At 65.2% G+C, this 450,243-nt stretch carries 415 protein-coding genes, 4 tRNA genes, 2 other RNA genes and 3 pseudogenes (2 of these 424 cut by a window edge); 221 read left to right on the top strand and 203 right to left on the bottom strand.

What is annotated here, in order from left to right; all coding sequences use genetic code 11:
• Positions 1-672 carry the 3' portion of an MFS transporter gene (locus tag IB229_RS07405; protein WP_192326449.1) on the top strand. Its footprint begins 591 nt before the window's first position, so 672 of the gene's 1,263 nt are visible here — the last part of the coding sequence; its start codon lies off the left edge, out of view; its stop codon occupies positions 670-672.
• A gap of 257 nt (positions 673-929) precedes the next feature.
• Positions 930-2,024 (top strand): helix-turn-helix transcriptional regulator, encoded by a 1,095-nt coding sequence (locus IB229_RS07400; RefSeq protein ID WP_192326447.1) that lies wholly within the window; start codon positions 930-932, stop codon positions 2,022-2,024.
• A 497-nt stretch (positions 2,025-2,521) separates the two neighbouring features.
• Here IB229_RS07400 and IB229_RS07395 read toward each other — a convergent pair whose 3' ends face one another.
• Entirely contained in the window at positions 2,522-2,776 is a 255-nt protein-coding gene (locus IB229_RS07395) for a hypothetical protein (RefSeq protein WP_192326446.1), read from the bottom strand.
• Positions 2,777-3,020: 244 nt separating this feature from the next.
• Between IB229_RS07395 and IB229_RS07390 the strand changes: the two genes are divergently transcribed.
• Entirely contained in the window at positions 3,021-4,505 is a 1,485-nt protein-coding gene (locus IB229_RS07390; protein WP_192326443.1) for a hypothetical protein, read from the top strand.
• A gap of 77 nt (positions 4,506-4,582) precedes the next feature.
• On the opposite strand, the gene selO is transcribed toward IB229_RS07390, so the two are convergent.
• Entirely contained in the window at positions 4,583-6,046 is a 1,464-nt protein-coding gene (gene selO, locus IB229_RS07385) for a protein adenylyltransferase SelO (protein WP_192326441.1), read from the bottom strand.
• A gap of 178 nt (positions 6,047-6,224) precedes the next feature.
• On the opposite strand from selO, the gene IB229_RS07380 reads away from it, so the two are divergent.
• The gene (locus IB229_RS07380) at positions 6,225-6,647 is read left to right on the top strand and encodes an Sbal_3080 family lipoprotein (RefSeq protein WP_192326439.1); all 423 of its coding nucleotides are present in this window, start codon (positions 6,225-6,227) and stop codon (positions 6,645-6,647) included.
• A 95-nt stretch (positions 6,648-6,742) separates the two neighbouring features.
• Here IB229_RS07380 and mscK read toward each other — a convergent pair whose 3' ends face one another.
• The 3 genes from mscK to IB229_RS07365 all read right to left on the bottom strand — a co-directional run bounded on the left by mscK (position 6,743) and on the right by IB229_RS07365 (position 14,228).
• Entirely contained in the window at positions 6,743-10,063 is a 3,321-nt protein-coding gene (mscK, locus tag IB229_RS07375) for a mechanosensitive channel MscK (protein WP_192326437.1), read from the bottom strand.
• Positions 10,064-10,246: 183 nt separating this feature from the next.
• Positions 10,247-11,989, bottom strand: a complete 1,743-nt coding sequence (locus tag IB229_RS07370) for a potassium/proton antiporter (protein WP_192326435.1) — start codon at positions 11,987-11,989, stop codon at positions 10,247-10,249.
• 421 nt (positions 11,990-12,410) lie between these two features.
• Positions 12,411-14,228: an acyl-CoA dehydrogenase gene (locus IB229_RS07365; RefSeq protein ID WP_192326433.1), complete on the bottom strand. Its 1,818-nt coding sequence runs from the start codon at positions 14,226-14,228 to the stop codon at positions 12,411-12,413.
• 155 nt (positions 14,229-14,383) lie between these two features.
• Between IB229_RS07365 and IB229_RS07360 the strand changes: the two genes are divergently transcribed.
• A complete protein-coding gene (locus IB229_RS07360) occupies positions 14,384-15,220 on the top strand; it encodes a 23S rRNA (adenine(2030)-N(6))-methyltransferase RlmJ (protein ID WP_192326431.1) in 837 nt (278 codons plus the stop codon).
• 151 nt (positions 15,221-15,371) lie between these two features.
• On the opposite strand, the gene IB229_RS07355 is transcribed toward IB229_RS07360, so the two are convergent.
• The 5 genes from IB229_RS07355 to IB229_RS07335 form a co-directional block, all read right to left on the bottom strand.
• Entirely contained in the window at positions 15,372-16,736 is a 1,365-nt protein-coding gene (locus tag IB229_RS07355; protein ID WP_192326429.1) for a CSLREA domain-containing protein, read from the bottom strand.
• Between the two features lie 141 nt (positions 16,737-16,877).
• Positions 16,878-17,870, bottom strand: coding sequence for a DctP family TRAP transporter solute-binding subunit (locus tag IB229_RS07350; protein WP_192326427.1), 993 nt, complete (start codon positions 17,868-17,870; stop codon positions 16,878-16,880).
• Positions 17,871-18,003: 133 nt separating this feature from the next.
• On the bottom strand, positions 18,004-19,266 hold the full coding sequence (locus IB229_RS07345; RefSeq protein WP_192326425.1) for an HD-GYP domain-containing protein: 1,263 nt from the start codon (positions 19,264-19,266) through the stop codon (positions 18,004-18,006).
• An 86-nt stretch (positions 19,267-19,352) separates the two neighbouring features.
• The gene (gene msrA, locus IB229_RS07340) at positions 19,353-20,000 is read right to left on the bottom strand and encodes a peptide-methionine (S)-S-oxide reductase MsrA (protein ID WP_192326423.1); all 648 of its coding nucleotides are present in this window, start codon (positions 19,998-20,000) and stop codon (positions 19,353-19,355) included.
• Between the two features lie 129 nt (positions 20,001-20,129).
• Positions 20,130-22,826 carry a putative bifunctional diguanylate cyclase/phosphodiesterase gene (locus IB229_RS07335; RefSeq protein ID WP_192326421.1) on the bottom strand — a complete coding sequence of 899 codons (2,697 nt, stop codon included), beginning with the start codon at positions 22,824-22,826 and terminating at the stop codon, positions 20,130-20,132.
• A gap of 81 nt (positions 22,827-22,907) precedes the next feature.
• Between IB229_RS07335 and IB229_RS07330 the strand changes: the two genes are divergently transcribed.
• Complete coding sequence (locus IB229_RS07330) at positions 22,908-23,438, top strand: hypothetical protein (protein ID WP_192326419.1); 531 nt, start codon at positions 22,908-22,910, stop codon at positions 23,436-23,438.
• Positions 23,439-23,512: 74 nt separating this feature from the next.
• On the opposite strand, the gene IB229_RS07325 is transcribed toward IB229_RS07330, so the two are convergent.
• From IB229_RS07325 to aceE, 3 genes are all read right to left on the bottom strand, one after another.
• Entirely contained in the window at positions 23,513-23,713 is a 201-nt protein-coding gene (locus IB229_RS07325) for a hypothetical protein (protein ID WP_192326418.1), read from the bottom strand.
• Positions 23,714-23,903: 190 nt separating this feature from the next.
• Positions 23,904-25,574 (bottom strand): dihydrolipoyllysine-residue acetyltransferase, encoded by a 1,671-nt coding sequence (gene aceF / locus IB229_RS07320; RefSeq protein ID WP_192326416.1) that lies wholly within the window; start codon positions 25,572-25,574, stop codon positions 23,904-23,906.
• Positions 25,575-25,585: 11 nt separating this feature from the next.
• A complete protein-coding gene (aceE, locus tag IB229_RS07315) occupies positions 25,586-28,231 on the bottom strand; it encodes a pyruvate dehydrogenase (acetyl-transferring), homodimeric type (protein ID WP_192326414.1) in 2,646 nt (881 codons plus the stop codon).
• A gap of 245 nt (positions 28,232-28,476) precedes the next feature.
• Between aceE and glnE the strand changes: the two genes are divergently transcribed.
• From glnE to IB229_RS07240, 15 genes are all read left to right on the top strand, one after another.
• Positions 28,477-31,383, top strand: a complete 2,907-nt coding sequence (gene glnE / locus IB229_RS07310; protein WP_192326412.1) for a bifunctional [glutamate--ammonia ligase]-adenylyl-L-tyrosine phosphorylase/[glutamate--ammonia-ligase] adenylyltransferase — start codon at positions 28,477-28,479, stop codon at positions 31,381-31,383.
• 96 nt (positions 31,384-31,479) lie between these two features.
• Positions 31,480-32,403: a branched-chain amino acid transaminase gene (locus IB229_RS07305; RefSeq protein WP_192326410.1), complete on the top strand. Its 924-nt coding sequence runs from the start codon at positions 31,480-31,482 to the stop codon at positions 32,401-32,403.
• 115 nt (positions 32,404-32,518) lie between these two features.
• Positions 32,519-33,556, top strand: a complete 1,038-nt coding sequence (gene waaF / locus IB229_RS07300) for a lipopolysaccharide heptosyltransferase II (protein ID WP_192326408.1) — start codon at positions 32,519-32,521, stop codon at positions 33,554-33,556.
• The gene (gene waaC / locus IB229_RS07295; RefSeq protein ID WP_192326406.1) at positions 33,553-34,554 is read left to right on the top strand and encodes a lipopolysaccharide heptosyltransferase I; all 1,002 of its coding nucleotides are present in this window, start codon (positions 33,553-33,555) and stop codon (positions 34,552-34,554) included. The genes waaF and waaC overlap by 4 nt, the downstream gene beginning before the upstream one ends.
• Positions 34,554-35,675 carry a glycosyltransferase family 4 protein gene (locus IB229_RS07290; RefSeq protein ID WP_192326404.1) on the top strand — a complete coding sequence of 374 codons (1,122 nt, stop codon included), beginning with the start codon at positions 34,554-34,556 and terminating at the stop codon, positions 35,673-35,675. Before waaC ends, IB229_RS07290 begins: the two co-directional genes overlap by 1 nt.
• Positions 35,672-36,478: a lipopolysaccharide core heptose(I) kinase RfaP gene (gene rfaP / locus IB229_RS07285; protein ID WP_192326402.1), complete on the top strand. Its 807-nt coding sequence runs from the start codon at positions 35,672-35,674 to the stop codon at positions 36,476-36,478. The genes IB229_RS07290 and rfaP overlap by 4 nt, the downstream gene beginning before the upstream one ends.
• Positions 36,444-37,475, top strand: a complete 1,032-nt coding sequence (locus IB229_RS07280; RefSeq protein ID WP_225578930.1) for a glycosyltransferase family 9 protein — start codon at positions 36,444-36,446, stop codon at positions 37,473-37,475. The genes rfaP and IB229_RS07280 overlap by 35 nt, the downstream gene beginning before the upstream one ends.
• Entirely contained in the window at positions 37,475-38,206 is a 732-nt protein-coding gene (locus IB229_RS07275; RefSeq protein WP_192326400.1) for a lipopolysaccharide kinase InaA family protein, read from the top strand. The genes IB229_RS07280 and IB229_RS07275 overlap by 1 nt, the downstream gene beginning before the upstream one ends.
• The gene (locus IB229_RS07270) at positions 38,203-38,949 is read left to right on the top strand and encodes a lipopolysaccharide kinase InaA family protein (RefSeq protein WP_192326398.1); all 747 of its coding nucleotides are present in this window, start codon (positions 38,203-38,205) and stop codon (positions 38,947-38,949) included. Before IB229_RS07275 ends, IB229_RS07270 begins: the two co-directional genes overlap by 4 nt.
• Positions 38,946-40,406, top strand: a complete 1,461-nt coding sequence (locus tag IB229_RS07265; protein ID WP_192326396.1) for a lipopolysaccharide kinase InaA family protein — start codon at positions 38,946-38,948, stop codon at positions 40,404-40,406. The genes IB229_RS07270 and IB229_RS07265 overlap by 4 nt, the downstream gene beginning before the upstream one ends.
• Before the next feature lie 14 nt (positions 40,407-40,420).
• Complete coding sequence (locus tag IB229_RS07260) at positions 40,421-42,175, top strand: carbamoyltransferase (RefSeq protein ID WP_192326394.1); 1,755 nt, start codon at positions 40,421-40,423, stop codon at positions 42,173-42,175.
• Complete coding sequence (locus IB229_RS07255; RefSeq protein ID WP_192326392.1) at positions 42,162-43,301, top strand: glycosyltransferase; 1,140 nt, start codon at positions 42,162-42,164, stop codon at positions 43,299-43,301. Before IB229_RS07260 ends, IB229_RS07255 begins: the two co-directional genes overlap by 14 nt.
• Positions 43,298-44,563 (top strand): alpha-2,8-polysialyltransferase family protein, encoded by a 1,266-nt coding sequence (locus IB229_RS07250; RefSeq protein ID WP_225578929.1) that lies wholly within the window; start codon positions 43,298-43,300, stop codon positions 44,561-44,563. The genes IB229_RS07255 and IB229_RS07250 overlap by 4 nt, the downstream gene beginning before the upstream one ends.
• Before the next feature lie 63 nt (positions 44,564-44,626).
• A complete protein-coding gene (locus IB229_RS07245; protein ID WP_192326390.1) occupies positions 44,627-45,733 on the top strand; it encodes a capsular biosynthesis protein in 1,107 nt (368 codons plus the stop codon).
• A 1-nt stretch (position 45,734) separates the two neighbouring features.
• Complete coding sequence (locus IB229_RS07240) at positions 45,735-46,907, top strand: O-antigen ligase family protein (RefSeq protein ID WP_192326388.1); 1,173 nt, start codon at positions 45,735-45,737, stop codon at positions 46,905-46,907.
• A gap of 49 nt (positions 46,908-46,956) precedes the next feature.
• Here the strand turns inward: IB229_RS07240 and IB229_RS07235 are convergent, their stop codons facing one another.
• Positions 46,957-47,571, bottom strand: coding sequence for a lipopolysaccharide kinase InaA family protein (locus tag IB229_RS07235; protein ID WP_192326386.1), 615 nt, complete (start codon positions 47,569-47,571; stop codon positions 46,957-46,959).
• Between the two features lie 35 nt (positions 47,572-47,606).
• On the opposite strand from IB229_RS07235, the gene msbA reads away from it, so the two are divergent.
• The 4 genes from msbA to hldE all read left to right on the top strand — a co-directional run bounded on the left by msbA (position 47,607) and on the right by hldE (position 53,249).
• Complete coding sequence (gene msbA, locus IB229_RS07230; protein ID WP_192326384.1) at positions 47,607-49,433, top strand: lipid A export permease/ATP-binding protein MsbA; 1,827 nt, start codon at positions 47,607-47,609, stop codon at positions 49,431-49,433.
• Positions 49,433-50,329, top strand: coding sequence for a GNAT family N-acetyltransferase (locus IB229_RS07225; RefSeq protein WP_192326382.1), 897 nt, complete (start codon positions 49,433-49,435; stop codon positions 50,327-50,329). Before msbA ends, IB229_RS07225 begins: the two co-directional genes overlap by 1 nt.
• Before the next feature lie 4 nt (positions 50,330-50,333).
• Positions 50,334-51,734 carry a PIG-L deacetylase family protein gene (locus tag IB229_RS07220; protein ID WP_192326380.1) on the top strand — a complete coding sequence of 467 codons (1,401 nt, stop codon included), beginning with the start codon at positions 50,334-50,336 and terminating at the stop codon, positions 51,732-51,734.
• A gap of 93 nt (positions 51,735-51,827) precedes the next feature.
• Positions 51,828-53,249 (top strand): bifunctional D-glycero-beta-D-manno-heptose-7-phosphate kinase/D-glycero-beta-D-manno-heptose 1-phosphate adenylyltransferase HldE, encoded by a 1,422-nt coding sequence (gene hldE / locus IB229_RS07215; protein WP_192326378.1) that lies wholly within the window; start codon positions 51,828-51,830, stop codon positions 53,247-53,249.
• Between the two features lie 39 nt (positions 53,250-53,288).
• Here the strand turns inward: hldE and IB229_RS07210 are convergent, their stop codons facing one another.
• From IB229_RS07210 to IB229_RS07195, 4 genes are all read right to left on the bottom strand, one after another.
• Complete coding sequence (locus IB229_RS07210) at positions 53,289-54,194, bottom strand: metal ABC transporter ATPase (RefSeq protein ID WP_192326376.1); 906 nt, start codon at positions 54,192-54,194, stop codon at positions 53,289-53,291.
• Between the two features lie 57 nt (positions 54,195-54,251).
• The gene (locus IB229_RS07205; protein ID WP_192326374.1) at positions 54,252-55,070 is read right to left on the bottom strand and encodes an aldo/keto reductase; all 819 of its coding nucleotides are present in this window, start codon (positions 55,068-55,070) and stop codon (positions 54,252-54,254) included.
• The gene (locus IB229_RS07200; RefSeq protein WP_192326372.1) at positions 55,067-56,242 is read right to left on the bottom strand and encodes an NAD(P)/FAD-dependent oxidoreductase; all 1,176 of its coding nucleotides are present in this window, start codon (positions 56,240-56,242) and stop codon (positions 55,067-55,069) included. The genes IB229_RS07205 and IB229_RS07200 overlap by 4 nt, the downstream gene beginning before the upstream one ends.
• Positions 56,243-56,303: 61 nt before the next feature.
• The gene (locus tag IB229_RS07195) at positions 56,304-56,636 is read right to left on the bottom strand and encodes a DMT family transporter (protein WP_192326370.1); all 333 of its coding nucleotides are present in this window, start codon (positions 56,634-56,636) and stop codon (positions 56,304-56,306) included.
• Between the two features lie 60 nt (positions 56,637-56,696).
• Between IB229_RS07195 and waaA the strand changes: the two genes are divergently transcribed.
• Complete coding sequence (gene waaA / locus IB229_RS07190) at positions 56,697-57,980, top strand: lipid IV(A) 3-deoxy-D-manno-octulosonic acid transferase (RefSeq protein WP_192326368.1); 1,284 nt, start codon at positions 56,697-56,699, stop codon at positions 57,978-57,980.
• On the opposite strand, the gene IB229_RS07185 is transcribed toward waaA, so the two are convergent.
• Both IB229_RS07185 and IB229_RS07180 read right to left on the bottom strand, forming a co-directional pair.
• Complete coding sequence (locus tag IB229_RS07185; protein WP_192326366.1) at positions 57,933-58,499, bottom strand: metal-dependent hydrolase; 567 nt, start codon at positions 58,497-58,499, stop codon at positions 57,933-57,935. The two genes, waaA and IB229_RS07185, sit on opposite strands and share 48 nt — an antisense overlap.
• Positions 58,496-60,022 carry a histidine kinase gene (locus IB229_RS07180; RefSeq protein WP_192326364.1) on the bottom strand — a complete coding sequence of 509 codons (1,527 nt, stop codon included), beginning with the start codon at positions 60,020-60,022 and terminating at the stop codon, positions 58,496-58,498. The genes IB229_RS07185 and IB229_RS07180 overlap by 4 nt, the downstream gene beginning before the upstream one ends.
• A gap of 167 nt (positions 60,023-60,189) precedes the next feature.
• On the opposite strand from IB229_RS07180, the gene serB reads away from it, so the two are divergent.
• Complete coding sequence (gene serB / locus IB229_RS07175; protein ID WP_192326362.1) at positions 60,190-61,404, top strand: phosphoserine phosphatase SerB; 1,215 nt, start codon at positions 60,190-60,192, stop codon at positions 61,402-61,404.
• Between the two features lie 60 nt (positions 61,405-61,464).
• On the opposite strand, the gene IB229_RS07170 is transcribed toward serB, so the two are convergent.
• From IB229_RS07170 to IB229_RS07145, 6 genes are all read right to left on the bottom strand, one after another.
• Positions 61,465-63,531, bottom strand: coding sequence for an EAL domain-containing protein (locus tag IB229_RS07170; protein ID WP_192326360.1), 2,067 nt, complete (start codon positions 63,529-63,531; stop codon positions 61,465-61,467).
• 64 nt (positions 63,532-63,595) lie between these two features.
• Positions 63,596-65,401: a molecular chaperone gene (locus IB229_RS07165; protein WP_192326358.1), complete on the bottom strand. Its 1,806-nt coding sequence runs from the start codon at positions 65,399-65,401 to the stop codon at positions 63,596-63,598.
• 157 nt (positions 65,402-65,558) lie between these two features.
• Positions 65,559-66,545 carry an HPP family protein gene (locus IB229_RS07160; RefSeq protein WP_192326356.1) on the bottom strand — a complete coding sequence of 329 codons (987 nt, stop codon included), beginning with the start codon at positions 66,543-66,545 and terminating at the stop codon, positions 65,559-65,561.
• Positions 66,546-66,548: 3 nt separating this feature from the next.
• On the bottom strand, positions 66,549-67,418 hold the full coding sequence (asd, locus tag IB229_RS07155; RefSeq protein WP_192329306.1) for an archaetidylserine decarboxylase: 870 nt from the start codon (positions 67,416-67,418) through the stop codon (positions 66,549-66,551).
• A gap of 139 nt (positions 67,419-67,557) precedes the next feature.
• Complete coding sequence (locus IB229_RS07150) at positions 67,558-68,373, bottom strand: rhodanese-like domain-containing protein (RefSeq protein WP_192326354.1); 816 nt, start codon at positions 68,371-68,373, stop codon at positions 67,558-67,560.
• A gap of 48 nt (positions 68,374-68,421) precedes the next feature.
• Complete coding sequence (locus tag IB229_RS07145) at positions 68,422-69,939, bottom strand: HDOD domain-containing protein (RefSeq protein ID WP_192326352.1); 1,518 nt, start codon at positions 69,937-69,939, stop codon at positions 68,422-68,424.
• A 121-nt stretch (positions 69,940-70,060) separates the two neighbouring features.
• Here IB229_RS07145 and motA point away from each other — a divergent pair, with 121 nt between their 5' ends.
• The gene (gene motA, locus IB229_RS07140) at positions 70,061-70,912 is read left to right on the top strand and encodes a flagellar motor stator protein MotA (protein ID WP_192326350.1); all 852 of its coding nucleotides are present in this window, start codon (positions 70,061-70,063) and stop codon (positions 70,910-70,912) included.
• Between the two features lie 5 nt (positions 70,913-70,917).
• The gene (gene motB, locus IB229_RS07135; protein ID WP_192326349.1) at positions 70,918-71,952 is read left to right on the top strand and encodes a flagellar motor protein MotB; all 1,035 of its coding nucleotides are present in this window, start codon (positions 70,918-70,920) and stop codon (positions 71,950-71,952) included.
• Between the two features lie 66 nt (positions 71,953-72,018).
• On the opposite strand, the gene rsgA is transcribed toward motB, so the two are convergent.
• Positions 72,019-73,050, bottom strand: a complete 1,032-nt coding sequence (gene rsgA, locus IB229_RS07130) for a small ribosomal subunit biogenesis GTPase RsgA (RefSeq protein WP_192326346.1) — start codon at positions 73,048-73,050, stop codon at positions 72,019-72,021.
• A gap of 105 nt (positions 73,051-73,155) precedes the next feature.
• Between rsgA and IB229_RS07125 the strand changes: the two genes are divergently transcribed.
• A complete protein-coding gene (locus IB229_RS07125) occupies positions 73,156-73,926 on the top strand; it encodes a class I SAM-dependent methyltransferase (RefSeq protein WP_192326344.1) in 771 nt (256 codons plus the stop codon).
• Positions 73,927-73,966: 40 nt separating this feature from the next.
• Positions 73,967-74,512, top strand: a complete 546-nt coding sequence (orn, locus tag IB229_RS07120; RefSeq protein WP_192326342.1) for an oligoribonuclease — start codon at positions 73,967-73,969, stop codon at positions 74,510-74,512.
• Positions 74,513-74,546: 34 nt separating this feature from the next.
• Here the strand turns inward: orn and queG are convergent, their stop codons facing one another.
• Positions 74,547-75,611 carry a tRNA epoxyqueuosine(34) reductase QueG gene (queG, locus tag IB229_RS07115; protein WP_192326340.1) on the bottom strand — a complete coding sequence of 355 codons (1,065 nt, stop codon included), beginning with the start codon at positions 75,609-75,611 and terminating at the stop codon, positions 74,547-74,549.
• Positions 75,612-75,676: 65 nt separating this feature from the next.
• Here queG and IB229_RS07110 point away from each other — a divergent pair, with 65 nt between their 5' ends.
• The 13 genes and pseudogenes from IB229_RS07110 to IB229_RS22210 all read left to right on the top strand — a co-directional run bounded on the left by IB229_RS07110 (position 75,677) and on the right by IB229_RS22210 (position 90,702).
• The gene (locus IB229_RS07110; RefSeq protein WP_192326338.1) at positions 75,677-77,176 is read left to right on the top strand and encodes an NAD(P)H-hydrate dehydratase; all 1,500 of its coding nucleotides are present in this window, start codon (positions 75,677-75,679) and stop codon (positions 77,174-77,176) included.
• A complete protein-coding gene (gene tsaE / locus IB229_RS07105) occupies positions 77,164-77,619 on the top strand; it encodes a tRNA (adenosine(37)-N6)-threonylcarbamoyltransferase complex ATPase subunit type 1 TsaE (protein ID WP_192326336.1) in 456 nt (151 codons plus the stop codon). Before IB229_RS07110 ends, tsaE begins: the two co-directional genes overlap by 13 nt.
• A 16-nt stretch (positions 77,620-77,635) precedes the next feature.
• Positions 77,636-79,093 (top strand): N-acetylmuramoyl-L-alanine amidase, encoded by a 1,458-nt coding sequence (locus IB229_RS07100; protein WP_318652087.1) that lies wholly within the window; start codon positions 77,636-77,638, stop codon positions 79,091-79,093.
• Entirely contained in the window at positions 79,090-80,964 is a 1,875-nt protein-coding gene (mutL, locus tag IB229_RS07095) for a DNA mismatch repair endonuclease MutL (protein ID WP_192326332.1), read from the top strand. Before IB229_RS07100 ends, mutL begins: the two co-directional genes overlap by 4 nt.
• A gap of 30 nt (positions 80,965-80,994) precedes the next feature.
• Positions 80,995-81,966 carry a tRNA (adenosine(37)-N6)-dimethylallyltransferase MiaA gene (gene miaA / locus IB229_RS07090; protein ID WP_192326330.1) on the top strand — a complete coding sequence of 324 codons (972 nt, stop codon included), beginning with the start codon at positions 80,995-80,997 and terminating at the stop codon, positions 81,964-81,966.
• A gap of 95 nt (positions 81,967-82,061) precedes the next feature.
• Complete coding sequence (hfq, locus tag IB229_RS07085) at positions 82,062-82,316, top strand: RNA chaperone Hfq (protein ID WP_173209726.1); 255 nt, start codon at positions 82,062-82,064, stop codon at positions 82,314-82,316.
• Positions 82,317-82,328: 12 nt separating this feature from the next.
• On the top strand, positions 82,329-83,630 hold the full coding sequence (hflX, locus tag IB229_RS07080) for a ribosome rescue GTPase HflX (protein ID WP_192326328.1): 1,302 nt from the start codon (positions 82,329-82,331) through the stop codon (positions 83,628-83,630).
• A 96-nt stretch (positions 83,631-83,726) separates the two neighbouring features.
• Positions 83,727-84,875, top strand: coding sequence for an FtsH protease activity modulator HflK (hflK, locus tag IB229_RS07075; protein ID WP_192326326.1), 1,149 nt, complete (start codon positions 83,727-83,729; stop codon positions 84,873-84,875).
• Entirely contained in the window at positions 84,875-85,744 is an 870-nt protein-coding gene (gene hflC / locus IB229_RS07070) for a protease modulator HflC (protein ID WP_192326324.1), read from the top strand. The genes hflK and hflC overlap by 1 nt, the downstream gene beginning before the upstream one ends.
• Before the next feature lie 331 nt (positions 85,745-86,075).
• A complete protein-coding gene (locus IB229_RS07065) occupies positions 86,076-87,263 on the top strand; it encodes an ATP phosphoribosyltransferase regulatory subunit (RefSeq protein ID WP_192326322.1) in 1,188 nt (395 codons plus the stop codon).
• 55 nt (positions 87,264-87,318) lie between these two features.
• A complete protein-coding gene (locus tag IB229_RS07060) occupies positions 87,319-88,614 on the top strand; it encodes an adenylosuccinate synthase (RefSeq protein ID WP_192326320.1) in 1,296 nt (431 codons plus the stop codon).
• A gap of 444 nt (positions 88,615-89,058) precedes the next feature.
• Positions 89,059-89,844 (top strand): annotated as a pseudogene (locus IB229_RS22215) (HAMP domain-containing protein); the annotation flags it as partial.
• A complete protein-coding gene (locus IB229_RS22210) occupies positions 89,818-90,702 on the top strand; it encodes a methyl-accepting chemotaxis protein (protein WP_412547790.1) in 885 nt (294 codons plus the stop codon). The pseudogene IB229_RS22215 and the gene IB229_RS22210, both read left to right, overlap by 27 nt.
• A 97-nt stretch (positions 90,703-90,799) precedes the next feature.
• Here IB229_RS22210 and IB229_RS07050 read toward each other — a convergent pair.
• Both IB229_RS07050 and IB229_RS07045 read right to left on the bottom strand, forming a co-directional pair.
• Positions 90,800-90,886, bottom strand: a tRNA-Leu gene (locus IB229_RS07050).
• 109 nt (positions 90,887-90,995) lie between these two features.
• Positions 90,996-91,082, bottom strand: a tRNA-Leu gene (locus IB229_RS07045).
• Positions 91,083-91,287: 205 nt separating this feature from the next.
• On the opposite strand from IB229_RS07045, the gene rnr reads away from it, so the two are divergent.
• The 8 genes from rnr to alr all read left to right on the top strand — a co-directional run bounded on the left by rnr (position 91,288) and on the right by alr (position 99,758).
• Positions 91,288-93,831: a ribonuclease R gene (gene rnr / locus IB229_RS07040; protein WP_192326316.1), complete on the top strand. Its 2,544-nt coding sequence runs from the start codon at positions 91,288-91,290 to the stop codon at positions 93,829-93,831.
• Entirely contained in the window at positions 93,828-94,580 is a 753-nt protein-coding gene (rlmB, locus tag IB229_RS07035; protein ID WP_192326314.1) for a 23S rRNA (guanosine(2251)-2'-O)-methyltransferase RlmB, read from the top strand. The genes rnr and rlmB overlap by 4 nt, the downstream gene beginning before the upstream one ends.
• A 229-nt stretch (positions 94,581-94,809) precedes the next feature.
• Positions 94,810-95,232: a 30S ribosomal protein S6 gene (gene rpsF, locus IB229_RS07030; protein ID WP_192326312.1), complete on the top strand. Its 423-nt coding sequence runs from the start codon at positions 94,810-94,812 to the stop codon at positions 95,230-95,232.
• A gap of 28 nt (positions 95,233-95,260) precedes the next feature.
• Positions 95,261-95,491, top strand: a complete 231-nt coding sequence (gene rpsR, locus IB229_RS07025; RefSeq protein WP_003452992.1) for a 30S ribosomal protein S18 — start codon at positions 95,261-95,263, stop codon at positions 95,489-95,491.
• A gap of 36 nt (positions 95,492-95,527) precedes the next feature.
• The gene (locus IB229_RS07020) at positions 95,528-96,421 is read left to right on the top strand and encodes a hypothetical protein (RefSeq protein ID WP_192326310.1); all 894 of its coding nucleotides are present in this window, start codon (positions 95,528-95,530) and stop codon (positions 96,419-96,421) included.
• Between the two features lie 21 nt (positions 96,422-96,442).
• Complete coding sequence (rplI, locus tag IB229_RS07015; RefSeq protein ID WP_192326308.1) at positions 96,443-96,889, top strand: 50S ribosomal protein L9; 447 nt, start codon at positions 96,443-96,445, stop codon at positions 96,887-96,889.
• 165 nt (positions 96,890-97,054) lie between these two features.
• Complete coding sequence (gene dnaB / locus IB229_RS07010) at positions 97,055-98,449, top strand: replicative DNA helicase (RefSeq protein ID WP_192326306.1); 1,395 nt, start codon at positions 97,055-97,057, stop codon at positions 98,447-98,449.
• A 232-nt stretch (positions 98,450-98,681) separates the two neighbouring features.
• On the top strand, positions 98,682-99,758 hold the full coding sequence (alr, locus tag IB229_RS07005; protein WP_192326302.1) for an alanine racemase: 1,077 nt from the start codon (positions 98,682-98,684) through the stop codon (positions 99,756-99,758).
• Here alr and IB229_RS22205 read toward each other — a convergent pair.
• The 3 genes and pseudogenes from IB229_RS22205 to IB229_RS06995 all read right to left on the bottom strand — a co-directional run bounded on the left by IB229_RS22205 (position 99,724) and on the right by IB229_RS06995 (position 102,535).
• Positions 99,724-100,002, bottom strand: a complete 279-nt coding sequence (locus tag IB229_RS22205; protein ID WP_412547789.1) for an alpha/beta fold hydrolase — start codon at positions 100,000-100,002, stop codon at positions 99,724-99,726. The two genes, alr and IB229_RS22205, sit on opposite strands and share 35 nt — an antisense overlap.
• 127 nt (positions 100,003-100,129) lie before the next feature.
• Positions 100,130-100,474 (bottom strand): annotated as a pseudogene (locus IB229_RS22200) (alpha/beta fold hydrolase); the annotation flags it as partial.
• Positions 100,475-100,696: 222 nt separating this feature from the next.
• Positions 100,697-102,535: a diguanylate cyclase domain-containing protein gene (locus IB229_RS06995; RefSeq protein ID WP_192326300.1), complete on the bottom strand. Its 1,839-nt coding sequence runs from the start codon at positions 102,533-102,535 to the stop codon at positions 100,697-100,699.
• Between the two features lie 172 nt (positions 102,536-102,707).
• Between IB229_RS06995 and IB229_RS06990 the strand changes: the two genes are divergently transcribed.
• Positions 102,708-105,020 carry a YgiQ family radical SAM protein gene (locus IB229_RS06990; RefSeq protein WP_192326298.1) on the top strand — a complete coding sequence of 771 codons (2,313 nt, stop codon included), beginning with the start codon at positions 102,708-102,710 and terminating at the stop codon, positions 105,018-105,020.
• A gap of 98 nt (positions 105,021-105,118) precedes the next feature.
• On the opposite strand, the gene IB229_RS06985 is transcribed toward IB229_RS06990, so the two are convergent.
• The gene (locus IB229_RS06985; protein ID WP_192326296.1) at positions 105,119-105,523 is read right to left on the bottom strand and encodes a bacteriohemerythrin; all 405 of its coding nucleotides are present in this window, start codon (positions 105,521-105,523) and stop codon (positions 105,119-105,121) included.
• 254 nt (positions 105,524-105,777) lie between these two features.
• Here IB229_RS06985 and IB229_RS06980 point away from each other — a divergent pair, with 254 nt between their 5' ends.
• The 3 genes from IB229_RS06980 (at position 105,778) to IB229_RS06970 (ending at position 112,638) form a co-directional block, all read left to right on the top strand.
• Complete coding sequence (locus IB229_RS06980; protein ID WP_192326294.1) at positions 105,778-109,077, top strand: DUF2126 domain-containing protein; 3,300 nt, start codon at positions 105,778-105,780, stop codon at positions 109,075-109,077.
• A 154-nt stretch (positions 109,078-109,231) separates the two neighbouring features.
• Positions 109,232-111,727: a circularly permuted type 2 ATP-grasp protein gene (locus IB229_RS06975; protein ID WP_192326292.1), complete on the top strand. Its 2,496-nt coding sequence runs from the start codon at positions 109,232-109,234 to the stop codon at positions 111,725-111,727.
• Positions 111,724-112,638 (top strand): transglutaminase family protein, encoded by a 915-nt coding sequence (locus tag IB229_RS06970; protein ID WP_192326290.1) that lies wholly within the window; start codon positions 111,724-111,726, stop codon positions 112,636-112,638. Before IB229_RS06975 ends, IB229_RS06970 begins: the two co-directional genes overlap by 4 nt.
• Before the next feature lie 230 nt (positions 112,639-112,868).
• Here IB229_RS06970 and ppa read toward each other — a convergent pair whose 3' ends face one another.
• From ppa to IB229_RS06950, 4 genes are all read right to left on the bottom strand, one after another.
• Positions 112,869-113,396, bottom strand: coding sequence for an inorganic diphosphatase (gene ppa, locus IB229_RS06965; RefSeq protein WP_192326288.1), 528 nt, complete (start codon positions 113,394-113,396; stop codon positions 112,869-112,871).
• A gap of 78 nt (positions 113,397-113,474) precedes the next feature.
• Positions 113,475-114,314: a zinc-dependent peptidase gene (locus IB229_RS06960; protein WP_192326286.1), complete on the bottom strand. Its 840-nt coding sequence runs from the start codon at positions 114,312-114,314 to the stop codon at positions 113,475-113,477.
• Between the two features lie 4 nt (positions 114,315-114,318).
• Positions 114,319-114,975, bottom strand: a complete 657-nt coding sequence (locus IB229_RS06955) for a DedA family protein (protein ID WP_192326284.1) — start codon at positions 114,973-114,975, stop codon at positions 114,319-114,321.
• Between the two features lie 93 nt (positions 114,976-115,068).
• Positions 115,069-115,518 carry a GNAT family N-acetyltransferase gene (locus tag IB229_RS06950; protein WP_192326282.1) on the bottom strand — a complete coding sequence of 150 codons (450 nt, stop codon included), beginning with the start codon at positions 115,516-115,518 and terminating at the stop codon, positions 115,069-115,071.
• A gap of 221 nt (positions 115,519-115,739) precedes the next feature.
• On the opposite strand from IB229_RS06950, the gene mpl reads away from it, so the two are divergent.
• Genes mpl through IB229_RS06935 form a run of 3 tightly spaced genes read left to right on the top strand, consistent with a single transcriptional unit; the run spans position 115,740 to position 118,088 of the window.
• Positions 115,740-117,092, top strand: coding sequence for a UDP-N-acetylmuramate:L-alanyl-gamma-D-glutamyl-meso-diaminopimelate ligase (gene mpl / locus IB229_RS06945; protein WP_192326280.1), 1,353 nt, complete (start codon positions 115,740-115,742; stop codon positions 117,090-117,092).
• Between the two features lie 59 nt (positions 117,093-117,151).
• Positions 117,152-117,781, top strand: a complete 630-nt coding sequence (ubiX, locus tag IB229_RS06940; protein ID WP_192326278.1) for a flavin prenyltransferase UbiX — start codon at positions 117,152-117,154, stop codon at positions 117,779-117,781.
• Entirely contained in the window at positions 117,774-118,088 is a 315-nt protein-coding gene (locus IB229_RS06935) for a YceK/YidQ family lipoprotein (RefSeq protein WP_192326276.1), read from the top strand. Before ubiX ends, IB229_RS06935 begins: the two co-directional genes overlap by 8 nt.
• Positions 118,089-118,220: 132 nt before the next feature.
• Here IB229_RS06935 and IB229_RS06930 read toward each other — a convergent pair whose 3' ends face one another.
• The 4 genes from IB229_RS06930 to IB229_RS06915 all read right to left on the bottom strand — a co-directional run bounded on the left by IB229_RS06930 (position 118,221) and on the right by IB229_RS06915 (position 122,493).
• Complete coding sequence (locus IB229_RS06930) at positions 118,221-119,402, bottom strand: acetyl-CoA C-acetyltransferase (protein WP_192326274.1); 1,182 nt, start codon at positions 119,400-119,402, stop codon at positions 118,221-118,223.
• Between the two features lie 126 nt (positions 119,403-119,528).
• Positions 119,529-120,170 (bottom strand): oxidoreductase, encoded by a 642-nt coding sequence (locus tag IB229_RS06925; RefSeq protein ID WP_192326272.1) that lies wholly within the window; start codon positions 120,168-120,170, stop codon positions 119,529-119,531.
• 68 nt (positions 120,171-120,238) lie between these two features.
• A complete protein-coding gene (locus tag IB229_RS06920) occupies positions 120,239-121,948 on the bottom strand; it encodes a C13 family peptidase (protein ID WP_192326270.1) in 1,710 nt (569 codons plus the stop codon).
• A gap of 89 nt (positions 121,949-122,037) precedes the next feature.
• Positions 122,038-122,493, bottom strand: coding sequence for a MaoC family dehydratase (locus tag IB229_RS06915; RefSeq protein WP_192326268.1), 456 nt, complete (start codon positions 122,491-122,493; stop codon positions 122,038-122,040).
• Positions 122,494-122,655: 162 nt separating this feature from the next.
• Here IB229_RS06915 and IB229_RS06910 point away from each other — a divergent pair, with 162 nt between their 5' ends.
• From IB229_RS06910 to IB229_RS06900, 3 genes are read left to right on the top strand one after another with little or no spacing between them, the layout of a single operon-like run.
• Positions 122,656-123,018, top strand: coding sequence for a CidA/LrgA family protein (locus tag IB229_RS06910; protein WP_192326266.1), 363 nt, complete (start codon positions 122,656-122,658; stop codon positions 123,016-123,018).
• Positions 123,015-123,731: an LrgB family protein gene (locus tag IB229_RS06905; protein ID WP_192326264.1), complete on the top strand. Its 717-nt coding sequence runs from the start codon at positions 123,015-123,017 to the stop codon at positions 123,729-123,731. Before IB229_RS06910 ends, IB229_RS06905 begins: the two co-directional genes overlap by 4 nt.
• Before the next feature lie 9 nt (positions 123,732-123,740).
• Complete coding sequence (locus IB229_RS06900; RefSeq protein WP_192326262.1) at positions 123,741-124,331, top strand: LON peptidase substrate-binding domain-containing protein; 591 nt, start codon at positions 123,741-123,743, stop codon at positions 124,329-124,331.
• Between the two features lie 102 nt (positions 124,332-124,433).
• On the opposite strand, the gene IB229_RS06895 is transcribed toward IB229_RS06900, so the two are convergent.
• Together IB229_RS06895 and IB229_RS06890 are read right to left on the bottom strand one after the other, a co-directional pair.
• Complete coding sequence (locus IB229_RS06895) at positions 124,434-125,750, bottom strand: bifunctional DedA family/phosphatase PAP2 family protein (protein WP_192326260.1); 1,317 nt, start codon at positions 125,748-125,750, stop codon at positions 124,434-124,436.
• Entirely contained in the window at positions 125,747-126,475 is a 729-nt protein-coding gene (locus IB229_RS06890) for a DNA-3-methyladenine glycosylase (RefSeq protein WP_192326258.1), read from the bottom strand. Before IB229_RS06890 ends, IB229_RS06895 begins: the two co-directional genes overlap by 4 nt.
• A 172-nt stretch (positions 126,476-126,647) precedes the next feature.
• On the opposite strand from IB229_RS06890, the gene IB229_RS06885 reads away from it, so the two are divergent.
• The 13 genes from IB229_RS06885 (at position 126,648) to IB229_RS06825 (ending at position 138,465) form a co-directional block, all read left to right on the top strand.
• Positions 126,648-127,913 (top strand): glutamate-5-semialdehyde dehydrogenase, encoded by a 1,266-nt coding sequence (locus tag IB229_RS06885; RefSeq protein ID WP_192326256.1) that lies wholly within the window; start codon positions 126,648-126,650, stop codon positions 127,911-127,913.
• Entirely contained in the window at positions 127,913-128,575 is a 663-nt protein-coding gene (gene nadD / locus IB229_RS06880; protein ID WP_192326254.1) for a nicotinate-nucleotide adenylyltransferase, read from the top strand. The genes IB229_RS06885 and nadD overlap by 1 nt, the downstream gene beginning before the upstream one ends.
• Positions 128,576-128,582: 7 nt before the next feature.
• Positions 128,583-128,942 carry a ribosome silencing factor gene (rsfS, locus tag IB229_RS06875; RefSeq protein WP_192326252.1) on the top strand — a complete coding sequence of 120 codons (360 nt, stop codon included), beginning with the start codon at positions 128,583-128,585 and terminating at the stop codon, positions 128,940-128,942.
• Positions 128,943-128,951: 9 nt separating this feature from the next.
• Positions 128,952-129,419 (top strand): 23S rRNA (pseudouridine(1915)-N(3))-methyltransferase RlmH, encoded by a 468-nt coding sequence (gene rlmH, locus IB229_RS06870; RefSeq protein WP_192326250.1) that lies wholly within the window; start codon positions 128,952-128,954, stop codon positions 129,417-129,419.
• A 25-nt stretch (positions 129,420-129,444) separates the two neighbouring features.
• Entirely contained in the window at positions 129,445-131,367 is a 1,923-nt protein-coding gene (mrdA, locus tag IB229_RS06865; RefSeq protein ID WP_192326248.1) for a penicillin-binding protein 2, read from the top strand.
• Positions 131,364-132,509 (top strand): rod shape-determining protein RodA, encoded by a 1,146-nt coding sequence (gene rodA / locus IB229_RS06860; protein WP_192326246.1) that lies wholly within the window; start codon positions 131,364-131,366, stop codon positions 132,507-132,509. Before mrdA ends, rodA begins: the two co-directional genes overlap by 4 nt.
• A 65-nt stretch (positions 132,510-132,574) precedes the next feature.
• Positions 132,575-133,537: a lytic murein transglycosylase B gene (gene mltB / locus IB229_RS06855; protein WP_192329304.1), complete on the top strand. Its 963-nt coding sequence runs from the start codon at positions 132,575-132,577 to the stop codon at positions 133,535-133,537.
• A complete protein-coding gene (locus IB229_RS06850; RefSeq protein ID WP_192326244.1) occupies positions 133,534-134,544 on the top strand; it encodes a septal ring lytic transglycosylase RlpA family protein in 1,011 nt (336 codons plus the stop codon). The genes mltB and IB229_RS06850 overlap by 4 nt, the downstream gene beginning before the upstream one ends.
• Before the next feature lie 101 nt (positions 134,545-134,645).
• The gene (locus IB229_RS06845; RefSeq protein ID WP_192326242.1) at positions 134,646-135,824 is read left to right on the top strand and encodes a D-alanyl-D-alanine carboxypeptidase family protein; all 1,179 of its coding nucleotides are present in this window, start codon (positions 134,646-134,648) and stop codon (positions 135,822-135,824) included.
• A gap of 108 nt (positions 135,825-135,932) precedes the next feature.
• A complete protein-coding gene (locus IB229_RS06840) occupies positions 135,933-136,211 on the top strand; it encodes a DUF493 domain-containing protein (protein ID WP_192326240.1) in 279 nt (92 codons plus the stop codon).
• Complete coding sequence (gene lipB / locus IB229_RS06835) at positions 136,211-136,867, top strand: lipoyl(octanoyl) transferase LipB (RefSeq protein ID WP_192326238.1); 657 nt, start codon at positions 136,211-136,213, stop codon at positions 136,865-136,867. Before IB229_RS06840 ends, lipB begins: the two co-directional genes overlap by 1 nt.
• On the top strand, positions 136,864-137,838 hold the full coding sequence (gene lipA / locus IB229_RS06830) for a lipoyl synthase (RefSeq protein ID WP_192326236.1): 975 nt from the start codon (positions 136,864-136,866) through the stop codon (positions 137,836-137,838). Before lipB ends, lipA begins: the two co-directional genes overlap by 4 nt.
• Before the next feature lie 75 nt (positions 137,839-137,913).
• Positions 137,914-138,465, top strand: a complete 552-nt coding sequence (locus IB229_RS06825) for a methylated-DNA--[protein]-cysteine S-methyltransferase (RefSeq protein ID WP_192326234.1) — start codon at positions 137,914-137,916, stop codon at positions 138,463-138,465.
• Here IB229_RS06825 and ada read toward each other — a convergent pair.
• From ada to leuS, 6 genes are all read right to left on the bottom strand, one after another.
• Positions 138,441-139,544 carry a bifunctional DNA-binding transcriptional regulator/O6-methylguanine-DNA methyltransferase Ada gene (ada, locus tag IB229_RS06820; RefSeq protein ID WP_192326232.1) on the bottom strand — a complete coding sequence of 368 codons (1,104 nt, stop codon included), beginning with the start codon at positions 139,542-139,544 and terminating at the stop codon, positions 138,441-138,443. The genes IB229_RS06825 and ada overlap by 25 nt on opposite strands.
• Before the next feature lie 90 nt (positions 139,545-139,634).
• Entirely contained in the window at positions 139,635-140,939 is a 1,305-nt protein-coding gene (locus IB229_RS06815) for a lytic murein transglycosylase (RefSeq protein WP_225578926.1), read from the bottom strand.
• A gap of 55 nt (positions 140,940-140,994) precedes the next feature.
• Positions 140,995-141,150 (bottom strand): alternative ribosome rescue factor ArfA, encoded by a 156-nt coding sequence (gene arfA / locus IB229_RS06810; RefSeq protein WP_192326230.1) that lies wholly within the window; start codon positions 141,148-141,150, stop codon positions 140,995-140,997.
• A gap of 88 nt (positions 141,151-141,238) precedes the next feature.
• Complete coding sequence (gene holA / locus IB229_RS06805) at positions 141,239-142,273, bottom strand: DNA polymerase III subunit delta (RefSeq protein ID WP_192326227.1); 1,035 nt, start codon at positions 142,271-142,273, stop codon at positions 141,239-141,241.
• Between the two features lie 42 nt (positions 142,274-142,315).
• A complete protein-coding gene (lptE, locus tag IB229_RS06800) occupies positions 142,316-142,927 on the bottom strand; it encodes an LPS assembly lipoprotein LptE (protein WP_192326225.1) in 612 nt (203 codons plus the stop codon).
• Between the two features lie 85 nt (positions 142,928-143,012).
• The gene (gene leuS / locus IB229_RS06795) at positions 143,013-145,619 is read right to left on the bottom strand and encodes a leucine--tRNA ligase (RefSeq protein WP_192326223.1); all 2,607 of its coding nucleotides are present in this window, start codon (positions 145,617-145,619) and stop codon (positions 143,013-143,015) included.
• Between the two features lie 241 nt (positions 145,620-145,860).
• Here leuS and IB229_RS06790 point away from each other — a divergent pair, with 241 nt between their 5' ends.
• Together IB229_RS06790 and IB229_RS06785 are read left to right on the top strand one after the other, a co-directional pair.
• Positions 145,861-146,304, top strand: coding sequence for a hypothetical protein (locus IB229_RS06790; protein ID WP_192326221.1), 444 nt, complete (start codon positions 145,861-145,863; stop codon positions 146,302-146,304).
• 24 nt (positions 146,305-146,328) lie between these two features.
• Positions 146,329-147,093, top strand: coding sequence for a YdcF family protein (locus tag IB229_RS06785; RefSeq protein WP_192326219.1), 765 nt, complete (start codon positions 146,329-146,331; stop codon positions 147,091-147,093).
• 108 nt (positions 147,094-147,201) lie between these two features.
• Here the strand turns inward: IB229_RS06785 and lnt are convergent, their stop codons facing one another.
• The 5 genes from lnt to miaB all read right to left on the bottom strand — a co-directional run bounded on the left by lnt (position 147,202) and on the right by miaB (position 152,701).
• The gene (gene lnt, locus IB229_RS06780) at positions 147,202-148,734 is read right to left on the bottom strand and encodes an apolipoprotein N-acyltransferase (RefSeq protein WP_192326217.1); all 1,533 of its coding nucleotides are present in this window, start codon (positions 148,732-148,734) and stop codon (positions 147,202-147,204) included.
• 170 nt (positions 148,735-148,904) lie between these two features.
• Positions 148,905-149,744 carry an HlyC/CorC family transporter gene (locus tag IB229_RS06775; RefSeq protein ID WP_192326215.1) on the bottom strand — a complete coding sequence of 280 codons (840 nt, stop codon included), beginning with the start codon at positions 149,742-149,744 and terminating at the stop codon, positions 148,905-148,907.
• A gap of 42 nt (positions 149,745-149,786) precedes the next feature.
• Positions 149,787-150,260, bottom strand: a complete 474-nt coding sequence (gene ybeY, locus IB229_RS06770; RefSeq protein ID WP_192326213.1) for an rRNA maturation RNase YbeY — start codon at positions 150,258-150,260, stop codon at positions 149,787-149,789.
• Positions 150,253-151,260, bottom strand: a complete 1,008-nt coding sequence (locus tag IB229_RS06765; RefSeq protein WP_192326211.1) for a PhoH family protein — start codon at positions 151,258-151,260, stop codon at positions 150,253-150,255. The genes ybeY and IB229_RS06765 overlap by 8 nt, the downstream gene beginning before the upstream one ends.
• Before the next feature lie 112 nt (positions 151,261-151,372).
• Positions 151,373-152,701, bottom strand: a complete 1,329-nt coding sequence (gene miaB, locus IB229_RS06760; RefSeq protein ID WP_192329300.1) for a tRNA (N6-isopentenyl adenosine(37)-C2)-methylthiotransferase MiaB — start codon at positions 152,699-152,701, stop codon at positions 151,373-151,375.
• A 133-nt stretch (positions 152,702-152,834) separates the two neighbouring features.
• On the opposite strand from miaB, the gene IB229_RS06755 reads away from it, so the two are divergent.
• Positions 152,835-153,158 (top strand): DUF1820 family protein, encoded by a 324-nt coding sequence (locus tag IB229_RS06755; protein WP_183087225.1) that lies wholly within the window; start codon positions 152,835-152,837, stop codon positions 153,156-153,158.
• Positions 153,159-153,176: 18 nt separating this feature from the next.
• On the opposite strand, the gene IB229_RS06750 is transcribed toward IB229_RS06755, so the two are convergent.
• The 4 genes from IB229_RS06750 to IB229_RS06735 all read right to left on the bottom strand — a co-directional run bounded on the left by IB229_RS06750 (position 153,177) and on the right by IB229_RS06735 (position 156,638).
• Positions 153,177-153,728, bottom strand: a complete 552-nt coding sequence (locus IB229_RS06750; RefSeq protein ID WP_192326209.1) for a tetratricopeptide repeat protein — start codon at positions 153,726-153,728, stop codon at positions 153,177-153,179.
• A gap of 170 nt (positions 153,729-153,898) precedes the next feature.
• The gene (hemL, locus tag IB229_RS06745; RefSeq protein ID WP_192326207.1) at positions 153,899-155,182 is read right to left on the bottom strand and encodes a glutamate-1-semialdehyde 2,1-aminomutase; all 1,284 of its coding nucleotides are present in this window, start codon (positions 155,180-155,182) and stop codon (positions 153,899-153,901) included.
• A 32-nt stretch (positions 155,183-155,214) separates the two neighbouring features.
• Positions 155,215-155,832 (bottom strand): thiamine phosphate synthase, encoded by a 618-nt coding sequence (thiE, locus tag IB229_RS06740; RefSeq protein ID WP_192329298.1) that lies wholly within the window; start codon positions 155,830-155,832, stop codon positions 155,215-155,217.
• Between the two features lie 8 nt (positions 155,833-155,840).
• Positions 155,841-156,638 (bottom strand): hydroxymethylpyrimidine/phosphomethylpyrimidine kinase, encoded by a 798-nt coding sequence (locus IB229_RS06735; RefSeq protein WP_192326205.1) that lies wholly within the window; start codon positions 156,636-156,638, stop codon positions 155,841-155,843.
• A 185-nt stretch (positions 156,639-156,823) separates the two neighbouring features.
• On the opposite strand from IB229_RS06735, the gene IB229_RS06730 reads away from it, so the two are divergent.
• The 3 genes from IB229_RS06730 (at position 156,824) to IB229_RS06720 (ending at position 161,652) form a co-directional block, all read left to right on the top strand.
• Positions 156,824-159,223, top strand: coding sequence for a hybrid sensor histidine kinase/response regulator (locus IB229_RS06730; RefSeq protein ID WP_192326203.1), 2,400 nt, complete (start codon positions 156,824-156,826; stop codon positions 159,221-159,223).
• A gap of 142 nt (positions 159,224-159,365) precedes the next feature.
• Positions 159,366-160,001: a TetR/AcrR family transcriptional regulator gene (locus IB229_RS06725; RefSeq protein WP_192326201.1), complete on the top strand. Its 636-nt coding sequence runs from the start codon at positions 159,366-159,368 to the stop codon at positions 159,999-160,001.
• Between the two features lies 1 nt (position 160,002).
• The gene (locus tag IB229_RS06720; protein WP_192326199.1) at positions 160,003-161,652 is read left to right on the top strand and encodes an acyl-CoA dehydrogenase family protein; all 1,650 of its coding nucleotides are present in this window, start codon (positions 160,003-160,005) and stop codon (positions 161,650-161,652) included.
• A 13-nt stretch (positions 161,653-161,665) separates the two neighbouring features.
• Here IB229_RS06720 and IB229_RS06715 read toward each other — a convergent pair whose 3' ends face one another.
• Positions 161,666-162,394, bottom strand: coding sequence for a hypothetical protein (locus IB229_RS06715; protein WP_192326197.1), 729 nt, complete (start codon positions 162,392-162,394; stop codon positions 161,666-161,668).
• Between the two features lie 111 nt (positions 162,395-162,505).
• On the opposite strand from IB229_RS06715, the gene IB229_RS06710 reads away from it, so the two are divergent.
• The 3 genes from IB229_RS06710 to amn all read left to right on the top strand — a co-directional run bounded on the left by IB229_RS06710 (position 162,506) and on the right by amn (position 165,500).
• A complete protein-coding gene (locus IB229_RS06710) occupies positions 162,506-162,952 on the top strand; it encodes a PaaI family thioesterase (protein WP_192326195.1) in 447 nt (148 codons plus the stop codon).
• A 64-nt stretch (positions 162,953-163,016) separates the two neighbouring features.
• Positions 163,017-163,952 carry a hypothetical protein gene (locus IB229_RS06705; protein ID WP_192326193.1) on the top strand — a complete coding sequence of 312 codons (936 nt, stop codon included), beginning with the start codon at positions 163,017-163,019 and terminating at the stop codon, positions 163,950-163,952.
• 66 nt (positions 163,953-164,018) lie between these two features.
• Positions 164,019-165,500 carry an AMP nucleosidase gene (gene amn / locus IB229_RS06700; protein ID WP_192326191.1) on the top strand — a complete coding sequence of 494 codons (1,482 nt, stop codon included), beginning with the start codon at positions 164,019-164,021 and terminating at the stop codon, positions 165,498-165,500.
• Positions 165,501-165,504: 4 nt separating this feature from the next.
• Here amn and IB229_RS06695 read toward each other — a convergent pair whose 3' ends face one another.
• Together IB229_RS06695 and ahr are read right to left on the bottom strand one after the other, a co-directional pair.
• Entirely contained in the window at positions 165,505-165,945 is a 441-nt protein-coding gene (locus IB229_RS06695; RefSeq protein WP_192326189.1) for a GNAT family N-acetyltransferase, read from the bottom strand.
• Positions 165,946-166,004: 59 nt separating this feature from the next.
• Positions 166,005-167,039: an NADPH-dependent aldehyde reductase Ahr gene (gene ahr, locus IB229_RS06690; protein ID WP_192326187.1), complete on the bottom strand. Its 1,035-nt coding sequence runs from the start codon at positions 167,037-167,039 to the stop codon at positions 166,005-166,007.
• Positions 167,040-167,232: 193 nt separating this feature from the next.
• On the opposite strand from ahr, the gene IB229_RS06685 reads away from it, so the two are divergent.
• Entirely contained in the window at positions 167,233-167,799 is a 567-nt protein-coding gene (locus IB229_RS06685; RefSeq protein WP_192329296.1) for a pseudouridine synthase, read from the top strand.
• Between the two features lie 16 nt (positions 167,800-167,815).
• On the opposite strand, the gene IB229_RS06680 is transcribed toward IB229_RS06685, so the two are convergent.
• Positions 167,816-168,034, bottom strand: coding sequence for a DUF2788 domain-containing protein (locus IB229_RS06680; protein WP_192326186.1), 219 nt, complete (start codon positions 168,032-168,034; stop codon positions 167,816-167,818).
• A 90-nt stretch (positions 168,035-168,124) separates the two neighbouring features.
• A complete protein-coding gene (locus tag IB229_RS06675; protein WP_192326184.1) occupies positions 168,125-168,604 on the bottom strand; it encodes an Lrp/AsnC family transcriptional regulator in 480 nt (159 codons plus the stop codon).
• A 338-nt stretch (positions 168,605-168,942) separates the two neighbouring features.
• Between IB229_RS06675 and IB229_RS06670 the strand changes: the two genes are divergently transcribed.
• Together IB229_RS06670 and azu are read left to right on the top strand one after the other, a co-directional pair.
• Complete coding sequence (locus IB229_RS06670; RefSeq protein WP_192326180.1) at positions 168,943-169,689, top strand: GDSL-type esterase/lipase family protein; 747 nt, start codon at positions 168,943-168,945, stop codon at positions 169,687-169,689.
• A gap of 210 nt (positions 169,690-169,899) precedes the next feature.
• On the top strand, positions 169,900-170,349 hold the full coding sequence (gene azu / locus IB229_RS06665; protein ID WP_192326178.1) for an azurin: 450 nt from the start codon (positions 169,900-169,902) through the stop codon (positions 170,347-170,349).
• A 41-nt stretch (positions 170,350-170,390) separates the two neighbouring features.
• On the opposite strand, the gene IB229_RS06660 is transcribed toward azu, so the two are convergent.
• Positions 170,391-171,278, bottom strand: a complete 888-nt coding sequence (locus IB229_RS06660) for a cation diffusion facilitator family transporter (protein ID WP_192326176.1) — start codon at positions 171,276-171,278, stop codon at positions 170,391-170,393.
• Between the two features lie 64 nt (positions 171,279-171,342).
• Entirely contained in the window at positions 171,343-171,759 is a 417-nt protein-coding gene (locus tag IB229_RS06655) for a polyribonucleotide nucleotidyltransferase (RefSeq protein WP_192326174.1), read from the bottom strand.
• Positions 171,760-171,917: 158 nt separating this feature from the next.
• Here IB229_RS06655 and hrpB point away from each other — a divergent pair, with 158 nt between their 5' ends.
• Positions 171,918-174,440: an ATP-dependent helicase HrpB gene (gene hrpB, locus IB229_RS06650; protein WP_192326172.1), complete on the top strand. Its 2,523-nt coding sequence runs from the start codon at positions 171,918-171,920 to the stop codon at positions 174,438-174,440.
• On the opposite strand, the gene IB229_RS06645 is transcribed toward hrpB, so the two are convergent.
• From IB229_RS06645 to IB229_RS06630, 4 genes are all read right to left on the bottom strand, one after another.
• Positions 174,441-175,181, bottom strand: coding sequence for a transporter substrate-binding domain-containing protein (locus IB229_RS06645; protein WP_192326170.1), 741 nt, complete (start codon positions 175,179-175,181; stop codon positions 174,441-174,443).
• An 89-nt stretch (positions 175,182-175,270) separates the two neighbouring features.
• Positions 175,271-176,350 carry an endonuclease/exonuclease/phosphatase family protein gene (locus IB229_RS06640; protein ID WP_192326168.1) on the bottom strand — a complete coding sequence of 360 codons (1,080 nt, stop codon included), beginning with the start codon at positions 176,348-176,350 and terminating at the stop codon, positions 175,271-175,273.
• 80 nt (positions 176,351-176,430) lie between these two features.
• Positions 176,431-176,853: a VOC family protein gene (locus tag IB229_RS06635; RefSeq protein WP_192326167.1), complete on the bottom strand. Its 423-nt coding sequence runs from the start codon at positions 176,851-176,853 to the stop codon at positions 176,431-176,433.
• A gap of 28 nt (positions 176,854-176,881) precedes the next feature.
• Positions 176,882-177,556 (bottom strand): hypothetical protein, encoded by a 675-nt coding sequence (locus IB229_RS06630; RefSeq protein WP_192326165.1) that lies wholly within the window; start codon positions 177,554-177,556, stop codon positions 176,882-176,884.
• A gap of 113 nt (positions 177,557-177,669) precedes the next feature.
• Between IB229_RS06630 and IB229_RS06625 the strand changes: the two genes are divergently transcribed.
• The 3 genes from IB229_RS06625 to IB229_RS06615 all read left to right on the top strand — a co-directional run bounded on the left by IB229_RS06625 (position 177,670) and on the right by IB229_RS06615 (position 180,143).
• Complete coding sequence (locus IB229_RS06625) at positions 177,670-178,146, top strand: NYN domain-containing protein (protein WP_192326162.1); 477 nt, start codon at positions 177,670-177,672, stop codon at positions 178,144-178,146.
• Positions 178,147-178,155: 9 nt separating this feature from the next.
• Entirely contained in the window at positions 178,156-178,758 is a 603-nt protein-coding gene (locus tag IB229_RS06620; protein WP_192326161.1) for a PolC-type DNA polymerase III, read from the top strand.
• A gap of 62 nt (positions 178,759-178,820) precedes the next feature.
• Complete coding sequence (locus tag IB229_RS06615; RefSeq protein ID WP_192326159.1) at positions 178,821-180,143, top strand: DEAD/DEAH box helicase; 1,323 nt, start codon at positions 178,821-178,823, stop codon at positions 180,141-180,143.
• Positions 180,144-180,251: 108 nt separating this feature from the next.
• On the opposite strand, the gene IB229_RS06610 is transcribed toward IB229_RS06615, so the two are convergent.
• The 10 genes from IB229_RS06610 to IB229_RS06565 form a co-directional block, all read right to left on the bottom strand.
• The gene (locus IB229_RS06610; RefSeq protein WP_192326157.1) at positions 180,252-180,701 is read right to left on the bottom strand and encodes a PAS domain-containing protein; all 450 of its coding nucleotides are present in this window, start codon (positions 180,699-180,701) and stop codon (positions 180,252-180,254) included.
• A 4-nt stretch (positions 180,702-180,705) separates the two neighbouring features.
• Positions 180,706-181,710 (bottom strand): response regulator, encoded by a 1,005-nt coding sequence (locus IB229_RS06605; RefSeq protein WP_192326155.1) that lies wholly within the window; start codon positions 181,708-181,710, stop codon positions 180,706-180,708.
• Between the two features lie 65 nt (positions 181,711-181,775).
• Positions 181,776-183,509: a diguanylate cyclase domain-containing protein gene (locus tag IB229_RS06600; protein ID WP_192326153.1), complete on the bottom strand. Its 1,734-nt coding sequence runs from the start codon at positions 183,507-183,509 to the stop codon at positions 181,776-181,778.
• Positions 183,506-184,549 (bottom strand): ABC transporter substrate-binding protein, encoded by a 1,044-nt coding sequence (locus IB229_RS06595; RefSeq protein WP_192326151.1) that lies wholly within the window; start codon positions 184,547-184,549, stop codon positions 183,506-183,508. Before IB229_RS06595 ends, IB229_RS06600 begins: the two co-directional genes overlap by 4 nt.
• A gap of 272 nt (positions 184,550-184,821) precedes the next feature.
• Entirely contained in the window at positions 184,822-185,739 is a 918-nt protein-coding gene (locus IB229_RS06590) for a glycerophosphodiester phosphodiesterase (protein ID WP_192326149.1), read from the bottom strand.
• 114 nt (positions 185,740-185,853) lie between these two features.
• Positions 185,854-186,426 carry a HupE/UreJ family protein gene (locus tag IB229_RS06585; RefSeq protein ID WP_192326147.1) on the bottom strand — a complete coding sequence of 191 codons (573 nt, stop codon included), beginning with the start codon at positions 186,424-186,426 and terminating at the stop codon, positions 185,854-185,856.
• 63 nt (positions 186,427-186,489) lie between these two features.
• A complete protein-coding gene (gene ureG / locus IB229_RS06580) occupies positions 186,490-187,104 on the bottom strand; it encodes an urease accessory protein UreG (RefSeq protein WP_192326145.1) in 615 nt (204 codons plus the stop codon).
• Between the two features lie 13 nt (positions 187,105-187,117).
• Positions 187,118-187,792 carry an urease accessory protein UreF gene (locus IB229_RS06575; RefSeq protein WP_192326142.1) on the bottom strand — a complete coding sequence of 225 codons (675 nt, stop codon included), beginning with the start codon at positions 187,790-187,792 and terminating at the stop codon, positions 187,118-187,120.
• A gap of 4 nt (positions 187,793-187,796) precedes the next feature.
• On the bottom strand, positions 187,797-188,297 hold the full coding sequence (gene ureE / locus IB229_RS06570; protein ID WP_192326140.1) for an urease accessory protein UreE: 501 nt from the start codon (positions 188,295-188,297) through the stop codon (positions 187,797-187,799).
• 164 nt (positions 188,298-188,461) lie between these two features.
• Entirely contained in the window at positions 188,462-189,100 is a 639-nt protein-coding gene (locus tag IB229_RS06565; protein WP_192326138.1) for a TetR family transcriptional regulator, read from the bottom strand.
• Between the two features lie 150 nt (positions 189,101-189,250).
• Here IB229_RS06565 and IB229_RS06560 point away from each other — a divergent pair, with 150 nt between their 5' ends.
• Together IB229_RS06560 and IB229_RS06555 are read left to right on the top strand one after the other, a co-directional pair.
• Positions 189,251-190,342 (top strand): ferredoxin reductase, encoded by a 1,092-nt coding sequence (locus IB229_RS06560; protein WP_192326136.1) that lies wholly within the window; start codon positions 189,251-189,253, stop codon positions 190,340-190,342.
• 27 nt (positions 190,343-190,369) lie between these two features.
• Positions 190,370-191,467 (top strand): fatty acid desaturase family protein, encoded by a 1,098-nt coding sequence (locus tag IB229_RS06555; protein ID WP_192326134.1) that lies wholly within the window; start codon positions 190,370-190,372, stop codon positions 191,465-191,467.
• On the opposite strand, the gene IB229_RS06550 is transcribed toward IB229_RS06555, so the two are convergent.
• From IB229_RS06550 to IB229_RS06525, 6 genes are all read right to left on the bottom strand, one after another.
• Complete coding sequence (locus IB229_RS06550) at positions 191,445-192,164, bottom strand: class I SAM-dependent methyltransferase (RefSeq protein ID WP_192326132.1); 720 nt, start codon at positions 192,162-192,164, stop codon at positions 191,445-191,447. The genes IB229_RS06555 and IB229_RS06550 overlap by 23 nt on opposite strands.
• A gap of 148 nt (positions 192,165-192,312) precedes the next feature.
• Positions 192,313-193,089, bottom strand: coding sequence for a hypothetical protein (locus IB229_RS06545; protein WP_192326130.1), 777 nt, complete (start codon positions 193,087-193,089; stop codon positions 192,313-192,315).
• Positions 193,090-193,232: 143 nt separating this feature from the next.
• The gene (locus tag IB229_RS06540) at positions 193,233-194,171 is read right to left on the bottom strand and encodes a lysylphosphatidylglycerol synthase transmembrane domain-containing protein (RefSeq protein WP_192326128.1); all 939 of its coding nucleotides are present in this window, start codon (positions 194,169-194,171) and stop codon (positions 193,233-193,235) included.
• Between the two features lie 222 nt (positions 194,172-194,393).
• Positions 194,394-196,694, bottom strand: coding sequence for an FdhF/YdeP family oxidoreductase (locus IB229_RS06535; RefSeq protein WP_192326126.1), 2,301 nt, complete (start codon positions 196,692-196,694; stop codon positions 194,394-194,396).
• The gene (gene fdhD, locus IB229_RS06530; protein ID WP_192326124.1) at positions 196,691-197,521 is read right to left on the bottom strand and encodes a formate dehydrogenase accessory sulfurtransferase FdhD; all 831 of its coding nucleotides are present in this window, start codon (positions 197,519-197,521) and stop codon (positions 196,691-196,693) included. Before fdhD ends, IB229_RS06535 begins: the two co-directional genes overlap by 4 nt.
• 160 nt (positions 197,522-197,681) lie before the next feature.
• Positions 197,682-198,569, bottom strand: coding sequence for a LysR family transcriptional regulator (locus IB229_RS06525; protein ID WP_192326122.1), 888 nt, complete (start codon positions 198,567-198,569; stop codon positions 197,682-197,684).
• A gap of 230 nt (positions 198,570-198,799) precedes the next feature.
• On the opposite strand from IB229_RS06525, the gene IB229_RS06520 reads away from it, so the two are divergent.
• The 7 genes from IB229_RS06520 (at position 198,800) to IB229_RS06490 (ending at position 204,206) form a co-directional block, all read left to right on the top strand.
• Entirely contained in the window at positions 198,800-200,008 is a 1,209-nt protein-coding gene (locus IB229_RS06520) for an RNA polymerase sigma factor (protein WP_412547788.1), read from the top strand.
• A gap of 133 nt (positions 200,009-200,141) precedes the next feature.
• The gene (locus IB229_RS06515) at positions 200,142-200,486 is read left to right on the top strand and encodes a YciI family protein (protein WP_192326118.1); all 345 of its coding nucleotides are present in this window, start codon (positions 200,142-200,144) and stop codon (positions 200,484-200,486) included.
• Positions 200,487-200,638: 152 nt separating this feature from the next.
• Positions 200,639-201,421 (top strand): DUF899 domain-containing protein, encoded by a 783-nt coding sequence (locus IB229_RS06510; RefSeq protein ID WP_192326116.1) that lies wholly within the window; start codon positions 200,639-200,641, stop codon positions 201,419-201,421.
• Positions 201,422-201,440: 19 nt separating this feature from the next.
• The gene (locus tag IB229_RS06505; RefSeq protein ID WP_192326114.1) at positions 201,441-201,881 is read left to right on the top strand and encodes a YybH family protein; all 441 of its coding nucleotides are present in this window, start codon (positions 201,441-201,443) and stop codon (positions 201,879-201,881) included.
• A gap of 18 nt (positions 201,882-201,899) precedes the next feature.
• Complete coding sequence (locus IB229_RS06500) at positions 201,900-202,439, top strand: SRPBCC family protein (RefSeq protein ID WP_192326112.1); 540 nt, start codon at positions 201,900-201,902, stop codon at positions 202,437-202,439.
• An 82-nt stretch (positions 202,440-202,521) separates the two neighbouring features.
• The gene (locus tag IB229_RS06495; protein ID WP_192326110.1) at positions 202,522-203,448 is read left to right on the top strand and encodes an ABC transporter ATP-binding protein; all 927 of its coding nucleotides are present in this window, start codon (positions 202,522-202,524) and stop codon (positions 203,446-203,448) included.
• On the top strand, positions 203,445-204,206 hold the full coding sequence (locus IB229_RS06490; protein ID WP_192326108.1) for an ABC transporter permease: 762 nt from the start codon (positions 203,445-203,447) through the stop codon (positions 204,204-204,206). The genes IB229_RS06495 and IB229_RS06490 overlap by 4 nt, the downstream gene beginning before the upstream one ends.
• Positions 204,207-204,355: 149 nt before the next feature.
• Here IB229_RS06490 and IB229_RS06485 read toward each other — a convergent pair whose 3' ends face one another.
• Positions 204,356-205,732 carry an L-serine ammonia-lyase gene (locus IB229_RS06485; protein WP_192326106.1) on the bottom strand — a complete coding sequence of 459 codons (1,377 nt, stop codon included), beginning with the start codon at positions 205,730-205,732 and terminating at the stop codon, positions 204,356-204,358.
• Between the two features lie 197 nt (positions 205,733-205,929).
• On the opposite strand from IB229_RS06485, the gene IB229_RS06480 reads away from it, so the two are divergent.
• On the top strand, positions 205,930-206,454 hold the full coding sequence (locus IB229_RS06480) for a DUF4142 domain-containing protein (protein ID WP_192326104.1): 525 nt from the start codon (positions 205,930-205,932) through the stop codon (positions 206,452-206,454).
• Between the two features lie 332 nt (positions 206,455-206,786).
• Here IB229_RS06480 and IB229_RS06475 read toward each other — a convergent pair whose 3' ends face one another.
• Complete coding sequence (locus IB229_RS06475; RefSeq protein ID WP_225578924.1) at positions 206,787-207,719, bottom strand: NADP-dependent oxidoreductase; 933 nt, start codon at positions 207,717-207,719, stop codon at positions 206,787-206,789.
• A 161-nt stretch (positions 207,720-207,880) separates the two neighbouring features.
• Here IB229_RS06475 and IB229_RS06470 point away from each other — a divergent pair, with 161 nt between their 5' ends.
• The 3 genes from IB229_RS06470 to IB229_RS06460 all read left to right on the top strand — a co-directional run bounded on the left by IB229_RS06470 (position 207,881) and on the right by IB229_RS06460 (position 211,979).
• Positions 207,881-208,126 carry a hypothetical protein gene (locus tag IB229_RS06470; RefSeq protein WP_192326102.1) on the top strand — a complete coding sequence of 82 codons (246 nt, stop codon included), beginning with the start codon at positions 207,881-207,883 and terminating at the stop codon, positions 208,124-208,126.
• 68 nt (positions 208,127-208,194) lie between these two features.
• Positions 208,195-209,526 (top strand): erythromycin esterase family protein, encoded by a 1,332-nt coding sequence (locus IB229_RS06465; RefSeq protein WP_225579056.1) that lies wholly within the window; start codon positions 208,195-208,197, stop codon positions 209,524-209,526.
• A gap of 95 nt (positions 209,527-209,621) precedes the next feature.
• Complete coding sequence (locus tag IB229_RS06460) at positions 209,622-211,979, top strand: DNA polymerase II (RefSeq protein WP_192326098.1); 2,358 nt, start codon at positions 209,622-209,624, stop codon at positions 211,977-211,979.
• Between the two features lie 39 nt (positions 211,980-212,018).
• Here the strand turns inward: IB229_RS06460 and IB229_RS06455 are convergent, their stop codons facing one another.
• From IB229_RS06455 to IB229_RS06445, 3 genes are all read right to left on the bottom strand, one after another.
• Positions 212,019-214,478, bottom strand: coding sequence for a TonB-dependent siderophore receptor (locus IB229_RS06455; RefSeq protein ID WP_192326096.1), 2,460 nt, complete (start codon positions 214,476-214,478; stop codon positions 212,019-212,021).
• 103 nt (positions 214,479-214,581) lie between these two features.
• The gene (locus IB229_RS06450; RefSeq protein ID WP_192326094.1) at positions 214,582-215,562 is read right to left on the bottom strand and encodes a FecR domain-containing protein; all 981 of its coding nucleotides are present in this window, start codon (positions 215,560-215,562) and stop codon (positions 214,582-214,584) included.
• Between the two features lie 5 nt (positions 215,563-215,567).
• The gene (locus tag IB229_RS06445) at positions 215,568-216,101 is read right to left on the bottom strand and encodes a sigma-70 family RNA polymerase sigma factor (RefSeq protein WP_192326092.1); all 534 of its coding nucleotides are present in this window, start codon (positions 216,099-216,101) and stop codon (positions 215,568-215,570) included.
• A 343-nt stretch (positions 216,102-216,444) separates the two neighbouring features.
• Here IB229_RS06445 and IB229_RS06440 point away from each other — a divergent pair, with 343 nt between their 5' ends.
• Positions 216,445-217,794: an O-antigen ligase family protein gene (locus tag IB229_RS06440; protein WP_192326090.1), complete on the top strand. Its 1,350-nt coding sequence runs from the start codon at positions 216,445-216,447 to the stop codon at positions 217,792-217,794.
• A 10-nt stretch (positions 217,795-217,804) separates the two neighbouring features.
• Here IB229_RS06440 and IB229_RS06435 read toward each other — a convergent pair whose 3' ends face one another.
• The 22 genes from IB229_RS06435 to rfaH form a co-directional block, all read right to left on the bottom strand.
• Positions 217,805-218,173 carry a VanZ family protein gene (locus IB229_RS06435; protein WP_225578923.1) on the bottom strand — a complete coding sequence of 123 codons (369 nt, stop codon included), beginning with the start codon at positions 218,171-218,173 and terminating at the stop codon, positions 217,805-217,807.
• 145 nt (positions 218,174-218,318) lie between these two features.
• Positions 218,319-219,467, bottom strand: a complete 1,149-nt coding sequence (locus IB229_RS06430) for an acyltransferase family protein (RefSeq protein WP_192326088.1) — start codon at positions 219,465-219,467, stop codon at positions 218,319-218,321.
• A gap of 80 nt (positions 219,468-219,547) precedes the next feature.
• Positions 219,548-221,569: an acyltransferase family protein gene (locus IB229_RS06425; protein ID WP_192326086.1), complete on the bottom strand. Its 2,022-nt coding sequence runs from the start codon at positions 221,567-221,569 to the stop codon at positions 219,548-219,550.
• Positions 221,570-221,651: 82 nt separating this feature from the next.
• Positions 221,652-222,485, bottom strand: coding sequence for a UTP--glucose-1-phosphate uridylyltransferase GalU (gene galU, locus IB229_RS06420; RefSeq protein ID WP_192326084.1), 834 nt, complete (start codon positions 222,483-222,485; stop codon positions 221,652-221,654).
• Positions 222,486-222,524: 39 nt separating this feature from the next.
• On the bottom strand, positions 222,525-223,547 hold the full coding sequence (gene galE, locus IB229_RS06415; protein ID WP_192326082.1) for a UDP-glucose 4-epimerase GalE: 1,023 nt from the start codon (positions 223,545-223,547) through the stop codon (positions 222,525-222,527).
• A 21-nt stretch (positions 223,548-223,568) separates the two neighbouring features.
• Positions 223,569-224,588, bottom strand: a complete 1,020-nt coding sequence (locus IB229_RS06410) for an NAD-dependent epimerase/dehydratase family protein (protein WP_192326080.1) — start codon at positions 224,586-224,588, stop codon at positions 223,569-223,571.
• 11 nt (positions 224,589-224,599) lie between these two features.
• Positions 224,600-226,078, bottom strand: a complete 1,479-nt coding sequence (locus tag IB229_RS06405) for a mannose-1-phosphate guanylyltransferase/mannose-6-phosphate isomerase (RefSeq protein ID WP_192326078.1) — start codon at positions 226,076-226,078, stop codon at positions 224,600-224,602.
• 12 nt (positions 226,079-226,090) lie between these two features.
• The gene (locus IB229_RS06400) at positions 226,091-227,254 is read right to left on the bottom strand and encodes a glycosyltransferase (RefSeq protein ID WP_192326076.1); all 1,164 of its coding nucleotides are present in this window, start codon (positions 227,252-227,254) and stop codon (positions 226,091-226,093) included.
• The gene (locus IB229_RS06395) at positions 227,251-228,297 is read right to left on the bottom strand and encodes a glycosyltransferase family 4 protein (RefSeq protein ID WP_192326074.1); all 1,047 of its coding nucleotides are present in this window, start codon (positions 228,295-228,297) and stop codon (positions 227,251-227,253) included. Before IB229_RS06395 ends, IB229_RS06400 begins: the two co-directional genes overlap by 4 nt.
• A gap of 50 nt (positions 228,298-228,347) precedes the next feature.
• A complete protein-coding gene (locus IB229_RS06390) occupies positions 228,348-229,661 on the bottom strand; it encodes a polysaccharide pyruvyl transferase family protein (protein ID WP_192326072.1) in 1,314 nt (437 codons plus the stop codon).
• A 133-nt stretch (positions 229,662-229,794) separates the two neighbouring features.
• Positions 229,795-230,961 (bottom strand): glycosyltransferase family 4 protein, encoded by a 1,167-nt coding sequence (locus tag IB229_RS06385; protein WP_192326070.1) that lies wholly within the window; start codon positions 230,959-230,961, stop codon positions 229,795-229,797.
• Positions 230,962-231,037: 76 nt separating this feature from the next.
• The gene (locus tag IB229_RS06380; protein WP_192326068.1) at positions 231,038-231,955 is read right to left on the bottom strand and encodes a glycosyltransferase family 2 protein; all 918 of its coding nucleotides are present in this window, start codon (positions 231,953-231,955) and stop codon (positions 231,038-231,040) included.
• 12 nt (positions 231,956-231,967) lie between these two features.
• The gene (locus IB229_RS06375; protein ID WP_192326066.1) at positions 231,968-233,227 is read right to left on the bottom strand and encodes a lipopolysaccharide biosynthesis protein; all 1,260 of its coding nucleotides are present in this window, start codon (positions 233,225-233,227) and stop codon (positions 231,968-231,970) included.
• Complete coding sequence (locus IB229_RS06370; RefSeq protein ID WP_192326063.1) at positions 233,224-234,696, bottom strand: hypothetical protein; 1,473 nt, start codon at positions 234,694-234,696, stop codon at positions 233,224-233,226. Before IB229_RS06370 ends, IB229_RS06375 begins: the two co-directional genes overlap by 4 nt.
• A 62-nt stretch (positions 234,697-234,758) precedes the next feature.
• Positions 234,759-236,150 carry an undecaprenyl-phosphate glucose phosphotransferase gene (locus tag IB229_RS06365; protein ID WP_192326061.1) on the bottom strand — a complete coding sequence of 464 codons (1,392 nt, stop codon included), beginning with the start codon at positions 236,148-236,150 and terminating at the stop codon, positions 234,759-234,761.
• Complete coding sequence (locus IB229_RS06360; protein ID WP_192326059.1) at positions 236,151-236,921, bottom strand: hypothetical protein; 771 nt, start codon at positions 236,919-236,921, stop codon at positions 236,151-236,153.
• Positions 236,918-237,661, bottom strand: coding sequence for a tyrosine-protein phosphatase (locus IB229_RS06355; RefSeq protein WP_192326057.1), 744 nt, complete (start codon positions 237,659-237,661; stop codon positions 236,918-236,920). The genes IB229_RS06360 and IB229_RS06355 overlap by 4 nt, the downstream gene beginning before the upstream one ends.
• Before the next feature lie 164 nt (positions 237,662-237,825).
• Positions 237,826-240,057 (bottom strand): GumC family protein, encoded by a 2,232-nt coding sequence (locus tag IB229_RS06350; protein WP_192326055.1) that lies wholly within the window; start codon positions 240,055-240,057, stop codon positions 237,826-237,828.
• A complete protein-coding gene (locus IB229_RS06345) occupies positions 240,057-240,584 on the bottom strand; it encodes a polysaccharide biosynthesis/export family protein (RefSeq protein ID WP_192326053.1) in 528 nt (175 codons plus the stop codon). The genes IB229_RS06350 and IB229_RS06345 overlap by 1 nt, the downstream gene beginning before the upstream one ends.
• Before the next feature lie 18 nt (positions 240,585-240,602).
• Positions 240,603-241,763 carry an outer membrane beta-barrel protein gene (locus IB229_RS06340; protein ID WP_192326051.1) on the bottom strand — a complete coding sequence of 387 codons (1,161 nt, stop codon included), beginning with the start codon at positions 241,761-241,763 and terminating at the stop codon, positions 240,603-240,605.
• A 101-nt stretch (positions 241,764-241,864) separates the two neighbouring features.
• Complete coding sequence (locus tag IB229_RS06335; RefSeq protein WP_192326049.1) at positions 241,865-242,335, bottom strand: hypothetical protein; 471 nt, start codon at positions 242,333-242,335, stop codon at positions 241,865-241,867.
• 168 nt (positions 242,336-242,503) lie between these two features.
• Entirely contained in the window at positions 242,504-243,007 is a 504-nt protein-coding gene (rfaH, locus tag IB229_RS06330) for a transcription/translation regulatory transformer protein RfaH (RefSeq protein ID WP_192326047.1), read from the bottom strand.
• Positions 243,008-243,810: 803 nt separating this feature from the next.
• Here rfaH and ppnN point away from each other — a divergent pair.
• Positions 243,811-245,193, top strand: a complete 1,383-nt coding sequence (gene ppnN / locus IB229_RS06325) for a nucleotide 5'-monophosphate nucleosidase PpnN (RefSeq protein ID WP_192326045.1) — start codon at positions 243,811-243,813, stop codon at positions 245,191-245,193.
• A gap of 88 nt (positions 245,194-245,281) precedes the next feature.
• Entirely contained in the window at positions 245,282-245,641 is a 360-nt protein-coding gene (locus IB229_RS06320) for a histone-like nucleoid-structuring protein, MvaT/MvaU family (RefSeq protein ID WP_192326043.1), read from the top strand.
• Between the two features lie 120 nt (positions 245,642-245,761).
• Here the strand turns inward: IB229_RS06320 and IB229_RS06315 are convergent, their stop codons facing one another.
• A complete protein-coding gene (locus IB229_RS06315) occupies positions 245,762-246,709 on the bottom strand; it encodes a triacylglycerol lipase (protein WP_192326041.1) in 948 nt (315 codons plus the stop codon).
• Positions 246,710-247,376: 667 nt separating this feature from the next.
• Here IB229_RS06315 and IB229_RS06310 point away from each other — a divergent pair.
• Positions 247,377-247,583 carry a hypothetical protein gene (locus IB229_RS06310; protein ID WP_192326039.1) on the top strand — a complete coding sequence of 69 codons (207 nt, stop codon included), beginning with the start codon at positions 247,377-247,379 and terminating at the stop codon, positions 247,581-247,583.
• Between the two features lie 32 nt (positions 247,584-247,615).
• On the opposite strand, the gene IB229_RS06305 is transcribed toward IB229_RS06310, so the two are convergent.
• The 3 genes from IB229_RS06305 to IB229_RS06295 form a co-directional block, all read right to left on the bottom strand.
• Positions 247,616-247,801, bottom strand: coding sequence for a hypothetical protein (locus IB229_RS06305; protein ID WP_225578922.1), 186 nt, complete (start codon positions 247,799-247,801; stop codon positions 247,616-247,618).
• A 112-nt stretch (positions 247,802-247,913) separates the two neighbouring features.
• Positions 247,914-248,207, bottom strand: a complete 294-nt coding sequence (locus IB229_RS06300; RefSeq protein WP_192326035.1) for a hypothetical protein — start codon at positions 248,205-248,207, stop codon at positions 247,914-247,916.
• 94 nt (positions 248,208-248,301) lie between these two features.
• Positions 248,302-248,937 (bottom strand): TetR/AcrR family transcriptional regulator, encoded by a 636-nt coding sequence (locus tag IB229_RS06295; RefSeq protein ID WP_225578921.1) that lies wholly within the window; start codon positions 248,935-248,937, stop codon positions 248,302-248,304.
• Between the two features lie 84 nt (positions 248,938-249,021).
• Here IB229_RS06295 and IB229_RS06290 point away from each other — a divergent pair, with 84 nt between their 5' ends.
• From IB229_RS06290 to IB229_RS06280, 3 genes are read left to right on the top strand one after another with little or no spacing between them, the layout of a single operon-like run.
• The gene (locus IB229_RS06290; RefSeq protein WP_192326033.1) at positions 249,022-250,506 is read left to right on the top strand and encodes a flavin-containing monooxygenase; all 1,485 of its coding nucleotides are present in this window, start codon (positions 249,022-249,024) and stop codon (positions 250,504-250,506) included.
• On the top strand, positions 250,503-251,312 hold the full coding sequence (locus IB229_RS06285) for an SDR family NAD(P)-dependent oxidoreductase (RefSeq protein WP_192326030.1): 810 nt from the start codon (positions 250,503-250,505) through the stop codon (positions 251,310-251,312). The genes IB229_RS06290 and IB229_RS06285 overlap by 4 nt, the downstream gene beginning before the upstream one ends.
• Before the next feature lie 38 nt (positions 251,313-251,350).
• Complete coding sequence (locus IB229_RS06280; RefSeq protein WP_192326028.1) at positions 251,351-252,310, top strand: alpha/beta fold hydrolase; 960 nt, start codon at positions 251,351-251,353, stop codon at positions 252,308-252,310.
• An 18-nt stretch (positions 252,311-252,328) separates the two neighbouring features.
• On the opposite strand, the gene IB229_RS06275 is transcribed toward IB229_RS06280, so the two are convergent.
• The 6 genes from IB229_RS06275 to IB229_RS06250 all read right to left on the bottom strand — a co-directional run bounded on the left by IB229_RS06275 (position 252,329) and on the right by IB229_RS06250 (position 257,393).
• Positions 252,329-253,039, bottom strand: coding sequence for an anti-sigma factor domain-containing protein (locus tag IB229_RS06275; protein ID WP_192326026.1), 711 nt, complete (start codon positions 253,037-253,039; stop codon positions 252,329-252,331).
• On the bottom strand, positions 253,036-253,689 hold the full coding sequence (locus IB229_RS06270) for a sigma-70 family RNA polymerase sigma factor (RefSeq protein ID WP_192326024.1): 654 nt from the start codon (positions 253,687-253,689) through the stop codon (positions 253,036-253,038). Before IB229_RS06270 ends, IB229_RS06275 begins: the two co-directional genes overlap by 4 nt.
• 10 nt (positions 253,690-253,699) lie before the next feature.
• Complete coding sequence (locus IB229_RS06265; protein WP_192326022.1) at positions 253,700-254,227, bottom strand: DUF3455 domain-containing protein; 528 nt, start codon at positions 254,225-254,227, stop codon at positions 253,700-253,702.
• 194 nt (positions 254,228-254,421) lie between these two features.
• A complete protein-coding gene (gdhA, locus tag IB229_RS06260; RefSeq protein WP_192326020.1) occupies positions 254,422-255,759 on the bottom strand; it encodes an NADP-specific glutamate dehydrogenase in 1,338 nt (445 codons plus the stop codon).
• A 226-nt stretch (positions 255,760-255,985) separates the two neighbouring features.
• Positions 255,986-256,438 carry a GNAT family N-acetyltransferase gene (locus IB229_RS06255; protein WP_192326018.1) on the bottom strand — a complete coding sequence of 151 codons (453 nt, stop codon included), beginning with the start codon at positions 256,436-256,438 and terminating at the stop codon, positions 255,986-255,988.
• A 43-nt stretch (positions 256,439-256,481) separates the two neighbouring features.
• Complete coding sequence (locus tag IB229_RS06250) at positions 256,482-257,393, bottom strand: LysR substrate-binding domain-containing protein (RefSeq protein WP_192326016.1); 912 nt, start codon at positions 257,391-257,393, stop codon at positions 256,482-256,484.
• A gap of 154 nt (positions 257,394-257,547) precedes the next feature.
• Here IB229_RS06250 and ycaC point away from each other — a divergent pair, with 154 nt between their 5' ends.
• On the top strand, positions 257,548-258,180 hold the full coding sequence (gene ycaC, locus IB229_RS06245; RefSeq protein ID WP_192326014.1) for an isochorismate family cysteine hydrolase YcaC: 633 nt from the start codon (positions 257,548-257,550) through the stop codon (positions 258,178-258,180).
• An 88-nt stretch (positions 258,181-258,268) separates the two neighbouring features.
• Here ycaC and norR read toward each other — a convergent pair whose 3' ends face one another.
• The gene (norR, locus tag IB229_RS06240) at positions 258,269-259,801 is read right to left on the bottom strand and encodes a nitric oxide reductase transcriptional regulator NorR (protein ID WP_192326012.1); all 1,533 of its coding nucleotides are present in this window, start codon (positions 259,799-259,801) and stop codon (positions 258,269-258,271) included.
• Between the two features lie 136 nt (positions 259,802-259,937).
• On the opposite strand from norR, the gene ytfE reads away from it, so the two are divergent.
• Together ytfE and IB229_RS06230 are read left to right on the top strand one after the other, a co-directional pair.
• Positions 259,938-260,621 carry an iron-sulfur cluster repair protein YtfE gene (ytfE, locus tag IB229_RS06235; RefSeq protein ID WP_192326010.1) on the top strand — a complete coding sequence of 228 codons (684 nt, stop codon included), beginning with the start codon at positions 259,938-259,940 and terminating at the stop codon, positions 260,619-260,621.
• The gene (locus tag IB229_RS06230; RefSeq protein WP_192326008.1) at positions 260,614-262,893 is read left to right on the top strand and encodes a nitric-oxide reductase large subunit; all 2,280 of its coding nucleotides are present in this window, start codon (positions 260,614-260,616) and stop codon (positions 262,891-262,893) included. Before ytfE ends, IB229_RS06230 begins: the two co-directional genes overlap by 8 nt.
• A 66-nt stretch (positions 262,894-262,959) precedes the next feature.
• Here the strand turns inward: IB229_RS06230 and IB229_RS06225 are convergent, their stop codons facing one another.
• Both IB229_RS06225 and IB229_RS06220 read right to left on the bottom strand, forming a co-directional pair.
• Positions 262,960-263,400, bottom strand: a complete 441-nt coding sequence (locus tag IB229_RS06225; RefSeq protein WP_192326006.1) for a hypothetical protein — start codon at positions 263,398-263,400, stop codon at positions 262,960-262,962.
• A gap of 124 nt (positions 263,401-263,524) precedes the next feature.
• Positions 263,525-264,331, bottom strand: coding sequence for an MBL fold metallo-hydrolase (locus IB229_RS06220; protein WP_192326005.1), 807 nt, complete (start codon positions 264,329-264,331; stop codon positions 263,525-263,527).
• 91 nt (positions 264,332-264,422) lie between these two features.
• Here IB229_RS06220 and IB229_RS06215 point away from each other — a divergent pair, with 91 nt between their 5' ends.
• Together IB229_RS06215 and IB229_RS06210 are read left to right on the top strand one after the other, a co-directional pair.
• Positions 264,423-265,391 carry a GlxA family transcriptional regulator gene (locus IB229_RS06215; protein WP_192326004.1) on the top strand — a complete coding sequence of 323 codons (969 nt, stop codon included), beginning with the start codon at positions 264,423-264,425 and terminating at the stop codon, positions 265,389-265,391.
• 107 nt (positions 265,392-265,498) lie between these two features.
• Positions 265,499-266,398 carry a LysR family transcriptional regulator gene (locus tag IB229_RS06210; protein ID WP_192326003.1) on the top strand — a complete coding sequence of 300 codons (900 nt, stop codon included), beginning with the start codon at positions 265,499-265,501 and terminating at the stop codon, positions 266,396-266,398.
• On the opposite strand, the gene IB229_RS06205 is transcribed toward IB229_RS06210, so the two are convergent.
• Both IB229_RS06205 and IB229_RS06200 read right to left on the bottom strand, forming a co-directional pair.
• Entirely contained in the window at positions 266,376-266,999 is a 624-nt protein-coding gene (locus IB229_RS06205) for a LysE family translocator (protein WP_192326002.1), read from the bottom strand. The two genes, IB229_RS06210 and IB229_RS06205, sit on opposite strands and share 23 nt — an antisense overlap.
• Before the next feature lie 45 nt (positions 267,000-267,044).
• The gene (locus IB229_RS06200; protein ID WP_192326000.1) at positions 267,045-267,458 is read right to left on the bottom strand and encodes a DUF2000 domain-containing protein; all 414 of its coding nucleotides are present in this window, start codon (positions 267,456-267,458) and stop codon (positions 267,045-267,047) included.
• Between the two features lie 251 nt (positions 267,459-267,709).
• Between IB229_RS06200 and IB229_RS06195 the strand changes: the two genes are divergently transcribed.
• From IB229_RS06195 to IB229_RS06170, 6 genes are all read left to right on the top strand, one after another.
• Complete coding sequence (locus IB229_RS06195) at positions 267,710-269,215, top strand: MFS transporter (RefSeq protein WP_192325998.1); 1,506 nt, start codon at positions 267,710-267,712, stop codon at positions 269,213-269,215.
• An 18-nt stretch (positions 269,216-269,233) separates the two neighbouring features.
• Positions 269,234-269,836: a TetR/AcrR family transcriptional regulator gene (locus tag IB229_RS06190; RefSeq protein WP_192325996.1), complete on the top strand. Its 603-nt coding sequence runs from the start codon at positions 269,234-269,236 to the stop codon at positions 269,834-269,836.
• Between the two features lie 173 nt (positions 269,837-270,009).
• Positions 270,010-270,981, top strand: coding sequence for a 2-hydroxyacid dehydrogenase (locus tag IB229_RS06185; RefSeq protein WP_192325994.1), 972 nt, complete (start codon positions 270,010-270,012; stop codon positions 270,979-270,981).
• Positions 270,982-271,138: 157 nt separating this feature from the next.
• Complete coding sequence (locus tag IB229_RS06180) at positions 271,139-271,492, top strand: response regulator (protein ID WP_192325992.1); 354 nt, start codon at positions 271,139-271,141, stop codon at positions 271,490-271,492.
• Positions 271,493-271,501: 9 nt separating this feature from the next.
• Positions 271,502-271,759 (top strand): hypothetical protein, encoded by a 258-nt coding sequence (locus tag IB229_RS06175; protein WP_192325989.1) that lies wholly within the window; start codon positions 271,502-271,504, stop codon positions 271,757-271,759.
• A 102-nt stretch (positions 271,760-271,861) separates the two neighbouring features.
• The gene (locus tag IB229_RS06170) at positions 271,862-272,788 is read left to right on the top strand and encodes a LysR substrate-binding domain-containing protein (protein ID WP_318652086.1); all 927 of its coding nucleotides are present in this window, start codon (positions 271,862-271,864) and stop codon (positions 272,786-272,788) included.
• Between the two features lie 70 nt (positions 272,789-272,858).
• Here IB229_RS06170 and leuD read toward each other — a convergent pair whose 3' ends face one another.
• The 4 genes from leuD to IB229_RS06150 form a co-directional block, all read right to left on the bottom strand.
• Positions 272,859-273,467, bottom strand: coding sequence for a 3-isopropylmalate dehydratase small subunit (gene leuD / locus IB229_RS06165; protein ID WP_192325985.1), 609 nt, complete (start codon positions 273,465-273,467; stop codon positions 272,859-272,861).
• Position 273,468: 1 nt separating this feature from the next.
• Complete coding sequence (gene leuC / locus IB229_RS06160) at positions 273,469-274,884, bottom strand: 3-isopropylmalate dehydratase large subunit (protein WP_192325983.1); 1,416 nt, start codon at positions 274,882-274,884, stop codon at positions 273,469-273,471.
• A 182-nt stretch (positions 274,885-275,066) separates the two neighbouring features.
• Positions 275,067-275,459 carry a GFA family protein gene (locus tag IB229_RS06155; protein ID WP_192325981.1) on the bottom strand — a complete coding sequence of 131 codons (393 nt, stop codon included), beginning with the start codon at positions 275,457-275,459 and terminating at the stop codon, positions 275,067-275,069.
• A 221-nt stretch (positions 275,460-275,680) separates the two neighbouring features.
• Positions 275,681-275,896 carry a DUF6434 domain-containing protein gene (locus IB229_RS06150; RefSeq protein ID WP_192325979.1) on the bottom strand — a complete coding sequence of 72 codons (216 nt, stop codon included), beginning with the start codon at positions 275,894-275,896 and terminating at the stop codon, positions 275,681-275,683.
• A 194-nt stretch (positions 275,897-276,090) separates the two neighbouring features.
• On the opposite strand from IB229_RS06150, the gene IB229_RS06145 reads away from it, so the two are divergent.
• On the top strand, positions 276,091-277,800 hold the full coding sequence (locus tag IB229_RS06145; protein ID WP_192325977.1) for an amidase: 1,710 nt from the start codon (positions 276,091-276,093) through the stop codon (positions 277,798-277,800).
• A 171-nt stretch (positions 277,801-277,971) separates the two neighbouring features.
• Positions 277,972-278,157, top strand: coding sequence for a hypothetical protein (locus IB229_RS06140; RefSeq protein WP_192325975.1), 186 nt, complete (start codon positions 277,972-277,974; stop codon positions 278,155-278,157).
• A gap of 49 nt (positions 278,158-278,206) precedes the next feature.
• Here the strand turns inward: IB229_RS06140 and IB229_RS06135 are convergent, their stop codons facing one another.
• From IB229_RS06135 to IB229_RS06120, 4 genes are all read right to left on the bottom strand, one after another.
• Positions 278,207-278,989: a substrate-binding periplasmic protein gene (locus IB229_RS06135; RefSeq protein WP_192325973.1), complete on the bottom strand. Its 783-nt coding sequence runs from the start codon at positions 278,987-278,989 to the stop codon at positions 278,207-278,209.
• Positions 278,990-279,124: 135 nt separating this feature from the next.
• Positions 279,125-281,278, bottom strand: a complete 2,154-nt coding sequence (locus tag IB229_RS06130; protein ID WP_192325971.1) for a TonB-dependent copper receptor — start codon at positions 281,276-281,278, stop codon at positions 279,125-279,127.
• A 100-nt stretch (positions 281,279-281,378) separates the two neighbouring features.
• On the bottom strand, positions 281,379-281,855 hold the full coding sequence (locus tag IB229_RS06125; protein WP_192325969.1) for a copper chaperone PCu(A)C: 477 nt from the start codon (positions 281,853-281,855) through the stop codon (positions 281,379-281,381).
• Positions 281,856-282,013: 158 nt separating this feature from the next.
• Positions 282,014-282,403: a DUF2946 family protein gene (locus IB229_RS06120; RefSeq protein WP_192325967.1), complete on the bottom strand. Its 390-nt coding sequence runs from the start codon at positions 282,401-282,403 to the stop codon at positions 282,014-282,016.
• 294 nt (positions 282,404-282,697) lie between these two features.
• Here IB229_RS06120 and IB229_RS06115 point away from each other — a divergent pair, with 294 nt between their 5' ends.
• The 4 genes from IB229_RS06115 (at position 282,698) to argE (ending at position 286,651) form a co-directional block, all read left to right on the top strand.
• A complete protein-coding gene (locus IB229_RS06115; protein WP_192325965.1) occupies positions 282,698-284,068 on the top strand; it encodes a flavin-containing monooxygenase in 1,371 nt (456 codons plus the stop codon).
• Entirely contained in the window at positions 284,068-284,487 is a 420-nt protein-coding gene (locus IB229_RS06110) for a RidA family protein (RefSeq protein WP_192325963.1), read from the top strand. The genes IB229_RS06115 and IB229_RS06110 overlap by 1 nt, the downstream gene beginning before the upstream one ends.
• A 192-nt stretch (positions 284,488-284,679) precedes the next feature.
• Positions 284,680-285,354, top strand: a complete 675-nt coding sequence (locus IB229_RS06105; protein ID WP_192325961.1) for a DUF1028 domain-containing protein — start codon at positions 284,680-284,682, stop codon at positions 285,352-285,354.
• Positions 285,355-285,487: 133 nt separating this feature from the next.
• Positions 285,488-286,651, top strand: a complete 1,164-nt coding sequence (gene argE / locus IB229_RS06100) for an acetylornithine deacetylase (protein ID WP_192325959.1) — start codon at positions 285,488-285,490, stop codon at positions 286,649-286,651.
• Between the two features lie 180 nt (positions 286,652-286,831).
• On the opposite strand, the gene IB229_RS06095 is transcribed toward argE, so the two are convergent.
• Together IB229_RS06095 and IB229_RS06090 are read right to left on the bottom strand one after the other, a co-directional pair.
• Positions 286,832-288,439 carry a hypothetical protein gene (locus IB229_RS06095; RefSeq protein ID WP_192325957.1) on the bottom strand — a complete coding sequence of 536 codons (1,608 nt, stop codon included), beginning with the start codon at positions 288,437-288,439 and terminating at the stop codon, positions 286,832-286,834.
• Between the two features lie 79 nt (positions 288,440-288,518).
• Positions 288,519-289,430, bottom strand: a complete 912-nt coding sequence (locus IB229_RS06090) for a LysR family transcriptional regulator (RefSeq protein ID WP_192325955.1) — start codon at positions 289,428-289,430, stop codon at positions 288,519-288,521.
• Between the two features lie 167 nt (positions 289,431-289,597).
• Here IB229_RS06090 and IB229_RS22030 point away from each other — a divergent pair, with 167 nt between their 5' ends.
• From IB229_RS22030 to IB229_RS22190, 10 genes and pseudogenes are all read left to right on the top strand, one after another.
• On the top strand, positions 289,598-290,098 hold the full coding sequence (locus IB229_RS22030; RefSeq protein WP_263864151.1) for a nitrilase-related carbon-nitrogen hydrolase: 501 nt from the start codon (positions 289,598-289,600) through the stop codon (positions 290,096-290,098).
• On the top strand, positions 290,092-290,397 hold the full coding sequence (locus IB229_RS22025) for a nitrilase-related carbon-nitrogen hydrolase (RefSeq protein WP_318652085.1): 306 nt from the start codon (positions 290,092-290,094) through the stop codon (positions 290,395-290,397). Before IB229_RS22030 ends, IB229_RS22025 begins: the two co-directional genes overlap by 7 nt.
• Positions 290,398-290,725: 328 nt before the next feature.
• Positions 290,726-292,216 carry an aldehyde dehydrogenase gene (locus IB229_RS06080; RefSeq protein ID WP_192325953.1) on the top strand — a complete coding sequence of 497 codons (1,491 nt, stop codon included), beginning with the start codon at positions 290,726-290,728 and terminating at the stop codon, positions 292,214-292,216.
• A gap of 174 nt (positions 292,217-292,390) precedes the next feature.
• Entirely contained in the window at positions 292,391-293,764 is a 1,374-nt protein-coding gene (locus IB229_RS06075; RefSeq protein ID WP_192325951.1) for an aspartate aminotransferase family protein, read from the top strand.
• Positions 293,765-293,921: 157 nt separating this feature from the next.
• On the top strand, positions 293,922-294,908 hold the full coding sequence (locus IB229_RS06070) for an ABC transporter substrate-binding protein (protein ID WP_192325949.1): 987 nt from the start codon (positions 293,922-293,924) through the stop codon (positions 294,906-294,908).
• 63 nt (positions 294,909-294,971) lie between these two features.
• Positions 294,972-295,775: an ABC transporter permease gene (locus tag IB229_RS06065; RefSeq protein WP_192325947.1), complete on the top strand. Its 804-nt coding sequence runs from the start codon at positions 294,972-294,974 to the stop codon at positions 295,773-295,775.
• Positions 295,763-296,596, top strand: a complete 834-nt coding sequence (locus tag IB229_RS06060) for an ABC transporter ATP-binding protein (RefSeq protein ID WP_192325945.1) — start codon at positions 295,763-295,765, stop codon at positions 296,594-296,596. Before IB229_RS06065 ends, IB229_RS06060 begins: the two co-directional genes overlap by 13 nt.
• Positions 296,597-296,674: 78 nt before the next feature.
• Positions 296,675-298,261: a GMC family oxidoreductase gene (locus tag IB229_RS06055; RefSeq protein ID WP_192325943.1), complete on the top strand. Its 1,587-nt coding sequence runs from the start codon at positions 296,675-296,677 to the stop codon at positions 298,259-298,261.
• 161 nt (positions 298,262-298,422) lie between these two features.
• A pseudogene (locus IB229_RS22195) lies at positions 298,423-299,199 on the top strand (PAS domain-containing protein); the annotation flags it as partial.
• Complete coding sequence (locus tag IB229_RS22190) at positions 299,179-299,739, top strand: methyl-accepting chemotaxis protein (protein WP_412547787.1); 561 nt, start codon at positions 299,179-299,181, stop codon at positions 299,737-299,739. The pseudogene IB229_RS22195 and the gene IB229_RS22190, both read left to right, overlap by 21 nt.
• Before the next feature lie 66 nt (positions 299,740-299,805).
• On the opposite strand, the gene map is transcribed toward IB229_RS22190, so the two are convergent.
• From map to IB229_RS06030, 4 genes are all read right to left on the bottom strand, one after another.
• Positions 299,806-300,570, bottom strand: a complete 765-nt coding sequence (gene map, locus IB229_RS06045; RefSeq protein WP_192325938.1) for a type I methionyl aminopeptidase — start codon at positions 300,568-300,570, stop codon at positions 299,806-299,808.
• Positions 300,567-300,776: a ParD-like family protein gene (locus tag IB229_RS06040; protein ID WP_192325936.1), complete on the bottom strand. Its 210-nt coding sequence runs from the start codon at positions 300,774-300,776 to the stop codon at positions 300,567-300,569. The genes map and IB229_RS06040 overlap by 4 nt, the downstream gene beginning before the upstream one ends.
• A gap of 216 nt (positions 300,777-300,992) precedes the next feature.
• Positions 300,993-301,715 (bottom strand): TrmH family RNA methyltransferase, encoded by a 723-nt coding sequence (locus IB229_RS06035; RefSeq protein WP_192325934.1) that lies wholly within the window; start codon positions 301,713-301,715, stop codon positions 300,993-300,995.
• 11 nt (positions 301,716-301,726) lie between these two features.
• Positions 301,727-303,346 carry an NAD(P)/FAD-dependent oxidoreductase gene (locus IB229_RS06030; RefSeq protein WP_192325932.1) on the bottom strand — a complete coding sequence of 540 codons (1,620 nt, stop codon included), beginning with the start codon at positions 303,344-303,346 and terminating at the stop codon, positions 301,727-301,729.
• A 262-nt stretch (positions 303,347-303,608) separates the two neighbouring features.
• Between IB229_RS06030 and rlmE the strand changes: the two genes are divergently transcribed.
• Positions 303,609-304,229 (top strand): 23S rRNA (uridine(2552)-2'-O)-methyltransferase RlmE, encoded by a 621-nt coding sequence (gene rlmE, locus IB229_RS06025; protein WP_192325930.1) that lies wholly within the window; start codon positions 303,609-303,611, stop codon positions 304,227-304,229.
• A 101-nt stretch (positions 304,230-304,330) separates the two neighbouring features.
• Here the strand turns inward: rlmE and IB229_RS06020 are convergent, their stop codons facing one another.
• From IB229_RS06020 to IB229_RS05995, 6 genes are all read right to left on the bottom strand, one after another.
• The gene (locus IB229_RS06020) at positions 304,331-304,657 is read right to left on the bottom strand and encodes a hypothetical protein (RefSeq protein WP_192325928.1); all 327 of its coding nucleotides are present in this window, start codon (positions 304,655-304,657) and stop codon (positions 304,331-304,333) included.
• 319 nt (positions 304,658-304,976) lie between these two features.
• A complete protein-coding gene (locus tag IB229_RS06015) occupies positions 304,977-305,285 on the bottom strand; it encodes a DUF4387 domain-containing protein (RefSeq protein WP_192325926.1) in 309 nt (102 codons plus the stop codon).
• Positions 305,285-306,670 (bottom strand): acyclic terpene utilization AtuA family protein, encoded by a 1,386-nt coding sequence (locus tag IB229_RS06010; protein WP_192325924.1) that lies wholly within the window; start codon positions 306,668-306,670, stop codon positions 305,285-305,287. Before IB229_RS06010 ends, IB229_RS06015 begins: the two co-directional genes overlap by 1 nt.
• 339 nt (positions 306,671-307,009) lie before the next feature.
• Positions 307,010-308,368, bottom strand: coding sequence for a DUF1329 domain-containing protein (locus IB229_RS06005; protein ID WP_192325922.1), 1,359 nt, complete (start codon positions 308,366-308,368; stop codon positions 307,010-307,012).
• A gap of 10 nt (positions 308,369-308,378) precedes the next feature.
• Positions 308,379-310,157: a DUF1302 domain-containing protein gene (locus IB229_RS06000; RefSeq protein ID WP_412547774.1), complete on the bottom strand. Its 1,779-nt coding sequence runs from the start codon at positions 310,155-310,157 to the stop codon at positions 308,379-308,381.
• Between the two features lie 283 nt (positions 310,158-310,440).
• Complete coding sequence (locus IB229_RS05995) at positions 310,441-311,643, bottom strand: citrate synthase (RefSeq protein WP_192325919.1); 1,203 nt, start codon at positions 311,641-311,643, stop codon at positions 310,441-310,443.
• 135 nt (positions 311,644-311,778) lie between these two features.
• Here IB229_RS05995 and IB229_RS05990 point away from each other — a divergent pair, with 135 nt between their 5' ends.
• The 9 genes from IB229_RS05990 (at position 311,779) to IB229_RS05950 (ending at position 318,395) form a co-directional block, all read left to right on the top strand.
• Positions 311,779-312,558, top strand: a complete 780-nt coding sequence (locus tag IB229_RS05990) for a MipA/OmpV family protein (protein WP_225578920.1) — start codon at positions 311,779-311,781, stop codon at positions 312,556-312,558.
• A 135-nt stretch (positions 312,559-312,693) separates the two neighbouring features.
• The gene (locus IB229_RS05985; protein WP_192325917.1) at positions 312,694-313,977 is read left to right on the top strand and encodes a CitMHS family transporter; all 1,284 of its coding nucleotides are present in this window, start codon (positions 312,694-312,696) and stop codon (positions 313,975-313,977) included.
• A gap of 156 nt (positions 313,978-314,133) precedes the next feature.
• The gene (locus IB229_RS05980) at positions 314,134-315,180 is read left to right on the top strand and encodes a phosphoglycerate dehydrogenase (RefSeq protein ID WP_192325915.1); all 1,047 of its coding nucleotides are present in this window, start codon (positions 314,134-314,136) and stop codon (positions 315,178-315,180) included.
• On the top strand, positions 315,177-315,407 hold the full coding sequence (locus IB229_RS22020; protein ID WP_192325913.1) for an MmgE/PrpD family protein: 231 nt from the start codon (positions 315,177-315,179) through the stop codon (positions 315,405-315,407). The genes IB229_RS05980 and IB229_RS22020 overlap by 4 nt, the downstream gene beginning before the upstream one ends.
• Entirely contained in the window at positions 315,379-316,569 is a 1,191-nt protein-coding gene (locus tag IB229_RS22015; protein ID WP_192325911.1) for an MmgE/PrpD family protein, read from the top strand. Before IB229_RS22020 ends, IB229_RS22015 begins: the two co-directional genes overlap by 29 nt.
• 75 nt (positions 316,570-316,644) lie before the next feature.
• Positions 316,645-317,145: a DUF3592 domain-containing protein gene (locus tag IB229_RS05965; protein ID WP_192325909.1), complete on the top strand. Its 501-nt coding sequence runs from the start codon at positions 316,645-316,647 to the stop codon at positions 317,143-317,145.
• 103 nt (positions 317,146-317,248) lie between these two features.
• A complete protein-coding gene (locus tag IB229_RS05960) occupies positions 317,249-317,467 on the top strand; it encodes a hypothetical protein (protein ID WP_192325907.1) in 219 nt (72 codons plus the stop codon).
• A 181-nt stretch (positions 317,468-317,648) separates the two neighbouring features.
• On the top strand, positions 317,649-318,098 hold the full coding sequence (locus IB229_RS05955) for a YqaA family protein (protein ID WP_412547773.1): 450 nt from the start codon (positions 317,649-317,651) through the stop codon (positions 318,096-318,098).
• A gap of 93 nt (positions 318,099-318,191) precedes the next feature.
• Positions 318,192-318,395, top strand: a complete 204-nt coding sequence (locus IB229_RS05950; RefSeq protein WP_192325905.1) for a hypothetical protein — start codon at positions 318,192-318,194, stop codon at positions 318,393-318,395.
• A gap of 97 nt (positions 318,396-318,492) precedes the next feature.
• Here IB229_RS05950 and IB229_RS05945 read toward each other — a convergent pair whose 3' ends face one another.
• Positions 318,493-319,530 carry a hypothetical protein gene (locus IB229_RS05945; RefSeq protein WP_192325903.1) on the bottom strand — a complete coding sequence of 346 codons (1,038 nt, stop codon included), beginning with the start codon at positions 319,528-319,530 and terminating at the stop codon, positions 318,493-318,495.
• 96 nt (positions 319,531-319,626) lie between these two features.
• Positions 319,627-320,832, bottom strand: coding sequence for an NAD(P)/FAD-dependent oxidoreductase (locus tag IB229_RS05940; protein ID WP_192325901.1), 1,206 nt, complete (start codon positions 320,830-320,832; stop codon positions 319,627-319,629).
• A 124-nt stretch (positions 320,833-320,956) separates the two neighbouring features.
• On the opposite strand from IB229_RS05940, the gene IB229_RS05935 reads away from it, so the two are divergent.
• Together IB229_RS05935 and IB229_RS05930 are read left to right on the top strand one after the other, a co-directional pair.
• A complete protein-coding gene (locus IB229_RS05935; RefSeq protein ID WP_192325899.1) occupies positions 320,957-322,462 on the top strand; it encodes a PLP-dependent aminotransferase family protein in 1,506 nt (501 codons plus the stop codon).
• A 147-nt stretch (positions 322,463-322,609) separates the two neighbouring features.
• Entirely contained in the window at positions 322,610-323,089 is a 480-nt protein-coding gene (locus IB229_RS05930; protein WP_192325897.1) for a carboxymuconolactone decarboxylase family protein, read from the top strand.
• A 4-nt stretch (positions 323,090-323,093) separates the two neighbouring features.
• Here the strand turns inward: IB229_RS05930 and IB229_RS05925 are convergent, their stop codons facing one another.
• Positions 323,094-324,533 (bottom strand): PLP-dependent aminotransferase family protein, encoded by a 1,440-nt coding sequence (locus IB229_RS05925; protein WP_192325895.1) that lies wholly within the window; start codon positions 324,531-324,533, stop codon positions 323,094-323,096.
• 90 nt (positions 324,534-324,623) lie between these two features.
• On the opposite strand from IB229_RS05925, the gene IB229_RS05920 reads away from it, so the two are divergent.
• The gene (locus IB229_RS05920; protein WP_192325893.1) at positions 324,624-325,106 is read left to right on the top strand and encodes a GNAT family N-acetyltransferase; all 483 of its coding nucleotides are present in this window, start codon (positions 324,624-324,626) and stop codon (positions 325,104-325,106) included.
• Positions 325,107-325,130: 24 nt separating this feature from the next.
• Positions 325,131-325,775 (top strand): FMN-dependent NADH-azoreductase, encoded by a 645-nt coding sequence (locus IB229_RS05915; protein ID WP_192325891.1) that lies wholly within the window; start codon positions 325,131-325,133, stop codon positions 325,773-325,775.
• Between the two features lie 268 nt (positions 325,776-326,043).
• Here IB229_RS05915 and IB229_RS05910 read toward each other — a convergent pair whose 3' ends face one another.
• The 4 genes from IB229_RS05910 to IB229_RS05895 all read right to left on the bottom strand — a co-directional run bounded on the left by IB229_RS05910 (position 326,044) and on the right by IB229_RS05895 (position 329,640).
• Positions 326,044-326,835, bottom strand: a complete 792-nt coding sequence (locus IB229_RS05910; RefSeq protein WP_192325889.1) for an SDR family NAD(P)-dependent oxidoreductase — start codon at positions 326,833-326,835, stop codon at positions 326,044-326,046.
• A gap of 86 nt (positions 326,836-326,921) precedes the next feature.
• A complete protein-coding gene (locus IB229_RS05905) occupies positions 326,922-327,941 on the bottom strand; it encodes an NADP-dependent oxidoreductase (RefSeq protein WP_192325887.1) in 1,020 nt (339 codons plus the stop codon).
• A gap of 78 nt (positions 327,942-328,019) precedes the next feature.
• Positions 328,020-329,327 carry a DUF1329 domain-containing protein gene (locus tag IB229_RS05900; RefSeq protein ID WP_192329282.1) on the bottom strand — a complete coding sequence of 436 codons (1,308 nt, stop codon included), beginning with the start codon at positions 329,325-329,327 and terminating at the stop codon, positions 328,020-328,022.
• 16 nt (positions 329,328-329,343) lie between these two features.
• Entirely contained in the window at positions 329,344-329,640 is a 297-nt protein-coding gene (locus IB229_RS05895) for a hypothetical protein (RefSeq protein ID WP_192325885.1), read from the bottom strand.
• Between the two features lie 68 nt (positions 329,641-329,708).
• Here IB229_RS05895 and IB229_RS05890 point away from each other — a divergent pair, with 68 nt between their 5' ends.
• Complete coding sequence (locus IB229_RS05890; protein ID WP_225578919.1) at positions 329,709-330,272, top strand: winged helix-turn-helix transcriptional regulator; 564 nt, start codon at positions 329,709-329,711, stop codon at positions 330,270-330,272.
• Here IB229_RS05890 and IB229_RS05885 read toward each other — a convergent pair whose 3' ends face one another.
• From IB229_RS05885 to IB229_RS05875, 3 genes are read right to left on the bottom strand one after another with little or no spacing between them, the layout of a single operon-like run.
• A complete protein-coding gene (locus IB229_RS05885) occupies positions 330,273-331,463 on the bottom strand; it encodes an MFS transporter (protein ID WP_192325883.1) in 1,191 nt (396 codons plus the stop codon). It abuts the gene before it with no gap.
• 59 nt (positions 331,464-331,522) lie between these two features.
• Positions 331,523-332,287: an SDR family oxidoreductase gene (locus IB229_RS05880; protein WP_192325881.1), complete on the bottom strand. Its 765-nt coding sequence runs from the start codon at positions 332,285-332,287 to the stop codon at positions 331,523-331,525.
• Positions 332,288-332,312: 25 nt separating this feature from the next.
• Positions 332,313-333,113: an SDR family NAD(P)-dependent oxidoreductase gene (locus IB229_RS05875; RefSeq protein WP_192325879.1), complete on the bottom strand. Its 801-nt coding sequence runs from the start codon at positions 333,111-333,113 to the stop codon at positions 332,313-332,315.
• 111 nt (positions 333,114-333,224) lie between these two features.
• On the opposite strand from IB229_RS05875, the gene IB229_RS05870 reads away from it, so the two are divergent.
• Positions 333,225-334,175, top strand: a complete 951-nt coding sequence (locus tag IB229_RS05870) for a GlxA family transcriptional regulator (RefSeq protein ID WP_192325877.1) — start codon at positions 333,225-333,227, stop codon at positions 334,173-334,175.
• A gap of 7 nt (positions 334,176-334,182) precedes the next feature.
• On the opposite strand, the gene IB229_RS05865 is transcribed toward IB229_RS05870, so the two are convergent.
• Positions 334,183-335,007 (bottom strand): AraC family transcriptional regulator, encoded by an 825-nt coding sequence (locus tag IB229_RS05865; protein ID WP_192325875.1) that lies wholly within the window; start codon positions 335,005-335,007, stop codon positions 334,183-334,185.
• A 128-nt stretch (positions 335,008-335,135) separates the two neighbouring features.
• Here IB229_RS05865 and IB229_RS05860 point away from each other — a divergent pair, with 128 nt between their 5' ends.
• Together IB229_RS05860 and grxC are read left to right on the top strand one after the other, a co-directional pair.
• Complete coding sequence (locus IB229_RS05860; RefSeq protein WP_192325873.1) at positions 335,136-335,654, top strand: carboxymuconolactone decarboxylase family protein; 519 nt, start codon at positions 335,136-335,138, stop codon at positions 335,652-335,654.
• Positions 335,655-335,667: 13 nt separating this feature from the next.
• Positions 335,668-335,922, top strand: coding sequence for a glutaredoxin 3 (grxC, locus tag IB229_RS05855; RefSeq protein WP_192325871.1), 255 nt, complete (start codon positions 335,668-335,670; stop codon positions 335,920-335,922).
• 351 nt (positions 335,923-336,273) lie between these two features.
• Here grxC and ssrA read toward each other — a convergent pair.
• Positions 336,274-336,661, bottom strand: a transfer-messenger RNA (tmRNA) gene (gene ssrA / locus IB229_RS05850).
• A 157-nt stretch (positions 336,662-336,818) separates the two neighbouring features.
• Between ssrA and IB229_RS05845 the strand changes: the two genes are divergently transcribed.
• Positions 336,819-339,737 carry an ATP-binding protein gene (locus tag IB229_RS05845; protein ID WP_192325870.1) on the top strand — a complete coding sequence of 973 codons (2,919 nt, stop codon included), beginning with the start codon at positions 336,819-336,821 and terminating at the stop codon, positions 339,735-339,737.
• A 2-nt stretch (positions 339,738-339,739) separates the two neighbouring features.
• Here the strand turns inward: IB229_RS05845 and IB229_RS05840 are convergent, their stop codons facing one another.
• The 5 genes from IB229_RS05840 to IB229_RS05820 form a co-directional block, all read right to left on the bottom strand.
• Positions 339,740-340,000 (bottom strand): hypothetical protein, encoded by a 261-nt coding sequence (locus IB229_RS05840; protein WP_192325868.1) that lies wholly within the window; start codon positions 339,998-340,000, stop codon positions 339,740-339,742.
• Positions 340,001-340,107: 107 nt separating this feature from the next.
• Complete coding sequence (locus IB229_RS05835; protein WP_192325866.1) at positions 340,108-340,383, bottom strand: hypothetical protein; 276 nt, start codon at positions 340,381-340,383, stop codon at positions 340,108-340,110.
• A gap of 256 nt (positions 340,384-340,639) precedes the next feature.
• Positions 340,640-342,352 carry a D-lactate dehydrogenase gene (gene dld, locus IB229_RS05830; protein ID WP_192325864.1) on the bottom strand — a complete coding sequence of 571 codons (1,713 nt, stop codon included), beginning with the start codon at positions 342,350-342,352 and terminating at the stop codon, positions 340,640-340,642.
• Positions 342,353-342,355: 3 nt separating this feature from the next.
• On the bottom strand, positions 342,356-343,495 hold the full coding sequence (gene lldD, locus IB229_RS05825; protein WP_192325862.1) for an FMN-dependent L-lactate dehydrogenase LldD: 1,140 nt from the start codon (positions 343,493-343,495) through the stop codon (positions 342,356-342,358).
• 127 nt (positions 343,496-343,622) lie between these two features.
• A complete protein-coding gene (locus tag IB229_RS05820) occupies positions 343,623-345,311 on the bottom strand; it encodes a lactate permease LctP family transporter (RefSeq protein ID WP_192325860.1) in 1,689 nt (562 codons plus the stop codon).
• Positions 345,312-345,632: 321 nt separating this feature from the next.
• Between IB229_RS05820 and IB229_RS05815 the strand changes: the two genes are divergently transcribed.
• Positions 345,633-346,400, top strand: coding sequence for an FCD domain-containing protein (locus tag IB229_RS05815; RefSeq protein ID WP_192325858.1), 768 nt, complete (start codon positions 345,633-345,635; stop codon positions 346,398-346,400).
• Between the two features lie 9 nt (positions 346,401-346,409).
• On the opposite strand, the gene smpB is transcribed toward IB229_RS05815, so the two are convergent.
• Positions 346,410-346,892 carry an SsrA-binding protein SmpB gene (gene smpB, locus IB229_RS05810; protein ID WP_192325856.1) on the bottom strand — a complete coding sequence of 161 codons (483 nt, stop codon included), beginning with the start codon at positions 346,890-346,892 and terminating at the stop codon, positions 346,410-346,412.
• 144 nt (positions 346,893-347,036) lie between these two features.
• On the opposite strand from smpB, the gene IB229_RS05805 reads away from it, so the two are divergent.
• Positions 347,037-347,471 (top strand): type II toxin-antitoxin system RatA family toxin, encoded by a 435-nt coding sequence (locus IB229_RS05805; RefSeq protein ID WP_192325854.1) that lies wholly within the window; start codon positions 347,037-347,039, stop codon positions 347,469-347,471.
• Positions 347,464-347,781, top strand: coding sequence for an RnfH family protein (locus IB229_RS05800; RefSeq protein WP_192325852.1), 318 nt, complete (start codon positions 347,464-347,466; stop codon positions 347,779-347,781). Before IB229_RS05805 ends, IB229_RS05800 begins: the two co-directional genes overlap by 8 nt.
• 67 nt (positions 347,782-347,848) lie before the next feature.
• Here IB229_RS05800 and IB229_RS05795 read toward each other — a convergent pair whose 3' ends face one another.
• Positions 347,849-348,367, bottom strand: coding sequence for an outer membrane protein assembly factor BamE (locus tag IB229_RS05795; protein WP_192325850.1), 519 nt, complete (start codon positions 348,365-348,367; stop codon positions 347,849-347,851).
• A gap of 97 nt (positions 348,368-348,464) precedes the next feature.
• Here IB229_RS05795 and fur point away from each other — a divergent pair, with 97 nt between their 5' ends.
• Positions 348,465-348,878, top strand: a complete 414-nt coding sequence (gene fur, locus IB229_RS05790; RefSeq protein WP_192325848.1) for a ferric iron uptake transcriptional regulator — start codon at positions 348,465-348,467, stop codon at positions 348,876-348,878.
• A 56-nt stretch (positions 348,879-348,934) separates the two neighbouring features.
• On the opposite strand, the gene recN is transcribed toward fur, so the two are convergent.
• Positions 348,935-350,608 carry a DNA repair protein RecN gene (gene recN / locus IB229_RS05785; protein WP_192325846.1) on the bottom strand — a complete coding sequence of 558 codons (1,674 nt, stop codon included), beginning with the start codon at positions 350,606-350,608 and terminating at the stop codon, positions 348,935-348,937.
• Between the two features lie 189 nt (positions 350,609-350,797).
• Between recN and grpE the strand changes: the two genes are divergently transcribed.
• From grpE to IB229_RS05745, 8 genes are all read left to right on the top strand, one after another.
• Entirely contained in the window at positions 350,798-351,367 is a 570-nt protein-coding gene (gene grpE / locus IB229_RS05780; protein ID WP_192325844.1) for a nucleotide exchange factor GrpE, read from the top strand.
• 97 nt (positions 351,368-351,464) lie between these two features.
• Positions 351,465-353,384: a molecular chaperone DnaK gene (gene dnaK / locus IB229_RS05775; protein ID WP_192325842.1), complete on the top strand. Its 1,920-nt coding sequence runs from the start codon at positions 351,465-351,467 to the stop codon at positions 353,382-353,384.
• Between the two features lie 121 nt (positions 353,385-353,505).
• Complete coding sequence (gene dnaJ / locus IB229_RS05770) at positions 353,506-354,636, top strand: molecular chaperone DnaJ (RefSeq protein WP_192325840.1); 1,131 nt, start codon at positions 353,506-353,508, stop codon at positions 354,634-354,636.
• Positions 354,637-354,646: 10 nt separating this feature from the next.
• Positions 354,647-355,450, top strand: a complete 804-nt coding sequence (gene dapB / locus IB229_RS05765; protein WP_192325838.1) for a 4-hydroxy-tetrahydrodipicolinate reductase — start codon at positions 354,647-354,649, stop codon at positions 355,448-355,450.
• 185 nt (positions 355,451-355,635) lie between these two features.
• Positions 355,636-356,772, top strand: a complete 1,137-nt coding sequence (carA, locus tag IB229_RS05760) for a glutamine-hydrolyzing carbamoyl-phosphate synthase small subunit (protein WP_192325835.1) — start codon at positions 355,636-355,638, stop codon at positions 356,770-356,772.
• A gap of 36 nt (positions 356,773-356,808) precedes the next feature.
• The gene (gene carB / locus IB229_RS05755; protein ID WP_192325833.1) at positions 356,809-360,030 is read left to right on the top strand and encodes a carbamoyl-phosphate synthase large subunit; all 3,222 of its coding nucleotides are present in this window, start codon (positions 356,809-356,811) and stop codon (positions 360,028-360,030) included.
• Positions 360,027-360,503, top strand: coding sequence for a transcription elongation factor GreA (greA, locus tag IB229_RS05750; RefSeq protein WP_192325831.1), 477 nt, complete (start codon positions 360,027-360,029; stop codon positions 360,501-360,503). The genes carB and greA overlap by 4 nt, the downstream gene beginning before the upstream one ends.
• Complete coding sequence (locus IB229_RS05745) at positions 360,481-360,921, top strand: DUF4149 domain-containing protein (RefSeq protein WP_192325829.1); 441 nt, start codon at positions 360,481-360,483, stop codon at positions 360,919-360,921. Before greA ends, IB229_RS05745 begins: the two co-directional genes overlap by 23 nt.
• 2 nt (positions 360,922-360,923) lie before the next feature.
• On the opposite strand, the gene yhbY is transcribed toward IB229_RS05745, so the two are convergent.
• Complete coding sequence (gene yhbY / locus IB229_RS05740) at positions 360,924-361,235, bottom strand: ribosome assembly RNA-binding protein YhbY (RefSeq protein WP_192325827.1); 312 nt, start codon at positions 361,233-361,235, stop codon at positions 360,924-360,926.
• Positions 361,236-361,901: 666 nt separating this feature from the next.
• Here yhbY and ftsH point away from each other — a divergent pair.
• The 16 genes from ftsH to IB229_RS05660 all read left to right on the top strand — a co-directional run bounded on the left by ftsH (position 361,902) and on the right by IB229_RS05660 (position 377,243).
• Positions 361,902-363,809 (top strand): ATP-dependent zinc metalloprotease FtsH, encoded by a 1,908-nt coding sequence (gene ftsH / locus IB229_RS05735; protein WP_192325825.1) that lies wholly within the window; start codon positions 361,902-361,904, stop codon positions 363,807-363,809.
• Positions 363,810-363,818: 9 nt separating this feature from the next.
• Entirely contained in the window at positions 363,819-364,670 is an 852-nt protein-coding gene (gene folP / locus IB229_RS05730) for a dihydropteroate synthase (protein WP_192325823.1), read from the top strand.
• 16 nt (positions 364,671-364,686) lie between these two features.
• Positions 364,687-366,024 (top strand): phosphoglucosamine mutase, encoded by a 1,338-nt coding sequence (gene glmM, locus IB229_RS05725; RefSeq protein ID WP_192325821.1) that lies wholly within the window; start codon positions 364,687-364,689, stop codon positions 366,022-366,024.
• Positions 366,025-366,088: 64 nt separating this feature from the next.
• Positions 366,089-366,844: a triose-phosphate isomerase gene (gene tpiA / locus IB229_RS05720; protein WP_192325819.1), complete on the top strand. Its 756-nt coding sequence runs from the start codon at positions 366,089-366,091 to the stop codon at positions 366,842-366,844.
• Positions 366,845-366,847: 3 nt separating this feature from the next.
• Positions 366,848-367,231, top strand: a complete 384-nt coding sequence (secG, locus tag IB229_RS05715) for a preprotein translocase subunit SecG (protein ID WP_192325817.1) — start codon at positions 366,848-366,850, stop codon at positions 367,229-367,231.
• 11 nt (positions 367,232-367,242) lie between these two features.
• Positions 367,243-367,328, top strand: a tRNA-Leu gene (locus IB229_RS05710).
• A 97-nt stretch (positions 367,329-367,425) separates the two neighbouring features.
• Positions 367,426-367,502, top strand: a tRNA-Met gene (locus IB229_RS05705).
• Positions 367,503-367,632: 130 nt separating this feature from the next.
• Entirely contained in the window at positions 367,633-368,091 is a 459-nt protein-coding gene (gene rimP / locus IB229_RS05700) for a ribosome maturation factor RimP (protein ID WP_192329278.1), read from the top strand.
• Positions 368,092-368,139: 48 nt separating this feature from the next.
• Positions 368,140-369,621 carry a transcription termination factor NusA gene (gene nusA / locus IB229_RS05695; protein ID WP_192325815.1) on the top strand — a complete coding sequence of 494 codons (1,482 nt, stop codon included), beginning with the start codon at positions 368,140-368,142 and terminating at the stop codon, positions 369,619-369,621.
• Between the two features lie 26 nt (positions 369,622-369,647).
• The gene (infB, locus tag IB229_RS05690) at positions 369,648-372,152 is read left to right on the top strand and encodes a translation initiation factor IF-2 (protein WP_192325813.1); all 2,505 of its coding nucleotides are present in this window, start codon (positions 369,648-369,650) and stop codon (positions 372,150-372,152) included.
• Between the two features lie 99 nt (positions 372,153-372,251).
• A complete protein-coding gene (gene rbfA, locus IB229_RS05685) occupies positions 372,252-372,629 on the top strand; it encodes a 30S ribosome-binding factor RbfA (protein ID WP_192325811.1) in 378 nt (125 codons plus the stop codon).
• A 2-nt stretch (positions 372,630-372,631) separates the two neighbouring features.
• Entirely contained in the window at positions 372,632-373,549 is a 918-nt protein-coding gene (truB, locus tag IB229_RS05680) for a tRNA pseudouridine(55) synthase TruB (RefSeq protein ID WP_192325809.1), read from the top strand.
• A gap of 153 nt (positions 373,550-373,702) precedes the next feature.
• The gene (gene rpsO / locus IB229_RS05675) at positions 373,703-373,972 is read left to right on the top strand and encodes a 30S ribosomal protein S15 (RefSeq protein WP_192325806.1); all 270 of its coding nucleotides are present in this window, start codon (positions 373,703-373,705) and stop codon (positions 373,970-373,972) included.
• Between the two features lie 212 nt (positions 373,973-374,184).
• A complete protein-coding gene (pnp, locus tag IB229_RS05670) occupies positions 374,185-376,290 on the top strand; it encodes a polyribonucleotide nucleotidyltransferase (RefSeq protein WP_192325804.1) in 2,106 nt (701 codons plus the stop codon).
• A gap of 312 nt (positions 376,291-376,602) precedes the next feature.
• The gene (locus IB229_RS05665) at positions 376,603-376,986 is read left to right on the top strand and encodes a BON domain-containing protein (protein ID WP_192325802.1); all 384 of its coding nucleotides are present in this window, start codon (positions 376,603-376,605) and stop codon (positions 376,984-376,986) included.
• Between the two features lie 59 nt (positions 376,987-377,045).
• A complete protein-coding gene (locus IB229_RS05660) occupies positions 377,046-377,243 on the top strand; it encodes a CsbD family protein (protein WP_192325800.1) in 198 nt (65 codons plus the stop codon).
• Between the two features lie 99 nt (positions 377,244-377,342).
• Here IB229_RS05660 and IB229_RS05655 read toward each other — a convergent pair whose 3' ends face one another.
• From IB229_RS05655 to dksA, 17 genes are all read right to left on the bottom strand, one after another.
• The gene (locus IB229_RS05655) at positions 377,343-377,645 is read right to left on the bottom strand and encodes a DUF2845 domain-containing protein (RefSeq protein ID WP_192325798.1); all 303 of its coding nucleotides are present in this window, start codon (positions 377,643-377,645) and stop codon (positions 377,343-377,345) included.
• A 46-nt stretch (positions 377,646-377,691) separates the two neighbouring features.
• Complete coding sequence (locus IB229_RS05650; protein ID WP_192325796.1) at positions 377,692-377,985, bottom strand: DUF2845 domain-containing protein; 294 nt, start codon at positions 377,983-377,985, stop codon at positions 377,692-377,694.
• Positions 377,986-377,988: 3 nt separating this feature from the next.
• Entirely contained in the window at positions 377,989-381,066 is a 3,078-nt protein-coding gene (locus IB229_RS05645; protein WP_192325794.1) for a DUF748 domain-containing protein, read from the bottom strand.
• Between the two features lie 88 nt (positions 381,067-381,154).
• Positions 381,155-382,171: a class I SAM-dependent rRNA methyltransferase gene (locus IB229_RS05640; protein WP_192325792.1), complete on the bottom strand. Its 1,017-nt coding sequence runs from the start codon at positions 382,169-382,171 to the stop codon at positions 381,155-381,157.
• 52 nt (positions 382,172-382,223) lie between these two features.
• Entirely contained in the window at positions 382,224-383,102 is an 879-nt protein-coding gene (locus IB229_RS05635; RefSeq protein WP_192325790.1) for an oxygenase MpaB family protein, read from the bottom strand.
• A 208-nt stretch (positions 383,103-383,310) separates the two neighbouring features.
• On the bottom strand, positions 383,311-385,248 hold the full coding sequence (acs, locus tag IB229_RS05630) for an acetate--CoA ligase (protein WP_192325788.1): 1,938 nt from the start codon (positions 385,246-385,248) through the stop codon (positions 383,311-383,313).
• Positions 385,249-385,546: 298 nt separating this feature from the next.
• On the bottom strand, positions 385,547-387,211 hold the full coding sequence (gene pgi / locus IB229_RS05625) for a glucose-6-phosphate isomerase (protein ID WP_192325786.1): 1,665 nt from the start codon (positions 387,209-387,211) through the stop codon (positions 385,547-385,549).
• Between the two features lie 109 nt (positions 387,212-387,320).
• Complete coding sequence (gene panD, locus IB229_RS05620; RefSeq protein ID WP_192325784.1) at positions 387,321-387,701, bottom strand: aspartate 1-decarboxylase; 381 nt, start codon at positions 387,699-387,701, stop codon at positions 387,321-387,323.
• A gap of 96 nt (positions 387,702-387,797) precedes the next feature.
• On the bottom strand, positions 387,798-388,646 hold the full coding sequence (gene panC / locus IB229_RS05615; protein WP_192325782.1) for a pantoate--beta-alanine ligase: 849 nt from the start codon (positions 388,644-388,646) through the stop codon (positions 387,798-387,800).
• A complete protein-coding gene (gene panB, locus IB229_RS05610; protein ID WP_192325780.1) occupies positions 388,643-389,443 on the bottom strand; it encodes a 3-methyl-2-oxobutanoate hydroxymethyltransferase in 801 nt (266 codons plus the stop codon). The genes panC and panB overlap by 4 nt, the downstream gene beginning before the upstream one ends.
• A gap of 147 nt (positions 389,444-389,590) precedes the next feature.
• Positions 389,591-390,091, bottom strand: a complete 501-nt coding sequence (gene folK / locus IB229_RS05605; RefSeq protein ID WP_192325778.1) for a 2-amino-4-hydroxy-6-hydroxymethyldihydropteridine diphosphokinase — start codon at positions 390,089-390,091, stop codon at positions 389,591-389,593.
• Between the two features lies 1 nt (position 390,092).
• Positions 390,093-391,496 carry a polynucleotide adenylyltransferase PcnB gene (locus IB229_RS05600; protein WP_192325776.1) on the bottom strand — a complete coding sequence of 468 codons (1,404 nt, stop codon included), beginning with the start codon at positions 391,494-391,496 and terminating at the stop codon, positions 390,093-390,095.
• A gap of 733 nt (positions 391,497-392,229) precedes the next feature.
• The gene (locus tag IB229_RS05595; protein WP_192325774.1) at positions 392,230-393,648 is read right to left on the bottom strand and encodes a sigma-54-dependent transcriptional regulator; all 1,419 of its coding nucleotides are present in this window, start codon (positions 393,646-393,648) and stop codon (positions 392,230-392,232) included.
• Positions 393,649-393,811: 163 nt separating this feature from the next.
• The gene (locus IB229_RS05590; RefSeq protein WP_192325772.1) at positions 393,812-396,766 is read right to left on the bottom strand and encodes a sensor histidine kinase; all 2,955 of its coding nucleotides are present in this window, start codon (positions 396,764-396,766) and stop codon (positions 393,812-393,814) included.
• A gap of 57 nt (positions 396,767-396,823) precedes the next feature.
• Entirely contained in the window at positions 396,824-397,000 is a 177-nt protein-coding gene (locus IB229_RS05585; protein WP_003095129.1) for a hypothetical protein, read from the bottom strand.
• A 219-nt stretch (positions 397,001-397,219) separates the two neighbouring features.
• Positions 397,220-398,107 carry a tRNA glutamyl-Q(34) synthetase GluQRS gene (gluQRS, locus tag IB229_RS05580; protein ID WP_192325770.1) on the bottom strand — a complete coding sequence of 296 codons (888 nt, stop codon included), beginning with the start codon at positions 398,105-398,107 and terminating at the stop codon, positions 397,220-397,222.
• A 91-nt stretch (positions 398,108-398,198) separates the two neighbouring features.
• A complete protein-coding gene (dksA, locus tag IB229_RS05575) occupies positions 398,199-398,642 on the bottom strand; it encodes an RNA polymerase-binding protein DksA (protein WP_192325768.1) in 444 nt (147 codons plus the stop codon).
• 191 nt (positions 398,643-398,833) lie between these two features.
• Between dksA and IB229_RS05570 the strand changes: the two genes are divergently transcribed.
• Positions 398,834-400,015, top strand: a complete 1,182-nt coding sequence (locus IB229_RS05570; RefSeq protein WP_192325766.1) for a pyridoxal phosphate-dependent aminotransferase — start codon at positions 398,834-398,836, stop codon at positions 400,013-400,015.
• Positions 400,005-400,712: a DNA/RNA nuclease SfsA gene (gene sfsA / locus IB229_RS05565; RefSeq protein WP_192325764.1), complete on the top strand. Its 708-nt coding sequence runs from the start codon at positions 400,005-400,007 to the stop codon at positions 400,710-400,712. The genes IB229_RS05570 and sfsA overlap by 11 nt, the downstream gene beginning before the upstream one ends.
• A 53-nt stretch (positions 400,713-400,765) precedes the next feature.
• On the opposite strand, the gene IB229_RS05560 is transcribed toward sfsA, so the two are convergent.
• The 8 genes from IB229_RS05560 to IB229_RS21835 all read right to left on the bottom strand — a co-directional run bounded on the left by IB229_RS05560 (position 400,766) and on the right by IB229_RS21835 (position 409,048).
• Positions 400,766-401,083: a Rieske (2Fe-2S) protein gene (locus IB229_RS05560; RefSeq protein WP_192325762.1), complete on the bottom strand. Its 318-nt coding sequence runs from the start codon at positions 401,081-401,083 to the stop codon at positions 400,766-400,768.
• Between the two features lie 51 nt (positions 401,084-401,134).
• Positions 401,135-401,590 (bottom strand): YbaN family protein, encoded by a 456-nt coding sequence (locus tag IB229_RS05555; protein ID WP_225578917.1) that lies wholly within the window; start codon positions 401,588-401,590, stop codon positions 401,135-401,137.
• Complete coding sequence (locus tag IB229_RS05550) at positions 401,587-402,168, bottom strand: biliverdin-producing heme oxygenase (protein WP_192325760.1); 582 nt, start codon at positions 402,166-402,168, stop codon at positions 401,587-401,589. Before IB229_RS05550 ends, IB229_RS05555 begins: the two co-directional genes overlap by 4 nt.
• Positions 402,169-402,296: 128 nt before the next feature.
• Positions 402,297-404,879, bottom strand: a complete 2,583-nt coding sequence (locus tag IB229_RS05545; protein ID WP_412547786.1) for a TonB-dependent receptor — start codon at positions 404,877-404,879, stop codon at positions 402,297-402,299.
• Between the two features lie 190 nt (positions 404,880-405,069).
• Complete coding sequence (locus IB229_RS05540) at positions 405,070-406,065, bottom strand: FecR family protein (protein ID WP_412547772.1); 996 nt, start codon at positions 406,063-406,065, stop codon at positions 405,070-405,072.
• A gap of 22 nt (positions 406,066-406,087) precedes the next feature.
• Complete coding sequence (locus IB229_RS05535) at positions 406,088-406,609, bottom strand: RNA polymerase sigma factor (RefSeq protein ID WP_192325753.1); 522 nt, start codon at positions 406,607-406,609, stop codon at positions 406,088-406,090.
• A gap of 151 nt (positions 406,610-406,760) precedes the next feature.
• Positions 406,761-407,705, bottom strand: coding sequence for a TonB-dependent receptor domain-containing protein (locus tag IB229_RS21840; protein ID WP_318652104.1), 945 nt, complete (start codon positions 407,703-407,705; stop codon positions 406,761-406,763).
• Positions 407,706-408,139: 434 nt separating this feature from the next.
• On the bottom strand, positions 408,140-409,048 hold the full coding sequence (locus IB229_RS21835; RefSeq protein WP_225578916.1) for a TonB-dependent receptor plug domain-containing protein: 909 nt from the start codon (positions 409,046-409,048) through the stop codon (positions 408,140-408,142).
• Between the two features lie 222 nt (positions 409,049-409,270).
• Between IB229_RS21835 and IB229_RS05525 the strand changes: the two genes are divergently transcribed.
• The 5 genes from IB229_RS05525 (at position 409,271) to IB229_RS05505 (ending at position 414,062) form a co-directional block, all read left to right on the top strand.
• A complete protein-coding gene (locus IB229_RS05525; protein WP_192325751.1) occupies positions 409,271-410,338 on the top strand; it encodes a hemin-degrading factor in 1,068 nt (355 codons plus the stop codon).
• A gap of 74 nt (positions 410,339-410,412) precedes the next feature.
• A complete protein-coding gene (locus IB229_RS05520; RefSeq protein WP_192325749.1) occupies positions 410,413-411,312 on the top strand; it encodes a heme/hemin ABC transporter substrate-binding protein in 900 nt (299 codons plus the stop codon).
• Positions 411,309-412,349, top strand: coding sequence for a FecCD family ABC transporter permease (locus IB229_RS05515; RefSeq protein WP_192325747.1), 1,041 nt, complete (start codon positions 411,309-411,311; stop codon positions 412,347-412,349). The genes IB229_RS05520 and IB229_RS05515 overlap by 4 nt, the downstream gene beginning before the upstream one ends.
• Positions 412,350-412,366: 17 nt before the next feature.
• Complete coding sequence (locus tag IB229_RS05510) at positions 412,367-413,134, top strand: heme ABC transporter ATP-binding protein (protein WP_192329274.1); 768 nt, start codon at positions 412,367-412,369, stop codon at positions 413,132-413,134.
• Between the two features lie 43 nt (positions 413,135-413,177).
• Positions 413,178-414,062: a ChaN family lipoprotein gene (locus IB229_RS05505; protein ID WP_192325745.1), complete on the top strand. Its 885-nt coding sequence runs from the start codon at positions 413,178-413,180 to the stop codon at positions 414,060-414,062.
• 3 nt (positions 414,063-414,065) lie between these two features.
• On the opposite strand, the gene soxR is transcribed toward IB229_RS05505, so the two are convergent.
• Positions 414,066-414,551, bottom strand: a complete 486-nt coding sequence (soxR, locus tag IB229_RS05500) for a redox-sensitive transcriptional activator SoxR (protein ID WP_192325743.1) — start codon at positions 414,549-414,551, stop codon at positions 414,066-414,068.
• Positions 414,552-414,640: 89 nt separating this feature from the next.
• Between soxR and IB229_RS05495 the strand changes: the two genes are divergently transcribed.
• Positions 414,641-415,003 (top strand): antibiotic biosynthesis monooxygenase, encoded by a 363-nt coding sequence (locus IB229_RS05495; protein WP_192325741.1) that lies wholly within the window; start codon positions 414,641-414,643, stop codon positions 415,001-415,003.
• A 49-nt stretch (positions 415,004-415,052) separates the two neighbouring features.
• Here the strand turns inward: IB229_RS05495 and algW are convergent, their stop codons facing one another.
• The gene (gene algW / locus IB229_RS05490; RefSeq protein WP_192325740.1) at positions 415,053-416,213 is read right to left on the bottom strand and encodes a Do family serine endopeptidase AlgW; all 1,161 of its coding nucleotides are present in this window, start codon (positions 416,211-416,213) and stop codon (positions 415,053-415,055) included.
• A gap of 178 nt (positions 416,214-416,391) precedes the next feature.
• On the opposite strand from algW, the gene IB229_RS05485 reads away from it, so the two are divergent.
• From IB229_RS05485 to cysN, 3 genes are all read left to right on the top strand, one after another.
• The gene (locus IB229_RS05485; protein WP_192325738.1) at positions 416,392-417,150 is read left to right on the top strand and encodes a Nif3-like dinuclear metal center hexameric protein; all 759 of its coding nucleotides are present in this window, start codon (positions 416,392-416,394) and stop codon (positions 417,148-417,150) included.
• Positions 417,151-417,282: 132 nt separating this feature from the next.
• Positions 417,283-418,200 (top strand): sulfate adenylyltransferase subunit CysD, encoded by a 918-nt coding sequence (gene cysD / locus IB229_RS05480; RefSeq protein WP_192325736.1) that lies wholly within the window; start codon positions 417,283-417,285, stop codon positions 418,198-418,200.
• 1 nt (position 418,201) lies between these two features.
• Positions 418,202-420,100, top strand: coding sequence for a sulfate adenylyltransferase subunit CysN (gene cysN / locus IB229_RS05475; RefSeq protein WP_192325734.1), 1,899 nt, complete (start codon positions 418,202-418,204; stop codon positions 420,098-420,100).
• Positions 420,101-420,364: 264 nt separating this feature from the next.
• Here cysN and IB229_RS05470 read toward each other — a convergent pair whose 3' ends face one another.
• Positions 420,365-420,799, bottom strand: coding sequence for a YhcB family protein (locus tag IB229_RS05470; protein WP_192325732.1), 435 nt, complete (start codon positions 420,797-420,799; stop codon positions 420,365-420,367).
• Positions 420,800-420,937: 138 nt separating this feature from the next.
• Here IB229_RS05470 and IB229_RS05465 point away from each other — a divergent pair, with 138 nt between their 5' ends.
• The 3 genes from IB229_RS05465 to zapE all read left to right on the top strand — a co-directional run bounded on the left by IB229_RS05465 (position 420,938) and on the right by zapE (position 424,263).
• Positions 420,938-421,561, top strand: a complete 624-nt coding sequence (locus tag IB229_RS05465) for an alpha/beta hydrolase (RefSeq protein ID WP_192329272.1) — start codon at positions 420,938-420,940, stop codon at positions 421,559-421,561.
• A gap of 154 nt (positions 421,562-421,715) precedes the next feature.
• The gene (locus IB229_RS05460) at positions 421,716-423,062 is read left to right on the top strand and encodes a tryptophan--tRNA ligase (protein ID WP_192325730.1); all 1,347 of its coding nucleotides are present in this window, start codon (positions 421,716-421,718) and stop codon (positions 423,060-423,062) included.
• A 109-nt stretch (positions 423,063-423,171) separates the two neighbouring features.
• Positions 423,172-424,263 carry a cell division protein ZapE gene (gene zapE, locus IB229_RS05455; protein ID WP_192325728.1) on the top strand — a complete coding sequence of 364 codons (1,092 nt, stop codon included), beginning with the start codon at positions 423,172-423,174 and terminating at the stop codon, positions 424,261-424,263.
• 83 nt (positions 424,264-424,346) lie between these two features.
• On the opposite strand, the gene IB229_RS05450 is transcribed toward zapE, so the two are convergent.
• Positions 424,347-425,345, bottom strand: coding sequence for a GlxA family transcriptional regulator (locus IB229_RS05450; RefSeq protein ID WP_192325726.1), 999 nt, complete (start codon positions 425,343-425,345; stop codon positions 424,347-424,349).
• Between the two features lie 147 nt (positions 425,346-425,492).
• On the opposite strand from IB229_RS05450, the gene IB229_RS05445 reads away from it, so the two are divergent.
• The gene (locus IB229_RS05445) at positions 425,493-426,629 is read left to right on the top strand and encodes an acyl-CoA dehydrogenase family protein (RefSeq protein WP_192325724.1); all 1,137 of its coding nucleotides are present in this window, start codon (positions 425,493-425,495) and stop codon (positions 426,627-426,629) included.
• Positions 426,630-426,717: 88 nt separating this feature from the next.
• Positions 426,718-427,425: a deoxyribonuclease V gene (gene nfi, locus IB229_RS05440; protein WP_192325722.1), complete on the top strand. Its 708-nt coding sequence runs from the start codon at positions 426,718-426,720 to the stop codon at positions 427,423-427,425.
• Between the two features lie 3 nt (positions 427,426-427,428).
• On the opposite strand, the gene IB229_RS05435 is transcribed toward nfi, so the two are convergent.
• Entirely contained in the window at positions 427,429-428,466 is a 1,038-nt protein-coding gene (locus IB229_RS05435) for an NADP(H)-dependent aldo-keto reductase (protein WP_192325719.1), read from the bottom strand.
• A gap of 277 nt (positions 428,467-428,743) precedes the next feature.
• Between IB229_RS05435 and rplM the strand changes: the two genes are divergently transcribed.
• The 7 genes from rplM to IB229_RS05400 all read left to right on the top strand — a co-directional run bounded on the left by rplM (position 428,744) and on the right by IB229_RS05400 (position 433,554).
• Entirely contained in the window at positions 428,744-429,172 is a 429-nt protein-coding gene (gene rplM / locus IB229_RS05430; RefSeq protein WP_192325717.1) for a 50S ribosomal protein L13, read from the top strand.
• A 14-nt stretch (positions 429,173-429,186) separates the two neighbouring features.
• Complete coding sequence (gene rpsI, locus IB229_RS05425; RefSeq protein ID WP_192325715.1) at positions 429,187-429,579, top strand: 30S ribosomal protein S9; 393 nt, start codon at positions 429,187-429,189, stop codon at positions 429,577-429,579.
• Positions 429,580-429,830: 251 nt separating this feature from the next.
• Entirely contained in the window at positions 429,831-430,424 is a 594-nt protein-coding gene (petA, locus tag IB229_RS05420; protein WP_192325713.1) for a ubiquinol-cytochrome c reductase iron-sulfur subunit, read from the top strand.
• Positions 430,424-431,635, top strand: a complete 1,212-nt coding sequence (locus IB229_RS05415) for a cytochrome b (protein WP_192329270.1) — start codon at positions 430,424-430,426, stop codon at positions 431,633-431,635. Before petA ends, IB229_RS05415 begins: the two co-directional genes overlap by 1 nt.
• Positions 431,635-432,417, top strand: a complete 783-nt coding sequence (locus IB229_RS05410; RefSeq protein WP_192325711.1) for a cytochrome c1 — start codon at positions 431,635-431,637, stop codon at positions 432,415-432,417. Before IB229_RS05415 ends, IB229_RS05410 begins: the two co-directional genes overlap by 1 nt.
• Before the next feature lie 90 nt (positions 432,418-432,507).
• Positions 432,508-433,125, top strand: a complete 618-nt coding sequence (locus IB229_RS05405; protein ID WP_192325708.1) for a glutathione S-transferase N-terminal domain-containing protein — start codon at positions 432,508-432,510, stop codon at positions 433,123-433,125.
• Between the two features lie 18 nt (positions 433,126-433,143).
• Positions 433,144-433,554: a ClpXP protease specificity-enhancing factor gene (locus IB229_RS05400; RefSeq protein ID WP_192325706.1), complete on the top strand. Its 411-nt coding sequence runs from the start codon at positions 433,144-433,146 to the stop codon at positions 433,552-433,554.
• 53 nt (positions 433,555-433,607) lie between these two features.
• Here the strand turns inward: IB229_RS05400 and IB229_RS05395 are convergent, their stop codons facing one another.
• From IB229_RS05395 to IB229_RS05380, 4 genes are all read right to left on the bottom strand, one after another.
• On the bottom strand, positions 433,608-434,141 hold the full coding sequence (locus IB229_RS05395) for a BON domain-containing protein (RefSeq protein WP_192325704.1): 534 nt from the start codon (positions 434,139-434,141) through the stop codon (positions 433,608-433,610).
• The gene (locus tag IB229_RS05390) at positions 434,138-434,731 is read right to left on the bottom strand and encodes a phosphoheptose isomerase (RefSeq protein ID WP_192325702.1); all 594 of its coding nucleotides are present in this window, start codon (positions 434,729-434,731) and stop codon (positions 434,138-434,140) included. The genes IB229_RS05395 and IB229_RS05390 overlap by 4 nt, the downstream gene beginning before the upstream one ends.
• Before the next feature lie 151 nt (positions 434,732-434,882).
• Positions 434,883-435,260 carry a YraN family protein gene (locus IB229_RS05385; RefSeq protein WP_225578914.1) on the bottom strand — a complete coding sequence of 126 codons (378 nt, stop codon included), beginning with the start codon at positions 435,258-435,260 and terminating at the stop codon, positions 434,883-434,885.
• Positions 435,244-437,061 carry a penicillin-binding protein activator gene (locus IB229_RS05380; RefSeq protein WP_192325700.1) on the bottom strand — a complete coding sequence of 606 codons (1,818 nt, stop codon included), beginning with the start codon at positions 437,059-437,061 and terminating at the stop codon, positions 435,244-435,246. The genes IB229_RS05385 and IB229_RS05380 overlap by 17 nt, the downstream gene beginning before the upstream one ends.
• A gap of 130 nt (positions 437,062-437,191) precedes the next feature.
• Between IB229_RS05380 and rsmI the strand changes: the two genes are divergently transcribed.
• The 13 genes from rsmI to murC form a co-directional block, all read left to right on the top strand.
• Positions 437,192-438,058, top strand: a complete 867-nt coding sequence (rsmI, locus tag IB229_RS05375; protein ID WP_412547785.1) for a 16S rRNA (cytidine(1402)-2'-O)-methyltransferase — start codon at positions 437,192-437,194, stop codon at positions 438,056-438,058.
• Positions 438,059-438,098: 40 nt separating this feature from the next.
• Positions 438,099-438,448: RNase P RNA component class A (rnpB, locus tag IB229_RS05370), an RNA gene on the top strand.
• A 310-nt stretch (positions 438,449-438,758) separates the two neighbouring features.
• Complete coding sequence (gene mraZ / locus IB229_RS05365) at positions 438,759-439,214, top strand: division/cell wall cluster transcriptional repressor MraZ (RefSeq protein WP_192325698.1); 456 nt, start codon at positions 438,759-438,761, stop codon at positions 439,212-439,214.
• Between the two features lie 2 nt (positions 439,215-439,216).
• Positions 439,217-440,158 (top strand): 16S rRNA (cytosine(1402)-N(4))-methyltransferase RsmH, encoded by a 942-nt coding sequence (gene rsmH / locus IB229_RS05360; RefSeq protein WP_192325696.1) that lies wholly within the window; start codon positions 439,217-439,219, stop codon positions 440,156-440,158.
• Positions 440,155-440,448 carry a cell division protein FtsL gene (ftsL, locus tag IB229_RS05355; RefSeq protein ID WP_192325694.1) on the top strand — a complete coding sequence of 98 codons (294 nt, stop codon included), beginning with the start codon at positions 440,155-440,157 and terminating at the stop codon, positions 440,446-440,448. Before rsmH ends, ftsL begins: the two co-directional genes overlap by 4 nt.
• Entirely contained in the window at positions 440,445-442,190 is a 1,746-nt protein-coding gene (locus IB229_RS05350; RefSeq protein WP_192325692.1) for a peptidoglycan D,D-transpeptidase FtsI family protein, read from the top strand. The genes ftsL and IB229_RS05350 overlap by 4 nt, the downstream gene beginning before the upstream one ends.
• Positions 442,190-443,653 (top strand): UDP-N-acetylmuramoyl-L-alanyl-D-glutamate--2,6-diaminopimelate ligase, encoded by a 1,464-nt coding sequence (gene murE, locus IB229_RS05345; RefSeq protein WP_192325690.1) that lies wholly within the window; start codon positions 442,190-442,192, stop codon positions 443,651-443,653. The genes IB229_RS05350 and murE overlap by 1 nt, the downstream gene beginning before the upstream one ends.
• Positions 443,646-445,013, top strand: coding sequence for a UDP-N-acetylmuramoyl-tripeptide--D-alanyl-D-alanine ligase (locus IB229_RS05340; protein WP_192325688.1), 1,368 nt, complete (start codon positions 443,646-443,648; stop codon positions 445,011-445,013). Before murE ends, IB229_RS05340 begins: the two co-directional genes overlap by 8 nt.
• Positions 445,014-446,096 (top strand): phospho-N-acetylmuramoyl-pentapeptide-transferase, encoded by a 1,083-nt coding sequence (gene mraY, locus IB229_RS05335; RefSeq protein ID WP_192325686.1) that lies wholly within the window; start codon positions 445,014-445,016, stop codon positions 446,094-446,096.
• A 6-nt stretch (positions 446,097-446,102) separates the two neighbouring features.
• Positions 446,103-447,446, top strand: coding sequence for a UDP-N-acetylmuramoyl-L-alanine--D-glutamate ligase (gene murD, locus IB229_RS05330; protein ID WP_192325684.1), 1,344 nt, complete (start codon positions 446,103-446,105; stop codon positions 447,444-447,446).
• A complete protein-coding gene (ftsW, locus tag IB229_RS05325) occupies positions 447,446-448,678 on the top strand; it encodes a putative lipid II flippase FtsW (RefSeq protein WP_192325682.1) in 1,233 nt (410 codons plus the stop codon). The genes murD and ftsW overlap by 1 nt, the downstream gene beginning before the upstream one ends.
• A complete protein-coding gene (murG, locus tag IB229_RS05320; protein ID WP_192325680.1) occupies positions 448,668-449,738 on the top strand; it encodes an undecaprenyldiphospho-muramoylpentapeptide beta-N-acetylglucosaminyltransferase in 1,071 nt (356 codons plus the stop codon). The genes ftsW and murG overlap by 11 nt, the downstream gene beginning before the upstream one ends.
• Positions 449,731-450,243 carry the start of a UDP-N-acetylmuramate--L-alanine ligase gene (gene murC / locus IB229_RS05315; RefSeq protein ID WP_192325678.1) on the top strand. Its footprint extends 960 nt past the window's final position, so the window shows 513 of its 1,473 coding nt (coding positions 1-513); it begins with the start codon at positions 449,731-449,733; its stop codon lies beyond the right edge, outside the window. Before murG ends, murC begins: the two co-directional genes overlap by 8 nt.

Raw genomic sequence — 450,243 nt, 5'->3', positions numbered from 1 at the left:
CGTGAACTGCTGCCGCAGCACACGGAGCAGGCCGAGCGTGCCGGTGCCGGGTTGCTCTGGCGGCATTACCGCGGCCTGCTGGCGCAGCCGGGTATGCTCGCCTGGCTGCTGGTGGTGCTGACCTTCAAGCTTGGCGACGCGCTCGGCTCGCCGATGATCAAACCGATGCTGGTCGACCAGGGCTGGGATACCGCCGCGCTTGGCCAGCTGACCCTGATCAGCAGCCTGGCCGGCATCGGCGGCGCGCTGCTCGGCGGCCTGCTGTACGCACGAATCGGCGCGCTGCGCGCACTGTTGATCTTCGGTGCGCTGCAGGCCTTCGGCATCGCCGGCATGGCGCTGCTGGTGGGGCAGGGCGGCAACGCGGCGCTGGTGTATGGCGTGGCGCTGTTCGAACAGATCGCCGACGGCATGTCCACCGTCGCCCTGTTCGCCGTGATGATGAGCCGCTGCCGCCTGGAGCACGAAGGCGCCGACTTCACCCTGCAGGCCAGTGCAGTGGTCCTCCTCTCCGGCCTGGTCGGTGCCAGCAGCGGCGTGCTGGCCAAGGCCCTCGGCTACCCGACGCTGTTCACCGGCGCCGGCCTGCTCGGCGCGGCGATGCTGCTACCGGTGCTGTGGTACTTCACGCGCAGGACCGGTACGGCGAACGGGATCACAGCGAGCAACTGACGGTCATGTGTTTGCCCGGTCCGCCAGGGGGTCGGCTCTTATTGCTCATACAGACTCCACTGCAGATGGGTGCATGGCTTGATCGGAATTTGGTCTCCAAGGGATGATGGCAAGACGCTTCTACAGGCATTCGGAGTAGCCAATCACTGATTGAGGGGGGAGGGAGGCGTGATGAGAGTCTGCGGTGAGTTCGTTTCATTCATCTGCATGCACGCGCCTGAAGAGACCTCAGGCGCTCATCATGGGCAGGTGTGAGCATGCAGAACCGACATGAAGCGTTGTATGACGAACTGCTCGCGCTCAGCTACGAATGCGTACTCGACAGTTCGGCCTGGCATCGATTGCTGGCACGGCTGAGCGAGGCCAGCGGGCGGCAGAGGGGCATTCTGATGCTCTGGGACGAACAGCGCCCACATGCCCAGGTTTCGTCCTTCTATGCCTGCGAGGCTGATTCGGTTGAGGCCTACAACCGCTACTTCTGCACGCTGGACCCGACGGGGCCACTGCTGGAGCACAGGGACAAGGGGCTGTGGTACCACGACTTCGCCGAGCTGACCGTACAGCAGATCAACCGCAGCCCCTACTACCAGGAGTTCAAGCGGCCTTACGGCATGCGCGGTGTCTCCTGCGTGAAGTTGCAGAAGTCGCAGCAGCAGAGCGCCTTCCTGTCCCTGTTGACCAACCTCGATGCGCGGCAACCGAGCGCCCAACAGCAGGCGCTGTTGACCCGCATCAGCCCGCATCTGGTGCGTACAGCGCAGTTGGCCAATGTGGTGAACGGCCTTGAGCTGGAGCTTGAGGCCCGACAGTTGCTGCAGGCGCAGCACGTCACTCCGCTCTGGCTGGTGAATGCAGAGGGGCGTGTGGTGTTCTGCAACGATGCAGCAGAACGGCGGCTGAAGGAGCCGGGCTTGCCGCTGGTGCAGCGCAATGATCGGCTAACGCTCGTCAGGACGAGTGGAGTTTTTACCGCCATGCTGCGCGCAGCCTGCGGCAGCAAGGGGGCGCCGCGTGCCGGGTGGTGTCGCCTGCCGGAGGCTTCCGGGGGCGAATTGTTGATTACCCCGGTCAATGCCGAGGCATGGTTCAATCTGTATTTCCAGGAACCGCTGGCATTGGTGGCGTTGCTGGACAACCAGCCGCGCACGCAACTGCTTGCCGAGCTGTTCCAGTTGACGCCCGCCGAATGCCGCCTTGCCGAGTTGATCGTGCAGGGCCTGAGTCCCGAAGAATGCGCAGGCCGTATCGGCGTCTCGATCAATACCGTGCGTACCCAGTTGCGGGCGCTGTTTCGCAAGACCGGGACGGATCGACAGGCTGAGCTGGTCAGCCTGTTTATGCGCCTGGGATAGCAGATGAGCGGTGCGCTGTATGGCCGCTATGGACTGGAAGGTCTGAGCGCATCCCGTTCTGGGGGTTGGCTGGCGGAGCCGTTCTCAACGGCTCAGCGCAGTTTGCAGTAGGCCGGGCCTTGTTCATCAGCGGTTATTTCTGCCTCCTTGGTGCGGCAGTAGATGGTTCCCGACTTCGGTATGCCATTGCTGTCCAGAAGAATGTTGTTGGTATTTCTATTGGGGTAGAAATCTACCCATACAAGATCGGATGTTCCAAGGCATTGGGCGACTGCTGTGCCACTGCGGCAACGTACACCCGAAACTATGTAGTTGCAGCTGTTTCTGACAATGTTCGGTGCCAGTGGTGTTGTTTTAAGGCAGCTGTCTTGCTGGTTGTCAGCCTCGCTGTATGCCAGAGTGGAACCGCATAGCAATATGGCTGCTATTGATAATTTGCAGGCGTTCTTCATTTGTATGATTGCCTCTTTAGTGTTGGGTAGTGCTAGGTTTTTTGTTTATTCGTATGTGCCTTTGGCCGTGCAGGTCCAGTCGCCTTTTATATATTCGCTGCGGTCTTCTGACTTGGAACATTCGCAACTTCCAATATCCACCAGTCTTCTCGTTCCCAGCTGCACGCTGATATCGTTCTGCAGCATTTTTCCTGCGCTGGCGCAGGCGGCGGCACGATTCTGGTTGGATGCCTCAACCACCTTTATCTCGCGATCTGCTGCATTGGCCGCGTTCAGCAGAACAAATGATAGGGTGATCATGGTTAGGTGCCGTAGCATGTAAGGTCACTCCTGCGTAAAAGAGCCTTATCATGCGTTTAGCAAATAGGCGGCGCATCATTCATATGGATGATGCGAATTTCTGTGCCGAGTTTTAACTTTTGTATAAGAAGGCAAGTGCTGCTGCGTTGCAGTGGGCGTCATGTCGATGCCGTGGCGTGGGGCTGTTTAAGCTACTTACTGACGAGTATTACATTCGTACTGAGTTTGCCGCGGAGATGAATATATGGGGAAAAGGCGCATATTGGTCGTTGCGCTATATGCATTGCTGGTGGGGTGCGGTGCGCCGCCGAGCAATACGGCAGCGACGCAGAGCTACGCTGCCGAGCAACGGCAGAAGGTGGCGATAGGGTCGGCGCTGGTTGCCATCCACCAGAAGTACATCACCACCCATCCCAAACTGATCCTGAGGGGCTTTGGGTCGGTGATTCTCGTCGCAGGAGAGGTCGCAACGGCTGAGGATCAGCGCCGCATATTCGATGAGGTTTCTGCGATCCCTTCTGCGCAGGTGTACACCTTCACGCTGGTTCGGCAGGTCAATACGCCGGAGCGATTGGCCAGGGACGAGGAGCTGCGAGCCAAGGTTGCCGAGCTCATACCCAGTAGCTACGGGATGGAGGTCTATGTCGTCGACGGACGTGCTGGCGTTGTGGGGCGGCTGCTCACGGAAAACTATGAACCGCTCAGGAATATTCTGACTGGCATCGAACGCAAGGTGCCTGGCGTCGAGGCAGATCCCTATCTGGTTCTGGTCATGCAGGGCAGCTTGAGTCTGATGACCGCGGAGCAGGCCTTGGACATGGGTGACTGGGCTCCCGCGGGAGCCAGGTCCTTACCCCCGATCCGCCCGAGCAATCTGTCGGGCACTGTCACGACCACGGCGATCAGGCCTACAGTGTCGACACCAACTCCGGTCATGCCAGCTGTAACGGTGGCTTCGACGCCTGTGGCATCGCTGCCTGCGACGGACTCTGGCCACGAGCGGGCTGACCCGCGCGGCGGTATGGGGGCAGTGGGTAGCCTGTTGCAAGCCACCGGGCAGATTGCCCAGGCCACGGGTGGACAGGGCTACGAGAGCGGCCTGCTGATGCAGGGTGTGGGCGCTGCTCTGGCGGGCGACGAGGTGGCGATGCAGCAGGCCAATGCTTCTGCGCTGCAGTACCAGGCGCAGCGCCAGGCCGATCAGGTGCAGCAACAACAGCTGGCGCAGCAGCAGGCGCAGGTGGCGATGCTTGCCGCTCAGCAGGCTCAGCAGGCTCAGCAGGCTCAGCAGGCTCAGCAGGCTCAGCAGGAGCGCATGCATGCGCTGCAGCAGCAGAGCTATGACGAGCCGTCCGTCAATCTGCAGACTCCCGGCAAATCAGCAGGCGGTTTCAGTTATACCCCTGCGGTCAATGCCTGCGTGGCCATTCAGCCCAACCCGAATATTCGCCAAGCCAATCAAATGGTGAATACCTGTTCTTTTCCAATACGAGTCACCTTCTGTACGGAAGGCGTGGTGAGCAGTGGGGACTTCAAGGGGCGTCGTGTAGACGAGTGCGCCAAGCGTCAGTGGCGGGGTAACTCGCTGGCGGCGGGAGGCCGGGACCTGCACAACTACAACCATGTGGGGGTGAGCACGGTGTTCATCGCCTGCCCGGAGCCGTTCTACGCTCCTGGCAGCAAGCTGACCTATGCCAATGGCGTGGCGCAGGGGCGCTGCCAAAAATAGCGGGCTGATACAGGTCGATCTCGCCGCCTGCATCCAGCTCAAAAAAAGCCCGCGACGTCCCCCCCTGACAGCCCCAGTCAGGACGAGCAGCTGATTTCCAGGTGCTTGCCCCATTCCGGTGGGCGTTCGGCGTAGCGTTCCATTCCGGGTTGCTCGTCGAACGGCCGCGACAGCACGGCGTGCAGCTCGCGCACCGGGGCGTAGTCGCCGCGTTCGGCGGCTTCGATGGCGTGCTGTGCCAGGTAGTTGCGCAGCACGTACAGCGGGTTGACCGCATGCATGCGTGCACGTCGCGCCTGCTGGCTGCCGCCTTCGCTGGCGACACGCGCGCAATAGCTCTCGGCCCAGGCATCGAAGGCGATGAGGTCGACGAAGTCGTCACGCACGACCTGCACTGCTTCGGCAGCAGGCAGGTCGCCAAGGCGGCGGAAGAACAATGAATAATCCACCGCGCCGCCCTGTTGCATCAGCTGCAGCAGGCGCTCGATCAGTTCGCCGTCCTGCTCTTCGGCACGGGTGAAGCCCAGGCGTTTGCGCATCAGGTCGAGGTAGTGCGCCTGGTACAGCGGCAGGAACAGGTTGATGCTCTCGCGCAGCGATTCGATGCTGACCAGCGGCACCAGGGCCTGGCCGAGGGCGGCGAGGTTCCACTGGCCGATCGGCACCTGGTTGCTGAAGCTGTAGCGGCCGCTGTCGTCGGAGTGGTTGCAGATGTGGTTGGCGTCGAAGTCGTCGAGGAAGGCGTAGGGGCCGTAGTCGAAGGTGATGCCGAGGATCGACATGTTGTCGCTGTTCATCACGCCGTGGCAGAAGCCATAGGCCTGCCATTTGGCGATTAGCTCGGCATTGCGTTCGACGATCTCGCGGAACATCGCCGCATAAGGCTCGGCCTGTTCCTGGCACGCAGGGAAATGGCTGCTCAGCACATGCTCGGCGAGCACCTGCAGCTGCTCGTGCTGCTGGGTGTAGTAGAAGTATTCGAAGTGGCCGAAGCGCACGTGGCTGGGCGCCAGGCGCAGGACCATCGCCGCGCTCTCCTGCTTCTCGCGCCATACCGGCGTGCTCGAGCCGGTGACGCACAGCGCACGGGTGCTGGGGATGCCGAGGGCATGCAGGTATTCGCTGGCGAGGAACTCGCGGATCGAGCTGCGCAGCACCGCGCGGCCATCGCCCATGCGCGAGTAGGGGGTCTGTCCGGCGCCCTTGAGGTGCAGGTCCCAGTGCTCGTCGGCGTCGTTGAGCACCTCGCCGAGCAGCAGGCCGCGGCCGTCGCCCAGGCGCGGGTTGTAGCTGCCGAACTGGTGCCCGGAATAGACCATCGCCCGCGGCTCGGCCTCGCTCCACAGCTTGTGCCCGGAAAACAGCTGGGCGAATACCTCGCTGTCCGCTTCGGCCGGATCGAGGTCGAGCAGCGCCATGGCCGCCGGGCTCGCCACTACCAGGCGCGGCGCGTCGATGGGCTCGGGCAGCACATGGGTGGAGAAGGCATCGCCGAGGCGGGCGAAGCGGTTGTCGAACTGCAGGTCGGTGAGGCGTTTCAACGGCGAGCTCCCGGTTGGCTGAGCGGGCATTGTCGGCGCCCCCGCAGCGTGCGTCCATTCGACGCGATACTGGCATTTTGCGATTGCACTGCCGGCTTGCTACAGTCGCGCCCGCCCACGGACGGGCCAACGCAGGTCGTGCCGTGGCAATCCCTCATTCCTGGTATGGACCACCCCCATGATCAAACGCCTCCTTGTAGTAGGCCTGCTGGCTCCGCTGTTCACCGGCTGCTCCAGCATTCAGAAAGTCGACCCCGTCAGCAGCCAGCGCGGCGAGACGCTGTGTATCGTCGAGAACGCCAAGGTTCGCGAGGGTTTCCTCAACGCCTACAGCCGTGCGGTGAAGGCGCGCGGCATGGTCGTGCAGGTGGTGCCGGCCAGTTCCGGGCCGGACGTCTGTGCGTTGACCTCGACCTACACGGCGAGCTGGAACTGGGACCTGGCGCTGTACATGCGCTATGCGCAGATCGCCGTGTACCGTGACGGCCACAGTGCCGGCGAAGCGGTGTACGACGCGCACACGGCGGGCATGAGCAAGTTCATCGATGCCGACGCCAAGGTGCAGGAACTGGTTGGCCAGCTGTTCCCGGTGGTTCAGTAAGGGTTGCCGAGCGCTTCGATCGCGGCGCTCATCGCGGTTTACCGCCAGCGTTCTGCCTGGCGGTGAGCCTCACGAGCGGCGTTCTGCCGCGCGGATCAACTCGGCTTCGGCTCGGCGTCCGGCACGCTGATGTCGTCTTCGTGGGCGAGCAGCTTGTTGTCGCTGCTGCGGTGGAAGGTGATGTCCATCTTCGGTGTGCCGGCGAGGTTGATGCCGTTTTCCTTGAACAGCTGGTCGACGCGGCGGTTCAGCTCGTCGGTGGCCAGGCCGCGGTCGCCCAGCTCGCGTACGTAGACCTTGAGCTCGTGCTCCAGCGCGGTGGCGCCATAGGTCTTCAGCTGCACGTTGGGCGCCGGCTCGCGCAGCACCCGGCTGTTTTCCTGGGTGGCCTGCAGCAGCAGCTTGCGCACCAGCTCCAGATCGGCCCCCTGGTTGACGTTGAACACCAGCACGATGCGCGTGATGGTGTCGGTCAGCGTCCAGTTGATCAGCTGGCTGGTGAGCAGGATCTGGTTGGGCACCACCACTTCCTTGCGGTCGCTGTCGGTGATGTGGGTGGCGCGGATGCGGATGCGGTTGACCGTGCCGGTGACGGTGCCGATGGTCACCAGGTCGCCGATGCGCACCGGGCGCTCGAACAGCAGGATCAGCCCGGAGATGAAGTTGGCGAAGATCGCCTGCATGCCGAAACCGATACCCACCGACAGCGCGGCGACCAGCCACTGCAGCTTGTCCCAGCTGACGCCGAGGGTGGACAGCGCGCTGACGAAGCCGATGCCGCTGATGGCGTAGGACAGCAGCGTGGTGGTGGCGTAGGCGCTGCCCTGGGCCAGCGACAGGCGTGACAGCACGAGGACCTCGAGCAGGCCCGGCAGGTTGCTGGCCAGGGCCACGGTGATGCCGACGATGATCAGCGCGCCGAGTACGTCGAGCAGGCTGATCGGCACCATGGTCGCGGCATCGGCGGTGCCGCTGCTGTATTGATAGAGGTTGATGTTGTCGAGGTAGGTGAACACGCTGAGCAGGTCCGACCACACCCAGTACAGGCAGGCGATGAAGGTGCCGAGCAGGGCCAGGCGGATCAGGCGCAGTGACTGCTGGTTGATCTGATCGATGTCCAGCTTCGGTTCTTCGGTGGCCACCTCGTTGCCTTCCAGGCCTTCCTTGGGCTGCGCCTGGCGCTTGGCCAGGGCGCGCTGGTAGGCCAGGCGCCGCGCGGCGACGGTCAGGCCACGGGTGAAGGCGGCCTCGACGATCAGCCACAGGGTCAGCAGGTACAGGGTGTCGATCAGGCGCTCGGTGAGTTTCAGCGCGGTGTAGTAGTAGCCGAAACCGACCGCGATCATCAGCGCCACCGGCAGGGCGGTGAATGCCAGGCCGATCAGCAGGCGGAACGGCGAGGCGTGTTCACGCATCGGCCCGGCCAGCAGCAGCTTGCTCATCAGCCAGGTCATCAGGCCGAAGCAGGTGAGGACGACGACGATGCCGATCACGTCCTTGGCCAGTGCGGCCGGCTGGTGCTCGGCGACGGTGACCACGGCGACCAGGGCCAGCACCACCAGGCCGAGGGCGCGCACCTGGCGGGCGAGGTAGGCGACCTGTGGCCGTGCCCAGCGAAAGTGCAGCTCGGCCACGCCGCCGGGCGAGAGGATGCGGTACAGGGTGTAGAACACCAGCCAGGCCTGGGCCATTTCCAGCAGCGCGCCGCCGAACGCGGCGTTCTGCCCGCGGGCGTCGATGCGCAGGGCCAGACCGCCAAGGGCGAGGAACAGGCTGACCGGCAGGGCCAGCAGAATGTTGATGAAGATCGCCAGAGGCGTGTGCAGCTGGCTGTCACGCTTGTAGTGGCCGATGTCCTCGTGCAGGCGCACGAGCTTGTCGTACAGCCAGCTGCGGCGCCACAGCAGGGCGCCGATCAGCAGCAGCAAGGGAAGAAAAAACCAGGGGCGGTCGATCAGGCCTGCACTGATTTCCTGTAGCGCCGAGCCCCACGGCAGGGCGCTGAGCTGCTGTTGCAGGTAGTCGGGGGCCAGGCGCAGCCAGGCGAGGTCCAGCGGCTTGTTGCTGGGAATCCAGAACATCTGTTCTTCGAGGGTCTTGCGTAGCGCGCTGGCGGTGTCCTGCAGCTGTTTCTGGTTGAGCTGCAGGGTGATCGACTCGTTGAGCAGGGCGTTGAATTCGCGGCCCAGGCGGTCAAGCAGCTCGGTGCGCGTGGTGGCCAGCTGCATCAGCGTGGCGCGCAGTTCCGGCGTGGCCTGCTCGGCGGTCTGGGTCGCCAGCAGGCCGTCGACGTAGGCCGGCAGGTTGGCCAGGGTGTCGCGCATCTGCCCCAGCTCGAACTGGTAGAGGCGGATATCGGCGATCTCGTCGGTCAGGTTGCTGTCCATCTCCAGGTGCGGCAGCGCCTGCTTCTGCTGGTAGAGGATCTTCGACAGCAGCAGGCTGCCCTTGAGCACACTGATCTGTTCCTCCAGCGCCTGGTCGGCCTGGCTGACGTTGTCCAGCTGCTGCTTGGTCTGCAGGTTCAGGCGGGTCAGTTCGTTGAGGCGGTCGGTGGCGCGCAACAGGTAGTCGGAGATCTTCAGATTGGTCGCGCTTTCCTGTGCGATCAGGCTATCCGGGGTGGCCTTTTGCGCTTCGCGGGACTGCTCGGCGACGGTCTGCTCGGAGCTTTCCCGGCGTTTGTCGTTGATCAGCGACTGCAGGTCGAGGATTTCCTGTTCGAGGCGGCGGATGCGCTCGGCGAGCAGGTCGTGGCGGGCATTGCCGAGGTCTTGCAGCAGGCTGTTGCCGACCAGTTCCTGGCGGCGTAGCTCGGTCTGCGCGGCGAGCGCGGCGGCTTCGGCGTTGAGCCGGTCGCGCTGTTCGGCGCTGAGCGGCTTGCCGCCTTCCTTGCCGGACTTGAGTGCGTTGCCGATCTGCAGGGTGCGGGTCTGGTTGCTGCTGATTTCCGCCTGGGCGCGCTCCGGGCGCGTCTGTGAGGTGATGATCAGGCTGTTGGCGTCGGCCAGGTCCTGCTGCCACTCGCTGAGCTGGTTGGCGCGCTGGTTGAGCAGGGCGTCGAGCTGCAGTGCGCTGGACTTGCCGTAGCGTTGCAGGGCATTGGCGGGCTCGCTGGCCTTGAGGCGGCCGTACTCGCGCTGGGCGTCGGCGATCTGCCGCGGCGCGTCGGCGAGCTGACGCTTGAGCTCGGCCAGGCGCTTCTCGCTGTCCGCCTGGTTGGCCAGAAAGGTCAGGGTCTGCTCCAGGTTCTGCTGGACAACCTTCAGCTCCGGCTCGGCCAGCTTGCGCTCGGCGAGGGTGTCGAGGCTGCGCTGCACCGCCTCGGCGGACGGTGCTTCGGCGGCGCTCAGGGGGCTGGCGAACAGAAAGAGTCCGAGGAGGGTGGCGGTGCAAAGCGTGCGCAGGGAAGACATGGTCGCGACGGGCGGCTCGGGCAGAAAGGTGCGGCTAATGATATGTCAGGCAGACGGCAGCGTGGATCGAACTGCTGCCGAATTGTCGTACGCCAGTTGAGCCGGTGCGCCATCTCGTCGCTGCGTGTCATGCGGGTGGATTGCCCCCACACGTCCGGCGCGCCGCAGAGGCGACTCAGGCTCTCAGAGAAACAGGCCGGGCTTGGCCTGGCCTTCGGGGAATCTGACGCCGACCTTGCGCACCTTGTTCCCTTCCATCAGGGCCACGGTCCAGGTCAGGCCGTTCCATTCCACCTGGTCGCCGAGAATCGGCTGGCCACCGATCTCGTGGGCGATGAAGCGACCTAGCGGCATCTGCCCGTCGACGTCGTCCAGCTTGAGGCCGTACAGCGTGGCGATGGCAGCCAACTGGGCGTCGGCCTCCAGAACGAAGTCACCGAAGAAACGCAGGTCCTGGCTGCGCTGCGGCGCCTGGCTGAACAGCTTGCCGAGGGCCGGCAGGTCGTGTTCGTGGCCGACCACGCAGAGGATGTCGGCGGCCTCCAGGGTGGTACTGCCGGACGGGTGCAGCAGTTCGGTGCCGCGGAACAGCGCGGCGATGCGCGTGCCGTCGGGCATTTTCAGCTCGCGCAGCGGTGCACCGATGCACCACTTTTCGGCGCCCAGGCGGTAGATGAACAGCTCCCACTCGCTGGTCGGGTGGATCTCCAGGCCGGCACGGGAAATCGGTGCCGGCTGCGGCGGTACGGTGACGCGCAGCAGCCTGGCCGCCAGCGGCAGGCTGGCACCCTGCAGCAGCAGCGACACCAGGACGATGAAGAAGGCCAGGTTGAAGTACAGCTGCGAGTGCTCCAGGCCGGCCATCATCGGGAACACCGCGAGAATGATCGGCACCGCGCCGCGCAGGCCGACCCAGGCGATGAAGATCTTCTCGCGGTCGTGGAAGGCGGGGAACGGGAACAGGCCGATCAGCACCGAAAGCGGGCGGGCGAAGAGGATCATCCACAGCGCCAGGCCCAGGGCCGGAATGGCGATGGGCAGCAAGTCATGCGGGGTGACCAACAGGCCGAGCACGAGGAACATGCCGATCTGCGCCAGCCAGGCCATGCCGTCGAGCATGTGCAGGATGCTGTGGCGCGAGCGGATCGGCCGGTTGCCCAGCACCAGGCCGCACAGGTAGGCGGCGAGAATGCCGCTGCCGTGCATGAAGTTGGTCAGGGCGAACACCAGCAGGCCGCCACTGACCACCAGCAGCGGGTAGAGACCGTTGGGCAGGCTGACGCGGTTGATCAGTTGCAGCAGCACCCAGCCGCCGCCGAGGCCGAGCAGGGCGCCGATGCCGAATTCGCTGAGCAGGTGGCCGACGAAGGCGATGCTGAAATCGCTCTGGCCCTTGGCGAGCATGTCGATCAGGGTCACGGTGAGGAACACCGCCATCGGGTCGTTGCTGCCCGATTCGATTTCCAGGGTCGCCGTGACCCGCTCGTTGAGGCCCTTGCCGCCGAGCAGGGAGAACACCGCCGCGGCGTCGGTGGAGCCGACGATGGCGCCGATCAGCAGGCCCTGCATCATGTTCAGGTCGAACAGCCAGGCCGCGGCCATGCCGGTCAGGCCGGTGGTGATCAGCACGCCGACCGTGGCCATCGACAGCGCCGGCCAGAGCGCCACACGGAAGCTGGAGACCCGCGTGCGCAAACCGCCGTCGAGGAGAATGATTGCAAGCGCCAGGTTGCCGACCAGGTAGGCCATCGGGTAGTTGCTGAAGCCGATGCCGCCGGGGCCGTCGACACCGGCGATCATGCCGACGGCGAGGATGATCACCAGAATCGGGATGCCCAGGCGCGACGACACCGAACTCACCAGAATGCTTGCGCCCACCAGCAACGCGCCGATCAGGAACAGGCTATTGATGGTGGCAGCGTCCACGGGCGAGGCTCCAGGCAAGAAGGGGTAAGGCGATCGCGGGGCGCATGCAGCGTGCATGCCAGCCCGATTCTAACCCGCGACCTGGCGCCGCCCGCAAGCGCCTTTGCCGAATAAATCCGCCACGCGCGGGCGAGCCCGTTCAAGCAGTTAATCGTGGGGGGGCTGGAATGGGGAAGGCGCTTGCGGGCCGTGCGCTCAGGGGCTGAATCGTAGGGTGTGGAGGGGCGCGAAGCCCGCGCTCCATCCGCCCCCCTCGGGGCGCAGGGTGGAGGAGAACGGCGTCGCCCACCCTGGGTTGCCTTGACGTCACGGGTGGTTGATGACGCTGTTGCGTAGGGCGGGCCGTGGGGCTGTGTCAGGTTTGCGCAGGCGAAAAAAAGCCCCGCATGTGCACGGGGCATGAAAGGGGTGAATCGTCGCGTCAGAACCAGGCGTTCTGCATGCTCAGGCAGGTGTCGTCGCGGGCTTCGAGCAGCGCCAGGTCGTGGTGGCAGCTTGGCACTTCCCAGGTCAGGAAGTAGCGTGCGGCCTGCAGCTTGCCCTGGTAGAAGTCACCATCGGCGCTGTCGCCCTGGCCGGCATGCACGCGAGCCAGGCCCTCTTCGGCGCGGATCGCCTGTTCCAGCCAGCGCCAGCCGATCACCGTGTGGCCGAACACCTTGAGGTACAGCGCCGAGTTGGCCAGGCCCTGATTGACCTTGCCCTGCATCAGGTCGCCGAGCAGCGCCAGGGTCACCGCCGACAGGCGTGCCAGCAGTTGCTCCAGCGGCTGGCGCAGGGCGTTCAGGCTTTCATGCTGACTGGCGCGCTGGCAGCAGTCCTGGATCAGCTTGACCAGTTGCTTGAGCGCGGCGCCGCCGTTCATCGACACCTTGCGCCCGAGCAGGTCGAGCGACTGGATGCCGTGGGTGCCTTCGTGGATCGGGTTGAGGCGGTTGTCGCGGTAGTACTGCTCCACCGGGTATTCACGGGTATAGCCGTGGCCGCCGAGAATCTGGATCGCCAGTTCGTTGGCCTTGAGGCAGAACTCCGATGGCCAGGATTTGACGATCGGCGTGAGCAGGTCGAGCAGCTCCAGCGCGGTCTTGCGCTCTTCCTCGGTGGGCAAGGTCTCGGTGTCATCGAACAGCCGGGCGGCGTACAGGCCGAGGTCGAATGCGCCTTCGACGTAGGCCTTCTGGGTCAGCAGCATGCGCCGCACGTCGGCGTGCTCGACGATGGCGATCTGCTTGGAGGCCGGGTCCTTGCCATCCGGCTGACGGCCCTGCGGGCGTTCACGGGCGTAGTCCAGCGAGTACAGGTAGCCGGCGTAGCCAAGCATCACCGCGCCCATGCCGACGCCGATGCGCGCCTCGTTCATCATCTGGAACATGTACGACAGGCCGGCGTGCGGTTTGCCGATCAGGTAGCCGACGCAGTCGTCGTTATCGCCGAAGTTCAGCGCGGTGGAGGTGGTGCCGCGCCAGCCCATCTTGTGGAACAGGCCCGCTAGCAGGGCGTCGTTGCGCTTGCCCAGGCTGCCGTCCTGGTTGACCAGGAACTTCGGCACCAGGAACAGCGAGATGCCTTTGACCCCGGGGGGGGCGTCCGGCAGCTTGGCCAGAACCATGTGCACGATGTTCTCCGAGATCGGCTGGTCGCCGCCGGAGATGAAGATCTTGTTGCCCTTGATCCGGTAGCTGCCGTCGGCGTGCGGCTCGGCCTTGGTGCGGATGTCCGACAGCGACGAGCCGGCATGCGGCTCCGTCAGGGCCATGGTGCCGAAGAAGCGACCGTCGATGATCGGCTGCAGGTAGGTGCGCTTCTGCTCGTCGCTGCCAAAGGCATCGATCAGGTTGGCCACGCCCATGGTCAGCATCGAGTAGGAGCTGGTGGCGGCGTTGGCCGACTGGAAGTGGGCGAAGCAGGCCTGGGACAGCAGGTTGGGCAGCTGCATGCCGCCGGCCTCGAAGTCGCGCGTGGCATTGAGAAAGCCGGCGTCGTGGAAGGCGCGCAGGGCCGGCTCGACTTCCGGGATCAGCACGGCGGCGCCGTCCACGTACTGCGGCTCGTGCTCGTCGTTCTTGCGGTTGTGCGGGGCGAACAGTTCTTCGGCGATGCCACGGGCGGTGCCGATCGCGGCGTCGAAGGTCTCGCGGTTGTGGTCGGCGAAGCGCTCGCGCTGGGTCAGGGCTTCGGCATCCAGCACTTCATAGAGCTCGAAGGCCAGGTTGCGGGAACTGAGCAGGGACTCGGACATGGATATACCTCCGGTGGAATGCGCGGAGTCTAGCTTCGTGAATTAACCGCGCACAGCAACATCCATGAGCGTGATAAAGCGGTAGAACCTGTGGTCGTCCATCCTTCGGGCTACAATTCGCGTCTTCGCGCCCCCCGTCCCCTGGAAATCGCTGCATGAACTACCGTCACGCCTTCCACGCCGGCAACCACGCCGACGTGCTCAAGCACCTCGTCCTCAGCCGCATCATCGCCCTGCTGTCCCGCAAGGAGGCGCCGTTCGTCTGCCTCGACAGCCATGCTGGCGTCGGCCTGTATGACCTCAAGGGTGACGAGGCCAGCCGTACCGGCGAATGGCTGGACGGCATCGCCCGTCTGTGGGATGCCCCCGATCTGCCGGAGCTGAGCGTCGACTATTTTGGCGTGCTGCACGCGCTCAACCCGGATGGCCAGTTGCGCTACTACCCCGGCTCGCCGGAGCTGGCGCGCCAGCTGACGCGCCTGCAGGACCGCGTGCTGCTCAACGAAAAGCACCCGCAGGACGGCCAGCTGCTCAAGGACAACATGAAGCGCGACCGTCGCGTGGCCGTGCACCTGGGCGAAGGCTGGCACGTGCCGCGGGCGCTGCTGCCCGTGCCGGAGAAACGCGCTCTGCTGCTGATCGACCCGCCTTTCGAGAAGGCCGACGAGCTGGAACGCTGCGTCAGCGCGCTCGAGGAAACCATCGGCCGCATGCGCCAGACCGTGGTCGCCATCTGGTACCCGATCAAGGATGCACGCCAGCTGCGGCGCTTCTACCAGGGCCTGGAGAAATCCAGCGCGCCCAAGCTGCTGCGCGTCGAACTGTTCGTCCACGCCCCCGACGACGCCACGCGCCTGAGCGGCTCGGGCCTGGCCATCGCCAATCCGCCGTGGGGCCTGGAAGAGGAGCTGCGTGAGCTGCTGCCGTGGCTGGCTGGCAAGCTGGCGCAGAGCCACGGTGACTGGCGCCTGGATTGGCTCATTGCCGAATGACGCGACTCTGCTGACGCGGCCGCCGCGCCGTGCTCTGCGTAGGGTGCGCCATGCGCACCGGGATCATCTGCGGGCCTGTGGTGCGCGTGGCGCACCTTACGCAAGCCCGATACTTCGCGTTCCCTTCGCCAAGCCTTCTGCCGGCTAGGCCCTAGGGTCCGGCGCGCTCGAACGCGCCCAGGTCGCAGCGGGCGATGCCGTCACCATCACCATCGCGCGGCCGGGTCAGGCCGCGCTGATCGTATTGCGGGCAGGCACCCTCGGCGCTGTCCAGGGCGGCGCTGGTGCGGCGCAAGGCGTGGGCCACCGTGCCGTTGTTTTCAGCCAGCGCAAACAGCTGCCGGGTGAGCACCTGGTGGTTGTCCACGCTGAGGCTGCCGACGCAGTTGCCGGCGTCGCTGCCGAGCAGCAGGCCGCGCACGTTGAGGGCGATGGCGCTGTCCTGCTGGTGGCAGTTGCGCGGCTCGTCGGTTTCGCGCTGGCGGTTGCCCGCGATGATGGCATTGCGCACGCTGACCGTACCGTCGTGGTTGAGCAGGCCGTAACCGTCGTTGTCGGCGATGGTCACGTGGCTCAGCGTGGCGCTGGGCGTACCGCTCGGCTGCGGGTTGTAGCGGTTGCCGTTGTCCAGCGCGGCGCCTTTGTCGCCGCTGTAGTTATCGCTCAGGGTGGCGTTGGTCAGGGTCAGGGTGCCCAGGTTGAGGATGGCGCCGCCCATGCCGTCCGGCATGCTGCGGTTGCCGATCAGTGCCACCCGTGCCAGGTCCGCCGTGCCCTGGTTGAACAGGCCGCAGCCCATGCCCACTTCGTGGTAATCGACGCAGCGGTTGAACTCGATGCGGCTGTCGCGCATCAGCAGCGTGCCGGCGTTGAACAGGGCGCCGCCCTGGCCCATGGTCATGTCGCCACCATCCACCAGGTTGTTCTGTGCCCGCACGCGGTGCAGTTGTGCCGTGGTGAAGTTGGCCAGCGCGCCGCCACGGCTCGGCACGCCGTTGATGTGGGCGTAGGCGCGGTTGTCGCTCAGGGTCACATCCAGCAGGTGCAGGGTGCCGCGGTTGCGCACGCCGCCGCCGTCGTACAGCGTGCTTCCACCGGTCAGGGTCAGGCTGCGCAGGCTGAGGTTGGCGCCGGGCTGGACGTCGATCAGGCGGTCGAGGCGCGCGCCGTTGATCAGCGTTTGCGCCGGGCCGGCACCGATCAGGCTGACCTGACCCAGCAGGTCGAGATCGCCGACGCGGTTGGCGTCTTCTTCGCGGGGCAGGCCTTGCGCGTTGCTGGCATTGGCCAGGCTCAGCACATAGGTGCCGACACCCAGGCGAACCACCGCGGGGCTCTCGGGGGTGGCATTGGCCGCGGCGATGGCCTCGCGCAGGGAGCAGTGCTGCGCGGTACAGGCACCGTCGAACTCATCGAGGAAGGTGGTGACGCGCCATTCGGCGGCCTGGCTCGGCAGGCTCAGGCAGGCCAGCAGGCCGAGGGAACGGGACAGCGGAAAGGCTGAGGGAGCAGGCATGGCAGACCTCGCGGGGTAGGGGAACGGGGACTGCTCGTTCCGCAGATGGACCCTGCGGCGCGAGTCCGGGTTCCCGCCCGGTGGCGTTGGCCTGCCGACTGGTACGTCATCCGGCGTTGCCCCGGATGAGCGACCAGCTGCTCAGTTGCTGCGGCGGTTGACCTGCTCGGCGGCGTGCACGATGTCGGCGCCGATTTCCCCCTCGAACTGCTTCCATACCGGCTGCATGGCCTTGCGCCAGGCGTCGCGCTCCTGGGCGGAGAGGGTGATCAGGTTGACCTTGCCGCTGGCGGCGAGCTGCTCGCGGGCCTCGCGGTTCTGTGCTTCGGCGGCGTTGTTCACCGCGTAGGTGACCTCGTCGATGATCGCGTCCAGTTCGATGCGCACGCTGTATGGCAGCGACGACCAGAACTTGCTATTGCTCACCAGCATGTAGTCGAGCACGCCGTGGTTGCTCTCCACCATGTACGGCTGCACCGGGGCGTACTGCTGGCTATAGAGGTTCGACCAGCTGTTCTCGGTGCCTTGCACGGTGCCGCTGCGCAGCGCTGGCAGGGTGTCGGCGAACGGCAGCTTGACCGCCTTGGCGCCGAGGATCTGGAACTGGCTCTCCAGGACCGGCGAGGACTGGATGCGGAAGGCCAGACCCTTGGCCGCCGCCGGGCTCTGCAGCGGTTGGGTGGCGGAGAGCTGTTTCATGCCGTTGTGCCAATAGGCCAGGCCGGTGATGTTGCGCTTTTCCATGGCGCTGAGCAGCTGGCGACCCTTGGCGCGCTTCTGGAAGCGGTTGACCGCGTCGAGGTCGTCGAACAGGAAGGGCAGGTCGAACACCTGCAGCTTGGGTGTGTACTGGCTGAATTTTGACAGTGACGGTGCCAGCAGCTGGACGTCGTTGTTCAGCAGCGCCTGCAGTTCGTTGGCATCGCCGTACAGGCTGGAGTTGGCGTGCACCTCGACGCGGACCTGTTCGCCGAGGCGCTCCTCGACCAGCTTCTTGAACAGCAGGGCGCCCTGGCCCTTGGGTGTGTCGTCGGCGACCACGTGGGAGAACTTGATCAGCACGGGGCCGTCGGTGGCGGCAATGGCGTTGCCGGTCAGCAGGGCCAGTGCCAGGCCGCTGAGAAACATCTTCATCGGAAAACCTCGGTCAGATGACTGCGAATGTCCATCTCGCAGCTACAGGGGCCGCGGTGAGGCGCGACCATAACGCAGCTTTGTTACGTGCGCACTGCGACCATCGGCGAGGTGTGGCACAGGCCACCGAATTTCAGCGGCGCGGCTGGCGGGGGGCGACGTAGTAGCTCAGTTGCTGGCGCGGATTGAGGTACTCCAGCTCGGCCGCCGGCAGTTGCGCCGGGCGTACGCTGCGGGCGATGGCCAGCTGCGGTTCGTGCTCGAGGTTGACGATCAGCGCCTCTTCCTTGGGCACGCCAGCGTCGTAGAGGATCAGCGTCGGTTTCAGCGGCAGGGTCGGGTGCATGCCGAGCACCAGGCCGTAGCGCTCGTCTTCCAGCTGCACCAGGCTGCCCGGCGGGTAGACGCCCATGCAGCGGATGAAGGCCTTGAGCGCGACTTCGTCGAACAGCTGGCGCTGGGCGAACATCCGCGACAACGCCTCGTGCGGGCTCAGGCCGTCCCGCGGGTTGAGCGGCGTGCACAGGTTGTCGAAGTGGTTGGCGATGGCGACGATCCGGCTCAGCCGGCCGATCTCCGGCTCGTGCAGCTGGCGCGGGTAGCCGCTGCCATCGCAGTTCTCGTGGTGCTCGTGGATGATCCGCTGCACCTCGTCGTCGAGCATCAGTTGCTGGGCGCGACGCAGGCCGTACTCGGTGTGCAGCTGGAAAAACTGTTGTTCCGCACGGGTGCGCGGCTCGGGTTTGAGCAGCACCTTGCTGGGGATCTCCAGCTTGCCCATGTCGTGCAGCAGCGCGCCGAGGCCGAGGGTGTGGCAGGCCTCGGCGTTGAGGCCGAGCTGGCGACCGAGCAGCACCGACAGCACGGTGACGTTGAGCGGGTGGAAGTAGGCGTCGTCGCTGCCCTTGCCATTGATGCTGTGCAGCGCCGCGCCGTCTTCGCCGAGCACCGTCTCGACCAGTTCGCTGACCACCACGCCGGCCTGCTTGAGGGCTTCCTCGGGTTGCGCGCGCAGGGTCTGGTTGAGCGATTTGACCCGCTGGCTGGCCTGGACGAAACGCCGGTCCACTTCGGCCAGGCGCTTGCGCAGCATGCTCAGTTTGGCCGCGCGGGCCTGGCGGGCGATTTCTTCCGGGCTGGGCGGCACTTCGACGGGAGGCGGTTCTTCGATTGGCGGTGGCGCTTCGACCTGCAGTGGCAGCGGCTCGCAGTCGCTGCGCGCAGGGTCGTAGCGCATGCGCTTGAGGCCGAGCGCGCGCAGGGCCTTGAGCTGGCCCTCGTCCTTGATCTTGAATTTGTTGAAGGTGAAGTCGTGCTCCCACCAGCCCAGGTCGAGCTGGATGTAGAGGCCGATGCACAGTTGCTCGGGGTCGATGTAGACGGGCGTTTCTGGCATGCCTGGCTCGACGAAGCGGGGAGACACGGGTTCTTGTTAGGCCGCCACGCAGGCGGCCGGTTCGGGTTATTTAAGCCGGGTGTGGATCAGGGCAGCAGGCACACGCCGGTGCCGCCCAGGCCGCAGTAGCCGGCCGGGTTCTTCGCCAGGTACTGCTGGTGATAGGTCTCGGCGTAGTAGAACGTCGGGGCCTTGGCGATCTCCGTGGTGATCGCGCCGAAGCCGGCGTCTGCAAGTTGCGCCTGGAAGCGCGCCTGGCTGGCCAGTGCCGCGTGCAGCTGAGCGTCGTCCTGGCAGTAGATCGCAGAGCGGTACTGGGTGCCGACATCGTTGCCCTGGCGCATGCCCTGGGTCGGGTTGTGCGCCTCCCAGAACACCTTGAGCAGGGCATCGAAGCTGGTTTGCTGCGGGTCGAACACCACCAGCACCACCTCGGTGTGGCCGGTCAGACCGGAGCAGACTTCCTCGTAGGTCGGGTTCGGCGTATGGCCGCCGGCGTAGCCGACTGCCGTGCTCCACACGCCCGGCTGCTGCCAGAAGCGCCGCTCGGCGCCCCAGAAACAGCCGAGGGCGAACACCGCCTGCTGCAGGCCGGCGGGGAAGGGCGCCGTCAGCGCGTTGCCATTGACGAAGTGTGCGGCCGGCACCGCCTGAGGCGTGTCGCGGCCGGGCAGGGCTTGTTCGGCGGTTGGCAGTTCGAGTTTGTGAGCGAGAATTTGCGAGCGCAGGACCATGATGATTCCTCGGTTCGGCTATGAGGGCGGGTTATAGCGCATCGTGCGCAGCGGGGGCTAGTGGCGTTGCGCTATCAGCGCAGTGCTGGCGAGCGCTGCCGACTACAGGAACAGACTAGATGGCGGCGATCAGGCGCCGCGGCAAGGGTAGCGGCGCAGGCGTTCGGTCAGCTCGCGGCTGGGGATCGGCCGGTCGAACAGGTAGCCCTGGCCGACGTCGCATTTCTGCCGGCGCAGGAAGGCCAGCTGCGCAGGCGTCTCGATGCCTTCGGCGACGACCTTGAGCTTGAGGTTGTGGGCCATGGCGATCACCGCGGAGGTGATTTCCATGTCGTCCTGGTTTTCCGGGATGTCCTTGATGAAGCTGCGATCGATCTTGATCACGTCGATGGGGAATTTCTTCAGGTAGCTCAGCGACGAGTAGCCGGTGCCGAAATCGTCCATCGCCAGGGTCAGGCCCAGAGCCTTGAGGCGCGCCACCTGCTGGCGGGTGTCGTCGCTGCCTTCGAGCAGCAGGCTCTCGGTGAGTTCGAGTTCCAGCAGGTGCGGCGGCAGTTGCTCCTCGTCGAGGATCGCGGCGATCGAGCCGACCAGATCGGGGTCGGTGAACTGCTTGGGCGACAGGTTGATCGCCACCTGCACCTCGCCCAGCCCGAGTGCCGCCAGCTCCATGCTGACCCGACAGGCCTGGCGCGCGACCCACTTGCCGATGGGGATGATCAGCCCGGTTTCCTCGGCGACGCTGATGAACTGGTCCGGGTTGATCATGCCTTTTTCCGGGTGCAGCCAACGCAGCAGGGCTTCCAGGCCGGTGAGCTGGCCGGTGCGCAGGCACAGCTTGGGCTGGTAGTAGACCTCCAGCTCGTTCTGCGTCAGCGCGCGGCGCAGGTTGTTCTCGACGAACAGCTTGTAGTGCGCCTCGGCGTTGAGCGCCTCGGTGAACACCTGCACCTGGTGCTTGCCGTTGGCCTTGGCCTTGTGCAGGGCAAGACCGGCATGCTTCATCAGCGTGTGCGGGTCATCGCCGTGGCGCGGCGCGCAGGCCAGGCCGACCGAACCGGTGACGTTGATCAGCTGGTTGTCGACGAACAGCGGCTTGTCCAGGGTGTGCAGCAGCTCGGCGGCCAGCACCAGGCCGGCGCCCTCGTCGGCACCGTCGAGCAGCACGGCGAATTCGTTGCTGGCGAAGCGCGCCAGGCTGGTGCCCTGGCTCAGGCTGTTGCGCAGGCGCCGCGCCAGGTTCATCAGCAGCTTGTCGCCGGTCTGGTGACCGAGGCTGTCGTTGATCCGCTTGAAGTTGTCGATGTCCACCAGCAGCAGGCTGAACGGCCGGCCGTTGTTGCGCGCAAAACGCTCTTCCAGGCCGCGGATGAAGTACGGGCGGTTGCCCAGGCCAGTGAGGTTGTCGTTGTAGGCCAGGCGCTCGATGCGCTGCTGGGCCAGCTTGTTCTGGGTGATGTCTTCGTAGATGCCGATGTAGTGCGTCAGCTCGCCGTCGTCGTTGTACACCTTGGAGATCGACAGCTGGCCCCAGTAGGGCTCGAGGTTCTTGCGCCGGCTGCGGAACTCGCCCTGCCAGCTGTTGCGCTCGGCGAGGCCGGAGTTGGCGTCGAACAGCAGGTCGCCGAGGTTTTCCAGGGCCGGCAGTTCGGAGATGCGCCGGCCGTGAACTTCGTCGCCGCTGTACTGGGTGATCGAGGTGAAGCTCGGGTTGGCGTACTCGACGCGGCCGTCACGGTCGATCAGCAGGAAGGCGCTGGCGCTCTGCTCGACGGCGCGCTGGAACAGGTGCAGGGCGCTGGTTGCATCGCGCCGCTGCTGGTTGCTCATGACCTGGGCGAACTGGTCGGCCAGCTCGCCGGCGAAGGCGATCTCGTCGGTCTGCCACACCCGCGGCGCGCCGACATGCTCCAGGCACAGCACGCCGACCATCTCGCCGCCGATGCGGATGCTGGCGTCGAGCAGGGCGGTGATGCCCTGGGGCTTGAGGTAGCTCTTGGTCAGCTCCTTGGTCCGCGGGTCGCGCTGCGCCTCGTGGGCGTCGATGGCGCGGCCGCTGTGCAGGGCTTCCAAGTAACGCGGGTAGGGCGAAACGTCGAGCGCGGCGGGTTGTTCGTGGCGGTCGATGTCGCGGCGGTACAGGGCCACCGGTTCCATGCGCTGCTCCTGCAGCAGCCAGATGCCCGCGCGGGCCACGTCGTAGGCCTCGCAGGCGGCCTGGGTGATCAGTTCGGCAGCTTCCTTGAGCGGGTCCAGCGAGGCATAGCGATGACGGGCCAGGCGCACGATCAGGCTCTGCTGCGCGCGCGAGCGGATCAGGTGCTGCAGGTGGTCTTCCTGGGAGCGCTGGTACAGGTCGAGCGAGGTCTGCAGGCGCACGTTCTGTGCTTCCAGCTCGCTCTGGCGTTGCTGTTCCGGGGTGTCCGTGGCATCGGCGGCGCCGACGATCAGGTAGCCGCGCAACAGTTCGCGGCCGCGTTGCTGGAACAGTTCACCGATCTCCAGCAGGTTCAGCGTGCCCTGCGGGCCGTGCAGTTTGTAGCGCACCGTGTAGTGCGGCGCGCTGGCGAGCTGCTGTTGGATCTCGTCGTGCAGGCGGTAGCGTGCTTCGGGTTCCATCAGGCTGGCGTAGGGCGAATCGATCAGCGCGCAGAGGTCGCTGGCGGCGACGCCGAGCTGGCGTTCGCAGGCGGGGTCGAGGAACAGCAGGGCCCAGCTTGGCTCGTTCAAGCGCTCGAAACGCAACATGCCCAGGCGCGAAGGCACTGGCAACTGCGTCACAACCTCGGCCGCCTTACGGCTAGCGGCATCGGGATGGCTTTTCATCAAGCGGTGGGCTTCCAGTATGCTGGCACGGTTCAGGCCCTCGGCCTGGTTCTATCAACCAAAGTTCGGCAAGGGTGCATTATGCAGCTGGGACTGACAAGAAGACTGAGCGGGTTATTGCTGTTGCTGGCCCTGGGCGGCGGCGGGCCCTCCGTGGCAGCAGCGGTCGAGGCCCAGCTCAGCGGCGAAGAGCAGGCGCGTTATCTGGCAGAACTCAAGCGCCTGTACCTGACCAAGAATGAACGCACCGCGCTGCTCGCGCACAGCAATGCGCTGCTCGATTCCTACGCCCTGCGCGCCGCCTACCAGGTGGGCAAGCCACAGCGCAGCGACCTGCGTTACCAGCTGAGCGTCACCGCGCCGGGGGAGCTGGCGGTACGCGAAGAGTCGCGCGCCGAGCAGGGGACTTCGCTGGCGGTGAGCAATCAACGCCTGTCGGTGTTCGGCCTCGATCCGTACATCCACTACGACTGCCCGGCCACCGGTATCGTCTGCGAACTGAAGAACCCGGCCGACGGCAGCCCGTGGATCCGGGTGCTGCGTGATCACCAGGGCGCCGCCGAGCTGGCCAAGGCGATCACCTTCCTGATTCGCAACCTGCAGAAGAGCTGAGTGCCCGGAGGGTGCCGACGAACATGACAAGGCCCGGTTTTCCGGGCCTTGTGCTATCTGAGTCAGTCGTTTGCCTAGAGCAGGCAGAACGGTTCGCTTTCCTTGCGCTGGCGATGGCTGTTCATCGCTTTGCGAAACAGCTCGGCGTTGCTGGCGCTGGCCCGCTGCGCCAGTTCCTGTGCGGCTTCGGCGCTGTCGCAGATGATGAAGAAGGTATTGAGGTAGACGCGCCATTGTGGCGATTCGCCGTCTACCTGTTCGATCCGCACGTCCATCGCCCCGGCTCCTGTGCGCCTGCTGCGGCGCGGTCGGAGTCACCCTAGCACGTCAGGCGTGAGGCGCCTGTGCGCTGGGCGGTTTTCTGCATCACTGCCCGGCAGCGGAAAACGACGGACAAAAAAAGCCCCGCACTGGGCGGGGCTGAGGGGAAGAGGCGTCGAGCCTCAAAGCACAACCTGGATCGGCTTACAGCAGCATGGTGCGGATATCGCCCAGTACTTCGCCGAGGCGTTTGGTGAAGCGCGCCGCGGCGGCGCCGTTGATTACGCGGTGATCGTAGGACAGCGACAGCGGCAGCATCAGCTTGGGCTGGAAGGCCTTGCCGTCCCACACCGGCTGGATGGTCGCCTTGCTCACGCCGAGGATCGCCACTTCCGGCGCGTTGACGATCGGCGTGAAGCCGGTGCCGCCAATGTGGCCAAGGCTGGAGATGGTGAAGCAGGCACCCTGCATGGCATCGGCCGAGAGCTTCTTGGTGCGCGCCTTCTCGGCCAGTTCGGCCGCTTCGGCCGCCAGCTGCAGCAGGCTCTTCTTGTCGACGTCGCGGATTACCGGGACCAGCAGGCCGTCCGGGGTGTCCACGGCGAAACCGATGTGCACGTACTTCTTGCGGATCACGGCCTTGCCGGACGGCGCCAGCGAGCTGTTGAAGTCCGGCAGCTCGCGCAGCAGGTAAGCACAGGCCTTGAGCAGCAGTGGCAGCACGGTGAGCTTGACCCCGGCCTTCTCGGCCACGGCCTTCTGCGCCACGCGGAAGGTTTCCAGCTCGGTGATGTCGGCCGAGTCGAACTGGGTCACATGCGGCACGTTGAGCCAGCTGCGATGCAGGTTGGCAGCGCCGACCTGCATCAGGCGGGTCATCGCCACTTCTTCGATTTCACCGAACTTGCTGAAGTCGACTTCCGGGATCGGCGGAATGCCGGCGCCGCCGGTCGCACCCGCTGCCGGAGCGCTCTTGGCCTTCTGCAGCATGGTCTTGACGTAGGCCTGCACGTCCTCCTTGAGGATGCGGCCTTTCGGGCCGGTGCCGGTGACGGCGGCCAGCTCGACGCCGAACTCGCGCGCGGTCATACGCACGGCCGGGCCTGCATGCACCTTGCTGCCATCGCGCTTGGGCGCGGAGGTTTCCGCAGCGGCAGCGGACAGCGCGGCAATCGCCCGCACTTCGGCGGCCACGTGTGGCGCGGCGCCTTCCGGAACCCGATGCACTTCCGGGCTGGCCGGCGCAGCAGGTGCCGCGGCGGGGGCGGGTGCCGGCGCTGCGGCAGCGCCTGCAACCTTGAGCCTGAGGATCAGGTCGCCGGTGCCGACTTCGGCGTCCAGCTTGACCAAGACCTCTTCCACGATGCCGGCTGCGGGCGAGGGGATCTCCATGGAGGCCTTGTCGGACTCCAGGGTGATCAGCGACTGGTCGGCCTCGACGCTGTCGCCAGCCTTGATCAGCACTTCGATGACCTTGGCTTTGCCTGCCGAACCGATATCCGGAACGTGGATGTCCTGCACGCTGCTGCTGGCGGGCGCTGCCGCAGCGGCGGGTGCGGCAGCGGCAGCCGGGGCCTCTGCTGGCGCCTTGGGTGCTTCCGCGGGTGCTTCGGTCGGGGCTGCAGGGGCTTCAGCCGCCGCGCCTTCGATTTCCAGTTCCAGCAGCTCGTCGCCCTCTTTCAGGCGGTCGCCGAGCTTCACCTTCAGGCTCTTCACCACGCCGGATTTCGGCGCGGGGATTTCCATGGAGGCCTTGTCGGACTCCAGGGTCAGCAGGCTCTGGTCGGCTTCGATACGGTCGCCGACCTTGACGAACAACTCGATAACTTCACCCTCACCGCTGCCGATGTCGGGTACGCGAATCAATTCACTCATCGTTTCGCTCCTTAGCAGTCCAGTGGGTTGAGTTTTTCCGGGTTGATGCCGAACTTGACGATGGCCTCGGCCACGATCTTGGGTTCGATATCACCGCGGTCGGCGAGGGCTTCCAGGGCGGCCAGGACCACCCAGTTGCGATCCACTTCGAAGAAGTGGCGCAGCTTCTTGCGGCTGTCGCTGCGGCCGAAGCCGTCGGTGCCGAGAACCTTGAATTCGTTGCTCGGCACCCACTGACGAATCTGTTCGGCGAACAGCTTCATGTAGTCGGTGGAGGCGATCACCGGGCCCTGACGGCCGCCCAGGCATTCTTCCACGTAGGTTTTCTTCGGCTTCTGGCCCGGATGCAGGCGGTTGCTGCGCTCCACGGCCAGGCCGTCGCGGCGCAGTTCGTTGAAGCTGGTGACGCTCCATACGTCGGCGGCGACATTGAACTCGTCACGCAGGATCTTCGCCGCTTCGCGCACTTCCCGCAGGATGGTGCCGGAACCGAGGAGCTGCACATGGTGCGCGGCTTCCTTCTTGTCCTCTTCGAGCAGGTACATGCCCTTGATGATGCCGGCCTCGGCACCTTCGGGCAGCGCCGGCTGCTGGTAGGACTCGTTCATCACGGTGATGTAGTAGAAGACGTCCTGCTGTTCCTCGGTCATCTTCTTCATGCCGTCCTGGATGATCACCGCCAGCTCGTAGCCGTAGGTCGGGTCATAGGTGCGGCAGTTGGGGATGGTCGCGGCCAGCATGTGGCTGTGGCCGTCCTCGTGCTGCAGGCCTTCGCCGTTGAGCGTGGTGCGCCCGGCGGTGCCGCCGATGAGGAAGCCTCGGGTGCGGCTGTCGCCAGCGGCCCAGGCCAGGTCGCCAATGCGCTGGAAGCCGAACATCGAATAGAAGATGTAGAACGGCAGCATCGGCTGGTTGTGGCTGGAGTACGAGGTGCCGGCGGCGATGAAGGAGCTCATGGCGCCCGCTTCGTTGATGCCTTCCTCGAGGATCTGGCCCTTCTTGTCCTCGCGGTAGAACATCACCTGGTCCTTATCCACCGGCTCGTAGAGCTGGCCGACCGAGGAGTAGATGCCCAGTTGGCGGAACATGCCTTCCATGCCGAAGGTGCGCGCTTCGTCCGGGATGATCGGCACGATGCGCGAGCCGATGTCCTTATCCTTGACCAGCTGCGCGAGGATGCGCACGAAGGCCATGGTGGTGGAGATTTCGCGGTCGCCGGAGCCGTCGAGGATGGCCTTGAGGGTGTCCAGTGGCGGTGTCGGAATGCTGAAGCTCTTGGCCCGGCGCTGCGGCACGAAACCACCGAGGGCGGCGCGGCGCTCGCTCAGGTAGCGCGCTTCGGCGCTGCCGGCTTCCGGCTTGAGGAACGGCAGGTTTTCCAGCTGGTCATCTTGTACCGGGATGTCGAAGCGGTCGCGGAACTGCTTGAGGCTGTCGACATCGACCTTCTTGGTGTTGTGCGCAGTGTTCTTCGCTTCGCCCGCGCCAGTGCCATAACCCTTGACGGTCTTGGCCAGGATCACGGTCGGCTGCTCTTTGTGGTTGACCGCCTGGTGGTAGGCCGCATAGACCTTGTACGGGTCGTGGCCGCCACGGTTGAGCTTCCAGATCTCGTCGTCGGACAGGTCGGCGACCATCGCCTTGAGTTCCGGCGAGTTGAAGAAGTGCTCACGGACGAACGCACCGTCCTTGGCCTTGTAGTTCTGGTATTCGCCGTCGATGACTTCGTCCATGCGGCGTTGCAGGATGCCGTCGACATCCTTGGCCAGCAGCGGGTCCCAGAAGCGGCCCCAGACCACCTTGTTGACGTTCCAGCCGCCACCGCGGAACACGCCTTCGAGTTCCTGGATGATCTTGCCGTTGCCGCGCACCGGGCCGTCGAGGCGCTGCAGGTTGCAGTTGATGACGAAGATCAGGTTGTCCAGCTTCTCGCGGCCCGCCAGGGAAATCGCGCCGAGGGATTCCGGCTCGTCGCACTCGCCGTCGCCCATGAAGCACCAGACCTTCTGCTTGCCGGCCGGGATGAAGCCGCGTGCTTCCAGGTATTTCATGAAGCGCGCCTGGTAGATCGCCTGGATCGGGCCCAGGCCCATGGACACGGTGGGGAACTGCCAGAAGTCGGGCATCAGCCAGGGGTGCGGGTACGACGACAGGCCCTGGCCGTCGACTTCCTGGCGGAAGTTGTTCATCTGCTCTTCGCTGATGCGACCTTCCATGAAGGCGCGGGCATAGACGCCGGGGGAAGCGTGGCCCTGGAAGAAGATCAGGTCGCCACCGTGCTCTTCGGTGGGCGCCTGAAAGAAGTAGTTGAAGCCGATGTCGTACAGCGTCGCCGAGGAAGCGAAGCTGGAAATGTGGCCGCCCAGGTCGGAGTCTTTCAGGTTGGTGCGCATGACCATGGCCAGCGCGTTCCAGCGCACCAGCGAGCGAATGCGGCGTTCCATGAACAGGTCGCCAGGCATGCGTGCTTCGTGGGTCAGCGGAATGGTGTTGCGGTACGGCGTGGTGATCGCATACGGCAGTTGTGAGCCGCTGCGGGTAGCCAGCTCACCCATGCGGGTCAGCAGGTAGTGGGCGCGATCTTCGCCCTCTTTGTCGAGAACCGATTCGAGGGCTTCCAGCCATTCCTGGGTTTCGACGGGATCGAGGTCTTGCATGGCTTGCTCCAGGGCGGAAAGGCTTCCAGAATCGAAAGCCTGGGGTCGTGCCCACTTTTTGGGCGGGCGACGCAAAGTCATTGTTGGCCGGGTTCGACCGGCTGTTCTTCTGTAGTTTTACTACAAAAAGACGGCTGATGCAGCGCCTGGGACACAATCTTTAGTAGTAAAACTACAATAAATTGCTGGTGGAAAGCGGCAGCTGCCAGAGGCAGGTCCGCGCTTTCCGCCCTCAAGGATAGACCATGAGCTTGCCGTCACTCGCCGCTTTGCCGGCTGCCCTCAAACCCCTCGCTGATCGCGCCCACGCCCTGCAATTGCCCGCCTCCTGGCCGGTACAGCGGCAGGACGCGTTGCTGCGCGTCTGCGCCGCCAGCGACTTCGTTCACGAGCAGGCGGTGCGTGATCCGCAGCTGTTGCCCGCGCTGGCCGAGAGTGGCGAGCTGGAGCGTGCGTTCACCGCGGGCGAAATGCGTCGGCAGCTGCAGGCGGCGCTCGACGGCTGCGGCGACGAGGACGAGCTGGGCCGCCGCCTGCGGCGTTTCCGCAATCGCCAGCAGGTGCGCATCGTCTGGCGCGATGTCACTCGTCAGGCCGACCTGGCCGAGACCTGCCGCGATCTGTCCGATCTCGCCGATGCCTGCATCGACCTGGCCTATCACTGGCTCTATCCGCGTCACTGCGAACAGTTCGGCACGCCCATCGGGCGGCGTACGGGCGAGGCGCAGCACATGGTCATCCTCGGCATGGGCAAGCTCGGTGCCCACGAGCTCAACCTGTCCTCGGACATCGACCTGATCTTCGGCTATGCCGAGGGTGGCGAAACCGAAGGGGTCAAGCGCTCGCTGGATAACCAGGAATTCTTCATCCGCCTCGGCCAGCGCCTGATCAAGGCGCTGGATGCGATCACCGTCGAAGGCTTCGTCTTCCGCGTCGACATGCGCCTGCGCCCTTACGGCTCGGCCGGCGCGCTGGTGCTCAGCTTCAACGCGCTGGAGCAGTACTACCAGGACCAGGGCCGCGATTGGGAACGCTACGCGATGATCAAGGCGCGGGTGGTCGGCGGCGATCAGGCGGCCGGCAAGCAGTTGCTGGAGATGCTGCGGCCGTTCGTCTACCGCCGTTACCTGGATTTCTCCGCCATCGAGGCGCTGCGCGCGATGAAGCTGCTGATCCAGCAGGAAGTGCGGCGCAAGGGCATGAGCGAGAACATCAAGCTCGGCTCCGGCGGTATCCGCGAGATCGAATTCATCGCCCAGGCCTTCCAGCTGATCCACGGTGGCCGCGACCTCAGCCTGCAACAGCGGCCGCTGCTCAAGGTGCTGGCGACGCTGGAAGGGCAGGGCTACCTGCCGGCGCCGATCATCGACGAGATGCGCCAGGGCTACGAGTTCCTGCGCTACACCGAGCACGCCCTGCAGGCCATCGGCGACCGCCAGACGCAGATGCTGCCAGCTGACGACATCGAGCGGGCGCGAGTGGCGTTCATCATGGGCTTCGACAGCTGGAGCGCCTTCCATGAGCGGCTGATGTATTGGCGCGGGCGCATCGAGTGGCACTTCCGCCAGGTCATCGCCGACCCGGACGAGGAGGAGGGTGTCGAGGCCGAGGTTTGCGTGGGTAGCGAATGGCTGCCCTTGTGGGAGGAAGCGCTGGACGAGGACAGTGCGACGCGTCAGCTCGACGACGCCGGCTTCGGCGAGCCGGCCGCGGCGCTCAAGCGCCTGGTCGACCTGCGCGGCGGCTCGCAGGTGCGCACTATGCAGCGCCTCGGTCGCGAGCGCCTGGATGCCTTCATCCCGCGCCTGCTGGCGCAGACCGTCGAGCACGACAACCCCGATCTGGTGCTCGAGCGCGTGCTGCCGCTGATCGAGGCAGTGGCGCGGCGCTCCGCCTACCTGGTGCTGCTCACCGAGAACCCGCTGGCGCTCAAGCGCCTGCTGACCCTGTGCGCGGCCAGCCCGTGGATCGCCGAGCAAATCACCCGCTTCCCGCTGTTGCTCGACGAGCTGCTCAATGAGGGTCGTCTGTTCAACCCGCCGCTGGCACCGGAACTGGCCGCCGAGCTGCGCGAGCGCCTGACGCGAATTCCCGAGGACGACCTGGAACAGCAGATGGAGGCCCTGCGCCACTTCAAGCTGGCCCACGGCCTGCGCGTGGCGGCCTCGGAAATCGCCGGCACCCTGCCGCTGATGAAGGTCAGTGACTACCTGACCTGGCTGGCCGAGGCGATTCTTGCCCAGACCCTGGCTTTGGCCTGGCGCTACACCGTAGCCCGCCACGGCGTGCCGCGCCGCGCCGATGGCAGCGCCTGCGATCCGGACTTCATCATCGTTGGCTACGGCAAGGTCGGCGGTATCGAGTTGGGCCACGGCTCGGACCTCGACCTGGTGTTCATCCATGACGGCGACTCGCAGGCCGAGACCGATGGCGCCAAGCCGATCGACGGCGCGCAGTTCTTCGCCCGGCTCGGCCAGCGCATCATCCACCTGCTGACCACCCAGACCACCTCGGGCCAGCTCTACGAGGTCGACATGCGCCTGCGTCCGTCGGGGGCGGCGGGGCTGCTGGTCAGTTCGCTGGCCGCCTTCGAGCGCTACCAGCAGGGCGAGGCCTGGACCTGGGAACACCAGGCGCTGGTGCGCGCGCGGGTGCTGGTCGGCTGCGCGCGAGTCGGTGCGGCGTTCGAGCAGGTGCGCGCCAGCGTGCTCGGTCGCGAGCGCGATCTGCCGACCCTGCAGGGCGAAGTCAGCGAGATGCGCGCGAAGATGCGCGACAACCTCGGCAGCCCAGCGACCGCGGCCGGCACGGCGGCGAATGCCTTCGAGCCGACGGTTTCCTTCGATCTGAAGCAGGACGCCGGAGGTATCGTCGATATTGAATTTATGGTGCAATACGCGGCCCTGGCGTGGTCCCGGGAGCACCCGCAGCTGCTGCGTTTCACCGACAACATGCGCATTCTTGACGGCCTGCGCGATGCCGGTCTGATGCCGGCGACGAATGTCGCGCTGCTGCAGGATGCCTACAAGGCCTACCGCGCCGCCGCCCACCGTCAGGCCCTGCAGAAGCAGCCCGGCAAGGTGTCCGGTGAGCAGTTCCACAGTGAACGGCAGGGCGTGATGCGGGTCTGGCGCGAGCTGGGCCTGAGCTGACGAGATACCCCGAATTGCAGTGCCGGCCGGCCACAGACGAGCCGCCCGGCGCCGTTGAACCGATGAACGAAGCGGATACTTGAGGAGCTGGCAACGATGTCGATGGCCGATCGTGATGGCGTGATCTGGTATGACGGCGAACTGGTGCAGTGGCGCGATGCGACCACCCATGTTCTGACCCACACCCTGCACTACGGCATGGGCGTGTTCGAGGGCGTGCGCGCCTACAACACGCCGGAAGGCACGGCGATCTTCCGCCTGCAGGCACACACCGACCGCCTGTTCGATTCGGCGCACATCATGAACATGAAGCTGCCGTTCACCAAGGAAGAGATCAACGAAGCGACCCGCGCCGCTGTTCGCGAGAACAACCTGGAAACCGCCTATATCCGCCCGATGGCGTTCTACGGCTCCGAAGGCATGGGCATCCGCGCCGACAGCCTGAAGGTCCACGTGATCGTCGGTGCCTGGCACTGGGGCGCATACATGGGCGAAGAGGCTCTGCAGAAGGGCATCAAGGTGCGCACCAGCTCCTTCACTCGCCACCACGTCAACATCTCGATGACCCGCGCCAAGGCCAACGGCAACTACATCAACTCGATGCTGGCCCTGCAGGAAGCCGTTTCCGGCGGTGCCGACGAAGCCATGCTGCTGGACCCGGAAGGCTACGTGGCCGAGGGCTCGGGCGAGAACATCTTCCTGGTCAAGAACGGTGTGGTGTACACCCCGGAAGTGACCTCGTGCCTGAACGGCATCACCCGCAGCACCATCCTTACCCTGGCCGAAGAGCTGGGCATCCCGGTGATCGAGAAGCGCATCACCCGTGACGAGGTGTACATCGCCGACGAGGCCTTCTTCACCGGTACCGCCGCCGAAGTCACGCCGATTCGCGAAGTCGACGGCCGTGCCATCGGTATCGGCAGCCGTGGCCCGGTTACCGAGAAGCTGCAGAAGGCTTATTTCGACCTGGTCACCGGCAAGACCTCGGCGCACCCCGAGTGGCGCACCCTGGTCAAGTGAGGAGGCGACGCGGTGCCGGTTCTGCCGGCCCGCCCGGCTGCCGCATGGCGTGAAACGAATAGAACAAGGCAGTGACGGGGAGGCGTGAGCCTCCCTGGTCATTTCCGGAGCCCTGATGAGAATACTGATCGTAGGCCCCAGCTGGGTCGGTGACATGGTGATGGCGCAGACGCTGTTCGTCTGCCTCAAGCAGCGTCATCCAGGCTGCGAGATCGACGTGCTGGCGCCCGAGTGGAGCCGGCCGATCCTCGAGCGCATGCCCGAAGTGCGTGCGGCGCTGAGCTTTCCGCTCGGCCACGGCGTGCTCGACATCGCCAGCCGCCGGCGCATCGGCAAGTCGCTGGCCGGCCAGTACGATCAGGCGATTCTTCTGCCCAACTCGCTCAAGTCCGCCCTGGTGCCGTTCTTCGCCGGCATCCCCGTGCGCACCGGCTGGAAGGGTGAGATGCGCTACGGCCTGCTCAACGACATCCGCACGCTGGACAAGCAGCGCTACCCGCTGATGATCGAGCGCTTCATGGCCCTGGCCTACGCGCCGGGTGTCGAACTGCCGCAACCTTATCCGCAGCCGCGCCTGCAGATCGACGAGGCCAGCCGCGCCGCGGCCCTGGCCAAGTTCGGCCTGAGCCTGGATCGCCCGGTGCTGGCGCTGTGCCCCGGTGCCGAGTTCGGCGAGGCCAAGCGCTGGCCGGCCGAGCACTACGCCAAGGTCGCCGAGCTGAAGATCCGCGCGGGCTGGCAAGTGTGGCTGTTCGGCTCGAAGAATGACCATCCGGGTGGCGAGACCATTCGTGGTCGGTTGATTCCCGGCCTGCGCGAGGAAGTCAGCAACCTCGCCGGGCAGACCAGCCTGGCCGAGGCCATCGACCTGATGTCCGCCGCCGGCGCCGTGGTGTCCAATGACTCCGGGCTGATGCACGTCGCCGCCGCGCTGAACCTGCCGCTGGTGGCCGTGTACGGCTCGACCTCGCCGCAGTTCACCCCGCCGCTGGCCGAGCAGGTGGAAATCGTGCGCTTGGGGCTGGAGTGCAGCCCGTGCTTCGACCGCACCTGCCGCTTCGGCCACTACAACTGCCTGCGCGAGCTCAAGCCGCGCCCGGTGATCGAGGCCCTCGGCCGTTTGGCGGCAGACCCGATCGAGGTCGCTGGATGAGGGTGCTGCTGGTCAAGACCTCGTCGCTCGGCGATGTGATCCATACCCTGCCGGCGCTTACCGACGCGGCGCGGGCGATCCCCGGCATCCAGTTCGACTGGGTGGTGGAGGAGGGGTTCGCCGAGATCCCGGCCTGGCACCCGGCCGTGGCCCAGGTCATTCCGGTGGCCATTCGCCGCTGGCGCAAGAACCTCTGGCAGACCCTGAAGAACGGCGACTGGTCGCGCTTCAAGGCGCGCCTGCGCGAGACCCGCTACGACCTGGTGATCGACGCCCAGGGCCTGCTCAAGAGCGCGTTGCTGACCCGCTACGTCAAGGCGCCGGTGGCCGGCCTGGACCGCGACTCGGCGCGTGAGCCGATTGCCTGCCGCTTCTACGATCGCCTGTATGCCGTACCCAAGGACCAGCACGCGCTGGAACGTACCCGCCAGCTGTTCGCCCAGGCGCTCGGCTACAGCGTGCCGGCTGGGCTCGGAGACTATGGCCTGGATCGCGCGGCGCTGGCCGATGTGGTCGCCCAGCCGTACCTGCTCTTCCTGCATGGCACCACCTGGGCCAGCAAGCACTGGCCGGAAGCCGACTGGCGCGCGCTGACGCAGCGCATGGCCGATGCCGGCTGGGCAGTGCGCCTGCCGTGGGGTAACGACACCGAGCGCGCGCGGGCCGGGCGCATCGTCGCCGGTATCGCCAGCGCTGCGGTACTGCCGAAGTTGAACCTTGCCGGTGTGGCCAAGGTGATCGCCGGGGCGCAGGCCTGCGTGGCGGTCGACACCGGCCTCGGCCATCTCGCCGCGGCGCTGGATGTGCCGACGATTTCGCTCTACGGTCCGACCCTGCCCGGGCGTGTCGGCGCCTACGGCCGCGGCCAGGTGCACCTGTGCGCGACTGGCCCGGATGCTGGCAGCGGCGACCGGCACAAGGCCTGTTTCGACGGGCTGGATGCCGAACGCGTCGGCACCGAACTGGAGGCGCTGCTGCTGGCGCCGGAGGCGGTCTGATGCAACTCGCGTTCGTGCTCTACAAGTACTTTCCCTTCGGCGGCCTGCAGCGCGACTTCCTGCGCATCGCTCTGGAGTGCCAGGCGCGTGGCCACGCCATTCGCGTCTACACGCCAATCTGGGAGGGCGAAGTGCCGGCTGGTTTCGATGTGCGCGTGGCGCCGATCAAGGCGCTGTTCAACCATCACCGCAACGAGAAGTTCAGCGCCTGGCTGGCGGCCGACCTGGCCCGCGATCCGGTGGACCGGGTGATCGGCTTCAACAAGATGCCGGGCCTCGACGTGTACTACGCCGCCGACGGCTGTTACGAGGACAAGGCGCAGACCCTGCGCGCGCCGATCTACAAGCGCTGGGGCCGCTACAAGCACTTCGCCGACTACGAGCGCGCGGTGTTCGCGCCCGAGTCGAAGACCGAGATCCTGATGATCTCCGAGGTGCAGCAGCCGCTGTTCGTCAAGCATTACGCGACCCCGGCCGCGCGCTTTCATTTGCTGCCACCGGGTATCGCCGCGGACCGCCGTGCGCCGGCCAATGCCGCCGAGATCCGCGCCGAGTTCCGTCGCGAGTTCACGCTGGCGGACGACGATCTGCTGCTGGTGCAGATCGGCTCGGGCTTCAAGACCAAAGGCCTGGACCGCAGCCTCAAGGCGCTGGCCGCGTTGCCGCGCGAGCTGAAGCAGCGCACCCGCCTGATCGCCATCGGCGAGGACGACCCGCGCGCGTTCCAGCTGCAGGCCAAGGCCTTGGGCATTTCCGATCGCGTCGAGATCATGAAGGGGCGCAGCGACATCCCGCGCTTCCTGCTCGGTGCCGACCTGCTGATCCACCCGGCGTACAACGAGAACACCGGCACGGTGCTGCTTGAGGCACTGGTTTCCGGGTTGCCGGTGCTGGTCAGCGACGTGTGTGGCTACGCCCACTACATTGCCGAGGCCGACGCTGGACGCGTGATCGCCAGCCCATTCGAGCAGGAGGCCTGCAACCGCATGCTCGCCGAGATGCTTGCCGATGACGCCGCCCGCCAGCGCTGGGGCGCCAACGGCTTGAACTTCGCCGACACGGCGGACCTGTATTCCATGCCGCAGCGCGCGGCCGACGTGATCCTGGCGGAGCGCGTATGAAGCTGATCCTCGCCGAACCGTTCAAGCGCCTGTGGGCCGGGCAGGATGCCTTCGCTGCGGTGGAGGCCCTGCAGGGCCAGGTCTACCGCGAGCTGGAAGGTCGTCGCACCCTGCGCACCGAAGTCGAGGGGCGTGGCTACTTCGTCAAGATCCACCGCGGCATCGGCTGGGGCGAAATCGTCAAGAACCTGCTCACGGCCAAGCTGCCGGTGCTCGGCGCGGGCCAGGAGTGGCAGGCGATCCAGCGTCTCACCGCGCTTGGCGTGCCGACCATGACCGCCGTGGCCTACGGCGAGCGCGGCAGCGATCCGGCGAATCAGCATTCCTTCATCGTCACCGAGGAGCTGGCGCCGACCACCGACCTGGAGCAGCTGACCCTCGACTGGGTGCGCCAGCCGCCGCAGCCGCGTCTCAAACGCGGGCTGATCGACGAAGTCGCGCGGATGACCGGCGACATGCACCGCGGCGGGGTCAATCACCGCGACTGCTACATCTGCCACTTCCTGCTGCATACGGACACCCCGGTGACCGCGGACGACTTCCGCCTCTCGGTGATCGACCTGCACCGCGCTCAGGTCCGTCGCGCCACGCCGCTGCGCTGGCGCAACAAGGACCTGGCGGCCCTGTATTTTTCCGCCCTGGATATCGGCCTTACCCGCCGCGACAAGCTGCGTTTCCTCAAGGCCTATTTCCGCCGCCCGCTGCGCGAGATTCTGCGTGACGAAGCCCGGCTGCTCGGCTGGCTGGAGCGCAAGGCGGACACGTTGTATGCACGCAAGCAGCGCTATGGAGACGCGTTGTGAACAGGAAGTTGATCGGGAGAGTCTGCGTTTGAGTTTTACTGGTTTGAAAGTGGCGGTCATCCCGCCCGCGGCATTGGGCGATACGCTGGTGTACCTGCGTCTGGCGTGGCTGTTTCACCTGGCCGGTGCTAGCGTGCGGTTCCCGGCCAACACCCTGTACTCGGCCCGCGAAAATTTCGAGTGGCTGAGTGTCGAGCCCTACGTCCAGAAGGACTTGCCCGCTCTAAGTGATGAGTGTGACCTGGTCGTCGCCTACTTCAATCAGCTGCCCACCGAAGGCTCACTGCGCGAGCAGTGCCTGGCGCGCAGCAACATTGCCTTGGTCAGTGCAAAGAAGATACCGAGCGAGTTGTGTCTGGATTCGCGCGATGTGCACGTCGGGGCGCGTGTTTACCAGCACGCCGGGATGCCTTTCTGTCTGCATTCCAAGGATGGTCGAACGATGGTGGCGTGGGTCGAACATTACGCCCAGCGTGTCTTTGGCCTTCAGTCCAGTGATCTGCCCATACCAGTACGCTGCAAGTCCGTGCGGCCTGCATCCAATCGGGTGGTGATCTTTCCGACGTCGCCAAAGCCGCGAAAGAACTATTCCCCTGCCGGATTCCTCTCCTTGGCAAATCGCCTGCGTCGCAAGGGGTGGCGGGTCGAGTTTGCCTGCCAGGGGCCTGAACAGGCGCGCTTGAGCAGCGAGTTATCTGGCTTCGAGGTTGTTAGCTTTCCTGATATCCAGGCGCTTATGGCGTATCTGGCGGGGGCGCATGCGGTGATCAGCAACGATTCCGGTGGTGGTCACCTGGGCTCGTTGCTGGGGCTGCGCACGTTCACCATCACCCGCAAGCATGCGCTGTTCGCCTGGCGACCTGGCTTCAACCCGCATAATTTTGTTGTGGCGCCGCTGACGCGCATCAAATGGGGGGACGATTACATCTGGCGCCCGTTTGTGCCTGTCGGGCGCATCGTTTCCAGACTCGGTCAGGCTCCGGTGGAGGGCCGCTGATGAGTGGTTGGTTCGTCGAACCGGCTTATGCCGGGCTGGATGATTTCACCAGCCTGGACAGCGTGTTTGCCATCGAAGGCAAGCGTCTGACCCGTGATCCGCTGTCCGAGGTGGTCCTAATCGAGCGTGACGGCGTGCGCTACTACGTCAAACGCTACTGGGACGCGGGCAAGGGCCTGCGCCATTACATCGGCCGGCCGCGGGTCAAGGCCGAGTGGCAGAACCTCAAGTACTTCGCCAAGTGGGGCATCCCCACGGCGCCGATCGTCGCCTATGGTCTGGAGCGTCGCGCTGGTTCCTTCGTACGCGGGGCGCTGATCACCCGCGAGCTGGAAAATACCGCGGATCTCGCGGCGCTGGCCAGGCACGACGACCCGCGCCTGCGCGATCCGCGCTGGGTAGACGTGGTCAGCCGCCAGCTGGCCCGCGCCACCCGTACGCTGCACGACCATCACTTCACTCACAACGACCTGAAATGGCGCAACCTGCTGGTCGATGACCGCGAGCAGCTGTTCCTCATCGACTGTCCGACCGGTGCGTTCTGGTGGGGGCCGTTGCTGCGCCGGCGGATCACCAAGGACCTGGCCTGCCTGGACAAGGTCGCCAAGTACACGCTGACACGCAGCCAGCGCTTGCGCTTCTATCTGCAGTACCGCGGGCGCGAGCACCTGAGCGCTTCAGACAAACGGCGCATCCGGCAGATCGTTGGCTATTTCGAGGGCAGGGAATGAATGACTTCATCGCCAGCGAGGATCGCGCGCTCCTCGAACGTCACGGCCTCGCCGACTTCGATGCGCTATGGGCGCTGACCCTGGAGGCGGTCGACGAGCCGAACACCGAGCGTGGCGGCTGGAGCAGCGTCTATCGCCTGGATCTGGGCGAGGCGGCCTATTACCTCAAGCGGCAGAGCAACCACCTGACCCGCAGCCTGTTGCAGCCCTTCGGTGAGCCGACCTTCGCCCGTGAGTTCCGCAACATCCAGCGCTACCGGAAACTGGGTATCCCGGCGTTGCAGGCCGCGTTCTTCGCCGAGCGTCGGGTGCCGGGCGAGCGCCGCGCGGTGCTGCTGACCCGGGCGCTGGATGGCTGGCTTGACCTCGACCACTGGCTGGCTGGCTGGGGCGCGCTGCCGCAAACCGAGCGCCAGGCCATTCTCGAGGCCTGTGGTGAGTTGGCCCAGCGCCTGCACCAGGCCGGGCAGATGCACGGCTGTTTCTACCCCAAGCACATTTTCCTGCGCCACGCCGGCGAGGCATTCCAGGCACAGCTGATCGACCTGGAGAAGACCCGTCCGTTGCTGTTCGGCATGCGTGACCGGGTCAAGGATCTGGAGCCGCTGTTGCGCCGTGCGGCGATCTGGAGCGAGGCGGATATACGCCGCCTGCTGGGAGCGTATCTGCCGGATCAGGCCGGGCTGGAGTCTTGGTGGCAGCGCCTGGGCGCCCGCCGTCGGCACAAGGAGGCGCGGCGATGACGCTTGCCGAGCTGGCCGCAGGCGGGCGTGAGCCGGCGCTGCCGTTCACCCTCGAATTGGCCGATGCGGCCGGCCCGGCACCGCTGCGGGTCGAGCGACTGCTGCGCGTGCTGCCGGGGCAGCGCTATGTCGGTGTGGCGGAGTGGCGCGGGCGTCGGGTGCTGGCCAAGTTGCTGGTCGGCTCACGCGCGGCGCGACACTTCCAGCGTGAACTGAGTGGCGCACGCCTGCTCGTCGAGCGGGGGCTGAAAACGCCGCAGCTGCTTGCCGATGGCCTGCGCGAAGACCAGGGTGGCTGGCTGCTGTTCGACTACCTCGACGGCGCGCAAAGCCTGGGTGATGCCTGGCATGCGGTCGAGTCCGAGCCGCCACTCTCCGATGCGCAGCAGGCGGTACTGGGCGAGGCGCTGGCGGCCATTGCGCGGATGCATGCGGTCGGCCTGTGGCAAAGCGACCTGCATCTGGACAACCTGTTGCGTCATGAGGGGCAGTTGTTTGTCATCGATGGCGGTGGTGTGCAGGTGGAAACGCCTGGCCAGCCACTGTCGCGTGGCAAGGTGCTGGAAAACCTCGGGGTGTTCTTCGCCCAGCTGCCGGCTGAACTGGAGCCGTTCACCGAAGAGCTGCTGGTGCATTACCTGCTGGCCAATGGCGAACATGCCCTGCCGCTGGAGGCGCTGCTGAAGGAAGTGGCCAGGGTGCGCCGCTGGCGCCTGCGTGACTACCTGAAGAAGGTCGCCCGCGATTGCAGCCTGTTCTCGGCCCGGATCGGCGCCTTTGGCCTGCGTGTGGTACGGCGCAGTGAAGAGGCGACGCTGCAGCCGCTGCTGAATAACCTCGACCTGCTCACCGAGGCCGGGCACGTCTACAAGACCGGCGGCGCGGCGACGGTTGCCCGTGTCGAGCTGAGCGGCCGACCGTTGGTCGTCAAGCGCTACAACGTCAAGAACCTGCTGCATTGGCTCAAGCGCTTCTGGCGCCCGAGCCGGGCCTGGCACAGCTGGCGTGAAGGTCATCGTCTGGAGCTGCTGGGTATCGCCACGCCCCGTCCGCTGGCGGTCGTCGAGCGGCGCTGGTGCGGCCTGCGCGGGCGTGCCTACCTGATTACCGAATACTGCGGCGGGCAGGATATAATCGCGCGTTTTCAGGCATTCCATGACGGATCGCCCCCGGAAACCGACCTGTTGGCCCTGGATCGCCTGTTCGCTGGCCTGCTGCGCGAACGCATCAGCCACGGTGATTTCAAGGGGCACAACCTGTTCTGGGATGACGGATTGGCTCGCTGGTCGCTGATCGACCTCGATGCCATGCAGCAGCATCGCAGCGCGCGCGGTTTCGCCAGGGCCTATGCCCGCGACCGCGCCCGCTTCCTGCGCAACTGGCCCGCCGAGTCGGCGTTGCACCGGTTGCTCGATCAACGGATACCGCTGACGCCCGCCGTCAGTTCAGAAGATTAAGAGAGGCTAGACCCTTGGCACTGACGATTCTCGGCCTTTCCGGCGCGCTCAGCCATGATCCCTCCGCGGCCCTGTACATCGACGGCAAGCTGATCGCGGCCGCCGAAGAAGAGCGCTTCGTGCGCGACAAGCACGCGAAGAATCGCATGCCCTACGAGTCCGCCAAGTTCTGCCTGGAACAGGCCGGGATCAAGCCGTCCGATGTCGATGTGGTGACCATTCCGTTCGCTCCGATCAGCATTTTCGGCAAGGCTCGCTGGCAGTACGCCAAGCGCTACTGGTACGCTCCGGACCGTGCGCTGGACGCAATCCTGATGGGCAACCGCCGCTACAAGCGTTACCGCAAGAAGATTCAATGGTGCCTGGAACAGCTCGGTTTCGATCTGAAGAAGATCAAGATCGAGCCGGTCGAGCACCACCTGGCCCACGCCGCCAGCGCCTACCACTGCTCGGGCTTCACCGAGAAGACCGCGATCCTTGGCATCGACGGTAAGGGTGAGTACGCCACCACCTTCTTCGGCTACGGCGAGAACGGCAAGATCCACAAGATCAAGGAATTCTACGATCCGGATTCCCTGGGCGGCCTGTACGGCGCGATCACCGAGTTCCTCGGCTTCGAGATGCTCGACGGCGAGTTCAAGGTCATGGGCATGGCACCTTACGGTGACGCGGCCAAGTACGACTTCTCGCGCCTGGCCAAGTTCGAGAACGGCGAGCTGATCATCAACACCGACTACGCCAATGTCATCGGCTTCCGTCGCTACAAGGAAAACGGCAAGGGCTACTACTTCTCGCCCAAGCTGATCGAGTGGCTGGGCCCGAAACGCAACGGCGACATCGCCGACGACCCGTACATCCACTACGCCGCCAGCATGCAAGCGCTGTTCGAGAAGCTGGCGCTGGAAATGATGGAGTACTACCTCGGTGACATCATCCGCGAGACCGGCAAGATCGCCTTCGCCGGCGGCTGCGCGCTGAACGTCAAGCTGAACCAGAAGATCATCGCCCGTGACGACGTGAAGGAGCTGTTCGTGCAGCCGGCCTCCGGCGATGCCGGTACTTCGGTCGGCGCTGCTGCCTACGTCTCGCACCAGCGCGGCGTGCCGGTGGAGAAGATGGAGCACGTCTACCTCGGCCCTTCGTACTCCAACGAAGACGTGATCGCCGCCTGCGCCCGTCACCCGAGCAAGCCGGTATTCAAGCGCATCGACAACATGCCGCAGCGCATCGCCAAGATCATGGTCGATGCCAACCCGGTAGCCTGGTTCCAGGGCCGCATGGAGTTCGGCCCGCGCGCCCTCGGTGGTCGTTCGATCATCGGTTGCCCGAGCGTGGCTGGCGTGGCCGACCGCATCAACGAGCAGATCAAGTTCCGCGAGCGCTGGAGGCCCTTCTGCCCGTCGATGCTCGACACCGTCGGCCCGCAGATGCTCAAGGTCGACCACCCGAGCCCGTTCATGACCTTCACCTTCGAAGTCAACGAAGAGTGGAAAACCCGCGTCGGCGAAGTGGTGCACGAGGATGGCACCTCGCGCGCCCAGGTGCTCAAGCGCGAATACAACCCGCGCTACTACGACATGATGCTGGAGCTGGAAAAACTGACCGGCAACGGCGTGTCGCTGAACACCTCGCTCAACCGCCGCGGTGAGCCGATGATCTGCTCGCCGACCGACGCGCTGAACATGTTCTACGGCTCCGACCTGCAGTACCTGATCATGGAAGACATCCTCGTGGTCAAGGATGGCAAGGACTGGTATGACAACATCTGAGGTTGCGGGGACTGCTCAGGCCTGGGTACTGCAGTTTTGCCATGGCTATGACGGCCCCTTCCTCGATTGCGCGCGGCAGTACGCCGCGCTGTTTGCCGGTACCCGTTACAAGGTCTGCACCGTCTACCTGACCGGCGCGCCGAGTGCCGAAGTCGAGGCCGGGTCGGCTTCCGACGAGGTGATTTTCTTCGACTATTCCAGTCGTGAGGTGCGTGGGCTCAAGCTCAAGGCGATCGCCGACTTCAAGCGCATCGCCGCTTCGCGTAACTTCAGCCTGTGCATCGCCCATCGTTTCAAACCGGTGTACGTCGCCCTGCTGGGCAGCGACCTGCCGGTGATCGGTGTGCACCATGCCTTCGGTGATTACCGTCGGCTGTCGCGCCGGCTGTTCGCCCGGGTGTTCAAGGCACGTCTGGCGCTGCTCGGGGTGTCCGATGCCGTGCGTGACGATATGCGTGCCAGCCTGCCGAGCTGGCCGGACGAGCGTATCGCCACCCTGTACAACCGTCTGGATATCGCCACCGTGCAGGCCGAGCTGCTGGATCGCGGCGCTGCCCGGGCTGCCTTGCAGTTGCCGAACGATGCCTGGGTGATCGGCAATGTCGGCCGCCTGCACCCGGACAAGGACCAGGCGACGCTGATCCGCGGTTTCGCCCAGGCATTGTCGCAACTGCCAACCGGCAGCCTGCTGGCGATCATGGGCAGTGGCAAGCTGGAGCCTGTGCTCAAGGCGCTGACCGTCAAGCTGGGCGTGGCCGATCGCGTGCGGTTCCTCGGCCAGGTAGCCGGTGCTCGCCGTTACTTCCAGGCCTTCGATGTCTTTGCCCTGAGCTCCGACCACGAACCGTTCGGCATGGTGCTGTTGGAGGCCATGGCTGCAGGCGTGCCGTTGATCGGCACCGACTGCGGCGGTGGTCGCGAAGTGGTGCAGGGGGTTGGCCGCCTGTTTGCGCTTGGCGATGCCGACGGCCTTGCTCGCCAGTTGATCGCCGAGGCTGCGGCTGGCACGGAGCTGGCTGCCACGCGCCAGCGCTTGCAGGAGCAGCTCGTGCTGCGTTTCTCGGATCAGGCGATTGCTGAGCAGTTCTGGGCACTGCCCATGCTGGCGAGTCTGCGTGCGTCATGATGGCTGAAACCGCAGTCGACTCCTGGGCCAACAAGGCTCGCGCGCTGGACCGCTACCGCTGGCTGCTGCTGCGCGAGCGTCATGGTGTGCTCGGTAGTGCCCTGCGCTTTGCCCGTGAAGCGCTGGGCGACTGGTGGTTCGGCATGCGTGCCAAACGGCGTCTGGCGACTGAGGTTGCAGGCGAGTCCTGCGATTTTCTGCTGCTGCAATCAGCGCCCAAGGTGATCAAGTTCCAGCGCAAGAAACTGCTGATCGAGGGGCTGCGCGCGCGCGGTCATGGCCTGATCGAAACTGCGCTGGAGGAACCGAAGACGATCTTGCGCCAGCGTCTGCTCAGGCTTCCGCCCTGCAGCGTGCCTACCCGCTACTTCGGGCATGCCGCCTATGCCGAATGGCTGGTGCAGCGGTACCAGCCACGGGTTCTGCTCAACGACCGCAATGGCAGCCTGTATGCCCCCTTCCTGCGCCTGGCGCTGAACCGTCGTGGCACGCTGCTCGTGCACCTGGCGCATGCCACCACGGTGGAAGGCTCGCGTCGCCTGGGTATGAACGACTACGACTACTACTTCCTGTTTGGCCAGAGTTCGCTGGAGGCCTTGCAGGCGCGCAAGCTGCGTTTCGGTACTTCGACGGCGGTACTGGCCGGCTCGCACATGATCGACGGCACCTTCGATCTCCCTCCCGCGGAGGCCGAGCGGCGCGTGCTCTTGGTCCTCGGCGTGGGGCCTGACAAGGAAAAGGAAGCGGGCTACCAGCGTACCTACGACCTGTTGCGTGACTGGGCAGCGGCGAATCCGGGTTATCAGGTGTTGATCAAACCCCATCCACGCAGTCAGGTGCCGTTCTGGCATGAGGCGGCTCGCACGCTCGACAATCTGCAGGTCCTGCCTGCCGATTTCTCACTGGCGGGTGCCTTGAGCCGAGCTTCGCTGGTGGTCAACATCATGTCCAACGCGGTAATCGAGGCGGCATTGGCGCGGCGGCCGGTGATCTATTGCAACCTGAGCGAGGATAAGGACATTTTTGCTCAGGAGCGTTTCTTCGGACCGGTGCTGACAAGTCTTCCAGCATTGCAGGCGCGCATTGTACGCATAGCCGATGAGTACGCTGCAGAAGTTGTCGGAGCATACGACTTCGGTCAGTACCACCTTGCTCATGGCGTGCAGGGGCTACAGGTCAACCAGCAACTGCTTGTTGAGTTGCTGGTGCATGCGGAGCCTCAGTCGCCAATCGAGCGCTGCCTGCTTTGTGAGGCGCTGTAGCATGCGGTGCCTTTCTCACATGCTGTCTTTTGCCAATGCAAATTCAGCTTTTCAGGGTTGATCATGGTTCAGTTTTTGTTCTTTTCTCTGGCCAAGCACCAGAGCATCTATTTTCAACGGCTACTCGACGAAACCGAACTCCAAGGCGAAGTTGTGGTGCCGGCTGATATGCCGTGGCCGCGCCCGTGGAAACTTTCGAGTATCGCCGGGCGCATCGATTGGGATGGACTGATCGAAGAGAAATGTCAGGAGCGTCGGGTCAAGCGCAAATACGAAGGATTTCTGTATCGCCTTCTGCTGCGCCTAGAGCTGGCTTGGGTTGCATTAAGAGTGCACGCGCTGCTAATACGGAAGCAGCCTCAGGCGATAGCCATGTGGAATGGATCGCATCGCTATTGTCAGTTATTGCTGGCACTGCGGCCTTCCGGTTGTCGCACCTTCTTTTTCGAGAACGGCTTACTGCCGGATACAACCACACTGGATACCAGAGGGGTCAACTACCGTAACTCGGTGCCGCGTGACGCGGCGTTCTACCGATCCTATCAGGCCCCTGTCGACGCTACCGAGGCGCAACTTACCTTGGTGCCACGCAAACCGCGCAATACCCGTCTGGAGCCCATCACGTTGCCTGAGCACTTCGTGTTCATCCCGTTTCAGGATGACCGTGATACTCAGGTTCGCCTGTTCTCCCCCTGGATTGCGGATATGCGCGAGTTGTTTGTCTTGGGGGAGCGCCTTGCCGAGGAGACGGGTGTAACGGTGGTATTCAAAGAGCACCCGTCCAGCCGCGAGTCTTACCCCGAGCTGCATCAGCGCTGTCACGAGCGGCTTCTCTTCGCCAACGGTAACGCTACGCAGGAGTTGATCGAGTCCAGCCAGTACGTTGTAACACTGAACTCGACCGTAGGTTTGGAAAGTCTGCTTCTGGGCAAACCGCTACTGACGCTGGGGCAGGCGTTCTTCAATATTCCAGGGCTGGTTATGCACGCGGATTCGCTTGAGGAATTTCTGGCTATCGCCACGACATTCCCTAATTGGTCGCTTGAGCCTGCCATCAGAGAGAATTTCTTGCGCTACATGGCGGCAGAGTACTGTGTGCAGGGGAGCTGGCAGAGCGCCGAGCGGGCTCAGCTTGAAAGGGTTGCTGCAAGAATGCTTCAGGAGTGTTGATGTGTTGAAAGGGCTTTCATTAAGGCAGGATATTCTTGCACGTTGGGCTGTAGTCGGATTTCTGGTTTTCCTTTGTGCTCCTTGGGTGATGTCGAGCAACAAGCACTACCACCAGTTACTGAATGTGCTGTTCTGGTTGCCGGCTTTGCTAGCGCTGTGCCTGGCTGATTTTCGTCGCACCCTCAAACAACCGGAAATGCTGCTGTTCTTTTTGCTGTCTATATGGACATTGGTGGTTCTGGTTGTGCAGGCCGACGAAGACACCGCAAGCAAGGCCAAGTTGCCATTCTATGTATTGCTAAATTTACTTGGAGTTGTCCTTGCTGCTCAGGACTCTCGTTGGCCGTTAGAGCGTGTGCTGCAGGTTTGTATATTGATTGGTGGCGTATTCGCCTTCGCTTCAGCGTTTTACTTCTATTGGAATCATGGTGGCGACAGGTTGATTGCCATCGGTCTGTGGGATAGGGCGATATTGGCCGCCCACGCAGTGGGGGCGCTTGCCGTCTTGGGGGCGCTGCTTTTGTATGGTGTTCCCAAAAAGCCTTGGATTGCTGCTCTGCTTACGCCCGTGATCATCGGCTACGCTGTTTTTCTAGGAATGAGCCAGACCCGCGGTGTATGGCTCGCGTTGCTGGCGGTGCCGATTGTCATACTGCTGGCTCGCCCAACGCGCCTTGGGGTCTTGTTCTTGCTTGCGGCGCTGGCCGGGGTTGCAGCAATTGCCCTGATAGAGCCAGAGCTGTTCTTGCAGCGGGGGGTTTCTCTGCGCCCGGCCCTGTGGCAAGCCGGAGTCGAACTGATCCGGCAGAACTGGCTATGGGGCGTGGGCTTTGAGGCTTACACCATTGCTGTGCCGAACGGCCCCATTCTCTACAGGCACCCTCATAATCTGTTTCTCGATACCGGGGTTCGCCTTGGGGTTCCCGGCCTTTTGCTTTTCCTCGGACTGTGGTGCGCTACTGCCATGCGTGGTTGGCGTAATCGCGATAGTGCTCTTGGGCGTGGGCTTCTTGCGCTTTGGAGCTTTTCCAGCGTGGCGTTGCTGACTGATGGTATCGGTCTGTGGTTGAAGCCTAATGCCGATTGGCTCGTAACCTGGTTGCCCATTTCGCTTGCAGTGGTGCTAGCAATGCGTCAGGGGCGTAGTGAGGCGGCGTCTGGCAGCATTAAGTAGGCTATCTGTCGGCAGGGCGTGTCATTCGCTGACCTGCCCAATTTCCCTCTCAGCGGCAGGTCTTGCTCGCTGCTTCGTAGGCCTTGAGCAGGTCGTCCCAGGGGAAGTTTTCGACTTTTCGACGCTGCAGGTAGTTGTGCAGGTGCTGGAAGTTGCGTCGGATCAGGCCGCGTCCCAGTGGGCGGCCTTTGAAGCGGATGTCGAGAAAGTCGATGAGGCCGAAGCTGCCGTCCGGTGTGTGCAGAATGTTGCCCAGGTGCAGCGAGCGGAAATAGATACCCAGTTCGTGCAGATGACGGATATAGGCGGCGAACGTCGGCAGCAGGCTGTCGAACTCGTCGCGTGCGTCACGGAAAATCTTGTCCAGTGGCCTGCCCTGCAGCGGTTGATAGAGACAGGCGCTGACAGCCTTGTCCCGGTCGATCCAGCACAGCTCGACAATCTTTGGGGTGTGGATGCCGAGCTGTTGCAGGTGCGTGGCACGCTCGGCGAAGCGTCGGGCGTCCGGGCGCAGGCGGGCAAACAGGGGCGTGCGGCGGCTGCGGAAAATCTTCAGCAACTGCCCGTTGGACAGACGAACCACCTTGGGGCCGTGGCTGTCTTTTTCCAGAAGCTCGCCCTGGCTTAGCCAATCTTGTAATTCGTTCGCTGTTACAATCCGCATCTTTTCTCTCTAGCCAGTCGCACGAGGCTCGCCGAATGGCCAATTCTACCCAGCAATCCAGCATGAAGGTCTATCTGCGGTTGCTGAAGTACGTCGTCCCTTACTGGGGCATGTTCGCGATCAGCATCATCGGCTTCCTGATTTTCGCATCCACCCAGCCCATGTTCGGCTACATGCTGAAGTATTTCGTCGATGGCTTGGAGAATCCGGATGCCAGCTTCTTTGCTGGTGTGCCCTATCTGGGGGACGTGCAGTTCCTGGTCGACCTGAACCTGGTGCAGATGGTGCCACTGCTGATTGTGCTGATCGCCATCTGGCAGGGGGTTGGCTCGTTTCTCGGTAACTATTTCCTGGCACGTGTCTCTCTGGGGCTGGTGCATGACTTACGCGTCGAGCTGTTCAACAACCTGCTGGTGCTGCCCAACCGCTACTTCGATAACAACAACTCGGGCCACTTGATTTCGCGTATCACCTACAACGTGACCATGGTCACCGGCGCCGCCACCGACGCGATCAAGGTGGTGGTACGCGAAGGCATGACGGTGATCTTCCTGTTCGGTTCGCTGCTGTGGATGAACTGGAAGCTGACCCTGGTGATGCTGGCGATCCTGCCGATGATCGCTCTGATGGTCAGCAGTGCGAGTAAGAAATTCCGCACACAGAGCAAGAAGATCCAGGCCGCCATGGGAGACGTCACCCATGTGGCCTCGGAGACCATCCAGGGCTACCGCGTGGTGCGCAGCTTCGGTGGCGAGGAATACGAGCGTGCGCGCTTCCTGGCCGTGACCGACGATAACCGGCGCAAGCAGCTGCGCATGGTCAAGACCAACGCCGTCTACACCCCGTCGCTGCAGCTGGTGATCTACAGCGGCATGGCCGTGTTGATGTTCCTCGTGCTGTTCATGCGTGGTGATGCATCGGCGGGGGATCTGGTCGCCTACATCACCATGGCGGGCCTGCTTCCCAAGCCGATCCGCCAGCTGTCCGAAGTCAGTTCGAATATCCAGAAAGGTCTGGCCGGTGCGGACAGTATCTTCGAGCAGCTCGACGACGAGCCCGAGCGCGATACCGGCACCGAAGAGCGCGCGCGGATCAGCGGGCGCCTCGAGGTACGCAACCTGGTCTTCCAGTATCCGGGTGCGGAAAAGCCGGTGCTGGACAACATTTCCTTCGTTGCCGAGCCGGGGCAGATGATCGCCCTGGTCGGTCGCTCCGGCAGCGGCAAGTCGACCCTGGCCAGCCTGATCCCGCGCTTCTACCAGCACGAGCAGGGCGAGATCCTGCTCGATGACCTGCCTGTAGAGCGCTACACCCTGCGCAACCTGCGTCAGCACATCGCGCTGGTCACCCAGCACGTCACCCTGTTCAACGACACTGTGACCAACAACATTGCTTATGGCGCCCTCGGCGGTTCGCCGATCGAGGCCGTGCGCAAGGCTGCCGAGGCGGCCTACGCTGCCGAATTCATCGAGAAGATGCCGCAGGGCTACGACACGCTCGTCGGCGAGAACGGTGTGCTGCTTTCTGGTGGCCAGCGCCAACGCCTGGCGATTGCCCGCGCGTTGCTGAAGAACGCACCGTTGCTGATTTTCGATGAGGCCACGTCGGCCCTCGACACCGAGTCAGAGCGGCATATTCAGAGTGCTCTCGACGAGGTGATGAAGGGGCGCACCACGCTGGTCATCGCCCACCGCCTGACCACCATCGAGAAGGCCGACCTGATCCTGGTGATGGATCAGGGGCGGATAGTCGAGCGTGGTACGCACAGCGAGCTGCTGGCCCTCAATGGCTATTACGCCCGCCTGCATGCCCGCCAGTTCGACGAGGGTGGCGACAGCATCCAGGCGGAGTCGGACGTCTGATGCTGAGTCACCTGCGCGCCTGGCGCGAGAAGGGCTGGGTAGAGATCGATGCGGCCGCCTATGCCCAGGTCTGGCAGCGTTACGGTGGCAGTGTCGCCACCCATCCGCAGGTGATCGAACGGCTGGCCGCGCTGGCCGGTATTCCGGTGCGTTACCTCGGCTGGCGGGTCGATGGCGAGGTGCGTGCCGCTCTGGCGACCTGGGGGCGGCATCTGGCCCTGGCCAAGGATGTGCTGAAGCAACAGGGCAAGCGCGGTCTGTTTGATCTCGGCAACGCCGAGATCATCCTGCCGGTCGCCGAGTCGGTGCAGGTCGCGTTGCGCCATCGCGCCCGTTACGTTTCGGCGCTGAATGCGCCGCACGTCACCACGCTGAGCGAGCAGCCTGAAGGCCTGGCGCTGGCGCGAGAGCCTGAGGAATACAGCAAGAAATTTCGCTACAACCAGCGCCGCGAACAGCGCCTGCTTGAGGAAGCTGGTGGTGTGCTGCGGTCCATGCACGAGCTGGATGCGGCCGAGCAGGCGCGTATCTACGCCGACCTGTTCCAGCGCCGCTGGGGGTTCGAGGCGACCGGTAAGGCGCATCTGGCTGAGGTATTCGGCCTGATGCGCGAATTCATGACCGGCTCGCTGATCTACCTGGGCGACGAGCCGGTGGCGATCCAGATTCTCTACCGCGTGGAGGCGCCGGGCTGGGTCAGCCTGGAGTACATCAACGGTGGGGTCGATCCGCAGAGCCGCGAATTCAGCCCCGGCAGCGTGCTCAGTTTCGTCAACACGCAGACCGCCTGGGCCGAGGCGCGTGCGCTGGGCAAGCCGCTACGCTATTCCTTCGGGCGCGCCGATCGCGAGTACAAGGAGCGCTGGTGCAACCGGGTTCCGGTCTATCAGGTGTAAGGCCATGAGCGCACGCAAACAGCAGTTGCTGAAACGTCATCGCCGCAACAAACGCATCGTACTGCTGATGGCCCTGCTCGGGCTGGTCGGCCTGGGCGTTTTCGTCGCCTGGTGGCTGGTGCCGTTGCTGCTGCTGACGGGGTGGGTCGCGCACGAGGCCTGGTTCGCCGATCACCTGTTCTATGCCGCCGACGAAGACTACCGCTACGACTTCCCTGAGCACACGCCGAGCCATGCGGTGCAGCTGCACGACGGCCTGTTGCGGGTGGCCGGGGATTTCACGCCGGGTGACACGCTGATTCTGGCGCTGGATATCCGTGCCAGCTGGCTCGGGCGCTGGCTCGATCCCTACGTACGGGTTGGTGCGGATCGCCAGGATTTCGAACGGGGTGTCGACGGGCGCCGCTTCCTCAATCTGTCCGGTCAGGGAGCCGACCTGGCGGCAGGGCGCTTGTCGCTGCGCGGACGTTTCTGCACGTTGTCGGCGTCTGCCACGCTATTCGTGTTGCGCAATCCCGACTACGCCGAGCAGCGCCTGATGGTCGTCGCCCCGCATGCGGACGATGCCGAGCTGGCTGCCTTCGGCCTGTACAGCCGTGCGCGTGACGTGAGCATCGTCACCCTGACCCAGGGCGAGATCGAAGCGCAACACTACCAGCGCCTGGGTCTCGACCTGGCGGCTGCCGCGCGCCTCAAGGGTCGCCTGCGCAGTTGGGACAGCCTGGCCGTGCCGCTCTGGGGCGGCGTGCCACAGCAGCGCTGCGTGCAACTGGGCTACTACTGTCTGCAGCTGCCGGCGATGGCCGCGCAGCCGGAGCTGGCCTTTGGCTCGCGCGAGTCCGGCGAACACGATATCCGCCTCGTGCGTCAGCACAACCCGCTGGCGCTGCCGGGCGATGCTGATGGCGAGCCCAGTTGGCGCAACCTGGTTGCCGACCTCGCCGCACTGCTCGAACATTTTCGCCCGGATGTGGTGGTGACTCCGCACCCGGAGCTGGACCCGCACAGCGATCATGTCGCGGCTACGCGCGCGCTGATCGAGGCCATCCAGCTCAGCGCCTGGCCGCCGCGGACGCTGCTGCTGTACGCCAATCATCTGCACGACAACGACCGCTGGCCGATGGGCCCGGCAGGCTCCGGTATCGCCCTGCCGCCAGCCATGGTGGCCTTACCGGCAGATGGCCTGTGGAGCCCGCAACTGGGCGCCGGTACACAAGTGAACAAGGCCATGGCGCTGGCCATGCAGCACGATCTGCAAGGCCCGCTGCCCCTGAAGAAGCGCCTGCGTCGGCTGATCCAGCGTGTGCTGGCCGGACGTCGCTGGCCGGCCAGTGGCGAGGACGAATTCTTCCGCAAGGCTGTGCGCCGCCACGAGCTGTTCTGGGTGCGCCCGCTTGGCGAATGAATGCCGCTGGGCACCGAGGCGGGGCCCGGGCAGGTCGAGCCACCCTCCCTACAATGTTATGATCCGCGTCGATTTTGCCGCTCCGGAGTTGCCATGAAGTTGTCCATGCCGCGTTACGATCAAGCCCCCGTTCTGGTGGTGGGCGATGTCATGCTCGACCGTTACTGGCATGGCGGCACGTCGCGTATTTCGCCGGAAGCGCCAGTGCCGGTGGTGCGCGTCGAGCAGATCGAGGATCGCCCGGGCGGCGCCGCCAACGTCGCGCTGAACATCGCAGCGCTGGGCGCGCCAGCCACGCTGATCGGTGTGACCGGTGACGACGAGGCCGCCGAGAGCCTGCGCGACAGCCTGGCGGGTGTGGGCGTGCAAACCTGCTTCCAACGCATCGACGATCAACCCACCATCGTCAAGCTGCGCGTCATGAGCCGTCACCAGCAACTGCTGCGGATGGACTTCGAAGAGCCCTTCAACACCGATACCGAGGCGCTGGCCCGCGAAGTCGAGCGTCTGCTCGACGGGGTCAAGGTGCTGGTGCTGTCCGACTACGGCAAGGGTGCGCTGAAGAACCATCAGGCCCTGGTCCAGCTGGCGCGCAAGCGTGGCATTCCGGTGCTGGCCGATCCCAAGGGCAAGGACTTCTCGATCTACCGCGGCGCCAGCCTGATCACCCCCAATCTCAGCGAGTTCGAAGCCATCGTCGGGGGGTGCGCCGACGAGGCCGAGCTGGTCAGCAAAGGCGCCAACCTGATGCGCGAGCTGGAGCTGGGCGCACTGCTGGTGACCCGCGGCGAGCACGGCATGACCCTGCTGCGCCCGGATCACGCGCCGCTACACCTGCCGGCGCGTGCCCGCGAAGTGTTCGATGTGACCGGTGCCGGTGACACGGTGATTTCCACCCTGGCCGCCAGCCTGGCCGCCGGCGAGGAGCTGCCGCAGGCCGTGGCCCTGGCCAACCTGGCCGCCGGTATCGTGGTCGGCAAGCTCGGCACCGCGGCAATCAGCGCCCCCGAGCTACGCCGTGCAGTGCAGCGCGAGGAGGGTTCCGAGCGCGGCGTGCTGAGCCTGGACCAACTGCTTGTCGCCATCGAAGACGCGCGTGCCCATGGCGAGAAGATCGTCTTCACCAATGGCTGCTTCGATATCCTGCATGCCGGTCACGTGACCTACCTGGAGCAGGCGCGTGCGCAAGGCGATCGCCTGGTGCTGGCGGTCAATGACGATGCCTCGGTCAGCCGCCTGAAAGGTCCGGGCCGACCGATCAATGCTGTGGACCGGCGCATGGCCGTGCTCGCCGGCCTTGGCGCGGTGGATTGGGTGGTGAGCTTCAGCGAGGACACCCCCGAGCGCCTGCTCAAGCAGGTGCAGCCGGATGTGCTGGTGAAGGGCGGCGACTATGGCATCGAGCAGGTCGTGGGCGCCGATATCGTTACTGCTTACGGTGGCGAAGTGCGCGTGCTGGGGCTGGTGGAGAACAGCTCGACCACTGCCATCGTCGAGAAGATCCGCAGCAAGTGATGCGTCATGGCGCCGACCGCCTGGTCAGCGCCATCCCCCTCAGCCGGCCATGCGCCCCGGCTCGCTTTCCGTTTGCGCCAGGCGCGCCTGCCAGTCCTTCCAGCGGATGCGCTCGTCGCGCACCAGCCAACCGTCTTGTTCGGCAAAGCTTTCCGATAGCCACACGCCGCGCGTGCTGGCTGGGTGCAGGCTGCCTTTTCTCAGCGTGAGCAACTCGTCGGTCGGGCGGCCGTGTTGCAGCGGCAGCAGGTACAGGTCCGGGGTGCGTCGCTCCAGGCGGGCGATCAGCTGGCCATCCTCCAGGCGCTCGTCGACATGGAACAGGCTCGGCGCGCGGCACTCCTTCGGTAGCTCCAGGCGCAGGTCATAGACCAGCTGCAGCGACGCGGTGGGCAGGTGCACATAGGCACGCGGGCGCTCCATCAGGGTCAGGTTTCCGCATTGCACCGGCCGCGCGGCACCGGAGAGCGGACTGAGGCGAAAGTGGCAGATTTCCCGGTAGCGCAATGCCGGCTGGTACGGCGTCGGCAGCCAGGTGTCGCCGAAGCGCCCGCCGAGCCAGCCGTCGGCCGTTTCGATCAGGCACTCTTCGGCGACTTCCTGGATGGCGGTGAGCAGAGGCAGGTTGAGTTCGTGAGCGGGCACGTAGCCGGAGATCAGCTTGAGTACCACGTCGCCGCGGTCCGGGCGGCGCTGGCGCACCAGAATCCAGTAGTCGCGGCCCTGCCAGTTGAGGGTCAGGCGCACGGAGACGCCGAGGTTGGCCAGTTCCGTGGCGAAGTGCTGGTTGTCGTCGATCTGCAGTGGTCGACGGCGCTCGAGCATCTGGGTGAAGTTCAGCGGGCGCCCGAGGCTGCGGTAGTGCAGGCCATCCGGGCCGGCTTCGACGTGCAAGGGTAGCGTCTTGAAAGCGCCGGGGTCTTTGCGGGCGAGTTGTCTCGGCATGTCTGCTCCTGCGGCGATGCTGCCCGTGCTTCCGGCTCCTGTCCGGCCAGGCGGCAGTTATTCGAGTTGTGCAGTGTAGCCGCGGATTACCGCCGCGGCGGTGGCGGCATTCGCCGCAAGATGTTGCGGGTTGATGGTGCCGACGATGGCGCTGCCGACACCCGGATGAGCGAACAGTAATTCGAAACTGGCACGCACCGGGTCCCGTCCGTCGGTCAGGCAGGCGTGGCCGCTGGCCAGCGCCTTCTTGATCAGGATGCCCTTGCCGTGAGCGGCGGCATGGTCGAGTACCGGCTTCTCGCCCTGTTCGCCGAGGTTGTAGGTGACCATCGCGCAGTCGCCCTGTTCCAGGGCCAGCAGGCCGCCGGCCACGGTCTTGCCGGACAGGCCGAAGGCGCGGATCTTGCCTTCGTGCTTGAGCGCGGCAAGGGCTTCGTAGACACCGCTCTCGCGCAGGATGGCGACATCGTTGCCGTCCGAATGGACCAGCACCAGGTCGATGCAGTCCGTTTCCAGGCGCGTGAGGCTGCGCTCCACTGACAGGCGCGTGTGCGCCGGGCTGAAGTCGTGATGCGACTGGCCGTTTTCGAATTCTTCACCCACCTTGCTGACGATCACCCAGTCATGACGCTGGCCGCGCAGCAGCGGGCCGAGGCGTTGTTCGCTGACGCCATAGGCCGGGGCGGTGTCGATCAGGTTGATGCCGAGGTCGCGCGCCTGGGCCAGCAGATTGCGTGCGCTGGCGTCGTCGGGAATGGTGAAGCCATTGGGGTACTTCACGCCCTGGTCGCGGCCGAGCTTGACCGTGCCCAGGCCGAGCGGCGAGACCCGCAGGCCGGTGCCGCCCAGCGGGCGGTGCAGGTCGTGCAGGCTCATGGCAGCAGCTCCTCCCAGACCGGCCTGGCCAGCGGCGGGCGTGGCAGCTCGGGCAGCGCCGGGGCGTTGCCGGGCTGGATGCCGTCGCGGCCGAGGGCGGCCAGCACGCGGTCGCTGAAGTCCGGCGACAGGGCCAGCTTGGTCGGCCAGCCCACCAGCAGGCGGCCCTGTTCTGCGAGGAAGGCGTTGTCCGGGCGCACCAGGCCGGATTGCGCCGGCTCGGCGCGGTCGACGCGTAGGGTGGCCCAGCGTGCGTCGTTGAGGTCGACCCAGGGCAGCAGGTCGCCCAATTCCTTCTGCGCGGCCTTGATCTGCGCAGCCTCGTCGCGGGCCACGCCGTCGGCTTCGGCGATATCGCCACCGAGGTACCAGACCCACTGGCCGTCGGCGGCCGGGTGGCTGGTGACGGTGATGCGCGGCTTCGGCCCACCACCCAGGCAGTGCGCGTACAGCGGCTTCAGGCTCTCGCCCTTGACCAGCACCATGTGCAGCGGGCGCAGCTGCTGCTTGGGCTGCTCGACGGACAATGCGCTGAGCAGCTCGGCGTTGCCCTGGCCGGCGCTGAGGACGATGCGCTGAGCGCGGATCTCACGGCCGTCGACGCGCAGGCCGACCAGCTCGTCGCCCTCGCGCAACGGCTCGATGCGTTGTCCGGCGAGCAGGCTGTCGCCGGCCAATTCGGCCAGGCGCGCGATCAGGCTGGGCACATCGACCACCAGTTCGGCCAGGCGATAGACCTTGCCCTTGAACTTCGGGTGCTGCAGCGCGGGCGGCAGCTGCTCGCCCTTGACCTGGTCGACACGGCCGCGCACTGCCTTGCTGGCGAAGAAGCTGGTCAGATTGCCGGCGAGGGTGCCGGGCGACCACAGGTAGTGCGCGGCGGAGAGCAGGCGCACGCCGGAGAGGTCCAGCTCGCCCTGGGCATCGAGGGCTTCGCTCCAGCGCCGCGGCATGTCGGCGATGGCTTCCGAGGCGCCAGTCAGTGCACCGTGCAGGGCGTACTTGGCGCCGCCATGGATGATGCCCTGGGACTTCAGGCTCTGCCCGCCGCCGAGGGTGGCGTTCTCCACCAGGATGGTGGCGTAGCCCTGCTGGCGCAGGCGGGCGTTGAGCCAGAGGCCGGCGATACCGCCGCCAACGATCAGGACATCGGTGCTGAGAGCTTGGGACATGCACGGGGCTCGCTGGAAAACAGGCGCGCAGTATAACCCCGCGCCTGGCGCTGCAGACCGATCAATGGCCAGTGGTGCTGGAGAACAGCTGAATCACCAGCACGCCGGCGATGATCAGGCCCATGCCAAGCAGGGCCGGCAGATCGAGTTTCTGGTCATACAGAAACAGCGCGGCGATGCTGATCATGACGATGCCCAGGCCGGACCAGATCGCATAGGTCACGCCAACTGGAATGCTCTTCATCACCAGGCTGAGCATCCAGAACGCGGTGCCGTAGCCGACGATCACCAGCGCCAGGGGCAGCGGCTTGCTGAAACCGTCCACGGCCTTCAGCGCGGTGGTGCCGATGACCTCGGCGGTGATGGCGATGGCGAGGTAGATGTAGGCGTTCATGGCGCGCTCCAATCAGGTTCTCGCGCATTCTCGCACGGCCCTTTGCTAAGCTGCGCGCCCATGAACCGAGCTCTCTATACCCTGCTGCTGCACCTGGCCCTGCCCCTGATTGCCGTTCGCCTGCTGTGGCGCGCCTGGCGCGCGCCCGACTACGCCAAGCGCGTCGGTGAGCGCTTCGCCATCGGCCTGCCGCCCATGCAGCAGGAGGGCATCTGGATTCACGCCGTGTCGCTCGGTGAAAGCATCGCCGCCGCGCCACTGATTCGTGAACTGCTGGCGCGCTATCCGCAGCTGCCGATCACCGTCACCAACATGACCCCGACCGGTTCGGCGCGTATCCAGGCGCTGTTCGGCGCACGCGTCCAGCATTGCTACCTTCCCTACGACCTGCCCTGGGCCTGCGCGCGCTTCTTCCGTCATGTGCGACCGCGTCTGGCGATCATCATGGAAACCGAGCTGTGGCCCAACCACATCCACCAGTGCGCGCGGCATGGCGTGCCGGTGGCGCTGGCCAATGCACGGCTGTCCGAGCGTTCGGCGCGCGGCTACGGCAAGCTGGCCAGGCTGACGGCGCCGATGCTCGCCGAGCTGAGCCTGATCGCCGCGCAGACCGAGGCCGAGGCCGAGCGCTTCCGCCAGCTCGGCGCGCACCCGGCGTGCGTCGAGGTGACCGGGTCGATCAAGTTCGACCTGCGCGTGGATCCGGAACTGCTGGTAAGCGCCGCCGAACTGCGCGCCAGTTGGGGCGCAACGCAGCGCCCGGTGTGGATTGCCGCCAGCACCCATGCCGGCGAAGACGAGATCGTCCTGGCTGCGCACCGCCAGCTGCTGGCGCGACAGCCGCAGGCGCTGCTGATTCTGGTGCCGCGGCATCCCGAGCGCTTCGCGGCGATGGCCGAGCTGAGCGAGCGTGAAGGCTTCACTACGGTGCGCCGCTCGCACGGGCAGGCGGTAACTGCCGGGACCCAGGTGCTGCTGGGCGACACCCTGGGCGAGCTGCTGTTTCTCTATGCGTTGGCGGATCTGGCGTTCGTTGGCGGCAGCCTGGTCGAGAACGGCGGGCACAACCTGCTCGAGCCTGCCGCGTTGGGCAAGCCGCTGCTGAGCGGGCCGCACCTGTTCAACTTCCTCGAGATTGCCGCCCAGCTGCGCGCGGCAGGCGACCTGGTCGAGGTGAATGATGCGCGGACCTTGTATGACGCCGTGCAGCGGCTGTTCGCCGAACCGTCGCAAGCTGCAGCGATGGCCGAGGGCGGGCTGAGCGTGTTGCGCGCCAACCAGGGCGCGCTGGAGCGCTTACTGGCTGGCTTGGCGCGTCTGTTGCCGACGTCGCCACAGGCCTAGCGCCAGCAGGCGTAGGGCGCTGCCGCCCAGCGCCACGACCAGGCAGGGCAGCCAGACCCAGCGCGCTTCCGAGGCGAGCACGTCGAGCCCGCGCTGACTGAAGAAACCGTGCAGGAACGGCGAGACTTCGATCGGTCGCCACGGCAGGAAGAAGCGCTGCTCGTTCCAGGGCCACAGCCAGGCCACGCCCAGGCCGCCGTCGGTGGCGGCATCCAACAGGCTGTGTGACGCGGTCGCCAGGCTGATCCAGCAGAAGGCTTTGAGCGGGCCGCAGCCGAGCAGGCGGCAAGCCAACGCACCGAGCGTGCCGCACACTCCGGCGAACAACAGTGAATGACTGAAGCCGCGATGCCCGAAGGCGTCGGCGTAGGCGATGCCGAGTTTGAATGCCAGCACGTCGGCATCGGGCAACAGGGTGAAGAGCAGGCCGGCGAGCAGTAGGCGCGGCGGGATGGTCCGCGGGCCGAGGGCCAGGCCCACTGCCAGCAGCGGCAGCGGGTGGCTGATCAGGGTGGTCACGGCTGGGCGGCGTTTTCGTGCATGCGCGCCAGCTGGCGTTCCAGCAGCGACGGGTAGGGCTCGAGCAGGCGCTCGACGCAGCTGGCGCCTTCCGGGCTGGCGATCGGGCGGATGCGCGCGCGCTGGCGCACCAGCGGGTCGTCGGCAATGGCGCGCTGTACTAGCAACAGGTTGCGACTGTGCTGCGACAGCGCCAGGGCGTCCTGGGCGGCATCGCTGAGCAACAGATCGGCCTGGCTCGGTGCGTTGAGTTCGTCGCTGCAGGTCAGACCCAGTTGCAGCTGAAGGGTGATGCCGCTGTCGGCGACTTCGATCTGCAGGGCATGGCCGAGGGCACGCATCAGCTCGCCGCAGCACAGGGCGTGGGTCAGGTAGTCCTCACCACTCTGCGCGCTGCCGAACAGCATCAGGCTGCTGCCGTCGTTGAGGGTGTAGAGCTTGCCCTGGTACAGCGCGGCGGCCTGCTCCAGGTGATCGCGGTAGCGCTGCAGCAGGTCGAGCAGGCGGCTGCGTGGCAGACGGCGCAGCTGTTCCTGGGCGCCGAGCTGGATCGCCAGTACGGCGCTGTAGCCGGGCTCGCGGGGCGGCGCCTCGGTGACCGCTGTGGCGGGTTCGTAGATCGGCGCTTCACTGTCGTCGCGCAGGTCGACGAACGGGTCGTCATCCACCTCGCGGACGCTGGATTTACTGTCCCAAGGCGCGTCCTGATCGTCGTCGAACGGCGTCTCGTGCAGGTTCGGTACGTCGAACTCCTGCTCGTCGTCGGCGTAGTCCGGGTCGAGGTCCATTTCGGCGTACGGGTCTTCCGGCAGCGCTTCGGGTTGCGGCTTTTCCGGCACCAGGCGTGCCTGCAACTGACGGGCGAGGTCACCGATTTCGTCCTGGCGGCCGGCGCCAGGTGCGGGATCATCGGGGTCGCGCAGCCACACGCGCAGCTGCAGCAGGGGTGTGGAGATGTGCCGGCCCAGGCGCAGGCTGAGGGACAGGGTCAGCGCCAGCAGAATCAGGCTGAGCAGGCCCATGCTCTGCAGGCTGATGGTCATCGGCTGCTGGAACTGTTCCATGTCCAGGCTGATGCGCAATTGCCCGGCCATCACTTCCTGGAAGGTGATCGGCGTGGAATACAGGCCTTCGGTCTCGCCGAGCAGGCTCTGGCTGGGGCGCGAGCCGGCTTCGGCGAGGATGCGGTTGTCCACGCTGTAGATCGCCGCGTGGGCCACCAGCGGGTTCTTCACCAGGTTGCTGAGCAGGACGTTGAGGCTGAGGATGTCGTTGGACACCAGCAGCTCGGTGGCCGAGGTGGCGGTCTGCACGATCAGGCTGCGGCCCACGGCGTCGGCCTGTTGCTGCATGGCCTGCTTGAACTGCATGCCCATCACCCAGGCGTAGATCACCAGCGCCAGGGCGACCAGCAGCAGGCTGTGGCTGGCGATACGCAAGGCCAGCGGTACGCGCCGTTGACGCAGGGCGTGAAACAGCAGGAGGAAGAAATTGTCGGGTTTGACCTGAGCGGGCCGGTTCACAGAGCGCGGCTCTTCTTGAAATGGAATTGTCGCGCAGTATAACCACCACCCCCCGGAGGGCAAAGCGGCGCACGTGCCCTGTCATCGGTGAAACTGGTTAGAATGTGCGCCTTTTCATGGGGCCGCCGCGCCTCGTCGATCCAATTGCGAGCCTGGGAGTTGCCGCCTTGCGCGAAATCGTCCTGATCAACATCACCGGGGAAGATCGCCCGGGGCTGACCGCAGCCGTCACCGGGGTCCTCGCCCAGGGCGGCGTGAACATCCTCGACATCGGCCAGGCGGTGATCCACGACACCCTGTCGTTCGGCATCCTGGTGGAAATCCCGGATACCGAGCAGGCCTCTTCGGTGCTCAAGGACGTGCTGTTCACCGCCTACAAACTCGATCAGCAGGTGCGCTTCACCCCGGTCTCCGAGTCGGACTACCAGCAGTGGGTCGGCGGTCAGGGCAAGCCGCGCTACATCGTCACCCTGCTGACGCGCAAGGTCACCGCCGAGCAGCTGCAGCGGGTCAGCTCGATTACCGCCAAATACGGCCTCAACATCGACCACATCGATCGCTTGTCCGGGCGCATGCCGTTGGACACCCCTGCCGACCAAGGCAAGGGCTGCATCGAGTTCTCCGTGCGTGGCGAGCCGGCCGATGCGGTGGCGCTGCGTGCCGAATTCCTCAGCGTGGCCCAGGAGCTGAACGTCGACATCGCCTTCCAGCGTGACTCGCTGTTCCGCCGCAACCGCCGTCTGGCGGTGTTCGACATGGACTCGACGCTGATCGAGGCCGAGGTCATCGACGAGCTGGCCAAGGCTTACGGCGTGGGTGACAAGGTTTCCGAGATCACCGAACGAGCGATGCGTGGCGAGCTGGATTTCCGTGCCAGCTTCAAGGAGCGCATGGCGCTGCTGCAGGGGCTGCCGGAAACCGTGCTGGCCGATATCGGCGCCTCGCTGCGCCTGACCGAAGGCGCCGAAGTGCTGTTCGCCGAGCTCAAGCGCCTGGGCTACAAAACGGCGATTCTCTCCGGTGGCTTCAGCTATTTCGCCAAGCAGCTGCAGGCCAAGCTCGGTATCGACTATGTGTTCGCCAACGAGCTGCAGATCGTCGATGGCAAGGTCACTGGCGTGGCCGTCGAGCCTATTGTCGACGCCCAGCGCAAGGCCGATCTGCTGCGCGAGCTGGCGGACAAGGAAGGCCTGCGCCTGGAGCAGACCATCGCCGTCGGTGATGGCGCCAACGACCTGCCGATGCTCGGTCTGGCTGGTCTGGGCGTGGCGTTCCGCGCCAAGCCGCTGGTCAAGCAGTCGGCCAAGCAGGCGATCTCCACCCTGGGGCTGGACGGTATCCTCTACCTGCTGGGTTTCCGTGACCGCGACGGTAGTGAGTGACAGTTTCGCCGTCATAAAAAAACCGCCGAAGGGCGGTTTTTTTATGGGCGGGTGGCGCGATCACTCGTCGCCGGAGGAAAAGTCGTAGTTCATCGACTGGCTCGGGCCCTGCAGGTAATGGCCCTGGATGTAGTTGACCCCGGCCTGCCACAGCGTTGCCAGCACGCTGGCGCTCTCCACGAACGGCACGATGGTCAGCTTGGCCTGGGCATGCAGGCTGGCCAGGAGGGTCTTCAGCGCCTCCTGATTTTCCGCCGAGGTCAGGTCCTGGGAGAACGAGCCATCGACCTTGACGAAGTCCACGCTCAGGTACTTCAGCGTGTTGAACGGGTTCAGCGCGCAGCCGAACTGGCTCAGGGCGACCTTGCAGTGCAGCTCGGCCAGGCCCTGGGTCAGTGCCTTGGCCTGTTTGAGGTAGGCGATGGCGTCCGGCTCGCTGATCTGGAATACCAGCGCATCGGATGGCAGGCGCGCAGCCTTGAGGGCGACACTGAGCCACGGTAGCAGGGTTTGGTCCTGCAGACTGCTGGCGGACATGTGCACAAACAGGCGGGTGGCGTGGCCCTTGCTGCGGTGATCGGCGAGCAGCTTGATCGAGTTGAGGATCACCCAGCGGTCGATCTTCTCGGCCAACCCGGCATCGCGCGCGGCATTGAGGAAATCGGTCGGCGGGACCTCATCGCCCTGCGGGCTGAGCAGGCGCAGGAGCACTTCGTAGTGCTCCTCGCTGTCGCCGCGCAGGCTGATGATCGGCTGGAAAAGCAGGCGGAAGCTGTTGTTCTCCAGTGCCTGCTGGACCATCGCCACCAGGCTGCCGCGGCTGGCGGCGGCGGCCAGTTCGTCGGCCGGGTTGTACAGCTTGATCGCGTTGCCATCGCCGAGTTCGTCGGCACAGCGGTGCGCGCGGTCGACCACTTCCTGGGCCTTGGCGGTCTTCTCGCTGAGGCCGGCGACGCCGATCGACAGGGTGGTCTGTACGGTGCGGCCGCTGACGTCGAACAGATGGCCTTCGACCTTGGCCAGCAGGCTGGTCAGTTGCTCGGTGGACTGCTCGGGAGCGATGCCCGGCTGCAACACGGCGAACACGTCGTCACCGAAGCGGGCGAGTTGGGCATTGCCCGGGAAATGCGCGCGCAACAGATGGGCGATATCGGTGAGCAGCATATCGATGCCGGCCAGGCCGACTTCGGCCAGCAGCGTGGCGTAACGATCGACGCGGATATAGGCCAGGCTGGCGACTTCGCCGGCGGTCACCGCGCGCTGTGCGGCGCCATCCATCAGCTCAAGGAAGTGGGTGCGGTTGAACAGGCCGGTGACCAGGTCCTGGCTGCTGATTTCGCGCAGCTTTTCTTCCAGTTCGGCGTTGTCGTTTTCGGCGCGGATCACCACCTGGATGCAGGGTTCGCTGTCGTAGGTGGCGGGCGAGAAGCCCATGCGCGCCTGGAAGCGCTGGCCGTCGGCCTTGACCCCGGTGCAGGCCAGTTCGGCGGTGCCGTCGGCCGAGTAGTTCTTCAGGAAGTCCTTGAACGCCGCCTGGTTCTCGCTGGCGATCAGGTCGATCATCGGCATGCCTTCGAGTTCGTCGGCATCCTCGTAATCGAACAGCTGCAGGTACGCGCGGTTGGCGTAGATGTGCATGCCGTCGTGAACGTAGGTGATGGCATCCACCGAGCTGTCGAGCAGCAACTGGCAGCGCTTCTCGGCTTCGCGCAGGGCGACTTCGGCGGAGCGGCGCGCACGGCGTTCTTCGAGGTTGGCCAGCTCACGGTTGGCGACCAGAATCAGGCGTTCGTCTTCGCCTTGCGGCAGGGCGTCCTGGGCGCCGAGGCTGAGGGCCTCGGTCACGGCGTCGGAGTCGTTGCCGTCGATCAGCTGGATCACCGGAATGTCCTTGGCCTGGCGGCGGATGGCGGTGATCGCTTCGTTGGGGTCGAGGTTCTCGCTGCTCGGTGCGGTGATCAGCAGGTCCCAGCTCTGCTGCAGGGCTTCGGCCAGGTTGTCGCTCGAGGTGATGCGATGTACGCGCGTGGCGCGGCCGGCATTGCGGAACAGGCTAACCAGGCGCTCGGCCTCGTTCTGCGAATCCTCAAGAATCAGCAGACGTATAGTTTTTTTCTCGATGGCCATGGCTTATCTGTGCGGCGCCGAAGAACGGGCGCAAAAAGGCGACAAAAGGTAGGGTCTTGGCAATCTACAGCGACTTCCAGAGTGAGTCAAAGTCTTCCTCGCCGCCCTTGGCAGGGCTGCTCGGGGCTGTGACGGAGGTCCCGGACGTCGGGGTTTCATCGTCCAGTTTGCGGTACTCAAACTGGCTGAAACTGCCGGTGCTGGTCTGCCGGCGGCTGAGGATCGCACGCAGTTCCTGGCCATTGAGGTTGATGCTGACCTTGTTGCTTTCCTGGAACGGCAGGCGCGGAGTGAGCAGGGTGGCCGGGCGGGAGATCGCGCTGATTGCCGGCAGCAGCAAAGCGCGCAGGTAGTGGCTGTTCTGCTCGCTCTTGCGCACCAGTTGCAGGCCACAGGGCTGCGCCTGCGGGGCGATCAGCTCGATGCCCATCTGCGTGCCGCCGCCGCGGACCTGGCGAATCCAGCGCACCACCGCCACACTCCAGGCCTGGTTCGGGGCGTCCTGGATACCCAGCAGTTCGCCGGCCTGCATTTGCGTCGGCACGTCTTTCTGCCAGCTCAAGCAATAACCGCCGGGGCTGTGGTTGATGATCGGCAGCTCGTACAGCGGGTAGGTCTCGGCCTTGTTGGCGAGGTCTTCCTCGGCGTTGGCATTGGGCCGGCGGAACTGGATTTCCTCGAACGGCAGGCCGTTTTCCCAGTTGTTCACGGCCTGGGCATCGAAGGCGCCGGACCAGATGTCCGGCTCATCCTTGTTGATCGGTTTGAACACGGCGGCCTTGGTTTCTTCCGGGCGTTTGAGCACGTCGTTGAAGTTCTTCTGCCCGGCGAGGAAGAAGTGCACGGCGCTCATGCCGATGCACAGGGTCAGGCTGCCGCGGCCGACGCTGCGCTGGAAGGTGCGCTCGGAGATGTCGCCCCAGGCCGAGCTCAGGTGCTGCAGCAGATCCAGGCTCATGCCGTCGGGGACCGTGAGGCGCTGAGGATCGCGCGACTCCGCTGGCAGCAGCAGGTGCTCCTTGATCGCGTCGACCAGCACATGCGGATCGAGGCCTATCAGGTTGTGCAGGTCGCTGTCCTTGTACAGCGACTTGTAGCGAGGCGGACCGTCCTGCTGGGGGGCGACCACGAACAGGCTCTGCGGCTGGTCGGCAGGTTGCAGGCTGGCCATCGCGCTCCAGCCTTCCAGGGCCTCGGCGAGCCGGGCGATGCCGCTCTGGCGCATCTGGTTGCAGCGGGCGCAACCGAGTAGCAGCGCGGCGAGGTAGGTCTGCTCCTGGCTCAGGCTCTTGCAGCTGGACTGGCTGTCGACCACTTGAGTGCGTTGCAGGCTGAACTGGCGAGCAATGCGGTTGAGCTGGTGCAGCTCCAGCCACAGGCCTTCCGGCACCGGGCAATAGAGCTGGCTGGCGCGTATCAGCGGGCCGTAAAGCGCATGGCTGGCGCGCTGCAGGGCGATGGTCAGCACCTGGGCGCGGTCCTTGCCGAAGCGAGGCACTTCGCGGGCGACGATCAACTTGTAGCCGATGGCCAGGTGGTTCTGCAGGGCCTGGCAGAGGTTGGCGACCTTGCGCGGGCGTTCATCGAGAACGATCGACTGATTGAGGAAGTGCCGCTCCAGGTGGCGACAGACGAAGTACACCTCGGGGCGCAGCAGTTCGAGCAGTTGCAGACGGTTTTCCGTCGGGGTTTTCAGCTGGTTGAGTTCGACCAGGCTCTGGTAGAGCTGGCGTGCAGTTTCACCGATATTGGCCTTGGGCAAACCGGCAATCCAGCGTTTCAGGTCGCGCGGACTCGCATCGCAAAAAGACAGCCCCTGCTTGTCGGGAACGGGAACGCGCAAATGCAGGTGAGGGCTTTGTTTATCCATACCAAATCGTTGTCCGTTGGCTCTGGCGCTTATTCCAGAAAGGCTCGTCGGCTGACGGTTTTCCGAACTCTAGCAGTATCGCGCCAGAGCTGCAGCCAGGGTTCTGGCACAGGGCCAGACTATTGATTGAGACCGTGACACGGATGTCGCCGTTCCCTCAGGTATTCGTGGGCAAGCCGGCCACCGACTCGCCGGGGCTGACGCGCACCCAGCCGTCGTCAACCCGCAGCACCGCGCTGGATGCCCAGGCGGCCATGTCCTGACGGCGGCACACGCCGGTATTGCCCTGGCCTGCGCCGGCCAGCACCTTGTAGATCACCTGGTCGCGCATGCCGCGCCCCGGTTTGCCGGCGTCGATCACCTGGCGTACGGCCCAGGCATTGCCCGGCTGGCCATTGCTGTAGCAGGCGCCAAGAACGATGTCGGCCGCCTCCAGGCGCTGGGCCTGGGCGTGCTGCTGCGCCAGCTGGACGATTTCCAGCAGGTCATCGAAACGGATGTCGATGTAGGAGTCCACCTGGCGCAGCGCATGGTAGAAATCTTCCGGGCTCAACCCGCCCGGATTACTGATCGGTGCGGGTTGCCGGGCCAGCGCTGCGGGATAACGGCGCCAGGGGAACAGGCAGTTGAACAGCACGGCAACCAGCAGCATCACTGCCGCGTTGAGCAGCACCGGGCTGAGCACGAAGGCGAAGCCGAGGTCGTGAACGGCCTGGCCGCCAATCACGGCGCTGAGGGCAGTGGCACCGCCCGGCGGATGGATGCAGCGGGCGTACTGCATCACCAAGATCGCCAACGCCACGGCCAGTGCCGGGGTGAACGGCGAGTCGGGCAGGAGCATCTGGCACGCCACGCCGACTGCCGCGGAGAGACCGTGGCCGCCGATCACTGCCCAGGGTTGCGATAGGGCGCCGTGCGGTACGACGAACAGCAGCACAGCGCTGGCGCCCATCGAGGCGACGACCCACAGCGCGGCCTCGCTCGGCAGCAGCCAGTGGGTGACGGCGTAGATCAGACCGATGCCGATCAGTGCGCCCAGGGTGGCCAGGTATTTTTCCAGGTGGCTGGTGGCATCCTTGCCCCAGCCGAGCAGGCTGCGCAGGCGCGCCCAGGGCGACGCCGGTGGTGTGTGCGGTGCGGGCATGCCTCAGGCGTTGCGCGGCTGGGCCAGGGCCTGGCCCATGCGTACCGGGCTGCCGGCAACCAGGCCTTCGGCCCATTGCACCTGCTGAGGGCCGAACAGCACGATGGCGGTCGAGCCCAGTTTGAAGCGACCCAGTTCGCCACCTTTGTCCAGCTCGATGGCGGCGCGTGCAGCTTCATCGTAGCGGGTGGTCTTCAGCTCGCGCTTCGGCGGGGTGATCAGGCCGGCCCAGACGGTTTCGATGCTGGCGACGATCATTGCGCCGACCAATACCACGGCCATCGGCCCGCGTTCGGTATCGAACAGGCAGACCACGCGCTCGTTACGGGCGAACAGTTCGGGGACGTTTTCCGCGGTGGTCTGGTTGACCGAGAACAGGCGGCCGGGAACGTAGACCATTTCCTTCAGGGTGCCACCGAGCGGCATGTGCACGCGGTGGTAGTCCTTAGGCGAGAGGTAAATGGTGGCGAAGTCGCCGCCCATGAATGGCGCAGCGCGCTCGGCATCGCCGCCGAGCAGTTCGAGCACGCTGTAGCTGTGACCCTTGGCCTGGAACACACGACCCTGTTCGATCGGGCCGAGCTGGCTGACGGCGCCGTCGGCCGGGCAGAGGATCGCGCCCGGGGCGTCGTCGAGCGGGCGTGCACCGTCTTTGAGGGCGCGGGTGAAGAAGGCGTTGAAGTGCTCGTAGGCGGTCAGGTCTTCGACCTGGGCTTCGCTCATGTCGACCTGGTACTGCTTGGCGAACCAGCCGATCAGGCGGTCCTTGAGCCAGCTGGCGCGGCATTCGGCGGCAAAGCCGATCAGGCGCGACAGCAGGTGGTGTGGCAGCAGGTACTGGCTGAGGATGAAGAGACGCTGTTTCATGAAAATTCCTTGCAGGTTCGGACCTGTTTCTCGGCTCCGCCGGCAGCGGCGGAGTCAGGCGAAAAGAGCAGAGTGGCGCGCAGTTTACGGGCTGAGGCGGCGCCTGCCGAGGCGATTTTTGCAGGCGTCGCCGATACAGAGTCGCTCAGTGCTCGACCGGCGTATCCGCAAGGTTGCCCCATTCCGACCATGAGCCGGCGTAGGCCTTGACCCGCGGATAACCCAGCGCCTTGGCGGCGAGGTAGGTGAAGCCGGAGCGGCGGTGCGTCTGACAATGGGTGATGACCTCCTTGTCCGGCGTGATGCCCAGCTGGGCGAGCACGTCGGCCATGTCGGCGCGAATGCGCAGGCTGCGTTGAGGGTCCATGCCGGCGGTCCATTCGAAGTTCACTGCGCCGGGGATGTGCCCGCCCTTGGCCGACAGCACTTTCTCACCGCTGTATTCGGCCGGTGCGCGAGCATCCCAGATGGCCAGGTCCGCGGCGCCGAGGCGGCTCTGCAGGTATTCGCGAGTGGCGGTGGGTGCGTCGCTCAGCGTCAGGCTGACGGGGGCACTGGCCGCTGGCGGTACGTCGTGCGACAGCGCCAGGCCGTCGCCGAGCCAGGCCCGCAGGCCGCCATTGAGAAAGTGATAGCGGTGATGGCCGATCACGTCCAGCAGCCAGATGAAGCGCCCGGCCCAGCCGCCGCCTTCGTCGTCATAGACCACGTACACCGCGTCGGGACCATGGCCGAGTTCGCCGAACAGGTTTTCCAGTTGCGCCTGTTCCGGCGCCAGGCCCGGAGCCGGTGGCTGGCCGAACTGGGTGCGCTTGCTGTCGATCCAGCGTGCACCGGGAATATGGCCCTCGGCATAACGCGCGGCAGGACTCAGGTCGACCAGGATCAGCTCGGGCGTCGTCAGGCGGGCGGCCAGGTCGTGCGGCTCGATCACCAGCGGCAGGGCGGAGAAGGCGGACATGCGGGGTCTCCGAAGACGGGAATGGGGGAGCGGATTGTAGCGGAAAGCCTATCCACCACGACGGGCGAAGGTGGCCAGGCCGCGCTCGATGCATTGCACGGTTTTACCGAATACCTGCAGCTGCTGATCGCTGATCGGCGCACCGTTCTGGTCGGCGACCAGCAGCATGACCACGCGCTCGTTGCTGGCCAGCGAGCGCAGCAGCAGGTGCTCGCTGGGGAACAGGGTCTTCAACTGGCCGGGCAGCAGGGGAGAGAATTGCGCGATGTTGGCAGGGGTCATGCGCAGCTGGCCAGGCTGGGCGAGGAGCTTGCGCAGTACCTGGCTGTGGGTCGGGTCGAGGCGCAGCTGGGCGGCACCATCCGGGAGGCCGGCGGCCTGCTGCGCGATGAGGCGGGTGTGATTGCGGTCGGCGAGTAGCAGCAGGACGCGCGGCATGCCGCTGGCGACCAGGGCCGTGCGGGCGCAGTCGGTGAGCTGGATGACGTTGGCGAACGGCGTGGTCGGTGCCAGCAGGCGCGAGCACTGTTCCTTCCATTCATTCGGCTCGGCCTTGGCTTCCACGGTGGCGGGCGGCAGGCGCAGGCGGCAAGCATCCCATGGCCACAACAGGGCAATGGCCGGGTGCCAGAGGCTGGGGGCGGCGTGCTGGCGGGCGCTCTGTGCGGCCTGCTGGTGGATCAGTTGCTGCACTTCGCCCAGCGGCACCTGCAGGTACAGACCGGTCAGGCGCTGCCAGCGCAGGGTGTGCGGGCAGCTCCAGTTGTGGTGCGCGGACACGGCCAGGCCGTTGGCCAGCAGGATGCTGTTGCCCGGGTGGGTCAGCCAGCGGCGCAGGTGCGGGTCGTCGTCGAGCATCTGCTGCTGGTGCAGCGGGTGCTCATTGTCATGGGCGATGTGCAGGGCCTTGACCAGCAGGCGGCGGTCCTCGGCGAGCAGGCAATAGCCCTGCGCGATCCACTCCGGCAGGCGCCAGTGCTGGGCCAGGGCCAGGCCCAGCTGGATCAGCGATACGCCGAGCAGTTCGCGCTCGACCCGTGCGGCCGGCTCGCCCTTGGCCAGCACGCGTTGCTCCCAGATGCCGAGCAGTTCCGGGCGGGCGTAGACCAGCGGCCAGAGCGGGGCGAGAAACAGCAGGCTGCTCCAGTGAATCTCCTGCCACAGGCGCGCCAGGCGCGCGGCGAACAGACCGCTGGCCTGCTGGGCGGCGTGCAGGCTGATCAGCTGCAGCTGGGCCAGGGCTGGCGGCATGTCGTCGTCGGCGAGGGCAGGCATCTGCATGACGATCGCTTCGGCGCGCTTCAGGCCGAGGCGGTTGAGCGCCATCTCCAGGCTTTCGGCGGGTTCGCTGAAGCCGCTGCTGCTGCGATTGGCTGCGCGCATCAGAGTGAGGGCGATAGCCGGGCTGTTCTGCACCACGTCCGAGATGTCGCGCAGCGAGCGGCGGCTGTCGACCAGGTTGCGACGTACCAGTTCCTGCTGGCTGGCGGCAACGGGCAAACGGACCCCATCCAGCTGCTTGAGCCAGGCCTCGAGTGTCTGCGGTGCGGTCTTCGGAGAGTTCATGCTGCTTGAGCCAAACTGGCTTTTCGCCTTTACTGGCTATAGTCTGGCGCAATAGTTCCGATAAATAGAAGGGTTGTTTTCAACGAGCCCCTCCGACTCACCTTCTTAAGTTCATTTCTTCATGGCAAAAATTCTCGGCATTTTGGTCGTATTCGGCAGTGTGCTCGGCGGTTTCATTCTGTCGGGCGGCAAGTTCATGGCGTTGATCCACCCCTTCGAGGTGATGATCATCGGCGGTGCCGCACTGGGTGCGTTCCTCCAGGCGAACCCGGGCAGCACCTTCATGACTGTCTTCAAGAAGTCGCTGAAGATGTTCAGCTCGCGTTTCACCCACGGCTTCTACCTGGAAGTGCTGAAGCTGCTCTATGAGATCCTCAACAAGAGCCGGCGCGAGGGCATGATGGCCATCGAGGCCGATGTCGAGGACCCCGCTGCCAGTCCGATCTTCAGCAAGTACCCGTCGGTGCTCAAGGATCCGGCCATGACGGCGTTCATCTGCGACTACCTGCGCATCATGTCGTCCGGCAACATGGCTCCGCACGAGCTGGAGGGCCTGTTCGACATGGAACTCAATGGCATCAAAGAAGAACTGGAGCACCCCTCCCACGCTGTGGCCAAGGTCGCGGACGGCATGCCGGCCATGGGTATCGTGGCGGCGGTGCTGGGTATCGTGATCACCATGTCGATCCTGGCGTCCGCGGACAACGCGCAGATCGGCGAGAAAGTGGGTACCGCTCTTGTCGGTACGTTCCTCGGCATTCTGGCGTCCTACGGCTTCTTCGGTCCGCTGGCCGATGCGCTGGGGCACGATGCCAAGGAAGAATTGAACCTCTACGAAGCGATCAAGGCGACCCTGGTGGCCTCCGCCTCGGGCATGCCGCCAACTCTGGCCGTGGAGTTCGGGCGCAAAGTGCTGTTCCCCGCGCACCGACCGAGCTTCAGCGAACTCGAACAGGCCATGCGCGGTAGCTAAGGCCCATGGAAAACAACCAGCCGATTATCGTAAAGCGCGTCAAGAAGATCGCTGGCGGCCACCACGGTGGCGCCTGGAAGATCGCCTTCGCCGACTTTGCCACGGCGATGATGGCGTTCTTCCTGGTGATGTGGCTGATGTCCTCGGCCACCCCGGAGCAGAAGAAAGCCATTGCCGGTTACTTCCAGGATCCCATCGGTTTCACCGAAAGTGCCAGCCCCTATGTCATCGACTTGGGCGGTACGCCGACCCCGGCGCCGGACCGTACGCTCAACCCGGATATCAAGGATTCACCGGACGCCCCCGAGTCATCGGTCGACTCGGTGAACGACATGCAGGCCGCCGACGCCGAGCAGGCGGAAAAGCTTGCCGAGCAGGTCGAGAAGGAGCGTCTGGAACTGTTGCTGCAGGAGCTGCAGACCAAGGTCGACGAGAACCCGCAGCTGCAGAAATTCAAGGACCAGATCCTCTTCGAGATCACCCAGGACGGCCTGCGAATCCAGATCATGGATGCCGAGAACCGGCCGATGTTCGACCTCGGCAGCGCGCGCCTACAGCCGTATTTCGAAGACATCCTGCTGATCCTCGCGGAAACCATCATGACCGTGCCGAACAAGATCAGCGTCAGCGGCCACACCGACGCCAAGCCGTTCGCCGGTACCGGTGACTTTGGCAACTGGGAACTCTCGGCCAATCGGGCCAACGCCGCGCGGCGTGCGCTGGTCGCCGGCGGTTACCCGGATGACAGCGTGGCGCGCGTGGTTGGCTATGCCTCCTCGGCACTGTTCGATCGCGAGGATCCGCTCAATCCGGTCAACCGCCGCATCGACATCATCGTCCTGACCAAGAAGGCCCAGCGCGATATCGAGGGTGGGCAGAGTGGCGATGGCGCCGGAAGTGAGGCGCCGCCCGCCGAGGACGGTGCGACCGCGCCGGGCGAGGCACCTGCAGCGGATGCGCCGCTGCAACCGCGCGACCTGCGCCAGAAGCTGAACATCTTCGAGCAGGGGGCGCTGCAGTTCGACGAGCCGAAGGAGTAGGGCGCTCGAGCCCATAATGAACAAGGCCGCGATGATCGCGGCCTTGTCGTTTTCAGCGCTCTGCTTTCAGTATTCCGCTTCCGGCAGGCTGGCAATGATGTGTCGGTAGCTGGCCATCCGTTGCGGCTGAATGCGACCGTCCTCCAGCGCCTTGAGTAGCGCGCAGCCCGGTTCGCGGTCGTGCTTGCAGTCGCGGAAGCGGCAGGTGCCAAGCAGGTCGCGGAACTCGATGAAGCCGGCTTCGACGTCATCGCGGCTGACGTGGCCGAGGCCGAACTCGCGGATGCCGGGGGAGTCGATCAATTCGCCACCGCCGGGGAAGTGGAACAGCCGCGCGGTGGTGGTGGTGTGCGTGCCCTTGCCGGTCAGCTCCGACAGTGGGCCGACGCGGGTGTCCACGCCCGGCAGCAGGCTGTTGACCAGCGATGACTTGCCGACACCCGACTGGCCGACGAACACGCTGACGTGACCGTCCAGGCGCGCCTGCAGCTTGTCCATGCCGTCGCCTTCGTGGGCGGACACTTCCAGCAGCGGGTAACCCAGCTGGCGGTAGGTGGTGAGCAGGCCGTTGAGGTGTTCGGCGTTGTCCTCGTCGACCAGGTCGGCCTTGTTCAGCAGCAACTGCGGCTGGATGCCGGCGTGCTCGGCAGCGATCAGGTAGCGGTCGATCAGGTTGGCGTGCGCGTGCGGCAGCGGGGCGAAGACGATGACGATCAGGTCGACGTTGCCCGCGACCGGCTTGAGCTGGCCACGCATGTCCGGACGGCATAGCTCGGAAGTGCGCGGCAGCTGGGCGACGATTACGCCATTGCCCTGGTTGCCGGCACGCCAGACCACGCGATCACCGGTAACCAGTGTCGGCAGGTTGGCGCGCAGGTGGCAGCGCTGCACCTGGCCGGCGAGTTCACCTTCCAGCGCCTCGACCTCGACCTGTACGCCGAAGTGGGCGATGACCAGGCCAGTCTGCTCCGGCCCCAGGTCGCCACCCTCGAGTTCTTCGAGCATGCGCGATTCGCGCTTGGCGGCGCGGGCGGCACGCTCTTCCTGAACCTTGTCGATGCGCCAGTTCTGGCGACGGGTGAGTTGGCGTTTGGCCATGACCTTTCCGGGGTGAGAAAACGGCCGCGAGTTTAGCACGCGCTGGCTGCCGCCCGTCCCGGCTGGTACAACTGGGCGCGCTCGATGGCTGGTGGATTCCTTTTCATGTCCGATTTTCTGCGTGTGCGCTACCCGGCTGTGCGCGCCTTGCTGGCCCAGGTGCTGGCGCTGGTTGCCGTGGCATTGCTGCTGATCGCCTTGCTGCAGCTCGGCAACTGGCGTGTGCCGCTGTGGCAGGCCGCACTGTTGCAGGGGGTGTGCGCCGCCGGCCTTGGCCAATGGCTGGGGCTGCGCCGCTGGTGGCTGCCGCTCAACTTCGCCTTCGTGCCAGCGCTGCTGGCATTGCAGGCGCGCGAGTTGCCGTCCGCCTGGTTTCTCGGCGCCTTCCTGCTGCTGCTGTTGATCAACTGGAACAGCTTTCGCGAGCAGGTGCCGCTGTACCTCAGCGGCGCGCGCACCCGTCGGCGTCTCAGTGAGCGCCTGGTCGACTGGCCAGCCGACTTCCGCTTCATCGACCTTGGTTGCGGCCTCGGCGGCACGCTGGTGCAGCTGGCGCGTGACTACCCGCAGGCGCGCCTGGTCGGCGTGGAAACCGCGCCGCTGGTGTTCCTCTGCGCCTGGTTGCGCTGCCTGCCGCGGCGCAATTGCCAGGTGCGCTACCGCAGTCTGTGGCACGAAGACCTGGCGCCGTACGACGTGGCCTACTGCTTTCTCTCGCCCGCCCCGATGGGACGGTTGTGGCAGAAGGTACAGACGCAGATGCGCCCAGGCAGCCTGCTGATCAGCAACACCTTCGCCATTCCCGACGTGCCCGCCGATGAAGTGATCGAGCTGGACGACTGGCGCGATTCGCGTTTGCTGATCTGGCGCCGCTGACCGCTGCTAAACTGTCGCGCATTATCGAGGAGAGCTTTTCATGCCGCAGAACCCCAATAACCTGATCTGGATCGACCTGGAAATGACCGGTCTGGAACCGGAGCGGGACGTCATCATTGAGATGGCGACCATCGTCACCGACAGCGACCTCAACATCCTCGCCGAAGGCCCGGTAATCGCCGTGCACCAGAGTGATGCGTTGCTGGCCGGCATGGACGAGTGGAATACCCGTACCCACGGCGAGAGCGGCCTGACCCAGCGCGTGCGCGAGAGCACCATCGGCCCCGCCGAAGCGGAGGCGCAGACCATTGCCTTCCTCGAGCAGTGGGTGCCCAAGGGCAAGTCGCCGATCTGCGGCAACAGCATCGGCCAGGACCGCCGCTTTCTCTACAAGTACATGCAGAACCTGGAAGCCTACTTCCACTACCGCTACCTGGACGTATCGACCCTGAAGATCCTCGCGGGTCTGTGGGCGCCGCAGGTCAAGGAGGGTTTCCAGAAGCAGGGCACGCACCAGGCGCTGGATGACATCCGTGAGTCGATCGCCGAGCTGCGTTACTACCGCGCGCATTTCCTCAAGGTCTGACGCATTCAAGAAAGCCCGCCCAGTGCGGGCTTTTTCATGCCTGGCCGTGGCGCTGCAGGGCCCAGCTGACGTGCTCGCGGACCAGCTCCGAGGGGTAGTCGCGGCGCGCCTGCAGGGCCTCCAGCACCGGAATGCTCGACGGCGCGTTGCCCAGGCCCACGGCCAGGTTGCGCAGCCAGCGTTCGTAGCCGGCGCGGCGCAGGGGCGAGCCTTCGGTACGACTGAGGAATTCGTCCTCGTCCCACAGGAACAGCGAACTCAGTGCCACGTTGTCCAGGCCGTGACGCGGCTGGAAGTCGTTCTGGTCGGTCGGACGGGCGAAGCGGTTCCACGGGCAGACCAGCTGGCAGTCGTCGCAGCCGAACACGCGGTTGCCGATCAGCGGGCGCAGTTCCAGCGGAATACTGCCCTTGTACTCGATGGTCAGGTAGGAAATGCAGCGCCGCGCATCCAGCACATAGGGGCCGACGAAGGCGTTGGTCGGACAGATGTCCAGGCAGGCGGTGCAGCGCCCGCAATGCTCCGTGCCGTGGGCGGCGTCGACCGGCAGCGGCAGGTCGACGAACAGCTCGCCGAGGAAGAACCAGCTGCCGGCCTTGCGGTTGAGCACCAGGGTGTTCTTGCCGATCCAGCCGAGGCCGGCCTGTTCGGCAATGGCTTTCTCCAGCACCGGCGCGCTGTCGACGAAGGCGCGGTAGCCGAACGGGCCGATGGCCTGCTGGATGCGCTCCGCCAGTTGCTGCAGGCGCTTGCGGATCAGCTTGTGGTAGTCGCGGCCCAAGGCATAGCGCGACACGTAGGCTTTTTCCGGCTGGGCCAGGCATTCGCTCATGCGCGTGTCGCCGGGCAGGTAGTCCATGCGCAGCGACACCACGCGCAGGGTGCCGGGCACCAGCTCATCCGGGTGGGCGCGCTTGCTGCCGTGGGCGGCCATGTAGTCCATCTCGCCTTGGTAGCCGGCATCCAGCCAGCGCTGCAGGTGCTGCTCGTGCTCGCCCAGCTGCACGTCGGCAATGCCGACCTGCTGGAAGCCCAGCTCGCGGCCCCAGTCCTTGATGGACTGCGCCAGGTGCGCGAGATCGGGGAGGGTGGCGGACATGTCAGAGGGGAAACCGGAGGCGAGGTGGGTATAATTCTGCCAGACCTCGCTGGAATCGCCGAACCATGTCGCTCGCTGCAGACCAATTACCGCTGCCTTTGTACTCCGCCGCCCAGGTGCGTGAGCTGGACGCGCGCCTGATCGCTGCCGGCACGCCGGGCTACGAACTCATGCAGCGTGCCGCCCGGGTAATCTGGCGTGCGCTGCAGCGGCGCTGGCCGCAGGCCGGGGAAATCACCGTGCTGGCCGGGGCCGGCAACAATGCCGGTGATGGCTATCTGGTCGCGAGCCTGGCGCAGCGGGCCGGCTGGGCGGTACGCGTGCTGAGCCTGGGCGATACCGACCAGCTCAGCGGCGATGCAGCCCAGGCCTGCGCCGATGCGCGCGGGGCAGGCGTACCGGTCGAGCTATTCGGCGTCGACAGCGTGCTGCGTGGCGTGCTGGTCGATGCATTGCTGGGGACCGGTTTTCGCGGTGAGCTGCGTGCGCCCTATGCCGTCGCCATCGAACGGATCAACGCCAGTGAGCGGCCGGTGCTGGCCGTGGATATTCCATCCGGGCTGAGCGCCGACAGCGGGCATGTTGCCGAGCAGGCGGTGCGCGCGGACCTCACCGTGAGCCTGGTCGGACTGAAAATCGGCCTGTTCACCGGCGATGCCCCGGATTGGGTGGGCGAGTTGGTATTCGATGACCTGCAGGCCGACCCACAGCTGGTGGCACAGCAGGCGCAGGCTGCCGTACGCCTGGCCCGCGAGACGCTGCCGCGCCTGGCGCCGCGCGCGCTGACCTCGCACAAGGGGCGTTTCGGTCATGTGCTGGTGGTGGGCGGCGACCGTGGTTTCGGCGGCGCGGCCCTGCTCTCGGCGGAAAGCGCGCTGCGCAGCGGCGCCGGCATGGTCTCGCTGGCGACCCGTGCCGAGCATCTCGCCGCGGCGCTGGCGCGTCGCCCCGAGATCATGTGCGCGGCCGTCGAGTCGACCTATCAATTGCCCGACCTGTGCGACAGGGCCGATGTGCTGGTGGTTGGTCCCGGCCTGGCTCAGGCCGCCTGGGGACGCAGCATGCTCAGTGCGGTGGCGGCGAGCCGGCGGCCGCAGGTGTGGGACGCCGATGCGTTGAATCTGTTGGCGGCGGGCGTGGTCGAACTGCCCGCCGACAGCGTGATCACCCCGCACCCCGGCGAAGCCGCGCGGCTGCTGGGCTGCAACACCGCCGAGGTACAGGCGGATCGCCCGGCGGCGGCGCTGGCCCTGGCGCGGCGCTTCCAAGCGGTGGTGGTGCTCAAGGGCGCGGGCAGCCTGGTCGCCTCCCCTGATGGGCGCCTGTTGCTGTGTGATCGCGGTCATCCGGCCATGGCCACTGCCGGCCTCGGCGATGTGCTCGCCGGGTTGGTTGGTGCGCTGCGTGGTCAGGGGCTGGATGCGTTCGACGCGGCCGCCCTGGGCGTCTGGCTGCACGCCAGCGCCGGCCAGCAGGTGGGTGAGCAGGGGCGCGGGCTGGCGGCCAGCGATCTGATACCGGTCATTCGTCAGTTGTTAGAGGAGCATTCGCCATGTCAGGCGTGACGTTGTATGCAGAGGGCGAGGACGCCATGCTGGCGCTCGGTGCACGCCTGGCGGCGCTCACCGAGGGGCGCGGGGTCATCTTTCTGCATGGCGACCTGGGGGCCGGCAAAACCACGCTGTCGCGCGGCATCGTGCGTGGCTTCGGGCATGTCGGGGCGGTTAAGAGTCCGACCTTCACCCTGGTCGAGCCTTATGAGCTGGGCGACACCCGTGTCTATCACTTCGACCTGTATCGCCTGGCCGACCCGGAGGAGCTGGAGTTTCTCGGCATCCGCGATTACTTCGACGGCGATGCGCTGTGCCTGATCGAGTGGCCGCAGCGCGGCGAGGGCGTTTTGCCAAAGGCCGACCTGGACATTACCATTAGCCCCCAAGAGGCTGGCCGTGCGCTGCATTTGCAGCCACATAGCGCGCGCGCCGAGGCTTGGTGTGCGGCCTTATAAGAATCTGTATATAAAAGTGGGGAAGGCTATGCGCATGCGCGCGCTGTTCAGCGGAGTAGGGTTGTTGTTGGCGGCGCTGGCCGTCGACGTGCTGGCCGCGACGGAAGTGCGTAGCGTGCGCCTGTGGCGTGCCCCGGATAACACCCGCCTGGTATTCGACCTGTCCGGCCCGGTGCAGCACAGCGTGTTCACCCTGGCTGCGCCCAATCGCATCGTCATCGACGTCAACGGCGCCCAGCTAGCCGCGCCGCTGGACAAGCTGTCCCTGAGCAATACCCCGATCACCTCCGTGCGTTCGGCGCAGCGGTCGCCGACCGACCTGCGCCTGGTTCTCGATCTGTCCGCCATGGTCACTGCGAAGAGCTTCACCCTGGCGCCGAACCAGCAGTACGGCCACCGCCTGGTCGTCGACCTGTTCGATCAGGATGCCGCTGGTGCCTCCATCGTCGCGCCGGTGACGCCGCCGACGCCGAGTGGCGCTGGTGGTGCGGCGGCGCAGATCCCCGAGCCGGTGGTGCCGAGTGTGCCGGCGGTCAAGCTGCCGGATGCCCCGGCCGGCAAGCGTGAAATCGTCATTGCCATCGATGCCGGCCACGGCGGCGAAGACCCCGGCGCGCTGGGTCCGAACAAGAGTGTGTTCGAGAAGAACGTGACCCTGGCGATTGCCAAGGAACTGCAGCGGCAGATCAACGCCGAGAAGGGGTTCCGTGGCGAGCTGGTGCGTACCGGCGATTACTTCATCCCGCTGCGCAAGCGCACCGAGATCGCCCGCAAGAAGGGCGCCGACCTGTTCGTCTCGATTCACGCCGACGCCGCGCCGCGCTCCTCTGCCTTCGGCGCCTCGGTGTTCGCCCTGTCTGAGCGTGGCGCTACTTCGGAAACCGCGCGCTGGCTGGCCGACAGCGAGAACCAGTCCGACCTCATCGGCGGAGCCGGCAACGTCAGCCTGGATGACAAGGACCGCATGCTCGCCGGCGTGCTGCTCGACCTGTCGATGACCGCGTCGCTGTCCTCCAGCCTCAATGTCGGGCAGAAGGTGCTCGGCCACATGGGCAGCATCACCCCGCTGCACAAGCGGCGCGTGGAGCAGGCCGGGTTCATGGTGCTGAAGTCGCCGGACATCCCATCGATCCTGGTTGAGACCGGGTTCATCTCCAACCCGAACGAGGCCAAGAAGCTGGCCAGCCGTGGCCACCAGCAGGCGCTGGCGCGCTCGATCACCGCCGGTGTGCGGCAGTTCTTTCAGCAGAATCCACCGCCTGGCACCTATGTGGCCTGGCTGCGTGACTCGGGCAAGATCGCGCCGGGGCCGCGCGAGCATGTGGTCACCTCCGGCGAGAGCCTGGCGCTGATTGCTCAGCGCTATCAGGTCAGCCTGGCTGCGGTGCGCAGCGCCAATTCGTTGAAGACCGATACCATCAAGGTTGGCCAGGTCCTGCGGATACCGGCGACCTCCCTGGCTGCGCAGCCGTGAGCGGCGGGGCACGCATCCAGCTGCTGACGCCGCGGCTGGCCAACCAGATTGCCGCGGGCGAGGTGGTCGAGCGCCCGGCGTCGGTGATCAAGGAGCTGCTGGAAAACAGCCTCGACGCTGGCGCGACGCGCATCGACGTCGAGGTCGAGCAGGGCGGCATCAAGCTGCTGCGCGTGCGCGATGACGGCGGTGGTATTCCCGCCGAGGATCTGCCGCTGGCCCTGGCGCGCCACGCGACCAGCAAGATTCGCGAACTCGAAGACCTGGAAAGCGTGATCAGCCTGGGCTTTCGTGGTGAGGCGCTGGCCTCGATCAGCTCCGTCGCCCGCCTGACCATGACCTCGCGCACCGCCGACGCCGACCAGGCCTGGCAAGTTGAGACAGAGGGGCGCGACATGGAGGCGCGGGTGCAGCCGGCCGCGCATCCGGTGGGCACCTCCGTGGAAGTGCGCGACCTGTTCTTCAATACCCCGGCGCGGCGCAAGTTCCTGCGTGCCGAGAAAACCGAATTCGACCACCTGCAGGAAGTGATCAAGCGCCTGGCGCTGGCGCGGTTCGACGTGGCTTTTCACCTGCGCCACAACGGTAAGACGGTGTTCGCCCTGCACGAGGCGCCGGACGAAGTCAGTCGCGCGCGCCGCGTGGCGTCGGTTTGCGGCCCTGCATTTCTCGAGCAGGCGCTGCCGATCGAGATCGAGCGCGGCGGCTTGCGCCTGTGGGGCTGGGTTGGCCTGCCGACCTTCTCGCGCAGCTCGGCCGATCTGCAGTACTTCTACGTCAACGGCCGCATGGTGCGCGACAAGCTGGTCGCCCACGCGGTGCGCCAGGCCTATCGCGACGTGCTGTTCAATGGTCGCCATCCGACGTTCGTGCTGTTCCTCGAGATCGATCCGGGCGTGGTCGATGTCAACGTGCACCCGACCAAGCATGAAGTGCGCTTTCGTGACGGGCGCATGGTTCACGACTTCCTTTACGGCACCCTGCATCGCGCCCTGGGTGAAGTGCGCCCCGAAGATCAGTTGGCAGCGCCGGCGGCTGTTGCTCAGATGGTGCGACCTACCGGCCAGGCGGCCGGCGAGTTCGGCCCGCAAGGCGAAATGGGGCTGGCGGCCAATGTGCTGGAGGTGACGCCGCCAACATCGGTGTGGCGTTCGGCCGGCGCGGGCTACCAGGCGCCGCGCCCCGAACCAGTGTTCGCCACCGGCGAGGCGCAGGCCGCCTACCGCGAGTACGTCACGGCGATGCCGGAGTCGATGCCTGCCGGGCTGCCACAGAGCCAGGGCGATATCCCGCCGCTCGGCTACGCGCTGGCGCAGCTCAAGGGCGTCTACATCCTGGCCGAAAACGCGCAGGGCATGGTGCTGGTGGACATGCACGCGGCGCACGAGCGCATCACCTACGAGCGCCTGAAGACGGCAATGGCCAGTGAGGGGCTGCGCGGCCAGCCGCTGCTGGTGCCTGAATCGATTGCCCTGAGCCAACGCGAGGCCGATTGTGCCGAAGAGCACGGTGAATGGTTCCAGCGCCTGGGCTTCGAGCTGCAGCGCCTGGGCCCGGAAACCCTGGCGATCCGTCAGACCCCGGTGCTGCTCAAGCAGGCCGAGGCCACGCAGCTGGTGCGCGATGTGCTCTCCGATCTGCTCGAATACGGCACCAGTGACCGTATTCAGGCGCACCTCAACGAGCTGCTGGCAACCATGGCCTGCCACGGCGCCGTGCGTGCCAACCGACGCCTGACCCTGCCTGAAATGAACGGTCTGTTGCGCGATATGGAGCAGACTGAGCGCAGCGGCCAGTGCAACCACGGTCGTCCGACCTGGACGCAGCTGGGCATGGACGACCTGGACAAGCTTTTCCTGCGCGGCCGCTAGATCCCGCGCCGCGCCTGGAGCGCTTCCCAAATGCCTTCGCTACCACCCGCCATTTTCCTCATGGGCCCCACCGCTGCCGGCAAGACCGATCTGGCGATGGCCCTGGCCGATGTTCTGCCTTGCGAGTTGATCAGTGTCGATTCGGCGCTGATCTACCGTGGCATGGACATTGGCACGGCCAAGCCGGATCGCGAGACACTGGCGCGGTATCCCCATCGCCTGATCGATATTCGCGACCCTGCCGAGAGCTACTCGGCTGCGGAGTTTCGCGCCGATGCACTGGCCGCGATGGCCGATATCACCGCGCGCGGGCGCATTCCCCTGCTGGTCGGCGGCACCATGCTCTATTACAAGGCACTGGTGGACGGCCTGGCCGACATGCCCAGCGCCGATCCGCAGGTGCGTGCAGAGCTGGAGGCGCGCGCGGCTGCCGAGGGCTGGGCTGCACTGCACCGCGAGCTGGCGGAGGTCGATCCCGAGTCGGCGGCGCGCATTCATCCCAACGATCCGCAGCGCCTGATTCGTGCGCTGGAGGTGTACCGCGTCAGCGGTTTGAGCATGACCGCACACCGGCAGCGGCAAACCGCTGAAAATAGCGGGTTAGACGCGCCAGCCTTGGCACGTTTGCCTTATACTGTGGCGCACCTCGCCGTTGCGCCCCTGCAGCGTTCCGTGTTGCATGCCCGAATCGCTTTGCGTTTCGAGCGCATGCTGGAACAGGGCTTCATCGAAGAGGTCGAAGCGTTACGCCTGCGCGGTGACTTGCACGCAGGCCTGCCGTCGATTCGTGCGGTTGGTTATCGCCAGGCCTGGGACCACCTGGATGGCAAAACTAGCTACGCCGAGATGACGGAGCGGGGAATCATCGCGACACGCCAACTGGCGAAGCGGCAGTTCACCTGGTTACGCAGCTGGCCACAGCTGCATTGGCTGGACAGCCTGTCTGATGACAATCTGCCTCTCGCCTTGAAATACCTGAACTCGGTCTCCATATTGAAGTGAGACCTATTCGGCGGTCGTCTATCCTCGTTTTGAGCGTGATACGGCATAAGCCATTTTTGCTTTACTACTTTTGATCCCCTACAGGAGTGCGGCACATGTCAAAAGGGCATTCGCTACAAGACCCTTACCTGAATACCTTGCGTAAGGAACGCGTACCGGTTTCCATCTATCTGGTCAACGGCATCAAGCTGCAGGGCCAGATCGAGTCGTTCGACCAGTTCGTTATTTTGCTGAAGAACACCGTCAGCCAAATGGTCTACAAACACGCTATTTCCACCGTTGTCCCAAGTCGTCCAGTACGGCTGCCAAGTGCTACCGAAGGCGAGCAGACCGAGCCGGGCAACATTTGACGGGAGCCTGCCTTGTTCTTTGAGCGCCACGGAGGTGGTGAACGAGCCATTCTCGTCCACCTGGAAGGTCAGAATCCCGAGGCGCGCGAAGATCCGCAGGAATTTCGCGAGCTTGCACTTTCTGCTGGTGCGGACATGGCGGCTTTCGTCAATGTCTCGCGCCATCAGCCTACCGCCAAGTACCTGGTCGGTAGTGGCAAGGTCGAAGAGCTGCGTGACCTGGTCAAATCCGAAGCGGCCGATCTGGTCATCTTCAACCACACCCTCACACCCAGCCAGGAGCGCAACCTTGAGCGCGCTTTTGAATGCCGGGTGCTTGATCGTACCGGTCTGATTCTCGATATCTTCGCCCAGCGGGCGCGTACCCATGAAGGCAAGCTGCAGGTCGAACTGGCTCAGCTCGATCACATGAGCACGCGCCTGGTGCGCGGCTGGACTCACCTTGAGCGGCAGAAAGGCGGTATTGGCCTGCGCGGTCCGGGTGAAACCCAGCTGGAGACTGACCGCCGCCTGTTGCGTGTGCGCATCCGGCAGATCAAGCAGCGCCTGGAAAAGGTTCGCAGCCAGCGTGAGCAGGCACGGCGTGGGCGCAAGCGTGCGGATATTCCATCGGTGTCGCTGGTGGGTTACACCAACGCCGGCAAGTCCACGCTGTTCAATGCGCTGACCACTTCCGAGGTGTATGCCGCAGATCAGTTGTTCGCCACGCTCGACCCGACGCTGCGCCGGCTCGAACTGGATGATTTTGGTCCCGTGGTGCTGGCCGATACGGTGGGATTCATTCGTCACCTGCCGCACAAGCTGGTCGAGGCCTTTCGTGCCACCCTCGAAGAATCGAGCAACTCCGACCTGCTGTTGCACGTGATCGACTCGCACGAGCCGGAGCGTGATCAGCAGATCGAACAGGTGATGGCGGTGCTCGGCGAAATCGGCGCCAACGAGTTGCCGATGCTCGAGGTGTACAACAAGATCGATCTGGTCGACGGCGTCGAGCCGCAGATCCAGCGCGATGCCGATGGCAAGCCGCAGCGCGTCTGGTTATCGGCGCGCGAAGGCAAGGGGCTGGACCTGTTGCGTCAGGCGGTCGCCGAGTTGCTCGGTGACGACCTGTTCGTCGGCACGCTGCGCCTCTCGCAGAAACTGGGGCGCTTGCGTGCACAGTTCTTCGAATTGAATGCGGTGCAAAGCGAGGCGCACGACGAAGCAGGCGATATCCTGCTGGCGATTCGTCTGCCGCGCGTGGAGTTGAATCGGCTGGTCAGTCGTGCTGGCTGGCAGCCGCAGGAATTTATCGAGCAACACACTTTGCAATAAAGCCTGCACCATCGTTTTTGCGGCGCAAGGCAGGCATTCTGTAGCATTGGGCGGCGCGCCGCGGGCGCGTCTTTGCTTTATCAGATGGAGAGCGCTATGGCTTGGAATGAGCCGGGTGGCAATTCGAACAATCAGGATCCCTGGGGTGGCCGCAAAGGCGGTGGCCGGCAAGGACCGCCTGATCTCGACGAAGCCTTCCGCAAGCTGCAGGAGAGCCTCAACGGCATCTTCGGCGGCGGCAAAAAACGCAGCGGCAACGGTGAGGGTGGCGGCGGCTTCGGCCTGCTCGGCATCGGTCTCGGCTTGCTGTTCCTGGTCTGGCTGTGGAATGCCGTCTATATCGTCGATGCCCAGGAGCAGGCTGTGATCCTGCGTCTCGGCAAGTATCACGAAACGGTGGGGCAGGGTCTGAACATCTACTTCCCGCCGATCGACAAGAAATTCCAGGAAAACGTTACTCGTGAGCGCTCCTTCACCAAGCAGGGGCAAATGCTGACCGAGGACGAGAACATCGTCGAAGTACCGCTCACCGTGCAGTACAAGATCAGCAACCTGAAAGACTTCGTGCTCAACGTCGATCAGCCGGAAGTGAGCCTGCAACACGCCACCGAGAGCGCGCTGCGCCACGTGGCGGGTTCGACCACCATGGATGAAGTGATCACTCTAGGTCGGGAGAAGATGTCGGTCGACGTGAGCAAGCGTCTGCAGGACTTCCTCGACAACTACGGCACCGGTATCACCGTTACCCAGGTCAACATTCAGCGCGCCACGGCTCCGGCTGAGGTCAAGGATGCGTTCGACGACGTGATCCGTGCCCGTGAAGACGAGCAGCGCGAGAAGAACCAGGCGGAAAGCTATGCCAACGGCGTGGTGCCCGAGGCGCGCGGTCAGGCTCAGCGCCTGATCGAAGACGCCAACGGTTACCGTGATGAAGTGGTTTCGCGCGCAGAAGGTGAGGCGGATCGCTTCAGCAAGCTGGTTGCCGAATACCGTAAGGCGCCGGAGGTCACGCGTCAGCGCCTGTACATCGACACCATGCAGCAGGTGCTGAGCAACACCAGCAAGGTGCTGGTGACCGGCAAGGACGGGCAGAACAACCTGCTGTACCTGCCGCTGGACAAAATGATCGAGGGGCGCAGTGGCAACAACAGTTCCAGCAGCGCATCGACCACAAGCAGCGATACGGCTACCCGCATCATCAACGATCTGGAGCAGCGTGATCTGCGTTCGAGGGAGAGCCGCTGATGAGCAATAAATCGCTGTTTGCCCTGATCGGGGCCGTAATTCTTGCTGTCGTGGCGTGGAACAGCCTGTACATCGTTACCCAGACCGAAAAAGCGGTGCAGCTGCGCTTCGGTAAGATCCAGGTGGCCGATGTACAGCCGGGTCTGCACCTGAAGATTCCGGTGGTCAACCAGGTGCGCAAGTTCGATGCGCGCCTGCTGACGCTGGAGTCGCCGATCCAGCGCATCCTGACCCAAGAAAAGAAAGCGGTCATGGTCGATGCCTACGCCAAGTGGCGTGTGGCGGACGCCGAGCGCTTCTACACCGCGACCTCGGGCATGAAGCAGATTGCCGACGATCGCCTGTCGCAGCGTCTGGTTTCCGCACTGGCCAACCAGTTCGGTACCCGTACCTTGCATCAGGTGGTGTCCGGCGAGCGTGACAGCCTGATGGCGGCCATCACCAGCTCGCTGAACACCATGGCGCAGAAGGAACTGGGCATTGAGGTGGTCGACGTGCGCGTGAAGGCAATCGACCTGCCGAAAGAGGTGTATCGCAGCGTCTTCGACCGCATGGCGTCCGAGCGTGAGCGCGAAGCTCGCGAGCACCGCGCCAAGGGTAAGGAGCTGGCCGAGGGTATTCGCGCAGACGCCGATCGGCAGAAGCGTGTATTGCTGGCTGAGGCCTACCGCGAATCGGAAGAAGTGCGCGGTGATGGCGACGCGAAAGCGGCCGGCATCTACGCTGCGGCCTATGGCCAGGACTCGGAGTTCTACGCCTTCTATCGCAGCCTGGGTGCTTACCGCGAAAGCTTCTCCAGCAAGGGTGATGTGTTGGTGCTTGATCCAGAGAGCGAATTCTTCCGCTATCTGCAGCAGTCCAAGCCCTGAATCGACGCACTCCGGCGTGGCCATTCGGCCCGTCGGGGTGACCGTCGGGGAAAACGTGTTATCATGAGCCAGCCGGGTAAAAAGCCCGGCTTTTTTGCGTCTGCAGGAACCATGTTGCAGGAATTCGGCATCGCTTTACGGTTGATGTCGCTCGGAAAGGCTTCTGTCTTTTCTCTATCCGCGGCATTGGCGCAGGACGTTTGCACGGCTGATGCGACTTCTGCATGTTGCCAGCTGAGTGCCACGGGCCATCCAGCATGCTGCTGGGATTCGCTCTCCTGCATCTGCTTCACTGAAGGCTTGCCGCCCGGACCAAGAGGGGAATGGCGAAATGGCAACGGTAGACCGCTGGCTGCTGCCAGATGGCATCGAAGAAGTACTCCCGCCCGAAGCTGCACGTATCGAGGCGGCACGCCGTCAGGTGTTGGATCTGTTCCAGCGCTGGGGCTACGAGTTCGTTGTTACCCCGCATATTGAATACCTCGAATCCCTGCTCACTGGAGCTGGCCAGGATCTGGATCTGCGCACCTTCAAGGTGACCGATCCGCAGTCTGGTCGCCTGATGGGCTTTCGTGCCGACATCACGCCGCAGGTGGCGCGTATTGATGCGCATACTCTGCGTCGCGAAGGCCCGAGCCGCCTGTGCTACGCCGGCAGCGTGCTGCATGCGCAGCCGCGTGCGCTGTCCACCTCGCGCAGCCCGATTCAGCTGGGTGCCGAGCTGTACGGCGATGCTAGTCCGGCGAGCGATGTCGAAGTCATCAGCCTGATGCTCGACATGCTCGAGCTGGGCAAGGTGCCCGACGTGCACATGGATCTCGGGCATGTCGGCATCTACCGTGGCCTGGCGCGTGCGGCCAATCTTTCCGGCGAAGTCGAGCAGCAGCTGTTCGATGCATTGCAGCGCAAGGCGGTCGATGAGGTCGCGGCGCTGACCGCCGATCTTCCTGATTCGCTGGCCAGCATGTTGCGTTCACTGGCGGAGCTGTGCGGCAGTCGCGATGTGCTGGAGCTGGCGCAGGCCTGCCTGGTCGAGGCGCCGGGCGAGGTGCATGCGGCGCTGGATGAGCTGGTCGCCATTGCCGATGAGCTGGAGCTGCGTTACCCGGAGCTGCCGCTGTATTTCGATCTCGGTGAGCTGCGTGGCTATCGCTACCACACCGGCGTGGTGTTCGCTGCGTTCGCTCCGGGTGTCGGCCAGTCGATCGCCCAGGGCGGTCGTTACGACGACATCGGTGCCGATTTCGGCCGCGCGCGTCCGGCAACGGGGTTCTCGACCGATCTGAAAACCCTGGTCAGCCTCGGTGACATGCTGCTCGACGAGCCGGCACCGGGCGTCTGGGCGCCGGATGTACATGATGTTTATCTGTGGCGGGCTGTGCAGCGTCTGCGCCGTGAAGGCGTGCGCGTGGTGCAGGCGTTGCCTGGACAGGAGATTGATGCAGCAGCGGAGGCGGCCTGTGATCGCCACTTGCAGTTGCATGAAGGACGTTGGCAGGTGGCGCCTCTGGCGTCCTGATTGATTTTCCGCCGGCCCTGGTCGGCATCGAGCTTGCGCAAAGAGGAATCGTGTTATGGGTAAGAATGTCGTGGTCCTGGGCACCCAGTGGGGTGATGAGGGCAAGGGCAAGATCGTCGATCTGCTGACCGAGCAGACCGCTGCCGTCGTTCGCTATCAGGGCGGTCACAACGCCGGCCACACGCTGGTCATCGATGGCGAAAAGACCGTACTGCATCTGATCCCGTCCGGCATCCTGCGTGAAGGTGTGCGCTGCCTGATCGGCAATGGTGTGGTGGTTGCCCCAGACGCCCTGATGCGCGAGATCACCAAGCTGGAAGAGAAGGGTGTGCCGGTGCGCGAGCGCCTGCGTATCAGTCCATCCTGCCCGCTGATCCTCTCCTATCACGTGGCCCTCGACCAGGCGCGCGAGAAGGCGCGCGGCGATGCCAAGATCGGCACCACCGGCCGTGGCATCGGCCCGGCCTACGAAGACAAGGTGGCACGTCGCGGTCTGCGCATTGGCGACCTGTTCCATCGCGAGCGCTTTGCCGCCAAGCTCGGCGAGCTGCTGGACTACCACAACTTCGTGCTGGTCAATTACTACAAGGAGCCGGCGGTCGACTTCCAGTCCACTCTGGATGAGTGCATGGAGTTCGCCGAGCTGCTGCGCCCAATGATGACCGACGTCACCGCCGATCTGCACGAGCTGCGTCGCGCCGGCAAGGACATCATGTTCGAAGGCGCCCAGGGTTCGCTGCTGGACATCGACCACGGCACCTATCCCTATGTCACCAGCTCCAACACCACCGCTGGCGGTACCGCCACCGGTTCCGGTTTCGGCCCGCTGTACCTGGATTACATCCTCGGGATTACCAAGGCCTACACCACCCGTGTCGGTTCCGGTCCGTTCCCGACCGAGCTGTTCGATGAAACCGGGGCTTTCCTGGCCAAGCGTGGTCACGAGTTCGGTTCGACCACCGGTCGCGCCCGCCGCTGTGGCTGGTTCGACGCCGTGATCCTGCGTCGCGCCATCGAGATCAACAGCATCTCCGGCCTGTGCCTGACCAAGCTGGACGTGCTCGACGGTCTGGAAAGCATCCTCATCTGCACCGGCTACAAGGATGCCGAAGGCAACCTGCTGGTCGATGCGCCGACCGACGCCGACAGCTACATTGGCCTGCAGCCGGTGTACGAGGAGCTGTCGGGCTGGAGCGAGTCGACGCTGGGCGCCAAGAGCCTGGAAGAGCTACCGGCTGCGGCTCGTACCTACATCAAGCGCGTGGAGGAGCTGGTCGGTGCGCCGATCGACATCATTTCCACTGGGCCGGATCGCAACGAAACCATCGTTCTGCGTCATCCCTTCGCCTGATTCCCGTCTGGGTGCGAAAGAGGCCGCCATTGTGCGGCCTCTTTTCGTTGTGCTGCCCGCAGGCGGGCGTCTGGTCGGCACGTCCCTTGCTGTGGGCTATACATTCCTGAGGTTGCCGCCATTTCCGTGGCGGATGTTGGAGAGGTAGTCGCCGTGTCTTCGGTTCTCGCATTGCTGCGCAGTCGTCTGTTGCTGCCGGTATTCATTGCTCTGGGTGTTGCCTTGCTGGTGCAGGTTCTGGTGGCGGTTGCCCTGACTCGGGGCACGATCGCCGGTCTGGTCGAAGACCTCGATCGTCGCCTCGGTAGTGACACCGAGCGCCTGGCGACCGAACTGCAGGCGGCCAGCGCCGAAGTTCAGGGTGGCCTGTCCAGTCTTGCCGGGCAGACGCGTGAGCGCCTGAACGCTGGCCTCGCGGCGCGCCTGCAGGAAGAGCAGGGGCAGATGCGCGGCGTGCTGGAGCGCAGCCTCAAGCAGTCCGCTGACGATTCCGCGCAGTTGCTGGCGGCCGTGGCGCCGAAAGCCATCTGGGATAACGATGTGCCCGCGCTGACCGAATTGGTGCGCATGGCGCACCGCAATCCGGCAGTGCTGTTCGTGGTCTATTCCGATGCCCAGGGGCAGCGCTTGACCCGTCATGTGAATCGGCAGGATCCGCGTGTGCAGGCCCTGCTCGTCAAAGGCGAAGGCAAGGGAGCGCTGGACAAGGTGATCAGCGCGGCGCGTGGTGATGCGTCGGTGTATGTCACTGAAGTCGGTATCAGTCCAATGGGTTCGGAAATCGGCAAGGTACTGCTGGGTATCTCCACTGCGGCTGTCGATGATGAGCTGGCGGCGCTGGACAAGCGTTTCCTGACCCTGACCAGCGATGCCGGTGAGCTGGTTTCCGACAGCCTCAGCGGTGCAGTGGCCGAGAGTGGCACCGCGCTGGCGGCGCGCCTTTCCGCGGCGCGCGAGGCTGCAACCGGCATGAGCGTCGGCAGTCGCGCCGCAGTAGAAGATGCGGCTGCTGGTCTGCGCTGGAATATCGGGCTGGGCCTGGTGTTGGTCGGTCTTGGTGTTCTCCTGGTGCTGGCATTGGTGCTCGGCCAGCGTGTGCTCAGCAAGCTGCGCCTGCTGGAGGCGGCGCTGGACGATTTGGCGGCGGGTGAGGGCGATCTGACCAGGCGCGTAGAGCTCAACAGCCACGACGAGATCGGTGACATGGCGGCGGCAGTCAATCGGTTCATCGCCAAGTTGCAACCCATCGTGCGCGAGGCGGGCGATGTGGCGCTGCGCACCGGCGAGGAGATTCGCAATCTTGGTGTGCGCAGTGCTGCGGCTGAGTCGGCGGCGGCACGTCAGCGTGACGAGGTTGCCGGCAGTTTGCATGCGCTGGAAGAAATGGCTGGCGCGGCGCGGGCGGAAAACCAGGCGATGCAGGATGCCCAGCAGCGAGTGGGGGCGATTCGCCAGGCGGCCCACGACAATGCGGCCATTGCGGCGCGGGTGGGTGGGTTGATCGAGGCGTTGGTGGCGCGCGTGGACAGTGGCTCCGCGGTGATCGAGCGTCTGGCGCGGCAGAGCGAACAGATCGAAGTGGTCCTCACCGTCATCCGTTCGATTGCCGAGCAGACCAACCTGCTGGCCCTCAATGCCGCGATCGAAGCGGCGCGTGCTGGCGAGAGCGGGCGCGGCTTTGCCGTGGTGGCGGATGAGGTGCGTGCGCTGGCGAGCAAGACGCAGCAGTCGACGGGCGACATCCAGGCGCATATCACGGCGCTGCAGCAAGGTGCGCGTGAGGCGGTTTCAGTCATTGGTCAGGCGGGCGATCAGGCGGCCGAAGGCCTGCAGGCGTTGCGCGACAGTGCGCGGTTGCAGCAGTCGGTTCAGGCGTCCGTCGATGAAGTGCATGAGGCCATCGATGCGGCCAGTCGGGCGGCGGCGCATCAGGCTGATGGGGCGAATGCCGTGCGCGGGCGGGTCGAGGTGATTCACAGCGAGGCGCAGCGCGCGGCCCGTGAGGTCAGCGAGACGGCTGCCAGTGGTCGGGTGCTCGACGGCCTGGTTGCGCAGCTCAAGGCGAGCTTCGCTCAGTTCAAGGTCTAGCACGAGGAGGGCGCCGGCACGCTGTCGGCGCGGCTTCTGCAAATCGGGAAGGCAGAAAAGACAAAACCGAGCCAGTGGCTCGGTTCTGTTTGAAGAGTGGTGCCCAGGAGAAGACTCGAACTTCCACGGTGTTGCCACCGCTAGGACCTGAACCTAGTGCGTCTACCAATTCCGCCACCTGGGCACATTGCGATGATTGCTCACCGACTTTTTGCAGCTTTCTATCGTTTTACCGATACGGCATGCTGCGCCGTTAAAAACGAAACCGAGCCAGCGGCTCGGTTTCTGAAGAGTGGTGCCCAGGAGAAGACTCGAACTTCCACGGTGTTGCCACCGCTAGGACCTGAACCTAGTGCGTCTACCAATTCCGCCACCTGGGCACGGGAAACAATGATTGCTCAGCGTTTCCGTGGTACAACGTCTCAGCAACGTTGTGGGCGCGAATAATACGGTCGGTGTTTTTTCTTGTAAACCCCTGACGGCAAAAAAATTATTGTCGCGGGAAAAGCTGACCCCGGTGCCGTTTCGCGCTTCAATAGGCACATGGCACACACATCTATATATGCGTAAAGGTGATTTCACTTAATGGCCGATTGGCAATCCCTCGACCCTGAGGCCGCCCGCGAGGCGGAAAAATACGAAAACCCCATCCCCAGCCGTGAGCTGATTCTGCAGCACCTCGCCGAGCGTGGTTCGCCCGCAGCTCGCGAGGAGCTGGTCGCTGAGCTCGGTCTGACCACCGAGGAACAGCAGGAGGCTCTGCGCCGCCGTCTTCGCGCCATGGAGCGCGACGGTCAACTGATTTACACGCGCCGCGGCACCTACGCCCCGGTGGACAAGCTCGACCTGATCCGTGGCCGCATCAGCGGGCACCGCGACGGCTTCGGCTTTCTCGCCCCGGACGACGGCAGCGACGACCTGTTCATGAGTCCGGCGCAGATGCGCCTGGTGTTCGACGGTGACCGTGTCCTCGCGCGGGTTGCCGGCCTGGACCGCCGCGGCCGTCGTGAAGGCGCGATCGTCGAAGTGATCGAGCGCGCGCACGAAACCATCGTCGGGCGCTACTTCGAAGAAGGCGGCATCGGCTATGTAGAAGCCGACAACCCGAAGATCCAGCAGGAAGTGCTGGTCACTCCCGGCCGCACCGGCAATGCCAAGATCGGCCAGTTCGTCGAGATCAAGATCACCCATTGGCCGACGGCGCGTTTCCAGCCGCAAGGCGACATCATCGAAGTGGTCGGCAACTACATGGCGCCGGGCATGGAAATCGACGTTGCACTGCGCAGCTACGACATCCCGCATGTCTGGCCGGAGGCGGTGGTCAAGGAAGCGCGCAAGCTCAAGCCTGAAGTCGAAGAAGCCGACAAGGAAAAGCGCGTCGACCTACGGCACCTGCCATTTGTCACCATTGACGGCGAAGACGCCCGCGACTTCGACGATGCGGTCTATTGCGAGAAGAACAGCAGCGCCTGGAAGCTGTTTTCCGGCGGCTGGAAGCTCTATGTCGCCATCGCCGACGTGTCGCACTACGTCAAGGTCGGCTCGGCGCTGGACGAGGAAGCCACCAAGCGCGGCAACTCGGTGTACTTCCCCGAGCGCGTCATCCCGATGCTGCCGGAAGAGCTGTCCAACGGCCTGTGCTCGCTGAACCCGCATGTCGATCGCCTGGCCATGGTCTGCGAGATGACCATGTCCAAGGCTGGCAAGCTGGTCGACTACCAGTTCTACGAGGCGGTGATCCACTCCCATGCACGCCTGACCTACAACAAGGTCAGCTACATGCTGGAGCAACCGAAGAGCGCCGAGGGCAAGGCCCTGCGTACCGAGTACAAAGAGATCCTGCCGGACCTCAAGCAGCTTTACTCGCTGTATCAGGTGCTGCTGAGCGCGCGTCACGAGCGTGGCGCCATCGACTTCGAGACTCAAGAGACCCGCATCATCTTCGGTGCCGAGCGCAAGATCGCGGAGATTCGCCCGACCCAGCGCAACGACGCGCACAAGCTGATCGAGGAGTGCATGCTGGCGGCCAACGTCGCCACCGCGCAGTTCATGCAGAAGCACGAAGTGCCATCGCTGTATCGCGTGCATGCCGGCCCGCCACCGGAGCGCCTGGAAAAGCTCAAGGCGTTTCTCTCCGAGATCGGCCTGTCCCTGCACAAGAGCAAGGACGGCCCGACGCCGAAGGACTATCAGAAGCTGCTGCAGAGCATTCGTGAGCGGCCGGACTACCACCTGATCCAGACCGTGATGCTGCGTTCGCTGAGTCAGGCGGTGTACAGCGCCGACAACGGTGGGCACTTCGGCCTCAACTATGAGGCGTACACCCACTTCACCTCGCCGATCCGTCGTTATCCGGACCTGCTGGTGCACCGTGCCATTCGCAGCGTGATCCGTTCCAAGCTGGATACGCCGCACGTGCGCCGCGCTGGCGCCACCAACATGCCGCGTGCGCGCATCTACCCGTACGACGAGCCGGCGCTCGAGCAGCTCGGTGAGCAGTGCTCGATGACCGAGCGACGTGCCGACGAAGCCACCCGTGACGTGGTCAACTGGCTCAAGTGCGAGTTCATGAAGGACCGCGTCGGCGAGACCTTCGAAGGTGTGATCACCGCAGTGACCGGCTTCGGTCTGTTCGTCGAGCTCAAGGACATCTACGTCGAAGGCCTGGTGCATGTGACTGCACTGCCGGGCGACTACTACCACTTCGACCCGGTCCATCACCGCCTGGCCGGTGAGCGCAGCGGCCGCAGCTTCCGTCTCGGCGACAGCGTCGAGGTCAAGGTCATGCGCGTCGATCTCGACGAGCGCAAGATCGACTTCGAGATGTCCCAGGCGGCTATCGATGCGCCAGTCGGGCGCAAGCGCAGTGGCGTTCGCGGCGAGGCCGCGGCCAAGGCGCCGGCCGAGCGTGCTGGGCGACGCAGCAAGAGCGAGTCGCCTGTCGCCGGTAATACCGATGTGCAGAAGAGTCGCGACCTGAAGAAAGCGCTGCTGTCCGGTGCCAAGACTGGCAGCAAGCCGGCAGCCGGGCGTGGCGGCGAAAAGCCGTCCAGCCACCGCAAGGGGCCGCCGAAGGCTGGTGCTGCGCCGTCGTCCGCCAAGCCACGTAAGCGCAAGGCCAAGCCATGAGTGCGCTGGAAAAAGTCTATGGCGTGCACGCCGTAGAGGCGTTGCTGCGTCACCACCCGAAGCGCGTCAAGCAGCTGTGGCTGGCGGAAAGCCGACAGGATCCGCGGATCAGGGTCCTGCTCGATCTCGCCGGGCAGAACCGCGTGCCCGTCGGGCAGAAGGATCGCCGCGAACTGGATGAGTGGGCCGAAGGCGTGCACCAGGGCGTGGTGGCTGAAGTCAGCCCGAGCCAGGTGTGGGGCGAGGCGATGCTCGAAGAGCTGCTCGACCGTCGCGAAGGCCCGCCGCTGCTGCTGGTACTGGACGGTGTGACCGATCCGCACAACCTCGGTGCTTGCCTGCGTACCGCCGATGCTGCCGGCGCGCTGGCGGTGATCGTGCCCAAGGACAAGTCGGCCACGCTCAACGCCACAGTGCGCAAGGTCGCCTGTGGTGCTGCTGAAGTGATTCCACTGGTCGCTGTGACCAACCTCGCGCGCACGCTCGAGAAACTCCAGCAGCGCGGCCTGTGGCTGGTCGGCACCGCTGGCGAGGCCGAGCAGGAGCTGTATCAGCAGGACCTCACCGGGCCGACCGTGCTGATCATGGGCGCCGAAGGCAAAGGCATGCGTCGCCTGACCCGCGATCACTGCGACTACCTGGTGAAGCTACCGATGTCCGGTAGCGTCAGCAGCCTCAACGTTTCCGTCGCAACGGGCGTCTGCCTGTTCGAGGCGGTGCGTCAGCGCAAGGCGGCCGGCAAAGCCTGAGCCGCTTGCGCGTTATCGCCTGCGTGTCCGGCCGGGCATGCAGGCGCTGTTCTCGCTGCTCAAATAATCACCAGTTCGCCTTGCGCCTGGCAGGGGGCTTCACTAGAATGTCGCCCCTTGCCGTGATGGCAGGCGTTTTCGCGCCTACCTTCCGGCAAGCTCAGAACGAGTCATTCACTCCTTGCCTGACCATCTTTTGTTGGCAGGCTACAACCCGTAAGGAGCATTCATGCGTCATTACGAAATCATCTTTCTGGTTCACCCGGACCAGAGCGAGCAAGTCGGCGGCATGGTCGAGCGTTACACCAAGCTGATCGAAGAAGACGGCGGCAAGATCCATCGCCTGGAAGACTGGGGCCGTCGCCAACTGGCCTACGCCATCAACAACGTTCACAAGGCTCACTACGTGATGCTGAACGTTGAGTGCAGCGGCAAAGCCCTGGCCGAGCTGGAAGACAACTTCCGCTACAACGATGCCGTGATCCGTAACCTGGTCATCCGTCGCGACGAAGCCGTTACCGGCCAGTCCGAGATGCTCAAGGCTGAGGAAAACCGCAGCGAGCGTCGTGAACGTCGCGATCGCGTTGAATCCGACTCCGCCGAAGGCGAAGACGGCGACAACAGCGACAGCAACGACAACGCTGACGAGTAATCCACAGATCTATTGAGGAGCCACTGTCATGGCACGTTTTTTCCGTCGTCGTAAGTTCTGCCGTTTCACCGCCGAAGGCGTGAAAGAGATCGACTTCAAGGATCTCAACACCCTGAAAGCGTACATCTCCGAAACCGGCAAGATCGTTCCTAGCCGTATTACCGGTACCAAGGCCAAGTACCAGCGTCAGCTGGCGACCGCTATCAAGCGCGCCCGCTACCTGGCCCTGCTGCCCTACACCGACAGCCACGGCCGCTGAGACCGGAAGGTCGACAAGTAGTAAGGGATAGATCGCATGCGCGCCATTGCTGAGTTCATCATGCGCGGTCGCATGCAGGCCACCCTGGTGGTGGTTGGTTCGGCGGCTTTGCCGCTATTGTTCTGGTTGAGTGCTGCCGCTAGCTGCCTGGTGCTGCTGCGGCGGGGTCCGAAGGATGCCGTAGGTATCCTTGCCTGGGCGATGCTGCCGGCGTTGGTCTGGTGGTATTTCGGTGAACCGCGCACCTTGCTGGTGTTGCTGGGCTCACTGGGGCTGGCGTTGATGTTGCGCGCCGGTCAGTCCTGGGTTCGCGTGCTGCTTGGCAGCATTGCCGTCGGCCTGGTGTTCAGTGTGGTTCTTGGAGCGGTGTTCCGCGAACCCATCGCAGAGTTGGCGACGCAGTTGCAGAAACTGATGCCGCAGATGCTCGATGGGGCCTACCAGCAGTTGTCGGTAGAAGAGCGAGCGCGTCTGGAGTCACTGATTGCACCGGTACTCACTGGTTTGATGGCTGCGCTGCTGCAGATCGTCAGCCTGCTCTGCCTGATGCTTGGGCGGTACTGGCAGGCGGTGTTGTACAACCCAGGTGGTTTCGGGAGCGAGTTTCGCGCCCTGCGACTGCCGCCGATGCTGGCCTTCGGCTTGCTCACGGCGATGCTCCTCGGGCCGAATTTCGGTGTGGAGCTGGCCATGTTGACGCCGCTGTGCAGCGTGCCACTGGCATTTGCCGGGCTGGCGCTTTTGCATGGGCTGTCCGCGTCGGGGCGTCTGGCCAAGTTTTGGCTGGTGGGGCTGTACGTATCGCTGCTGCTGTTTTTGCAGCTGGTTTATCCGTTACTGGTGGCCTTGGCCATCGTCGACAGTCTGATTGATTTTCGTGGCCGCCGAGCGCCAAAAAACGACGCCGGCCCCACGAACGGTGAAGGTTAAAAGTTAAGAGGTAAGACCCAAATGGAAGTTATCCTGCTGGAAAAAATCGCCAACCTGGGCAACCTGGGCGATAAGGTCAACGTCAAATCCGGTTACGGCCGCAACTACCTGCTGCCGCAAGGCAAGGCTACTGCTGCTACCGCTGAAAACGTTGCTGCGTTCGAAGTTCGCCGTGCCGAACTGGAAAAGGCCGCTGCCGAGAAGAAAGCTTCCGCTGAAGCTCGCGCTGCCCAACTGGCTGAGCTGGAAGTGACCATCACTGCCACTGCCGGTGACGAAGGCAAGCTGTTCGGTTCCATCGGTACTCACGACATCGCTGATGCCCTGACCGCCGCTGGCGTCGAAGTGGCCAAGGCTGAAGTTCGTCTGCCGAACGGTACCATTCGCCAGGTTGGCGAGTTCGACGTGGCCGTGCACCTGCACACTGACGTTGAAGCAACCGTACGTGTTGTAGTCGTCGCCGCCTAAGGACTCGTCCTTGGTCAGCCGACTTGCGGTCTTGCGCTGACGCGCCGGCCTGCAGACAATCGGGCACGGCATCGCATTCGCGGTGTCGTGCCCTTTGTTTTTCTGAAGAGCCTTTTGCAAAACCGGTTTTTGTAAAAGCCTCTGCGTGTTGGAACCACAGGTGCCATGAACGACATCAGCCTCCCTCAGCAGTACGACCTGGAAACCGCCGCACTCAAGGTGCCGCCGCATTCCATCGAGGCCGAACAGGCCGTGCTGGGCGGTTTGATGCTGGACAACAACGCTTGGGAGCGGGTCCTCGACCAGGTCTCCGATGGCGACTTCTATCGGCATGACCATCGCCTGATCTTCCGCGCCATCTACAAGCTGGCCGAGCGCAACGCGCCGTTCGACGTGGTTACCCTGTCCGAGCAGCTGGACAAGGAAGGCCAGCTGTCGCAGGTCGGCGGCCTGGCCTACCTGGGTGAGCTGGCGAAGAACACGCCCTCGGTGGCCAACATCAAGGCCTATGCGCAGATCATCCGCGAGCGCGCGACCCTGCGGCAGCTGATCGGCATCAGCGCCGAAATCGCCGACAGTGCCTACGCGCCGCTGGGGCGTACCGGCGAGGAAATCCTCGACGAGGCTGAGCGGCTGATCTTCCAGATCGCCGAGGCGCGGCCGAAGACCGGCGGCCCGGTGGGCATCAACGACATCCTGGTCAAGGCCATCGACCGCATCGACTCGCTGTTCAACGCCGGCGACGCGATCACCGGGCTGTCCACCGGTTTCAGTGACCTGGACGACCTGACCAGTGGCCTGCAGCCGGCCGACATGGTCATCGTCGCCGGGCGTCCGTCGATGGGTAAGACCACCTTCGCCATGAACCTGGTGGAGAACGCCCTGATGCGCAGCGACAAGGCGATCCTCGTCTACTCGCTGGAGATGCCCTCGGAATCCATCGTTATTCGTATGCTCGCCTCCCTGGGGCGCATCGACCAGACCAAGGTCCGTGCCGGCCGCCTGGACGACGACGACTGGCCGCGCCTGACCTCGGCGGTCAACCTGCTCAACGACCGCAAGCTGTTCATCGACGACACCGCCGGCATCAGCCCGTCGGAGATGCGTGCACGCACCCGGCGCCTGGCCCGCGAGCACGGTGAGATCGGCCTGATCATGGTCGACTACCTGCAGCTGATGCAGATCCCCGGCTCCAGCGGCGACAACCGGGTCAACGAGATTTCCGAGATCTCGCGCTCGCTCAAGGCCCTGGCCAAGGAATTCAACTGCCCGGTGATCGCCCTGTCGCAGCTCAACCGCGGCCTGGAGCAGCGCCCGAACAAGCGCCCGATCAACTCCGACTTGCGCGAATCCGGGGCTATCGAGCAGGACGCCGACATCATCATGTTCGTCTACCGCGACGAGGTCTATCACCCGGAGACCGAGTACAAGGGCGTAGCCGAAATCATCATCGGCAAGCAGCGTAACGGCCCCTTGGGCACCGCGCGCCTGGCGTTCCTCGGCAAGTACTCGCGCTTCGAGAACCTGGCACCGGGCAGCTATCAGTTCGACGACGAATAAGTCGTTACCCGGTAATCCTGCTGCGCTTCGCGCAAGCTGTGTCGCGTGGTGCTCGCCTCCTCATGAGCAGGCGTTCACTGCGGGGGCCGCACTCCAGGCTTCTTGCCTGCGCGATGCTCTCGACGGATTGCCAGGCAACGCCGCATCCCCGGGTTCGGCTGGCACAGATCAATGAAAACGGGCGCCCAGCGGTTAAGATGGGCGCCCGTTTCGTTTGTCTGGAGCCTGCTGCATGCGCCCTCTCGTCGCCACTGTCGATCTGGCCGCCGTTCGTCACAACTACGCCGTGGCCAAGCGCTGCGCGCCGGGGCGTCAGGCCTTTGCCGTGGTCAAGGCGAATGCTTACGGCCATGGTGTGCGCGAGGTGGTCACGGCGCTGCACGATGACGCCGATGGCTTCGCCGTAGCGAGCCTGGAAGAGGCCGCCGAAGTTCGTGCCATGCACGGCCAGGCGCGCATCCTGCTGCTGGAAGGCTGCTTCAGTGCCGACGAGCTGCCTATCGCCGCGCGCCTCGGTCTGGACCTGATGGTGCGCAGCGCCGAGCAGGTCGAGGCGTTGCTGGCGGCGCAGTTGCCGCGCTCGCTGAACGTGTGGCTCAAGGTGGATACCGGCATGCACCGCCTGGGCCTGTCGCCGCAGGTTGTGCGCGCTGCCTTCGCGCAACTGCGTGGCGCAGCGCAGGTGTCCGAACTCAACCTGCTCAGCCATTTCGCCTGCGCCGACGAGCGTGGTCACCCGCTGACCGAGCAGCAGGTCGAAGTGTTCCTCGATCTGCTCGACCTGGATTTCGACCTGCGCAGCCTGGCTAACTCGGCGGCGCTGCTGACCGTTCCGGCGTCGCACATGGACTGGCTGCGGCCGGGGATCATGCTCTACGGCGCCACGCCGTTTGCTGACCTCAGCGCCGCCGAGCTGGGGTTGAAACCGGTGATGAGCCTGACCGCGCAGCTGATCGCGGTGAACGAGGTGGCGGCCGGCGAGACGGTCGGCTACGGCACCGCCTGGGTTGCCCGGCGGCCGTCGCGCATTGGCATGGTCAGCTGCGGCTATGCCGATGGTTACCCGCGCTCCGCGCCGAGCGGCACGCCGGTGGTGATCCGTGGCCAGCGCGTGCCGCTGGCCGGGCGCGTGTCGATGGACATGCTCGCCGTCGACCTCACCGACCTGCCCGAGGCGGTGCTGGGGGATGCGGTGGAGCTGTGGGGCACGCAGCTGCCGGTGGACGACGTGGCGCGTGCCGCCGGCTCGATCGGCTACGAGCTGCTGACCAAGGTCACGACGCGGGTGCCGCGGCGCTATCAGTCCTGAGTTCGCCCGCCGCCTCGGCATGGCGGGCGAGAAAGGCGTCGATCAGTGCGTTCACTTCCTGCGGGTTTTCCAGTCCGGCCAGGTGCGCGGTGCATGGCATCACCACGAATTCGGCGCCGGGGATCGCCTCGGCCATGACGCGGGTTTCCGCGACCGGGAACACCCGGTCTTCCTCGCCGGCGATGACCAGCACCGGCCGGCGGATGCCGGCTAGCAGCGCGCGCTGATCCGGGCGGCGCGGCACCACGCTGCTCACCGCCCAGGCCACCGAGTCCGGCCGGCAATGCGCCAGCGCAGCGCCGATGCTGGCCAGCACCTGGGGCCGCTGCGCTTCGCTGGTCGGGTCCGACGAAGTTACCCACCACCAGGCGCTTGAGCACGCCGTCCAGCCCGAGCAGGCGGGCGAGCACCGCCAGCAGCGGGAATTCCAGGCGGTGCTTCCAGCCGGCTGGCGAGGCGGTGGCGTTCATCAGCACGGCCACGCCGAGGCGCCCGGGATAGCGGGCGGCGAAGGTCGCGCCAATCATCCCGCCCCAGGAATTGCCGACGAAGTGGCCCTGCGCCAGGCCCAGGTGATCGAGGACCTCGACCAGGCAACGGGCGCACTCGTCGAAGGCGAAGTGGCGCTGCAGTGCCTCGCTATCGCCGTGGCCGGGCGGGTCGATCAGCAGTACGCGGTAGCGCCCGGCGAAATGCTCGGCCTGGGCCTGCCACATGCCGCCGCTCATCAGCAAGCTCGACCAGAACAGCATCGGCATGCCGGTTCCGCCGCTGTCGCGTACGCGCAGGCGCCCCAGGCAGGTGGGGATGTCGTGACTGTGCAGCGAGGCGAGGGCGGACATGCGGCGCTCCGGCGTGAAGGAATCTTCACTGTAGGCGCTCGCGCGGCGTTCGGGCGCGGGCTGATGGAGGCCCATCAGCCCCGCTTATGTCCGGGCTCAGCTGCCCAGCAGGACGAAGCCCGAGCGGCCCTGCTGCTTGGCGCGGTACAGCGCCTCGTCCGCCACCTTGTACAGCGCGGCGAACTGCCCGGCGTGCTGCGGGTAGAGGGCGACGCCGATGCTGATGGTTACCACCAGCGAGGTGTCGCGGTAGGTCACCGGCAGCGCCAGTTCGCGCAGCAGCCGTTCGGCGACCTCGCGGGCATTGCCTTCGGCGTTCGGGCCGCTGACCAGCACGGCGAACTCGTCGCCGCCGAGGCGCGCCACCAGGTCGTTGACGCGCACCTGCTCGCGCAGGCGCTGGGCGATGGTGCGCAGCATCAGGTCGCCGGCGTCGTGGCCGTGGGTGTCGTTGATCGGCTTGAAGTGGTCGAGGTCGATCAGCAGCAGGGCGACGGATTCGCCACGGCGCTCGGCATCGGCCAGGGCCGCGTCGACCCGCTCGATCAGGTAGCGACGGTTCGGCAGTTCGGTCAGGGCATCGTGGTAGGCCGCGGTTTCCAGTTCGCGCTCGCGTTCGCTGAGGCGCTGGTTGGCCTCGGCCAGTTCGGCGGTGCGCAGGGTCACGGCGGCCTGCAGGTCATCGGCGCTGGCCTGCACCTGGGCCAGGCGCGCGGTCTTCTCGCGGTCGGCGCGCTGCAGGGCCTCGGCGGCTTCCTGTTTGAGCAACTGGATGCGGTAGGCGAGGGCGAAGGAGAACATGATCGATTCGGCCGCCACCGCCACCGGGAACACGTAGGAGTTCCACGGTGCTGGCTGGATCACGCCGGTGGCGCGCAGCAGGAGCAGGTTGACGCTGCCGAGGATCATGCCGAAGCCGCCGAGGTAGAGCAGCGCCGGGAAGTAGCCCTGGCGCCAGCGGCGGAACGACGACCACAGCGAGGCGGGGATGGCGGTGAGTGCCAGCACCACGAAGACCCAGGCGCCAACCGCGCGCAGGCCGAAGGCGTTGCTGACCACGGCGATCACGTAGAGCACGCAGGCGAAGGTTAGCAGGTGATGCGCCCAGGGCACGAAGCGGCGGGTCTGTAGCAGGGTCTGGGTGAAGCGGCAGGCGCTGAAGCCCCACAGCGCCGGGATGCTGATGCGATCGAGCCAGAACGGCACCGGGCCGTCCGGCCACAGGTACTGGAAGCCGTGGCCGGTCATCGCCAGGATCATCAGCAATGCGCCGGTGGTGGTCAGCACGTACCAGAAGTAGGCGGCGTCGCGCAGGCTGAAGAATATGAACAGGTTGTACAGCAGCATGGCGAAGATCACGCCATAGACCAGGCCGAGGAACAGGTTTTCCCAGGTGGCCAGGGTACGGATGTCGTCCAGTTGCCAGGCCTTGAGCGGGAAGGCGTTGCCGGCCGGGTCGTAGGTGCGCAGGTAGAAGGTCAGCGGCGCCTGTTCGCTCAGTTCCGGCAGGCGCAGGAGGATGCGTCGGTAGGGGTGGTCGCGGCCCGTGGCGAAGCTGGTGGACTCGGCGGACAGGCGTTCGTGCCAGCCGCCCTGGCCGTCGGGCAGGTACAGGCGCATGTCCTTGAGGGTCACCGAGGCGACTTCCAGCCACCACTGCGCCGGGGCGCCCGCGCTGCGCTGCAGGGTGACCTTGATCCACCAGGGACTGCGGCTCTGGCCGACGCTGGCCTTGCCGTTGGCCGGCGTGAAGCGTGCCTGCACGTCTGGCGTGTCGAGGTCGCCGATGCTCAGCTGCGCGCCGCGGTCTTCGAGGAGTTCGATGCTGTCGTTGAGGCTGCGGCCGCTGTCTCCGGGGCCAAGGTGCAGCGAGTCGGCATTGGCCGTGCCGAGGGTGCACAGGCTGACGAGAAGGAAAAGGATGATGGAGCGCACGCGGGAAGTACTCCTGACGCCGGAGCTTTGTGGTTTTTTTGCGAAGTATACCGGCTGGCTGGCGCCTGGCGAGCCGGCTGTCGTATCGAATAAAGACCGTGCGCAGCGGTCGGACTTGTTCATTTTTTGTGCTATATTTCGCGCCCCGTGAAACGCCCGTTGATCAAAAAATATGCAAGCCGCCAAGCCGCTGTTCGATTATCCCAAGTACTGGGCCGAATGTTTCGGACCCGCACCCTTCCTGCCGATGAGCCGGGAAGAGATGGATCAGCTCGGCTGGGATTCCTGCGACATCATCATCGTCACGGGTGACGCGTACGTCGATCACCCGTCGTTCGGCATGGCGATCATCGGCCGCCTGCTGGAGGCCCAGGGCTTCCGCGTCGGCATCATCGCCCAGCCCAACTGGCAGTCGAAAGACGATTTCATGAAGCTTGGCGAGCCCAACCTGTTCTTCGGCGTCGCCGCCGGCAACATGGACTCGATGATCAACCGCTACACCGCGGACAAGAAGATCCGTTCCGACGACGCCTACACACCCGGCGGCCTGGCGGGCAAGCGCCCGGATCGCGCCAGCCTGGTGTACAGCCAGCGCTGCAAGGAAGCCTACAAGCACGTGCCGATCGTGCTCGGCGGCATCGAGGCCTCCCTGCGCCGCATCGCGCATTACGACTACTGGCAGGACAAGGTCCGCCACTCGATCCTGATCGACGCCTGCGCCGATATCCTGCTCTACGGCAACGCCGAGCGCGCCGTGGTCGAGATCGCCCAGCGCCTGGCCTACGGGCAGAAGATCGAAGACATCTCGGACATCCGCGGCACCGCCTTCATCCGTCGCGACACGCCGCAGGGCTGGTTCGAGATCGACTCCACGCGTATCGACCGACCGGGCAAGATCGACAAGATCATCAACCCCTACGTCAACACGCAGGACACCCAGGCCTGTGCCATCGAGCAGGAAAAAGGGCCGGTCGAGGACCCCAACGAAGCCAAGGTCGTGCAGCTGCTGCCGAGCCCCAAGCTGACCCGTGACAAGACCGTGATCCGCCTGCCGTCGTTCGAGAAGGTGCGCAACGACCCGGTGCTCTACGCCCACGCCAACCGCGTGCTGCACCTGGAAACCAACCCGGGCAACGCCCGCGCGCTGGTGCAGAAGCATGGCGAAGTCGACGTGTGGTTCAACCCGCCACCCATCCCAATGACCACCGAGGAAATGGACTACGTGTTCGGCATGCCCTATGCGCGCGTGCCGCACCCGGCGTACGGCAAGGAGAAGATCCCGGCCTACGACATGATCCGTTTCTCGGTGAACATCATGCGTGGCTGCTTTGGCGGCTGTACGTTCTGCTCGATCACCGAGCACGAGGGGCGGATCATCCAGAACCGCTCCCACGACTCGATCATTCGCGAGATCGAGGAGATGCGCGACAAGGTGCCGGGCTTCACCGGCGTGGTCTCCGACCTCGGCGGGCCGACCGCCAACATGTACCGCATCGCCTGCAAGGATCCGGAAATCGAGCGCCATTGCCGCAAGCCGTCGTGCGTGTTCCCGGGCATCTGCGAGAACCTGAATACCGACCACAGCTCGCTCATCGAGCTGTACCGCAAGGCCCGCGCGCTGCCGGGGGTGAAGAAGATCCTGATCGCCTCGGGCCTGCGCTACGACCTCGCCGTCGAGTCGCCGGAGTACGTCAAGGAACTGGTTACCCACCACGTCGGTGGCTACCTGAAGATCGCCCCGGAACACACCGAGCGCGGTCCGCTGGACAAGATGATGAAGCCGGGTATCGGCAGCTACGACACCTTCAAGCGCATGTTCGAGAAGTACTCGAAGGAAGCGGGCAAGGAGCAGTACCTGATCCCGTACTTCATCGCCGCGCACCCGGGCACCACCGACGAGGACATGATGAACCTCGCCCTGTGGCTCAAGCGCAACGACTTCCGCGCCGACCAGGTGCAGGCTTTCTACCCGTCGCCGATGGCCACTGCCACGGCCATGTACCACTCGGGCAAGAACCCGTTGCGCAAGGTCACCTACAAGAGTGACGGCGTCGATATCGTCAAGAGCGAGGCGCAGCGCCGCCTGCACAAGGCCTTCCTGCGTTACCACGACCCGAAGGGCTGGCCGATGCTGCGCGAGGCGCTGGAGCGCATGGGCCGCAGCGACCTGATCGGCAACGGCAAGCACCAGCTGATCCCGACCTTCCAGCCGAAGACCGACGAGTACCAGAGCGCGCGGCGCAAGAACTCGACCCCGGCCGGCAGCAAGAAGGTCGCCGGCAACGGTGGCGGGCAGGGGGGCGGCAAGATCCTCACCCAGCACACCGGCCTGCCGCCGCGTGGCAGTGACGGCAGCAACCCGTGGGACAAGCGCGAAGAAGCCAAGGCCGCCGCCCAGGCGCGCAACCAGGCCGCCGCCAGGGCGCGTGCGGGCGAGAAGGGCGGCAAGAAGAAATCCGGCAAGCGCCCCGTCGCACCACGCTGATCGCCGCGTCTGACGTGCACCGTCCGAGCTCGCAGAGGCTCCTCGTTGCACACGGCGCACGTCTCGACAGGTATGCGCACCACGCAGGCTCGTACCGGCTAACCGGCGCCGTGGCTGCGGAAGTGACCGACGTACGCCTTGTCGACCTTGAGGATGTGGTGGATCAGCCACTCCTTGAGCAGCTCCAGCGCCTCCATGCCCACCGCTTCGCCCTGCTCGTGACGACTGAGCAGCGACATCACCTGGCTGCTGAACAGGTTGTGCTGGGCCAGATGCGCCTCGCTGTGCGGGTAGTCCGAACGGATGAACAGCGTCTCCTCGACGATGAAGTGATTCATCGTGTAGTCCATCAGGCCTTCCAGCAGCTCACCGATCTGCGCGGGTTGCGCTGAACCCTGCATGGCGTCGTGCAGCGCGTTGGTCTGGTCGACCAGCCAGCGGTGCTGCTCATCGATCTCGGCAATGCCGACCTGCAATTCCTCCGTCCACGGCATGAAGGCCATGCTGCACGCTCCTTGTTGTTGGTGTGTCGCGGCATCTTCCAGACTGGCGAAGAAGCGTCCTTGACCGGCATCAACGATTGCGCGCATTGCCGTTCGGCAGGCCGGCGCCATTTTTGTGCGGCCGATGGTGCGGTGTCGACGGCCAGCCCTGTTATGGTGCGTGGGTAATTGGCAAGACGCGGGAAACCGCGAAAAAGGCGCTGGCATAACTCTTGCGCAGCTCAGGTATCGTCCAGGCTCGCAGGAGGCCCGCCGTGTCGATTCATGTCGCACTGCACCATGTCACCCATTACCGCTACGACCGCCTGGTCAACCTCGGGCCGCAGATCGTCCGCCTGCGCCCGGCGCCGCACAGCCGTACGCGCATTCTCTCCTATGCCCTGAGCGTCGAGCCGGGCGAGCACTTCATCAACTGGCAGCAGGACCCGCAGGGCAACTACCTGGCGCGTCTGGTGTTCCCGGAAAAGACCCGCGAGCTGAAGGTCGCCGTCGACCTGGTCGCCGAGATGGCGGTGTTCAACCCGTTCGATTTCTTTCTCGAGCCCTATGCCGAGAAGATCCCCTTCGCCTACACCGCCGGTGAGCAGCGCGAGCTGGCGCCGTACCTGGTCAAGCTGCCTGCCGGCGCGCTGTTCGCCGACTACCTCGCCGGCATCCCGCGCCAGCCGCTGGCCAGCGTGGATTTCCTGGTCGCGCTGAACCAGCGCCTGTCGGCCGATATCGGCTACCTGATCCGCATGGAGCCGGGCGTGCAGACGCCCGAGGAAACCCTGGAGAAGGCTTCCGGCTCGTGCCGCGACTCGGCCTGGCTGCTGGTGCAGCTATTCCGCCACCTGGGCCTGGCCGCGCGCTTCGTCTCCGGCTACCTGATCCAGCTCACCGCCGACGTGAAATCCCTCGACGGTCCCAGCGGTACCGAGGTCGATTTCACCGACCTGCACGCCTGGTGCGAGGTATACCTGCCCGGCGCCGGCTGGATCGGCCTCGACCCGACCTCGGGCCTGTTCGCCGGCGAAGGTCATATCCCGCTGGCCTGCAGCCCGGAGCCCTCTTCGGCAGCGCCGATCAGCGGCGGCGTCGACGAGTGCGAAGTGGAGTTTGGCCACGAGATGCGCATCGAGCGCATCTGGGAAGCGCCGCGCGTGACCAAGCCCTACAGCGAGGAGCAGTGGCAGGAGATCGTCGCGCTCGGCCAATGCATCGACGACGACCTCGAGCGCCAGGATGTGCGCCTGACCATGGGCGGCGAGCCGACCTTCGTCGCAATCGATTACCCCGACGACGGCGAGTGGAATACCGATGCCCAGGGGCCGAACAAGCGGCGCCTGGCCGGCGAACTGTTCCACCGCCTGCGCGAGCATTACGCGCCGAACGCGCTGGTGCATTTCGGCCAGGGCAAGTGGTACCCCGGCGAGCAACTGCCACGCTGGTCGCTGAACTGCTTCTGGCGCAAGGATGGCGAGCCGATCTGGCAGGACGCTGCACTGTACGCCGACGAATCGCGCTACTACGGCGCCGATGCGCGCCTGGCCGGGCGCTTCCTCAACACCCTGGCCGGGCACCTCGGGCTGTGCGCCGAGCACGTGTTCCCTGCCTACGAGGACTGGCTCTACTACCTGTGGCGCGAACGCCGCCTGCCGGCCAACGTCACCCCGGATGATCCGCGCCTGGCCGACCCGCTGGAGCGCGAACGCCTGCGCAAGGTGTTCAGCCGCGGCGTCGGCGATGTGGTCGGGCATATCCTGCCGCTGGCGCGTAGCGAGAAGGGCGAGCAGTGGCAGAGCGGGCGCTGGTTCCTGCGGGATGAATACTGCCGGCTGATCCCTGGCGACTCGCCACTGGGCTATCGCCTGCCGCTGGACTCGCAGCCCTGGGTCAGCGAATTCGATTACCCCTACGTACAACCGCAGGACCCGAACCAGACATTCGCGCCGCTGCCGCGTCGGCAGCAGATCCAGCGCCAGCTGCGCACGCCGCTGTTCCCCCATGCCCGTCAGGAAGTGGCCGAGCAGAAGGCCCCGGAACCTTTCGAGTCGGCCGCCGGGGTGATCCGCACCGCGCTGTGCGCCGAGCCGCGCGATGGTCGGCTGTACCTGTTCATGCCGCCGCTGACACGCCTGGAGGATTACCTGGAGCTGGTCGCAGCCATCGAGGCGACCGCCAGCGAGCTGCGTTGCCCGGTGGTGATGGAGGGCTACGAGCCGCCGAGCGACCCGCGCCTGCAGTACTTCCGCGTGACCCCGGACCCGGGCGTGATCGAAGTGAATATCCACCCGGCGGCGAGCTGGGACGATCTGGTCGAACGCACCGAATTCCTCTACGAGGCGGCGCGGCAGACGCGCCTGTCCAGCGAGAAATTCATGATCGACGGGCGTCACACCGGCACCGGCGGCGGCAACCACTTCGTCCTCGGCGGCGCCACGCCGGGCGATTCGCCGTTCCTGCGCCGCCCGGACCTGCTGCGCAGCCTGATCAGCTACTGGCACAACCATCCTTCGCTGTCCTACCTGTTCAGCGGCCAGTTCATCGGCCCGACCTCGCAGGCGCCGCGTGTCGACGAGGCGCGCAACGACGCGCTCTACGAACTGGAAGTGGCCTTTGCGCAGATGCCCGAGCCGGGCCGCGACTGCCCGCCGTGGCTGGTCGACCGCCTGCTGCGCAACTTGCTGGTGGACGTCACCGGCAACACCCACCGCGCCGAGTTCTGCATCGACAAGCTGTACTCGCCGGACAGCGCCAGTGGCCGTCTCGGCCTGCTCGAGCTGCGCGCCTTCGAGATGCCGCCCCATGCACGCATGAGCCTGGCCCAGCAGGTGCTGCTGCGCGGCCTGGTCGCGCGCTTCTGGGACGAACCCTACCGCCCGGCCAAACTGGCGCGCTGGGGCACCGAGCTGCACGACCGCTTCCTCCTGCCGCACTTCATCGAGCAGGACTTCAGCGACGTGCTGCATGAGCTGAATGTGTTTGGCTATCCCGTGCGCGCCGAGTGGTTCGCGCCGCACTTCGAGTTCCGCTTTCCCAAGGTCGGCGACTATCAGGTCAAGGGCATCGACCTGGAACTGCGCCAGGCCCTTGAGCCTTGGCACGTGCTGGGCGAGGAGGGCGCGCCGGGCGGCACCGTGCGCTACGTCGACTCGTCGCTGGAACGCATGCAGGTGCGCCTCGACGGCCTGGCCCCGGACCGCTACGTGCTGACCTGCAACGGCGTGCCAGTGCCGTTGCAGCCCACCGGCAAGGTTGGCGAGTTCGTCGGTGGCGTGCGCTACCGTGCCTGGCAGCCGCCGAACTGCCTGCAGCCGACCATCGGCGTGCACGCGCCGCTGGTGTTCGACATCGTCGATACCTGGATGAGTCGCTCGCTGGGCGGTTGCCAGTATCATGTCGCCCACCCGGGCGGGCGCAATTACGAAACCCTGCCGGTCAACGCCTACGAGGCGGAAAGCCGGCGCCTGGCGCGCTTCTTCCGTCTGGGCCACACCCCGGGCACACTGAGCGTCGCCGAGCCCATTCATAATAATGAACTGCCGATGACGCTGGATCTGCGTAGAAGTTGATTGCCACCCTGCAGGGGCTCGCATGCTACGGCCCGGCACCCCGCCAGCCGTAGGCTGCGCGGGCACCCTGCAGGCTGATTTGCGGCCTTGAAGGCCCGCAGCAAACTGACTTCTACAAGAAACGTGCTTTCAGCGCCTGATACTGAGCCTTGCCATGCCTGACCTGCTTGCCGATTACCCGCAGACCGATGCGGCCTATCACGAACTGCTCGACGCCCGCGGCGGCATCCGCTCGCACTGGCGGCGCCTGTTCGAGCAGTTGCAGCGCAGCAGCCCGGCACAGTTGCAGCAGCGTCAGGACCTGCTGACCCGGCAGATCCAGGAAAACGGCGTGACCTACAACGTCTATGCCGACCCCGAGGGCGCTGATCGCCCGTGGGAGCTGGACCTGCTGCCCAACATCATCCCTGCCGACGAGTGGCAGCAGATCGCCGCTGGCGTGGCCCAGCGCGCCGGCCTGCTGAACAGCGTACTGGCCGACCTCTACGGCCCGCAGCAACTGATCGCCGATGGCCTGCTGCCGACCGAGCTGGTGTTCGGCCACGACAACTTCCTCTGGCCCTGCCAGGGTATCCAGCCTCCGGGCGGCACCTTCCTGCACCTGTATGCCGTCGATCTGGCGCGGGCGCCGGACGGCCGCTGGTGGGTCACCGCCGACCGCACCCAGGCACCTTCCGGCGCCGGTTACGCCCTGGAAAACCGCCAGATCGTCTCGCGCGCGTTTCCCGAGCTGTACCGCGATCTGCGCGTGCAGTACCTGGCCGGTTTCTTCCGCACCCTGCAGGACACCCTGGCGCGGCAGGCGCCGGTGGAGGGCGACGAGTCGCCGCTGGTGGTGCTGCTGACGCCGGGGCGCTTCAACGAAAGCTATTTCGAACACCTGTACCTGGCGCGCCAGCTCGGCTACCCGCTGGTCGAAGGCAGCGACCTGACCGTGCGCGACGCCACTGTCTACCTCAAGACCCTGGCCGGCCTGCGCCGGGTGCACGCGGTGCTGCGCCGGCTGGACGACGACTTCTGCGACCCGCTGGAACTGCGCACCGACTCCGCCCTCGGCGTGCCTGGCCTGCTCGAGGCCGTGCGCCAGGGCCGCGTGCTGGTGGCCAACGCGCTGGGCAGCGGTGTGCTGGAGTCGCCGGGCCTACCGGGTTTCCTGCCGGCCATTGCGGAAAAAATCTTGGGTGAAGCGTTGCTCCTGCCGAGCATCGCCAGTTGGTGGTGCGGCGAGCCGCCGGTGCTGGAAGAGGCGCTGAGCAAGCTCGACGAGCTGCTGGTGCGGCCGAGTTTCCCTTCGCAGAGCTTCGCCCCGCAGTTTGGTCGCGACCTCGACGAAGCGCAGCGCGCCGCCCTGGCCGAACGCCTGCGTGCGCGGCCCTACGCCTATGTGGCACAGGCCCTGGCGCAACTCTCGCAGGCGCCGATCTGGCAGGCCGAGGAGGGCCGCTTGCAGCCCCGGGCCATCGGCATGCGCGTGTTCGCCGTGGCCAGTGCCGAGGGTTATCGCGTGTTGCCCGGCGGTCTGACCCGCGTGGCGGCCGAAGCCGATGCCGAGGTGGTGTCAATGCAGCGCGGCGGGGCGAGCAAGGACACTTGGGTGCTCGGCGAGCGGCATGCCGGCGGCGAGCCCTGGCAATGGCTGCGACCGCTGGGTGTGGCCGACCTGGTGCGCAGTGACCCCTATCTGCCGTCGCGGGTGGTGGAGAACCTGTTCTGGTTCGGCCGCTACAGCTCGCGTTGCGAGGACGGTGCCCGCCTGCTGCGGATCATGCTGGCGCGCTACGTCGACGACGATGACGACCCCCAGGCCTTGCAGACCGCCCTCGGCCTTGGCGAGCGCCTCGGCCTGCTGCCCGATGCCAGCGAGGGCGAGCTGGAAGAGCGCCTGTTGCAGGCCGTGCTCGGTGCCGAGTGGCCGGCCAGCCTGCGTGCCAACCTGCAACGCCTGCAGTGGGCCGCCGGTAGCGTGCGCGGCAAGCTCTCGCGGGAGAACTGGCAGGCGCTGATCGAACTGCAGCGCGAGGCTCAGGCCCTGGAAGCGCAGCAGGCTGATCTCGGCGAGCTGCTGGATTTTCTCAACCGCTTGCTGATGTCCCTGGCGGCGCTGTCCGGCTTTGCCCTCGACGACATGACCCGCGACGACGGCTGGCGCTTCCTCGTGCTGGGCCGTTGCATCGAGCGCCTGCAGTTCCTCGCCGAAAGCATCGCCGACTTCCTGCGCAGCCAGGCCGTGCACGATCAGTCGGCGCTGGAGTGGCTGCTGGAACTGGGCAACAGCAGCATTACCTACCGCACTCGCTATCTGGCCTCGGCACAGCTGATCCCGGTGCTCGACCTGCTCCTGCTCGACGAGCAGAACCCCCACGCCGTGCTGTTCCAGCTGCGTATGCTGCTGCGCTCGCTGGAGCGCCTGGGCGAGAGCTTCGAGTTCGTCGCCGACAGCCGCCTGGGCGAACTGGAAGAGCGGCTCTGCGCCTTCAACCTGGGTAGCCTGGAGAACCCGCTGTTCGGCCAGGCCGGCATCCGCGCCGTGCTCGGCGGCCTGGCCGACCTGCTGCTGCAGATCGCCGCGAGCGCCGGCGAGGTGTCCGATCAACTGGCGCTGCGTTTCTTCGTGCATGTGGACGCCAGCCGCGGGACGCTTTCGTCATGAGCAGGGCGCACTATCAGGTGCTCCACGACACCCACTACCGCTACTCGGCGCCGGTTTCCCTGGCCCAGCAGCTGGCCCACCTGTGGCCGCGCGAATGCACCTGGCAGCGCTGCCTGGAGCGCCACCTGACGGTGACCCCGCAGCCGACGCGGCGCCTGGATGGCCTCGATGTGTTCGGCAACCCGTTGACCCGGCTGGCCTTCGAGCGCCCGCATGACGAGCTGCGGGTGATCGCCTGCCTGCGTGTCGAGGTGCTGGCGCGCGAAGGCCTGGAATTGGCCGACTCACCGGCCTGGGAGGCGGTGATCGCCGGGCTGCGCTACGCCGGTCAGGCGGTCGCTGCCGAGCAGCTGGAGGCGGCGCGCTATCGATTCCAGTCGCCGTACGTGCACCTCAAACAGGTCTTCGTTGAGTTCGCTGCCGAGGCCTTCGTGCCGGGTCGGCCGCTCTTGCTGGCAGTGCGCGCGCTGATGCAGAAGATCTTCGATGAATTCACCTTCGACGCCGAAGCCACCCAGGTGGCGACGCCGCTGGTGGAAGTGCTGGAGCGCCGCCGCGGCGTGTGCCAGGACTTCGCCCACCTGATGCTCGCCTGCCTACGCTCGCAGGGCCTCTCGGCGCGCTACGTCAGTGGCTACCTGCTGACCCAGCCGCCACCCGGCCAACCGCGCCTAATCGGTGCCGACGCCTCGCACGCCTGGGTCTCGGTGTACTGCCCGCGCAACGGCTGGGTCGACTTCGACCCGACCAACAACCTGCTGCCGGCGCTGGAGCACATCACCCTCGGCTGGGGCCGCGACTTCGCCGACGTCTCGCCCCTGCGTGGGGTCATCCTCGGCGGCGGCAGCCACGACCCTGAGGTCAAGGTCACGGTCATGCCGCTGGGCGAGCCGTTGCAGGTCGCTGGCTGAGCTTCTGATCCGAAGTCGCCGGGAGTAACGCCGTGCTTTGCATGGGGCTCTGGTGAGTGCTTGGTGCAGCCTACGGCTTCGCGCCGCTTGTAGGGGGCGGGGATGAGGGCTCAGGCCATGCACCTGGCTGGCTGCCTCATGCACTTTCGGCGATATGGCGCAGCGAAAACAGCAAATCGCAGGCAATAAAAAGGCCGGCTTGTGGCCGGCCTTCAGGGGGTGGTATTGGCTTATTTTTGGTAAGCCGCAACCGCCTTCAGAATTGCTTGGCGGGCTTCGTCAGCGTTGCCCCAACCTTCGACCTTGACCCATTTGCCTTTCTCGAGATCCTTGTAGTTCTCGAAGAAGTGCTTGATCTGCTCGATCAGCAGCGGAGGCAGGTCGGTGTATTCCTGTACGTCTTTGTAGATGGTGCTCAGCTTGTCGTGCGGCACGGCGATCAGTTTGGCGTCGCCGCCGGCTTCGTCGGTCATGTTCAGCACGCCAACAGGGCGGCAGCGGATGACCGAGCCCGGCGCGACCGGGTACGGGGTCACGACCAGCACGTCGAGGGGGTCGCCGTCATCAGCCAGGGTGTGCGGGATGAAACCGTAGTTGGCCGGGTAGAACATCGGGGTGGCCATGAAGCGATCGACGAACAGGCAGTCGGTGTCGTGATCGATTTCGTATTTGATCGGCGCGTGGTTGGCCGGAATCTCGATGGCGACGTAGATGTCGTTAGGCACGTCTTTGCCGGCCGGGACTTTGCTGTAGCTCATGGTGGGCACCCCAGGGTTGGGCCAAAAAAAGTGGGCGGATTATAGGCACATTCCGCCGGCGTTACTACGCCCAGCGGCTCAGCCTTTGGTCGTGGCTTGCTCGTCGTCGCGCGTCTGCTGGTAGTCCGGGTGTTCGGCCTGCAGGCGCAAAAGGCGCTGCAGCGGGTCCTGGCGGTAGAAGGCGGCGAGCTGGGTGTAGACCGCGGGAAACGCGTCGCGGAGCAGGTCCGGCGCGCTGAAGAAGTACTCGCTGGTGACGGCGAAGAACTCCGCCGGGTTCTCTGCTGCATAGGGATCGATCGCGGTCTGCGCGTCGGGATTGGCGTCGAGCGTGGTGTTCATCGCGTCGTAGGCCTGTTGCATGGCACTGGCCCAGGCTTCGATGTGCATGCTGCGGTGCAGCGGCGGCAGGCCGTTGGCGTCGCCGTTGAGCATGTCCAGCTTGTGTGCCAGCTCGTGGATCACCAGGTTGTAGGCGTCCCAGCCGCCACTGGCCTGCACGCCGGGCCAGGCGAGGATGACCGGGCCCTGCAGCCAGGCTTCGCCGCTGTGTTCGCCGTCCCACTCGTGCTCCACGCCGCTGGCATCGCGGTGGCGCTGCGGGCTGACGAAGTCGTCCGGGTACAGCAGCACTTCGTGGAAGCCCTGGTACCAGTTGAGGTCGGCCAGGTGCAGCAGCGGCAGCTCGGCCAGCGCCGCGAGGCTCAGGCGGTCTTCCAGGCTCAACTCGACGCCGGGCAGGGCGGTCAGGTGCTTGGCATGCAGGAACAGCACGGCGCGTTCGAACAGGCGCTGTAGCTCCGCCTCATCCAGTCCGTCGAGGATCGCCAGGCGTTCGCGCACCACGGCCCAGTGTGCGGCGGTGTAGGGCGCACGGGCGAGGATGCGCTGGCGGCGCCAGGCACGCAGGGACCACATGCTGTCAGCGGGCCGGGTCGGCGGCGTGCGGCGCGCCGAGCGAGTGGCGAATCACGCCGATGAGCATCGGCAGCAGCGACAGGAGAATCACCGCGACGATCATGAACGTCAGGTTGTGCTTGATGAACGGCACGTTGCCGAAGAAAAAGCCCAGGCTGACCAGGCCGCCAACCCAGAGCAAGGTGCCGGCGATGCTGAAGCAGAGAAAGCGCGGGTAGTGCATCTTGCCGATGCCGGCGACGAAGGGGGCGAAGGTGCGCAGCAGCGGCAGGAAGCGCGCCAGGGTCACCGTCTTGCCGCCGTGGCGGGCGTAGAAGTCCTGGGCGCGCAGCAGGTGGTCGCGGCGGAAGATCCGTGAGTTCGGCTTGTTGAACAGCCGTTCACCGCTGCCGCGGCCGATCAGGTAGTTGAGGCTGTCGCCGGCGATGGCCGCGATCATCAGCAGAGCCGCGAGGACGAAGGGGTCGAGGCTGCCGCTGGCGGACATGGCGCCGGCGATGAACAGCAGGGTGTCGCCCGGCAGGAACGGCATCACCACCAGGCCGGTCTCGCAGAAGACTACTGCGAACAGGATCGCGTAGATCCAGGTGCCGTAGCTGCTGACCAGCAGGGTCAGGTAGCTGTCGAGGTGCAGGATCAGGTCGAGCGGGTTGAGGTCCATTGGACACCAGGCATGAATCCGGAGCGGCAGTATAACGCCCGCGCGCCCCGCATCAGCCAGCGCCTCGTGGTCGACCGCCGAGGCTCGGGGGAATCAGTCCAGCGGCAGGACGAAGTTCTTGAACTCGGTGTCTTCGCGGAAACCGATCGACTCGTAGGTCTTGTGTGCGGTCTCGAAGTTGATGCTGGAGGCGACGCGCATGCGCACGGCGTTGGTGCTCTTGGCCATCTGCTTGGCGGTCTGCAGCAGGCGGTCGGCGACCAGCATGCGGCGGGCGTCCTCGGCGACGAAGATGTCGTTGAGGATCCATACGCGCTTGAGCGACAGCGAGGAGTAGCTAGGGAACAGCTGGCAGTAGCCCAGGGCCTTGTCTTCGTCATCGGCCAGCGCCAGGTAGATCACCGACTCTTTGCGCTTGAGGCGGTTTTCCAGAAACTTGCGCGAGGAGTCCGGCAGCGGCAGTTCGCCATAGAACTCGCGGTACTTGATGAACAGCGGGGTCAACAGGTCCAGGTGCTCCAGGGTGGCTTGGACGATGCGCATGGCGGGCCTCGGCGTCTGTGGAGAGAGGGGCTGGCGTTGCAGGTGTTGTGCCAGTGGTCAGCTCGGATGCTGCCTAAAGCGACTGGAAAGAGCAATCCAAGCGAGCGTTTGATCGCTCGCACGCGGCGCAAAAGCGCTGCTCGGGCTCCGAAGCGCAGGCCCTGCTGTGCTAACCTGCCGCCAGTTCCGCCGGGGCTTCCCGGCCTGTTTCGAGGTCATCGATGCACATCCACATTCTCGGTATCTGCGGCACCTTCATGGGCTCCCTGGCGGTCCTGGCGAAAGCGCTCGGCCACCGCGTCACCGGTTCCGACGCCAACGTCTACCCGCCGATGAGCACCCAGTTGCAGGCCCAGGGCATCGAACTGATGCAGGGCTACGAGCCGGCGCACCTGCAGCCGGCACCGGACCTGGTGGTGGTGGGCAACGCACTGTCGCGTGGCAACCCGGCGGTGGAATATGTGCTGAACCAGGGCTTGCCGTATGTCAGTGGCCCGCAATGGCTGGCCGACCATGTGCTGCAGGGCCGTTGGGTGCTGGGCGTGGCCGGCACCCATGGCAAGACCACCACCAGCAGCATGCTGGCCTGGGTGCTGGAACATGCCGGCATGAGCCCGGGTTTTTTGATTGGTGGCGTACCGCAGAATTTCGCGGTGTCGGCGCGCCTGGGCGAGACGCCGTTCTTCGTGGTCGAGGCCGATGAGTACGATAGCGCCTTCTTCGACAAGCGCAGCAAGTTCGTCCACTACCGCCCGCGCACGGCGATCCTCAACAACCTGGAATTCGACCACGCGGATATCTTCCCGGACCTGGCCGCCATCGAGCGGCAGTTCCACCACCTGGTACGCACCGTGCCGAGCGAGGGTCTGGTGATTCATCCGGCTGGCGAGCAGGCCTTGCGCCGGGTTGTCGACATGGGCTGCTGGACGCCGGTGCAGACCACCGGTGACGGCGGCCAGTGGCAGGCGCGCCTGCTCAGCGAAGACGGCTCGCGTTTCGAGGTGCTGTTCGACGGCGCCGTGCAGGGCACGGTGGCGTGGGAGCTGACGGGTCGCCATAACGTCGACAACGCTCTGGTCACTCTCGCCGCCGCGCGCCATGTCGGTGTGGTGCCGGAGCTGGGCATCGCCGGCCTGAGCCTGTTCAAGAGCGTCAAGCGGCGCATGGAGAAGGTCGCCGACGTACAGGGCGTGACCATCTATGACGACTTCGCCCACCACCCGACAGCCATCGCCACCACCCTGGACGGCCTGCGCAAGCGCGTCGGCAGCGCCCAGGTGATCGCTGTGGTCGAGCCGCGCTCCAATTCGATGAAGCTCGGCGCGCACCGCGACGGCCTGGCCGATTCCGTGGTGCAGGCCGATCGCGTGTACTGGTACGCGCCCGCCAATGTCGGCTGGGACCTGGCGGCCACGGTCGCCGGTTCGACGGTGCCGACCGAGGTCTGCGATTCGCTGGAGGCGATCATCGCCGGGGTCAAGGCGCATGCCGCGCCGGGCACCCAGGTGGTGGTGATGAGCAACGGCGGTTTCGGCGGCCTGCACGGCAAGCTGGCCGCAGCGCTGGCCGAATAGCTGAAGGCGCAGCCCCTTTCCCTCCGGGAGAGGGGAAACAAGCATTCCGAGGAGTCCCCATGAGCGGTCCCGAACGCGTCACCCTGGCCATGACCGGTGCCTCCGGCGCGCAATACGGCCTGCGTCTGCTCGACTGCCTGGTGCAGGAAGAGCGCGAGGTGCACTTTCTGATCTCCAAGGCCGCGCAGCTGGTGATGGCTACGGAAACCGACGTCACCCTGCCAGCCAAGCCGCAGTCGATGCAGGCCTTCCTCAGCGAATACACCGGCGCCGCACCGGGGCAGATCCGCGTCTATGGCAAGGAAGACTGGATGGCCCCGGCGGCCTCCGGCTCCGGTGCGCCGACGGCGATGGTGGTGGTGCCCTGTTCCACTGGCACCCTGTCGGCGATTGCCACGGGGGCCTGCAACAACCTGATCGAGCGTGCTGCCGACGTCGCCCTCAAGGAGCGCCGCCAGTTGATTCTGGTGCCGCGCGAGGCGCCGTACTCGAGCATCCACTTGGAAAACATGCTCAAGCTGTCCAACCTCGGTGCGGTCATTGTGCCGGCGTCGCCCGGTTTCTATCACCAGCCGCAGACCATCGACGACCTCATCGACTTCGTCGTCGCGCGCATCCTCAACCTGCTGAATATTCCCCAGGACATGCTGCCGCGCTGGGGCGAGCATCACCTGTCCAGTGATGACTGAGTGCCGTACTCGCGCCCATGGACTGGTGCGCCTGCTGTGTCTGCTGGGCGTCGTTTGGGTGAGCGGCTGCGCCAGCGTGCGCACGTTGGATGCGGCCAAACCGGGCGCGCCGATCCTTTATTCCGGCACGCGTCTGGACTGGTATGCGTTGCAGGGTGGCTGCTGCCCGCTGGACCGTTTCGGTGCCGAGGCGCCGCAGTACGCCGGGCTCGATCTGCCCGCGAGTGCGCTGCTCGATACGCTGTTGCTGCCGTTTGCGCTGGCGGCGGAGCTGGGTGTTGGCCTGGGTGTGACCGGCGGGAATTGAGGCTTCGCCAGTGTCGTGTCGGTGCGGGGTGGCTTTTATGCCGTCAGGCTTTCGAGGGGGCTTTGGTGCGCATCGCTTACCGGAAGGCCTATTCGCGCTGAAGCGAAAAGCCTTGCCGGTGTTTGCGAGGATTTAAGCGCGCTCGACTGCCAGGGCCACGCCCTGACCGCCGCCGATGCACAGCGTGGCCAGGCCTTTCTTCGCGTCGCGGCGCTGCATCTCGTGCAGCAGGCTGACCAGCACGCGGCAACCGGATGCACCGATCGGGTGGCCGAGGGCGATGGCGCCGCCGTTGACGTTGACCTTGTCCAGGCTCCAGCCCAGCTCCTTGGCTACCGACAGGGCCTGTGCGGCGAAGGCTTCGTTGGCTTCGACCAGGTCCAGGTCGTCGATGCTCCAGCCGGCCTTGCTCAGCGCGCGGCGGGTGGCGGGAACCGGGCCGATGCCCATGATCGCCGGGTCGACGCCTGAGCCGGCCGCGGCTGCGATCTTCGCCAGCACCGGCAGCTTCAGCTCGGCGGCTTTCTCGGCGCTCATCAGCAACACGGCGGCGGCGCCGTCGTTGAGGGTCGAGGCGTTGCCGGCGGTGACGGTGCCGTCCTTCTGGAACGCGGGCTTGAGCTTGCCCAGGGCCTCGGCCGTGGTGCCGGCGCGAGGTTGTTCGTCACGGGCGAAGGCGACCGGGTCACCCTTGCGCTGCGGGATCAGCACCGGGGTGATCTCGCCGTCGAAGCGACCGGCTTCGATGGCCGCGCTGGCGCGTTGCTGTGACGTGGCGGCGAAGGCGTCCTGCTGCTCACGGCTGATGGCGTATTTGGCGGCGAGGTTCTCGGCGGTGATGCCCATGTGGAAGTCGTTGAAGGCGTCCCACAGGCCGTCCTGGATCATCGTGTCGACGACCTTGCCATGGCCCATGCGCATGCCTGTGCGGGCCTGCGGCAGGACGTAGGGCGCCAGACTCATGTTTTCCTGGCCGCCGGCGATGATCACCTCGGCGTCGCCACAGGCAATGGCCTGGTAGCCCAGTTGCACGGCTTTGAGGCCGGAGCCGCAGACCTTGTTCAGGGTGAACGCCGGCACGCTCTGCGGCAGGCCGGCCTTGATCACGCTCTGGCGCGCAGGGTTCTGCCCGGCGCCGGCGGTGAGCACCTGGCCGAGGATGACTTCGTCGATCAGTTCGGCGTTCACGCCGGTTTGCGCGAGCAGGCTGCGGATCACCGTGGCGCCGAGCTCGACGGCAGGGATCTGGCTCAGCGAGCCTTGGAAGGCGCCGATGGCGGTGCGGGTGGCGGCGACGATCACGACTTCACGCATAGGTTCTCCGGGTCAGGCAGGTAGGGCCGGGCGCACGCGTGCCGCGATTGGCGGCATGCGCAGAAAGCGAGGAGTTTAAAGGCCGGGTCGGGTGCTGAACAGTACGACGGGGCGCAGATGGGTCGATTAGCGACCGAGACGGCGCAGTTCGTCGGATTCGACCACGCGAACGCCGTTGCCGTCTTCCAGGGCCAGGCGCCACAACGCGCGGGCCAGCACGGCGGCATGGATGCCACGGTACTTGCCCGGTAGCCAGCGCATCAACGGCGCAGCCAGGCGTTCGCCCAGGCGGAACTCGCGGCGCGGGCCGAGCAGCAGGGAGGGCCGTGCCAGGGTCAGCTGCGGCCAGTTCTGCGCGATCAGCGCCTGTTCGGTTTCGCCCTTGACCCGGTTGTAGAACACGCCCGAATCGGCGCTGGCGCCCATCGCGCTGATCACCAGCAGGTGCCGTGCGCCCAGCTCGCGGGCGCGCTGGGCGAAGGCCAGGACCAGGTCGTGATCGATCGCACGGAAAGCCTCCTGCGAGCCGGCCTGCTTGATCGTCGTGCCCAGGCAGCAGAACGCTGTCTCGAAGCTGCCCTGCAGGGTTGGCAGCAGGGTGGCCAGTTCACCGATCGGGTTGTCCAGGTGTGCGTGCTCGGCCAGCGGGCGGCGACTCGGCGCGAGTACGCGGCTGATGGTGGGCTCGCTGAGCAGGCGATCGAGCAGGTGTTCGCCGGTCAGGCCGGTGGCACCGGCGAGGAGGATGTGTTGAGGCGTCAGGTACATGCTGTGCTCTCCGCAGATACGTCCAGCTTAGAAGTTTTTGAACGAATGAACCGGCTGGCTATGCCGCTTCACTCGTTTTTCTTCGCGGTGGCGCTCTGCAGGGCCTCCTTGGCCTGGCTTTCGCGCAGCTGTTTCCAGTGCTGGAGCACGGCCTGCGGTGCCCACAGTTGCGGCTCCGATGGTTCGAAGTCGTCGTCCTTCTCCCATTGGGCAACTTTGCCCTTGGCCAGTTCGAAGGCGCGTTGCAGGTCATCGGTCTCGTTGAAGGCTTCGGCGAACAGCGCACGGCCGAAATAGGTGAAGTCGTTTTCTTCGGAACAGCCGAAGGACACCCGGTCGGCGCGGGCGGCGGTCATCACCAGGGTCTTGTCGTCCTTGATCGGCTCGATGAAGCCGCCGGAGTAGCAGGCCGAGATCACTACCACCTTGTAGCGGTCGTGCAGCGGCTTGAGCAGCGCAGCGAATTCGCTGGCGGGCAGGCTGTCCAGCTGCAGACGCGGCTGGGCGATGCTCAGCTGGTGATCGTCCGAGCCGTGGCTGGTCAGGTAGATGAACACCAGGTCTTCCTTGCCGCTGCGTTCGGCCAGGGCGCGCACCGCGCGGGTCAGACTCTCGCGGGTGGCCATCGGGCGGTCGGCGAGGTGGTCGCGGTGATTGCTCAGGGTGATGCCGCCACGCGCGCCGAAGCGCTCGCCGAGCAGCTTGGTGACGTAGTCGGCCTCGCGCAGGAACACGCTCTGCTTGCCGTCGCCGGCCAGGGTCAGGCTGTAGAGTTCGGTGGCCGGGGTGGACGCGGGCACGGCGGCGATGGCCTGTTCGAGCAGGGCACCCTGCTGCAGCAGGCCGACCTCCAGGTCATCGGCGATCGACTGGCCCTGGGCGTCGCGGATCAGCTTGCCGCGCTGCCAGGTGCCGCGTTGCTGCGTGCCGTCGGCGAGGGTGAGGAGGCCCTGGCCCTGGTACTGGTCGTTGGCGAATTCGCCGGCATAGGTGCCGCCGTCGGCCAGGCGCAGGGTGCCCTGGCCGTTGAAGCGCCAGTAGCGGAATTCGCCGAGGTAGTGGCGCCCGTCGACGCCCTTGAACTCCCCCTTGCCGTCCAGCGAGCCGTCACGGAAAGAGCCCAGCCAGACATCGCCATCGGTGTTCTGGTAGCGGCCCTTGCCGTGGAACAGGTCGTTGCGGAACTCGCCGCTGTAGCGCCCCTCGCTGTCGTTGACGTAGGTGCCGGGGCCGTTGAGCACGCCGTTCTTGAAGGTGCCGCTGAGCTGGCTGCCGTCCTGGCTGCGCAGGCCTTCGCCGTCGGGCTCGCCATTCTTGAAGGTGCCCTGGTAGGTGTTGCCGTTGCCCCAGTCGAGCACGCCGTTGCCGTGGTACTTGTCGTTGCGGAAGCCGCCGCGGTAGCTGGTCGCGCCTTGGACCAGGTGGCCTTCGCCGTGCATGCGGCCCTGCTTGAAGCCGCCTTCGTAGCGGGTGCCGTCGGCGTAGATCAGCGTGCCCTGGCCGTCGAACTGGCCCTGGCGGAACTGGCCGATGTAGGACTCGCCGTTGGGGCCGCGCCATTCGCCCTGGCCGTCGCTCTGGCCGTCCTTGAAGTTGCCGGAAAACCAGCTGCCGTTGGCGTAGTCGAGGCGCCCCGGGCCCTGTAGCAGGCCGTCGATCACCTCGCCACGGTAGCGTCCGCCATCGGGCAGTACGGCGTCGGGCGGCAGCAGTGGTTCGCCGTCACCGCAGGCGGCGAGCAGCAGGGCGAAGGTCAGCGGGGCGAGAAGGCGGGGCATGGCAGACGTCCTGGTCGGTTCATGCGGCGAGTATGCCGGAGTCAAACGAAAACGGGGCGCCAGTGCGCCCCGTTTTGCCAGCGACTGAATCAGACGAAACAGAGGCTCAGCGGCTCGGCGATGTAGGCGGGTTTTTCCTCACCGTCGATCTCCAGGGTGGCCTGGGCCTTGATCAGCCATTGGCCTGCACGCTTCTCGGTGACTTCGAGAATGCTCACGGCCAGGCGCACGCGGGAATTGACCTTGACCGGCTGGATGAAGCGCACGCTGTCGAGGCCGTAGTTGACGGCCATCTTCAGGCCTTCGGGCATGATCATCAGGCCTTCCATCAGCTTCGGGATCAGCGACAGGGAGAGGAAGCCATGGGCGATGGTGGTGCCGAAGGGGGTGTGCTTGGCCTTGACCGGGTCAACGTGAATGAACTGGTGATCACCGGTGCATTCGGCGAACTGGTTGATACGCTCCTGGTCGATGGTCAGCCAGTCGGAGCGTCCAAGCTCCTTGCCAACGTAGTCTTGCAGTTGTGAAACGGGTACTGACGGCATAGATCCTCCTTGAGGATGCAAGTTACTTAGTTGTTTTTGGTGGTGAACCTTGCTGGCCCTAGATCAGCATGACTGCGCGACAGGGTCAAGCCCGCAGTCTGCGGCTTATGGCCTGCCCTCAGGCGTGTCTATAATGGCCGCCCCAACCCGCCGGAGGTTCTCATGCTGCTACGCGGCCTGACCTGGCTGGTGCTGTTCCAGTTGCTCGGCACCGCCCTCAATGTCCTGTTCTTCAGCATGCTGCCGGGGCCGATCATCGGCATGCTGCTGCTGTTCGGGTTTCTCCTGCTGCGCGGTGAAGTGGGCGCACCACTCAACGAGGCGGCCGTCGGCCTGCTGCGTTACCTGCCCCTGTTGCTGGTGCCGCCGGCGGTGGGAGTGATGGCCTATGCCGAGGCCATCGCCGCGGATTTCTGGGCGGTATTTGGTGCCCTGGCGTTGTCGCTGGTGCTGGCGCTGCTGTTCGCCGGCTGGCTGATGCAGAAGCTCATCGACCGTCAGCTGCGTCGCGAGGAGCAGTCATGAATCCGGATTGGCAGGCCGCCCTGCAGGCGGTGATCCATCACCCGCTGTTCGGCGTGGGCATCACCCTCGGCGTGTACCAGCTGGCGCTGGCTGCCTACGAAAAGACCCGCTGGATGTTCCTGCAGCCGGTGCTGGTGTCGATGGCCGTGCTGATCGGCGTGCTGCTGCTCTGCGGCCTCACCTACCAGGAGTACCGCGACAGCACCTTCCTCCTCAGCGTGCTGCTCGGCCCGACCACCGTGGCTCTGGCCGTGCCGCTGTACCTCAACCTGCGGCGCATTCGCCAGTTGCTCTGGCCGGTGCTGATCACCCTCAGCGTTGCCGGCGTGGTCGCCACCGGTCTGGGCGTGTTGCTGGCCTGGCTGTTCGGCGCCGACCACATGATGCTGATGACCATGGCGCCGAAGTCGGTGACCTCACCGATCGCCATGCTGGTGGCCGAGCAGATCGGCGGCGTGGCCGCGCTGGCCGCGGTGTTCGTGCTGATCACCGGCGTGCTCGGGGCGATGGTCGGTCCCGAACTGATGCGCCGCATCGGCGTGCATCACCCGGCCGCGCAGGGCATGGCGCTGGGCATGACCGCGCACGCGGTGGGCACCTCCCGCGCGTTGCAGGAAGGCGAGGAATGCGGCGCCTTCGCCGCGCTGGCAATGAGCCTGATGGGCATGGCCACGGCGGTGGTTCTGCCGCTGGTGATCGCCCTGGTGGCGTGAGGTAAGGCGATGAGTTATCCGCTGTTTCCCCTGCACACCGTGCTGTTTCCCGGTTGTGTGCTCGACCTGCAGATCTTCGAGGCGCGCTACCTGGATATGGTCAGCGCCTGCATGCGTCGCGGCGAGGGCTTTGGCGTGGTCGGCATTCTCGAAGGCGAGGAAGTGGGCGAGGCGGCCGGCCAGCACGTGCAGATCGGCTGCGAAGCGCTGATTCGCGACTTCCAGCAGCGCCCCAATGGCCTGCTGGGCATTCGTGTCGAGGGCGGCCGGCGTTTTCTCGTGGCCAGCACTCAGGTGCAGGCCGATCAGCTCAGCGTGGCCGATGTAGTGTGGCTGGACGAAGCGCCCGATGCGCCGTTGCTGGGCGAGCATGCCGACCTCGCTGCGCTGCTCGCCACCCTGGCTGAACACCCGATGGTCGCCGGCCTGGGCATGGGCGGCGTGCCGAGCGGGCAGCAGGCGCTGGCCAACCAGCTGGCCTACCTGCTGCCGTTCAGCATCGCGCAGAAGGCTCAGGTGCTGGGCCTCGATACCCCGGCCGAGCGACTCGAGCTGCTGCAGGAGTTGCTCGACCATCTGCAGGGCGACATGCTCGCCTGAGCCGCTTCAGCCCCGGCTCACGACCTCGTAGGATGCGCCGTGCGCACCGGCAAGCCCGTAGCTGGCGTCTGGTGCGCCTGGTTCACCCTGCGGCGATCCCACTCAGTACTTGTACTGCTCCAGCGCTTCCGGCAGGGCAAAGGCGCTGACGCCGCCGAGCAGGGCCAGGGTCGCCGGCAGGATCAGCCACCACACCCGCGGGCTCAGCGCGGGCAGCGGAATCCGCCACTGCAGGAAGGCCAGGCACGCCGCGCAGACGGTGCCGGCGAGCAGGCCGCCGGCGAGGATGTCGGTGGGCCAGTGCACGCCCAGGTAAACCCGCGACAGGGCGATCATCAAGGCCGGGAAGCTGGCCAGCAGCATCCAGGTCAGGCGCATGCGCGGGGGCTGGCCGCGGCCGGCCAGCACGCCGAGGGCGAGGAAGCAGGCGAATGCCGCCGAGCTGTGGCCGCTGGGCAGGCTGAAGGTGTCCAGCGGCTGCAGCAGCACGTCCGGCCGGGCACGGGCCAGGAGCAGCTTGAGGCCGGCATTGGCGAGGGCGGTGAAAAGCATGCAGCAGCCGACGAACAGGCCGGCACTGTAGCGTCGGCAAAGCAACAGCAGCACGGTCAGCATCACCCCGGCGGCGACCTGGGTGTCGAAGTTGCCGAGCCCGGTGATCAGCAGGGCGGCGGTGTCCAGGGCGCTGTTGCGCTGCTCCTGCACCAGGGCCATCAGGCCCTGGTCGAGGGCGGCCAGTTGCTGCCAGCCGATCAGCAGAGCGGTGAGCAGCACGGCGCACATCGCGGCAGTGCTGGCGGTGGCCCAGCGCTGGTCGCGCAGGCTGCTCTGGATCATCACGATGAGCATCACGGCAAAGGCGCCGGCGACGATCCCGGCGGCGCTCCAGAAGCCATCCGGCAGTGGCAGGCGCAGTGCCGCACCGGTGGCCCAGCCCGGCAGCATGTAGGCCACGGCCCAGCCGGCGGCCGCGATCACGCTGACCAGGATGAAGCGCACCAGCGGCATGTCGAGCATGCCCGCGACCATCGGCAGCATCGGCCGCAGCGGACCGATGTAGCGGCCGACCAGCAGGCTGGCGACGCCGTAACGCTGGAAGTAGGTTTCCGCGCTGCTCAGCCACTCCGGGTGGTCGCGCAGAAATGGCAGGCCGCGGATGTTCTGGTGAAAACGCCGGCCGAGGGCGTAGGAAATCGCGTCGCCGAGCAGGCCGCCGAAGTAGGCCAGCAGCAGGGTTTCCCCCAGCGTCAGGCTGCCGCTGCCGGCGAGTACCGCGAGGGCGAACAGCACCACTGTGCCGGGAATCAGGATGCCGGCGATGGCCAGGCATTCCAGGCAGGCGATGATGAAGATGCTCGCGCCGAGCCACTGTGGATTGGCTTCCAGCCAGAGGGTCATGGTGTGGAACCACTCGCTCATGGGTACAACTCCTGTTCGACAAGCTGATGGGGTGTGGCATGCACGTGGTAGTCACGGCCTTCGACCTGGCCACGGCGGATCGGGTTGCGTGTGGTTTGTCGGGCGAATGCCGCATCGACGAAGCGATAGGGCAGGTGTTCGTCGCGGCCGAGGGGAATGCCCAGGCGGGTGGTCTGGATGATCTGTGCCGGGCGTTCGCCCACGTCGTCGACGAACAGGCGCTGCGGGTCGAAGCGCTGCGCGTCCCACTCCGCTACCTTCAGGCCCAGCGCCTTGCACAGCAGGGTCTGACCGGCGCACAGGCGTGTGCTCGGGCGTGGCATGCCGCTGGCGTCGGGGTTGTTCGCCTGCATGCGCTGCAGGGCGTCGGCGGCGCAGTGGGCATCGATCCACGGCGCGGCGGATTTGATCAGTACCGCGTTGCCGGGGCCCTGGGCGCTGAAGTTCAGCGAGTCACCGCCGCGGGCGTAGTACATATAGATGTGCCCACCGTCGAGAAACAGCGCGCGGCGCTTCTCGGTGTAGCCAAGCGAGGCATGGCTGCCTTTCTCGGCGGCGTAGTAGGCCTCGGTCTCGATGATGCGCGCGGCGAGCCAGTGGCCGTCGTGGCGGTGGCGAATGACCTTGCCCAACAGCTCGCGCGCCAGGGTCTGCGCGTCGCGGTCGAAGAAGGCGGCGGGCAGTGGGCGGGCGTCGGGCCAGGGCTGGGGCGGGGCGTCGCGCATGGGCAGTCCGGCAATTGAATGGCGGCGATCTTAGCAATGCGTCGGCGCAGCGGGGCTGAAACTTGTCGCTTTTTGTATACCCGGCGGCCCGTCTGCCGGGCAGCGCTGGGCGCGGGGCAGCGCTGCCGCTATAATCAGCCCCTTTTTCCCAACTGCCAGACCTCCGCCGACCATGACTGAGTCCGTGCTCGACTACATGACCCGCCTGGGCCGCGCCGCGCGTGATGCCTCGCGGGTGCTCGCACGCGCCAGCACTGCGCAGAAGAACCGCGCCCTGCAGGCCGCCGCCAATGCCCTCGACGCTGCCCGCGCCGAGCTGACCGCCGCCAACGAACTTGACCTGACCGCCGCCCGTGCCAACGGCCTGGAGCCGGCCATGGTCGACCGCCTGGCGCTGACCCCGGCAGTGATCGACGGCATGATCGAAGGCCTGCGCCAGGTCGCCACCCTGCCGGACCCGATCGGCGAAATCCGCGACATGCGCTTCCTGCCTTCGGGCATTCAGGTCGGCAAGATGCGCGTGCCGCTGGGCGTGATCGGCATCATCTACGAGTCGCGCCCGAACGTGACCATCGACGCCGCCAGCCTGTGTCTGAAGTCTGGCAACGCGACCATCCTGCGCGGCGGCTCCGAGGCCATCCATTCCAACCAGGCGATTGCCCGCTGCATCCAGCTCGGCCTGGCCGAAGCCGGTCTGCCGGCCAGTGCCGTGCAGGTGGTGGAAACCACCGACCGCGCCGCCGTCGGCGCGTTGATCACCATGCCCGAGTTTGTCGACGTGATCGTGCCGCGCGGCGGCAAGGGCCTGATCGAGCGCATCAGTCGCGACGCCAAGGTGCCGGTGATCAAGCACCTGGACGGCGTCTGCCACGTCTATATCGACGTTGCCGCCAACCTCGACAAGGCCATTCGCGTTGCCGACAACGCCAAGACCCAGCGCTACTCGCCGTGCAATGCCATGGAAACCCTGCTGGTGCACAGCTCGGTTGCCGCGCAAGTGTTGCCGCCGCTGGCCGCGATCTACCGCGACAAGGGCGTCGAGCTGCGTGGTGATGCCGCGACCCGCGAGCTGCTCGGCAGCGACGTGCTAGAAGCGAGCGAAGACGACTGGTACGCCGAGTACAACGCGCCGATCCTGGCGATTCGCATCGTCGATTCGCTGGACGCGGCCATCGAGCACATCAACAAGTACGGCTCGCAGCACACCGACGCGATCATCACCGAGAACTTCTCGGACGCACGGCGCTTCCTCACCGAAGTGGATTCGGCCTCGGTGATGGTCAACGCTTCGACGCGTTTTGCCGACGGCTTCGAGTACGGCCTGGGCGCGGAGATCGGCATCTCCACCGACAAGCTGCACGCCCGCGGCCCGGTCGGTCTGGATGGCCTGACCAGCGAGAAGTACGTGGTGTTCGGCGACGGACACATCCGCACCTGATGGGCGAACGCAGCGCGCGACGCATCGGGATTCTCGGCGGCACCTTCAACCCGGTGCACATCGGCCATCTGCGCGGCGCCCTGGAAGTGGCCGAGCAGGTGGCGCTGGACGAGCTGCGGCTGATCCCCAGCGCGCGTCCGCCGCACCGCGAGACGCCGCAGGCCACCGCCGAGCAGCGCCTGGCGATGGTCGAGCTGGCGGTGGCCGGCGAAGCGCGCCTGCGGGTGGATGACCGGGAGCTGCAGCGGCAGACGCCGTCGTTCACCATCGACACGCTGGAGTCGTTGCGCGCCGAGCTGGCGGTCGACGATCAACTGTTTCTCCTGCTGGGCTGGGATGCCTTCTGCGGGTTGCCCACCTGGCAGCGCTGGCAGGCGTTGCTGGAGCATTGCCATATCGTTGTGCTGCAGCGGCCGGATGCCGACAGCGAGGCGCCGGAAGCGCTGCGCGATCTGCTGGCGGCGCGCAGCGTGGTCGATCCGCAAGGCCTGACGGGCCCCGGCGGGCATATCACGTTTGTCTGGCAGACCCCGCTGGCGGTGTCGGCCACGCAGGTACGTCATCTGCTGGCACAAGAGCGTTCGGTACGTTTTCTGGTACCCGATGCCGTGCTGGCCTATATCCATGCGCACGGGCTGTACCGTGCGAAAACCGATTCATGAGGTAACGATGCAAAACGAAGAACTGGTCAAGGTCGCCATTGCGGCCCTCGAAGACGTCAAGGCGCAGGACATCACCACCATCGATGTGCGCGGCAAGACCAGCGTCACCGATTTCATGGTGATCGCCAGCGGTACCTCCAGCCGTCACGTCAAATCCCTGGCCAACGAAGTGCTGGAGAAGGTCAAGGAGCACGGTGTGCGCCCGATCGGCAACGAAGGCCTGGAAGGCGGCGAGTGGGCCCTGCTCGACCTCGGCGACGTGGTCGTCCACGTGATGCAGGTCGCTACCCGTCAGTTCTATGACCTCGAGCGTCTGTGGCAGGGCGCCGAGCAGAGCCGTGCCCAGCACCAGGATCTGCCGGAGTAAGTTCGCCCCGTGCGTATCAAGCTGATCGCCGTGGGCTCGCGCATGCCGCGTTGGGTGGAGGATGGCTGGCAGGAATATGCCAAGCGTCTGCCCGCCGAGCTGGCCCTCGACCTGGTGGAAATCCCGCTGACCACGCGTGGCAAGAATGCCGACGTGGCGCGGATGATCCGTCAGGAAGGCGAGGCCATGCTGGCCAAGGTGCAGCCGGGCGAGCGCATCGTCACCCTGGAGGTGACGGGCAAGCCGTGGAGCACTGAGCAGCTGGCGGCCGAACTGGATCGCTGGCGCCTGGATGCACGCACCGTCAACCTCATGGTCGGCGGCCCCGAGGGGCTGGCGCCGGAGGTCTGCGCGCGCAGCGAGCAGCGCTGGTCGCTGTCGCCCCTGACGTTGCCGCATCCGCTGGTGCGCATCCTCATCGGCGAGCAGATCTACCGCGCCTGGACGGTGCTGTCCGGCCATCCGTACCACAAATAGAACGCCATCGAGTAAGTAGTCGCAGATGCCGCAGCCGATCCGCCTGAAGGACCACGAGAAGGATGCCCGCCTGGTAAGGCGGCGCGTGGTGGTCGGCGCCGTGGTCGTGCTGCTGCTGACCTGCGTGCTGATCGCGCGCATGTACTACCTGCAGGTGATCCAGTACGAGTACCACTCGACCCTGTCGGAGAACAACCGCGTCCACGTGCAGCCGATTCCGCCGACCCGCGGGCTGATCTTCGACCGCAACGGGGTGATCATCGCCGACAACCGGCCGAGCTTCAGTCTGACCCTGACCCGCGAGCGCGCCGGCGAATGGGAGCAGGTGCTCGACGTGATCGTCGAGGTGCTGGAGCTGACCGCGGACGACCGCGCCCTGTTCGAGCGACGCATGCGCCAGGGCCGACGCCCGTTCGAGCCGGTGCCGATCCTCTTCGAGCTGTCCGAGGAGCAGATCGCCCGTATCGCGGTGAACCAGTTCCGCCTGCCCGGCGTGGATGTGGCTGCCCAGCTGGTGCGCCACTACCCGCAGAAGGAGCACTTCGCTCACTCGGTCGGCTATGTCGGGCGGATCAACGAGAAGGAGCTCAAGGAACTCGACCCGGTCAACTACAGTGGCACTCACCACATCGGCAAGACCGGCATCGAGCGGTTCTACGAGGACCAGCTGCACGGTGAGGTGGGTTACGAGGAAGTCGAAACCAACGCCCGCGGGCGCGTGCTGCGTGTGCTCAAACGCACCGACCCGAAGCCGGGCATGGACCTGATTCTGACCCTCGACGTCAAGCTGCAGGAAGCCGCCGAGGCGGCGCTGGACGGCCGTCGCGGCGCCGTGGTGGCGATCGAACCGTCGACCGGCGAAGTGCTGGCGATGGTCAGCCGGCCAAGCTTCGACCCCAACCCGTTCGTCACCGGCATCGGCTTCCAGGCCTATGCCGACCTGCGCGACTCGATCGACCGGCCGCTGTACAACCGCGTGCTGCGCGGGCTGTATCCGCCGGGGTCGACGATCAAGCCGATGGTCGCCGTGTCCGGTCTCGATGCCGGTGCCGTGACACCGGCGACGCGGGTGTTCGACCCAGGCTTTTATCAGTTGCCCAACTACGACCACAAATACCGTAACTGGAACCGTACCGGGGACGGCTGGGTGAACATGGAGATGGCGATCATGCGCTCCAACGACACCTACTTTTACGACCTCGCCCACAAGATGGGCATCGACCGCATGCACGACTACATGAGCCGTTTCGGCTTCGGCCAGAAGGTCTCGCTGGACATGTTCGAGGAGTCGCCGGGGCTGATGCCCTCGCGCGAGTGGAAGCGCGCGCGCTACCGCCAGGCCTGGTACCCGGGCGAGACGCTGATCCTCGGCATCGGCCAGGGCTACATGCAGGCCACGCCGTTGCAACTGGCCCAGGCCACGGCGCTGATGGCCACCCGCGGCAAGTGGATTCGCCCGCACCTGCTGCAGAGTGCCGAGAACAAGACTCCGCAGCAGATGGTGGCCGAGGGCCTGCTCGAGGCGCCGGCAAATCCGGCCGACATCGTCATGCGCGATCCGAAGTCCTGGGACTACGGCCGCTTCGGCATGGAGCAGGTGATGCATGGTCCGCGCGGCACCGCGCGCAAGGTCGGCGACACCGCCCTGTACCGCATCGCCGGCAAGAGCGGCACGGCGCAGGTGGTGGCGATCAAGCAGGGTGAGAAGTACGACCGTTCCAAGGTCAACGAGCGCCACCGCGACCACGCCCTGTTCGTCGGCTTCGCCCCGGCCGAGGCGCCGAAGATCGCCGTGGCGGTGATGGTGGAGAACGGCGAGTCCGGCTCCGGCGTTGCCGCGCCGGTGGTCAAGCAGGTGATGGACGCCTGGCTGCTCGGCGAAGACGGCCTGCTCAAACCCGAATACCGCCCGCCACAGCCGGCGCCAACCACGAGCGTCAGCCCATGAACAGCAACTTCGACCGCACCCTGTCCCAGGAAGACGTGCTCAAGCGTCGCGCGACCCTGCTGCAGCGGCTGCACATCGATGGCTGGCTGCTGCTGATCTTGCTGATCCTGGGGATCGGCAGCCTGTTCGTCCTCTACTCGGCCAGTGGCAAGCACTGGGACCTGCTGATGAAGCAGGCCAGCTCGTTCGGCCTGGGGCTGGTGGCGATGTTCGTCATCGCCCAGTTCGAGCCGCGCTTCATGGCGCGCTGGGTGCCGCTGGCCTACCTGGTCGGCGTCGGCCTGCTGGTGGTGGTGGAAGTCATGGGCCACACCGCGATGGGCGCGACGCGCTGGATCAACGTGCCGGGGGTGATCCGCTTCCAGCCGTCGGAGTTCATGAAGATCATCATGCCGGCGACCATCGCCTGGTACCTGGCGCGGCACAACCTGCCGCCGCGGCTCAAGCACATCACCATCAGCCTGATCCTGATCCTCATCCCGTTCGTGCTGATCCTCAAGCAGCCGGACCTCGGCACCTCACTGCTGATTCTCGCCTCCGGCGCTTTCGTGCTGTTCATGGCCGGGCTGCAGTGGCGCTGGATCGCCGGCGCCGTGGCCGCCGTGGTGCCGATCGCGGTGGCCATGTGGTTCTTCGTGCTGCACGACTACCAGAAGCAGCGCGTGCTGACCTTCCTCGACCCGGAAAGCGATCCGCTGGGCACGGGCTGGAACATCATCCAGTCGAAGGCGGCCATCGGTTCGGGCGGGGTTCTTGGCAAGGGCTGGCTGCTCGGCACCCAGTCGCACCTGGATTTTTTGCCGGAAAGCCATACGGACTTTATCATTGCCGTGCTGAGCGAAGAGTTCGGGCTGGTCGGAGTGTGTATCCTGCTGTTCGTCTACCTGCTGCTGATCGGTCGCGGCCTGGTGATCACGGCTCAGGCGCAGACCCTGTTCGGCAAGTTGCTGGCAGGCAGCCTGACCATGACGTTCTTCGTCTACGTATTCGTTAACATCGGCATGGTCAGTGGCCTGTTGCCGGTGGTGGGGGTGCCTCTACCCTTTATTAGCTACGGCGGAACTCATCTGGTGACGCTGCTGTCAGGGTTTGGGGTTTTGATGGCGGTCCACACCCATCGCAAGTGGATCGCACAGGTTTGATAAGAGTGAATAATTTGAAACAAGCATCGCGCGGCTGGCTGGTACGTGGCATCCAAGGGCTCGGCATGGCCGGCCTGCTCGGCCTCGGCTCCTTCGCTGCCGCCGGTGACTACGAGGGTTCGCCCCTGGTCGCCGAGTTCGTCGCCGAGATGACCCGCGACTATGGCTTCGCCGGCGAACAGCTGGTCGAGCTGTTCCGCGAGGCGGAGCGCAAGCAGGCGATCCTCGACGCCATTTCCCGCCCGGCCGAGAAGGTCAAGCCGTGGAAAGAGTACCGGCCGATCTTCATCACCGATGCGCGCATCAGCAAGGGTGTGGATTTCTGGAACAAGCACGCCGATGCCCTGGCCCGCGCCGAGAAAGAATACGGCGTGCCGGCCCAGGTGATCGTCGCGATCATTGGCGTGGAAACCTTCTATGGCGGCAACACCGGCAGCTGGCGCGGCATCGATGCGCTGTCCACGCTGTGCTTCGATTACCCGCCGCGCTCGTCGTTCTTCTGCAAGGAGCTCAAGGAGCTGCTGCTGCTGTCGCGTGAGGAGCAGGTCGATCCGCTCAGCCTGAAGGGTTCCTACGCGGGCGCCATGGGCCTGCCGCAGTTCATGCCGAGCAGCTTCCGCGCCTATGCGGTGGACTTCGACGGCGACGGCCACATCAATATCTGGAGCAACCCGGTGGACGCCATCGGCAGCGTCGCCAGCTACTTCAAGCGCCACGGCTGGGTTGCCGGCGAGCCGGTGGTTAGCCGCGCGCAGGTCAAGGGCGACCAGGTCGACAGCGGCCTGACCCAGGGCCTCGACCCGGTGAAGAACGTCGGCGAGCTGCGTGCGCTTGGCTGGGCCAGCGCCGATGCGCTGCGTGACGACACCCGCGTCACCGCCTTCCGCTTCGAGGGCGCCGAAGGCGCCGAGTACTGGTTGGGCCTGCCCAACTTCTACGTGATCACCCGTTACAACCGTAGCGCGATGTACGCCATGGCCGTGCATCAGCTGTCCGACCTGTTGCTCGCCAAGCGGAGCGGCCAATGATCGCTGCCTTGCAAGTCCCCCTGCGTGCGTTAGCGTTCGCCGCCCTTGGCGTGGCGCTGGCCAGCTGCTCCACCAGTAAGCCGACGCCGCCGGTACAGGCCGGTGGCCCCGTGTCCGGTCCGGGCGATTACAGCCGCCCGCACCGTGATGGCGCGCCCTGGTGGGATGTCGACGTCTCGCGCATCCCCGATGCCGTGCCGATGCCGCACTACGGGCGCTTCAAGGCCAACCCCTACACGGTACTGGGCAAGACCTACTACCCGATCAACGACGCGCGTCGCTATCACGCCGTCGGTACCGCGTCCTGGTACGGCACCAAGTTCCACGGCCAGGCCACCGCCAACGGCGAAGCCTACGACCTGTACGGCATGACCGCCGCACACAAGACCCTGCCGTTGCCCAGCTACGTGCGCGTGACCAACCTGGACAACGGCCAGAGCGTGATCCTGCGCGTCAACGACCGCGGCCCGTTCTATTCCGATCGCATCATCGACCTGTCCTTCGCCGCGGCGAAGAAGCTCGGCTATGCCGAAAGCGGCACTGCCCGGGTCAAGGTCGAGGGCATCGACCCGCACGAGTGGTGGGCCCAGCAGGGTCGCCCGGTGCCGATGGTGCTGGCGCAGCCGAAGATGGCCGAGGTGGTCCCGGCGCAGCCGCAGGTCGCCAGCGTGGCCCAGCCGGTCGAGGTCTACACGCCGCCGCCACAACAGCACGCCGCGGCTGTGGTGCCGGTGCAGATCGACGCAAAAAAAAACGATTCAGTCGGGCCGTCTGGCCTGTATCTCCAGGTGGGCGCCTTCGCCAATCCGGACGCTGCGGAACTCCTCAAGGCCAAGCTGAGCGAGACGGTGGCTGCCAAGGTGTTTATCAGCTCGGTGGTGCGCAACCAGCAGATCTTGCACCGCGTACGCCTGGGGCCGATCAGCACTCAGGGTGAGGTGCAGCAGCTGCAGAACAGCGTGCGCCTGGCCAATCTCGGGCAGCCAACGCTGGTACGCCCGGACTGAACCCTTTTCGTCCACCGGCCCGAGCCGTAACGGGTGGGTGGGGAATGCAGCGTGAGCCCGCTCGCGCTGTGCCATTGTTGAACTGCCATTCAGAGAGACGGATGAATATCTCCCGCTTTGCCAAACGCCTCAGCCTGCTCGCCATCCTCTTCACCGCGCCGCTCGCCCAGGCCGCGCAAGACCCGATCATTCCGGCCGCGCCGCAACTGGCCGCCAAATCCTACGTCCTGATGGACGCTGCCAGCGGCAACGTCCTGGTGGAGAACAACAGCGATCAGCGCCTGCCCCCGGCGAGCCTGACCAAGCTGATGACCGCCTACATCGCCACCCTGGAAATCCGCAAGGGCAAAATCGGCGAGCAGGACCTGGTCACCGTCAGCGAGCACGCCTGGCGTACCGGCGGTGCGGCATCCGGCGGCTCCACCATGTTCCTGCCGCTGAACAGCCAGGTGAAGGTCGATGACCTGCTGCACGGCATCATTATCCAGTCCGGTAACGACGCCAGCATCGCCATCGCCGAGTACATCGCCGGCAGCGAAGACGCCTTCGCCGACATGATGAACGAGACCGCCGCGCGCCTGGGCATGCAGAACTCGCACTTCATGAACGCCACCGGCCTGCCGCACCCGGAGCACTACTCCAGCGCCCACGACATGGCCATCCTGGCCCGCGCCATCATCAACGAAGACCAGCAGCACTACGCGATCTACTCGCAGAAGGAGTTCCACTGGAACAACATCCGCCAGGGCAACCGCAACCTGCTGCTGTGGCGTGACAGCACCGTCGACGGCCTGAAAACCGGCCACACCGAAGAAGCCGGCTACTGCCTGGTGGCTTCTGCCGTACGCGACGGCGCGCGCATGATCACCTCGGTATTCGGTACCGACAGCGAGAAGACCCGCGCCGCCGAGACGCAGAAACTGCTGACCTACGGCTTCCGCTTCTTCGAGACCCAGACCTTCTACAAGCAGGGGCAGGAACTGGCCCAGGCGCAGGTCTGGAAAGGCGCCACCCGTCAGGTCAAGGCCGGCCTCGCCGCCGACCTCAGCCTGACCCTGCCCAAAGGCCAGGCCAAGCAGCTGCAAGCCGGCATGACCCTCGAGCCGCAACTCGAAGCCCCGATCAAGCAGGGCGACGTGATCGGCAAGGTCGAAGTGAAACTGGGTGAAAAGGTGGTACACACCGCCGACCTGATCGCCCTCGAAGCCGTAGAGGAAGGTGGCTTCTTCCGCCGCCTGTGGGATAGCATTCGCCTGTTCTTCTACGGTTTGTTTAACTGAGAAGCTGCCACCGACTCGCCGCGCGCGAGCGGACTCGCTTCCACGACAACCAAGGACGCCCCTACCCGGGGCGTTCTGCTCTGATCGGGCCACGAGCCTGCGGATGCCATGACTGACACTGACGTACAACCCCCGAAAATCGAGTTCCCCTGCGAGCGCTACCCGATCAAGGTGATCGGCGATGCTGGCGAGGGCTTCACCGATCTGGTGATCGAGGTTATCCAGCGCCACGCGCCTGAAGTCGATGCCAGCAACCTGGCACAACGCGACAGCCGTACCGGCCGCTTCCTTTCCGTGCAGGTGCTGATCACCGCTACCGGCGAAGAGCAGTTGCGGGCGATCCATCTCGACCTGAAAGCCACCGGCCGCGTACACATGGTGCTCTGATGCCGCTCTCCGTGAGCGTGCGTGAGCTCAATGGCCTGCAGCCCTACGAGCCGACCTGGCACGCCATGCAACGCTTCACCGACCAGCGCGACGCGCAGGCCGAGGACGAGATCTGGCTGCTGCAGCACCCGCCGGTGTTCACCCAGGGCCAGGCCGGCAAGGCCGAGCATGTGCTGTTTCCCGGTGACATCCCGGTGGTGCAGGTCGACCGTGGCGGCCAGGTGACCTACCACGGCCCCGGCCAACTGGTGGTCTACCTGATGCTCGACGTGCGTCGTCTCGGCATCGGTGTGCGTGACCTGGTCACGCGCATCGAGCAGAGCCTGATCGACCTGCTCGCCGAGTATGGCGTGCAGGCTGCCGCCCGCGCCGATGCGCCCGGTGTCTACGTCGGTGAGGCGAAGATCGCCTCGCTCGGCCTGCGCATCCGCCGCGGCTGTTCGTTCCACGGCCTGGCGCTGAACGTCGACATGGACCTGGAACCGTTCCGCCGGATCAATCCCTGCGGCTACGCCGGCCTGCCGATGACCCGGTTGTGCGACCTGACTGGCCCGCTAGAATTTGCCGAAGTGAGTGCCCGATTGCGCGCACAGCTCGTCAAACACCTCGATTACGCTGAACAGAAGACCCTCACGGGCGGACCCGAATCGCGATGAGCACGATAGAAGTAGCGGGCAAGGGCCCGGCCAAAGTGGAAGTCGGCGTCAAGCTGCGCGGCGCGGAGAAGATGGCGCGCATCCCGGTCAAGATCATTCCCACCGAAGAACTGCCGCGCAAGCCGGACTGGATTCGCGTGCGCATGCCGGTATCCCCCGAGGTCGACCGTATCAAACAACTGCTGCGCAAGCACAAGCTGCACAGCGTCTGCGAAGAAGCCAGCTGCCCGAACCTTGGCGAGTGCTTCAGCGGCGGTACCGCGACCTTCATGATCATGGGCGACATCTGCACCCGCCGCTGCCCGTTCTGCGATGTCGGCCACGGCCGGCCGAAGCCGCTGGACGCCGACGAGCCGATGAACCTGGCCGTGGCCATCGCCGACCTGCGTTTGAAGTACGTGGTGATCACCTCGGTGGACCGCGACGACCTGCGCGACGGTGGTGCCCAGCACTTCGTCGACTGCCTGCGCGAGATCCGCAAGCTGTCGCCCAACGTGCAGCTGGAAACCCTGGTGCCGGACTACCGCGGGCGCATGGATGTGGCCCTGGCGATCACCGAGCAGGAGCCGCCGGATGTGTTCAACCACAACTTGGAAACCGTGCCGCGCCTGTACAAGGCCGCGCGCCCGGGTTCGGACTTCGAGTGGTCGCTGGACCTGCTGGAAAACTTCAAAAAGCGCGTGCCGCACGTACCGACCAAGTCCGGCCTGATGCTCGGCCTGGGTGAAACCGACGAAGAAGTCATCGAGGTCATGAAGCGCATGCGCGAGCATGAAATCGACATGCTCACCCTCGGTCAGTACCTGCAGCCGTCGCGCAGCCACCTGCCGGTGCAGCGCTTCGTGCACCCGGACACCTTCGCCTGGTTTGCCGAGGAAGGCACGCGGATGGGCTTCAAGAACGTCGCGTCCGGCCCGCTGGTGCGTTCGTCCTACCATGCCGATCAGCAGGCGCATGGCGCCAAGAGCTGAGGGCATGCACGTTCGAGAGGCCCCGAAAGGGGCCTTTTCGTTTCTGTGGACAGGTGAAGGAAGGCGTGGGTAGCGATGGCTGAAGTGCTGCAACTGCAACGACTCGCTTCACCTGTCGGCGAGATCCTGCTGGTCACCGACGAGCAGCAGCGCGTCCGTGCCCTGGATTTCCACGACTATGCCGAGCGCATGCACAAGCTGCTTGGCAGCCACTACGGCGCGTATCAGTTGCGCGAGGGTAGGGCTGGCGGTGTTGCCTGGGACGCGCTTGGCGCCTATTTCGCCGGCAGCGTGACGGCGCTGGATGAACTGGTGGCCTTCACCGCCGGCTCGGCCTTCCAGCGCCGGGTGTGGGCGGCGCTGCGCCAGGTGCCCTACGGCAGCACGTCGACCTACGGTGTGCTGGCCCAGCAGCTCGATTGCCCCAAGGGCGCGCGTGCGGTTGGGTTGGCCAATGGTGCCAACCCGATTGCGATCATCGTGCCCTGCCACCGCCTGATCGGCGCCAATGGCGCGCTCACCGGTTTCGCTGGCGGCCTGCAGCGCAAACGCTGGCTGCTCGAACACGAGCGGCGTCATGCGCCGCAGCCGTCGATTCAGGGTCAGTTGTTCGGCGGCGAATCCTGAGCCGCCACCTTTTCCCGGTCGAGCAGCGCACGCTTGCGCTCGACGCCCCAGCGATAGCCTGACAGCGCGCCGTCGCTGCGCACCACGCGATGACAGGGAATCGCCACGGCCAGTGCGTTGGCCGCACAGGCGCCAGCCACCGCGCGTGTCGCTGAAGGCGAGCCGATGCGTTCGGCGATCTCGGCGTAACTTGCCGTGCTGCCTGGCGGGATGCTCAGTAGCGCCTGCCAGACGCGTTGCTGAAACGCCGTGCCGCGGATGTCCAGCGGCAGGTCGAGGCCCAGCCCTGGCGCTTCGACGAAACCGACCACGCGTGCCACCAGCGCCTCGAATGCTTCATCGGCACCGATCAGTTCGGCATTGGCGAAGCGTTGCTGCAGCTCATCCAGCAATGCTTCCGGCGTTTCGCCGAGGAGGATCGCGCAGACCCCGCGACTGCTCTGCGCCACCAGAATCGCACCCAGCGAGCACTGGCCGATGGCGAAGTGGATCGGCATGGCAGCGCCGCCTGCGCGATAGTCGGATGGGGTCATGCCGAGCATGCCGGCAGCCTTGGCGTAAAAGCGCCCGTTGGAGTTGAAGCCGGCTTCGTAGATCGCATCGGTCACCCGTGCCCCGCCTTCCAGTTCGTGGCGTACGCGCCGGGCCCGTTGCGCGTCGGCGTAGGCCCTGGGCGTGAGCCCGGTGTGCTGCTTGAACAGGCGATGGAAGTGCGAGTTGCTCAGGCCGACCTGCGCGGCCAGCTGTTCCAGTGACGGTGGCTGCTCGGCCGCTTCGATCAGGCGACAGGCGTTGGCGATCAGCTCGGCGTGCTGGCTCTGGCGCGAGGCCTGCTCGGGCGTGCAGCGCTTGCACGGGCGGAAGCCGGCGCGTTCGGCGTCTGCCGATGTAGCGTGGAAACTGACATGCTGCGGCTGGGCATGGCGCGACGGGCAGGAAGGCCGGCAGTAGATGCCGGTGCTGCTCACGGCGAAGACGAACCGGCCGTCGGCGGCCGGGTCACGGGCCAGCACGCTGGCCCAACGCGGATCATTCTGAACCTGGGCCGCGTGGGCGGCCCGTTGTGCGGAAAGAGACATGGCGAACGCTCGACTGGGCGATTGATGCCTGCACCCTAACAACCTGCCCGGCCGGTGGCACTCCGGGTCTTGCTTTCAAATTCGCCGGCGTTATTGCGCGCGCAGGCGTTGCAGCAGGTGCTGGGTCGGGTAGCCGTCAGCTGGCAGACCGATGCTCTGCTGAAAACCGCGGATCGCCTTGCGCGTGTTGGCGCCGATGATGCTGTCCGCGGCACCCGGCTCGTAGCCGCGGGCGGCGAGCTGTTCCTGCAGTTCGATGCGTTCGCTGCGGCTCAGCGGCAGGTCGTCGCGCGGCCAGTTCTGCGGCAGCTGCACGCTATTGTCGAAGCGCTGGCTGAGCAGGCCGACCGCCAGGGCGTAGGCCGACGAGTTGTTGTACTTGAGAATCGCGCGGAAGTTGCCGAACACCAGGTAGGCCGGCCCGCGATGCCCGGCCGGCAGCAGCAGGTAGGCCTGCTCGTCGGCGCGCACGGCCACGGCCGGCACCTTCACGCCCTGCTCGGTCCACTCGGTGACGGTCTTGCGCACGTCGCTGTCGGCCAGCGCGTAATCGAAGCCGCTGGGGAGTGCGACCTGATAGCCCCAGGGCTCGCCGAGCTTCCAGCCGGACGCCTGCAGGTAGTGTGCGGCGGAGGCCAGGGCGTCGGTGCTGGAATTCCAGATATCGCGGCGGCCGTCGCCATCGAAATCGACCGCGTGGCTGTTGAAGGTGGTCGGGATGAACTGGGTCTGGCCCATGGCGCCGGCCCAGGAGCCGAGCATTCCGGCCGGGGCGATGTCGCCGTGCTGGAGGATCAGCAGGGCGGCGAGCAATTGGTCTTCGGCGAACTGCGGGCGCCGGCCTTCATAGGCCAGAGTCGCCAGCGAGCGGATCACCGACTTGTCGCCGGTGAACTGGCCGAAGCTGCTTTCCATGCCCCAGATTGCCACCAGCACGTTGCGGTCGACGCCATAGCGCTGCTCGATGGCGGTCAAGGTGCCGCTGTGCTGGGCGAGCAGGGCCTGGCCACGGCGCACGCGGGTGGCGGAGATCGCGCCGTCCAGATACTCCCAGACCGGGCGGGTGAATTCGGGTTGGCTGCGGTCGGCCTTGACCACGCTGAGGTCCGGGCTGACGCCAGCGAAGGCACGGTCGAACAGCTCGGCCTGTACGCCGACGGCGAGCGCTTTCGGGCGGAAGGCATCGCGCCAGGCCTCGAAGCTGATGCTCGGTTCGGCGGGCAGTTGCTCGGTAGTGGCGCTGTTGCCGGGGGCGGCATTTACCGTGCTGGCGGGTGCCAGGGTCGGTGTGTCGAGGGCGGGCGTGGCGTTCGGGGCTTCGGCGCAGGCGCTCAGGGCGAGGGCGGTGCAGAGCAGCAGGCCGGGCATGCGGCCGGAAGTAGCAGGATGGAACATTGCGGACGTCTCGGACTTTTCAATCAGAGGCCGACCTTAGCACGCTGGGGCCTTTTCAGGCGGCCATAACGCAAGAAGCCTCCCAGTTTTGCTGGGAGGCTTCGCGGCGGTAGCTGCCTTTGCCTTTCTTCGGTGCTTCCTGGCGGCAGCGGAAGAGCGGTTGGGCGATCAGTGATTTGGCCTTGTTCGGCCGCTTGGGAGTCTTGCTCATGGCCAGTCCTGGAACGTGCGTCCGCGACGTTGCGGGCGGCGCGGATCATGCGCCGCCGTACAGAAGATGTCCAGAGGCTGGCGGGGTGCTATTCGCCCAGCGGCAGGCGCTGGCCGGCCATCTGCAGGACCAGGCGGCCGAGGCTGCTCCACGGGTCGCCGGGTGCCTGGCCCTTGACCTGGGCGTCGATGCGCTGGGCATCGATCAGCAGCTGGTTCCAGCGGCTGGCGGAGTGGCGTTGCAGGGCCTTGCTGATGAGCGGGCGGCGTTTGTCCCAGACCGGCGGGCGGGCCGCGGCGAAGGCCTTCTCCAGCGGGATGCCCTGGCTGAACTGCTGGGCCAGGCTGGCCAGCTGGCGCAGTTCGCGGGCCAGCATGACGACGATGAACAGCGATTCCTGGCCCTCGCCACGCAGCCCTTCGAGCATGCGCAGGGCATGGGCGGCCTCACCGTTGAGCACGGCATCGATCAGGCCGAAGACGTCGTAGCGGGCGCTGTCGGCGACGGCGGCCTGCACGGTGGCGGCGTCGATCTGGTTGCCCTCGGCAAGCAGCTTGAGCTTCTCGACCTCCTGGGCGGCGGCCAGCAGATTGCCTTCCACGCGCGCGGCGATCAGCTCCAGGGCTTCCTGGGTGGCGGTCATGCCGGACTGCGCCAGGCGCTGGCGAATCCACTGCGGCAACTGGTTGGCGTCCACTGGCCAGATCTGCAGGAACTGGCTGTTCGGGCCTTCGATCAGCGCCTTGGCCCACTTGGTCTTCTGCGTGCTGCCGTCAAGCTTGGGCAGGCTGATCAGCAGCAGGGTGTCTTCCGGCGGACGGCCGAGGTATTCGAGGATCGCGGCGGTGCCCTTGTCGCCGGGCTTGCCGTTGGCGATGCGCAGTTCGATCACGCGCTTCTCGGCGAATAGCGAGAGGCTGGCGCCGGCTTCGTAGAGCAGGCCCCAGTCGAAGTTGGCTTCGGCGTGGAACACCTCGCGCTCGCTGAATCCCTGGGTGCGGGTGGCGGCGCGGATGGCGTCGGCGGCTTCCTGGCACAGCAGGGGATCATCGCCGCTGATTACATAGACCGGGGCGAGGCTGCCTTGCAGGTGTTTGCCGAGCTGGGCGGGGTTGAGTTTCATCGCTATAGAGGCAGAGGGCCGCGTGTGCGGCCCTCGTTCGTCTTACTGGCTGATCGGCAGCTGGATCGGCGACTGCTGCGGTGCCGACTCCTGCTCGGCGCGACGTGCCGCGGCGGCTGCTTCGGCTTCGGCCTGGGCGCGGATTTCCGCGTCCTGCTGGCGTTGTTCCAGCTCGGCCGGGGTGATCAGCTGCAGGCGCAGAACCATGCGCTGAACCAGCTCGCGGCGCATTTCCTGGCGCAGCTGAGTGGATTCCTGATCGGAACCGATCAGGTTGTTCTCGTCGTGCACGTAGGTGTTCTGCACCTGCAGGGTGTCGTTGAACAGCAGCAGGTTCTTCGCGCCACGGATCTCGTAGTCGAGCTCGGTGCTCAGCGCGTATTCGGCGCTGCGCGAGTTGCCGGTGTAGCTGGCGGTGCGGCGGGTTTCCGCTTCGCGAGCCAGGACCAGCTTGTACGGCGCGCCGCTGTGCACGTTGACGCCGCTGCTCTCGAGCACCTGGTGCAGTTGCTTGTAGGTGTCGCCGTAGGCGTTGCGTGCCTGCAGGTCGATTTCCTTGAGGGCGAACTCGGCGGTGCCGGTGCCGCGCAACTGGAAGCCGCACGCGCTGAGCAGCACAGCCAGGCCGATTACCATCAGATTCCGTTTCATCATTCTCTTATCCCCTTGGCAAATCACGGCGCCGTTGCAGGCATGGCGCCGCGTTTAATCAGTTGGCGACTGTTCAGTTTTGACTGTTTCAGTTGGCGACGATGTTGACCAGCTTGCCGGGCACCACGATGACCTTGCGAATCGCCAGGCCCTCGGTGAAACGCAGCACGTTTTCGTTGGCGCGGGCAGCCGCCTCGACCTCTTCGCGGCTGGCGCTGGCCGGCACGTCGATCTGGCCACGCAGCTTGCCGTTGACCTGGATGACCAGGGTCAGGTTGTCCTGCACCAGGGCTGACTCGTCGACCTGCGGCCATTGCGCGTCGATGGCGGCGCCCGTGTGACCCAGCTGCTGCCAGAGTTCATGGCAGATGTGCGGGGTGATCGGTGCCAGCAGCAGGGTCACGGCTTCGAGGCCTTCCTGCAGCAGGGCGCGGTCCTGGGCGCTGGCGGTCGCAGCCTTTTCCAGTACGTTCATCAGCGTCATCACCTGGGCGATGGCGGTGTTGAATTTGTGGTGCAGGCCGACGTCGTTGCTGGCCTGCTTGATGGCCAGGTGCGTGGCACGGCGCACGGCTTTCTGCTCGTCGCTGAGGCCGGTGGTGTCCAGCGTGCCCGGCAGGCCGGCGCTGACATGGCTGTGGGCCAGGCGCCAGACACGGCGCAGGAAGCGGCTCGCGCCCTCGACGCCGGAGTCGGACCATTCCAGGCTCATGTCGGGTGGCGAGGCGAACATCATGAACAGGCGGCAGGTGTCGGCGCCGTAGGCATCGATCATCGCCTGCGGGTCGACGCCGTTGTTCTTCGACTTGGACATCTTCTCGGTGCCGCCGATCTCCACCGGCAGGCCGTCGCTGGCCAGCTTGGCGCCGATGACCTTGGCTTTGGCATCACGCTCGACGATCACGTCGGCCGGGTTGAACCAGTCCTTGCCGCCGTTATCCAGCGTGCGGTAGTAGGTCTCGGCGACCACCATGCCCTGGGTCAGCAGGTTCTTGAACGGCTCGCTGGAGCTGACCAGGCCTTCGTCGCGCATCAGTTTGTGGAAGAAGCGCGCGTAGAGCAGGTGCAGGATGGCGTGTTCGATACCGCCGATGTACTGGTCCACCGGCAGCCAGTGGTTGGCGGCTTTCGGGTCGACCATGCCCTGGTCGTAGTGCGGGCTAGCGTAGCGGGCGAAGTACCAGGACGACTCGACGAAAGTGTCCATGGTGTCGGTTTCGCGCTTGGCCGCGGCGCCGCATTTCGGGCAGCTGCAGTCATAGAACTCGGGCATCTTCGCCAGCGGCGAACCGGCGCCGTCCGGTACCACGTCTTCGGGCAGCACGACCGGCAGCTGGTCTTCCGGCACGGGCACGTCGCCACAGGCGTCGCAGTGGATGATCGGGATCGGGCAGCCCCAGTAGCGCTGGCGGCTGATGCCCCAATCGCGCAGGCGGAACTGGGTGCGTGCCTGGCCGAGGTTTTTCTTCTGCAGGGTGATTTCGATGGCGTCGAAGGCGCCGGCGAAATCCAGGCCGTCGAACTCGCCGGAGTTGATCAGCTGGCCATGCTCGCCATAAGCGGCCTGCCACGGCGCCGGGGTTTCATCGCCGGCGCTGGTGCGGACCACGGCCTTGATCGGCAGGGCGTACTTGCTGGCGAATTCGAAGTCGCGTTCGTCATGCGCCGGTACGGCCATCACCGCGCCGTCGCCGTAGTGCATCAGCACGTAGTTGGCGACCCACACCGGCAGCTTCTCGCCGGTCAGTGGGTGGGCGACGAACAGGCCGGTGGGCAGGCCTTTCTTTTCCTGGGTGGCGATGTCGGCTTCGGCCACGCCGCCACGTTTGCATTCGTCAATGAAGGCTTGCAGCTCGGCGTTGCCCTGCGCGGCCTGGGTGGCCAGCGGGTGCTCGGCGGCGACGGCGACGTAGGTGGCGCCCATCAGGGTGTCGGGACGGGTGGTGAAGACCTTCAGCGTGCCTTCACTGCCGATGCTGGCGGCGTCATAGGGGAAGCTGACTTCCATGCCGCGCGACTTGCCGATCCAGTTGCGCTGCATGGTCTTGACCTGTTCCGGCCAGCCATCCAAGTCGTCGAGGCTGCTCAGCAGCTCATCGGCGTAGGCGGTGATCTTGAAATAGTACATCGGGATTTCGCGCTTCTCGATCAGCGCGCCCGAACGCCAGCCACGGCCGTCGATGACCTGCTCGTTGGCCAGTACGGTCTGGTCGACCGGGTCCCAGTTGACGGTACCGTTCTTGCGGTAGATCACGCCTTTCTCGAACAGGCGGGTGAACAGCCACTGTTCCCAGCGGTAGTAGTCCGGCTTGCAGGTGGTGACTTCGCGCGACCAGTCGATGGCCAGGCCCAGGCTTTTCAGCTGGGTCTTCATGTAGTCGATGTTTTCGTAGGTCCACTTGGCCGGGGCGACCTTGTTCTTCATTGCGGCGTTTTCCGCCGGCATGCCGAAGGCGTCCCAGCCCATCGGTTGCAGCACGTTCTTGCCCTGCATGCGCTGGTAGCGCGCGATCACGTCGCCGATGGTGTAGTTGCGCACGTGGCCCATGTGCAGCTTGCCGCTCGGGTAGGGGAACATCGACAGGCAATAGAAGGTGTCCTTGCCTGGTTGTTCGCTCACTACAAAGGATTTTTGCGCGTCCCACTGGGACTGCGCGGCGGCTTCGATTTCGCGGGGCTGATACTGTTCGTGCATGGGTTTTCGGCGCTGGAATGAGGGCTTACGAGGAACGCCGTAGCATACATGAGCGCCCCGGACCGAGGGAAACCTTGATTGTCGCCGGTGCCGCGGCGCGCCGCCGTTTGTCGCGCTGGACGATCAGGGACGGCGGCGACGCTAAGCTTGGCTGACAGGTCGTTGAAATGATGAGGTTGCCGGTTGTGGCGACGTGCAGCGGCCTGTCAGGGTGGAACGTGCAAGCCTGGTGAGGTGCTCGATGGCAGAGTTGCGGCGTGCTGATGCGGGAGGTGGGCTTTACGAGCGCCTCCTGCAACGCCTTGCCCTGGCGCTGGATGAGGCCGACACCGCCACCCGCCTGCGTGATGCGCCGCCTTCGGAGCTCGAGTTGCGTGGCCTGACCCCAGCCGAGCTCGAGCTGATCCGCGCCTACCTCGACCATGACCTGCACTGGCTGCGCGGCTGGCACGCGGCCGCCGAAGAGCTGGCACTGATCGAGAACGTGCCGGCGCGTGACAAGGCTGGGCGTTCGCCGAGCAAGGGCTTCAGCAAACCGTCGAGCAAGCTCAAGCCGCTGCTCAAGCGCCGGCAGAAACTCTGCTGCGCGCTGTGTGGCGCGGCGGCCGAGTGGCAACGTGGCGAAGGGGTGCTGCCCTGCATGGCCTGTGGCTCCAAGCTGTTCCGTACCGGGCATCCGCGCTAGGCTTCGCGGGCACGGGAGGTGCCCATGGAGCTGCGTTTTTTCATCAAACAACTGATTCTTCCGCCGGGCGGGCTGTTGCTGCTGATCCTGCTGGCCTGGGTGCTGTGGCGCCTGCGTCCGCGGCTGGCGAGGCTGTGTTTTGTGCTCGGTTTCGGTGGTTTGTGGGCGATGAGCCTGCCGGTGGTGGTCGAGCATGCAGCGCGCCTGATCGAGCGCGAGCCGGCTTTGGTCGAGGCGCAATGGCATTCGCTGGGCGAGCGCGCCGAAGTGATCGTCGTGCTGGGCTCCGGGCGTGAAGCAGCCGACCCGGCCTGGGGCAGCGATCAGCCAAGCCCGACTGCGCTGGAACGCTTGCGCTATGCCGCGCGTCTGCAGCGCGCCACCGAGCTGCCGGTGCTGATCAGTGGCGGTTTGCATTATGGCGAGCCACCCAGCGAGGCCGCGCTGATGGCCGATGTGCTGCAGCGTGATTTCGCCGTGCCGACCGAGTGGCGTGAAGAACGCAGCCGCACTACGTGGGAGAACGCCCAGTACAGTGCCGAGCTACTGCGTGCCCAGGGCATTCGCCGCGTGGTGCTGGTCACCCAGGCCTCGCACATGCCGCGCTCGCGCTGGTGCTTCGAGCGTGCGGGGCTTGAAGTGGTAAGCGCGCCGCTGGGCTTTCTCGGTGTCGACAGCGCCCGCCCGCTGGGTGGCTGGCTGCCGGAAGGGCAGGCCTTCTGGCAGAGCACGCGGCTGCTCAACGAGGTCATCGGCATGGCCGTCTACCCGTTGCTCTACCGCGAGTGAGCTAACGCTGTGGGCCTTATCTGAGCGGCCTTTGTAGAGTGCGCGTGCGCACCAAGGCCACGCCGAGGGGCGGCGCACCTACGACGAACCCGGTGCGTGTGCGCTGTGTTATGCGAGGCGAACGGAACGTGATTCCTGGCGCCGCGCCCACAGCGCCCAGCCCAGCAACACAACGCAAATGCCCGCCAGCGGCCAGCCACGCCAGATCAGGTAGGGCGTCAGGCCTTGCATGGCCTGCACTTCACCGTACAGCACGGCCTGCTCGAACTGCGGAATCTGCGCGGTGATGCGTCCCTGGGGGTCGATCAGCGCGGTGACGCCGTTGTTGGTCGAGCGGATCATCCAGCGGCCGGCTTCCAGGGCACGCATTTGCGCCATCTGCAGGTGCTGCAACGGGCCGATCGAGGTGCCGAACCAGGTGTCGTTGCTCACCGTCAGCAGCAGGTCGCTCTGCGCGGCGAGGCTGGCGGAGAACTCCGGGTAGACCACTTCGTAGCAGATGAACGGGGCGATCTTCAGTCCCTTGGCCTGCAGCAGCGGCTGGTCGGCCGGGCCGCGGGCGAAGTCGGACATGGGCAGGTCGAAGAAGGCGATCAGCCCGCGCAGCAGTTCCTGCAGTGGCACGTACTCGCCGAACGGCACCAGCTTCTGCTTGAGGTAGGTGCCCTGGCCGTCGCCGACCACGGTGAGGCCGTTGTAGTAGCGCTTGTCACCGTTCTCGTTGGCCTGGCGCACCGGCACGCCGGTGATCAGCGCGGCCTTGCGATCGTTGGCGACGCGACCGAGGAACTGCAGGTAGCCCTCGGCGAACTCCTTGAGCACCGGCACCGCGGTTTCCGGCCAGACGATCAGGTCTGCCGGCTGGCTGTTCAGGGTCAGGTCGCGGTACAGCACCAGCTGCGCCTCGAGCTGGGCCGGGTCCCACTTGAGGTTCTGTTCGACGTTGCCCTGTACCGCGGCGACCTTCAGCGGTGCGCCGTTGGGGCTGGTCCAGGCCTTGTCCTGCAGCACCAGGCCGGCGATCCAGGGAGCCAGCAGGAGAACCAGTGCGGCGACGAGGGTGGGCTTGTGTGTGCGCAGGCGCGCCAGGTTGATCAACAGGGCGGCGCTCAGGGCTAGGCTCAGCGAGATCAGCCACATGCCACCGACCGGCGCCAGCCCGGCCAGCGGGCCATGCAGCTGGCTGTAGCCGGCATAGAGCCAGGGGAAGCCGGTGAGGAACCAGCTGCGAAAGGCTTCCTGCACCAGCCACAGGGCGGCGAAGGCCAGGGCATCGGCCAATGGTGCTTCGCTGCGGCGCAGCCAGCGCGCCCACAGCCAGCTGCTCAGGGCGAACAGCAGGCCGAGGCCGCCGGTGAAGCCGAGGGTGAGCAGCGCTGCCAGTGGCAGCGGCGCGGAGCCGTAGTCGTGGATGCTGACGTAGACCCAGCTGGTGCCGCTGACGAACAGGCCGAATCCGTAACACCAGCCGCGCAGGGTCGCCTGGCCGGGTGTCAGGTCGCGCAGGCCGAGGTAGAGCAGGGCGATGGAGAGGATGGCCAGCGGCCAGATGTCGAACGGAGCCAGGGCCAGGGTGGTGGCCGCGCCGGCGAACAGCGCCAGCAGGTTGCCCGGCCAGCCGGGTCGGGTGATCCAGCGCATCGGTATTCCTTGAGTGAAGTCAGGCGGCAAGGGTACTGGAAGGCAGGAGAGGCAGGAAGCGGATGGGGTAACTTCCGCGCAAGCGCCTAGCGCAGAGGTGTGGGTAAGGCTCGCGCTGAGTCAGATGCCCTCACCCCGGCCCTCTCCCGGAGGGAGAGGGGAGGCACGGGTTAGCGCTCCAGCGGGGTCAGACGCAGCAGGTGCACGCGACGGCTGTCGGCGCTGAGAACGCGGAAGCGGTATTCGCCGATCTCGGTCACTTCGTTGCGCTTGGGCAGGTGGCCGAAGGCGCTCATGACCAGGCCGCCGACGGTGTCGAACTCGTCGTCGGGGAATTCGCTGTCGAAGGTGCTGTTGAAGTTCTCGATGGGGGTCAGCGCCTTGACCAGGAAATCGCCGCTGGGCAGGGGCTTGATGTAGCTGTCTTCCTCGACATCGTGCTCGTCTTCGATGTCGCCGACGATCTGTTCCAGCACGTCCTCGATGGTCACCAGGCCGGCGACGCCGCCGTATTCGTCGATGACCACGGCCATGTGGTTGTGGTTGGCGCGGAATTCGCGCAGCAGCACGTTGAGGCGCTTGGACTCCGGCACGAAGGTGGCCGGGCGGAGCATGTCCTTGATGTTGAATGGCTTGCTGCCGTTCTCCAGGATCAACGGCAGCAGATCCTTGGCCAGCAGGATGCCGATGACGTCGTCGACGCCTTCGCCGCTGACCGGGTAACGCGAGTGGGCGGCCTCGATGACTGCCGGGAGAAACTCCTGCGGCGTCTGCGTGGCCTTGATGCTGATCATCTGCGACCGCGGCACCATGATGTCGCGCACTTGCAGGTCAGCGACCTGAATTGCGCCTTCGACGATGGTCAGGGCTTCGCTGTCGAGCAGCTTGTTCTGGTGGGCTTCACGCAGCACTTCCAGCAGTTCCTGACGGTTTCTCGGCTCATGAGCAAAAGCCTGGGTCAGTTTGCCCAGCCAGGACTTCTGCTCGTTGCTCGATCGGTCTTCGCTCATGGTGTTTTACTCGGCAGCCTTCTATCTGTTGGTTGATGGCAATCATTCGTCAGCGGCATAAGGGTCCGCATGACCCAGTTCGGACAGCAAATCGCGTTCCAGTGTTTCCATTTCTTCGGCTTCGTCATCGTCGATGTGGTCGTAGCCGAGCAGGTGCAGGCAACCGTGGATGACCAGGTGCGCCCAGTGCGCCTCGCGGGTTTTGGCCTGTTCCTGTGCTTCACGCTCGACCACCGGCACGCAGATCACCAGATCGCCGAGCAGGGGGATGTCGAGCAGCGGTTCGCCGCCCGGTCCGTCGGGAATGTCGGCGGGGAAGGACAGCACGTTGGTGGCGTAGTCCTTGTGCCGCCAGGTGCGGTTGAGTTCGCGGCCTTCGTCTTCGTCGACCAGGCGAATGGTCAGCTCGGAGTCGGCGCTGCGCTGGCGCAGGGCCAGTTCACACCAGCGGCGGAACTGTTCCTCGCTCGGCAGCGCGCTGGCGCCGGACGCATTCTGCAGGTCCAGTTCAAGCATCGTCGCGGCTGTCCCGGCCTTCGCTCTTGCCAGCCTGGCGATCCTCGAAGCGCTCGTAGGCTTCGACGATGCGCTGTACCAGCGGATGGCGGACCACGTCCTTGGGCTTGAAGTGGGTGAAGGTGATGCCCGGTACGTCGCGCAGTACCTCGATCACGTGCGCCAGGCCGGACTTGGTGCCGCGCGGCAGGTCGACCTGGGTGATGTCGCCGGTGATCACGGCGGTGGAGCCAAAGCCGATCCGGGTGAGGAACATCTTCATCTGCTCGAGGGTGGTGTTCTGACTCTCGTCGAGAATGATGAAGCTGTTGTTAAGCGTACGGCCGCGCATGTAGGCCAGCGGGGCGATCTCGATCACCTGCTTCTCGATCAGCTTGGCCACCTGCTCGAAGCCGAGCATCTCGTAGAGTGCGTCGTAGAGCGGACGCAGGTACGGGTCGATCTTCTGTGCCAGGTCGCCAGGGAGGAAGCCGAGTTTTTCCCCCGCCTCGACCGCCGGGCGCACCAGCAGGATGCGACGCACCTGTTCGCGCTCCAGCGCGTCCACGGCGCAGGCCACGGCCAGGTAGGTCTTGCCGGTACCGGCCGGGCCGACGCCGAAGTTGATGTCGTTGTCGAGGATCGCCTTCACGTAGCGCTGCTGGTTGGTGCCGCGGGGCTTGATCACGCCCTTGCGCGTGCGCAGGGTGACGCCGGCGTCGCTGCGCGGGTTGTTGCTGAGGTCTTCCAGGCCGGATTCCTGCAGGTAAAGGTGGACGATGTCGGGCGACAGTTCGGTGCCCTTGGTTTCCCGGTACAGGCGACGCAGCAGGTGTTCGGCGGATTGCGTGTGGCCGGCGTCACCGACCAGTTCGAACTGGTTGCCGCGGTTGCGGATCTCGATGCCCAGGCGCTGTTCGATCAGGCGCAGGTGCTCGTCGAATTGCCCGCAGAGGTTGGCGAAGCGGCGTGCTTCGAAGGGTTCGAGGATGAAACGATGGGGTTCTATGGGCGCGTTCAAAGTGGTGTGGTGGCCGCCAGTCGGCTGGGGTAATGATCGGAGGATAACCCCACTCGCCCGAGGGTGAAAGGTCGGGCGACGGGGTGAGGCTAGCTTTTGGTCTACTTGCCGTTCAGTTGATCAGGCTGCCGCGCAGGGAGTGAGGCAGGGCGTCGTCGATGTGCACGTCGACGAACTGGCCGATCAGTGCCGGGTTGTCGCTGCGGAAGTTGACTACGCGGTTGCTCTCGGTGCGGCCCTGGAGCATGCCCGGGTCCTTCTTCGAGTAGTCGCTGACCAGAATGCGCTGGATGGTGCCGGCCATGCGTCGGCTGTTCTCGAAGCCCTGCTGGCTGATTCTGTGCTGCAGGCGCGCCAGGCGCTCGCGCTTGGTTTCCTGGGCGATGTCGTCGGCCAGATCGGCGGCCGGTGTGCCGGGGCGCGCGCTGTAGACGAAGGAATAGGAGAAGTCGAAGCCGACGTCTTCGATCAGCTTCATGGTCTGCTCGAAGTCCTTCTCGGTCTCGCCGGGGAAGCCGACGATGAAGTCCGAACTGATCAGGATGTCCGGTACGGCCGCCTTGAGCTTGCGGATGCGCGACTTGTATTCCAGCGCGGTGTGGTTGCGCTTCATCGCCGCCAGCACGCGGTCGGAACCGGATTGCACCGGCAGGTGCAGGTGTTTGACCAGCTCGGGGATTTCCGCGTGGGCCTGGATCAGTGCGTCGGAGAACTCCAGCGGGTGGCTGGTGGTGTAGCGGATGCGGTCGATACCGTCGATGGCCGCCACCAGGTAGAGCAGTTCGGCGAAGTCGCAGATGCTGCCGTCGGCGGTGTCGCCGCGATAGCCGTTGACGTTCTGGCCGAGCAGGGTGACTTCGCGCACGCCGTGTTCGGCGAGGTGGATGATCTCGGCCAGCACGTCGTCCAGCGGGCGGCTGACTTCTTCGCCGCGGGTGTAGGGCACCACGCAGAAGGTGCAGTACTTGCTGCAGCCTTCCATGATCGAGACGAAGGCGCTGGGGCCGTCGATGCGCGGCTCGGGCAGGCGGTCGAACTTCTCGATTTCGGGGAAGCTGATATCGACCTGGGCGGTCTTGGTGATGCGCGCGGCGTCGATCATTTCCGGCAGGCGGTGCAGGGTCTGCGGGCCGAAGACCACGTCGACGTAGGGCGCGCGATCACGGATCGCCGCGCCTTCCTGGCTGGCCACGCAGCCGCCGACGCCGATCACCAGGTCGGGGTTCTCCAGCTTCAGCTCGCGCCAGCGGCCCAGCTGCGAGAACACGCGGTCTTGGGCTTTTTCGCGGATCGAGCAGGTATTGAGAAGGATCACGTCGGCTTCTGCCGGGTTCTCCGTGACTTCCAGGGCCTGGTGTTCACCCAGCAGGTCGACCATGCGCGAGCTGTCGTACTCGTTCATCTGGCAACCGTGGGTTTCGATATAGAGCTTCTTGGCCATCTGTACTTCGTCGGGGTGGTTCATCAGGACCGCGCATTATAGGGGGCGCGCGGCGTGCTTCCTAGGCTTGCCCGTCCGGCAGCTGTGCTATGCTTCGCGCCCCTTCAATACCCGTGGTCAATTTCTGCCATCCATGAGCAAGCGCGAACCCATCTACAAGGTGATATTTCTCAACCAGGGCCAGGTGTACGAGATGTACGCCAAACAGATCTACCAGAGCGATCTGTGGGGCTTTCTGGAAGTGGAGGAATTCGTCTTCGGTGAGCGCACCCAGGTGGTGGTCGACCCCAGCGAAGAGAAGCTCAAGGCGCAGTTCGAGGGCGTGGTGCGCAGCTTCGTGCCGATGCATGCCATCGTGCGGATCGATGAAGTCGAGCGTCTGGGTACGCCGAAGATCAGCGAGGCCAAGGGTGGCGGCAACGTGATGCCGTTCCCCATGCCGATGCCTGACAAGTAAGGCATTCCCGGCGCGCTGTCACTGTCCTGGAATGGGATCGAACGGCGAGCCACCGATGTTCTGCAGCTCCAGCAGGTAGCTGCGGAAGATCTGTCCGAGGACCTGGCTGGCCAGCTCCATCTCTTCTCGTCCCATCTGCGCGGCCACTTGGTCGGCGCTGTCCATCGCCTCGTCCGAGCCGTTGACCGCGGCCATCTTCAGCACGATATAGGCCTGCACGTTGTTGGCCTGCACGCCCTCGCCACGAAAAAACATGGTGCCCAGGCGCAGTTGCGCGTCGGCATTGCCTTGCAGCGAGGATTGTTCGAACCAGTGCAGCGCCTGCTGCAGATCGCGTTCGGCGCGTTTGCCGTCGTAGTAGAACTCGCCCAGTTCGTACTGCGCAGCAGCATCGCCCTGGGTGGCGGTTTCCTGGCAGGTGGCGAGGGCTTGTTGCAGGTCTTCAGGCGCGGTGTTCAACGAGCAACGGCCGGTGGCGGGCACCAGCAGGGAGTTGCCGCCGGCGTACGCCAGCAGGGGTTGAACTAGCAGCAGGCAACCCAGAAGCAGGGTGCGGCCGGTGCGTCTCATGAAAATCACAGCGCCTCGCGAAACCGACGGGTGTCGACCCGGCCGACGAACGCGCCGGCTATCGCATTATGGGATAAGCCGGTGCGTGGTTACAAAGTCTTTGCAGGTTTTCTACCTGGCAGGCCGCTGCCAGTCCTGCCGGGGCGTCCGGCAAGACGGCACGGTATGACTCACGCCAGTTTGGCGAAGGCGCGTTCGGCGGCGTCGAGGGTCAGCTTCAGCTCGGTCTCGCCGTGGGCGATGGAGGTGAAGCCGGCTTCGAAGGCGCTCGGCGCCAGGTACACGCCGCCATCCAGCATCAGGTGGAAGAAGCGCTTGAAGCGTTCGGCATCGCTGGCCATTACGTCATCGAAGGTGACGATGTCGTCGGCGCCGCTGAAGTACAGGCCGAACATGCCGCCGGCCTGGGTGGTGACGAAGGGAATGCTTGCTGCATCGGCGCGCTCCTGCAGGCCGGCCAGCATGCGGCTGGTGTAGTCGCTCAGTTCGGCGTGGAAGCCCGGGCGGCTGATCAGCTTCAGGGTGGTCAGGCCGGCAGCCATGGCCAGCGGGTTGCCCGACAGCGTGCCGGCCTGGTAGACCGGGCCGAGCGGGGCGATGCGTTGCATGATTGCGCGTTTGCCACCGAAGCAGCCGACCGGCATGCCGCCGCCGACGATCTTGCCGAAGGTCGACAGGTCCGGGGTCACGCCGTAGTGGGCCTGGGCGCCGCCAAGGGCGACGCGGAAACCGGTCATCACTTCGTCGAAGATCAGTACCACGCCGTGCTGGTCGCACTGCTCGCGCAGGCCTTCGAGGAAGCCCGGCGCCGGCGGCACGCAGTTCATGTTGCCAGCGACTGGCTCGACGATGATGCAGGCCACGGTCTGGCCGACTTCGGCGAGCATCGCCTTGACCGCTTCGAGGTCGTTGAACGGCAGGGTCAGGGTGTGTTTGGCGAAGTCCGCCGGTACCCCGGCCGAGCTTGGTACGCCCTGGGTCAGCAGGCCGGAGCCGGCTTTAACCAACAGACTGTCGGAATGCCCGTGGTAGCAGCCTTCGAACTTGATGATCGCGTCGCGGCCGGTGTAGCCACGGGCCAGGCGGATGGCGCTCATGGTTGCCTCGGTGCCGGAGCTGACCATGCGCACCATTTCCATGGACGGCACGATGCTGCACACCAGGTCAGCCATCTCGGTTTCCATGGCGGTCGGCGCGCCGTAGGACAAGCCGTGCTGCAGCTGGTTGCGCACCGCATCGAGCACGTCCGGGTGGCCGTGGCCGAGGATCATTGGGCCCCAGGAGCCGACGTAGTCCACGTAGCGCTTGTCGTCTTCGTCCGTCACGTAGGCGCCGGCGGCGTGCTTGAAGAACAGCGGCGTGCCGCCGACGCTCTTGAAGGCGCGAACCGGCGAGTTGACGCCGCCGGGGATATGTTTCTGGGCGTTGGCGAACAGCGTTTCGGAGCGGGACATGACGGACTCTCTATAAAAGCAGGGTGAATGGGTCAGGCGAATAGGGCGCTGAAGGCGCGCGCGCGGCGCTCCACTTCGGCGCTGCTGTCCGCGGCGAACAGGGCGTGGACGACGGCGATCAGGCTGGCACCGCGCTCGATCAGCGGGGGCGCGTTCTCCAGCGTGACACCGCCGATGGCGACGATCGGCAGGCTGAAGCGGCTCTTCGCCTGCTCCAACAAGTCCACCGTGGCAGCCGGCGCGCCGGGCTTGGTCTGCGAATTGAAGAAGCGCCCGAAGGCGATGTAGCTGGCGCCTTCGGCGACCGCCTGCTCGGCCAGTTCGAGACGAGCATGACAGGTGGCACCGATGATTGCCTTGCGCCCGAGCAATGCGCGGGCTACTCCGAGCGAACCGTCGGTCTGGCCAAGGTGCACGCCGACGCCAAGGCGCGCGGCCAGTTCGGCGTCGTCATTGATGATCAGCTCGGCGTGGTAACGGGCGCACAGTTCGCGCAGGGCCTCGGCTTCGCGCAGGCGCCGCGCGGCGTCGCTGGACTTGTCGCGGTACTGCAGCAGGCGCACGCCGCCTTTCAGTGCGGATTCGACATAGGGCAACAGCTTGCCGTCGCCGAGCAGCTGGCTGTCGGTGATGGCGTAGAGCCCACGCAGCGGACGTTTCACTGGGCGAAGTCCAATGGCAGGCGGCGTGGCACGAACTGGCCACGACCCGGCTGCTCCGCATCGCGCAGGGTGCGCCAGGTGTAGTCGAGGGCCGAGCGCACGGCGCTGCTCAGTTCTTCGCCCAGGGCCAGGCGGCCGGCGAGGGTGCTGGCCAGGGTGCAGCCGGAGCCGTGGTAGCTGCCGGGCAGGCGCTGGCAGGTGAAGGTGTAGCGGCTGCCATCACGCGAATAGAGGCGGTTGTGCACTTCGCTTTCGTCGCCGTGGCCGCCGGTGATCAACAGGTGTTGGATTTTCGGCAGCAGCTTCTCGGCACACTCATCCGCGGTGCCATCGGGCAGCTCGGCGAGGATGCGGGCTTCCGGCAGGTTTGGCGTGGCAATGGCAGCGACCGGCAGCAGGCGTTCGCGCATGGCGAAGCCGACGTCGTCCTTGCCCAGCGAGCCGCCACCACCGGCGCGCAGCACCGGGTCGCAGACCAGTGGGATGCCGGGCAGCAGCTGCATGATTTCCAGCACGGTATCGACCATCTGCACCGAGCCGAGCATGCCCAGCTTGACGGCGGCCACCGGCAGGTCGGCGATTACCGCATGGGCCTGGGCCAGTACCCACTCGCGGTCGAGCACGCGGAAGTCGGAAACGTTGACGGTGTCCTGCACGGTCAGGGCGGTGACGGCGGGGGCGGCGTGGCAGCCCTGGGCGAGCAGAGCTTCGATGTCCGCCTGCAGGCCGGCACCACCACTGGGATCGTGGCCGGACAGGCAGAGGACGACGGGACGGGAGTTGTGTCTGTTCATGGCCGGCGAGCTTAACACTTGCCGGCGGGGCGCCCAAACGCTGCGCTCGGAAGTCGGCGTGGCGACGCTGGAAATAAATCGACACAGCCCCTAGAGTGGCCGCATTCCAATCAAACGAACCCCGCGTGCGGCGGTGTCGGAGCAGGCGGGCTCCGGTTCGCGCGACTGGGTTTATGCGGGGCGGCATGCGTCATTGTCTGTTCATCTTCCTTGCGCTGTACGCGCTGCTGGCCAGGGCCGTCGATGTCGACGAGCACACCCAGCGCCTCTCGCTGGGGCCGATGATCGAGGTCTTCGAGGATGTGCGCGGTGATGCGACCATCGAGGACATCCTCTCGCCGGCTCTGCAGGGCAACTTCCGCCCGCAGCAGGCGCAGGTGCTGAACGCCGGCTACAGTCGCTCGGTGTTCTGGCTGCGCGTCGACCTGCAGTACGTGCCGCGCGCCACCCATGCCACGCAGAGCTGGTACCTGGAGCTGGCCTATCCGCCGCTCGATCACATCGAACTCTATCTGCAGGACGCCTCCGGGCGTTTCCGCCTGGCCCGGCGCACCGGCGACACGCTGCCGTTCTCCAGCCGCGAGATCGCGCAGAACAACTACCTGTTCACCCTTGACCTGCCGCCCAACCAGCCGCAGCGCGTCTACCTGCGTCTGCAGAGTCAGGGGTCGATGCTCGCGCCGCTGACGTTGTGGTCGGCGCAGGGGCTGCTCGAGTACCAGCCCAAGCGCATCTACGTGCTCGGCATCATCTATGGCGTGCTGCTGGGCATGCTGATCTACAACCTGTTCATCTTCCTCAGCGTCCGCGACACCAGCTACCTCTACTACATCCTTTATATCGCCTCGTTCGGCTTGTACCAGATCTCCGTCAACGGTGCCGGCATCGAGTATTTCTGGCCCGACAACCCCTGGTGGGCCAATGCTTCCACGCCGTTCCTGATCGGCTCGGCGGCGCTGTTTGGCTGCCAGTTCTCGCGCAGCTTCCTGCACACCGCCGAGCACAGCCCGTGGATGGATCGCCTGCTACTGCTGCTGATGGGCTGCGGCGGAGTGGTGATGGTCATGTCGCTGACGTCCAGCTACGGCCTCGCCCTGCGCCTGGCGACCTACCTGGCGCTGCTGTTCACCGTGGTGATCTTCAGTGCCGGCATGCTCGCCTGGCTGCGCGGCATGCGCGTGGCGCGCTACTTCATCATCGCCTGGACGGCGTTCCTCGCCGGTGGGGTGGTCAACACCTTCATGGTCCTCGGCTACCTGCCGAACCTGTTCATCACCATGTACGCCAGCCAGATCGGCTCGGCGCTGGAGGTCGGCCTGCTGTCGCTGGCGCTGGCCGACCGCATCAACGCCATGCGCGAGGAGCGCACGCGCATCCTGCAGGAGGCCAGCCACGAGCTGGAGACGCTGAACCGCGAACTGGCGACCAGCAACCGCCTGAAGGACGAATTCCTCGCCACCGTCACCCACGAGCTACGCACGCCGATGAACGGGGTGATTGGCTCGCTGGAGCTGATGCAGACGCTCAAGCTCGATGTCGAGCTGGAGCAGTACCAGAAGACCGCCGCCAGCTCCGCGCGCGACATGATGCACATGGTCAACGACATCCTCGCCCTGACCGAGCTGCAGGCCGGCAAGCTCTATCCGCGGCGCGAGCCGTTCAGCCTGCGCGGCCTGTTCGACGGGCTGCAGGCGCAGTACTGCGCCCGGGCGCTGGGCAAGGGGCTGCAGTTTTCCGTGAGCCTGGAAGACAGCCTGCCGGACACCCTCGAAGGCGACGCCGGCAAGCTGGCGCAGAGCCTTGGCTATCTGATCGACAACGCCATCAAATTCACCCGCGCGGGTAGCGTCAGCGTGCGTGTCAGTGCCGCCGGGCCGCTGGCCGGCAGCATGCCGCTGCGCATCGAGGTGATCGACACCGGCATCGGCTTCAGCGCGCCGGGCGATGGCAGCCTGTACCACCGCTTCAAGCAGCTCGACGGTTCGATGACCCGCGAATACGGCGGCCTCGGCATCGGCCTGGCGATCTGCCGGCAGCTGGTCGAGCTGCTCGGCGGCAACCTGCGGCATGACTCGCTACCGGGCGCCGGCAGTACCTTCGAGCTGACCCTGCAACTGAGCCTGCCGGTGCAGAGCGCGAGCCAGGCGCCGAGTGGCCGCCGTGTCGGCGGCCGGCCGCAGCGCCAGCCCGAGCAGTGCACCGTGCTGGTGGTCGAGGACAACGCGATCAACCAGTTGGTGACCCGCGGCATGCTGCTCAAGCTCGGTTACCGCGTGCGCACCGCCGACAACGGCGTCGAGGCGCTGGAGCACCTGCGCCGCGAGCCGGTGGATGCCGTGCTGCTCGACTGCCAGATGCCGGTGATGGACGGCTTCGCCACCTGCCGCGCGCTGCGTACGCTCCCCGGCTGTGCCGAGCTGCCGGTGCTGGCGATCACCGCGCACAGCCACAGCGGCGACCGCGAGCGATGCCTGGCGGCGGGCATGAGCGACTACATGGCCAAGCCGGTCAAGTTCGTCGAACTGCAGACCCTGTTGCACGACTGGGTGCTGTGCCAGGCACCGGCTCCTACCCCCGCCGACTGAGCCCTATCAGGTCATTTACGCCAGCTTTTTTGGCCGGTATCGCGTCTTCACGCAAAGTCTGAATCATGATTCACTGGTCTTACCTGTGCAGCGGGCGTCGCCGTTCGCAGGCCTCGACCACTCATGACCAAGGACTGTGCTCATGACCTACCGCGTGACTGCCACCCGTCTCGACCGCGACCAGGAACTTCGCGAACGAATTCTCGCCTGCGCCCTGGCGCGGGTCATCGAAGGCGGCTTCGCCAGCCTGACCATGCAGGAGCTGGCCGAGGACGTCGGCATCGCCACCGGCAGCCTGTACCGCCACTTTCGCGGCAAGGGCGAGTTGGCGGCCGAGGTGTTCAGCAGTGCCTGCCGTATCGAGGTCGACGTACTCGGCGAGATTCTCCGTGGTGCCGGTACGCCGGCGCAGCGCCTGGCTGCCGGCATCGAGCAGTTCGCCGCGCGGGCCTGGCATAGCCGGCGGCTGGCCTTCGCGCTGATCGCCGAGCCGGTGGAAACCGAGGTCGACGAGCAGCGCCTGCTGTTCCGCGAGGCTTACGCCGAGCTGTTCATCGAGCTGCTCGAAGCCGGCGTGCAGAGCGGCGATTTTCGTGTCACCCAGCTCAACCTGACCGCCGCCTGCCTGGTCGGCGCGATTGCCGAGTCGCTGGTCGGGCCGTTGTCCCCGCCGGCCCGAGCGGCCCGCGAGGCGGGCCTGCCGGTCATCGAACTGGCCGCGGTCAGCCAATCCCTGGTCACTTTCTGTCTGCGCGCCGTTGGCGCCCCGGAGTCCTGATATGTCTGCCCAGCTGTTCGCCGAAACCCACGAGGTGTTCAACCAGGTGCCGCCGCTCGACGGCGCCAACCTCTACCGCATCGATCTGCCGTTGCAGGAGTGGACCCGACATTTCGGCGGCGGTTGGGCCGAGGATCGCCTGCACACCTACGGCGCCCTGGCCGGCGGCCCGCTGATGGCGGCCGGCTTCCTGGCCAACGAGAACAAGCCGGTGTTCAAGAGTCATGACCGCTACGGCCATCGCCAGGACCTGGTCGAGTTCCACCCGGCCTACCACGAGCTGATGCGCACGGCGATCGAGCATGGCATTCCCTCGCTGCCCTGGACCGACCCGCGTGCGGGCGCCCAAGTCGCCCGCGCCTCGCTGAACTACCTGCACAACCAGGCCGAGGCCGGCAACGCCTGCCCGCTGACCATGACCTACGCCAGCGTGCCGGCGCTCAAGCTGCAGCCGGAGCTGGCGAAGATCTGGCTGCCGAAGATCCTCGCCACCGAGTACGACCCGCGCAACGTGCCGATCGAGCAAAAGGCCGGTGTCACCATCGGCATGGCGATGACCGAGAAGCAGGGCGGCACCGACGTGCGCGCCAACACCACCAAGGCCCATCCGATCGGCATCCCCGGTCCGGGCCAGGCCTACGAGCTGGTAGGGCACAAGTGGTTCTGCTCGGCGCCGATGTGCGACGCCTTCCTCACCCTGGCCTACACCGACAAGGGCCTGTCGTGCTTCCTCCTGCCGCGGCACCGCCCGGACGGCACGCGCAACGAGTTTTACATCCAGCGCCTGAAGAACAAGCTGGGCAACTGGGCCAACGCCTCCAGCGAGGTCGAGTACCGTGGCGCGCTGGCCTGGATGGTCGGCGAGGAAGGACGCGGCGTGCCGACCATCATCGAGATGGTCGCGCTGACCCGCTTCGACTGCATGATCGGCTCCAGCAGCCTGATGCGTCAGGCCCTGACCCAGGCCGCGCACCACTGCGCGTACCGCCAGGTCGGCGGCCGCGTGCTGGCCGAGCAGCCGCTGATGCAGAACGTGCTGGCCGACCTGGCCCTGGAGAGCGAGGCGGCGCTGGCGCTGACCCTGCGCATGGGCCGCGCCCTCGATCACGCCCACGACGAGCAGGAGGAGAAATTCGCCCGCCTGGTCACCGCCATCGGCAAGTACTGGATCTGCAAGCGAGCGCCGGCAATGATCAACGAAGCCGCCGAATGCATGGGCGGCGCCGGCTATGTCGAAGACACCATCCTGCCGCGCCTGTACCGCGAAGCGCCGGTCAACTCGACCTGGGAAGGCTCGGGCAACGTGCAGTGCCTGGATGTGCTGCGTGCCCTGTCGAAGGAGCCGGGTGTGCTCGACGCGCTGTTCAGCGAACTGGGCGACGGCCATGGCGATGCGCGCCTGAAGGCACAGATCGGCAAGCTGAAGAACGCCTTTGCCGATACCGGTGACATCCAGTACCGCGCCCGCCAGCTCACCGAGGAGGTGGCGGTGACACTGCAGGCCAAGCTGCTGCTCGAGGGCGGTAATGCGCGGGTCTCCGATGCCTTCATCGCCAGTCGCCTGGGCGAAGGTGGCCGGGTCTACGGCACCCTGCCGCGCGGCGCCGATGTCGAGGCGCTGGTGGCACGCAGCACGCCGCACCTGGCGTAATGCGATGCCGGGCTCAGGGGCGCTTCCAGATCACCTTGCCGGTATTGCCTTCGGTGACCAGGTACTGGTCGCTGAAGCGGTAGCGCGCCGCCGGCTGGAAGGCGTCATGGCCCTGCAGGCGAACCATCAGCGTGCCGTTGTCGGCGTACCAGTTGCCGCTGTATTGCAGCGTGCCGGGGCTGTCGTAGTTCCAGTTCTCGCCACCGCCAACCGAGCGGCTCCACTGCGCCACGCTGCCGTCGGGGTTGAGGCGCAGGGTCATCACGGTGGTGAACGAGGCGAAGCTGGCGCCGCCGCTGTTGATCATCTTTTCGTTGAGCCAGGTGCCGACCAGCGCCGGGTCGAGTTGCCCGCTCGTGTTGTTCGGGGCGCTTGCCGCCGGGCTGGCCGTACTGCGCTGAAACAAGGCATCGCGGCTGACGGTATTGCCATTGCGCGGGTCGCGGGCGGCGATGCGTGTCGTCAGGCTGTCATTGACGTAGACCGCTTGCAGCGTGGCAACGAACTGACCGGAGGCATCGATGATCTGCGCGTCCAGGCGTTGGCCATCGAAGCTGCCGCGCACGTTCAGGCGCAGGCTGGAGTTCTCGATGTACAGGCCTTCGACGGCAGTGCCCTGGCTGCGCAGGTGCAGTTCGGTGGGTAGGCCATCCAGGGTGGCGCGGTACTCGCCGTCGAGGGTGGCGGCCAGGGCCGTCTGGCCGAGCAGCAGGAGCATCATCAGTCCGAACACACCGCGCATGGTCAGCGTCCTTGTGGCGAGGGAAGGGGTACGCCGGAAGTCTAGCAAGGCGGCTGCGCCGGGCAGGTGCGGCGGTGCGTATTCAGCGAACATTTCACCCGAGGAGTCGATATGCAGGCACATCCGCGTTACCGCGAACTGGTCGAGGCCGGCTTCGCCGCGGCCAATTTCATCGGCGACCTGGGCATTCACCCGACCGCCTGCGGGCCGGGTTGGGTCGAGGCCGAGCTGACGATCCAGTCGCGTCACCTGCAGCAGAACGCCTTCATTCATGCCGGCGTGCAGGCCACCCTGGCCGATCACACCGCCGGCGCGGCGGCAGCCACCCTGGTTGCCGATGGCCAGACCGTGCTGACCCTGGAGTTCAAGCTCAACCTGCTGCGCCCGGCGCGTTGCGAGCGCCTGCTGTGCCGCGCCGAGGTGCTCAAGGCCGGGCGCCAGGTGACCGTGGTCGAGGCCGAGGTGTTCAGCCTGGAAGGCGGTGAGAGGCGCCTGTTTAGCAAGGCCACCGTGACCCTGGCGGTGGTGCCGATTCCCGAGCAGGCGACGAATGGTTGACCGTTCGCTCAACTCTGCGCCCACGCCGTCGATAGCCTGAGCAGGGTCATTTCAGGGTTCGAACATGTCCACTCCGATTTCCACGAACACGCCGGCGCTGCCGGCCACGCGCAGCACGTTGCCGGCACGTGGCACCGAGCAGGCCGCGACCACCCAGCCCGCCGAACAGGAAGCGGCGGCGGGTGTGCAGGTGACATTCAGCGATGCCATGCGCGAGCGCATGGTGTCGATGCGCAAGGCCACCAGCGCCCTGCGCGCGCACAGCGAGCAGGCCAGCGAGGCGCGCAAGCAACAGGCGCGCGAGCGCATCGAGCAGATTCGCGAACGCATCAAGATGCTCAAGATGCTGGTCGCCTCCATGGGCGGCATGGCGCCCAAGAGCGTGCTGCGCGAGATTGAGCAACTGGCGCGTTCCCTCGGCCAGGCCGCATCGGTGCTCAAGGAAGGCTCGGGTTCCTCGAGCAGCTCGTCGGCCGGCAATGTCGGCAGCGTGACGATCGATGGCGCCGAGGGTGGCGACGCCGATGTCGATGCTGCAGCCCAGGCCGCAGGCGACGGTGGCAGTATGACCGTCGTCGCGCCTGTGGTGGTGGAAAGCGCCGAGCCTGCCGAAGAGACCGTAGCCGAAGGCCCCACGGAGGCCGAAGCCGCGCAGTTGAAGAGCGAGGCCGCTGGTGCCGAAGCCGAAGCGGCGGCCGAGTCGACCCAGGGCGAGGAAGACGCTGCCGGGCCGACCTCCACGCGCGAAAGCGACGACCGCCAGCAGCGCCGCGACGACGCCGAGCTGATCCGCAAGGCGGTCAACGAGCTCAAGGCGCTGCTGGCGCTGATGCGTGCGTCGGTGAGTGTCGATGACGAGGAGTCGCAGAAGACCGTGAAGCGCATCGAGGAGCAGATCGCCGTCAGCGAGAAGGCCGCGCAGTCGCTGAGCATGGGCAGTGTCTCCAGCGTCGATGGCAGCCTCGCCGCCGCCGTGGGCAGCATCTCCATCAGCGTCTGACGCCGGGCGGCCGGCCTACCCTTGTGCGTCGCGAGCAGGCAAGATGAAAGCGCTCGTACAGACAGGATGCCGCCCATGAGTTTCACCGCCGATTTCGTCCTCGCCACCACCGCCGAAGAGGCCGTCGACCGCCTCGCCGAGCTGCACCGTCAGGCCACCGGCGCACTGAGCCAGGCGCTCAAGCGTTACCTCAAGGACCGTGTGCAGCCCGCGCCCGCCGAGCGCGCGCTGTTCCGCTACCCCGAACTGCGCCTGACCTACCTGTGCCAGGGCGATGAAGTGCCGAGCACCACCCGTGCCTACGCCAAGGTGCAGGTGCCGGGCACCTACTGCGTGACCGTGACCCACCCGGACGCGTTTCGCGGCTACCTGCTGGACCAGCTGCGACCACTGATGAACGACTTCACCGTCACCGTCGAAGTCGGCATCAGCCAGCAGAACATTCCTTACCCCTACGTGGTCGAGCAGGGCGACGAACTGGCTGGCTCCGGCGTAACCGCTGCGGCGCTGGCGCGGGTCTTTCCCAGCACCGACCTGTCCGCCGCCAGCGATGGCACCGCCGACGGCCTGTACGACTGGGAGAACATCGACCCGCTGCCGCTGGCGCTGTTCGACGCCGCGCGGGTGGACTTCTCCCTGCGCCGCCTGGTGCACTACACCGGCAGCGACTGGCGCCATGTGCAGCCGTGGATCCTGCTGACCAACTACCACCGTTACGTCGACCAGTTCATCCGCCACGGCCTGGCGCGCCTGCGCGAAGACCCGCGCTTCGTGTGCATGGTGCTGCCGGGCAACGTGATCATCGAGCGCGACGTCAGCGAGGCCGACGCCCAGGCGGTGGCCGATGCCGTGGTCTGGCACCGCTACCAGATGCCGGCCTACCACCTGATCGCCGCCGATGGTCACGGCGTCACCCTGGTCAACATCGGTGTCGGCCCGTCCAACGCGAAGAACATCACCGACCACCTGGCCGTGCTGCGCCCGCACTGCTGGCTGATGATCGGCCACTGCGGCGGCTTGCGCCAATCGCAGACCATCGGCGACTACGTGCTGGCCCACGCCTACATGCGCCGCGACGGCATCCTCGACCGGGTGCTGCCGCCGAACATTCCCATTCCGGCCCTGGCCGAGGTGCAGCAGGCATTGCAGGAGGCGGCGGCGCAGATCACCGGCGAGCATGGCGAAGCGCTGAAGAAGCGCCTGCGTACCGGCACCGTGCTGACCTACGACGACCGCAACTGGGAGCTGCGCTGGGCCCAGGAGCGGCCGCTGATCAACCTCGCCCGCGCAGTGGCGGTGGACATGGAAAGCGGCACCATCGCAGCGCAAGGCTATCGCCTGCGGGTGCCCTACGGCACGCTGCTGTGCGTGTCGGACAAGCCGCTACACAGCGAGATCAAGCTGCCCGGCGCCGCCGGCGCGTTCTACGAGCGCGCGGTGACCCAGCACCTGCACATCGGCATCGCCGCGCTCGACCTGCTGCGCTGCCAGCTCAATGCGCTGCACTCGCGCAAGCTGCGCAGCTTCGACGAGCCGCCGTTCCGCTAGCGCGTCAGCCCAGTGCCAGGTGCAGGATCGGGAAGGGTCGGCCGCCGTCGTCCAGTGGCGAGCGGCGCTGCACCGTGAAGCCCTGGCTCAGGTAGAAACCGAGGGCTTTCGGGTTCTGTTCGTTGACGTCGACCTGGGTGGCGCCCAGGCGCTCGATGGCGTCGCGCAACAGGGCCTTGCCGATGCCCGTGCCGTGGGCGAGCGGGTCGACGAAGAGCATTTCCACCTTGCCCTCGGCAAAGCCGAGAAAGCCGACGACGCGACCGTCCGCGGCGCGGATGCCGCTCAGCTGCAGTTGCGGGAAGTACTGTTCGACCAGCAGCGGCTTGAGCAGCTGTATGTCGGCTTCTTCGAGGAAGTCATGGGTGGCGCGCACCGCGGCCTCCCAAACCTCGAGCATGCGCGGGAAGTCGGCGGAGGCGGGTGTTTCGATCGGGTTCGGCATGGCGTGAATCGTGTGGCAGAAATGAAGGGGCGGATCATGCCGCTGATCCGCCCCGTCTGTCACTTGCTGGCGTCGAGCACCACGCGGTAGCGAGCCTTGCCAGCGCGCAGGTGGTCGATGGCGGCGTTGACCTGGCTCATCGGGAAGTGCTCGACCTGCGGCACGATCTGATGCCGGGCGCAGAACTCCAGCATGCTGGCCATCGACGCCGGCGAGCCCACGGGGGAGCCGGACAGGCTCTTCTGTCGCGGGATCAGGGCGAACACGTGCACCGGGATGGCGCTGGGCACGATGCCGACGAAGTGCAGGCGACCCTTGCCGTTGAGGGTGCCGAGCAGGGCGTTCCAGTCCAGGTCGGCGCTGGCGGTGACCAGAAGGAAGTCCAGGGTGCCGGCAATCGCCTTCATCGCGTTGCTGTCGGTGGAGGCGACCACCTTGTGCGCGCCGAGCCGCTGCGCTTCTTCCTGCTTGCTCAGCGAGGAGGTGAATGCAGTGACTTCGCAGCCCCAGGCGTTGAGAAAGCGCAGGGCCAGGTGGCCGAGGCCGCCGATGCCGACCACGCCGACGCGGTCGGTTGGTTTAACGCCGAACTCCAGCAGCGGGCTGAACACCGTGGAGCCGGCGCAGAACAGCGGGCCGGCCAGGCTCGGATCGAGGCCTTCGGGCAGGGCGATGGCCCAGGCCCAGTGCGCGCGCACGCGGTTGGCGAAGCCGCCGTTGCTGCCGACGATGGTCGGTTTGACTTTGCCGCAGAGCTGGTGCGAACCCTCCATGCACGAGCTGCAGTGCATGCAGCTGCCCTTGTACCAGCCGATGCCCACGCGCTGGCCGAGTTGCAGGCCACGGACCTGATCACCGAGACGGACGATGGTGCCGACCACTTCATGGCCGGGGACGAACGGGTAGCGTGCGTTGCCCCATTCGTTGTCGATCATCGACTGGTCGGAGTGGCAGATGCCGCAGTACTCCACCGCCACTTCGACGTCTTCGGCGCCGAGCGGGCCGGGGGTGAATTCGTGGCGTTCCAGCGGGGCGCCGGCCGCCGTCGCGGCCCAGCCGGTGAAGGTGTCGAGTATGGACTCGGAAGTGCTCATGCAAGGGGCCTCGATTCGATGAAAATGACTGTGCAGCATAGTCGCACTGCGCGCGCGATGGGGGCTAGATAAGGCGCGCTGATGATCCGGGCGTGGCCTCGGTTACACTGCGCGCTTCGTCAGCCAGCCCGGATCGTTCATGTCGCGTGCGCCCCGCCCCCCGCAGTCCCGCTCTCGTCCCGCCCCGCGCCGCGTGGCCAAGGCGCCGCCGGCCGAGCCGCGGCTGATTGTGCTGAACAAGCCGTTCGACGTGCTCACCCAGTTCAATGACGAGCAGGGCCGCGCCACCCTCAAGGACTTCGTCGCGGTCACCGGCGTGTACCCGGCCGGGCGCCTGGACCGTGACAGCGAGGGCCTGTTGCTGCTGACCAACGACGGCCAGTTGCAGGCGCGTATCGCCGACCCCAGGCACAAGCTGGCGAAGACCTACTGGGTGCAGGTGGAAGGCGAGCCGACGGCGGAGCAGATCCAGCAGCTGCGCGACGGCGTGCAGCTCAACGACGGGCCGACGCTACCGGCTGGCGCACGTCTGCTGGACGAGCCGCAGCTCTGGGAGCGCGTGCCGCCGGTGCGTTTTCGCAAGAGCGTGCCGACTGCCTGGCTGGAACTGGTGATTCGCGAGGGGCGCAACCGTCAGGTACGGCGCATGACCGCGGCGGTCGGCTTGCCGACCCTGCGGCTGGTGCGGGTGAAGATCGGCCCCTGGAGCCTGGACGGGCTGCAGCCCGGAGAGTGGAAGGATCTGCCGCCAACGTTGTAGCGGCGAGAACCGGGCGTCAGCTGTGGATGCCGCGGGTCACTTCGATGATGTAGGTGATGATCGGCTTGGCGATGAAGGCGAACAGGCACAGGCCCAGGCCGAGAAACAGGATCGCGGTGCCCAGCTTGCCGGCCTTGGACTTCTTCGCCAGGTCCCAGATGATGAAGCACATGAACACGATCAGGCCGCCGACGAGGACGTACATCATCAGGGATTCGAACTGTTCGGTTTCCATCGCGACCTCGGGGTACGGCAGGGCAGGGTGAGCGGCCGGCGATTATACGCCGCCAGGCCGGGCCTGGCAGCTGCGACAGGCTGCCACTGTTCAGATGGTCAGGTGGTTGAGCGGCAGCTCGGTGCTGGCGATGATCTGCTGCAGCACGAAGCTGGAGCGCACGCTGGTCACTCCTTCGATGCGCGTCAGCTGGCCGAGCAATAGCTTCTGGTAGTGATCCATGTCCGGTACCACGACCTTGAGCTGGTAGTCCGCATCCATCCCCGTGACCAGGCTGCACTCCAGTACTTCCGGGCACTGGCGAATCACCGACTGGAAGTGCTCGAAGCGCTCCGGCGTGTGCCGGTCCATGCCGATCAGGACGAAGGCGGTCAGGCTCAGGCCGAGCTTCTTGCGGTCGAGCAGGGCCACCTGGCGGGCGATGTAGCCGTCGTCCTCAAGCTGTTTGACCCGCCGTGAGCAGGGTGATGGCGACAGCCCGATGCGCTCGGCCAGTTCCTGATTGGAGATACGCGCGTCGCGCTGCAATTCCGCCAGAATGCGCAGGTCGTAACGATCAAGCTTGTTCATTTTTCACCTAAGTTATCCGTTTATTGCGCTGATATCTTGTATCAGGGAAATAAATTGCGCAATTCGCTCTTCGCTCAGCAATCTTAGCAATCGCCTGCCGCCGCCCACTGGTTAAGCTTTGTTCCAGTTTCATGGCCCGGACGCAATGTCCATCCGCAACGCCCAATCAGGTGCTGCGGCGCCGGCGGTCCTACCGGATCGTGCAGGCCCCCGGGTCCGCACCGCCCAACCAGGCGGGCGAAGAAAGCGGCGACACAATCGCCAGTACAGGACACGTAGTCCCTGAGGGGGAGGCCATGGGCCTCCCCCTTTTTCTTTGCCTGCGGCACTATCGGCACATGAATATCAACGATGAACTACGCCGCCGTGCCGGCCTGCTGTTGTGGAGCTTCGCGCTGCTGGGCGCCTGCTGGCTGGCGCTGCGGGCCGGACAGCAACCGCCGGCACCCGCCAACCGTGAGGAGCGAGTGGAAGCCGCCTTCGTCGCGCTGGCGCAGTCCGCGCGCCGGGCGCCGCTGGTGCTGCTCGGCGATTCGATCACCGCCGGCCACAGCTGGAGCGCTGGCAACGACTGCACGGCGCCGCTGAACCTGGCCGTCTCCGGCGCCCAGAGCGGCGACCTGCTGCGTCATCTGCAACTGGCCTCGACGGCCGGCGCCGAGCGGGCGCTGCTGATGGTCGGCATCAACGACCTGCGTCACGGCGTGGCTTATGAGCGGCTGCTGGAGAACTACCGGAATGTGCTGATGAGCCTGCAGCAGGCAGGCGTGACGCCGGTGCTGCAGTCCACCCTGCGGGTCACGCCGCTGCACGAGAACCACCAGGCGATCAACCAGCAGGTCGCCCGGCTGAACGCCCAGTTGCAGGCGTGGGCCCGGGAACACGGCTGGCAGTATCTGGATGTGCAGGCCGCCCTCGATGCGCGCAGCTATCGAGTCGACGGCCTGCACCTCAGCGCCGATGGCTACCGTGCATGGGCGCAGCTGCTAACGCCGACCCTGCGCGAGCGGCTGTGTCCGGGGGTTGACCCGGAGCACCCGCAGCCGACGGCACACCCCACGACTGCCGTGCCGGTGCACGGCTGATCAAGGCCGGCGCCGATCAAGCAGATGCGCTACGACTACCTGGACGAGCCCATCCTGCAGAGGCCGACGGCGTTCGTGTTGCTGCCTGAAACGCCGTTGCTGACAGGCGCGGCGGGCTGCGTCGTGTTGCCGCAACCCATATGAACCGGACGCCGAGTGGTGCAGTCTTCAGCCTGGCCCTTTCGCCTTTCTGCCAAGGAGACATTTCGAATGATCCGCAAACTTGTGGTTGCTTCCGCGCTCAGCCTGGCCAGTCTGCCCCTCTTCGCCGCCGAGTGTGCGGTTGAAGTCCACTCCACCGACCAGATGACCTTCGAGACCAAATCGATCGACGTCAGCAAGAGCTGCAAGACCTTCACCGTCACGCTCAAGCACGTTGGCACCCTGGCCAAACAGGTCATGGGGCACAACCTGGTCGTCGCCAAGGCCGCCGACGTCAGCGCCGTGGCCACCGACGGCATGGCCGCCGGCCTGGACAAGGACTACGTGAAGGCGGATGACGCCCGCGTGCTGGCGCACACCAAGATCATCGGCGGCGGCGAAACGGCCACCACCACCATCGACGTGAGCAAGCTCGAAGCGGGCGTGCCGTATCAGTTCTTCTGCTCCTTCCCGGGGCACGTGGCGCTGATGAAAGGCGACCTGAAACTGGTCGACTGATCGGCGTGAAGGAAGCCCTGGCCCAGCCAGGGCTTCTGCTTTCAGCCCGGCAGGGCGACCGTTACCGGGTCGGCATGCACCAGCACTTCGGCACGCGGGTACTGCTCGCGAATCGCCTTCTCCACCGCCACGCACAGACCGTGAGCGAGCTTCAGCGGCAGTTCCTCGGGTAATTCCAGGTGCAACTGCACGAACCAGCGCGTACCGGAAATCCGCGTGCGCAGATCATGTACACCGAGGACACCGGGCACCGCACAGGCCAGCTCCTGCATGCGCGCGCTGACCTCCGGCGCCAGCTCCTCATCCATCAGCACCGCCACCGCCTCGCGGACGATGCGCAGCGCACTCCACAGGATGTAGGCGGCGATGCCCAGGCCGAACAGCGCGTCCAGGCGTTGCCAGCCATACGCGGCGAGCGCCAGGGCGAGGAGAATGCTGGCGTTGAGCAGCAGGTCGGAACGGTAGTGCAGCGAGTCGGCGCGGATTGCTGTCGAGCCGGTCACCCTCACCACGTGGCGCTGGAACAGCAGCAGGGCGCCGGTCATCAGCAAGGACAGCAACATCACCGTGATGCCCAGTGCCGGCGCGCCGAGCGGTTGCGGGTGTTGCAGGCGCTCGACCGCCTGCAGGGCGATGAGTACGGCGCTGGCGCCGATGAACAGTGCCTGGCCGAGCCCGGCCAGCGCTTCCGCCTTGCCGTGCCCGTAGCGGTGGTCGTCATCTGCGGGACGCAGGGCGTAGTGCACGGCGATCAGGTTGAGCAACGAGGCGGCGCTGTCGAGCAGCGAGTCGGTAAGGCCGGCGAGCAGGCTCACCGAGCCGCTCAGCCACCAGGCCAGCGCCTTGGCCAGGGTCAGCAGCAGCGCCGTGGCCAGTGCTGCGGCGCTGGCCAGGCGCATCAGTCGGGCATGATCGACGCGGGTTGTCATAGCGGCTCGGCTCGTGTGCCGAGTAGCGGCACCGACTGGCCCCTGGCAGTCAGCGCCGCGTTCATCAGGCCTGCGGGCGCAGACCGTATGCAGCCAGTTGCTCGACGCTACCGCTGTGCTGGATCAGGCGCGGGTCGTCCAGCGGCAGGTCCTGGCCGATTTCCTGGCTGATGATGGCCTTGAGCAGGGCATGGTCGATGCTGCCGTCCGGACGGATGGCGTCCTGGAGTTTTTCCGGGGCGACGCTGTACTGGTTGTCCGGCAGGTAGATGGCGCCGGTGGCGAAGTCGATGCCGAAGGCGATCAGGCCGGGGAGCACGTAGAAGAGGATGCCGATGGCATTGAGACCGGCGACGACCGGGTCGACCTTGCCTTCGATCTGGCCGCGACGGTCGGGGAAGAACAGCGTGCCGCAAGCGGTCAGCTGGGTCAGCAGGGTAACGGCGAGAACGCCGCCGATAACACGTGAGCTCGTGCGCATGAGCACCTCCTGGAAATGATGCAGCACTATACCAAGGCCTTTGTGGCAAAAGCAGGGTGGCCGGGTTGCGTGCCGACTGAATCTTCGACCCCGGCGTGTGCCGCGCAGTTCGACCGCCTGCCGCTCTATAATCGCTGCCCTGTCCGTGAAAAGCCGCCATGACACCATTACCTATCGACGCCGTTCTGCCAGCCCTGCGCGTCGCCCTGCGCGAGCGCCACGAAGCCGTGCTGGAAGCCCCGCCCGGTGCCGGCAAGACCACCCGTGTACCGCTGGCTCTGCTCGACGAGCCGTGGCTGGCCGGGCAGACCATTCTCATGCTCGAACCGCGGCGTCTGGCCGCGCGCGCGGCGGCCGAGCGCCTGGCCAGTGAGCTGGGCGAGGCGGTCGGGGACACGGTCGGTTACCGCATCCGCCTGGAGAGCAAGGTCGGCCCGCGTACACGCATCGAGGTGGTCACCGAGGGCATCCTCGCTCGCCGTTTGCAGGATGACCCGGCACTGGACGGCGTCGGCCTGGTGATCTTCGACGAGTTCCACGAGCGCAGCCTGGATGCCGATCTGGCCCTGGCGCTGACCCTCAACGGCCGTGAGCTGCTGCGCGACGAGCCGGCGCTGAAGGTGCTGCTGATGTCCGCGACCCTGGAGGGCGAGCGCCTGTCGACGCTGCTCGGCGATGCGCCGGTGGTGCGCAGCGAGGGGCGCATGCACCCGGTGGAGATTCGCTGGGGCAGCATCGCGCAGCCAGGCGAGCGCATTGAGCAGCGGGTGCTGCAGACCACCCTGCAGGCACTGGCCGACGAACCCGGCAGCCTGCTGATCTTTCTCCCCGGCCAGGCCGAGATCCGCCGCGTGGCCGAGCGCCTGGGCGAGGCCCTGGAAGGCCGGCGCGATGTGCTGCTGTGCCCGCTGCATGGCGAGCTCGACCTGAGTGCCCAGCGTGCGGCGATCGAGCCGGCGCCTGCCGGCCTGCGCAAGGTGGTGCTGGCGACCAACATCGCCGAGACCAGCCTGACCATCGACGGCGTGCGGGTGGTGATCGACGCCGGCCTGGCGCGGGTGCCGCGCTTCGACCCGGCCAGCGGCATGACCCGCCTGGATACCCAGCGCATCTCCCGCGCCAGCGCCACCCAGCGTGCCGGCCGGGCTGGGCGCCTGCAGCCAGGGGTGTGCTATCGGCTGTGGTCGGAGAGCCAGCACGAGCAGCTACCGGCCTACGCCACGGCGGAAACCCTCCAGGCCGATCTCGCCGGCCTGGCCCTGCAGCTGAACCGCTGGGGCGTGGCGCCCGCCGACCTGGCCTGGCTCGATGTACCGCCGGCAGCGGCCTTCGCCCAGGCTCAGGACCTGCTCGGTCGTCTCGGTGCGCTGGAGCGGCCGGGTGTGCTCAATGGCCACGGCCAGGCCATGGCCGAGCTGCCGGCGCATCCGCGCATCGCTCATCTGTTGCTGCGTGGCCAGGCGCTGGGCCTCACGGCCTTGGCCTGCGACCTGGCGGCGCTGCTCGGCGAGCGTGACATCCTGCGAGACCAGGGCGCCGACCTGCACAGCCGTATCGCCGCCCTGGCTGGTGAGGCCGGAGCCCGTGCCGCGCGCGGTGGCGTACAGCGTACCCGCCAGCTGGCCCGGCAGTTCCGCGGCCTGTTGCGTGACGGCGCGCGCCCGCGCGAGGCGGTCAGCGATGCCGCGCACCCGCGCTGGCTCGGCTGCCTGCTGGCGTTCGCCTACCCGGACCGGGTGGCGCGCCAGCGCCGCGCCGGTGGTGGCGACTACCGCCTGGCCAATGGTCGCGCTGCGCAATTCGGTGAGCCGGACGCGCTGATGAAACACGAGTGGCTGGTGATCGCCGACCTCGGCAGTCGCCAGGGCCAGCGCGAGGAACGCATCTACCTGGCGGCCGATCTCGACCCGCAGCTGTTCGACGAGCAACTGGCCGAGCAGGTCAGCGTGCGCGAAGAGCTGGAGTGGGACGAGCGTGAAGGCGTGCTGCGCGCCGAACGTCAGCGCAAGGTCGGCGAGCTGGTGCTCAGCCGCGAAGCGCTGACCACCCTGGACGAGGCGGCGCGTACGCGGGCGTTGCTCGGCCTGGTGCGACGCAAGGGCCTGGAGCTGTTGCCGTGGACGCCCGAGTTGCGCCAATGGCAGGCGCGCGTGGCGCTGCTGCGCCGCCTCGACCTGGCCGCCAAGGGCGACAGCACCTGGCCGGATGTCAGCGATGCGGCGCTACTCGCCAGCCTGGAAGACTGGCTGCAGCCATGGCTGGGCAAGGTCAACCGGCTCAGCCATTTCGCCAACCTCGATCTGCCTGGCATGCTCACCACGCTGTTGCCCTGGCCGCTGCCGCAGCAGCTCGACGAGCTGGCGCCGCGCACGCTGAGCGTGCCGTCCGGCTCGCGCATCGCCATCGATTACAGCGAGGAGCCGCCGGTGCTGGCGGTGCGCCTGCAGGAGCTGTTCGGCCTGGCCGCTACGCCGACGCTGGCCGGCGGGCGGCAGAGCGTCAAGCTGCACCTGCTGTCGCCGGCGCGGCGACCGGTGCAGGTGACCCAGGACCTGGCGAGCTTCTGGGCCAACACCTACGCCGAGGTGAAGAAGGACCTCAAGGGCCGCTACCCGAAACACTACTGGCCCGATGACCCGCTGATCGCCGAGCCGACCGCGCGCGCCAAGCCGCGGCGTTGATCAGTCCAGGCTGAGGTCCAGGCTGCTGGCGTCGAGTTCTTCGTAGGCGCGGTCCAGGGCTTCGAGCAGCGCGGCGCTGCCTTCGGCATGCCGCGAGACGATGAAGCGCGACTGCAGGCGTTGCAGCACGGTGTGCGGCAGCGGGCTGATGCCCAGGCGCTTGCGCGTGGCTTCGGTGGGCGTCTGGTAGTCGAGGAGGAAATCGCCGCGCTTGCGCAGGAGCATCTCCAGCGCGGCGGCGTGGCTGCCGGTGCGGTGCAGCTTGAGGCCGAGCGCCTTGTTCTCGAGCATGTCGTTGATCGGCTTCCAGTAGCTGTAGCCGTTGATCAGGATGATCCCGCGTCCGGCCAGGCCGTCGGGAATGTCCGGTGGCGGGGTATCGCTGCGGTAATACAGGGCCAGGTTGAACTCGCCGAACGAGTTGCGGCTTTCCAGGGTATGCCCGCGCAGTTCGGCCTTGCCGCCCGCACCGGGCCACAGTTGCACGCTGCCATCCTGAAGGCCGGCGTACAGGCGCGCGCCGGGCAGTGAACGGTATTTGCCGCGATAGCCGGCATGGCGCAGCAGGCGCTCGGTCAGGACCAGCACCGAGCCGCGTGGCTGGCCGTCGATGTCGGTCCAGGAGTAGGGCGGGAATTCGTAGTAGCCGACGTTGACCGGCTGCAAGGCGTCGTCTGCCTGCGCGCTGGTGCAGGCGCAGCACAGTAGAGCCAGAAGGGCAGTGAGGATGGATCTCGACATGGTCTGCTACGCGGCTCTTGGCCGTCTTTTTGTAATGTCAGTGGCGCGTGCTGGTGAGAATGGAACCGCGGGCAGGCTTTGTCCAGCGTTCAATCCAGGGGCAGCAACAGGCGCGCGGCGAGGGGCAGGTGATCGGAGATGCTCAGCGTGTCATTGCTGCGCACGCGGGCATCCAGGCGGCTCAGGCGCGGGCTGTGCAGCAGGTAGTCGACGGTGCGTCCGCTGCCGGCCAACTGCGGGTCGTTGGGGAACTGGGTCAGCCAGGTGGCCTGGCCGGCTTCCTCGGCCGTGGGGATGCTCGGGTAGCGCGCGAGCAGTGGTGCCAACTCGCTCGGCTCGCGGAAGCTGGCACGCTGCGCCTCGCTCAGGCGTGGGTACTGGCCGGACGGCAGCAGGTTAAGATCACCACCGAGAAGCCAGGGTGTGCGCTGGTTTTCCAGTTGGTCGAGCAGGCTGGTGGTCACCGCCAACTGGCGGGTGGCATCGTCGCCCTCGGCCTTGGGCTCGGCCAGTTGGGTGTTGATCACCGCCAGTTCCTTGCCATTGCGCAGCGGCAGGTAGCTGACCAGCAACGCGTGCTTGGCGCGGAATGGTTTGGTCAGGATGTCGGCACGTGGCTGGGGCAATTGCAGGCGCTCGGCGCGGGCGATGCGGAAGCGGCTGAGAGTGCCGAGCTTCATGCCGACGCTGCCCATGATCTTCGGGTGTGGCACGAACGCAGCCTGCCAGTAGAACGCCTCACTGCTGCACGGGTAGACGTCGCTGAGGCGTTCCTGCAGCAGTTGCAGCTGGTTCTGATAGTCGCTGGCGCGGGCACCGTCGTGGAGTTCCTGGAGCAGGACGATGTCCGGCTGCTCGTCGCGCAACACGCGCGCCACTTCATCGAGGTTGTAGGCCAGGTCGGCGGCGGTGGGGCGCAGGTCGCGGCCGCTGCCGTCGGCGAGGTCGTACCAGAACACGTAGCGTTTGCCGGCCAGGTACTGCACGTTCCAGGTCATCACCTTGATTGCCTGGCCCGGCTGCAGCAACGGCGCGTCGGCCTTGCACATCAGCGGCGCGGCCTCGCGCGAGGCGGGGTGCCAGGTGAGGCTGTAGATCACGCCCGAGAGGACGATCAGCACGCTCAGCAAACCGAGCAGAAGGGTACGCAAGGGACGGGGCAGGGTCATCGGCCTGGCTGGAGGTCTGGGCTGGAGGGCACGAGCATACCGGAGATGTGCGCCCGCGGCATGCCCGGGCGCACGACGGCTCAGTGGTCGTGTGGCGGGTGGGGCAGGTTGCTGTCCCAATAGGCGGCTTCGATCTTGTGCCCGTCGAGGTCACGCACGAAGCAGCCATAGTACGGCGCGCCATAGTCCGGACGCGGGCCGGGAGCGCCATCGCTGCTGCCACCGGCGGCCAGGGCAGCGGCGTGGAAGGCTTCGACCGCTGCCTGGTCGGGGGCGACGAAGCCGAAGTGGCTGCCGTTGCCGATGCTTGCCGGTTGGCCGTCGATGGGCTTCTGCACCCAGAACTCCGGGTACTCGCGACCCCAGGCGACCGCGCCGGGGTGCTCCATGATGCGCTGGCAGCCGAGGGTCGGCAGCACGCGGTCATAGAAGGCCACGGCCTCGTCGAAGCGGTTGCTGCCGATGGACACGTGGGAAAGGATGCTCGGGTTCTGTTCCGACATGCATGTGTTCCTTGGTCAAGGGTGGAGGTCAGCTGGCTTCGCCGCTTTCGGTGATCGGTGGGCTGCACAGCATGAAGCAGCGAAACAGTACGACGGTGGAGAACAACTGGAGGAAACCGTTGAGGCAGTCGAGCAGCAGGCTGCCGACCGCATCGCTCTGCTGGCCGAGCAGGCGCAGGGTCCAGTCGTCGAACAGCCACAGCGGCACGATCACCAGCAGCACGCAGGCGAGCAGCGACCAGAAGTGGCCGACGGTGAGCAGGAAGCTGTCGCGCATCGCCTGCAGCGGCGTCAGCCCGCGCAGCACCAGCAGGTATTCGGCGAAGGCCAGCTTGACCATCACCCACAGCGCCGGCAGCACGAACACACTGGCGGCGAGCATGATCAGCAGCGTGCTGATCCCGGCCAGCACGGCAAACGCCGGCCACAGCGGCACGGCGGCGGCCAGCAGGTTGCGCGTCGACGGGCGCCGGCCCTGGCTGCGCGCATCGAGCAGCAGGATCAGCGCGGCACTGTACAGCGGGTAGAACAGCAGGCTCACCAGCAGGCCATAGGCTGGCGCGTGCTCAGGGCTGATCTGGCTGATCAGCACGGCGCGCACGATGCATTCGAGGGCGACCAGGGGCAGGCACAGCGGTGCGATGCGGCCCAGGTTGCGGGTGAAGAAGAACAGCGCGTCTCGCAGGATATTGAGCGGATTCATCGGCAGGCATCGAAGGCAGTTCAGTCCTGCAACTTTAGCCGATGGCCGGAACATGCGGTAACCCGCGCGGGGCTGACGCATAATGGCCGCCGCATTCACCCACAGGCCGTCCCGTGAAGAAAATCGCTCTGTTCGCCGATGTGCAGAACCTCTATTACACCGTCCGCCAGGGCCACGGCTGCCACTTCAACTACACCGCGCTGTGGGCCGAGGTGAGCGGCGCCGGGCAGATCGTCGAGGCCTACGCCTATGCCATCGACCGCGGTGACGCCAAGCAGCGGCAGTTCCAGCAGATCCTGCGCAACCTCGGCTTCGAGGTGAAGCTCAAGCCGTTCATCCAGCGCAGCGACGGTTCGGCAAAGGGCGACTGGGATGTCGGCATCACCATTGACGTGCTCGACTGCATCGGGCGGGTGGACGAAGTGGTGCTGGCTTCCGGCGACGGCGACTTCGACCTGCTGCTCGACAAGCTGCGCAGCCGCGGTGTGGGCAGCAGCGTGTACGGCGTCGACGGGCTCACCGCGCAATCACTGATCCGTGCCGCCGATCGTTATGTGCCGATCGACGGCGCCCTGCTCCTGAAAAACTGAGGAAGCTGCATGCACGACCGCATTGCCGTCATCGACTTCGAAACCACCGGCATGTCGCCGGCGCAGAATGCCCGGCCGACCGAGATCGGCGTGGCGATCATCGAAGGCGGTGAAATCGTCGAGCGTTACCAGAGCCTGATGAACGCCGGCGCCTGGGTGCCGCCCTTCATCGAACAGCTGACCGGCATCAGCAACGCCATGGTGCGCAGTGCTCCACCGGTGGCGCAGGTGATGGGCGAGGTGGCCGATTTCGTCGGCAGCACGCCACTGCTGGCGCACAACGCCGCCTTCGACGCCAAGTTCTGGGACGCCGAACTCGGCCTGCTGCGCCGTCGCCGGCAACAGGAGTTCGCCTGTTCGCTGCTGCTCTCGCGGCGCCTGCTGCCGGAGGCGCCGAGCCACAAGCTGGGCAACCTCAACCACTGGGCCGGCCTGCCCAGCACCGGCCAGGCGCACCGTGCACTGGCCGATGCGGAGATGGCGGCCAACCTGACCCTGCTGCTGGCCCGCCGCCTGCGCGAGCGCCACGGCGTGCGCGAGGTCAACCACGCCTACCTGTGCGGGCTGCAGAAGCTCTCGGCGGCCAAGGTGCGCGCCTTGCTCAAGGCCTGATGGGCGTTGCGGCGGTGTAGCGGGTAAACTGCGTGCCTGTTCCTCCTTTCGGTTCACCTGCCATGACGTTCGCCTCCCTCGGCCTGATCGACCCCCTGCTGCGCGCCCTCGACGGCCTCGACTACCGCACGCCGACGCCGGTGCAGGCGCAGGCGATTCCTGCCGTGCTCAAGGGCCGCGACGTGCTCGCGGCAGCGCAGACCGGTACCGGCAAGACCGCCGGCTTCGCCCTGCCGCTGCTGCAGAAGCTGACGATGGAAGGCAGCCAGGTGGCAAGCAATTCGGTGCGCGCGCTGGTGCTGGTGCCAACCCGCGAGCTGGCCGAGCAGCTGCAGCAGAGCATCCAGCAGTACGGTCAGCACCTGCCGCTGCGCAGCTATGCGGTATACGGCGGGGTCAGCATCAACCCGCAGATGATGAAGCTGCGCAAGGGCATCGACCTGCTGGTCGCGACCCCTGGCCGGCTGCTCGACCTGTACCGGCAGAATGCGGTGAAGTTCGACCAGCTGCAGGCGCTGGTGCTGGACGAGGCCGACCGCATGCTCGACCTGGGCTTCTCCCGCGAACTCGACGAGCTGTTCACCGCGCTGCCGCGCCGCCGCCAGACCCTGCTGTTCTCCGCGACCTTCTCCGACGCGATCCGGCAGATGGCCAAGGAGCTGCTGCGCGACCCGTTGAACATCGAGGTCAGCCCGCGCAACGCCGCCGCCACCAGCGTCAAGCAGTGGCTGATCCCGGTGGACAAGAAGCGCAAGAGCGAGCTGTTCCTGCACCTTTACCGCAACAAGCGCTGGGACCAGGTGCTGGTATTCGTGAAGACGCGCAAGGGCGTCGACGAGCTGGAGCAGGCCCTGCTGGCCGCCGGCATCGCCGCCGACTCGATCCATGGCGACAAGCCGCAGCCTTCGCGCCTGCGTGCGCTGCAGCGCTTCAAGGCCGGTGAAGTGCGGGTGCTGGCGGCCACCGATGTGGCGGCGCGCGGCCTGGATATCGACGACCTGCCGCTGGTGGTCAACTTCGACCTGCCCATCGTCGCCGAGGACTACGTGCACCGCATCGGCCGCACCGGGCGTGCCGGCGCCACCGGGCAGGCGGTGTCGCTGGTTTGCGCCGACGAGGTGCAACTGCTCTCCGCCATCGAGGTGCTGATCCGCCAGAGCCTGGCGCGCTATGAGGAATCGGATTTCATTCCCGATCACCGCGTGCCGCAGACCGATGCGACCGGCCAGGTGCTGAAGAAACCGAAGAAGCCGAAGAAACCCAAGGTGGTCGGCGGCAAGGGCGGTCTGGGTAAGTGGATGGAGGCCGACGAACCGTCTGCCCCGCCAGTGAAGGCCGTGCGCAAGGTCCCGAGTTTTGGCGGCAAGCCGAAGAAGAAGCCCTGATCGACAGCGGGGCCAGGTGGCAACGTAGGGTGCGCCATGCACACCGTTGAGTTCGCGGATGCTTGTGGTGCGCATGGCGCACCCTTGCAGCTACAGCTACAGCTACAGCTACGGCGCGACGCTGCCGGCCTGCAGCTTGTGCATGGCCGCTTCGGTCATGTCGTAGAGCATCACGCAGACGTGCTCGATCTCGCCCATCGACGCGCCCAGCGGCAGGATGGTGATGTTCTGGTACATGAAGTCGGCGCGCCCGGTGATCGGCTGGTAGCTCTTGAAGTGCAGCAGGTAGGGGCGCTGCTCCCACAGGCTGAAGGTGCGCGTGCCGAGTTTCAGGGACGTTTCCACCTTGCGCCGGAACCAGGGCTCGTCGACCTCGGGGTAGAGGTCGAACAGGCTGCGCCCCTGCACCTCGTCCGAGCCCAGGCCCGAATGGTTCTCCATGAAGCTGTTCCACACCTCGATGCGGTAGCTGCGGTCCAGCACCAGCACGCCGACATCCAGGCACTGGACGATGTCGAGCAGCCAGTGCACCTCCTTGATATCGATCTGCGCGGGCATGGGCTTACTCCTGTTCCATGAGGTAGTAGATCTTCTTGGTCAGGCGCGACAGCGAATCCTCGGTGAACAGCAGCAACAGGTCGAAATGCACCGCGTGGCCTTCCAGGCTGTAGCTGATCTCCACCGCCAGGGTGTTCTTCCAGCGTTCGCGGTTGAGGCGGATCAGCTGCTCGATGGCCGAGTGCTGGCCGAGTAGCTGCGGGTGGCCCTGGGAGAAACGCACGTCGATCTGCTCGGCGATGCCGGATAGGCAGGCGCCGGTGAGGATGCTCGCCAGGTCGAGGAGCATCTCCGAGGTTTCCGTTTCGTTCTGTGGTTGCCAGCCGAGCAGGTTGGCGATGGCGCCGATTTCCAAATCGTGGAACAGCAGCAACGCCTCGCCGGCGATGGCGTCGCCGATGAAGCCCTGGCACACCGCGCTCAGGCGCTGGCCGCGCTGGGCGTCGAGCAGGGCCATGTGCAGTTCGCTGACTTCGAAGATGTTGACCTGGGGGATCGGCAGGCGCACGAAGGTGCCGAGCACCTGCGCCAGCAGGGCGGCGGCGCGGCCCATGGCGACGTTGCTGACCTCGCGCAGGGCGTCGCGGAAGTTGACCTTGAGTGCCAGCTCCGGGCGCGGCGCGGTGGGGGCCAGGGGCGGTTCGAGGTCGAGCAGGCCGAGGCGCTGCAGGGTGGCGCGAACCTCCTCGGCGGGCGCCGGCTTTTTGATGAAACCCAGTGCGCCGAGTTCCTGCACGCGGCGCATGGCTTCTTCCTGAACGTCCCCGGAAACCACCACCACCTTGCAGCTCAGGCCTTCCGCGCGCAGCTGGGCGAGCACCTGGTAGCCGTCCATTACCGGCATGGTCAGGTCGAGCAGGACGACCCGGCCGAGGCCCTGGCGGATCGCGGCCAGCGCTTCCTCGCCCTGGGTCGCCTGGGTGATGCTGACCGGCCATTCGGCGGGCAGGGCGCGGATCAGCTGTTTGCGCGCCATCGCGGAGTCGTCGCAGACCAGAAGCGGAATCACCGTAGGGGCACCACGCTCGAATTAGGGTGTTGAGCAAGCATAGACGCTGGCTGCGCGGCGGATGTTCAGTCCGGCGCGTCCTGCGCATCGAAGGTGAAGGTATTGCGCCCGGCACTCTTGGCCCGGTACATGGCGCGATCCGCCTGCTGCACCAGGGCCTGGATATCGTCGCCGTCACGGGGGAACAGGCTCACGCCCATGCTCGCGTGGACCTGCACTTCGTGGCCGTCGAGGAGCATCGACAGCTGAAAGCGATCATGCAGCTTGTGCAGGATGCTCAGCACCTGCTGGGTATCTTCCACCACCTCGAAGAGGATCACGAACTCGTCGCCGCCCAGGCGCGCCACCGTGTCGCTTTCGCGGGTTGCCGAGCGCAGCAGGTTGGCCACCGCCTGCAGCACGTGATCGCCTAGGGCGTGGCCGAGGGTGTCGTTGAGTTGCTTGAAGTGGTCGAGGTCGACGAACAGCACCGCCAGCGGCTTGCCGCTGCGCCGCGAGTTGGCCAGGGCGTGGTCGAGGCGCTCGAAGAACACCCGGCGGTTGGGCAGGCCGGTCAGCGGGTCATGCCGGGCCAGGTGTTCGAGGGCGTGGCGGCCGCTGTGCAGCTCGTCGAGCTGACGGAGGATTTCTTCCTGCAGGCGCGCGAAGCTGCGGGCGAGCAGGCCGAGTTCGTCCTCGCGGCGCTCCGGCAGCGGGCTGACGCGCCGCTCGCGGGCGAACAGCTGTACGGCGTCGGTCATGTCCTTGAGCGGCCGGGTCAGCGCGCGCGAGGCGATGATCGCCAGCGCCAGGGCCGCCAGGCTGAACAGCACGACGATCTGCGCGATACGTTCGCCCAGGCGGGTGGCGGCGTTGAGCACGTGGCGTTCCGGTTGGGCCAGGCCGAGGATGACGAAGCGCTCCTGGCTGCGCGCGCTGACGTCCAGGCGCACGAAGGCGGCAACCAGGCCCTGCTGCTGGTCATCCGCAGCGGGGCGACGGCTGACCAGGCTTTCCTCCGCGCTGTCGTCGAACAGCTCGGCGACGTGGGGGAACTCGTCCTGGATGAACAGCCGACGACCCTGGTCGAAGCCGAACGTGCGGCGGTGGTCGGGGTGGATCAGCAGGTCGCCCCAGCGGTTGCTCAGGTACACCTGGTAGTAGCCGGGCAGATCGCTCTTGAGGGTGGCGAACAGCTGGTCGAGGTCGATGTTGATGACGATCAGGGCAAAAATCACGCCCTGCTCGTTGGCCAGCGGCGTGGACACGTGCAGCGTCGGCTTGCCCAGCCCGGAGTGCGCGCCCTGTTCGTGGTTGATCACGATGGGCGACAGGCGGATCTCGCCGGGGCGCATGCGCAGGGTGTCGAAGACGTAGGCGTAGTGGCCCTTCTCCTGCAGGTCGCTGCCGCTGACGCGCAGCAGGTTGTCGCCGTCGCGGTCCATGCGCACCTGCTCCAGGCCGTGGCCGGCGGCACTGATCAAGCGGATCTGCATGTACTCCGGGTGCACGGCGAGCAGCGCGCGGAACAGCTCGGCGAGGTGATCCTCGGCTTGCTCGCGCCCGGCTTCGTCGACGGCCAGCGGCAGGGTGCGGGCATCGGCGACATCGGCCAGCAGACGTGCATCGACGGCGATCGCTTCGACGCTGCTGCGCAGGTTGCGGCCGAGAACCTGGGTGGCGGTGAGCAGGTCGCGCTCGGCGGCCTTGAGCAGCATGTCGCGGCTGCTGACGTAGGAGTAGTAGCCGGTCAGGCCGGTGACCAGTACGCCGAACAGCGCCAGCAGGCAGCCGAGCTTGAAGGCGATGCCGAACCTCATGGGCGCTCCTCCAGCGGCGGCCGTTCGCCGGAGATGATGCGTTGCCAGAGAGCGGCGCGGCGCTGGTCGTCTTCCACCGGGCGCAGCCAGATCAGGCGACCGGGCTGGCCGCTGTCATCCGCTTCCTGCAGGGTGTTGGACAGGCCCTGGCGCTCGGTCAGCGCGCGGCTCGCTGGGGGCTCCAGGCTGTAGTCGATCCATGCCTCGGCCAGTTCGACATTGCGTGCGCCGCGGCTGATGGCCCAGCAGTCGAGCCAGGCCAGCGCGCCCTCGCGAGGAATCACGTAGCCGACGTCGGCGCCGGCGTCGCGCAGCTGCTTGAGCTGCTGGCGGCCGTAGTTGGCGTAGAGCAGGGCGACCCGGTGGTCGCGAAACAGGGTGGCGGCTTCTTCGGGCTGCGAGTAGAAGGTCAGCACGTTGCGGCGCAGGGCGATGAGCTGTTCGGTGATCTGCGGGAAGTCGTCGCTGGCGATCACGAACGGGTCGCGGCCGCGCGCCTGGCTGGCGATGGAGAAGTTGTGGCTGGCGGTGTTGAAGGCCAGCACGCGGCCTTGCAGACGCGGGTCCCAGAGGCTGGTGATGGAGTTCGGTGGCGCGCTGAACTGCTGTTTGTCGTAGATCAGGCCCATGTCCGAGTAGGTGTAGGGAATGGCGTAGACCTGGCCATCGTGGCTGATGCCGGGGATGCGCCGGTAGTCGCGAAAGCGCCAGAGCTGGCGCGTGGTGTTGCCGATGCGCGCCGGCTGGATCGGCTGCAGCAGGTTCTCGCTGACGTAGTAGGCGATCTCGGCGGTGTTGGCGGCGATCAGGTCGTAGTCCCCGCCCTGGTTGTGCGCCATCTTGCTGCGCAATGCTTCGTCGCTGCCGACCAGGGTGACCTCGACATCCACGCCGCGGCGCTGTTCGAAGGCGTCGACCAGGTCGGCGTCGGCGTAACCGGGCCAGGCGAGGATGCGCAACACCTCGCGCTCGGCATGGGCCGGCATGCAGAACAGGGAAAGCAGAAACAGCGAGGCGAGGGCAGGGCAACGGTACGACATGGCAGGAGCCCGAATGCGAAGGCGCTCAGGCAGTGTATACGATGGCAAAGTGCCTTGCCGTTGCGCGTGTCGCCCCGGCTCGCGAGGGCTTCAGCGCGCGGCGTCGTCGTTCGGGCAGTGGCCGCAGGCGCCGGCGGCATAGGCGGCGAGCAGGCTGCGCAGAAAGCTGCTGAGGTTCATCGGGCGTCTCCTTCGGTGGGGTGACGCCATCCTAGGCGAGCGGCCACGGGCGCGGCCCGTTGATTGTCTCGATGAAGGCGATAGAGTCGGGCTCAGTCGAAGTGGCTGTGCGCCAGTCGGGTCGGCCGGCCGAGCAGTTGCAGGGCGCGATCCGGGTAGTCGGTGATCAGGCCGTCGGCACCGAGCTCGAGCAGGCGACGCATGGTCGGCTGTTCGTTGATCGTCCACAGCTGCACGTGCAGGCCGCGTTCGTGGGCGCGTTGCAACAGGCTGGCGTTGGCCACGGTGAGCATGCCGTGCTGCTCGGGAATCTGCAGGGTCTGGTAGGAGGGCGAGAGCAGCTGGCCCAGGCCGAGCCAGTTGAGGCCGACGAGGATGCGCACCGACAGCGGGTCGGCCGACGTGGCGACGCTCGGGCAGAGCTTGCGGAAGCGCCGAAGGGTGCGTTCGTGGAAGCTGCCGACGATCACCCGTTCGGTCTGCTTGCTGCTGTGCAGCAGGTTGCACAGCTGTTCCTCGATGCCGGCTTCGGCGCCCTTCATCTCGATGACTTTGGGTTGTTCGGGCAGGCGCTCGAAGATCTCGCTGAGCAGCGGGATGCGCACACCTTCACCGCGGTAGGGAAAGCTCTGGCCGCCGTCGGCAGTCCAGCGGTAGCCGGCGTCGAGGCGTTGCAGCTGGGCGAGGGTGAGTTCGGCGACCGCGCCGCGGCCGTCGGTGGTGCGGTCGACGGTGGCGTCATGGATTACCACCAGTTGGCCGTCACGGGACAGGTGCACGTCCATTTCGATCATGTCCACGCCCAGGGCGCTGGCCCGCTCGAAGGCGAACAGGCTGCTCTCCGGCCACAGGCCCTTGCCGCCGCGATGGGCAACCACCAGCGGGCCGTTATCGGCGAGGGCGGCGAGTACGGGTGGCGTCTGCGCGGGCTGGCTGTAGCGCGACAGGGCGAACAGCGCGAGGCCGAGCAACAGCAGGGGCAGAAGCAGCATTCGGGCGAATCGGAGCATGTACGGCGTCCTTGCGAGGGAGGGCCAGCGCGCGACTAGCGGCGCCTGGCAGCCCCCATCAGACGTTCTGCTGGCGCCTGCGTCAAGGCCGCAGGCGCCACGTCGAGGGGCCGCTCAGCCTGCCAGCAGCCAGGCGCCGGCACCGGCCGACGCCGCGCCGGCGATACGTACCAGCGGCGCCGCGGCACGCGGCAGAAAGCGCACCAGGGCGTAGCCGATGGCGTGCAGGCTGGCGGTGGCGACGACGAAGCCGGCGGCGTAGCCGAGCGGGCTGGCCAGCTCCGGCAGTTCCAGACCGTGGGCGACGCCGTGGGTCAGGGCGAACAGGGCGGTGAGGGCAACCGAGACGATCATCGGCAGGCGCGCGGCGACTGCCACCAGCAGGCCGAAGGCGAGTACCGAGGCGGCAATGCCGGTTTCCATCAGCGGGATTTCCAGGCCGTTGAAGCCAAGCAGGCCGCCAATCAGCATGGTGCCGACGAAGGTCAGCGGCAGTACCCAGCGGGCAGCGCCGCTCTGCTGCGCTGCCCAGAGGCCGACGGCGAGCATCGCCAGCAGATGGTCGAGGCCGAATACCGGGTGTGCCAGGCCGGCCATCAGGCCGGAGTCGCCGTGGCCAGGGTGGGCGAAGGCCAGGGCCGGAGTGAGGAACAGGGCGAGGGCATACAGGCTTTTACGCAGGGTCATGTTGATTTCCTTCCAGTGGTCGATTTAGCGAGCGGCTGGTGCAGCGGCTTGCAGACAAGGTTCTCAGGCGGCGGTGAGCATGCCGTGCCGTTCAATGAAGGCGATGATCTGGTCCAGCCCCTGGCCGACCTTCTGGTTACTGAAAACGAAGGGCTTGTCGCCGCGCATCTTGCGCGTGTCGCGGTCCATCACCTCCAGCGAGGCGCCGACCATGGGCGCCAGATCGACCTTGTTGATCACCAGCAGGTCGGATTTGCAGATGCCCGGACCGCCCTTGCGCGGCAGCTTGTCGCCGGCCGACACGTCGATCACGTAGATGGTCAGATCGGAGAGCTCCGGGCTGAAGGTGGCGGACAGGTTGTCGCCGCCGGACTCGACGATGATCAGGTCGAGACCGGGGAAGCGCCGGTTGAGCTGCTCGACCGCCTCCAGGTTGATCGAGGCGTCCTCGCGGATCGCCGTGTGCGGGCAGCCGCCGGTTTCCACGCCAATGATGCGCTCCGGCGCCAGGGCCTCGTTGCGCACGAGGAACTGGGCGTCCTCCTGGGTATAGATGTCGTTGGTCACCACGGCGAGGTTGTAGCGCTCGCGCAGGGCCAGGCACAGGGCCAGGGTCAGGGCGGTCTTGCCGGATCCGACCGGGCCGCCGATACCGACGCGCAGGGGTTGGCTGTTCATGTGTGCTTCCTTATCAAGAGCGGAATAGACGGCTGTACTGGCGCTCGTGCGCCATGCTCGCCAGGGCCAGGCCGAAGGCGGCGCTGCCCCAGTGGGCGGGTTCGAGTTCACTGGCCTGGCGCTGCGCCTGGTCGAGCAGCGGCAGTAGCTCGGAGGTCAGGCGCTGCGCGGCCTGCTGGCCGAGTGGCAGGGTTTTCATCAGCACCGCCAGCTGGTTCTCCAACCAGCCCCAGAGCCAGGCGGCAAGGGCATCCTGCGGGTCGATCTGCCAGGCGCGGGCCGCTAGCGCCCAGGCCAGTGCCAGGCCTGGTTCGTCGACCTGCTGGAGCAGCTCGCGGGCTGTTTCGTCGAGTTCCGGCAGGCCCTGCAGCAGTTGTTGCAGCGAGTAGCCCATCTGCCGGCTTTCCAGCTGCAGCTCACGGGTTTCGCGGCTGGCGCGGTGGCGTTCGGCGAGTGCCAGCAGTTCGGCCCAGTCGTCCTGCGCCGCGGCGCTGCAATGGGCCAGCAGCAGCGGTGCCTCGAAACGGGCCAGGTTGTGCAGTAACTGGTCGGCGATCCAGCGCCGCGCGCCGTCGGCATCCTTGACCCGGCCCTGTTCGACGGCCATTTCCAGGCCCTGCGAGTAGCTGTAGCCGCCGATGGGCAGCTGCGGGCTCGCCAGGCGCAGGAGGTTCCAGGCCTTGTTCATCGGTTCAGACCCGCACGCCGAACTGGTGCAGGCGCGGCGCGTAGCTGAACTCGGCCTCGCCGGCGTGGGAGTGGTGGTGGCCGCCGCCGTAGGCACCATGTTCCGGCTGGAACGGTGCTTCGATGACGCAGGTAATGGCGCCCAGTTGGTCGAGCATGCCCTTGAGCACGTAGTCGTCGAGCAGGCGCAGCCAGCCGTCGCCGAGCTGCAGAGCGACGTGGCGGTTGCCCAGGTGGTAGGCCGCGCGGGTCAGCTCGAAGCTGCTTTCGCAGGTGACGTGCAACAACGCTTCCGGGTGGGCGACGATGCGCACGATGCGGCCGTCTTCGGCACGCAGGAAGTCGCCGTCGCGCAAGGGCGGCTGGCCGCGTTCGAGGAACAGGCCGACATCTTCGCCGTTGGCGCTGAAGCAGCGCAGGCGGCTCTTGCTGCGGGCTTCGTGGGTCAGGTGCAGCTCTTCGTCCCAGTGGGGTTGGGCGTCGAGGCGGTGGTGGATCACCAGCATGGGAGGGTTCCAGCGCTAAGAATCAGTGCTGGTCTAGAGCAAGGGGCTTGCCAAGGGCGCCGCAGGCGCATGCTCAGGCGCTGCGCCGGGTTGGCGTGCCTGATTGTGAGGCTTTGCGTGTATCGTTTTGGTGCGTGCTGATTTTTATTGCGCTGTATTGGTGCTTATTGGCTGTCGCCGTGACCCAGGCCGTGCCAGTGCTTGGCACCGATGAAGATGAAGCGCAGCTGCTGGACCATCTTCGATTCCGGCATCAGGTGCGGTGGTAGCGAGTCGGACGGCGGGTCGATGAGTTCCGGCAGGGTGGCGAACACGGTCTTCACCACGAGGTCGGAGACCACGTCCAGCGCTGCTTCGTCGAGGTGCGGGGTGCGGTTCATCAGCTTGAGGTCGGCGGCCAGTTCGTTGGTGATCTGCTGGCGCAGGCTGGCGATGGCCTGGCGCACCGGTTGCGAACCGCCGTACTGCTCGCGGGCGAGGAAGAGAAACTGGTTGCGGTTGAGGTTGACCGCATCGAGGAAGATGCGCGTGCTGGCCTCGATGATGCCACCCAGCTCGAACTCGCTGCGGCGCACATCGCGCAGGGTGCGGCGGAAGGTTTCGTCGACTTCGGCGACCAGTGCCAGGCCGAGGGCTTCCATGTCCTGGAAGTGGCGGTAGAAGCCGGTCGGCACGATCCCGGCGGTGCGGCTGACTTCGCGCAGGCTCAGGCTGCAGAAGCCACGACCGCTGTCCATCAGGCTGCGCGCCGCATCCATCAGGGCCTGGCGGGTCTGTAGTTTCTGTTCGGCGCGTGGCGACATGGCTCTCGGTGTTCCGGCTGGAGGCGGTCTTGCGGCGCACTCTAGCAAATGCCCTCCGCGGTCGTCGAAAAGCTTTTTCAGTGCACGAGTGTTGACTGAGTGCTGGTCACTTGCCATCCTGTGAACAAGTGTTCACTGAGATTTGCTCGCATGCGCCTGCTTCCTTTCTTTCTCGTTCGCTGCCTCGCCCGCCCGCTGCAACCACTGCGTGCACTGGTACGCCGACGCTGGCTGCGCGAGGCGGAGGTCGATGCGCTGCTGGCCGGGCTGCATCCGGCATGGCGGCTCAACCGTGTGTTCGCCGAGGTCGAGGGGCGCGAGTGGGTGGCCGATGACATGCTCGCCCTGCGTCTGCGCTGCAATGGCAACGCCCGCGGCTGGCGGGCCGGCCAGCACGTGCAGCTGTACCTGCCGCTGGACGGTGTGCGCTACAGCCGCAGCTACAGCCTCACCCGCGTCGGCCGGGGTGGCTGCATCGAGCTGGCGATTCGCCGGCAGCCGGGCGGGCGCCTGTCCAATCGCCTGCTCGATCACCTGGCCGTCGGCAGCGTGCTGGAGCTGGGCCAGGCCCAGGGCGATCTGCACTGGCCGGCGCAGTCCCGCGGGATTGCCCTGCTGGCCGCCGGCAGCGGCATCACGCCGTTACTCGGACTACTGCGCGAGGCGCTGGAAAAGGGCTTCGTCGCGCCGGTCAGTCTGCTGCATTACGTGCGCGAGCAGGGCCAGCGTGCGTTCGCCGAAGAACTGCAGCAACTGGTGGCGCGCTACCCCAATTTCACTGTGCGCTGGGTGCTGACCGGGGCCACAGCGGCCGAGGCCGGCATGCTGCGCGGGCGCTTCTGTGCCGAGCACCTCGACGTGCTCGATGCCGACAGCGTGTTGGCCTGCGGCCCGGCGCAGTTCGTCGACAGCGTGCGGCAGAACTGGGCTGGTGCGTTGCAGTTCGAGGCGTTCACAGCGCCACTGCGGGTCGCCGGGCTGGCGACCCAGGTGCAGCTGGACTTCACCCGCAGCCGCGTGCAGGGCCAGGGCGACAGCCAGCGCAGCCTGCTTGAACAGGCCGAAGGCCTCGGCCTGCGCCCGGCCCACGGCTGCCGCCAGGGCATCTGTACCAGCTGCACCTGCACCCTGCTCAGCGGAACCGTGCGCGACCTGCGCGACGGCACGCTGTTCGGCGAGCCGGGACAACCGATCCGTCTGTGCATCAATGCGCCCCATGCCGACGTGGCCATCGACCTGTGAACCCACTCAACCCACCCGGAGGCGAACATGCGCAGTGACCGAGAACTGACCCCGCAGGAACTGGACGCCTTCGGCGCTGAGCTGGATGACTTGCGCCGCCGCACCCTGGCCGACCTTGGCGAGGTCGATGCGCGCTACATCCGTCGCGTGCGCAGCGTGGTGCGGCTGTGCTGCTGGAGCGGGCGCGCTCTGCTGATGGCTGGCTGGTTTCCACCGACCTGGCTGCTCGGCACGCTGCTGCTGGGGTTGGGCAAAATCCTCGAGAACATGGAGCTCGGCCACAACGTCATGCACGGCCAGTACGACTGGATGAACGACCCGGAACTGACCGGGCGCACCTACGAATGGGATATCGCCGGGCCCTCCAGTTTCTGGCGGCATACGCACAACCATGTGCACCACACCTGGACCAACGTCATCGGCATGGACGACGACGTCGGCTACGGCGTGGTGCGGCTGTTCCCCGAGCAGCGCTGGAAGCCCTTCTATCGTTGGCAGCCGCTGTGGGTGACGGTGCAGGCGTTGCTGTTCCAGTACGCCGTGGGCATTCAGCACCTGCGCCTGGACAAGCTGATCAAGGGGCGCATCAGCAAGGAGGAGGTACGCCCGCTGGCGCGCGAGTTCAACGCCAAGCTGCTGCGCCAGTGGGGCAAGGACTATGTGTTGTTTCCACTGCTGGCCCTGCTGCTCGGCACCAACGCCCTGGCAGTACTGGCCGGCAACGTGCTGGCCAACCTGCTGCGCAACCTGTGGACCTTCGCCATCATCTTCTGCGGGCACTTCACCGAACGTGCGGCGGTGTTCAGCGCCGAGTCGGTGGTCGGTGAAAGCCGTGGGCACTGGTACCTGCGCCAGTTGCGTGGGTCGAGCAACCTGAGTGGCGGCAAGTTGCTGCACATCCTCAGCGGCAACCTCAGCCACCAGATCGAGCACCACCTGTTCCCCGACCTGCCGGCCCGGCGCTATGCCGCGCTGGCGGTGGAGGTCCGCGAGATCGCCGCGCGCTACGGCCAGGTCTACAACTGCGGCACGCTCGGCGCGCAGTTCGCCACGGTGCTGCGGCGCATCTGGACCTATCGCCTGCCCAACGAGGAACCTGCGTTTAGCGCTGGAACGAGCAGGTGAGATAGCGGTTGCTGAAGCCGTAGCGCAGCATCGAGCCAAGACGCGCGAACAGGTACAGCGGCCGGCGCTTGTAGTAGAGCAGCACGGCGTTGCCGACACCCTCCGAGCGGTGCTGCTTGGCCTGGTCCGGGCGCTTGGAAAACAGCCCCTTGAATTGCCACCACTGGATCTGCTCGAAGTGCTCATGCGGGCGCAGGCCGTGCTGGCGGAACAGGGCGAAGAACGAACGGCGGCTGAAGTCGTGCAGGTGGTGCGGGTTGCCGTCCAGGGTTGGGGTGATCGGCACCGAGGCGATCACCCGGCCACCCTCTGCCAGCAGTCGGGCGTAGTTGTCGATCAGGCGTTGCGGGCTGGGCAGGTGCTCAATGGTTTCCAGGCTGACGATGCTGTCGAACGGTTCTTCGGCGAAGCGCTCGGCGTCGGCGCAGACATAGCGCAGATTGGGCAGCTGGTAGTGCTGCTGGGCGTAGGCGATGGCGGCAGGGTCGATGTCGACGCCGGTCACCTGGCGCTGCGGGTTGCGCTCGGCCAGCAGTGCCGTGCCGTAGCCACAGCCGCAGGCCATGTCGAGGATGCGTTGGCCGTGCAGTTGGCGGGCGGCGAACTCATAGCGCTCCATGTGGATGCGCAGGGTGTTCTGGTCGTCCGTGCTGTGCGGGTCGAGATCCTTCGGGTAGATCCGCTCGATGGTGTGCATGCTGGTCGCTGGGTCAGTGACTGGAGGCGGAACTATAAGTCAGCGTGCGGTACACGCCCACCCTTGACGATGTGCGCTGATCGGCAGGCATAAAAAAACCGGTGAGTGCTGGGCATTCACCGGTTGTTGGGTGGAGCGCTGACTGGCCTCAAGCGGTAGCGTCCTGTGCAGTGCTGGCAGGGATCAGGTCACTCTGCTGGCCTTGCTTGGTCTTGAAGTAACCGCTATCGGCGACGAAGGTGCGCTTGTTGGTAGTCGAGCGTTCTACGTCTTTACCTTGCTTGGTTTTGAAGTAGCCACTGTCTGCCACGTCGTTGCGCTGGGCTGCCGGAACCAGGTCGCTCTGTTGACCCTGTTTGGTCTTGAAGTAGCCACTGTCGGCGAAGAAGGTGCGCTTGTTGGTGGTCGAGCGTGCTACGTCCTTACCTTGCTTGGTCTTGAAGTAACCGCTGTCGGCGACGTCATTACGCTGGGCTGCCGGAACCAGATCGCTCTGCTGACCCTGTTTGGTTTTGAAGTAGCCACTGTCGGCGAAGAAGGTGCGCCTGTTGGTGGTCGAGCGAGCGACGTCCTTGCCTTGCTTGGTCTTGAAGTAGCCGCTGTCCGCTACGTCGTTGCGTTGCGCTGCCGGAACCAGATCGCTCTGTTGGCCCTGCTTGGTTTTGAAGTAGCCACTGTCGGCGAAGAAGGTGCGCTTGTTGGTGGTCGAACGAGCGACATCCTTGCCTTGTTTGGTGTTGAAGTAACCGCTGTCGCTGAGGTCGAAGCGTTGTTCGAAAGTGCTGTTCAGGGCACGGTTCACTTCATGGGTGATGCTCGATTTGGCTTCGCCGAGAACCGGTTGCGGTTCGTTCTGCGGAAGGGCAAACACTGCAGTGGAAGAGAAGGTTGCGGCGATCAGGGTAGCGAGAAGAGACGTTTTCATTTTTAGGCACCTCGTAGGGGGTAAGTGAGTACGGGGCCTATGTTCGTGGCGCGCGCCCTGATGCGGAAGTCAGGGTTTCGCATAGTAAAGATCACGCTCAATGATAGCTGCGCGAAGCCCTCTGGACCGAGGGCTGCAGCGGTTCAGAGGGGGCTGCGGCGCTTGCGCCACTGGCCCCATTCGAAGCCCATTACCACCAGCAGCGACAGCGCGAAGGGCAGCAGCAGGTAGAAGACACGGAACACGATGAGCGCGGCCAGCACGTCTGCCGTGGGCAGTTCCGGCATGGCGGCGAGGAAGGTCACTTCGAGTACGCCAAGGCCACCTGGTGCATGGGACAGCAGGGCCAGGGAGAAGGAGGCGAGGAACACGCCGAGTACCACCAGGTAGCCCGGATTGCTCTCTGCCGGCAGTGCGTAATAGATGATCGCCGCGGCGCAGGCCAGCTCCAGCGGACCGGCCAGCAGCTGGCGACCGACGATGCCCAGGCGCGGGTATTCGACATGCAGTTTACCCAGCTGCAGCGGCTTGAACTTGAGCCACGAGCCGAGCACGTAGAGGCCGACCAGGCCGAGCATGAACAGGCCGATCGACACCGACAGCCACGGTCCGACATCGGCCACGCGCTTGATCAGTTCCGGCTGGCAGACCAGCACGGCACCGCCGGACAATAGCGCGCCGAGGGCGAAGGTGAAGGAGCAGAAGACGATCAGCAGGCCGATCTCGGAGGGTGTCAGGCCCTTGCTGCTGTAGGCGCGGTAGCGCACCACCGCGCCGGAGAACACCGAGGCGCCGATGTTGTGGGCCAGGGCGTAGGTGGTGAAGGAACAGACCGTGATGAACCACCAGGAGATCTTCTTGCCCAGGTGGGCGATAGCGATGCGGTCGTACCAGGCCAGCGCCACGTAGGCACCGAGGGTCGCGCCGGCTGCCATCAGCCAGTTGTGGGGGCGAATCGCGTACAGGCTGTCGGAAAGCTCATCCAGGGAGATGGTGCGGATTTCCTTGTACAGCAGGTAGCACGAGAGCACGACTGCGACCAAACCAATCAGGGTCCAGATCCAGTCGCTCCTTTTCATCATCGGCGGTGGCTCCTTGAACCTGTAGGGTTGGTTGGGGGGTGGATAGTCATGAGACGCCGCGGCGGGCGAGGTGTTGCAGCCCGTTCGCCAGGCGGCGCCGAGGGCAAATCGCGGTGCAGTATCAGGGAGCCGGCGACGCGGCTCAAGCGATTAGCTCTCGCCGGGCGTAACCAGCTGTTACGACATTGCAGCAGACGCCGCGCTGGCGGGCGTTGCCGCAAGTCAGCAAATGCGCTGATCGCCAGCTGCGGCCTGCAGGCGGATGGCGATGAACTTGGAGGTGGGCGTGTGGCTGCCCAGGCCGGTGCTCGCCAGTGGCACCAGCGGGTTGGTTTCCGGGTAGTAGGCGGCGGCCTGGCCGGCTGGGGTGTCGTAGGCGAGCAGGGTGAAACCGTTGACGCGGCGCTCGACACCGTCGTCCCACAGCGACAGTACATCGACCTTCTGTCCCGGCTCGAAGCCCAGCGTGCGGATGTCGTCCGGGTTGACGAAGAGCACGTCGCGCATGCCGCGTACGCCGCGGTAGCGGTCATCCAGGCCGTACAGGGTGGTGTTGTACTGGTCGTGGGAACGCAGGGTCTGCAGGACCAGGTGCGGCTTCTGCGCCTGGCTGCGTACCTCGGCGGGTAGCAGATCGGCGGGCAGTTCGTCGGCGAGGAAGCGGGCGCGGCCGCTGGAGGTGTTCCAGGTGCGTGCGCCGGCGGCGTTGCCCAGGTAGAAGCCGCCGGGCTTGGCGAGTTTCTCGTTGAAGCCGGCGAAGCCGGGAATGGTCGCGGCGATCAGATCGCGGATGCGTGCGTAATCCTCAACCAGCCAGGACCAGTTCACCGGTTGCGTGCCGAGCGTGGCCTGGGCGATACCGGCGACGATGGCCGGCTCCGAGCGCATCTGCGCCGACAGGGGCGTCAGCTGGCCCCAGGAGGCGTGGACCATGCTGAACGAGTCCTCCACGGTCACGGCCTGCGAGCCTGCGGCCTGGAGGTCCAGGTCGGTGCGCCCCAGGCACGGCAGGATCAGCGCCTGGCGGCCGTGCATCAGGTGGCTGCGATTGAGCTTGGTGCTGATCTGCACGGTCAGCTCGCACTGCTGCAGGGCCGCTTGGGTGCGTGGGCTGTCTGGGGTGGCCTGGGCGAAGTTGCCGCCGAGGCCGATGAACACCTTGGCTTTGCCGCTGGCCATGGCCTCGATGGCTTCCACGGTGTTGTGCCCCTGGGCGCGCGGCACGGCGAAATGGAAGTGTTTCTCCAGGGCGTCGAGCAGGGCCGCGGGTGGCCGCTCGTTGATGCCCATGGTGCGGTCGCCCTGCACGTTGCTGTGGCCGCGCACCGGGCACAGACCGGCGCCGGGCTTGCCGATGTTGCCGCGCAGCAGCATCAGGTTGCTGATTTCGTGGATGGTCGCCACCGAGTGGCGGTGCTGGGTGATGCCCATGGCCCAGCAGGTGATCACTCGTTCGGCGCCGGCATACAGGTGCGCGGCCTGTTCGATCTGCGCCCGCGGCAGGCCCGACTGTTGCTCGATCTGCGCCCACTCGGTACGTGCGACTTCATCCAGCCAGGCCTCGAGGCCTTCCGTGTGTTCGGCGATGAAGGTGTGGTCGAAGACGCTGCCGGGGCGTTCCGCTTCCCACTGCAGGAGGAATTTGGCCATGCCGCGCACGGCCGCCATGTCGCCGCCCAGGTGCGGGCGGAAGTACGCGGTGCTGGTCGGCTGGTCGCCGTTGCTGAGCATCTCCAGCGCCTGTTGCGGGTGCTGGAAGCGTTCCAGGCCGCGCTCCTTCAGCGGGTTGAAGCAGACCACGCGGGCGCCGCGCTGCACCGCCTCGCGCAGCGGTTCGAGCATGCGCGGGTGGTTGGTGCCGGGGTTCTGGCCGAAGACGAAGATCGCGTCGGCATGCTCGAAGTCGGCGAAGGTCACCGTGCCCTTGCCCACGCCGATGCTCTGGCCGAGGGCTACGCCGCTGGCCTCGTGGCACATGTTCGAGCAGTCGGGAAAGTTGTTGGTGCCGTAGGCGCGGACGAACAGCTGATAAAGGAAGGCGGCCTCGTTGCTGGCCCGGCCCGAGGTGTAGAACTCGGCCTGGTGCGGGCTGCTCAGGCCGTTGAGGGTGACGCCGATCAGGGCGAAGGCGGCGTCCCAGCTGATCGGTACATAGCGGTCGCTGTCGGCGTCGTAGCGCAGCGGTTCGGTCAGGCGGCCCTGGTATTCGAGCCAGTAGTCGCTCTGCTCGCGCAGCTGGCTGACGCTGTAACGGGCGAAGAAGTCGGCGCCGATGCCGCGCTTGGTGGCTTCCCAGTTCACCGCCTTGGCGCCGTTCTCGCAGAACTTCACCGCGCCGCTTTCCGGCGAGTCGCCCCAGGCGCAGCCGGGGCAGTCGAGGCCGCCGTTCTGGTTGGTCTTGAGCAGCGCGCGCAGGTTCTTCAGCGGCTGTTTGCTGTCCAGCCAGAAGTGCGTGACGCTGCGCAGCGCGCCCCAGCCGGCGGCTGCGCCGGTGTACGGTTGGTAACGCGGCGCGGCGCTCATGGGCAGTCCTCGGCAGGCGCCGGGCTGTAGACGCGCGGGCCGCTGTGGTGGGGCAGGTGGATCAGGTTGAGGCGATGGCGGCGCGCCCAGTCCACCGTCAACGCGGTGGGCGCGGAGAGGCTGACCAGTGTGGCGATCCCGGCGCGCACGGCCTTGTGCAGCAGTTCCAGGCTGCAGCGGCTGGTGACCACGGCAAAGCCGTCGCGGGCGGGCAGCCCTGTCTGGGCGAGGGCGCCGATCAGTTTGTCCAGGGCGTTGTGCCGGCCGATGTCTTCGCGGCACAGGCGCACCGCGCCCTGCGCGTCGATGAACAGCGCGGCATGCAGCGCGCCGCTGCTGCGCGCCTGGTGCTGCACGGCGGCGATGCGCTGGCGCAGGTCGAGCAGGTGGCTGGCCGGCGGCAACGGGCTGGCGGGCAGCTGCGGGAGCTGTGGCAGCGCCTGCTCCAGCGCCTCGACCCCGCACAGGCCGCAACCGCTGCTGCCGGCCAGATGCCGGCGCTGCTGCTTGAGAGCCCAGAAGGCGCGGCTGCTGATCTGCACGTCGGCGTGCAGGGCGGCGCCGGTGCCGCTCAGGCGGATGTCATAAATGTCATCGATGGTGGCGACCAGGCCGGCACTCAGGCTGAAGCCGCGGACAAAGTCCTCCCGGTCGCCGGGCGAAACCATCATTACCGCCTGGCTGATGCCGTTGTAGCTGATGGCCAGCGCGCATTCCTCGGCCAGCACCGTGGCGGCCGGGGTGGCGGTGTCGAGTTCGACGTAGGCATAGGCCTGCTCGATGGAAGAGGCGTTCACGGGTGCCTGGCGGGCGATAGGGTGGGGCATGAAACGGCCCTCTATGGCGACATGGAGTGTTTTTCAGCCTAGGCCGCCGGGCCTGTTGCGTCTAATCGCTGTTGCCGATGAACTGATCGATGTGCTCTATCGCTAACCGGCCCCTGTGCTTGTTGGTTGCGTTGCACTCAAAGGTCAGGTGCTGCGCACCCTACGGCGCAGCCAGCAGGCGCTGCGCCTCGGCGAAGCAGGCCTCGGCCACTGCCGAACGGGGCGCGCTGCGGCGCAGGATCAGGCTCAGTGGGGCGAGGGTGTGGGCGTCGGCGATCGGCGTCAGCACGAGGTGCTGGCTGAGGGTTTCCAGGCCGCTGTCGAGCGGCATGATCGCGCAGCACAGGCCGGCATCCACCGCCTGCAGCAGCTGATGCACGGCATCGGTTTCCAGGCGTGGGCGCGGGGCCAGGCCACGGCTGCGGAAGCTGTGGTCGATCGACTGGCGGAAATGCATGCCGCTGGAGAGCAGGCCCAGCGGCAGGTCGATCAGCGCCCCCCAGCTCAGCTGCTCGGCGTCGAGCGCGAAGTGCCGGCGGTCGTGCAGCAGGCCCATGCGCGTGTCGGCCAACTCCAGGCTGGTGAAATGCTGGCGGTCCAGGCGCTCGACGTAGGACAGGCCGAGGTCGAGCTGATTGCGCCCGAGGCGTTCGAGAATCTGTTCGCTGCTCAGGGCGAACAGCTGGAAGCGCAGCTCCGGGTGCAGCGCGGCGAAGCGGCCGATCAGGCGCATCGGGTCGAAGCCCGCCAGCGGCACCAGACCCAGGCGCAACGTGCCCACCAACTGACCGCGGCAGGCGGCGGCCTCGGCATACAGGCCGTCTTCGGCAGCGAGCAGGTTGTGCGCCCAGCTGAGCACCCGCTGCCCGGCTTCGGTGAAGCCCTCGAAACGCTGACCACGTTGCACCAGCTCCAGGCCCAGCTCGTCCTCCAGGTTGCGCAGGCGCATGGACAGCGTCGGCTGGGTCACGTGGCAGCGTGCGGCGGCCTGGCCGAAGTGACGGGTTTCGTCGAGGGCGACGAGGAACTTGAGCTGTTTGATGTCCATGCGGGCTCGGCGGCGAGGCGGGTCGAAGGCGACCATCGGCGACGATACTGGGCTGGCGCGCAGCTGTCAGCCGCGGCGAGCGAGACCGGCTGGCCGGTGGAATCGAGGGGCTGCCCGGATGCGCTACCTTAAGAGCCTGTTCATCAGCGCCTGGTGGCCTCATGCATGGCGCCCGGCGACAACAATAAAAGCAGGCAAGCATGACCCTGGATGAAGCGCATGGCCTGACCATGCAACTGGACGCGCTCTACCGCACCGAGTCACGACGGGTGCTGGCCACCCTGATCCGCCTGCTCGGCGATTTCGACCGCGCCGAGGAGGCGCTGCACGAGGCCTTTCGCGCCGCCATGGAGCAATGGCCGCGCGATGGCGTGCCGGCCAATCCGCGCGCCTGGCTGGTTTCGGCCGGACGTTTCAAGGCCATCGACGAACTGCGCCGGCATGCACGCCTGCAAGCCCTCGATGAGGCCCCCGAGCCGCTGGACGAGACGCCGTTCGACACCGAGCTGCTGGAAGACGACCGCCTGCGCCTGGTGTTCACCTGCTGCCACCCGGCGCTGGTCGCCGACGCACAGGTCGCCCTGACCCTGCGTGAGGTCTGCGACCTGAGCACCGAGGACATCGCCCGCGCCTTTCTCAGCACGCCGAGCACCGTGGCGCAGCGCATCGTGCGGGCGAAGAACAAGATCCGCGACGCGCGCATTCCCTATGAGGTGCCGGGGCGCAGCGAGCTGCCCGAGCGGCTGGAGGCGGTGCTGCGGGTGATCTACCTGGTGTTCAACGAAGGCTACTTCGCGTCGTCCGGCGAGTCGTTGATGCGCACCCAGCTGTCCGCCGAGGCCATTCGCCTGGGTCGCCTGCTGGTCGAGCTGCTGCCCGAGCCGGAGGCACAGGGCCTGCTGGCGCTGATGTTGCTCAACGAATCGCGGCGCCCGGCGCGGCTGTCGGCCCGTGGCGAGGCGATTCTGCTGGATGCCCAGGACCGCCGCTTATGGGATCGCGCACTCATCGCCGAAGGCGAGGCGCTGGTGCTGCAGGCGCTGCAGTCGCGACGCTTCGGCCCATACAGCTTGCAGGCGGCCATCGCTGCCGTGCACGCCGAGGCGGACAGCATGGAGAGCACCGACTGGGTGCAGATCGTCGGCCTCTACGACGCCTTGCTACGTACCACGCCATCGCCGGTGATCGAACTCAACCGCGCGGTGGCGGTGGCCATGCGTGACGGTCCCGAGGCCGGTCTGGCGCTGATCGAGCAACTGCTCGCGGCGGGCGAGCTGGCGGACTATCACCTGGCCCACGCGGCGCGTGCCGATCTGTGCCGCCGTCTCGGCCAGCACCAGGCGGCTCGCACGGCCTACCAGCGCGCGCTGCAACTGAGCCAGCAGGGCGCCGACCGTCAGTTTCTGGAAAAACGCCTGGCCGAACTGCCGCCCGGTTGAGTGTCTATGCCTATGGGCGCAGGCCGGAACGCCCAGCAGAGGCCCGCCGAAAAATATTTGCAGCCGTTGTCGATTGCGCCGAACGCCACACGACTACTGGATAACACCGCAGCGAAATGCCTGGGAGAACGCCATGAAATACCTATGCCTGGTCTACAGCGACGAGCAGGTGCTGCACGACCACCCGGACAGCCCGCGTGACGAAGAGTGCTTCGCCTACGCCAACAGCGTGCAGGCCAGCGGCCGCATGCTTGCCGCCGAGGCCCTGGAGTCGGTGCAGACCGCCACCACCGTGCGTATGCGCGGCGGCAGGCTGTCCATCACCGACGGCCCGTTCGCCGAGACCAAGGAGCAGCTCGCCGGCTTCTACCTGGTCGAGGCCCGCGACCTCAACGAGGCGTTGCAGATCGCCGGGAAGATTCCCGCCGCCCGCGTGGGCTGCGTCGAAGTGCGCCCGGTGCGCGAACTACAAGTCTGACGTCACCCTTCTCCCACGGGAGAGGGGCCGGAGCTGAAGGGTGGTTCGCCACTCGCCGCGCGCGGTCTCACACGGGCCGAACATCTCCGACTTCACGCCTGTCCCAAGGAGACGGGTTACCGAGCAGACGTTACTCACCAGGAGAAGCCCCGATGAATCCTGATCAGCCGAAAGTTGTCAGCCGCGAAGCGTGGCGTGCCGCGCGCATCGCCCTGCTGGCAAAGGAAAAGGCCTTCACCCGCCAGCGTGATGCGCTCAACGCCGAGCGCCGGCGCCTGCCGCTGGTCGAGGTGCACGAGGACTACCGCTTCCTCGGCCCGCACGGCGAGGTGCGCCTGCTCGACCTGTTCGAGGGGCGCCGCCAGCTCATCGTCTACCACTTCATGTACCTGCGTGAACACGGCGAAGGCTGCGACGGCTGCTCGCTGGTGGTCGACAACATCGGTCACCCGGCGCACCTGCATGCCCGCGACACCAGCCTGGCACTGGTCTCGCGTGCGCCGCTGGCGGAAATCGAAGCGTTCCGCCAGCGCATGGGCTGGACACTACCGTGGTACTCCTCGTTCGAGAGCCGTTTCAACTACGACTACCACGTCAGCCTCGACGAGAACGTGGCGCCGGTCGAGTACAACTACCGCGATCGAGACGAACTGCAGCGCCTGGGCCAGGACTATCACCTGGCGGGCGAGCAGCCTGGCGTCAGCGTGTTCCTGCGCGACGGTGAGCGTGTGTACCACAGCTACTCCAGCTACGGGCGTGGCCTGGACCTCCTGGTCGGTACCTACAACTACCTGGACCTCACGCCGCTGGGGCGCCTGGAAGGCTGGGACGGCATGCCCGACCTTGACGGACAGGGCACCCGCTGGTGGCGCCTGCACGACAGTTACCAGTCCCCGGCGCCGAGTTGCTGCGCCGATCACCGCAAACCCGCTTGACGGAAACAGGAGAATGCACATGAACACCTACCATCCGCATACCGCGCTGAGCGCACTGCTCGAAAAATGGGTCGAGGGCAATCGGGCCAAGGATGTCGACGCCATCATCCAGCACTACAGTCCGGACGTCGTCGCCTTCGACGCCATCCTGCAGCTGCAATTCCAGGGCCGCGAGGTCTACAAGGCGCACTGGCTGAACTGCATGCAGGCGTGCAGCGGGCCGACCACCTTCGAGGTGCGCGAGTTGCACCAGGAGTCCGAAGGCACCATCGGCTTCGGCCGCTTCATCGCCTACTGCAGCGGTACGGACGCCGAAGGCAACGTTCACGGCTGCCTGATGCGCGTGACCCAGATCTACCGGCTGCTCGGCGCCGAGTGGAAGATCGTCCACGAACACTTCTCCGTGCCGTTCGATCCGGAGAGCGGTGCGGCGATCTTCGAGCAGCAACCCGCCGCCTGAACGCCATGAGGGCGCGCCATGCTCGCAAGCATTCTGTTCGTCGTGGTACTGCTGGTGGCCATCCTGCTGGTCGTGGTGGCCATGCGCCCGGCGCCGTTTCGCATCGAGCGCTCGCTGCTGATCGCCGCGGCGCCGCGCACCCTGTTCGACCAGGTCGACGACCTGCGCCAGTGGCATCAGTGGTCGCCCTGGGCCAGGCGTGACCCGGCGATGCAGGTGGAGTACGCCGGCGGCACGCGCGGGCCGGGCGCGGAGTATCACTGGTCGGGCAATCGCGAGGTGGGCAAGGGCAACCTGACCATCAGCGACAGCCGCCCCGGCGAGCTGGTGCGCATGCAGCTGGAGTTCCTCGAACCGTTCCGCGCGAGCAACGTCGCCGAGTTCCGCTTCCAGGCGGAAAGCGGCGGCACGCGGGTGCTGTGGAGCATGAGCGGGCGCAATGGCTTCGTCGGCAAGCTGATGGGGCTGCTGTTCGACATGGACGCGATGCTCGGCAAGGATTTCGACCAGGGCCTGGCCACGCTCAAGGCCCGTGCCGAGGCGGCGCCAGCCGGCTGAGTGTCGGCGAGAGCGGCTTAGCTGAGCGGGGGCGCGCGCTTTTCCCTACAATTGCGCTTTTCCTGCCAGACGAGGAGCTCCCGTGCAGTCGGTGATCTCGGTCGAAAACCTGAACAAAACCTACGCATCGGGCCACCCGGCCCTGCAGAACATCAACCTGCAGATCGACAAGGGCGAGATCTTCGCCCTGCTCGGCCCCAACGGCGCCGGCAAGACCACGCTGATCAGCATCATCTGCGGCATCGTCAACCCGGGCGACGGCCATGTCCGGGTCGGTGGCCACGACATCCGCAGCGATTACCGCGCGGCCCGCTCGCAGATCGGCCTGGTGCCGCAGGAACTGGTCAACGACGTGTTCGAAACCGTCTGGGCGACGGTCAAGTTCAGCCGCGGGCTGTTCGGCAAGAAGCCCGATCCGGCCTACCTGGAACAGCTGCTGCGCGACCTGTCGCTGTGGGACAAGCGCAACGCCAAGATCTTCGAGCTGTCCGGCGGCATGAAGCGTCGGGTGATGATCGCCAAGGCGCTGTCCCACGAACCGTCGATCCTGTTCCTCGACGAGCCCACCGCGGGCGTTGACGTCGAGCTGCGCCGCGACATGTGGAACATGGTGCGCAAGCTGCGCGAGCGCGGCGTGACCATCATCCTCACCACCCATTACATCGAGGAGGCCGAGGAAATGGCCGACCGCATCGGGGTGATCCGCAAGGGCGAGATCATCCTGATCGAGGACAAGGACGTGCTGATGCGCAAGCTCGGCAAGAAGCAGCTCACCGTGCAGCTCAAGCAGCCGCTGCAGCAGGTGCCGGCCGAGCTGGCCGAGTTCTCGCTGGAACTGGCCGATGACGGCCATGAGCTGGTCTACACCTTCGACGGCCAGCACGAGCACAGCGGCATCGCCGAACTGTTGCGCGACCTTGATCGCCTCGGCATCGACTTCAAGGACCTGCAGTCGAGCCAGAGCTCGCTGGAAGATATCTTCGTCAACCTGGTGAGGGCGAACGCATGAACCTCTATGCCATCCGCTCCATCTACCTGTTCGAACTGGCGCGCACCTGGCGCACGCTGCTGCAGAGCATCGCCACGCCGGTGATCTCCACTTCGCTGTACTTCGTGGTGTTCGGCTCGGCCATCGGTTCTAGCATGACCCAGGTGCAGGGTGTGAGCTACGGCGCGTTCATCGTGCCGGGCCTGATCATGCTGGCGCTGCTCACCGAGAGCGTGTCCAACGCTGCGTTCGGCATCTACATGCCGAAGTATTCGGGGACCATCTACGAGCTGCTGTCGGCGCCGATTTCGTTCTTCGAGATCGTCATCGGCTACGTCGGCGCGGCGGCGACCAAGTCGATCATCCTCGGCCTGGTGATCCTGGTCACGGCGCGGCTGTTCGTCGAATTCGAGATTGCCCACCCGTTCGTCATGGTGCTGTTCCTGGTGCTCACGGCGGTGACCTTCAGCCTGTTCGGCTTCATCATCGGCATCTGGGCCGATGGCTGGGAAAAGCTGCAGATCGTCCCGGCGCTGATCGTCACGCCGCTGACCTTCCTCGGCGGCAGCTTCTACTCGATCAGCATGCTGCCGCCGGTGTGGCAGACCATCACCCTGTTCAATCCGGTGGTGTACCTGATCAGTGGTTTCCGCTGGGCCTTCTATGGCGTATCGGACGTCAACGTGGCGGTGAGCTTCGGCATGACCATCGGCTTCCTGCTGCTGTGCATCGCCATCGTCTGGTGGATTTTCAAGACCGGGTATCGGTTGCGCCAGTGATTGGGGGCAGTGTGATCCTTCGGCCAGAGCGTTTGCGGTGATGCACGGATGGAACCCTCTCCCTCCGGGAGAGGGCAGGGTGAGGCAGGCGGCCCCAGTTCAAGCCCGGAAAGTCAGCCTCAGCCGAAAGCCTCAATACGCCCGCTGCCTCAGCACTCGATAATATTCACCGCCAATCCCCCGCGCGCCGTCTCCTTGTACTTGCTCTTCATGTCCGCGCCCGTCTGGCGCATGGTGCGGATCACCTTGTCCAGCGAGATGAAGTGCCGGCCATCGCCGCGCAGGGCCATGCGTGCGGCGTTGAGCGCCTTCACCGAGCCCATGGCGTTGCGCTCGATGCACGGCACCTGCACCAGCCCGCCGACCGGGTCGCAGGTCAGCCCGAGGTTGTGCTCCATGCCGATTTCCGCGGCGTTCTCCACCTGGGCGATGGTGCCGCCGAGCACCTCGCACAGCGCCCCGGCGGCCATCGAGCAGGCCACGCCGACCTCGCCCTGGCAGCCGACTTCGGCGCCGGAGATCGAGGCGTTTTCCTTGTACAGAATGCCGATGGCCGCGGCGGTGAGCAGGAAATTGATCACCCCGTCGTCGCTGGCGCCGGGCACGAAGCGCCGGTAGTAGTGCAGCACCGCCGGGACGATGCCGGCCGCGCCGTTGGTGGGCGCGGTGACCACCCGCCCGCCGCTGGCGTTCTCCTCGTTCACCGCCAGGGCGTAGAGGTTGACCCAGTCGAGCATGGTCAGCGGGTCGCGCAGGCTGGCTTCCGGGCTGGCGCTCAATTGCTGGTACAGCGCGGCGGCGCGGCGGCGCACCTTGAGCCCCCCGGGCATGATGCCCTCGTTGCGGCAGCCGGCCGTGACGCAGTCCTGCATCACCTGCCAGATCGCCAGCAGGCGGCTGCGCGTTTCCGCTTCCGGACGCCACACCGCCTCGTTGGCCAGCATCAGTTGGCTGATGCTGAGGCCGTGTTCGGCGCACAGGGCCAGCAGTTCCCTGGCGGTGGTGAAGGGGTAGGGCAGCACGGTGCTGTCCTCGACGATGCGATCCAGGCCGGCGGCTTCCTCATCGACGACGAAGCCGCCACCCACCGAGTAGTACTCGCGCGCGCGCAGTTGCAAACCGGCCGCGTCGAACGCGCGGAAGATCATGCCGTTGGGGTGAAAGGCCAGCGGTTTGCGGATCAGCGCCAGGTGTTCCTTCTCGACGAAGCGGATGACCTTCTCGCCGCCCAGGTTCAGCTCGCCGCGCGCGCGGATTTGCGCCAGGCGCGGTTCGATGGTGGCGGTGTCGATACTGTCCGGCTGGTCACCCTCGAGGCCGAGTAGCACTGCCTTGTCGCTGCCGTGGCCCTTGCCGGTGGCGCCGAGCGAACCGTACAGCTCGGCCCTGATCGTCGCGGTCGCGCCCAGCAGGTTCTCGCGGCGCAGGCCGTCGACGAAACGCGCGGCCGCGCGCATCGGCCCGACGGTGTGCGAGCTGGACGGGCCGATGCCGATCTTGAACAGGTCGAAGACGCTGAGTGCCATGACGGGTTCCACCAAGGGGATCGGCTCAGCTTAGACCCTGAGTCCGGCTGGCCGAATACAGGATTGCGACAGACAAGGTGACCTGGTGCGCGCAGTGCATGGCCCGGACGGCGCGGCGTGCCGGCCATCGCGCTGGCTGAACTTAGCGTTGCGCCGCTGCTTCTACCGAATGACGCCCCGTCTCCGAGGAAGCACCCATGCGCACCCTGCAACAGTTCTCGCGCGGCCTGATCGCCGCGACGCTGATCACCCTGGCCGGCACCGCTGCCGTGGCCGCCAGCGAAAAGATCGACGATCAGGACTTCATCGAGGAAGCCTCGGCCAGGGGCATCGCCGAAATCGAAACGGCCAGGCTCGCCCTGGAAAAAAGCACATCGCCGCAAGTCAGGGACTTCGCCAACGCCATGATGGCCGACCACACCGTGGCCAATCAGAAACTGGTCGCCCTGGCGGCGACCAAGAACCTCGAAGCCGCCGATGAGGCGGCGCTGGTCAACCAGGCCAAGGCGCTGGTTCTCAAGCTGCGCGGCGAGGCCTCCTTCGACAAGGCCTACGCCAATAACCAGGTGGTCGCACACGGCGAGACCGTCGAGCTGTTCCGCAAGGCGGCGCGGTCCACCGATGCCGACATCAGCGGCTTCGCCACCACCATTCTGCCCAAGCTGGAGCACCACCTGCAGCAGGCCGAAGAATTGGCTGCCACGCTCGGCGCCGACCAGTAACGCGTCGCCAGCGGTTTCGCGACAGGCAGGAAAAAAGCCCGGATCATCCGGGCTTTTTCACGCCTGCTTACTGCGCTCAGCCCTTGCTGTGCCCCGCTGAGCTCCCGGCGTTCGACCATGCCGCGTGGGCCGGCCATGCCCCACACCGCCAGGCCGATCACCGGGAGCAGGCAGATGCCGTGCCCACAGGTCGAGCCGCAGGATGATCACGGCCGCACCGATGAAGAGCAGGATCGGGGGATTGAGCATGGCGGCATTCCGTGCTCAATGGCTGTGACGCTCAGGCTCGTTGCCGCCGCGGCAGGCAGTTCAGGTTTGCCGCGGGACGACGTTCAGCGCACCACCAGTACCACCTTGCCCTTGACGTGGCTGTGTTCGAGGAAGTCCTGCGCTTCGGCCACCTCTTCCAGGGGAAAGGTCTTGCTCAGCACCGGGCGCACCTGGCCGCTCTCGATCAGGCGGGCGATCTTCTCCAGTTGCTCACCGTCGGGTTCGACGAGGAAGAACGTGCCGATCTTGCCTTGCGCCTCTGGCCGCTCGCTCTTTGGTTCGCTGAGGGTCGACACCAGCCTGCCGCCTTCGCGTAACACGGCCCAGGAGCGCTCCTGGGTTTCTCCGGCGACCAGGTCGATCACCAGGTCGATATTCTGGCAGATGTGTTCGAAGTGCTGCGCCTCGTAGTCGATAGCCAGGTCAGCGCCAAGCGAACGGAGGAATTCCAGGTTCTCTGCCGATGCCGTCGCATACACGGTGGCTCCCGCCGCCTTGGCCAATTGCACGGCAAAGTGACCGACGCCGCCGCTGGCGCCGTGGATCAGCACCGACTGCTCGGCTTGCAGCTTTCCATGGTCGAACAGCGCCTGCCACGCGGTCTGCGCCGCCAGAGGGACACTCGCCGCCGTGGCGAAGTCGAGCTTGGGCGGCACCGGCGCGACGTAGCTGGCCTTGACCAGCGCATAGTCGGCATAGCTGCCATCGGCGCCGACCATGGAGAACACCGCGTCGCCCTTGCGTACGTTGCTCACACGGCTACCGACCGCCTGGACGATGCCGGCCAGGTCGCGGCCCAGGGTCAGCGGCAACTGGTCGGCCTGCACTGGCGGGAACTGGCCTTCGCGAATCTTGTAGTCGACCGGGTTGATGCTCGCCGCACCGACCTGGATCAGTACCTCGTCGGGCGCCGGGGTGGGAATCTCGACACTCTCCATGTGGATCACATCGGCGCTGCCAAACTGGTGGATCCGCGCTGCGTTCATGGTGGTCATGGGGTTCTCCTGAAACATGAGGGACAGAGCGGCTGACTGCCGGCGTCGCGCCGGGTTCACGCCGCCTGCCGAATGGCCTGGATTGTGATCGGTTACCGCTGGCGCGACCGGCGGCAGCTAAATCAGCCTGAACACCGCATGGCTCTAGGCTCTCGAAACAGATGAGCCCACTGCCTCGTGACGTGATCGCCATGCCCACGCAAAAGCCTGATACCCCACAGCGCGACCCACAGCCGCCCACGCCGCGGGACGAGAAGCGCGAACCGGGCGGACATGCCCCCGAACGTCGGGAGCCCGATGAACCGGTCCACCCGGACGAACGTGGCCCCGTCAAGCGCGAAGACCCGGAGACGTTGCCGGACGACCCGGACATCGCCGGCGAAGACGGCTCCAACCAGCCGAGCTGAACGCCGCCATGCCGAGGCCGCCCGAGCAGCTCGAGCTGTTTCCCGAGGAGGATGCTCCGCCCGTGGACATGCCCGTCACCCTGGTGCCGCCCCCCGTCACCGACCTGGCCGCGGTGCTGCGCGAGCATGCCGAGCCGTTGCCGGATATCGATTCGCCGCAGTTCGCCACTCTGTTCGACCGTTTCGCCGATGCACGGGTGGTGCTGATCGGCGAGGCCAGCCACGGCACCGCCGAGTTCTACCGTGCCCGCGCCGCGATCACCCGGCGGCTGGTCGAGCAGCACGGCTTTGGCATCGTCGCCATCGAGGGCGACTGGCCGGATGCCAGCGCCATCGATCAGCACGTGCGTGGCCTGCCGCGAGTGGTCAGTCGTGAGCCGCTGTTCGGCCGCTTCCCCAGCTGGATGTGGCGCAATCGCGAGGTCACCGAGTTCATCGCCTGGCTGCACGCCTTCAACCAGCCGCGCGTGCTCTCCGAACGCGTCGAGTTCCGTGGCCTGGACATCTACAGCCTGCGCAGTTCGATCAGCGAAGTGCTGGCCTACCTGGAACGCACCGACCCAGCCCGCGCGGTCCATGCACGGGCCCGCTACAGCTGCCTGACGCCCTGGCAGGACGATCCGGTGGCCTACGCTCAGTGGGTCGAATGGGCCCGCCGTGACGCTTGCGAAGACGCCGTGGTCAAGCAGCTGCAGGCCCTGCTGGCGCAGCGCGTGGCGACGCCGGCGGAGAGTGACGAGGCGCTGTTCGACGCCGAGCAGAACGCCCGTGTGGTGCGCGCCGCCGAGCAGTACTACCGCAGCCTCTATCGCGCCGGTGAGTCGTCGTGGAACCTGCGCGATACCCACATGTTCGACACCCTGCAGCGGTTCATGAAACACCGCGGCCCGGAAGCTCGGGCGGTGATCTGGGCGCACAACTCGCATATCGGCAACGCCGCGGCGACCGAGATGGGCTGGCAGGGGCAGCTCAGCCTCGGCCAGCTTTGCCGGATTGCCTGGGGCGAGCAGGCGGTGCTGATCGGCATGGGCACCGACCGCGGCGACGTGGCTGCCGCCGACGACTGGGACGGCCCGCTGCAGATCAAACAGGTGCGCCCGAGCCTGGCCGACAGCTGGGAGCAGCAGTTTCTCCTGGCCGGCGTGCCGGCTTCGCTCACCGACTGGCGCGGCGCCGAGCGTGCGGCCTTTCGCGCGACCCTGAGCACGGCGTTGCTGCAGCGGGCCATCGGCGTGATCTACCGGCCGGACAGCGAGCGCGCCAGTCACTACTTTCAGGCCGTGCTCGGCGAGCAGTTCGACGCCTACCTGTGGTTCGCCGAAACCACGGCGGTGGCGCCAGTCGGCCAGGTGTCGTCGAGCAGCGCTGGCGAGGCGGACACCTATCCCTTCGGCGTCTGAGAGGGCGGATGTCGGCGGCGCATGCGGGAAAGGCCGCAGCGGCCGCCGGGCAACGTAGAATCCCGCCCGAGAAATAGCGTTTCGAGGTCGTACAGGTGGATCTACAGCAGGGCTTCGTCCTGACCCGGCATTGGCGCGACACGCCCGCAGGCACGGAAGTCGAATTCTGGCTGGCCACCGATCACGGCCCGCGCAAGGTGCGCCTGCCGTATCAACCCTCGGTGGCGTTCATCCCTGCCGAGCAGCGGGCGCGGGCCGAGGTGGCGCTGCGTGGCGAGCGCGATGTGGAGCTGCGTCCGCTGGGGCTGCGCGACTTCCGCCAGCGCCCGGTGCTCGGCCTGTACTGCCGCCAGCACCGCCAGCTGATGAACCTCGACAAGCCGCTGCGCAAGGCCGGTGTGGACATCTACGAAGCCGACATCCGCCCGCCGGAGCGCTACCTGATGGAGCGCTTCATCACCGCGCCGGTGTGGTTCGGCGGCGTGGCGGACGCCGCGGGTCTGCTCCACGAGGCGCAGCTGAAACCGGCACCGGACTACCGCCCGCCGCTGCGCCTGGTCTCCCTGGACATCGAAACCACCGCCCACGGCGAGCTGTATTCCATCGCCCTCGAAGGCTGCGGCCAGCGTCAGGTGTACATGCTCGGCCCACCCAACCGCCAGGCACAGGTGGACTTCGCGCTCGAGTATTGCGACAGCCGCGGGCAGCTGCTGGAACGCCTCAACGACTGGTTCGCCGCCCATGACCCGGATGCGATCATCGGCTGGAACCTGGTGCAGTTCGACCTGCGCGTGCTGCACGAGCACTCGCAGCGGCTAAAGGTGCCACTGCGTCTGGGGCGTGGCGGCGAAGTGATGGGCTGGCGCGCCCACGAAAGCAGCAACCACTATTTCGCCGCGGCTGCCGGGCGCTGGATCATCGACGGCATCGAGGCGCTGCGCTCGGCCACCTGGAGCTTCCCCTCGTTCAGCCTGGAGAACGTCGCGCAGACCCTGCTCGGCGAGGGCAAGGCCATCGACACGCCATACCAGCGCATGGACGAGATCAACCGCATGTTCGCCGAGGACAAGCCGGCGCTGGCCACCTACAACCTCAAGGACTGCGAACTGGTCACGCGGATCTTCGCCAAGACCGAGCTGCTCACCTTCCTTCTGGAGCGGGCCACGGTCACCGGCCTGCCGGTGGATCGCAGTGGCGGCTCGGTGGCGGCCTTCTGTCACCTGTACATGCCGCTGATGCACCGCCAGGGGTTCGTCGCGCCGAACCAGGGCGAGCGCATGCCCGAGGCCAGCCCCGGCGGCTTCGTCATGGATTCCTCGCCGGGCCTGTATGACTCGGTGCTGGTGCTGGACTACAAGAGCCTGTATCCGTCGATCATCCGCACCTTCCTGATCGACCCGCTGGGACTGATCGAGGGCCTGCGCGACCCCGACGAAAGTGCTTCGGTGCCAGGCTTTCGCGGGGCGCGTTTCTCCCGCAGCCGCCACTGCCTGCCGGCCATCGTCGCCCGCGTGGCCGAGGGCCGCGAGGCGGCCAAGCGCGAGGGCAACGCGCCGCTGTCGCAGGCACTGAAGATCATCATGAATGCCTTCTACGGCGTGCTCGGCTCCAGCGGTTGCCGTTTCTTCGACCCGCGGCTGGCCTCGTCCATCACCCTGCGCGGCCACGAGATCATGCGCCGCACCCGCGCGCTGATCGAAGCCCAGGGCCACGTGGTGATCTACGGCGACACCGACTCGACGTTCGTCTGGCTCGGTCACGCACACGACGAGGCTGACGCCGCGCGCATCGGCCGCGCGCTGGTGGCGCACGTCAACCAGTGGTGGCGCGAACACCTGCAACAGGAATTCGGCCTCGACAGTGCGCTGGAACTGCAATTCGAGACGCACTTCCGGCGCTTTCTGATGCCGACCATTCGGGGCGCGGAGGAGGGCAGCAAGAAGCGCTACGCCGGCCTCAAGCGCCTCGCCGATGGCAGCGAGGAGATGGTCTACAAGGGCCTGGAAACCGTGCGCACCGACTGGTCGCCGCTGGCCCAGCAGTTCCAGCAGGAGCTGTACCAGTTGATCTTCAACCGCCAGCCGCACCGCGAGTACGTGCGCGATTTCGTGCGCCGCACCCTGGCCGGTGAACTGGACGAGCTATTGATCTACCGCAAGCGCCTGCGCCGGCGCCTTGACGACTACCAGCGCAACGTACCGCCGCACGTGCGCGCCGCGCGCCTGGCCGACGAGTACAACGTGCGCCAGGGCCGCCCGCAGCAATACCAGCGCGGCGGGCGCATCAGCTACCTGATGACCGTGGCCGGCCCCGAACCCCTGGAAACCCGCCACGCGCCGATCGACTACGACCACTACGTGACGCGCCAGCTGCAACCGGTGGCGGACGCCATCCTGCCCTTCGTCGACGACGACTTCACCGCGCTGATCGATGGGCAGATGGGCTTGTTCTGAGCGTCTTGCCTGCCGCACCTGGCGGCAGGCCGGCGTGGCTTACCAGCGCAGCGAGACGCTGCCCAGCACGGTGCGTTCTTCACCCCAGTAGCAGCGCCCGGCGTTGTTGCAGCCGGCCACGTATTCCTGGTCGAAGAGGTTCTTCGCGTTGATCTCGGCCGACCAGTGTTCGTCGAGGGTGTAGCCGATGGCGGCGTCGACCAGGGTCACGTCGCCGGTGTCCAGCGTGCCATACAGCGATGCGGCGGTGTAGGCGAAGGTGCTGTCGAAGTGGCGCACGCCGCCACCAACGTGCAGGCCCTTGAGCATGCCGTCGAGGAAGCGGTAGGTGGCCCAGGCCGAGGCCTGATTGCGTGGCACGCCGGTCATCTGGTGACCTTCGAGCAGCGAGCCCGGTGCGTCCTTGGTGATGCGTGAGTCGGTGTAGGTGTAGGCCGCGGTGACGTTGAGGTTTTCGCTCAGGTCGCTGTTGAGTTCCAGCTCCACGCCCTTGGCGCGGCTCTCGCCGACCTGGCGGTAGTCGTTGGCAAGGCTGTCGAAGATCACGTCATCCTGTTTGCGCAGGTCGTACACCGAGGCGGTCATGGAGGTGTTCCAGCCCTTCGGCTCGTACTTCACGCCCACTTCGTACTGCTCGGCGGTGGTTGGCTCCAGCGGGCCCGAACGGCTGGTGGTCTGCTGGGTCGGGGCGAAGGCGGTGGAGTAGCTGATGTACGGCGTCACGCCGTTGTCGAACTGATACATCAAGCCGGTCTGCCAGGTGAAATCGCTATCCCAGTAGTCGATGTCGGCGGCCGCGTTGGTGGTGCCGGGCTTGTTGCGGTACTGGCTGTTGACCCGGTCGAAGCGGCCACCGAGGAGGAATATCCACTTGTCGTACTTGCTCTGCAGCTGGCTATAGGCGCCGTACATGTCCTGGTCGAGCTGGGCGTTCTGCACGGCGATCGTGGTGTTCGGCGTGCTGGTCCAGACCGGGTCGAAAACGTTGATCACGCCGCCAAACCCGGCTTTCCAGTTCTGGTTGAACGAGGTGCGGTCGAAGCTGGCGCCGAGCAGCACGGTGTGATCGACCTCGCCGCTGGCGAAGTGGCCTTCGAACTGGTTGTCCAGCGAGTAAGCCAGCGACTTGTTGCTGCGATCGTAGGCGGTGTAGGTGACGTTGGTGCCGAAGCCACCGCCGTTCAGTGCGCCCGGCCAGGTCTCGCGGCGATCGATGCGCGATTGCATGTAGCGCGAGTTCTGGCGGAACTGCCAGGTGTCGTTCAGCTGGTGGGCGAACTCGTAGCCGAGGGTCCAGATTTCCCGCTCGAACTTGTTCCAGTCGGGGTGGCCGAGCAGGGTGTTCTTGTCGATCTTGCCGTTGGGGTTGTCGAGCAGCGTGCCGGCGGCCGGGTAGCCCAGCTCCATCAGCGTGCGGTCGCGCTGGTAGGTGGAGAGCAGCGTCAGGCTGGTGCTGTCGGCGAGGTTCAGGGTCAGCGACGGGGCGAAGTAGAAGCGGTCATCCGGCTGGTGATCGACCTGGGTGTCGGCGTTGCGCCCGAGCAGCACCACGCGCCCGAGTACGTTGCCTTCATCGGTCAGCGGCCCGGATACATCGACGCCGAGCTGGCGGCGGTTGTTCGAACCGTAGGTGAGCTGTACTTCGCCGCGCTGTTCGGCGGTCGGCCGCTTGCTGACCATGTTGACCACACCGCCCGGCGCGTTCTCGCCGTAGAGAATCGATGTCGGGCCGCGGAACACTTCCACGCGCTCCAGGCCGTAGGGTTCGCTGGTACTGTCGTAGCGGTTGCCCTGCACCCGCAGACCATCGCGCAGCAGGCCGTAACCCCAGTCGGTGGCGTTGAAACCGCGAACGAAGAACAGGTCGCCGGCCAGGCCGTCACCGGCAGCGAAGGGCGGCGCGAAGATGCCCGGCACGTAGCCGAGGACTTCGGTGAGGGTCTGCGACTTCTGGTCTTCCATGCGCTGGCGGGTGACCACCGAGATTGAACGCGGGGTTTCCGCCAGCGAGGTGCTGGTCTTGCTCGCCGTGCGGCTGGCTGGTGCTTTGTAACCGCGGTCGTCCGACAGGCCATTGCCGTTCAGGCTGGCGCCGATCACCGAGGTGGCATCCAGTTGCAGCGCGCCGTTCTGCGGCGCCGGTTGCAGCACGTAGCCTCCACCGCTCTGCGCCAGGGCCTGGATGCCGCTGCCTTCGAGCAGGCGCGCCAGGCCCTGGGCGACGGTGTAGCGGCCGTTGAGGCCTTTGCTGGTCTTGCCGGCGGTCAGGTCGTTGTGTCCGGCGAGGAATATGCCGGCCTGGTTGCTGAACGCGGTCAGCGTGCTGCCCAGCGAGCCGGGCGCGATGCTGTAGAGGCGTTCGCCGGCCTGCGCCTGCTGCGTGGTTTCGGCGTGGACTACGGCGGCCGGCAGCAGGGCCGGTGCGAGCAGGGCGACCGGCAGGGCGAGTGCCAGAGGGCGCAGGGCGAAGCGGGCGGTGAAGTGGGCAGGCAAAGGCATGATGTCCCCAGTTTCGATTCGGTGATTGAGCGTGTCTGTTGGGGGTTAAACCGAACGAAACGGAAAAAGGGGAACTGCCAAAGAATATTTTTTTGCAGGAGGGTCAGGCCGGTTCGACGCTGACCCACCAGGGCATCAGGCGCTGCACGCGAACCGGCAGCGCCGCACTGAGCAGCAGCAGGGCCTGGTCGGTGTCGTCGAGCGGGAAGGCCCCCACCACCGGCAGGCTGGCGACGGCGGGGTCGCAACCGAGGTAGCCGTGGCGGTAGCGGCTCAACTCGTCCAGCAGTTGCCCGAGCGGCATGTTCTCGGCGACGAGCACCTGATTGACCCAGGACTCACCGGCGGTCTGCGCCGGGCCGGGCTGGGTGATCGCCAGGCGGGTGAAGTCGACCTGATGCCCGGCGTCGATGACTTCGATCTTGCCGCTTTCGCGGGTGCTGACTTCGACGGCGCCCTGGTAGACGTTGAGGCGGGTGAGGTCGTCCATCTGCTTGACGCCGAAGCGCGTGCCCAGTGCGCGCATGCGTCCCTGGGCACTGTCGATGAGGAACGGGCGCGGGTCCTTGGCAGTGTCGATCAACACCTCACCGAAGTGCAGGCGCAGCAGGCGCTGCTCGGCGCTGAAGTCGGCATCCACCGCGCTGATCGCGCTCAGCCACAGGCGCGTGCCGTCGGCCAGCACGGTTTTGCGGGTTTCCCCGGTGCGCGTGGCGAAGTCCGCCGTCCAGCTTCCGACCAGGCGCGGCAGCGGCGTACTGCGCCAGGCGCTCCAGCCGAGCATCGAACCGGCGCCCAGCACCATCAGGCTCTTCAGACCCTGGCGGCGACTGAAGCGGCCGGGTTCGCTGTGGCGCAGCATGCGGCTCGCACTGTCACGCTCGCCTTCGGCCTGCAGTGGTGCGAAGCGCTGGCCGACGCGTTCGACGTAGCGCCAGGCGTCCTGATGGTCGCCATGCTGGTCGAGCCACAACTGCCACTGATCGCGTTGCTGCGCGGTGCTGTTTTCGTCGTGCAGCAGCACATACCAGTTGGCCGCCTGTTGCAGGCTGGCGTGGCTGAGTTTCTTCTCCGACTGCGCCATGTTCGTCACTCGATCAGCAGGCCGTCGAGCTCGGCCTCCAGCACGGCGCAGTGCAGGAAAGCCTGGGCCAGGTATTTCTTCACCATGCGCTCGGATACCCCGAGTTCCTCGGCGATGCTGCGGTACGGCAGGCCGTCGATCCGCGCGAGGAGAAAGGCTTGGCGTACCTTGCTCGGCAGACGCAGCAGCATGGCATCGACTTCGTGCAGGGTTTCTATGATCAGCGCGCGCTGTTCCGGCGATGCCTGCAGGTGTGCGGGGCGCGCGGCAAGGGATTCCAGCCAGGCCTGTTCCAGCTGTCGACGCCGCCAATGGTCGATGCACAGGCCGCGGGCGATGGTCGCCAGGTAGGAACGCTCGCCACTGAGGCCATCGAAGCTGCGCGGGCGCAGCAGCACGCGCAGGAAGGTGTCCTGCAGCAGGTCGGCAGCATCGAAGCGGCTGCCCAGGCGACGATGCAGGAAGCCGAGCAGCCAGCGCGAATGGCTGACATACAGAGAATGGACCGACGGAGCGTCAAGCGGTGGCGTCGAGGACACGGCAGGTTCCGGCGCCGATGCGCCTCAAGTGCAGATGGGAATTAGTTTCAATAATACTGGCCAAGTCATGGCGCTGCAATCAGCTGCTGCCGGGTTTCGACATAGGGGCGGCGGGGCATGGCTCTTGCTTCGCATACGCCGGAAACGCCGAAGGCCGGGGATGCCGGCCTTCTGGTGGTGAATTAATGTCGCTGGGCTCGATAACAGTGCAGGATATGCGCTGCCCGCGGCCTGTCAGCCTCGCTGTCACACGTGGGTGCTAGTGTCCGCGCTCTGCGGGTAATCGTTGCGATTCATATTGGGCCATGCAGGCTCTCCGTTACAGCCAGCAAGGATGCCGTTGATGTCGTTGTCGTCGAAATGCCTGGAGCGTGTGCTGATCGTCGGCACGCTGGTACTGCTAGTGTGGTTGCCGCTACCGATTGGCAGCAACCGCGACTGGTCCGTTGCGCTGCTCGTGCTGATGTGTGCGTTGCTCGGCGTCGGCTGGGCGATCAACACTCTGCGGCGCAACCGCGAGAGTGGCCCGACGCTCAAGGCCGGGTTGCCGATGCTCGGCCTGCTGCTGCTCTGCCAGGTCTGGGTGCTGGTGCAATGGCTGGCGGGGCTGACGGTGGACGGCGGCAGCACCTTCCAGAGCCTGGTGCTCGGATGTGCGTACTGCCTGCTGTTCCTGCTGGTGGTCGACCTGTTCCGCACCCGCAAGCGCTTGAGCCTGCTGCTGGCGACGCTGGCCGTGAGTGGTACGTTCCAGGCGTTCTTCGGCGTGGTGATGACTCTGTCGGGCGTGGAGAGCCTGCTGCTCGTCGCCAAGACCAGCTACCTGGGCGATGCCACCGGCACGTTCATCAACCGCAATCACCTGGCCGGCTATCTGGAAATGACCCTGGCCTGCGGAATTGGCCTGTTACTGGCGCTACGCGACGAGCGCCCGTTTCGCTGGGTCAACCTGCTGGAGGTGCTGCTCGGGCCGAAGGCGCGCCTGCGCCTGGCCCTGATCCTGATGATGATCGCGCTGGTGATGAGTCACTCGCGCATGGGTAACACGGCGTTCTTTGCCAGCCTGATACTGGTCGGTGCGGTGTTCCTGCTGGCGGACAAGGCCAATCGCCTGCGCAATTCGGTGATTCTGGCCAGCTTCGTATTGCTCGATGTGCTGATCGTCAGCCAGTACTTTGGGCTGCAGCGTCTGGTTGATCGAATCACCAATACGCAGTTTCACAGCGTGATGGTCGATGGGCAGATGGTAGAAGCCAACGAGTTGCGCGACGATGTGTTCGCTCAGGCCATCCCACTTGCGCGGGAGCATTGGCTGGCCGGGCATGGCGCCGGCACCTTCGAGGTGGTGTTCCCGCGGGTCGCCGGCGAGGAGATCGCCTACCACTTCGACCATGCCCACAACGACTATCTGCAGTTCGTCATCGAGTACGGCGTGCTGGGCAGCCTGCCGCTGCTACTGTTCGTGCTCTGGGCGCTGTACCAGGCGCAACGCGCCATGTGGCTGCGCGAGTCGGTCTACCGGAGTGGCGTGGGGTTTGGTGCCAGTGTGGGCATCGTCGCACTGTTGATTCACTCGCTCGCCGACTTCAACCTGCAGATCCCGGCCAACGCGGCGACATACGTGGTGATCTGTGCCATCGGCGTGCTCGCCAATCATCACTATCGTGAGCGCCGGGCGCGACCACGGGGCTGAGCGCGTCGCTCTAGGCCTCGTCAGCAACCCGACGCGTCGCGATCTGCCGGTTGATCCCGCCCGCCACCATGAGCCCGATGAGGACGCCGGTGATGTTGGCGACCATGTCGCCGACCGACGCGGTGCGCATCGGCAGCAGGCCCTGGCCGAGTTCGATCAGCAGCGCCAGCATCAGGCAGTAGAGCACCATCCAGAATGCCTGCACGCGAGGAAAGGCCAGCCGCGCGCTGCATACCAGGGCCGCGAAGGCGGCGGCGTGGTGCAGCCAATCCTGGTGGTTGAACACCTGGGGCACCGGTTCGCTGCGCAGCCCCGCGAAGAGGATGACGACCAGAACGGCGGCAAAGCATGTGATAGAAGCGAGCCTGACCATACTCATATCCCGACTACTTGATATGCAAAGGTTTTTGCAGCGGTTCCTATGGTACCGGGGATGGGCGGGCGATGGGTTTCAGATGCGCTGGAACGGGCGGCATTGATCAACTGCGTGTTTCAGCTTTATCGCACGCCGCCACGAATTATGGTTACAGGCTGGGCTTGGTCTCGATGCCTGTTTGGCGTCGGCTCCAGCGCTTGCCCAGCGCGATACCCGGCAACTCGATGTAGCGATAGGTCAGGCTCGATATGATCAGCACGCCGATCAGCTGCAGGACCACCAGCAGGTTGTTGAGGAGGGCGGAGCCGGTGTTGATGTAGCGGCTGGCATCGCCGGATGCTGGGTTGGGCAGCTCGATCAGCAGGTTCATACCGGTGAGTTTCCCGGCCACGATGAGGGCTGCCGATGTCATGAACAGCAAGGCCGCATGAGTCATGTAGATCGAGTAGGACAGTGTTCCCAGCCATTTGAACGGACGATGCACCAGCAGCGCTGAGCAGGCCCCGGATTCGAAGGCGAATACCAGTATCGCCAGGCAGAACAGCGTGCTGAGCAGAATGTCCTGAGGCGTCGTCGCCAGGCTGAGAACCAGCACGATGGCGCCGAGTACCGTCGCCTCCAGTGCTGTTGCGACAGGACGGCTGAGCCGCCAGTGCTGGATCTTGCTGTAGAGCGCATGGGTCAGCACGCCAGCGAAGAAGCAGCCGAGGCCCTTGAGTGCTTCCTCTGTCAGGACGTCGCTCCTGAGGTACAGCGCGATGAAGGCGAAGAGCGCAATGGCGCTGAATACCGGTCGCGATTGGCCAGGCACTACCACCATGATCAGGGCGAACAGCATGTAGAGGTAGTACTCGATGCTGATGCTCCAGGCGGGATAGTTGAAAGACAGCGGATTGAATCCTGGCCACCAGGACTGCAGGAGCAGGAGATTGGGGGCTATCTCGGCAGTGCTGCGAGGCCCGGTAAAGCTGGCGCTGCCGAAGGTCATGCCGTAGTGCTCGGCCAAGACTTTTAGGCATTCGATGCCGATGAATACCGCCAGCATGACCACGTGCAACGGGTAAAGACGCGCGGTGCGGGTGATGGCAAAGTGGCGGACCTGCTCCCAGTCGTGCAGACGTCCGGCATAGTTGTGGTAGAGCACGAAGCCACTCAAGACGAAAAAGAACTCCACGAAATAGAACGAGTTCCTGAAGAACGTGAGCTCGGTGAAACTCAGCAGTGCATGAGAGTGATAGATCACCACTGCTAGCGCGAAAAGCCCTCGAAAACTATCGAGCACCTGAAATCGCTTCATTGCGTTGTCCTTGCCAATTGATAGGTGAAAGTTACAGCACGGCAGCTACAAGGGCTTTCAGTAGGCCGTGTGGTGCGAAGCTACTTCTGTGCGGAGACGACCGGGTCGAATACCTGGCGGAAGAGTGGGGTCAGCAAATCGCCGCCTCTCTCGTTCATGTGGTCGTCATCGGAGTAGATGGGCTGACCATCCCGGTCTCCGTAGCAGCGCCCATCCCGGCACAGGTAGGGTAAGGGGTCGAGGATCTTCACCCCGCAACGTTCAGTTGCCAGATCCTGGGTCCTCCAGGCGAATGCATTGCGCTGGTGATACTCCTCCAGCGATATCGATACCCTCAGCTGCTCGCCACGCAGTAGTGCCCGGCCCATGATCTTTGGTACATCGACCTTCAACTCGGGAATGGGGCGCAGCATATACACCTGTCGGTGCCTGGCTAACGCACAGGCAGTTGCGATGATGCCTTCGCGCATCGTTTCCAGGTACTCGGGGCTGCGCGAAGCGAAGGGTTCTGTCAGGTACAGGGACGGGACCGATAGCTGCCTGAATTTTTCCGGTTCGTTGGGACCGAAGAGCGCATTCGATGTTCGATTGATGATGATCACCGGCGAGTCTTGCAATGCCGGGTCGTCGTCATTTGCCACTTGGCTGACGAAGCCTCCGCAGGTGTAGGCCGGATCGCCGACCGACTTGATACCGGCGATGGTGGGGCAGTGACTCATGGTCATGTCGAGAATATGCAGCTTTGTGCTTGGCAGTGAGCGTTCTACCGCGCGAACCAGTGCGGCAGCGTGACTGTCTCCGACCACGATGGCCCCCAGCTTCGCTCCACCGTAAGTGCAGCGCGGAACGGCGGTAGAGCGCTCATTGGGCAGGCATTCGTCCCGGCGCGGGTTGATGTTCTGCGCCGCATTGAAGACTTGCTCGATAGTGCCGGGCAGGCGCCCTGGAATGCCGTGCATGATTGCGATGGCCAGACCAGGCAGCAGCAGCGCCAGACTGGCAGCGGCCAGGCTGACAGCGCTGAGCCCGGCCCGCATGCGATTCAGTATGCGGCTGGCCGATTGCTCCACGAGACGATAGGACAGGGCCCCCAGAATCAGCGAGGCCAGCAAGCCGATAGCAATCGCACCGGGTTGCTCCTGCAGTTGCAGGTAGTTCAGCGCCACCACCACTGGCCAGTGCCACAGGTACAGCGAATAGGAGCAGTTCCCCAGCCATTGGGCGACGGGGGTGGCGGTCCAGATCGAGCTCTGCCGAGCAGCGGCCAGGATCAGCATCGCACCCATCACCGGGACCAGTGCGCGCCAACCTGGCCAGGCGCTGCCTTCGTCGAACAGGATGCAGGAGCCGATCACCAGGGCAAATCCGCTGGCTTCCAGCAGCTGGCGCTGCCGACTGCCCAGGCGCAGCTCGCGGGCCAGGAGAAACACCACGCCGCCCGCGAGCATTTCCCAAGCCCTGGTGGGCAGCAGGTAGAACGCCGGCACCGGCTTGATCGGCGTTACCAGTACGCACAGTAGAAGCGACGCCAGCAGAGCGGCGGCGATGGCAATCAGCTGGGTTTTCCGCCCCGGGCGGATCTTCCACACCAGGGCCATCATCACCGGCAGGAGCAGGTAGAACTGCCACTCCACGGACAGCGACCAGGTATGCAGCAGCAGCTTGTCTCGTGAGGCGCTGTCGAAGTAACCGTCTTCGCGCCACAACACGATGTTGGACACAAAGGTCAGGGCGCTGAGCACATGCTTGCCCAGTTTCTCGTAGTCCAGCGACGGTAGAACGAACCACCCCGCCACGGTCAGTACCAGGCAGAGGCCCAGCAGGGCCGGCATTATCCGCCGGGCGCGCGACAGGTAGAACCCGAGGATGGAGAACGGTCGGGTGGCGCACGCATCATTGCGTTCCAGGCCTTTGATGATGATTCCGGTCATCAGAAAGCCGGAGATGACGAAGAACACATCTACGCCGATGAAACCGCCCGACATGCCTGCAATGCCAAAATGAAACAGGACAACGGATACCACTGCCCACGCTCGTAGGCCATTGATATCCACTCGGAAGTCCGTTGCATTCGCTTTCATCATCGTGTGCTCTTTGCGCACGCCGACGCCATCCTGCACTGGTCTCTGACGGCATGCGGTTTAATGGGCTGGCGCCTCGGGAGAGGGGGCCATGTGCGGGGGGCTATTTACCGTTCAGGTAGAGCTGCTCGAAGCAGAAATTGGTTGCCTCTACGTACCCTTCTGCACTCCCGCAGTCGAAGCGCTGACCTTTGAACCGGTAAGCGAGTACGCAGCCGCTCTTGGCTTGCTTGAGGAGGGCATCGGTAATCTGGATTTCGCCGTTCTTGCCTGGCTCGGTATCGGCGATCAGGTCGAAGATATCCGGGGTGAGGATGTAGCGGCCGATGATCGCCATGTTCGAGGGGGCATCTTCAGGCTGGGGCTTCTCCACCATGCTGTGCACGCGGTAGAGGTCCTCACGAATCAGCTCACCGGCGATTACGCCGTACTTGTGCGTCTGGTCCGCGGGCACTTCCTGAATGGCGACGATGGAGCAACGGAACTGGTTGTACAGCTTGATCATCTGGGTCAGTACACCATCGCCGTCGAGGTTGATGCACAGGTCATCCGCCAGCACGACGGCAAATGGCTCGTCTCCAATCAGCGGACGCCCGCAGAGAATGGCGTGCCCCAGGCCATTCATCGCAACCTGGCGGGTATAGGAAAAAGTGCAGCCTTCGATGAGTTCGCGAGTACCGGTGAGGAAGCGTTCCTTGTCGGTGCCGCGAATCTGATGCTCCAGCTCGTAGCTGATATCGAAGTGGTCTTCCAGAGCACGCTTGCCGCGACCGGTGACGATGGCCATGTGTTGCAGGCCGGCGTCGCGGGCTTCCTCGACGCCGTACTGGATCAATGGCTTGTTGACGATAGGCAGCATTTCTTTGGGCATGGCCTTGGTGGCTGGCAAAAAGCGCGTACCGTAACCGGCCGCAGGAAATAGACATTTGCGGATCATGGAGGGCTCCTGGGTCAGGAAAGTGGGTAGTAACGGGTATTAGTGCGCGTATCCCTGAGGATTGGCTGATTGCCAGCGCCAGGTGTCCTGCATCATTTCCTGCAGGCCACGCCGGGCTTGCCAGCCCAGCTCCCTGGCGGCCTTGCCGGGGTCGGCCCAGCACTCGGCGATATCGCCGGCGCGGCGTGGTACCAGTTGATAAGGTACGGGTCGGCCGCTGGCCTGTTCGAAGGCGTGGATCATCTGCAGGACGCTGTAACCGATACCGGTGCCGAGGTTCCAGATGTGCACACCACTGCGGCTCCTGATGCCGTGCAATGCTTTCAGGTGGCCGTCCGCCAGATCCTGAACATGGATGTAGTCGCGCACGCCGGTGCCGTCGATGGTGGGGTAGTCGCCGCCATATACCGGCAGCTGCTCGATTTTTCCGATGGCCACCTGACTGATGTAGGGCAGCAGGTTGTTGGGGATGCCGTTGGGGTCTTCACCAATCATGCCGCTGCTGTGCGCACCGATCGGGTTGAAGTAGCGCAACAGGGCGATACTCCAGCGCGCGTCGGATGCGCACAGGTCGCTCAGCATCCGCTCCACCATCAGTTTGGAGCGCCCGTAGGGATTGGTTGGCATGTTGGTCGGGTAGTCTTCGCAAATGGGCATTCGTGTCGGTTCGCCGTACACCGTTGCCGATGAGCTGAACGCCAGCCAGAACACCTCTGCTCGTGCCATGGCCTGGCATAGACACATGCTGCCCACGACGTTGTTGTCGTAATAGTCCATGGGCTTGCGCACGCTTTCCCCGACGGCTTTCAGACCCGCGAAATGCAGCACAGCGGTAAAGGTGCGACGGGAGAACAGATCATTCAGCAGGGTTGTATCGCGAATGTCGCCCTGAACGAATTCAGGTTTCCTGCCGCAGATCTGCGCTACTCGTCGCAGCGATTCGGCAGAGCTGTTGCTGAGGTTGTCGAGCACCACCACGTCGTAGTTCGCCTCCAACAGCGCCAGTGTCGTATGAGAGCCGATGTAGCCGGCTCCCCCCGTGACCAGAACGGTGTCGTTCATGCTGATGACTTCGTGGCGTACTCAACGCCACTCCTCCGGGCAGCTGCTCTTCCAGTCGGCGAGAGCAGAGGCGAGGCTGTACTGGTAGGCGTACCCGCTTTCCACCAGGTAGTTGGGCAGGATGTTGTTGGAACGCACCAGCTTGCGGATGCGCACTGGACTGAAGGGGTGTTTGATGCCCAGGGGGCGAGCGATCAGGTCGATGGTGTAGGCCACGCCGAGCAGCAATGGGTAGGGCACGGCCGGCACCTTGCGCTGGATGACGGCGACATCGCATACCGCTTCCACATATTCCTGAATGGAGGGTCCGGGATTCATGGTCATGTTGAACAGCGAGAAATTCTTGCCCTGGTCCTTCTGCCGCTGCAGAACCCAGCACATCGCCACGCACAGCTCCTTGACGTAGGTGCCGGCCTTGCGGGTGTCACGATTGCCCATGTAGAAGAAGTAGCGCTTTATCACCGCCTTTATCAGGCGCGATACGTTGCCGCCTTCGCCGGCACCGAACACGACACCTGGGCGCACGATGACCAGGTGGCGGTTGGTCTTGTCTGCGGCCAGCCAGCTCTGGTGGATCTTCTCCGCTGCCAGCTTCGAACCACCGTAAGCGGTTGCGGGCACGGGCAGCGTACGCTCGTCCTTCTGCTGTTCGCTGGGGCCGTAGGGCGAGATCGAGCTGGTAAAGATCAGGTCGTTGCAGCCACGGTTCTCGGCCCAGGCGCAGACGTTTTCCGCGCCCAGCAGGTTGGTCTCGTAGTACTCGAAGTCCTCATGCCCCGGCTCGCGGTGCACGGCAGCGAAGTTGGCGATCAGGCTGACCTTCTCCTCGGGGCGCCAGGCGATGGTCTGGCGCACATCGCCTTTGATCTCGACGATCTGCGACGCTTCCTGGACCAGCCGGGTGCGATAGGGGAATGGCTTGTCGGCCACCTGTTCCTTGTCGAACAGGTAGATCTTGTCGTATCCGCCTTGCGCCAGCAGTTGCCTGGCGAAGAACACGCCGATAAACCCCGAGCCTCCAAAAATCACAGCACAGTTCATCTGGTGGTCTCCTAGGACGGTAATACAGGGGCTGCCAATGCAGGCACGCTGATGCTTGTGACTTCGGCATTCACCGCCGGCGGCACGCGCCCGTACTTGTCTTCGAAGCGCACGATGTCGTCTTCGCCCAGGTACGGGCCGGACTGCACCTCGATCAGTTCCAGAGGAATCACGCCGGGGTTTTCCAAGGCGTGAATCTGGCCGATGGGGATGTAGGTGGACTGGTTTTCCGTGACCAGGAAGGTGGTGTCGCCATTGGTGACTTTCGCCGTGCCGCTAACCACGATCCAGTGCTCGGCACGGTGGTGGTGCATCTGTACCGACAGCTTGGCGCCCGGCTTCACCGTGATGTGCTTGACCTGGTAACGATGACCCTCGTCGATCGAGTCGTAGACGCCCCACGGGCGATACACCTCGCGATGGTTGATGTGTTCCTTGCGATCGTCGCGCTTGAGCTGCTCGACGATCTTCTTCACGTCCTGCACCTTGTCCTTGTGCGCCACCAGCACGGCATCCTTGGTCTCGATGATGACCAGGTCTTCCACGCCGACCACCGACACCAGGCGGCTGTCCGCATGCACGTAGGTGTTGCGGCTGCCCTGGTCGAGCACGTCACCCTTGAATACGTTGCCACGCTCACCCTTGGCGCTGACGTCCCACAACGCCGACCACGAGCCGATATCACTCCAGCCAGCGTCCAGTGCCACCATCACCGCGTCGGCGGTTTTCTCCATGACGGCGTAGTCGATGGAGTCGTCCGGGCATGCGCTGAACGCGACCGCGTCGATGCGGGTGAAGACCAGGTCCTGTTGCCCGCCCGCCAGCGCCTTGCGGCAGGCGTCGAGAATTTCCGGCTGGAAGCGTTCCAGCTCCTCCAGGTAGCGGCTGGCGCGAAACATGAACATGCCGCTGTTCCAGAGGAAGTCTCCGCTGGCCAGGTAGTCGGTGGCGGTGGCCAGGTCGGGCTTCTCGACGAACTGGTTGACCGCGAACGCATCGCCGCCCAGCGGCTGGCCTTTCTCGATGTAGCCGTAGCCGGTTTCCGCGTGGGTCGGCACGATACCGAAGGTCACCAGCTTGCCCTGTTCGGCCAGGGGCAGGGCGCTGCGCACACTGGCGTGGAACGCCTCGACATCCGCGATCAGGTGGTCGGCGGCGAGCACCAGCAGGATCGGGTCCTGCGTCTCGCTGTATGCCTGCAGGGCGGCCAGCGCGATGGCTGGGGCGGTATTGCGGCCGGTTGGTTCGAGCAGGATGCTGGCGCTGTCCAGGCCCAGCTGGCGCAGTTGCTCGGCCGCGAGAAAGCGATGCTGCTCGTTGCAGATCAGCCGCGGCAAGGCGGCGTTGAGCCCGTCGAGGCGCTTGATGGTGGCCTGCAGCATGGACAGGTTCGAGTCGGCGAGCGGCAGGAACTGCTTGGGGTTGAGCTGGCGTGACAGTGGCCACAGGCGCGAGCCGGTGCCACCGGCCATGATGATAGGAAGCAGCATGGTGATCTCCTTTTAAGCCTGGCAATCGGAAAGGGCAGGGCGCGCAGTATTTAGCGCAGGGCGAGCAGGTGGCGCTGACGGGCCATTCAGGGCGGCCTCGACGAAGGCCGTGATACGTTGTTTGAAGATGCGTTTATCGAAGGTGGCGGCATGCGCGTGCAGTTCGGCCGGATTGAACGAGAAGGCGCCGTTTTCCAGCTGTTGCACCGCGGCGATCAGGGACTCGACGTTCTGCTGCTCGAAGAGGATGCCGGTCTTGCCGTGAATCACGGTTTCCAGCGCGCCGCCCTTGCCGTAGGCGATCACTGGCGCGCCGGCCGCCATGGCCTCGACGGGGACGATGCCGAAGTCTTCCATGCCTGGGAACACCAGGCCGCGGCAGCGTTGCAGCAGGTCCTTGATCTCGGCGAAAGGCTGGCGCCCCATCAGCCTGATGTTGGGTTTGGCCAGGCTTTTCAGGCGCTCGAACAGCTCGCCTTCACCCACTACCACCAGTGGCAAGCCGAGCTGGTTGAAGGCCTCCACAGCCAGGTCCGCTCGCTTGTAGGCGACCAGCTGGCCCAGGCACAGGTAGAAGTCGCCGCGCTCGGCAGTGGGGCTGAACTCATCGGTGTTGACCGGCGGGAAGATGACTTCGGCATCGCGGCGGTAGAACTTGCGGATGCGCGCGGCGACGAAGCCGGAGTTGGCGATGAAGTGGTCGACGCGATCGGCGGACAGTCGGTCCCATACCCGCAGCCAGTGGGCGACCAGAGGGAACAGTGTACGGATCAGCCGTCCGGCACCGCCCAGGTACTCGTGGTACATGTCCCACACGTAGCGCATGGGCGAGTGGCAGTAGCAGATGTGCACGGCATCCGGGCGGGTGACCACGCCTTTGGCCGGCCCCGACTCGCTGCTCAGGATCAGGTCGTAGGCGCTGAGATCGAGTTGCTCCAGCGCCAGCGGCATGAACGGCAGGTATTTCTGATAGTGCTTCTTCGCCCCGGGAAGACGCGAGATGAAAGTGTTGTGGATCTTCCCGGTGAACGTCGGCGGCAGCGCCTGGCGCACGACTTCTTCGTTGCATACGTGGATGTACAGGTCGGCGTTGGGAAACAGCTCGACGAGTGCCGCGCACACGGCTTCGCCACCGCGGTTGCTGAGCCACCAGTAGTGGATGATTGCGACGTTCATTGGAACTCCCTGATTACCTGAAGAAGGCTGGCGGCAGATGTTTTCCAGCTGTAGCGGGTGATGTTGTGGGTGCCTTTTTCCCTGAGGCTTTGCGCCAGCTCGGGATCAGCGATGAGCTGGTCGATCCTGTCGGCAATGTCACGCACGTCATGGGGCGAGCAGTACAGCGCGGAGTCGCCACAGACTTCCGGCAGGCTCGCCGCGTTGGCGACGATGACCGGGCAGCCGCAGGCCTGGGCTTCCAGTGGCGGAAGGCCGAAACCCTCGTAGAACGACGGGTAGATGAAGGCCGCGGCACCGCTGTAGAGGTCGATCAGTTGTTCGTCAGAGACGCGCCCCAGCAGCTTGATGCGGCTGTCCGACTCGATCTTGCGCAGCAGACCGGGGTCGGCGAAGTTCTTGTTCAGCGAACCGACGATGTAGAGCGCGTGGCTGTTCTGTTCGAGCAAGCTGAACGCGTCGATCAGGCCATGAAAGTTCTTCTGCTGATTCAGCGACGACACCGCCAGCAGGTAGGGCTGCGCAGCGCTGTTCGGCCGTGGTTGAAACGAGCCGGAGACCGCATTGGGAATGACCACCACCTTGTCAGCCGGCGTGTTGTAGATCGCGCAGATTTCCTGCTTGGAAAAGTGGCTGACGGTCAGCACTTTGAGCGAGCGTCTGATATTCCAAGGTGTGGCCAATTGGTAGGCCAGGCGGAACTTCCAGGAGAAGTTTTCGGGGAACCGCTCGAAGGCGACGTCATGCAGCGTCGAGATCTTGTTGCCATATAAAAGCGGTGCGGTATTGGCCAGGTTGATCAGCAACGGCGAACCATTGCGCCTGAGGAATTGCGGCAGATCGATCTGCTCCCAGGCATGGCCGGTGCGGCTGCCGATGATCTGCACGTCCAGCTGCCTGGCCAGTTCGGGGTGCACGATGTTGCCCGGTGCGACGAACCGAATCGTTGGCATGAGCTGCTTGAGCTGCAGGCTGATTTCCAGGGAATAACGTTGAACGCCGGTGATGGCTTGCGTCAAAAAGCGCGCGTTGACATAGAACAAGCTGAACATCCTGTATTGAACGAACCACGCAGGGGATTACAGCCGCGCAATCACTGTGTGTTGCAGGCCGGAAGGTTGGAGAAGTTCATCGAGGACAGGCGTTTGATCTCTGGAAGCTTGACGATCATCTGCTGCCGAGTCGTGCTGAGGGTGTGGATGAACTGCACGAGCTTGCTGGCGAATGCATCCGGGTTCTGGATGATTTCGTGAGCGCTGGACAGGTTGCGGGTATCCAGGCCGAAATGCTTCATCAGCCCTTCCATCTTGCCCTTGTACTCGATGCCGAAGACCGGTGTGCCTGCGCCACAGGAGGCGATCATCAGGTGCATGCGCCCGCTCACCACCCCATCCATGTATTCGGCGACGCCTTTCAGCTCGGCGGCGCTCAGGCGCGCTTCAGGTTTGAACACGTAGCTTGCCAGGTCCTCCCCGAGCTGTTGTTCGACCAGATTCAGGCAATGGTGGTCTGCGGATGTACCGCGGAAATCGTGCTCCAGTAGCACGACGCTGATGGCGTTCTCCTGGATCAGCTGGCGAATCACATGTGAGAAGTTCTGCACGACCTGACCGATGTTCTGCCGTTCTTCCAGCTCCAGCAGCAGGGGGTGGAGGTTCAGCCCAATTACCGTCCGAGCGAGCGCGTGCTGTTTTTCAACCCAGTTTCGGGTTGCGCGCACGGCTTTGCTGCCATGCTGCGGCTGCAGGAGAAAGGCCACGTCGGCGACCAGATTGGCAGAGGCACTGGTCAACTGCTTGAATCGCGCGAAGGACAAGGGATCGCGCAGGTTGAACACCACCCGGTCGGAGAACTCGTCGAGCAGCAGCTTGAGCTCCTTGTAGGGGGTCTTGCTCACGCTGAAGCCCGTGATCACGCAGTCCACCCCGCGGCGCGCGAGCATGTCGGTGAGCATCAGTAGCTTCGCGGAAAATACCGGGCTGTAGCTGCCATCCAGCACGTCGGCGCCGACGGTAACGCTGGCGCAGATGTTCTTGTGTTTCATCAGGTCGATGGACTGCTGCAGGCTCAGGCTCTCATCCAGTGCCCGCAAGGGCTCGATACCCAACTCACAAGCGCAGGTATCAGCCGCGTCGCTTTCAGTGGCAACAATGAAGTGCACATCGGGCCATCGGCCTTGAAAGTGGCTGATGATCGCGGTCAGCATCGCTTCGTCGCCCTTCGAGGCGAGCAGCAGTGCGGGATCGGATGGAATCAGCAGAACCACCGGTTCGGATTTGTCGCACGGCCAGGGAGTGCCATCCCGGCTGGTGCGCCATGCCTTCAACAGAGAACGGTATCTGTAATCTAGATAGGTAGTTCGAAGGCCCAGGTTTCTCCAGATGTATTTCAACGGTGCTATGAACATAACTTTCCCAGTATTGATTCATCATCTTGGTGTGTGCCTTAGGTGATCGCCTCTCCCTAGTTGGGGATGACTTCAGGCACGCGCGCGGGTGGTCGCTTTCCTCCTTCATTCGTCGGTTGGTGGTGGTGGCAAATCATGCGTTTGCCTGAGTGTGATCAGGGTTCGCCTGCGTCAGCGCGGCAACCATGACCCGTGCCGATCTACCCCAGCTCTGAATGTCGCCCAGAGCCTCCCGAGGGGCAGTTCGCGTAAACAGGGCCTGCTGCGAGAGCGCGGCCTCAAGTCCGTGAGCATCCGGTGACACCACCTGGGCCTGGCCGCCGGCGGCCTCTTTCAGTTCGGCTACATCCGACACGATCACCGGGGTGCCGACTGCCCGCGCCTCCAGGACCGGCATGCCGAAACCTTCGTACAGTGACGGCATCACCAGCACCTCGGCCAGGGCGAAGATTGCCGGCATCAGTTCGTCCGGCACATAGCCCGGCAGGACGATGCCCTGCTCGGCGTTGGCCTCGATGGTGCGAGCCAACTCCTGGTTCTGCCAGCCGCGTGCGCCTACCAGTACCAGGCGATGATCACGAAGCTCCCCACGCTTCTTCAGCTGTACGAATGCCTCGATCAGCGCGCCAATGTTCTTGCGTGGCTCGAGGGTTGAGACCGCAAGGACATAAGGCGGGACGACGCCCTTTTCTTTCAGGGCCATCAATGCCGTTTCTCGCTGGCTGGGATCCAGCGGGCGGAAGTCATCGCGTACGCCGGGGTAGACGATTGCATCGGCACGCCGGCTCACCCAGTGCTGCAGACGGTCCGACGTTCCTTGTGAGTTCGTCAGGATCATCGCTGCGCTTCGTACGTCACGATCAAACCAGAGCAGGTGGGAGTACAGGGTGACCTTTTCCATGGTCTCCGGTACCAGGTGATGATTGAGGTCATGCACCGTGACCACTACCCGTTTGGCGCTGTGCCTGCCGGGGTGGATGGTCCGGCCTGCCCAGAACACGTCGAGCTGATCACGCTTGGCGAGTTGGCAGCCGCGTAATTTCAGCCAGAGGAACGAGGGCAGCTTGCGCGCCAGTGGCCAGGCTTCGCGCCGTACCGTCCAGCGCGAGGAAGGCAGCGCGATCTCATCAGCGCTGAGGCGCGTGTAGACGAAGAACTGGGTCGTGGGCAGCAGGCTTTCCAGCTCACGGCACAGGTTGAAGATGTACTGGCCAACGCCTGAAAGTGGTTTGCGTAGGGCATCGCCGTCTATGCCCAGCCTGCTCACGTCCTGAGGCACGTTAGGTGATGTGCCTTGCATGCAAACGCTCCTTGAGTTGACTCATGCAACAGTGAAAGTGAAACGATTTTTCCGCTGAAACGAATCCGCGTTGGTTTCAAAGGTCCACGGCACGCATCGGATGCAGCTTGCCCGAGAGCAGATCCAGGCCGGCGCGCAGGTTGCCGCGCAGACGCCCGGGAAAGTCCTTGATGCGGACTTTGAGTGCGGTCTTGATCAGGTTGGAGAGGATGTTCTTGCTCATCAGCTTGAAACCCATGGATTTGCTCATGGTGCCCTTCTTCATGAGAAAGATCGGGTTGGCTATCTGCGAGTAGCCAAAGCGCACGCCACTGGTGCGGCCGGAGCTGACCCCCAGGTGCACCCCCCGGCAGGCGGATAGCAGGACGAGTCGGCCGAACTGGCGGGAGCGACTGGAAAAGTCGATGTCTTCCTGCCAGGCGTACATCGGCAGTTGCTCGTCGAAGCGCAGGGCTTCGGCGGCAATGCCGCGGTAGGCCATGTTGCAGCCGTACAGGCCGGTCAGCGGCCTGGCTTCCGGCGGCGTGGTGCGTAGCTTGTCCGACGCTTTTTCACCGCTGATGTAGCGGACGGCATCTTCTTCGGAAATCCCGAACTCACTGGTCACGCCATCGGCCAGGACCAGGCCGTTGATGCCGACCACATCCGAATGCCTGGCGAAGGCGCTGGCGGCGTTCGCCAACCAGTCATCGGCCGGTCGGAAGTCGTCATCGAAGAAGGCCACGAACCAGTCGCTGGCAGGTAACTGCGCTACGTGAGGCTGCAGTGCATCCAGCCCGGCATTGCGCTGAATGGTGGCGCCCGCACTGGCCAGACGGAGGCTGGTCAGGCCACTTGCCACCGAGGGGTGCGCGTCCAGTCCTTCGATGTCCTTGGCTTCGCTGCCGACCACGGCGATGTGGACGGGCCGGCTGCTCTGACGCGCGAGGAAGTCGAGGAGGATATAGGTTTGCTTGCTGCGCCCTTTGGTGGCGACCACAACGAATGGGTTCATAGCGATAGTCCGTTATTTTTTGAGGTCGAAGATGCGAGCCAGAATGCCCATTCTCCAGCAGAAAAATGTCAGGCCGATGCACACGAGCGATTCACCGAACAGCCGCGCGTAGGCCATGCCCATACCGCCATAGGCAATGCCCAGAGGGATCGCGCAGGCGATGCTCAGCGCCGCACCCGTCAGCACGATCTTGGCCAGCAGTGCTTCCTTGTGCAGCGGAATCAGCACATAGCTGCTGAGGATCAGGGTGGTGGCGCTGATCGGGAAAAGCACCGACAGGCATTGCAGGATGTGCACGGTTTCGTCGAATCCCGGGCCGAATATCAGCGGCACGATCCAGTGCCCCAACAGCAGGCTGCACAGCAGGCCGCACAGGCCGATGCCGACCAGCAGCAGCAGCGCCTTGCGGATGAGCGCGTGGGCACCATCCCTGTCGTGCACGAACAGGGCAGTGATGCGTGGTACGAAAATCTGTCCGGCGGGGCCCATTACGCTCAGGCCGACTGCGACCAGGCGCTCGGCCGCGCCAAAGGCGCCCACTTCGGCGGGGGTGGAGATGATGCTCAGCAGGTAGGTCGACGAGGACACCAGCAGGGCCGAACTGCCGGAGTACAAGAACACCGTACTGGCAGAGCGGATCAGCACCGCGCCGTTCGCGACGTCGAAGCGGGCGTGGGAAATTTCCTTCCTGACCCACCAGTGCGCAGTCGCCAGTACCAGGCTGCCGGAGCAGAGCAGTGACAGCAGTACCAAATTGACGTCTTCGGGGCCGCGTACCAACGACAGGATCAGTGCCAGGCTCACGGCAAAGCCGAGCACTTCAAGCTTCACCGCGTCCCTTGGGCGTCCGCTGCCGGTGTAGTACCAGCCGAGGTTGAAGGCCGAGACGATCCCCAGTGCCGCTGCCGCGAACCCGGCGCCAGGGTGAGTGGAAAGTACCGGCGACATCTTGATCGCAATGCCGGTGCCGATCATGGCCAGCACGCTGAGCAGCAGGCGGGCGCTGACATGCTGGGAGAACAGGCCGGCATACTGGTCCGTGCTCGCGGTGGCGATGGAGCGCATGCCGAATGTGCCAAAACCCCATTCGACGAAGCGCCAGACGATGGTCATCAGCGACATGGCAGCCAGGACCACACCATAGCCCTCGACACCCAGCACCCGGCCGTAGAAGGGGATCAGCAGCAACAGGTACAGGTAGCGCAGGGTGTAGGCGAGGTAAACGAATACGAAGTCGGCGCGGGACTGTTTACCGCTTGCAGGTGTGTTCATGGTTTAGGCGGTGTCGGCAGAAAATCATGGAGGTGTTGCCCGGCATGGGGCTTTCGAGTGTCCGCAAGAGACTGCTGCCGGCGTTTCAAGTCGGTTATTGCCAAGGCCAGTGCCGTGCCGAATAGCCAGGCGTTGTAGCTGCCGAAATCGGGTGTGGTCGCTGCCAGCAGGGCCACGATAAAGACCGGGACATAGGCGAAGCGAATGCCCCGCATCATTGCCACGTTGACGCCATCTGCGCGGTAGCTCAGCCTGCGGCGCAGGGTCTGGTAGACGAAGAAGAAGTAGAGCCCCCCACCTATCAACCCGGTATTGCTGAATACCGCGGCGGCAAAATTGGAGGTACGGGTTGAGCCCAGGCCGACGCCCATGCCCCAGCTATCCAGCAGGGCCTGCCAGCCGACAGCGGTCCACATGCTTCTTTCTTCATAAGAGCTGGTGGAGGCCTTGTTCAGGACCATCTCGTTGACCTTTTCGATGATCGGGTCCAGCAACGCCGGATTGAACAGAATCACCAGCGCCACTCCGGTCAGCCCGCTCGTGGCCGTCCAGAATTCAAAGCCGAGTCCGCGATGGCCGAGCATGTCTGCCGAGCCTGCGCTTTTGCGCCAGGCCCAGTCGATCACTGCCGTCAGCATGAAGATGAACAGGCCGACGTAGGCCGACGATGACGTCGACAGCCAGACGAACAGCAGCAGCAGCAACACCAACCCGGGTGCAACCTGCTCGCGTAGCCAGCGGTCCGCCATGGCATGGCGCAGGAAATACATCAGACACAGGAAGCACAGGCACAGGTTGCCGTAGGCCGACGCCTCCGGCATCAGGCCGACCACCCGCTTGCCGCCCATGATCTGCACTTCGGTCATCAGGGCATAACTGGCTGTACGGAAAGGCTCCAGCACGGCGCTCAAGGGGACGTACTGACTGAGGTAGTCGAGCATTCCGGTGACGATCGCCAGAGCAGCGCCCATGCACATGGCCTTGAGGGCTTCTTGGCGCATGTGCTCATCCAGCATCATGCGTGCGAATGCGAGTACGCCGAGTATCGAAATGCCCAGGTAAGCCAGCTGGGAGAAGTTCTGTGTGCTGGGCGCAAGCGGTTCACCCAGGGTAAATGCCAGCAGGCGAACGGGGATGATGGTGATCTCGCCGTAGAAGAGCCTGGGCATGAACAGGGTGGCCAGGATCGCCACCAGAAGAAACAGGAAGAGCCAGAGTGCACGCTTGGGCGACAGGGCCGTGACCGTAAAGAAATACGGCCCCGACGCATCGCACAGGTTACGCAAAATGATCAGCAGCACCACCATCGGCGTAGGCGTCAGGGTCAGTCCGCCGGTCAGTTCGGGTGGCACCACGGCGAATGCCCCGAATGCCATGGAGCCGAAGAACAGGTAGAGCAGAAGCGCACGGTTGCCGAACAGGCCGAACAGCGCGAAGGCCCAGAAGATGATGATTGGAATGACTTCCATGTGTCGCTCGACCAATTATCCGGAGTGATTCCCTGGCCCGTCTGCGCGCCAGGGATAGTGCATCAATAGATGTTCTTGGACAGCAACGTGAAGGGCGTCTTGATGATGATCTTGATGTCCAGCCACAGCGACCAGTGATTGATGTAGTTGAGGTCTTGGTTGACCCGCTGTTGCATCTTCTCCACGGTTTCGGTCTCGCCGCGATGGCCGGTGATCTGCGCCAGGCCGGTGATGCCCGGTTTGATGCGATGGCGAGCCATGTAGGCGCGGATCTTGTCGGTGTAGTAAATGTTGTGCGTGACCGCGTGTGGGCGGGGGCCGACCAGTGCCATCTCGCCGAGCAGCACGTTGAACAGTTGCGGCAACTCGTCGATCGAGGTGCGCCGGATGAAGCGCCCGACGCGGGTGATACGGTCGTCGTTGCGAGTTGCCTGCTTGACCACGTCGTCGTCGTGAACCCGCATGGAGCGGAATTTCCACACCTTGATTACGTCGCCGTTCCAGCCGTGGCGTTCCTGCTTGAACAGGATCGGGCCGGGTGAGGAGCGTCGCACCGCAATGGCCACGGCGATCATCAGCGGGCTCAACAGAATCAGGGCGAGGAGTGCCAGGCTGCGCTCCATCGTTTCCTTGGCAAGCAGAGCGGCCGGGTGCGAGCTGATCGGGCTTTCATTGAGGTAGATCGCCGGCATGTGCTCGATTTCCGAGATTGACTGGTTGAGCAGCAACATACTGCCGAAGTCAGGAATCCACACCACGTCGACACCCATGTCGAGCAGGTCGATGTAGATCCCCTCGATGTGGGCCACCTCTTCCAGCGGCAGGGCGATGTAGACCCGGCGAATCCCTTCGGCTTCGATGACCGCACGCAGATTGACCAGGCTGCCCAGTACCGGCAGGGCAAGCTCTAGATTGGTATCGCTCTTGTCGGTCGCGATCATGCCGATCAGTGGCACACGGCTGGGGTGGCGCAGTTTTTCTGCCAACTCGATGGCGAGCGCGCTGGTGCCGACGATCACCGAGCGTCGCTCCTTGCGCAGCTTGCGCGAGTGAATGCGGGTGATCATGTGCAGTGGCAGGTAGCTCACCACCTGCACAATGAAGCCGAGCACGGCCCAGGAGAACACGACTTCGCGGGAGTAGCTCTCGCTGGTCTTGGTGGCGAACGCGATGATCAGCAGGCCACTGAGCAGCGTTACCCAGCCGGCCAGCAGACGGCCGAGGCCGGAGAGCAGGCGGTGGCGCTTGTGGTAGACCTGTAGCATGGCGTAAGCCGGCACCGAGCCGAGGAGGGTGAGCACGCCGAGCAGGCGGTACTCGCTGGGAATCGTGCCGTACTTCCAGACCACCAGGGCCGATAGCACCATGTTGGCCAGCAGCATGGCGGCCGCCCATTGGGCCCAGAACGTCAGGCCCCGGCGATTGGTCATGAGATTGCGGTGTTGGGAAGTCATCTAGCGTTTACCTCCACGCGAGCAAAGTGTTCGGGTTCTGTCGTTGCCGTAGGCCGTGCTCGTGCAGAGCAGCGTTTCCAATCCACGGGACTGGGCCAGGGCAAACAGCGTTGTTGCAGCCTTGTTGCTGCCGTCCATGACTCGGCGAAATGAACCGAAGGCAGTGAGACGTTGCGCATGGGTCAGGCTCGGCCACGTGCGCAAGGCGATGTTGGCAAGCTCGAACTGGACGTCTGGGCGATGAGGCCCCCAGTGATTGGCTTGCTCGAGTGCCTGGGCGAACTCGTTATCGAACTCACCCAGGGTGTATTTGCTGTAGGCCAGGCGCACCCAGGTATCGGGCCAGGTCGGCCGTGCCGAAACGGCGAGGCGCAGGGCACTCAGTGCTTCAAGGCGCGACGCGCGCGCTGTCGAGTCACCGACAGGCAGGGCCTGGTCGTGCCAGGCATGCACCTGCCCGAGCTGGTCGAGGTAGGTGCCTTTGGCAACGGGGTAGCTGTCGTTTGCCCGCTGCGCGGAGCGCAGGACGGACTGCCAGTGGCTGTCGGCCGGTGCTTCGGCGTTGTGGCTCCAGCGCTGCAGGGCCAGTTCCACGCGGTAGCTGGAAAGGCCGGCGAGCAGCATTTTTGCGGCGATCACGAGCAGTAGTGCGGCCAGCAGCAGACTGATACCCACCAGTACGCGCTGTTGCGCCGAAGCTGGTTTCACGGCGGGCCTGGCGCGGCGTCGCTCCATCACGGGTATGCCGCCCGCGGTTTGCGTCAGGCTCATGCGGCGTTTGCCGTGAAGTGGCTCTGCGCGATACGCCAGGGGTTATCCTCGACCAGGCGGCGCGCAGCGCGATCACCGATCAGCTGGCTGGCTCTCTCCAGGCCCGGCAGCAGGTTGGGCGCGCGGTGGCGCATGTTGTGCGCATCGCTGGCGAGCACGCTGACCTGGCCTTCCAGCAGCAACTGCTCGGCGAGCAACTGCGCCGGCTGGCCGAAGTCGCCGGCCAGCGAGCCTGCGGTGAGCTGCAGCAGGCAGCCTTGGGCAAGAAGCGGCGCCAGCCGACGATGGTTGTTTGCGCCCATCAGCCCGCGGTTGCGCTCGGGGTGCGCGATCAGTGGCTGAATGTTGTGTTGCAGCAGCCAGCCGGTGAGCTTTTCCGCCTGGCGTGGAATCTCGCTGTGGGGGAACTCCAACAGCAGCACCTGGCGCCCGTCCCACTCGCCGAGAAACGGCAACTGCCCGCGTTGCGCCAGCACCATCAGCTCGACGTCGAAGCGCGCCTCGGCCGCGGCACTCACCTGCAGCGCGATGCCGGCCTGGGCCAGGGCGCCGGAAAATTCCTGCACGGCGGCGGCAATGCTCTGTGCGGTATTGCCATAGCGACCCAGGTGCAGGTGTGGCGTGCAGACCATGTGCGTGGTCCCGCAGGCCACCGCGTGCGCGGCCATCTGCAGGGCTTGCTGCATGTCCGCAGCACCGTCGTCGATCGCTGGAAGCAGGTGTGAATGCAGGTCGATCATGCGTTCTCCACGCCATAACGAGGCCAAGCGCTAGCCGTATCCCGGCATGCACTGGCATGGGCATAAGGCAGGTATGAGACAAAGGAGGTTGGCGAGACCCGGGGAGTACAGGCCGGGTTGCCGATGAGCGAAGTCGAACCTTCGATCAGGTGACGCGCGCTATCTCAGCTCTGTGGCTGGAGCTGATAGCTGTAGTTTTCGTAGTAGCTGTAGCCGTACTTGCGGGCCTTGCGCAGATCGACCTGGTTGAGCACGACGCCGGTAATCGGGGCGTTGTTCTGCAGCAACTGGCCGACACCTTTTTGCACCAGGGGAATCGAGGTGCTTTCCGCGCGTACTACATAGATCAGCGCATCGGAGATGGTGGCCAACAGCATCGAGTCGCTGACGGCCTGGGTCGGTGGTGAGTCGATGATGATGCGTTGGTAGCGTCCTTTCAGTAGTTCGAGAATCTTTGTCAGCCGTGCCGAGGACAACAATTCCTGTGGGTTGGGCGGGACCATGCCTGCCGGAATCATATCCACGTCGCCGACGGTGCGAATGCAGTCTTCAAGCTTGGCAGTGCCGGCGATCAGGTTGGCCAGGCCGGGCGAGCCGACCGGGAAGTCGAAGTTGCGTGCCATCGTCGGGCGACGCAGGTCAGCGTCGATCAGCAGCACCCTCTCGATATGGGCGATGGAGAAAGCGAGGTTGTTGGCGATGGAACTCTTGCCTTCGCCTGGCACCGAGGACGTTACCAGTACGATCTTGCGTGGCGAACCGAGGTCGGCCAGCACCAGGCTGGTACGCAAGGTGCGGATCGACTCACAGAAGCGTTTGTCCTGCGCCTGCTCGAACAGGTGCGAGACCTGATTGCGGTTCTTCTTCGGCACCAGTGGAATGATGCTGAGCACGGGCAGGTTGAGTTTGTTCTCGACGTCGTCGGTGCTCTTGAAGGTGTTGTTCAGGGCCTCGAACAGCAGGGTCAGGCCGATGCCGAAGATTGCGGCTAGCACGGCGGCGATGGCGACGATCAGGGTCTTGCGTGGCTTGCTTGGCTTGCCTGGGGCGATGGCCATGTCTACCACGCGGGCATTCGACGAGTTGATGTCGGAGGTGGCGGCGGTTTCCTTCAGGCGGGTGAGGAAGGTCTCGTAGAGAACGCGGTTGCTGTCCACCTCACGCTGCAGTTCGCGCAATTTGAATTCCTTGCGCGAGATGTCCTGGATCTGTTCCTTGTTGTTGTTGAACGACTGCCTCAGCGAGCTTTCGTTGGCCTGGGCCAGTTGATAGTTGCGTTCGATACCAGCGACGACCAGTTCTACCTGGGCTTGTAAGCTGGCAGTAGCCGCTGCCAGCTCCGAGCGCGCGGCAATCATCGTTGGATGCTTGTCGCCATAACGGCGTGACAGCTCTTCGACCTTGGCCTGCGCGCGTGCCTCGTCAGCCTTGAACTGCTGGATCAACGGATGGCCGAGCACGGCCGGCACGCTGGACAGGCGATCCAGACCACCGCTGCGCATCGTCTGCACCTGGCGATATTGGCTCTCGGCCTCGGCACGCTGACGGCGCGCATCGATCATGCGGTTGCCGGTCATCGACAGTTCGTTGGCGCTGATGGTGGCGACGCCGTCGACATCCACCAGACCTTCTGCTTCTCGATAGGCCTGCAGGGTGTTCTCGGCGCTCTTGAGCTTTTCACGCAGCTCTTCGAGGCGTGAGTTCATCCAGTTGGTGGTGGACAGCGACATGTCCAGGCTGGCGTCGAGCTGACTCTCGATGAAGCCCGTGGCCAGGGCGTTGGCGATGTTGGCCGAGAGCGTGGCATCGGGCGTTTCGACGCTGATCGAAAGCAGTTGGCTCTTGCCCACGAGCTGCACGTGGGTCAGGTTCATCAGCGTATGGGTCGCGTGGTTGAACGCCTGTTCTTCGGTAATGGCACCGGTTGCGCCGTCATCGCCCGAACGCAGATTGCTGATTATTTCATCCAGCCCCAGGCTGTTCAGGATGCGGCGCACCGAGAACATCGACTCGGGTTGCTGGCGAGGATCGAACAGGGGGTTGCTGCTCAATTGCAGGGCGCCGACCACGCGCTCGGCCAGAGCGCGAGACTGCAGCAGGCCCAGTTGAGTCTGCAGATATTCACTGGTGGTGTTGGCGGGATCGTAGACCTGCTGGAAGGACAGGACGCGAGGGTTTTTCTCCTCGATCAGCAAACTGGAGCTGGCCCGGTATTGCGGTGCCAGGTTGAGTACTGCAACTACAGCCAGCATGCTGGAAATGAGCACTAGCGCAGCAATGTTCCACTTGGCCTGCCACAACACGCTCCACAGCTTCAGCAAGTCGATGGTGTCGCTTTCAGTGTGATGGCGATTGGGGAGGGCGCGTTCCGTGTTGGCGCGCGGGAAGGTATCCATCAGAAAAAGCCCTGCTCGATGGTGATGGTGTCGCCGGGAAGAATGGCGGTTTCGAGAGTGGCTTTCTCAGCCTGACGGGCGCTGCCACTGCCACGCATGATGTTTACCCGTCGGGTCGATGCGCGTTCGGTCAGACCGCCTGCCAAAGCAATGGCGCGCTCCAGGGTCAGACCCGGTTGATAGGGGTAGCCGCCCGGTTTGTTCACCTCGCCGCTGATATAGAACTCGCGGTAGGTAAGCATGCTGACGGAAACGCGTGGGTCTCTCAGGTAGCCGTCCTGGAGCTTCTCGGTGATCAGCTGTTCGACTTCGTTTGGTGTTTTGCCGAGCGCCCTGACTTGTCCAATGAAGGGGTAGGAGAAGGTGCCAGCGTCGTTGAGGCGGATTTCATCGAAGCTCAGGTCGGGCTCGCCGAATACGGCAATACGCAGTACGTCTCCGGATGCCAGCTGGTACTGGCCGTTGCTTTCGGCAAAGGCCGAATGGCCGAGCAGCAGTAACAGGAAGAACAGGGTGGTTCGGATCATGGATGCGACTCGAGGTATTCAGAGACTGCCGGTCAGGCTGATCAGGTACACGTTGCGCTGGAAGCTTTCGTTGGCGGCGCTGGAATCGTTGTCCCGGTAGCGATAGCCCACTTCAATATCCAGCCAGCGGCGCATCTTGTAGGTGAGAGCGAGGCCCGCCGAGGTGATCTCGTCCTCCCGGGCCTGCCCTTCGTAATCTTCTCGGGTCAGGCCGAATGAGAGCGTGGAGGTGATTCGCTCCGTCCAGCCATGGCCCCAGGAGAGTTGGGTGCTGGTGCTCTTGATCGCGTCGGAGCCATCATCGCCCTCATCGAAGGCCCGTCGAGCCGTCAGGCTGAATTTCGAGTAGGTCCGCGGGCTCCAGTCTATTCCGATCTCCCACATGGGGCTGTTCAGATCTTCGCGGCTGCTATCGTCGAAGTCTTTCTTCTCGTAGCCCGCGCGCAGCTTGCCGGTGGTTTTGGCCGTTGCTTCCCAGGTTGCGCCCAGCAGCAGAGCATCGTTGGTGCTGTTGCGCGGGCTGGCAGGTATCAGGTAGTCGTAATCCGTGTGCCGTGCTTCGAGCAGCGCATAGGTGGCGCCCCCCAGCCGATGCAGCCAGGTAGCGCTGAAGGCGGAGGTATCGCGCTCCTCGTCGGCGTTGATGCCATCGCTGTTGTCGTAGCGCAGCTCTTCGTAGCTGGCGCCCAGGTCAATACGGTTGAGTGCCTGCTGGCTGCCGAAGCTGTAGAGCCCGCCAATCGATGTGCTGTGGTACTTGTCGTTCTCTCCCGATACCGCCGTCGAGTTGACCTCCTCGATCTTGCGGTACCCGGCCTCAAGCTTCAGACGCTGGCGGGCGCTGAACTCCAGGATGCTCTCTAGCTTGACGATGTGGTCGGTGTTACTGGCGTCGGACGCATCATGATAGATCTCGCTGTTGCCTTTGTAGGTGAGGCGATACGCGCTGTTGCGGTCCTCAGCGAGTAGTTCGAGGCCTGGGCTGATCTGTGTTACCCAAGAAGCGTCTTCATCGTTTTCCAGCTCGCGGAAGTTGTCATCGTAGGTCTCCCCCAAGGTGAGCGTGGGAGTGAGCTGCAGACCGAGGAAGTCAATACTCTCCGGCTCGATGGCCCAGGCTGACACTGGCAGGAGCGTGGGGGCTGCAAGCAGAAAAGCCAGCCGGCTGATGGAGGTCATGCGCATATCCTTGCTCTGTGATCCGCTGTTGCCGCGCCAGCAATGTTGTTGGGTGGCAAACACGTGTGTTCATGGCTCAACAGTTTTTTGAGTGTGGTTTATCAGTTCGGGCTTGCTGTACGACTGTCGCTGCCAGTGCCCGCGTTGCTGCCTGCTGGAACGCCGGTGCCGGTGCTGCTGAGTAGCGAGTTGCCCCCGGCGGCGGTCGGCGCCATGTCGGAAACCAGCATCGCCAGCTCAGCAGCCTGATCGGGCGCGGCGGCGATGGCAGCCTCGAGAATGGCGTCCGTCTGCTCCGGTATGGCCGTGACCATTGCCGCGACGATCGGGCCGGCGAGCTCCGGGTGCATGGGAATGATTGCCGCGATGATCGCGGTGGCGTTCTCGGGAGCGCTCAGTGCCAGCGCTCCCAGGTGCTGCGCCAGGACATCGCTGTTGGCGGCGTCGATTGCCCGCATCTGATCCGCGTTCAGCTTGACGTTGGCCGCCTGCAGCGCTGCGGTCGTTTCGGGGGCGGCGAGTGCGGTGCTGCTTAACGTCGCGAGAGAGAGTGCAGCGATCAGGGCGCGCATTTGACTGTCCTTTATCTGTCTGGCCGTCGCCATCGAATTGTCTGTGCGCCGCCCACGCTACCGCCCCAAGGTTACTCGTCAGTTCCTTGAGGACGTGGATATCTGTAGTGGCGTTTAACGAGTTCGGTTGGCGTTTGGGGCAGGTTCTACAGGCCGTGTCGATCGATTTCAGGCGATCTTCACGTGGCTTAGAGGCACGCGAATGCGTTGTTCGCGGCTCAACAACTGCAGCAGTATGTTCACCCTCTCGTTGCCATCCATGGCCAGGAAGATACCTTCGAGCGTGCTCAAAGGTCCTTGCATGATTTTCACCTTGTCGCCCGGTTGGAAGCACTTGTCAGGTAATCGTTCCGAGCAGCGTGTGCGCAAGTTCTCGATTACGTGATCGGCTACCGTTGCAGGTCCCTGATTGAAGCTGACGATGCGACTAACTCCGCGTGTGGAGCGCAGCGCTGACCAGTTGTCTTCGTGGCTGAGCTGAATGAACAGATAGCCAGGAAAGAGAGATTCGATAACGGGCTGCAATTTGCCACGGAGCAGTCGCTCTGTGGCAAGTTGAGGGCGAAAGATGGTGTAGCTCTGCCGTTGCAGGTGTTCTTCCGCACGGCTGTCCTGACGTGACTTGCATTGCAAGAGGTACCACGCCGTAGGATTCAGTCTTTCCATAGACATATCACTCCCTTCGCGAGCTATAGCTGGTTGAAAGGTCTGGTGACGCCAGTGAGGCGCCGCATAACCAGGGTGGGCACCGTATAGCAAAAGCACAAAATATGCCATTGAACTTGCCGAATAATACGGTTGGTTTATGTCAGTTTGATGGCGTCATTATTTTGTATTGATTTGGTCATTTTTTTATATATGGAAGTCCGGGGTGCTTGCGCGTTTGCGCGGCACAGCTTACCCGATAACAAGGCTATGTCTATGTTATTAAATAAGAATTTAAGTTAGAAAAGGCGCGAATATTTATATGAACTTTCCTGTGCGGCGCGTGTCGCCAAAGTTCCCTAATTATCTCTGTGATTAATTTGTGGTATACGATTTGGTTATATTTCTATAATTTTCTGCTTTCGTTTAGTTCGGTCTTATTACTTTAAGCCGCAGTAGGGCCTCTCCGCTTTTGACCGTGCAATTCGCCAATTCAGAGCGGCACGCACTGATGCGGTGCGCCAGGTGCGATCATGGACGTTGAAAGGCAGCTACGTTGTCGAGCGTTCTCTACCTTGGGCTGCCACGGCTTATAGTGCGTGATCGGTGATCTCCGTCACCCCACTCGATGAAGCAGACTCGTCGATCCGCTTGTCTGACGAATAACACAGCTTCAGCCACGACCGCCGTGGGCCCAAGTCTCAGTGGGTTCGCAACGCTGCAACATGCAGACGGCAGGCTGGTGCGAGAAACCGGTGGCGTCGTGCGACGTTCACCTTCTGATGCTCGGTGGCCACTGGCCCGTGTGCATCGCTCTCATGGAACCGAGAATGCCCTCACGACATGTCATCAATGCCCAGGTCAGCCCCAAGGGCAGCCTGGAAACCCTGTCCCAGCGCGAAGTGCAGCAACTGAGCGAAGCCGGCTCGGGCAGCATCTACAAACTGTTTCGCCAGTGCGCCCTGGCCATCCTCAATACCGGCGCGCAGATCGACAACGCCAAGACCATCCTCGATGCCTATCAGGACTTCGAGGTGCGCATTCATCAGCAGGACCGTGGCGTGCGTCTGGAGCTGCTCAACGCCCCGGCGGATGCCTTCGTCGATGGCGAGATGATCGCCAGCACCCGCGAGATGCTGTTCAGCGCGTTGCGCGACATTGTCTACGCGGCGAACGAACTGGACAGCCTGCGCATCGACCTCGACAGCTCGCAGGGCATCACCGACTACGTCTTCCACCTGCTGCGCAACGCGCGCACGTTGCGCCCCGGCGTGGAGCCGAAGATCGTGGTGTGCTGGGGTGGCCACTCGATCAGCACAGAGGAATACAGGTACACCAAGAAGGTTGGCCACGAGCTTGGTCTGCGCAGCCTCGACGTCTGCACCGGTTGCGGCCCGGGCGTGATGAAGGGGCCGATGAAGGGCGCCACCATCAGCCATGCCAAGCAGCGCATCACCGGAGGCCGTTACCTGGGCCTGACCGAGCCGGGGATCATCGCTGCCGAGGCGCCGAACCCGATCGTCAACGAGCTGGTGATCCTGCCGGACATCGAGAAGCGTCTCGAAGCCTTCGTCCGTGTCGGCCACGGCATCATCATTTTTCCCGGCGGCGTCGGCACGGCGGAGGAGTTCCTCTACCTGCTCGGCATCCTCATGCACCCGGACAACCGGGAGGTGCCGTTCCCGGTCATCCTCACCGGGCCGAAGAGCGCCGCGCCGTATCTGCAGCAACTGCATGCCTTCGTCGGCGCCACGCTGGGCGAAGAGGCGCAGCAGCGCTATCAGATGATCATCAACGACCCGGCGGAAGTCGCGGTGCAGATGGCCCAGGGCCTGAAGGCGGTCAAGCAGTTCCGTCGCGAGCGCAACGATGCCTTCCACTTCAACTGGCTGCTGAAGATCGACGAGGGTTTCCAGCGCCCGTTCGATCCGACTCATGCCAACATGGCCGCCCTGCAGCTGAGTCGCGAGCTGCCGCCTCACGAACTGGCCGCCAACCTGCGTCGCGCGTTCTCCGGCATTGTCGCCGGCAACGTCAAGGACAAGGGCATCCGCCTGATCGAGCAGTACGGTCCCTATGAAATCCATGGCGATGCGGCGGTGATGCAGCCGCTGGATCGACTGCTGCAAGCCTTCGTCGAGCAGCACCGGATGAAACTGCCCGGTGGCGCCGCCTATGTGCCGTGCTACCGCGTGGTCGAGTCACTCCGTTAACTGTCGGCGGGTGCTGCCCGTGCGATTCTGGCAAACCCGTCGCCATCCACTTAAGCTGTGCACACACCTCATAACAGGGAAATGAAGCATGTCGAAACTCGCAGAGTTCAAGGCTCTTGAAGCGCAACTGGCCGAACAGCTGAAGCAGCTCGATGCCTTGAAGAACGATGATGGTCTGAAGCGCGAGATCGAGTTCGAGACCAAGCTGCGTGATCTGATGGCCGCGTACGATTTCGGCCTGCGCGAGATCGTCGCGATCATCGAGCCGCAACGCTCTGCCGCACCCAAGGCCGCTGCCACCCAGGGCGGGCGCCGCGAGCGCAAGCTGAAGGTGTACAAGAACCCGCAGACCGGTGAAGTGGTGGAAACCAAAGGTGGCAACCACAAGGTGCTGAAAGCCTGGAAGGCCGAATTCGGTGCCGACAAGGTCGAGGGCTGGCTGCAGTAACGGCGGCTCACGCTAGATGAAAAAGGCGCCCTCGGGCGCCTTTTTCATGAGCGGAATCTACTGCGCTGCAGGCGCCGGTCGCGAGCAACCCCGAGCCAGTGTGGTCTCGGGGCGCGTGCTTCAGAGCCCGGCGGTTTTCAGGCGGTTGGCCTGCTGGCGGTAGACGGTCACCGGATCGGTCTCGAACAGGCTGCTCAGGCCGAGGAACTGGTTGACCTCGTCGAGGTGGTTCATCCGGTAGTCGTCGCGGATTACCTTGCCCAGGTGCGAGCTGCAGCGCTCGACGAAACCGTCGTTGGCCACGCCGCGGGGGAAGGCCAGCGAGGCGGCGCCGGTGATCAGGTCCATCGGGTCGAGGGCATGGGTCAGCGGCGCGGTGCCACTCCACGAGTAGTAGCTGACGCCGTTGACCTTGTAGGCACCTTCACCGCAGGCGCTGGTCGGGATGCCCTGTGGGTATTTGGCGTTGAACACCGCCGCGCCCTGGCTGTTCAGCGACTCCAGCGAGCCCAGCGAGTTCTGCGGCGACTGGCTGATGCTGCCGGAGAGGAAGTGGATCACCGTGCCGACGGCGTTGACCAGGCCGGCGACCACGCCTTCGGCCGCGGAGCCTTCGGGGATCTTGCGAATCAGGTCGGCCACGGCCGAACCCTTGTGCGGCGCGCCGACGCTGGTGACCGAGGCGACCAGGTCCGGGCGTACCGCGGCGACGTAGCGGGTGGTCGCGCCGCCGTGGCTGTGGCCGACCAGGTTGACCTTGCCCTTGCCGCTGATGGCAGCGATTTCCTCGACCTGCTCGAGCAGGTCTTCGCCGCGCACTTCCGAGGTGTTCAGCTGCACCACCTCGGTCACGTAGACGGCGGCGCCATCCGAGCGCAGTGCCGAAGGGATGCCGTACCAGTAATCGAGGCCGAGGATGGTGTCCCAGCCCAGCATGCCGTGGGTGAGGACGATCGGGTACTTGGTCTTGGTGTAGCCGGTGGAGCCGAACAGGCCGGCTTCGGCGGGTGCAGGCAGCAGCAGGCTGCTGCCGAGGCAAAGGGCGAAAAGGGGCATCTTGTTGTTCATGGTGTGCTCTCAAACGTTCCTGGTTTTGCGTCCCTGCGTCGAGCAACCGTTACTGTCCAGAACGGTACGTCAGCCGAACGGCTGAGAGCAGTTTGCGTGCCGGATTCGGCTATTTTTAGAGTAGAGGCTCTAAACTGGCGTTCGTGGCCAATCCCGCGTCATTCGTGGCATGTACGAGGCGTTACCGGCGGAAACAGGCGCTCGTGGATGGGCGAATGAGTAGCGCTTGGCGCGGCCCGCGCTGGTCAGCAGGCCGCGCTCGACCTTCACGCGAGCCGTCGGTGGGGTCGCCGGCACATCGCCGGACGCGTTGCTAATGCGCCTGGCAGTTGCGGCAGGGCGCGCTGGCGAGCGTCAGCAGCGCTGCGCTGGAGATCGGCTACCAGAGCCTGGCGTCGTTCAGCCGAGTATTGACGTTATCGCCGGCGCAGCACCGGACGCAGTTCGGCGCAGCGCGTTAGGGCGATACCGGTGCACTCATCCGCTAAGGGAATCAGCCTCGCGCACGCGGCTTGCAGAATGCATGGCCGGGTAGGGCGGTCGTGCAATTTGCATTCCGTAGCTGAGGAGTAGTGTCTTATGAATCAATGGCTTAGATGGGTTATTCGATTGGCACAGGGCGTGCTCTCCAGTAAGTCGTTGACCCCTTGCCGATGAGGAAACCTCGATGTCTTACCTGTCCGATCGCCATGCAGCCGTTTCCGGCTCCGATTCCCTCGACACCGCCCATTCTTCTTCGCCATGCGCGGCACTGACCCAGGAGCTGCCCCGCAGCGAGGCGGTGTTCCCGAGGAAGTATCGCTGGCCCTACGAACTGCCGACGTTTCAGGGCGGTCCGTTGCATCAGGCTGCGAATCGGCATTCAGCCGTCTGAGGGCGTCTGTCCGCTAGCCTTGGCGCTTGGGTTCAGGACGATCCGGGCGTCTCGGCGCTGGGGGAAATTTCCTGCAGACGTTCCTGAATACGCTGCAGCGCCTGGGCGGGTTCCTCGATCAGCATCGCCGTGGCCAGCAGGCGCAGGAAGCGAGCTTCCGGCAACACGGCTTCGTCGATCACCGCCATGTGCAGTTCCTCACGGCTGACTGCACGCATGGTCATACCGCCCATCACGGCTGTACACACTCGATCCGCTGGATTCATGGCGAGGGACTCCTTGGTACTAAAGGTGGCCGTCTGCGCCTTAGGGGTGGCGATGGCGGTAGGGTCAGGACGCGGCGGGGCGCTGCAGTGGCCGGTACTTGCGTCGCGCGCGGATGAGGATCAGCCCCAGGCCGGCAAGCACGCCAGCGAGTACCAGGCGCGTCAGGGCCGCGATCCAGAACAGCCCCGGGCTCTGCGCCACGTTGTGCGGCAGCAATCCTGCACCTGAGCCCGGTACGTAGAGGCGTCCGCTCCACAAGCCGTGGGCCAGTGACAGCAGCAGGAGCGCCGCCAGAGCCAGAAAGATCCAGCTCAGCACCGCGAGCAGCCAGTGAGAAGGGAGGGGTGAGGCTTTCATCTGCGCGAGCCGGATAGTGGGGCATAGAGCTGGGATAGCCGTGCGGCACAGGCGTTCCGGCCTGGCGACGTGCGGTGCCGGGCGGCCGGCGGATTCAGCGTGCCGGCGTGTCCGTCAGGAGCACCGAGCTGAGCTTCAGCGCGATGTCCGCCACTGCCTCCACCGAGGGCGTGTAGCCATTGGCGATCCAGTGCAGGGCGATGTGGATGATGCCGCCCTGCACGCCGGCCTGGAGCATCTCGTCGGGCAGGTTGTCGGGCTGTAGCACGGTCCGCGCGACATGCTGGGCGAAGGCCTTGAGCGTGCGTTCGATGGCCTGGTCGACGGTCGGGCTGATGCCGCGGATGTCCACGAGAAACACGTTGGCGGCTTTCGGCTGGTCCTTCAGCGCATGGAAGTAGGCCAGCAGCATGGCCTTGCCGCGCGCCGTGCTGTCGCTGCCGGCGGCCTGGGCGGCGCGGTCGATGTCGTCGAGCAGAGCCTGGGTGATCAGGTCGTAGCAGGCCACCAGCAGCTCGTCGCTGTGGCTGAACGACTCGTAGAAATAGCGCTGGGTCAGTCCGGCCTTTTCACAGACCTGCTTGACCCCCGAATGGCGGTAGCCGTTTTCCCCGTACACCTCGATGGCGGCGGCGATCAGCCGCGCGCGGCGTTCCGCCTGGCGCTGCAGCTGGCGTTCGGGTGACGCAGGCCCGCGGGCGCGTCTGCTGGAGGTGGGGTGGCTGGACATGGGCGTTATTTTGACATTCATGATTGTCATTGGCAAAAAGACAATCTAGATTGTCACTCAACTCACGCCCAGCGGTAGCCGATCATGCCTGCGACGTCCGATGCCGAATTCCTCGATGTGCTGATCGTCGGTGCCGGGCTGTCGGGCATCTGCGCGGCGCACAAGCTGCAACAGCGCTGCCCGGACAAGCGCTACGCGATCCTCGAGACACGCGCTGCCATCGGCGGCACCTGGGATCTGTTCCGCTACCCCGGCATCCGCTCCGACTCGGACATGTACACCCTCAGCTACGGCTTCAAACCTTGGCTGGGACAGAAGGCCATCGCCGATGGCGCCGACATCAAGCGCTACATAGAGGAGGCGGCGGACGAGGGCGGGGTGACCGCGCACATCCGCTTCGGCCACCGCGTCGTCCGTGCCGCCTGGAGTTCACCGCACAGCTGCTGGACGGTGACCGCCGAGGTCACCGACAGCAATGGCGCCACCCGCGAAGTCGAGCTGCGCGCGCGCCTGCTGTACCTGGGCAGCGGTTACTACAACTACAGCGAGGCGTATCGCCCTGACTTCCCGGGCGAGGAGCACTTCGCCGGCACTATCGTGCACCCGCAGTTCTGGCCGCAGGACCTGGACTACAGCGGCAAACGCGTGGTGGTGATCGGCAGCGGCGCCACCGCCGTCACCCTGGTGCCGGCGATGGCCAGGCACACCGCGCACATCACCATGCTGCAACGCTCGCCCAGCTACGTGGCGGCGCTGCCGGCGCACGATGCCATTGCCCACAGCCTGCTGCGCTGGCTGCCGTCGCGCCTGGCCCACCGTATCAGCCGCTGGAAGAACGTGCTGATCGGCATGGCCCTGTTCCAGCTCGCCAAGCGCAAGCCGGAGCTGTTCACCCGCAAGCTTCTCGAGCTGGCGGCGCGACGGCTCGGCCCGGACGTCGACATGCGCCACTTCACGCCGAGTTACAGACCCTGGGATCAGCGCCTCTGCGCCGTGCCGGACGGCGACCTGTTCAAGGCCCTTCGCGCCGGCCGCGCCTCGGTGGTCACCGACACCATCGAGCGCTTTACCACCGACGGCATTCGCCTGGCCTCGGGGCAGGAGCTGGCGGCCGACATCATCGTCACTGCCACCGGGCTCAAGCTCAACGTGCTCGGCGATATCCGCTTCCAGGTGGACGGTGAGCCGCTGACCGTCGCCGAGAAGATGGCCTACAAGGGCATGATGCTCAGCGATGTACCCAACTGCATCATGGCCTTCGGCTACGTCAATTCGTCGTGGACGCTGAAGGCGGAGCTGACCGCCGATTACGTCTGCCGCCTGCTGCGCTTCATGGACCGCAAGGGCTACGCCACCGCGGTGGCGAAAGCGGATGCCAGCGTCGGCGAGGTACCGTTCCTCAGCTTCAACTCCGGCTACGTCCAGCGCGCCGCAGCCCTGTTGCCCAAGCAGGGCGCGCGGCGGCCGTGGCAGGTCTACCAGAACTACCTGCAGGACATGCTGACGATCCGCTACAGCCGGATCGACGATGGCGTCATGCACTTCAAACCGCTGGAGAAAAACCGATGAACCTGCGTGATGCGGTTGCCGTACTCACCGGTGCCGGCAGTGGTATCGGCCGCGCCACTGCGCTGGCCCTGGCCGGTCGCGGCTGCCACCTGGCCATTGCCGACATCAATGGCGAAGCCCTGGCGGCGACGGCGGCGCTGGTCGAGGGCAGCGGCGTGCGCGTCAGCCAGCACCCGCTCGACGTGGCCGACCGCGCCGCCGTCGCCGCGTTGCCCGAGGCCGTGCTGGCGGCCCACGGCAAGGTCAGCCTGGTGATCAACAACGCCGGGGTGGCCCTCGGCGGACGCTTCGAGCAGGTCAGTGAGGCCGACTTCGACTGGCTGATGCGCATCAATTTCGACAGCGTGGTGTGCATGACGCGGGCTTTCCTGCCGCACCTGCGCACGCAGCCGGAGGCGCGTCTGGTCAACCTGTCGAGCCTGTTCGGGCTGATCTCGCCGCCTGGCCAGGCGGCTTATTCGGCGAGCAAGTTTGCCGTGCGCGGGTTCTCCAATGCGTTGCGCCACGAACTGGCCGGCAGCTCGGTCGGTGTTACCGTGGTGCACCCGGGCGGCGTGGCCACGGCCATCGCCAGCAGCGCCAAGGTGCCCCTGGGCGCGGATGCGCAGATGATCGAGCGCCACCGTCGTGCCGCGCAGAAGATGCTGCGTCTGCCGCCGGAGAAGGCCGCCGCGATCATCGTCCGTGGCATCGAGAACAACCGCGCGCGGGTGCTGGTCGGCAACGATGCGCTGATCGTCTCGTGGATCGAGCGGCTGCTGCCGGTCGGCTACTGGAAGCTGTTCGCGCGTCACGATATCGGTTGATCCGCCTCCCTCTCCCTGATGAATTCGGTGCCCAAGCCATGACGTTTCTGCTGATCACACTCGCTGTCGTCCTGACCATCGCCCTGCTGCTGTGGCTGTTCACCTTCCATACGGCACGGCGGGTGGAGCTGGCGTTGCCGCCGGAGGGGCGCTTCGTCGCGGTGGGCGGCAGCAACCTGCATGTGCTCGACGTCGGGCAGGGGCCGAGCGTGCTGCTGATCCACGGCCTCAGCGGGCACCTCAAGCACTTCAGCTACGGAGTGATGGCGCAACTGGCCAAGGACTACCGCGTGGTGGCGCTGGATCGCCCCGGCTCGGGTTATTCCAGCCCCGCGGCGACGGCCGACCTGGAGACCCAGGCTGACATCGTTTCCGGCCTGATCGATGCGCTGGACCTGGGCAAGCCGCTGATCGTCGGCCACTCCCTCGGCGGCGCGCTGGCCCTGACCCTGGCCCTGCGTCATCCGCAGCAGGCTGCCGGGCTGGCCCTGATCGCGCCGCTGACCCATCTGCCGGGCGCACCGTCCAAGGCGTTCAGCGCGCTGACCATTCGCCAGGACTGGCTGCGCCACCTGGTGGCCTGGACCCTGGCGGTGCCGCTGATGATCATCGGCCGCAAGCTGACCGTGGACATCGTCTTCGGTCCCGAGCCCTTCCCGCGCAACTTCCCGTTCAAGGGCGGCGGCATGCTCGGCCTGCGCCCGAGCCATTTCGTCGCCGCCTCGCGTGACCTCAACGCGATCCCGCTGAGCCTGCCCGCGCAGCAGCTGCGATACGCCTCGTTGCGCCTGCCAGTGTCGATTCTCTATGGCCGCCAGGACCGCATCCTCGATCCCGAATTCCACGGCACCAGCCTGGCCAACATCGTGCCCGGCGCCGAGCTGCAGTGGGTCGACGGCGGCCACATGCTGCCGGTGACCCAGCCGGAGGTGACCGCGGCGTTCATCCGCAAGGCGGCCCAGCGCAGCGCCGAGGTGCCGGCCGCGCAGCCCGCATGACGTACGGCGCTCAGCTGCTTAGATGACCTTGACTGCCCGGCCGATGAACTGGATCGGTCCGGTCGGTTTGCCGGTGGGTGAGCCGGTGCTGCGCTCCAGTGTCAGCTCGAAGAGCTGATCAGCCTCCAGTGGCGGCAGGCTGTCCAGCGGCACCTGCAGGGTCTGCCCCGGCTTGACCAGCCCCAGCGATACCGGGCCTTGCCAGCTGTCGGCCTTGGTCCAGAACTGCAGCGCCATGTCGGCGGGAACTTCAGTCATGCCCAGTGGGATCAGCTGAATGTCCTGCTGGCCGCTGGCCTGGACAACCCAACCTGGCGCCTTGTCCTGTGGCGCGACGAGTACCACCAGGTAGCTCGGCTGGTTCAGCGGTATCTCGCGGGTGAACAGCAGTGCCGCGAACACTACGCTCGCGGCAAGCCCGGCGGCGGCCAGGCCGCGCCACAGTGCCAAGGCGTCCCACCAGGCGGGCGCCACTGTTTTCGGCGCTGGAGTACGCGTCGTCATGGCGCTGACGCTGCGCTCGATACGGGTCCACAGGCGGGGTGACGGCGTGACGGCCGCCACCTGGTCGGTCAGGGGATGCAGGCGCTGCTCCCAGGCATCGACAGCGTTGCGCAGCGTGTCGTCGACGAGCAGGCGCTGTTGCACCTCCAGGCGCTGCTGCGCGCTGAGCGTACCCAGCACGTACTCGCTGGCAAGTTCCTCGATATCGGGCCGGGCCGTGTTCATTTCATGCACTCCCGTAGCGCAACCAGGCTGCGTTTTATCCAGGCTTTCACGGTGCCCAGCGGGGCACCCAGTTTTGCGGAAATTTCGGCATGCGAGTAGCCGTCGACATAGGCATGCACGATGCATTCGCGGCGGATCGCTTCCAGTTGGCTCAGGCAGCCGTCGAGCTGGCCGGCATGCACCAGCGCATCGGTTTCGTCGTACGGACTGTCTGCGCTCAGTGCCGCTTCGATGGTCTGCGCGTTGGCCGCGGACGGTTGCACGTCCTTGGCTTGGCCGCGCACGAAGTTCAGCGCCAGGTGCCGGGTGATGCTGTATATCCAGCCGCGCGCCGACCCGCGCGCGGGGTCGAACGTGTTCGCGCGGGTCCAGATGTTGAGGAAGGCGTCGTGCACGATGTCTTCGGCGATGGCGTGATCACGCACGATGCGCTTGGCCACGCCGAGCAGCCGGGCGCCTTCCTGCTCGTACAGTTGCTGAAGCGCTTGGCGGTTGCCGTTCGCGCACGCTATCAGGTTGGCTGGGTAGTCAAAGGTGTCGGATAAGGGCTGGGGCACAGGGACTCGCCGGCGGGTGGTGGAAGCTCCGGCCAAGGGCCGGAGCGTGCGCGATGAGCCTAGACGAGCGCGTGTGCGGCCGTCCGAATCCATGTGTTACAGCCTATTCGGCGGTCCAGAAAATGTAGTCGGCCTGGTACTTGACCACTTCGCGCTGGCCCTTCTCGTCGGCCGTGCAGGCCCGGCTGGGTGGCACGCCACCCTTGAGCGCCACGCGCTGGATATAGCTGACGCCGGTCATCGCGCCGGCACCTTCTGCAGGGTTGGCCTTGACCAGTTGATAAGGCAGGTTGCCGGCTGAAGAGGGCGCCACAGCGAGCTGCGTGCCGGTGACCTTGGAGCCGTCCAGCGCCTGCCAGGTGGCGGGCGGGCCGAAGTAGCTGCCGACCTGTTTGCCGCTGCGGTCATTGAGCACCGCCTTGGGGCCGACGAAGAACCACTCGGTCTGGCCGGCGGCATCGACCTTGTCGCGGCATTCGTAGGTGATTTCGCCCACGCCGACGGTTTCGAGGGCGATCTTGTTGCCAGCCGGCACCTGGATGCTGGCGGGCAGGTCCGCCGCCATGGAAGGCAAGGTGACCAGCAGGCAGGACGTGGCAAACAGAAGGCTGGAAGTACGTTTGGCGTTCATTCGAGTTGCTCCAGAAAGTGAATTCAATTGAGCAGCCAACGGCTACTGCATTCACTACCCGCCAGCTGGTGATTTGGATGCAGTCACTCGAAAAATAATTTTGCCGGGTGCGCTGACGCGGGGTGGCCAGCGCTGGGGCGAGGTACACGCGGCGTCGGTAGAGCCTGCAAGAGGCGCTACCGCCGCGCTGCGATTTACACCACGCCCTGGGCGAGCATGGCATCGGCAACCTTGACGAAGCCGGCGATGTTGGCGCCCTTCACGTAGTTGATCCGGCCGTTCTCTTCGCCGTAGTGCACGCAGGCGCTGTGGATGCTCTGCATGATGCTGTGCAGGCGCTGGTCCACTTCGCCGGCAGTCCAGTTCAGGCGCATGGCGTTCTGGCTCATTTCCAGGCCGCTGGTGGCCACGCCGCCGGCGTTGGAAGCCTTGCCCGGCGCGAAGCAGATACCGGCCTCGATGAACAGGTCGACCGCTTCCAGGGTCGAGGGCATGTTGGCGCCTTCCGCCACGCAGAAGCAGCCGTTGCCGAGCAGGGCGTGGGCATCGGTGGCGTCCAGCTCGTTCTGCGTGGCGCAGGGCAGGGCGATCTCGCACGGCAGGCTCCACGGGCGCTGGCCAGCGAGGAAGTTGAGCTGGAATTGCGCGGCCATTTCACTGAGGCGGCCGCGGCGCACGTTCTTCAGGTCCATCAGGTAGCGCCACTGCTCGTCGCTCAGGCCATCGGGGATGTGCAGGGTGCCTTCGGAGTCGGACAGCGAGACCACCCTGCCGCCCAGCTCCATGACTTTCTGCGCCGCGTACTGGGCGACGTTGCCCGAGCCGGAGATGGTCACGCGCTGGCCTTCTATACCGCGGCCGATGCGTTTGAGCATCTCCTGGGCGAAGTACACGCAGCCGTAGCCGGTGGCTTCCGGACGGATCAGGCTGCCGCCATAGCTGATGCCCTTGCCGGTCAGCACCGAGGTGAACTCGTTGGACAGGCGTTTGTACTGGCCGAACAGGTAGCCGATCTCGCGCCCACCGACGCCGATGTCGCCGGCCGGCACGTCGAGGTCCGCACCGATGTGGCGGTACAGCTCACTCATGAAGGCCTGGCAGAAGCGCATCACCTCGTTGTCGCTCTTGCCCTTGGGGTCGAAGTCCGAGCCGCCCTTGCCGCCGCCCATGGGCAACGAGGTCAGCGAGTTCTTGAACACCTGCTCGAACGCGAGGAACTTGAGCACGCCGAGGTTTACCGAGGGGTGGAAGCGCAGGCCGCCCTTGTACGGGCCGATGGCGCTGCTCATCTGCACGCGGTAGCCGCGGTTGACCTGCACGCGTCCGGCGTCATCGACCCAGGACACGCGGAACAGGATGGCGCGTTCCGGCTCGACCATGCGCTCGATGATGCCGGCCTGCAGGTAGCGCGGGTTGGCTTCCAGGAAGGGCCACAGCGAACGCAGCACCTCTTCCACAGCCTGGTGGAACTCCGGCTGGTTGGGGTCCTGGCTTTTCAGGCGGGCGAGGAAGAGGTCGACGGATTCGCTCATGTGCACATCCCTGAGGGCCCGGTAATCCTGGCCGATCGGTTAAAAGAGCGCGGCACTTTATCAGTCGTAAAGGCACTGCAATAGTGCAATGTGTCGCTATGGCGAATCTTTTTGGTGCATTTATGTAAGTTCTGGCCGGTTTTCAGGTTGGCTGCGTTCTGCTGGGTATTGCCGGAATTGTGGTCTTTTTGCCGATTTTATCTGCGTAATGGCCGCAGGATAGCGCTCAGGTTGGTTGTCGATAGTGTTGATAGAGCCGATAGCCCCTGGCGTTCACCCCGACCTGGGTGAAACCGGCCCCTTCATAGAGGCGCTTCGCCGGGTTGTCGCTGCGTACGCCGAGTGTCAGGCGAGTGAAGCCGTGGCGCCGGGCATCGCTCAGGTAGGCGTCGAGCAACGCCTGGCCGATGCCCTGGCCGCGCTGCGCTTCGATGACGTGCAGGGTGCACAGCTCGGCGGCATCGCCCTCGGCCATCCACAGGCAGTAGCCGACCGGTTGGCCGTCGAGGGTGGCGATGAACAGCCGCTCGACGTTCTCCACCCAGCGGCTCAGGTGGCGCTCCAGCTGCTCGCGCCAGTGCGTTTCGTGGGTCGGTTCCCAGCGCCGGATGTAGGCCTCTTCGCCGCGATAGACGAAGGGCAGGTCGGTGATCCGTGCGTTGCGTATTTCCAGCTTCACGTGCGGCACTCCGGGTCGAGTAAGGAGGGGGATGGCTGCCGCATCAGGCCATGTCGCTCTGCACGAATTCCTCGCCGAGGAAGTCGATCAAGGTGCGCACCGAGGGCAGCAGGCCGCGGCGCGAGGGGAAGATCGCATGGACGATGCCGCACTTCGGCGACCAGCCCGGCAGCATTTCCACCAGCCTGCCGGCGGCCAGGTCGTCGCGCACCGCGACCCGCGGCAGGTGGACGATGCCGAGCCCGGCCACGGCGCCGTGGCGCAGGGCGATGAGGTCGTCGGTGACCATGCGCGGGCGGTGCGGGATCACCAGGCTCGCGCCATCGCCTTCGCCGGCGAACAGCTGCCATTGGTATTCGCGCTGCGAGCCGCCCCAGTACAGGCTCGGCAGGCTGCTTAGCGCTTCGGGCTGGAAGTCATCGGGCAGGCGCTGGAGGAAGTCCGGGTGGCCGACCAGGCACTGGGTGCTGTTGCCCAGCACCTTCATCACCATGTCGGTGTTTTCCAGCGGCGGGAAGCGCACCCGCAGGGCGATGTCGAAGCCTTCGTGGAGCACGTCGACGCGGCGGTTGGTGGCCTCGATCAGCAGCTCCACCAGCGGGTACCTGAGCATGAAGCGGGTCAGCATCGGCCCGACCCAGGAGTTCAGCAGCGTTGTCGGGCAGGCCAGGCGCACCAGGCCGCGCGGTTCGCAGCGGTTGCGCTCGATCACTTCCGCCGCGCTTTCCGCCTGCACGCGCATGGCCACGCAGCGCTGGTAATACTCCTGGCCGATTTCGGTCAGCGAAAGGTGCCGGCTGGTGCGGTGCAGCAGGCGCACGCCGAGGCGTTCCTCGAGCTGGGCGATGCGTCGGCTGAGCTTGGACTTGGGCATGTCCAGGGCGCGCCCGGCGGCGGCGAAGCCACCGTGCTCCACCACCTGGGTGAAGTAGTAGAGGGTGTTGAGGTCTTCCAAGATCGTTCTCCAAATAGAACGCTATAGGCAATTTTTGCAGTCTAGTGCATCAAAGGGTCTGAATTTAATCTTTTCCCCATGCAGTCAGCACTGCAGGCAACCCACCAAACCCGCCGGCTCATCGGCACCACATTGCAACGCGAGGAACGCAACCATGACTACTTCTTTCAAATACAACCGTCTGGACAAAGATAACGCCGTCGTTCTGCTGGTCGACCATCAGGCTGGTCTGCTCTCCCTGGTGCGCGACATCGAGCCGGATAAATTCAAGAACAACGTGCTGGCCCTGGCCGACCTCGCCAAGTTCTTCAACCTGCCGACCATCCTCACCACCAGCTTCGAAACCGGCCCCAACGGCCCGCTGGTTCCCGAGCTGAAAGAGCTGTTCCCGGATGCCCCGTACATCGCCCGCCCTGGCCAGATCAACGCCTGGGACAACGAAGACTTCGTCAAGGCGATCAAGGCCACCGGCAAGAAGCAGCTGATCATCGCTGGCGTGGTCACCGAGGTGTGCGTGGCGTTCCCGGCGCTGTCGGCCCTGGAAGAAGGCTTCGAGGTGTTCGTGGTCACCGATGCGTCCGGCACCTTCAACGAGATCACCCGTGAGTCCGCCTGGAACCGCATGAGCCAGGCCGGCGCGCAGCTGATGAACTGGTTCGGCGTGGCCTGCGAGCTGCACCGCGACTGGCGCAACGATGTGGAAGGCCTGGCCAAGATCTGTTCCGACCACATCCCCGACTACCGCAACCTGATGACCAGCTACAACGCGCTGACCGGCAACAAGTGAGGCGCGGGGCCTGAGCCCGCGATAGAAAAAAGGCGGGGCCTCGTCAGGGGCACCCGCCTTTTGCGTCTGCCCCGCTCGCCCGCTGTGTTCAGATCAGGCTGAGGCGGCGTGCCAGTTTGCGCAGGTTGCTCGGGTCGATCACCAGGGCGCGGGCGGCGGCGGCCCACTTGCCGTCGTGGCGGTCGAGGGCGGCCTGGATCAGCTCGCGCTGGTAGCGGTCCATGGCGTCCTGCATCGGCAGCGGCACGGCCAGCGGATCGGGACCGACCGGCGCCTGTTGGGTGAGCGGGTGCGGCAGGTCGAGGCCGAGCCAGGCGGCCTCGATGCTCAACAGTTCGGTGCGTGATTCGGCCTGGCTGAGCACCTTCAGCGCGGCGCGGCTGATCACGTGTTCCAGCTCGCGCACGTTGCCCGGCCAGGCATAGGCGAGCAGGGCGCGTTCGGCATCCGGCGAAAGGCGCAGGCAGCGCAGGCCGAGGCGCGCGCGGTTGAGTTCGAGGAAGTGTCCGGCCAGTACCAGCACGTCGCGGCCGCGCTCACGCAGCGGCGGAATGTGCACCGGGTAGACCGACAGGCGATGGTAGAGGTCGGCGCGGAAGCGCCCCTCGCGCACTTCTTCCCACAGCCGCCGGTTGGTAGCGGCGATCACCCGTACATCGACGTGCCGAGGCTGATCGGCGCCCAGGCGCTGGATCTCGCCGCCCTGTAGGGCGCGCAGCAGCTTGGCCTGGATCGACAGCGGCAGCTCGCCGATCTCGTCGAGGAACAGGGTGCCGCCGTTGGCCGCCTCGAAGCGTCCGGGACGGTCCTGGGCGGCGCCGGAGAAGGCGCCTTTGACGTGGCCGAACAGCTCGCTCTCGGCCAGGGTTTCCGGCAGTGCCGCGCAGTTGACGTAGACCAGCGGCTTGCGCGCCCGCGGCGAATGGGCGTGCAGCCAGCGGGCGAACAGCTCCTTGCCCACGCCGGTCTCGCCCTGCAGCAGCACCGGCAGGTCGGAGTCGGCAACCACGTTCAGTTCGTCGAGCAGCTCGCGCAGCACCGGGCTCTCGCCGAGGATCGCGCTGTCGGTCTCCTGGCCGCTCTCGGTGGTCTCGCGCCGGGCCAGGCGCAGGCTGCGCACCTCGCCCTCCAGGCGGCTGACGCGCAGCGCGGTTTCGATCAGCAGCACGCAGCGTTGCAGGCGCTGGGTGGTCGCGCGGTCGAAGCGCCCACGGTCGAGGGCATCGAGGGTCACCGCGCCCCACAGGCGGCCATCCAGATACAGGCTCATGCCCATGCAGTCGTGTACCGGCAGCGGCTCGTCGGGGCTGTCCTGCAGCAGGCCGTCGTAGGGGTCGGGCAGGTCGCTGTCGGCGGCGAACTGCAGCGGCTCGCGCTGGGCGAGGATCTGCGCCAGGCGTGGGTGGCGGGCCAGCACGAAGCTGCGCCCGAGCGCCTCATGAGCCAGGCCGACGGCCGCCTGCGCGCGCAGGCTGTCGCCATCCAGACGCAACAGCACCACGGCGCTGCAGGAAAACTCTTCGCGCAGGCTGACCACCAGCCGCTGCAGGCGAATCGGCGTCGGCAATTCGCTGGTGAGGTCGGCCAGCAGAGCAGTCTGCAGCGGGGTCAAATTTACCATTTCGGGTATCCGTTACCTGGGGCGCGACCGGTAAATTAAACCCTGCAGGCCGCGCAGCCCTTGATTTACGTCAACTTAGCGACGGCACGCGGCTTGCGATGGAGGGATCAGACCCCAGCCTGATAAGGAGACCTCCATGGCCACTCAACTGCTCGACGACACGCTCGGCAACCTGGCCTGCAACATCCCCGGCGCGACCCGCGTCTTTCACGAATTCCACCTCGATTTCTGCTGTGGCGGGCGCAAGAGCCTGCGCCAGGCTGCGGCAGAATCCGGCATCGATGCGGCGCAGGTGCAGGCGCGCCTGCTCGCCCTTGATCCGCAGGGCGAAGCCGAGGCGCAGTGGCGTGACGCCGCCCCGGCGGTGCTGATCGACCACCTGCTGCTGCGCTACCACGCCATCCACCGTCAGCAACTGCCGGAGCTGATCCGCCTGGCGGCGCGGGTCGAGCAGGTACACGGCAACCGCGGCGAGTGCCCTCACGGTCTGACCGAGCTGCTGCAGGACATGCAACAGGAGCTGGAAAGCCACATGCAGAAGGAAGAGCAAGTGCTGTTCCCGATGATCCTGCGTGGCGGCGGCCCGATGGCTGGCGGGCCGATCTCGGTGATGCGCTTCGAGCACGACCAGCACGGCGATGCCCTGGCGCGCCTGGAGGCGCTTACCGACGGCATCCGCACCCCGCCCGGCGCCTGCAACACCTGGCAGGCGCTGTACCGCGGCCTCAACGAGCTGCGCGTCGACCTGATGCAGCACATCCACCTGGAGAACAACCTGCTGTTCCCGCGGGCCCTGGGTGAGGAGGTGCATCATGGGTGAGTACCGCAGGCTCTGGTGGACATTGATCGCCGTGCTCGGCGCCACCTTCTGCGTGCTTGGCTGGTTCGGTCGCGAGGTCTATCGCCAGGCACCGCCGATTCCGGCGCAGGTGGCCAGCGTCGACGGCGAGGCGCTGTTCGGCGCTGAAGACATTCTCGACGGACAGAGCGCCTGGCAGAGCGTCGGCGGCATGCAGCTCGGCTCCATCTGGGGCCACGGTGCCTACCAGGCGCCGGACTGGACCGCCGACTGGCTGCACCGCGAAGTCACCGCCTGGCTCGACCTGGCGGCCCGCGAGCAGTTCGCCAAGCCCTACGCCGAGGTCGACGAGGATCACCAGGCGCTGCTGCGCCAGCAGCTCAAGCGCGAGTACCGCGGCAACCGGGTGCAGGGCAATACGCTGCAGCTCAGCGCGCGGCGTATTGCGGCGGTGACGCAGACGGCGGCGTACTACGACGCGCTGTTCGGCAACGACCCGGCGCTGCAGCTGAGCCGCAAGAGCTTCGCCATGAAGGAGAACACCCTGCCCGACGCCGCGCGGCGCGAGCAGATGACCCGCTTCTTCTTCTGGACCGCCTGGGCGGCGGCGACCGAGCGCCCTGACGCTACGGCCACCTACACCAACAACTGGCCGCACGAACCGCTGATCGACAACGTGCCGACCGCCGAGAACCTGATGTGGTCGATTGCCAGCGTGATCCTGCTGATCGCCGGCGTCGGTTTCCTGGTCTGGGCCTGGGCCTTCCTGCGCGATCACGATGAAGAAGAGCTGGTGGTGCCGCCGCAGGACCCGCTGACCCTGGCCGGCCTGACTCCCTCGCAGAAGGCGCTGGGCAAGTACCTGCTGCTCGTCGTGGCGCTGTTCAGCTTCCAGGTCATGCTCGGCGGGGCCACGGCGCACTACACGGTGGAGGGCCAGGATTTTTATGGCTTCCCGCTGTCGCAGTGGTTCCCCTATTCGCTGCTGCGCACTTGGCACATCCAGAGCGCGCTGTTCTGGATCGCCACCGGCTTCCTCGCCGCGGGGCTGTTCCTCGCACCGCTGATCAATGGCGGCAAGGATCCGAAATTCCAGAAGCTTGGCGTCGACGTGCTGTTCTGGGCGCTGGTGCTGGTGTGCGTCGGCTCCTTCGTCGGCAACTACCTGGCGATTGCGCAGATCATGCCGCCGCAGTGGAATTTCTGGCTTGGTCACCAGGGCTACGAGTACGTCGACCTCGGTCGTCTGTGGCAGATCGGCAAGTTCCTGGGCATCGTCTTCTGGCTGGTGCTGATGCTGCGCGGCATCCTGCCGGCGCTGGTCAAACCGGGTGACAAGAACCTGCTGGCGCTGCTCTCGGCATCGGTGATCGCCATCGGCCTGTTCTACGGTGCCGGCCTGTTCTACGGCGAACGCACGCACCTGTCGGTGATGGAGTACTGGCGCTGGTGGGTGGTGCACCTGTGGGTGGAAGGCTTCTTCGAGGTGTTCGCCACCACCGCGCTGGCGTTCATCTTCTCCAGCATGGGCCTGGTGTCGCGCCGCGCGGCGACCACCGCCAGCCTGGCCTCGGCCTCGCTGTTCATGCTCGGCGGCGTGCCCGGCACGTTCCACCACCTGTACTTCGCCGGCACCACCACGCCGGTGATGGCGGTGGGCGCGACCTTCAGCGCCCTGGAAGTGGTGCCGCTGGTGGTGCTCGGCTACGAGGCCTGGGAGAACTGGCGCCTGAAGAGCCGCGCCGCCTGGATGGAGCGGGTGCGCTGGCCGCTGACCTTCTTCGTCGCCGTGGCGTTCTGGAACATGCTCGGCGCCGGCGTGTTCGGCTTCATGATCAACCCGCCGGTGTCGCTGTATTACATCCAGGGCCTCAACACCACCCCGGTGCACGCCCACGCGGCGCTGTTCGGCGTGTACGGCTTCCTCGCCCTGGGCTTCACCCTGCTGGTGCTGCGCTACATCCGCCCGCACCTGGTGTTCAACGAACGGCTGATGAAGGTGGCCTTCTGGTGGCTGAACGGCGGCCTGGTGCTGATGATCGCCACCAGCCTGCTGCCCATCGGCATCATCCAGTTCCACGCCAGCGTCAGCGAAGGCCTGTGGTACGCGCGCAGCGAAGCCTTCATGCAACAGGACCTGCTGCAGACTCTGCGCTGGGTGCGCACCTTCGGTGACGTGGTGTTCATCATCGGCGCCCTGGCGATGACCTGGCAGGTCATCAGCGGCGTGTTCTCCTCCGCGGACAAGGGCGTGGCCGCTGCCGCGCAAGGAGGTGTCCCGGCGCAAGGTTGACGGCTGTTGGCTGACACCCGGCTCGCTTCGCGGCGGGCCGGGTGTTTTTTTGCCGGGAGAAAAGCCCTACCAGCTGATCACGAACAGCGACTTGGCCAGCAGCAGGATGCCGAGCATGTGCAGCAGGATGCTGATGTGCAGGCGCCGCGAGCGCTGTGGGGTGACCAGCCCGCGGCGCAGGAGGAAGACGAACAGCAGGAAGTGGCCAAGGATGCTGAAGGCCAGGATGATCTTCAGCGTCAGCAGGCTGCCGAAGCTGCTCGCCAGCGGTGCGTGCAGCGCGTCGCGGTGATGCCAGGCCAGGCCGAAACCGGCGCCGAACAACAGCAGGACCACCCAGTGCATGACCTGCCGCGCACGCTGGCTCAGGGCCTTGGCGAAGCGTTCATGGCTGCTGGCGTCCAGCGCGTGCGTGGCGCGGCTGAGGATCATCACCTCGAAGAACACCCCGCCGATGAAGCAGGCCGCAGCCGCCAGGTGCAGGAACTTGAGCAACAGATAAACCACTTCGCCTCCTCAGCCGTGCGTGGCCGGGGAAGAGGCGGACGCACGAATCGCATTGTCGGCGTACAGCATGCCGCCACGGGCGAGCGGCTGGCTTGACCGGGGTCAACCCATGCGGCGAGGCGCTTCAGGCATGTGCCGATTGCGGTTGAACGGCGCACTCGAACAGCAGCGTTTCGCCGTCTTCGGGAATCAGCAGCCGCGCGTCGACACCGGCCGTTGTGGCGGCCGCGGCCAGCGCGCGACGGCTGGTCGGGCAATGGCTGATCGCCTCCAGGTGGTTGGCCACCACCGTGGCGTGGCTCAGGCCGGTGAAGGCAATCACCTCCTCGATGCCCATGATGATGTCGCCGCCAAGATCGAAGCGCGCGCCGCCGGCCGGCACCACGCTGACCGCGGGTTGCTCGCACAGCACGAACTCGCGCACGGTCGGCGTGAGGAGGGTGTCGCCGGCAAGGTAGAGGCTGGGCTCGCCGGGCAGCTCGATCAGGTAGCCGACGCCGTGCTCCATCAGCTTGCCGACCAGGCCCAGGCCGTGGGTGCAGGCGACCGTGCGGAGCGTGCCGCCGAGAAAGGCGCAGGGCTGCTGGTGTGCGGCTGGCAGCGGCTGCACGTTGAGGCCGCGCGAGGCGAGGTAGGGTGCGTCGTGCGGTGTGCAGATGACGGGGATCTGCCTGTCGCGCAGCCAGCGCTTACCAGCGCGATCCAGGTGATCGAAGTGGCCTTTCTGACAGTGGGTGATCAGGCAGTGGGTGACCGATTCGAGCGCCTGTTCGGCCGAGGCCGGCAATTCCACCAGCGGGTTGCGCTGGTTGGCACCGAACAGGCGCAGGGGTGGCAGCTCTCCTTTGCGTGCCAGCATCGGGTCGACCAGGACCCGGTGCGGGCCGAACTGCAGAATCAGGGTGGCGTTGCGCAGCTGCTGGATCTTCATCGAGGCGTTCCTCCGGGTGAGGGCCTCATGGTGCCGACCCGGCGGCGGGGTCATAATGGCAGGAACGGACATAATTGATTCGGTTCAAGCCATGAGCAAAGCCCTGCGCGTCGGACTCCTGCTGTTTCCCGGTTGCATGCCTGCCGGCCTGCTGGCCTTCGCCGATCTGCTGCACGCGGCCAATCGGCGAACCGCACGTACGTTGTTCGAGGTGCGCTTTGTCGCCCTGCGGGCCGGGGCGGTCGACTGCGCGCACGGCGTCAGCCTGCCGGCATCGGCAGCCCTGGGCGACGGCGAGCTGGATGCGCTGCTGGTGCCCGGCTTCTGGGCCGAGTCGGCCGAGCAGGTCGATGCGCTGATCGCGGCGCAGGCCAGCCTGGTGACGGCGTTGCACAAGTGTTCGCGTCGCACCCAGCTCTGGGGCTACTGCGCCGGTGTCTGCCTGTTGGCGGCCAGTGGGCGGCTGAATGGCCAGCCGGCGACGGTGACCTGGTGGCTGGCCGAGGCGATGCGCCAGCGCTACCCGAAGGTGAGCTGGCAGAGTGAGCAGAGCGGCCTGTTCAACGAGCGCACGGCGACCGCATCGGGGGTCAATGGCTACCTGCCGATCGCCGAGCAACTGATTGCGCGTCGCGTCAGTGGCGCGGTCTTCAATGACATCAGCAAGCTCATGGTGCTGCCGCGCCCGGCGGTGCCGCATGCCGCATTCCAGGGGGCGAGCCTGATCGAGCAGCCCAGCGGGTTGCTGCGCCGCCTGCACCCGCTGATCGAACAGTTGCCCGCGCAGGGCATCACCGTGCAGGTGCTGGCGAGCCGACTGGGTCTGTCCGAGCGCACGCTGGCGCGCAAGGTCAGTGGCGAGCTCGGGCAGACGGTGGCGGCCTACGCCCGGCGCATCAAACTGAACCAGGTCAGCGAGCGCCTGACGCTGACCGCGCTGCCCGTCACCAGCATTGGCGCCGAGCTGGGCTTCAGCAGCGATTCCAACCTGCGGCGCATGTTCAAGGCGCTGACCGGGCTGACCCCGGCCGAGTACCGGCAGAAGTTCGCGCGTGTCTGAATGCTGGTCGCGAGTATTGCGGGTCACTCAATCTGCGCCCGCCTGCGGGCCACGCGGAGCAGGCTGTTATCCTTGCGCGATTGCCGCGCCGTCGAAACGAGAGCCAGATGATTGACGACATCCGCTACCTGATCGTGTTCGCCAAGATCGCCGAAGTCGGTTCGATTTCCGGGGGTGCCGAAGCGCTCGGGCTAAGCACCGCCACCGCCAGCCAGCACCTGTCGAAACTGGAGAAGAACCTCGGCAGCGCGCTGCTCTACCGCAGCACGCGCAAGCTGTCGCTGACCCAGGACGGCGAGAGCCTGCTGGAGACGGCGCAATCGATGCTGGCGTTGTACGAGAAGGGCGTGATCGAGTTCAAGCAGCGCTCCATCTCGACCCAGAACCACCTGCGCATCTCGATTCCCGCAGTGTTCATCAACAGCGATTTCACTCGCCATATCGCCGCCTTCATCAAGGCACATCCGCACATCTGCCTGAGCATGTCCTGCAACGACAGCCGCAGCGACATCATCGCCGAGAGCATCGACGTGGCTTTTCGCATCGGCGAACTGCCGGACAGCTCGCTGAAGGCGCGTCACCTTTTCGTGCTGCCGCGCAAGGTGGTGGCGGCGCGCGGTTACCTCGCCGAATGCGGGCCGCTGAGCCATCCGCGCGACCTGCAGGCGCTGAACTGGATCGGCCTGACCATGCGCCCGAACAGTCGCGTGTTCCGCCATGTCGACACTGGCGAGGAGGCGGAGATCAAGTACACCCCCGGCGTGCGCGTGGACAGCGTCGAGGCGTCGTACCAGCTTGCGCGTCATCAGGTCGGCCTGGCGGCGCCGCCGAACTACCTGGCGGACGCAGGCATCCGCCGCAACGAGGTCGAGGCCGTGCTGCCGCAGTGGCAACTGGAGCCGCTGAAGGTCTACGCCGTGTGGCCGCCGAACGTGTCCACCAGCAGCGTCGCCTATGCCCTGATCAACAGCCTGTACGACGCTTTCAACTCACGCTCGCTGGACTAGCGCCGAACACCTGCAGCCAGAGCATGTAGAGCGCGGTGGCGATCAGCGTGGCGCCCATGCTCAGGTTGAACAGGCGGATGCGCAGGCGGCTATTCAGCACCAGGGCGATGCGGTCACCGAGCACCGCCCAGGCCGCCAGCGACAGGTAGCAGACGACGAAGTAGATGGCCATGAAGGCGATCAGCGGGGCGGGCGTCTGCGGGCTGGAGAACAGCGCCGCGCCGGATGCGCAGGCAATCCACGCCTTGGGGTTCAGCCATTGCAGCAGGAAGCCCTGCAGGAAGCTGGGGCGCCCGGCCTTTTCCACCACCAGCTGCGGGCGGGCCGCGGCGATCTTGTAGCCGACATGGATGATGAACAGCGAGCCGGCCATGCCCAGGTAGCGGAAGAACACCGGGTAGCGCTCGATCATCTGCACGAACCAGAAGCCGACGAACACCAGCAGCAGGGTGAAACCGAGGGTCGCGCCGGAGACGAACGGCAGCGTGCGGTAGAAGCCGTGGTTGGCGCCCGAGGCGACGATGACCATGTTCACCGGGCCGGGGGAAATGGACATGCTCAGGGAGAACAGGCACATGGCGAGCAGCAGGGCAAATTCCATCAGGTGACTCCGGGTACGCGGGTTTCAGGGGCGGTGGGGAAGGGCTCAGCGCAGCAGGCCCAGGTTGCCGGTCAGGCGGGTTACCGCCGTGCGCTCGCCGAGCAGGCCGAGGCCCTGGTACTGGATCGCCGCGTCCGGCCCTTGTGCCAGGACCGCGGCGTATTCCGCATAGGAGCGCGTGGTGCGGGTGGCGCTGATCAGGTCGACCACCAGCAGCGCCGGTTCGCTCTCGCGCAGCTGCGCACGCAGCGTTTTCAGCAGGGCCGGCGTGCCCTTGAGGATCGGCAGCGCCAGGGTGGTGATGCCTTCGTGCACCTGGCCCTGATGGTCGCGCAGGTCCTCGCCGATCATCTCCGGGTACAGCCGGCCGAGGCTGGCGGCGAGCACTGCGGCGGTGTTGGCGATCACGCCGAGGGGCAGGGAATCGTCGATGATCAGGACACACTTGGTATCGGCCATGGGGTTCTCGCAAGGCGGGTCGGCGGTGGCTGCGCCGCGCGACATGGCGCTGGCGTCAGGGCACAACGGTAGCCAGAAATGGGGCCGGGATTAACCGGCCAACGTCTAACACTGCCTTCGAGATTTCCGCGTGCGCGGCGCAGGTTCGAGCTGGCCGCGGCGGATCGACCGTTGGCGAAATTGTCCTGGATCGCGATTGAAACTATGCATTCTAGAATGTATGGTTTGCGTCCGATTGCGAGGACCTGTTCATGACAACCAAAGCGCAACGCTGGGGCTTGCTGGTAACGGTGGGCGCCGCGCTGATTCTCATCACGGTGGATCACTCCGTGCTCTACACCGCGCTGCCGACCCTGGTGCGCGAGCTTGGGGCCACGACCCTGCAGGGCCTGTGGATCATCAACGCCTATCCGCTGGTGATGGCCGGGCTGCTGCTCGGTGCGGGAACGCTGGGCGACCGCATCGGCCATCGGCGCATGTTCCTCAGCGGCCTGCTGCTGTTCGGCCTGGCCTCGCTGCTGGCGGCCTTCGCGCCCAGCCCGGCACTGCTGATCGGCGCGCGGGCGCTGCTCGCGGTTGGCGCAGCGGCGATGATGCCGGCCACCCTGGCGCTGATCCGCATCACCTTCGATGATCACCGCGAGCGCAACATGGCGATCGCGATCTGGGGTTCCCTGGCTGTGATCGGCAGCGCCCTCGGGCCGATTCTCGGCGGCCTGCTGCTGGAGCGTTTCTGGTGGGGCTCGGTGTTCCTGATCAACGTGCCGGTGGTGATCGGCGCCTTCATCGCCGGCCTGCTGCTGACCCCGCACAGCGCCCCGGACGAATCGCGCACGTGGGACCTGCTGTCGTCGCTGCAGGCGCTGGTGGCGTTGTCGGCCCTGGTGTTCGCCATCAAGGAAGTGGTCAGCGCGCAGCCATCGTGGCTGCTGGCGGCATTGACCGCCGCGCTGGCCATCGTCGCCGGCACGCTGTTCATGCGGCGCCAGGCGCGGCAGCCCAATCCGCTGCTGGATATCGCCATCTTCCGCAACCCGGCGTTCCTCGCCGGCGTGCTGGGCGCAGCCTTCACCCTATTCGCCATGAGCGGCGTGCAGCTGATCACCACCCAGCGCTTCCAGCTGATCGACGGCTTCAGTCCGTTGCAGGCCGGGCTGCTGGTTTCCGCGGCGGCGCTCGGTTGCCTGCCCAGCGCGCTGCTCGGTGGTGCCTACCTGCACCGCATCGGGCTGCTGCCGCTGATCGGTGGTGGCCTGGTGGTCGCCACCCTGGGCGTGCTGCTGACCTGCTTCGGCCTGCAGCTCGACCTGCTCTGGGTGGTCGCCGGCCTGGCGTTGATGGGCTTCGGCCTGGGCGCGGTGATGTCGGTGGCCTCGAGTGCCATTGTCGGCAACGCCCCGGCGGACCGTGCCGGCATGGCCTCGTCGGTGGAGGAGGTGTCCTACGAGTTCGGCAGCCTGTTCGCGGTGGCCCTGCTGGGTAGCCTGATGGCCGCGCTGTACTCGGCCAATGTGCAGCTGCCGCCCGGTGCCGCCGATGCCGCGCGCGACGGCATCGTCGAAGCGCTGAACCTGGCCGGTGCGGCGGGTATCTCGGGTGACGCCCTTTTCGCCGCCGCCGCGCAGGCGTTCGACCGCAGCTACCTGACCGTCATGTACGTGATTGCCGGCGTGCTGCTGCTGGGCGCCGCAATCACCTCGATCCTGCTGCGTCGCCACGGGCCGGGCTCGGTTGCTTACACTGTCGCCACGCACTGACGTCAACGGAGAGCCAGCATGCGCCTGAGCAATCGCAGCAAGATTCTCGAAGCCGCCATTCGCGTCATCGACCGCGATGGGGTTACCGCGGTCACCTTCGATTCGGTGGCCGCCGAAGCCGAGGTGACGCGCGGCGGGATGATGTACCACTTCAAGACGCGCGACGCGTTGATCCAGGCGATCAACCAGCACCTGGCCGACAGCTGGGAAGCCAACCTGCTGGGCAATGCCGGCAAGCCTGCCGAGGAGGCGACGACGGACGAGCGCTACGCCGCCTACGTGCGCACGTCGGCCAACCTGGCCACGCGTCCCGAGCTGCTGTTCTGCCTCGAAGGTGCGAAGCACCCGGCGCTGACGGTGCCCTGGAGCCGGCTCATCGACAGCTGGGCCGCACCGGCGCCCGATGACATCGACGACCCACAGGCGCTGGCCCGCTTCATCGCCCGCCTGGCCGCCGATGGCCTGTGGATCTACGAGTCGCTGTCGAACCGGCCATTGCCGGTCGCGGTACGGCAACGGGTCACGCAGCAGCTGAACGCCGTGTTCGACGCCGCGCCGGCTGGCAGCGCCGAAGGCGACGCGCCTGCGCAGGCCGGGAAAGGCCGCCGAACGCCGCGCTGAAATATCACCAGGCAGGGCATGGAAGGCCGCAAGAGTGGCGTGCTAGAGCCTGGCGACATACCCTTTGGGCAACGCCGCGCCGGGTTGTGACCACGGCGCGCTATCGACGAGAACCGTGCATTCATCCCCGGCCGCTGCCACGGATGCGTCGCGCACGCTGCGGAGATACCCCGATGAAAAAGACCCTGCTGGCCTGCGGGCCCTTTGCCCCCGCGCTGTTCGATGGCTGTCGCGAACGCTATGACGTCATCCAGCTGGACCCGCCATCTGGTCCTCTGGACGACACGTTCAAGGCGGCCGTGGCCAAGGCCCACGGGTTGATGATCGGCAATCGCCGGGTCGGTGCCGCCGAGCTGGAGGGCGCCGCCCATCTGCAGGTGGTCGCCAGCGTCTCGGTGGGCTACGACCACCATGACCTCGACTACCTGACGCGTCGCCGGATCATGCTCACCAACACCCCGGGCGTGCTCAACGAAACAACCGCCGACCTGGCCTTCGCCCTGATCCTGGCGACCGCACGGCGGATTCCCGAACTGGATGCCTGGACCCGCTCCGGTGGCTGGACAGAGTCGGTCGACGGCGCGCGTTTCGGCTGCGACGTGCACGGCAAGACGCTGGGCATCATCGGCCTTGGCGAAATCGGCGCGGCCATCGCCCGTCGCGGCCGCTTCGGCTTCGGCATGCGCATCCTCTACAGCGGCAACCGGCCGAAGCCGGCGCTGGAGCAGGAGCTGGGCGCGCGCTTCGTGTCGAAGGAGGCGCTGTTGCGCGAAAGCGATTTCGTCTGCCTGGTGGTGCCGCTCACCGCGGACACACGGCACCTCATCGACCGCGCCGCCCTGGCCCTGATGAAACCCGAGGCCATCCTGATCAACATCTCCCGCGGCGGGGTGGTGGATGAGCCGGCGCTGATCGAGGCGCTGGAAAACGGCGTGATCCGCGCCGCTGGCCTGGACGTCTTCGCCAAAGAGCCGTTGCAGGCATCGCGGCTGTTCGAACTGGCCAACGTGGTGGTCGTGCCGCACATCGGCTCCGCCACGCAGGACACCCGCAACGCCATGGCCAGGCGTGCCCTGGACAACCTGCTCGAAGCCCTCGAAGGGCGTACGCCGATGAACCTGGTGAATCCCCAGGCGCTGGCCTGAAGGCCGCCTTGCGTGACCGCGTCGGACGCGCCCTGCGCGCGGGGTAGGGGCCCGCGCCCAGGGTGCGGAAACCGCTGGTCTGCAGCGGACAGATATTTATGCAATCTCGCGGCAACGCGCGAGTCAGAGTCAGTCCATTCCCCACAGGCCACGCGCAATGTCACCCGTAATCATCGCCGAAGACGACCCGTCGGTTCGCGAGCTGCTCGCCGAGATGTTCGAGACCGAGGGCTATCCGGTTCGGACCTTCACCAGTGGCGATGAGGCCTGGTCGTTCCTGGCCAGCTTCGACGGCCCCGTGCAACTGGTGCTCACCGACTTCAGCATGCCGGGCGACCTCGACGGCATTCACCTCGCCCACCTGGTGCGTGACCGCTTCCCGGATCTGCCGATCGTGCTGTCGTCCGGTTTCATGCGCGAAACGCCAGCACTGGACGGCCTCAACGTCATCGTCTTGCCGAAGCCCTGGAGCATCGCCCAGCTCCGTCCGCTGCTGTCTCCCCGGCCCTGAGCACGGACGATGATGAGCTACCAAGCGATGGCCGCCGCGACAGCCCTGTTGACCGGCGCTTGCGCGTTCGCCACCGCCAGCCCGCACGCTCCGTTGCGAGACCCCGCCGAGCCGGAGCGCACGCCTGACGACTGCACCCTCAAGCGCGACGGCGCCGCATGCGAGGAGTCCGACCCGATCTTCCGGGAAGCGATGGAGCAACTGAACCGCCAGCGCGAGCGCGAGGCCGCACCGAAGCCGGCCGAGTCTGCGCGTCAACCCGACTAGTCGTCTCGGTGTGAGAACGCTGTGGTCATCACGGTCGGGCTCGGCGTTGAAGGGATGCTATCTTTCGCAAATAGTCGAATAAAGCGCCAAGGCACTCTCTCAGTGAACACAGTCCGTAATCAATCTCCCTTGCCCGAAGACCTGCGCGTGTTCCTCACCGTGATCCGCAAGGCCAGCTTCGCCAGTGCCGCGGATGAGCTGGGTCTGTCGCCGGCCTACGTGAGCAAGCGCGTCCAGATCCTCGAGGCAACGGTGGGCACCAGGCTGCTGCACCGCACCACCCGGCGCGTGGCCCTGACCGAGGCCGGCGAGCGGGCGCAGCGCTGGGCGGTGCAGATCCTCGACACCCTCGACGAGTTCATGGGCGAGCTGTCGCAGGCGCGCCTGGCGCCGCGCGGGCTGCTGCACATCTGCAGCAGCTTCGGTTTTGGTCGCAACCATGTAGCGCCGGCGGTTTCCGAGCTCGCCGCGACCTACCCGGATCTGGAGATCCGCCTGGACGTGTTCGATCGGGTGGTCGACATCATCAGCGAGGGCTTCGACCTGGAGATTCGCGTGGGCGACGACATCCCCGGCCAGCACCTGAGCCGCAAGCTGGTTTCCAACCAGCGCGTGCTGTGTGCCACGCCCGAGTACCTGGCGCGACGGGGGACGCCGCAGACGCTGGAAGACCTCAGCGAGCACGACTGCCTGGTGCTCAAGGAGCGCAACAACGCGTTCGGCGTGTGGAACCTGCGCAAGGCCGGGCAGGAGCAGTCGGTGCGGGTCAGCGGGCCGCTGTCATCGAACAACGGCGAGATCGTGCTGCAGTGGGCGCTGAGTGGGCGCGGGATATTGCTGCGTTCGATGTGGGACGTGAAGCCGCTGCTGGAGCAGGGCGCGCTGGTGCAGGTGCTGCACGAGTACAGCCAGAGCGCCAACGTCTGGGCGGTGTACCCGACGCGCCTGTCGGACTCGGCCAAGCTGCGCGTGTGCGTGCAGTTCCTCGAGGCGCATTTCCGGCATCTGTCACAGCAGGGCACGGCGTAGCAGTGAGCACTGCGCACCAGGGATACCCAATGATTTCCCTGGTGCGCGCTGCGCTCCCTGCGGTCATCCGTCATGCCAGCCAGGGGTTGGCCTGCAGGTGCATCGCCTCGAACTGGTGGATCGCCGCGGTGCGCTGCAGGGTGCTGCCGATGGCGTCGAGACCCGAGATCAGCGCCTCCTTGCGCAGCGCATCGATATTGAAGGCGATGCGGCGCCCATCCGCCAGGGTGATGGTCTGCGCTGGTAGGTCGACGCGGATGGCGGCGCTCTCGGCCTGGCTGACCAGGGCGCCGAGCGCTTGCAGGTCGGCGTCCTTCAGCTGGATCAGCAGCACGCCATTGCGCTGGCAGTTGTCGTAGAAGATCCCGGCGAAGCTGGTGCCGATCAGCGCGCGAATGCCCAGCTGCTTGAGGCCCCAGACCGCGTGCTCGCGGCTCGAGCCGCAGCCGAAGTTGGGGCCGACGACGAGGAAGCTGGCTGCATCCCACGGCGCCTGGTTGAGCACGAAGGCGGTGTTGCGCGCGCCGTCGGCGAGAAAGCGCAGGTCGAAGAACAGGCCGCGGTCCAGGCCATTGCGGTCGATGCCCTTGAGGAACTGCTTGGGCATGATCACGTCGGTATCGACATTGGCGGCGAGCATTGCGGCGGCGATGCCGTGCACGGTGGTGAACGGCTCCATCTCAGGCCTCCTGGGTCAGTTGGCGAACGTCGGTCAGATGGCCGCTGATCGCCGCGGCGGCGACCATGGCGGGGCTCATCAGGTGGGTGCGTGCGCCCGCGCCCTGACGGCCCTCGAAGTTGCGGTTGGTGCTCGAGGCGCAGCGGTCACCGGCGGCGAGTACGTCATCGTTCATCGCCAGGCACATCGAGCAGCCGGACTGGCGCCACTCGAAACCGGCATCGATGAACACCTTGGCCAAGCCTTCGGCCTCGGCGCGTTCGCGTACCTGGGTCGAGCCGGGCACGATCATCGCGCGCACATGGGCAGCCACCGTGCGCCCGCGCACCACGCGGGCGGCATCGCGCAGGTCCTCGATGCGCGCATTGGTGCAGGAGCCGATGAAGGCGTGGCTGATTTTCACCTCGCTGAGCAGCTCGCCCGCCGTCAGGCCCATGTAGCGCAGGGCGCGCTGCATGTCCTGGCGGCGGATCAGGTCGCGCTCCTGCAGCGGGTCCGGCACCCGCGCGCCAATCTGCACCGCCTGGTCGGGGCTGGTGCCCCAGGTCACCATGGGTTGCAGCACGCTGGCATCGATGTCCACCTGTGCGTCGAACACCGCGTCGGCGTCGCTGTACAGCGTCTGCCAGTGCGCCACGGCCTGTTCCCAGAGGGCGCCCTGCGGTGCCCGCGGCTTGTCGCTGAGGTAGGCATAGACCTTGTCGTCGGGTGCCATGAACGCGCCGCGCGCGCCGGCTTCGACGGCCATGTTGCAGATGGTCATGCGCGCCTCCACGGACAGCGCGCGGATGGTCGGGCCGTCGAATTCGATGGCGTAGCCAGTAGCGCCCGAGGCACCGATCCGCTCGATCAGCGCCATGATGATGTCCTTGGCGGTGACGCCCGCGCCGAGCCTGCCGCTGACGGTGACGCGCATGCTCTTCAGGCGCTTGTAGACCAGCGTCTGGGTAGCCAGCAGGTGCTCGATTTCCGAGGTGCCGATGCCGAAGCCGAAGGCGCCGAGTGCGCCATAGGTGGTGGTGTGGCTGTCACCGGCGGCGATCACCATGCCGGGCAGAATGAAGCCCTGCTCGGGGGCGATGACGTGTTCGATGCCCTGGCGCGTGTCCAGCACGTCGAACAGCTCGATGCCGAAGTCCCGGCAGTTCTCGGCGAAGTAGGACACCTGGCGTGCTCCGCCGGGGTCCGGCATGGTCGCCGTGCGCAGCGGCGCGGTGGGGTTCACATGGTCGACCACACCCAGCGTGGCGGATGGCCGCCAGACCGTGCGCCGCGCTTCGCGCAGGCCGCTGAACGCCTGAGGGCTGGTGTATTCGTTGGCGACCTGGCGGTCGATGTACAGCAGCAGGTGGCCGTCGTCGTCCAGGGTGCAGACGGTGTGCGAATCGATGTGCTTGTCGTAGAGGGTTCTGGGCATGGCAGGGCTCGCGTTTCATTGTTAGGCGAGTGTCCGGGGACATCACGGTGGCCACCTCGAAGGCGTGCCGTGCCAGCTTATTGAATGGCCTTTCTGCATCAATGGGGTTTGAGTAATCACACTGTTCACAGATCGTGCGCAATTGTGGCGTGGTGCGTCGTGCGTCGCCGTTGCTGCGCTTGCTACTCCTCGAAGCGGCCGCTGGGGTTGCGGTCGTGCTCGTAGCGGCGGGTGAGGGGAAAGGCCGGCAGCCAGGCTTCCCGGCGGCTGATCCAGCTTTCGTAGGTCGGTGTCAGCTGGTCAGGGGCATCCAGTGCGCCGAGATTCACCTCGACTTCGTCTGCCGTGCAGGCGAACACCGACGAGCCGCAAGTGGGGCAGAAGTGCCGCCCGGCGTAGTCGCGTGTCTCGCCGCTGATCGTCACCGCGTCCTCGGCGAAGATCGCCGAGGCGTGAAACAGCGCACCGTGGTATTTGCGGCAGTCGAGGCAGTGGCACAGGCCGACCCGGTAGGGCCTGCCCACGGCCACGATGCGCACCGCGCCGCACAGACAGCCGCCGGTGAATTGCTGCATGTTGCGTCTCCTCTGCAGGCGGCAGGCAGCGTGCGCCGATGAGCCCGTGGGCATTCACCGGCGCCGTGCCTGCCGTGATCGGTGGCTGTGACCCTAGCAGCTGAACCACGGCCACGCCGCGCCGACGCCGGCCGATCAGTCGTGGCCTGCTCGGGCATGGCGATGCTGGTCGAGCAGTTCTTCCTCAAAGGCGCTGCCAGCCGCTGAGTGCACGGCGCCGCCTAGGCCCGGGGTGGATTGCGGCGCTGCCATTCGGATACCACGTCGGCCATGGTCGCGGGTGCGCCGCTGCGTATCCAGGCCATGAAGTCGCGGTCGAACTTGAACGCCGGGCCGCACTGCTCGCTCATGAAGCGCCGGACGTTCTGAGTGTTCCTGTAGCGGGTGTCGACCTCCGTCTGCGGGGTGATCTGACCGCCATGCCAATCGAAGTCCATTGTCGTGCTCGCTCGTGAGGGACGTGCAGTGTAAGCCCAGCCCCGGCCGGCATGAAGGGTCCGCTGGATGAACGATTGCGCCGCGCTCGAGGGCGGACATGCATGGATCGGGTTTGCCATAATCATCGCTTCAGCACTCCCGCCGCAGCCCGCCAATGCTGCCGCGCCTTTCTTCACCAGCCAGCGGTGATCGCATGTTTGAAGTAACCGAAGTGTCCATTGCCGAGCTGCGTGCCGCGCTCGAATCCGGCCGCACCACGGCGGTCGAACTGGTCCGGGCCTACCTGGCTCGGATCGATGCCTACGACGGTCTCGACACCGCTACCGCGCTGAATGCCGTGGTGGTACGCAACCCCGAGGCGCTGCAGGAAGCCGAAGCCTCCGATGCCCGCCGCGCCCGTGGCGAGAGCCTCGGCCCGCTCGACGGTATTCCCTATACCGCCAAGGACAGCTACCTGGTCAAGGGTCTTACCGCCGCCTCCGGCAGCCCGGCGTTCAAGGACCTGATCGCCTACCGCGATGCCTTCACCGTCGAGCGCCTGCGCGCCGCCGGCGCCATCTGCCTGGGCAAGACCAACATGCCGCCCATGGCCAACGGTGGCATGCAGCGCGGTGTGTATGGCCGTGCGGAAAGCCCGTATAACGCCGCCTACCTCACCGCGCCATTCGCCTCCGGCTCGTCCAACGGGGCCGGTACGGCCACCGCCGCCAGCTTCGCCGCCTTCGGCCTGGCCGAGGAAACCTGGTCGAGCGGGCGTGGCCCGGCCTCGAACAATGGCCTGTGCGCCTACACGCCGTCGCGCGGGGTGATCTCGGTGCGCGGCAACTGGCCGCTGACGCCGACCATGGACGTGGTGGTGCCCTACGCCCGGACCATGGCCGACCTGCTCGAGGTGCTCGACGTGGTGGTTGCCGACGACGCCGAGCGCCGCGGCGACCTCTGGCGCCTGCAACCCTGGGTGCCGATTCCCGCGGCTTCCACGGTGCGCCCGGCATCCTATGCGCAACTGGCGGCCCAGCCCGCCAGCCTCGCGGGCAAGCGCCTGGGCGTGCCGCGTATGTTCATCAACAAGGATGACGAGGCCGGCACCAGCGAGCACCCCGGTATCGGCGGGCCGACCGGCCAGCGCATCCACACCCGCGCCACGGTGATCGCCCTGTGGGAGGCGGCACGCCAGGCGCTGGAGGCTGCCGGTGCCGAGGTGGTCGAGGTGGATTTCCCGCTGGTCTCCAACTGTGAAGGCGACCGCCCCGGTGCGCCGACCGTGTTCAACCGCGGCATCGTTTCCGAGCAGTTCCTCCACGATGAACTGTGGGAATTGTCCGGCTGGGCCTTCGACGACTTTCTGCGCGCCAACGGCGATCCCAAGCTCAATCGCCTGGCCGATGTCGATGGCCCGCAGATCTTCCCCCACGATCCGGGCACCCTGCCGAACCGCGAGGGCGATCTCGTCGCCGGCATGGACGAGTACGTGAAGATGGCCCAGCGCGGCCTGAAGAACTGGGACCAGATCGAGAGCCTGGCGGATGGTCTGCGTGGCCTGGAGAAGACCCGCAAGCTTGACCTGGACGACTGGATGGACGGCCTGGGGCTCGACGCCGTGCTGTTCCCCACCGTGGCCGATGTCGCCCCGGCGGATGCCGACGTCAATCCGGCCTCGGCGGACATCGCCTGGAGCAACGGCATTTGGGTCGCCAACGGCAACCTCGCCATCCGCCACCTGGGCGTGCCCACCGTCACCGTGCCGATGGGCGTGATGGCCGATATCGGCATGCCTGTGGGGCTGACCTTCGCCGGTCGTGCCTACGACGACTCGGCGCTGCTGCGCCTCGCCGCGGCCTACGAGGCGACCGGCAGCAAGCGCCAGGTGCCGCCACGCACGCCGCCGCTGGCGCAAGGCTAGGGGCTCGCGACGGGGTGGCGCGGCCATCCCGTCCGTCGGCTGGCCGCTTGGCCAGTGCCGGCGGTACGGGCCTGCGACCACCTGCCGCTGTGACGCACTCTCGACCCTGGCTTACGCTGCTTGTGCGTAGCGGCCGGTCGTCGGCGCTAGCGAACCGACCATGGAGATTCGATGAACAGTCATCCCATTGACGGGCGTCACCTGCTGGACGCGCGGCTCAAGGCCTTCAGCGCGATCAAGCTCTTCCTGCTCAACCATGCCCCGATCGACAGCGATGCCAAGCGTGCCGAACTGGATCGGCTGCGTGTGCAGGCGGAAGCGGCGGTACTGGCGTTGAACGAGTCGGCGGCGGCCTAGCCGCCGTTCTCACGTGCGGGGCGAGTGCCCCCGGCAGGCACGTCGCGGCCTACTCAGGGGCTGGCGGGGTGTGGGCCAGGTCGCTCAGGTAAGCGCTGCGGATGCGTTCGATCTCGCCGCTTTCCTTCATCTTGCGCAGGGCCTCGTTGACCCCCGGCAGCTGGTCGGCATGCTGCCGCTGCAGCTTGATCACCAGAGGCGCATCGCTGAGCTGCACGCTGCGGGTGAAGCGCGCCGCATCGAGCTGGCGACTGGCGAGCAGGGTGCTGAACACGTCGTCGACCATGGCGATCGCGTCGACCCGATGACGCAGCAGCAGGTCAAGCAGCGCGGCCTCGTCCGAGGTCTCTACTTTCTGCAGATGGGCATCGCCCAGGGTCTCGCTCAGCAGCGGGTAGGCATAGCCGCGCACCATGCCGACACGCAGCCCCTGCAACTGCTGCAACGGTTGCGCGCGGCTGGGGTGCTCACTAAGAAAATAGAGGGACTCGCGCACATTGAGATAGGGCTGCGAGTAGACGAAGCGCTGGCCGGCGTCGGCGCTGTTCCACAGGGGCGAGTCGGCGTAGTTGAGGTCCAGGCGGCCGTTGTCGAGCAGGAAGTTGAGGCGGTTGGCGGGGTAGAACAGGAACGCCACTTCCAGGCCGTTCTGCTCGCTGACGCGCTTCACCACGTCCACCGCGATGCCGCGCGGATTGCCCTGGGCATCGGCATAACTGAACGGGTGCCAGGTGGTGCCACCACCCAGCCACGGTTGCGCGAAGGCCGATGAGCCGCAGAGCCCGATCAGCAGAATGCAGCCAGACAACGTGTTGCGCTTTATCACCGACATCCCTGCGCCTCCTGGCAAATGCGCGCCAGTCTGCATGACCGGCATGGCAGAAGGATGACGCCCGCCGTCGGGCGCAACGTCACAGGCTAGAGCGGTTGCTTGCGCCAGGGCCGGTGACGGCCCTGGCGCGGAAGCTCAGAAGTCCAGGTCGACCTTGGCCCACAGGGTGCGCCCGGCTTCGTCGATGGCCACCGGGTCGGCCGGGTAGCCGAAGCCCGCATCGCCGGCCAGGTTGAGGTGCTCGGCGTAGTCCTTGTCGAACAGGTTGTCGACGCCGGCACTGAGCTTGAGGTTGTCGCTGACGCGGTAGGCACCGTTCAGCGAGAACACGCCGAAGCCGGCGCTCTTGCCGAAGTCCTGGCCGACCACGTTGCCCTTGCCGGCATCCACGCGGTTCTGCGCGGCCACCAGGCGCCACAGGGCGCCGGCGCTCCAGTCGTCACGCACGTAGCTGAGGCCCAGGCGTGCCTCCAGCGGCGGCATCTGCGGCAGGGCCTGGCCATCGGAGCTGTTCTTGCCCCAGGCGTAGGCCAGGGTCGCGTCGGTGTTCCAGTTAGCGTCGAGGTCGTAGGCCACGCCCAGTTCGCCGCCCATGATGCGCGCATCGATGTTGTCGGCCTGCGAGCTGCTCATGCCCATCATGTCGGTGCTGTAGTTGAACAGGATGTAGTCGCGCACCTGGCCGACGTAGCCCGACGCCCACGCCTGCAGGTCGTCGCTGGCGTACTGCACGCCAACGTCGAGCTGGGTCGTCTTCTCCGGTTTGATGCCGTCGAAGGCATTGTCCGCGCCGGCCGGGCCGCTGCCGGCGGAGAACAGCTCCCAGTAGTCGGAGAAGCGCTGCACGTGGCCGATGCCGGCGTAGAGGGTGGTCGGCGAATCGGCGAGGTCGTGCTCGAAGCGGGCGAAGCCGCTGGGCAGAGTGTCGGCGCGGGTTTCGCCGGCCGTCGGGTTGGGCATGCTCATCATCATGCCGCGGCTTTCCGTGCGGAAGTCCTTGGCCGAGGCGCGGTCCAGGCGTGCTCCGGCGATCACTCGGTTGCGCTCGGCGACCTGCCAGGTCAGCTCGCCGAAGGCGCCGTAGTTGTGCATCACCGCATCCTTGTCCCAGGCGAACTGGTCGGTGTCGGTGTAGGTGTCGGTCATCATGTCGTAGCTGGAGTTGCGCTCGCGGTGTTCGCTGCGCAGCACGTCGACCCCGCTGACCAGTTCGACATCGGTCCATCTGAACGTTGCAGCGAAGCGCCCGCCCAGGGTGCGGCGGTCGACCTGCGAGGCCATCGGCCCGGCCATCATGCTGGTCGGGTCGGGGCTGCGCAGGCTGAAGTTGTCCATCACATGGTCGGCGTAGTTGTAGTAGACCTGCGCCTCGACCTTATCCAGCACGCCACCCAGGTTGCTCTTCTCGAAACGCAGGCCGAGGCTCTCGCGCTCGAACTGTGCGCCGTCCATGCCGCGGCCGGCGTAGCGCGCCTCGCCGTCGCCCTTGCCGGCGGTGAGTTCGAGCAGGGTGTCGGGGTCGGGTGTCCAGCCGATGGCGACGTCGCCGTTCCACTTCTTCCAGCGCGACGGCACGGTGTCTCCGTCGCCATCCGCGTAGTCATCGGACTGCGCCTGGTTGCCCACCGCGCGCAGGTAGCCCAGCTCGCTGCCCACGGCGCCGTCGAGCACCTTGTCGAAGCGGCCATTGGAGCCGGCCAGCACACTGGCGTGAATGCGGCTGCCGAGTTCGCCGAACTGCTCCGGTTCACGCTCGAACAACACCGTGCCGGCCGAGGCACCGGGCCCCCAGAGCACGGTCTGCGGGCCCTTGATCACGGTGAGCTTGTCGAAGGTTTCCGGGGAAATGTAGGAGCTTGGCGCATCCATGCGGTAGGGGCAGGCGCCGAGCATCAGGCCGCCGTTGGTGCGCAGGTTGAGGCGCGAGCCGAACATGCCGCGCAGCACCGGATCACCGTTGCTGCCGCCGCTGCGGATCGCGGAGAAACCGGGAATGGTCTTCAGGTAATCGGTGGCGTCGCTGGCCGGCACCGGCTGACGGGCGTCCTTGGGGTTGGCGATCACGGTCAGCGGGGAGCTCTGCTGGATGGCGGTGATCACCGTCGGCGCGAGGTCCAGGCCCGGGTCGCTGTCGACCATCAGCGGGTGCTCGTGCAGATGCTGGTGTTCCTCGGCAAACACCATGGGGGTGGCGAGCACACCGAGGAACAGGGCAAAGGCGTGGTGCCAGCGCAGGCGGCTGGCCAGCAGGGGTAGGCGGGGTACGGCATTCAGGTGGTGGCTGTGCATGAAACTGCTCCATCAAATAGGGGTAACGCGTTGCGCCGCTCGGGCCAAGGCGTTTGGGGCCGCGCCGGGTTTCTTGCGATCCAGGCTTACGGCCGGTGGATCAATGGCTGTGGGCGGGGGCGTCTTGCGCGGCAGGTGCGTCTTTCAGCACGGGCACCTCGACCTGCACGGCGCCGGCGTGTTCGAAATGCAGCGTCAGGGCGAACGTCTGGCCGGCCTTGAGCGGTGCCTTCAGGCCGAACAGCATCACGTGGTAGGCCATGGGCGCGAAGGCCACGGCGCCGTGGGCGGGAATGTCGACGCTGGCGACCTGTTGCATCTTCATCAGGCCGTTCTGGTGGATGTGTTCGTGCAGCTCGGCCTTGGCCGCGGCCGGGGTGTCGACGGCGAGCAGGCGGTCGGCGCTGTCGGTGTCGTTGCGCACGCTCAGGTACACCGCAGCGGTGGGGGCGCTCGGCGGCATTTCCCGCGACCAGGGCTGGTCGATCTGCAGGCGGGTGGTGGCGTGTTCGTGGGCGCTGGCCAGCAGCGGGGTGCACAGCAGCGCAACGAGCGCGAGGGCGTTGATCGATTTCATGGTGCAGCTCCTCGTTGGAGGTGTGCCCTGTTGCGCCTTGGTGGCGGCCGATGGCAGGGCACGGGTAGGACTGGCTGGCCGGGTCGTGGCGACCGGGTGAAGGCGCGCAAGGTGCGCGTTCACCAGCAGGGCGCGCCACGATCAGGCTGATCGGTGCACTACACGAGGAGAGCGGGCGACGCGCGAGGGTTGAGCGAAGGCCACAGGTGGTGGGGCGGCGGGTGTACCCAGTCGCCGGCGCTGACGGCGGGCACGCCGTGAAGGTGCGCCGGATCGAAGGCCCAGGTGGCGGAGTGGACGGCCACCGCCAGCGATGAAGAGGAGCACAGCGGGCAACTGAATTCGGCGGCGTCTGGTGTCTGCTGCGAGCTGCCGAGGTCGATGCCCGGGCCGCTGTCGCTGCCCATGCTGCAGAACCCGCCATTCAGGCCGCTGAGCTGCAGACCGCTCATCTGCCCGTGATGGATACCACAGGCGAACAGGCTGAACAGGACGCTGGCATACAGCACCCATGCAGTCAGCGAGCGGCGATCGCGGGTCAGGTTCATGGCGGCGACTCTAGCACCCAGTTCGTCAGCAAGAGTAGCAGCGCCACGGTGGTCAATTGCCGCACCAGGCGTGCCTTCGCCCGGCCTGGACATGGCGTGGCATCACTCATCCGCACGGGCCGTGAACCGGCGGGTAGGGCGCCGCCGCTCAACCGCGCGGGCCGCGCAGTTTGCCTGCGGGTAGCTTTTCCCTAGCCAGCGACTACAAAAAACATAATTTCGCGAATGCCTGGCTCTGAACAAAATGCGGCCACATCCCTGATAGCCGCGACTGATCAGAATCAGAGGCAAGCCATGACCGACCTGAACCGAACCGCCTTTCGCACCTCTCCGGAGCAGGCGGCTGAAAAAACCGAGATAGACACGCTGGTGGTAGGCGCCGGGCAGGCCGGTGTGGCCATCAGCGAGCACCTGAGCAAACTCGGTGTGCCGCACCTGGTGCTGGAGCGCAGCCGCATCGCCGAAGCCTGGCGCAGCGGGCGCTGGGATTCGCTGGTGGCCAACGGTCCGGTCTGGCACGACCGTTTCCCCGGCCTGGCCTTCGACGACCTCGACCCCGATGCCTTCGCCTCCAAGGAGCGCATCGCCGATTACTTCGAGGCCTACGCCAAACAGTTCAACGCGCCGATCCGCACCGGTGTCGAGGTCAAGCGCGTGGTGCGCAATGCCGACCGTCCCGGCTTCACAATCGAGACCTCGGACGGGGTGATCGAGGCGCGCCGCGTGGTCGCCGCCACCGGGCCGTTTCAGCGTCCGGTGATCCCGCCGATCGCCCCGCAGGACCCGCGCTTCGAGCAGCTGCATTCCGCCGACTACCGCAACCCGCAGCAACTGCCGGAAGGTGCGGTGCTGGTGGTCGGCGCCGGTTCGTCGGGGGTGCAGATCGCCGATGAGCTGCAACGTGCGGGCAAGCGTGTGTACCTGTCCGTCGGGGCCCACGACCGTCCGCCACGCGCCTACCGCAACCGCGATTTCTGCTGGTGGCTGGGGGTGCTCGGCCTGTGGGACGCCGAGACCGTGCAACCGGGCAAGGAGCACGTGACCATCGCCGTCAGCGGTGCCCGCGGTGGTGAGACCATCGACTTCCGCGCCCTGGCGCACCAGGGCATCACCCTGGTCGGCCTGACCAAGGCTTTCGATGGCGCCGTGGTGCGCTTTGAGTCCGACCTTGCTGACAACCTGGCGCGTGGCGACCAGAACTACCTGTCGCTGCTGGACGCCGCCGATGCCTACATCGCACGCAATGGCCTCGACCTGCCGGAAGAGCCGCAGGCCCGCCGCGTGCTACCGGTGCCGGACTGCGTGGCCAACCCGCTGCTCGAACTCGACCTGGTCGAGGCCGGCGTGACCTCGGTGATCTGGGCCACCGGCTACGCCCTCGACTTCAGCTGGCTGCAGGTCGGCGCCTTCGATGCCCAGGGCAAGCCGCAGCACCAGCGCGGCGTGTCCAGCGAACCCGGCGTGTATTTCGTCGGCCTGCCGTGGCTGTCGCGCCGCGGCTCGACCTTCATCTGGGGTGTGTGGCACGACGCCAAGCACATCGCCGATCACATCGCCACGCAGCGCAAGTACCTCGCCTATCAAGACGCCGGGCAGCGCCAGGCGCACGCACACGCGGCCAGCGAAACGCAGGCGCCGAACGTCAGCATTCTGGGAGTCAGTTGATGCCAACCCATACCCGCATCCGCATGTTCAACACCAAGCACACCTACCCCAACCAGTCCCTGGACAACGACCTCTGCCAGGCCGTGCGCGCCGGCAACACGGTGTACGTGCGTGGCCAGGTCGGCACCGATTTCGACGGCAACCTGGTCGGCCTGGGTGATCCGCAGGCGCAGGCCGAGCAGGCGATGAAGAACGTCAAGCAACTGCTGGAAGAAGCCGGCAGCGACCTCTCGCACATCGTCAAGACCACCACCTACCTGATCGACCCGCGTTATCGCGAGCCGGTCTACAAGGAGGTCGGCAAGTGGCTCAAGGGCGTGTTCCCGATTTCTACCGGCCTGGTGGTCTCGGCGCTCGGCCAGCCGCAGTGGCTGATGGAAATCGACGTGATCGCGGTGATCCCGGACGACCAGCTGTAAGCAGCGTGGACGGCGCCTCTGCCGTCTATCGAGCGGGCTCAGGGTGGCTTGATCGTTCCCACGCTCTGCGTGGGAATGCAGTTCCAGACGCTCTGCGTCTGCAGGACATCCACCCTGCACAAACTGGAGTAGCCGCTGGGTGCTTCAGCCGTGCAAGACCAGTGAATCGAACAGTGCTTTCAAGGAGTCTGCATGACCTTTTCCATCGTCGGCCGCTGCGCCGAAACCGGCATGCTCGGCATCGCCATCAGCTCCTCGAGCATCGCCGTCGGCGCCCGTTGCCCCTGGCTGCGCGCCGGGGTGGGCGCGGTGTCGACGCAGAACATCACCCTGCCGGCGCTGGGCCCGCAGATCCTCGACCTGCTGGAAAGCGGCGAGCCGCCCGCCGCGGCACTGGGCAAGGCGCTGGGCAGCAACGGCTACGGCCAGTATCGCCAGGTGACGGTGCTCGACAGCCACGGCGCGACCGCGCATTTCACCGGCAGCGAGGCGCTCGGCCTGCACAGCGCGCGGGCCGGTGAACAGTGCGTGGCGGCGGGCAACCTGCTGAGCACGCCGCAGGTGATCGACGCCATGGTCGAGGCCTTCGAGCAGAGCGGTGGCGGACTGCCGGATCGTCTGCTGGCCGCCATGCACGCGGCGATGGCCGCAGGCGGCGAAGCCGGGCCGGTGCACTCGGCTGCGCTCAAGGTGGTCGGTGATTTGGTCTGGCCGGTGATCGACCTGCGCGTCGACTGGGCCGAGCATGACCCGATCGCTGAGCTGGATACGCTCTGGAGAGCCTACGAGCCGCAGCTGCACGACTACATCATCCGCGCCCTCGACCCGACCCAGGCGCCGAGCTACGGCGTACCGGGCGACGAATAAGCCGTCCACCCCGCAACGCTTTGTGTAGGAGTCAGCGTGCTGGCGATCACAATGGCTGATCCATTCGACGTGGTGTTGATAGCCACGGATCGCCAGCAAGCTGGCTCCTACAGGTTTCACTGATGAGGTCACCATGCTCGACAGCCGCGCCCTGCTGGAACAACTGATCGCCTTCGACACCACCAGCCGCGAATCGAACCTGGCGCTGATCGAGTTCATCCGCGCCTACCTAGCTGATCTCGGGGTGGCCAGCGAGCTGCTGTTCAATGCCGAACGGACCAAGGCCAACCTGCACGCGCGCCTGGGTCCGGCGGGGCCGGGCGGGGTGATGCTGTCCGGGCACAGCGACGTGGTACCGGTGGATGGTCAGGCCTGGAGCGTCCCTGCCTTTCAGCTGAGCGAGCGCGACGGCAAGCTCTATGGCCGTGGCACGGCGGACATGAAGGGCTACATCGCCTGCGTGCTGGCCGCGGTGCCGGCGTTCCTGGCCCAGCCGCTGCGCCTGCCGTTGCATATCGCCATTTCCTACGACGAGGAAATCGGTTGCCTGGGTGTGCGCAGCCTGATCGAACAGCTGCGCGCCAGCCCGGATCGCCCGGCCATCTGCCTGATCGGCGAGCCGACCGAAATGCGCCCGGTGCTCGGCCACAAGGGCAAGCTGGCGATGCGTTGCGAGGTGCACGGTGCGGCCTGCCATTCGGCCTATGCGCCGCAGGGGGTCAACGCCATCGAATATGCGGCGAAACTGATCGGCCGCCTGGGCGAGATCGGCACACGCCTGACCGCCGCCGAGCGCCAGGACGCGCGCTTCGACCCGCCGTTCTCCACCGTGCAGACCGGCGTGATCAGCGGCGGTCGCGCGCTGAACATCGTGCCGGCCGAGTGCCGTTTCGACTTTGAAGTACGCGCCTTGCCGGCGGACGACCCGCGCCAGGTGGCCAGCGAGCTGCGCGACTACGCCGAGGCCGAGCTGCTGCCCCGGATGCGCGCGGTGAGTGCGGCCAGCGACATTCGCTTCAGCGAACTGTCCAGCTACCCCGGCCTGCTCACCGAACCCGGCAGCGAGGCGGCGCGCTTGCTGGGGCTGCTCTGCGACAGCGAAGATTTCTCCACCGTGGCCTTTGGCACCGAGGGCGGCCTGTTCGACGAAGCCGGTATCGCCACGGTGATCTGCGGCCCCGGCAGCATGGACCAGGGGCACAAGCCGGACGAGTTCGTCAGCCTCGAGCAACTGGCGCAGTGCGATGCGCTACTGATGCGGCTGTGCAAGTGGCTACAGGATTCGGCTGAGCGGTAAGAGCCAGCTTGCGGCGATGCAGCGATCCGAGAGCGCCATACACGCAGTCGTTACGTACAGGATCATTCCCTACGGGCCTGTTCCGCGATAAGGCCTGTGCCTGAATCAGCAGTGGCAGACGGCGCAGACGAACAGCTGAAGCGCTGTTGCCAATCCCTGTCGCCGTTACTTTCGCGCACTTCAGTAAAAGCAGCCTGCCCGGGCGAGGGTGTCGGTAATCTTGTCGATCAGGACCTGCAGGCGGGTGTTGATCGGCAGCCCGGCGTTGTTGGCGATGTTGTAGCCATTGATCACCAGTGCATCGCAGGTGCCGCCTTCACGTGCCGTCTGGTCGATGCTCAGGGCCATCTTCACCGCATCATCGGTGGAGTTCAGGGCGGCGGCGCGCAAGGTCTTGCGTTTCTGTTCCGGGCTGTTGGCAAAGCGCCAGGCCTGCAGCACCGGCGCTATCCGGTTACGGAGCGCCTGGCTCTGCTGCGTTGCTCCCTGTGCGCGCTCGGCATCGTCGAGTAGTTTTTCGGCTTCTGTGAGCGCGCTCATGTCATTCATGTCCTGGGCCATGAACGTCGCGAGCTGCAGCTTGGCTTGTGTATTGCCCAGTTGCACCGCATGGCGCAGCAGCTTGAGGTATTGCTCCCGCTCCTGTGCTGGCCACGCCGCGGGGGCGGGGTAGCGTTCGGCGAGGGCGGTTGCGCGTGCGAGTTCGTCTGCCGCCAGTCGCTCGTTGCTCTGCGGAGGGGATTTGATCATCGCGTCTTCGCGCAGTTTGAGTTGCACGTAGCGGCAACGGGCAAACCGTTCATTGTCACCGTGGCTGAACCCGCTGCTGTTGTCGGCGCCCTCGAGGTGCTGGCTGCAGGTCTGGTGCGCGTCGTGGTTGCTCTGCTGCTCTTGCAGGCGCAGGGCATTGGCGCGCTCGTAGTCGATGGCCTGGATCTGGCCTTGCAGGATCTTCTGGTAGTTCTGCTCGGCTGCCGTCAGCACACTGTTGAGGCACTGATTCTTCAGGTCGAATCCGCTCTGGGTGTTCAGGCCTATGCACCGGGTGAACGGGTCTTCGGTGATGGCGGGGGAGACCCCTTGTAGCGCCTGGAGCATCTCGTGGCCCAGTTGCCCGGATTGCTCGGCAGCGTTGGTGACCGCCTCGGCCTGCGCCTGCTGCGCGTTCTTCTGCTCTTCGGTCCGTTTGCCTTGCGGTAGTGCGGTGTGCAGCAGATAGGGCATCTCGCCCGAGACACGGTTCAACAGTGCAGCGAAGGCGTTGTTTAGCTTGCGGTACTTCCAGCTATCGCACATTGCCAATGCCAGGCTGCGACTCTCTCCGAAGCTGACCGTTGCTTGCTCGGCCAGGGCGCGTGCCTCGCTGTCGCCGATCTGCGGCATGACCCACTGCGGGCCCTTGCTCAGCAGCAACTGCGAGAGTGTCTGGCCATACAGGTGGGCGACCGCGATGCCGCAGGTTTCATCACTGACACTGCGCGTGCTGCCGGCGGTGCGCTGCAGGTACTCGTTGAAGGCACTCCAGGCCGTTGCCGGATCGTTGCTGAGCTTTACAAACGGGGCGTCCACGCCCTGGCTTTTCAGGACTGCGGCGATCACCGCGCTGTTTGCATACAGGTCGTGGGTGAAGCCGTCCTCCGTGCCGGGCGTGGTCGAGCCCAGTGCGCGCCAGCCGGAGGGCTCGCCCAGCACGGCGATCAGGCCATCGAGGCTGGCGCCGAAGCTGTGAGCAGAGAAGGGTAGGGTGAGTACGGAAAGCAGCACAGCGACAGCAGGACGAATGCGCACGTTGGATCTCTTCCAGATTGAGGTCGTGAAGCCAGTGCGGCGATTGTGCCCGTGCAGGCAGTGGGTTGTCTCGATGAGCTTATTCGGTCGCGGGTGCCAGCTGCTCCTTGCAGTAATCGACGAACAGCTGTGCCGGTTTGGTCAGGTGGGCGCGCTTCAGCCAGGCGGCGACCAGGCCGGAGCCGGTGACGTCTTCGACGATGTCCACGCAGACCACCTTGCGTCCGTCGTACGTGGTGTTGCAGTGCGGGCGGGTGACCAGCACGGAGAAGCCGAAACCCTGGCCGACCATGCCGCGCACCATCTCGATCGACGGCGAGCTGAAGACAATGTTCGGCGACAGGCCCAGCTCCTCGAAGATGCTCACGAAGTAGGTGCGGCTGGGCAGCACGTCGAGCAGGATCATCGGCTCCAGCGCCAGGTCGCGCAGCGACACCTCGGCCTGGCCGGCGAAACGGTGGCCCTCCGGCAGCAAGGCATATGGGCGTTGCGGTGGCATCAGCGGGTCGGTCTCGATGGTGCCGTCGAGGTCGTGCTCGTAGAAGATCGCCAGGTCGAAACGGCCGCCGGTCAGGCCCTGGACCAGCTCCTGCTGCTCGCCGTCGTGCAGGCGGATTTCCACGCCGGGGTAGCGCTCGCGGAAGCCGGCGATCAGGCGCGGCAGGTAGAGCGGGGCGACGGTCTCGAAGCAGCCGATGTCGATCTGCCCGGCCACCACGTCGTTGTCGGCCAGGGCGTTCTGCTCGAACTCCTTGGCCATGCGCAGCAGTTCCTGGGCCTTGCGGTAGAAGCGCGCGCCGCCGGGGGTGAGGGATACGCCCTGGGCGTGGTGGCGGATCAGCAACTGCACGCCGAAGCTTTCTTCCAGGCCCTTGATGGCGGTGGAGATGGAAGGCTGGGCGATGTACAGCTTGCGCGACGCCTCGGCGACGCTGCCACATTCCACGGTGGTGACGAAGTACTTCAACTGACGCAGGGTATAAGCGGCCACGCAAACCTCGGACGATCTCGTTATGCGCCCACCATAGCCGCAGGTGCATAACGGCGAATGAGCATTTTGCTCGGCAGCGACGATATTTTTGCTCGCGCCGGGCTGCCAAGTGAGTGCGTATGCTTCTTGCAAGAGCCGTGCTCGACTTACCGTTGGAGACTTCCTTCATGCGCCTGGCTCTCTGGCAGACCCAAGGTTTTCCCGCCGACATCGACGCCAACCTGGCGGCTCTCTATATCCAGCTGCGCGCCGCTGCCGCCGCCGGTGCGCAACTGCTGTTGTGCCCGGAGCTGTGGCTCGGCGGCTATCACGTGCCCGAGGACATGGCCGGGCTCGCCGAGGCGGCCGATGGCCTGGCGGCGCAACGCATTGCCGCGCTCTGCCAGGCGCATGGGGTGGCGGTCTGCTATGGCTACGCCGAGCGCCATCCGGAGGGCGGCAAACCCTACAACGCGGTGCAGGTGATCGATGCCCACGGGCTGCGCGTGGCGCACTACCGCAAGACGCATCTGTTCGGGCCGATGGAGCGCGAGCTGTTCAGCCCTGGCGAGCGACTGGAGGCGCCGTTCGAGCTCAATGGCTGGCGCGTCGCATTGCTGGTCTGCTTCGACGTGGAGTTCCCCGAGGCGGTGCGCACGCATGCCCTGGCCGGGGCGAGCTGGTGCTGATTCCCACCGCGCTGACCCCGGAGTACCGCGCGGTGCCGGAGCTGATCGTGCCGACCCGCGCGGTGGAGAATCAGCTGTTCGTCGCCTACTGCAACCACAGCGGCGTGGAGAACGGCCTGCCCTTTCTCGGCGGCTCCTGCGTGGCGGCACCGGATGGTCAGCGCCTGGGCGCGGTGGCCGGTGGCGAAGCGCTGCTGCTGGTCTATCTGGACCGCTCGCCACGGGCGCAGTGGCGCGAGACCTTTCCTTATCTGCAGGGGCGGCGGCCCGAGCTGTACGGTGCACTGGTCGACGGCTGAAAGCGCCCACCGGCCGCGCCGAAATGATGCAGCCGTGCCCGTCGAGCAGGCCACTCGCCCGCCACCCTGCGCTACACACGAATCCTCTCCTTGGAGCATGCCGCCCAGGCCGTCCGTGGCCTGGGCGATGATCCCGGCGCGCCAGGCGCAGTCGCGGTAACGGCCGCGTCAGCGGGCGTGCACAACAAGCCGGCAGGCTGCGCCGTTCTGGTGCGGGCATAACCAGCTTTTTCGTATTGCCCGATGACATTTTTAATAATTTTCCTAACCCCCGCCTTGGGCCACCATCGGTCGCAACAAGCCACAGGATCGGTTCGGGAGAATCAGGGTGCTGCAACTCAACGATTGGCAACGGCGCGCAAGCGAACAGCGTTTCATCGACCAGGCCATCATCGGCGGTCGTCGTGTCGCCGCAGCCTCCGGCGCCACCTTTGCCTCCATCGACCCGGCCACTGGCCGCCTGCTGGCCAATGTCGCCGCCTGCGGTGAGGCCGAGGTCGACCTGGCGGTACGTGCCGCCCGTGACAGCTTCGAGTCCGGCGTGTGGTCACGCTGCGCCCCGCGTGAGCGCCAGCAGAAGCTGCTGCGCCTGGCCGAGCTGATCCTGGCCAACCGTGACGAACTGGCCCTGCTCGACTCGCTGAACATGGGCAAGCCGGTGATGGACGCCTGGAACATCGACGTGCCCGGCGCCGCTGGCGTGTTCCGCTGGTACGCCGAGAGCATCGACAAACTCTACGACCAGGTCGCGCCGACCGCGCCGGATGCTCTTGCCACCATCACCCGCGAAGCGCTCGGCGTAGTCGCTGCCGTGGTGCCGTGGAACTTCCCGCTGGATATGGCCGCCTGGAAGCTGGCCCCGGCCCTGGCCGCCGGCAACTCGGTGGTGCTCAAGCCCGCCGAGCAGTCGCCGTTCTCCGCCCTGCGCCTGGCCGAACTGGCCCTCGAAGCCGGCATCCCGGAAGGCGTGTTCAACGTGGTGCCCGGTCTCGGCGAGAGCGCCGGCAAGGCCCTGGGCCTGCACATGGACGTCGACTGCCTGGCCTTCACCGGCTCCACCGAAGTCGGCAAATACTTCATGGGCTACTCGGCGCAGTCCAACCTCAAGCAGGTCTGGCTGGAGTGCGGCGGCAAGAGCGCCAACCTGGTGTTCGCCGACTGCCAGGACCTTGATCTGGCGGCGAGCAAGGCTGCCTTCGGCATCTTCTTCAATCAGGGCGAAGTGTGCTCGGCCAACTCGCGCCTGCTGGTGCAGCGTTCGATCCACGACGAGTTCGTCGAGCGCCTGCAGGCCAAGGCCCGCGACTGGCAGCCGGGCGATCCGCTGGACCCGGCCAGCCGCGCTGGCGCCATCGTCGACACGCGGCAGACCGCGCGGGTCATGGGCTTCATTCGTTGCGCCCAGGACGAGGGCGCGAGCCTGGTCTGCGGCGGCAAGCAACTGAGCTTCAACGGCTCGGACAACTTCGTCGCGCCGACCATTTTCACCGGCGTGACCGCCGACAGCCGCCTGGCCCGCGAAGAAGTGTTCGGCCCGGTACTCGCCGTGCTGCCGTTCGACTCCGAGGACGAAGCCGTGGCCCTGGCCAACGACAGCATCTACGGCCTGGCCGCCTCGCTGTGGAGCGACGACCTCAACCGCGCCCATCGCGTGGCTCGTCGTTTGCGTGCCGGTACCGTGTCGGTCAACACCGTCGATGCCCTCGACCCCTGCACCCCTTTTGGTGGCGGCAAGCAATCCGGCTTCGGCCGCGATCTGTCGCTGCACTCGTTCGACAAATACACCCAGCTCAAAACCACCTGGTTCCAGCTGCGTTGAGAGGTGATGGAAATTCTACCGCGCTCGAAATCTCGTGCCCCTGCGCTGCTCGCAATCCTCATGCACGCCAGTGCACTGCGGTTCCTGCGCTGCGGCGGAACACGACCTTTCTTCGCTCGCGACGAATTTCTTCATCACCTCTGACTATTAGAAAGACTTAGCGGAGACTTTGCGATGACTGCCCAGAAACACACCACCAAGGAATACCAGGCGCTGGATGCGGCCCACCACATCCATGCCTTCCTCGACCAGAAGGCGCTCAACGAGAAGGGCGCTCTGGTGATTGCCAAGGGCCAGGGCCTGAACCTGTGGGACACCGAGGGCAAGCGCTACCTCGACGGCATGTCCGGCCTGTGGTGCACCGCGCTGGGCTACGGCCGCGAAGACCTGAACGCCGCAGCCACCCGCCAGCTGGCCGAGCTGCCGTACTACAACCTGTTCTTCCACACCACGCACCCACGCGTGGTCGAGCTGTCCGAGCTGCTCTTCAGCCTGCTGCCCAAGCACTACAGCCACGCCATCTACACCAACTCCGGTTCCGAGGCCAACGAGGTGCTGATTCGCGCCGTGCGCCGCTACTGGCAGGTGGTCGGCAAGCCGCAGAAGAAGATCATGATCGGCCGCTGGAACGGCTACCACGGCTCCACCCTGGGCAGCACCGCGCTCGGCGGCATGGGTTTCATGCACGAGATGGGCGGCATGCTGCCGGACTTCGCCCACATCGGTGAGCCGTACTACTTCGCCGAGGGTGGCGAGTTGTCCGAAGAGGCCTTCGGCCTCAAGGCGGCCCGCGAGCTGGAAGCGAAGATCCTCGAACTGGGCGCCGAGAACGTCGCCGCCTTCGTCGCCGAGCCGTTCCAGGGCGCCGGCGGCATGATCTTCCCGCCGGCCAGCTACTGGGCCGAGGTGCAGCGCATCTGCCGCCAATACGACGTGCTGCTCTGTGCCGATGAAGTGATCGGCGGCTTCGGCCGCACCGGCGAGTGGTTCGCCCACCAGCACTTCGGTTTCGAGCCGGACACCCTGACCATCGCCAAGGGCCTCACCTCGGGCTACATCCCCATGGGCGGCCTGGTGCTCGGCAAGCGCATCGCCGACGCGCTGGTGCAGGAGGGCGGCGTGTTTGCCCACGGCCTGACCTACGCCGGCCACCCGGTGGCTGCTGCGGTGGCCATCGCCAACCTCACCGCGTTGCGCGACGAAGGCATCGTCAGCCGGGTGAAGAACGACACCGGCCCCTACCTGCAGCAGCTGCTGCGCGAGACCTTTGCCAATCACCCGTTGATCGGTGATGTGCAGGGCACCGGCCTGGTCGCCGCGCTGCAGTTCGCCGAGGACAAGGGCAGCCGCAAGCGCTTCGCCAACGAAAACGACATCGCCTGGCACTGCCGCACCGTCGGCTTCGACGAGGGCCTGATCATTCGCTCCACCCTCGGCCGGATGATCATGGCGCCGGCCCTGGTCGCTAGCCATGCCGAACTGGACGAGCTGGTGGAGAAAACCCGCCGCGCGGTGGACCGCACCGGGCGCGAGCTGAACCTGCTGTAACGCCACATCCGCTGTACGTCAGAAACGCCCCGCAGAGGGCACTGAAACGAAGAGAGCCGCCGGCCGTTTGCGGGCCGGCGTGGGGAAGCCTTTGGCCTCTGGCCGGCCCTGCCACATACACATCGACCAACGACGCCGTCAGGCTGTGGAGAGCTCCATGATCAAGACCTTGCGCACCACGTTCACCCGTACCGCCATCGGCGCCGGCCTGGCCCTGAGCCTGGCGGCCACCGCCCAGGCCGGCAGCCTGACCCTCGGTCACACCACCTGGGTCGGCTACGGCACCCTGTACCTGGCCCGCGATCTTGGCTACTTCAAGGAGCAGGGCCTGGACGTCGACTTCACCGTGATCGAGGAGTCGGCCATGTACATGGCGGCCCAGGCCTCCGGCAAGCTGTCCGGCTCGGCATCGACCATCGACGAGATCCTCAAGTACCGCTCCAAGGATTTCTGCTTCAAGGCGGTGGCCGCGCTCGACGAATCCCACGGCGGCGACGGCGTGCTGGTGGGCAAGGACGTGACCAGCCTGGACCAGCTCAAGGGCAAGGCCGTGGCGGTCAACGAAGGCTCGGTGTCGCAGTTCTGGCTGAGCTACCTGCTCAAGCAGAAGGGCATGAGCATGAGCGACCTGGAAATCCAGAACATGACCGCTGACGACGCGGCCACCGCCTTCATCGCCGGCCGCGTACCGGCGGCGGTGACCTGGGAGCCGCACCTGTCGCTGGTCAAGGCCAAGGGCCAGGGCAAGGTACTGATCGACTCCAGCGAGACCCCCGGTGTGATCGTCGACGTGGTGGCGCTGTCCTGCGACGTGATCGAGAAGCAGCCGGAGGATGTGAAGGCGCTGGTCGCCGGCCTGTACAAGGCGGTCGAGTACACCAAGACCCACCCGCAGGAGGCCTACGCGATCATGGCCAAGGGCGTCGGCGGCTACCTGTCCGATCCCAAGGACCTGGCTGAAGCGGCCAAGGGCGTGAAGTTCTACGACCAGGCCATGAGCGAGAAGCTGCTCGGCACCCCGGGCAAGCCGGGTGACATCGCCGGCATCATCAGCCTGGCCAACGAGACCTGGACCCAGCTACAGGGCAAGACCTACAACGTCGCCTACGACGAGCTGGTCGACCCGTCCTTCGTCACACCGTAAGGCCCATCGGGAGCGGCTGCGCGCCGCTCCCGTCGTTCAATCTTCGCGTCGAGAGGTGGCAGCATGGCCACGCAAAAATCCTGGGTGCAGCGTTGCCTGACGCCCAAGGTCGACCTGCCGAACCGCCTGATCATCGGCGCCAGTACCCTGTGCTGGCTGCTGGTGCTCGGCCTGTGGGCCGGACTTTCCTATGGCGGCGTGGTGCCGGCGATGTTCCTGCCGACACCGGGCGACGTGGTCGCCGCCGCCGTACGCCTGGGGGGCGATGGCACCCTGGGCAAGCATGTGCTGGCCAGCATCGAAGTGGTGCTGATCGGCTTTCTGGTTTCATCCCTGGTCTCGGTGCCGCTGGGCCTGCTGATGGGCAGCTTCCGCATCGTCCAGGCGCTGCTCGAACCGCTGGTCAACTTCGTCCGCTACCTGCCGGTGACCTCGTTCGTGCCGCTGTTCATCCTGTGGATCGGCATCGGCCTGGAACAGCGCGTAGCGGTGATCATCTTCGGCGTGTTCTTCCAGCAGCTGGTGATGATTGCCGACGTCTCCAAGGGCGTGTCCAAGGACCTGATCAACGCCAGCTACACCCTCGGCGCCACACGCCGTGATGTGGTCCTGCACGTGCTCGGCCCGGCCTCGCTGCCCGGCGTGCTCGACACTCTGCGCGTGACCATGGGTTGGGCCTGGACCTACCTGGTGGTGGCCGAGCTGGTCGCAGCCAGCAGTGGCCTCGGTTACATCAGCCTCAAGGCCATGCGCGGTTTCCAGGTCGACGTGATCTTCCTCGCCATCGCCATCATCGGCCTGCTCGGACTGGTCACCGATCAACTGTTCCGTCTGCTTCGACTGAGGATTGCCGCATGGGCGCAGTAGCCAGCAAACCCTACATCATGCCGTCGCTCAGCGAGTACGCCGACGTGCCGGCACGCCTGCGCGTGGAAGAGGTCAGCCTGCGCTATCGCTCGCCCAACGGCGAGACCTTCACCGCGCTGGACAAGGTTTCCTTCGAGGTGCCGGACCAGCAGTTCGCGGTCATCGTCGGCCCGTCCGGCTGCGGCAAGTCGAGCCTGCTGTACCTCACCGCCGGCCTCGCCGAGCCGAGTGACGGCGCGATCTACGTCGGCGGGCAGAAGGTCGACGGGCCGGGTGCCGACCGCGGCATGGTGTTCCAGGGCTACACCCTGTTCCCCTGGCTGACGGTGCGCCAGAACATCGAGTTCGGCCTCAAGCGTCGCGGCCTGCCGCAGGACGAGATCCGCACCATCGTTGAGTTCTACCTGGGCGAAGTGGGCCTGGCCAAGTTCGCCGAGCATTACCCCAAGCAGCTCTCCGGCGGCATGATGCAGCGCGTGGCGATTGCCCGCGCGCTGGCCAACGATCCGCAGATCCTGCTGATGGACGAGCCCTTCGGCGCGCTGGACAGCCAGACCCGGCTGCAGATGCAGCAACTGCTGCTGCAGGTGTGGGGCAACAGCAAGAAGACCGTGGTGTTCGTCACCCATGACATCGACGAGGCCATCCTGCTCGCCGACCGCATCTACGTGATGGGAGCGCGGCCGGGACGGATCAAGGAGATTCTCGAGGTGCCGATCGATCGCCCGCGCAGCCTGGACGTGGTGATGGAGCCGGAGTTCATCCGCATGAAGCGGCACATCCTCGAACTGCTCCACGACGACCTGGAAGAAGTGCACTAAGGCAGGGTGCGCTATGCGCACCACCACGCACCTTGCAAACCGTGCGCATGGCGCACCCTAGGGTTCCTTGAGGCTCGTATGACTGAACCTACCTATGACTACCTGATCGTCGGCGCCGGCTCGGCCGGCTGCGTGCTGGCCAACCGCCTGAGCGCCGACCCGGCGGTGCGCGTGTGCCTGATCGAGGCCGGCGGCAGCGACGCCAGCCCGCGGGTGCAGACCCCGGCCGGCACCATCACCCTGTACAAGAGCAAGGTGTTCAGCTGGAACTACTTTTCCGCGCCGCAGAAGCAGCTGAACAACCGCAGCCTGCACACCCCGCGCGGCAAGGCGCTGGGCGGCTCCAGCGCGATGAACAGCATGATCTACATCCGTGGCGACGCCAGCGACTACGACCGCTGGGAAGCCGCCGGCTGCCCGAACTGGGGCTGGAACGATGTGCTGCCGTACTTCAAGAAGTCCGAGGGCAACCGCCTCGGCCAGTCGCCGGCGTACCACGGCAGCGAAGGTGAGCTGCTGGTGGACAAGCCGCGCGATCCCAACCCGCTGGCCGACATCTACATCCGCGCCGCCGCGCACATCGGCCTGGCGCGCAACGACGACTTCAACGGCGGCACCCTGGAAGGTGTCGGCGTGTACAACGTCACCCAGAAGGACGCCAAGCGCCTCTCCAGTTACCGCGCCTTCGTCCACCCGATACGCAGCCGGGCCAACCTGACCGTGCTTACCGACTGCCAGGTCGGCCGACTGCTGCTCGACGGCAGCCGCGTGACCGGCCTCGAACTGCAACAGGAGGGCGAATGGCAAACCCTGCACTGCACCCGTGAAACCATCCTCTGCGCCGGTGCGCTGGGTTCGCCGCACCTGCTGCTGAACTCGGGCATCGGCCCCAGGGCCGAGCTGGAAGCCGCTGGCGTCGCCTGCAAGATCGACCTGCCAGGTGTCGGCAAGAACCTGCAGGACCATATCGACGGCCTGGTCACCGTGCGCTCGAAGAGCCCGCTGTCGCTGGGTTTCTCCCTCGGCTCGCTGCCCAAGGTGCTGGCCGCGCCGTTCCAGTACCTGGCCAGGCGCATGGGCTGGCTGACCACCAACTACGTCGAGGCCGGCGGCTTCGCCCGCACGCCACTGGCGGAGCAGCTACCGGACGTGCAGATGCACTTCGTGCCCGGCTACCGCAGCCACCGCGGCCGCCTGTTCGAGTGGGGCCACGGCTACGCCATCCATACCTGTGTGCTGCGGCCTAAAAGCATCGGCGAGGTGCGCTTGGGCGTGGGCCGCAGCCTGGAGATCGACTTCAACTTCCTCGCCGACCCCGAGGACGCCAAGGTGCTGATGGAAGGCGTGAGGCTGGCGCGACGCATCCTCGCCCAGCCGGAGTTCGACGCCCTGCGTGGTGCGGAAATGCTGCCCGGCCCGCAGGTGCAGACCGACGAACAGCTGCTGGCGCACCTACGCGATTACGCAGCGACGGTGTTCCACCCGGTCGGCACCTGCAAGATGGGCTGCGACGACATGGCTGTGGTAACTCCGCAGCTGAAGGTGCGTGGTGTCGACAACCTGCGCGTGGCCGATGCCTCGATCATGCCGACGCTGATCAGCGGCAACACCAACGCGCCGTGCATCATGATCGGCGAGCGGGCGGCGGACTTTATTCGCGGCTAGTCGCCTGGCTTGGGCACCGCGGCAGAGCGACTCCTGCTGCGGACGCCGCGCGACTCGAATCCCGATAATCCCTACTAATATTCTCTGGCTTGCGCTTAAGAAAGCGCCGGCAGCGCCGACTATCTAGTCACGCCCTGTCATCAGCCCACGAGCCGCCCCTCATGTTCAACAAGCATCTAAAGCAGGAACTGGAAGCGCTGCGGGAAGAGAACTCCCGTAGCCAGCAGATCAAGGAATCGCTCTACGACGAGATGCTGGTGCTGGAGCTGGACGCGAAGGGCCACATCCAGTTCGCCAACGACAATTTCGTGCGCGAAATGCTCTACCGCCGCGAGGACCTGATCGGCCGCCAGATCGATGGGTTGGTGCCCCAGTCCTTCCGCCAGGAGCCCAACTACCAGAAACTGAAGAACGCCCTGAGCCGCGGCGAACACCTGAACGGTGCCTATCGCCTGCTGCGTGCCGACGGCGAGGAAGCCTGGCTGCGCTCGATCTGGCAGCCGCTGAAAAACAGCCAAGGCATCGTCCAGGGCTTCACCCTGTGCGCCAACGACCTGACCCGCACCATCGAGACGTCCAAGGAGCACGAGGGGCTGATCAACGCGCTGCTGCGTTCCACCGCGGTGATCGAGTTCAACCTGGCCGGCGAAGTGCTGACCGCCAACGACCGTTTCCTCGAGGCCATGGGCTATCGCATCGAGCAGATTCGCGGCAAGCACCACAGCATGTTCTGTGAACCCCAGGAGACCAACTCTGCCGGCTATCGCGAGTTCTGGGCCGAGCTCAACCGCGGCAAGTTCATCGCGCACCGCTTCAAACGGGTCGACGCCTACGGTCGGGCGGTCTGGCTGGAGGCCTCCTACAACCCGGTGCACGATGCCCACGACAAGCTGTACAAGGTGGTCAAGTTCGCCACGGTGATCACCGACCAGGTAAACCGCGAGGAGGAGGTCGCCGCCGCGGCGAGCATCGCCTACAGCACCTCGCAGCAGACCGACGCCACCGCGCAAAAGGGCGCCAGCGTGGTCAGTCAGACGGTCGCGGTGATGCACCGCATCGCCCAGCAGGTGCAGGAGGCGGCCGAAGGCATCGAGGCACTGGACAAGCAGTCCCAGCTGATCAGCACGATCATCAAGACCATCAGCGGTATCGCCGCGCAGACCAACCTGCTGGCGCTCAACGCGGCCATCGAGGCGGCGCGGGCCGGTGAGCAGGGCCGCGGCTTCGCCGTGGTCGCCGACGAGGTGCGCCAGCTGGCCGGGCGGACCAGCCAGGCGGCGGAAGAGATCGTCGAGGTGGTGCAGAAGAACCAGAGCCTGGCGCAGAGCGCGGTGGGTAGCATGGGCAGCAGCCGCGAACTGGCGGAACAGGGCCTGGGCCTGGCCAACGAGGCCGGCGAGGTGATCGTCGACATTCAGGACGGCGCCCAGCGCGTGGTCAGCGCGGTCGGCCAGTTCGCCAACCAGTTGAAGACCTGAAACCGGCCTGATGGCCGCCCGCAACGGCGGCCACGGGCAGGGCGATCACGCCGCGTGACGCTCGCGTCAGCGCGCGTGCTCCTCGCCACGCAAGGTCAGGACATCGACCCCATCACGCGACACCGCAACGGTGTGCTCGAACTGCGCGGAAAGCTTTCCATCCAGGGTCACGACGGTCCAGCCATCGGCCAGGGTTTCGACACCGGCGCGGCCCTGGTTGAGCATCGGCTCGATGGTGAAGACCATGCCTTCTTCGAGCCGCAGCCCGCGCCCCGGCTTGCCGAAATGCAGGACCTGCGGCGCTTCGTGCATCTCGCGACCGATGCCGTGGCCGCAGTATTCCCTGACCACCGAATAGCCGTGCCGCCGGGCGTGGCGTTCGATGGCATGGCCGACATCGCCCAGGGTGGCGCCCGGTTTCACCGCGCGGATGCCCTGCCACATGGCCTCGTAGGTGACGTCCACCAGGCGCCTGGCCGCCGGCTCGACCGCGCCGATCAGGTAGGTCTTGCTCGAGTCGGCGATGAAGCCGTTCTTCTCCAGGGTGATGTCGAAGTTGACGATGTCGCCCTCCGCGAGCATTTCCCGGGCAGAGGGCACGCCATGGCACACCACCTGGTTGCGCGAGGCGTTGAGCACGTAGGCAAAGCCGTACTGGCCCTTGCTCGCCGGCCTGGCCTGCAGCTTGTCGGTGATGAAGCGCTCGATGCGGTCATTCACCGCCAGGGTCGACATGCCCAGCAGCGGCAGTGAATCCAGGTAGGCGAACACGCTGGCGAGCAGCCGACCGGACTCCGCCAGGTAGGCCAGTTCATCCGGCCCCTTGATCAACTCGCGGCCTCGTAGGCAGGGGCGGCTACACCGGCGACCTGCAGTTCGCGCACGATGATTTCGTTGAAGCTCAGGGTCGGATTGAGCTCGCAGAGCCGGCCGATCTTCATCCAGAACGCCGCCTGGGCGTTGATCGAACGGCAGGACACGGCGCTGGCGCGACGGGCCTGGTCGTGCAGCTCGTCGTCGAGGTTGATGATGCCCACGGGTAATCCTCATAGATATGAATCGATACGTAACGTATATGGATCATATGCTTTCGTGGGGCGGACATTCAACGTCGGCTGACCGTGGGTGCGCGGCAGCCTCGAGCCGAGCGCAGCGACACGCTGGCGCTGCGGCTTCCGCTGATCGGTTCTTTGCTCAGGGCACGGGCCTGGGACCAGCCGGCTGCACCGCGTAGAACGCGGTATGCGGCGTCGCTAGCGGTTCAGCTCGTAGGCGCACATGTTGACCGTCGTGGCCAGGTTCAGCGACTCGATGGCGCCGCAACCGGCAATCGTGAAGGGCTGCGCGCCCAGGGCGAGCAGTTGCTCGCGGGGTACGCCGCGGGCCTCGTTGCCGAACAGGTAGCAATCGATGGCCTTGAAACCGGCGGACTGCACCGGCTCGCCCTGCATGTCCAGGCAGGCGATACGCGGGAAGCGCGCGCCTAGGGACTCCAGCTCGACATCCAGCTCCAGCGGCGCATGAAAGATCGCGCCCATGCTGGCGCGCACGACCTTGGGGTTGTACGGGTCGACGCTGCCGGGGCTGAGCAGGCAGCGGAAATTGCCGAACCAGGCCAGCGTGCGCAGGATGGTGCCGAGGTTGCCCGGGTCCTGGATCTCGTGCAGGTAGATGGCGCGTTCGTTGGCCACGGCCGGCGCGGCGGTGGCCGGCATCGGCACCACGGCGATGATGCCCTGCGGCGTCTGCGTATCGGCAATCTGCGCCATCTGCCGGTCGCTGATCACCTGGGTCTTGAACGGGCTTTGCCAGTGCTCGTAGGCGTTGGTCACGTACAGCTCGCTGCGCTGCAGCTGCGGGTTGTGCAACGCCGCCTTTTGCAGCTCCAGCAGGAGGTGCTCGCCCTCTACCAGGAAATGACCGAACTCGGCCCGGTACTTCTTCTGCTGCAGCTTCTTGATGTCGTCGAGTTTCATCGATACGCCGCTCAGTGGCTCAGCTCGGACAGCATCGACTTGGCCAGCGCCTCGGCGACCTTGATCCCGTCCACTCCCGCCGAGAGGATGCCGCCGGCATAGCCGGCGCCTTCACCGGCCGGATACAGGCCGCGCAGGTTGAGGCTCTGCAGCGTCTCGTGGTCGCGGGTGATGCGCACCGGCGAGGAGGTGCGGGTCTCGATGCCGGTGAGCACCGCGTCGTCGCGGTCGAAGCCGCGCAGCTGCCGGCCGAACGCCGGCAGCGCCTCGCGGATGGCCTCGATGGCGTAGTCCGGCAGCGAGGGCGCCAGGTCGCCCAGGCGCACGCCGGGCTTGTAGGAGGGTTCCACCTCGCCGAACTCGCTCGACGGCACGCCGCGAATGAAGTCGCCGACCAGTTGTGCGGGGGCGCAGTAGTCACTGCCGCCCAGTTCGTAGGCGCGCGATTCCAGGCGCTCCTGGAACTCCACGCCGGCCAGCGGGCCGCCGGGAAAATCCTGCTCCGGGTTGATGCCGACGACGATGCCGGCATTCGCGTTGCGTTCGTTGCGCGAGTACTGGCTCATGCCATTGGTGACCACGCGCTCCGGTTCGGAGGTGGCTGCGACCACGGTGCCGCCGGGGCACATGCAGAAGCTGTAGACCGCGCGGCCGTTCTTGGCGTGATGCACCAGCTTGTAGTCGGCGGCGCCCAGCTCCGGGTGGCCGGCGTACTTGCCCAGGCGCGCCTCGTCGATCAGACCCTGCGGGTGTTCGATACGAAAGCCCACGGCAAACGGCTTGGCCTCGATGAACACGCCCAGGCGGTGCAGCATGCGGAAGGTATCGCGCGAGCTGTGACCCAGCGCCAGCACCACATGGCGGCTGTGCAGGGTTTCGCCGCTGGCCAGGACCACGCCCTCGAGCTGGCCGTCATTGATCAGCAGGTCGGTGACCTTGCTCTCGAAACGCACCTCGCCGCCGAGGGCGATGATCTCCTCGCGCATCGCGGCGACCACGCCGGTGAGGCGGAAGGTGCCGATATGCGGCTTGCTCACGTACATGATCTCTTCCGGCGCACCGGCGCGGACGAACTCATGCACCACCTTGCGCGCGTAGAACTTGGGATCCTTGATCTGGCTGTACAGCTTGCCGTCGGAGAACAGGCCGGCACCGCCTTCACCGAACTGCACGTTGGATTCCGGGGTCAGGACCTTCTTGCGCCACAGCGCCCAGGTGTCCTTGGTGCGGCTGCGGACATCCTTGCCGCGCTCCAGCACGATGGGCTTGAAGCCCATCTGCGCGAGCAGCAGCGCGGCGAACAGGCCGCAGGGGCCGAAGCCCACCACCAGCGGCCGCTCGCGCAGCTCGGCCGGCGCCTGACCCACGGGGTAGTAGGCGGTGTCCGGGGCGGTACGTACGTTGTGGTCGTCGGCAAAGCGCGCCAGGATCGCCGCCTCGTCGCGCACCTCCAGGTCGATGATGTAGATGAACAGGATGACGCTGTTCTTCTTGCGGGCATCGTAGCTGCGCTTGAATACGGTGAAGTTCAGCAGGTCGGCGTCGCTGAGGTTCAGGCGTTTGACGATGGCCGCGCGCAATTCATCGGCGGAGTGATCGAGGGGCAGAGACAGTTCGTTGATGCGAATCATGGCGGTAATCCTGGCCGGTGACTCCGGCAAAGGAAGCAACAGAAGGGTGGGGTAGGGCGCCAATTGTAGCCGTCCGTGCCTGCCCCTGTCAGGCCCGGCCCGCTGGCGCTGTGCAGGCTGGCGTGAGGCTCGGTGCCGCACCTGCCCTGGCGCGCCGATTTAACCTGCGCGGTGTTATCGGCCTATAATCGCCGCTACTTCGCGGCCAACAGCGTCTCCCCTGTGCCGCTTCCCACCTTGATTTTCCGTGGTTGGCTCTCTCATGAAACGATCCAAAAGCAGCCGCCGCTGGCTGGACGAACACGTCAACGACCCGTACGTGAAACAGGCCCAGAAGGACGGTTTGCGCTCGCGCTCCAGCTACAAGCTGATCGAGCTGAACGAGAAGGACAAGCTGATCCGCCCTGGCATGCTGATCATGGACCTGGGTTCTGCCCCGGGTGGCTGGTCGCAGGTGGCCGGCCGGCTCGTCGGCGAAAAAGGGCGTGTCGTGGCCACCGACATCCTGCCGATGGACCCGCTGGACAACGTCGACTTCATTCAGGGCGACTTCACCGAAGATGCGGTGTTCCAGCAACTGCTCAACCAGCTCGATGGCAGGCAGCCCGACCTGATCGTCTCCGACATCGCGCCCAACCTCAGTGGCGTCGCGGTTGCCGACCAGGCCTCCTCGATGTACCTGGTCGAACTCACCCTCGACATGGTCCGCAAGGTGCTCAAGCCTGGCGGCAACTATGTGGTCAAGGTGTTCCAGGGCGAGGGTTCTGACGAGTTTCTGCGCGATGTGCGCACCTCGTTCGACAAGGTGGTGGTGCGCAAACCCGCCGCCTCGCGCCCGCGCTCGAACGAGGTGTACCTGATGGCGAAGGGCTTCAAGGGCTGACAGCCGCGCCGGCGCCACGCGTACCGTGGGCAAGGTGGAAGGACGCTGCACCATAGGCGAGGACGCGACGCGATGCGCTTCCTCGTCCGTGCAAATCATCCCTAGATGAAGGACTGCCGCGCCGCGCCGCGCGGGAGGCGGTTGCGTCCTGGCAGCTGCGCCAGGCGTTGCTGCCACTCGGCCCGTGGGCTCAGCGTTGAGGTCGGTTTGCAGGCTTCGGCGGGTACGGCCGCGGCCTTGGCGGCTTTTGCCGCTGCACGCAGTTCGGCGAGGCTCGGTGTCTTGCGTGCCGGTTCATGGGCCTGCTTTTCAACGCTGCGCAGGCAGAGCTTGCACGAAACCTGCGTGACATCCGCGGTGCTCTCCAGGCTCGATCCTGTGCGCCCACATGCCACGTTTTCCGGGGTGGCGGAGTAGTGAATGGCCAACGTGTTGTCTCCTGCTTTTTTGGGGCGCGGGATTCTACACAGTCATTCGGGCAGGGTGGTATAGGTCCGCGGTACCGGCGCTGTCATCGGCAAACACCTGAACCTGCCCTCGGTCTTTCGAGCTGCCGCTTCCGCTCGGTGGTGTATCCGCGGTCGTTGTGGTCAGCCATTGAGGCCTGCGGATCGACGCGCCGCTAGGCCGTTGGAATGGTTCCGCCGTCGATGACGAACTCGCTTCCGGTGATGGACGCGGCGCGGGGCGAAGCCAGGACGGCTCGGCGGGTGGAGAGGGCCGGCAGTGCTGCCGGCCCGTTGTGCCTCAATCCAGTTCGATGTTGAGCAGGCGTTTGCACTGGTTGCCGGCGTGCATGTCCCGCTCCAGTTCACCACCCTGGGGCCAGGAGCGCGGGTAGGAGATCTTCAGGATGTTCAGGTCGGGCACCAGGTAGTGGTGCACGTGCTCCGGGTCGGCGCTGTAGAGCTCGGCGAATACGCTGGGCGAGAGCTTCTCGGTCTTGGCGTACTTGCTGAAGTTCTCCTTGCTGTTGAAGAAGATGTCCACGGTGACCCAGAAAGGGCCGGCGTTCTTCGAGCGGACATGACGGCTGACGTCTTTGAGGGTGGCCATTAGACGGACTCCACGTGGTTGGACAGATCGACCCATTGGCTGCGTACCAGCTCGAAGCCGTCGTCGGTTTCCACGACGTGGTTGAGCTTGAATTCGTACACGGCGCCGCGTTCCAGTTCGGCAGGGGAGAAGGGGAAGCCGTGGCTCGGCAGTTCGCGATTGCGCTCCAGCGGCCAGTGGAAGAACCACGGGTTGCAGGTCTTGGCGATGCGCGTGGCCAGCGCCTGGGTGGCGGCAGTGGCGACGAACAGGATGCCGACCTCCAGTGGTGGCGGCGTGCCTGCCGGACGCTGCATGCCGGAAACGGCGTTCCAGCCGTAGACACGCAGCGAGATGTGGAAATCGCCGGCCTCGGCGCCCAGCACCGCGTGCACGCGGCCGGTGAGTGCGGCGTGCATGCGGTCGTGGAATTCGTCGATGCGGCCGAGGATTTCCGGGTCTTCGATGCCGATCAGCATCAGCGTCTGATAACGCCCGGCGGCGGCGCCTTCGAGCTTCATGGTGTAGGGCTTTTCGATCCAGCGTGAACCGGTGACGCGCACCACGCGCTCGTCCTTCTGCACGTACTGGGCGTCGGTGACGTCGAGCACGCCGCCCGGCTCGGTGAGCAGGAACGGGTTGGAGTTCTCGTAGAGCATGTGCGCACACACGGTCTCCGGTGCGCAGCTGTTGTTCGGCTGCAGCGGTTCGACCTCGAAGCCGTCGGCGTCGATGGAGATCAGGATGCCGTTGCCGTTGGTGGGGTCGACGGTGCACTGCGCGCCACACTCGGCGATCTTCGCCGCGTGCCAGGCCGGGCCGGCCGGTGCGCCCTTGAGCAGGGCGTAGGAGGCGATCACCGCGGTGTCGGTGGTGCGCCCGCCGAGGACGATGTCGGCGCCGTCACGCAGTGCGGCGATGTACGGCTCTACGCCCATGGAGGCGACGATGTGCTCGCAGGAGTCGATCAGCTCGTCGGTGATCGGGCCGAGCGGCGGCAGCTCTTTGATCTTGCCGGCGGCGTGCTTGGCTTTCAGGGTGGCTTTGTCCTGCTCGCAATAGAGCACGGCGATCTTCGGCGTCAGGCCGTTCTCGCGGGCGATCTCCAGGGCGATGTCGCGCATCCAGTTGAGCCCGGCGTCGCTACCGGACTGGCCGCAGGAGCCGATGATCAGCGGGATCTTCGCTTCGGCCTGGGCCTTCATGAGGATCGCCAGTTCCTGCTTGATGGTGGCGCGCGGGTACTTGCCGACGCCCTGGATCATGTAGGCCGCACCGCTGTCGGTCGAGCCGGCATCGCTGGCGATGGCCTGGGCGCCGAGGGCGATGCCGAGGCGGATTTCCTCCTCGCGGATGCCGGTGCCTATCGATCCGCACGGGATCAGAATCTTGACTGGGTTTTCCATGGTCTTCCTAAGCCTCTGCACGTTGACGAGGTTCAACGGCGTGTTGTTGGTCTTGTTGTTCTCCGCGACGACATGCTTCGCGGGCATCCCTGGGCCGCATGACGCATATATGTATTTATCTGTACATGTATACGTTTATTGCGTGGATTAAACATACATTCGGCATTTGTTCATGTAAATCTGTACGGATTTCGTCCATCTTTGTGCGCGGCGGCTTGGTCTGGGTGCCGCGCGCGCGGTTGAAAAAAAGCCGCCCAAAGGGCGGCAAAGGTCTCTAGCGGGGCGTCGATGACAGGGGGGCTAGAGAGGCGGAGCCAGCGTGAAACGGGCCTGGCATGCTCAGCGGATACCCATCGCGCGCAGGGCTGCGGGGGTGAAGTCCGACGTCTTGGCCTTGAAGCCGAACCGGTAGGCGTTCTTCACCTTGTTGAACATGTAGTTGCCCAGGTAACGACCGGAGATCAGGTCGTAGGTCAGCTCGCCGGCGGAGATCTGCGTCTGCACGTCATACAGCGGCAGGATGTGGTTCTCCGACACGCGCCAGAGGTTGCCGCGGGCGTCGTAGTGGTCGGCCTCGACGATGGTCCAGCTGTCTTCGTCGATGAACAGGTGGCGCTTGGAGTAGACGTGGCGCTGGCCTTCCTTGAGCGTGCCGATGATTTCCCAGACCCGGTGCAGCTCGTAGCGGGTCTTGTCCTGGTTGAGATGCCCAGGGGTGATCAGCTCGTCATAGCTGTTGCTCGGGTCGGCCAGGCGGAAGCTGTTGTAGGGCACGTACAGCTCGCGCTTGCCCACCAGTTGCCAGTCGTAGCGGTCCGGCGAGCCGTTGAACATGTCGGTCTGGTCGGTGGTGCGCAGGTTGCCCGGGCCGGGGCTGTCGTAGGCGACCTGCGGGGCGCGACGTACGCGGCGCTGGCCGGAGTTGTACTGCCAGGCCATGCGCGGTTCCTTGACCTGGTTGAGGGTCTCGTGGACCAGCAGCACGCCGCCGACATCACGCGCCGGCGCGATGTTCTCGGAGGTGAAGTAGTAGAGGATGTTCTTCGACTTGCTCGGGTCGTAGTCCAGCAGCTCCTCGCTGTAGGCCAGGCGGTCGCGCTCGGTCTTCCACGAGTAGTCGCCGGTGGGCGTGGTCATGAAGGCCGTGGTCTCGCGGGTGAAGCTGCCGCCGCGGTAGCGGGTGATGTGGTTCCACAGCACCTCGAGGCCGTTCTGCGGCACCGGGAAGGCCAGCGGGCTGGTGTAGTTCTCCAGGCCGTTGCCGCCTTCCACCGTGGTGACGTTCACCGCGTTCTTGCGAATCACCTCGTAGGTCTTCTGCGGCCAGGCCACGCTGCGGTGGCTGGGGTACACGGGAATCTTGTAGCTGTTCGGGTAGCGGGCGAACAGGGCCTGCTGGCCCGGGCTCAACTGGCCCCGGTACTGCTCGAGGTTCTGCGTGGTGATGGTGAACAGCGGCGCTTCGCCAGCGAACGGGTCCGAACGGAAGCCGTCGGTGCTGGTGCCGGCGTCCTTGGCCAGGCCGCCCGTCCACTCGGGAATGCTGCCGGCGGCATTGCCGGCGCGTTCGGCGCCGACCGGGGTCAGGGTGGCGCCCAGCTTGTCGGCCTGGGCGGCGTCCACGGCAGCGAACGCGGGGTTGATCAGCAGTGGCAGGCACAGGGAGAGCGCGCAGCGCGATAGGGTTTTTCTTGTCATTGGAACGTCCTCAGAACGTCACGCCAAAGCTGGCGCTGATGAAGTCTCGATCACCGTTGGTGGTGTAATCGCCGCCGAAGTAGTCGGTGTAACTGATGCTGGCTTCGTAGTTGGACAGGTACTTGGCGCTGAGGCCGACACTGATGGCCTTGCTGCCTTCGGTGAAGGTCGGGCCGTAGCCGTCCACGTCGTGCGACCAGGCCAGACTCGGGCTGAGGTCGAGACCGCCGATCACGCCGTTGTAGGTCAGGCCGGCACGCAGGCGATAACCCCAGGAGTTGCGGGTGAAGAAGCCGTCGTTGTTGCAGTACTCCGGGCGACCGCTGAGCAGCGTGCTGCACAGGTCGTTGCCGTCGGCGTCGAAGTACTCGCCCGGGCCGAAGTGGCTCGCTCGGCCGAATCGGTATTCGCCGTAGTCACCCTCGTTGATGCCGTTGAGGTGGGTGAAGCCGACCTCTCCGATCAGGTTCATACGGCTGGCGCCGAGCACCTGGTCGAAGGTCTGCACCACGCTCATCTGCCCCTGGGTCATGGGCACACGGGTGTAGCCGTGGATCTCGTCGCCGGGGATGCCGGAGTTGGGGATCACGCTCGGCACGACCGGCGCCAGGCGCAGGGTGGCGTAGGTCAGGTCGTCGATGGCCAGCGGCATGTTCGGCCGGTAGCTCAGCTCACCCTCGACGGACGCGGTACCGACGGTGGTGTTGAAGCTCAGGCCGTACAGGCGGATGTCTTCCGGGTACTCGAGGAAGTACTGGGCGCTGGCCGCGCCGAAGCCGGGTGCGGCGAACGGGTTGGGCGCGCTGCTGATCACCGAACTGCCTACCGGGGTGCGGCTGTGGTAGTTCAGGTAGTAGGCGCTGATTTCCGTGTCGTTCAGCTCGGGCACGAACCAGCGCAAGGCGACGCCGAACTGGCCGCTGTCGCGGGCGTCACGGTCGCCGCCGCGTGGCAGGTAGAGGGTGTTGCCGTTAAGGCCGCTGTTGTCGGATTGCCCCGGTTCGATGTCCGCGCCGCGTACCACGTAACGGTCATCGCAACCGTCGGCGACGATGTCCGAACTGGCGAAGAAGGTGCCGCAGTTGTCGGCGACGGTCTGGTCCCATTCCAGCTGGTAGAAGGCTTCCACGCTGACCGCCTCGGCCAGGGTCTGCTGCAGGTAGATCATGTTGACCGGCAGCAGGCCTTCCTTCAGTTCCGAGCCGGGGCGGCGCAGGGCGTTGGCGTCCAGCGGGTTGATGCTGTTGATGCCGCCGCTGATGAAGGTACTGCCACCCCAGCTGACCACCTGCTTGCCGACGCGCACCGAGCCGGGCCGGTCGGCGACCTCGTAGTTGTGGTAGACGAAGGCATCGAGCAGCTCCACGCCGGACGACTGCGCGCCGCGTTTGCGGTTGTCGTCGCGGATGTCGTAGAGCAGCCGGCTCTCGTCCTTCAGCTCGAAGTCGTACCAGTACTTGCCGCGCAGGAACACGCCGGAGTCGCGGTACTTCAGTTCGAGGTCATGGATGCCCTTGAAGATCTTCGAGAAGGTCTCGCCCTTCTTGAAGTTCAGGCGGGCGTCGTCGGAGGTGCGCGAGTCGCCCTTGCCGCCGTTGCCCTGGGCAATGAAGTCCGGGTCCGGTGCACGCACCGCCCAGCTGGCGCCGATGGAGAGGGCGGAATCGAGCTGCCCTTCCACTTCACCGATGTTGAAATTGACCGCTTGGGCGCCGGCCATGTAGCCCGCCGTCGCCATTGCCAGAAAGGCTGCGCCGGGCAGGCCGGGCCGCTTGATGGATGGTTTCACGTCTCTTCACCTTTGTTTTTGTTTTCGATGCGGAATGCGGCGGGCCGTGTTCCGAGACATCCTTAGGCTTGAAGATCGACATATATGTACAAAAATAATCTACATGTATGAATCAATCTCCATTAGACGCTATACGTACGCAAATCGGATGTAAATCTGTACGATTTTTGTGCATGCATGGCGACGCCGGCCGCCAGTGACCTGGCGGCACGCATGCACGCGGGAGGGAAGGGGCGGCGCCAGCGCCGCTATGGCGCGTGACGACGCCGCAGGCGGGGAGCTATCAGCCGGGCAGGGCGCCGGTGTAGCGGGCGCGGTGGCGGACCAGCGGCTGCTGGTTGTACTGCTCGCTGGCGTGGGCGAACCAGCCGATCAGGCGGGCGACCGCGGCGAGCGCCAGCTCCTGGCCGCCGAGGTTGAGTTTGCGACCGACGAAGCTGACCAGCAGGATGAACTCGGCCGGGTGCTGCACCAGCTCCTCGGCTACCTGCATCGCCTTGAGCAGGCGCCGGTATTCCGGGTCGTCGGCGAACATTGCATCAAGGGTCTTCTTCAGGCTGATCGCCCGTGGGTCGGCGATGCTGTGCACGTGGTGGGCGGTGTGCGCGTTGGCGCAGAAGCCGGGGATCTCGCCGCCCTGGCTGTAGTACTGGAGGATCGGCTCGGCCGGGTCCTTGGCGTTGCATATGTCGTCCAGCAGGTGGCTGACCGCCTCGTTGCGGCCATAGGCCACGCGGCGCCCGCGGGCCGTGGCCAGGCCGGTGATGGCGGCGTAGTAGGGCGTGACCCCGGTGTTCGCCGCGGCGCGCACGCTGTAGGTCGAGTGGTCCAGCTCATGGTCGATGCACAGGATCAGCATGCGTCGGATCAGGTCGGCGAAGCGCTGGTCGACGCCGCAGGACGAGGCGATGAACTCATGCAGCGGGCGCGTATCCGGGGCGCGGTTGCCGACCACCAGGGCGGCGAACCAGCGCACCACGTCGGCGCCGGTGCGCGCGTAGCCTTCCGGCGACAGGTCGAAGGCCTTGGGGTTGACCCGTTCCACCAGGGGAAACAGGGCGATGGCCTTCTCGATCACGGTGGTGTTGGCGTACAGCTCGAACAGCTGGTCGACCCCGGCCGGCATGTGCGGCAGCGAGGTGCCGAAGGCGCCCGGCACCTGCCAGAACATCTCCGCGACTTCCTCCACCGTGGCGGTCTCCACCAGCTCGTTGATGTCGCGGCCGCGGTAGTAGAGGCCGTCTTCGGTGAGCAGGGTCAGCGAGCTGTAGGAGTCCACGCTGCGCTTGCTGCCGGCCTCGCCATTCTTCGGCCCCTTGACCAGGCGCTGGATGTCCGCCGCCCAGTAGCGCCGCTTGCGCGAGCCCTCGACCTTGAGCGAGCGGATGTTCTTGCGGCCGACGTAGGCGTAGAGGGTCGGCAGGTTGACGCCGAGCAGGGCCGCGGCCTCTTCGGCGGAGAGGTAGAGCTCGTCTTGTTGGGTCATGGCAGCCTTATATGGACGATATGTGTACAGATTTACCGATGTTAGTCGACTGTTTACATTCTTGTAAATGGTGGTGCGGGCGCGTCTATGTCGACGCTTTCGGCCGGTAATGGGCTCTCGGAAAAGGCTGTTCTCATGAAATCCTCACGTCTCGCGTTGTTCGTAATCCCCGCCGTGCTGATGCTGCCGCTGGCGGCGCAGGCGGACGCCCCCGGCTTGCAGGCCGTCGGTGTCGGCGTCTCGCTGGCGCAGAGTCCGTATGCCGGCGCCGACACCTCGCTGTCGCTGCTGCCGCTGCTCACCTACGAGGGCGAGCGCCTGTTCGTGCGCGGCCTGCGGGCGGGCGTGCACCTGTACCAGGGCAATGGCTTCGGCCTGGACGTGATCGTCGCCGGGCGCTTCGACGGCATCGATGCTGACGACTTCGGCCGCGAGGAACTGGCCGACAACGGCATCGACCGCGACCTGCTGGACGACCGCGACGACGGCATCGACCTGGGCCTGCACGCCACCTGGAAGGGCACGCTCGGCGAGCTGCAGGGCAGCGCGAAAGGTGATGTCAGCGGCGCCAGCGGTGGCTACGAGGTGAGCCTGGAATACGGCTATCCCGTGGCGCTGGCGGGTGCGACAGTGACCCCCTCGGTGGCGCTGAGCTACCTCTCCGGCGGGCTCGCCGATTACTACTACGGCACCCTGAATGACGAGGAGTCGCGCGGTGTGGCGCGCTATCGTCCGGGCAGCGTGGTGGTACCGAGCCTGGCCCTGAGCGTGTCGCAACCGCTTGGCGAGCGCTGGTTGCTGAATGGCGAGGCGAGTTACCAGCGCCTGCCCGGGCGCCTAGCCGACAGTCCGCTGCTGGACGGCGACGCCGGCCAGTTCGGGGTGAAGGTCGGCCTGTCCTGGTTGTTCGACTGATTGGTGTACGAAAAAAATACAGATTTACGATTAATTCATCAATGTGTAGGTTTTGCCCATCGTGCACACGAGGCGCCGCCTGCGCCTGCTGCACGTGTCCCTACCTGAACGCGTTTGCATAACAAGGATAAGAAAATGGCTTGGGTTGGCTTTGCGATGGTTATCGTGTTCATGACGTTGATCATGACGCGGCGCTTGTCGGCAATCGTCGCCTTGATCCTGGTGCCGGTGGCCTTCGCCCTGGCCCTGGGGCTCGGCTCGCAGATGGGCACGATGGTGCTGGACGGCGTCCTCAAGGTCACCCCGACCGCGATGATGCTGATGTTCGCCCTGCTGTATTTCGCGGTGATGTTCGACGCCGGCCTGTTCGAGCCGGCGGTGAAACGGATCATCCGCTGGGTCGGCAACGACCCGCTGCGCATCACCCTCGGCACCGCTGCGCTGTCGACCGTGATCTCGCTGGATGGCGACGGTGCGACCACCGTGCTGGTGGTGGTTACCGCCTTCCTGCCGGTGTACCTGCGCCTGGGCATGAACCCGCTGATCCTGGCGGTGATGCTGCTGCTGACCAACACGGTGATCAACATCGTGCCCTGGGGCGGGCCGACCGCGCGTGCCGCCAGTGCGCTGCACGTGGATGCCATGGACGTGTTCGTCGGCCTGATCCCGGCCATGCTGATCGGCCTGGTCTACGCCTTTGCCGCGGCCTGGTGGCTGGGCAAGCGCGAGCGTCGGCGTCTCGGCTGGGTGCCTGGCCAGCATGACGGGGCGGCCCCCGAGCTGGAGCGCAAGGTCAAGGACAGCCATCGCCCGCGGCTGTTCTGGGTCAACCTGGCGCTGACCCTTGGGCTGGTGGTGAGCATGGGCCTGGGCCTCGGCCCGCTGCCGGTGCTGATGATGATCGCCCTGGCCCTGGCGCTGGTGATCAACTACCCGCGCCTGGCCGACCAGAAGGAACGCATCGCCGCACATTCGGAAAACGTGCTCAACGTGGTGGCGCTGATCTTCGCCGCTGGTGCTTTCACCGGGATTCTCACCGGCTCGGGCATGGTCGATGCCATGTCCCAGGCCTTCCTCGACATGGTGCCGGCCAGCTCGGGACCGTACATGAGCGTGATCACCTCGCTGGCGGCGATCCCCTTCACCTTCTTCATGTCCAACGATGCCTTCTTCTACGGCATCCTGCCGATCCTCAACGGTGCCGCCGCGCAGTACGGCGTGGATCCGCTGTTCATCGCCCGCGCCTCGGTACTGGGGCAGCCGGTGCACGCCCTCAGCCCGCTGATCGCCGCCCCCTACCTGCTGGCCGGGTTGCTCAAGCGCGACATGGGCGAGCTGCAGCGCTACGGCTTGGCCTGGGCGCTGGGCTGTTCGGCGGTGCTGATTCTCTCGGCGCTGGCCACCGGCGCGATCATCTAGCGCTCCTCTTGCGTCCTGCCATTCCCCGCTCGCCATGAGCCGGGGAAACGGCGGCGGCTTGCCGCCAGAACGTCAGCGCGTGCCGGCATACGGCGCGTGGCTGGTCCGTTGAACGCCGCTGCCGAGGCGGCCCCGTGATTCGATGAGGCGATGCACATGCCCGAAAAATCCCCCCGCAAGGTGCTGGTCACCCAGCGCTTCTTCGACCCCGAGAGCCTGGCCTACCTGCACGGCCACGGCTGCGAGGTGCACATCGCCGAGCTTGCCGAGGGGCAGGGCGACGCCGACCTGAGCCAGGCTCAGCTGCTCGCCCTGCTGGCCGATGTCGACGCCTGGATCGTCGGCCACGCCTGGATCACCGCCGAGCTGCTGGCGCAGTTGCCGCGCCTGCAGGTGATCGCCCGGCGCGGCGTTGGTTACGAGCGCGTCGACGTGGCCGCCGTGCGCGCCAGTGGCAAGGTCGCGACCATCGCCGTCGGCGGCAACGATGCCAGCGTCGCCGACCATGCGCTGGCGATGATGCTGGCGCTGGGCCGGCGCCTGGGCGATTCGAAGGCGCGCATGATCAATGGCGACTGGGCCATCGCCCTGGGCAGCGACCTGTACGGCAAGACCGTCGGCATCATCGGCCTCGGCCGAATCGGTCGCGGCGTGGCCAGGCGTCTGGCCGGTTTCGATGCCCGCGTGCTGGCGTATGCGCCGCACCCGGACTGGAACCACGCACGCGAGTCTGGCGTGCAGCACGTCGACCTCGACACCCTGCTGGCCGAGAGCGACTACGTGACCCTGCATGCACCGTTGCTGGCGGACACGCGCTTTCTCATCGACGCCCTGGCCCTTAATCGGATGAAGCCCACGGCGGTGCTGATCAACACGGCCCGCGGTGGCCTGGTCGACGACCGCGCATTGCTGGAGGCATTGCTGGACGGCGCCATCGCCGGTGCCGGCCTGGATGTCTTCCTCAGCGAAACCGACTCCAGTTATCGCGCCACCACCGAGGCGTTGCTGGCGCTGCCGAACGTGGTAGCGACCCCGCACAGCGGGGCCTCGACCCATGAAGGGCTGCAGCGCACCAACCTGATCGCCGCACAGTGCGCGGTGGCGGTGCTGAATGGCGAGACGCCACCGGCGGCCTGCGTGATCGCCGATGGCCGCGATCCTGCCGCGGTCACCACGAGCCTGCCGCAGGAGGTGCAGCCATGAGTACCCCGACCCTGGCCCGGCGCCTCGCCCGCTACGCCTGCGAGCTGAACGCCGAGACATTGCCCGAGGCGGTGCTCGCCTGCGTCCGCCAGCGTCTTCTCGACAGCCTCGCCTGCGTTCTCGGCGCCTATGGCGCGAAGCCGGTCGAGGCCGCCATCGCCTTGGCGGCGCAGACCCCGCAGGCGGCGTCGAGCGTGTTTGGCACGACGCTGCGCACCACCCCCTGAACTGGCCGCGTTCGCCAACGGCAGCATGGTGCGCTTTCTCGATTACAACGACGGCTACATGGGCCTCGAACCGGGCCACCCGAGCGACAACATCCCCGCCTGCCTGGCGCTGGCCGAGGCCGAAGGGGCGAGCGGCCGCGAGCTGATCGCCGCCATCGTCGTCGCCTACGAAATCCAGATGCGCCTGCAGGACGCCGCCAGCCTCAACAAGCGCGGCTGGGACCACGTCAACTACATCAACGTGGCCATGGCGGCCGCCGCGGCGCGCCTGCTGAAACTGGACGAGGCGCGCACCGAGCAGGCGATCAACATCGCCCTCAGCGGCCACCTGGCCATGCGCCAGGTGCGCTCCGGGGCGCTGTCGGACTGGAAGGGCTGTTCGGCGGCCAACGCCGCGCGCAACGCGATCTTCGCGGCGAACCTGGCGCGCCACGGCATGACCGGGCCGGCGCCGGTGTTCGAGGGCGAGATGGGCCTGTTCAAGCAGGTCACCGGCGAATTCGCGCTGGATGTCGAGAACTTCGGCAGCGCCGCCAATGGTCGCTTTGCCATCCTCCGCTCGCTGACCAAGACCTTCCCCACCAATGGCGAACTGCACACCGCGGTGTGGGCGGGCATCGATCTGCGCGGGCGCCTCGCCGACCTCGCGCAGGTGGAGGCCATCCATATCGAAACCTCGGAATTCAACCGCCGCGTGCTTGCCGATTCGGCGGAGAAATGGCGACCGCGCACGCGTGAAACCGCGGACCACAGCCTGCCCTACAACGTCGCGCGTGCCTTGCTGGATGGCGACATCAGCCTGGCGTCCTACGCGCCGGAGCAGATCGCCGACCCGCGCGCCATCGCCCTGATGAGCCGCACCACGGTGACCGAGGACCCGGCGCTGACGCGGCTGTTTCCGCGCTACCTGGCCAACCGGGTAACGCTGCGGCTGACCTCGGGCGAGACGTTGAGCAGCGAAATGCTCAGCGGCCCCGGCTCCCTGGAAACGCCGATGGGCGATGCCGACTTCGAGCGCAAGTTTCGCAAGATGGCGCAGCCGCACATCAGCCAGGATGCCCAGGATGAGGTACTGGCATTCGTCGCGCGGCTGGAGCGGCAAACGCAGTATTCGCCGTTGTTCGCCGCGATGCTCAGGCGCGGCTCGCGCTCCACAGGCTGATTGTTGTGATGACGGCACGCCCCGCTGAGCGCGGGCGGTGTAAATTCGGTCGTCTCGCACAGCGCCAGGACAGCCATGGACATCTTCACTGCCATCTATCAGGTTTTCGAACGGGCCGCCGCGGGCGACAAGCAGAGCCTGGCGCTGCTGGCGGCGCTGTATGTCTGTGCGGTCATGGTGTCTTCGGCGATGTACCTGTGGCTGATCTGGCGCTGGCCGAGCACCACCGGCCAGCTTGTTCGTTGTGATGTGGCGATGTTCGGCGCCCGTGATTACGTGCCGTCGCAGCAGGAGTACGTGGGCAAGGTCGCCTACACGTACGAGGTGGATGGCAACGCCTACAGCGGCAATCGCCTGTCGCCTTGGAAAGTCATGGCCAGCGCCAATGGCCGCTTTGTGCTGCAGGCGCAGATGCGCGGGATCGAGGTCGATCCTGCCGGGCGGGTTACGGTCCACTACAACCCGCGCAAACCCGCCAAGAGCTACCTGATCCGTTCCGGGCCGTTCAAGCAGGCTGTGACGTTACTGGCCGGGCTGGCTCCGGTGCTGGCCTATTGGTGGTTCTTCGCGCGTTGAGCTGTGCGCTCAGGAAACCAGTACTAAAGAACTATTTGCTGGCCGGGCACGGGGCGTAGAATTTTCGCCGCATTCTTGGCCCCCGGTTGCGCAGGCACCCCGTATGAAAACGTCACCAGTCATCAGCCGCTGCGAAACCCTGCTTGAACTGCTGCCGACGCAATACCCGCAACCTGCTTCGCGGTGTGCCCGCAAGACGCGCCAGTTGATCGAGATCCAGAACGAGATCATTCGCGCCTACAGCAACTCGCAACTGAACGACGACGATCTGATCATTGCCAGAACCCTGATCGAGCGTATCGCCGACGAATTCCACCCCTGATCGTTGCCTGCCCGCGTTACCGAGCACCATCGCTGCCGTTGCCCATCCGCCGACCGTTCTGCTGTAGCCTGACGCGCTGCGAGCTGGGCGGGACTGCTCGCATGTTCTGGAGATCACGCATGACCGGCAACCGCGGGCCCTATGGCGCCCGTTACACGACACCTGCCAGTGGGCTGCGCGCATGATTGCGCTGTGGGATGTGCCAGCCTACGCCGGCCTGTTCTTCTCCGCGCTGGTTGCTGCCACGCTGTTGCCGATGCAGTCCGAGGCCGTGCTGGTCGGCTTGCTGCTGACCGAGCGCTATCCCGTGGCGGCGCTGTTGCTGGTGGCGACGCTGGGCAACGTGCTGGGCTCGGTGCTCAATTGGCTGCTCGGTCGCTACATCGAACGCCTGCGCCACAAACGCTGGTTTCCCATCAGCGAGGCGCGGCTGCACCAGGCGCAGCGCGCTTACGGGCGCTTCGGCCGCTGGTCATTGCTGCTGAGCTGGGCGCCGGTGATCGGCGATCCGCTGACGGTGATGGCCGGGGTGTTGCGTGAGCCGTTCTGGCGCTTCCTGTTGCTCGTCAGCCTGGCCAAGGCCGGCCGTTACCTGCTCCTCACCGCGCTGACGCTCGGCTGGTTGGCGTAGCCCGCAGCGAACGGCGTTGCACCGTTGATCCGGCCCGCTTGCGCCACTGGGAACAGCGTCTACGCTCGTTCGTTCGAGCAAGGAGGCTGAGTAATGGAACGATCAGGAGCAACGGTATTTACCAAGGGCGCGTTCAGCGTGGTGCAGTGGGTCGTGGAGCGCCCGGATGGCACCACCGAGATTCGCGGTTATCGCGTGCGCGGCCCCGGCGTGCCGGATGCGTTGCTACCCACGGCGGTCGTCGCCAGCGCCATGGTGCAGCAGTTGACCAAGCGCCGCCCCGGCATACGCCTCTGACGCGCGTCGCCGGCGCGTAAACAGCAACGCCCCGTCCTGCGGGGCGTTGTGCATTCTGCGGTTGCCCGCGCGGCGACGCGGGCAGTGACCGCCGCCTTCATGCCAGCCGCGTGCCGGTCATGCCGAGCATGATCGCCAGCGACACCAGCGCCGCGCCGGCGGCGCCGAACCACCAGATGCGGTTGGCCGTCGCCTGCGCGACGTCGTGGGCGAGCAACACCACGCGCAGCCCCGAGACGAGGTGGGCGAGGATGAAGAACACGCCGAGGGCGTAATGCGGCAGCAGGCGAATGCTCCACGGGTCCATGATCAGCCCGGTGGGTGCGCCGGTGGCGAAGGCCCAGTCGGTCTCGATGCCGGCCCAGGTGCGGGCGAAGACGAACACCGCGTTCAGGTGGCCGAGAATGAACACCGCGAGGAAGACCCCCGAGGCGAGCTGGAACAGACGCTGGAAATCACCGCCCCGCGCGCTCCACTGCCATGCCAGGCGCAGCCCGGACACCACCTGGAAGAGCAGGGCGGCGACCAGCAGCGCCTCGACCACGGGCGCGCGGTAGAACTGCCGGCCCCAGTCCATCAGGCGGGCATGACTTTCTTCGCCGGCCAGGCTGAACAGGTGGTTGAACAAATGAAAGCCGACGAACAGCGTCACCAGCAGGCCGGCACTGCCGTGGGCCACGCGCAGCGCTGGGCTGCTCGCCGAGGCGGTATGCCCTGCGCTGGCGCGCGGGGTAACCAGGCTGGCGCACAGGGCGACCAGCAGCCAGGCCGGCGTCCAGAACCAGGCGTCCGCCACCGGGCTGCCGAGCATGTACAGGTTGACCCCGACGAAGCAGTACAGCGTCGGCGTCGCCACCAGCAACAGGGCCAGGCGCCGGGCACGGATAGCGCCGGGCTCGCGGCCATCGGCGCGACAGGCCAGGTACAGACCCAGCGCCGGCACGACGAACATGGCCAGCAGCAGAAGCGCGGATCCCGGGGTGACCGCGCCGTCGGCCTTCACCCGCAGGTGGAAGGCGTCAAGCAGGAAGGGGTAGAAGGCAGCAATCAGCGGCGGCAGCCACAGGGACCAGCGCTGCAGCAGCGGCCAGGTGCCGGGGCGGCTGGGCAGGCCGCGCGCGTGGGCATCGAGCATGGGCATCTCCTGAACGAGACAGATGAGCGAAGAAAACCCGGACGACACGCGTCCGGGTTGGAAGGGGAGCGCCTGGTGTGAACCCGGCGCCGGGCTTCAGGCGACCACGGGGATCAGCGGGTCGGCGGCGGCCAGGGCGGTGTCGCGGTTGGCTACCGGCGGGTAGATCCACTGGGTGTTGATCTGGGTCTTCAGCTCCTTGCCTTCGGCGCGGGTCAGCACCACCTTGCGATCCCAGCCTTCGGTGTACACGGCGCCCCAGGCGCCGAGGTCGAGGCAGGTCACGTACTTGACCTGGCTGTACGGCAGCGGTGCGACACCGAGCAGGTCGGCGGCGGCGTTGTTGCCCGCCGAGCGACCGAGGGCGATGGCGTGCTGGCAGGTCATCAGTGCGTAGTTGCCGAGGTCGTCGCTGGCGGCGTAGGCGGTGTCGCCGGTGGCGAAGATCGAATCCTGGCCGAGCACCTTGAGGGTGCGGTCGACATGCAGGCGGCCCTGGCGATCACGTTCGCCCGCGACCAGCTGGGTCAGCGGCGAAGCCTTCACGCCGACCGCCCAGATCACGGTCTTGGCGTCGATGCGTTCGCCGTTGGCGAGGATCACGCCGTTGCTGTCCACTGCCTGCACGGCGGAGCCCAGGTTCCAGGTCACGCCCAGCTCGTCGCTGGCTTCGGCGACCACGTCGGCGATGGCCTGGCCCATGGCCGCACCGACCGCATTGCCGGAGTCGACCACCACCACCCGCACGTCGGCATCGGCACCGAGGATTTCCCGCAGGCGCCCCGGCATTTCGGTGGCGGTTTCGATGCCGGTGAAGCCACCGCCGACCACTACCACGGTGTTGCGCTCGGGGCTTGCCGGCAGGTCACGCAGGCCTTGCAGGTGGCTGTTGAGCTTCTCTGCCGACTCGTAGCTGTCGACGTCGAAGGCCAGGTCTATGCCGCTCAGTGCGGCAGGACGGGCCACCTGGCTGCCGGCGGCCAGCACCAGGCGATCGTAGTTCAGCACCTGCGGGGCGCCGCTAGCGTCGGTGTAGGTAACGCGCTTGGCGTCGGCATCGATGCCGGTGGCGGCGCCGCCGATGAAGTTGATACCCACGGCGTCGAACAGCTCGCTCAGCGGGGCCACGGTCGGGGTGATGTCGCTTTCGTAGAAGCGCGGACGCACGCGCAGTTCGGCTTGCGGCGCGAGGACGGTGACGCTGACGTCGAGGCGTTGCTGCTGGTCGAGCAGGCGCACGGCGCTGAGGGCACTCCACAGGCCACCGAAGCCGGCACCGATGATCAGGATTTGTTGGTTCATGTGGGTCACTCCCTAACGAAGATGGAAAACGGCTGAATTCGAACGACGGGGTCAGTGTGCAATGGACGTGGATCATGGTATTGATCCAATTGTGCGATAAAGCACTGGTCCACTTTGAGCGCCCATGCCCCGCGAAAAACGCCCCTCGCAAGGACTTTCCCTGCCCCTGGGCACACCGCCCGCCGATGCCAGCCTGCAGGAGTGGCTGTACCAGAGCCTGCGCGAGGCGATCCTTGGGGGGCGCCTGCCCAGCGGCAGCCAACTGCCCAGCACCCGCGCCCTTGCGCAGCACTATTCGCTGGCGCGTGGCACCGTGCAGGCGGCGTATCAGCAGCTGTTGTCGGAGGCGTATATCCAGGCGCGGGCGGGCAGCGGCACCTACGTCAGCGAGGTGCTGCCGGACGCCACGCTGCATGCCGGTTATGTGCGACGCAAGGTGGTGCCCAATGTCGAGCCGCCACGGGCGCCACCCGATACGCCGTGGGTCGAGCGGCTCGGCGCGATCAGCCCGGTGTTCGGCCGTCGCGCGGTGACGCCCGGTCTGCGTCCGTTCTTTCCCCACCGTGGCGATGTGCGCGCGTTTCCCGTCGACACCTGGCGCAAGCTGCACATCCAGCAGCTGCGTTCGTCACGCCTGAGCGCACTGTTCGATTCCGATCCGTCCGGCCTGCCGGCGCTGCGCGAGGCGATTGCCGGCTACCTGGCCATCGCCCGCGGCGTGCAGGTGTCGGCGGAGCGCATCCTGGTGCTGAGCAGCGTGCAGCAGGGCATCGACCTGTGCCTGCGCCTGCTGGTGCCGCCCGGCGAGCAGGTGTGGGTCGAAGACCCCGGCTACCCCGGCACGCGGCAACTGCTCGAAGTCTCCGGCTGCCTGGCCGTCGACGTGCCGGTGGACCGCGACGGCATTCGCGTTGACGAGGGCATCCGCCGCGCTCCGAAGGCCCGCCTGGCTTACGTCACGCCGTCACGCCAGCTGCCGCTGGGTGGCGAGTTGTCGCCGGCGCGGCGCCTGGCGTTGCTGCGTTGGGCCAGCGAGAGCGGTGCGTACATCCTCGAAGACGACTACGACAGCGAGTACCGCTTCATCGCCAAGCCGATCCCGGCGATGCGCTCGTTGCCGGCGGCGGACAGCTCGGTGATTCTCGCCGGCACCTTCAGCAAGTTGTTGTTCCCGGCCATTCGCCTGGCCTATCTGGTGCTGCCGCCGCAGCTGGTGGAGAGCTTCACCCGCGCCTCCGCGCTGATCAGCCGCCACGCCAACAGCCTGAGCCAGGCGGTGCTCGCCGACTTCATCAACGAGGGACATTTCGACCGTCACGTGCGGCGCATGCGCAAGCGCTACGCTTCCCGGGCCGAGGCGCTCAGCGAAGCGGCGCAGCGCCATTGGCAGGGGCTGATCGAGGTGCCGGAAATCCGCGCCGGGCTGGACATCGCCTGCCACCTGCAGGTGGCCGACGAAGCCCGGGCCTGCGCCCGTCTCGCCGAGCAGGGCATCGACGTGATGCCGCTCGCGCGCTACTGCGGCACGCCCCGTGCGCCGGGGCTGGTACTGGGCTTCGCGCCGTACGAGGAACGCTCGATCTTCGACGCGGCGCAGGTGGTGCAGAAGGCACTGCAAGGGCTGCGCTGAGGTCGATCATGGCCCAGTCGAAAGTGCGGGTCTTGGCTCTGGGTGACCGGGCCAAGCCTGGATAGATTTGCCATCACCGGGCCGCTGTCGTTGCGCACAGGCGGACAGGCTGCGGCGCCCCTTCAATCCTTCAGAGCGAGTCATTCCATGAGCCAGCGCCTCGACTATTTCAAACTCTCCCCGCAAGCCTCCAACAAGTACGTGGAGTTCACCATGCTGCTGAGCAAGAAGCCGTTTCTTGCCGAGCTGGCCCACCTGGTGATGCTGCGTGCGTCGCAGATCAACGGCTGCGCGTTCTGCGTGGACATGCACGTCAAGGAAGCCAAGATTCACGGCGAGCGCGAACTGCGCCTGCACCATGTCGCCGTATGGCGCGAGTCGCCGCTGTTCTCGCCGCGTGAACGTGCCGCGCTGGAATGGACCGAGGCGCTGACCCAGCTGCCGCCGCACGGGGTTTCCGAGGGCGTGTACGCCAGCGTGCGCGAGCAGTTCTCCGAGCAGGAGCTGTCCGACCTGTCCTTCCTGGTCGTCGCCATCAACGGCTGGAACCGTCTCAACGTGGCGTTCCAGGCGGTGCCGGGTTCGTCCGATCAGCTGTTCGGCCTGGACAAGGCCAACCTCGCCTGAGGCCTCACAGCGCCTGGCGGATCAGTTCGCCGAGGCGCTGTGCCTGCGCCGGCGAGGTGCAGTTGGTGAAGCTCAGCAGCAGCGCCGAATCGGGCTGCGCCGAGGCTGACCAGCGCGACAGCGCCTGCACCGCGATGCCGTCTGCCAGCAGACGGTCGGCCAGCGGACGGTCGCTGCGCTCGCCCGGCAGGCGCAGCACCAGGTGCATGCCGCCCGGTGACGGTTCCACCCGCAGGCGACCCTCCAGCCCGCGCTCCAGCGCAGCGATGGTCTCGGCCCGGCGTTCGCCGTAGAGCCGGCGCATGCGCTGGATGTGCCGGGCGAAATGGCCCTCGGCGATGAAGTCGGCAACGATGGCCTGGGTCATGGTCGGCGTCGCCGCGGCGAACAGCGCACGCCCGACCCGCTCGAAGGTGGCGACCTGTGCCTGCGGCACCACCAGGTAGCCGAGGCGGATGCTCGGAAACAGCACCTTGCTGAACGTCCCCGCATAGAACACCCGACCATGCCGATCGAGGCTGGCGAGCGCCGGCAGCGGGCGGCTGGCATAGCGGTATTCGCCGTCGTAGTCGTCTTCCACCACCCAGGCGTCATGCGTCGCGGCCCAGTCCAGCAGCGCCTGGCGACGCGGCAAGGAGAGTGCCATCGACAGCGGACTCTGGTGCGCGGGGGTGACCACCGCCAGCTGTGCGTCGCCGGCCTGGGCGATGCCGTGCTGCACGTCGATCCCCTGCGCATCCACCCTGACCGGCACCGGTTCGAGGCCGAACTGGCGGAGGATCTGCCGCGTCAGCGGATAGCCGGGGTCCTCGACCCAGGCGCGCCCGCCGGGGCTGAGCAGCGCATGGGCGACGAACGCCAGGCTGCTGCGCCAGCCGCTGGTGATGAACACCTGATGCGCGCCGCAATCGATGCCGCGCGACACCTGCAGGTAGGAGGCGATGGCGCTGCGCAGCGAGGGCAGGCCGTGCGGCGGCGGGTAGTCCATGTCCGCCGGGCGCATGCCGCGCAGGTAGCGCGCGCCGAGCCGCGCCCAGATCTTGCGCGGGAAGGCATCCAGCGCCGATACCCCCATCTGGAACGGCAGCAGCTGCGACGGCCGCCAGAGCACGTCGGGTGTTTCGTCGCCCGGTCTGGCATCGCTCGGCGGCGGTGCGCTGGGCGTGGCCAGTGCCTGCAGTTGCAGCTGCGGGTTGACCACCGTGCCGGCCTGGCCGCGGGCGAGCAGGTAGCCCTCGCTGGTCAGCAGCGAATAGGCCAGTTCGATGGTGCCGCGGGCCACGCCGAGTTCCTTGGCCAGGGCGCGTGCCGAGGGCATGCGGTCGCCAGGGCTGAGCGTGCCGGCGGCGATGGCGGCCTGCACCCGCTCGTAGAGCTGGCGGTACAGCGGCGTGTCGGGGCGCTCGGCGAGCGGGGCGAAGGTGTCGAGGAAGGGCTGGGTCATGGCCTAGTCACAATGTCCATTCATGGCTCCTGCGATTATGGCATCGACGGCCTAGGATGCAGCCATCACTCACGGACCTGCGATAGCGCCATGACCCATTCGCCCAATCATCCCCTGACCAGCGTGCTCGATCTTGCCGACCCGGCGCTGCGCCCGCTCGACGGACCGCGCGACTTGCGCAGCGCCTACCCGTTGATGCACGAACTGCGTCCGCACCTCGCCAGCGAGGCCGAGTTCGTCGCCCGCGTCGAGCGCATGGGCGCACAGGGCTACCGCCTGGTCGGCGCATTCGACGGCAGCATGCTGGTGGCGCTGGCCGGCTACCGCCTGCAGGAAAACCTCGTCTACGGCACCTTCCTCTATGTCGACGACCTGGTGACGAGTGAAGCCAGCCGCGGCGGCCAGTGGGGCGCCAGGCTGCTGCGGGCGCTGGACCGCGTTGGCCGTGCCGAAGGCTGCGCGCGCCTGGTGCTCGACACCGGGTTGGCAAATTCCCGTGCGCAGCGCTTCTATTTCCGTGAAGGCCTCTACAGCGGCGCGCTGCGCTTCCAGAAACTCCTCGACACCCACTGACACTCATTCAGGAGGCCAACCGCCATGACATCGACCCCTCCGGGCAGCACGCCGCTGCACGTACTGCGCCTAATCGGCAGCCCGCGTGGCGCCGATTCCGAAAGCCTGCGCCTGTCCCAGCAGGTCATCGAAGGTCTCGCCGCGCAGGCCGGCGGCCGCGCCATCAACCTGCTCGACTACGACCTCAACCAGCTGGCCCATGTCGATGCGCCCTATGCACTGGCGCTGGGCTCGGCGACGGCGTCCAGCAACGGGCAGGACGGCGACGCACTGTGCCGCTCGGATGCCCTGATCGACGCCCTGGATGCCGCCGACGTGCTGCTGATCGCCACGCCGATGCACAACTACACCGTGCCCTCGGCGCTCAAGGCCTGGATCGATCACGTGGTGCGGGTGCGCGTGACCTTCACCCCGACGCCGCAGGGCAAGGTCGGCGTGCTGCGCGACCGTCCGGTGTACGTGGCGATCTCGTCGGGTGGTCTGATCAGCGGTGAAAGCGCGCGCCAGCCGGACTTCCTGCGGCCGTACCTGCGCGTCGCGCTGGGCACCGTGGGCCTGCACGACCTGCAGTTCTTCACCGTCGAAGGTACGGCCCGTGGCGAGGACGCGCTGGAGGAGGCGCGTGCCCTGGCCGGTCGCGCGATCACCGCGTTCTTCAGTCTTGGCTAGGTGCGGTCACGCACGCTGCAGGTGAACTGAGCGCCGTCGGCACATAGCGGCAACTGGGGTGGTAGAGGAGGCCAGGCCGATGGCCGTGTAGCGCCGGGCGATCATCAGGCCCGCGTCGTCCAGGTTCCGCGGGCCTTCCACCTTGATCGCCTGGGCGATACGTCTGCGCTCGGACTCCCCGTCATCGATCACCCCGCTGGGGAAACCGGGCAGGCAGGTCCGCGGGCTTCTGCGCTGCGGCGTGCCGCTACTGCTTCGCTTGCAGGCACTACTCGTTCACGTTGTGATAACGCGCCGCAACACGATCCTGCCTGATCTCGGCCAGCAGGCCTTTGCGCAAAGAGTCATAAGCGTCCCAGCGTTCTGCAGCCTGCAGTGCAGGCATGGTTACTAGCTCGCGACGATCAAAACCAATCAGTGCGGCATCGACCAGCTCGTCCACTTCCATCATTGCCGGCAAAGAGTTGAGGTCATTGCCCGAACGCGCCCATATCTCGGTACGGGTTGCAGCGGGAAGCACCGCTTGCACATAAACCCCTTTCGGAGACAGCTCCAGATGGAGCCCCTGGGAGAGGAACAGTACGAAAGCTTTGGTTGCCCCATATATCGACATGCCAAACTCAGGCGCCAGGCCTACGACTGAACCGATATTGACGATTGCACCTTCGCCAGTCTTCACAAGCCGGGGGGCGATGGCATTGGATAGCCGAGTCAGGGCAAGGATATTGAGCGCGATCAGGCGATCAATGGCGCCAGCCGCTTGGTCGATGAAACTGCCGGACTGGCCAATGCCGGCGTTGTTGATCAGTATGCCAATCCGGGCATCATCGCTGAGTCGCGCCTCGACAGCGGCCAGGTCTGTGGCATCCGTCAGATCGGCTTGCAGCACATCGACACTGATGCCGTTGGTTTCGCGCAAACGAGCCGCGAGCGTTTCGAGCCGAGCCTTGTCGCGCGCAACCAGGACAAGGTCATGGCCGCGAGCAGCAAACCGCTCTGCGTAGATTGCCCCTATCCCGGAGGATGCACCTGTGATGAGAACTGATGGACGGTTGTTCATTGGTTTTGCCCTTGGTTTTGTGGGGATTACATGAGATTGGTGACTTAGCAGTTCGTCTGCCACTCGATGCTTGCGACGTGACGCCCTCAGGCCTGATTGGCGAGAGCAACAACCTGGATTACGGCTTTGCCCCTGGTGCGTCCTCCCTCGACATACGCCAGAGCTTCGTTCGTCTCCTCGAATGGGAAGACCCTGTCGACCGTCGGCCGGATGGCGCCGCTGTGGATCAGCTCCCCTAGTGTTGAGAGTTGCTCGCCACTGCCTCGCATGAACAGGAAGGAGTAGCCGACCCCCTGTTTCCCAGCCTTTTTACGAATCTTGCGACTCAGCAGCCCCACGATCATTTGCACCAGCTTGGGCATGCCGTTGTTTTTGGCGAACTCGGGGTCGGCTGGGCCGGAAATCGTGATGAGCTGGCCACCGGGCTTGAGTATGCCCACCGATTTCTCCAGTTCTTCACTGCCCAGGCTGTGCAGCACCAGGTCGTAGTCGCGCAGCGTCTTGGCGAAATCGTCCTTCTTGTAGTCGATGACAATGTCCGCGCCGAGGCTTTTCACCAGCGCGACATTGGCGCTGCTGGTGGTGGTCGCAACGCTCGCACCCAGATGCTTGGCCAGCTGGATCGCCAACGTGCCGACGCCGCCGGAACCTGCATGAATGAAGACCTTCTGTCCCTTGCGCAGATTGCCTTTCTCAACCAGTGCCTGCCAGGCAGTGAGGCCAACCAGCGGAATCGAGGCAGCCTCCGCCATGCTCAGGCTGGGCGGTTTCAGGGCGACGTTGGATTCGGCCACCGCGATGAACTCGGCGAAGGTGCCGATACGACGGGTATCGGTGCGGGCATAGACCTCATCGCCCGGCTTGAAGCGTTGAACCTTGGTGCCTACCTGCGTCACCACACCGGCCAGGTCATTGCCCAGCACCAATGGCAGGCGCAGAGGCAAAATCCGCTTGAGCGCACCACTGCGAATCTTCAGATCCAGCGGATTGATGCTCGCGGCATGAATCCGCACCAGGACGTCTTGCTCGCCCAGCTTGGGCTCCGGCACTTCGGCCAGGTGCAAGGGTTCCTGCTTTCCATAACGCTCGATTACGAAGGCTTTCATTGATCTCACCTGAGTTCACTGCGCGATGGGTGGCGCCTGATGGCGCCACCGAATGATTGAACGATCCCCTGAACGCGTTCAGCGAATGCCTTGGGCCCTGAGAGCGGCCGGCACGAACTCCGACTTGCTCGCCTTGAAGCCGAAAGTGATGGGCTGTGCGCTGTTGTAGGTCAGGCCGAATACCAGGTAGCGGCCGTTGGTGAAGTCGTAGATGGCCTCCCCTGCGTACCAGGGGGTATCGGCGTAGTCGTACTGCACGTGGAAGCCTTCGGAGAGCCGCCACAGCACGCCGCGGCTGTCGTAGTGCTCAGCCAGGGCAATCTGCCAGGTGTCTTCATCGATGTAGAACACGCGCTTGGCGTAGATATGGCGCATGCCCGGCTTGAGGGTGCCGACCACTTTCCACACGCGATGCTTCTCATAGCGCAGGTAGTTCGGGTTGAGGTGTCCCTTCTCGATCAACATGTCCGAGGTCAGCTCACGACTGGTCAGGCGGTAGTTGTTGTAGGGGATGTAGATTTCCTGCTTGCCTTCCAGCGTCCAGTCGTACCGATCCGGCGAGCCGGTGTACATGTCGTAGTTGTCGGACGTGCGCAGGCCATCGGCAGCGGTGCCGGGGCCGTCATACGCGACTTGCGGGGCACGCCGCACACGCCGCTGCCCAGCGTTGTAGAGCCAGGCCAGGCGCGGTTCCTTGACCTGATCGATGGTTTCCTGCACCAGCAGGATGTTGCCCGCCAGGCGAGCCGGGGCGGTCACCTTCTGTGTCGAGAAGATCATGATGTTGGCATCGCGGACCGGGTCGAAGCCACTGAGGTTCTCCGGCCAGGCCGCACGGTCTTCGAGCTGGACCTGGCTGAAAGAGCCGTTGGTCTGCGTGATGACCTGGGTATGGGTGCGCAGCAGGCTGCCGCCGCGATAGCGCATGAAGTGGTTCCACAGCACCTCCACCCCGCTCTTGGGATGGATGAACGGGTAGTAGCCCTGGTAGTCGAGTACGCCATTGCCGCCTGGCACCAACTTGGCCGTTTGCGAATTCTTGCCCGCAGCCGCGTACACATAATCGGGGTACCTGGCCGTTCGCCTCGTCTCGTAGACGTCCAGGCGATAGCCGTTCGGATTGCGGCGCAGTTGCTCAATCTGTCCGGGGGTGAGGTTGTCCCGGTAGGTCTCCAGATTGCTGGCATCGATGGAGAATTTCACCGGGTCATCGGCGAAGGGATCGACGAACTGCTTGCCGATGTCGCTCCACGTCACGTTACGGCTGAAGCCGCCGGTCCAGGCCGGGATTGAACCGTCTGCATTACCGGCTGCCTCGGCGCCCAGCGGCGTGAATTCCTCTGCTGCAGCGAGGCTGGCACTGACGGTCATGGCGACCAGCAGCATCGATAGGGCGATGGGCTTAGTCATGAGCGTGCCCTGCCTGCGCCAGTTTCTGCTCGACCAGATCCAGTGCCTGGCGTGCCTGATTGGAACCCAGCGCTTGCGCCTGGAGGAACCAGCTGTGAGCGTATTCCAATGCCGAAAATATCTGGCTCCCATCGCTGGCAAGGGCCAGGTGGCAATTGCCGGCGGCGATCGCAAGATCCGCCGTAATCAGACGATCTTCCAGTTCATTGGTGACGCAGTTGTCGTAGGGTTCGGCCTGCGCGGTGGCGACGACGAAAAACGCCGTCGCAGTCAGGAGCTGCTTGATCATGGGATAGCCTCGGATGCTCGTTGTTTGGTTCTATTAAAGAACCTTGCGACGAGAAATTAGGTGCTATCATGAAACCTGTCAACACCTTTTCTTGTCGGCGGCTTGAAACCGCTCACTCACGCGGAGATCTGCACGTGGAACGAGTTACCTTCGAGGATCGCAATTGCTCGGTAGCCCGCTCGGTTGACGTATTGGGCGACTGGTGGAACCTGCTGATCATTCGCGAGCTGCTTTGGGGCACGACGAAATTCGATGAATTCCAGCGCAACCTGGAGATTTCCAAGGGCATCCTGTCCAAGCGCCTGAAGCTGCTTCAGGACTACGGCATCCTTGTGAAGACCGCCGTCGGCAGCGGCACCGAGTACGCCCTGACCGAGAAGGGCCAAGCGCTGCACGTGATCATCATTGCGATGCTGCAGTGGGGCGATAAGTGGAATCCGCTGGAAGAAGGCGCCCCGCTGATTCCGGTCAATCGCAAGAGTGGAGCCGCCATTGCCCCGGTCAAATTGACCGATACCAATGGCCAGACGCTCGCGCTGGAGGATCTGAGCCTGCGTCCCGGCCCGGGTGCGGACGGCTCGACGCTCGAGAGATTGGCCAGGTTGCGCGAGGCGGCTCAACGCAATCGCTGATCAGATCAACCCAGGCACGGGCGTTTGAACACGGGCACGCCGCTCGGAGAAGCGTAGGCTGACGAAGGCCAGCAGCAGGAACATCAGCGAGGCAAACAGCAAGCCGGTGTAGCCGAACACGGGATAGAGCGCCCCTGCTGCAGCGGAGCCGAAACCGATCCCGCCGAACATGAACGACGCGGTCAAGGCCAGGGCAATGCCGCGCTGTTCCGGCATCAGCTCGACGATGCGTCGCTGCTGCGACGGCCAGACGATATCGGTGGCCAACGCCCACACCACCAAGGCCAGCAGCAAGCCTGCAAGCTGTCTCGGCATCGCCGCCAATCCAAGCAGATCCAATGCCAACAGAGCGATACCGACCAGCAGCAGACGCTCGGCACTGACACGCGGTGCCAGACGCGTGACCAGCAGATTACCCAGCACGCCCGCCACGCCCAACACAGCGAGCGCCAGGGTGATATCGCTCGCGCTGCCGTGGAAATCGTTGGCGATGATCGGCGCGAGGAAGGCGTACGTGGTGAACACGCCCGAGGTCACGAAGAACACCACCAAAAAGGCGCTGAGCGACGTGGCCTGTGTCAGCAATGCCAGCACGCTGGGTAGTGCGACGCGCTGTCCTGCCACACGATCCGGTACCCACCGCATGATCATCATCGCTGTGATCAGGCCGCTGGCACCGATGCCAAGGAACAGGCTGCGCGCGCCAAACTCGTGGGCGATCCAGGCGCTGATCGGCATGCCGGCGAGGCCGGCGATACTCAGCCCGAGCAGCACGATGGCTATCGCGCTGCCCTGTTGCTCGCGCCGTACCAGGTTCGACCCCAGCGCGCCGAGCACAGGCCCGATGAAGCCCGCCCCCAGCCCCATCAGCACCCTGGAAAAAACCAGCGTCTGATAACTCGAAGCAACGGCGAACAGCAGCGCCGCGGCGCTGAAGATCGACAGCCCGAGCAATACCTGCGAACGGCGGGGCAGATGGCCCAGTGTCACCTGCAGCATCGGTGCGGCAACCGCGAAGGTAACGCCGAACACGGTGATCAATAGCGCGCTCTGCGCACTGCTCAAGGCCCAGGTGGTGGCAATCGCCTCCAGGCTGCCGACGACCGACAGCGCGCCGACCGCCTGAACGAAATAGGCCAGGCTGAGCAGGCGCAAGGCGAGACGATCAGGCGCGCTGATGGGGGTGTGCATGGTGCTCTCCAAAGAGGCGCGAAAAACGCCCGATCTCATGCAGAGATCGGGCGCCGGGCTCAGGCAACGGGGATGGGGTTGTCGATGATCGACTGGTTGAACTGCTCCACCAGAGCGTGCTCGTTCGGCCCGACATTGGCGCGCAGTGCAGCGATGCCATCGACGATCACCTCGGTGGTGGCCGTTTCCAGCTTGGCCAGGGTTTCGGTGATGAATGCCTCCAGCGGCATGGCACGCGGGTCACCACTCTTGTGGATCAGGTCGGTGTCGACCCATGGCGGCGCGATCTCCAGCACCTTGACGCTGGTGTTTCGCAGCATGAAGCGCTGCGACAGGCTGTAGGAATGAATGGCCGCCTTGGTTGCCGAGTACAGTGCGGTGACGGCAATCGGGATGAACGCCAGCACGGAGCTGTTGTTGATGATGGTGGCATCCGGCTGGCGCTTGAGGTGCTCGACGAAGGCCGCGCTGACGCGCACCGGGCCGAGCAGGTTGGTGGCCAGCAGGCCGACGGCCTGCTCGTCGTCAAGATCGCCCGATGCAGCGTTGTCGAACGGCATGATGCCAGCGTTGTTGATCACCACGTTGAGGTTGGGGTGACGCGCGATCACCTGCTGAGCGACCTGCTTGATTTGCTGCGGATCATTGATGTCCAGCACCACCGTGTCGATGCCGGGGTTGGCGTGGGCGATTTCGTCCAGCAGGGCCTGACGGCGACCGGCGATGATCACCTTGTTGCCGCGCTGGTGAAAGGCCTCGGCCAAGCCACGACCGATGCCCGAGGTGCCGCCGGTGATGAAGATGGTATTTGCGCTGAGTTTCATGCTGTTTCTCCTGATAAGGGGACAATCAACGCTGGGCGCTGTAGCGCGGTGCGGGCTGGTTGGTGGAAAGCTGGTTGAACATGGCCTTGCGCGCGGTCTCGTAGGCCTGCCACAGGCTGGCGTCATGCAGCGAAGGAATGGAGATCAGCTCACCGTGATCGAAGTCGATGAGCGCGGCGTCAACCAGGGCGGCGGCCGGCATGACGATGGCGGGGTCGAGGTGTTCCAGCGGCAGGCCGCCGTTGTCCCAGAATTCGGTGGCGGTCGCCCCTGGCAATACCGCCTGGATACGCACGCCCTTATCGGCCAGTTCGTGATGCAGCGATTGGCTGAAAGCGGTCACGAAGGCCTTGCTGCCTCCGTACACGCCATTGAGCACTTCCGGAGCGATGCTGACGATGGACGAGATGTTGATGATGGACCCGTTGCCACGCTCGACGAATCCGGGGATGGCGGCGTAGCTCAAGCGCATCAGCGCGGTGACATTGAGGTCGATCATTTGTGTCATCAGGCTGACGGCGCTGTCGAGCAACGGCGTATGGGTGCCGATACCCGCGTTATTGACCAGCAGGGTGATGCTCGCGTCTTGCTTGAGCTTGGCCTCGACGCTGGCCAGGCTCTGGGCATCACCCAGGTCGGCCTGCAACACCTCGACCACGCGCTGGGTTTCATCGGTGATGCGACGGGCCAGGTCGTTCAGGCGTTCACGGTTACGGGCGACCAGAATCAGGTCGTAGCCGCGACGGGCCAGGCGTTCGGCGTAGAGGGCGCCGATACCCGACGATGCGCCAGTGACCAGTGCGGTGCCTTTCGATGCGTTACTCATGGTGTGTCTCCAGGTTGGGGGTCGCTTGGGACACAGCATGGCGAGGATTGGGTTAGACCTAAATGACGTATATAGTCATGTTTTAGGACATGCCTGGCGCGGAACCTGACCATGCACAGAATCGGCTACCTGCTCTCCGACGACTTTCAAGTGCTTTCGCTGGCCACCCAGACGGTCTTCGAGTACGCCAACATCGTGGCCGAGGCGCCTTTCTATTCCATCGAGTTCTTCTCTGTCGCGGGCGGCATCGTGCGCTCGTCACTGGGGCTGGGCATCGAAACCCAAGCCCTGGACAGTCCAAAACTGGCGGACACCTGGATGATCGCCGGGGTCAATACCCCACTGCACACGCCGCCCAGTGAGGCGGCCCTGGCTTTTGTGCGTCAGGCTGGGCAACAGGCGCGGCGTGTGGCCGGCATCTGCACCGGCGGCTTCGTGCTGGCCCAGGCCGGTCTGCTCGACGGCCGCCGGGCAACCACTCACTGGGCCTATGGTGCCGCTCTGCAGCGCCTGTACCCGCAGATAAGCGTTGAAGACGATCGCATCTTCATCATCGATGGCAGCGTGTGGACATCAGCCGGCATGACCGCCGGCCTGGATCTGGCCCTGGGCATGGTGGAGAAGGATCTTGGCCCCGAAGTAGCGCGCTCGGTGGCGCATAAGCTGGTCATGCACCAGCGCCGATCAGGCGGGCAATCGCAACATTCGGAGATGCTCAGCCTGGCGCCGAAATCTGACCGCATCCAGAGCGCGTTGAACTACGCCCGACAGAACCTGCACAAACCGCTTAGCGTCGAGGAACTGGCCGAGGCCGTGCACCTCAGCCCGCGCCAGTTTACCCGCGTGTTCACTACCGAAACCGGGCAATCTCCGGCCAAGGCCGTCGAGCGCCTGCGCCTGGAAGCGGCGCGGGTGATGATCGAACAGAGCCGTCATTCACTGGACGTGATCGCCAAGGAAACCGGCTTCCGTGATCGTCGCCATATGCGCGAAGTGTTTATCCGCGGCTTCGGCGTTCCGCCTCAGGCGATACGACGGGACGTCCGTGGCGTAAGCGCCTGACCCTCGTTCAAGTGGTCTTTTGTTGCAGCCATTCACTGGGGCTGCTGCCCACCTTGCGGCGGAACGTACGCGCCAGTGCTGAGGGGCTTTCGTAGCCGACTTCTCCGGCAATCACGGCGATGGGTCGTCCCTCACGCAGGCGCTTCTGCGCCAGGCTGATGCGCCAGTCGGTTAGATAGTCCGCCGGCGTAACGCCTACCACCTGGTGGAAATGCGCCGCGAAACTCGCCCGCGACATACTCGCCAGCGTGGCCAGGTCCGCTACTGACCAGTTGCGTTGCGGTTCGTTGTGCATCGCCGTGAGCGAACGAGCCAGCCGCGGGTTGGCCAGTCCGGCCATCATTCCCGAGGCGATGCTGCGCTTGGCGATGAGGTGGCGAAGCAATTGAATCAGCATCAGCTCGAACAGGCGATTGAGCACCACATCGCGCCCACACTCTTCACCGAAGGCTTCTGCGAATAACCAGTCGAGACTGCCAGTGAGCCCAGACAGCTCCCTGAGCGGCTGCACGATGTAATCCGGCAATGCCAGGGTCAGCGGGTTGTTGGCCCCACCATCGAACCGCATGGTGGCGCAGACCAGCTCGGCAGCATCGGCCTCGGTGGCAATCAGCTGATGCTGTACCGGCCGCGCCACGAGTATCAGGCTCGGCTCCACCAGTTCGATGAGCTGATTGTGCTTGTCCCTGAAGCTCAAGCGTCCCGAGCGCAGCAGATGGGCATGGCCAAAACTGCCTTGTCCGTAGATATCCGTAACGCCACAGAACGCCCCTTGGTGGAAGGTCGCGGCGTGTGGATTGAAGTGTTTCAGCAGAATGGATAGGCGATCCATGATGGACTCGATTTGGACGATCTGTTGCATAACATCGACGATCTGAATCCGAATGTGAAGTTTGGGCTTCTAGTATGGGCTCCAAGCTTGATCGACAAGCTCGCTGTTAAACCTACTGGAGAACACCCATGACCCGTATCGCCGCTCTCACCTTGGAACAAGCCCCCACCGCTTCGCGCACGGCCCTCGAAGGCGTGCAGAAAGGTCTCGGTTTCATCCCCAACGCCTTCAAAACAATGGCCCACGCACCGGCCGCGCTGAATGGCTACCTCGCCCTGGCCCAAGCCTTGGGCAAAAGCTCGCTGAGCGTCGCCGAGCGCGAGGTTGTCGCACTAGCGACCTCCGAGGTCAACGGCTGCGACTACTGCATCGCCGCTCACTCATTCTTCGGCAGCAAAGCGGGACTGAATGCAGGCGATATTCAGCAGGCACGCTCGGGCTCCCTCAGCGCAGTGGCCACGCTGGCACGGCAGATAACCGAAAGCCGTGGCCAACTGAGTGATGGGCAACTCGCCGCCGCCCATGAAGCGGGCCTGAGCGATAGCAAAATTATCGAAGTGGTAGCGCAGGTCACGTTGTTAACCCTGACCAACTACCTGAACAACATTGCCGGCACGGCGATCGATTTCCCGCCATCGGCCCAGTAGGAGGTCAATCACCATGAACCCGGTAACCGTCTATACCACGCAACACTGCCCTGATTGCGTGAGTGCCAAGAAACTGCTGGCACACAAGGGCGTTGCCACCGTCGAAATTGACGTTGAGGCATCACCGCAACATCTAGCCGAAATGATGCAACGATCTCAGCGCAGAAGTGTGCCGCAGATATTCATTGGCGACGTGCATGTCGGCGGTTTTGACGACCTGGCTAGCCTCGAGCGCGGGGGCAAACTGGATTTGTTACTGCAGCCTTGATGCTCAACATCCATTGCTCCGGATAGCCGCCTTTTGCGTTTGCAGGGCGGCATCCTTTTTTGGATCAATGCCGTCAGCGAAAAGCTCACGGGCATCTGCAGGCCCTCGCCATCGCTGAGGGCGAAGTTTTAGCGGCTTTGACCTTGCGGCCTGAGAGACGCGTAGCCTGGGCGCACATGGTTATTCCAGCGCTGGATTCGGTATTCCATAAGCTACCAGCGGAACGCGTGGAATGCCGGTTTACGCAGATGCTGTTGGACGCTATCGGATTGTGCTGACACTGTAGGTGGCGTATTTGCTGGCTTTCAGGCACAAAAAAAAGACGCCTTTGGGCGTCTTTAGATGTGTATTTGGTGGAGCCGGGGGGATTTGAACCCCCGTCCGCCAGCACTCCGCTGTTGGTTCTACATGCTTAGCCGTGTCTACTGAGTTAACCCTTGGCCGCCCGACGGGCAGGGTGCTTTGGGCGAGTTGTGTAAGTTTTAGCCGCTTCGTCCACAACGTACTGCACGGCGATTCTGTTCTATCTGACAATCACTTCGGGTTTACAGACATCCCCTCGTGATTGCTGGAGCCGAAGCTACCAGGAGTGGCACTTGGCTGCTTACGCAGCTAGTTGCGCACCGTAATTGTCGTCATTGGCAATTATGGATTTTTGCAACAGTGGATTTACGAGTTCTGTTACCAACTCGGCATGCCCCTCGAGTTTTGTTTCCGGCGTCGAATCCTAATCGGCCCCAAAACTTTCCTACACAGGGTAGGACGCGCAGTGTACGTCAAAGGTTCAGCAGCGTCGACCGCCGTTCTGGCCTTAGAATGGCCGCCCTGCCTGCCGTGCCGCGGTTTTCTCGCGGCGCTGTGTCATCATTCCCTGGTCGCGATTAGGAGCGCCGGCAATGTCGTCTGTTCCGCAAAAGCCCTTGCGCCGCTGGATCTGGCAGGCGTTCCTGCAGAGTGCGCTGATTCCCCTGGTGCTGGTGGAGTCGGTGCTGATCGGGGTGTACCTGTACACCAACGAATCGATCCGCGAGGCCCAGGTCGGCCACCTGCAGAGCAGTGCCCTGCAGGACCTCGCCAGCGCCGTGCAGCGCGAGGGACAGGTGGTCGACGGCCGTTTGCGCGCCATCGAGACCCAGGTGAGCATCTTCCGCGATGCTGTCGACCATGCCCTGCGCGACCAGCGCTTCCAGCCCGATGCGCTGGAGCGGTCGCGGCACGCGCAGACCCCGGATGGGGTGTTCTACAGCCGCAGTGACGACGGCCGCGCCGCCTCCTTCTATGCCAGCAGCACGCCGGTGGCCCGCCAGGACCGCGACAAGGCGCTGCGCCTGTCCCAGGTCGACCCGCTAATGCGCTCGATCCGCGCGGCGGACAACCGGGTGGCCTCGGTGTATTTCAACAGCTGGGACAGCTACAACCGCATCTACCCCTTCTTCATGACGCCCGAGCAGTACCCGCATGACATGGTCATTCCGGCGTACAACTTCTATTACCTGGCCGATGCCGCGCACAACCCGCAGCGCAAGGTGGTGTGGACCGACGTGTACCTCGACCCGGCAGGGCAGGGCTGGCTGATGTCGGCCATCGCGCCGGTGTACCGCGGCGACTTCCTTGAAGGCGTGGTGGGCCTGGACGTGACCATCAGCCAGATGCTCGCCGAGTTCGCCAACCTGCAGGTGCCGTGGCAGGGCTACGCGCTGTTGGTGGGGCGCGACAATCGCATCATGGCGCTGCCGGAAGCCGGCGAGCGTGACTTCGGCCTGCGTGAACTGACCCAATATTCCTACGCCGAGGCGGTGCGCCGCGAGGTGCTCAAGCCCGAGGACTTCAAGCTCGATCGCTATCCGAGTTTGCACCCGCTGCTGGAGGCTATGGCCGAAGGCCGCAGCGGTGTGGAAGAGGTACAGCTGGGCGGGCGTTCGCAGCTGGTGGCCTGGAGCGAGATCCCGCAGACCGGCTGGCGTCTGCTGCTGGTGGTGGACGAGGCGAGCATCTTCCGCGAGACCAATCACCTGGCCGAGCAGTACCTGACTATCGGCTACCTGCTGATCGCCGGGCTGGTGTTCTTCTATCTGCTGTTCGGTACCTGGATGTGGCTGCGTGCGCGCCAGTTGAGCGGCCAGCTGGCCACGCCGATTGCCGGTATCGTCGGCATGATGCGCCGTCTGGCCCGCGGCGAGCAGCCCACGGACGTACCGCCCACCGGCATCCGCGAACTGGCCAGCATGGCCCAGGAAGTACGCAACGCCGGTGATCAGTTGCAGGCCAGCGAGGAACGCCGCGTCGAAGTCCAGCGCACCCTCGAACTGGTTCTGGAAAGCACCACGGAAAGCCTGTGGGAAGTCGAGGCGGGCAGCCTGTGCATCTGCATCAGCCAGCGCTTCGTCACCCGCTTCGGCCTGCGCGACAGTTGCCTGCCATTCGCCGAGTTCAACCAGCGCGTGCACCCGGATGACCTGCAGCGCATCCGCCACCTGCGCCTGAGCCTGGTCGCCGACAGCGACGAGGATTTCTTCGAGGCCGAGTACCGCTACGCCAATGCCGAGGGCACCTACGCCTGGCTGCTCAGCCGCGGCAAGGTGATCGAGCGTGACGAGCAGGGGCGCGCCGTGCGCGCGGCCGGTACGCATGTCGACATCACCCGGCTCAAGCTGGCCCAGGAGGAGCTGCGCCGCACCAGTCTGGAGGCGCAGTCGGCCAGCCAGGCCAAAAGCCGCTTTCTCTCCAGCATGAGCCACGAGCTGCGCACGCCGCTCAATGCCATCCACGGCTTCGCCCAGTTGATCGAACTGGAAACCCAGGAGCGCGAGGACGCGCGCCAGGAGCTGGAATACGCTCGCGAGATCGTCTCGGCGAGCCGACACCTGACTGCTCTGGTTGACGACATCCTCGACCTGTCGAGCATCGAGAGCCGTCGCCAGCACCTGCAACTCAAGCCGGTCGAGGTGGCCGGGCTGCTCAATGGCTGCGCCGAGCTGGTCCAGCCCGAGGCGCAGCAGCGTGGCCAGCAGTTGCGCGTGGCGGCTGCGGCCGGGCATGACCTGTACGTGCTGGCCGATGCCCGCCGGGTGCGCCAGGTGCTGCTCAACCTGCTGTCCAATGCGATGAAGTACAACAGCCCGCAGGGGCTGGTTAGCCTCGGTTACGAGGTGCGCCCGGGTTGCGTGCGCTTGTGGGTCGAGGACGGTGGTCCGGGGCTCAGCACCGAGCAGCAGGCGCAGCTGTTCCAGCCGTTCCAGCGCCTGGGTCGGGAAAGCTCGAACATTCCCGGCACCGGTATTGGCCTGGTGCTGTGCAAGGAGCTGGCGGCATTGATGGATGGCGAGATCGGTTTCAACAGCGAGCCGGATGTCGGCAGTCGCTTCTGGATCGACCTGCCCAGCGCCGCCGGCCCGCAGGGCAGCGAGACGTCAGCTGGCGGCAACCAGCCGTTGCTCGTTGCGCCGCTGGCGCAGGTGCTTTGTGTAGAGGATCACCCCGCCTGCCTGCGCGTGCTGCAGCAAGGCCTGCGGCAGATGGCCGAGGTGCAGAGTGCCGGTTCGGTGCGGCGCGCGCGTGAGCTGCTGGTGAGCGGCGAGCCGGCGCTGGTGGTGCTGGATCTCGACCTGCCGGATGGCAATGGCCTGGAGGTGCTCGACTGGATGCGCACGCAGCCGCGTCTGGTCGATGTGCCGGTGCTGGTGGTCAGCGCGGCCTGTGACGAGGCACTGGCAGCCGAGGCGCGCCAGCGTGGCGCGCAGGCCTGCCTGCTCAAACCCGTCGATCTGCAGCAGTTGCGCCAGCTGGCGCTGTCGCTCTTGGGGCAGAGCGGCTAACGCTACTCGCTGGCCTGCAACAGGTTCAGCGCTTCTTCCAGCACCCGCGCCGACTCTTCGTGGTCGCCGGCCTTGTGCAGCGTTTCACCTTCGGCGCGCAGGTCTTTCACCTGGGCCAATACCTCGGGATCGGCCGGCGGGTCAGTCTTCAACAGCTGATCGATCTTGGCCATGTCCTGTGGGCAATGCATGGCCCAGGAGTGGGTGCTGACCAGGCCAGTGCCGAACAGGGTCAGGGCGAGAATCAGGGGAATGCGACGCATGGGGCACCTCCGAACGTGGGATGGAGGCTTGCAGTATAGAAAGCGCTGGCCGCCTTGCGCGGCTGCGCCGATCGACCAGCCCCCGGCGGGGCTGGTCTGGAAGGCGATCAGCTACCGGCGCCTTCACCACCTTTATCGGTTTTTTCCAGCAGGGTCAGTGCCTGGGTGGCAGCCGACGCACAATCTTCATTGTTGCCTGCCTGTTGCGCGGCCTTGGCCTGGGTTTGCAGGTCTTCGACCTGGGTTTTCAGTGGCGCGGTAATCGTGGTGTGGGTGGCCAGTTGATCATCGAGCTTCTGCAGATTGATGCTGCACAGGTCGTCGGCCGCAAACACGGGGGAGGCGATCAGGGCAGTGGCAAAAATCAGGGCGGTACGTTTCATGGTGTCTCTCCTGTTGCTTCCTGTCAGGTCTCGGATCAGTCCGCACGAGCGGTGCTGCCGTGGAGCCATCGCGTCCGAGATGAAGTAAGCCCCGAGCGTGCGGGCTTATGAAGATGGACTTGGCAGGTCGCGCAGGGGTTCAGGTTTTTTTACTGTCACGCGGCTGCCACTCCCACTGTCCGGCGGGTAGAGGCAAGGGGAGGCGCGCTCGCGTGTTGTGGCAACCGGGCAGGGCTGCCCGGTTGGTCGAGGTACTTCAGTGCCCGTCGCAGCATTCGCCCCAGTGCTTTTGTTTCGAGGTGTGGCCGATGCCGGGGTTCAGCGCGTTGCTTGGGTCCAGTTCGCGGTAGAAACCCGCCAGTGCCGGCTTGGCGACGTACAGGTGGCCGACGTTGTGCTCGGCCGGGTACTCGGCGCGGCGCTCGTCGAGCAGGGTCCACATGCGGTGCTCCATCGCCAGCGGGTCGACGCCCTTGCGGATGATGTAGTCCTGGTGGAACACGTGGCAGAAGAAGTGCCCGTAGTAGAGCTTGTGGATGATCTGCTGCTCCATCTCGGCCGGCAGCGTCTCGACCCAGTCGCGATCGTTGCGGCGCAGGGCGATGTCCAGGGCGACGATGTCTTCCACGCTGCTGCGGTGCGCCTCGCGGTAGCGGATCGCCGCGCCGGCGATGGCGAAGCGATGGAGGAAGGCCTTGCGCCCTTCCTCGGCATCACAGGCGAAGAAGGCGCCGCTGCTGCGGCCGGCGAAGTACTCGGCGAGGAAGTCTTGGGTGGCCGCCAGGCTGTCGTTGGACACACGCACCAGCAGGTGATGCTCGAAGCGGTCGCGGTACTCGCGCATGCGCGGCGGCAGGTGGCTGGGTAGCAGGTTCATCAGCACCTGGATCGCCCGGTCAGCGACGCCGCGCAGGCCGAAGCGCTCGAAGAAACCGTCAACGCGGCTCTTCAGGGCGAAGGCGGCGGGGACTTTGGCGGTGCCGAAACGGTCGATCACCAGGAAGGTGTCCTTGCCGTACTGCTCGCCGATGTCGAAGGCGGTGCGGTGGATGTATTCACCGGCGATCGGCAGGCTTGGCAGGTGGGTGAGCAGGTGACGGCGCACCTCGGTGAGGTCGTGCGGGTCGTTGCTGCCGATGTAGAACACCGAGCTGGCTTCCTTGGCGTAGGTGTCCAGGCGCACGGCGAACAGGCACAGCTTGCCGGCCGAGCCGGAGGCTTCGAACAGGCGCGAGGGGTCGGCGTTGAAGCGCGCCGGGGTGTCGGCGTCGACGTCGCGCACGTGCTCGCCGTAGCGGGCGTCGGAGGCTTTGCCGGTGCCTTCGTTACTCACCTGCTGCGGGGTGTACTCGCCTTTCTGCAGGCGGGTGAGGATTTCCTCCGGGCTGTCGCCCAGCTCGATGCCCAGGTGGTTGACCAGTTCCAGCGAGCCGTCCGCCTGCACCTGCGCGTACAGCGCCAGTTCGGTGTAGGCCGGGCCGCGGCGGACCAGGGCACCGCCGGAGTTGTTGCACACGCCGCCCAGCACCGAGGCGCCGATGCACGAGGAACCGATCACCGAATGCGGCTCACGGCCCAGCGGGGCCAGGGCCTGCTCCAGGCGATCGAGGGTGGCGCCTGGCAGGCAGACCACCTGCTGGCCGTCGTTGATCAGCTGCACGCCGGTGATGCGCAGGGTGCTGACCAGCACGATCTCGCGGTCGTAGTTGTTGCCGTCCGGGGTCGAGCCGCCGGTCAGGCCGGTGTTGGCCGCCTGCATGATGACGATGCGGTCGGCCGCCACGGCGGCCTGCAGCACGCGCCACTGCTCCAACAGGCTACCGGGGCGGACCACGGCGAGCACGCCGCCGTCACCGGTGCGATGGCCCTTGCGAAAGCGCCGGGTGCTCTGTTCGTCGGTGAGCACGTGGTCGTTGCCGACCACCTCGCGCAGGCTGGCGAGCAGGGCGTCGCGGCTGATGGTTGACATGCTTCAGAGCTCCTTGACCAGCGAGTCGGCGCTGATGTCGCTGATCGACTTGGCGCCGGTCAGGACCATGGCCACGCGCATTTCCTTCTCGATCAGGTCGAGCAGGTTGAGCACGCCGGCACCGCCGGCTGCGGCCAGGGCGTAGACGAAGGCGCGGCCGAGCATCACGGTGTCGGCGCCCAGAGCGATCATGCGCACCACGTCGAGACCGCTGCGTACGCCGGAGTCGGCGAGGATCGCCAGTTCGCCTTTCACCGCGTCGGCGATGGCCGGCAGGGCGCGGGCGCTGGACAGTACGCCGTCGAGCTGGCGACCGCCGTGGTTGGACACGACGATGCCGTCGGCGCCGAAGCGCACGGCGTCCCTGGCGTCTTCGGCATCGAGGATGCCCTTGATCACCATCGGGCCGTCCCAGAATTCACGGATCCACTCCAGGTCTTTCCAGGAGATCGACGGGTCGAAGTTGGCGCCGAGCCAGCCGATGTAGTCGGCCAGGCCGGTCGGGTTGCCGCGGTAGGTGGAGATGTTGCCGAGGTCATGCGGGCGACCGCGCACGCCGACGTCCCAGGCCCAGGCCGGGTGCGTGACGGCTTGCAGCATGCGGCGTGCCGCGGCGTTGGTGCCGCTCATGCCGGAGTGGGCGTCGCGGTAGCGGGCACCCGGCGTGGGCATGTCGACGGTGAACACCAGGGTGGTTACGCCGGCAGCCTTGGCTCGCTCCAGGGCGTTCTTCATGAAGCCGCGATCTTTCAGCACGTAGAGCTGGAACCACATCGGCCGGTCGATGGCGGGCGCCACCTCCTCGATCGGACACACCGAAACGGTCGACAGGGTGAAGGGAATGCCCTTCACCGCGGCCGCCTGTGCGGCCTGCACCTCGCCGCGGCGCGCGTACATGCCGGTCAGCCCGACCGGGGCGAGCGCCACCGGCATGGACAGCGTTTCGTTGAACAGACGGGTTTCCAGACTCAGCTCGGACATGTTGCGCAGCACGCGCTGGCGCAAGGCGATGCTGGCCAGGTCCTCGACATTGCGTTTGAGCGTGTACTCGGCATAGGCGCCGCCGTCGATGTAGTGGAACAGGAACGGCGGCAGCTTGCGCTGGGCAGCGGCGCGGTAGTCGGTAGAGGCAGAAATGATCATGGGATTCACACCGATTGCTAGGGGGTGGAACAGGTCCGCCAGGCGACGATCACGTCAGCCTGGCGGGTACAGCGTTACAACCTTGTGCGCTTGGCGGGCATCGCTGCTGCCGGCCAAACGGCTGTCCTCAATGGACGAGCATGCCCGTCAGCCAGTAGGCCTGGGCCAGGGTGATCAGGCCGACGAAGGCGGCGAAGATCAGGCTGTGCTTGAGGGTGAAGCGGAACAGATCGGATTCCTTGCCAACCATGCCGGTGGCGGCGCAGGCCACGGCGATGGATTGTGGTGAGATCATCTTGCCGGTCACGCCGCCGCTGGTGTTGGCCGCGACCAGCAGTGTGTCGTTGACCCCGATCTGGTGTGCGGTGGTGGCCTGCAGCGAGCTGAACAGGGCGTTGGACGAGGTATCCGAGCCGGTGAGGAACACGCCCAGCCAGCCGAGGAATGGCGAGAAGAACGGGAACAGCACGCCGGTGCCGGCCAGGACCAGGGCCAGGGTGCTGGACATGCCCGAGTAGTTGGTGACGAAGGCGAACGCCAGCACCATGCCGATCGACAGGATCGGCCATTTCAGCTCGATCAGGGTTTCCTTGAATGTGGTCAGACCAGTTTTAGCATTGATCTTCAGCACCAGCATGGAGACCAGCGCGGAGAAGAAGATCGCGGTGCCGGTGGCGGAGATCGGGTCGAGCTTGAACACGGCCGGCATGGCGGTGGCAGCGGTGACGATCGGCGCGGTCTTGATCACCAGTTGGTCGAGGTGCGGGATGGCGAAATTGAACACCGTGCTGTACATCGAGCCGCCGGCGGCGAACAGCGCCTTGAACGGTTTCAGGGTCCAGATGGTGACCAGTACGGTGAGGATCAGGAACGGCGACCAGGCCTTGAGGATTTCACCGAAGCTGTATGGCGAAGGCGTGGTGCTGCGCTTGCCGCCGAAACCGCCAACGATGGCTGCACCGCCGGCCGATACGCCGACCACTTCCGGCTCGGCTGCGCGGCTCGGGCTCCAGACCTTGAGGAACAGGGTCAGGCAGACCAGGCTGACCAGCGCCGAGGTGATGTCCGGCAGTTCCGGGCCGATGTAGTTGGACGTGAAGTACTGGGTGACGGCAAAGCTGACACCGGCGACCAGTGCGGCCGGCCAGGTTTCCTTGATGCCACGCCAGCCGTCCATCATCGCCACCAGCCAGAACGGCACGATGATCGACAGCAGCGGTAGCTGACGGCCTGCCATGGCGCCGATCTTGAAGGCGTCAATGCCGGTGACCTGGCCGGCGACGATGATCGGAATGCCCAGGGCGCCGAAGGCTACCGGTGCGGTGTTGGCGATCAGGCACAGGCCAGCGGCGTACAGCGGATTGAAGCCGAGGCCGACGAGCAGGGCCGCGGTGATCGCCACCGGTGCACCGAAGCCGGCAGCACCTTCGAGGAAGGCGCCGAAGGAGAAGCCGATCAGCAGCACCTGCAGGCGTTGGTCGTCGGTGATCGACAGGACCGAGCTGCGGATGATCTCGAACTGGCCGCTCTTCACTGTCAGTTTGTAGAGGAATACTGCTGCGACGATGATCCAGGCAATGGGCCACAGGCCATAGGCGAAACCGTAACCGGCGGCGGCGAAGGCCATGTCGGCGGGCATCTGGAAGGCGAAGATGGCGACGATGATCGACAGCGCCAAAGTGATGCTGCCGGCGACATGACCTTTCAGGCGGAACACCGCCAGGGCCAGGAAAAAGAAGACGATGGGGATGAGCGCGACCAGCGCGGACAGGCCGAGGCTGCCGAGCGGTGTGTAGAGTTGTTGCCAGGTTTGCATGTGGGGTGGCTCCCTAATTGTTCTTGGTTTGCCTGTCATTCGGCTGCGGCGTTCTGGTGCTTGTGGCCCCGCAAACGCAGTACAGCCTGGTCGGCGCTGTTCGTCGCCTAAATTGGTAATACCAATTTACAAAATCGACGGCTCAGGGTAAAAGCCTGGCCGTCGGCATGTCAATTTCGCGCCCTACGACTTTGGTCGCGGGTAGGCTCATCCGTTGTCGCTTGTAGGCCCGCGGCGCGCTGGTTAGGCTGCCGCGACAGATGATGAAAAGCGGCGCCGCAGACGGGCTGTCGCAGGCAAGGGAAAATGGTGGGAACAGGTATGGGGTTTGGTCAGGTACAGCAGCGCCGTCTGTCGGACGATATCGTCAGCCAGCTCGAGTCGCTGATCCTCGAAGGCACGCTCAAGGCCGGCGAACGCCTGCCGGCCGAGCGTGCGCTGGCGGAGCAGTTCGGCGTGTCACGGCCATCGCTGCGCGAAGCAATCCAGAAGCTGGCGGCCAAGGGGTTGCTGGTCAGTCGCCAGGGCGGCGGCAACTATGTCGCCGCGGAGTTGGGCTCGACCTTCAGCGATCCACTGCTGCATCTCCTGGAGAGCAACCCGGATGCGCAGCGCGATCTGCTGGAGTTCCGCCACACGTTGGAAGGTTCATGCGCTTACTACGCGGCGCGGCGGGCGACGGAGGTCGATCATCAGCGTCTGCGTGAGGCCTTCGAAGCGCTGCAGGCCTGCTATGCGCCTGGCAGCAAGGCTACGCGGGCGGAAGAGGGCGCGGCCGATGCGCGCTTTCACCTGGCCATCGCCGAGGCCAGCCACAATGCCGTGCTGCTGCACACCATTCGTGGCCTGTTCGATTTGCTCAAGCACAACGTGGTGACCAACATCGGCGGTATGTACCTGCAGCGCAGCGAAACCCGCGACATGCTGATGCAGCAGCACCGGGCGTTGTTCGAAGCGATCATCGAGCGGCGTGCGGAGGAGGCGCGGGAGGTGTCGCACGGGCACATCCTCTACGTTCAGGAAGTGCTCGCCGAGGGGCAGCAGGAAGCCAAGCGCATGGCGCGCGCGCAGCGCCGCCAGGGCATCTAGCCTGACGGGTTAGTCGTCCTTGCCCTTGGTGCGCATGGCGCGCTGGACTTCGCGGTCGGCGTCACGCTCTTTCTCGGTGTGGCGCTTGTCGAAATCCTTCTTGCCCTTGGCCAGGGCGATCTCGCACTTGACCAGGTGCTGCTTCCAGTAGATCGACAGTGCGACGCAGGTGTAGCCCTTCTGCTGCACGGCGCCGAACAGCTTGTCCAGCTCGCGTCTGTTCAGCAGCAACTTGCGTGTACGAATGGGGTCGGCGATGACGTGGGTGCTGGCGGTCTTCAGCGGAGTGATGTGACACCCCATCAGCCAGGCTTCGTCGTCCTTGAGCAGCACGTAGCTGTCAACCAGCTGTGCCTTGCCTGCGCGCAGGCTCTTCACTTCCCAGCCGGACAGGGCGAGTCCAGCCTCGAACTTCTGTTCGACGAAGTAATCGTGCAGCGCCTTTTTGTTCAGCGCGATGGTCCCGGAGGGATGTTTCTTCTGTTTGGCCATAGGCGGCGCATTATAGGGAGTCGGCACGCTGCTGGCGACAGCCTGTGCTTGAGGGGGGCAAGTGAATTACGCACAATGCGCGCTTCTTGGCGGTCGGTCGGGTGCAAGCCCACTGCTGTGCCGCAGCTGCAGAAGTGAGAGGCGATGAGCACCCGAATCCAGCGATCCGCCCTGCTGCCCTATCCGGCGCAGGCGCTCTACGATCTGGTCAATGACGTGGCGGGCTACCCGCAGTTCCTGCCTTGGTGCTCGGCGGCCGAGGTGCTCGAGGTCAGCGAGACGCACATGCGCGCCAGTCTCAGCGTGGCCAAGGGCGGGCTCAGCCAGCGTTTCATGACGCGCAACACGCTGGTGCCGGGCAAGAGCATCGAGATGGCGCTCGAGGAGGGGCCGTTCAGCCAGTTGCACGGGCTGTGGGAGTTCAAGGCGCTGGGCGACAAGGCCTGCAAGATCAGTCTGGACATGACCTTCGATTACGCCGGTCCGCTGGTCAAGGCGACCCTCGGGCCGCTGTTCAACCAGGCGGCGAATACCCTGGTCGACGCTTTCTGCCAGCGGGCCAAGCAGCTTTATGGCTAAGCCAGGCATCACGGTTGAGGTGGCCTATGCGCTGGTGGACCGGCAGGCGTTGGTCAGCTTGGAGTTTCCGCAGGGTGTGACGGCGCGTGAGGCGGTACTGCAGTCCGGGCTGGGCGAAAGCTTTCCGCAGCTCGATCTGGCAACTGCGCCGCTGGGGATTTTCGGCAAGGCGCTGGCCAAACCGGAGGAGCGCATCCTGGAAGAAGGTGAGCGGGTAGAGATCTACCGGCCTCTGGTGGCCGACCCGAAAGAGGTGCGCAAGCAGCGCGCCGCCCGCGCCGCGTTGGCCAGGGCGACCGAGCAGCGCTGATCTGTCAGGGGGGGCTTGCTGAAATACAGCGTCCATAAAAAAGCCCGGTGAGACCGGGCTTTTTTGTTTACTGCGGGCTGCTTTCCAGTGGTTCCGGAATCGGTACCGGGACCGGTTCGGCCTGGTCGACTTCGCGCTGGATCTGTTCGAGCAGCGAGCCAGGTTTTGCGGGCTCTTCGGTTTCCTGCTGCGGTTGTTGCGGCGTGACGCGGGTTTCGCCGTCTTCGCCCATGATCGCCTGGTCACGGCTGACGCCCGGCATAAAGTCGCCGGCCAGGCCGATCAGTTGATCGTTGCCGTCGAACATCAGGCTCACACGTTCCTGGTAGCGCTGACGGCCACCCGGCTGAATGCTGTACAGGTAGTCCCAGCGTTTGGCGTGGAAGGTGTCGGTGATCAGCGGGTTACCCATGATAAACCGCACTTGTCGGCGGGTCATTCCGGGCTTCAACTGGTCTATCATGTCCTGCGTTACGACATTGCCCTGCTGGATGTCGATTTTATAAACCCCGGGAAATGAACAACCGGCGAGTGCGAACAGACCCACGAGTGTGAGGCTGGACAGCAAGAGCTTGGTGTTTTGCATCGGTGGGTGACTTCCACTATCTTGGCTGGGCAAAGTAAACCCCGATCATACCCGCATTAACGGAAGCTGCGAAGCAGCAACCTCGAGAAAGCTGACCATGGTTGAAAATAGCGAACTGCGCAAAGCCGGCCTGAAAGTAACCTTGCCGCGCGTGAAAATCCTGCAAATGCTCGACTCCGCCTCCAGCGGCCAGCGCCATATGAGTGCTGAAGATGTCTACAAGGCATTGATGGAAGCCGGTGAAGATGTCGGCCTGGCCACCGTTTACCGGGTTCTGACCCAGTTCGAGGCGGCGGGCCTGGTCGAGCGTCACAACTTCGATGGCGGCCATGCTGTCTTCGAACTGGCAGACGGGGGTCACCACGACCACATGGTCTGCGTCGATACCGGCGATGTCATCGAGTTCTTCGATCCGGAAATCGAGAAGCTGCAGAAAGAGATCGTCAAGAAGCACGGTTTCGAACTGGTCGATCACAATCTGGTGCTCTACGTGCGCCAGAAAAGCAAGTGATTCGAGCTGAATGAAAAAGGCGCCCAAGGGCGCCTTTTTCATGTCGACGAATCGGCTCAGTGTTGCGCGCTGGCGACCATTCTGCGGGCGTGCTGCAACGATTCGTCCGTGAGGTCGACGCCGCCGAGCATGCGCGCTACTTCTTCGATGCGCTGCACGTTGTCGAGGTTGGCCACCGCCGTGCGGGTTTCCTCGCTGTCGCGCTGCTTGTGCACGAACAGGTGTTGATGGCCCTGTGCGGCGACCTGCGGCAGGTGTGTGACGGTCAGCACTTGGCCGCGTTCGCCTAAGCGGCGCAGCAGTTGCCCGACCACTTCGGCGGTCGGGCCACCGATGCCGACGTCGACTTCGTCGAACACCAGGGTCGGCACGCGCGAGGTCTGTGCGGTGATGACCTGGATCGCCAGGCTGATGCGTGACAGCTCACCGCCCGAGGCGACCTTGGCCAGCGGTTTGATCGGTTGGCCGGGGTTGGCGCTGACCAGAAACTCCACCTGCTCCAGACCATGTGGCTGCGGTTCGTCCGCGTTGCCTGTCTGCAGTTCGATGCTGAAGCGCCCGCCGGGCATGCCCAGGCTCTGCATCTCGTCCTGCACGGCTGCGGCCAGGCGCGTGGCGGCCTGTTGGCGTAGCTGGCTGAGTTCTGCGGCCTTCTCCTGGAAGTGGCGAGCGTAGGCGGCGAGCTCTTCGCTGAGGCGTTCGGTGGCCTGGTCGTCGGCGTTGAGGCTTTCGAGCTCCTCGAACAACCGTTGTTGCAGTTCGCCGAGCTCGGTCGGCTGGATGCGGTGCTTGCGCGCCAGGGTATAGATGACGTCGAGGCGCTCCTCGAGTTGCTGTTGGCGTTGTGGGTCGGCATCGAAATGGTCGAGGAAGCGGTTCAGTTCGCCGATCGCCTCTTCTACCTGAATCTGCGCGCTGGCCAGCAGGTTGGTGGCTTCGCCCAGGGCGCTTGGCTGGTTGCTGAATGCGGTCAGGCGATTGAGGCTGGCGGTCAGGGCGGAGAGCACGTTGCCCGCATCGTTCTCGCTGCACAGTTCCAGTACCTGGCGGCAGGCGCCGAGCAGTTGTTCGGAGTTGCTCAGAGTCTTGTGTTCCTGCTCCAGTTGCTCCAGTTCGTTTTCGCCCAGGGCCAGGTTGTCGAGTTCTTCGAGCTGATAGCTGAGCAACTGATGGCGGGCGCGCTGCTCGTCGCTGGTCGAGGTCAGGCGTTGCAGTTCCTGGCGGGTCTGGCGCCAGCGCTGGGCGGCGAGGTGCACCTGGCGCGCCAGTTCCTGGCTGCCAGCATATTCGTCGAGCAGGCGGCGGTGGGTCTCCGGCTTGAGCAGCGATTGGTGCTCGTGCTGGCTGTGGATGTCGATCAGCAGCTCGCCCAACGCCTTGAGGTCGCCGAGCGGGCAGGGGCTGCCATTGATGTAGCCGCGCGAGCGCCCTTCGCTGGTGATGACCCGGCGCAGGATGCACGGGCCGTCGTGGTCCAGGTCGCGCTCGCCGAGCCAGGTGCGCGCTTCGGGAATATCGTCGAGGTCGAAGCTGGCGAGAATGTCGGCCTTGTCGGCGCCGGGGCGCACCACGCCGCTGTCGGCACGATCGCCGAGGGCCAAGCCCAAGGCGTCGAGCATGATCGACTTGCCTGCACCGGTTTCCCCGGTGATCACCGACATGCCGCGCTGCAGCTCGAGATCCAGGTGTTCGACGATGGCGTAGTTGTGAACCGACAGGTGCACCAGCATGGAATGCGCTCCCGAAAAGATTGGCCGTTCAGTATTTCGCTGGCTGGCAGGATGCCGAGCTTTTGTGCTGGCTATTTATACAGTGTTTTGTTTTGCCCTGACAATAACCCTTGAAACCTTGTGTTTGGGCCCCATATAGGCGGCATAAGCGCGGGCCATGACCCGCTGTCGCATTAACAGGAGGACCTAATGGCTGACGAACAGACCCTCGATACGCAGAACCCGCAAGACCATCCCGCAACCGAAGGCGTCGCCGGTGAAGACTTGGGCGCACGCGTGCTGGCGCTCGAAGAACAGCTGGCCGCCGCGCAGGATCAGTCGCTGCGCGTTGCTGCCGATCTGCAGAACGTGCGCCGCCGTGCCGAGCAGGACGTGGAGAAGGCGCACAAGTTCGCGCTGGAAAAATTCGCCAATGACCTGCTGCCGGTTGTCGACAGCCTGGAGCGTGGCTTGGAGCTGTCCAGCCCCAATGACGAGTCGATCAAGGCCGTGCGTGAAGGCATGGAGCTGACCCTCAAGCTGTTCCACGACACGCTCAAGCGTTACCAGATCGAAGCGGTCGATCCGCATGGTGCCCCGTTCAACCCGGAGCACCATCAGGCGATGGCCATGGAAGAGAGCACCCATGTCGAGCCGAACTCCGTGCTCAAGGTGTTCCAGAAGGGCTACCTGCTCAGCGGCCGCCTGTTGCGTCCGGCCATGGTGGTCGTGAGCAAAGCGCCCAGCGCGCCGCCGCCGTCGATTGACGAGCAGGCTTGAAATCGGCCGGTTGGCCCCCATCTGTTTAGTCAAGCGAATCAAGCTACGCGGCCCAAAGCAGCGGGCCGCGCTAAAACCAAGTTTTGGAGAGAATGAAATGGGCAGAATCATCGGTATCGACCTGGGGACCACCAACTCCTGCGTCGCTATTCTGGAAAACGGTAACGTCAAGGTCATCGAAAACGCCGAAGGCGCGCGTACCACGCCGTCGATCATCGCGTACGCCAACGACGGCGAAATCCTGGTCGGCCAGTCCGCCAAGCGTCAGGCGGTGACCAACCCGCACAACACCCTGTACGCGGTAAAGCGCCTGATCGGCCGCCGCTTCGACGAAGACGTCGTGCAGAAAGACATCAAGATGGTGCCGTACAAGATCGCCAAGGCTGACAACGGTGACGCCTGGGTCGAAGTGAATGGCCAGAAGATGGCGCCGCCGCAGATCTCCGCGGAAGTGCTGAAGAAGATGAAGAAGACCGCCGAAGACTATCTCGGCGAGGCCGTGACTGAAGCGGTCATCACCGTGCCGGCCTACTTCAACGACAGCCAGCGCCAAGCGACCAAGGACGCCGGCCGTATTGCCGGTCTCGAGGTCAAGCGCATCATCAACGAGCCGACCGCGGCTGCACTGGCCTATGGCATGGACAAGGGCAAGGGCGACCACACCGTGATCGTCTATGACCTGGGCGGCGGTACGTTCGACGTTTCGGTGATCGAGATCGCTGAAGTCGACGGCGAGCACCAGTTCGAAGTACTGGCCACCAACGGTGACACCTTCCTCGGCGGTGAGGACTTTGACATTCGCCTGATCGACTACCTCGTCGACGAATTCAAGAAAGAGTCCGGTATCGACCTGAAGGGCGATCCGCTGGCCATGCAGCGCCTGAAGGAGTCCGCCGAGAAGGCCAAGATCGAGCTGTCGTCCGCGCAGCAGACCGACGTCAACCTGCCGTATATCACTGCAGATGCGACCGGTCCGAAGCACCTGAACGTGAAGATCTCCCGCGCCAAGCTGGAAGCCCTGGTCGAAGACCTGGTCACTCGTACCATCGAGCCGTGCCGCATTGCCCTGAAAGACTCCGGTCTGGACGTCGGCAGCATCGACGAAGTGATTCTGGTCGGCGGTCAGACCCGCATGCCGCTGGTGCAGCAGAAGGTCGCCGAGTTCTTCGGTAAAGAAGCGCGCAAGGACGTCAACCCGGACGAAGCCGTAGCCATCGGTGCTGCGATTCAGGGTGCCGTTCTGGCTGGCGACGTCAAGGACGTGCTGCTGCTCGACGTCTCGCCGCTGACCCTGGGTATCGAAACCATGGGCGGCGTGATGACCGCGCTGATCGAGAAGAACACCACCATCCCGACCAAGAAGTCGCAGGTGTTCTCGACTGCCGACGACAACCAGGGCGCAGTGACCATCCATGTGCTGCAGGGCGAGCGCAAGCAAGCCGCGCAGAACAAGTCGCTGGGCAAGTTCGACCTGGCCGAGATTCCGCCGGCTCCGCGTGGCGTGCCGCAGATCGAAGTGACCTTCGACATCGACGCCAACGGCATTCTGCACGTCGGCGCCAAAGACAAGGCCACCGGCAAGCAGCAGTCCATCGTGATCAAGGCCAACTCCGGTCTGTCCGAGGAGGAAATCGAGCAGATGGTGCGTGATGCCGAGGCCAACGCCGAGGAAGATCGCAAGTTCGAGGAGCTGGTCACTGCCCGTAACCAAGGCGACGGTCTGGTGCATGCCACGCGCAAGATGATAACCGAGGCGGGCGACAAGGCCACTGCCGACGAGAAAGCGGCCATCGAGAAAGCCCTGGGCGAACTCGAAGTGGCGGTGAAGGGCGACGACAAGGCGGCCATCGAGGCCAAGATGAATGCTCTGTCCGAGGTCACCACGCCGCTGGCGCAGAAGATGTACGCCGAGCAGCCGCAGCCGGGTGCTGCGCCTCAGGGTGGCGCCGATGCCGCTCAGGACGGTGCCGACGATGTGGTCGACGCCGAGTTCGAAGAGGTGAAGGACAACAAGTAAGCCGCGGCTTGCTTCCGCTCCAGCCCGCCGCAGCGTGATTGCGGCGGGCAGATCCGTCACGCGGGGGCTTGCTCCCGCGTTGGCGTGTCTGGGGTAGACGAATTGAGGGTGTTGAAGATTTATGGCCAAACGTGACTATTACGAAGTGCTCGGTGTCGAGCGCGGCGCCAGCGAAGCGGAGCTGAAGAAGGCTTATCGCCGTTTGGCGATGAAGTTTCACCCGGACCGCAACCCGGACGACAAAGCCGCCGAAGAGCAGTTCAAGGAGGCCAACGAGGCCTACGAAGTGCTGTCCGATGCGGCCAAGCGTTCGGCCTACGACCAGTACGGGCATGCCGGCGTCGACCCGCAGACGGGGGGCGGTGGTGGCTTCGGTGCGGGCGGCGCGAACTTCTCCGACATTTTCGGCGATGTGTTCAGCGATTTCTTCGGTGGCGGTCGTGGCGGCGGTTCGCGCGGTGGCGCGCAGCGTGGCAGCGATCTGCGTTACACGCTGGAGCTGGATCTCGAGGAAGCGGTGCGCGGCACCACGGTGACCATTCGCGTGCCGACCCTGGTCAACTGCAAGACCTGTGAAGGCTCCGGCGCGAAGAAGGGCACCAGTCCGGTGACCTGTACCACCTGTGGCGGTATCGGCCAGGTGCGTATGCAGCAGGGCTTCTTCTCGGTGCAGCAGACCTGCCCGCGTTGCCACGGCAACGGCAAGATGATCACCGACCCGTGTGGCTCGTGCCACGGCCAGGGGCGTGTGGAAGAGAGCAAGACCTTGTCGGTCAAGGTGCCGGCGGGTGTCGATACCGGTGACCGCATCCGCCTGACCGGCGAAGGTGAGGCTGGCAGCATGGGTGGCCCGGCGGGCGACCTGTATGTGGTGGTCAATGTGCGCGAGCACGCGATCTTCCAGCGCGATGGCAAGCACCTGTACTGCGAAGTACCGATCAGCTTTGCCGATGCGGCGCTGGGCGGTGAGCTGGAAGTGCCGACCCTGGATGGCCGGGTCAAGCTGAAGATTCCGGAAGGTACCCAGACCGGCAAGCTGTTCCGTCTGCGTGGCAAGGGCGTGGCTCCGGTGCGTGGCGGCGGTGCCGGCGACCTGATGTGCAAGGTGGCGGTGGAAACGCCGGTCAACCTGAACAAGCGTCAGCGTGAGTTGCTGGATGAGTTCCGCAAGTCGCTGGAAGGTGACAGCTCCCATTCGCCGAAGGCCAGTGGCTGGTTCGACGGCGTGAAGCGCTTCTTCGGTGATATCTAAGGAACAGGTTATGCGACGTATTGCAGTGATGGGCGCCGCCGGGCGCATGGGCAAGATCCTCATCGAGGCAGTTGGTCAGGCCGAGGGTGCCGGGCTGACCGCGGCGATTGACCGCCCGGACAGCAGTCTGATCGGCGCCGATGCCGGCGAGCTGGCGGCGCTGGGGCGCATTGGTGTGACCCTGTCGAGCGATCTCGCCCAGGTGGCCGACGAGTTCGATGTGCTGATCGATTTCACCCATCCGTCGGTGACGTTGAAGAACCTCGAATTCTGCCGCAAGGCCGGCAAGGCGATGGTCATCGGCACCACCGGCTTTTCGGCCGAGGAAAAACAGCGTCTGGCGGAGGTGGCCAAGGAGATTCCGATCGTCTTCGCGGCCAACTACAGCGTCGGCGTCAATCTGTGCCTGAAACTGCTGGATACCGCGGCGCGCGTGCTGGGTGACGATGTCGATATCGAGATCATCGAGGCGCACCACCGGCACAAGGTGGATGCGCCGTCCGGTACCGCGCTGCGCATGGGCGAGGTAGTGGCCAATGCGCTGGGGCGTGATCTGCAGAAAGTTGCCGTCTACGGGCGTGAAGGCCAGACCGGTGCGCGCGAGCGCGAGACCATCGGGTTTGCGACCGTGCGTGCGGGTGATGTGGTCGGTGATCACACGGTTCTGTTTGCTGCTGATGGCGAGCGCGTGGAGATCACGCACAAGGCGTCGAGCCGCATGACCTTCGCCAAGGGGGCTGTACGCGCGGCGCTCTGGCTGGATGGTCAGGATGCAGGCCTGTATGACATGCAGGATGTCCTAGGGCTGAACTGAAATGCCTGAACGGTCCACCTTGGCTGTGGACCGAAAATGGCTTTTCCTGTAAGCTTCCTGCTTTAGTGTGTCCACTAAAAGTAACGCAGAATGAATCAGATAAAGAAGCGGGGTGACGGTCAATACGTCATCCCGCTTTTTTACAACCTGCGTTTGTGCAAGTTTCAGATCTAAGGGAGGTCTTCTTGACTAAGCCAGCCATACTCGCCCTTGCCGACGGCAGCATTTTCCGCGGTGATGCCATCGGGGCCGACGGCCATACAATCGGTGAGGTCGTGTTCAATACGGCCATGACCGGCTATCAGGAAATCCTTACCGATCCTTCCTATGCCCAGCAAATCGTTACCCTGACCTACCCGCATATCGGCAATACCGGCACCACGCCGGAGGACGCCGAGTCGAACCGCGTCTGGGCCGCCGGCCTGATCATTCGCGACCTGCCGCTGATATCCAGCAACTGGCGCAACAAGCAGCCGCTGGACGAATACCTCAAGGAAAACGGTACCGTCGCCATCGCCGGCATCGATACCCGCCGCCTGACTCGCATCCTGCGTGAGAAAGGGGCGCAGAACGGCTGCATCCTGGTTGGCGACGACGCTACCGAAGAGAAGGCGCTGGAACTGGCGCGAAGCTTCCCCGGCCTCAAGGGCATGGATCTGGCCAAGGAGGTCACCGTCACCGAGCGCTACGAGTGGCGCTCCAGCGTGTGGAATCTGAAGGACGACGCTCACCCGGAAGTCCCGGCTGCCGATCTCAAGTACCACGTGGTTGCCTACGACTACGGCGTCAAGCTGAACATCCTGCGCATGCTGGTCGAGCGCGGCTGCCGCCTGACTGTGGTGCCGGCGCAGACTCCGGCAAGCGACGTGCTGGCGCTGAATCCGGACGGTGTGTTCCTGTCCAACGGTCCGGGCGATCCCGAGCCGTGCGACTACGCGATCCAGGCGATCAAGGATGTGCTGCAGACCGAAATTCCGGTCTTCGGCATCTGCCTTGGTCACCAACTGTTGGCGCTGGCCTCCGGTGCCAAGACCGTGAAGATGGGCCACGGCCATCACGGTGCCAACCACCCGGTGCAGGACCTCGACACCGGCGTGGTGATGATCACCAGCCAGAACCACGGTTTCGCCGTTGACGAGGCCAGTCTGCCCGCCAACCTGCGCGCCACCCACAAGTCGCTGTTCGACGGCACCCTGCAGGGCATCGAGCGCACCGACAAGGAAGCCTTCAGCTTCCAGGGGCACCCGGAGGCGAGCCCGGGCCCGCACGACGTGGCCCCGCTGTTTGACCGCTTCATCGAAGCCATGGCCAAGCGCCGCTAAGCCCCGCCGACTGACCCAAGGATTCGAGTAAGACTCATGCCAAAACGTACAGACATCAAAAGTATCCTGATCCTCGGTGCCGGCCCCATCGTCATCGGCCAGGCCTGCGAGTTCGACTACTCTGGCGCTCAGGCCTGCAAGGCCCTGAAAGAAGAGGGCTATCGCGTCATCCTGGTGAACTCCAACCCGGCCACCATCATGACCGACCCGTCGATGGCCGACGCCACCTACATCGAGCCGATCAAGTGGTCGACCGTGGCTAAGATCATCGAGAAGGAGCGCCCTGATGCGCTGCTGCCGACCATGGGCGGTCAGACCGCGCTGAACTGCGCGCTGGACCTGGAAAAGCATGGCGTGCTGGAGAAGTTCGGCGTCGAGATGATCGGTGCCAACGCCGACACCATCGACAAGGCCGAAGACCGTTCGCGCTTCGACAAGGCGATGAAAGACATCGGCCTGGCCTGCCCGGTTTCCGGCATCGCGCACAACATGGAAGAAGCCTACGGCGTGCTGGAGAAGGTCGGCTTCCCCTGCATCATCCGTCCGTCCTTCACCATGGGTGGCACCGGCGGCGGCATCGCCTACAACCGTGAAGAATTTGAAGAGATCTGCGCCCGTGGCTTGGATCTATCGCCGACCAGCGAGCTGCTGATTGACGAATCGCTGATCGGCTGGAAAGAGTACGAAATGGAGGTAGTCCGCGATAAGAAGGACAACTGCATCATCGTCTGCGCCATCGAGAACTTCGACCCGATGGGTGTGCACACAGGTGACTCGATCACCGTGGCACCGGCTCAGACCCTGACCGACAAGGAATACCAGATCCTGCGTAACGCCTCGCTGGCGGTACTGCGTGAGATCGGCGTGGAAACCGGCGGCTCCAACGTGCAGTTCGGCATCTGCCCGAACACCGGGCGCATGGTTGTGATCGAGATGAACCCGCGCGTGTCGCGTTCCTCGGCCCTGGCCTCCAAGGCCACCGGCTTCCCGATCGCCAAGATCGCCGCCAAGCTGGCTGTGGGTTACACCCTCGACGAGCTGAGTAACGACATCACTGGCGGGCGCACCCCGGCCTCGTTCGAGCCGGCCATCGACTACGTCGTGACCAAGATCCCGCGTTTCGCTTTCGAGAAGTTCCCGAAAGCCGACGCCCGCCTGACCACGCAGATGAAGTCCGTGGGTGAAGTCATGGCCATCGGCCGGACCTTCCAGGAATCCCTGCAGAAAGCTCTGCGCGGTCTGGAAGTCGGCGTTGCCGGTTTCGATCCGAAGCTCGACCTCAACGACCCGGAAGCCGAAAGCACCCTGCGTCGCGAACTGACCGTGCCGAGTGCAGACCGCATCTGGTACGTCGCCGACGCTTTCCGCGCTGGCAAGACCGTCGCGGAAATCTTCGAGCTGACCAGCATCGACGAGTGGTTCCTGGTGCAGATCGAGGACCTGATCAAGGATGAGGAGCGGGTCAAGACCCTCGGCCTATCCAGTATCGACCGCGACGCCATGTACAAGCTCAAGCGCAAGGGTTTCTCCGACGCGCGCCTGGCCAAGCTGCTGGGTGTTACCGAGAAGAACCTGCGTAGCCACCGCCACAAGCTGAAAGTGCTGCCGGTCTACAAGCGCGTCGACACCTGCGCCGCCGAGTTCGCCACCGACACCGCGTACATGTACTCGACCTACGAGGAAGAGTGCGAGGCCAATCCGTCGACCCGCGACAAGATCATGATCCTCGGCGGCGGTCCCAACCGCATCGGTCAGGGCATCGAGTTCGACTACTGCTGCGTGCACGCCGCGCTGGCCATGCGTGAAGACGGTTACGAGACCATCATGGTCAACTGCAACCCGGAAACCGTCTCCACCGACTACGACACTTCCGACCGCCTGTACTTCGAGCCGGTAACCCTGGAAGACGTGCTGGAAATCGTCCGCGTCGAGCAGCCGAAAGGCGTGATCGTGCAGTACGGTGGGCAGACGCCGCTGAAGATCTGTCGCGCCCTGGAAGAAGCCGGTGTGCCGATCATTGGTACCAGCCCGGATGCCATCGACCGCGCCGAAGACCGTGAGCGCTTCCAGCAGATGGTTCAACGCCTGGGCCTGCGCCAGCCGGCCAACGCCACCGCGCGCAGCGAAGACGAAGCCCTGCTGGCCTCGAAGACCATCGGTTATCCGCTGGTGGTGCGCCCGTCCTATGTACTGGGCGGCCGCGCGATGGAAATCGTCTACCAGGAAGACGAGCTCAAGCGCTACATGCGTGAAGCGGTGCAGGTTTCCAACGACAGCCCGGTGCTGCTCGACCACTTCCTCAACTGCGCCATCGAAGTCGACATCGATGCGGTGTGCGACGGCGAGACCGTGGTGATCGGCGCGATCATGCAGCACATCGAACAGGCCGGCGTGCACTCCGGTGACTCCGCCTGCTCGCTGCCGCCGTACTCGCTGCCCAAGCACATCCAGGACGAGATCCGCGAACAGGTCAAGAAGATGGCCTTGGAGCTCGGCGTGGTGGGTTTGATGAACGTACAGATGGCCGTGCAGGGTGAGGACATCTTCGTCATCGAAGTGAACCCGCGCGCCTCGCGTACCGTGCCGTTCGTTTCCAAGTGCGTCGGCGTTTCGCTGGCCAAGGTGGCGGCGCGCGTCATGGCCGGCAAGTCCTTGGCCGAGGCCGGGTACAACGAGGAAATCATCCCGCCGTACTTCAGTGTCAAGGAGGCGGTGTTCCCGTTCGCCAAGTTCCCGGGCGTCGACCCGATTCTCGGCCCGGAGATGAAGTCCACCGGTGAGGTCATGGGTGTTGGCGATACCTTCGGTGAGGCCTTCGCCAAGGCTCAGCTGGGCGCCAGCGAGATCCTGCCGAACTCCGGTTGCGCCTTCATCAGCGTGCGCGAAGACGACAAGCCATTCGTCGAGCAGGTCGCCCGTGATCTGATCGCCCTGGGCTTCGAAGTGGTCGCCACCGCCGGTACTGCGCGCGTGATCGAGGCTGCTGGCCTGCCAGTGCGCCGCGTGAACAAGGTGACTGAGGGTCGTCCGCACGTGGTCGACATGATCAAGAACGACGAAGTCACCTTGATCATCAATACCACCGAAGGTCGTCAGTCCATCGCCGACTCCTACTCCATCCGTCGTAACGCCCTGCAGCACAAGATCTACTGCACCACCACCATCGCGGCGGGGCAGGCGATCTGCGAAGCGCTCAAGTTCGGTCCCGAGAAGACCGTACGCCGGCTGCAGGATCTGCATGCAGGAATCAAGGCATGATCAAATACCCCATGACCGTTCAGGGCGCTCGCGCCCTGGAAGAAGAGCTGGCGCACCTGACCAAAGTCGTGCGCCCCAAGCTCAGCCAGGATATCGGCACCGCGCGTGAGCTGGGTGACCTCAAGGAAAACGCCGAATACCATGCCGCCCGCGAGCAACAGGGCATGGTCGAGGCGCGTATCCGCGATATCGAAGGCCGCATGCAGAATGCCGTGGTGATCGATGTCACCACCATCGCCCATACCGGCAAGGTGATCTTCGGCACGACTGTCGAAATCGCCAACGTCGAGACCGATGAGGCCGTCACCTACCAGATCGTTGGTGAGGACGAGGCGGACATCAAGCTCGGCAAGATTTCCGTCGGCTCGCCGATCGCGCGTGCGCTGGTCGGCAAGAGCGAAGGCGATGTGGTTACAGTGAAAACGCCGAGCGGTTTGGTCGAGTACGAGATTGTCGAAGTCCGCCATCTCTAAGCGGCGCTCGGCCTCGAAAGCCGCCGTCGCCAGTTGGCAACTGGCCCAGACCTTCTGGGTAGGTGGCCTCTGGCTGCTGTACTTCGTCGTGCTGCCGGGGCTGGGCAAGATTGGCCTGGCGGAACTGCTGGTCGAGGAAGTCAGTGCGACGCTCGGCCCGCTGCTGATTGCCTTTGCGGCATTCTGTGCCTGCCTGCAGGTGCTGGTGCTGTTACAGGCGGAAGGCTTGGCGAGTCTGTGGCGAGACCAGCGTGGCCAGCTGCTGCTGGCGGTGCTGGCGTTGTCCGCGGTCTACCTGAGTGTCTGGCAATGGCTGCCGGGAGTGCCGCGCTGGCTGTTGTTCAACTATCTACTGGTGGCGTTCTGCGGTGTGCTGCTGGTGCTGCAGCCGCTGCCGGGGCAGCGGGCGACGCGCTAGGCTCAGGCCTGGTAGCGGTGCAGGTTGGACAAGTTCTTGTTGGCCTTGGGGTTCTTGCGGTACACCAGGGCCATCTTGCCGATGATCTGTACCACTTCGCAGCGGGCGATCTTGCTCAGCTCATCGATCACCGCGCGACGGTCGTCGCGTTCGGTGATGCGAAACTGTACCTTGATCAGTTCGTGATCATTCAGGGCGCGATCCAGCTCGGCCTGTACGCCTTCGGTCAGCCCGTTTTCGGCCACGATCAATACCGGTTTCAGGTGGTGACCGATAGATTTGAATTGTTTCTTCTGTTCGTTGGTAAGCGCCATAATCTGACCCTGCGACTGGGAGGCTGCCGGAAATAGAGCGTGCCGAAGCGGCTGGTCGATGGCTAGGCAATCCGCATGACGCGGCTTCCTCTGGCCTGATCTGGCTTCGTGCGCCGAGGTTCCGGAAGGCTCCTGGGCTGTAAAAGCGGCGTAGTGTACCCGAGCGTGCTCGGGGCCGCCCAATTAAACGCGACCTACTGAGCATGATGAGCTTGCGGCTCTCGTCAAGATCGGTGCCGCTGTTCTCAGTGTAATTTTGCCGTCAAGGCGACCGAAGTAGGCCTTGTGATTCTCGATATCCTCCCCATATGAGGGAATACGAGTCATGAGGTATCTGCTCGCTGCGATCTGCGATGGTTTTGTCTTCTTGGTTGGAACCCCGATCAACAGCAGAGGCAGGTAGGGAGCGTGTGCGGCAGAGGGTGTTTAGGCTGTCTCTATCACCGCCATGAGCAGTGCCCCCTCGCGTGCCGCTTTCGCGGGGCCTAGACTGAAACTGTAAGGCGCTGCGTCGGTCGGAATAGACGGTAGCGGGCTCATAAAGGGTTACAGACGACGCCTGCCAGGTGCGGGCTTGTGTAGTAAGTTACACGGGTATTTCTCCAGCCGTTTTGCGAAGCGCGTTTCAGGACGGGGCTCGCTTCAGAGGGTAGCTAATTGAACGACATGGCAAAGAACCTGATCCTGTGGCTGATCATTGCAGCCGTCCTGGTCACGGTGATGAACAACTTCTCCAGCCCCAGCGAGTCCGGCAAGCTGAACTACTCCGAGTTCATCCAGCAGGTGCAGGAAGGCAAGGTCAAGCAGGTCACCGTCGATGGCTACATCATCAGCGGCAAGAGCCTTGATGGCACGGCGTTCGAGACCGTGCGCCCGGCGATCGAAGATCGCGGTCTGATCAAGGATCTGATGGACAACAACGTCGAGATCGTCGGCAAGCAGCCTGAGCGCCAGAGCATCTGGACCCAGTTGCTGGTTGCCAGCTTCCCGATCCTGGTGATCATCGCCGTGTTCATGTTCTTCATGCGGCAGATGCAAGGTGGTGCGGGTGGCAAGGGCGGGCCGATGAGCTTCGGCAAGAGCAAGGCGCGCCTGCTGTCCGAAGATCAGGTCAAGACCACGCTGGCTGACGTTGCAGGTTGCGACGAGGCCAAGGAAGAGGTTGGCGAGCTGGTCGAGTTCCTGCGTGATCCGGGCAAGTTCCAACGCCTGGGTGGTCGCATCCCGCGTGGCGTACTGATGGTCGGTCCTCCGGGTACCGGTAAGACCCTGTTGGCCAAGGCCATCGCAGGCGAAGCCAAGGTGCCGTTCTTCACCATTTCCGGCTCCGATTTTGTGGAAATGTTCGTCGGCGTTGGTGCCAGCCGCGTGCGCGATATGTTCGAACAGGCGAAGAAGCATGCGCCGTGCATTATTTTCATCGATGAAATCGACGCTGTCGGTCGTCACCGTGGCGCTGGCCTGGGCGGCGGTCATGATGAGCGCGAGCAGACGCTAAACCAGTTGCTGGTCGAGATGGATGGTTTCGAAATGAACGATGGCATCATCGTCATTGCTGCGACCAACCGACCGGATGTGCTGGACCCGGCGCTGCTGCGCCCGGGCCGTTTCGACCGTCAGGTTGTTGTAGGGCTGCCGGACATTCGTGGCCGCGAGCAGATCCTCAAGGTGCACATGCGCAAGGTGCCGATGGGTGACAACGTCGAGCCCGCCGTCATCGCGCGCGGCACGCCGGGGTTCTCTGGTGCTGACCTGGCCAACCTGGTCAACGAGGCGTCTCTGTTCGCTGCTCGTGCCAGCAAGCGTGTAGTGGAGATGAAGGAATTCGAGCTGGCCAAGGACAAGATCATGATGGGCGCCGAGCGCAAATCCATGGTCATGTCGGAAAAGGAAAAGCTCAACACGGCCTACCACGAAGCCGGTCACGCCATCGTTGGGCGCCTGGTGCCCGAGCATGACCCGGTCTACAAGGTCTCGATCATTCCGCGTGGTCGTGCCTTGGGTGTGACCATGTTCCTGCCGGAAGAGGATCGCTACAGTCTGTCCAAGCGTGCGCTGATCAGTCAGATCTGCTCGTTGTTCGGTGGACGTATCGCTGAAGAAATGACCCTTGGTTTCGATGGCGTGACTACGGGGGCTTCCAACGACATCATGCGTGCTACCCGCCTGGCGCGGAACATGGTGACCAAGTGGGGGTTGTCCGAGAAGCTCGGTCCGCTGATGTACGCCGAGGAGGAGGGCGAGGTGTTCCTGGGGCGTAGCGCTGGCAGTCAGCAGGCCAACGTTTCCGGGGAGACTGCCAAGGCTATCGACGAGGAAGTGCGCAGCATCATTGATGGCTGCTACGGTACAGCCAAGCGTCTGCTCGAGGAAAATCGCGACAAGCTGGATGTGATGGCGGGTGCGCTGATGAAGTACGAAACCATCGATGCGGAGCAGATCGACGACATCATGTCTGGTCGCACCCCGCGTGAGCCGCGTGACTGGGAGGGCGGCTCCGGCACGCCGCCGGTGCAGAAGGAAGAAATCGACCGTCCAGAAACACCGATTGGTGGTCCGGCCGGCGAGCACTAAGGTTGTAGCATGACACTCCCGCTGTACCCGACCCGACTGCCATGCGGCAGTCGGGTTCTCGATCTCGCCCATCCGCATGTGATGGGCATTCTCAATGTAACCCCCGATTCTTTTTCCGATGGTGGTCGTTTTGCGGCTCGCGATGCGGCCGTGCGCCATGCCGAGGCGATGGTGGCGGCTGGTGCCACGTTGATTGATATCGGTGGCGAATCTACTCGGCCGGGGGCGCGAGCGGTCTCTCCCGTCGAAGAGTTGGAGCGTGTCGCGCCTGTCGTGGAGGCGATCGTAGCCAATCTGGATGTGGTGATCTCTCTGGATACCTCGACGCCTGCGGTCATGCGCGAGGGCGCGCGACTCGGCGCGGGCCTGATCAACGATGTGCGGGCGCTGCGTCGTGATGGCGCACTCGAGGCGGCGGCGGAAAGTGGCTTACCAGTCTGTCTGATGCATATGCTGGGTGAGCCTGGCGACATGCAAAACAATCCGTGTTATCGCGATGTTGTGGCTGAGGTGCGTGAGTTTCTGGTTGGGCGGATGGCGGCCTGCGAACTGGCGGGCATTCCTGCTGAGCGGGTGGTGCTGGATCCGGGATTTGGTTTCGCCAAGACGCTTGCCCATAATCTCGTGCTCTTCAAACATCTGGAATCGCTGCATGACCTTGGTCGGCCATTGCTGGTCGGGGTTTCGCGCAAGAGTATGATCGGTCAGGCGCTAGGGCGCGAAGTGGGTGATCGGCTATACGGTGGTCTGGCCCTCGCCGCGCTGGCGGTCAGCAAGGGTGCCTCCATCGTGCGTGTGCATGACGTGGCCGAGACGGTCGATGCCGTGCGCATGATTGCGGCTGTGGCGGCTGCCGAATAAGAACTGCGGAGCATTTATGAGCAGAAAGTATTTTGGTACCGACGGTATTCGTGGGTACGTCGGTCAGTTTCCAATCACGCCGGATTTCATGCTCAAGCTGGGTTGGGCGGCGGGCATGGCATTTCGCAAACAGGGCAAATGCCGCATCCTGATCGGCAAGGACACACGCATTTCCGGGTATATGTTCGAGTCGGCGCTGGAGGCGGGGCTGTCGGCCGCTGGCGCGGATGTCATGTTGCTCGGGCCGATGCCGACGCCGGCTATCGCGTATCTGACGCGCACCTTTCAGGCCGATGCTGGTATCGTCATCAGTGCGTCGCACAACCCGCACTATGACAACGGCATCAAGTTCTTTTCGGGGCAGGGCACCAAGCTGCCCGATGAGATTGAATTGATGATCGAGGAGTTGCTTGATCAACCCATGACGGTGGTCGAGTCGGCTCAGTTGGGTAAGGTTTCACGCATCAATGATGCGGCCGGTCGCTACATCGAGTTCTGCAAGAGCAGCGTGCCGACCAGCACCAGCTTCGCTGGTCTAAAGCTGGTGATCGACTGCGCCAACGGCGCCACCTACAAGGTGGCGCCCAGTGTCTTTCGTGAGCTGGGTGCTCAGGTGTCGACGTTGGCCGTGCAGCCCAATGGGCTCAACATCAATCATGACTGCGGCTCGACCCATGTCGAGGCGTTGCAGGCCGAGGTGCTGGCGCAGCAGGCCGATCTGGGTATCGCCTTCGACGGCGATGGTGATCGCGTGCTGATGATTGATCACACGGGTGCGGTGGTTGATGGTGACGAGCTGCTGTTTATCATCGCGCGCGACCTGCAAGCGCGGAATCGCTTGCAGGGCGGGGTGGTTGGTACGTTGATGAGCAACCTCGGGCTTGAGCTTGCGCTGGCGGAGCTGAATATTCCGTTCGTGCGGGCAAGGGTTGGTGATCGTTATGTGATGGCCGAGCTCCAGGCTCGCGAGTGGCAGCTTGGCGGGGAAAATTCCGGCCATGTGGTGTGCTTTCAGCACACCACGACGGGCGATGCGATCATCGCGGCATTGCAGGTGTTGCTGGCGCTCAAGCGTACAGAGCAGTCGCTGGCCGAAGCTCGCCAGGGGCTGCGCAAGTGCCCTCAGGTGCTGATCAATGTGCGCTTCGCCGGTGGTGTCGATCCCGTCGAGCATCCTGCGGTAAAGGATGCTTGCGCGCGTGTTACGGCGAGCATGGCGGGGCGTGGTCGCGTGCTTCTGCGCAAGTCTGGCACCGAGCCGTTGGTTCGTGTGATGGTCGAGGGTGACGACGAGCAACAGGTTCGCGGCTATGCCGAGGAGCTGGCGAAAGTCGTCACCGAAGTGTGTGGTTGATTGGCTTGCCAGTGCGAATGCTCTTGGGTAACATCTGCGCCCACTTTGATCGACGAGGTTCGGCATGCGTCGTCCCCTGGTAGCTGGTAACTGGAAAATGCACGGTACCCGCGCCAGCGTCGCAGAGCTGATCAAAGGTCTGCGCAACCTGGCTTTGCCAAGTGGTGTTGACGTCGCGGTTATCCCGCCTTGTCTCTATATCAATCAGGTAATTCAGGGGCTGGATGGCAAGTCCATTGCTGTCGGTGCTCAGAATTCCGCGGTTGAGCCGATGCAGGGTGCGTTGACTGGCGAGATTGCGTCGAGTCAGCTGGCAGATGCCGGTTGTACGCTGGTGCTGGTTGGCCACTCCGAGCGCCGTCAGATTCTTGGTGAGCGCGATGAGGTGTTGAGTCGCAAGTTTGCGGCGGCCCTGTCGTGTGGTTTGATGCCCGTGCTTTGTGTGGGTGAGACGCTGGGGCAGCGCCAGGCTGGCAAGACCCTTGAGGTCGTTGGTGGTCAGCTCGGTAGCATCATCGAAGAGCTGGGCGTGAGTGCTTTCGCGCAAGCGGTAGTGGCGTACGAGCCGGTCTGGGCCATTGGTACCGGGCTGACAGCTTCGCCAGAGCAGGCGCAGGAAGTGCACGCAGCCATTCGTGCGCAACTGGCGGCAGAAAATGCCGAGGTGGCGCGCGGTGTGCGGATTCTTTATGGCGGTAGCGTGAAAGCCGCTAACGCCGTTGAATTGTTCGGTATGCCGGACATCGATGGGGGGCTCATTGGTGGAGCCTCTCTGAATGCAGATGAGTTCGGTGCGATCTGTCGTGCCGCGGGAAACTGAAAAATGCTGGAAACAGTCGTAGTTGTCGTTCATCTGCTAGTCGCCTTGGGTGTAGTTGCATTCGTGCTTCTGCAGCAGGGTAAAGGCGCTGATGCAGGTGCTTCTTTTGGTGCGGGTGCATCGGCTACCGTTTTCGGTAGTCAAGGTTCCTCTACCTTTATGAGTCGTTTCACTGCTATACTCGCTGCGGTTTTTTTCATTACCAGCTTGGGTTTAGCGTATTTTGCTAAAGAAAAGTCTGATATGCTGACGCAAGCAGGCCTGCCGGATCCGGCGGTGCTTGAAGTGCAAGAAAGCAAGCCTGCCGTCGAAGACGTGCCGGTGCTCGAAGAGCAAAAGCCAGCAGCCAATGGTGCTGATGTGCCGGACGCTGTAGAGCAGAAGTAATACCCGTTTTTGCCGAGGTGGTGGAATTGGTAGACACGCTACCTTGAGGTGGTAGTGGCCATAGGCTGTAGGGGTTCGAGTCCCCTCCTCGGTACCAAATCAAGAAGGCCCGCTCGATGCGGGCTTTCTTGTTGCTGGAGAGTGTTCGGTTGACCCCCTTGGGGCACAGCCGTATACTCTCGGCCCAGCTTTGACGCGGGGTGGAGCAGTCTGGTAGCTCGTCGGGCTCATAACCCGAAGGTCGTTGGTTCAAATCCAGCCCCCGCAACCAGTTGTAGATAAGCCCCTTTTCAGGGGCTTTTTGCTAGCTGGACAGTCCGCCGCCGGCCTTTGGTTGGGTGGCACGATGGATGGGCGTTTCGCCCATTTTTTATTTCTACGGCATGCGCGGAGGGCTTCGGGTGTCGAGCAAGCTAGAACAGTTGCAGGACCTGCTGGCTCCGGTGGTCGAGTCGCTCGGCTACGAGTGCTGGGGGCTAGAGTTCCTGTCCCAAGGGCGGCATTCGCTGCTGCGAATCTATATCGACCATGCCGACGGCATCCTGGTGGAAGACTGCGAAAAGGTCAGTCGCCAGATCAGTGGTGTGCTGGATGTCGAGGATCCGATCGCCAGCGAGTACACGCTCGAAGTGTCGTCTCCCGGCATGGACCGCCCGCTATTCACGCTGGAGCAGTTCGCGGCGCATGGCGGTGAGCAAGTGAAGATCAAGCTGCGTTCGCCCTTCGATGGGCGCCGCAATTTTCAAGGCCTTCTCCGCGGTGTGGAGGAGCAGGATGTGGTGGTGCTGGTTGATGACCACGAATACCTGTTGCCGATCGACCTGATCGACAAGGCCAACATAATCCCCCGTTTTGACTGAAGACGCGGATCCCGCGGGTCCAATGGATTGCGAAAGGCGAGGCGTACGATGAGTAAAGAAGTACTGCTGGTTGTAGAGTCGGTATCCAATGAAAAGGGCGTACCGGCCATTGTGATTTTCGAAGCGCTGGAGCTGGCTCTGGCGACGGCGACCAAGAAGCGTTTTGAGGACGAGGTCGAGTTGCGTGTGGAGATCAATCGCCACACCGGTAACTATGAAACCTTCCGTCGCTGGGCGGTGGTCGAGGACGAGGCGCTGGAAAATCCGGCTGCCGAGCTGACCGTCGAACAGGCTCAGGAGCAACAGCCGGGTGCCAAGGTCGGTGACTTCATCGAAGAGCCGGTCGAGTCGATCGAGTTCGGCCGTATCGCTGCACAGACCGCCAAGCAGGTCATCGTGCAAAAGGTTCGCGAAGCTGAGCGCGCCCAGGTGGTCGACGCTTACCGCGAGCGTGTTGGCGAGATCATCTCCGGCACCGTGAAGAAAGTTACCCGCGACAGCGTCATCGTCGACCTGGGCAACAACGCCGAGGCCCTGCTGGCCCGCGAAGACATCATTCCGCGTGAAACCTTCCGCGTCGGCACGCGCATGCGTGCCCTGCTCAAGGAAATCCGCACCGAGAACCGCGGCCCGCAGCTGATTCTGTCGCGCACCGCGCCGCAGATGCTGATCGAGCTGTTCACCATCGAAGTGCCGGAAATCGCCGAAGGCCTGATCGAAGTGATGGCAGCGTCCCGTGATCCGGGTTCGCGTGCCAAGATCGCGGTCCGCTCCAAGGACAAGCGCATTGACCCGCAGGGCGCGTGCATCGGCATGCGCGGTTCTCGCGTGCAGGCGGTCTCCGGCGAGCTGGGTGGCGAGCGTGTAGACATCGTGCTGTGGGACGAGAACGTCGCCCAGTTCGTGATCAACGCCATGGCCCCGGCTGAAGTGGCGGCGATCATCGTCGACGAAGATACCCACGCCATGGATATCGCCGTTGCCGAAGACAACCTCGCTCAAGCCATCGGTCGCGGCGGCCAGAACGTGCGTCTGGCCAGCCAGCTGACCGGCTGGACCCTGAACGTGATGACCGAGGCCGACATTCAGGCCAAGCAACAGGCTGAAACCGGCGACATCCTGCAGAACTTCATCGACGAGCTGGAAGTTGACGAGGAACTGGCGCAGGTGCTGGTCGAAGAGGGCTTTACCAGCCTGGAAGAAATTGCCTACGTCCCGATGGAAGAGATGCTCAGCATCGACGGCTTCGACGAAGAAATCGTCAACGAGCTGCGTGCACGTGCCAAAGACCGTCTGCTGACCAAAGCAATTGCGAATGAAGAAAAGCTGGCCGATGCGCAGCCTGCCGAAGACCTGCTTTCCCTGGAAGGCATGGACAAGGATCTGGCGCAGGAACTGGCGGTGCGTGGTGTGGTTACCCGCGAAGACCTGGCCGAGCAGTCGATCGACGACTTGCTCGACATAGACGGCATCGACGAAGAGCGTGCCGGCAAGCTGATCATGGCCGCCCGAGCCCATTGGTTCGAGTAAGTTTTACGGCCTGAGGAGAGAGACGCATGACGCAAGTCACGGTGAAAGAACTGGCCCAAGTGGTCGACACACCGGTGGAGCGCCTGCTGCAGCAGATGCGTGAGGCAGGTCTGCCGCACACCAGTGCCGAGCAAGTTGTGACCGACAACGAGAAGCAAGCCCTGCTTGCCCACCTCAAGAGCAGTCACGGCGAGAAACTGGAAGAGCCGCGCAAGATCACCTTGCAACGCAAAACCACTACCACCTTGAAGGTTGCTGGTAGCAAGACCATCAGCGTGGAAGTGCGCAAGAAGAAAACCTACGTCAAGCGCAGCCCTGACGAGATCGAAGCCGAGAAGCAGCGCGAGCTCGAAGAGCAGCGTGCTGCCCAGGAAGCGGCTCGTCTGAAGGCTGAGCAGGAAGCCGCTCGCCGTGCCGAGGAAGAAGCCCGCAAGCAGCCTGCTGCCGCCGGTGGTGCGGCTGAAGCAGTTGCCGCTGTGGAGCCGGCTCCGGTCATCGCTCCGGTCGAGGCCGCTGCGGTCGTCGACCTGGCGGCTGCCGAGCGCAAGAAAGAAGAACAGCGCCGTCCGGAAAAGGCACGCAATGACGATGCCGAACGCCGCGGCGGTGATCGCAAGACCACTCAGCATCGCCCGACCGTCAAGGAAAAGGCACCAGCCCCGCGCGTTGCACCGCGTACCGTCGACGAAGAAACCGATGGTTTCCGTCGCGGTGGCCGTGGCAAGGGCAAGCTGAAGAAGCGTAACCAACATGGGTTCCAGAGCCCAACGGGGCCGATCGTGCGTGATGTAAACATTGGCGAGACCATCACCGTGGCTGACCTGGCTGCACAGATGGCAGTCAAAGGCGCTGAAATCGTCAAGTTCATGTTCAAGCTGGGCACCCCGGTGACCATCAACCAGGTGCTGGACCAGGAAACTGCCCAGCTGATCGCCGAAGAGTTTGGCCACAAGGTCAAGCTGGTCAGCGACAACGCCCTGGAAGAACAACTGGCCGAATCGCTGAAGTTCGAAGGTGAGGCGTTCCACCGTGCACCGGTCGTGACCGTCATGGGCCACGTCGACCACGGTAAGACGTCGCTGCTCGACTACATTCGTCGTGCCAAGGTTGCAGCCGGCGAAGCCGGTGGCATTACCCAGCACATCGGTGCCTACCACGTCGAAACCGACCGTGGCATGGTCACCTTCCTCGATACCCCGGGCCACGCTGCGTTTACCCAGATGCGTGCTCGCGGCGCCAAGGCGACCGACATCGTCATCCTCGTGGTGGCAGCGGACGACGGCGTGATGCCGCAGACCCAGGAAGCCGTGCAGCACGCGAAAGCGGCTGGCGTGCCGATCGTGGTCGCGGTGAACAAGATCGACAAGCCGGGCGCCAACCTGGACAACATCAAGAACGGCCTGGCCGCGCTGGATGTGATTCCGGAAGAGTGGGGTGGTGATACGCCGTTCGTGAACGTCTCGGCGAAAATGGGTACCGGTGTCGACGAACTGCTCGAAGCCGTCCTGCTGCAAGCCGAGGTTCTCGAACTGAAAGCCACCCCGTCGGCTCCTGGCCGTGGTGTGGTGGTCGAGTCCCGTCTGGACAAGGGTCGTGGTCCGGTGGCTACCGTGCTGGTTCAGGACGGTACCCTGCGTCAGGGCGACATGGTCCTGGTCGGCGTCAACTATGGCCGCGTGCGCGCCATGCTTGACGAGAACGGCAAGCCGATCAAGGAAGCCGGTCCGTCGATTCCGGTCGAGATCCTCGGCCTGGACGGTACGCCGGATGCGGGTGACGACATGACCGTGGTCGCCGACGAGAAGAAGGCCCGCGAAGTCGCGCTGTTCCGCCAAGGCAAGTTCCGCGAAGTGAAACTGGCCCGTGCTCATGCCGGCAAGCTGGAAAACATCTTCGAGAACATGGGCCAGGAAGAGAAGAAGACGCTCAACATCGTCCTCAAGTCCGACGTCCGTGGTTCGCTGGAAGCGCTGCAGGGTTCGCTCAGCAGCCTGGGCAACGATGAAGTGCAAGTGCGTGTGGTCGGTGGCGGCGTCGGTGGTATCACCGAGTCCGATGCCAACCTGGCGCTGGCCTCCAACGCGGTGCTGTTCGGCTTCAACGTGCGTGCCGACGCTGGTGCGCGCAAGATCGTCGAGGCCGAAGGTCTGGACATGCGTTATTACAACGTGATCTACGACATCATCGAAGACGTCAAGAAAGCCCTGACCGGCATGCTCGGCAGCGATGTTCGCGAGAACATCCTGGGTGTCGCCGAAGTGCGTGACGTATTCCGTTCGCCGAAGTTTGGCGCGGTCGCCGGTTGCATGGTGATCGAAGGTGTCGTGCACCGTAACCGTCCGATTCGCGTACTGCGCGAAGACGTGGTTATCTTCGAGGGCGAGCTGGAATCGCTGCGTCGCTTCAAGGACGACATGTCCGAAGTCCGTGCCGGCATGGAGTGCGGTATCGGCGTGAAGAGCTACAACGACGTTAAGGTTGGGGACAAGATCGAAGTGTTCGAGAAGGTCCAAGTGGCTCGTTCGCTCTAAGCGCGAGCTGCAACACGCAACGCCCGGCCCCGCAAACGCGCGGCCGGGCGTTTGCCGCTTTTGAACCCGTTGGCGACGCTGGCGGGAGAGGTAGGAAAAATGGCAAAAGACTACAGCCGTACCCAGCGCATCGGTGACCAGATTCAGCGCGAGCTGGCGCAAATGATTCCGCGCGAGGTCAAGGACCCGCGTCTGGGCTTCGTCACCATCACGGCCGTCGACGTCAGTCGCGACGTTGGCCACGCCAAGGTGTTCATCACCGTGATGGGCGAGAACGACGAGGACAAGATCAAGCAGAACCTGCTCGTGCTCAAGGACGCTGCCGGGTTCCTGCGCATGCTGCTGGGCAAGGCAATGAAGTTGCGCAGCGTGCCGGCTCTGCATTTTCACTATGACGAGAGCATTTCCCGCGGTGTGCACCTGTCGGCTCTGATCGAGCGCGCCGTCTCCGAAGACAGCAAGCACCAGGACGATTGAGCGTGGCCCAGGTAAAACGAATTCGCCGCAAGGTTGACGGCATCATCCTGCTCGACAAGCCACACGGCTTCAGCTCCAACGCCGCGTTGCAGAAGGTTCGCTGGCTGCTCAATGCCGAGAAGGCTGGGCACACTGGCAGTCTCGATCCGCTGGCCACCGGTGTACTGCCATTGTGCTTCGGCGAAGCGACCAAGTTCTCCCAGTACCTGCTCGATGCCGACAAGGGCTACGAGACCGTGGCGCAGCTCGGTGTGACCACCACCACCGGCGATGCCGAAGGTGACGTGCTCGAGCGTCGCGAGGTGACCGTCGGTCGGGATGACGTGGAAGCCCTGCTGCCGAACTTCCGTGGTGAAATCAGCCAGATACCGCCGATGTATTCTGCCCTGAAAAAGGACGGCCAGCCGCTGTACAAGCTGGCGCGTGCCGGCGAAGTAGTGGAGCGCGAAGCGCGTTCTGTTACTATTGCGCGCTTGGAATTGCTGGCCCTCGACGAGTCGCAGTTGCGACTGGGCGTGGCCTGCAGCAAAGGCACCTACATTCGTACGCTGGTCGAGGACCTTGGCCAGATGCTCGGTTGTGGGGCCCACGTCGCCCAGTTGCGACGGACCCAGGCCGGCCCCTTCGTTCTGGCGCAGACGGTAACGCTGGCAGAGCTGGAAAAGGCCCACGCCGAAGGTGGCAGCGAAGCGCTCGATCGCTTCCTGCAGCCATCGGACAGCGGTCTGGAACACTGGCCGCTGCTGCAGTTCAGCGAGCACAGCGCCTACTACTGGCTGCATGGTCAACCGGTACGTGCACCGGAAGCGCCGAAGTTCGGCATGGTGCGGGTGCAGGATCACACCGGCCGTTTCATCGGTATCGGTGAAGTGAGCGAAGACGGGCGCATCGCGCCGCGTCGATTGATTCGGTCGGAATGACCGGAACCACAGGCGGATTCGTCGGCCTGTGGACTGTCGCCAGCGGGCTTAACCGTTGTCGATTCGAGGGTGGCTGTTAACAGGCACGGTCATACCTCATTAATTAACTACAGGGAGCAGTCCCTGGCCTGTTCACTCAAGGAGCCCATTACCATGGCACTGAGCGTTGAAGAAAAAGCCCAGATCGTAACCGACTACAAGCAAGCTGAAGGCGATACCGGTAGCCCGGAAGTGCAGGTTGCCCTGCTGACCGCCAACATCAACAAGCTGCAAGGCCACTTCAAGGAAAACGGTAAAGATCACCACTCTCGTCGTGGTCTGATCCGTATGGTTAACCAGCGCCGCAAGCTGCTGGACTACCTGAAGGGTAAAGACGTATCGCGTTACAGCGCCCTGATCGGTCGCCTGGGTCTGCGTCGTTAAGACGTAAACCTGAAGTGAGAAGCTGGAAGTCATGAGTCGCCGTCGGGTCAACCGACTGGGGCTCGTGCTTCCAGCTTCTGGCTTTTTACAGAGCGGAATTTGAAACCCGTTCAAAAACCGGTTCTGACGAGCCGAGTTCTGAACAGGTTTTCAGGGGCTCAAGTCCCTTGCTTCAGCAGTTTCCCCAAGGCAACAAAGAGAAGGAAAACACCGTGAACCCGGTAATCAAGAAGTTCCAGTTCGGTCAATCGACCGTTACCCTCGAGACTGGCCGTATCGCCCGTCAAGCCTCCGGCGCTGTGCTGGTCACCGTTGACGACGACGTAGCCGTGCTGGTCGCCGTAACCGGCGCCAAGACTGCCGACCCAAGCAAAGGCTTCTTCCCGCTCTCCGTGCACTACCAGGAAAAAACCTATGCCGCGGGCAAGATCCCCGGTGGTTTCTTCAAGCGTGAAGCGCGTCCTTCGGAAAAAGAAACCCTGACCTCGCGCCTGATCGACCGTCCGATCCGTCCGCTGTTCCCGGAAGGTTTCCAGAACGAAGTGCAGGTCATCTGCACCGTGATCTCCACCAGCAAGAAGACCGATCCGGACATCGCTGCGATGATCGGTACCTCGGCTGCCCTGGCCATCTCCGGCATCCCGTTCAACGGCCCGATCGGTGCCGCGCGCGTCGCCTTCCACCCGGAAACCGGCTACCTGCTGAACCCGACCTACGAGCAACTCAAGGCTTCCAGCCTGGACATGGTCGTGGCCGGTACCAAAGATGCCGTGCTGATGGTTGAATCCGAAGCCAAAGAGCTGACCGAAGACCAGATGCTGGGTGCCGTACTGTTCGCCCACGACGAATTCCAGGCTGTCATCCAGGCTGTATCCGAGCTGGCTGCCGAAGCGGCCAAGCCGACCTGGGATTGGAAAGCCAAGCCGGCCAATACCGTGCTGCTGGATGCTATCCGCAGCGAGTTCGGCGAAGCGATTTCTCAGGCTTACACCATCATCATCAAGCAGGACCGCTACGCGCGTCTGGGCGAACTGAAAGACCAGGTGGTCGCCAAGTTCTCCGGTGAAGAGGGTCAGCCTTCCGCTGGTGAAGTCAAAGACGCCTTCGGTGAAATCGAATACCGCACCGTGCGCGAGAACATCGTCAACGGCAAACCGCGTATCGATGGCCGTGACACCCGTACCGTGCGCGGCCTGAACATCGAAGTCGGCGTGCTGGACAAGACCCACGGTTCGGCGCTGTTCACCCGTGGTGAAACCCAGGCGCTGGTCGTGGCCACCCTCGGTACCGCGCGTGACGCGCAGCTGCTCGACACCCTCGAAGGCGAGAAGAAAGACCCCTTCATGCTGCACTACAACTTCCCGCCGTACTCGGTCGGTGAGTGTGGTCGCATGGGCGCCACTGGTCGCCGCGAAATCGGTCACGGCCGTCTGGCTCGTCGTTCGGTCCAGGCCATGCTGCCGGCCGCCGACGTGTTCCCGTACACCATCCGCGTAGTTTCGGAAATCACCGAGTCCAACGGTTCGTCCTCGATGGCTTCCGTTTGTGGTGCTTCCCTGGCCCTGATGGACGCGGGTGTGCCGATGAAGGCGCCGGTTGCCGGTATCGCCATGGGCCTGGTCAAGGAAGGCGAGAAGTTCGCCGTTCTGACCGACATCCTCGGTGACGAAGACCACCTGGGCGACATGGACTTCAAGGTTGCCGGTACCGCCAACGGCGTCACCGCGCTGCAGATGGACATCAAGATCCAGGGCATCACCGAAGAGATCATGGAAATCGCCCTGGGCCAGGCCCTGGAAGCGCGCCTGAATATCCTCGGCCAGATGAACCAAGTCATTGCCCAGTCCCGTAGCGAGCTGTCGGCCAACGCCCCGACCATGATCGCGATGAAGATCGATCAGGATAAAATCCGCGACGTCATCGGCAAGGGTGGCGCGACCATCCGTGGTATCTGCGAAGAGACCAAGGCCTCGATCGACATCGAAGACGACGGCTCGATCAAGATCTTCGGCGAAACCAAGGAAGCTGCCGAGGCCGCGCGTCAGCGCGTTCTGGGTATCACCGCGGAAGCCGAGATTGGCAAGATCTACGTCGGCAAGGTCGAGCGCATCGTCGACTTCGGCGCCTTCGTCAACATCCTGCCGGGCAAGGACGGTCTGGTGCACATCTCCATGCTGAGCGACGCTCGCGTGGAGAAGGTCACTGACGTTCTGAAGGAAGGTCAGGAAGTCGAAGTGCTGGTACTGGACGTCGACAACCGCGGTCGCATCAAGCTGTCCATCAAGGACGTCGCTGCTGCCAAGGCTTCGGGTGTCTGATAGCTGACGCTGCTACGCAAGGAGGGCCCTTCGGGGCCCTTTTTTTTGCCTGCAGAAAAGTTGAGAGACCGATCAGCCGTACTGAATGAGGAGCAGCGGTAGCCAATCATCCATTCATTGCAATCTGCACGGCCCGGTTTTGCTGGAACAGGCATTTTGCAAGCAGGCGGGTTTTCTGTTTTTTATTAAGTATTTGATAAATAAGGTTTTATTTGTTTGTTCGGGCTTGGCACAGGCCTTGCGATATCTACTACGAGACTGCAGTCAGGACAGCACTGCAGATTTTCCTAAGAAAAAACAGGAGTTACCGCCATGAAACAGTCCTTCAACAAGTGGACCCTTGCCGTTGTTACTGCTACCGCTTTTGGCCTGCCGCTGAGCAATGCAGCATTTGCCGACGATCGTACCGCCTCGACCGACCTGCACGCGCAGTCGATCCAGCTGGCCGCTAACGACACTGTCGACAAAGCGGAAGAGGCGGTTTCCGACACCTGGATCACCAGCAAGGTGAAATCCAGCTTCCTGGCCGACGACAGCATCAGCGGCCTGGACATCAAGGTTGAAACCAACAAAGGCGTGGTATCGCTGTCCGGCGTAGTGCCGACCGATGCCGAGCGCGATCTGGCTGTTGAGAAAGCCAAGGCGATCAAGGGCGTGCATGACGTGTCCGCTGATGGCCTGAAATCCAGCGAATAAGTTTTCTTTGCCTACGGCTGCCAGTTAGCTGGCAGTCACCACTTCAAGAGGAGAATGTCATGAACTCTGACGTGATCAAGGGGAAGTGGAAGCAACTCAGCGGCCGCATCAAGGAGCGCTGGGGTGATCTGACCAATGACGACCTGGACGTTGTCGAAGGCCATAGCGAGTACCTGGAGGGCAAACTCCAGGAGCGCTATGGCTGGACCAAGGAAAAGGCGCAACAGGAAGTGCGCGACTTCAGCAGCAAGCTGTAAGCCACCCGCGCAGGGATGCGCACGCAAGGACCGCGAAGAGAAAAGCCCCGCTGCTGACGCAACGGGGCTTTTTTCTTGTGTGACGAAACGGCGCCGGTGTTACTGCCCGCGCTTGCTCTCGATCTTCACCAGGCGATTGCCTTCTAGGCGCAGGTAGTAGTACATGCCGCCGCGCGGGCCGTAGATCCACTCTTCCACCTGCACCTCGTTGCGGAAGCCGTACTGGTCGATCACCTCGCGGTAACCGAGCATGTCGCGGCTGACGGGTTCACCGCAGGTATTGAAGATCTCGCCAGCGGTGTCGTCGAGGCTGACCAGGCCGCTGTTGCAGCGCAGCGTCGAGGCGGCCTGGGCAGTGCCGGTGACCAGCAGGGCGAGGGTGCAGAAAAGGAGTTTGTGCATCTGGGCACCAGATTCGGAGTGGGTGTGCGGCCTACGGCCTGAGCCATCAGCGGTCGCGGCGGGATTCGATACGTACCAGGCGGTTCGCTTCAAAGGTGAGGATGCTCAGCTTGCCGTTGGTAGGACCGTAGACCCATTCCTCGATCTTGAATTCCCGGCGGTCATAGCCGGTGAGTGTATAGCCGACCAGATCGCGGTAAGCCGGCGGCCCGCATTTCTTCTCGACCTCGAAGGCGCGGTCGCCTTCGTTGATCAGCTGGGTGCCACAGCGCAGCGTATCGGCCAACGCCAGGTCACTGGCAAGGGCCAGCAGGGATAGACAGACAGTGGATAGACGCATGGCTTACTCGCTTCCCAGGTGCAGGGCGGTGGCCACCTGGCCGCCGGGTTGGGCTTCAGTGACATTGACGTCGAGCAGGTAGATGCGCTGATCCTCCAGGCCTCCCTTGTCGACCAGGTAATCCTTGATCACCGCCGCGCGCGCCTGGCTCAACTGGCGCAGCAGCAACTGGCTCTGTCCCCAGGATTGCAGTACAGCGTCGCGCAGCTTCGCCGTGCGCTCCTCGTCCGTCAGCTCGGCCCACTCGGCTGGAGGCTGCTGTTTCAGGCGCGTCCGGTAGATGCCTTCGAGCAGCACACCCTTATCGTCTTCGTCGATCACCAGTTCGCTCGGATCGGCCGGCACCTTGTCGCCACGGCGCTGCAGCATCTTGTACCAGGTGGTTTGGTACTCGCGCTCCAGGCGTTGATTGGCCAGAAGTGGGCCATCGCTGCCCTGGGCGCTCATGCCTTCGACTTCCAGGCGCAGCACGGGACGCTCCTTGAGCGCCGCGGCGAGGGTATCCAGGGACTTCTGTGCATTGCCATCCAGCTCGCTGCTGCCGGCGGCGAACTGCACCTGGCTGAGGTCGCTGTCGCTGCCGCCAACCAGGCCGGCAATGAACTTGAAGGGCGCCTGGGCGGCGCGCAGCACGAGGTTGCGCAGGGTCTGCCAGACGATTGGCATGACGCTGAACTCGGGGCTGTTGAGATCGCCCTTGACCGGCAACTCGAGGGAAATCTTGCCCTCGGTGTCCTTGAGCAGGGCGATGGCCAGGCGAATCGGCAGGTCCACCGCATCCTTGCTGTCGACCTTCTCGCCCAGCTGCAGGTTCTCCAGCAGCAGCTTGTTGTCGGCGTTCAGCTGGCCCTGCTCGATGCGGTAGTGCAGGTCGAGGTTCAGGCGGCCCTTGCGGATGCGGTAGCCGGCGAATTTGCCGGAGTAAGGGGTGAGGGTCGTCAGCTCGACATTCTTGAAACTGGTGGCGATATCCAGGCTGTTCATCGGGTCGAACGGCGTCAGCTTGCCCTTGATGCTGACCGGCGCGTACTTGTCGACCTTGCCCTTGATGTCCACGCTGGCGGTTTTCGGGCTCTGGTTATCCAGGGTGCCGATCTGCCCGTTGAGCTGCTGGATCGCCGTGGCGAAGTTGGGTGTCAGGCTGAAGTCGGCGAAGTTGGCCGAGCCATCCTTGAAGCTGATGCCGCCGACGCGTACGGCCAGCGGTTTGCTCGCCGGTGCGGCCTTGGCGGCCGGGTCGGCGGGCTGCGGGATCAGCAGGTCGTTGACGTTGGTGGTCAGGTCTTCGTTGATGATGAAGCGCACATAGGGCTTGTCCAGAGTCACCTGGTCGATGCTCAGGCGCTCGCCGTGCTGGTAGTCGAGCTTGTCGACTACCAGGCGTTGCCACTTGAGGAAGTCGCGCTCCTTGAGCGTGTCGAGGGTATGCAGCTGGGTGACTTCGGCACGGCCGGTGATGCCCAGGGTCAACGGCTCGACGTTCTTCAAGGCGACGGCGAGGTCGCTGTCGAGCAGGCCGCTGCGCAGCTCCAGGCGCATGAAGGGGCTGATGTAGGCCTGCGCCACACGCAGGTCGATGTCCTGAGTGCTGACCTGTAGCGCCGCGCTGACCGGGCTCAGCTGGACCTTGCCGCTGGCCTTGAGGCGGCCGCTTTTGTTCACGCCGCTGTCGAGGGTGAGGGTGAAGGGCGAGGTGCCGAGGCTGTCGAAATCCTGCAGGTCGAGGTTCAGCGGGCCGAGGTCGATGGCCACGTCCTGCTCCGGCTGGCGATCGGCGAGGTGAATCTGGTAGTCGCGTAGCTGTACGTCGCGCAGGATCACCTGCCAGGGCTTGGCCGGCTGTTCGGGGCTGGCCTGCGGCAGGGGCGCGGCGGACGGGTTGGCTGGTGCGGCGGCATCGATCTGCGCGGCATCGGCCTGGATCGCTTGCGTGGCTTCGGCGTTCGCCTCAGCCTGGCTCGGAGTCGGAGTCGGAGTCGGAGTCGGAGTCGGAGTCGGAGTCGGAGTCGGAGTCGGAGTTGCCTCCGTGGCCGCAGGTGCCGTTGCTGCGGCTACCGTGCTTGGCTTGGCCGGCTGGCTGGCGAGCAGCTTCTGCCAGTCGAGCTGGCCATCGGCTTCGCGGGCCGCCCAGGTTTCCAGTTTCTGGCTGCGGATCTTGCCGACGATCACCTGCTGCTTGACCAGGTCCAGGCTGGTTTCGCTGACGTCCAGGCGCTCCAGGCGTACCAGTGGCTTGTCGTCAGGGCTCTTGATGGCGAACGGCGCGATGCTGATGGCCGCGTTGCTCAGCAGCAGTTCGGTACCTTCGGCGAGGTTGAGGCTGTAGTCGGCGCTGAGGCTGACCACGCCCTCTTCCAGAACCAGCGGCACGGCGTCACGCACGTAGGGCCAGAAGCCCTTCATCTGTCCCTCGGTAACCTTCAATTGGCCCTTGGAGCTGATCGGCGAGAGGCTGACCTGGCCCTGCCAGTCGATGCGCCCGCCACGCGGGCCGTTGGCGACCAGGGTCATGTCGGCGTTGTCGTCAGGCAGGGTGCTGAGGTTCTTCAGCTCGAGGTTCATTGAGTCGTAGACGAACTCGACCGGCTCGCTGGGGCGCTGGTCCTCGAAGTGCAGGCCACTCTCGATCAGTTGCACGCGGCCGATGCGCAGGGGGAAGGGTTTGCTCGGCTCGCTGTCGACCGGTTCGGCCGCATCGCTGGGCGGCAGCTTGAACAGCTGGGTCAGGTTGAGGGTGCCGTCCTTGCCGAACAGCACTTCGGTGTGCGCGCTTTCCAGTTCGACGTCGGCCAGGTGCAGCGCGCCGCTCCACAGACTGTCCAGCTGCAGGTTGGCGTACAGCCGGGAAAAAGCGATCTGTTTGGCTTCGGGCTCACCGATGTGCAGGCCCCAGAGGGTCAGCTCGAGGCTGAACGGATTGAGTTCGGCGCGTTGCAGGTGAGCCGGCACGGTGGCGTAGTGGGCCAGTTGCTGGTTGGCCACGCGCAGGGCGATGCCGGGGAGAATCAGGAAGCCGAGCAGGCTGTAAACCGCCAGGGTGATCAGCAGGGCGCTCGTGGCGCGTTTCAATCCTTTGGGCATGGTACGGCGTCATCTTCCAGGCTGCGATGCGCTGGAGTATGGCATGGCAAATGGCGGTGTGGGCCATCACCACGCCGCCAGCAGCGCCTCAGAACTGCAGGATCAGGGTCTTCAGCGGCGGCTGCCCGTCGAGCGAGGGGAAGTCGGCAGCCGGTGGCAGCGACTGGCAATCGCGTACCGGGCGACCGAGCTTTTCCGCGCAGCGCAGCACCTGTTCGCGCCAGTCGGCAAAGGCGACTTTCGCCAGGTTGTTGCAGCAGATCAGTACGCCGTTTTCCGCGGTGGCGAGGATCGCCGGCTTGAGCAGGCTCTGGTAGTCGCGCAGCAGGTCGACGGTGCCGAACGCACTCTTCGCCCAGGCTGGTGGGTCGAGCAGTACCAGGTCGAAGGCGCGCTGAGCCAGGCGCGGGTAGGGCGGCAGCTTGTGCCCGCGACGGCTGCTGATCGGCAGGCCGGCGAGCTGGCGGATCGCCGGGAAATAGTCGGACTGGACGAATTGCATGGTCGGCAGTTGCGGGTTGAGTGCGCCGTTCTCGCGGCCGACCGCCAGGTTGCCCTCGGCGAAGTCTAGGTTGACCACCTCGCTGGCGCCACCAGCCGCGGCACACAGGCCGACGCCGCAGGTGTAGGCGAACAGGTTGAGCACCGACTTGCCGGCGCTGTGCGCCTTGACCCAGCCACGGGCGTTGCGCAGGTCGAGGAACAGCAGCGGGTCCTGGCCGGGGTGGCGGCCGCGCACGCGGTAGTTGAGGCCCCACTCATGGCCGACCTGGTCTTCCAGCGCGGCCGGCTCGGCCTGGTAGACCGGGTCGCGCCGGTCGACCCGCGAGTTGCCCTGGGAGCGGTCGTTGTAGACCAGCTGCAGTGGTTGGCCCAGGTGGCGTTGCACATCATCGTGCAGCGCCAGCAGGGACTCGCGTTCGAGCGTCTGGTGGAAACTCTGCACCAGCAGTTGCGGGCCGTAGCGGTCGGCGGTCAGCCCGGGCGCGCCTTCCTGGCTGCCGTGGAACAGCCGGTAGCAGTCGGTGTGCTGGCTGTGCAGCTCGTCGAGGAGTGGCTGGCGCTGATCGAGCGCGGCGCGCAGCGCCTGGGTGAGAGAAGGCATGCGCGAGGTCTCGGAGAAGGGGCGCGCAGTTTACCAGCCCTGCGCCGGCGGATCAGCCGAGGATCGGCAAGCCCATGCGCCGTCGCGCCCGGTGCACGGCGGCGCTGCATACCGCCCAGCGCAGCAGCGGGGCGACACGCTGCACGCCAGCGGCGATCAGGCGGCTGCGGCGCGCGCTGACCGGCTCGCCAAGCAGCGCCTGGGCCCAGCCCGGCAGCAGGTCGAAACCGGCCTGCTGCATCAAGTGGCCCATCGGCACGGCGAGGGCGCTGGGGGCCGGCGCGCTACGCAGGATGCGCAGGATTTCCCGCGAGCGTTCGTCGCACAGCAGCTGCGGCCGTATGGCCTGCAGGTAGGCCTCGACCTGCGCCCGCGAGCGTGGCACCGCGCGGGCGCCCAGGCGTTCGGCGATCAACGCCACCTCGGCGTAGTAACGGTCCTGGTCGGCCTCGCTCAACTGCGGGTTGCGGTAGCGTAGGTGGGCGGCGAGGAAGCTGGAGACTTCGGCCACGTGCACCCAGGTCAGCAGGTCCGGGTCGCTGGCGGCGTAGGGGCGGCCGTCGGGCGCGGTGCCGGTGACGCCGAGGTGGATGCGTTTGACCTTGTCGATCAACCACTCGGCGTCGCGGCGGCTGCCATAGGTGGTGCCGGAGATGAACTGGCCGGTGCGGCGCAGGCGGCCGATCAGGTCTTCACGAAAGTTGGAGTGGTCCCACACGCCGGCCAGCGCCAGCGGATGCAGGGCCTGCAGGAGCAGGGCGGAGATGCCGCCGATCATCATGCTGGTGAAGTCGCCATGCACGCGCCAGCACACCGAGTCGGGGCCGAACAGGCCGGGGTCGCCGGCGGGCTGTTCGAAGTCGATCTGGCCCAGGGCCAGGCCGGTGAGGCTGAGGACCTGGGTTTCGATGCGGCGGCGGAGGAATTCCATGGGCGTGCTCAAACAGAAGGACGCCTGGGATTCTACGCCGACGAAAGAGCGTCGGCCTGTTGCGGGGGCGTTATGCGCAGCGGAATATTTCGCGGATGCCACGGTGCGCAAGGCGCCCCTGCGAGGGGCTCTGCGAGAGTCGGGCGGTAGAAGGGTGGAGCGTCTGCCACCCTACGGCTGATCCGTAGGGTGTAGGGTTCTTCATCAGTTACTGGTTGAGGCGCTCCGCCACCAGGCTGTCGACCACGCTCGGGTCGGCCAGGGTCGAAGTATCGCCCATGCTGTCCAACTCGTTGCAGGCGATCTTGCGCAGGATGCGCCGCATGATCTTGCCCGAGCGGGTCTTCGGCAGGCCCGGTGCCCATTGCAGGAAGTCCGGCTTGGCGAAGCTGCCGATTTCCTTGGTGACCAGTGCCAGCAGCTCTTTCTTCAGCGCTTCGTCCGGCTCGACGCCCTGCATGGTGGTGACGAAGGCGTACACGCACTGGCCTTTGAGGTCATGCGGGCAACCGACCACGGCGGCCTCGGCCACGGCGTCGTGCAGCACTAGGGCGCTTTCCACCTCGGCAGTGCCGATGCGATGGCCGGAGACGTTGATCACGTCGTCGACGCGACCGGTGATCCAGTAGTAGCCGTCCTCGTCGCGGCGCGCGCCGTCGCCGCTGAAGTAGTAGCCGGGGTAGGGCTTGAAGTAGGTGTCGACCATGCGCTGGTGGTCGCCGTAGACGCTGCGGATCTGGCTCGGCCAACTGGCCTTGATCGCCAGCACACCGGCGCCGGCACCGTCGATTTCCTTGCCCTGGTCGTCCAGCAGCACCGGTTGCACGCCGAAGAACGGTCGGGTCGCTGAACCGGGCTTGAGATCGGTGGCACCGGGGAGCGGGGTGATCAGGATCGAGCCGGTCTCGGTCTGCCACCAGGTGTCGACGATCGGGCAGCGTTGCTCGCCGACCACGTGGTAGTACCACTCCCAGGCTTCCGGGTTGATCGGCTCGCCCACCGAACCGAGCAGGCGCAGGCTGCTGCGGTCGGTGCTGCGCACCGGGCCTTCGCCTTCGCGCATCAGCGCGCGCAGGGCGGTGGGCGCGGTGTAGAAGATGTTGACCTGGTGCTTGTCGATCACCTGCCAGAAGCGCGAAGCGTCCGGGTAGTTCGGTACGCCCTCGAACATCAGCGTGGTGGCGCCGTTGGCCAGCGGGCCGTAGACGATGTAGCTGTGCCCGGTGACCCAGCCGACGTCGGCGGTGCACCAGTAGATGTCGCCCTCGTGGTAGTCGAACACGTACTTGTGGGTCATCGCCGCGCCCAGCAGGTAGCCGCCGGTAGTGTGCAGCACGCCCTTGGGTTTGCCGGTGCTGCCGGAGGTGTAGAGGATGAACAACGGGTCCTCGGCGTCCATCGGTTCGGCCGGGCAGTCGCTGGAGGCCTGCTGCAGTGCCTGGTGATACCAGATGTCGCGGCCCTCGACCCAGTCGACATCGCCCTGGGTACGTTCGACCACTACCACGGTGGACACGTCCGGGCAGCTCTGCAGCGCCTTGTCGACGTTGGCCTTGAGCGCGATGTACTTGCCGCCGCGCACGCCTTCGTCGGCGGTGATCACGGTGCGGCAGTCGGAGTCGAGGATGCGGTCACGCAGCGAGTCCGGCGAGAAGCCGCCGAACACCACCGAGTGGATGGCGCCGATGCGTGTGCAGGCGAGCATGGCGTAGGCGGCCTCGGGGATCATCGGCATGTAGATGCACACCCGGTCGCCCTTCTTCACGCCGCGGTCCTTGAGCACGTTGGCCAGGCGGCAGACGTGGCTGTGCAGCTTGTTGTAGGTGATGTTGGCCGACTCGGCCGGGTTGTCGCCTTCCCAGATGATGGCGATCTGTTCGCCGCGGTTTTCCAGGTGACGGTCGATGCAGTTGTGCGCCACGTTGAGGGTGCCGCCCTTGAACCACTCGGCCTGGCCGGTGCGGATATCGCTGTGCTGCACCTGCTGCCAGGGCGTGAACCAGTCGAGGAAGCTCGTTGCCTGCTCGCCCCAGAAGGCGTCGGGCTGTTCGATGGACTGACGGTAGAGCCGTTGGTAGTCCGCGTCGTTCAGGTGGGCGCGCTGGCGCACGGCGGCGGCGACGGGGTGAACGCTGATCTCGAACATGGCGGGGGTCCTTATTGTTGTCTTCCGCGGTTGACGGCCTGCCGGGCGGGCTTTGGGAGGCGGACCGGGCCCGGCAGGAGTCCGGTGCTGCTGGGTGGGAACAGGTGTGAAGCGCTGATCGAGCGCACGCAAGGTGCGCTTCTACGCCTGTTGCCGATCTGTCTGAGCGTAGCCCGACGGCTTTTTCATGCTGTGCCCAGAGTGAACCAAGCAGTTGCTTGGTTCAAGTATCGACCTGTTTGCGCGTGATGGGTTCGCCAGAATGCACAAGCCCGGCGCTGGGCCGGGCTTGTGGGGGTCAACCGCGGTGACGGCCGCGGAAGAAGTCGATCAGTCCCTGGGTCGAGGCATCCTCGGCCGGTGGCGCCTCCCAGCCGGTCAGGCGCTGGTAGACGCCCTTGCCGAGGTCCTTGCCCAGCTCCACGCCCCACTGGTCGAAGGCGTTGATGCCCCAGATCACGCTCTGCACGAACACCTTGTGCTCATACATCGCCACCAGCGCGCCGAGGCGGCGCGGGCTGACGCGTTCGAGCACCAGGGTGTTGCTCGGCCGGTTGCCCGGAATCACCTTGTGCGGCGCCAGGCGCTGCACGTCAGCCTCGCTCATGCCTTTGACGCGCAGTTCGGCCTCGGCCTCGGCGCGGCTCTTGCCGAGCATCAGCGCCTGGCTCTGCGACAGGCAGTTGGCGTACAGCCACTGATGGTGGTCGGCCACCGGGTTGTAGCTGACCACCGGGACGATGAAGTCGGCCGGGATCAGCTGGGTGCCCTGGTGCAGCAGCTGGTGGTAGGCGTGCTGGCCGTTGCAGCCGACGCCGCCCCAGATCACCGGGCCGGTATCGGTGCTCACTGGGCTGCCGTCCTGGCGCACGCTCTTGCCGTTGGACTCCATGTCCAGCTGCTGCAGGTGCTTGGTGATGTTGCGCAGGTAGTGGTCGTACGGCAGGATCGCGTGGCTCTGCGCGCCCCAGAAATTGCCGTACCACACGCCGAGCAACGCCAGCAGCACCGGCATGTTCCTGTCGAACGGCGTGGTGCGGAAATGCGTGTCCATGCTGTAGGCGCCGGACAGCAGTTCCTTGAAGTTGGACATGCCGATGGCCAGGGCGATCGGCAGGCCGATGGCCGACCACAGCGAGTAGCGCCCGCCGACCCAGTCCCACATCGGGAAGATGTTCTTCTCGCGGATGCCGAACTCGATGGCCGCCTGGTTGTTGCTGGTGACGGCGATGAAGTGGCGGTAGAGCTTTTCCTCGGTACCGCCACGGGCCAGGTACCAGGTACGCGCGGCCTGGGCATTCTTCAGGGTTTCCAGAGTGCCGAAGGACTTGCTGGAGACGATGAACAGGGTGGTTTCGGCATTCAGGTTGATCGACAGTTCGTGGAATTCGCTGCCGTCGATGTTGGCCAGGTAGTGGCAGCGCACGCCGTTCTGGGTGAACGGCAGCAGCGCCTCGGAGACCAGCTGCGGGCCGAGGAACGAGCCGCCGATGCCGATGTTGACCACGTCGGTGATGGTCTTCTCGCTGTAACCGCGCCACAGATTGCTGTGGATGCGGCCGACGATGTCGGTCATCTGATTCAGCACCCGGTGCACATCGAGCATGACGTTGACGCCGTCGACCTTCACGCAGTCGCCGATCGGTCGGCGCAGCGCGGTGTGCAGGGCCGGGCGGCCTTCGGAGGCATTGACGTGGTCGCCGTCGAACAGGGAAAGAATCGCCTGCTCCAGGCCGGCCTCCTTGGCCAGGCGTACCAGCAGGTCACGGGTCTGGGCGTTGATCAGGTTCTTCGAGTAGTCGAGGAACAGGCCGCTGGTGCTCAGCGAGAAATCGGTGAAGCGCCCGGCGTCGGCGGCGAAGGCATCGCGCATGCTGAAACTGCGCATTTCCTCGCGGTGGTCGAGCAGATCCTGCCAGGCCGGCAGGGCGGTTATATCGAGCGGGTTCTGGTAGTACGCCATGGCTGCAATTTCCTTTTGTCGACCTTGAGATAGAGAGGCTCGACGCCGTGATCGGGCATGAAAAAGCCCGGTAGGTTCCGGGCTTGGAGTGTAGCGGTGCAGCGGCGGTTCAGGCCACTTGCACGGGGATCGCGTTGCTGGTGTGGCTCAGCTCGCCGTCGGCCCCCATGTAGAGCACGCGCGGCTGGAAACTGGCCAGCTCGGCCTCGCTGTAGTGCGCGTAGGCGCAGATGATCACGCGGTGACCGACACCGGCCTTGTGCGCGGCGGCGCCGTTGACCGAGATGATCTTCGAGCCTTCCTCGCCACGGATGGCGTAGGTGGTGAAGCGCTCGCCGTTGTCGATGTTGTAGATCTGGATCTGCTCGTATTCGCGGATGCCGGACAAGTCCAGCCACTCGCCATCGATGGCGCACGAGCCTTCGTAATCGAGCACCGCGTGGGTGACGATGGCGCGGTGCAGTTTGGCCTTGAGCATGATGGCGTGCATATCGGATTCCTCGTCGGTACGTCAGGCGGCGGCAGAGTTTGCCCGAACCCCGAAAGGGGTTCAAGGCCAGGGCTGACGCCGCTTCTGGTGCAGGTGTTAGAGGTCGACGCTGAGGTTGTCGATCAATCGCGTGGTGCCGATGAAGGCGGCCCCGAGAATGATCAGCTGGCTGTCGCCGGCCGCAGCCTGATGCAGGCTGCCAGCTTCACGGATCTCCAGGTAGTCCGGGCGAAAACCGGCGCTCTCCAGGGCGCGCTTGCCGTCGGCCTCGATGGCCGCGAAGTCGCGCTCGCCCGCGCGCAGGCGCTCGGCCAGCTGGTTCAGCGTGCGGTACAGGGCCGGGGCCTGGGCGCGCTGCTCAGGTGTCAGGTAACCGTTGCGCGAAGACAGCGCCAGGCCATCCTCGCCGCGCACGGTCGGCTCGCCGATGATCTGCGTGGGGATGTTGAGGTCGCGAACCAGCGCGCGGATCACCGCCAGTTGCTGGAAGTCCTTCTCGCCGAACACGGCCAGGTCGGGCTGGACCATGTTGAACAGCTTGGTCACCACCGTGGCCACGCCGTCGAAGTGGCCAGGACGGCTACCGCCGCACAGGCCCAGCGATACGCCCGGCACGCTGACGCGGCTCTGCTCGACCATGCCCTGCGGGTACATCTCGTCGACGTCCGGGGTGAACAGCAGGTGGCAGCCGGCGGCGACCAGTTTCTCCTGGTCGGCGGCGAGGGTGCGCGGGTAGGTGGCGAGGTCTTCGTTGGGGCCGAACTGCAGCGGGTTGACGAAGATGCTGGCGACCACGAAGTCGGCGCGCTGGCCGGCCTTTTCCACCAGGGCCACGTGGCCGCTGTGCAGGTTGCCCATGGTCGGCACAAAGCCGATGCGTTTGCCTTCGGCGCGCGCACGGGCCACGGCGGCGCGCAGTTCGCGTACGGTCTTGACGGTGTTCATGCGGAAAATCCGTGCTCGGCAGCCGGGAAGCTGACGTCCTTCACGGCACGCACGTAGGCGCTCAGGGCGGCCGGGATGCTGGTCTGGCCGTCCATGAAGTTCTTCACGAACTTCGGTACGCGCCCGCTCAGGGACAGGCCGAGCATGTCATGCAGGACCAGCACCTGGCCGTCGGTGGCGCTGCCGGCGCCGATGCCGATCACCGGCACCTTGACCGACTGGCTGATTTCGGCGGCCAGCTCGCTGGGCACGCACTCGAGCAGGATCATCGCCACGCCGGCCTGTTCCAGGGCCATGGCATCGGCACGCAGCTGGCGCGCCTGGGCATCGCCGCGGCCCTGCACCTTGTAGCCGCCGAAGACGTTGACCGCCTGCGGAGTCAGGCCCAGGTGCGCGCACACCGGAACGCCGCGCTCGGCGAGCTGGCGAATCGGCTCGGCCAGCCAGGCCGCGCCTTCGAGTTTGATCATGTGGGCGCCGGCCTGCATCAGCGCCGCGCTGCTGGCGAAGGTCTGCTCCAGGGTGGCATAGGCCATGAACGGCAGATCACTGAGGATCAGTGCGCCCTGATTGCCGCGTTTCACTGAGGCCGTGTGGTAGGCCATGTCGGCGAGGCTTACCGGCAACGTGCTGTCATGGCCTTGCAGGACCATGCCCAGGGAGTCGCCCACCAGCAGCACTTCCACACCCGCCTGGCTGGCTGCCTGGGCGAAGGTGGCGTCGTAGGCGGTCAGCATGACGATTTTCTCGCCTTTCTGCTTCAGCCCCAGCAGGGTGCTTACGGTTGTATCAGGCATGAAAACATCCTCATCAGCGGGCGGCGTGAGCGCCACTGCCAGCCCGGTCTTTTTGCGGTTTTTGCACCGCCGCAGGGCAACGGGACGCCTATAGTCCCGATGGGGGTGCATGAAGTCAATCGTGGGTGTTACCGACGTGTTACGGCGTTACCGCTGGCTGCCGGGCTCGTCCAGGCGCTCCAGGCCGACATAGGGGCAGGCGTCCAGCAGTGCCGGCAAGGTGCGCCCATCGGGCAGGTGCAGGTCGCCGGCGATCTCCGCCAGGGGATAGAGCACGAAGGCGCGGGCATGCAGGTGATAGTGCGGCACGGTCAGGCGTTCCTCGTTCAGCAGGCGCTCGCCGAACAGCAGGATATCCAGGTCCAGGGTGCGCGGCCCCCAGCGTTCGTCCTTGCGCACACGGCCCTGTTCCAGCTCGATGGCCTGCAGGGCATCGAGCAGTTGCAGTGGCGTGAGGCGGGTGTCCAGGGCGGCGACCGCGTTGACGTAGCGGGGCTGGTCGGGCGGCCCCAGCGGGTCGCTGCTATAGAACGACGAGGTGTTCGCCAACTGGCTGTGTGGCAGGGCGGCGATGGCGGTCAGGGCCGCGCGCAGTTGCTGCAGCGGCTCGGCCAGGTTGCTGCCCAGCCCGATGTAGACGCGTTCCATCTTATTCGCTGGCAGGGCCATCGGCGCGTGGGCCTTTGCGCCGGCGACCGCCGCGCCGGCGTTTGCTGCGCGCCGGGCCCTCACCGTTTTCCTCGGCCTTGCTGCTGAGGTCGCGGATCATGCTGCGGCGCTCGCTATCACTGGCGTCCTGGTAGTCGGTCCACCAGTCGCCCAGGCCGTCAGTTTTCTCGCCAGCATCTTCGCGCAGCAGGAGGAAGTCGTAGCCAGCGCGGAAGCGCGGGTTTTCCAGCAACAGGTCGGCACGTTTGCCGCTGCGCCGTGGCAGACGTTCCTGCATGTCCCAGATCTCGCGGATCGGCAGGGTGAAACGTTTCGGTACGGCGATGCGCTGGCACTGCTCGACGATCAGGTCGTGCGCGGCTTCTTGCATGGCCGGGATCGGCGGCATGCCGCGGGCCTGCAATTGCAGGGCGCGCGCCGGCAGTGCGGGCCAGAGCAGGGCGGCGAAGAGGAACGCAGGGGTGACCGGCTTGCCCTGGGCGATGCGGTCGTCGGTGTTGGCCAGGGCCTGGCGGATCAGCGTGCCGGTGTACTCCGGGTCGCGCTTGAGCGCTGCGGCGCTGGCGGGGAACAGCGGGGCGAACAGGTCGTACTCGACCAGCAGCTCGAAGGTGCGCTCGGCGTAACCGGCGAGGAACAGCTTCAGGCACTCGTCGAACAGACGCGCGGACGGAATGTCGCGCAGCTTCGAGGCCAGCTGGCGGATCGGTGCGGCACTGTGCTTCTCGATATCGAAGTCGAGCTTGGCGGCGAAGCGTATCGCTCGCAGCATGCGCACCGGGTCTTCCAGGTAGCGCTGCTCGGGGTCGCCGATCAGGCGGATCAGGCGGTTGCGGATGTCGTGCACGCCGTGGGCGTAATCGAGGATGCGCTCGCCGCTGACGTCGAAGTACAGCGCGTTGATGGTGAAGTCGCGGCGCTGGGCGTCGTCTTCCAGGCTGCCGTAGACGTTGTCGCGCAGGATGCGTCCGCTCTCGTTGCGCGAGGAAATGTGGCTGTCTTCCTCGTCCTCACCCTGCGGGTGGTTGGCGCGGAAGGTGGCGACCTCAATGATCTCGCGGCCGAAATGCACGTGGGCCAGCTTGAAGCGGCGGCCGATTACACGGGCGTTGCGGAATTCGGCACGGACCTGCTCTGGGGTAGCGCTGGTGGCGACGTCGAAATCCTTGGGATGGATGCCCAGCAGCAGATCGCGTACGCAGCCACCGACCAGGTAGGCCTGGTAGCCGGCGTTCTGCAGGCGCTCGACCACGTTCACCGCGTTGCGGCTGAACTGGCCGCGCTGCAGCGGATGCTGGCGGCTGCCGAAAATTTCGGGCGTGGTACGGGGATGGGCGTTTCGCTTCAGCGGAGAGCGGAAAGACTTGAACAGCTTCTTCAGCATTGGGGGGCACTGTTTAATGGAGAAAACGGCCGTATCAGTTCGTCGTGGAGCGCCAGTACAGGGACGGGCAAGATTGCCGACGGGCTGAAAAATGCATTTAGCCGCACGAATGGCGCGGATTCTAGCACTGGGGAGGGGGATGGTGAATTAAATGGCAGGCTGGGGATATCGGTGCAGGGGGTAAAGCTACTGGGGGAGCCGAGGCTCCCCCCCAAGTAGGTGCGTGCTTTGTTTTTATTATTATGGCGGGCCTGTTGTTTTTGTTGGCTGGCCCGTTGTTGGTAGCCCAAATGGGGTACCAGGAGCAAACGGATTACTTTGGATGCTGACGTTGCCAAGATCATTCCATGATCCAACCAGTTCCGGCGCTGCCTCAAGGCAGTTTTATTGTTCTCAGCCTGGCTGTGGGGCGAACCCCGAAGGCAAATCCTCTCCAAAATGATCAGTTAGCTGCGCCTCCGCCTTGTTGTTTTTATTGTGCTGGAGTCGGTATGTCTTATTTTTATTGTGGTGTTTCTAGCTTGTTATTGTTGTTGTGCCAGAAATAAAGCAGAAGCCGTGCCAGTTTTTGAAATTCCTTATTTATCAATAGTTTGGTTTTTTGTGGCCCTTCGTGAGCTCACAAAAAAGCCGGGTTCTCGTTACCGATGAACCCGGCTTTGTTACGCCATGTTTGGCGGGGTAACAGCTTGTGGGGGCGTTACCACGAGTGTTTCCCCCGCTTGGACGCGGCTCACGGGCCGGTTACCGCCCCAGTCTTGCGCCGGGGGATGCCCAGGCGCTGGCGACGTTCCCACAGGCACTTGCGGCTGATGCCCAGCTTGCGTGCCAGCTCGGTCTCGGTCATGTGGTCCTGGTGTTCGAGGACGAAGTGCTGGAAGTAGTCTTCCAGCGACAGATCCTCGGTCGGCTCGTGGCTGTTGCTGGCGCCGTTGCCGTTGGAGAGGGCGGCGAAGTCACCGTCTTCCAGGTCGTCCAGTTCGATGTCGATGCCCAGCAGCTCGGCGGAAATCTCCGGGCTCTCGCAAAGGATCACCGAGCGCTCGATGGCGTTCTCCAGCTCGCGCACGTTACCCGGCCAGGAATAGTGGCGGATCGCCTGTTCGGCGTCGGCGGCGAAGCGTAGGTCCTCGCGGCCCATGCGCGCGCACTGGCGGGCAAGGAAGGCATGGGCGATCTCGTTGACGTCGGCCCCGCGCTCACGCAGCGGCGGCAGCTTGAGGGCGATGACGTGCAGGCGGTAATAGAGGTCTTCGCGGAACTGGCCGATCTTCGACAGGGTTTTAAGGTCGCGGTGGGTCGCGGCGATCAGGCGCACGTCGACCTTCTGCGATTGCACCGAGCCGACCCGGCGAATCTCGCCTTCCTGCAGCACACGCAGCAGCCGGGCCTGGGCTTCCAGGGGCAGCTCGCCGATTTCGTCGAGGAACAGGGTGCCGCCATCGGCCGCTTCGACCAGACCGGCGCGGCCGGCGCTGGCCCCGGTGAAGGCGCCTTTCTCGTGGCCGAACAGTTCGGATTCGATCAGGGTTTCCGGAATGGCCGCGCAGTTGACCGAAATCAGCGGCGCCTTGGCGCGCTTGGACAGGTTGTGCAGGGCGCGGGCGACCAGCTCCTTGCCGGTGCCGGACTCGCCCTGGATCAGTACGTTGGAATCGGTCGGGGCGACCTTGCGGATCTTGCTGTACATGTCCTGCATGGCGGCGCAGGAACCGATGATGCCGATGTCGCCGTCGGCATTGCTGGCCGCGGCCTTGCCGGAACTCTTGCTGGTGGTTTCCGGGGCGCGGCTGCGCGCCTCCTGGTGGTCGCGCAGGATCCGCGCCACCGCCTGCAGCATCTCGTCGTGGTCGAACGGCTTGGCGATGTAGTCGACCGCGCCCATCTTCATCGAGTCGACCGCCGAACGCAGGCTGGCGTAGCTGGTCATGATCAGCACCGGGGTGCCTTCGGCCAGCTTGATCAGCTCGGTACCGGGCGCGCCGGGCAGGCGCAGATCGCTGACGATCAGGTCGAAGCCGGCGATGCTGTAGCGCTCCTGGGCTTCCTGCACCGAGCCGGCTTCGCTGACCTGATACTGGTTGCGCTCCAGCAGGCGGCGCAGGGCCGAGCGGATGATGGTTTCGTCTTCGACGATGAGGATATGGGGCATTGATGCTCTCTCGACGGTCTCGAATCGGTGCGGGGGTTGCGGCAGAGCCGGGCGGTGTGGCTAGGGGAGTGCGCGTCTACATCCTGTAAACCGCGCGTCTTCGGCCCCTTCGGCCGTACCTGGTTCTAGCTCGCAGTCCCTGCACGGATTCATAGGTCACTGCTCAGGTCGCTACGGACGTCGTTTCGATATAGCGCGGCAAGGTGACGCGAAAACGCGTACCGCGTTGTTGATCGGCGTCGGCCGGGCTGTCGATGGTGATCTGTCCATAATGCTCTTCCACGATCGAATAGACCAGTGCGAGACCCAGACCGGTGCCTTTGCCCGGGTCCTTGGTGGTGAAGAAGGGCTCGAACAGGCGGTCCATGATCGCCTGCGGGATGCCGCTGCCTTCGTCTTCCACGATCAGGTAGACGCTCTGCTCCGAGGCTTCGCTGCTGACGCGGATGGCGCCGCCGGGCTGCGAGGCGTCGCGGGCGTTGGACAGCAGGTTGATCAGCACCTGGGCCAGGCGTTGCGGATCGCCCTTGGCCAGGTGATCCGGGTCGCACAGGTTGAAGAACTGCACTTCGGTGCTGGTGCGGTTCAGCGCCAGCAGGCTGATCGCGTCCTGGGCCACGTCCGCCAGGCTGACCGGGTATTCCGAGCGTTGCTGGGCGCCGGCGTGGGCGAAGTTCATCAGCGACTGGACGATGCGCGAGATGCGCTTGGTCTGGTCGAGCAGCTGGCCGCTGAGTTCCTGCAGTTCGTCGTCGTCTTCGCGTTCCTCGCGCAGGTTCTGCGCCAGGCAGGCGATACCGGTGACCGGGTTGCCGATCTCGTGGGCCACGCCGGCGGCCAGGCGGCCGATGCTGGCCAGGCGCTCGGAGTGCACCAGCTGGTCTTCCAGTACGCGGGTCTCGGTGACGTCCTCGATCAGCAGCACCAGGCCGCTGTTGCCCGGGGCCAGCGGTTCGTCGATTGCCGCCTTGTGCAGGTTGAGCCAGCGCACTTCGCCGTCGAGGGCCAGGTGCTGCTTGTGCAGGTGTTCGTCGTCCTGGCGGGTGAAGTCTTCCAGCAGTTCGCGCCACGGTTCGTCGAGGGCGGCCAGGCGCGAACCGACCACCTGCTGTGCGGGAATGCCGGTAAGGTCTTCCAGCGCGCGGTTCCACATGAGGATTTCCTTGTCCTTGGCCAGCGAGCAGACCCCCATCGGCAGTTCCTGCAGGGTCTGGCGGTGGAAGCGGCGCAAGGCGTCGAGCTCGGCGGCGAGGCCGGTGAGGCGCGACTGGTAATCCTCCAGGCGGCTCTCGATGAAGTGGATGTCTTCGGTGACGTAGCCTTCGCTGCCGGACTTGTACGGCAGGAAGGTCTCGACGATGTCCTGCGACACGCTCGGACCCATCAGGCCGGAGAGGTTGGCCTCGATACGGTCGCGCAGGCGGCGCAGGGCGTAGGGGCGGCGCTCGTCGAATGGCAGGTGCAGGTCGCGCAGGGCCTGTTCGACCTCCTTTTGCGCGGTCTTGGCACCGAGCGGCTTGGCCAGCTGGGTGGCGAACTCCTGCGGCGAGTTGGCCAGCAGCTCGCGGCGTTGCGGGCGGCGCACGTTGTCCACGGTGCAGGCTTCGGCGGCGCTCTTCTCCTCGGCACTGCTCTCGGTGAACAGCGAGACCAGGGTGAAGACCAGCACGTTGGCGGCCAGCGAGCCGATGGCCGCGAAGTGCCAGCTGGTGTCGCTGAGGGTGTACATGACGTTGAGCAGCGGCACGTGGATGCCCTGCAGGTTGCTCACCAGCGGCAGCAGCATGCTCACCGCCCAGACCAGAATGCCGGTGAGCAGGCCGGCGATGAAGCCGCGGCGGTTGGCGGTCGGCCAGTACAGCACCGAGAGCGCGCCGGGGAGGAACTGCAGGGTGGCGACGAAGGCGACGATGCCGAGGTTGGCCAGGTCCTGCTCGGCGCCGAGCAGCAGGTAGAAGCCGTAGGCGGCCATGATGATGGCGATGATCAGCGCGCGCCGGGTCCACTTCAGCCAGCGGTAGATGTTGCCCTGCGCCGGCGGCTGGTAGAGCGGCAGTACCAGGTGGTTGAGGGCCATGCCCGAGAGCGCCAGGGTGGTGACGATGATCAGCCCGCTGGAGGCGGAGAGACCGCCGACGTAGGCAACCAGCGCCAGAGTCGGGCTGTTCACCGCGATGCCCAGGCCGAGGGTGAAGTATTCGGGGTTGGTGGTGGCGCCCAGCTTCAGGCCGGCCCAGAGGATCAGCGGCACCGACAGGCTCATCAGCAGCAGGAACAGCGGCAGGCCCCAACTGGCGCTGACGATGGCGCGTGGGTTGAGGTTCTCGGTGAAGGTCATGTGGTACATGTGCGGCATGACGATGGCCGAGGCGAAGAACACCAGCAGCAGGGTGCGCCACGGCCCTTCCTGCAGCGGCGTATGCAGGGCGGTGAGGGCGGACTGGTTCTGCAGCAGCCACAGCTCCAGCTCGCGCGGGCCACCGAACACGCCGTACAGCGCGTAGAGGCCGATGCCGCCGAGGCAGACCAGCTTGACCACCGACTCGAAGGCGATGGCGAATACCAGGCCTTCGTGCTTCTCGCGGGTGGCGATGTGGCGTGCGCCGAAGAGGATGGTGAACAGCGTGATCAGTGCGCAGAAACCGAGGGCGAAGCGGTTCTGCAAGGGCTCGCGGGTGAGGATGCCGATCGAGTCGGCCACCGCCTGGATCTGCAGCGCCAGCAGCGGCAGCACCCCGATCAGCATGAACAGCGTGGTCAGCGCGCCGGCCCAACTGCTGCGAAAGCGAAAGGCGAACAGGTCGGCCAGCGACGACAGCTGGTAGGTGCGGGTAATGCGCAGGATCGGGTAGAGCAGCACCGGGGCCAGAAGGAAGGCGCCGGTCACGCCCAGGTAGCTGGCGAGGAAGCCGAAGCCGTATTGGTAGGCCAGGCCGACCGTGCCATAGAACGCCCAGGCGCTGGCGTAGACGCCGAGCGACAGGGTGTAGGTCAGCGGGTGGCGGATGATGCGCCGTGGGATCAGGCCTTTTTCGCTGAGCCAGGCGACGCCGAAGAGCAGCAACAGGTAGGCGGCGCTGATCAGGATCAGCTGACTCAGGTCAAAGCTCGTCAGCATCGCGTGGGCTCGGCGAGTGGAAGTGAAGGGTGATCGCTGCGGTGGGCTCGATAACCCTCAGAGTTCATCGGCATCGCGCTGGCTCTGCAGAATGAAGGTCACGACGATGAGGATCAGCCACAGCAAGTAGGGGCGGTACCAGGCGCCATTGGGGTCGATCCACCAGTCCATGATGGCCGGGGAGAACAGGTAGATCCCCACCACCAGGAGCAGGACCAGTCGGTAGATGTACATGCCGCATCTCGTGTCGGAAGTGCGCCGATGGTAACGGATTCACCGTGCAGGCGGCAGTCGTGCGCGCGGCGGCTTGCCAACCGACACCGTGTCTTGGTTTCTGGCCACCGCTACATACTCCGTCCAGAGAGATAGCGATCGAGATCGGGAGCATCAACGCCTGACAACACTTCATCCGCAGCGTGCCATCGAGTCCCACGATGGCGGCACGAAGTGCGCCTAGCGCAGCTGTTCCTCGGCCAGTGCCCGGCTGCGTGGAATGCGCGCGGCATCCCAGTGGGCAATGCCCCAGGCAAGCAGCTCATGCACACGGGCACCCTGCAGCTCGCCCGGTGGCTGCTGGCCGAGGGCGCGCAGGGCACGCAGCAGCAGGGCCGGGGCCTGTTCTGCAGACAGTGGCGGTGAACGGTAGCTCTTGCCGAGCTTGTGCCCGTCGGGCTGGATGATCAGCGGCACGTGCAGGTAGCGCGGCTGGCTGAAGCCCAGCAGCTCCTGCAGGTACAACTGGCGCGGGGTGGAGTCGAGCAGGTCGGCGCCGCGCACCACGTCGGTGACGCCCTGCCAGGCGTCATCCAGCACCACGGCCAGCTGGTAGGCGTAGAGCCCGTCGCGGCGGCGGATGACGAAGTCGCCGACCTCGCGGCCCAGGTGCTGGCGGTACTCGCCCTGCACCCGGTCGATGAAGCGGTATTCGAGTTCCGGCACACGCAGGCGAATCGCGGCATCCTCGGCGGCATGCCCGGCGTTGCGGCAGAAGCCGGGGTAGACGCCGGCATAGCCTTCCAGCTGTTTGCGCGAACAGGTGCAGGCGTAGGCCAGGCCCTGGTCGAACAGGCGCTGCAGCACGCTGGCGTAGACCTCGTGGCGCTCGCTCTGGCGCACCAGGTCGCCATCCCATTCGAAACCGTAGTTTTCCAGGGTGCGCAGGATTGCCTCTTGGGCGCCGGCGACTTCACGCGGCGGGTCGAGGTCTTCCATGCGCAGCAGCCAGTGGCCGCCGACGTGGCGTGCGTCGAGATAGGACGCGAGGCAGGCGACCAGCGAGCCGAAATGCAGGTAGCCGCTGGGTGTGGGGGCGAAGCGCCCAATGTAGGGAGGTGCGTTCATCGGCGGAGGATTTATCTGGGGCCGGTGCGCGAGGCCGAGCCGTTAGCGGCGGCCGGAAATGCAACGGGGCGCCTGAGCGCCCCGTCCGAGATCAGGAACCGATCTGCTTTTCCTTGATTTCCGCAAGCGTCTTGCAATCGATGCACAGGGTCGCAGTCGGACGGGCCTCGAGGCGGCGGATGCCGATCTCTACGCCACAGGAGTCGCACCAGCCGTATTCGTTGTCTTCGATCAGCTGCAGGGTTTCGTCGATCTTCTTGATCAGTTTGCGCTCGCGGTCGCGGGCACGCAGTTCCAGGCTGAACTCTTCTTCCTGGCTGGCACGGTCGGCCGGGTCCGGGAAGTTGGCCGCTTCGTCCTGCATGTGATGCACGGTGCGATCCACTTCCTGCATCAACTCCAGCTTCCACTTGTTGAGGATGCCGGTGAAGTGAGCGCGCATCGGCTCGCTCATGTACTCCTCGCCCTTCTTCTCTTTGTAGGGCTCGAAGCCGCGGACCAATTGGCTACTGCTTTGTTTCGCTTTGGTGGGCATGGATGGCCGCCTCTCACTTTCTGATCCATTGCGCAGGGTTTGTTCCTTCACCGACGATGCCGGGCCTGCGGCTGCAAGCGGGCGAACTTACCAGATCAATTCGGGGTACGCTACTCCCGGTTGTCCAGCTTGCTACAGCCTTGTCAGGCAGTTGGTTAGAATCCACCCTTTGCATTAATAAAGGAAGGCCAATGGCCCAGCCCTGGAGTGCGCGCAGCCGCGCCATCGAACCCTTTCATGTGATGGCCCTGCTGGCGCATGCCAATGAACTGCAAGCCGCCGGCCACGATGTCATCCATCTGGAGATCGGCGAGCCCGATTTCACCACGGCTGCACCCATCGTCGCTGCCGGACAAGCCGCGCTGGCCGATGGGCACACCCGTTACACCGCTGCCCGTGGTCTGCCGCAATTGCGCGAGGCCATCGCCGGGTTCTACGCGCAGCGCTATCAGCTGACTATTGACCCCGAACGCATCCTGATTACTCCCGGCGGTTCCGGCGCGCTGTTGCTGGCCGCCAGCCTGCTGGTCGATCCGGGCAAGCACTGGCTGCTGGCCGACCCCGGCTACCCGTGCAACCGCCACTTCCTGCGCCTGGTCGAGGGTGCGGCGCAGCTGGTGCCGGTCGGCCCGGAGAGCCGCTACCAGCTGACCCCGCAGATGGTCGAGCGCTACTGGGATGGCGACAGCGTCGGCGCCCTGGTCGCCTCGCCGGCCAACCCGACCGGCACCTTGCTGCAGCGCGACGAACTGGCCGCGCTGTCGGGCGCGCTGAAGCAGCGCGGCGGCCATCTGGTGGTGGACGAGATCTACCACGGCCTGACCTACGGCTGCGATGCGGCCAGCGTGCTGCAGGTCGATGACGACGCCTTCGTGCTCAACAGTTTTTCCAAGTATTTCGGCATGACCGGCTGGCGCCTGGGCTGGCTGGTGGCGCCGAGCAATGCGGTGCCGGAGCTGGAGAAGCTGGCGCAGAACCTCTACATCAGCGCACCGAGCATGGCCCAGCATGCGGCGCTGGCGTGTTTCGAAGCGGCGACGCTGGAAATCCTCGAGGCGCGCCGCCACGAATTCCAGCGCCGCCGCGACTTCCTCCTGCCGGCCCTGCGTGAGCTGGGTTTTGGCATCGCCGTGGAGCCGGAGGGCGCCTTCTATCTATATGCCGATGTCTCGGCGTTCGGTGGCGATGCCTTTGCCTTCTGCCGGCACTTCCTGGAAACCGAGCACGTGGCCTTCACCCCGGGCCTGGACTTCGGTCGCCACCTGGCCGGGCACCACGTGCGTTTCGCCTACACGCAGAACATCGAGCGCCTGCAGCAGGCGGTCGAACGCATTGCTCGCGGCCTGAAGAGCTGGAACCCGCATGCGCTTTGATCCACCGCTGGAGGAAGGTCGACTGCTGCGCCGCTACAAGCGCTTCCTGGCTGACATCGAAACCGCGAGTGGCGAGCACCTGACCATCCACTGCCCGAACACTGGCTCGATGCTCAACTGCATGAGCGAGGGTTGCCGGGTCTGGTTCAGCCGCTCCAGCGACCCCAAGCGCAAGCTGCCGGGCACCTGGGAACTGGGCGAGACGCCGCATGGTCGTCTGGCCTGTCTCAACACCGGGCGCGCCAATGCGCTGGTGGAGGAGGCGCTGCGTGCCGGCATCGTCACCGAGCTGGCCGGTTTCAGCGGTCTCAAGCGTGAGGTGGCGTATGGCAGTGAGAGCAGCCGGGCAGACTTCCGTCTGGATTATGCGTCCGGCGCGGTAATGGTCGAGGTCAAGAGTGTCACCCTGGGCTTCGCCGACTCGCGCACCGCCGCCTTCCCTGATGCGGTGACCGCGCGAGGCGCCAAGCACCTGCGTGAGCTGGCTGCGCTGGCGCGAATGGGGGCGAGGGCGGTGCTGCTGTACTGCGTCAACCTCAGCGATATCGATGCGGTACGCGTTGCCGAGGAAATCGACCCTGTCTACGCGGCGGGATTGCGCGAGGCGCGGGCGGCGGGCATCGAGGTGCTGGCCTACGGCACCGAGGTCACCCCGCACGAAGTGCGTTTGGTTCGACGCCTGGATGTGCTGCTGTAGGGCGATCCGTTCCGCCGCCCTGGCGATGTGTGGCGCAGGTGGAAAGCCGACGCTTACGGGCTGATCCAGATGCCGTCGGCATCCTCGTGACAGCGGATCGCCTGTAGCGTATCGCCGGCGCACGGGCCGGTGACGCATTCACCGCTTTCGATGAGGAACAGGGCGCCGTGATGGGCGCACTGGATCATGCTGCCGCTGGCATCCAGGAAGTCGTCGGGGCGCCACTCCAGTGGCAGGTCGCGGTGCGGGCAGTTGTTGCGGTAGGCGAACACCTGGCCATCGCGGCGCACGGCCAGCAGGCGCAACCCTTCAAGCTGAAAGCCCCGGCTCTGACCTTCGCTCAGGTCTCGCGGGGCGCATAAACGAATCATCGGTCTCTCCACGCTCAGGGGCGGATTATCCGGCATGGGCGTGGTGATGGGCTAGGTGCGTTCGTTGCGCGGGCAGGCGTCGCTGCTGCTGGGGCATGGCGAGACGGCAGAGAGGGATGCCTCGGGCGAGCGATCGGGGCGCGACCAGATCCACAGGTTGCCCAGCGCCATGCCGGCGATCACCGCGTACAGCCAGTAACCGTGCGGCAGGGTGACGAGCATGATCACCAGCGCGACCAGCATCGATACGCTGGCGGCCTGCTTGGCGCGCCGTGCGATGCCGCGGCCATTGCGCCAGTTGGCCAGGATCGGGCCGAACAGGCGGTGGTTTTCCAGCCACAGGCTGAGTCGCGGTGAGCTGCGCGAGGCCGCCCAGGCGGCGAGCAGGACGAACTCGGTGGTCGGCAGGCCGGGTACCACCACCCCGATCAGGCCTACACCGAGGGAGGTGTAGGCCAGCAGGGCGTAGAGCAGACGGACCAGCCGTGAGCGGTGGGCTGCGCTCAAGCGGCCTTGGCCTGCGAATAGCAATGTTGCAACAGCACGTTGAAGCGCTCGAACGCGGCCAGGGCGCCGGCTTGCGCTGCCTGGTCCTCGGCATCGCTCAGCTCCAGAGCGTCGAGGGTCTGGGTGAAGCTCTTCCAGCCTGCCGCGCGGCCGCCTTCCGGCTCGCTCAAGTGACGGGCGCCGAAGGTTTCGCTCAGGCCCAGGGCGGGCATGCGCTTGAGCAGGAAGGCTGCGCCGAGCTTGGAGCCTTCGGAGACGAACAGCCAGCCGAGAGCTTCGCTGTTCGACAGATTGGCTGGGGCGCCGGGTACGGCGTCCGGCACGGCGGCGCCGAGGTCACCCAGGTCGGCTTCGGCCTGGCGCGCGCGGCAGCGTGCAGCCAGATCGGGGAACAGGGCGATCAGCTCGGCATTCTGGTAGAGCGGTTGCAGCTCGGACTGGAACAGGTACTGGGCCACGACGAATGGCGTGAAGTTCTCACGGCTGGCGAACGGCTCGAAGGATTTGACCGCGCGATCGAGCTGTTCATGGGGCGCGTGGGTGGCCTGGTTCAGGCGCTGGGAGCGCAATGTGCTCATGGGGATATGTCCTTGAAAACGAAGGTGTCAGAAGACGAGACGAATGAGGCGGGGGAGTGCGTAAAGAAAGCCGAAGGCCCCGGCACTGCGCGATGGCGGTGCCGGGGCCCGGGCAGGTCAGGTGCGGATCAGATGTCCCACACCAGGTTGACCGAGAAGTTGCGGCCCGGCTGGGTCAGGCGGTCGAGGTTGGCGGGGGCTGTTACGCCAGCCTCGCCGTTGCCGTCGTAGCCGCGCACGTCATCCCACTGCCAGTACTGTTTGTCGGTCAGGTTGTACAGACCAGCGTTGACGGTCAGGTCGCCGGTAACCTTGTAGTATCCGCTCAGGTCGAGGACGCCGTAGCCGGGTGTGGCGAACTGGCTGCCGTCGCCGGTCGGGGAGTTGAAGCCGCTTTGATCGATGCGGCTCTTGTGTTTGACCAGTGTCCAGTTCAGCAGGCCGCCGAAACGTTCCTGCTCGTAGCCCAGGCCGAAGATGCCTGTCAGCGGGTTAATGCTGTTCAGCGGTTCGCCGGTTTCCTCGTCGCGACCACGGGCATAGGCGATCGAGCCTTGGGTGTACAGGCCCGGCAGCGCGCCGAAGTTGTCCAGGTTCAGACGACCCTTGGCTTCTGCACCGCGAATGTTGGCGCGACTGATATTGCGGCTCTGGAACACGGTTAGGCCGCCAGCTGCACCCACGGCATCCTCGTCGATGAAGTCACGATAACGGTTGTAGAACACGGCCAGGCTGAAGTTGCCACCCTCGAAATTGCCGCGCAGACCGGCTTCCAGGCTGCGGCTGGTTTCCGGGTCGAGGTTCGGATTGGGCTCCACGATGTAGGGCGGGTTGCTGTTTCGGAAGCGGCCATACATTTCCTTGGCCGTAGGTGTGCGGAAGCCTTCTGCGTACTGGGCGAAACCCGTGTAGTTTTCATCGAAAGCGTAGGTGGCACCGAGCTTGGGTGAAACGCGTTGCCAGGTCTTGCTCGCTTCAGTGGCCTCGAAGGTGCTGCCTGCTACAGCACTGGCAAGGTACTCGTCGGTCAACTCGGGTTTGAGCTTGGTGCGGTCGTAGCGCAGGCCTGGCAGGAAGGTCCACTGGTTCCAGCGGATTTCGTCTTGCAGAAATACGCCGTAGACATCGACGGTTGGATCCGGGAAGTCACTCTGGGTGGTGAGTGTATCGGCCGTATTGTTGCTGATCGCGCCGACGGTGGGGCAGTTGGCGCTCAGTGCGCGCAGGCATACGCCATAGCCGCTGCGTTTGCCGGTGACATCCTGGCGTTTGAGGCTGAGGCCGTAGGTCAGCAGGTGATCGGTCTCACCCAGGGTGAAGGCCTTGTCCAGCTGTGCGTTGAGCACCCACTGGCGATCCTTGTAGTCGGTGCTGCGATAGCGCATCACGTCGCGGGTGATGGCCTGCGTAAAGAAGTTCCTGGCGGTGTAGTGCTCTTCGGTGCTCTGGTCCGTCTTGGCAATCTGGTAGTTCAGGCTCCACTCCAGGCTGTCGGCCAGCAGGCTGTCCAGAGCCAGGCTGTGTTCCAGGCCGAAGCGTTCGCGGGTGATGGTGTCGTTGCCATTACGGCCCGCGTAGTAGTTCTGCCCCGCGCCTATGGTCGGGGCGTTGAATGGCCCGCCGACGGCGCTGAGTTGATTGCTGTCGCGGTCGTCCTTGTACTTCTCATAGGTCAGCTGCAAACGGTCGCTGTCGTTGTAGTTCCAGCCCAGTTTGGCCAGGACGTTGGTCGTGCGAACGTCTTCGGGGTTGGCTTCGGTGCGGGCCAGACCGATGCCGCCGTCATTACCGTAAGACTCGGTCTCATGGCCATCACGGCGGGACATATGCAGCAGGGCGTCGAACTGTCCTTGGCGACCGGCAACGGTGGCCGATTTCAGCCAGCTCTCGTCGGCGGAGCTGTAGCCGGTCTTCAGGCGGGCGCCGACGTCGCTGCCGTCCTTGATGATGTCGTCGGCATCCAGGGTGAAGTAACTCACCGCGCCGCCGATGGCGTTGCTGCCATACAGGGCTGAGGCCGGGCCGCGGAGGACTTCTACGCGCTTGATGATCTCCGGGTCGACATAGTTGCGCTGCGTGTTGGCGTAGGGGCCGTAGTAGAAGCTGGCGGGGATTTCGACGCCATCGATCTGGGTCAATACGCGGTTACCATCGATGCCGCGGATGTTGTAGCCAGTGATGCCTGAGCGCTGGCCAGTACCGCCGACGGAAACGCCTGGCTCGTCGCGCACCAGTTGCTTGATGGTGTTGACGTTGTTGCGGTCGAGCGTCTCACGGTCACGCACGCTCACACTGACCGGTACCTGGTCGACATCGCGCGCATGGCGGGTGGCGGTGATCGTCTGCGCCTGCAGCTGCAGCGTCTCGACTTTGGACTGCTCAGGAGCCGGTTGCAGCACGACGTTGTTCGGGCCGACCTGGACGAAGCCCAGGCCACTGTGCGCGAGCAATTTGCGCAGGGCCTGTTCGGCCGGGAGCGTGCCGATAACACCGGGCGAGGTGACGTTTTCCGCCAGCTCCGCCTGCAGGCCGACCTGCCAGCCGGTGACGCTGCTGAACGCATTGAGCGCGCCGCTCAGCGACTGGCGCTGGATATCGAAGCGATAGCCGGCCTGGGCTTGGTGCTGTGCGTCAGCGGCCACGGCCTGGCTGATCGGCGCAGCGGCCAGGGCGATCGACAGGGTCAGCAGCGACAGCGCCCGCACGGGCATGTCCGCCGGAGCACGCAGGCGATCGAGGGTGGAGCGTCGGGAGGAGACGGTCATCGGAGCTCTCTTCGTTATGGGTTCCGCAATAATGCGAATTGATAGCATTGGCATTTGACGAAACGAACGAAGACGAAGAAGCGCGTAAAAAAACTTTGCGAATGAGCGTTGGGGCGTTGTGCGAGCCGCGCAGGGCTCAGTCGAGAATCAGCACGCGCGGCAGTTCGTGCAGGCGCGAGGAGGTGACCAGGGCCAGCGAACGCATGGCGCCGATCGGGTCATCCAGGCGGTAGTTGCCGGTGACGTTGAGGTTGGCCAGGCGCTCGTCGGTGTTGACGATCCAGCCAGGGTAATAGCGGCGCAGCTCGGCGAGCACCTCGTGCAACGGGCAGTTCTCGAACACCAGTCGACCCTGCACCCAGGCTAGCAGGGGCTGCTCCTGCTCGGCGTGGCGACGCGGGCCGAAACCGTCCGGGCCGATGCGGATGCTGTCGCCTGCACCGAGGATCATGTTGGCGTCGTTGCTCGGTGTGCGCAGATCGACTTCGCCGCGCTCCACGCTGACTTCGGCTTCGTCGTTCAGGTAACGCACGGCGAACGCGGTGCCGCGCACGCTGACCTGAACGGGACCAGCGTCCACTTCGAAGGGCCGACTGCGGTCATGGGCGACATCGAAGTAGGCCTCGCCGTAGAGCAGGCGCGTGCTGCGCCGGTAATCGTCCATGCGGCTGGCCAGGGCGGTGTCGGTGTTCAACAGCACGCGGGAGCCATCGGCCAGTTGCAGCTGCTGGCGTTGGCCTACGGCGGTGACATGATCGGCCTGCAGGCGCTGCGGCAGGTCGCTTTCGAGCACCACGGCGATGCTCAGCAGCAGGGCTGCGGCGGCGGCCGCGGCGCGTTGGGCGACCCGGCTGCGACGGCGTTGCCGATGCTGCGTCTGCTGCTCCAGGCCGGCTGCCGCCACGCCCAGCAGCGGCGAGCCCCACATCTGGCTGGCGCGTCGATAGGCGTGTGCATTGCCAGCATCGGCCTGCAGCCAGGTCTCGAATGCGCGGCGGGTATCGGCGTCGGCACCGTCCAGGCGAATCAACCAGTCCAGCGCCTGGGAAAGGCGTTCGGGATCGGTTGCGGGCTGCTGGGCTGGAACGGTCACGCGGTAATCCTCGGGACGGGGACGTTCATTGTCGTCCAAGGCCCGGTGGATGGGTAGCCTGTCACGTCGGTTGTTCCAGACGATCCAGGACGTTGATGCAGATGGCCATGATCAGTTTCAGCTCTTTCTGCACGGTGCTGGGCGAGACACCGAGCTGGTCGGCGATCTCGGCATAGCCGCAGCCATGCAGACGGCTGAGGATGAAGATCTGCTGCTGGCGCGGGGTCAGGCATTCGATCGTCGAGCCCAGGCGTTCGAGCAGTTGCTCGGCGTGCAGGCTCTCTTCGGCCGATGGCGCACCAGAGGGCACGGCCTGCAGCTCTTCGCTGGAAACATCCTCCATCAAGGTGCGTGCCTGCATGCGCAGGTGGCGCAGGTGGTCGAGGGCGAGGTTGCGGCCGGTCTGGAACAGGAAGGGCTCAAGGTGCTCCACCTCGCGCTGCTGGATGGTCTTCGCCACCCGCAGGTAGGTTTCCTGAACGAGCTCTTCGGCGATGCTGGGGTTCTTGACCATCCTTGCCAGAGTGCGCAACAGCGGCATGCGCTGGGCGAGGAACACCGTATCGAGGTTGGAACTACTCACAAGACATCCGTCCACGACAAAATGATAATTATTATTGTTCCTGGTGCTGGGCCAGCACAAGCCTGGGCTGGCTGGTTCGATGAGACCCGCGCAATGAAAAAGGCCCGCCGACGCTTAGGCGACGACGGGCCCGGTCAGGGTTTGCGCTTAATCAGTACTGCCAGGAGGCCGATACGCGGAAGTTGCGTCCGACTTCGCTGTAGTAGTCGTCCGGCTGCACGAGGCTGCCTGTCGGTACGTTGAGGGCGTTCCAGTACGTCTTGTCGAAGGCGTTGAACAGGCCTGCCTGGAGCTTCACACCGTCCAGCTCGGCAGGTTGCCAGTAACCGGTCAGATCGACCACGGCATAGCCGGGCGCCTCGAAGTCGTTGGCGTTTTCGACCTTGTCACGAGCCGTAGCGGCACGCAGCATCAAGTCCGCACCGTACTGGTCGCGCTCGTAGCTCACACCCAGCAGGCTGGTTATGGGGGCTACCGAGCTGAGGCGCTGGTTGGTCTGGCGGTCCTCGCCGTTGGCCCAAGCCACCGACCCCCAAAGCTTCCAGTGCGGCACGAACTCCCAGTGAGCGGCTACTTCGGCACCGTAGATCTGCACCTTGGAGCGGTTCTCGGTGCGGGTTACGCCCAGTGGGTAGTCGGAGAGGTCCAGCCCGATTGCGGCGAGGGTGGCTGCATCGGTCACCGCGACATCGTCGTCGATGAAGTTCTTGTAGTGGTTGTCGAACAGGCTGATCGAGCCGCCCAGGCGCTCATTACCCAGTTGCGCGCCAATTTCGTAGCCCGTGCTTTCTTCCGGCTTGAGCTCGGAATTGCCCAGGCGCAAGTAGCTGCTTTCGGCGCCGTAGTTCATGTACAGCTGGGTCGCATCCGGCGCCTTGAAGCCTTGGGCCCACTGGGCGTACAGCATGGTTTCCTCGGCCACTTGCCAGGTCGCCAGCAGGCTGCCGGACAGCTTGTGGTCCTTGCTGGCTTGCAGCGTCTGGTCGTTGGCCGGGTTGACGTTGTTGTCGAAGTCCCCGGTAGCCTTCGGGTCCTGCTTGTAATGGTCGTAGCGCAGGCCCGGGGTCAGCTTCACACGGCCGTCGGCGAAGCTGATTTCGTTGGTGGCGTAAAGCGCCCACTGGGTGCCTTCGGCTTTGGCATGTCGGCCTGATTGGTGTGCAGGAAGCTACAGGCGCTTGGCCCCATGAGCTCATTAAGCACGGCCGGGCAATTGTCATAGCCCTCGGATACCTGTTCGGTGTTGACCTGGTAGACCTCGCCGCCCAGGGTCAGGCGGTTTGCCAGACCGGCGATCTCGATGGTCTTGCCGATGTCGCCGGAGATCCCGTACAGCTCTTTTTCGATCTGATTGTCGCGACCGAACGCGCCGCTGGGGTATTTGTACGGGTTGCCGCCGGGGCCGAAGACGAAGTCTGGTATCGCGGCGCGCGAGTCGGTGACCCGGCGAATGCCATTCTGATCATCGTGGCGGCGCAGCTTCTGCCAGTAGGCGATGGCGTTGGCGCTGTCGATCAGGCCGTTGCTGTCTTAGGCGCGGAAGGCGTAGTCCACGGACAGGCGCTGGCGCTTGTTGTGTTCTTCGGTGCCATTTGCGCCGATCAGGTAGTTGCTGCCCTGGCTGGCACGGCTGTCGATGTCGTTTTCACGCTCGAACAGTTCGCCGGTGAAACCGACTTTGTGGCCACCCTCGAAGCGTTGCTGCAGCTTGATCAGCAGGCTCTGCTGCTCGGTGTCGGCCGGATTGGCTTCGGTGCGGGAGACCCCGTAGGTGTTCGCATTGCCACCGCTTTCCAGTTCGTGGCCCTGGCGCTGGCCGGCTTGCAGCAGCCAGGAGGTGTCCTGGTAGCGGCCGGCCAGGGCGCCGTTCAGGCCCCAGCTGTGGTCGGCGCTGTCATAGTCGGTCTTGACCAGGCTGCCGAAATCCCGGCCTTCGCTCAGCAGGTCTTCCGGGTTGAGGGTGAACAGCTGTACCGAGCCGCCCAGCGCGCCGGAACCGACCGTGCTGGAGTTTGCCCCACGGACGATGTCTACCGAGGACAGGCCGTTGAAATCGATCGAATCGAGACCGCCCTGGGCGCCCCCCGTCGGCCCCTGGCTGCGTGCGCCATCGGTCAGCCATGGCACGCGGATGCCGTCGATGGTGGTCAGCACGCGGTCGCGATCCAGGCCGCGAATGTTGATGCTTTCACTGCTGCGGCTGTAGTTCACGCCGGGCTCGGAGCGCTTGCCGAGATCGTCGAAGCTGCGGATGAAGCGCTTGTCGATGGTCTCGGCGTCGGTCTTGGTGGTGGTGGGCAGCGGTGCCTTGAGCGTTGCACCGGTGACTTCGGTGGTGGCCAGTTCCGTGGCGCTGCTTGGGGTCTGCGCGCTGGCCAGCGCAGGGCTGAGCAGCAGAAGCGCCATCCATGGACGCAGGGCAAAAGGAGGGGTGGGCATGGCGATACTCCCGCGGTTGGGCTCTTGATGGCCGAATGTTGGCGGGCCGCGCGGTAATTCAGAATTTATCTTAAATGCAAATCATTATCAGTAGCTTTGGACTTTTATTCTTACTTGGGTAGAATTGCCGTCATTGCACTGTCACGCCACGCCGCTTCCATCGAGAGCGGCGCGATTGCTTGTGCTCTGTCGCAGAGCCATCTGGAACCGAAGGAAAATGCCATGACCCCCACGAGTCGTTCCCTGAACACCATCCCCAGTCCTCTCTACCAGGCCTGGCAAGTGCTGCGCAACGAAGAGCCGCGCCTGCGTGCCCGTGATGCCGCCGAGCGCCTGGCCGTAAGCGAGGCCGAACTGGTCGCCAGCCGCCCGGCTGTCGATACCGTGCGCTTGCGCCCCGAATGGTCGGCGCTGCTGCCGGCGCTGGGCGAGCTGGGCTGCATCATGGCGCTGACCCGCAACGAGCATTGCGTACACGAGCGCAAGGGCTTCTACCGTGAGGTCTCGGTGATGGCCAACGGGCAGATGGGCCTGGTGGTTTCCGCAGACATCGACCTGCGTCTGTTCCTCGGTGGTTGGTCCAGCGTGTTCGCCGTGGCCGAAGAAACCGCCCGTGGTGCCCAACGCAGCATCCAGATCTTCGACAAGCAGGGCGTGGCGGTGCACAAGGTGTTCCTCACCGACAGCAGCGAAGTCGCCGCCTGGGCGCCGCTGGTCGAGCGCTTCCGTGCCGAGGAGCAGAGCGCCGAACTCGATCTGCAGCCGCTGCCGGCGGCCGAGCCGATCAAGGCCGATGGCGACATCGACGTCGCCAGCCTGCGTGAAGGCTGGTCGACCCTGAAGGACACCCACCACTTCTTCGCCCTGCTGAAGAAGCACGGTGCCGCGCGCACCCAGGCCCTGCGCCTGGCCGGCAGCGAATGGGCCGAGAAACTGGACACCGCCGAGCTGCCACGCCTGCTGGAAGCGGCGGGGGAGAAGGACATTCCGATCATGGTGTTCGTCGGCAACCGCCACTGCATCCAGATCCACAGCGGACCGGTGCAGAACCTGAAGTGGCTGGACACCTGGTTCAACGTGCTCGACCCGGAATTCAACCTGCACCTGAAAACGCCGGGCGTCACCGAGCTGTGGCGTGTGCGCAAGCCGAGCAGCGATGGCGTGATCACCAGTTGGGAAGCCTTCGATGCCGAGGGTGAACTGGTGGTACAACTGTTCGGCGCACGCAAGCCGGGTATTCCGGAACGCGAAGACTGGCGTGCCCTGGCCGAGACCGCCGCGGCGCTGTAAGCCGGCGAGTCGATCCCCGCGACGCCCCGCAACGAACGGGGCGTCGTTCTGCCTGAGCCTGAAGGAGTCGTAGGATGCGTGTTGCAGTTTCCCTTGCCGGCCTGTGCGCCGGTCTGTTCCTGAGTCATGCGGCGCTGGCCGCCGATGCGCTGCCGCAACGCTGGGTCAGTGCCGGCGGTTCGCTGAGCGAGTGGGTGGTCCTGCTCGGTGGCGAAGGCAAGCTGGTCGGCGTCGACACCACCAGCATGCACCCGGCCTCGCTGAAGGCGCTGCCGAGCATCGGCTATCAGCGTCAGCTGGCCGCCGAGGGCATCCTTTCGTTGCGCCCGGACCTGTTGCTGGGCACCGAAGAAATGGGCCCGCCGCCGGTGATCGAGCAGGTCAAGGCGGCTGGTGTGAAGGTCGAGTCGCTGCCGTCCAAGGCCGAGTTGCCGGTGCTCGAGCAGAACCTGCGTCGTATCGGCGAACTGCTGGGCGATGTGCCGCGGGCCGAGCAGACGTTTGCCGACTACCGCGCTCGCCTGGAACGTCAGGCGCAATGGGTCGAGCAGACGCAGAAGGCGCACAAGGCGCCGCGCGTTCTGCTGCTGCTCGGTCATGCCGGCAGCAACCCGATGGCCGCTGGCAAGGATACTGCCGCCGCCTGGGTGATCGAGCGTGCGGGCGGGCGGAACATCACCGAGCACGATGGCTACAAGGCGATCTCTACCGAGGCATTGGCCGCGCTCGACCCGGACGTGGTGGTGTTCGCCGATCGCCGTCTGACCGGCGAGGAGGCCAAGCAGGCGCTGCTCAAGCAGAACCCGGCGCTGGCCATGACCCGTGCCGGCAAGGATGGGCGCCTGCTGCCACTGGACCCGACCCTGCTGGTCGGTGGCCTGGGACCGCGCCTGCCTGACGGGGTGGCCGAGTTGTCCGCAGGCTTTTATCCTCAGGCTCCTGCCCTGACTGCGACAAGCCAGAACCAGCCATGACTTCAGCTGTACATACGCGCCCATTGTTCATCGCACTGGGCGTTCTGCTCGCGCTCGCCCTCTGGCTGTCGCTGGCGCTGGGCCCGGTCAGCCTGCCGCTGGGCGACACGTTGCGCGCCGCCTTGCGCCTGGCCGGCGTGCCGCTGGCGCCGGAAGGGCTGGAGCAGGCCGAGCTGATCCTCGGCCAGATCCGCTTGCCGCGCACCCTGCTCGGGCTGGCTGTCGGCGCCGTGCTGGCGCTGTCCGGGGTGGCGATGCAGGGCCTGTTCCGCAACCCGCTGGCTGACCCCGGTCTGGTCGGGGTCTCCAGTGGTGCAGCGCTCGGTGCGGCGATTGTCATTGTTGGCGGCGCGGCAATCGGCGGCCTGAACGAGTCGATCGCACCGTACCTGTTGTCCGCCTGCGCCTTCGCCGGTGGCCTGCTGGTGACCGCACTGGTCTACCGCCTCGGCAGCCGTGACGGGCAAACCAGCGTGGTGACCATGCTGCTCGCCGGTATCGCCCTGAATGCCCTGGCGTTCGCCTGCATCGGTCTGTTCACCTACCTGGCCGACGACGCCACCCTGCGCACCCTGACGTTCTGGAACCTCGGCAGTCTCAATGGTGCGAGTTACGCACGCCTGTGGCCGCTGCTGCTGGTGACGCTGGCTGTGGTGTGCTGGCTGCCGCGCCGGGCCAAGGCGCTGAACGCGCTGCTGCTCGGCGAGTCGGAGGCACGCCATCTGGGTTTCGAGGTCGAGCGGCTGAAGCGCGAGCTGGTGCTGTGCACCGCCCTCGGTGTTGGTGCCGCGGTGGCGGCCGCCGGTTTGATCGGCTTCATCGGCCTGGTGGTGCCGCACCTAGTGCGGCTGATCGCCGGCCCCGACCACCGCATCCTGCTGCCGGCTTCGGCATTGGCTGGCGCCAGCCTGCTGCTGTTCGCCGACCTCGCCGCGCGCCTGCTGCTGGCGCCCGCCGAGTTGCCGATCGGCATCGTTACCGCGCTGATCGGTGCACCGTTCTTCCTCTACCTGCTGCTGCGGGGGCGCACCCGATGACGCCTGTGAACGATTCGTTGCTGCGCGCCGAGAATTTGGTGGTGCAGCGCGGCACCCGCACCGTGCTGGATGGCGTCGACCTGCAGCTGCACGCCGGTGAAGTGCTCGGCGTGCTCGGCCCCAACGGCGCCGGCAAGAGCACCCTGCTCGACGTGCTGAGCGGCGAACTGCAACCGGCGCAGGGCACGGTCTGGCTGGGCGAGCGTCACCTCGGCGAGTGGCCGGGCGTGGAGCGTGCGCGGCGTCTGGCGGTGCTGCCGCAGAGTTCGACGCTGAGCTTTGCCTTCCCGGTCGAGGCGGTGGTCGGCATGGGCCGCTTGCCGCACGCCAGTGGCCAGGCGCGCGATGCGCAAATCGTCGCTGCTGCCCTGCAGGCGGCTGATGCCTCACACCTTGCTGGCAGGCGCTATACCGCGTTGTCCGGGGGCGAGCGCCAGCGCGTGCACCTGGCGCGGGTATTGGCGCAACTGTGGCCGGGTGCTGCCGGGCAGACCCTGCTGCTCGACGAGCCGACCTCGATGCTCGACCCGCTGCATCAACACACCACCTTGCGTGCGGTGCGCGAGTTTGCTGGGCATGGCGCGGCGGTGCTGGTGATCCTGCATGACCTCAACCTGGCGGCGCGATACTGCGACCGCCTGCTGCTCCTGCATGAAGGCCGCCCGCATGTGATCGGCAGCCCCGACGAGGTGCTCACCGCTGCGGCGCTGCACACGGTGTTCGGCCTGGAAGTGCTGATCCAGCGTCACCCCGAGCGCGACCATCCGCTGATCGTCGCGCGCTGAATGATCTTGCTGCGGGCGCCGGCGCCCGCCCATGAGGAACCCCATGCGTGTTGCCTTGCTGTGTTGTGCGCTGCTGCTGAGCGCCTGTCAGTCCACTGATCTACTGCCACCGCCCGCCTGGCTCAGCCCGGATGGGCGTGAACATGCCGAACTGGGGCAGATCCGCGACCTGCGCAGCGGCGAGCTGCTCAGCCCGCAGCAGTTGGTCGAGCGCCTGGCCGGCGCGCCTCGGGTGCTGGTCGGTGAACAGCACGACAACCCCGATCACCACGCCCTGCAGCTCTGGTTGTTGCGCAGCCTCACCACGCAGCGGGAGCAGGGCAGCCTGTTGCTGGAGATGCTCACGCCGGCGCAGCAGGCCAAGGTCGATGCCGCTCAGGTGCTCAGCCGCGACGGCCGGCAACCGGCGAACCTGATCGGCGCGCTGGCCTGGCAGAAGGGCTGGGACTGGTCCGTGTACGGGCCGCTGGTGAGCTACTCGCTGCGTCAGCCGTATCCGCTGCTCGCGGCCAATCTGGAGCGTGCCGAAATCATGCAGATCTATATGCAGAAGCCGGTGCTTGACGGTGCCGCGTCTACGGCGCCGGCGGTGCAGGAACGTCTGCTCGACGACATCCGCGAATCGCATTGCGGCCTGCTGCCAGATAGCCAGTTGCCGGCCATGCTCGCCGTGCAGCAGCAGCGTGATCGGCGCATGGCCGAACGTGTGCTGGCCGCACCACAGCCAGCGGTGCTGCTGGCCGGTGCCTTCCATGTGCGCAAGGACCAGGGGGTGCCGTTGCACCTGGCGGACCTGGGCGCGGGCGAGGGCACCGCCGTGCTGGTGCTGGCGGAAGTCGGCAAGCCGGTCGAGGCCGACAGTGCCGATTACGTCTGGTATACAGCAGCGTTGCCGCCGCAGGATCACTGCGCAAAATTGCGCCGCTAGCGCCTACTCGATCGCATCCCCCTGGGCGTCGCTGCTGCCGGGCTCCAGCAACTGCGCGCCCGGCCCCTGCGCCGCCAGCTGATCATGCTGATTGCGTAGCGGGCAGCTCTCCATCGACAGGCAGCCGCAGCCGATGCAGCCATCGAGTTGGTCGCGCAGGGCGGTGAGCTTCTCGATGCGCTGAGTGAGGTCGTCCCGCCATTGCTCTGATAACTGGCGCCAGTCGGCCGCGGTGGGCGCGCGGTCGGTGGGCAGGCGTTGCAGGGCGAGGTGAATGGTGGCCAGCGGGATGCCCAGGCGCTGGGCGATCTTGATCACCGCCACCCGGCGCAGCATGTCGCGGGCATAACGCCGTTGGTTGCCCGCATTGCGGCTGCTGTGGATCAGGCCCTTGCTTTCGTAAAAGTGCAGGGCGGTCACGGCGACGCCGCTGCGCTGTGCCAGTTGGCCGACGCTGAGCGCGGGTTGCGCACCATTCTTCGCTTTCATGAGAAACGCCTTGACCTCGAGTTAACTCGAGGTTTTACCGTGCCTGCCATCGCACCACAAGTGCACGGTTTAATAGAAGGAGAGTCTGCATGGCGACGCCCGCAAGCCAGCTGTGGTTTACCCAACTGATCGAGTTCGACGTTCAGCCAGCCTGGCAAAAGGCTTTGGTCGATGCGCTGGCGCTGCGCAGCGAGCGACTGGCCACGCGGCACGCTGGCCTGCTGGCGGCCAGTGTGCAGGCCAGTGAGGACGGTAACCGTGTCCTCCATTACCTGCAGTGGCGGTCACGTCAGGAGTGCGAGGCGGCCTGCGCCAGTTTCAATCAGGAGCCGTTCGTCGACCTGCTGCGTGAGCACCAGGCCAGGGGCGCGAACTTCTCCACGTTCCAGACGATCAGCAGCCTGGCGCGTGGCGATGACAGCGCGCTGCACTGTCAATTGCCGGGTCAATAAAAGTGGGAGTGGTCGCCCGCGCGAGCGCCGGACGACCTTCACGGGGGGCTTACTGCTTGGGCGGGACGACGCTGTTGCTCTGCGGCGGGCGCACCCCGATCTCGGCGCGCAGCTTGAGGGTTTCGCCGTTGCGCAGCACCTCGATGACGATGGTGTCGCCCGGCTTGGTCTGCGCCACCTGGTTCATTGAGCGGCGCCCGTCGGTGGCGGTTTCGCCGGCGATGTTGAGGATCAGGTCGCCCGGTTGCAGGCCGGCCTTCTGCGCCGGGCCGTCGCGATAGATGCCGGCGACGAGGATGCCGGCGCGGCCCTGCAGGTCGAAGGATTCGGCCAGCTCCGGGGTCAGCGGCTGCACCTCGATGCCCAGCCAGCCGCGGATCACCTGGCCGTGCTCGATGATCGCCTTCATCACCTCGGTGGCCAGCTTCACCGGGATGGCGAAGCCGATGCCCTGCGAGCCGCCGGACTTGGAGAAGATCGCGGTGTTGATGCCGATCAGGTTGCCGTGGGCATCGACCAGTGCGCCGCCGGAGTTGCCCGGGTTGATCGCCGCGTCGGTCTGAATGAAGTCTTCGTAGGTGTTGAGGCCCAGCTGGTTGCGCCCGGTGGCGCTGATGATGCCCATGGTCACGGTCTGGCCGACGCCGAACGGGTTACCGATGGCCAGGGTGACGTCGCCGATCTTGATCTGGTCGGAGCGGCCGAGGGTGATTGCTGGCAGGTTATCGATGTCGATCTTGAGCACCGCGAGGTCGGTCTCCGGGTCGCTGCCGATCACCCGTGCCAGGGTCTCGCGGCCATCCTTGAGCGCCACTACGATCTGGTCGGCGCCGGCGGTCACGTGGTTGTTGGTCAGCAGGTAGCCTTCCGGGCTCATGATCACCGCCGAGCCGAGGCTCGACTCCATGCGCCGCTGCTTGGGCAGGTTGTCGCCGAAGAAGCGGCGGAACATCGGATCATCGAACAGCGGGTTGGCGGATTTGTTGACCACCTTGGTGGTGTACAGGTTGGCCACCGCCGGCGCGGCAATACCGACCGCTTCGGCATAGGACACCGGGCCTTCCTGGGCGACACCGTAGCGCGGTACCTGACGCACGTGCACATCCTGGCTGGGCAGGCCAACCCATTGCGGGTAGCGCTGAATGATCAGCATCGCCAGCAACAGACCGGCCAGCAGGGGCCAGCCGAAGAAACGCAGGGCCTTGAACATCGATGGTGAATCCTGAGGGTTGCGAGGGCGCAGGGCGGCCCTTAAGGTGGCGGCATTATAGAGGGGCGCCGGGCAAGAAAGCAGCGCCTCCGAGCAGCTGTTTATGTGCGTTTGCGTCAGGCGTCGGCCCGCTGCCATTACCGCCTGGAACACCTGCACCGCCTTGTGAGGAATCCCCATGGCCATCGCCCTCAGCACCCTGGTCGAGGAAGCCGAGCGCTTTCTCAATGCCGCGCGGATCAACGACTACTGCCCCAACGGCCTGCAGGTCGAAGGTCGGCCGCAGGTGCGCCGTATCGTCAGCGGCGTGACCGCCAGCCAGGCGCTGGTGGATGCCGCGGTGGTGGCCGAGGCCGATGTGCTGCTGGTGCACCACGGCTACTTCTGGAAGGGCGAGGACGCGCGCATCACCGGGATGAAGCAGCGCCGCTTGAAGGCGCTGCTGAGCAACGACATCAGCTTGCTGGCCTATCACCTGCCGCTCGATGTGCACCCCGAGGTGGGCAACAACGTGCAGCTGGCGCGGCAGCTGGAGATCATCGTCGAAGGCCCGCTGGATCCGGACAACCCGCGCACCGTTGGCCTGCTCGGCTCGCTGGCCGAGCCGATGAGCCCGCGCGACTTTGCCCGCCGTGTGCAGCACGTGCTTGGCCGTGAGCCGTTGCTGGTGGAGGGCGAGGGGCTGGTGCAGAAAATCGGCTGGTGCAGCGGTGGCGGCCAGGGCTACATCGACCAGGCGATTGCCGCGGGTGTCGATCTGTACCTGACAGGCGAGGCCTCGGAGCAGACGTTCCACAGCGCGCGGGAGAACGGCATCAGTTTCATCGCCGCCGGCCACCACGCCACCGAGCGTTACGGCGTGCAGGCGCTGGGCGATTACCTGGCACGCCGTTTTGCCCTTGAACACCTGTTCATCGACTGCCCGAACCCGATTTGAAACGCTGAAAACACGGGTATAAAGCTAGATCGTTTCGATCTAAAAGGCTGCCTGAATAGAATAGGGTGCTGTGCTAGAGTGCGCGCTCGTCCACGGCCCGCCGGCCGTTCATTCCCAGATCTGTGATAAGCCATGCTCGACAAACTGACGCACCTGAAACAGCTCGAGGCGGAGAGTATCCACATCATTCGTGAAGTGGCCGCCGAGTTCGACAACCCGGTGATGCTGTATTCCATCGGTAAAGATTCCGCCGTGATGCTGCACCTGGCGCGCAAGGCGTTCTTCCCCGGCAAGCTGCCGTTCCCGGTCATGCACGTGGACACGCGCTGGAAATTCCAGGAGATGTACAGCTTCCGCGAGAAGATGGTCAAAGAATATGGCCTGGACCTGATCACCCACACCAATCCCGATGGCGTGGCGCAGGACATGAACCCCTTCACCTACGGCAGCGCCAAGCACACTGACGTGATGAAGACCGAGGGCCTCAAGCAGGCGCTGGATAAGTACGGCTTCGACGCCGCCTTCGGTGGCGCACGCCGCGACGAAGAGAAGTCGCGTGCCAAAGAGCGCGTGTATTCCTTCCGCGACAGCAAGCACCGCTGGGACCCGAAGAACCAGCGTCCCGAGCTGTGGAACGTGTACAACGGCAACGTCAAGAAGGGCGAGTCGATCCGCGTCTTCCCGCTGTCCAACTGGACCGAGCTGGATATCTGGCAGTACATCTATCTGGAGCAGATCCCGATCGTGCCGCTGTACTTCGCCGAAGAGCGCGAAGTAATCGAGATGAACGGCGCGCTGATCATGATCGACGACGAGCGCATCCTCGAACACCTCACCCCTGAGCAGAAAGCCAGCATCCACAAGAAGATGGTGCGCTTCCGTACCCTGGGCTGCTACCCGCTGACTGGCGCCGTAAAGTCCACCGCCAGCACCCTGCCGGAAATCATTCAGGAAATGCTGTTGGCCAAAACCTCTGAGCGCCAAGGCCGAGTCATCGACCATGACTCTTCCGGTTCGATGGAAGAGAAGAAACGTCAGGGGTACTTTTAATATGTCGCACCAATCCGAACTGATCAGCGAGGACATCCTCGCCTACCTGGCCCAGCACGAACGTAAAGAGCTGCTGCGTTTCCTGACGTGCGGCAACGTCGACGACGGCAAGAGCACCCTGATCGGCCGCCTGCTGCATGACTCCAAGATGATCTATGAAGACCATCTGGATGCCATCACCAAAGATTCGAAGAAAGTCGGCACCACCGGTGAAGACATCGACCTGGCGCTGCTGGTCGATGGTCTGCAGGCCGAGCGCGAGCAAGGCATCACCATCGACGTGGCGTACCGCTACTTCAGCACCACCAAGCGCAAGTTCATCATCGCCGACACCCCCGGCCATGAGCAGTACACCCGCAACATGGCGACCGGCGCGTCCAACTGCGACCTGGCGATCATCCTGATCGACGCCCGTTACGGCGTGCAGACCCAGACCAAGCGCCACAGCTTCATTGCGTCGCTGCTAGGCATCAAGCACATCGTCATCGCCGTCAACAAGATGGACCTCAAGGGCTTCGATCAGGGCGTGTTCGAGCAGATCAAGAGCGATTACCTGGCGTTCGTTGAAGGCATTGCCTTCAAGCCAAGTTCGATGCACTTCGTGCCGATGTCGGCCCTGAAGGGCGACAACGTGGTGAACAAGAGCGAGCAGTCGCCCTGGTACACCGGCCAGTCGCTGATGGAAATCCTCGAGACCGTGGAAGTCGCTGGCGACCGCAACTTCGCCGACCTGCGTTTCCCGGTGCAGTACGTCAACCGGCCGAACCTGAACTTCCGCGGCTTCGCCGGCACCCTGGCCAGCGGCATCGTGCGCAAGGGCGACGAAATCATCGCCCTGCCGTCGGGCAAGGGCAGCAAGGTCAAGTCCATCGTCACCTTCGAAGGTGAGCTGGAGCAGGCCGGTCCGGGCCAGGCGATTACCCTGACCCTGGAAGACGAGATCGACGTCTCCCGCGGCGACATGCTGGTGCATGCCGACAACCGTCCGCAGGTGGTCGACAGCTTCGACGCCATGCTGGTGTGGATGGCTGAGGAGCCGATGCTGCCGGGCAAGAAATACGACATCAAACGCGCCACCAGCTACGTGCCGGGCTCGATTGCCAGCATCGCCCATCGCGTCGATGTGAACACCCTGGAAGAGGGCGCCGCGAGCAGCCTGCAGCTCAACGAGATCGGCAAGGTCAAGGTCGCCCTGGATGCGCCGATTGCCCTCGACGGCTACGCGCACAACCGCACCACCGGTGCCTTCATCGTCATCGATCGCCTGACCAACGGCACTGTCGGCGCCGGCATGATCATCGCCGAGCCTGTTGGCGCTGGCGGTAGCACTCATCACGGCGAGCTGGCCCATGTGTCGACCGAAGAGCGTGCCGTGCGCTTCGGCCAGCAACCGGCCACCGTGCTGTTCAGCGGCCTGTCCGGCGCCGGCAAGAGCACCCTGGCCTACGCCGTCGAACGCAAGCTGTTCGACATGGGCCGTGCCGTGTATGTGCTGGATGGCCAGAACCTGCGTCACGACCTGAACAAGGGCCTGCCGCAGGATCGTGCCGGGCGTACCGAGAACTGGCGCCGTGCCGCCCACGTGGCGCGTCAGTTCAACGAAGCCGGCCTGCTGACCCTGGCCGCGTTCGTCGCCCCGGATGCCGAAGGCCGCGAGCAGGCCAAGGCGCTGATCGGCAACGATCGCCTGATCACCGTCTACGTCCAGGCTTCGCCGCAGGTCTGCGCCGAGCGTGACCCGCAGGGCCTGTATGCCGCCGCTGGCGACAACATTCCCGGTGAGTCCTTCCCGTACGACATCCCGCTGAATGCCGATCTGGTGATCGACACCCAGAGCGTGTCGGTGGAAGAGGGCGTGAAGCTGGTGCTGGATACGCTGCGTAGCCGCGGCGCGATCTAAGAACCTGTCTCGGATCTCTTGATCGTCGGCCCTGCTGCGTTGAAATCGGGCTCGGACTGCTCATTTACACCTCGTAAACTGCGCGTCCTCGCCCGATTTCGCCTTGCCTGGCTCTAGCTCAAAAGACCCGAAACAGGTTCTAGGCTGTACTAGTCGAAAGCCCCGCCCAAGCGGGGCTTTTTTGTGCGTGCCAGGTTCTGCTCTGTGATGTGGCCGGGCAATAAAAAGCCCCGCATCGGCGGGGCTCTTTCATGCAGCGGACAATCAGCGCTTGAGGCCGAAGGTCTCGTCCAGCGTGCCCGGTGCGTCGGCGGCTTTCGGCGCGTAGTCCTTGGGCATTTCGTTGTTCTTCGGCGGAGTCAGGCGTTCGCGTTTCTCGCTGCCGTCATCGACGTGCAGGGCGGCGAGCAGGCGCTGGCGCGTGAGTTCGTCGAGGGCCAGGCGGTTGGCGCCATCGGACAGGTGTTCCTGCACTTCCTGGTAGCTCTGGGTGAGTTTCTTCACCAGGCTGGCGGTTGTGTTGAAATGGGTCACCACTTCGCTCTGGTAGGAATCGAAGCGCTGCTGCATATCGTCGAGCTGGCGCTGGGTGCGATTGGGTGCGGCATTGGGCAGCAGGCGCGCCAGTACAAAGCCGATGGCAACACCGGCCAGCAGGGCGATGGCGGTGAGCAACCAGGGCGTTATCGTCTGTTCCACGAGTCCTTCCTCTCTAAACGGCTTTGCTTTACGGTAACGGCTCTAACCCGAGCTGTATACCGCACATAAGGCGTGTTGTGCGTTGTGCTTAACCAAGACGTGTCGACCTGATGCAAGGTCACGGAGTTCCCGCAGTTGATCCGCGAAACCCCTCTCTTCCTCGATGGCCCCAGTGGCCCGCTCGAAGCCCTCTATCTGGACGTCCCCGACGCCCGCGGTGTGGTGCTGATCTGCCACCCCAACCCGGTGCAGGGCGGCACCATGCTGAACAAGGTCGTGTCGACGCTGCAGCGCGCGGTGCGTGACATGGGCTTCAGCACGCTACGCTTCAACTACCGTGGCACCGGGGCCAGTGCCGGCAGCCACGACATGGGCACCGGCGAGGTGGATGACGCCGAAGCCGCCGCGAGCTGGCTGCGTGCCCAGCACCCGCAGCTGCCGCTGACCCTGTGCGGCTTTTCTTTCGGCGGCTTCGTCGCCGCAGCGCTCGCCGGGCGCCTGGAAAACCAGGGCGTGGCGGTCGACAAGCTGTTCATGGTCGCGCCTGCCGTGCAGCGCCTGCAGGCACCCGAGCACCTGCCCGAGCAGGTGACGCTCACCGTGATCCAGCCCGAGCAGGACGAGGTGATCGACCCCGAGGTGGTGTACGCCTGGTCCGCCGCGTTGCAACGTCCCCACGAACTGCTGAAAGTGGCAGAATGCGGCCACTTTTTTCACGGCAAGCTGCCCGAGTTGAAAGACTTGGTGCAGCCGCGACTCTGAGCCTGTTGATGATTTGCTGCGCGTCGGCCATGCGGCGTTAAAAACAGGCTAGGAATGCTCATTTACCAAAGTAAACTCCGCTTCCTCGCCTGTTTTTGCCTTGCATGGCTCTAGCTCGCGAAATCCTAAACAGGCTCAACAGCGATAGCGAAAAATGACCACCCGAATTCTGACTGGCATCACCACCACCGGCACGCCGCACCTGGGCAACTACGCCGGTGCGATTCGCCCGGCCATCGTCGCCAGCCGCGCCGCCGACGCCGACTCCTTCTATTTCCTCGCCGACTACCACGCACTGATCAAGTGCGACGAGCCGGCGCGTATCCAGCGCTCGCGCCTGGAGATTGCGGCGACCTGGCTGGCCTGTGGTCTGGACGTGGACAAGGCAACCTTCTACCGCCAGTCCGACATCCCCGAGATTCCCGAGCTGTGCTGGCTGCTGACCTGCGTCGCCGGCAAAGGCCTGCTCAACCGCGCGCATGCCTACAAGGCTTCGGTGGACAAGAACATCGAGCAGGGCGAAGACCCGGATGCCGGCATCACCATGGGCTTGTTCAGCTACCCGGTGCTGATGGCGGCGGACATCCTCATGTTCAATGCGCACAAGGTGCCGGTCGGCCGCGACCAGATCCAGCACGTGGAGATGGCCCGCGACATCGGCCAGCGCTTCAACCATCTGTTCGGTGCCGGCAAGGAATTGTTCACCCTGCCTGAGGCGGTGATCGAGGCAGAAGTGGCGACCCTGCCCGGCCTCGACGGGCGCAAGATGAGCAAGAGCTACGACAACACCATTCCGCTGTTCGGCTCGGCCAAGCAGCTCAAGGACGCGATCGCCCGCATTGTCACCGACTCGCGCCTGCCGGGTGAGGCGAAAGACCCGGACAACTCGCACCTGTTCACCCTGTACCAGGCTTTCGCCACGCCGGCGCAGCAGGCCGAGTTCCGTGCCGAGCTGCAGGGCGGTCTGGCCTGGGGCGAGGCGAAGAATCGCCTGTTCCAGCTGCTCGACAACGAGCTGGGCGAGGCCCGTGAGCGCTACCACACGCTGATCGAAAAGCCGGCCGACCTGGAAGATATTCTCCTCGCCGGTGCCGCCAAGGCCCGCAAGACCGCCACCCCGTTCCTCGGTGAGCTGCGTGAAGCGGTTGGTCTGCGTTCGTTCCGCAGCCAGGCGCAGAGCGCCGATGGCGGCAAGAAAAAAGCGGCGAAAAGCGCCCGTTTCGTCAGCTTCCGCGACGAGGACGGCAGCTTCCGTTTCCGTCTGCTGGATGCTGCTGGCGAGCAGTTGCTGCTGTCGAAATCCTTTGCCGACGGCAAGGTCGCGGGTCAGGCCAGCAAGCGCCTGCAGGCCGGCGAAGAACTGGATGTACGCGAGCAAGGTGAAGGCTTCGGCCTGTGGCTGGATGGCGAGCTGATTGGTGAAAGCCCGGCCTTCGCCGATGCTGCTGCGCGCGAGGCCGGCATCGCCCGCCTGCGCGACGCGCTCGCTGTGCAGGAGTGAACCGCGCGCCACGCCTTGACCGGCGCGGCGCTCGCGATACAGCGTGATTGCCAAGCAACGGGGCCGTCGCTAAAGTGACCGCCCCGTTTTTGTTACCGAATTTCCCATCATGACTCCTCTTGAGCGCTACCAGGCCGACCTGAAGCGGCCGGACTTCTTTCACGACGCCGCCCAGGAAACTGCCGTGCGTCACCTGCAGCGTCTGTATGACGACCTGATCGCCGACACCCCGAGCAAGGGGTTGTTTGGCGGCCTGTTCGCCAAGAAGCGCCAGGGGCCGGTCAAGGGCTTGTACTTCTGGGGTGGGGTCGGCCGCGGCAAGACTTACCTGGTCGATACCTTCTTCGATGCACTGCCGTTCGAGCAGAAGGTGCGCACGCACTTCCACCGCTTCATGAAGCGTGTGCACGAAGAAATGCGGACGCTCAAGGGCGAGAAGAACCCGCTGACCATCATCGGCAAGCGCTTTGCCGACGAGGCGCGGGTGATCTGTTTCGACGAGTTCTTCGTTTCCGACATTACCGACGCGATGATCCTGGCGACCCTGCTCGAGGAGCTGTTCAAGAACGGCGTGACCCTGGTCGCCACCTCGAACATCGTGCCCGATGGCCTGTACAAGGATGGCCTGCAGCGCTCGCGCTTCCTGCCGGCGATCGCCCTGGTCAAGCAACACACCGAAGTGGTCAACGTCGACAGCGGGGTCGATTACCGCCTGCGCGCGCTGGAGCAGGCCGAGCTGTTCCACTGGCCGCTGGATAACGACGCCGAAGCCAGCCTGCAGAAGAGCTTCAAGAGCCTGCTGCCGGACTGCACCCACGCGGTGGAGAACGAGGCGCTGATGATCGAGAACCGCGCGATCAACGCCGTGCGCGTCTGCGAGGATGTGGCCTGGTTCGAGTTCCGCGAGCTGTGCGACGGCCCGCGCAGCCAGAACGACTACATCGAGCTGGGCAAGATCTTCCACGCGGTGATCCTGGCCAACGTCGAGCAGATGGGCGTGGCCAAGGACGACATGGCGCGGCGCTTCATCAACCTAGTGGACGAGTTCTACGACCGCAACGTCAAGCTGATCATTTCGGCCGAAGTGGAACTCAAGGACCTGTACACCGGCGGCCGCCTGGAGTTCGAGTTCCAGCGCACCCTCAGCCGCCTGCTGGAGATGCAGTCACACGAGTTTCTCTCGCGCCCGCACAAGCCGTAAGCGCACGTGGCGAACAGCAAAAAGGGTTGCCAGTCGGCAACCCTTTTTCGTTGTGGCGCGCTGTCTTCAGGCGGCGCCGCTCTTCAGCTGTTGTTGTCCTTGTGCAGGAACTGCCGGCGGTACTGGTTGGGCGACAGTTCGGCGTGCTGGCGGAACAGGCGGGCGAAGAAGCTCGCATCGTCATAGCCGACTTCGTAGCTGATGGTCTTGATGCTCTTGCGCGTCGAGCTGAGCAGACTTTTTGCCGTCTCGATGCGCAGGCGCTGCAGGTAGTGCAGTGGCTTGTCGCCCGTGGCGGCCTGGAAGCGGCGCATGAAGTTGCGGATGCTCATGCCGTGTTCGCGGGCCACGTCCTCGATGCGGAACTTCTCCGCAAAGTGCTCTTCCAGCCAGTGCTGCACCTGCAGGATGGCCACGTCCTGGTGCAGTTTCTGCCCGCCGAAACCGATGCGTCCCGGGCTGTAGCTGCGCTGGGTTTCGTAGAGGATGTCGCGCGCCACGCCCTGGGCCACGGTGGCGCCGCAGTAGCGCTCGATCAGGTAGATGTACATGTCGCAGGCCGAGGTGACACCGCCGGCGCAGTACAGGTTGTCGGCGTCGGAAATGTGCTTGTCCTGGTTCAGCAACACCTTGGGAAAGCGCTCGGCGAACTCGCGGAAAAAGCGCCAGTAGGTGGTCGCTTCCTTGCCGTCGAGCAGGCCGGTCTCGGCCATCCAGAACACCCCGGTGGCTTCGCCGCAGATCGAGGCACCGGCGTCGTGCTGTTCGCGCAGCCAGGTGGTGATCTGCGGGTGGCGCCGGCGCAGGGCATCGAAGTCACCCCAGAACGCCGGCAGGATAATCACGTCGGCCGGCTCCAGGCTGCCGTCGACCTGGATGTTGGCCTGGCTGAAACTGGTCACGTCGATGCCGTCCGGGCTGACCACACGGATCTGGAAGTTGGTCGCCTGATCCAGGCCCTGCTGCTTGCTGTAGCGCATGCCGGCCATGTGGAAGAAGTCGCGGGCCTGCATCAGGGTGGCCGCGAACACGCCCTCGGTGGCGAGAATGCAGATACGGGTAATCGGTGTCGCTGAAGGCATGGTCGTGTTCTTGTTTTCTTGTTAGTGGTGAAACGGTCATTCAGTGGCTGGATCGTCTTATTTTTTGGCGCATGTGTCCAGTGTCCGCGCATTCTTGGTGGCCTAGAGTAGAGGCCATCCAATGACCCCACAGATGCAGGTACAACAATGATTCCAAGAACCCTGTTCAGTCACGAGCACGAGCAGTTTCGCGAGTCGGTGCGGAAATTCTTCGAGCAGGAGGCGGTGCCGTTCCACGCCCAGTGGGAAAAGGACGGCCATATCGACCGCGCGTTGTGGAACAAGGCGGGCGAGGCCGGCATGCTTTGCTCGCATCTGCCGGAAGAGTACGGCGGCATGGCCGCGGACTTCCTCTACAGCGCCGTGGTGATCGAGGAGCAGTCGCGCCTGGGTCTGAGCGGTATTGGCTTCTCCCTGCACTCGGACATCGTCGCGCCCTACATCCTTCATTACGGCAGCGAGGAGCAGAAGCTCAAGTACCTGCCCAAGCTGGTCAGCGGCGAGCTGGTGACCGCCATTGCCATGACCGAGCCGGGGACCGGCTCCGACCTGCAGGGGGTGAAGACCACCGCCGTGCTGGATGGCGACGAGTACGTGATCAACGGCTCGAAGACCTTCATCACCAACGGCTTTCTCGCCGACCTGGTGATCGTCGTCGCCAAGACCGATGCCAAGGCCGGTGCGAAGGGCATCAGTCTGTTCCTGGTCGAAGCCAATACCCCGGGCTTCGCCAAGGGCAAGCGCCTGGAGAAGGTCGGCATGAAGGCCCAGGACACCTCCGAGCTGTTCTTCCAGGACGTGCGCGTGCCCAAGGAAAACCTACTGGGCAAGGACGGCATGGGCTTCGTCTACCTGATGCAGGAATTGCCGCAGGAGCGCCTGACCGTGGGCGTTGGCGCCATCTCCTCGGCCGAGGCGGCGCTCAAGTGGACGCTGGACTACACCCGTGAGCGCAAGGCCTTCGGCAAGCCCGTCGCCGACTTCCAGAACACCCGATTCAAACTGGCGGAAATCGCCACCGAAGTGCAGATCGGCCGCGTGTTCGTCGACCGCTGCCTGGAGCTGCACCTGCAGAAGAAGCTCGATGTGCCGACCGCGGCGATGCTCAAGTACTGGGGCACCGACCTGCAGTGCAAGGTGCTCGACGAGTGCGTGCAGCTGCATGGTGGCTACGGCTATATGTGGGAATATCCGGTGGCCCGTGCCTGGGCGGACTCGCGGGTGCAGCGCATCTATGCCGGCACCAACGAGATCATGAAAGAAATCATCTCCCGCTCGCTGTAACGCCCCTCGGTTCGCCTGCGGTCGGCGCGGGCGAACCAGTCTCTCTGCGCATCGGTCTACCGGTCCTGATCTAGGGCTCGAGCGACCGATGCACACTTCGCCATTCACCGACTGGGACGGTACCGCGCAACAGGCGCGCGTGCTGCAGCGCACGCTGGCCGAGCGCGTGGTGCTGGAGGATGACTTCGCGCCGCTGCGGGTCATCGCCGGTGTGGATGTCGGCTTCGAGGAGCAGGGCCGCGTCACCCTGGCCGCCGCCGTGCTGCTCGACGCCGAGTCCCTGCAGTTGATCGGTCACAGCGTGGCGCGTATCCCCACCAGCATGCCGTACGTGCCGGGGCTGCTGTCCTTTCGCGAGCTGCCGGCGTTGCTGCAGGCATTGCAGGCGCTGCCACAGGTGCCTGATCTGATCTATTGCGACGGACTGGGCATTGCCCATCCGCGGCGGCTGGGTATCGCCTCGCACCTGGGCGTGGTGACGGGGCTGCCGACCATCGGCGTGGCCAAGAGCATCCTTGTCGGCAGCCATGAGGAGCTGCCGCAGGAGAAGGGCGCGCGTGTGCCGCTCAAGCATACGGGCGAGCAGGTCGGCTGGATGCTGCGCAGCAAGGATCGGGTCAAGCCACTGATTGTCTCGCCCGGGCATCGCGTCAGCCTGGATACGGCGGTCGAGTTGGTCGCGAGCTGCTGTCGCGGCTATCGGCTGCCCGAACCGACCCGTCTGGCGGATCGCCTGGCTTCGCGACGTGGGGCGATGCCGGCGCCGCTAACGAGCACGCCGGACTTGTTCGGCTGACGATCAGGGGGCCGGGTTGGGCTGCTCGCGGTGAATCGCCTCGATGCCGTCAAGCACATCCTGGCTGAGCGTCAGGCCGACGCTGCCGAGGTTGCTGTCGAGCTGTGCGAGCGTGGTGGCACCGATGATGTTGCTGGTCACGAACGGCTGCGCGGTGACGTAGGCCAGGGCCATCTGCGCCGGGTCCAGGCCGTGCTCACGGGCGAGCGCGACGTAGCGTGCACAGGCTGCTTGCGATTGCGGGTTGGTGTAGCGGGTGAAGCGGCTGAACAGGGTGATGCGGCCATCGGCCGGGCGCGCGCCGTTGTCGTACTTGCCGGAGAGCATGCCGAATGCCAGCGGCGAGTAGGCCAGCAGGCCGCACTGTTCGCGAATCGCCACTTCCGCCAAGCCCACTTCGAAACTACGGTTGAGCAGGTTGTAGGGGTTCTGGATCGAGACCATGCGCGGCAGGTCGTGATGCTCGGCCAGTTGCAGGAAGCGCATGGCGCCCCAGGCCGTTTCGTTGGACAGGCCGATGTGGCGGATCTTGCCGGCCTTGACCTGTTCGCCCAGTGCTTCGAGGGTTTCCAGCAGCGGGGTGAAGTCCTGCTCCTGGTGGCGATAACCGAGCTGGCCGAAGAAGTTGGTGCTGCGCTCCGGCCAGTGCAGCTGGTAGAGGTCGATCCAGTCGGTCTGCAGGCGCTGCAGGCTGGCGTCCAGAGCGGCGGCGATGTGCGCGCGGTTGTGCTTGAGCTGGCCGCCGCGAATGTAGTCGATGCCGTTGCCGGGGCCGGCGACCTTGCTGGCGAGCACCCAGTCGGCACGGTCGCCGCGGGCCTTGAAGTAGTTGCCGACGATGCGCTCGGTGGCGCCGTAGGTCTCGGCTTGCGGTGGCACCGGGTACATTTCTGCGGTGTCGAGGAAGTTGATACCCGCGACCTTGGCGCGGTCGATCTGGCTGAAGCCTTCGGCCTCGGTGTTCTGCTTGCCCCAGGTCATGCTGCCCAGGCACAGGGCGCTGACCTTGAGATCGCTGCGGCCCAGTTGACGGTATTCCATGCGCATTCCTCGGTTCTGGAAAAAGAACCGATCATAAAGCAGGTTGCTATTTTTTCAGCAAACGGCATAATTCCGCGGCTCTCTCGATGGCACGCCTAGCCAGAGCGAGAGAGAAGGTGGGGATGCCTAGCCCGCCGAAAACCCCCGCCTTAGCGGACGCGCTGACCCGAGCCCCCGATAGCGTCTCTGTCTTCTGGCGTCTTTGACTTGTCAAAGCAAGCACCATTCAGTAAGATCCGCCGTCTTATTTTCAGGGCGGCCCCTGAGGCTATAGCGAATGAAGACTTTTACTGCAAAACCCGAAACCGTTAAGCGCGACTGGTACATCGTCGACGCTGCTGGCAAGACCCTGGGTCGTCTGGCCACCGAAATTGCAAGCCGTCTGCGTGGCAAGCACAAAGCGGAATACACCCCGCACGTTGATACTGGCGACTACATCGTCGTCATCAACGCCGAGCAGGTGCGTGTGACCGGTGCCAAGACCACCGACAAAATCTACTACTCGCACTCCGGTTTCCCGGGTGGCATCAAGGAAATCAACTTCGAGAAGTTGATCGCCAAAGCTCCCGAGCGCGTGATCGAGACCGCGGTCAAGGGCATGCTGCCGAAAAACCCGCTGGGTCGCGACATGTATCGCAAGCTGAAAGTGTACAAGGGTGCTGTTCACCCACACACTGCTCAGCAGCCCCAAGAACTGAAGATTTAACGGAATAGTTCATTATGTCGGCGACTCAAAATTACGGCACTGGCCGTCGCAAGACTGCAACCGCTCGCGTCTTCCTGCGTCCGGGTACTGGCAACATCTCCATCAACAATCGCACCCTAGATACCTTCTTCGGTCGCGAAACCGCTCGCATGGTCGTGCGTCAGCCGCTTGAGCTGACCGAAACCACCGAGAAGTTCGACATCTACGTCACCGTTCTCGGTGGTGGTGTCAGCGGTCAGGCCGGTGCGATCCGCCACGGCATCACCCGCGCTCTGATGGACTACGACGAATCGCTGCGTCCGGCTCTGCGTAAAGCAGGCTTCGTGACTCGCGATGCTCGTGAAGTTGAACGTAAGAAGGTTGGTCTGCGCAAAGCGCGTAAGCGTCCGCAGTACTCCAAGCGTTAATTCGCTGCTACGTTCAAAGGCGCCCAGTTTCCTTTTTGGAACTGGGCGTTTTTTATGGGTGTATGGTTGGCATGCGACAACGTGCCGCATTTGCGAATGCCGCGCCGGGCAAGGCTTCCGGGCAATTTGTATCCGGTAATTACCTTGTCAGAAAAGGGGCTTTTCTTTACCATTCGGCAAATTTTGTGCGGCTAGAAAATTACCTAGTAGAGGCCTGACCACAGGCCACAAAGCTGATGGGAGACGACTGAATGAGCAATGACGGCGTGAATGCAGGCCGGCGTCGCTTCCTGGTAGCAGCCACATCCGTGGTGGGTGCTGCCGGAGCGGTGGGTGCTGCGACTCCGTTCGTGGGGTCATGGTTCCCCAGTGCCAAGGCCAAGGCCGCTGGTGCACCGGTGAAAGTGAATATTGGCAAGATCGAGGCTGGTCAGCAGATGATTGCTGAATGGCGTGGTCAGCCGGTGTTCATCGTTCGCCGGACTGAGGAAATCCTGACCAATCTGGGCAAGATCGAGGGCAGTGTCGCTGACCCGGAATCTGCTGCATCCGTGCAGCCGGAATACGTGGACAAGAAAACCCGTTCGATCAAGCCCGAGCTGCTGGTGCTGGTCGGCCTGTGCACCCACCTGGGTTGCTCGCCGTCCTTCCGTCCGGAAGTGGCGCCTGCCGATCTCGGCGCCGAGTGGGTTGGCGGTTATTTCTGCCCGTGCCACGGTTCCCGTTACGATCTCGCCGGCCGCGTCTACAAGGCCCAGCCTGCGCCCTTGAACCTGCCGGTACCGCCGCACTCGTACGAGTCGGATGACGTGATTGTCGTCGGCGTGGACCAGGAGAAGGCATGATGAATAAGTTCATGGAATGGGTCGATGCGCGCTTCCCCGCGACCAAGATGTGGGAAGACCATCTCAGCAAGTATTACGCCCCGAAGAACTTCAACTTCTTCTACTTCTTCGGCTCCCTGGCACTGCTGGTGCTGGTCAACCAGATCCTCACCGGTGTCTGGCTGACCATGAGCTTCACGCCGTCGGCTGAAGAGGCGTTCGCCTCCGTCGAATACATCATGCGTGACGTGGAATTCGGCTGGCTGATTCGCTACCTGCACTCCACTGGCGCTTCGGCGTTCTTCGTCGTGGTCTATCTGCACATGTTCCGTGGCCTGCTCTACGGTTCGTACCAGAAGCCGCGCGAGCTGGTGTGGATCTTCGGCATGCTGATCTACCTGTGCCTGATGGCCGAAGCCTTCATGGGCTACCTGCTGCCATGGGGTCAGATGTCCTACTGGGGCGCCCAGGTGATCATCTCGCTGTTCGGTGCCATCCCGGTCATCGGCGACGACCTGACCCAGTGGATCCGCGGTGACTACCTGATTTCCGGCATTACCCTGAACCGCTTCTTCGCCTTGCACGTGATCGCGCTGCCGATCGTGCTGCTCGGCCTGGTCGTGCTGCACATCCTGGCGCTGCACGAAGTCGGTTCGAACAACCCGGACGGCGTCGACATCAAGAAGCACAAGGACGAGAACGGCATCCCGCTCGACGGCATCGCTTTCCACCCGTACTACTCGGTGAAAGACATCGTCGGTGTGGTGGTCTTCCTGTTCGTCTTCTGCTCGATCGTGTTCTTCTTCCCGGAGATGGGTGGTTACTTCCTCGAGAAGCCGAACTTCGAACAGGCCAACCCGTTCAAGACGCCTGAGCACATCGCACCGGTCTGGTACTTCACACCGTTCTACGCGATTCTGCGCGCCGTTCCGGACAAGCTGCTCGGCGTAATCGCCATGGGCGCTGCCATCGCCGTACTGTTCGTCCTGCCATGGCTCGACCGCAGTCCGGTCAAGTCGATGCGCTACAAAGGCTGGCTGAGCAAGATCTGGCTGCTGGTGTTCTGCGTGTCCTTCGTGATCCTCGGCGTGCTTGGCGTGCTGGCTCCGACTCCGGGCCGTACCCTGCTGTCGCAGATCTGCACCGCGCTGTATTTCGCCTACTTCATCCTGATGCCGTTCTACACCAGGATGGAGAAGACCAAACCGGTTCCGGAAAGGGTGACTGGCTGATGAAAAAGCTATTTGCTGCATTTGTTATTGCTGCGCTGCCAGCCCTCTCTTTCGCTGCAGGCGGTCACGATGTACACCTGGATCAGGTCGATATCGACCTGACCGACAAGGCTGCATTGCAAGATGGTGCACGTACCTTCGCCAACTACTGCATGGGCTGCCACAGTGCCAAGTTCCAGCGTTACGAGCGTGTTGCCGATGACATCGGCATCCCGCACGAGCTGATGCTGGAAAACCTGGTGTTCACCGGCGTGAAAATCGGTGAGCACATGCAGATCGGCATGAAGCCGTCCGATGCCAAGACCTGGTTCGGTGCGGCGCCGCCTGATCTGACCCTGGTTGCTCGCGTGCGTGGCACCGATTGGCTGTACAGCTATCTGCGTGCGTTCTACGAAGATCCGACTCGTCCATGGGGCGTGAACAACAAAGTCTTCCCGAACGTCGGCATGCCCAACGTGCTGGTCGGCCTGCAAGGTCGTCAGGTTGTCGGTTGCAAGCAGGTTCAAGTCGTCGAAGACGGCAAGAAGCAGTATGACCCGCTGACCGGCGCGCCGATCACTCACGAAGCCTGTGATCAGCTGACCGTGCTGCCGAAGACCGGCAAGCTGAGCGAGGCCGAGTTCGACGACAAGGTCAAGAATCTGGTGACCTTCCTGGCGTACTCTGCCAACCCGGTCAAGCTGGAAAGTCAGCGCATCGGCACCTACGTGCTGCTGTACCTGGCCTTCTTCTTCGTATTCGCCTATCTGCTGAAGCGTGAATACTGGAAGGACGTGCACTGACAATTCGCGTTACCGCTGTCGACGCACGCGCCCATTTCGGGCGCGTGCGTTTTTCTGTTTCTGCAATTTCGTTAAACCTGGAGGGGCATCATGGCCGCACCAAATAAGTTGGCCTGCTATTCCGACCCCACCGACCACTATTCCCATCGCGTGCGTCTGGTACTCGCCGAGAAGGGCGTGAGTGCCGAGATAATCGACGTGGCCGCGGGTCGTTGCCCGCCACAGCTTGCCGAAGTGAATCCCTACGGTAGCTTGCCGACGCTGGTCGATCGCGACCTGGCGTTGTACGAGTCGACCGTGGTGATGGAGTACCTCGACGAGCGTTACCCGCATCCACCGCTGTTGCCGGTCTATCCGGTGGCGCGCGCCAATAGTCGCCTGTTGATGCATCGCATCCAGCGTGACTGGTGCAATCTGGTGGACCTGATCCTCGACCCGCGCAGCAAGGAGCCCGCCCGTGTTCAGGCGCGCAAGGAATTGCGTGAGAGCCTGACCGGTGTTTCGCCGCTGTTCGCCGACAAGGCGTTTTTCCTCAGCGAAGAACTGAGTCTGGTAGATTGCTGTCTATTGCCAATCCTCTGGCGCCTGCCGCTGCTGGGTATCGAGCTGCCGCGCCCGGCCAAGCCGCTGCTCGACTACATGGAGCGCCAGTTCGCCCGCGCAGGGTTCCAGGCCAGTCTGTCCGCTGTCGAACGTGACATGCGTTAACCCGGGAGGTCGCCCACTATGAATTCCAGTCGTCCGTACCTGGTACGAGCTCTCTACGAATGGATCGTCGATAACGACTGCACGCCGCACCTGTTGGTCAATGCCGAATATGACGGCGTGCGCGTGCCGGCCGGTTTCGCCAATGACGGGCAGATCGTCCTCAACGTGTCGCCCAGTGCCGTGCGCAACCTGCACATGGACAACGAGGCGGTAAGTTTCGAGGGGCGCTTCGGTGGCGTGCCGCACGCGCTGTTCATCCCGGCGGGGGCGATGCTGGCGATCTATGCACGCGAGAACGGCCAGGGCATGGTCTTCGAGCTGGAACCGCCAGTCGACGAGGAGGATATCGACGGCCCGGATGACGATGGTCCGTCCGGTGGCGAGCCGCCACGACCCAGTGGGCGCCCCAGTCTGAAAGTGGTGCGCTAGAAACGAAAAAGGCGATCCGAATGGATCGCCTTTTTACTGCCTGCGAAACGGCTTCAGTTGGTGTACTGGAACAGCTTCACGATGCGTTGCACGCCAGAGACGCTCTGCACCACGGCAGTGGCTGCGGCGCCCTCGTTGCGGGTGACCAGGCCAAGCAGGTAGACGATGCCGTTCTCGGTCACCACCTTGATGCGCGAGCTGGGCACGCTGCTGTCGAAGAGCATCTGTGCCTTGACCTTGGTAGTCAGTGCGGCGTCGTTGCTGCGGGCCAGTGCGGAGCTCGGCTGCAGCACCTGCAGTTCGTTGTGCACCTTGCGCACACCGCGCACGTTGCGCGCGGTCTGCTCGGCCTTTTCCTTGAGCTCGGCGCGCGGGGTCTGGCCGGCCAGGAGGATCACGCCGTTGTAGGCGGTGACCACCACGTGCGAGGTGGGGCTGGTCAGGTCGGCATGGGCGCTGGAAATCGCCGAGCGCACATCGGGCTCGATGAACTGGTCATCGATCTTGTTGCCCAGGCTGCGGTTGCTGCAGGCGCCGAGCAGCAGGCTGACAGCAAGGGTGGCCAGAATCAGCGGATTGCGGATCATTCTTCACTCCCGAACAGTTGGCGGTCGATCAGGTCGCACAGGCAGTGGATAGCCAGCAGGTGCACTTCCTGAATGCGTGCGGTGACCTTGGAAGGCACGCGAATTTCCACATCTTCCGGTAGCAGCAGCGAGGCCATGCCACCACCGTCGCGGCCGGTCAGAGCTACGACAATCATTTCGCGATCGTGTGCGGCCTGGATCGCCTGAATCACGTTGGCCGAGTTGCCGCTGGTGGAGATGGCCAGCAATACGTCGCCGGGCTGGCCCAGGGCGCGAATCTGCTTGGAAAAGATTTCGTTGTAGCTGTAGTCGTTGGCGATCGAGGTGATGGTCGAGCTGTCGGTGGTCAGCGCAATGGCTGGCAGGCTCGGGCGTTCACGCTCGAAGCGGTTGAGCAGCTCGGAGGAAAAGTGCTGTGCGTCGCCGGCCGAGCCGCCGTTACCACAGGTGAGAATCTTGTGGTCGTGGAGCAGGGCTTCGACCATGACCTGGCTGCCATGTTCGATGAACGGGACCAGCACTTCCACGGCCTGCAGCTTGGTGTCGATGCTGGCCTGGAACATCTGGCGAATTCGGGATTGCATGTCCATCGGGTAAAACCTTCAGTGTGCGGGCTGCGCCGGCCTGGTTGGTAAAGGAGTATCGCTGGGTGGGCGCAATGCCACCGGTGGCCGGGTCGATGTCCGGCTTTGTACCCGACTTGCCCGCAGCGGTCGACTAGAAATGCTCGCTCGGGCTCATTCAGGTATCAAAAGCGTTCTGTAGCCAGTCCAGTTGCGGCGTTGTCGCCGTGCGTCCCGGGCTGAGCGCGACCACATCGAAACGGCAGGGGTACTTGGCCCAGCGACTTTCCTGCTGCAGGAATACTTGTGCAGCGAGGATCAGGCGGCCACGTTTGCGCGCATCGACGCTCTCCAGGGCGCCGCCCCAGCCGGCATGGCGGCGGTAGCGAACTTCGACGAATACCACTGTGTCGCCGTGGAGCATGACCAGGTCGAGCTCGCCGCCGCGGCACAGCCAGTTCTGCGCCAGTAGGCGCAGGCCGCTGCGTTCGAGATGGGCGCGGGCCAAGGCTTCGGCGGCGCGCCCGTCTTCCTGGCGTTTACTGATTGAGCGCATCCGGCAGGCGCTGCACTTGGCCGTTGCGGAACTCGGCCCACGGCAGCTGGCGCTCGATGCGCTGGGACTGGTTCAGGCTGAGGTTGCCGGACAGGCCTTCCACCTGGGTTTCCGGCAGGGCCTTGAGCTGATTCAAGCGTGGCGCCAAGCGGTAAGCGTCGACGCCCATGGCGTACAGGCGGCCCAGGCTGCCTGCGGCTTGTGGCCACTGGCCGTCGACCTGCTGGCGCAGTGCATCGTTGCTGTCCAGCAGCCATGGGGTTTCGCAGAAGCGAATGCCTTCGAGGTCCTGGTACTGGCTCGGGTTGTTGCCGCCGGTGTAGAGGTGCGAGGTGGCATAAACCGGCACGTCGCCGGCGTACTGGAAGGCCAGGGTCGGCTTGATCTGCTGGGCTTGCTGCGGGGTGGCTGCGAGGAAGATGAAGTCGACGTCCTGGCGGCGTGCGGGCAGGGCGGCGACAGTGCCGCCCAGCGTGCTCTGCAGGCGTTTGGCGCGTGCTTCGCTCTGGCGCAGTTGGAACAGGTCGGCGATCTGCTGGGCCAGTGCTACTGGCTGATCGACGTGCTCGGCGGCGATCAGGGTGCCGCCAGCGGTCTGCCAGCTCTGCTGGAAGGCGGCGAGAACGCGATTGCCCCACTCGCCGCTCGGTACCAGTGCCACGGCGCGGCGCATGCCGTCGGCCCAGGCGCGGCGTGCCACTTCGCGGGCTTCGTCTTCGGCGGCGAGGCCGAACTGGAACAGCTGCGCCGGTGCTTCACGTCCGGCATCGCTGTAGTTCAGGGCCAGGGTGGTGAGGGGTAGTTGCGGGCGCTCGCTGAGTTGTTTGACCAGCGGTTTTTCCAGTGGCCCGATCACCAGCTGCGCACCGTCGGCCTGGGCCTGGCGGTAGAAATCGTCCAGCGAAGACAGGCGCGAGCTGTCGTAGAGCAGCACCTCTGGTGGATTCTGTCCGGCCTGCTGGGCCTGGTAGTGCGCGGCCATGAAACCGTCACGCAGGGCGCGGGCGACCGAGGCGAGCTGGCCTTCCTGGGGCAGCAGCAGGGCAATCTTCTGCAACGGCTGGCCGGCGATGTCTTTCAGCTTGCTCAGCGCCTGCGGCAGCTGTTCGGCGGCTGGGTGTTGCGGAGTCTGCTTGCGCCACGCATCGATGGCGGCGAGCTGCTGCTCGGGTGTGCCGCTGGTCTTGGCGATGCGGGCGAGCTCCAGCCAGCCACCGAGGTCGCCGTCGGCGCTGCCCTGCTGCAGCTGATCCAGCGGCAGGCTGCTGACCAGGCTCCAGATCGCTTCGTGGTTGGCGGTGGCGGTTTCGCCGTCGAGCAGGGGGGCGATGAACACGCGCTCGCGAGCGGCGGCCAGTGTCTGGCCATCGGCCTCCAGGGCGGCGGCGCGAACCAGCTGGGTGCGGGCCTGCTGCTGCACCGGCAGCTCGCCTAGGCGATCCAGGCTGGGGTGGCTGAGCTGCTTCAGTGCGGCTTTCGGTTTGTTGCGTGCCAGCGCCAGCTCGGCGCCGAGGGTTACGGCGAATACCTGCTGGGCTGGTTTCAGGCTTTCCAGCTGGACCTCTTCGAGGATGCGCGTGGCGCGGCCCAGGTCCTTCTGCTTATATGCCAGGTCGGCGGCGGACAGGCGCAGCAGGGCGGCTTGTTCCGGTTGGCTGGTGGCGGCTTGCTGCAGTAACTGCTCGATGCTGGCCTGAGGGGTGCGTGGCAGTTCGCCCAGGTTGGACGACGGCGAGCTGCCGCAGGCGACAAGCAGGCCGGCGAGGCAGAGTGCGGAGAACGGACGCAGGCAGGCGATCATCTAAACGTTCCTGGTACTTGAGCAAATGAGTGCGCGATTGTACCCAAGCCTCGCCGGGCGTGCGATGTCGCTGCCGAGAAACGGGCTACAATGCGCGCTTTTCCGCCCAGTCCGAGGAAGGCTTGTGAGCATTTCCGCTGTTTCCGGCGTTGCTGTCGGCACCCTCTATGTCGTGGCCACGCCCATCGGCAATCTTGATGACATCACGGCGCGCGCCTTGCGCACCCTGCGAGAGGTCAAGCTGATTGCGGCGGAGGACACGCGTCATTCGCTGCGTCTGCTGCAACACTTCGGCATCGCCACGCCACTGGCGGCCTGCCATGAGCACAACGAGCGTGACGAGGGTGGGCGGTTTCTCACCCGCTTGCTGGCGGGGGATGACGTGGCGTTGATCTCCGATGCCGGCACGCCACTGATCTCCGATCCGGGTTTCCATCTGGTGCGTGCCGCGCGGGCTGCCGGTGTGCGAGTGGTACCGGTGCCGGGCGCCTGCGCCTTGATCGCCGCGCTGTCGGCCGCTGGGCTGCCGTCCGATCGCTTCAGCTTCGAGGGGTTTCTGCCGGCCAAGAGTGTCGGCAGGCGTTCGCGCCTGGATGCGGTCAGCGAAGACCCGCGCACGTTGATCTTCTATGAGGCGCCGCATCGCATCCTGGAGAGCATCGCCGACATGCGCGATGTCTTCGGTGCGGAGCGCATCGCAGTGCTCGGTCGCGAGCTGACCAAGACCTTCGAGACCCTCAAGGGTGCTGCGCTGGGTGAGCTGCATGACTGGGTCGCGGCTGACAGCAATCAGCAGCGCGGCGAGTGTGTGCTGCTGGTTTCCGGGTGGCAGGCGCCTGAAGTCGACGAGGCGGTGAGTGGTGAAGCGCTGCGCGTGCTTGATCTGCTGCTTGGTGAAATGCCACTCAAGCGCGCGGCGGCGCTGGCGGCGGAGATCACTGGCGTGCGCAAGAACCTGCTCTATCAGGTGGCGCTTGAGCGGCAAAAGGACGCTTGAGCTTGTTCTGTCCCGTCGGGGTGGTTAACCTTGGCGGCGGAGAGTCGATCGGACAGTCGCTGCCTTCATTCGTGAAGGGGGAGGAAAGTCCGGGCTCCATAGGGCGGAGTGCCAGGTAATGCCTGGGAGGCGTGAGCCTACGGAAAGTGCCACAGAAAATAACCGCCTAAGTGCGCAAGCACCGGTAAGGGTGAAAAGGTGCGGTAAGAGCGCACCGCACGACTGGCAACAGTTCGTGGCTAGGTAAACCCCACTCGGAGCAAGACCAAATAGGGTTCCATTGGCGTGGCCCGCGCTGGAACCGGGTAGGTTGCTAAAGGCGTACAGTGATGTACGTCGTAGAGGAATGACTGTCCTCGACAGAACCCGGCTTACAGATCGACTCTCCACCTCCTTCTCCTCGCTGTTTCGCTGTAAATCCCTCTCGTCGTAATACCGAAAAAATCTTTCTCTTAACAAATCACTTTAAGTTTGAAGTTCAGCCTTTTGAGCTTGCTCGGATTCGTCCTGAATTCGGCTTATTTTGCTTCGGCAAATATCCCTCTTAGTTCGCTAAATCTCCGTCCCATAAGGATTTTTCCCTCTTTATGCGCCTTGACGCTGGGGTGTGTGCATTTCTATAGTGTGCCGAAGTGGCACGAAGTGGCACAAAGTGGGTCATATGGGCACGGAAAGCTAATAACAGTGGGGAAGCGCAGCCTTGTTTCGCGGAGCTAACGCCATCAGTCTCGACGCCAAAGGGCGACTCGCGATGCCGAGCCGGTATCGTGACGAGCTCGTTTCGCGTTGCGCCGGCCAGCTCATCGTCACCATCGATGCCGTCGACCCCTGCCTCTGTGTCTATCCGCTGCCCGAGTGGGAGCTGATCGAAGCCAAATTGCGCGAACTACCTTCCCTGCGTGAAGAAACCCGTCGCCTGCAACGCTTGTTGATCGGCAACGCCGTGGATATCGAGCTGGACGGCAGTGGTCGCTTCCTCGTGCCGCCGCGTCTGCGCACGCACGCGGGCCTCGATAAGCACGCGATGCTGGTCGGCCAACTGAACAAATTCCAACTGTGGAACGAGGATGCCTGGAACGCGCTTGCTGATGCCGACCTGGCCGCCATCAAACAACCCGGCGCTCTGCCGGACGACCTGCGTGATCTGATCCTGTGAACATGACCAGTAGCTTCCGCCACATCACCGTGCTGCTCGACGAGGCTGTCGACGGGCTGGCTGTGCGTGCCGACGGCTGCTACCTCGATGGCACGTTCGGACGCGGAGGACACAGCCGGCTGATCCTCAAAAGGCTTGGTTCAGAGGGGCGCCTGCTGGGCTTCGACAAGGACCCACAGGCGATCGCGACAGGACAAGCACTGGCGGCCGAAGACGGCCGCTTCGTCGTTGTGCAGCGCAGCTTTGCCGAGCTGGGTGCCGAAGTCGCCACGCGCGGCCTGGCGGGCAAGATCGATGGCGTGCTGCTCGACCTCGGCGTGTCGTCGCCGCAGCTGGACGATGCCGAGCGCGGTTTCAGCTTTCTCAACGACGGTCCGCTGGACATGCGCATGAACCCCGATGCCGGCGTCAGCGCCGCCGAGTTCATCGCCACCGGCAGCGCCGACGAAATCGCCCGGGTGTTCAAGGAGTATGGCGAAGAGCGTTTCGCCAAGCGCATGGCGCGTGCCGTGGTCGAGCGCCGCGCGGTCAAGCCGTTTGAGCGTACTGCCGACTTGGCGGCCGTGCTGACCGAGGCCAACCCTGCCTGGGAAAAGGGCAAGAGTCCGGCGACCCGCGCCTTCCAGGGATTGCGCATCTATATCAATAACGAGCTGGGCGATCTCGAGCAGGGTCTCGATGCGGCGCTGGAAAGCCTGGTCGTGGGTGGCCGTCTGGTGGTGATCAGCTTCCATTCGCTGGAAGACCGCATCGTCAAGCAGTTCATGAAACGCCACGCCAAGGGCGAGGCCGACAAGCTGCCGCGTGACCTGCCGATCATCCCCAAGGCATTCGAGCCACGTCTCAAGCTGCTGGGCAAGCCGCAGTTCGCCTCCGAGGCTGAGCTGAAGGCCAACCCGCGCTCGCGCAGCGCGGTCATGCGTGTGGCGGAGAAGCTGCGATGAGTCGCGCCTTCGCCAAGCCGATGCCGCCGGGCAGCCTGCTGTTGCTGGTGCTGTTCGTTGGCGTCCTGCTGTCGGCGATCGGCGTGTCGTACAGCGCGCACTGGAACCGTCAGTTGCTCAACTCGCTGTACACCGAACTCAGCGTGCGCGACAAGGCACAGGCCGAGTGGGGTCGCCTGGTGCTGGAGCAGAGCACCTGGACCGCGCACAACCGCATCGAGACGCTGGCCACCGAGCAGCTGAAGATGCGCATCCCCGAGCCGTCCGAAGTCACGATGGTGGCGCCATGACCGGTCTCGAAGGCGCTCTCTATCCCTGGCGTTTCCGCTTGGTGTTGGCGTTGCTGGCACTGATGGTCGGCGCGATCTCCTGGCGCATCATCGACCTGCACGTGATCGATCACGATTTCCTCCAGGCTCACGGCGATGCACGCAGCGTGCGGCACATTCCTATTCCGGCGCACCGTGGCCTGATCACCGATCGCAATGGCGAGCCCCTGGCCGTCAGCACCCCGGTGACCACCCTGTGGGCCAACGGCAAGGAGCTGAACAAGGCGCGCGAGCAGTGGGGTGCCCTGGCGGCGGCCCTGGGGCAGGAGCCGAAAGCCTTTGCCCAGCGCCTGGAGCAGAACAGTGGTCGCGAGTTCATGTACTTGGTGCGCGGCCTGACGCCGGAGCAGGGGCAGGTCATTCTCGACCTCAAAGTGCCGGGCGTGTATGGCCTGGAAGAGTTCCGCCGTTTCTACCCGGCCGGCGAAGTGGCGGCGCACGTGATCGGCTTCACCGATGTCGACGACCGTGGTCGTGAAGGCATGGAGCTGGCCTTCGACGAGTGGCTGGCTGGTGTGCCGGGTAAGCGTCAGGTGCTCAAGGACCGCCGCGGTCGCCTGATCAAGGACGTGCAGGTCACCCAGAACGCCAAGGCCGGCAAGACCCTGGCCCTGTCCATCGACCTGCGTTTGCAGTACCTGGCTCACCGCGAGCTGCGCAACGCGCTGGTGGAGAACGGTGCCAAAGCCGGCAGCCTGGTGATGATGGACGTGAAGACCGGCGAGATCCTCGCCATGGCCAACCAGCCGACCTACAACCCGAACAACCGCCGCAACCTGCAGCCGGCCGCGATGCGCAACCGCGCCATGATCGACGTGTTCGAACCGGGCTCGACGGTCAAGCCGCTGTCGATGAGCGCCGCACTGCAGAGCGGGCGCTGGAAGCCGAGCGACATCGTCGAAGTGTGGCCGGGCTCGCTGCAGATCGGCCGCTACACCATCAAGGACGTGTCCAAGACCCAGGGCCGCGAGCTGGACCTGACCGGCATCCTGATCAACTCCAGTAACGTCGGCATGAGCAAGGTCGCCTTCGATATCGGCGGTGAGAGCATCTTCACCCTGATGCAGCAGGTCGGCCTTGGCCAGGACACCGGCCTGGGCTTCCCAGGCGAGCGCGTCGGCAACCTGCCACACCATCGCAAGTGGCCGAAGGCGGAAACCGCCACCCTGTCCTACGGATACGGCCTGTCGGTGACTGCGGTGCAGCTGGTGCATGCCTATGCGGTGCTGGCCAACAACGGGCGCAGCGTGCCGCTGACCATGACCCGTGCCGACCGTGTTCCCGATGGCGTGCAGGTGATGTCGGAAGATGTCGCCAAGACTATGCAGGGCATGCTGCAGCAGGTGATCGAGGCGCCGCGCGGTGTGTTCCGCGCCCAGGTGCCGGGTTACCACGTGTCCGGCAAGAGCGGCACTGCGCGCAAAGCCAGTGTCGGCACCAAGGGCTACACCGCCAACGCCTACCGCTCGATGTTCGCTGGCTTCGCGCCGAGCTCGAACCCGCGCATCGCCATGGTCGTGGTGATCGATGAGCCGAGCAAGTCCGGCTACTTTGGTGGCCTGGTTTCCGCTCCCGTTTTCAGCAAGGTCATGGCCGGTTCGCTGCGCCTGATGAACATCACCCCGGACAACCTGCCGCCACCGGTCGCGCCGCAAGACGCGCAAGCCGTGGCCGCCGTCGCTGGCAAGGGAGCGCAACACTGATGCCCATGCCTCTCAACCAACTGTTGCCGCAGGCCCAGTCCGCCACGCTGATCCGTGAGCTGACCCTGGACAGCCGCAAGGTGCGCCCGGGCGATCTGTTCCTCGCCGTGCCCGGCACCGCGCAGGATGGCCGCGCGCACATCGCCGACGCCATCGCCCGCGGTGCGACGGCTGTGGCCTACGAGCGCACAGGCGCCGACGTGCCGGACGGCAACGGCGCCGAGCTGGTGGCGATCAAGGGCCTGGTGGCTCAGCTTTCCGCCATCGCCGGACGTTTCTATGGCGAGCCGAGCCGCGCCCTGCGCCTGATCGGCGTCACCGGCACCAATGGCAAGACCAGCGTCAGCCAGTTGCTGGCCCAGGCGTTGGACAAACTGGGCGAACGCTGTGGCATCGTCGGCACCCTCGGCACCGGTTTCTACGAGTCGCTGCAGAGCGGTCGTCACACCACGCCCGACCCGGTGGCGGTGCAGGCTACCCTGGCCGACCTGAAGAAGGCCGGCGCCCGTGCCCTGGCCATGGAAGTGTCATCCCACGGCCTGGATCAGGGCCGCGTCGCCGCCCTCGATTTCGATGTCGCAGTGTTCACCAACCTGTCGCGCGACCACCTCGACTACCACGGCACGATGGAAGCCTACGGCGCCGCCAAGGCACGCCTGTTCGCCTGGCCGGACCTGCGCTGCCGCGTGATCAACCTGGACGACGCCTTCGGTCGTCAGCTGGCGGCGCAGCCGCATGACTCGCGCCTGATCAGCTATAGCCTGGAAGACAGCAGCGCCTACCTGTACTGCCGCGAAACCGCGTTCGACGACCATGGCGTGCGCGCCCACCTGGTCACCCCGCAAGGCGAGGGCAACCTGCACAGCTCGCTGCTGGGGCGCTTCAACCTGAGCAACCTGCTGGCCGTGGTCGGTGCGCTGCTTGGCCTGAACTACGCGCTCGACGAAATTCTCCGCGTGTTGCCCGAGCTGCAAGGCCCGGTCGGCCGCATGCAGCGCTTCGGCGGCGGCAAGCTGCCGCTGGTGGTGGTCGATTACGCCCACACCCCGGACGCCCTGGAACAGGTACTCAAGGCCCTGCGTCCGCACGTGGCCGGTCGCCTGCTGTGCCTGTTCGGCTGCGGTGGCGATCGCGACAGCGGCAAGCGCCCGCTGATGGCCGAGGTGGCCGAGCGCCTGGCCGACGCGGTGCTGGTTACCGATGACAACCCGCGTACTGAAGACCCGCAGCGCATCGTCGCTGACATCCGTGCCGGTTTCACCAAGCCGGAGCAGGTCGAGTTCGTCCACGGGCGTGGCCAGGCCATCGCCAAGGCCATCGGCGAAGCCAGTGCAGCCGACGTGATCCTGCTGGCTGGCAAGGGCCATGAGGATTACCAGGAGATCGACGGCGTGCGCCATGCCTTCTCCGACCTTGATGAAACCGCCAGGGCCCTGCAGGCCTGGGAGGTGGCGCATGCTTAAGCCGCTGCTGCTGAGCGAAGTCGCCGCACCGCTGGCCGCGCGCGTGCTGGGTGCCGACGTGGCGTTCTCGGCCGTGTCCACCGACAGCCGCAAGATCGAGGCTGGCCAGCTGTTCATCGCCCTGGTCGGGCCGAATTTCGACGGCCACGATTACCTCGCCGATGTCGCCGCCAAGGGCGCCGTCGCCGCGCTGGTGCAGCGGGAAGTCGCCGATGCGCCGTTGCCGCAGTTGCTGGTGCAGGACACCCGTATCGCCCTCGGTCAGCTCGGTGCGCTCAATCGCCAGGCATTCAACAAACCACTGGCCGCCGTTACCGGTTCCAGCGGCAAGACCACGGTCAAGGAAATGCTCGCGAGCATCCTGCGCGCCGGCCTCGACGGTGCGGTGCTGGCCACCCGTGGCAACCTCAACAATGACCTCGGTGCGCCATTGACCCTGCTGGAGCTGGCGCCCGAGCATGTCGGCGCGGTGATCGAGCTGGGCGCCAACCATGTCGGTGAGATCGCCTACACCGTCGGCCTGACCCGGCCGCAGGTGGCGATCATTACCAACGCCGGTGTTGCCCATGTCGGCGAGTTCGGCGGGCCGGACAAGATCATCGAAGCCAAGGGCGAGATTCTCGAAGGCCTGGCGGCCGATGGTGTCGCCGTGCTCAACCGTGACGACAAGGCGTTCGCCACCTGGCAGGCGCGTGCCGCCGGGCGCCCGGTGCTGAGCTTCGCCCTGAGCGACAGCGCGGCCGACTTCCACGCCAGCGAGCTGGGCCGCGATGCCCGTGGCTGCATGTGCTTCACCCTGCAGGGCCAGGCTGGCAGTGCGCAGATCCAGCTCAACCTGCTCGGCGCGCACAACGTCGCCAACGCCGTGGCTGCCGCCGCCGCCGCGCATGCCTTGGGCGTGCCGCTGGTCGGGATCAAGGCCGGCCTGGAAAACGTACAACCGGTCAAAGGCCGCGCCGTAGCCCAGCTGGCGACGAATGGTGCACGGCTGATCGACGACACCTACAACGCCAACCCAATCTCGGTGTGCGCCGCCATTGATATACTCGCCGCCTTCTCCGGCCGCACCGTCCTGGTGCTGGGAGACATCGGCGAGCTGGGTGAATGGGCCGAGCAGGGCCATCGCGATGTCGGCGCCTACGCCGCCGGCAAGGTCGACGCGCTCTACGCCGTGGGGCCGCTGATGGCCCATGCCGTCGCCGCCTTTGGCCCGCAGGGACAGCACTTCGCCGATCAGGCCAGCCTGATCGCGGCCGTACGCCGCGAAGCGGGCGACACCAGCATTCTAATTAAAGGTTCGCGCAGCGCGGCGATGGAACATGTCGTCGCGGCACTCTGTGCATCGGGGGAGGTTCACTAAATGCTGCTGCTGCTGGCGGAATACCTGCAACAGTTCTACACCGGCTTCGGTGTATTCCAGTACCTGACACTGCGCGGGATTCTCGGCGTGCTGACGGCGCTGGCCCTGTCGCTGTGGCTGGGTCCGTGGATGATCCGCACCCTGCAGATCCGCCAGATTGGCCAGTCCGTGCGCAACGATGGCCCGCAATCGCACCTGTCGAAGAAGGGTACGCCGACCATGGGTGGCGCGCTGATCCTCTCCGCCATCACCGTCAGCACCCTGCTCTGGGCCGACCTGTCCAACCGCTACGTGTGGGTGGTACTGGCCGTGACCCTGCTGTTCGGCGCCATCGGCTGGGTCGACGACTACCGCAAGGTGATCGAGAAGAACTCGCGTGGCCTGCCGAGCCGCTGGAAATACTTCTGGCAGTCGGTGTTCGGCCTTGCCGCCGCCGTCTTCCTTTATATGACTGCGCAGAGCCCGGTGGAAACCACCCTGATCCTGCCGGTACTCAAGGATGTCGCCATTCCCCTGGGCGCCGGCTTCATCGTGCTGACCTACTTCGTCATCGTCGGCACCAGCAACGCGGTCAACCTGACCGACGGCCTCGATGGCCTGGCGATCCTGCCGACCGTGCTGGTGGCGGGCGCGCTGGCGATCTTCTGCTACCTGTCGGGCAACATCAAATTCGCCGACTACCTGCTGATTCCCTATGTGCCGGGCGCCGGTGAGTTGATCGTGTTCTGCGCCGCGTTGGTCGGTGCCGGCCTCGGCTTCCTCTGGTTCAACACCTACCCGGCGCAGGTCTTCATGGGTGACGTCGGTGCGCTGGCCCTGGGCGCCGCGCTGGGCACCATCGCCGTGATCGTCCGCCAGGAAATCGTGCTGTTCATCATGGGTGGCGTGTTCGTCATGGAAACCCTGTCGGTGATCATCCAGGTCGCCAGCTTCAAGCTGACCGGCAAGCGCGTGTTCCGCATGGCGCCGATCCACCACCACTTCGAACTGAAAGGCTGGCCCGAGCCGCGTGTGATCGTGCGCTTCTGGATCATCACGGTGATCCTCGTGCTGGTCGGTCTTGCCACCCTGAAACTGAGGTAATAGAGAGTGTCGCTGATCGCTTCCGACCAGTTCCGCATCGTTGTCGGCCTCGGCAAGAGCGGCATGTCCCTGGTGCGCTTCCTCGCGCAGCAGGGCGTGCGCTTTGCCGTGGCCGATACGCGCGCGAACCCGCCGGAGCTGGCGACCCTGCAGCGCGACTACCCGCAGGTGGACGTGCGTTGCGGCGAGCTGGATGTCGAGTTCCTCTGCCGCGCCAGCGAGCTGTACGTCAGCCCCGGCCTGGCGCTGGCCACTCCGGCGCTGCGTGCCGCGGCGGCGCGTGGGGTGAAGATGTCCGGTGACATCGACCTGTTCGTCCAGCACGCCAAGGCGCCGATCGTGGCGATCACCGGCTCCAACGCCAAGAGCACCGTGACCACCCTGGTTGGCGACATGGCGCGGGCGGCCGGCAAGAAGGTCGCTGTCGGCGGCAACCTCGGAACGCCGGCGCTGGATCTGCTGGCCGACGACGTCGAGCTGTACGTGATCGAGCTGTCGAGCTTCCAGCTGGAAACCACCGAACGCGTGGATGCGGCCGTGGCCACCTGCCTCAACGTCAGCGAAGACCACATGGACCGCTACGACGGCATGCAGCACTACCACCTGGCCAAGCACCGCGTGTTCCGCGGCGCCCGTCAGGTCGTGGTGAATCGTCAGGACGCGCTATCGCGCCCACTGATCGCCGACCAGGTGCCGTGCTGGACCTTCGGCCTGAACAAGCCGGACTTCAAGGGCTTCGGCCTGCTGGAGGAGGGGGGCGAGAAGCACCTGGCCTTCCAGTTTGACACCCTGCTGCCGACCTCTGCTCTCAAGGTGCGCGGTGCGCACAACCAGAGTAACGCCCTGGCGGCCCTGGCCCTCGGTCATGCGGTCGGCCTGCCGTTCGCGCCGATGCTCGAGGCGCTGACCGCCTTCACCGGCCTGGCTCACCGTTGCCAGTGGGTGCGTGAGCTGCGCGGCGTGAACTACTACGACGACTCCAAGGCCACCAACGTCGGCGCGGCCCTGGCGGCCATCGAAGGCCTGGGTGCGGATATCGGCGGCAAGCTGGTGCTGATCGCCGGTGGCGACGGCAAGGGTGCCGACTTCTCGGCCCTGCGTGCACCGGTCGGCAAGTTCTGCCGCGCCGTGGTGTTGATCGGGCGTGATGCCGAGCTGCTCGGCGCCGCTCTGGGCGACGTGCCGCAGTTCCGCGTGCAGACCCTCGAGGAAGCCGTGCAGCGTAGTGCCGAGCTTGCCCAGGCCGGCGATGCCGTGCTGCTGTCGCCGGCCTGCGCCAGCCTGGACATGTTCAAGAATTTCGAAGAACGCGGGCGCCTGTTCGCCCAGGCAGTGGAGGGCTTGAACTGATGCTTGCGCAGCTGCTCGCCGCCCCATCGCCCCTGCGGACCCGTCGCGGTATCGACCTGGACTTCCCGCTGCTCGCCGGCTGCCTGGCGCTGCTCGGCCTGGGCCTGGTGATGATCACCTCGGCGTCCTCGGAAGTGGCCGCGGCCCTGTCCGGCAACCCGCTGTACCACATGATTCGCCACCTGATTTACCTCGCCATCGGCCTGGGTGCCGGTGTGTTGACCATGCTGATCCCGATGTCGCTGTGGCAGCGCTTCGGCGGCACCCTGTTGTTGCTGGCCTTCGTCCTGCTGATTCTGGTACTGCTGCCGGGTATCGGCCGCGAGGTCAACGGGGCCAAGCGCTGGATCGGTTTCGGCATGTTCAACGTGCAACCGTCCGAACTGGCCAAGCTGTTCACCGTGATGTTCATCGCTGGCTACCTGGTGCGCCGTCAGGCCGAGGTGCGCGAGAAGCTCACTGGTTTCCTCAAGCCGCTGCTGGTCCTCGGGCCGATCGCCATGCTGCTGCTGGCCGAGCCGGACTTCGGTGCCACCGTGGTGCTGGTCGGTGCCTCGATCGCCATGCTGTTCCTCGGCGGCGTCAACCTGTGGCGCTTCATCCCGCTGGCCGGTGTGGTCCTCGCCGCTGGCGTGCTGGTGATGACCAGTCAGGCGTATCGCCTGGAGCGTCTGACCAACTTCGTCGACCCCTGGGCCGACCAGTACGGTGCCGGTTACCAGCTGAGCCAGGCGCTGATCGCCTTCGGGCGTGGCGAGTGGTTTGGCGTCGGCCTGGGCAACAGCATCCAGAAGCAGTTCTATCTGCCCGAGGCGCACACCGACTTCGTCTTCGCCGTGCTCGCCGAAGAGCTGGGCATGGTCGGCGCACTGGTCACCCTCGGCCTGTTCGTCTTCGTCAGCGTGCGCGCGCTGTACATCGGCCTGTGGGCCGAGAAGGCCAAGCAGTTCTTCGCCGCCTATGTGGCCTATGGCCTGGCCTTCCTGTGGATCGGCCAGGTGCTGATCAACATCGGCGTGAACGTCGGCCTGCTGCCGACCAAGGGCCTGACCCTGCCGTTCCTCAGTTACGGCGGCAGCTCGCTGGTGATCTGCTGCGTGAGCCTGGCCCTGCTGCTGCGCATCGAGTGGGAGCGTCGCACCCAGCTGGGTAGCGCCGACGTCGAGTTCAGCGAAGCGGACTTCATCGAAGAGCCTCGGGGCAGCGCGGAGGGCATCGGTCATGCGCGGTAATGTCCTGATCATGGCCGGCGGCACCGGCGGCCACGTGTTCCCCGCTCTGGCCTGCGCGCGTGAGTTCAAGGCGCGTGGCTTCGCCGTGCACTGGCTGGGCACGCCGCGTGGCATCGAGAACGAACTGGTGCCGGCGGCCGACCTGCCGCTGCACCTGATCAACGTCAGCGGCCTGCGCGGCAAGGGCAAGCTGTCCCTGCTCAAGGCGCCGTTCCAGCTGCTGCGCGCACTGTTCCAGGCGCGCCGGGTGATCCGCCAGCTGCAGCCGGTGTGTGTGCTGGGCATGGGCGGCTACGTCACCGGCCCGGGCGGCCTGGCGGCCAAGCTGGCCGGTGTACCGCTGATCATCCATGAGCAGAACGCCGTGGCCGGCACCGCCAACCGCAGCCTGGTGCCGTTCGCCAGCCGCGTCTGCGAGGCCTTCCCGAATACCTTCGGCAACAGCAGCAAGCGCCGCACCACCGGCAACCCGGTACGCGAGGAGCTGTTCCTGGAAACCCCGCGCCTCCCTCTGGAGAAGCGCAAGCCGAAACTGCTGGTGCTGGGCGGCAGCCTGGGCGCCGAGCCCTTGAACAAACTGCTGCCCGCCGCGCTGGCGAAAGTGCCGGCCGAGCTGCGCCCACAGGTGTTCCATCAGGCCGGCAAGCTGCATCAGGCGGTGACCGCGGAGCGTTATCGCGAAGCCGCGGTCGAAGCCGAGGTCGCGCCGTTCATCAAGGACATGGCCCATGCCTACGCCTGGGCCGACCTGGTGGTCTGCCGCGCCGGTGCGTTGACCATCAGCGAGCTGGCCGCCGCCGGTCTGCCGTCCTTCCTGGTGCCGTTGCCGCACGCGATCGACGACCACCAGAGCCGCAATGCCGATTATCTGGCCAAGGAGGGCGCCGCCGTCCTTTTGCCGCAACATACGACTGACGCGGACGCGCTTGCCGCTCAGCTGACCGAGGTACTGATGCACCCTGACCGACTGATTGCCATGGGCCGCACCGCGCGCAGCCTGGCCAAGCCCGATGCTACGCGCACGGTGGTGGAAATCTGCCTGGAGGTGGCCAATGGCTAAGTCGCCTGCTGCCGTGAAGGCCGAAGTGCGCCGCATGCGCCGCATCCGCCGTATCCATTTCGTCGGTATCGGTGGTGCTGGCATGTGCGGCATCGCCGAGGTGCTGCTCAACCTGGGTTATGAAGTCTCCGGTTCGGACCTGAAGACCTCGGCCGTGACCGAGCGCCTGGTCAGCTTCGGTGCGCAGGTGTTCATCGGTCACCGTGCCGAGAACGCCGAGCAGGCCGATGTGCTGGTGGTCTCCAGTGCCGTCAACACCTCCAACCCGGAAGTCGCCACCGCGCTGGAGCGCCGCATCCCGGTGGTGCCGCGCGCCGAGATGCTGGCCGAGCTGATGCGCTACCGTCACGGCATCGCCGTGGCCGGCACGCACGGCAAGACCACCACCACCAGCCTGCTGGCGTCGGTGTTCGCCGCCGGCGGCCTGGACCCGACCTTCGTCATCGGTGGACGTCTGAACGCCGCGGGTACCAATGCCCAGCTCGGCAGCAGTCGCTACCTGATC

The organism is Pseudomonas sp. PDM14 (assembly GCF_014851905.1).
Lineage (GTDB): Bacteria > Pseudomonadota > Gammaproteobacteria > Pseudomonadales > Pseudomonadaceae > Aquipseudomonas.
Note: the sequence above shows the minus strand (reverse complement) of the source record. Positions and strands in the feature narration are given on the sequence as shown.

Bases quoted from the DNA above. Each gene is read 5' to 3' on its own strand.
- IB229_RS07400 (WP_192326447.1), top strand. From the start codon at position 930: ATGCAGAACCGACATGAAGCGTTGTATGACGAACTGCTCGCGCTCAGC.
- IB229_RS07395 (WP_192326446.1), bottom strand. From the start codon at position 2,776: ATGATCACCCTATCATTTGTTCTGCTGAACGCGGCCAATGCAGCAGAT.
- IB229_RS07390 (WP_192326443.1), top strand. From the start codon at position 3,021: ATGGGGAAAAGGCGCATATTGGTCGTTGCGCTATATGCATTGCTGGTG.
- IB229_RS07380 (WP_192326439.1), top strand. From the start codon at position 6,225: ATGATCAAACGCCTCCTTGTAGTAGGCCTGCTGGCTCCGCTGTTCACC.
- mscK (WP_192326437.1), bottom strand. From the start codon at position 10,063: ATGTCTTCCCTGCGCACGCTTTGCACCGCCACCCTCCTCGGACTCTTT.
- IB229_RS07365 (WP_192326433.1), bottom strand. From the start codon at position 14,228: ATGTCCGAGTCCCTGCTCAGTTCCCGCAACCTGGCCTTCGAGCTCTAT.
- IB229_RS07360 (WP_192326431.1), top strand. From the start codon at position 14,384: ATGAACTACCGTCACGCCTTCCACGCCGGCAACCACGCCGACGTGCTC.
- IB229_RS07355 (WP_192326429.1), bottom strand. From the start codon at position 16,736: ATGCCTGCTCCCTCAGCCTTTCCGCTGTCCCGTTCCCTCGGCCTGCTG.
- IB229_RS07350 (WP_192326427.1), bottom strand. From the start codon at position 17,870: ATGAAGATGTTTCTCAGCGGCCTGGCACTGGCCCTGCTGACCGGCAAC.
- IB229_RS07345 (WP_192326425.1), bottom strand. From the start codon at position 19,266: ATGCCAGAAACGCCCGTCTACATCGACCCCGAGCAACTGTGCATCGGC.
- msrA (WP_192326423.1), bottom strand. From the start codon at position 20,000: ATGGTCCTGCGCTCGCAAATTCTCGCTCACAAACTCGAACTGCCAACC.
- IB229_RS07335 (WP_192326421.1), bottom strand. From the start codon at position 22,826: ATGAAAAGCCATCCCGATGCCGCTAGCCGTAAGGCGGCCGAGGTTGTG.
- IB229_RS07330 (WP_192326419.1), top strand. From the start codon at position 22,908: ATGCAGCTGGGACTGACAAGAAGACTGAGCGGGTTATTGCTGTTGCTG.
- IB229_RS07325 (WP_192326418.1), bottom strand. From the start codon at position 23,713: ATGGACGTGCGGATCGAACAGGTAGACGGCGAATCGCCACAATGGCGC.
- aceF (WP_192326416.1), bottom strand. From the start codon at position 25,574: ATGAGTGAATTGATTCGCGTACCCGACATCGGCAGCGGTGAGGGTGAA.
- aceE (WP_192326414.1), bottom strand. From the start codon at position 28,231: ATGCAAGACCTCGATCCCGTCGAAACCCAGGAATGGCTGGAAGCCCTC.
- glnE (WP_192326412.1), top strand. From the start codon at position 28,477: ATGAGCTTGCCGTCACTCGCCGCTTTGCCGGCTGCCCTCAAACCCCTC.
- IB229_RS07305 (WP_192326410.1), top strand. From the start codon at position 31,480: ATGTCGATGGCCGATCGTGATGGCGTGATCTGGTATGACGGCGAACTG.
- waaF (WP_192326408.1), top strand. From the start codon at position 32,519: ATGAGAATACTGATCGTAGGCCCCAGCTGGGTCGGTGACATGGTGATG.
- waaC (WP_192326406.1), top strand. From the start codon at position 33,553: ATGAGGGTGCTGCTGGTCAAGACCTCGTCGCTCGGCGATGTGATCCAT.
- IB229_RS07290 (WP_192326404.1), top strand. From the start codon at position 34,554: ATGCAACTCGCGTTCGTGCTCTACAAGTACTTTCCCTTCGGCGGCCTG.
- rfaP (WP_192326402.1), top strand. From the start codon at position 35,672: ATGAAGCTGATCCTCGCCGAACCGTTCAAGCGCCTGTGGGCCGGGCAG.
- IB229_RS07280 (WP_225578930.1), top strand. From the start codon at position 36,444: ATGCACGCAAGCAGCGCTATGGAGACGCGTTGTGAACAGGAAGTTGAT.
- IB229_RS07275 (WP_192326400.1), top strand. From the start codon at position 37,475: ATGAGTGGTTGGTTCGTCGAACCGGCTTATGCCGGGCTGGATGATTTC.
- IB229_RS07270 (WP_192326398.1), top strand. From the start codon at position 38,203: ATGAATGACTTCATCGCCAGCGAGGATCGCGCGCTCCTCGAACGTCAC.
- IB229_RS07265 (WP_192326396.1), top strand. From the start codon at position 38,946: ATGACGCTTGCCGAGCTGGCCGCAGGCGGGCGTGAGCCGGCGCTGCCG.
- IB229_RS07255 (WP_192326392.1), top strand. From the start codon at position 42,162: ATGACAACATCTGAGGTTGCGGGGACTGCTCAGGCCTGGGTACTGCAG.
- IB229_RS07250 (WP_225578929.1), top strand. From the start codon at position 43,298: ATGATGGCTGAAACCGCAGTCGACTCCTGGGCCAACAAGGCTCGCGCG.
- IB229_RS07245 (WP_192326390.1), top strand. From the start codon at position 44,627: ATGGTTCAGTTTTTGTTCTTTTCTCTGGCCAAGCACCAGAGCATCTAT.
- IB229_RS07235 (WP_192326386.1), bottom strand. From the start codon at position 47,571: ATGCGGATTGTAACAGCGAACGAATTACAAGATTGGCTAAGCCAGGGC.
- msbA (WP_192326384.1), top strand. From the start codon at position 47,607: ATGGCCAATTCTACCCAGCAATCCAGCATGAAGGTCTATCTGCGGTTG.
- IB229_RS07225 (WP_192326382.1), top strand. From the start codon at position 49,433: ATGCTGAGTCACCTGCGCGCCTGGCGCGAGAAGGGCTGGGTAGAGATC.
- IB229_RS07220 (WP_192326380.1), top strand. From the start codon at position 50,334: ATGAGCGCACGCAAACAGCAGTTGCTGAAACGTCATCGCCGCAACAAA.
- hldE (WP_192326378.1), top strand. From the start codon at position 51,828: ATGAAGTTGTCCATGCCGCGTTACGATCAAGCCCCCGTTCTGGTGGTG.
- IB229_RS07210 (WP_192326376.1), bottom strand. From the start codon at position 54,194: ATGCCGAGACAACTCGCCCGCAAAGACCCCGGCGCTTTCAAGACGCTA.
- IB229_RS07205 (WP_192326374.1), bottom strand. From the start codon at position 55,070: ATGAGCCTGCACGACCTGCACCGCCCGCTGGGCGGCACCGGCCTGCGG.
- IB229_RS07200 (WP_192326372.1), bottom strand. From the start codon at position 56,242: ATGTCCCAAGCTCTCAGCACCGATGTCCTGATCGTTGGCGGCGGTATC.
- IB229_RS07195 (WP_192326370.1), bottom strand. From the start codon at position 56,636: ATGAACGCCTACATCTACCTCGCCATCGCCATCACCGCCGAGGTCATC.
- waaA (WP_192326368.1), top strand. From the start codon at position 56,697: ATGAACCGAGCTCTCTATACCCTGCTGCTGCACCTGGCCCTGCCCCTG.
- IB229_RS07170 (WP_192326360.1), bottom strand. From the start codon at position 63,531: ATGGCCATCGAGAAAAAAACTATACGTCTGCTGATTCTTGAGGATTCG.
- IB229_RS07165 (WP_192326358.1), bottom strand. From the start codon at position 65,401: ATGGATAAACAAAGCCCTCACCTGCATTTGCGCGTTCCCGTTCCCGAC.
- IB229_RS07160 (WP_192326356.1), bottom strand. From the start codon at position 66,545: ATGCCCGCACCGCACACACCACCGGCGTCGCCCTGGGCGCGCCTGCGC.
- IB229_RS07150 (WP_192326354.1), bottom strand. From the start codon at position 68,373: ATGTCCGCCTTCTCCGCCCTGCCGCTGGTGATCGAGCCGCACGACCTG.
- IB229_RS07145 (WP_192326352.1), bottom strand. From the start codon at position 69,939: ATGAACTCTCCGAAGACCGCACCGCAGACACTCGAGGCCTGGCTCAAG.
- motA (WP_192326350.1), top strand. From the start codon at position 70,061: ATGGCAAAAATTCTCGGCATTTTGGTCGTATTCGGCAGTGTGCTCGGC.
- motB (WP_192326349.1), top strand. From the start codon at position 70,918: ATGGAAAACAACCAGCCGATTATCGTAAAGCGCGTCAAGAAGATCGCT.
- rsgA (WP_192326346.1), bottom strand. From the start codon at position 73,050: ATGGCCAAACGCCAACTCACCCGTCGCCAGAACTGGCGCATCGACAAG.
- IB229_RS07125 (WP_192326344.1), top strand. From the start codon at position 73,156: ATGTCCGATTTTCTGCGTGTGCGCTACCCGGCTGTGCGCGCCTTGCTG.
- orn (WP_192326342.1), top strand. From the start codon at position 73,967: ATGCCGCAGAACCCCAATAACCTGATCTGGATCGACCTGGAAATGACC.
- queG (WP_192326340.1), bottom strand. From the start codon at position 75,611: ATGTCCGCCACCCTCCCCGATCTCGCGCACCTGGCGCAGTCCATCAAG.
- IB229_RS07110 (WP_192326338.1), top strand. From the start codon at position 75,677: ATGTCGCTCGCTGCAGACCAATTACCGCTGCCTTTGTACTCCGCCGCC.
- tsaE (WP_192326336.1), top strand. From the start codon at position 77,164: ATGTCAGGCGTGACGTTGTATGCAGAGGGCGAGGACGCCATGCTGGCG.
- miaA (WP_192326330.1), top strand. From the start codon at position 80,995: ATGCCTTCGCTACCACCCGCCATTTTCCTCATGGGCCCCACCGCTGCC.
- hfq (WP_173209726.1), top strand. From the start codon at position 82,062: ATGTCAAAAGGGCATTCGCTACAAGACCCTTACCTGAATACCTTGCGT.
- hflK (WP_192326326.1), top strand. From the start codon at position 83,727: ATGGCTTGGAATGAGCCGGGTGGCAATTCGAACAATCAGGATCCCTGG.
- hflC (WP_192326324.1), top strand. From the start codon at position 84,875: ATGAGCAATAAATCGCTGTTTGCCCTGATCGGGGCCGTAATTCTTGCT.
- IB229_RS07065 (WP_192326322.1), top strand. From the start codon at position 86,076: ATGGCAACGGTAGACCGCTGGCTGCTGCCAGATGGCATCGAAGAAGTA.
- IB229_RS07060 (WP_192326320.1), top strand. From the start codon at position 87,319: ATGGGTAAGAATGTCGTGGTCCTGGGCACCCAGTGGGGTGATGAGGGC.
- IB229_RS22210 (WP_412547790.1), top strand. From the start codon at position 89,818: ATGGCGGCGGCAGTCAATCGGTTCATCGCCAAGTTGCAACCCATCGTG.
- rnr (WP_192326316.1), top strand. From the start codon at position 91,288: ATGGCCGATTGGCAATCCCTCGACCCTGAGGCCGCCCGCGAGGCGGAA.
- rlmB (WP_192326314.1), top strand. From the start codon at position 93,828: ATGAGTGCGCTGGAAAAAGTCTATGGCGTGCACGCCGTAGAGGCGTTG.
- rpsF (WP_192326312.1), top strand. From the start codon at position 94,810: ATGCGTCATTACGAAATCATCTTTCTGGTTCACCCGGACCAGAGCGAG.
- rpsR (WP_003452992.1), top strand. From the start codon at position 95,261: ATGGCACGTTTTTTCCGTCGTCGTAAGTTCTGCCGTTTCACCGCCGAA.
- IB229_RS07020 (WP_192326310.1), top strand. From the start codon at position 95,528: ATGCGCGCCATTGCTGAGTTCATCATGCGCGGTCGCATGCAGGCCACC.
- rplI (WP_192326308.1), top strand. From the start codon at position 96,443: ATGGAAGTTATCCTGCTGGAAAAAATCGCCAACCTGGGCAACCTGGGC.
- dnaB (WP_192326306.1), top strand. From the start codon at position 97,055: ATGAACGACATCAGCCTCCCTCAGCAGTACGACCTGGAAACCGCCGCA.
- alr (WP_192326302.1), top strand. From the start codon at position 98,682: ATGCGCCCTCTCGTCGCCACTGTCGATCTGGCCGCCGTTCGTCACAAC.
- IB229_RS06990 (WP_192326298.1), top strand. From the start codon at position 102,708: ATGCAAGCCGCCAAGCCGCTGTTCGATTATCCCAAGTACTGGGCCGAA.
- IB229_RS06985 (WP_192326296.1), bottom strand. From the start codon at position 105,523: ATGGCCTTCATGCCGTGGACGGAGGAATTGCAGGTCGGCATTGCCGAG.
- IB229_RS06975 (WP_192326292.1), top strand. From the start codon at position 109,232: ATGCCTGACCTGCTTGCCGATTACCCGCAGACCGATGCGGCCTATCAC.
- IB229_RS06970 (WP_192326290.1), top strand. From the start codon at position 111,724: ATGAGCAGGGCGCACTATCAGGTGCTCCACGACACCCACTACCGCTAC.
- ppa (WP_192326288.1), bottom strand. From the start codon at position 113,396: ATGAGCTACAGCAAAGTCCCGGCCGGCAAAGACGTGCCTAACGACATC.
- IB229_RS06960 (WP_192326286.1), bottom strand. From the start codon at position 114,314: ATGTGGTCCCTGCGTGCCTGGCGCCGCCAGCGCATCCTCGCCCGTGCG.
- IB229_RS06955 (WP_192326284.1), bottom strand. From the start codon at position 114,975: ATGGACCTCAACCCGCTCGACCTGATCCTGCACCTCGACAGCTACCTG.
- IB229_RS06950 (WP_192326282.1), bottom strand. From the start codon at position 115,518: ATGCGCATCGTCCAAGCCACCCTGGAGCACCTGGACCTGTTGACCCCG.
- mpl (WP_192326280.1), top strand. From the start codon at position 115,740: ATGCACATCCACATTCTCGGTATCTGCGGCACCTTCATGGGCTCCCTG.
- ubiX (WP_192326278.1), top strand. From the start codon at position 117,152: ATGAGCGGTCCCGAACGCGTCACCCTGGCCATGACCGGTGCCTCCGGC.
- IB229_RS06935 (WP_192326276.1), top strand. From the start codon at position 117,774: ATGACTGAGTGCCGTACTCGCGCCCATGGACTGGTGCGCCTGCTGTGT.
- IB229_RS06930 (WP_192326274.1), bottom strand. From the start codon at position 119,402: ATGCGTGAAGTCGTGATCGTCGCCGCCACCCGCACCGCCATCGGCGCC.
- IB229_RS06925 (WP_192326272.1), bottom strand. From the start codon at position 120,170: ATGTACCTGACGCCTCAACACATCCTCCTCGCCGGTGCCACCGGCCTG.
- IB229_RS06920 (WP_192326270.1), bottom strand. From the start codon at position 121,948: ATGCCCCGCCTTCTCGCCCCGCTGACCTTCGCCCTGCTGCTCGCCGCC.
- IB229_RS06915 (WP_192326268.1), bottom strand. From the start codon at position 122,493: ATGCCGTCAGTACCCGTTTCACAACTGCAAGACTACGTTGGCAAGGAG.
- IB229_RS06910 (WP_192326266.1), top strand. From the start codon at position 122,656: ATGCTGCTACGCGGCCTGACCTGGCTGGTGCTGTTCCAGTTGCTCGGC.
- IB229_RS06905 (WP_192326264.1), top strand. From the start codon at position 123,015: ATGAATCCGGATTGGCAGGCCGCCCTGCAGGCGGTGATCCATCACCCG.
- IB229_RS06900 (WP_192326262.1), top strand. From the start codon at position 123,741: ATGAGTTATCCGCTGTTTCCCCTGCACACCGTGCTGTTTCCCGGTTGT.
- IB229_RS06895 (WP_192326260.1), bottom strand. From the start codon at position 125,750: ATGAGCGAGTGGTTCCACACCATGACCCTCTGGCTGGAAGCCAATCCA.
- IB229_RS06890 (WP_192326258.1), bottom strand. From the start codon at position 126,475: ATGCGCGACGCCCCGCCCCAGCCCTGGCCCGACGCCCGCCCACTGCCC.
- IB229_RS06885 (WP_192326256.1), top strand. From the start codon at position 126,648: ATGACTGAGTCCGTGCTCGACTACATGACCCGCCTGGGCCGCGCCGCG.
- nadD (WP_192326254.1), top strand. From the start codon at position 127,913: ATGGGCGAACGCAGCGCGCGACGCATCGGGATTCTCGGCGGCACCTTC.
- rsfS (WP_192326252.1), top strand. From the start codon at position 128,583: ATGCAAAACGAAGAACTGGTCAAGGTCGCCATTGCGGCCCTCGAAGAC.
- mrdA (WP_192326248.1), top strand. From the start codon at position 129,445: ATGCCGCAGCCGATCCGCCTGAAGGACCACGAGAAGGATGCCCGCCTG.
- rodA (WP_192326246.1), top strand. From the start codon at position 131,364: ATGAACAGCAACTTCGACCGCACCCTGTCCCAGGAAGACGTGCTCAAG.
- mltB (WP_192329304.1), top strand. From the start codon at position 132,575: ATGGCCGGCCTGCTCGGCCTCGGCTCCTTCGCTGCCGCCGGTGACTAC.
- IB229_RS06850 (WP_192326244.1), top strand. From the start codon at position 133,534: ATGATCGCTGCCTTGCAAGTCCCCCTGCGTGCGTTAGCGTTCGCCGCC.
- IB229_RS06845 (WP_192326242.1), top strand. From the start codon at position 134,646: ATGAATATCTCCCGCTTTGCCAAACGCCTCAGCCTGCTCGCCATCCTC.
- IB229_RS06840 (WP_192326240.1), top strand. From the start codon at position 135,933: ATGACTGACACTGACGTACAACCCCCGAAAATCGAGTTCCCCTGCGAG.
- lipB (WP_192326238.1), top strand. From the start codon at position 136,211: ATGCCGCTCTCCGTGAGCGTGCGTGAGCTCAATGGCCTGCAGCCCTAC.
- lipA (WP_192326236.1), top strand. From the start codon at position 136,864: ATGAGCACGATAGAAGTAGCGGGCAAGGGCCCGGCCAAAGTGGAAGTC.
- IB229_RS06825 (WP_192326234.1), top strand. From the start codon at position 137,914: ATGGCTGAAGTGCTGCAACTGCAACGACTCGCTTCACCTGTCGGCGAG.
- ada (WP_192326232.1), bottom strand. From the start codon at position 139,544: ATGTCTCTTTCCGCACAACGGGCCGCCCACGCGGCCCAGGTTCAGAAT.
- IB229_RS06815 (WP_225578926.1), bottom strand. From the start codon at position 140,939: ATGTTCCATCCTGCTACTTCCGGCCGCATGCCCGGCCTGCTGCTCTGC.
- arfA (WP_192326230.1), bottom strand. From the start codon at position 141,150: ATGAGCAAGACTCCCAAGCGGCCGAACAAGGCCAAATCACTGATCGCC.
- holA (WP_192326227.1), bottom strand. From the start codon at position 142,273: ATGAAACTCAACCCCGCCCAGCTCGGCAAACACCTGCAAGGCAGCCTC.
- lptE (WP_192326225.1), bottom strand. From the start codon at position 142,927: ATGATGAAACGGAATCTGATGGTAATCGGCCTGGCTGTGCTGCTCAGC.
- leuS (WP_192326223.1), bottom strand. From the start codon at position 145,619: ATGCACGAACAGTATCAGCCCCGCGAAATCGAAGCCGCCGCGCAGTCC.
- IB229_RS06790 (WP_192326221.1), top strand. From the start codon at position 145,861: ATGGCAGAGTTGCGGCGTGCTGATGCGGGAGGTGGGCTTTACGAGCGC.
- IB229_RS06785 (WP_192326219.1), top strand. From the start codon at position 146,329: ATGGAGCTGCGTTTTTTCATCAAACAACTGATTCTTCCGCCGGGCGGG.
- lnt (WP_192326217.1), bottom strand. From the start codon at position 148,734: ATGCGCTGGATCACCCGACCCGGCTGGCCGGGCAACCTGCTGGCGCTG.
- IB229_RS06775 (WP_192326215.1), bottom strand. From the start codon at position 149,744: ATGAGCGAAGACCGATCGAGCAACGAGCAGAAGTCCTGGCTGGGCAAA.
- ybeY (WP_192326213.1), bottom strand. From the start codon at position 150,260: ATGCTTGAACTGGACCTGCAGAATGCGTCCGGCGCCAGCGCGCTGCCG.
- miaB (WP_192329300.1), bottom strand. From the start codon at position 152,701: ATGGCCAAGAAGCTCTATATCGAAACCCACGGTTGCCAGATGAACGAG.
- IB229_RS06755 (WP_183087225.1), top strand. From the start codon at position 152,835: ATGAGCAAGCGCGAACCCATCTACAAGGTGATATTTCTCAACCAGGGC.
- IB229_RS06750 (WP_192326209.1), bottom strand. From the start codon at position 153,728: ATGAGACGCACCGGCCGCACCCTGCTTCTGGGTTGCCTGCTGCTAGTT.
- hemL (WP_192326207.1), bottom strand. From the start codon at position 155,182: ATGTCCCGCTCCGAAACGCTGTTCGCCAACGCCCAGAAACATATCCCC.
- IB229_RS06735 (WP_192326205.1), bottom strand. From the start codon at position 156,638: ATGAACAGACACAACTCCCGTCCCGTCGTCCTCTGCCTGTCCGGCCAC.
- IB229_RS06730 (WP_192326203.1), top strand. From the start codon at position 156,824: ATGCGTCATTGTCTGTTCATCTTCCTTGCGCTGTACGCGCTGCTGGCC.
- IB229_RS06725 (WP_192326201.1), top strand. From the start codon at position 159,366: ATGACCTACCGCGTGACTGCCACCCGTCTCGACCGCGACCAGGAACTT.
- IB229_RS06720 (WP_192326199.1), top strand. From the start codon at position 160,003: ATGTCTGCCCAGCTGTTCGCCGAAACCCACGAGGTGTTCAACCAGGTG.
- IB229_RS06715 (WP_192326197.1), bottom strand. From the start codon at position 162,394: ATGCGCGGTGTGTTCGGACTGATGATGCTCCTGCTGCTCGGCCAGACG.
- IB229_RS06710 (WP_192326195.1), top strand. From the start codon at position 162,506: ATGCAGGCACATCCGCGTTACCGCGAACTGGTCGAGGCCGGCTTCGCC.
- IB229_RS06705 (WP_192326193.1), top strand. From the start codon at position 163,017: ATGTCCACTCCGATTTCCACGAACACGCCGGCGCTGCCGGCCACGCGC.
- amn (WP_192326191.1), top strand. From the start codon at position 164,019: ATGCCGCCCATGAGTTTCACCGCCGATTTCGTCCTCGCCACCACCGCC.
- IB229_RS06695 (WP_192326189.1), bottom strand. From the start codon at position 165,945: ATGCCGAACCCGATCGAAACACCCGCCTCCGCCGACTTCCCGCGCATG.
- ahr (WP_192326187.1), bottom strand. From the start codon at position 167,039: ATGAGCACTTCCGAGTCCATACTCGACACCTTCACCGGCTGGGCCGCG.
- IB229_RS06680 (WP_192326186.1), bottom strand. From the start codon at position 168,034: ATGGAAACCGAACAGTTCGAATCCCTGATGATGTACGTCCTCGTCGGC.
- IB229_RS06675 (WP_192326184.1), bottom strand. From the start codon at position 168,604: ATGAACAAGCTTGATCGTTACGACCTGCGCATTCTGGCGGAATTGCAG.
- IB229_RS06670 (WP_192326180.1), top strand. From the start codon at position 168,943: ATGAATATCAACGATGAACTACGCCGCCGTGCCGGCCTGCTGTTGTGG.
- azu (WP_192326178.1), top strand. From the start codon at position 169,900: ATGATCCGCAAACTTGTGGTTGCTTCCGCGCTCAGCCTGGCCAGTCTG.
- IB229_RS06660 (WP_192326176.1), bottom strand. From the start codon at position 171,278: ATGACAACCCGCGTCGATCATGCCCGACTGATGCGCCTGGCCAGCGCC.
- IB229_RS06655 (WP_192326174.1), bottom strand. From the start codon at position 171,759: ATGCGCACGAGCTCACGTGTTATCGGCGGCGTTCTCGCCGTTACCCTG.
- hrpB (WP_192326172.1), top strand. From the start codon at position 171,918: ATGACACCATTACCTATCGACGCCGTTCTGCCAGCCCTGCGCGTCGCC.
- IB229_RS06645 (WP_192326170.1), bottom strand. From the start codon at position 175,181: ATGTCGAGATCCATCCTCACTGCCCTTCTGGCTCTACTGTGCTGCGCC.
- IB229_RS06640 (WP_192326168.1), bottom strand. From the start codon at position 176,350: ATGACCCTGCCCCGTCCCTTGCGTACCCTTCTGCTCGGTTTGCTGAGC.
- IB229_RS06635 (WP_192326167.1), bottom strand. From the start codon at position 176,853: ATGTCGGAACAGAACCCGAGCATCCTTTCCCACGTGTCCATCGGCAGC.
- IB229_RS06630 (WP_192326165.1), bottom strand. From the start codon at position 177,556: ATGAATCCGCTCAATATCCTGCGAGACGCGCTGTTCTTCTTCACCCGC.
- IB229_RS06620 (WP_192326161.1), top strand. From the start codon at position 178,156: ATGCACGACCGCATTGCCGTCATCGACTTCGAAACCACCGGCATGTCG.
- IB229_RS06615 (WP_192326159.1), top strand. From the start codon at position 178,821: ATGACGTTCGCCTCCCTCGGCCTGATCGACCCCCTGCTGCGCGCCCTC.
- IB229_RS06610 (WP_192326157.1), bottom strand. From the start codon at position 180,701: ATGCCCGCGCAGATCGATATCAAGGAGGTGCACTGGCTGCTCGACATC.
- IB229_RS06600 (WP_192326153.1), bottom strand. From the start codon at position 183,509: ATGAGGTTCGGCATCGCCTTCAAGCTCGGCTGCCTGCTGGCGCTGTTC.
- IB229_RS06595 (WP_192326151.1), bottom strand. From the start codon at position 184,549: ATGTCGTACCGTTGCCCTGCCCTCGCCTCGCTGTTTCTGCTTTCCCTG.
- IB229_RS06590 (WP_192326149.1), bottom strand. From the start codon at position 185,739: ATGCTCCGATTCGCCCGAATGCTGCTTCTGCCCCTGCTGTTGCTCGGC.
- IB229_RS06585 (WP_192326147.1), bottom strand. From the start codon at position 186,426: ATGACCCTGCGTAAAAGCCTGTATGCCCTCGCCCTGTTCCTCACTCCG.
- ureG (WP_192326145.1), bottom strand. From the start codon at position 187,104: ATGAACAGCCAACCCCTGCGCGTCGGTATCGGCGGCCCGGTCGGATCC.
- IB229_RS06575 (WP_192326142.1), bottom strand. From the start codon at position 187,792: ATGAACAAGGCCTGGAACCTCCTGCGCCTGGCGAGCCCGCAGCTGCCC.
- ureE (WP_192326140.1), bottom strand. From the start codon at position 188,297: ATGCTGGTGATCCACCACCGCCTCGACGCCCAACCCCACTGGGACGAA.
- IB229_RS06565 (WP_192326138.1), bottom strand. From the start codon at position 189,100: ATGTCGCCACGCGCCGAACAGAAACTACAGACCCGCCAGGCCCTGATG.
- IB229_RS06560 (WP_192326136.1), top strand. From the start codon at position 189,251: ATGCGCCTGCTTCCTTTCTTTCTCGTTCGCTGCCTCGCCCGCCCGCTG.
- IB229_RS06555 (WP_192326134.1), top strand. From the start codon at position 190,370: ATGCGCAGTGACCGAGAACTGACCCCGCAGGAACTGGACGCCTTCGGC.
- IB229_RS06550 (WP_192326132.1), bottom strand. From the start codon at position 192,164: ATGCACACCATCGAGCGGATCTACCCGAAGGATCTCGACCCGCACAGC.
- IB229_RS06545 (WP_192326130.1), bottom strand. From the start codon at position 193,089: ATGAAAACGTCTCTTCTCGCTACCCTGATCGCCGCAACCTTCTCTTCC.
- IB229_RS06540 (WP_192326128.1), bottom strand. From the start codon at position 194,171: ATGATGAAAAGGAGCGACTGGATCTGGACCCTGATTGGTTTGGTCGCA.
- IB229_RS06535 (WP_192326126.1), bottom strand. From the start codon at position 196,694: ATGAGCGCCGCGCCGCGTTACCAACCGTACACCGGCGCAGCCGCCGGC.
- fdhD (WP_192326124.1), bottom strand. From the start codon at position 197,521: ATGCCCCACCCTATCGCCCGCCAGGCACCCGTGAACGCCTCTTCCATC.
- IB229_RS06525 (WP_192326122.1), bottom strand. From the start codon at position 198,569: ATGGACATCAAACAGCTCAAGTTCCTCGTCGCCCTCGACGAAACCCGT.
- IB229_RS06520 (WP_412547788.1), top strand. From the start codon at position 198,800: ATGCAACTGGACGCGCTCTACCGCACCGAGTCACGACGGGTGCTGGCC.
- IB229_RS06515 (WP_192326118.1), top strand. From the start codon at position 200,142: ATGAAATACCTATGCCTGGTCTACAGCGACGAGCAGGTGCTGCACGAC.
- IB229_RS06510 (WP_192326116.1), top strand. From the start codon at position 200,639: ATGAATCCTGATCAGCCGAAAGTTGTCAGCCGCGAAGCGTGGCGTGCC.
- IB229_RS06505 (WP_192326114.1), top strand. From the start codon at position 201,441: ATGAACACCTACCATCCGCATACCGCGCTGAGCGCACTGCTCGAAAAA.
- IB229_RS06500 (WP_192326112.1), top strand. From the start codon at position 201,900: ATGCTCGCAAGCATTCTGTTCGTCGTGGTACTGCTGGTGGCCATCCTG.
- IB229_RS06490 (WP_192326108.1), top strand. From the start codon at position 203,445: ATGAACCTCTATGCCATCCGCTCCATCTACCTGTTCGAACTGGCGCGC.
- IB229_RS06485 (WP_192326106.1), bottom strand. From the start codon at position 205,732: ATGGCACTCAGCGTCTTCGACCTGTTCAAGATCGGCATCGGCCCGTCC.
- IB229_RS06480 (WP_192326104.1), top strand. From the start codon at position 205,930: ATGCGCACCCTGCAACAGTTCTCGCGCGGCCTGATCGCCGCGACGCTG.
- IB229_RS06475 (WP_225578924.1), bottom strand. From the start codon at position 207,719: ATGACCACCATGAACGCAGCGCGGATCCACCAGTTTGGCAGCGCCGAT.
- IB229_RS06470 (WP_192326102.1), top strand. From the start codon at position 207,881: ATGAGCCCACTGCCTCGTGACGTGATCGCCATGCCCACGCAAAAGCCT.
- IB229_RS06465 (WP_225579056.1), top strand. From the start codon at position 208,195: ATGCCCGTCACCCTGGTGCCGCCCCCCGTCACCGACCTGGCCGCGGTG.
- IB229_RS06455 (WP_192326096.1), bottom strand. From the start codon at position 214,478: ATGCCTTTGCCTGCCCACTTCACCGCCCGCTTCGCCCTGCGCCCTCTG.
- IB229_RS06450 (WP_192326094.1), bottom strand. From the start codon at position 215,562: ATGGCGCAGTCGGAGAAGAAACTCAGCCACGCCAGCCTGCAACAGGCG.
- IB229_RS06440 (WP_192326090.1), top strand. From the start codon at position 216,445: ATGTCGTTGTCGTCGAAATGCCTGGAGCGTGTGCTGATCGTCGGCACG.
- IB229_RS06435 (WP_225578923.1), bottom strand. From the start codon at position 218,173: ATGAGTATGGTCAGGCTCGCTTCTATCACATGCTTTGCCGCCGTTCTG.
- IB229_RS06430 (WP_192326088.1), bottom strand. From the start codon at position 219,467: ATGAAGCGATTTCAGGTGCTCGATAGTTTTCGAGGGCTTTTCGCGCTA.
- galU (WP_192326084.1), bottom strand. From the start codon at position 222,485: ATGATCCGCAAATGTCTATTTCCTGCGGCCGGTTACGGTACGCGCTTT.
- galE (WP_192326082.1), bottom strand. From the start codon at position 223,547: ATGAACGACACCGTTCTGGTCACGGGGGGAGCCGGCTACATCGGCTCT.
- IB229_RS06410 (WP_192326080.1), bottom strand. From the start codon at position 224,588: ATGAACTGTGCTGTGATTTTTGGAGGCTCGGGGTTTATCGGCGTGTTC.
- IB229_RS06405 (WP_192326078.1), bottom strand. From the start codon at position 226,078: ATGCTGCTTCCTATCATCATGGCCGGTGGCACCGGCTCGCGCCTGTGG.
- IB229_RS06400 (WP_192326076.1), bottom strand. From the start codon at position 227,254: ATGAACGTCGCAATCATCCACTACTGGTGGCTCAGCAACCGCGGTGGC.
- IB229_RS06390 (WP_192326072.1), bottom strand. From the start codon at position 229,661: ATGTTCATAGCACCGTTGAAATACATCTGGAGAAACCTGGGCCTTCGA.
- IB229_RS06385 (WP_192326070.1), bottom strand. From the start codon at position 230,961: ATGCAAGGCACATCACCTAACGTGCCTCAGGACGTGAGCAGGCTGGGC.
- IB229_RS06380 (WP_192326068.1), bottom strand. From the start codon at position 231,955: ATGAACCCATTCGTTGTGGTCGCCACCAAAGGGCGCAGCAAGCAAACC.
- IB229_RS06375 (WP_192326066.1), bottom strand. From the start codon at position 233,227: ATGAACACACCTGCAAGCGGTAAACAGTCCCGCGCCGACTTCGTATTC.
- IB229_RS06370 (WP_192326063.1), bottom strand. From the start codon at position 234,696: ATGGAAGTCATTCCAATCATCATCTTCTGGGCCTTCGCGCTGTTCGGC.
- IB229_RS06365 (WP_192326061.1), bottom strand. From the start codon at position 236,150: ATGACTTCCCAACACCGCAATCTCATGACCAATCGCCGGGGCCTGACG.
- IB229_RS06360 (WP_192326059.1), bottom strand. From the start codon at position 236,921: ATGAGCCTGACGCAAACCGCGGGCGGCATACCCGTGATGGAGCGACGC.
- IB229_RS06355 (WP_192326057.1), bottom strand. From the start codon at position 237,661: ATGATCGACCTGCATTCACACCTGCTTCCAGCGATCGACGACGGTGCT.
- IB229_RS06350 (WP_192326055.1), bottom strand. From the start codon at position 240,057: ATGGATACCTTCCCGCGCGCCAACACGGAACGCGCCCTCCCCAATCGC.
- IB229_RS06345 (WP_192326053.1), bottom strand. From the start codon at position 240,584: ATGATCCGAACCACCCTGTTCTTCCTGTTACTGCTGCTCGGCCATTCG.
- IB229_RS06340 (WP_192326051.1), bottom strand. From the start codon at position 241,763: ATGACCTCCATCAGCCGGCTGGCTTTTCTGCTTGCAGCCCCCACGCTC.
- IB229_RS06335 (WP_192326049.1), bottom strand. From the start codon at position 242,335: ATGCGCGCCCTGATCGCTGCACTCTCTCTCGCGACGTTAAGCAGCACC.
- rfaH (WP_192326047.1), bottom strand. From the start codon at position 243,007: ATGTCTATGGAAAGACTGAATCCTACGGCGTGGTACCTCTTGCAATGC.
- ppnN (WP_192326045.1), top strand. From the start codon at position 243,811: ATGCCCTCACGACATGTCATCAATGCCCAGGTCAGCCCCAAGGGCAGC.
- IB229_RS06320 (WP_192326043.1), top strand. From the start codon at position 245,282: ATGTCGAAACTCGCAGAGTTCAAGGCTCTTGAAGCGCAACTGGCCGAA.
- IB229_RS06315 (WP_192326041.1), bottom strand. From the start codon at position 246,709: ATGAACAACAAGATGCCCCTTTTCGCCCTTTGCCTCGGCAGCAGCCTG.
- IB229_RS06310 (WP_192326039.1), top strand. From the start codon at position 247,377: ATGTCTTACCTGTCCGATCGCCATGCAGCCGTTTCCGGCTCCGATTCC.
- IB229_RS06305 (WP_225578922.1), bottom strand. From the start codon at position 247,801: ATGCGTGCAGTCAGCCGTGAGGAACTGCACATGGCGGTGATCGACGAA.
- IB229_RS06300 (WP_192326035.1), bottom strand. From the start codon at position 248,207: ATGAAAGCCTCACCCCTCCCTTCTCACTGGCTGCTCGCGGTGCTGAGC.
- IB229_RS06295 (WP_225578921.1), bottom strand. From the start codon at position 248,937: ATGTCCAGCCACCCCACCTCCAGCAGACGCGCCCGCGGGCCTGCGTCA.
- IB229_RS06290 (WP_192326033.1), top strand. From the start codon at position 249,022: ATGCCTGCGACGTCCGATGCCGAATTCCTCGATGTGCTGATCGTCGGT.
- IB229_RS06285 (WP_192326030.1), top strand. From the start codon at position 250,503: ATGAACCTGCGTGATGCGGTTGCCGTACTCACCGGTGCCGGCAGTGGT.
- IB229_RS06280 (WP_192326028.1), top strand. From the start codon at position 251,351: ATGACGTTTCTGCTGATCACACTCGCTGTCGTCCTGACCATCGCCCTG.
- IB229_RS06275 (WP_192326026.1), bottom strand. From the start codon at position 253,039: ATGAACACGGCCCGGCCCGATATCGAGGAACTTGCCAGCGAGTACGTG.
- IB229_RS06270 (WP_192326024.1), bottom strand. From the start codon at position 253,689: ATGGATTCGGACGGCCGCACACGCGCTCGTCTAGGCTCATCGCGCACG.
- IB229_RS06265 (WP_192326022.1), bottom strand. From the start codon at position 254,227: ATGAACGCCAAACGTACTTCCAGCCTTCTGTTTGCCACGTCCTGCCTG.
- gdhA (WP_192326020.1), bottom strand. From the start codon at position 255,759: ATGAGCGAATCCGTCGACCTCTTCCTCGCCCGCCTGAAAAGCCAGGAC.
- ycaC (WP_192326014.1), top strand. From the start codon at position 257,548: ATGACTACTTCTTTCAAATACAACCGTCTGGACAAAGATAACGCCGTC.
- norR (WP_192326012.1), bottom strand. From the start codon at position 259,801: ATGGTAAATTTGACCCCGCTGCAGACTGCTCTGCTGGCCGACCTCACC.
- ytfE (WP_192326010.1), top strand. From the start codon at position 259,938: ATGGCCACTCAACTGCTCGACGACACGCTCGGCAACCTGGCCTGCAAC.
- IB229_RS06230 (WP_192326008.1), top strand. From the start codon at position 260,614: ATGGGTGAGTACCGCAGGCTCTGGTGGACATTGATCGCCGTGCTCGGC.
- IB229_RS06220 (WP_192326005.1), bottom strand. From the start codon at position 264,331: ATGAAGATCCAGCAGCTGCGCAACGCCACCCTGATTCTGCAGTTCGGC.
- IB229_RS06215 (WP_192326004.1), top strand. From the start codon at position 264,423: ATGAGCAAAGCCCTGCGCGTCGGACTCCTGCTGTTTCCCGGTTGCATG.
- IB229_RS06210 (WP_192326003.1), top strand. From the start codon at position 265,499: ATGATTGACGACATCCGCTACCTGATCGTGTTCGCCAAGATCGCCGAA.
- IB229_RS06205 (WP_192326002.1), bottom strand. From the start codon at position 266,999: ATGGAATTTGCCCTGCTGCTCGCCATGTGCCTGTTCTCCCTGAGCATG.
- IB229_RS06200 (WP_192326000.1), bottom strand. From the start codon at position 267,458: ATGGCCGATACCAAGTGTGTCCTGATCATCGACGATTCCCTGCCCCTC.
- IB229_RS06195 (WP_192325998.1), top strand. From the start codon at position 267,710: ATGACAACCAAAGCGCAACGCTGGGGCTTGCTGGTAACGGTGGGCGCC.
- IB229_RS06190 (WP_192325996.1), top strand. From the start codon at position 269,234: ATGCGCCTGAGCAATCGCAGCAAGATTCTCGAAGCCGCCATTCGCGTC.
- IB229_RS06185 (WP_192325994.1), top strand. From the start codon at position 270,010: ATGAAAAAGACCCTGCTGGCCTGCGGGCCCTTTGCCCCCGCGCTGTTC.
- IB229_RS06180 (WP_192325992.1), top strand. From the start codon at position 271,139: ATGTCACCCGTAATCATCGCCGAAGACGACCCGTCGGTTCGCGAGCTG.
- IB229_RS06175 (WP_192325989.1), top strand. From the start codon at position 271,502: ATGATGAGCTACCAAGCGATGGCCGCCGCGACAGCCCTGTTGACCGGC.
- leuD (WP_192325985.1), bottom strand. From the start codon at position 273,467: ATGGAGCCGTTCACCACCGTGCACGGCATCGCCGCCGCAATGCTCGCC.
- leuC (WP_192325983.1), bottom strand. From the start codon at position 274,884: ATGCCCAGAACCCTCTACGACAAGCACATCGATTCGCACACCGTCTGC.
- IB229_RS06155 (WP_192325981.1), bottom strand. From the start codon at position 275,459: ATGCAGCAATTCACCGGCGGCTGTCTGTGCGGCGCGGTGCGCATCGTG.
- IB229_RS06150 (WP_192325979.1), bottom strand. From the start codon at position 275,896: ATGGACTTCGATTGGCATGGCGGTCAGATCACCCCGCAGACGGAGGTC.
- IB229_RS06145 (WP_192325977.1), top strand. From the start codon at position 276,091: ATGTTTGAAGTAACCGAAGTGTCCATTGCCGAGCTGCGTGCCGCGCTC.
- IB229_RS06140 (WP_192325975.1), top strand. From the start codon at position 277,972: ATGAACAGTCATCCCATTGACGGGCGTCACCTGCTGGACGCGCGGCTC.
- IB229_RS06135 (WP_192325973.1), bottom strand. From the start codon at position 278,989: ATGTCGGTGATAAAGCGCAACACGTTGTCTGGCTGCATTCTGCTGATC.
- IB229_RS06130 (WP_192325971.1), bottom strand. From the start codon at position 281,278: ATGCACAGCCACCACCTGAATGCCGTACCCCGCCTACCCCTGCTGGCC.
- IB229_RS06125 (WP_192325969.1), bottom strand. From the start codon at position 281,855: ATGAAATCGATCAACGCCCTCGCGCTCGTTGCGCTGCTGTGCACCCCG.
- IB229_RS06120 (WP_192325967.1), bottom strand. From the start codon at position 282,403: ATGAACCTGACCCGCGATCGCCGCTCGCTGACTGCATGGGTGCTGTAT.
- IB229_RS06115 (WP_192325965.1), top strand. From the start codon at position 282,698: ATGACCGACCTGAACCGAACCGCCTTTCGCACCTCTCCGGAGCAGGCG.
- IB229_RS06110 (WP_192325963.1), top strand. From the start codon at position 284,068: ATGCCAACCCATACCCGCATCCGCATGTTCAACACCAAGCACACCTAC.
- IB229_RS06105 (WP_192325961.1), top strand. From the start codon at position 284,680: ATGACCTTTTCCATCGTCGGCCGCTGCGCCGAAACCGGCATGCTCGGC.
- argE (WP_192325959.1), top strand. From the start codon at position 285,488: ATGCTCGACAGCCGCGCCCTGCTGGAACAACTGATCGCCTTCGACACC.
- IB229_RS22030 (WP_263864151.1), top strand. From the start codon at position 289,598: ATGCGCCTGGCTCTCTGGCAGACCCAAGGTTTTCCCGCCGACATCGAC.
- IB229_RS06075 (WP_192325951.1), top strand. From the start codon at position 292,391: ATGACTGCCCAGAAACACACCACCAAGGAATACCAGGCGCTGGATGCG.
- IB229_RS06070 (WP_192325949.1), top strand. From the start codon at position 293,922: ATGATCAAGACCTTGCGCACCACGTTCACCCGTACCGCCATCGGCGCC.
- IB229_RS06065 (WP_192325947.1), top strand. From the start codon at position 294,972: ATGGCCACGCAAAAATCCTGGGTGCAGCGTTGCCTGACGCCCAAGGTC.
- IB229_RS06060 (WP_192325945.1), top strand. From the start codon at position 295,763: ATGGGCGCAGTAGCCAGCAAACCCTACATCATGCCGTCGCTCAGCGAG.
- IB229_RS06055 (WP_192325943.1), top strand. From the start codon at position 296,675: ATGACTGAACCTACCTATGACTACCTGATCGTCGGCGCCGGCTCGGCC.
- IB229_RS06035 (WP_192325934.1), bottom strand. From the start codon at position 301,715: ATGAAACTCGACGACATCAAGAAGCTGCAGCAGAAGAAGTACCGGGCC.
- IB229_RS06030 (WP_192325932.1), bottom strand. From the start codon at position 303,346: ATGATTCGCATCAACGAACTGTCTCTGCCCCTCGATCACTCCGCCGAT.
- rlmE (WP_192325930.1), top strand. From the start codon at position 303,609: ATGAAACGATCCAAAAGCAGCCGCCGCTGGCTGGACGAACACGTCAAC.
- IB229_RS06015 (WP_192325926.1), bottom strand. From the start codon at position 305,285: ATGGCCACCCTCAAAGACGTCAGCCGTCATGTCCGCTCGAAGAACGCC.
- IB229_RS06010 (WP_192325924.1), bottom strand. From the start codon at position 306,670: ATGGAAAACCCAGTCAAGATTCTGATCCCGTGCGGATCGATAGGCACC.
- IB229_RS06005 (WP_192325922.1), bottom strand. From the start codon at position 308,368: ATGACAAGAAAAACCCTATCGCGCTGCGCGCTCTCCCTGTGCCTGCCA.
- IB229_RS05995 (WP_192325919.1), bottom strand. From the start codon at position 311,643: ATGACCCAACAAGACGAGCTCTACCTCTCCGCCGAAGAGGCCGCGGCC.
- IB229_RS05990 (WP_225578920.1), top strand. From the start codon at position 311,779: ATGAAATCCTCACGTCTCGCGTTGTTCGTAATCCCCGCCGTGCTGATG.
- IB229_RS05985 (WP_192325917.1), top strand. From the start codon at position 312,694: ATGGCTTGGGTTGGCTTTGCGATGGTTATCGTGTTCATGACGTTGATC.
- IB229_RS05980 (WP_192325915.1), top strand. From the start codon at position 314,134: ATGCCCGAAAAATCCCCCCGCAAGGTGCTGGTCACCCAGCGCTTCTTC.
- IB229_RS22020 (WP_192325913.1), top strand. From the start codon at position 315,177: ATGAGTACCCCGACCCTGGCCCGGCGCCTCGCCCGCTACGCCTGCGAG.
- IB229_RS05965 (WP_192325909.1), top strand. From the start codon at position 316,645: ATGGACATCTTCACTGCCATCTATCAGGTTTTCGAACGGGCCGCCGCG.
- IB229_RS05960 (WP_192325907.1), top strand. From the start codon at position 317,249: ATGAAAACGTCACCAGTCATCAGCCGCTGCGAAACCCTGCTTGAACTG.
- IB229_RS05955 (WP_412547773.1), top strand. From the start codon at position 317,649: ATGATTGCGCTGTGGGATGTGCCAGCCTACGCCGGCCTGTTCTTCTCC.
- IB229_RS05950 (WP_192325905.1), top strand. From the start codon at position 318,192: ATGGAACGATCAGGAGCAACGGTATTTACCAAGGGCGCGTTCAGCGTG.
- IB229_RS05945 (WP_192325903.1), bottom strand. From the start codon at position 319,530: ATGCTCGATGCCCACGCGCGCGGCCTGCCCAGCCGCCCCGGCACCTGG.
- IB229_RS05940 (WP_192325901.1), bottom strand. From the start codon at position 320,832: ATGAACCAACAAATCCTGATCATCGGTGCCGGCTTCGGTGGCCTGTGG.
- IB229_RS05935 (WP_192325899.1), top strand. From the start codon at position 320,957: ATGCCCCGCGAAAAACGCCCCTCGCAAGGACTTTCCCTGCCCCTGGGC.
- IB229_RS05930 (WP_192325897.1), top strand. From the start codon at position 322,610: ATGAGCCAGCGCCTCGACTATTTCAAACTCTCCCCGCAAGCCTCCAAC.
- IB229_RS05925 (WP_192325895.1), bottom strand. From the start codon at position 324,533: ATGACCCAGCCCTTCCTCGACACCTTCGCCCCGCTCGCCGAGCGCCCC.
- IB229_RS05920 (WP_192325893.1), top strand. From the start codon at position 324,624: ATGACCCATTCGCCCAATCATCCCCTGACCAGCGTGCTCGATCTTGCC.
- IB229_RS05915 (WP_192325891.1), top strand. From the start codon at position 325,131: ATGACATCGACCCCTCCGGGCAGCACGCCGCTGCACGTACTGCGCCTA.
- IB229_RS05910 (WP_192325889.1), bottom strand. From the start codon at position 326,835: ATGAACAACCGTCCATCAGTTCTCATCACAGGTGCATCCTCCGGGATA.
- IB229_RS05905 (WP_192325887.1), bottom strand. From the start codon at position 327,941: ATGAAAGCCTTCGTAATCGAGCGTTATGGAAAGCAGGAACCCTTGCAC.
- IB229_RS05900 (WP_192329282.1), bottom strand. From the start codon at position 329,327: ATGCTGCTGGTCGCCATGACCGTCAGTGCCAGCCTCGCTGCAGCAGAG.
- IB229_RS05895 (WP_192325885.1), bottom strand. From the start codon at position 329,640: ATGATCAAGCAGCTCCTGACTGCGACGGCGTTTTTCGTCGTCGCCACC.
- IB229_RS05890 (WP_225578919.1), top strand. From the start codon at position 329,709: ATGAAACCTGTCAACACCTTTTCTTGTCGGCGGCTTGAAACCGCTCAC.
- IB229_RS05885 (WP_192325883.1), bottom strand. From the start codon at position 331,463: ATGCACACCCCCATCAGCGCGCCTGATCGTCTCGCCTTGCGCCTGCTC.
- IB229_RS05880 (WP_192325881.1), bottom strand. From the start codon at position 332,287: ATGAAACTCAGCGCAAATACCATCTTCATCACCGGCGGCACCTCGGGC.
- IB229_RS05875 (WP_192325879.1), bottom strand. From the start codon at position 333,113: ATGAGTAACGCATCGAAAGGCACCGCACTGGTCACTGGCGCATCGTCG.
- IB229_RS05870 (WP_192325877.1), top strand. From the start codon at position 333,225: ATGCACAGAATCGGCTACCTGCTCTCCGACGACTTTCAAGTGCTTTCG.
- IB229_RS05865 (WP_192325875.1), bottom strand. From the start codon at position 335,007: ATGGATCGCCTATCCATTCTGCTGAAACACTTCAATCCACACGCCGCG.
- IB229_RS05860 (WP_192325873.1), top strand. From the start codon at position 335,136: ATGACCCGTATCGCCGCTCTCACCTTGGAACAAGCCCCCACCGCTTCG.
- grxC (WP_192325871.1), top strand. From the start codon at position 335,668: ATGAACCCGGTAACCGTCTATACCACGCAACACTGCCCTGATTGCGTG.
- IB229_RS05845 (WP_192325870.1), top strand. From the start codon at position 336,819: ATGTCGTCTGTTCCGCAAAAGCCCTTGCGCCGCTGGATCTGGCAGGCG.
- IB229_RS05840 (WP_192325868.1), bottom strand. From the start codon at position 340,000: ATGCGTCGCATTCCCCTGATTCTCGCCCTGACCCTGTTCGGCACTGGC.
- IB229_RS05835 (WP_192325866.1), bottom strand. From the start codon at position 340,383: ATGAAACGTACCGCCCTGATTTTTGCCACTGCCCTGATCGCCTCCCCC.
- dld (WP_192325864.1), bottom strand. From the start codon at position 342,352: ATGTCAACCATCAGCCGCGACGCCCTGCTCGCCAGCCTGCGCGAGGTG.
- lldD (WP_192325862.1), bottom strand. From the start codon at position 343,495: ATGATCATTTCTGCCTCTACCGACTACCGCGCCGCTGCCCAGCGCAAG.
- IB229_RS05820 (WP_192325860.1), bottom strand. From the start codon at position 345,311: ATGCAAACCTGGCAACAACTCTACACACCGCTCGGCAGCCTCGGCCTG.
- IB229_RS05815 (WP_192325858.1), top strand. From the start codon at position 345,633: ATGGGGTTTGGTCAGGTACAGCAGCGCCGTCTGTCGGACGATATCGTC.
- smpB (WP_192325856.1), bottom strand. From the start codon at position 346,892: ATGGCCAAACAGAAGAAACATCCCTCCGGGACCATCGCGCTGAACAAA.
- IB229_RS05805 (WP_192325854.1), top strand. From the start codon at position 347,037: ATGAGCACCCGAATCCAGCGATCCGCCCTGCTGCCCTATCCGGCGCAG.
- IB229_RS05800 (WP_192325852.1), top strand. From the start codon at position 347,464: ATGGCTAAGCCAGGCATCACGGTTGAGGTGGCCTATGCGCTGGTGGAC.
- IB229_RS05795 (WP_192325850.1), bottom strand. From the start codon at position 348,367: ATGCAAAACACCAAGCTCTTGCTGTCCAGCCTCACACTCGTGGGTCTG.
- fur (WP_192325848.1), top strand. From the start codon at position 348,465: ATGGTTGAAAATAGCGAACTGCGCAAAGCCGGCCTGAAAGTAACCTTG.
- recN (WP_192325846.1), bottom strand. From the start codon at position 350,608: ATGCTGGTGCACCTGTCGGTTCACAACTACGCCATCGTCGAACACCTG.
- grpE (WP_192325844.1), top strand. From the start codon at position 350,798: ATGGCTGACGAACAGACCCTCGATACGCAGAACCCGCAAGACCATCCC.
- dnaK (WP_192325842.1), top strand. From the start codon at position 351,465: ATGGGCAGAATCATCGGTATCGACCTGGGGACCACCAACTCCTGCGTC.
- dnaJ (WP_192325840.1), top strand. From the start codon at position 353,506: ATGGCCAAACGTGACTATTACGAAGTGCTCGGTGTCGAGCGCGGCGCC.
- dapB (WP_192325838.1), top strand. From the start codon at position 354,647: ATGCGACGTATTGCAGTGATGGGCGCCGCCGGGCGCATGGGCAAGATC.
- carB (WP_192325833.1), top strand. From the start codon at position 356,809: ATGCCAAAACGTACAGACATCAAAAGTATCCTGATCCTCGGTGCCGGC.
- greA (WP_192325831.1), top strand. From the start codon at position 360,027: ATGATCAAATACCCCATGACCGTTCAGGGCGCTCGCGCCCTGGAAGAA.
- yhbY (WP_192325827.1), bottom strand. From the start codon at position 361,235: ATGGCGCTTACCAACGAACAGAAGAAACAATTCAAATCTATCGGTCAC.
- ftsH (WP_192325825.1), top strand. From the start codon at position 361,902: ATGGCAAAGAACCTGATCCTGTGGCTGATCATTGCAGCCGTCCTGGTC.
- folP (WP_192325823.1), top strand. From the start codon at position 363,819: ATGACACTCCCGCTGTACCCGACCCGACTGCCATGCGGCAGTCGGGTT.
- glmM (WP_192325821.1), top strand. From the start codon at position 364,687: ATGAGCAGAAAGTATTTTGGTACCGACGGTATTCGTGGGTACGTCGGT.
- tpiA (WP_192325819.1), top strand. From the start codon at position 366,089: ATGCGTCGTCCCCTGGTAGCTGGTAACTGGAAAATGCACGGTACCCGC.
- secG (WP_192325817.1), top strand. From the start codon at position 366,848: ATGCTGGAAACAGTCGTAGTTGTCGTTCATCTGCTAGTCGCCTTGGGT.
- nusA (WP_192325815.1), top strand. From the start codon at position 368,140: ATGAGTAAAGAAGTACTGCTGGTTGTAGAGTCGGTATCCAATGAAAAG.
- infB (WP_192325813.1), top strand. From the start codon at position 369,648: ATGACGCAAGTCACGGTGAAAGAACTGGCCCAAGTGGTCGACACACCG.
- rbfA (WP_192325811.1), top strand. From the start codon at position 372,252: ATGGCAAAAGACTACAGCCGTACCCAGCGCATCGGTGACCAGATTCAG.
- rpsO (WP_192325806.1), top strand. From the start codon at position 373,703: ATGGCACTGAGCGTTGAAGAAAAAGCCCAGATCGTAACCGACTACAAG.
- IB229_RS05665 (WP_192325802.1), top strand. From the start codon at position 376,603: ATGAAACAGTCCTTCAACAAGTGGACCCTTGCCGTTGTTACTGCTACC.
- IB229_RS05660 (WP_192325800.1), top strand. From the start codon at position 377,046: ATGAACTCTGACGTGATCAAGGGGAAGTGGAAGCAACTCAGCGGCCGC.
- IB229_RS05655 (WP_192325798.1), bottom strand. From the start codon at position 377,645: ATGCACAAACTCCTTTTCTGCACCCTCGCCCTGCTGGTCACCGGCACT.
- IB229_RS05650 (WP_192325796.1), bottom strand. From the start codon at position 377,985: ATGCGTCTATCCACTGTCTGTCTATCCCTGCTGGCCCTTGCCAGTGAC.
- IB229_RS05645 (WP_192325794.1), bottom strand. From the start codon at position 381,066: ATGCCCAAAGGATTGAAACGCGCCACGAGCGCCCTGCTGATCACCCTG.
- IB229_RS05640 (WP_192325792.1), bottom strand. From the start codon at position 382,171: ATGCCTTCTCTCACCCAGGCGCTGCGCGCCGCGCTCGATCAGCGCCAG.
- IB229_RS05635 (WP_192325790.1), bottom strand. From the start codon at position 383,102: ATGGAATTCCTCCGCCGCCGCATCGAAACCCAGGTCCTCAGCCTCACC.
- acs (WP_192325788.1), bottom strand. From the start codon at position 385,248: ATGTTCGAGATCAGCGTTCACCCCGTCGCCGCCGCCGTGCGCCAGCGC.
- pgi (WP_192325786.1), bottom strand. From the start codon at position 387,211: ATGGCGTACTACCAGAACCCGCTCGATATAACCGCCCTGCCGGCCTGG.
- panD (WP_192325784.1), bottom strand. From the start codon at position 387,701: ATGCACGCCATCATGCTCAAGGCCAAACTGCACCGCGCCATCGTCACC.
- panC (WP_192325782.1), bottom strand. From the start codon at position 388,646: ATGAACACCGTCAAGACCGTACGCGAACTGCGCGCCGCCGTGGCCCGT.
- panB (WP_192325780.1), bottom strand. From the start codon at position 389,443: ATGCCTGATACAACCGTAAGCACCCTGCTGGGGCTGAAGCAGAAAGGC.
- folK (WP_192325778.1), bottom strand. From the start codon at position 390,091: ATGGAACGCGTCTACATCGGGCTGGGCAGCAACCTGGCCGAGCCGCTG.
- IB229_RS05600 (WP_192325776.1), bottom strand. From the start codon at position 391,496: ATGCTGAAGAAGCTGTTCAAGTCTTTCCGCTCTCCGCTGAAGCGAAAC.
- IB229_RS05595 (WP_192325774.1), bottom strand. From the start codon at position 393,648: ATGCCCCATATCCTCATCGTCGAAGACGAAACCATCATCCGCTCGGCC.
- IB229_RS05590 (WP_192325772.1), bottom strand. From the start codon at position 396,766: ATGCTGACGAGCTTTGACCTGAGTCAGCTGATCCTGATCAGCGCCGCC.
- IB229_RS05585 (WP_003095129.1), bottom strand. From the start codon at position 397,000: ATGTACATCTACCGACTGGTCCTGCTCCTGGTGGTGGGGATCTACCTG.
- gluQRS (WP_192325770.1), bottom strand. From the start codon at position 398,107: ATGAACGCACCTCCCTACATTGGGCGCTTCGCCCCCACACCCAGCGGC.
- dksA (WP_192325768.1), bottom strand. From the start codon at position 398,642: ATGCCCACCAAAGCGAAACAAAGCAGTAGCCAATTGGTCCGCGGCTTC.
- IB229_RS05570 (WP_192325766.1), top strand. From the start codon at position 398,834: ATGGCCCAGCCCTGGAGTGCGCGCAGCCGCGCCATCGAACCCTTTCAT.
- sfsA (WP_192325764.1), top strand. From the start codon at position 400,005: ATGCGCTTTGATCCACCGCTGGAGGAAGGTCGACTGCTGCGCCGCTAC.
- IB229_RS05560 (WP_192325762.1), bottom strand. From the start codon at position 401,083: ATGATTCGTTTATGCGCCCCGCGAGACCTGAGCGAAGGTCAGAGCCGG.
- IB229_RS05550 (WP_192325760.1), bottom strand. From the start codon at position 402,168: ATGAGCACATTGCGCTCCCAGCGCCTGAACCAGGCCACCCACGCGCCC.
- IB229_RS05545 (WP_412547786.1), bottom strand. From the start codon at position 404,879: ATGCCCGTGCGGGCGCTGTCGCTGCTGACCCTGTCGATCGCCCTGGCC.
- IB229_RS21835 (WP_225578916.1), bottom strand. From the start codon at position 409,048: ATGCCCACCCCTCCTTTTGCCCTGCGTCCATGGATGGCGCTTCTGCTG.
- IB229_RS05525 (WP_192325751.1), top strand. From the start codon at position 409,271: ATGACCCCCACGAGTCGTTCCCTGAACACCATCCCCAGTCCTCTCTAC.
- IB229_RS05520 (WP_192325749.1), top strand. From the start codon at position 410,413: ATGCGTGTTGCAGTTTCCCTTGCCGGCCTGTGCGCCGGTCTGTTCCTG.
- IB229_RS05515 (WP_192325747.1), top strand. From the start codon at position 411,309: ATGACTTCAGCTGTACATACGCGCCCATTGTTCATCGCACTGGGCGTT.
- IB229_RS05505 (WP_192325745.1), top strand. From the start codon at position 413,178: ATGCGTGTTGCCTTGCTGTGTTGTGCGCTGCTGCTGAGCGCCTGTCAG.
- soxR (WP_192325743.1), bottom strand. From the start codon at position 414,551: ATGAAAGCGAAGAATGGTGCGCAACCCGCGCTCAGCGTCGGCCAACTG.
- IB229_RS05495 (WP_192325741.1), top strand. From the start codon at position 414,641: ATGGCGACGCCCGCAAGCCAGCTGTGGTTTACCCAACTGATCGAGTTC.
- algW (WP_192325740.1), bottom strand. From the start codon at position 416,213: ATGTTCAAGGCCCTGCGTTTCTTCGGCTGGCCCCTGCTGGCCGGTCTG.
- IB229_RS05485 (WP_192325738.1), top strand. From the start codon at position 416,392: ATGGCCATCGCCCTCAGCACCCTGGTCGAGGAAGCCGAGCGCTTTCTC.
- cysD (WP_192325736.1), top strand. From the start codon at position 417,283: ATGCTCGACAAACTGACGCACCTGAAACAGCTCGAGGCGGAGAGTATC.
- cysN (WP_192325734.1), top strand. From the start codon at position 418,202: ATGTCGCACCAATCCGAACTGATCAGCGAGGACATCCTCGCCTACCTG.
- IB229_RS05460 (WP_192325730.1), top strand. From the start codon at position 421,716: ATGACCACCCGAATTCTGACTGGCATCACCACCACCGGCACGCCGCAC.
- zapE (WP_192325728.1), top strand. From the start codon at position 423,172: ATGACTCCTCTTGAGCGCTACCAGGCCGACCTGAAGCGGCCGGACTTC.
- IB229_RS05450 (WP_192325726.1), bottom strand. From the start codon at position 425,345: ATGCCTTCAGCGACACCGATTACCCGTATCTGCATTCTCGCCACCGAG.
- IB229_RS05445 (WP_192325724.1), top strand. From the start codon at position 425,493: ATGATTCCAAGAACCCTGTTCAGTCACGAGCACGAGCAGTTTCGCGAG.
- nfi (WP_192325722.1), top strand. From the start codon at position 426,718: ATGCACACTTCGCCATTCACCGACTGGGACGGTACCGCGCAACAGGCG.
- IB229_RS05435 (WP_192325719.1), bottom strand. From the start codon at position 428,466: ATGGAATACCGTCAACTGGGCCGCAGCGATCTCAAGGTCAGCGCCCTG.
- rplM (WP_192325717.1), top strand. From the start codon at position 428,744: ATGAAGACTTTTACTGCAAAACCCGAAACCGTTAAGCGCGACTGGTAC.
- rpsI (WP_192325715.1), top strand. From the start codon at position 429,187: ATGTCGGCGACTCAAAATTACGGCACTGGCCGTCGCAAGACTGCAACC.
- petA (WP_192325713.1), top strand. From the start codon at position 429,831: ATGAGCAATGACGGCGTGAATGCAGGCCGGCGTCGCTTCCTGGTAGCA.
- IB229_RS05415 (WP_192329270.1), top strand. From the start codon at position 430,424: ATGAATAAGTTCATGGAATGGGTCGATGCGCGCTTCCCCGCGACCAAG.
- IB229_RS05410 (WP_192325711.1), top strand. From the start codon at position 431,635: ATGAAAAAGCTATTTGCTGCATTTGTTATTGCTGCGCTGCCAGCCCTC.
- IB229_RS05405 (WP_192325708.1), top strand. From the start codon at position 432,508: ATGGCCGCACCAAATAAGTTGGCCTGCTATTCCGACCCCACCGACCAC.
- IB229_RS05400 (WP_192325706.1), top strand. From the start codon at position 433,144: ATGAATTCCAGTCGTCCGTACCTGGTACGAGCTCTCTACGAATGGATC.
- IB229_RS05395 (WP_192325704.1), bottom strand. From the start codon at position 434,141: ATGATCCGCAATCCGCTGATTCTGGCCACCCTTGCTGTCAGCCTGCTG.
- IB229_RS05390 (WP_192325702.1), bottom strand. From the start codon at position 434,731: ATGGACATGCAATCCCGAATTCGCCAGATGTTCCAGGCCAGCATCGAC.
- IB229_RS05385 (WP_225578914.1), bottom strand. From the start codon at position 435,260: ATGCGCTCAATCAGTAAACGCCAGGAAGACGGGCGCGCCGCCGAAGCC.
- IB229_RS05380 (WP_192325700.1), bottom strand. From the start codon at position 437,061: ATGATCGCCTGCCTGCGTCCGTTCTCCGCACTCTGCCTCGCCGGCCTG.
- rsmH (WP_192325696.1), top strand. From the start codon at position 439,217: ATGACCAGTAGCTTCCGCCACATCACCGTGCTGCTCGACGAGGCTGTC.
- ftsL (WP_192325694.1), top strand. From the start codon at position 440,155: ATGAGTCGCGCCTTCGCCAAGCCGATGCCGCCGGGCAGCCTGCTGTTG.
- IB229_RS05350 (WP_192325692.1), top strand. From the start codon at position 440,445: ATGACCGGTCTCGAAGGCGCTCTCTATCCCTGGCGTTTCCGCTTGGTG.
- murE (WP_192325690.1), top strand. From the start codon at position 442,190: ATGCCCATGCCTCTCAACCAACTGTTGCCGCAGGCCCAGTCCGCCACG.
- IB229_RS05340 (WP_192325688.1), top strand. From the start codon at position 443,646: ATGCTTAAGCCGCTGCTGCTGAGCGAAGTCGCCGCACCGCTGGCCGCG.
- mraY (WP_192325686.1), top strand. From the start codon at position 445,014: ATGCTGCTGCTGCTGGCGGAATACCTGCAACAGTTCTACACCGGCTTC.
- ftsW (WP_192325682.1), top strand. From the start codon at position 447,446: ATGCTTGCGCAGCTGCTCGCCGCCCCATCGCCCCTGCGGACCCGTCGC.
- murG (WP_192325680.1), top strand. From the start codon at position 448,668: ATGCGCGGTAATGTCCTGATCATGGCCGGCGGCACCGGCGGCCACGTG.